The following is a 461,373-nucleotide window of genomic DNA, read 5'->3' as shown; positions in this document are numbered from 1 at the left end:
CCCCGTCGAATGCCTTCCGGCGGGGCCCCTTTCGGCTGCGGCACGCCTACTTACTCGTCACTATCGCGACGCCCATCCCGAATTTTCGCCCAATAGATCATGCGACCCGCTGACCCGAGTGACTTCGGATCCGGTTCGCCCATCTTGATCGCGTACTCGATCAACGGATGATCACCGGAAAATAGGGCATCCAGCTCGAACGTGGCTTCTTCCGCATCGTCTTCAAGTTCACTCGAATGGCGATGAGCCCAGAAGACCAATTCTACGCGCTCCTCCTCGACGCGCACACCCACGGCAATCACATCGTCGGAGATCAAACCGAGGAGCGCCTGTACGGCAAAAAGCGTGATCTCATTCTCGCGCTGATGTCCATGAGAGTCAATCATGGCGCACTCGCCTGGGGATTCATCGGCACAACGCTCGGACTCTTAGTTCCCTTGATCATGAATATGTTGGTGGGAACCCCAAATCGGTTCATTCCTGGATTATTGTCGTAGCCTACGACAGAGGGGACTCGAATTTGAATATTACCCGTCTTGGTTATCCCCATGATCTCCGCCGTTCCTGCCTGGTAGGCATCGAGCACCGCCTGCGCATCGGCATGTGAATTGAAATAGCCACCGCCCCTATATCCATTCCCTCCGAGGATATGCCGATCCTGTTTCTGCCTACTGATTGTCGAATTGACCTTCGGCAATTCGACAATATTGCCGGAGGAGTCGGCAATGAATCGCGGGCACGAGTTGTGAACGAGGACCGGCGTCGTCCCCGCGAGCACATAGTACGTGTGCTAAGCGACCCCTCTCTACCTGCGTTTTCGCAGGTCAAGCGGTATTCGGCGGTCCGCTGAGGTACGGGTTCGGCCGGGGTTGTTCGTGGTTGTTGCCGTCACTACTGCCGTCAAGGGTCTAGACCACTCGCCAGGCCCAATGGCCTCCGCGGTTCGGCGGGCGGCCGCCGGGGCGGCCCTCAGCAGGCGTGCGGCCAGCCGGTGCGTCGGTCAGTCTCGCAGCGCAGGGGCCGGGACGGGAAAGGTCGGCCTGCGACGGGCGGCCGGGAGCTTCGCTCCCCGCCGGAGGCAGCGCCGGCCACCGCCCTCGGTGAGCCCGGCGGCGGACGTGAAGGTCGGCCCCCTGGTCGGCCCTGTGCCTGCGATCCGGCCGTAGGACGGTCGTAGGTGACAACTTGCTGTGTGAAGCGCGAGGGCTCCACGCCCACAACTTAGCTCCGGCGGCACCAGGTTGGGCCCGGCTCGCACCTGGGTCCGGCCGTCTGCCAGCACCTCGCGCGGGCCTCGGCTGCTCGCCCGACGGTGGGTCAGTCGGCGATGTTCGGCCGGTTCAGACGGGCGGGTGCCGCCTTGAACCTCGTAGAGAAAATCTGAACGCACGCCCTCCGCCCCCATCCGGCAAGGGGGTCAGCGGTCACTGGTCTCCAGGGACTCGACACGGGCGCGGAGTTCGGCGAGCTGCTCGACGGCCTCGGCCAGCGCCTGCTCCAACGCCTCAACGCGGGCCGTGGTCCCGCCCGCAGGAGCGCTCGCCTCCCCCGGGCCTTCGTCCTTGGTGTGGTCGTAGTGAGCGACGAAGGCGCCCTTGCCGGGACGGGAGACCGCCCACCCCTCCTGCTTGAGCAGGGTCATGGCCTTCTGCACGGTCAGGCTGGAGGCCCCGAACTCCCGCATCAGCACGGCCTGCGTCGGCAGCGCGTCACCCGGCCGCAGCCCGCCGGAGCGAATCTGCTCCCGCAGGGTCTCGGCGATGACCTCGAACGTCAGCTGCACCCCGCCGCCCGTCGGCCTGCGCCCGCGCCGCGTCGCCTTTACGCCCGCCACCCCGCCGCCTTCCGTGCCGTCTACCAGCTATTTCCGGCCCGTCCAAACCGGGAAACCGGCCCCACACTACCCGCGTCCCGCCGCCCACAGAAAGGAATGAGGAGGGATGCACTTGAATGCGCCTGTGGGCCGATGTTAACGTCACGCACCCGCTGGTGATCAACACCGCGCCCCGCCGACCACCTTACTGGTCCGGCCCCCGCGCCCAACTCCGAGGCGCCCCGTTCGTCTGTGAGCCGATCACTTCGGCCTGCCCACGTCACCCCGCGCCGTACCGCTTCCGCGCTCCCGCCGAAAGGCCGCTTTCCGCATGCCCGCACAGCTTCAACTCTCGTATCCCGCGACCGTTCCAACCGTCTCGCGTCCGTCGTCGGCGTTCACGACGCCGACCTACCCGGCGGACGTCACCGCCTCTGCGGCGACAGGGCGGGCGCTGGAGCGTCGCGCCCGGCTCACCGCCAAGCTGGCGAAGCTCGCCGCCACCGGCCAACTCGCACCCCTCGCACGACAGATAACCGGACTCGGCGGCTGCGCGCACCCGATCCGCCTGACCGGGCACCGTACGCGCCTGGACGCCGTTACCGGTGCGATCCTCGACCACTTCGACTCCGGCCGACTCCCGGCGGGCGAACTGCTGGTCCGCTGCGGCAACCGCCGTGCCACCCGCTGCCCCGCCTGCTCCACTGTCTACCGCTACGACACCTACCAACTCATCGCCGCCGGACTGCGCGGCGGCAAGACCGTCCCCACCAGCGTCGCAGCCCACCCCCGCGTCTTCGCCACCCTCACCGCACCCGGCTTCGGCCCCGTCCACAACCAACCCGACACCGGCCGCTGCCACTGCGGCACGGTCCACCCCGACGACGACCCCCTCCTCGGCACGCCGCTCGATCCCGACCGCTACGACTACGCGGGCGCGGTCCTGTGGAATGCGCACGCCCCGGCCCTGTGGGCCCGCTTCACCACCCACCTGCGGCGGGACATCGCCAAGGCGGCTGGGGTGACGCAGCGGGCCCTGCGCCACCACGCCACGCTTTCCTATGCCAAGGTCGCCGAGTACCAGAAACGGGGCCAGGTCCACTTCCACGCCGTCATCCGCCTCGACGGACCCACCGGCCCCGGCAGCACCCCGCCCGCCTGGGCCACCACCCAGCTCCTCGACCACGCCGTCCGCGCCGCCGCCGCACGCACCCGCGTCCACCACGAGGGCGAGCCGCCGAAGCAACCGCAGCCTGCCGGGGTCGTCCCCGCGTCCCCGCCCCAAGACTCACATCGGGCAGGGCGGTTGGTGTTCCGGTTCGGGCGACAGATCGACGTCCGCGCGATCCGCGGCACCGACTTCACCGGCGACGGCCCCGTCACCGACCGGCACGTCGCCGCCTACATCGCCAAGTACGCCACCAAGGGCGCCGAGACCACCACCGGCACCCTCGACCACCGCCTCCGCCTCCTCGCCGAACTCGCCACCCACGACATCACCAACCACGCCCGCCACATGATCCACACCGCCTGGCATCTCGCCACCAACCGTCTGCACGCCCACCTCCGCCTACGCCAATGGGCCCACATGCTCGGCTTCCGAGGCCACTTCTCCACCCGCACCCGCCACTACTCCACCACCCTCGCCCACCTCCGAGCCGAACGCACCGCCTGGCAAACCGGTCAACCCGACACCCAGACCCCAGCCCCAGCGTCGGCGGAGCCGCAGGCCGGCCAGACGGACGGCAATCCGGTCGATGACCGCGCCGGACACCCCACTGACCTGGCCCCCGGTCACCGCAACATCGCCGGTCAGCGCGTGGACTCGGACACGACCCTGGTCATCTCCCACTGGCAGTACGCCGGAACAGGCCTCCTGCCCGAACTCGAACACCTCGCCAACCTCTTGGCCGCAACACGGCAGACCCGACCCGAGCAACCGACCCGAACCCGACGCTCGGAACGCTCCGGTGACCACGCCGGTCACCCGGTCGGTCACTCCACTAATCGGCTCACCAGTGCTGTCCGGGCGGGGGCCGTCGCGTGACCGCCAGCACGGAACTCCTCACCGTCCCCCAGGTCATGGAACGCCTCCAACTCGGCCGCACCGCCGTCTACGACCTCATCCGCACCCAGCAACTCGCCTCCATCACCCTCGGCCGCGCCCGCCGCATCCCCGCCCCCGCGCTCGCCAACCTCATCCGCACCCGCCTCGACCAGGAAGCCGCCGCCAGCGGACCACACCCCGCGACACCCCCGCCTCCCGCCGCACCCGAGCCAACGGTGACGGAACCGTCTACCAGCGCAAGGACCGCCGCTGGGAAGCCGCCGGATACGTCCTCGCCCCCGGCAACACCCGCAAACGCCTCCGCGTCTACGGCGGCTCGCGCACGGAGGCGCTAGCCAAACTCACCGAGAAGATCGCCGCCAGCAACCGCGGACTCCCCGTCCCCTCCGCGCAAGGCAGCCTGGCCGCGTACCTGACGTACTGGCTGGAGAACGTCGCCGTCCACCAGCTCCGCGAGAACACCCACACCCGATACACCGCCGTCGCCCGGCTCTACCTCGTCCCCGGACTGGGCAAGAAGAAGCTCGCCAAGCTAACCGCCAAGGACGTCCGCACCTGGCTCAACCAGCTCCGCACCACCTGCCAGTGCTGCACCCGTGGCCTCGCCACTGCCCGTGACCAGCCCTTCTGCTGCGCTGCCGGGAAGTGCTGCTCCAGGCGGCTCTCGCCCCTGACCCTGGCCTACGTCCACTCCGTGCTCAAGTCCGCCCTGGAGCACGCCGTGCGCGAGGAGGAGATCCCGCGCAACGTCGCCCGGAACGTCCGCACCGGCACGCCCCGGCCCCGCCGCTTCGAACCCCTCGCACCGCCGCGGAAGCGCGCGAGTTCCTGGCCGCCGCCAGCGGTCACCGGTTGCAGCCGCTGTTCGAACTCGCTCTGCACACCGGGCTCCGCAAGGGCGAACTCCTCGACCTGCGCTGGGAAGACCTCGACCTGGCCGGCGGAACCGCCAGCATCCGACGCACCCTCCAGCGCACCAACTCCGGCGGCCTGACCGCCCTCCCGACCAAGACCCAGAGTTCCGAACGCCGCATCGCCCTGTCGATGCCGTGCCTGCGCTCCCTGGAACAGCACCGCAGCCGACAGCTCCAGGAACGCGAAGCGGCAGGCGAAAGCTGGCAGGACAGCGGCTACGTGTTCACCCGACCCAACGGTGCCCCGATCGAAGGGGCCACCCTCACCCGGCACTTCACCACCTTGCTCCACCGAGCCAGACTCCGCCGCATCCGGTTCCACGACCTTCGTCACTCGGCGGCGACACTCCTCCTGGAGCAGGGGGTGGAACTCGTCGTGATCAAGGAACTCCTCGGCCACGCCCACATCGGCGTCACCGCCACCGTCTACGCCCACGTCCGGCTCCGCCTCCAGCGCGACGCCATCGACCTTCTTGGTAACACCCTCCGTAACCCCGCCGAGATCACCGGCGAGCCCGACGACGGCGACGAACCACCCCTCTGCGCCGCGCCCGTCCGCTGACGTTGCCGTCAACTACTGCCGTCAAGACGGCGAAATCCCCCGCGGAAATCCGTTCCGACGGGGGATTTTGCTTCTCCAGCTCAACTCAAGAGGCTTGGCGCGCAAGGGTCCGAAAAGCCGCTGATCAGAATCATCAGGAAGAGGCCTAACAATTCCTCTCTCGACTCATATTCCGCGCCAGCCATCGGTCTATCACTCGATCGCGTCGAGAGCTGTCCGATTATCGCCTACATCGAGCGCGCGAAAATTTCCACTTCCTCCAGAAGGGACGCTACCCTCTCGGTTTTCGGAGCAATCGTAACCCCTCCGCGCCCCAACATTACGAGAGATGCGAGTAGCACGCCTCGCATTAGATCATGCTGAACTGGGTGTCGTGTCGAGCCGTAGCAGTCGAGCAAGCCCTCGACGAACTGTCGAAATACCTGAACGTCTACGGCGCACGTATCATCATCCGACGGCGTCAAGCCAGTCGGGCGCTGGACCAGCTCTGCCGCACTCTCCGCGAAGGACAGGTACCACTTTCCAATGCGGAGAGATGGATCCCATACGGTCTCGCCGGCAACCTCGAAATAATAGCTCATTGAGCAAACTCCAGCCTGATATCCACGCCAGGATTCGCCTGCCTCAGATTGTCGATGTGTGATTCAAGCGCAGATCGGAAGCGAGGATCAATTGAGGGATTAGTCAGCCGGAAACCGATGGGAGCATTTTCATATCCAGACAAGTACTGGCGAGCCTCGATATACTTCTTCAGCTTCCCGTCAATCTGCTTCGAAATCCATCCTTCATCACCATATAGTGCACTCTTCTCTTCCCAGAGCACACCCCCGCCGACGTGATCAATATCAGTGATCCTATTTCCGGTCTCTGGATGATAAACATCATAATCCCGCTCACCCTCAAGCGGCCCACAGACCGGCCCGGTGTTATGCACAAGTACCGGCGTGGTACCGGCGAGTACATAGTACGTGTGGAGTTGCTGGACGGTGAGGTTGTACATGTCCGCGGCGCCGGGGCGGGCGATGACCGCGTCGATGCGGACGTGGTGGTCAGTGGCGGTGTTGAGGAGGTGACCGGGCTTGAGTTTGCCGGCGGGGATCCAGGTGTGGAGGGTGTCATCCCAGAAGGGGTGCCGTGAGGTGGTGTGGAGCGTTTCTTCGTGACCGTCTGCGCTGCGGATCGTCACATCGACGAGGTCGTCGTCGTGGTGAACCAGGCGAGCAGTGACCTTGCGGGGGCCACGGTGCTTGCCGGTGGCCGGGTCGGCGCTCTCCACGCGGTCACCCGGTTTGATTTTGCCGATGGGTTTTGTCTTCCAGCCCGCCATCAAGACCGGTGTCTGCGGATCGAAGCTGCAGAAGGGAACGCCCTCCTCAACGGCCTCCTCCGCCAAGCCTCCTTCGGCGAACATTCCCGCAGCCAGATCACCGAGGGACTGGCACAGGCTCACAGCCTCGCAAGGGTTGCTCGGGACATCCTTGATGTCGGCCCAGCGGTGGTAGAACTGCTGGAATCCCTCGCAGGAACTGGTCCAGAGAAGATCTTCACCGGTGCACCGTTCCCGGTAGTACAGTTCAACATTTCTCGCTGGGGAAAGGTCCGAACGGTACGTCCCGTATCCCACCATCATCTTGATGGTGGGCACCGGATTGGCCCGGTTGAGGAAGCTCTTCATGAGCTTCATCGGCGGCAGTGAGCCTTCGTCTCCGGGTGCGTCGTAGCCGGTTCCGTCGTAGTCCGGCGACTGAGGGTCGTTGTGCGACTTGTAGGTCCCGTAGGTGCCGTTGCTGCCGGAGCAGGAGTGCGGGTAGCACGATTCGAGGCCGCTGGGGTCACTGTTGGTGATGGGGTTGTCGGCGGCGTAGGTGTAGCCGCCCAGTTCCTGCGGGTTGGTGGTTTCCAATATCGGGTCGACGCTGATGAAGCGGCCGAGAGCGGGGTCGTATTTGCGGGCGCCGATGTCGGTGTAGCCGGTGCTCGTGTCTTGGGGTTTGCCTAGGTAGGAGTGGGTGGGGTCGGGCCAGGTGGTGGTGTTGGCGCTGGCTCGTGGCTGGCCGTAGGGGGTGTTCTGCTGGCGGGCGACCTGCTGGGTGGTGGTGTCCATCGAGAGGGTCGCGGTGCCGTGCGGGTCGTTGAAGAGGTACTTCACTCCGCCGTTCGCGAGGCTGGACTGGACGGCCACGGGGGTCCCGGCGCCGCCGTGGGTGTAGGTGCGGACGGCGCCGAGGAGGACGTTGGGGGTGACGCTGGTATTGACGACGATCTGGGTGTCGCCGGCGAAGAGGGTGGTCTGGCCGGGGTCGCGGCGGATGAGCTGGTTACCGTCGGCGTCGTACAGGTACTTGGTGGTCGTGGGGCTGGAGCCGTTGGTGTCCACCTGGGCCAGGTGGCCTTCGTCGTCCCAGGTCAGGGTCTGGCCGGGGCCGGTGGTGGGTGTGCGGGTGTGCAGGTTGCCGTTTTCGTCGTAGCTGAAGGTCGTGGGGTTGGTGCCGCCGGTGGTGGCGGTGAGGGTGTGGGGCTGGGCGCCGGTGGAGTTGCAGTTGGCGGTGCACCCGTTGGCGTAGGTGGTGGTGAGGGTGGTGCCGGAGCTGCCGATGGCGTGGTCGATGCTCTGGTGGCGGTTGCCTATGGCGTCGTAGTTGAAGGACTGCCAGTAGGAGCCGGGCGTTGTGGTGAGGGTGCCGGCTGTGGGCGGGTTGGCGGAGCAGTTGTCTTTGGCGGTCCAGGCGTCGGTGAGCCGGTCGAGGGCGTCGTAGTTGTAGCACTGCTGGTCGGTGACGGTGTTGCCGGTTTCCGACTGCTGGTCGGTGATGGAGGTCGGATTGCCGGAGGCGTCGTAGGCGTACTTGGTGTCATCGACTGTCGGGCCGGGTGCCTGGGTCCGGCTGATGACGCGGTCGGTCAGCCGGAGGGTCTGGTCGTCGTAGTTGTAGGTGGTCGTGGCCGGGTTGGTCGAGGCTCCCTGGGTGACCTGGGACGGCGCACCGAAGTCCGTGTAGACGGTCGCGCCGACATAAATGTTGGCGCTGCTGCTGGTTTCCGTCGGGTTGCCCAGCGCGTCGTGGTCGTAGGTGATGCCCTCGCTTGTCAGCCCCTGGGTACGCGGGTCGGACTGCGTCGCCAGCAGCTGGTCCCTGATGGTGTAGGTATAGGTCGTCGTGTAGGTCGATGGCAGCGGCGTCTCGGACGCCGGCAGGGTGATCTTCGTGCCGGTCGGCTTACCAAGGGCGGTATAGCCGGTGGCGGCGACCGTGTAGCCGCCAGTGGTGCCCTGGACGTAGCGGGTGGAGGAGGTCGGCAGGCCGATGCGCAGGGTGTCGTAGGTCCAGGAGGCGAACTGGAAGTTGGACTTCGATTTGTCGGTGGCGGTGAGTTTGCGGCCCAGGAGGTCGTAGGTGTAGTCGAGTTCGACCTGCTTGGTGTCGGTGGTGGAGACAAGGTTGCCGGCGTCGTCGTACCCGGAGCTGCTCCCACCCGCGTCCGGGTCGGTCTGGGACTTCTGGCGGCCCAGCAGGTCGTAGTCGAACGTCCATACCGTCTTGTCGGGGCCCGTGACCTGGTGCTGCTGGCCCGCGGCCGTGTAGCCGTAGGTGGTGGGCGAGGCGGTGCCGCCGGTGGCGGTGAACCCGTTGGCCGCAGTACCGGACACGGTGGGCAGGGCGGTGTACTGGTCGAGTTCGGTGCTCTGGCCGCGTGCGTTGACGACCTTGGAGGAGGCCACCCCGCCCTTGGGCGGCAGGACGGTGGTCCTGTCTCCGGTGTAGGCGGTGGTCGTGGTCCAGGTCTTGGCTCCGTCGTGTTCCTCGGTGACCAGGTCGGTCCGGCCCTGCCCGTCGTAGTCGGTGACGGTGGTGTCGGGGATGGTTACCTGGGAGACGGGTATCGGGCTGCTGCGGGGGCTGCCCGAGACGCTGTAGGCGTTGTTGGTGACAACGGTCCAGCCGTGGGAGTCGTACTGGGTGTCCGAGACCGCGGTGCTTGAGTTCTCCGCCGTCGCCTGTACCTGCAGCGGCCGCAGCATCGCGTCGTACAGCGTTTCGCTGGTCTGATAACTGCCGTTGTCGAGAAGTGTGTTGGCCGCGACGATCGACGGTGCCGACTGGGACATGCTGTAGGTGTAGGTCGTGTTCGCCGGTGCGCCGTTGGCCTTGATCTCATTGGGGAGCCATACCCCGGTCATGCGGCCGAGCGCGTCGTACGTGAGTGAGGTGAGCCGGCCGGCCGCGTCCGTCTTGGCGGTGGGCAGGGCCCGGGCCGGGTCCAGGGTGTTGCCGACGAGCTGGCAGTCCTTGGATGAGGCGGTGACCGTGGAGCAGTCGACGCCGGGCGTGACCTGGGTGGTGGTCGTGCTGCTGGTGGGCAGCGCGCCGCTGGCAGGGGTGTAGGAGGTCAAGGCGGTCTGGGCGAGGCTCTTGCCGTCCGGTGAGGTGGAGTTGGGGGTCCGGGTGACCTTTGTCGCGCGGCCGTAGGAGTCGTACCTGGTGGCGGCCTGATCGACGAAGGCGGTCGCGGTGGCGCCGTTGGCGGCGGATGCCTTCTGGACGAGGGTGACGTCACCGGTCTTGGGCAGGGCGGGATTCTTCTGCCCGTCACCGTCGTAGGCGAAGCCGTTGGTGTCGTAGGAGGTGCGGGTGTCGGAGATCAGGGTGCCGCTGGGGGTGGCACTGGTACTGGAGCAGTCCTGGGCGGTGGTGATGGTCTCGGCCGGCAGCACCACGGTGTCCGCACTACCGGTGAGATAGCGGGTGTAGGTGCACTTGGCGACGTTGTCGCTGTCGGCGGTCTCACCGCGGTCGTCGGCCTGCACGGGCAGGCCCGTCGTCGACGTACCCAGCGTCGTGTTGTAGAAGGTGTCGGTCTCGGTCTTGCGCCAGCCGTAGGACACGGCTTGTCGGGTCAGCGACTTGGCGGTCCGGACCATCTGTGCCGTCAGGTCCGGCACACCGCTGCGGTTGCGGCTGGCCGTGGGGCCGATGATCGTGGGCACGGTGACAACTGCCTTGTCCAGGCTGCCCGTTGCACTGGTGTAGGTGTCGGTCTCGAAGACCTGTCCGGCCAGGGTGTTGTCGTCGGCGACCGAGGTGGCACCGTCCTGGCTGGTCAGCGCCGGCACCGAGCGGGTCTTCCCGCCGGGCAGGGTGTCGCCGTTCATGCCAAGGAAGTAGTAGGTCTTGCTCAGGGTCTTCTGGTCGTAGACGTTGGCGCCGGCTGTTTTGTGGAACACAGTGGGGTCACCGGTGGTGACGTCTACCTCGGGGTAGCCCCGGAACTGTCCCCAGGTGCGGTTCTTGGCCTTGACGAGCTCGTTGTCGTCGTAGTGCCAGCCGGGGTTGCCCTTGTAGGCGTAGTCCGTCTCCAGCTTGGGCGGGGTGCCGTCCTGATAGGAGTTGTGCTTATCTTCGGTGACGACCGCGGTGACCTTGTACTTGTAGAACCAGTCCATCCACGGCGCCGGCTGCCCGTCGGGCGTCCAGTACACGGGGAAGCAGGACAGCGTGTTGGTCGACGCGAAGGTCTTGGCGGCCGCATCCGTGGGGTCGTTGGGGTCACTGGCCGGGGCGCTGGAGCAGTTGGGCCGGTCGTAGGTGACGGTGGTCTGGGCGCCGGTCTCGTTGGTGACCGTCTGGATGCGGTCGTGGTACATCAGCGGCATCTGCGGGATGGTTCCAACCCGGTTGGGCAGCTGCAGCGGCGGGTCGAAGTTCACTGCCGGTGTGGAGGTGCTGCCCGATGCGCCGCCCAGGGTGTCCAGGCCGGTGTGCTGGATGGAGTCCAGCCACAGTGTGGGGGCGTGGTCGCCGCCGTCGGGGAAGGACTGGGTGAAGCTGTACTTGTCGACCTGCTGGGTCACCCCGCCCGTCTGGATCTGGGTGGTGATAGACGTCAGGCGCTTGCGCGACCAGAAGCTCGGGCCGTGGTTGGTGCAGTTCGACGAGCCCGAGGTGCAGTTCAGGTCGATCGGCACATCAGGCCAGTATGCGGCGTTCGCGGCCGTGAACTGGCTGTCCGCGCAGGTGTTGCCGGAGGGCGTGCCGGCGATGCAGCGTTCGGCGGAGGCGTCGAACACGATCTGCTCCGGCGCCGTGCCGGAGTAGATGCTCGAGGAGGTCATGCCGTAGTCGATGCGGGACAGGGTGCCGCCGCGGGTGTAGGACACCGCGGTGTCCTTCAGGTCCGCGCCGTAGTAGCCGGTCTCCGGCGTGTAGTACCAGGCGGTGGCGTTGCCGTGCAGGTCCACGGCGTAGTCCAGGTTGAAGCGGTAGCCCAGCGTGCAGGAGGTGGAGGCGAAGTCGGTGCTGTCCGGGCAGTCGGACACGCCGCTGTGCGCGTGGTACACCGGCACGGTCCACACGGACTTCGTCTCGTCCTTGCCGCTGGACCAGCCCGGCAGGCGGTTGAGGCCGAAGAAGTACTGCACCCCGCCCTCGGTGACCTTGAAGTACTCCCCGTTCTTGGTGCCGTTCGTGCCGTTGCTCAGGTCCTCGATCTTGGTGGTGGCGCTGTCGTCAGCGGGGCGGAAGGTCTTGGTCGAGTCGTCGTAGACAATGTCGGTGGACTTGCCGTTCAGTGACAGGGTCAGGATCTGCCCCGCCCAGCACTGGTCGCCATCGTTCTTCGGCGCCCCGGACGACGAGTCGTCTCTGCAGGACTTGTAAGTGCGCTCGACGTAATTCTCTGTAGAGGACCAGCCGTCACCCAGCCACGAGGACTGGTTGTTGGTCCCCTCGGTGCGCGCGTCCTGGCTGGCGGAGCTGTAGGAGAGATCAACGTTCGGCACCGCTCCGCCGAGCGCCGGCGGCACCGAGATCGGATAGCTGTAGGTGAACGCGCCGGTGTTCCCTGAAGTCGACCAGGAGCCGCCCGGCGACAAGCTGGTCGCCGAATAGTCACCGGACGAACCCGACGTGCCCGAGGCCACGGCCATGACCACCATGGCGCCGGACGACGCCGTCACCGACCGGGCAGAGCCAGCGGCACCCGACGCCGCCACACTCGGGCCCGGAACGGTGACCTGCGCGGACAGCGGTGTTCCGGGGGCGGTGCGCACCGCGGTCTGAGCCTGACAGCGCGCCAGCTTCGGCGTGGTCAGCGCGCAGGCGGGCAGCTGAACCAGGTGCAGGCGCGAGGCGAAGTCACCCCCGAAGGCGTAGCGGAACGACGAGTCGTCCACCCGCAGCGCGACCTTCCCGCTCCCCGGGCTGGTGCGCTGCAGCGTGAACAGCACACCGTGGACACCGGCCGCGCGCGCGGACTTCTGGGCCAGCATCGTCACCCGTACCCGCTGCGACCCGATGACGGCGGCTGACCGGGGCTGCGAGCCGGCGGCAGCACCGAGCAGGACGGGCATGCTTCCGGCCCGTACCTGAGTCGCCTTGGCGCTCAGGCTCGCGGAGGCAGCCGCGTTGGGCAGGGTCACCACGGTGCTGCCCGGCGCGGGGAGCTTCGTGTGCCCGCTGGGGTCGAAGTGCTTGAACCGCTTGGGGGATGAACTCCGCTTGGGCCAGGGGCGGGCCAAGGGGACCCGTTTGTTGTGCGGAGCGGCGGGAGCCGCCAGGTGCGGCTTCACCGGAGAGGCCGCGGCGGCCACGCCGGCGGGCAGCAGGCCCACCACCAAGGCACCGGCCATCACCACTGCCGTACGACGAACCCTCCGGGCAGCCCAGGCCGCCCGACCGCGTCTCCACCCCGAAATCCGCGCCATGCTGTGCGTCCCCTCCCCGGTCCCAGACCGCCCAAGTCCCCCTCGACTTCGGCGATTTGAGTGCACGTCAAAGCGGAGGCGCACATCGGTCAAGCCCCCCGCGGGAGATCACGCTACGGCCTGAGATCGACCCGATACGCAAAGTATCTCCACAGGAAGAACAAAGGGATCACCCAAATTGGAACGCAAGTTGACGCCAATGCGTCAAAAACGAACTGCAGAGGGGCACTTGGCAATCCATTGACGATGGACCCCGCACACACCGGCCCCACAGAATGCACAGCGGCGCGGGGCCCACGGGGGGAACCGCATGAAACCCTCGAAGGACCCCAACCTCGATGTCCGCTTCTCGCACACCCATGCGCGCGCCCAGACGCCCCGCGTCGAGACCGATCGCCGCCGCCGTCGTCGCCGCCCTGGCTGCCGGATCACTGGCCGCCACGGCACCGGCCCACGCCGCATCCAGCGCGCCGGCCCCATCACACCAGGCCACCTCCCCGAGTGACCGCGCCCAGTCCGCCGCCACGCGCCTCAACCCCACGGAGTCGGCGTCCGCGCAGGCGAAGGCGACCGGCCAGCCGGTGACCATCGACCAGCTCACGGGCACAGGGACCCAGGTGGTGGCCAACCCGGACGGCACCTTCACCCGGACCGACTCCTCGATGCCACAGCGTGTGCAGCAGCAAGGGAAATGGGTCCCCGTCGACACCACCCTGGTGCGGCAGCCGGACGGGACCTGGGCACCCAAAGCCGCCGTCACGCACGTGGCCTTCTCCGACGGTGGCTCCAGCGCGCTGGTCACCATGCGCGACGGAGCCGACAAGCTGGGCTTCTCCTGGCCGGGCGCACTCCCCAAACCGGTGATCTCCAAAGACACCGCCACCTACCCCGAGGTGCTGCCCGGGGTCGACCTCCAGCTGACCGCGGACGCCTCCGGATACTCGTCGATCCTGGTGGTCAAGACCCCCAAGGCCGCAGCCGATCCGCGACTGCAAAGCCTCGCATGGAACACCACCTCGGCCAACCTCAAGCTGGCCGCCACCGCGAACGGCGGCGCGCAGGCCACCGACAAGCGCACCGGTAAGACGGTGTTCCACAGCGACACCGCGCTGATGTGGGACAGCACCGGCCAGAAGACAGGGGGCACGGCCCGCGCCCGCACGGCGACCGTCTCTGCCGCGCGGGCCGAGCACACCGCGGCGGCCGAGGTCGGCAAGCACCGTGCCCGGGTCCATGTGACTCTCAAGCACGGCAAGCAGCTGCTCGGCCTGGACAAGTCCCTGCTCACTGCCAAGACCACCACCTACCCGGTCTACGTGGACCCGGAGTGGAGCGGCAGGCCCTCCCAGCTGGACTGGGCCCGGATCTCCGACAACGGGTGGGACGTCTACAACTCGACGTCCACCACCGGAGCGACCAACGCCCGGGAGGGATGGGACAACACCCCTCCGGGCAACGGCGAACGCGCCCGCACCTACTACCAGATCAACACCAGCGGCATCAAAGGCGCCGTAGTCAACCACGCCTCGCTGTACGTGACGCAGCTCTCCGCCGCCTCCTGCGACGACACCCCGGCCGCCGTCTACGGCACCGACCGCCCTGCCGGATGGAACTCCTCCTCGCTGTACTGGGGGCATGAGCCCGGCGGGCGCACCGGCGCACTCGGCACCAACCCGAAGAGCCACGAGGCCGGCACCTGCCCGGTCAAAGAGGGGTCCAACTCCTGGGTCAGCCCGCCGTCGCTCGAGTTCGACGTCACCTCCCGGGCCCAGAGCGCGGCGGGCGGCGGCTGGAGCAGCATGACGCTGATGGTCCAGTCGCCCGACATGAACGACGCCCACCAGTGGAAGCAGCTCGCCTACGGCGGCGGCGCCACCCTGTCGGTCACCTACAGCTACCGGCCCAAGCTCAAGAACGGCACTGGCACCCCCGCCATCAAGCCCTCCATCGTCAGCTCGGGCAAGACGATGACCACCACCAACACCCCGACCCTGTCCGCACGCGCGGTCGACCCCGACCTCGCCGGCGGCAGCGAACTGGTACGCATCGACTACAACGTCTACAACTCCTCAGGCACCCTCGTAGGCCAGGGCTTCGGCCCCAACCTCGACTCCAAAAAACGCGCACGCTACAACACCAACGGCAGCGACTGGACCACCCCGAAACTGCCGGACGGCACCTACACCTGGAAGGCCACCGCGCAGAACGCCGCCGGGTACTGGGCCGGACCCGGCTCCGGCATCTGGACCAAGACCCAGACCTTCACCGTGGACACCAACGCCCCGCCCTCCCCCACAGTCACCTCCAGTCAGTTCCCCGCCAAGCAGATCGGCGCCGCCTTCGGCGACCAGGGCACCTTCGTCCTGGGCAACAACCACACCAACAACATCACCGGCTACCTGTTCTCCCTGGACGCCACACTCGGCAGCACGGTGTACACCAGCAGCGGCGTCATCCACTTGGCAGCAGGCACAAAAATCACAAAGGGCAACATCTACTACGCCACGTCCGACAACGGTCCCGGCACCGCGACCTCAGCGATCAACGGCAGCGCCTCCCCCGTGTTCGCCCCCGGCTCGGCCGGACCGCACACGCTGTACGCGAAGGCGGTGGACCAGGCCGGCTCGACGTCCATCTCCCAGACCGCCTACGCCTTCTACGCCGGGACCAGCACCCCGGCGTACGCCTACGGCGACAAGATGATCAACGGCTGGACCGCGACCAACACCGACGGCACCACCACCGCCGTGCCCAAGGCGACGACCACCAGCACCGGCGGCCAGCTGATCAGCCAGGCAGCCTTCAGCGGCTACGAGTTCGCCGACGGCTACCAGGCCATGCTCGGCAACAAGAGCACCACCTCGAAGGTCATCAGCGGCGACAGCGCCACCTTCAGCTTCGACATCCCCAAGGACGGCCCCTGGAGCTTCGGCGCCAACCTGACCAAGGGCAAGGACTACGGGATCTACCGCCTGGTCCTGGACGCGGGCCAGAGCACCCAGTCCACCCTGTCCAGCGGCTTCGACGCCTACAACTCCTACACCACCACCCAGTTCGTCAACCTCGGCATCCCCAAGGACACAAGCGGGCAACTGCTCACCCTCAAACAGGGCATACACACCCTCACCCTCACCCTGAGCGGCAAGAACCCCAGCTCAACCGGCTACCAGGCCGGCATCGACGTGCTGCGCCTCGGACCGGCACTGACCTGCGCGATCAATGACTCGACAAGCTGCCTGAACAACACCGCCACCAGCACCTTCACCACCACGACCAGTCCGGCCGACGCCGACGGCTCCGGCAACAGCATCAGCTCCGCCGACCTGACGAGCACGGCGGGCTGGCAGAGCAACAAGACGGTGACCGTGGACGGCGCGACCGTCACACTGCCGAAGTTCGGTTCCGGCATCTACGACAACATGCTGGCCTCTGGCCAGACCATCACCCTGCCAGACAGTGGCGTGGTGAACGCCGGCGACGCCGTGGTCTTCCTCGCCTTCGCCACCGGCGGCGCCGCCAAGGGCACCGGCGGCACCATCACCTACGCCAAGAACAACTGTGTGGACCAAAACAACCCAGTCGATCAGCCTTACCAACTGGACACCGTGCCCGACTGGCTCTCCGGCCCGGCCTCCGCAGCCTCCATCAGCCTGGTCCACGAGAACCACAGCAGCAACACACAGACCAGCCCGAGCTCCGGCCCGAAGATCTACGCCATCAGCGTCCCGCTGCGATGCCCCGGCTCGGTCATCAGCAGCATCTCCCTGCCGCTGTTCACCAACGGCGTCCAGGCAGGCCAGCCCTCCCTGCACGTCCTCGGGCTCGGCGTACGGCCGATGACCATCACCGGCGGATCAAGCCCCCTGCACTGGGTCGGCACCTGGGCCTCGGTCCAGGACACCGCCAAGGTGCAGCAGTCCAACGGCAGCACCGCCATCGTCAACGGACAGACGCTCCGTATTCCCGCGCACGTCAGTGTCGGTACCGACGACGGCAACGGCGTACGCATCCACCTGTCCAACGCCATGGGCACCACCCCGGTGACCTTCGACGCGGCCTCCGTCGCATCGCAGGACACCACCGCGGGCGGCGCCACCGCGGCCACGTCACCCACACCACTGACGTTCGGCACCCCCGCCTCCCCCTCCGTCACCATCCCGGCAGGCGGCGACGCCACCAGCAACCCGGTGACCCTGCCCGTCACGCAGCAGGCAACCGTCCTGGTCAGCCTGCAGGTGCACGGTTCGACGTCCGCGATGCCCGGCCACGCCGTGGCCCAGACCCCCGTCTGGGTCAGCAGCGACGCCGCCAACCACACCGGTGACACCGCCGCCGGCAACTTCACGCAGACCACCTACACCGGTCTGCCCTACCTCGCCGGCATCGACGTCACGACCCCCACCTACACCCCCACCTCCACCCCCACCGGCTCGCTGATCCTCTACGGCGACCAGACCGTCAACGGAGACACCGCAAAAGGCGACGGGAACACCCCAAACGGCGACGGCCAGCACCACCTCAGCGACGCCATCACCAACGCCCTGGTCAGCGACACCAACGGGGACAACTCCGTGGACTACGGCGTACTCAACGCGGGCACCAACAGCACCAGTCTGAGCAACAACCTGCTGCCACAGATCACCAACAGCGCCACCCCGGAAAACGCGCTCAACCCCGTGGACCGCAACGTGCTGACGCAGGGCAATGTGCGCACCGTCCTCGTCTCCACCGGAGCCGCCGATCTGCTCAACTGCACCGGCGGCGCTGACGCCTGCGCCACCAACGTGGAGACCGGACTGGCCTCGCTCAAAAGCCAGCTGAGCTCGTACTACACCGACGACAGCCACACCTACGACGCCAACAAAAATCCGATCACCCAGAACTCCAACATCACCGTCTGCCTCGCCACCATCCCGCCCTTCACCGCCTCCCACCCGGGCACGGCAACCCAGGAATCCGCGCGCGAGCAGGTGAACAACTACCTGCTCGACAACTACCCCGCCCAGGTAATCGACTTCGCCGCCGCGGTCTCCACGGACGGCAACGCCACCTCCTCGACCGTGAAAGCAGCCGACCTCTCAGGCGGCAACCCGTCCAACGCCTACTACACCGACCTCGCCGGCCAGTACCTCAACGACACCAACACCGGCGTGGTCAGCATCGCGCCGAACCTGATCGTCCCGCTCGCCACGGGCAGTGACACCCCCGAGGACGATTGGGAGCTGGCCACCGACGGCACCGACAGCAACGGGGACAACCCGTTGGCCACGGTCGGCGGCGCGACCTTCAGTTCCGATGGCCCGGACGCGGTCAACGCCGGCGCCGGTGCGGCGTCCTTCGACGGCAGCACCGGATTCCTGGAGAGCGACCACACCGCCGTCGACACCTCCGGTGACTACACCATCTCCGCCTGGGTGAAGATCAACTCGGATGTCGGCGCCACCGCCATCTGCCAGGGCACCAGCCAGCACCAGGCGCTCTACATCGGCTACGACAGCGGCAACAAGGGCTGGATGTTCCAGACCACGACCACCAACGACGCCGGCGCCGACTTCCCCACCGCGGAAGGAGACAGCAACACCGGCGCCATCGGCACCTGGGCCCACCTCCTGGTCACCTACACAGCCCCGGTCGACGGTGACTCCAGCACGGGCGTGATGTCGCTCTACCAGAACGGCAGCCTGATGGGCACGGCCAACAACCTCACCCCGCAGTACGACTCCTCCATGCCCCTGACCATCGGCGGCTGCGTCAACGCCCCCGACGCGACCACGCCGTACAACGCCTTCCCCGGCTCCGTGGCAGACGTCCACGTCTACTCACGGACGCTCTCGGCAACCGAGGTCAGCGCACTGCACTGACCCCACCACCGACACGGGCTCCGCCGCACCCACCAGGAGCGGCGGGGCCCGTTCATGTCCTCGGCCGAGACGAAAGAGCGGCGTCGCTCTGACGACACCTCGGCACCGAACGATGAAACGATCCCGCCGGATCCGCAGACGTAATTCACCGGACACTCGCTCCATAAACCTGACGCGTCATCAGCACCAACGTCAAATGAGCGTCAGAACAACCTCCCGACTGCCTCGCGAAGCCGAGACACGGCACCCCGGTTTATCGCGCAAACGGAGTGAAACAGCAGTTCAGCACGCCGTCTCAAAAATATCCGACGCAGACCACTTGATGCTCACCGGAAAACAGGTCGAACGAGTCGCGGCGTGCGACAAAATCCGCAAATCAGACGCCCTTCCCAACAGGCTCCAGAACCGCCACGCACTCCACATGCGAAGTCATCGGGAAGATGTCGGCCTGGGCAAGGCACGGAAAAGAGCAGGCCAGAACCACTCCGGACGTCGGCTCGCACATCACGCCCCGCACCACTTCCCCGGCCGCCATAATGGAGTCATGCCCTCCAGTCCACAGCACCCCGCACCCGCGCCGAAGAACCTCTCGGGCCCGGACATCGAGGACCTCGCGCTGTACCGGGAGAAGTTCCGGCGCCGTCTGCCGGAGTCGCTGGACGAGTAGCACGGCCCCACCCAGGGTGTCGTGGAACTGCCGCTGCACATGGCCTGGTCCGGGATGACCTCGTACGACATGGGCAAGCCTCGCCAGCGCATGGTCCTGACCGCACCGTCCTGCACGAGGGCCTGCGCGACGACCTGCCCCACTACCTCAACCAGGACCTGCTCCTCCAGATGTGGCCGGTGCTGCGCACCCTCGTCGGTCGCACCCTGCGCACCGTATGGGAAGACGCCTTCTCCCAGCTCGCCTCCCGCACCCGGGCAGCCGCGTGACGCAGATGCCGGAACTGCACACACGGCTCCTGGCGGATATGATCCCCCTCGGCTCCCCGTATCCGCTGGTTCTCACCGACGGATACGCCGTGCGGGCGCACCGCCTCGTGAACCGCCCCAGCCAGGACCTCGATGTCGCCACCGACAACCCGGCGCCCATGGCCGACATCGCGGCCGCGCTCCGTAGCGGCCTGGAAGCACGGGGCCGGCAGGTACAGGCGCTGGAGACCGCCCCGCTGACAGCCCGCTTCACCGTGACCGACCCAGCCGCCGGACAGGACTGCGAAGTCGACATCCTCAAGGAGATCTTCTGACGGCCGGTCACCCAGACCCCGTACGGGCCCGTCCTCGCGGAGGCGGACGTGGTCGGGACCAAGGTCCGTCCCCTCGCCGACCGCGGGGCGCCCCGCGACCTGATCGACGTGTTCGCAGCCTCCCGCCGGTGGACCAATGCCGAGCTCGAGGAGTTCGGCCGCCCGGTCGGAGGGCCTGATCACCGACTCGACCGGCAAGACTGAGCAGCCGGGGCCGGCGAGAATCAGCGTGCCTGTCCGGGACGGCCGGGCAAGCACACGGATGCGGCTGCCGCACGGCATCGAGAACCGGGCTGCGACCGGCTCATCGGCGTTGCCACTCTTCTGCGAGGAGTTGGTAGGAGCGCACCCGGTCTGTGTGGTCGTGGGTGATGGTGGTGATGATCAGCTCATCGGCGCCGGTGGCCTCCTGCAGTTGTTCGAGGTGGTCGGCGACTCGTCCCGGGGAGCCGACGAATTGGGTGTCGACCCGGTCGGCTACCAGTGCCCGGTCCGCCTCGGTCCAGGCGAGGGCGCGGGCCTGCTCCGGGGTCGGGAAGGGGATGGCGCCCTCGGCGGTGCGGATGCTGCGGACCCACGGGCCGTAGCCGGTGGCCAGTTCGCGGGCGGTCTCGTCGTCCTCGGTGACGACGACGTCGGCGGAGACGCTGACGTAGGGCTTGTCGAGGTGGTCGGACGGCTGGAACGCGGCGCGGTAGCCCTCGGCTGCTTCCAGTACGGTGGCCGGGCTGACGTGGTAATTGGCGGCGAAGCGCAGGCCGTTGCGGCCCGCGACGTCGGCACTCTGTCCGCCGCTGCTGCCGAGGATCCATACCTGCACCTCGGCGCCCTCGCCGGGGATGGCGTGTGCTTCGATCCCGTCCGCGGAGCGGTAGTCGCCGCGCAGGAGCGCGAGTATGTCGTCGACCTGCTCGCCGTAGTCCTGGGGGCCGGCGCCGGGCTGATGCAGAAGCTGTTGCTGGAGCAGGAAACGGGGCGAACCGATCAAGTGCTCAGGGGAGAACCGTGGCGGGATCTTCAGGCCGTTGGGGGCGTGTCCGTCGACGACCGGGGTCGTGGTCGGTCGGGGCCCTGCCGTCTGCCCGGGGGGACGTCCGCCCGAGCGGCCGAGGCCCAGGTCGAGTCGCCCGGGGTGCAGGGCGTCGATCAGTCCGAACTCCTCGACGGTGGACAGGGCGGTGCGGTGACCGAGCTGTACGGCACCGGATCCGATCCTGATCGTGGAGGTCGCGGAGGCGGTCAGGGCCAGTACGACGGCGGGAGAGGTCCCGGCCACGCCCGGGTTGAGGTGGTGCTCGGCGAACCAGTAGCGGGTGTAGCCGAACCGCTCGGTCTGCTGGGCGAGGTCGATGGTGTTGCGCAGCGCCTCTGTGGCGGTGGAGCCGGACGAGATCGGGACGAGGTCGAGGACTCCGAGAGGGATGCCGGACATGGTCTGGTGTTGCTCCTCAGCGGTCGGTGGGCGCGGGTGCCGATGCGGACGCGGATACGGATGCGGATGCGGATGCGGGCTCGGGCTCGGGCTCGGTGATGGCCGGAGTCCACGGGAACGGCGGATCAGGGATGTCGCGTCGTAGAACGGGGGCGATGTCGGACTGGAAGAGTTCGAGCGAGGCACGGTGCTGGGCGTGGGTGAGACCGCCTGCTTCGGCGTGCAGGTGGAGCACGCTGTGTCCGAACTGCTCGTGATAGCGGTGCACCTTGTCGATCACCTGCTGCGGGCTGCCGATGAGCGCCGAGCTGCGTTCGACGAAGTCCTCCAGGGTGGCGAACACCGGCTCGACGCCCAGGCGTTTCTGGAACGCGAGATAGCCCTCGAACACCGGCCGGTACGCGGCGATCGCTTCCTGTGAGGTGCGGGCCGCGTAGTAGCCGGCCGTCCCCGCGCCGACGACGGCCCGCGCCGAGTCGTGGCCGTAGTGCTCCCACCGCTCCCGGTAGTAGCGGATGAGTTCGGCGTACGGCTCGATCGGGTTGGTGACGTTGGCCGAGAAGAGCGGATCTCCGTAGCGGGCGGCGAGATCGACCGACTCCCGGCTTGTCGCGCTGCCGTGCCAGACCCGGATGGGTTGCTGGAACGGTCTCGGCCACACCTCGGCGTCCGTCAGCTCGGGGCGGAAGCGCGGGGAGGCGCTCACCTTGTCCTGCCGCCAGATGCGGCGGAACAGCTCGTAGCTCTCGGCGTTGCGGTCCCACTGGTCCTCGGGAGTGACGTGGAACAGCTCGCGCTGGGCGGTGCCGTTGCCCTTGCCGATGATCAGGTCGAGACGGCCCGCGGACAGGTGATCCAGGGTCGCGTAGTCCTCGTACGCGCGTACCGGGTCGAGCAGGCTGAGGGTGGTGACGGCGGTGAACAGCCGGATCCGAGAGGTCAGCGCGGCGATGTGGCTGAGTACGACCGGTGGTGAGGAGGAGATGAAGGGCCGCTCGTGGCGTTCGCCGACGCCGAAGCCGTCGAATCCGAGTTCCTCGGCCAGCAGCGCGTTGTCGATCACCTCACGGAAGCGCTCGTTGGTGGACTTCTGGACGCCGGTCACCGGATCGGGGGCGTGCACGATGAGGGTGATGGCCAGGAACTTCACGACGCCGCCCGCCGGGTCTTGGCCTCCGCGTGGACGTCGGGGTGTGCCAGGCCGAGGTGGTCGCGGAGCGTGGTGCCTGTGTAGTCGTGGCGGAACACACCGCGCTCCTGGAGCAGCGGGACGACGGTGTCGGCGAACTCGTCCAGGCCGCCGGGGGTGATGTGCGGGACCAGGATGAAGCCGTCGGCGGCGTCCGCCTGGACGAAGTGGTTGATGGTCTCGGCGACGGTGGCCGGGGAGCCGATGAAGGACTGGCGGCCGGTGGTCTCGATGACCAGTTCGCGGATCGACAGGTTCTCCGCGGCGGCGCGCTCGCGCCACTGCCTGGCGACGGCGAGCGGGTCGCGGAACATCCGCACGCTGGCCCGGCCGCGGGCGATGGTGTTCTCGCCGGGGTCCGGGTCGATGTCGGGGAGCGGGCCGTCCGGGTCGTAGCCGGACAGGTCACGGTTCCAGACGTGCTCGAGGTACTTGATCGCGGTCTGACCGCTGACCTGCTGGCGTCGTACCTCATGCGCCAGCTCCTGCGCCTGGGCGTCCGTGTCGCCGAGTACGAAGGTCGCGGCGGGCAGGATCAGCAGCTGGTCGTGGGTTCGGCCGTGACGGGCCAGGCGTCCCTTGACGTCGGCGTAAAAGTCCCGGCCGGCCTCCAGGGTGCTGTGCCGGCTGAAGATGGCGTCGGCGCTCGACGCGGCGAACTCGCGGCCCTCGTCGGAGTCGCCGGCCTGGAAGATCACTGGGCGGCCCTGTGGGCTGCGCGGGACGTTGAACCGACCGGCGATGTCGAAGTGCTGTCCTCGGTGGACGAAGGCTCCGGCTTGCGCGTCCTTGAGGAAGATGCCGGACTGCTGATCGGCGACGATTTCGTCGCCGTGCCAGGAGTCGAACAGTTCGGTGGCGGTGGACAGGAACTCCTTGGCCCTGGAGTAGCGCTGGTCCTGCGGGAGGAAGCCGCCGCGCCTGAAGTTCTCGCCGGTGAAGGCGTCCCAGGAGGTGACTACGTTCCAGGCGGCGCGTCCGCCCGACAGGTGGTCCAGGCCGGCGAACTGGCGGGCCACCTCGTACGGCTCGTTGAAGGTGGAGTTGATGGTGCCGGTCAGGCCGAGCCGTTCGGTGACGGCGGCGAGCGCGGTGAGAACGGTGAAGGTGTCGGGGCGCCCCACCACGTCCAAGTCGTATATCTGGCCGCCCTGTTCGCGTAGCCGCAGTCCCTCGGCGAGGAACAGGAAGTCGAACTTGGCTCGTTCGGCGGTCCGTGCGAAGTGCGCGAACGAGCTGAACTCGATGTGGCTGCCCGCCCTCGGGTCGCTCCACACGGTGGTGTTGTTGACGCCGGGGAAATGGGCCGCGAGATGGATCTGCTTCAGGGGCTTGCCCGTGGCCGGCATGCCCGTGGCCGACCTGCTTGTGGTCGGCGTGCCCGTGGTCGTCCTGGTCATGGTCGTACGACTCCTCCGGCTTCAGGCAGCGGTGTAGCGATTGGCGGGGCGAGTGAGCCCGAGCAGCCCGCGCAGGGTGTCCGCCTCGTAGGCGTGCCGGAAGGCGTCTCGGCGTTGGAGTTCGGGCACCAGGCCCCGTGTGACCTGCTCCAGGTCGTGGCCGATCACTCCGGGGCGCAGCCGGAAGCCGCTCAGGCCGGCCCGGCGCCACTCCAGCAGGAGGTCCGCGAGTTGTCCGGGCGTACCCGTGAACACCTCGGCGTCGCTGGTGTAGGCGTAGCCCGCGAGGCCGTCCAGGCGGGCCTTGCGGTCCGACGCCGCGGCGGGATCGGCGTCCAGGAACACGACCAGGTCACCGAAGACGGACAGCGGCTCCTCGGCCCGCCCTGCCGCGGCCTGGGCGGCACGGATCTCGGCGACGACGGCGCGGGCCTGGTCGGTGTCGTGCGGGGTGACGTAACCGATGTCGGCCGATCGGCTCACCAGTTGATACGGCACGCTCTGGTGCGCGAGCGCGCTGACGACGGGCTGTCCCTGCGGGGGCCGAGGGGTGATCGAGGGTCCCTTGACGCTGAAGTGCCGGCCCTCGAAGTCGATGTAGTGCAGCTTGTCGCGGTCGATGAAGCGCCCGGTGGCGGTATCGCGGATCTCCGCGTCGTCCTCCCAGCTGTCCCACAGGCGGCGCACCGCCTCGACGTAGTCGGCGGCCTCTTCGAAGAGCTCGGCGGTCAACTTCCGGCCGGCCGGGGTGTCACGGTCCTCGACGCCGAGACGCGGGAAGGTACGGCGGCCGAAGTGCGCGGCCTCGTTCTGCCGTGCCGACACCTGGATGCGCAGGCCCGCGCGACCGGTGCTGACGTAGTCCAGGGTGGCGATCGCCTTGGAAATGTGGAACGGCTCGGTGTGGGTGACGACCACGGTCGGCACCAGCCCGATGTGCCGGGTCATCGGTGCGACCCGGGCGGCGACGAGCACGGCGTCCAGCCGGCCCCGCACCTGGTCGGTACGCCCGTCCGGCTCCGTGAGGTGCGAGGACTGCAGCCCGAGCGAGTCCTCGAACGTCACGAAGTCGAGCAGGCCGCCTTCGGCCTCGGCCACGAGGTCGGCCCAGTAACCGCCGGTGAACAGGTCGTTGGGCCGGGCGCCCGGCTCGCGCCATGCGGCCGGGTGCCAGCCCGCGCCGTCCAGCGCCACAGCAAGGTGAAGAGGGGAAGATGCGGACACGAGAAGGGTGCCTTCCTGGTCGACCGTATGTGATCAGCGGCCCTCATGCGGAGGGCTCAGCGGCGAGGAACAGGTCAGGAACAACAGAGGGCGCCGGCCACCCGTTGCAGGTCGATGTGGGGCCGGGAGTACAGGCGGACGCAGCCATGCGCGGCGCGAACCCCGGCAGCCGGGCCGAGCACGCGGGAAACGGGGGACAACACCGTCACCTCCGCTCTTCCGGTCGCTTGTCCTGCTCGCAACGGGCCCTGCCGCGCTCCGACATGGAGGACCTCATGTCGTCGCAGGTTAGGCGGAGGTGGACGGACGAAGGTGGAGGGCGTATTGCGGTTCCATGAAACCGTCCGGACACTGCTGGGAGGGCTGGGCGGTGGCCCCGTCCGGGATGTGCCCGACCCAGTCCAGGATCTGCACCGCCGCCCCCGCGGCCTCCAGCCCTTGGCAGTGGGCATGGTGACGGCGGGCGATGCCGTCCAGGTCGAGGTGGGTGCCGAAGGCGGGGTGGGCGGCCAGTCGCCGTGCGTAGGACCACAGGTGCGGATGGTCGGCGATGCGGTGGACCGCGGCGGCGTCCAGGTGCAGACGGTGCACGGTGTCGAGTTGCACCAGGGTCGCCCACAACTGCACGTCGGCGGCGGTCATTTCGTCGCCGAGGAGGAAGTCCTGGGTGGCGAGCCGCCACTCCAGTGAGCCCAGGACGCGGAGCAGGGAACTGAGGGCGGTCTGACGCGCCGTGGCGTCGGCGTCAGCCTGCCCGGCGTGCTGTGCGGCTTCGTTGATGCGGTACTCGCAGAGGCGTCCGACGGCCTCGATCTCCTCCTCCGCGCCGTGCGGGTAGAGGGCGGGCCGGTCGGAGCCGTCACCTCCGAAGTGCCGGGCCAGGTCCCGGAGGATGTCCGGCGTGTGCGTGCTGACGATCCGCCCCGTCCAGTCGTCGCTCAGCACCGGTACAACGGCCGGCCCGGGATGCCGGTGCGAACTGGACTCGTACAACGGGCGCAGAGCGGAGTGTCCGCCGTCGGGGCTGTCGGGCACGGCCGGCAACAGGGCCACCGGGAGGGTCTCTCCCAGACCGAGCAGGCTGTGTGTGATGGCGATCCGCAGACAGTGGGGGCAGGACAGCGAGAGGTGGAGGCGGTAGCGGCGTGGCACGGCGTAGTAGCCGCTGCTCGCGGCACAACCGATCCTGCCCCGGAACGACGGCAGGGAGGGGAGGGACGGCACGATGGTCGAGGGTGCGGCGGGCATGTGTCTCCCCGGGTCCGGGTCCGGCTTCTGGTTCTCAGGGGTGCGGCGGGCGGCGCACGTGGGGTGATGGGCGCGCGGCGGCGTCGGCGCGTACCCGTACGCGGCGGGGATGCGGTGCCGGTGGGCACCGCCGGTTCAGCGCAGAGGGCTCGCCGCGCTGCAGACACGCAGGAGATCGATGTGGCGGCGGGAGGTCAGGAGAAGAGACGGCCGAGCCGCGCACAGGGCACGGTCGGTGGGCGACTCCAGACGCTTCGTCATTTCCTACCTGTCCACTAGGGATTCTGTTCTGGAGTGTCCGGCGGCTTTCGAGCTTCGTCAAGAGGGCCTCCCCCACCTCCCCGCACCGCCCGCCCGCTGCGCCACCTGGACGCCTGGCTCACAGCCCGGACCACGAGGTCATCCGGCTGGACGTCCGCACCATCCCCGCCGAGGCCCTGCTGCACGCGGACTTCGGAAGCCCGGAGATCGTCCGCGCCACAGAGCACGTCCGCAGTGGCGGCGTCGTCGGCGCCCGGTCTACAAGGCCTCGTACTCGGGACCGCTGAAATCGTTGCTCGATCTGCTGCCGCCGCCCGGGAGGCGCTCGAACGCGTCGCCGATCAGTTCTCCGCCGCACTCGGCGGACACGCGGGAGCGGTGGCGGTCACGGTGCTCATCCGGTGGCCGCCAGCAGGGCCGTACGGCTGCCGAGGGCTTCGGAGAACCGGTCGACGACCTGTGCGAGGGCCTCGGCCGCGCCTGGCGCGACGGTCAGGGTGCCGTCGTCGCCCACCGCGATGTCCTTGTCGAGCGTGAACCAGCCCTGGACGATGTGCGCGGCGCCCATGGAACTGAGCACCGGGCGCAGGGCGTAGTCGATCGCCAGGACGTGCGCCGTGGTCCCGCCGGTCGCCAGCGGCAGGACCGTCTTGCCGGCCAGGGCGTACTGCGGCAGCAGGTCCAGCAGGGACTTCAGCAGCCCGGAGTAGGCGGCCTTGTAGACGGGCGTGCCGATCACGACCCCCTCGGCGCGGTCGAACAGCGCGGTCGCCTCGACGATCGCCGGGTGCCGGAAGTCGACGCCGAGCAGAGCCTCGGCGGGGATGGTGCGGACGTCCAGGGGGATCACCTCATGTCCCTGGGCCGTGAGCCGCCGGTCCAGGTGGCGCAGCAGGCGGGCGGTACGAGAGGTGGCGGAGGGACTTCCGGAGACGGACAGGACGGTGGCCATGGCGGATCCTTCGGGAACGTGAGGTTGGCGTGGGATCGCGGTGCGGGGCCGCGTATCACGGCGTAATGCGGCCCCGTGTCCCTGCGACGGCTACTTGTCGGTCTTGGGCAGTCCGGGCGGGTTGATCTCGGACTTGGTCACGGCCTCGTCGGACAGTCCCCAGCGCTCCAGCACCTTGGCGTACGTGCCGTTGTGGATGATCTCGTCGAGTGCGTCGGCGAGCGGCTTGACCAGGCCGCTGTCCTTCTTGGTGGTGGCCGCGATGAGGCCCTGGAGGGTGGCGCCGGCGCCGGAGTAGGTGCCGACGACCTCGGTCTTCCCGGTGGTGGCCGCGTGGTAGGCGGCGGTCGGGTTGGGGCCGAGGTAGAGGTCGATGCGGCCGGACCGGAGGGCCAGGTAGGTGTCGCTGTCGTTCTGGTAGTACTTGATGTTCACCGGCTTCAGGCCGGCCTTCACGTCCTCCTTGCTCCACTCGATCAGCAGCTTCTCCTGGTTGGTGCCGCTGCCCACGGCGACGGTCCTGCCCGCCACGTCCTTGGGCCCGGTGACCTTCGGACCGCTGCCCTTCTTCGCCTCGAAGCCCAGATTGTCCTCGCGGTAGGTGGCGAAGTCGTACTTCTCCTTGCGCTCCTCGGTGTCGGTGATGTTGCTGAAGCCGACGTCGTACTTGGCGCTGTCGAGGCCGACGAAGATGTTCTCCCAGGAGACCGTGTTGATGTGCGGTTTGAGGCCGAGCACCTCGGCGACCAGGTGGGCGATGTCGGGTTCGACGCCGATGACGGTCTTGTTGTCGTTGGCGTAGAAGGTCAGGGGCGCCGCGGAGCCGGACGAGCCGACGATCTCCAGGGTGCCTCTCTTGCGGATCTTCTCCGGGACCTCGGCGGCTATGGAGTCGACCTTGTCGGTGGTGACGCGGTGCTGGTCAGGGCTCAGGTTGATCTTCGTACCGGCGCCCTTGGTGGCCGCGACCTCGGTCGTGCCGCCGTCATCGGGGTTGCTGCACGCGGCGAGGACGAGGGCGGCGGTCAGTCCCAGCGCGGCCGCGGTGGTGCGGCGGGTGATCGAGGTGGACATGGTCGTGCTCCTTGCCTGTGGAAAAGGGTGAGGGGGTCAGAGGACCTTGGAGAGGAAGGCGCGGGTGCGCTCGTGCTGCGGGTCGTCCAGTACGGCCGCGGGTGGGCCCTGCTCCACGACGACACCGCCGTCCATGAACACCACGGTGTCGGCGACCTCGCGAGCGAAGCCGATCTCGTGGGTCACGACGATCATGGTGGTTCCGGTGCGGGCCAGGTCCTTGATGACGTCGAGGACTTCGCCGACGAGTTCCGGGTCGAGCGCCGAGGTGGGCTCGTCGAACAGCAGCACCTTCGGTTCGAGGGCGAGGGCACGGGCGATGGCCACGCGCTGCTGCTGGCCTCCGGACAGCTGCCGCGGGTAGGCGTCGGTCTTGTCGGCGAGTCCGACCCGCTCAAGGAGCCGTCGGGCGTTTTCCTCCGCCTGCTTGCGCGGACGGCGCAGCGCGGAGACGGGAGCCTCTACGAGGTTCTCCAGCACGGTCAGGTGCGGGAAGAGGTTGAAGTTCTGGAAGACGAACCCGATATGGGTGCGCTGCTTCAGAACGTCCTTCTCCTTCAGTTCGTGCAGCTTGCCGCCGGAGCGGCGGTAGCCGATGAGTTCGCCGTCGATGCTGATCCAGCCGCGGTTGACCTTCTCCAGGTGGTTGATGGTGCGCAGCAGCGTGGATTTTCCGGATCCGGACGGGCCGAGGACCACGGTGACCTCGCCGGCGCGGACCTGGAGGTCGACGCCGCGCAGCACTTCCAGCGGGCCGAAGCTCTTGTGGACGCCGTGGACGTCCACCATCACATCGTCGGCGTCCACCGTCACGTCGCTCATCGGCTGTCTCCCAAGGGCTTCAGGGGTACGACGGGCTGGTTGCGCTGGGCGGCCGCCGCGCGCAGGGTGCGTACGAAGCGGCGGGCGCGCTGGATCGGGGTGGGCGGCGGGGTGCGGTTGGCACCCCGGGCGAAGTGCCGCTCCACGTAGTACTGGGCGACCGACAGCAGGGAGGTGAGGGCCACGTACCAGGCGGTGGCGACCAGCAGCAGCGGGATCACCCGGCCGTTGCGGCCGTAGATCACCTGCACCCGGTAGAACAGCTCGCCGATGGACATCACGTAGACCACCGAGGTGCCCTTGAGCAGGCCGATGATCTCGTTGCCGGCGGTGGGCAGGATGGCGCGCATGGCCTGCGGCAGCACGATCCGGCGGATCTGCCTCAGCCGGGGAACGCCCAGCGCCGCGGCGGCCTCCAGCTGCCCGTGATCGACGGCGATGACGCCGCCGCGGACGATCTCGGCGGCGTAGGCGGCCTGGTGCAGCGTCAGCCCGATGACGGCGGCGCCAATGGTGCCGATCAGGCTGTTGCTGTCGACGGACCAGAACACCGGGCCGAAGGGGATGCCGAGGCCCAACTCCTGGTACAGGGCGCTGAGGTTGAACCAGAACACCAACTGGACGATCATCGGGATGGACCGGAAGATCCAGATGTAGGTCCAGGCCACGGTCCCCAGCATCGGGCTGCGCGACAGCCGCATGAAGGCCAGGACGGTGCCCAGGAGGAAGCCCAGCACCGTGGCGTAGACGGTGAGCTGGAGGGTCACCCACACCGCCTGCACGATCGTCTCGGACAGGACGTAATCGCTGAAGACGCCCCACTCCCAGACCGGGTTGGTGGCCAGCCCGTGCACGAACTGGGCGGCCAGCACGGTCACGGCGACAGCCGCCGCCCAGCGGGCGTAGTGGCGGGCGGGGACGACCTTGAGGGAGGCCGGGTCGTCCGGGCCGGGCGGGGCTTCGGGGCCGGTGCCCGGGGAAGACGCGCCGAGTGGCGCGGCAGCGGAATCGGTGGTGAGTCCCATCGTGGCGTTCCTGCTTACTCGTTACGTGTGCTCGGGCGGGTTGATCCGCGACGTCTCGATCGCGGAGGCGGAGGTGCCCCACTTCTTGAGGATCCGGGCATATGTGCCGTTCTTGATCAGCTCGTTGACGGCGGCCTGGAACGCCCTGGTGAGGGGGGAGCCCTTCTTGAAGGCGAAGCCGACGTCGAGGCGGTGGTACTCACCGAGGAAGGTGGTCTGCGAGGCGGGCTGTGCCGCTTGGTAGCGCAGGCCGTTGATGGTCGACATGATCACGTCGATCCGGCCCTGCTGGAGCGCGGTGAGCGTCGCCCCGTTCTCCGAGTAGACCTTCACGTCGTACGGCCTCTTGCCCGCCTTGGCGCACACCCCCTTCTGCGCGGTGAGGGTCGCCTCGAAAGTGGTACCGGCTCCGGTGCCGATGGTCAGCCCGCACAGCTGGGTGAGGTCCGTGACCTTCGTCTTGAGCGCGGTGTTGCCGTTCTTCACCGCGAAGCCCTGGCCGTCGTTGATGTAGGTGACGAAGTCGATGGTCTTCAGGCGCTCAGTGGTGACGCCGAAGTTTCCGGTACCGAAGTCGTACTTGCCGCTGCCGAGGGCGGGCAGGATCGTCTCGAAGGAGGCGTCCTGCCGCTCCGACTTCACGCCGAGGACCTTGGCCACCGCGTCCGCGATGTCGATGTCCTGGCCCGCGGGCGACTTGTCCGACCCGTTCGGGTAATACGCCCCGGGCGGGAACCCGATCGAGCTGCCGACCCGCAGCGTGCCCGACTTGCGGACGTCGGCGGGCAGCAGGGCGGCGACGGAGTCCACCTTGCGTACGGAGGCGACCGGGTCGTCGGTCGGTGCGGGGGATGCCTGGGCACCCGCCGGTGTGGTGCCGGAGGTGTCGCCGGAGCCACAGGCGGTCAGCGCCAGTACGGGCAGCAGCGCGATGGTGGCGGCAACGCGCAGACGTGTTCTGATGCCACGGACGCTCACAGGTTGGCTGCCTTTCCTTGGTGTGTTGCGGCCGGCAGGTGCTTTTCGAAAGGCAGGGGGCCGATGGTTTCCGGGTCGGCCTCGGTGTCGAACAGCGGGGTGTAGCCGGTGGCCAGGTGCAGGCCGCGTGCCTCGGGCGGGCGCGGCCCATCGGAGCCGTCGTTGGTGGCGGCGATGCCAAGGAACTCCACAGGCATGGGGGATGACCTTTCCTCAAGTCCTCCGGGGCCGGGCCGTGGGCAGCACGCGGGCACGGCGGAACAGCCCTCGGTGCGGCCGGGGGTGACGGCGCTTCAGGGTGCTGGGAACCAGGTGGCGAGCAGGTGTGATGACGCCGGGGCATGGGCCCCGGGCGAGGTCGGGCGGCGGCAGCGCGTGTCAGATCTCGCAGGACCGTCCGTACGCGGATTCAGCGCGTGTTCAGCGCATGCGTACGACGGTGCCGCGAAGGGAGGAACTCGGCCCGCGACGGGGTCACCGAGGGAGGGAAGGGCCGGTCAGACGGCCCGCTGCCGCATCAGGCGCAACACGCGGCGGACCACACCCGACCGAAGTCGATGTGGTCACGGGTGACCAGACGCTGCTCGGCATTCATGCGATTAATTGAGCAGTACATCTCGCTTCCCGTCAACCACGGCCCGGATGCCGGACCGGCGTTGAGCGGTTCCCGCGCATGGTTGACACATGCGTGCGTTGGACACATACGATCGAGGCCGGAGGGGCTCCGCCGCGCGCGGCAGCCGCACCGGCCGCGTTGAGGGACGCGGCGAGCGTGATGACGCCGAAACCCAGCCACCGCCCCATACCCGCGCTGTGTCTGCCCGCAATCCACGTACGTGTGCCGCCAGGTGATCACCTGTGCCGCCGGGTGGTCACCGACGCCCGCGCCTCCCTCCCCTGGAGAGCCTCCTGATGGTCTCGCCGTCCGACATCACCGATCCCTCCCGCACCACCGAATCCGTCCCACCCGCGGGACGCCCGAAAGCCTCCAACCGCGCCCCGGGCCGCCCGGTACCCGACGACGATCTGCCGCGGATCGTGCCGCGCCGGCACGTCGGCCGCCGGCTGACCGCTGCCGCCGTGCTGCTGGTCTTCGCGATGGTGGTCAACTCCGTCGTCCGCAACCACGCCTTCCAGTGGGACGTCGTCGGCCGGTACTTCACCACCGCCGCCGTGCTCGACGGGCTCCTGCTCACCCTGTGGCTGACCGGCGTGGTGACGGTGCTCGGCTTCCTGCTCGGCACCCCGCTGGCCGTGATGCGGCTGTCTGCCAACCCGGTGCTGCGCACGCTGAGTTGGGGTTACGTGTGGATCTTCCGGTCCACCCCGCTGCTGGTGCAGCTGCTGTTCTGGTTCAACATCGGCGCCCTCTACCCGACGCTCGGCCTCGGCATCCCCTTCGGGCCTCAGCTCGTCACCGTCAAGACGGTCAACCTGCTCGGCCCCACCCTCACCGCCGTCATCGGCCTGACCCTCCACGAAGCCGCCTACGCCGCCGAGGTGGTGCGCGGCGGCATCCTCTCCGTCGACTCCGGCCAGACGGAGGCCGCCCAGGCTCTCGGCATCGGCAGGCGGCGCACCCTGCGCCGGATCGTCATCCCGCAGGCGATGCGCTCCATCGTCCCGACCGCGGGGAACATGCTGATCGGCACCCTGAAGGGCACCAGCATCGTCAGCGTGCTGGCCGTGCACGACCTGCTGTACTCGGTGCAGTTGGTCTACAACCAGACCTACCAGGTCATCCCGCTGCTGATGGTCGCCACCCTCTGGTACATCGCCGTCACGACCGTGCTCAGCGCGGGACAGTTCTACGTCGAGCACCACTACGCACGTGGCTCCGCCCGCGCACTACCGCCCACGCCTCCGCAAAGGCTCAGGGGCCATCTGGCCGCACTTCTCGCCCGGCTGGACAGGGCGACCGCGCCCGAGGCCCGCCGGGCGGTCGACGGTGACCGGTGAGCCCACCCGCGGTGTTGCGTTCCCCAGCGTTCCCTATATTTCCTATCGATTTACTAGGAAAGCATTGACGACCCGCCCGGCGGGTGCGCAGGATGATGCACATGTCCCACACGCAGCAACGACTCGTTCGTCGTCGGCATGTCGACTTTGGTCACGTCGTCAGCGCCGCCTGCTGTCGCGCGTAGGGTACGCGGCTCACACGTTGCGCGTGCCGCTCCGCTCCTTCTCTCTCATCCCAGGCGATCAGGCGAACCCACCCACCGCGCCTGATGGCCCGACGTACTTCTGAAGGACGACCGCCATGACCACGGCACCTCCGGCCCAGGCCACTCCATCGGATTCGCCACTCCCCGACATGCGCCATCTCCGCCTCGTGGGCGACGCCGCACAGAGCGGCACCGAGGAACACGGTTCCGCACCCCTCGTCGGCTACCTCGTGCTCGTCCCCGAGGGCACCGATCCCGCCCAGCTCTTCGCCAAGGACGTGACCCGCCCGGAGATCCGACCGGTCACCTACACGGACTCACCCCCTGTGCGGCGGACGGGAGGCGGTGCCGTCCGCATCGATCCCGCGCGACATGTCGCAGAGGTGGACGGACGTGAACTCGACCTCACCTACCTGGAGTTCGGGCTGCTCGCCCATCTCGTTCTGCACCCCCACCAAGTGCACTCGCGCGAGCAGCTGATGGCCGGCATATGGGGCTACGGCCACATGGGCGACGGTCGCACCGTGGATGTCCACATCGCGCGGCTGCGCCGCAAGCTGGGCACGGATCACCGGCACCGGATCGTCACCGTACGGCGTGTGGGCTACAAGTACGTGCCCGACCAGCAAGAGAACTCCAACACCGCACCTTGCCACCGACCTTGAGGAGACCACTGCCATGGGCGTTGCCGCCGCGCCGTCCGGCCCCGCCTCGGAGTCCGACCGAACCGGGCCCGGCCGTGCGCACTGGCTGCGCGTGGCCGGCGAGGCGGCGGACGACCTGGCCACGGACGCGGTGGCCAGGGAGCAGGCAGGCAAGGCCCCGTTCGACGAGGTGTCCCGGCTGCGCGAGGCGGGACTGCTGACGCTCCTGATACCGGCCGAGCTCGGGGGAGGCGGCGCGGACTGGCCCACGGCCTATGCCGTTGTCCGGGAGATCGCCGCGGCCGACGGCGCGATCGGTCAACTGCTCGGCTGTCACTACTTCCTGTCGTGGAGCGCCCGATTCTTCACCGAGCCCGCTCTCGCCGCGCAGGTCGAGCGGCAGTCCGCGGCGGAGCAGTGGTGCTGGGGTGGCGGTCTCGCCCGTCAGGAACCGCCTCTGACACTGACCAAGACAGCCGATGGCCATGTGCTCGACGGTCGGCAGAGCTACGCCACCGGGGTCCTGGTCGCCGACCGCCTCGCCGTGCGGGCCGTACGAGCCGACACCGGCGAACCACTCGCCGTCGTCGTCGATTCCGCCCGCCACGGCGTGGGGATCGACGGCGACGCCGACACCTTCGGCCAGCGGCTCGCGGCCGGCGGCAGCGTGGAGTTCGACGCCGTACCGGTCGCCGCCGACGACGTACTCGGCTCCCTGTCCGCGGACGAGGACGTTCTGTCGCCCCTTGCTGCTCTGGCATCGCCGGTCGGGCGTCTTCTCTCGGTCCAGCTCCGTCTCGGCATGGCCGAGGGAGTGCTCGCCGAAGCCCGTGAGTACAGCAGGGCCGGCCACTCACCCTGGCACCCCGCCTGGCCGGTCGGCTCCCCCCATGACCCGCAGGTGCTGACCGCCTACGGAGAACTCACCGTCCTCACCCGCTCCGCGTCCGCGCTCACCGATCAAGCACTGCAAGCCGTGCACGACGGGCTGGCACGCGGCGAAGACCTCACCTACGACGAGTACGCGGAGATCTCTGTCCTCGTGGCCATGGCCGAAGCCGCCGCCTCCCGGGCTGCGCAGGAGTCCACCGCCCGCGCCCTCGACATCATCGGCGCCCGCTCCGCGTCATCGCGGCTGGGCTTCGACCGCTTCTGGCGCAATGCCCGGACCCACACCTTGTACGAGCCCGTCGCCCACCGACTCCGCGATGTCGGGGACTACTTCCTCAACGGTGCGCACCCTCCGTTCGTCCTGCCTGTCTGACCGAGAGGCCCTGGAGCGCCGGATCAATGACAAGGCGCGCATGCTCCACGATGAATTGGGCCCGGTATCTCCCAGCCGACTCGGCATGGGAGGCATTCGCCACGCAACCTGGCATGCGGGCAATTGTGAACGCCGCACTTCACTCATATGTCGGACGGTTGAGAATATGAGACGTATGCGCACGCGACGTTGACTTGGCCGGATTTCGCTGCAACTCTCTTGGCTGTGAGCAAGTCCGAGAACCTCGCCGCGCGCCTGCACGTCGATCTGCGACGTCAGGCCAGCGCCATCTGTGCCGTCGGCCGCTGAACCCGCTGACGGGCGCTGCTCTCTCCCGCTCCATTTCACAGTCGGCCGCTACGACTATGCCGCTGTTGCCGTAGATCACTGATTCCTCGCGGGCATTCCTGATGAGGCCTCTTTCCCCATTCGGTGTCCGCCTCGCCGCACTCAACTGCCGAGCTCTCCTTCCGGCTGGGGCTTCTTCGTGCCAAAGAACCCCTCCAGGCGCCACCTCTCGCCATTTCAGGAAGCACGCCCGCCGATTCCACGCCCGTCCCCATTCGCATGAACAGGACTTTTCCATGGCCACGACGGTATCGACCCGACGCCAGTTCCTCTCTCTGCTCGGTCTTTCGGCGGTGGCCGTGAGCTGCGGCACCGCAACCGGAGCCACTTCCGGCAAGGGCCAGACCAAGACGCTCCGATACCAGGGCGCCGCGGGCCAGGTCACCTTGCCGGAGCTGGCCGAGGATCTCGGCTATCTGGAAGACGTGAAGCTGAAGTGGGTCGGCAACACGATCAGCGGGCCGCAGGACATCCAGTCCGCGGCCACCGACCAGGTCGACTTCGGCGGCGCCTTCAACGGCGCGGTCGTCAAACTGGCCGCGAACAAGGCCCCCGTCAAGGCCGTCATCAGCTACTACGGCTCCGACAAGTACGCCTACAACGGCTTCTACGTCCTCAAGGACAGCCCCATCCACTCGGCCCGCGATGTGATCGGCAAGAAGGTCGGGATGAACACGCTCGGAGCCCACTCCGAGGCGATGCTCGACATCTATCTGCAGCGAGGCGGTCTGTCCCGGGCGGAGATCGGCAAGGCCGAGCCACTCGTGGTGCCTCCGGTCAACACCGAGCAGACGCTGCGGCAGAAGCAGATCGATGTGGCCGTGCTCGGCGGCATCCTGCGCGACAAGGCCCTGGCCGCCGGGGGCATCCGCCCGCTGTTCACGGACTATCAACTGCTCGGCGCGTTCAGCGCCGGCACGTACGTGATGACGGACCGCTTCTTGAAGCAGAACCCCGACACGGCCCGGATCTTCGTCACCGCCGTGGGCCGGGCCATCGAGTGGTCCCGTTCCACACCGCACGAAGAAGTCATCGCCCGGATGACGGACATCGTGAAGAAGCGTGGCCGCAACGAGGACACGGCACCCCTGAAGTACTGGCGGTCCTATGGAGTCGCCGAGACGGCCGGCCGGATCACCGGCAAGGAACTCCAGTTGTGGATCGACTGGCTGGTTGAGCGCGGCGACATCAAGAAGGGCCAGGTCACGCTGTCGGACCTCTACACCAATGAGTTCAACGCCGCCGGCAAGGGCGGCGCACAGCCTTCCTCACCGGCCTCCTCCGCCACGACGAGCGGGAGCTGATCCCATGCCCGAATCCACCACGGATTCCACGAAGGAATCCACGAAGGAATCCACCACACCCAAGATCGTGTTCGAGCGCGTGCGGAAGGACTTCACCGTCAAGGACCGGGCCGGGAAGGGCCGAGCGGGCACGGACCGTGCCGGAGCCGGGCAGACAACCCGGTTCACCGCCCTCGACGGCATCGACCTGGAGATAGCGGCAGGCGAGTTCGTCGTCCTGGTGGGACCCAGCGGCTGCGGAAAGTCGACGCTGCTGGATCTGCTCGGCGGCCTCGCCCGGCCCACCGACGGACGGATCCTGCTGGACGGCGAACCCGTCACCGGCCCGGGGCTGGACCGAGGCATCGTGTTCCAGCAGTATGCGCTGCTGCCGTGGCGCACGGCGCAGGGCAATGTCGAGTTCGGCCTGGAGGCCACCGGTGTCCCACGGCGTCAACGTCCCGCACAGGCCCGGGAGTTCCTGGATCTGGTCGGCCTGACCGGGTTCGAGGACCGCCATCCGCACGAACTGTCGGGCGGGATGCGGCAGCGGGTGGCAATCGCCCGCAGCCTCGCCTACGACCCCGATGTCCTGCTGATGGACGAGCCGTTCGCGGCGCTGGACGCCCAGACCCGGGAGTCGCTGCAGGACGAACTGCTGCGCATCTGGCAGCGCACCGGCAAGACCGTCGTCTTCATCACGCACGGCATCGACGAGGCCGTCTACCTGGGACAGCGCGTCGCTGTCATGACGTCGAGGCCGGGCCGCATCAAGCAAATGGTGCCGGTCGCCTTCGACTCCCGTACGACGACGGAGGACCTCCGCTCCAGTCCCGAGTTCGCCCGATACCGGCACGAGATCTGGTCGCTGTTGCGCGACGAGGTCGCCAGGGCCCAGCAGTTGGAGAAGGAGGAGGCTTCCGCATGAGCCCCACAATCGGCACGGCCACCGAGAAGACCACGGCGCCAGACTCTGTGAGCGCCGCCGAGCCCGTCCGGGCCTCTTCCCCTGCCACGTCCGCCACGTCCGCCGCGTCCGCCCCACCCGGGGCATCCCCGTCGGACATGCGCCGAGTCCCCTCCTCGACGGGCCGTTTCCGCCGGGCGGTCCGCCGACTGCCGCACCTGCTGGTCAGGGGGGCGACCAAGTCCGCGGCGATCGTGGCGCTGCTGCTGCTGTGGGAGACCGCACCGCGACTCGGCCTGGTCGACCGGATCTTCCTGCCGCCGTTCAGCGAGGTCGCCCGTGCCTGGTGGGGGCTGGCCGCCGACGGCCAGCTCGCCGACAACGCACGGGCCAGCCTGGTGCGCTCGTTCAGCGGATTCGGCCTCGCCGTGGCCGTCGCCGTGCCGCTCGGCCTGCTGATCGGCTGGTACCGGCCGGTCGCCGACCTTCTCGGCCCGCTGCTGGAGGTGTTCCGCAACACCGCGGCGCTGGCCCTGCTGCCGGTCTTCGTGCTGCTACTGGGCATCGGCGAGACCTCGAAGATCTCCATCGTGGTGTACGCGTGCACCTGGCCGATCCTGCTCAACACCATCAGCGCGGTCCGCAACGTCGACCCGACCCTGCTGAAGCTGGCGAAGTCGATGGACCTGTCCGCGCCCCGTCTGTTCCAGAAGGTCATCCTGCCCTCCTCGGTACCGGTGATCTTCACCGGCATCCGGCTGTCCGGAGCTGTGTCCATCCTGGTGCTGGTCGCGGCCGAGATGATCGGCGCCAAGGCGGGGCTCGGCTATCTGATCAACGCCTCGCAGTACAACTTCGCGATCCCGCAGATGTACGCGGGCATCGTCACGATCTCCGCCATCGGCGTCGCCTTCAACCAGGTCCTGGTGGCCGTGGAGCGGCGGCTCAGCTCCTGGCGCGTACCGGTCGGCGGCTGACTCGGCCGCCCTCTCGCCCCGCTGTCTTCCCCGATCTCTTCCCTCTCCCGATCTCTTCCCTCTCCCGATCTCTTCCCTCTCCCGATCGTCTCGCTGCCCCCGATCCGAGGAACGCCATGACCGCGACCAGCCCCCGTCAGCTCCACCTCAACGCCTTCCTGATGAACGCCGGCCACCACGACGCCGCCTGGCGGCACCCCCGCACCCAGCCCGAACGCGTCACCGATCTGCGCTACTTCCAGCAGCTCGCGCAGACCGCCGAGCGCGGCCTGCTCGACTCGGTCTTCCTCGCCGACGGCCTCGCCCTGTGGGGCAAGGTCCGGCACAACGCGCTCGGCGGCTTCGAACCGCTCACCCTGCTGTCCGCCCTCGCGGCGGTCACCGAGCACATCGGCCTGATCGCCACCGTCTCCACCACCTTCAACGAGCCCTTCCACACCGCCCGCAAGTTCGCCTCCCTGGACCACATCAGCGGGGGCCGGGCCGGCTGGAACATCGTCACCTCCGGCACCGTGAACGAGGCCCGCAACTTCGGGCAGGACGAGCACCTGCAGCACCGGCTGCGCTACGAGCGGGCACGGGAGTTCGTCGAGGTCGCCACCAAGCTGTGGGACAGCTGGGAGGACGATGCCATCCTGCTCGACCGTGAGCGCGGCATCTACGCCGACACCGACAGGGTGCGGGAGATCAACCACCGCGGAGAATACTTCGGGGTGCAGGGACCCTTGAACGTACCGCGCACCCCGCAGGGATACCCCCTGCTGGTGCAGGCCGGTTCGTCGCAGGACGGCAAGGAGTTCGCCGCTCAGTACGCCGAGGCCGTCTTCACCGCCCAGCAGACCCTCACCGACGGCCAAGCCTTCTACAAGGACCTCAAGTCACGGCTCGCCCGTTACGGCCGCGCCGAGGACCAGTTGCTGGTGCTTCCCGGCATCGCCCCCGTGATCGGCTCGACCGAGGCGGAAGCCCGAGCACTGGAACAGGAGTTGACGGACCTTCAGGTGCCCGAGTACGGGCTCGCCCAGCTGTCCGGCATGCTCGGTACCGACCTGACCGGGCTGCCGCTGGACGGGCCGCTGCCCGAGCTGCCCGAGGAGCGGGACATCAACGGCAACAAGAGCCGCTTCACGCTCGTCGCCGAACTCGCCCGCCGCGACGGCCTCACCCTGCGCGAGCTCGTCGCCCGCCTCGGTGCCGGCCGCGGTCACCGGGTGTTCGCCGGCACCCCCGAGCAGATAGCCGACCAGCTCGAGGAGTGGTTCACCCAGGGTGCCGCCGACGGCTTCAACATCATGCCGCCCCATCTGCCGGGCGGCCTGGAGGACTTCGTCGACCACGTCGTGCCGATCCTGCAGCGGCGCGGCCTCTTCCGCACCGAGTACACCGGTCGCACCCTGCGCGAGAACTACGGCCTGGCCCGCCCCGCCAACCGGCTGGCCGCGGCGGCCGCAGCAGAAGGGCGGCCCGCATGACCGGGCTGGACCTCACCACGGACGTCCTGGTGGTCGGCGGCGGCCCCGCAGCCACATGGGTCGCGCTCAAGACGGCCCAGGACGGAGCGGACGCCGTCCTCTCCGACAAGGGCTACTGCGGCACAGGCGGCGCCACCGCCTCCGCCGGTACCGGCGTCTGATGCCGGGGTCCAAGGGAACCTCCCTGCCCATCACCTCCTGACGACCTCCCGACTGATCACCTCCCCACTGATCACCTCCTGAAAGGAACACCCGCACATGACCACCAGCACCGGCTTCGACATCCGCAGGATCGGCGGCCGTATCGGCGCCGAGATCCTCGGCGTGGATCTCTCCACCGGCCTCGACCCCGCCGTCGTCATCGAGATCAACTCCGCGCTCCTGGAACACAAGGCGCTCGTGTTCCGCGACCAGAACCTCGACGATGCGGGCCAGCTCCGCTTCGCCTCCCTCTTCGGCGAACTCACCACCGCGCACCCCACCGTCCCCGCCGTCGACGGCCAGCCCCACATCCTGCCCGTCGACGGCGACGAGGGCATCCGCGCCAACCACTGGCACACCGACGTCACCTTCGTCCGTACACCCCCGAAGGCGTCCACGCTGCGCAGCATCGTGGTCCCGCCCTACGGCGGCAACACCCTCATCGCCAACTCGGCGGCCGCCTACCGGGACCTGCCCGAGCCGCTGCGCGAGCTGGCCGACAAACTCTGGGCGGTGCACACGAATGCCTACGACTACGCCGCCCCGAAGAGCGAGAAGGCGGCGGAGCACCGCAAGCGGTTCGTCTCACGCAAGTACCGCACCGCCCACCCGGTCGTCCGCGTCCACCCCGAGACCGGGGAGCGCGGGCTGTTCATCGGCGGCTTCGCCCAGAGCCTCGTCGGCCTCGGCCCGTCCGACTCCCGGGACCTGCTGCGCATCTTCCAGTCGTACGTCACCCGCCCGGAGAACATCGTGCGGGTGGCCTGGACGCCGGGCGACCTCGTCCTGTTCGACAACCGCATCACCCAGCACTACGCCCCCGACGACTACGGCGACCTGCCACGCCTGCTGCACCGGGTGACCGTCGCGGGCGACGTCCCCGCGGGAGTCGACGGCACCCTCAGCCACGTCATCGAGGGCGACGACGCTTCCCACTACACGCCCGCCGCGGCCTGAACCCCACGGCCGCCGGGCAGGGGACACCCGCCCCTGCCCGGCGGCCCGCCCGCAGGGGACAACGACCGAAGCCGTGCGGGATAATGTGCACATGCGGATCTCAGCCAGGGCGGACTACGCGGTACGTGCCGCGCTGCAGCTCGCCACGTCACGGGACGACGGGCCACTGAAGGCCGAGGCCATCGCCGACGCCCAGGACATCCCGCACAAATTCCTCGAAAGCATCCTGAACGACATGCGCCGGGGCGGTCTCGTGCTCAGCCAGCGCGGCGGCAACGGCGGCTACCGGCTGGCCAAGCCCGCCGAGTCCATCAGCATCGCCGACGTCATCCGCGTCGTGGACGGACCGCTGGTCTCGGTGCGCGGGGTCCGCCCCCCGGAACTGTCCTACACCGGCCCCGCCGAGTCGCTGCTCCCCTTGTGGATCGCACTGCGGTCCAACGTGCGCGAGATCCTTGAGGGCGTGTCGCTCGCCGACGTCGCATCGGCCCAACTGCCCGCCGATGTGTCCGCGTTGACCAACGCCCCGAGCGCCTGGGTAAACCCATAAACCCCTGACACGCCGGGCCACTCACGGCTGATTCCAAAAGGCGAGATGGTTCCGTCCATGATGTGAACACCCCCTTGGGGTGGAGACCACCTTCTGCCACGATCCCTATCAACCAGGTAGGAAAACTAGGGATCCGCGAGGGGTGGCCATGAGAACGCTCGCCCGCGCAGACCGGATGCCGCCCCTTCTGACCTCGCGTCGTCACATCGACCTCGGCCGTACGTCCAGCGCCATCTGTCGCCCCCTCTGACGCCACAGAACCTGACGCTCTCCGAACCAGCGCCGCCCCCGCCGCTCCGCCTCCGCCGGCGGATCGGACACCCTCGGCCGACTACGTTCCGTACCTCCCTGATCACCCATCCCCTGAGAGGACACCTCCGTGCCTTCCGCAAGACCGCTCACCGCCCTGCGCACCATCGCCGTGATAGCCGCGCTCCCCCTTCTGATCACCGCCTGCGGCTACGGTTCCAAGTCCACCGACGACGGCAAGCAGACCGCGGTCGCGGCAGGCGCCAAGAAGCTCTCCGCCGGCGAAGTGAAGATCGGCTACTTCCCCAACCTCACGCACGCCACCGCTCTCGTGGGCACCCAGGAGGGCCTCCTCCAGAAGGAGCTCGGCGGCACCACGATCAAGACGTCCACCTTCAACGCCGGCCCCTCCGAGATCGAGGCGCTGAACGCCGGCTCCATCGACATCGGCTGGATCGGCCCCTCCCCCGCCATCAACGGCTACACCAAGTCGAACGGCAAGAACCTGCGCGTCATCGGCGGTTCCGCCTCCGGCGGCGTCAAGCTCGTCGTCAACCCGGACAAGATCAAGTCCCTGGACGACGTCAAGGGCAAGAAGATCGCGACTCCGCAGCTGGGCAACACGCAGGACGTCGCGTTCCTCAACTGGATCGCGGAGAAGGGCTGGAAGGTCGACGCACAGAGCGGCAAGGGCGACGTCTCGGTCGTCCGCACGGACAACAAGATCACCCCGGACGCCTACAAGTCCGGCTCCATCGACGGCGCCTGGGTGCCGGAGCCGACCGCGTCCAAGCTGGTCGCCGAGGGCGGCAAGGTACTGCTCGACGAGGCATCACTGTGGCCCGACAAGAAGTTCGTGATCACGAACATCATCGTGTCGCAGAAGTTCCTGAAGGAGCACCCGGATGTCGTCGAGGCCGTACTGCGCGGCTCCGTGAAGACCAATGAGTGGATCAACGCCAACCCGGAGAAGGCCAAGGCGTCCGCCAACGCGGCTCTGAAGGAGCTGTCGGGCAAGGCGTTGCCCGCCGACGTCATCGACCCGGCCTGGAAGTCCGTCACCTTCCTCGACGACCCGCTGGCCTCCACTCTCAACACCGAGGCGGAGCACGCGGTCAAGGCCGGTCTCCTGAAGAAGCCCGATCTGAAGGGCATCTACGACCTCACACTGCTCAACAAGGTCCTCAAGGCCGAGGGCAAGGACGAGGTCGACGACGCCGGTCTCGGCGCCGAGTAGCGACAACCGGGCCCGATGAGTTCCCAGGAGGTGACGACCATGGCCACCACGATCGCCAAGGCTGCCGAGGACGCCACGGCGGTGACGCACGCCGCCCGCATCGAGCATGCCTCGAAGTCCTTCCCCGCGCCGGGCACGCCCGGCGGACAGCAGCTCGTTCTGAACGACATCACGCTCGATGTCGCACCGGGCGAGTTCGTCACCCTCCTGGGACCCTTTGCTGTTGCGGGTCCTCGGCGATGTCGTTGACGAAGTCCGTCCGCCGGCTGCCGTCGATAAACGCCCGGCACGCCGCCCGATACGGCCCGTCGTCGGCCCCCGGCCCCATCAGCGCGCCAACCAGCATGAACGCAGGCAGTGAATAGACATCCACATAGGCCTGCCAGTCCGCCTCGTCGAGGAATCCGGACCACCGTCCTCCTGGTGAGCAGCCTGACACGCGCCGCGAACCCCGACTGGTTCGATCAGGGCGACGTGTGCGCCAAGGTCAAGAGCGCGGCGGACCGCGGAAGGGGGCCCGGCTGTGCCGGGCCCCCTCTTCTGACAGCGGGACAGGATGTGAACCTTCGACCTCAGGGGCGGAGTGCCCGCATCACGCCGGGTCGAGCGCCCCCGGCTGCCGCGGTCCTGCCGCCTGGCCGATGATGCGCGGATCGATGGGGCGGCCGACGAAGACCGGGGCGTCCGACTGGTAGAAGATGTCGATGTCGGCCTCCTCGCCGCCGACGATCAGCGTTTCCCAGGCGCCGCTCTCTTGCAGGGTCCGCAGAGTCGACGGAGCGAGGGTGGACAGGTGGCTGCGCAGTTCCTCGTCGCTGGGCATTCCGGGGAGGCGGGGGGCGAGGCGCTCGCGGATCGCGCGCATCCGGTCCAGCAAGAGGTCCAGATCGGACCGCTCGGCGTCGGGTTCGGCGACGGCCCGGTCCCCTTCCATGCTGTCGGCGATGATGTCCTTGATGGCGCGGGTCACGCCTCGTTCATCGGTGGTGACCATGGCATTCCAGGCCCGGCTCTTGTGCCGGTACTGGAGCATGGACATCGCCGCCTCATGCCGGATGAAGTCGGCGTCGCGCAGCGGACGGCCCTGCCAGACCCTGCTGAGGGAGCGGGAGAGGGAAACAGCCGAGGCGAGGCCACTGTTGAGGCCGCGCCCGGGCCAGAAGTGGATGGCGTTGGCCGCGTCGCCCAGCAGGAAGCCGTAGGTCCCGGGGCTCGTGGCGGTGGGGCGGCTGAGCTGGGCCGTGAACCGGGGGCGCTGCACCATGTCCAGCCGGAACGAGGTGATGGCGCTGAGATCGTCCTCGGCGACGCCGAACAACCTCAGGCCCTCCTGGATCCGCTTCCACAGCGGCGAGCTGCGCAGCAGGGCGGGCAGGAACAGGGTCCCATGGGTCGGGCAGACGAACTCGTTGTCCTCGTGGCGGCTCATCAGGCAGGGCCGAGCCGCCACGCACTCCTCGAAGACCTGCCGGACCGGGTCGATGCCGATCACGTTGCCGGCCTCCTCGCGGGTCAGCCTCATGTTGAGGAACCCCTCGCCACGCAGCGAGTTGAGCAGGAACCGGTTCTGCGCCACGGTCAGCAGGACGCTCATGGGGTCCGAGAACCGGGACTTGACCCGCAGTCCCAGCACCAGGTCCTGGAGGTGCTCCCCGTCGAGGGAGTAGATCGAGGAGTCGGCCGCGCCGAAACTGTCCCCGAAGTACTCTCGGCTGCGCGACCGGCCGCCCTCGCAGATCACCAGGACCTGTTCCTGGGAGAGCCGGTGCTGCTGCTCCGACGGATCGAATCGCTTCGGCACCAGGCGGATCGCGGACTTGGCGTTGGCCAGCTCCAGCAGCTTGTCCTCGATGTAGGCGATCCGGATGTTGCGGGGCGGGCGGCCGTCCACGGAGTCCGGTCCCAGGGGCCACATCTCGGAGAATCCGTCCGCGTCGAACAGCGCCGACTGCATCTCCTCGGTGAGCGCGAGGTACTGACGGCTCTGGACGGTGACGACCTGCTGGCGGCGGACGTTGCCCTGGGTCTCGTCCTTCCAGACCACGGTGGAGCCGTTTCTGATCCACCGGCCGTCGTAGACGGTGATGGACACCTTCCCCGGCAGGGCGTTCTCCAGCAGCAGGGCGAAGGCGAGGCCGACCGGGCCTCCTCCGCTCACCGTGACCCGCAGCTCGCCCGGGTTCGCCGAGGCATTGGCGCGGGGCAGGTCGAGCTGGGAGAGGTCCATGACCGTCTCCAAGGCCTCCTGCGTCTCGAACAGGAAGGTCTCGTCGCCGATGCGTATGGAGTCGCCGGGCGCGAGCACGTGACGGGTGACGCGCTGGTCGTTTACGAAGGTTCCGTTCTTGCTGCGGTCGTAGAGGACGAACGCGCCGTCCTCCGCCACGATCTCGGTGTGCAGGCGGGAGGCGCTGACGCTGACGATGATCACGTCGTTGTCGCTCTTGCGTCCGAATCGCAGCGGAGCGCTGCCCAGAACCACGCTCTGCCCGGCGAAGGGACCCGTGCGTCCCACGATGACCGACGACACAGAAACTCCTTGCGAAAGTCTCGGGTGCGGGCAGAGGAACCGCACCCTGCGGTTGATCCGCTACGAGGGTGAGAGTCGTACGTCACTCCCACAGAACTCCGGTCCAGCGGGGCTCACTTGACCGGCGATGTCCGAGTCGGCCCGGCAGCGGACCCACTCGTACTGGTTGAAGTATGAAGTATGACGGATGCGCGGGGATGACTGGGCTGCGCGGCGCCGGCCTTGACGCCCGGTTGACTAGCCGCCCGTCGTCGAGGCGCATGTCACCGAGAACGGCACCGAGTTGGACACCGCCTCGAGCGGTGAGCGGATCTCCACGGCCATCCGGCTGCGGAGCGTTCCGGTCTGCGCATACGTCGACAGCCGCACCGTCTCCTGATGGGTGCGGGGGCCGCCTTCCGGGAACGCCAACGTCCGCCACTGCCGGTCGATCACGGACCCGTTCGTCGAGACCCACCGGTACGAGAACTGGAAGGGCAACTCGGACACCGTGAAGGTCGCGGTGAACCAGGGAGCTTGCGAGTCCGCCGGGGGGCAGTTTCCGACGTACGTGGTCGCGCCCCCCGTCACGGTGACCGAGACGGGCTGCTTGGCGGTCTGATCCGACCCGCTGCTCGCCGCACCGGAGGCGGCGGCCTGCGCCTGCCCCGTGGGCGAGCTGGTGCCCTTGCGGCTCTCACCGCCGCCGCCGAGCGCATAGCCCAGGCCGCCTACGAGCAGCGCGAGCACGACCGCTCCCGCCGCGGTCAGGTACCCGATGCGCCGGTTCCGCCGCGTGGGGCCCTGACCGGACACTTGGGCGCCCTCGGGCTCAAGCGCCGCCGGCGAGGCGAGCACCGCAGAAACGGCCGTGGGTACGGGCCCTGATACCGGGCCTGCCGATACGGTGGGCGACTCGGCGATGCCCGAAGCCGCGGCGGCCTCCTGCGCGGGACGTGGCGGGGCGGGAGAAGCGGGGACGCCGGGGCTGTCCACGGTGGGCAGGGAGGCGGCGTCGACGGACGAGCGGGGCGCCGGTACGGCCGTCTCGGCGGTGACCGCAGGTACGGCACCGGGAAGCGGGGGCTGTGCCTGGACGGTGGGGGCGTCGGGGTGTGCCGCGGCCGTGGGTGTGTCGACCGTGGTGGTGGGTGTGTCGGCCGTGGGTACGTCGACCGCGGCCGTGGGTGCGTCGGCCGTGGCCGTCGTCCCCGCTTCCGGTGCGGCGAGGGCGGAGGCGATGTTCGCCGGCGCCCCGGAAGCCGCAGGCTCCTTTGCTGTGGGGGCGTCCACTGTCGCCGCCATGTCCCTGGCGTCCGTGGCGTTTTCCGGGACAGGCGATGACGCCGAGACGGTCGGCGCCCCGGCCGGGGCCGGGGCCGTAGGTGCGGTCTTCCCGAGCGGGGACTCGGCGGTGGGCAGCTCTTCGGCGGCCGCCGCGGGCAGCGGGGCGGACGGCGTGGCCGTGTCGGCGCCGGAGGTGCCGTCAGCACCAGCCAGGCGCAGCTCCTGCTCGGCCTGTTCGGCCGACATCCGATCGTTGGGGTCCTTGCGCATCAGGCCTTCGATGACGGACACGAGGGGTCCGGCCCGATGCGGCGGGGGCAACTCGTCGTCGACGACGGCGCGCAGAGTGCCCAGCGGGGTGGTCCGGCGGAAGGGCGAACGGCCCTGGACGGCCGTGTAGAGCAATGCTCCGAGGGACCACAGGTCCGACGCGGGGCCGGGGTTCTGGCCCAGTGCCCGCTCCGGCGCCAGATACTCGGGAGAGCCGACGACCTCGCCAGTCATCGTCAGCGCGGAATCCCCCTCCACGGTGGCGATGCCGAAGTCGGTGAGCACCACCCTGCCGTCGTCCGCGAGCAGGACGTTGGCGGGCTTCACGTCGCGGTGCAGCACTCCGACGCCATGCGCCGCGGACAGCGCGGCCAGCACCTCGGCACCTATGCGCGCGGCCTCCCGCGGAGTGAGGGCACCCTGGGAGCCGATCGCGTCGGCCAGCGACCGGCCGCGGACGAACTCCATGACGATCCAGGGTCGGCCGTCGTCGGTGGCGACGTCGTGGACGGTCACCACACCGCGAGCACTGATGCGCGCCGCCGCCCAGGCCTCCCGCTCCAAGCGGGTGTACATCCGCTCGACCTGCGCTACGGCCAGTCCGACGGGAGCGCGTACCTCCTTGACGGCGACCTCGCGGTGCAGTACCTCGTCGCGGGCGAGCCACACGGTGCCCATACCGCCCTCGCCGAGAACGGACAGCAAGCGGTAGCGACCGGCGACCAGCCGTTCGGCACCCGCGTCCGGCGACGCCGTGTTCTGTTGTGGCATGAGGGCCGTACTCCCTGTCCTGATCCTTTGCGAACGGCCGAGGAGTGGCGACGCCCCCGTCCGATCCGTGGCCTGCGCGGGGCGGGGTCCCTTCGGTTCGGCCACGGCCGGACGTCCCGCCGGACTTCACCTCCCGCCCCGGTGTACGGCGCGGAAGGACCAGCGACGCACCACGCCGCTGACCGCGAAGGACACAGCCCCTGGACAGTATGATCAAACACCTGATGTTCGTGAAGTGCGGACCTGGGTAAGGGCTCGTCTTACCGCTCGCTGTGGGGAAGTTGTGACGTCGCGGTGGTCATACCGTCGACTTCTTTTCGAGGCCCCTGGCAGGTTCGGATACGGCGGTCGGTGCCGCGGGAGCGGGCCCGAGCAGCAGGCTCGTGACCGTGGTGGCGAGGACCAGCAGCGCGGCGATCACCAGGCTGGTGCGCAGGCCGCGGAAGAAGGTCGCGTGCCGGGCGACCAAGGCGCCGAAGACGGCCACGGCCAAGGCGCCGCCGACCTGCCGGGAGGCGTTGAGGACACCGCCGGCGATTCCGGCGCGCTCGGCCGGGACGTGGTCCAGCAGCAGCGAGGTCACTGCCGGTACCGCGAGGGAGCCGCCTGCGTCGACCGGGATCATCAGCAGGACCACCAGCAGCGTGAGCGATCACGTCATGGCCATCGCGGTCGTCTCCGGGACGCACGGGGCCCACGCGGAACACCTCGTCGTCCCCGCCGAGTCGGTGGTCCGCGTGCCGGCCGGCACGACCGACGTCGAGGCCGCCACACCGCCGATGAGCGGCCTGACGGCCCGTATGGCGCTGGACCTGCTGGAGCTTCCTGCCGGTGCCACCGTGGCGGTCACCGGAGCGGCCGGTGCGGTCGGCGGCTACGCCGTCCAACTGGCCAAGGCGGACGGGTACCGAGTGATCGCCGACGCGGCACCGAAGGACGAGCCGTTGGTGAAGGACCTCGGCGCCGACGTCGTACTGCCCCGCGGTACCGAGTTCCCGGAGCTGGTACGCAAGTTGGCGCCCAGCGGTGTGGAGGGACTCCTCGACACCGCGGGCGTCGCCGAACTCGCCAAGCTCGACCGCCTCCGGCAGCTCACCGAGGAAGGCAGGCTCACCCCGCGGGTCGCGCGGACTCTGCCGGCCGAACAGGCCCCCGAGGCACACCGGCTGCTTGAGGCGGGCGGCCTTCGAGGACGGGTGGTACTCACCTTCTGATCCACACCGGCCGGCCGCAGCCCCAAGACGCACCCGCAACTCACCTGCGCCGTCAGTCGACAGCGAGGCCAGGAGCCTTTCGCGGCAGGTTCGAGAATCGCCACACACTCCACATGATGCGTCGCCGGAAAGATGTCATAGGAGAGAGGATCTTGAGTGATCCCAGGCCAGAGGGCAGTTACGGCCCTGCTGGAGGGCCCGTCAGACGCTCGAAACGTCAAACGAGCGTCACGGCCAACCGGAACCACGTCCTTACCGAATCGCTTCAGCCAGGTCTGTCACCAGGACGTCGGCCAACAGTTCCTCGACCACAGCGATGCCGTGCCCGCTCAGCCCTTTGGCCGGCCTGGCGGCCGCGGCGGTTGGCGATCCACGTGCCGAGTGCGGTTCGGAATGTTGACTGCCCCGGCGCAGGGGATGCGTCGAGGCAGTCCGGCATCGTGGCCAGTTAGCTGAGTGAGGTGAGGAGGGTGTTGAGTGCCTTGACCTCGGTGGCCTTGTCGGGGTTCGAAGCGCGCAGTGCCTTCAGGACGTGGTCGATCTCGCTGTCGAGGAAGTGCCAGGACTGCTCGCTCTTGGGCTCAAGGGTGGGCTGGCCATCGTCCCAAGCGGTCTCGAGGTCGGTCACTCGGGTGGTCGCGGCTTGCTGGTTGCCCGAGTTGAGTTTTGCCAGGGTGTCAGCTGTGATCGTGCGGAACTTCGCGATCTCAGCCGGAGGGAACGGCGACGTCGCCTGCTTCGGGGTGAGGTGGGCGGTCACAGGTGCCGGGGTGTCGGACTCGCTGGCCGCGGCCGCGTGGGGCTGGTGGTGTGCCCAGATGAGAAGAGCCGCAGTTGCGACCGCTACGACGGCGTAGTAACCGAGCATGATCCGCTCACGCGCCGGGTTCAGCGCTCGTGGGGTATCGGTGAGGTCGTTGGTCTCGATGACATCGCTGCGGCTGAGCGTGAGGTACACGACCGTGGCGAGGATCGCGGTCAGGAAGATCACGCTGGTCGCCGCGGTGCCGAGGCCCAGGCCGCCGTCGCCGCTGGGCGAGCCGAGCCAGTCGCCGAGGTTGGCGCCGAGCGGGCGGGTGAGAATGTAGGCCAGCCAGAAGGAGAGCACCGCGTTGGCACCGAGGCGCCATGCGAGGACGGTCGCGACGATCAACCCGAGAGGCAGGAGCACGGAGATGCCCGGGGTCCAGCCGGTCAGGTCCAGGGTCCAGTCGCCGGTCGCGGTGCCGAGGGCAAAAGTGACCAGGACCGCGAGCCAGTAGAAGAGCTCACGGGGGCGGGTGGTGATGGTGTGGACCGACAGGGTCCGCTCGCGGGCGTACCAGATCCCGAAGACAACGGCGAGGATGCCGGCGAACACGCTACTGCTCAGCGCGAGGGGAACGCCCTGGCTGTCGGTGAGGATGTCGGTGTAAAGCGTGCCGGTCACGCTCACCACCACGACGGTGAGCCAGTACACGAACGGGACGTAGCGTTTGGTGGTGAGTTGCCAGCCCAGGACACCGGCCAGAACCACGGTGAAGATCAATGAGGTGTTGATCAGGCCGACGCCGAGGTTCATGTTGATCCAGTCGGCGAAGCTTTCGCCGACCGTGGTGCACAAGATCTTGATGATCCAGAACCAGATCGTGACCTCGGGAACCTTGTTCAGCATCTGCTTGACATGCGTCCGAGAGCTCTCGGACGTCGTCACAGTTGTCATGTAACCCTCACATAGAACGGGCGGCAGCACAGAGGGGGCGCCCCTCACGTCTGCGGAACGGTAACTGTCTACAACTGTGTAGACAAGCGCAGCCTCGGATCCGCAGGACGGCGGGATGACTTCGATTGCTCGTCAAGCCCGCCCGGGCCGCGCCGCCGGGGGCGATATCGGCGGCACGGTTCGCATTCCCGGAATGACCTCTGCTTTTATTCTTTCCTTGGCCTGCGCAAGGACTTTCTGTACACCTGTTATGACCCGGGGGCGAGATACCTTATAGGCGGGATCTTGAGATTGCCCCGTGTGATGCAGGACACGCCTTTGGCCGAAATTCTGGGAACTTCGTCCCAGAATTCAATCTGCGGAGCGCGTCAATTCGCGTCGCCCGATCCCCCGTGCGGCCTCCCCCTCCTGGCCACGCAAAGGCTCTCCCGTCACTCCCTACCCAGTGTCGGAGAGGCGGTGTGGGCCCGCCTCGGCTGGTTGCTCGCCGACTCACTGCCGGTCTCCTTGCTGGGTGCCCGCCTCTGGAACCACCTGACCCTCAGAGGTTTCATTGGTCATACTGCTCGACTGTGCCAGCGGGAACCTGAACGCATCCTGACTGCCACCGTGTATCACTCGCCCCACTCGTGCAGCACGAGCAGCATGGCTCCATGCACACACGCACCTCTCCTCCGTAACGGTCGTCCCCCACTCTCGGCGGGCCGAACTCTGATTCAACCGCCGCCGACACCCCACTCTCCCGACGACCAGCAGCGCCGTCCTCTCGACGCCTGTTGGCTGAACTCCCCTGTCTTCGCTCGACCACCTGTGCGTGCTTCTCCACGGGTGGGATGAACCAGCAGTCGAGCGCGGCCGCAGCTGATGGCAAGAAGTATCGGACTGGCTCGTGGCTCAGGCCGCGTGCCCCGACGGGTGCTCCGACGGGTGCTCCGGTTCGGCGACATCCCTGCGGGTGACGGAGAGGTAGGTGACCAGTCCGAGGATGACCGCCAGGAACAGAGCGCTGGTCACGACGGCGCCCAGGGCGAGGCCGCCGTTGCTGGTGGGCTGGGAGAGGTAGTCGCCGATCGAGGCGCCCAGCGGGCGGGTCAGGATGTAGGCGATCCAGAAACTCCACACCGCGTCCAGATCCAGCGCGAAGTGCGCGATGGCCACCGCGGCGATGGCCATCGCGAAGAGCACGGCGGACAGCCAGTAGCCGAGGTCTATCCGCTCGGACACCAGGTCACCGGCTGCGGTGCCGAGTGCGAAGGTGAACAGGACCGCCAGCCAGTAGAAGGACTCGCGGCTGGTCGTGTCGATGTGGTGGATGGACAGGGTCCGCTCGCGCCGGTGCCAGACGGCGAACACGACCGCGAGGACGATCGCGAAGACCGTGGTGCTCGTCTCCAGCGGCACGCCCATGTTGTCCGTGAGGTTGTCGCTGATCAGCGTGCCGACGACGCTGATCAGCGCCACCGCCGACCAGTACACGCCCGGTCGGTAGACGCTGGAGCGGAACTGGACCACCAGGACGACGGCCAGCAGGGCACTCATCAGCACCGACACACCGGTCAGCCCGAGACCCGCCTTCTCGTTCAGCAGGTCCGCCGCGGTCTCGCCGACCGTCGTGCACAGCACCTTGATGATCCAGAAGTAGACGGTGACCTCGGGCACCTTGTTCGAACGCAGCCGGCCCCGAGAACCGGAGGGCTGACCGGCCTGCAGAACCACCTGACTCTCACACGTTTCATAGGTCACGTTGTCCGACCGTGCCACCGGGCACCTGAACGCATCCTGACTGCTGGCGCGCTTCACCCACCCCGCCCGTCCCGCACGGGCACCATGGCGCTCGCCCTCTTCGCCCAGACGCAGGACGGCGGCCCGGCGGCCGAGATAGCGCGCGTTCACCGATCAGGACTCGGGGACCGGAGCCAGAATCCCCCGCCGCCGGGCCCCGGCCGGCCCCGCCGCCTGCGCACCCGGCAGCTCGCGGTCACCGGCTACCGCCTGCGCGGTGTGGGCGTGCGCCGTCGGCACCGGGGTCGCGACGACCTACGGCGGACCCGCGCTGATGCGCACCCTGGGCCACGGCCTCGACCTGGACCGGCTCACGCCCGCCCTCGACCAGGAAGGGCACCACTCGTGACGACCTCCCGCCCGCTGCGCACAGCCGCACTGGCCGCCCTGCCCGCCGCCGCCCTGGCAGCGGTCCACTGCGCCCCCGTCGTCTCCACGTTCGGGCCCCTGCGCAACCGCACCATGCCGCGACTGTCCGGCCGCGGCCGCGCGGACCACGTCGCCCTCACCTTCGACGACGGGCCAGACCCGCTGTCCACCCCCTTCTTCCTGCGCCTGCTCGACGAGCGCGGGGTGCCCGCCACCTTCTTCCTGCTCGGCAGCGAGGCCCACCGCTCCCCCGGCGCGGTGCGCGAGATCGCCGCGGCGGGCCACGAGATCGGCGTCCACGGCTGGCGGCACCGGCCGCTGCTGCTGCGCGGCCCGCGCGCGACTACGACCTTCGCCCGCGCCCGCGGCACGGTCGCCGACATCACCGGCACCCGGCCGACGCTCTTCCGCCCGCCATACGGCATCATGTCCACCGCCGCCCACGTGGCAGCCCGGCGCCTCAAACTCACCCCCGTGCTGTGGACCTGCTGGGGCGAGGACTGGACCGCGCGGGCCACACCCGAGTCGGTCCACCGCACGGTGACCGCGGACCTCGACGGCGGCAGCACCATCCTGCTGCACGACTCGGACTGCACCTCGGCCCCCGGCGCCTGGCACTCGGCCCTCGGCGCGCTCCCCCGCATCCTCGACACCTGCACGGAGCGAGGCTACGAGGCCGGCCCGCTCTGCGACCACGGATAGCCGCTGCCGGACACGAGCTGCGGGAACCCCCTGCAGCCGCCGATCATCTACAGCTATGTAGACGATCGGCTCTGGCGTAGTCGTTCATTCCTGTCCGCTCACCGACGTCAGGGCATGACCGCTCGCCGGATGCACCAGGCGTTGGAGTCCGACCCGGACCCCGAGGCCGTGCTCGCCCGGTTCGTCGACAGGCTGCCCGCCACGGACGAAGAGCTGCTGCGGCAACCGCTGGGCAATCTGCCGGAGGAGCGGCGATGCGGCGGCGGCCGTGGTGCTCGACAGCGGCGAGGGCGGCCACAACTTCGCGGGCAAGATCGTCATGGCAGCCCTCGCCGCGAACTGAAGCAACACCCCGGAGAGTGACTTTGACGACCAACCACAATGGGTGGACTTTGCGTCTCGCGGCCCCGATGCGGAGAATTCCCCCGCGGAAGCCGATGGTCGTCGACCGGCCGACACCGCGCCCAGCGGTGTGGATGGCCGGGGCCGGTATCGCACTGTTCGCTCTGGTCGGCGCGAGCGCGCCCAACCACAACACGCTCAGGGCACCGATCCCCTGGCTCCGGCTGCCTGCCATGGCCGGCACCGTCTCCCAGACGGCCACGATCGCGGCCATCGTGCTGTCGTGCTGGGGCACGCTGGGCATGCTCAAGGCCCATGAGCGGGGCTGGAGACCCGATGCCCGGCTCCTGTTCCGGCTCGGCGCCATGACCGCGCTCGCCGTCGCCAACCTCACCCCCGTCGGCTCCTCCGACACGGCCAGCTACGCCGCGTACGGCCGCATCGCCGCGCTCGGCGGTGACCCGTACGTGACGACTCCCGCCCGGCTGGGCGGCGCGTACGCCCACCTGGTGAGCGAGGCGTGGCGGAACACACCTTCCGTGTACGGGCCGGTGGCGACGTGGTGGCAGGGCGCTGCGGCATTCATCGGCCAGGAGCGGCCGTGGCTGACCATTTGGGCGCTGATGCTCGCGAACGCCGCCGTCTTCGTCGGTACCGGGTACCTGTTGCTGCGGACCGCCGACGATCCGGTCCGTGCGGGCCTGCTGTGGAGCGTCAATCCGCTGCTGATCGGTGTGCTGGTCGAGGGTGGGCACCTGGACACCCTCGTCGCAGGCCTGGCCGTCTGCGCGGTTCACCTCGCCCGCAGGACGGCCCGGTGGCACCACGACCTGATCGTGGGAGGGCTGGTCGGCCTTGCATGCGGTGTGAAGATCAGTGCCTGCCTGTTCGGTGTCGGGCTGGCCTGGCCGCTGCTGCGTTCGGGCAGCTGGCGACCGGCCGCCCGGCAGGCATGCGCGGCCGCGCTGACCCTGGCCGCGCTCTACGGAGCCTACGGCGCGCACGCACTGGCCCCGCTCTCCGCAGCCTCCCGACTGGTCTCTGCACCCTCCTTCTGGGCGGTCTTCGATCAGTGCGCCACCACGGTCCTGGGCCCTGGCTCGACCGCGGCGATCGTCAGCGTGCTGTGGCCGGTGGTGATGCTCGCGCTGGCGTGGGCGCTACGCCGCCGCGCCGCTCCGGACGCCCCCTCCGTCATCGCCCTGCCGTTCGCGCTGGCCTTCGCCTGGGTCCTCGCGGCACCGTGGTCGATGCCGTGGTACACGGCTCTCGCCTGGGCCCTGGCGGCCCTGTTCAGCCAGGGCCGCCCGACCCAGTACCTCACCGTGGCCACCGCCGTCCTGGCCCTGTTCCACAACAGCGGCGGCCACGGCTGGACATGGTGAGAGACCACGCCGGGCCGGCCGCAGAGGTGTTCGGCCAGCTGTCCACAAGGACATCGGCGGCCGACCTCGGACCGCCGGTTTCCCATGCTGGCTTTGACGGCGTGATGAGCCGGCGCTGACGCACAGGCCCACCGTCCCAGGCCGAGTTTCAGACGCTCCGTACCTGAATCTCATGGTTGTGCAGGAACCTGGGAGCGGTCAGGGGAGTCATCCCAGGCAGAGGGTCGACCACCAGAGAGGCATGAGGATGGCTGATCAGAGCAGCCGCCCCGCGCGGAGCGGGGCCGCCTGGCACTGGTGGTTCCTCGGACTCTGGGCGACCGTCTGGTTCCTGGCGGACCTGCACGGCGGCGGCTACTCGTGGCACTACTTCGCGAACGGCAGCAAATTGTTGTTCTCCGGCTCCGGAGCCTCGCCGGCGGGGGGCCTGCACCTCTATGCGAACTACCCGAACCTGCAGATAGGACCACTGGCCTTTCTCTGCGCCTGGGTTCTGGGGAACCTCGGCGGGGTCGTCGCCGCCCAGCTGACGATGATGAGCGTCGGCCTTCTGGTGCTGCGGCTGATCGAGCAGACGGCACTGGCCCGGCAGCCGGATCTGCGGTCGCGCCCGCAGGCCCTGCGGATGACCGTCGCGGCCGCCGGTGCGGTGTTCCTGATCGTCTGGGCATCGCTGGCGGTGCACTACAGCCACCTCGACGACGTGCTGGCGCTGCTCTTCGCGGCACTGGCGATCCGGGCGGTCCTCGCTGACGTCCCGGCACTGGCGGGACTGAGCCTGGGCCTAGCCGTGGACGCCAAGCCGTGGGCTCTGGTCTTCCTGCCGCTGGCTCTCGCCGTGGCCCGCGACCGACGACGGCATGTCGCGTTCTACGCCGTCGCCGTCGTGCTGCTGGCCTGGCTGCCCTTCGTCGTCGCCGACCCCGCGACGCTGGGTGCGACCCAGTACCACATCGTCAACGAGCCGTCCTCGGCGCTCCGCGCGCTCGGGGTGTCGGCGGCGGGGACGCCGTCGTGGGACCGGCCGGCGCAACTCGTGCTCGGCTGCGTGCTTGGGGCGGCCGCGATCCTCCGAGGGCGCTGGGTGGCGGTGCCGCTGCTCGGCATCGGCGCGCGACTCCTGCTGGATCCCGGCGTCTACGACTACTACTCGGCGGGATTCCTGCTCGGCGCCTTGGTCTGGGAGGCTCTGGGGCTGTGTCGGCCCGTGCCCGTCTGGTCGCTGGTCTCCTTCGGCGCACTGTACCTCGCCCCGAGGCTGACCAACGACGCGCAGGTCCTGGGCGACCTCCGACTCTGGCTGGTTCTCGCGGTGACCCTTAGCGTCCTGCTGGCTCCACGGGACTGGTGCGTCGCGTCGAAACCGAACAAGGTCGCCGCCGGCGCCCTCCGACTGCCTCCCCGAGACCCGTGGGTCGCCCACTCGGTCGGCGCGGAAGCGAGCAGGTGGTCCGTGCATCACTGAGCGTGACTGACGCGAGCCCGGGCACAGGCTCTGTAACCACCACGTCGTTGACAGGGAAAGTCGCGCTGGTGACGGGGCGACCAGCGGCATCGGGGCAGCCGCCGCGGAAACGCTCGCCGAGTGCGGCACGCACGTACTGGTGGCGAGCCGGGGCCGAGGGCGCGGCGGGGCCGTCGTCGAGGCCATCCGGCAACGCGGTGGCACGGCGGACTTCGTGGTTGCTGACCTGCTGGACGCCGACTCGGTGCGACAGTTGGCTCGGCAAGCCGTCGAACTGGGCGGTGGCCGGGTGGACACCCTGGTCAACGGCGCGGGCATCTACCCTCTCGGGGTCCACCGAGCAGACGCCGCGGAGCGGGTTTGACGCCGTGTACGCACTGGATGTGAAGGCCCCCTTACTATCTGGTGGCGGTACTCGCGCGGGCGATGGCCGAGCGGGGCAGCGGGGCGGTCATCAACGTCAGCACCATGGCGGCCGCGCTCGGCGTCTCGGAAATGGCACTGTACGGCTCGAGCAAGGTGGCCGTGAACCTACTGACCAAAGCCTGCCGAATACGGCCCGCGCGGGGTCCGGGTCAACGCCGTGCAGCAGACCGAGCAGACGCAGGGCGGGGCGGACGCGGCGTGACCCGCTCCCCCGCCGTCCCAGGTGGCACCCTCGTCCTCGAGCATGCAACAGCCGAAAGGCCATTCACCCAGGTCAGTGACCTGCAACAACCCAACGTCGCAGGTCACAAGGCTGGCACCTCTCTTCCGGGACATCTGACCATGAGGAACCAGCAGCTCCGCGCAGAGCGTCGCCTGCTCTCGGCGCTCCAGCAATACTCGCCACCTTGACAGGGCCTGACCTGCCCAACAAGCGACCTGGCACCCCATCAGAACGAGCGTCAAATGAGCGTCACGAGCGTCATTTCAGCGTCAAGATATCGCCCGTAACGCCCACACCGCACATAATGTACACACGCAAAACCGCAGGTCAGGAGCCCTTAGCCACCGGCTCAAGGATGGCGACGCACTCCACATGATGAGTCATCGGGAACAGATCGAACGCCCGCAGCGTCCGCACCTTGTAGCCGCCGTCGCGGAAGTACGCCAGATCGCGGGCCAGCGCCGCCGGGTCGCAGGCGACGTACGCGATGCGGCGGGCGCCCAGGGAGGAGAGGTGCTCGACCGTCTTCTTGCCGGCGCCGGCGCGGGGCGGGTCGAGGACGATCAGGTCGACCTCGGTGATGCCGGTGCGCGGGAGGACCGACTCGACCTTGCCCTGTTCGATGCGGACCCGGTCGAAGGCGGCGAGGTTGTGCCGGGCGTCCTCGACGGCGCGCTTGCCGGACTCGATGCCGAGGACCGCGCCCTGGTCGCCGAGGCGGTCCGCAAGGGCGCCCGCGAAGAGGCCGACGCCGCAGTACAGGTCGAGCGCCATCTCGCCCTTGCGCGGCAGCAGGCCCTGCATGACGGCCGTGACCAGGGTGTCGGCGGCCTTCGGGTGGACCTGCCAGAAGCCGCCGCTGCCGACGCGGTAGGTACGGCCGTCGGCGCGCTCGCGCACGAACGCGCGGCCGTGGACGCGGTGGATGCCACCGTCCTTCTCCTCGACGCGCATCACGGAGACGGGCTTGTCGAGTTCGACGAGGGGAAGGCGGGCGCCGGGGCGGGGCTCCAGGATCACCATGCGGTCCTGGGAGCCGGTCGCGGCGATCGCCTCGACCGACGCCATGCCGGACCAGTCCCGCTCCTCGATGCCCAGTTCGCTGACGCCGGGCGCGGCGATCATGCAGTGCTCGATCGGCTCGACCTCGTGCGAGCGGTGGCGGCGCAGTCCGGCGTTGCCGTCGGCGTCCACGGCGTACTGGACGCGCGTGCGCCATGCCGGCACCTCGCCTGCGGGCAGCTTGTCGCCCTCGGCGGGCATCACGGTGCCGTCCCAGCCCGCCTCCTCGGGTGTGAGGCCCGCGAGCCGCTGCAGCTGCTCGGCGATGACCTCGCCCTTGAGACGGCGCTGTGCGCCCGGCTTGGCGTGCTGCCAGTCGCAGCCGCCGCAGCGGCCGGGGCCGGCGTACGGGCAGGGCGCCTCGACCCGGTCCTTCGACGGGTCGAGGATCTCCACCGCGTCCGCGCGCAGGAAGCGCGCGCCCTCCTCGCCCTCCGTCACACGCGCGACGACGCGCTCGCCGGGCAGGGCGTGCCGGACGAAGAGGACCTGGCCCTCGGCCGTACGGGCGATGCAGTGCCCGCCATGGGCCACGGGGCCGATCTCGACCTCGTACTCCTCCCCCACCAGCGATTTCTTCGGTTCTGCCTGCATGGCGGGGTGACTCCAGATGAGAAAGGGGATCAGGAAGGGGTCGCGGAACGACGAACGGCCGGACAACAGCCCACCAGTCTACGTGGACGTTGACCGGCCGCTCACCACAAGGCGGTCAGCCCTTGGCGTGACAGGGCCGTCAGCCCTTGGCGTTCGAGGACTCCTTCGGGCGCTCCTCCGCCGGTCCCCGGCGCACCGCACCCGGCGCGCTCCAGTCCTGCCGCTTGCGGGCCCGCAGCTTCGCGGCCTCGGAGGACTCCAGCTGGTAGGGCACGGAGGTCACCATCACGCCGGGTGTGAACAGCAGCCGGCCCTTGAGGCGCAGGGCGCTCTGGTTGTGCAGCAGGTGCTCGTACCAGTGACCGACCACGTACTCGGGGATGATGACCGAGACGGCGTCGCGCGGGGACTCCCGGCGCAGGCCCTTCACGTACTCGATGACCGGCCGCGTGATCTCGCGGTACGGCGAGTCGAGGACCTTCAGCGGTACGTCGATGCCGCGCCGCTCCCACTCGTCGCGCAGGGCCTTGGTCTCGGCCGGGTCGACGTTGACGCTGAGCGCTTCGAGGGTGTCGGAGCGCAGCAGCTTGGCGTAGGCGAGGGCGCGCAGCGTCGGGCGGTGGATCTTGGAGATCAGCACGACGGAGTGGACGCGGGAGGGGCGGACGCTGTCGTCGGACGGGCCCTCGGGGGCGGCGAGCTCCTCGGCGACCCGGTCGTAGTGCCTACGGATCGCGCTCATCGTGGCGTAGAAGATCACCATGCCGAGCAGGGCCACCCAGGCGCCGTGCGTGAACTTGGTGACGAGGACGACGACCAGCACCAGGCCGGTGAAGAAGGCGCCGAAGGCGTTGATCGCGCGGGAGCGGATCATGTGGCTGCGCTTGGCCGGGTCCTTCTCGGTGCGCAGGTGGCGGTTCCAGTGGCGGACCATGCCGGTCTGGCTGAGCGTGAAGGAGACGAAGACGCCGACGATGTAGAGCTGGATGAGGCGCGTCGAGTCCGCCCCGTAGATGACGACCAGCAGGGTGGCGGCGCCCGCCAGCAGCACGATGCCGTTCGAGAAGGCGAGGCGGTCGCCGCGGGTGTGCAGCTGGCGCGGGAGGTAGCGGTCCTGGGCGAGGATCGAGCCGAGCAGTGGGAAGCCGTTGTACGCGGTGTTGGCCGCGAGGAAGAGGACCAGTGCGGTGGCGGCGGCGAGCACGATGAACAGGAAGCTGCCCTTGCCGAAGACCGCCTCGGCGACCTGTGAGATCACCGGGTTCTGGACGTAGCCGGAACCGATCGGGACGCCGTTGTGGATCAGGTCGGTGGCCGGGTTCTCGGCCATCCGGACCTTGGTCGCCATGGCGAGGGCGATGATGCCGCAGAACATGGTGACGGCGAGCAGGCCCATCGCCGCGAGGGTGCTCGCGGCGTTCTTGGACTTGGGCTTGCGGAAGGCGGGGACGCCGTTGGAGATGGCCTCGACGCCGGTCAGCGCGGCGCAGCCGGAGGAGAAGGCGCGCAGCAGCAGGAAGACGAGCGCGAAGCCCGCGAGGCCCTGGTGCTGGGCCTTGATGTGGTAGTCGGCGGTCGGGGCGCGCATGGTGTCGTTCAGGGCGAGCCCGCGGAAGGCGCCCCACGCGATCATGATGAAGACGCCCGCGACGAAGACGTACGTCGGAATCGCGAAGAGCTTTCCGGACTCCTTGACTCCGCGCAGGTTCATCAGCGTGAGCAGCACGATGACGACGACGGCGCACAGCACCTTGTGCTCGACGACGAAGGGGACGGCGGAGCCGAGGTTCTCGATGCCGGACGAGATCGACACGGCGACGGTGAGCACGTAGTCGACGAGCAGCGCGCTGGCGACGGTGAGGCCGGCCTTGGGGCCGAGGTTGGTGTTGGCCACCTCGTAGTCGCCGCCGCCGCTGGGGTACGCGTGCACGTTCTGCCGGTAGGAGGCGACCACGGTGAACATCAGCACGACGACCGCGACCGCGATCCAGGGGCTGAAGTGGTAGGCCGACACGCCCGCGATGGAGAGGACCAGGAGCACTTCTCCGGGTGCGTAGGCCACGGAGGAGAGCGGGTCGGATGCGAAGACGGGGAGTGCGATGCGCTTCGGCAGGAGGGTTTCTCCGAGCCGGTCACTGCGCAGTGCGCGCCCGATCAAGATCCGTTTGGGCACGTCGGTCAGTTTGGACACGCAGAGGATCGTAAGGGTTCGAACGGGGGGTCGCCCACCCACCGCCCCACATCCGCCCCACATCCGCGCCCCAACTGCTCTCCATCCGTTCTCCATCTGCTCTACGAGTGAAATCGGGGACCGGTCCCGTTGCGGATTCCGCAGCCGCACGCTTCCGCATGCCTATATGACAAAAGTCCACTTTTGTCCCGTTACGGAGGTTCCATGCACGCGACCGCTGAGCTCATCGGCGCCATCGCAGCACTGATCGGCCTCGGAATCCTGACTCTTCTCAGCGTGCGCAGTTTCCATCGCCGCTGATCACCGAAAACCCGCAGGCGAACGTGCACAGGGGTGCCCCCGGCGGACCGCGCGTGTGTAGCTTGGGCCGCGGTCTGAGACCCTGTTTAGCCTGAGCCGTAACTAGTTACATTCGGAAGGACGGTCGTGCACATCGTCATCATGGGCTGCGGAAGAGTGGGTTCCGCTCTTGCCCAGACCCTGGAGCAACAGGGGCACACGGTCGCTGTGGTCGATCAGGACCCCACCGCCTTCCGACGACTGGGCTCCGGATTCGGCGGCCGTCGCGTCACCGGGGTCGGCTTCGACCAGGACACCCTGCGCGAGGCGGGCATCGAGGAGGCCGGCGCCTTCGCCGCCGTCTCCAGCGGTGACAACTCGAACATCATCGCCGCCCGGGTGGCCCGCGAGATGTTCGGCATCGAGAACGTCGCGGCGCGCATCTACGACCCGCGCCGCGCCGAGGTCTACCAGCGCCTCGGCATCCCGACCGTCGCCACCGTCCGCTGGACGGCCGACCAGATGCTGCGGCGCCTGCTGCCCTCCGGCGCCGAGCCGCTGTGGCGCGATCCCACCGGCGGGGTGCAGCTCGCCGAGGTGCACGCCTCCGCCGCCTGGGTCGGCCACAAGATCAGCCGGCTCCAGGACGAGACCGGTGTGCGTGTGGCCTTCCTCACCCGGCTGGGCGAGGCGATCCTGCCCACCTCGCAGACGGTGCTGCAGGAGGGCGACCTGGTGCACGTGATGATGCGCACAGACGAGGTGGACAAGGTCGAGGCGTCGTTCGCCAAGGGCCCTGAAGAGGAGGCCGGTCACTGATGAGGGTTGCCATTGCCGGTGCCGGTGCCGTGGGCCGCTCCATCGCGGGTGAGCTCCTGGAGAACGGGCACGAGGTCCTGCTGATCGACAAGGCGCCGACCGCCATCTCGGTCGAGCGCGTCCCGCAGGCGGAGTGGCTGCTCGCCGACGCCTGCGAGATCACATCGCTGGACGAGGCGGCGCTGCAGCGCTGCAACGTGGTCATCGCGGCCACCGGTGACGACAAGGTCAACCTGGTCGTCTCACTGCTCGCGAAGACGGAGTACGGCGTCCCGCGCGTCGTCGCCCGCGTCAACAACCCCAAGAACGAGTGGCTGTTCAACGAGGCCTGGGGCGTCGACGTGGCGGTCTCCACCCCCCGCCTGATGTCGGCCCTGGTCGAGGAGGCCGTGAGCGTCGGCGACCTGGTCCGCCTGCTCCGCTTCAGCCACGGCGACGCGAACCTGGTCGAACTGACACTTCCGCCGGAGTCGGCCCTGGCCGGTACGCAGGTGGGCGACGTGGAGTGGCCCGAGGACACCTCGCTGGTCACGATCATCCGCGGCACCCGTGTCCTCACGCCCTCCCAGGAGGACTCCCTGGAGGCGGGCGACGAACTCCTCTTCGTGGCCGCCCAGGCCCGCGAGGAACAGCTGGAGGACCTGCTCTCGGTCCGCCGCGAGGACGCGACGAGCTAGCGCCCGGGACAAACCGCCGGAGCGGCCCCGAGAAGGGGCTCCGCACCGGCCACCGAGCGTCGTGCCGGGGCCCGGCCCCCGGCACGGCGTTTCCTTGCTCCACGTTTGCGCCCGGCACCCGCACGGGCGCCCGCCTCGCTCGCGACGGGCCAGGCCCGGGTGCGAACCACCGGGGCACCCCGAGAACAGGCCCCGCCCCGATCCAGATGTCCCGCAGCGTGTCACGGGGGTCCCCCTGGACACGAGGTTGGGGGCGCCCGGAGATCTCCGGGCGCCCCCAACCTCGTACGGGAAACTACGCCTCGCGGCGGTGACGGCCGGCCGTGGCCTCGTCGCCCGGCTCCTTCGCGGGGGTGGCCTTGCGTTCCTTCTCGGCCTGTTCCTCCGCCTCCATCTCGGCGAAGATGTCGATGGGAGCCGGGGCCTTCGCCAGGAAGACCCAGGTGAGCCAGACGGCCAGCAGGAACGGCGGGATCTTCAACGCGACCAGGACCCAGCCCAGTTGGGCGGTGTTCGCCCACCAGTAGAGCGGGAAGAGCACCGCGCACTTGGCGAGCAGGATGAGGCCCCAGGCCCAACTGGCCTTCGCGTAGGCCTTCTTGCGGCCGGGGTTGCGGGTGCGCCAGGAGAGGTTCTCCTTGAAGACCGGGCCGAGGATCAGTCCGATCAGGGGGACGCCCGCGAGGGTCGTGACGATGTAGGCGACGGCCAGGCCGAGCGTGTAGATCATGCCCGGCAGATAGAAGGCCTTCGCGTTGCCCGTCATCATCGCGAAGACCACGCCGAAGGCGACGCCGAAGACGCCGCTGAAGGCGTGCTTGACGGTGTCGCGCATGGCGAGGCGGACCACGACCAGCAGCAGGGACACCACGAGGGCGGCGATCGCCGACCAGTGCAGGTTCTTGTTGATCGTGAAGACGGTGACGAAGAGCAGGCCGGGCACCACCGTCTCGACCATGCCCCGTACGCCACCGAACGCCTCGAAGAGCGCGGCCTCCGTCACCGCCCGCGCATCCTGCTGGGCGTCCTTGGCGTCTTCGGTCGGCTTGTCGAGCGACGTCACCGGCTACTCCCGTCCAAGCGGTCTGAGTTCGTACTTCGGGTTGAACAGCACCCTACGGCCCCGGCTCATCGAAATGCGGCCCGAGGCGATCAACTTGCGCCCCGGCTCTATCCCCACGATGGAGCGTCTGCCGAGCCAGACCACGTCCAGGGCCGCCGAGCCGTCGAACAGCTCGGCCTCCAGGGCCGGGACTCCGGCCCGTGGCCGCAGAGTGACCGTGCGCAACGTACCAGTAACCGTGACGATCTGCCGGTCGTGGCAGTCACCGATACGCGTACACCCCGCGGTCTCGGCGTCCTCACGCAGTTCCTCGGACTCCAGGTCCTCCTGGGACGAGGAGAGCCGGTCGATCATGCGCCGGAAGCGGCCCGCCGGCTTTTCGGAACGAGGAACAGCACTCATACCGAAAGCGTACCGGGGAGCACTGACGACGGATGAACGCGTGCGCTCGTCCGGACTACTTCTCGAACCGGTACCCCATCCCCGGCTCCGTGATGAAGTGCCGCGGATGCGAGGGGTCCACCTCCAGCTTGCGGCGCAGCTGCGCCATGTAGACCCGCAGATAGTTCGTCTCCGTGCCGTACGACGGTCCCCACACCTCCTGGAGCAGCTGCTTCTGGCTGACCAGGCGGCCCGTGTTGCGCACCAGCACTTCCAGCAGGTGCCACTCCGTGGGGGTGAGGCGTACGTCCTTGCCCGCCCGGTTGACCTTCTTGGCGGCCAGGTCGACGGTGAAGTCCTCGGTGTCGACGACGACGTCGTCCTCGCCGCCCCCGGTCGGCTCCGCGCGGCGGACGGCGGCGCGCAGCCGGGCCAGCAGCTCGTCCATGCCGAAGGGCTTGGTGACGTAGTCGTCGGCGCCCGCGTCGAGCGCCTCGACCTTCTCGTCCGAGGAGTGCCGGGCCGAGAGCACCAGGATCGGCACCCGGGTCCAGCCGCGCAGGCCCTTGATCACCTCGACGCCGTCCATGTCGGGCAGCCCGAGGTCGAGCACGACGACGTCGGGGTGGCGGGCCGCGGCGAGCTGGAGGGCGGTGGCCCCGTCGCCGGCCGCGTCGACCTCGTACTTGCGTGCCTTCAGGTTGATCACGAGGGCACGTACGATCTGCGGCTCGTCGTCGACCACGAGCACCCTGGTCATGAAGCCTGCCTTTCCGCTGTTGCCGTGGCCAGGTCGGGCAGGCTGTCCACCGCCCGGACCGTGAGCACCATGGTGAGTCCGCCGCCAGGCGTGTCCTCGGCGTTCAGTGTGCCGCCCATCGCCTCGGCGAAGCCGCGGGCGACCGCGAGGCCGAGGCCGACGCCCGCGCCGCGGGGAGCGTCGCCGTAGCGCTGGAAGGGCGCGAAAATGCGGTTCTTGGCCTCGTCCGGGACGCCGGGGCCGCGATCCACCACCCGTACCTCCACCCGGTTCGCCATAGCGCTCGCGGACACCAGGACCGGTTCGTCGGTGGGGCTGTACTTGACGGCGTTCTCGACGAGGTTGGCAACCGCCCGCTCCAGCAGGCCGGGGTCGACGGCGACCATGGGCAGGGTCTCGGGGATGTCCAGCTCGACGCTGTCCTCGGGTACGCCGCCCAGCGCCATCGGGACCACCTCGTCGAGGTCGATCTCGCGGATCAGCGGGGTGACCGTGCCGGTCTGCAGGCGGGACATGTCGAGCAGGTTGCCCACCAGGTGGTCGAGCCGGTCGGCGCCTTCCTCGATCGCCTCCAGGAGCTCCGCCTGGTCCTCCTCCGACCAGGCCACGTCGTCGGACCGCAGCGAGGACACGGCGGCCTTGATCGCGGCCAGCGGGGTACGCAGGTCATGGCTCACGGCGGCCAGCAGCGCGGTGCGGATGCGGTTGCCCTCGGCCAGCTCCTTGGCCTGGTCGGCCTCGTGCTGGAGGCGCTGACGGTCCAGGACGACCGCGGCCTGGGCGGCGAAGGCGGCGAGCACCCTGCGGTCGGAGGCGGGCAGCACGCGGCCAAAGAGCGCGAGCGCCATGTGGTCGCCGACCGGCATGTCCACGTCCGCGTCCTCGGGCCGCCTCGGCGACCGCGGGCCCACGCTGCCCGCACACGTCCACGGGTCGACGTCGCCGGCCCGCTCCAGCAGCGCGACCGACTCCATCCCGAAGGTCTCCCTCACTCGCTCGAGCAAGGCCTCCAGGCTGGTCTCGCCGCGCAGCACGCTGCCCGCCAGGAAGGAGAGGATCTCCGACTCGGCGCGCAGCCGGGCCGCCTGGTGCGTGCGGCGGGCCGCCAGGTCGACGACCGACGCCACCGACACCGCAACCCCGACGAAGATCGCGATGGCGACGATGTTCCTGGGGTCGGCGATCGTCAGCCGGTGCAGCGGCGGCGTGTAGTAGTAGTTCAGCAGCAACGAGCCCAGGGCCGCCGAGGCGAGGGCCGGGAAGAGGCCGCCGAGCAGGGCCGCCGCCACCGTCACCGACAGGAACAGCAGCATGTCGTTGGCGAGGCCGAGGTCGACGGTGTTGAGCAGCAGCGCGAGGGCCACCGGGCCGCCCACCCCGACCAGCCAGCCCCAGATGATCCGGGAGCGGCCGAGCCGCGCGCCCCGGGCGACCGGCAGCCCGCGCCCCTTGGCGACCTCGTCATGGGTGACGATGTGGACGTCCAGGTCGGGTCCCGACTCCCGGGCGACCGTGGCGCCGACGCCCGGCCCGAAGACGTACTGCCAGGCCTTGCGTCGCGAGGAGCCGAGCACGATCTGCGTGGCGTTCACCCCGCGCGCGAAGTCCAGCAGCGCGACGGGTATGTCGTCCCCGACGACGTGGTGGAAGGTGCCGCCCAGGTCCTCGACCAGGGTGCGCTGGACGGCGAGTTCCTTGGGCGAGGCGGAGGTCAGTCCGTCGCTGCGGGCGATGTAGACGGCCATGACCTCGCCGCCCGCGCCCTTCTCCGCAAGGCGTGCGGCCCGGCGGATCAGCGTGCGGCCCTCGGGGCCGCCGGTCAGGCCGACCACGATCCGCTCCCGCGATCCCCAGATCGTGGAGACCCGGTGCTCGCTGCGGTACTCGGTCAGGTATTCGTCGACCCGGTCGGCGACCCAGAGCAGGGCCAGCTCGCGCAGCGCGGTGAGGTTGCCGGGGCGGAAGTAGTTGGACAGGGCCGCGTCGACCTTGTCGGACTTGTAGATGTTGCCGTGCGCCATGCGGCGGCGCAGCGCCTGGGGCGACATGTCGACCAGCTCGATCTGGTCCGCCCGCCGGACGACCTCGTCGGGAACCGTCTCGCGCTGGCGTACGCCCGTTATCGACCCGACGACATCACCCAGTGACTCCAGGTGCTGGATGTTGACGGTCGAGACGACGTCGATCCCGGCGGCGAGCAGCTCCTCCACGTCCTGCCAACGCTTGGCGTTGCGCGAACCGGGGACATTGGTGTGCGCGAGTTCGTCCACCAGGGCGACGGCCGGGGCGCGAAGTAGTACGGCGTCGACGTCCATCTCGGTGAACGTGGAGCCGCGGTAGTCGAGCTCCTTGCGCGGAACCTGCTCCAGACCGTGCAGCATCACCTCGGTGCGCGGCCGGTTGTGGTGCTCCACGAAGCCGACGACGCAGTCGGTGCCGCGCTCCATGCGGCGGTGCGCCTCGGACAGCATCGCGTAGGTCTTGCCGACGCCCGGTGCCGCACCGAGGTAGATCCGAAGCTTGCCGCGTCCCATGGCCCCATTGTCTTCCCGTCACAGCTGTATACGCAGCGTCGACCTTACGGCCAACAATCTCGACAAATGGGGTGGTGGGTGGGCCGACGGCGGTCTTTGACGCAACCCTGATGCGCAGGTCCGGGCTGTGCTCGACCCGGTGAGCGAGGGATCCGGCCGGGCGCCCGGTGTCGACACCGGGCGCCCGGCCGGATCCGGGGTCAGTTCGGATCCGGGGTCAGTTCGGGTTGTCCCCGTCGGTGAGTGTCTCCCACGCCACGAACAGGTTGTTGCTGCCCGCCGGCCGGTTCTGCTCGGTCAGCTTCTGGGTGTTGGTCATGGCGATGCCCAGGCGGTTGTGCAGGGCGTTGTAGCCGGTCTCGGTGACCGGCCCGAGCCCGAGGGTGAGGGAGCCGCCGCACAGCCAGCTCGGCACCGCCTCGCCCAGCTGGTACTTCGCCTGGAATCCGAGCGCCTGCCGCAGCCGCTCGCCGACGTCCGTGCCGTACAGGTCCTGGCCCTGGATGCGACTGGTCTCGGCGATGTGCGAGATGGCCGAGATGCCGTACCCGGTGTGCGTGAAGTCGCGGCAGGTCTCCTGGGTGAGTCCGGTGACGAAGGTGGACTGTCCCTGCCAGTAGCTGACGATCTTCGCGGTGGTGTCGAGGTTCTGGCTGGGCACGGTCTTCGGCACCGCGCCGTCGGAGGAGAGATAGACGTACGCGGCCGCCCGCGTCCGGAACTTCGCCATCGCCTTGTCGTACGACGTCTTGTCCTCCAGGAAGACGGAGATGCCGACGGCGGCCTCCATCATCGACAACTCCCAGTTCCCGTTGGAGTTGGAGCCGTTGATGACCTCGGGGAGATAGACGGTGCGCAGCATGGTCGCGAAGCGGCCGGAGTTCGCCCAGGTTCCCGTGTACGTGTACTTGATGATCTCGGCGGCCTTGGGCCAGGAGGAGCCGGCCCAGCCGGTCTGCAGGGGCGCGTTGCTGTTGGTGTGCTCCTTGATCACGGCCGACCAGGCGTCCATCAGCTCGATCGACTTCTTCGCGTACCGCTCGTCTCGCGTGAGGTACCAGGCGAGGGCGTCGGTGTACGCGGCGATCGCGTCCTCGCGCTCGTCCGTGCAGCCGTTGTCGGGGTTGGAATAGGGGCCGCACTCCACGGTCGCGCGGGGCTTGGCGGTGCGCGTCAGTGAGGCGTACTTGCTCGCCATCATCTGGTCGTACGCGGCCTTCCAGGGCTGGGCTCCCGCGTCGACCTTGGTGCGGGCGAAGTCCAGCTGGCTCTGCGAGACGGTGACCCCGGGGTGCACGAAGGCGGCGGGGGCGGCGTCGGCGCGAGGGGCCCCCGGCCGGAGCAGGAGAGCGCCGGCCAGGGCCGTGACCAAGGTGATGAACAGCAAGGCCCGGGATCTGCGGCGATGACGTGGGGGAGCAACGGGCATACGACAACCATCCGTTCTCGTACATGAACAGCGGGCGTCTCCGTGAACACCCGGGATGACCGGAGAACATAGGTACAGACCAACTGTCCGTCAAGGGTGCAGGCACAAGAAAGGGCCGCACCCTCGTGACGAGGGTGCGGCCCTTTGACTGTTCTGCCCGCGGAGCGTCTAGCGGACCTCGGTGATCTCCGGTCCGCGCTGCAGCTGCCCCATGCCGCCGGAGAAGCGCGAACCGCTCTGCTCCTCCTGCTGGACGCCCTCGGGCACCATCTGCGCGTCGTTCGGCAGCTTCAGGACGATCGGGTCGCGCGGGGCCATCGGACCCTCGCCGCGGACGACGACCGTGTCCCGGAAGATCTGCTCCAGCAGACCCGCGGCCCCCGGCTGCACCGCGCCCTGCCCGGAGATCACTCCGCGCAGGAACCAGCGAGGGCCGTCCACACCCACGAACCGCACGACCTGGAAACCGCTCGTGCCGTCCGGCAGCTGCACCGGCACCTGGGCCCGCAGCTCCCAGCCCAGCGGGCCCTCGACCTCGTCGATGACACCGCCCTGCTGGGTGATGCCGGAGGCGATCTCCTCGCGTACCTCGCCCCAGATGCCCTCGCGCTTGGGAGCGGCGAAGGCCTGCAGCTGGATGGCGCTGTCCTTGAGGACGACGGTGGCCGCGACGATCGCGTCGCCCGCGACCTCGACCCGCAGCTCCATGCCGTCGACTCCGGGCACGAAAAGACCACCCAGGTCCACGCGGCCCTCGGCGGGGTCCCGCACCTCCGAGTCGTCCCAGGGTCCGTCAGGTCGCGGCTCCGGCTCCAGCCTCACACGCTCCCGCTCCGCCTCGTCCGCCTCAGTGTCGACACTGTCGACGACCTGCTCGGCCTCGCCCGCCGCGTCCTCGGCGGCACTGCCCTTCTTGCGACGTCCGAACACGTCACTGTCCTTCCCGGTCGGATACGACCGAAGCGTATCGATTCCCACCCGTTGTGCCGCCCACGGCGACATGACCACCAGTGGACCCGAAGCCCCCTGCGGCCCGCGCCGAGTCGGGAAGTTCCGCGACCTCCTGGAAGCGGACCCTCTCGACCTGCTGGACGACCAGTTGAGCAATCCGGTCGAAGCGCTCGAACCGCACCGACTCGCGCGGGTCGAGATTCACCACGATCACCTTGATCTCCCCACGGTACCCGGCATCAACCGTCCCCGGGGCATTCACGAGGGCGACACCGCAGCGGGCGGCGAGCCCGGAACGCGGGTGCACGAAGGCCGCGTACCCCTCGGGCAGCGCGATGGACACTCCCGTGGGCAGAACGGCCCGTTCGCCCGGCTTCAGCTCACAGGCCTCGGTGGTCCGCAGATCGGCTCCCGCGTCACCGGGGTGCGCGTACTGCGGAAGCGGGACTTCCGGGTCGACGCGCCGGATCAGCACAGCGAGTTCTTGACGGGGCTCACGGGTCACGGGTTCACCTCGAAGGCACGGACACGGCGGAGCCGGTCCGGTTCGTTCATGGCGGCCCGGATCTCCTCCGGGCGGCCGTTGTCGATGAAGTGGTCGACCCCGACCTCGATGAAGAGGGCGTCCGCGCGGACGGCGACGGGCCCTTCGGGGCCGCCGATCCGCCCCGTGGCGGTCGAGTAGATCTTGCGGCCGGCCACCGCCGTGACCTCGGCCTCCAGGTACAGCACGGTGTCGACGGGTACCGGCTGCCGGAAGTCGGTCTCCAGCCGTCCCGTGACCGCGATGACGCGCAGCAGCCAGTTCAGCGAGCCGAGCGTCTCATCGAGGGCGGTGGCGAGCACTCCGCCGTGCGCGAGGCCGGGGGCGCCCTGATGGGCAGGCCGTACGGTGAACTGCGCCGTGATCGTGACACCCTCCCCCGCACGGGCCGCCAGGTGGAGCCCGTGCGGCTGCTCCCCGCCACACCCGAAACACTGATCGTAGTGAGCACCGAGCAGCTCGCCGGGGGCGGGCGCGTCGGGGTGCCGCACCGGCGCGACGGCGCCGGCGGGAGGCTTCAGAGCTGCGGAAGTACCACTCACAGCCGCAGACCTTACCCGCGCGTCCACCAAGTCTTCGCACCGTGCCAAGCTTGGCTTCATGCAGCTCTCCGCCTCCCCGTACGAAGAACGCCTCACCGCCCCCCGCAGCTGGTGGGCGATCTGCTTCCTGGTCGGGATCGCGATGGCCCTGGTCTTCCTCCCGTTCGGCACGCTGCCGCTGCTGGGCGGGCTGGTCGGCGGCACCGCGGTCTCGGCGGTCGTGGCGAGCGCGTACGGCTCGATCCGCATCCGAGTCGTCGGCGACTCCCTCATCGCCGGCGAGGCCAAGATCCCCGTCGCGGCCCTGGGCGGGGCCGAGATCATGGATCAGGAGGAGGCGCGTGCCTGGCGCACTTTCAAGGCGGACCCACGCGCCTTCATGCTCCTGCGCGCGTACATCCCCACCGCCGTGCGCGTCCAGGTCACCGACCCGGCCGACCCGACCCCCTACCTGTACCTGTCGACGAGGGAGCCGGAACGCCTGATGGCCGCCCTGGAAGCGGCACGGGCGGCGGAGTAGGGCGGAAGCGCTGCCCATACGACCGGGACGGCTCATGACGGGGGCCGACCTGGTCGGCGCCCACCACGGCGCACTGCAGCGCGCCCCACGCAACGATTGAGCCACCGGCGCACACCGCTCCACGGCCAGTGCCCCTCCGCAGCCGGTGATCCCCCCGCCCCGCGCGAGACGGCGACCCCCGCTCCACGCCCTTCCACGCCGCAACGGGGTCCACCCGGGCGGGCAGCGCAGCGGGTGTCAGCCAGGGCTCAGCGACCCAGCTCCTTGGGGATCTCCCCCATCCGCAGCGGATCCGCAGGCTTCTCCAGCGGCGGAAGCTCCGGAAGGGCGTCCCACGGCACCTGGGCCTTGCGCAGGTCCTTGCGGATGTGCCCCGCGAGGCGCTTGGTGTCCCGGCGGTTCATGACCGCCCCCACCGCAGCGCCCACCATGAACGGCATCAGGTTCGGCAGATCCCGGACCGTGCGCTTCATGATCTGCTGGCGCAGCTCACGCCTCATCTGGACGCCCAACGCGGCGTTGATCGTCGACGGCTTGGTCACGTCGATCCCGCGCTCGGTGGACCAGGAGTTCAGATATCCGGTACTGCGCTGCTTGAGATTGCCCGGCGGCCGCAGGCCGTAGACCTCATGGAGCTCGGCGATCAGCTTCAGCTCGATCGCGGCGACCCCGGTGATCTCGGTGGCGAGCTCGGTCGGCATCGCGGGCGGCACCGGCAGCATCGCGGCCGCACCGATCCCGGCGCCCACCGTGGACGTCGCGTTGGCCGCGCCCGCGACGAGCTTGTCCGCGAGCTGCTCGGCGTCGAGACCGGGGAACTGTCTGCGGAGGGTCGCGAGGTCCCGTACGGGGATGCGCGGCGCGATGTCGATGATCCGGTCGGCGAGGTGGGCCAGGCCCGCCCTGGCCCTGCTGCCGCCTTTCTGGACACCCTTTCTGACGCCGTCCCGAACGGCGGCCGCGCGGCCGCCGGCGGCGGGCTGAGGGCTGTCCACCGGCACCGGGCCGTCGGCCGGTGCTGGTGTGTCGGCCGGCATCACATCACCGGCCCGCACAGAGGCGCCTGTCGGCGCTGTGGCGGGCGCCCGCTCGAGCGAGGCTGATCCTGGTCGGGAAGAGCCCCGCTCGTCGTCACGCACGCCTTCAGGGCCTCCTGGAGGCCCTTCGTCCGCTGCCCGTGGAGGGAAGCGGCGCTTCCAAGGAAAGGTCGAGCCAGTCACGGCCGACCCTGCCTCAGTCGCAGTCGCGGCAGATCGGCTGACCGTTCTTCTCGCGGGCCAGCTGGCTGCGGTGGTGCACCAGGAAGCAGCTCATGCAAGTGAACTCGTCCTGCTGCTTGGGCAGTACCCGGACGGCCAGCTCCTCGTTCGAGAGGTCGGCTCCGGGCAGCTCCAGGCCTTCTGCGGCCTCGAACTCATCTACGTCGACCGATGACGTCGACTTGTCGTTCCGGCGAGCCTTCAGTTCTTCAAGGCTGTCCGAGTCGACGTCGTCGTCGGTCTTGCGCGGGGTGTCGTAATCCGTTGCCATGTCGCTCTCCCCCTCTGGGTGTCTGCGGTGTCTCCAGCGCACGTAACGCGTGAGAGGCCGGACTTGTGCCCGACCTGAGGCGGAGATTTTGCCTCACATCAAGGTCTGTTACTCAATCGACACCCAACCGGACCCCTCAAGAGTGATCGGCTTGGATGGCGATGCGGACCGTACACGGTCCGAAGGGCCCACTTCAAAGGCGTCCCACCGTGTACTTCCCGTGATCCGGACCCCCGAAAACCCGGATTTTCCCGGCTTTCCGACAGCCTGCGCGACCACGGAGAGTAGATGGACGGAAATTCGCCCTTGTGATCGATCACACACGAGCCTCCCGGATGGGCGGCCAGAAAATTCCGCGTAAAGCGAACATCGTCGCGTGTCGGGCACATGCTCTCAGATCGGAAGGGTGACGCGCATCACGAGCCCACCCCCCTCGCGCGGCTCGGCCGCGATATGACCCCCGTGTGCGCGGGCCACCGACCGGGCGATGGACAGGCCGAGGCCCACGCCCTTGTCGCTGCCCGTGCGCTCCGTGCGCAGCCGCCGGAACGGCTCGAAAAGGTTGTCGATCTCGTACGCGGGAACCACCGGCCCCGTGTTCGAGACCACCAGGACCGCCTGGCCGTGCTGGACCTGTGTCGTGACCTCGACCCAGCCGTCCTCCGGCACGTTGTACCGCACCGCGTTCTGGACGAGGTTCAGGGCGATCCGCTCCAGCAGGACGCCGTTGCCCTGGACGACCGCCGCGGCGCGCTCCCCGCGGATCGTCACGCCCTTGGCCTCGGCCTCGGCGTGCACCTGGTCGACGGCCTGCGAGGCGACCTCGGCGAGGTCCACGGGCTTGCGCTCGACGATCTGGTTGTCGCTGCGGGCGAGCAGCAGCAGACCCTCGACAAGTTGTTCACTGCGCTCGTTCGTGGCGAGCAGCGTCTTGCCGAGCTGCTGCAGCTCCACCGGCGCGCCGGGGTCGGAGAGGTGCACTTCGAGGAGCGTGCGGTTGATCGCGAGCGGGGTGCGCAGTTCGTGCGAGGCGTTCCCGACGAACCGCTGCTGGGCGGTGAAGGCCCGCTGCAGCCGCTCCAGCATGTCGTCGAAGGTGTCCGCGAGCTCCTTCAACTCGTCGTCCGGGCCGTCCAGTTCGATCCGCCGGGACAGGTCCGAGCCCGCCACCGCGCGCGCGGTGCGGGTGATCCGGCCGAGCGGCGAGAGGACGCGGCCCGCCATCGCGTAACCGAAGGCGAACGCGATGATGGCGAGGCCGAGCAGCGTCAGGAGCGAGCGGCTGAGCAGGTTGTCCAGGGCGTGCTGCCGCTGCTCGTTGACGCAGTTGCTCATCGCGTTGTTGAACACGTCGGGCGAGGCGCTCGTCGGCAGGTCGCAGATCGTGCTGGTGACCTTGCCCTCGGTGATCTTGAAGGGCAGGTCGCTGCCCACGTTCAGCGCCTGCGCGGCGAGCAGGTAGATGATCGACAGCAGCAGGATGCCGGCGATCAGGAACATGCCGCCGTACAGCAGCGTGAGGCGTATCCGGATGGTCGGGCGCAGCCAGGGGAAGGGAGGCTCCGGCCTTCTGGGGTCCCAGGTGGGCTTCGGAGGCGCCGTGGGGGGCGCGGGGGTCGTGGCCACGGTGGATCAGATCCGGTAGCCGGAGCCGGGCACGGTGACGATGACCGGGGGCTCGCCGAGCTTGCGGCGCAGGGTCATCACCGTCACGCGTACGACATTGGTGAACGGGTCCGTGTTCTCGTCCCAGGCCTTCTCCAGGAGCTGCTCGGCGGAGACGACGGCGCCCTCGCTGCGCAGCAGCACCTCCAGGACGGCGAACTCCTTGGGCGCGAGCTGGACCTCCTTGCCGTCGCGGAAAACTTCGCGGCGGTTGGGGTCGAGCTTGATCCCGGCGCGCTCCAGGACGGGCGGCAGAGGGACGCTCGTACGGCGTCCGAGGGCACGCACGCGTGCCGTCAGCTCACTGAACGCGAACGGCTTGGGCAGGTAGTCGTCGGCGCCGATCTCCAGGCCCTCGACGCGGTCGCTGACGTCGCCGGAGGCGGTGAGCATCAGCACGCGGGTGGGCATGCCGAGCTCGACGATCTTGCGGCAGACGTCGTCGCCGTGCACGAGCGGGAGGTCGCGGTCGAGGACGACCACGTCGTAGTCGTTGACGCCGATGCGCTCCAGGGCGGCCGCACCGTCGTACACGACGTCGACGGCCATGGCCTCCCGGCGCAGTCCGGTGGCCACCGCATCGGCGAGCAGCTGCTCGTCCTCGACGACGAGTACGCGCACGTCGCTTGTCCTTCCTCTGTCCACCCGCGTAGCGCCTCTTCGGCGCACGCGGGCAGGTTGTCTCACGGGTAAGGCCTCCATCCTGCCCTTTTCGGCCATAAACCGGCTGTAAGACGGGTGAGAGGCGCTCGGGACGACGGTTCCGGGAGCCGGGAATGCGAGATTTTCTCGTCGGCTTGAGGTTTCCACGGAAGGAAGCGGGGGGAGGACGGCTTTACACCCCGCGATCACGCTCTGCATGTGGCAAGCCACCTTGTGGTACGCCAACCGCTTCCGCAGGGCGGGCGTGGGTGTCCGGCACCGTCGCCGCCCAGCCTGGGCAGCGCTGGGCACCCATCTGGAGACGTGATCGCCCCTTCCCAACGGCACACCCCCGTGCCATCGACCCACGACCCAGGACGAGGGGGCGCAGCATGGACGCATTCACCGCAGGACTTCTGCAGCGCATAAGGGCGACCGAGTCCGACCTGACGCGGGCTCGCGAAACAGGCGACGACTTCCTCGCGGAGGTCGAGCAGGCCGAGCTCGAGGACCTGCGCCGCCTGGCCGCCGAGCACGGTGTGGAGGTCGGCGCGTCGCGCGTCTGATCAGTTCGTACGAGAGCGGGGCCCCGGTATCGATCCAGTGCCGGGGCCCCGCTCCGTTACTGTGCGTACCGAAAACGGTAGGTGTTGTACGTGCCGGAAACCGCAGGCGTCCTCAGTCGTGCCAGGCGCCGAACTCCTCCAGGAGCCGCTGGAGGGGCTCGAAGACGCCCGGGGAGGCCGCCACCGCCAGATCGCCTGCGGGGCGCTCTCCGGGGCGTCCACCGGTCAGGGCGCCCGCTTCACGGGCGATGAGGTCGCCCGCCGCGAGGTCCCAGGGGTGCAGGCCGCGCTCGTAGTAGCCGTCGAGGCGGCCCGCCGCGACGTCGCACAGGTCGACCGCCGCCGAGCCGCTGCGCCGGATGTCGCGCAGCAGCGGAATCAGCCGCTGGGCGACATCGGCCTGGTGGGCCTTGACATCGGTCACGTAGTTGAAGCCGGTCGAGACCAGGGCCTGGTCCAGGGGCGGCGACGGGCGGCAGGCCAGCAGGCGTTCGCCGGCCCAGGCCCCGGTGGCCCGGGCGCCCCGGCCGCGTACCGCGTGGTACGTCTCGCCGCGCATCGGCGCCGCGACGACGCCGACGACGGTCTCCCCGTCCTGCTCGGCCGCGATGGACACCGCCCAGGTCGGCAGTCCGTACAGGTAGTTGACCGTGCCGTCGAGCGGATCGATCACCCAGCGGATGCCGCTGGTGCCCTCGCTGGCGGCGCCCTCCTCTCCGAGGAAGCCGTCGTGGGGGCGGTGCTCGGCGATCAGGTCGGTGATCAGCTTCTCGGCGGCGATGTCCATCTCGGTGACGACGTCGATCGGGCTGGACTTGGTGGCGGCGACCGCGAGGTCCGCCGGGCGCCCGTCCCGCAGCAGCGCACCGGCGCGGCGGGCGGCCTCGAGCGCGAGCTGGAGCAGTTCGGTGTGCAGGGGCTCGGTCACGGGGCTCCTCAGGCGTACGGGCTGTCGGTGCCCGCGGCGGCGGGCTTCGGGGCGCGGGCGGGGCAGCAGCCCACCGGGCACAGGTTGTGGCTCGCGCCGAGCGCACCCAGGGCGCAGGGGGTCGCCTGTCGTCCGCTCTCGGTCGCGGCGCGCTCCAGGACGAGGTCGCGGACCGCCGCGGCGAAGCGGGGGTCGGCGCCCACGGTGGCCGAGCGGCGCACCGGCAGCCCCAGCTCCTCCGCCTTGGCCTTAGCCTCCGTGTCGAGGTCGTACAGCACCTCCATGTGGTCCGAGACGAACCCGATGGGGGCCATCACGACGGCCGGGACCCCGGCGCCGTGCAACTCCTCCAGATGGTCGCAGATGTCGGGCTCCAGCCACGGGATCTGTGGGGCTCCGGAGCGCGACTGGTACACGAGCTGCCAGGGGTGCTCGATGCCGGTCGCCTCGCGCACGGCGTCGGCGATCAGCTTCGCCACGTCCAGGTGCTGCTTGACGTAGGCGCCGCCGTCGCCGTGGTCCTCGACCGGGCCGGAGGTGTCCGCGGCCGCCGTCGGGATGGAGTGCGTGGTGAAGGCGAGGTGGGCGCCCGCCCGCACGTCCTCGGGGAGTTCGGCGAGGGACTTCAGGACGCCCTCGATCATGGGTTCCACGAAGCCGGGGTGGTTGAAGTAGTGCCGCAGCTTGTCGATCTTCGGCAGCTCCAGGCCCTCGGCCTGCAGGGTGGCCAGGGCCCCGGCGAGGTCCTCGCGGTACTGGCGGCAGCCCGAGTACGAGGCGTACGCGCTGGTGGCGAGGACGAGGACGCGGCGGCGGCCGTCGGCGACCATCTCGCGCAGGGTGTCGGTCAGGTACGGCGCCCAGTTGCGGTTGCCCCAGTACACGGGCAGGTCCAGGCCGTGGTCCGCGAAGTCCTTGCGGAGGGCGTCGAGCAGGGCGCGGTTGTGGTCGTTGATCGGGCTGACCCCGCCGAACAGGAAGTAGTGCCGGCCCACTTCCTTCAGCCGTTCCTTGGGGATGCCTCTCCCCCGCGTCACGTTCTCCAGGAACGGAACGACTTCGTCCGGGCCTTCGGGGCCGCCGAAGGAGAGCAGGAGCAGGGCGTCGTAGGGGGTGGCATCGAGCGCATCTGGCATGCCTCCGATCCTGCCATCCGTCACCGACAGCCGGACAACAGCCACATGACCAGCGGAATCCGGGAGTGCGTGACGGAGTGCATTAGGGTCACCTAACCCGTAAGCTGTATCGGCCACCTTCACGCCTTACCGGAGTCCGATCGCACGAGGTGACCGTGCGGTCGGGCCGAGCCCACCGGAGACCCCCTTGCCCAGCCCGTACCGCGCCCTGTTCGCCGCCCCAGGCTCCAAGGGCTTCTCCGCCGCGGGCTTCGTCGGCCGGATGCCGCTGTCGATGATGGGCATCGGCGTGGTGACGATGATTTCCCAGCTCACCGGGCGGTACGGGCTCGCGGGCGCGCTGTCGGCGACCATGGCGCTGGCCGCCGCGGTGATGGGCCCGCAGGTCTCCCGGATGGTGGACCGGTACGGGCAGCGGCGCGTCCTGCGCCCCGTCACCCTGTTCGCGCTCGCCGCGGCCGCCGGGCTGCTGCTCGCCGCGCACTTCGAGTGGCCGGACTGGGTGCTGTTCGGCTGCGCGGCCGGCATCGGCTGTGTCCCGAGCATCGGCGCGATGATCCGGGCGCGCTGGGCCGCCCTCTACCGGGGCACCCCGCAGCTGCACACCGCGTACTCCTTCGAGTCCGTGGTCGACGAGGTCTGCTTCATCTTCGGGCCGATCATCTCCATCGGCCTGTCCACGGTGTGGTTCCCGGAGGCCGGGCCGCTGCTCGCCGCCTGCTTCCTGGCGGCCGGTGTCTTCTGGCTGACCTCCCAGCGCGCGACCGAGCCCGTGCCGCATCCGCGCGAGCAGCACACCGGCGGTTCGGCGCTGCGCTCGGCCGGACTGCAGGTCCTGGTGGCCACGTTCGTGGCGACCGGAGCGATCTTCGGCGCCGTCGACGTGGTCACCGTGGCCTTCGCCGAGGAGCAGGGCCACAAGGGCGCCGCGAGCGTGGTCCTGGCCCTGTACGCGGCGGGTTCCTGCATGGCGGGAGCCGTGTTCGGGCTGCTGCACTTCAAGGGGGCGCCCGAACGTCGGTGGCTGCTGGGCATATGCACCATGGCCGTGAGTATGATCCCCCTCCTACTGGTCGGAAACTTGCCGTCTCTGGCCGTGGCGCTGTTCGTTGCGGGCCTGTCCATCGCTCCCACGATGATCACGACGATGTCCCTCATCGAACAGCACGTACCACGCGCGAAACTGACCGAGGGCATGACCTGGGTGAGCACCGGGCTCGCGGTCGGGGTCGCGCTCGGCTCCTCCGTGGCCGGGTGGGTGATCGACGCCGCCGGTGCGAAGGCCGGGTACGGGGTTCCGGCGGTGTCCGGGGCCGTCGCGGTCGCGGTCGGTTTCCTCGGGTATCGCCGGCTGAGCAGGCCGGTTCCGCAGCGGGAGGGGACCCATGAGCACCACAGTGAGCGGGAAGAGCGGCACGTGGCGTAACTGGGCGGGGAACGTCACCGCCCGTCCCGTACGGGAGGTCGCCCCCGCATCGGTCGAAGAGCTCTCCGCGGCCGTACGCAAGGCCGCCGACGACGGCCTGAAGGTGAAGGCCGTCGGCACCGGTCACTCCTTCACGGCCGCCGCCGCGACCGACGGTGTGTTGATCCGCCCTCAACTGTTGACCGGCATCCGCAAGATCGACCGTGAGGCCGGGACCGTCACCGTTGAGGCGGGCACCCCGCTCAAGCGTCTCAATATGGCTCTCGCGCGCGAGGGGCTGTCGCTCACGAACATGGGCGACATCATGGAGCAGACGGTTTCGGGCGCGACCAGCACCGGAACGCACGGCACGGGGCGCGACTCGGCCTCGATCGCCGCGCAGATCACGGGCCTTGAACTCGTCACTGCGGACGGCTCGCTCCTGACCTGCTCCGAGCAGGAGAACCCCGCTGTCTTCGCGGCCGCCCGCGTCGGCATCGGCGCCCTGGGGATCGTCACCGCGATCACCTTCTCCGTAGAGCCCATTTTTCTCCTCACGGCCCGCGAGGAGCCGATGACCTTCGACAAGGTCACCGCCGACTTCGACGAACTCTTCACGGAGAACGAGCACTTCGAGTTCTACTGGTTCCCGCACACCGGCAACTGCAACACCAAGCGCAACAACCGCAGCGCCGGTCCCGAGAAGCCGGTCGGGCAGCTGAGCGGCTGGATCGAGGACGAGTTCCTCTCCAACGGCGTCTTCCAGGTGGCCAATCTGGTCGGCCGCGCGGTGCCCGCCACCATCCCGACGATCGCGAAGGTCTCCAGCCGCGCGCTGTCCGCGCGGACCTACACCGACATTCCCTACAAGGTCTTCACTTCTCCGCGCCGGGTGCGCTTCGTGGAGATGGAGTACGCCGTTCCGCGCGAGGCGCTCGTCGAGACGCTGCGCGAGCTGAAACTGATGGTCGACCGTTCGCCCCTGCGGGTCAGTTTCCCCGTCGAGGTGCGCACGGCCCCGGCGGACGACATCACGCTCTCCACGGCGTCCGGGCGGGAGAGCGCGTACATCGCCGTCCACATGTTCAGAGGTACGCCCTATCAGGCGTACTTCACCGCGGCCGAGCGGATCTTCACCGCGCACGAGGGCCGCCCACACTGGGGCAAGGTGCACACCCGTGACGCCGAGTACTTCTCGAAGGTGTATCCGCGCTTCGGCGAGTTCACGGCCCTGAGGGACCGGCTGGACCCGGATCGGCGCTTTGGGAACGACTACTTGCGTCGGGTGCTGGGCTCGTAGTCGCGCCGGCCGTGGGCGTCGGGGTGTCGACCGGCGCCTGCGAGGCGGCACTCGAACTCGGCGTCGGCGTCGGCGTCGTAGCACCGCCGCTGTCCTGAGTGGCGCCACTGTCCTGAGTGGCGCCGGTGCTCGTACCGCCACCGGTACGGGGACTGCCGTCGCCGGCGGACGGCTCCCTGGACGAGGACCCGGTCGAAGGCGTCGTACTGGGCTCCGACTTGGAACGGGAACCGCTGCTCTTGAGGGCGTCACCGACAGTCGTGCTTCTGCCGTCGCCGCTGAAGCTCCGCCCCGACACGAGTTCGTAGGTGGTGATGCCCGCCATGGTGACGCCGAAGACGAGCGCCCCGGCGACCACCGGTCGCTTCCAGCTCTTGACCCGGGCGCGGTAGACGGTGCCCTCGGTGAACTCGCCCGCGGCGGGCGCCCGCCGGGGCCCCGGCCTGGGCTTGGCCTGGACCGTCACATCGCGTATCTGCTCGCCGGTGCGCCTGAAGAAGTGCTGGAAGACGGTGCCTCCGCAGGTGGCGATCGCGCTCACCACTCCGGCGCCCAGGATCGTTCCGTACACCCCGAAGTAGGAAGCGAGTTTGGCCGCCACCACCGCGGCCACGGCGCTGCCCGCCACTTGCGGAAGGCTCAGGTCCACCCTCTTCTTCGGTTCCCCCTCCTTCGTCCTCGGTTCGTCGTCGGCATCCGACTTCTCACGCATTCCCGGACCTTGCCTGCCTTTCCCGTACTTGTTCGACCGACTGCACGAGAAAGGGACGGACAGGCGAAACATTTAGTTCCGTTTCTGGCGATTGCGTGAAGTTCGCCACGTTTCATGGTCACGAAAACGGCGCATCGGACGGCCAACTGCCACCCCCCGCCAGAAGTTGGGCGGCGCGCCGATCCACGCAGGTGGCCCGAATGGAGTACTGTTGCGAGCCCTGGGTCCGGACTCCCGCCAGGGTGTCCGGGGCCTGACAGGACCGCCGGGAGGGGGCTCGTTGCACAGGGTGATGGAGTTCGTCACTTAGCGTTGCGAATAGGTAACCGTGCCATAACGGCGACCCCGGGCCCGTGCCCGACACGCCGGGCAACTCGGCAAGGTTGTGGCAGGCTGCACCCGGGCAGGCCACACTCGACTAGCGGAAGCAGCGACGCACGTGACGTCGGCAGGCACCACCCGGGAGGTCCCCATGCCGGAACTGCGTGTCGTGGCCGTCTCTAACGACGGCACACGGCTGGTGCTGAAGGCTGCGGACAGCACGGAGTACACGCTTCCGATTGACGAGCGTCTGCGCGCCGCTGTACGCGGCGACCGTCCCCGCCTCGGCCAGATCGAGATCGAGGTGGAGAGCCATCTCCGCCCCCGAGACATCCAGGCGCGGATACGTGCCGGCGCGTCCGCGGAGGAAGTCGCCCAGCTCGCCGGGATCCCCGTCGACCGGGTGCGCCGCTTCGAGGGCCCCGTGCTCGCGGAGCGTGCCTTCATGGCCGAGCGTGCCAGGAAGACTCCCGTCCGCCGCCCCGGCGAGAACGCCGGACCCCAGCTCGGTGAGGCGGTCCAGGAGCGGCTGCTGATCCGCGGCGCCGAGAAGGACACCGTCCAGTGGGACTCGTGGCGTCGCGACGACGGCACCTGGGAAGTGCTGCTGGTCTACGTGGTCGCGGGCGAACCGCACTCGGCGAGCTGGACGTACGACCCGCCCCGGCGGCTCGTCCAGGCCGTCGACGACGAGGCACGCTCACTGATCGGCGAGTCCGACGACCTCGCGGCGCCCGAGCCGAGCTTCCCGTTCGTCCCGCGGATCGCCAGGCTGCCCCGGGACCGTCCGCTGGACCGTGCCCTGGACCGGCAGATGGAGCGGCCTAGCCTGCCGCCGTCCCCCGAGCCGGTCGAGGAGAGCGCGGGCGACCGCGACTCGCTCACCAGCCTTCTGGAGGCGGTGCCCAGCTTCCGGGGCGACATGGTGGTGCCCGAGCGGCCCTCCACCACGGAGCACCCGGCGACGGAGGAGCCACCCACCGAGCCCGAGGCGGAGGAGCCCCCGGCTCCCGCGGCCTCGGCCGGTGCCGGTTCCGCCTACGCGGACGTACTGATGCCCCGCTCGGTCGGCAGCCACCGCGACCGTCTCGTCGGCGCGACCGACCGCCAGGCCGAGGCCGACGGCGTCCGCCCGGGCCGCAGAGCGGCGGTCCCGAGCTGGGACGAGATCGTCTTCGGGACGCGTCGGAAGAAGCAGGACTAGTCAGTTGTACGAGGAGGGGGCCCGCATCCAGCCGGTGTGGGCCCCCTCGTCGTACCACTCGTACGACTGGCCGGTGCGGACCCCCTCACTACTCCTGGGGACGCCGTCACCGGGAACGTCGTTACTGGGGGCATGGCCGTTACTGAGGGTCGGGGCCCATCGCCACCGGCCGGCTGCCGTCCCGGGACCACTCCGACCAGGAACCCACGTACAGCGCGGCCGGGATACCCGCGACGGCGAGCGCCAGCACCTGATGGGCGGCGGAGACACCGGAGCCGCAGTAGACGCCGACCTCGGAAGTACCGGTCGAGCCGAGGGACTTGAAGCGGTCGGCGAGCTCGGCGGCGGGCAGGAACTCCCCGGTCTCCGTGACGTTCTCCGTGGTCGGCGCCGAGACCGCGCCCGGGATGTGCCCGCCGACGGGGTCGATCGGCTCGACCTCGCCCCGGTAGCGCTCACCCGCCCGGGCGTCGAGCAGCAGCCCCGTACGGGCGAGCGCGGCGGCCCCATCCGCGTCCAGCAGCGGCCGGGCGCCCGGCACCGGCTTGAAACTTCCGGCGGCGGGCGTCGGAACCTCCGAGGAGACCGGCCCGTTCCAGGCGGCCAGCCCGCCGTCAAGCACCCGCACCGACGGATGCCCCGTCCAGCCCAGCACCCACCAGGCGCGCGCGGCGGCCCACCCGGCGCCACCGTCGTACACGACGACATCGCGGTCCGCGGACACTCCGGCCGCCCGCATCGCCGCACCGAAGACCTCGAGGTCGGGCAGCGGATGGCGACCGCCGTCACCCGGCTCCCCGGCCAGTTCGGCATCCAGGTCGACGAAGACCGCGCCGGGGATGTGCCCTGCCGCGTAGGCGGCCCGGCCGTCGAAGGGGGCGGCGCCGGTGGCCGTGGCCACGGAGAGCTGCCAGCGGATGTCGAGCACGACCGGCGGGTTCGGTCCTGCCAGGTCGCTCGCGAGTTCGGAGGCGGAGATGATGGCGTTCATGGCCACCATCCTTGCGCACGGGGTGGCCCCGTCGTCCAGGTCCGGCTACTCTGCTCCGCCGGACAGGTCCGATCACCAGGCGTACGGGATCGGGCACATGCTGTACAGCTGACGGACACCCCTCGGCAATGGTGCGGAAACGGACGAGAAACGACACATCGGGCATCCTCCGCTCATGGACCGCTACGCGGCGGTGCCGTCGGGACGCGCAAGGTGACGGGTGGTGCGAGCATCGGCACGGGCGCGCGACTGCGGTACGCGTGTTGGGGCAGGCGGAAGGTGAACGGCCACCGCGAGGGGCCGAGGAGAGAGTGACGATGACCGAGGCACGGGAGTCGGCCGACCCGAACGGCACCACGCACGCCCGGCACGCGCCCGGCGTGCCCTGCTTGGTGAGCCTGATGGTGCACGGGATGGCCACGACCCAGGAGTTCTACGGAGAGCTGTTCGGCTGGGAGTTCCAGCCGGGCCCGCGCCAGCTCGGCCCGTATGCGCGAGCCCTGCTCGACGGCCACGAGGTGGCCGGTATCGGACAGCTGCCACCCGACCGGCATCTGCCGATCGCCTGGACGCCCTATTTCGCCTCGGACGACGTGAACCACACCGCCGAGTCGGTACGGCACTGCGGCGGCACCGTGGGGGTGGGGCCCCTGGACGCGGGCGAGGCCGGGCGGCTGGTGATCGCCTCGGACCCGACGGGCGCCGTCTTCGGCGTCTGGCAGACGGCGGCCCACCTTGGCACGGCGCTTCACGGGGTGCACGGCACCCCCGTCTGGATCGAGCTGGTGACCCGCGACACCGAGAGCGTCGTCAAGTTCTACCAGGGGGTCTTCGGGCACAAGCCGGAGCCGGTCGTCTCGGCCGACTTCGACTACGTGACCCTGCACATCGACGGCCGCCCGGTGGCCGGCATCCACGGCGTCGGCCGCGGCCTGCCCCGCGACCGCGGCCCGCACTGGCTGACGTACTTCGAGGTCACGGACGTGGACGAGGCCGTCACCCACGTCACCGACCTCGGCGGACACCTCCTCAAGGCCGCCCACGACTCGCCCTACGGGCGGGTGGCCGCGGTGGCCGATCCGGAGGGCGCGGTGTTCTCGGTGATCCACACCGAACGGTGATCCGCGCGGACCAGTGATCCGAGGATCACTCGGCGAACCAGGGCTTGCCGGCTCGTTCTGGAGTCGAGCCGGGGCAGCAGGCGGGCCGTCAGGTGACCGGCAGGACGTCCGGAGAGATGACGGAGGCGTGCGCGGAGACGCTGGTCATCCGGCGGCGATGGTGGCGTCGGCACAGCACCTCGTAGCCGATCTCGGCGGCTGGACGGTTCACGTCACCGACAACGACCTGCTCGCCCTCCACCACCATCTCACTACCCACGGTGCGAGCATTGTGCGTAGCACGCGCCCCGCACCAGCACATCGCCTGGACCTGAAGGGTCTCGATCCGGTCCGCCAGCTCGATCAGCCGCTGCGAGCCCGGGAAGAGCTTCGTACGGAAGTCGGTCGTGATGCCGAACGCGAAAACATCCAGACCCAGGTCGTCCACGACCCGCGCCAGCTGGTCTATCTGCTCCGGCGCCAGGAACTGCGCCTCATCCACGATCACATAGTCGACCTTGCCGCCCCTCGACATCTGGTCCACCAGATAGGCGTGCAGATCCATGCCCGGCGCCGCCTCGACCGCCTCCGTCACCAGACCGAGCCGCGAAGAAAGCTTTCCCTCCCCCGCACGGTCGTCACGCGTGAAGATCACACCCTGCAGACCCCGCGCCGACCGGTTGTGCCCCATCTGTAGCGCCAGCGTCGACTTCCCGCAGTCCATCGTTCCGGAGAAGAACACCAGCTCGGGCATGGGGAGTCGAGCACCTTTCGGCAAGAAGAGGGAGGGGGCGGACGGAGAAGGCAGACAGAAGGTGAGGGGTCAGGAACGAGCTTCCAGGAGCGGGACGAGCTGCTCCACCGGCGTCATCGAACCGTGGTTGCCGACCATCGCCGACTCCTTCGGTTCCCGCTCGGACGCGATGATCAGGACGTCGTCGCGAGCCGCCGCGACCACATCGCCGATCCTGGCGTACACCCGTTCGTCGATCTGGGGGCCGAACCAGCCCGCCGCGATCGCCTCGTCGCGCGACGCCACCCAGAACTGCTCGCCGAGCACCTCGCGCCAGCAGGTCAGGACGTCCGCCTCGGCGCCCGGGACGGCGTAGACATGCCGGGCGCGGCCCTCGCCGCCGAGCAGGGCGACCCCGGCGCGCAGCTCCCAGTCCTCGTCGAAGTCGATGCGGTGCTGCTCGTCGAAGGGGATGTCGATCATGCCGTGGTCGGCGGTGACGTACAGCGCCGCGCGCGGCGGCAGTTGCTCGGCGAGGCGCTGGACCAGGCGGTCGACGTACATCAGCTGGCCGCGCCAGGGGTCCGAGTCGACGCCGAAGCGGTGGCCCTTGCCGTCCACCTCGGCGTAGTACGTGTACACCAACGAGCGGTCACCGGCGGCCAGTTGTTCGGCCGCGAGGTCCATGCGCTCCTCGCCGGACAGTCGCCCGTGGAACGTTCCGCCACTCAGCGCGATCTTCGTCAGCGGGGTGTGCTGGAAGGTCGGTGAGGAGACCTGGGCCGTGTGCACGCCCGCCGCGTCCGCCAGCTGGAAGACCGTGGGGTAGGGCTGCCAGGCCCGCGGTTCCGTCCACGGGTTCCAGCGGAGCTGGTTCATCAGCTCGCCGGTCTTCGGGTTGCGCGCGGTGTAGCCCGGCAGGCCGTGCGCGCCGGGCGGCAGGCCCGTGCCGACGGAGGCGAGGGAGGTCGCGGTGGTCGCGGGGTAACCGGCGGTGATCGGCCGTCCTGTGCCACCCCGGGAACTCCCGAGCAGGGAGCTCATGAAGGGAGCCTCGTCCGGGTGGGCCTTCAGCTGCTCCCAGCCGAGACCGTCGATCAGGAAGACGCAGTTCCGGTCGGCCCCGGTCAGTTCCGGTATGACGGTGGTCATGCCGGGGACGGACATGCCCGCGGCGAGCGTGGGCAGCAGATCGGCGAGCGAACCCGCGCCGTACTCGGGGACGGGCGCGGAATCGATGGCCAGCGGTTCCGGGCGGTCCCAGGTCGGCAGTGCCATCAGCGGGTGATGTCCGCGGTCGCCTCGGAGAGGGACTGCGCGAAGGCGAGGGCCTGGCGCACCGTCTCCGGGCCGTCCCCGGCCTCACTGACGCGCAGGCTCAGGTCGTCCGCCGTCGAATTGCCCGTGTAGCCGTGGTCCGCCTCGCAGTTGGGGTCGCCACAGGCCGCCGGCTCCAGGTCGATGCGGGAGACCGCGCCCCAGCCGATGGTCAGGACGACCTCGCGGGGCAGGGTGCCCGGCGCGTACGACTCCGGGTTGGCGACGACTCGACTGACGACCACCGACGAGATCCGGCCGAGTTTCACGGACTCCGTCGACGTCGTGGCGTACGGGGTCGGTGAGGTCGTGTCCGCGTTCTGCTCGTCGGTGTGGCTCACGATGAAGCGGTTGCCGGTGAGGACGAGCACGGTGACGTGCCGGCGCACCTCGTTGGCATCGAACGTCGTCTCCTGGTGGACCAGGTACGACCGTATGGTCTCGCCGCCGATCGCGGCCTCCACCGCCTCGGCCACGAGGGCCGGGTAGTAGCCGCTGCGCTCGATCGCCGCTCGCAGCCCCTGGGTCGTCGTACTGGTCTTGGCCATGACGTCCATCCTACGGTGGCCCACTGACTGCGAGGCACCGCTCGCGGGTGTCTGTCGTGGACGGATCAGAACGAATCGCCGACGGCGGCGGGCCCGGGCTCGGCTCAGACGACGGGAAGCCTCCGGGGGCCGAGGTCGTCGCGGACGGGGGCGCGGGCCAGCCGCACGGTGGCGCCGAGCACGCTCAGGCCGCGCGGGGCGACCACCACGGGCTCCAGGGAGACGGCGACGACCTCCGGATGGTCGTCGACCAGCCGCGAGACGCGCAGCATCAGCTCTTCGAGGGCCGCCGTGTCGACCGGCGCCGAGCCGCGCCAGCCGAACAGGAGCGGCGCCGTCCGGATCGACCGGACCAGCGAGGTCGCGTCCCGGTCGGTGACCGGAATCAGCCGGTGCGCGGTGTCTCCGAGGAGCTCCGACGCGGCCCCGGCTAGGCCGAACGACAGCACCGCTCCGGCCGCCGGATCGATCACCGCCCGTACGACCGTGTCGACGCCGCGTGGTGCCATGCCCTGGACGACCAGCCGCAGCTCCTCCGCCGTGCCGAAGAGGTCGGTCAACTCCGCGTACGCCCTGCGCAATTGCTCCTCGTCCGCGAGATCCAGACGTACGCCGCCCAGGTCGGCGCGGTGCCGCAGGTGCGGGGCGGTGGTCTTGAGGGCCACCGGGTAGCCGAGGGTATGCGCGGCCGTGGCGGCCTCGTCGGGCGTCGGCGCGGGCAGCGCCCGGCGCACGTCGATGCCGTACCGCCCGAGCAGCACGCAGGCGTCCTCGGCACCGAGCGTCAGTCCGGTGCCCCGCGCGAGCAGCCCGTCGATCTGCTCGGCGGCGCCCTTCTCGTCGATGTCCTCGTACTCGGGCACCTTGCCGGGCTCGGCCACCTCCCGCCGCCACTGGGCGTACCTCACCGCCTCGGCGAGGGCCCGGACGGCGCGCTCGGCGGCGGGGTAGGCGGGGATGAGACGACGGTTCGCCTCCGGGGGACCGCTGACCGGAGTGGCCAGGCGTTCCGCGGGTCGGAGCGCCCGGTCGGCGCCGGGTGCCGCGGAGGCCGCCTGTGGTGCGGTACTGGCCGCCGCGGACAGCGCCTCCGCGAGCCCCCCGAGCTCGACGTGCACCACGAGCACCGGCTTCGCCGGGGCCGAAGCCGAGGCCGAACGCAGGGCCTTTGCCAGGGCCGCGTCCTGGGCCGACGTCTCCCCCACCGCCGGTATGGCGGTCACCACGACCGCGTCGCACCTGTCGTCGGCCAGCGCTTTCGCCAGCGCCCTGTGGAAGTCCGCCGCCGAAGCCGCCGTGGTCAGATCCAACGGAGGAAGCGGCCGAAGCCCTTCGGCGAGACACGCGTCGAACGTCAGCAGCCCCAGCGACTCCGAGTTCCCGAGGATCGCCACCCGGGGGCCGGGCGGGAGCGGCTGGCGTGCCAGCAGAAGCCCCGCGTCGACCAGCTCGGTGATCGTGTCGACCCGGATCACCCCGGCCTGCCGCAGCAGCGCGGACACCGTGGCGTGCGGCAACCGCGTGGCCCGTACGGCGTGCCCCTGCGGAGCGGCGGCGTGCCGCGCGCCCTGGACCACGACCAGCGGCTTCGCCGCCGCCGTCCGCCGGGCGAGCCGGGTGAACTTGCGCGGGTTGCCGATGGATTCGAGGTACATCAGGGCGACGTCCGTGTCCGGGTCGTCGTACCAGTACTGGAGTACGTCGTTGCCGGACACGTCCGCCCGGTTCCCGGAGGAGACGAAGGTGGATACGCCGGTCACCCCGGTGACGCCGCCGCCGCGCCGGTGCAGCCGGGACAGCAGGGCGATCCCGATCGCACCGGACTGGGCGAACAGGCCTATCCGTCCGGGGCGCGGCATCTCTGGCGCGAGCGAGGCGTTGAGGCGCACCTCGGGGGATGTGTTGATGACCCCGAAGGCGTTCGGCCCGATGATGCGCATCCCGTACGTACGCGCCTGGCGGACGAGTGCGCGCTGGCGCTCGCGCCCTGCGGAACCGCTCTCGGCGTATCCGGCGGAGACGACCACGAGCCCCTGCACCCCGTGCTCGCCGCACTCCGCGACGACCTCCGGGACGTACGGCGCGGGCACGGCGACGACCGCGAGGTCGACGGGCTCGCCGAGGTCGCTGATGTCCTTGATGGAGCGGTAGGCGGGAACTCCGTCGAGCTCCTTCTCCTGGAGCGCCTTGTTCACGGCGTACAGGCGCCCGGTGAACCCGGCGTCGCGAAGGTTGGTGAGGACACTGCGACCCACCCCGCCGGGTGTGCGCCCCGCGCCGATGACGGCGACCGAACCGGGTGCGAGCAGCCGCTGCACGGACCGGGCCTCGGCGCGCTGCTCCCGCGCGCGCTGCACGGCGAGCGACCGGTCGGTGGGTTCGAGGTCGAACTCCAGGCGTACGACGCCGTCCTCGAAGTGCCGCTTCTGTTGGTATCCGGCGTCCGTGAACACCTTGATCATCTTGGTGTTGGCGGGCAGCACCTCGGCGGCGAACCGGCGGATGTCCCGCTCCCGGGCGACGGCCGCGATGTGCTCCAGGAGGGCCGAGGCGACCCCGCGGCCCTGGTGGGCGTCCTGCACGAGGAAGGCGACCTCGGCCTCGTCGGCGGGCTCGGAGGCGGGCAGGCCGTCGGCATTAATCCGGTCATAGCGTACGGTGGCGATGAACTCGCCGCCGACCGTGGCCGCGAGTCCCACCCTGTCCACAAAGTCGTGGTGCGTGAAGCGGTGGACATCCTTGGCGGACAGGCGCGGGTAGGGCGCGAAGAAGCGGTAGTACTTCGACTCGTCCGAGACCTGCTCGTAGAAGCTCACCAGACGCTCGGCATCGTCGACGGTGATGGGCCTGATGCGAGCGGTGCCGCCGTCGCGCAGCACCACGTCGGCCTCCCAGTGGGAGGGGTACTCGTGCCGGTCCGACGAGGTCTGCATGGGCCCCAGAGTACGGCTCGCGTCCGACAACGGCGCGAGGCAGGCTAGGGGCACCCAAGTCGGATCCAGGCCGGGGTCCGATGCGGGGTTCGGGACAGGATCAACGCCTGCTCCGGACCCGCTTCACGTGTGGAACACTGGTCTAGACAACCCTGAACACCTGAAGGGCAGCATCACATGGCTGAGCGCCGCGTCAACGTCGGCTGGGCCGAGGGCCTCCACGCCCGTCCCGCCTCCATCTTCGTCCGGGCGGCCACGGCCTCCGGTATCCCCGTGACGATCGCCAAGACGGAGGGCAACCCCGTCAACGCGGCCTCCATGCTGGCGGTCCTCGGCCTGGGCGCCCAGGGCGGCGAGGAGATCGTCCTCGCCTCGGACGCCGAGGGTGCGGACATCGCACTCGACCGGCTGGCGAAGCTGGTGGCGGAGGGTCTCGAGGAGCTCCCCGAGACCGTCTGAAGATCCCGCCGCCCCCTTTTGCGCCTGAGCCGGCGCCGCTCTCGCGGAGCGGGGTGCTCGCCGCGGGGGTTCCTCAATTGATGGCAGGGGTGCTCTTCACATCAAAAGACGCCCCCCATACATAGTGAAGGGCTCGCCTGAAAACATCGGGCGGGCCCTTCGCTTTTCCGAATTACGGGCAGCGAAAGTAATCCCCCGCGAATTACCCCTCTTTGTATACGGCGCCGGTGTTAATGACGCAGGCCCGTCATGTTTACGGGATGTTGCGAAGTCCTCACACGGTCCGGACGATCTCCCCCGCCGGGAAAACGCAGCCGGTGCGCGACCGTCGCGCGCTCGGTGTGCAGCGCCGTGACCGCCCGCGCCCGCTCGCTGTCGCCGCGCGCCACCGCGTCCACGATCCCGCCGTGCTCCGCCCAGGACTCCGCCGGATTGGCCGGCGCCTCGACCGCGTACATCCAGGCGATCTTGTGCCGCAGCTGGGCCAGCGTGGAGGTCAGCGCGGGGCTTCCGGAGGCCTGCGCGAGCGTCTCGTGGAACCAGCCGCCCAGCGAGCGCAGATCCTCGCTGTTCCCCCTCCTGGCCCGCTCCTGCCCCAGTCTGACCAGGCCTCGCAACACCTTGAGGTGGGCCTCGGTGCGCCGCTGTGCGGCTCTGGCGGCGCCCAGCGGCTCCAGAAGCATGCGCATCTCCAGCAGGTCCGCGGCCTCCTGCTCAGTGGGCTCCGCGACGCACGCGCCCGCGTGTCGACGGGTGACGACAAAGCCCTCGGCCTCCAGGGTGCGCAGGGCCTCGCGCACCGGGACGCGCGAGACGCCGTAGCGGCGCGCGAGCAGTTCCTCGGTGAGCCGGCTGCCGCGCTCGTAGACACCCGCGACGATGTCGTCACGGATCGCCGTGCATACCGAGTGCGCGGGAATGCGCATGACCGGACCTCCGCCTTAATCCCCGCGAAACGCGGTCGATTGACGCTTGTTCATTGACTCTATTGCAGAGAGCCGGAATTTCCGATGGCGGGCCGGAATCCATGGATATTTTTTGGACAGACAGCCGTTCGAAACGACGAAGCCCCGGCTCGGGTGAGCCGGGGCTTCGGAAGTTCTGACGCCGGTCGTCAGACGTTCACGTCGTCAGACGTTCACTCCGTGCGAGCGGAGGTAGGCGACCGGGTCGATGTCGGAGCCGTACTCCGATGTCGTGCGTGCCTCGAAGTGGAGGTGGGGCCCGGTGGTGTTGCCGGTGGCCCCGGAGAGGCCGATCTGCCGGCCCGGGGTGACCGTCTGGCCCACGGAGACGCCGATCGACGACAGGTGGCCGTACATCGTGTAGGTGCCGTCGTGCATCTTGAGGACGATCTGGTTGCCGTAGGCACCACCCCAGCCGGCCGTGACGACCGTGCCGGAGCCGACCGCGTGGACCGAGGTGCCGGACGCGGCGTGGAAGTCGACACCGGTGTGGGTGCCGGAGGACCAGAGGCTGCCGCCGGTCTTGTAGCCGGTGGAGATGTACGAGCCGGTGATCGGCAGGACGAAGGTGTTGAGGCGCTTGCGCTCGGCGGCACGGGCGGCGTGCTCCTTGGCCTCGCGCTCCTTCTTCGCCTCCTCGGCGGCCCTCTTCCGCGCGGCCTCCTCGGCCTTCTTCTTCGCGGCGGCCTCGTCGGCGGCGTGCTGCTGGGCGGCGGCCTGCGCGTCGATCTTGGCGGCGACCGAGTCACCGATCGAGATGGCCTGGTTGAGCCCGGTCTGCTCGACGGAGGCGTCCGCCGCGAGCGCCGGGGCGGCCAGGGTTCCGATGACGCCGGTGGTGGTGAGCGCGGCGACGCCGACGGCGTTCGAGGTGGTGCGCTTCGCGCGGCTCGGACGACGGTGTTTCCCGGGGCCACAGGTGAACGCCATGGAGAGGCTGGTCCTTTCCTTCCCTCTCGCCTACCGGGTTAGCTGACGGGTTCGGAGCAGGAAGGTCTCCTACGGACCCCCTCCTGGGAGGGCGTCCGATTCACCCCAGGGACTGCGTATGGGTCCCCGGCTCCCCTGGCTCGCGCCGTACGGGGACTCGGCGATGACTGTCCGGTGCCGCGGGCGCGGCGCACTGCCTGACGAACAGCCGGACCGACGCTAAACGGGGCATCTTTCAATCAACAAACGGATCACGGCTTTTGTAGTGCATGCCACAGGGCAGACAGGCAACCTCCCTACCAATACGGACATCTTGGGGACGAAGTCCGGGCGAAAGAGGGCCCGGGCGACTCTTCAGTCACCCGGGCCCCTACGAAGTCGTGCGGTACTCCCCCGCGCTCTACCCCGCCTCTACTCCGCCGTCACGACGGTCACTTCACCGATTCCGAGGGCCTTGACGGGCTCCTGGATCTGCGCGGCGTCACCGACGAGGACGGTCACCAGGCGGTCCACCGGGAAGGCGCTCACGGCGGCCGCGGTGGCCTCCACGGTGCCGGTCGCGGCGAGCTGCTGGTACAGCGTCGCCTGGTAGTCGTCCGGCAGATACTGCTCGACCTGGTCGGCAAGCGTGCCCGCGACGGCTGCCGCGGTCTCGAACTTGAGGGGCGCCACCCCCACCAGGTTCTGCACGGCGACGTCGCGCTCGGCGTCCGTCAGGCCCTCGGCGGCGAGGGTGCGCAGCACCTTCCACAGGTCGTCGAGCGCCGGGCCGGTGTTCGGGGTGTCCACGGAGCCGCTGATGGCGAGCATGGCGATACCGGTGGCCCCCCCGGAGGGAGAAGGCGCGGCGGAACGCAGGACCTGGCCGAACGCCCGCACACCGTAGGTGTAGCCCTTTTCCTCGCGCAGGACACGGTCCAGGCGCGAGGTGAGGGTGCCTCCGAGGCAGTACGTGCCGAGCACCTGGGCGGGCCAGACACGGTCGTGCCGGTCGGCGCCGACACGGCCGATGAGCAGCTGCGTCTGGACCGCGCCGGGGCGGTCCACGATGATCACGCGGCCGGTGTCGTCGGCGGTCACCGGCGGCACGGGGCGCGGCTCGGCGGACGAACCGGTCCAGGCGCCCAGCGTCTCCGCGAGCAGCTCGTCGAGGTCGACGCCGGTCAGGTCGCCGACGATCACGGCGGTGGCCGTGGCGGGGCGTACGTGCCGGTCGTAGAAGGCGCGTACGCCCGCCGAGTCGATCTTCTGGACGGTCTCCTCGCTGCCCTGGCGCGGGCGCGACATGCGCGAGGTCGCCGGGAACAGCTCCTTGGAGAGCTCCTTGGCGGCTCGGCGGGCCGGGTTGGCCGTCTCGTGCGGGATCTCGTCGAGCCGGTTGCGCACCAGCCGCTCGATCTCGCTGTCCGCGAACGCCGGTGCCCTCAGGGCGTCGGCGAGCAGACCGAGCGCCTTGGGCAGGCGCGAGACGGGCACCTCGAGCGACAGCCGTACGCCGGGGTGGTCGGCGTGCGCGTCGAGGGTGGCCCCGCAGCGCTCCAGCTCGGCGGCGAACTCCTCGGCGGAGAGCTTGTCGGTGCCCTCGGAGAAGGCACGCGCCATGATCGTGGCGATGCCGTCGAGGCCCGCGGGCTCGGCCTCCAGCGGCGCGGCGAGCAGCACCTCCACGGCGACGACCTGCTGGCCGGGGCGGTGGCAGCTCAGCACGGTCAGGCCGTTGTCCAGCGTGCCGCGCTCGGGGGCGGGGAAGGCCCACGGCTTGGGCCGGCCCGCCTGGGGCTGCGGGTGGAACTCCATGGTCGCGAGCTCGGTCACTTCGCCGCCTCCTCGTCGTTGCTGGTGCCTTCGGCGTCAGTGGTCTCGGCAGCGATCGGCTCGTAGACGAGCACCGCGCGGTTGTCGGGGCGCAGGCGGGACTTGGCGACCTCCTGGACCTCCTCGGCGGTGATGTCGAGGACGCGCTGTACGGCGGTCAGGGCGAGCTGCGGGTCGCCGAACAGAACGGCGTACCGGCACAGTTCGTCGGCGCGGCCCGCGACCGTGCCGAGCCGGTCCAGCCACTGACGCTCCAACTGGGCCTGGGCGCGCTCCATTTCCTCGGCCGTGGGGCCCTCCTCGGCGAACCGGGCGAGCTCCTCGTCGACGGCGGCCTCGATCACCGGGACCTCGACGTCACCGGACGTCTTCACGTCCAGCCAGCCCAGGGAGGGCGCTCCGGCGAGCCGCAGCATGCCGAACCCGGCCGCGACGGCGGTGCGGTCGCGGCGTACGAGCCGGTTGTAGAGCCGGGAGGACTCACCGCCGCCGAGGATGGTGAGCGCCACGTCGACCGCGTCGGACGCACGCGTGCCGTCCTCCGGGAGCCGGTAGGCGGCCATCAGAGCACGCGCCGGGACCTCCTCCTCGACGACCTCGCGCAGCTGCTCGCCGATGACGTCGGGCAGCGAGCCGTCGCGCGGGGCGGGCTTTCCGCTGTGCCCGGGGATGGAACCGAAGTACTTCTCGACCCAGGCGAGCGCCTGCTCCGAGTCGATGTCCCCGACTACGGAGAGCACCGCGTTGTTCGGCGCGTAGTAGGTGCGGAAGAAGGCGCGGGCGTCCTCCAGGGTAGCCGCGTCCAGGTCCGCCATCGACCCGATCGGGGTGTGGTGGTAGGGGTGGCCCTCAGGGTAGGCAAGCGCGGTCAGCTTCTCGAAAGCGGTGCCGTAGGGCACGTTGTCGTAGCGCTGCCGGCGCTCGTTCTTGACGACGTCCCGCTGGTTCTCCATGGACTCGTCGTCGAGCGCGGCGAGCAGCGAGCCCATGCGGTCGGCCTCCAGCCAGAGGGCGAGCTCCAGCTGGTGGGCGGGCATCGTCTCGAAGTAGTTGGTGCGCTCGAAACTGGTCGTGCCGTTCAGCGAGCCGCCGGCCCCCTGCACCAGTTCGAAGTGGCCGTTGCCCTTCACCTGGCCCGAGCCCTGGAACATCAGGTGCTCGAAGAGGTGAGCAAGGCCGGTACGGCCCTTGACCTCGTGGCGCGAGCCGACGTCGTACCAGAGGCACACCGCCGCGACCGGGGTCAGGTGATCCTCGGAGAGCACCACGCGCAGGCCGTTGGCCAGGCGGTGCTCGGTCGCTGTCAGGCCGCCGGAGCCTGCCTCAGCTGTGGCCGTGTGACCCATGGGCATGTACGTCCCTTCGATCGCGAAAACTGCAGAATTCCTGCCGGTCCTGCCACTGTATGCAAGCGCGCCGACAGCTGGCGAAGTTCCCGCACCTCGTACGCCGAGAGCGAGAATTCCTGAGGTGGGAGGCCGGACTTCCGTTCGCCCTGAGCGATCGGAACGGGGCGCCGCGGGGCCCGTACGGACGGGTCGCGGTCGGCGTTGTCAGCGGGGCGGTCCACAATGGTCCGCGTCAGAACCCGCTCATGCCCCGGCAGAGACTGTGAAGGAGCCGCAGCAGCGATGGCCCGCCGCAGCACGAAGACCCCGCCGCCCGACGACTCGTACGAGGAGAAGATCCTCGACATCGACGTCGTGGACGAGATGCAGGGCTCCTTCCTCGAATACGCGTACTCGGTCATCTACTCGCGCGCCCTGCCGGACGCCCGTGACGGCCTCAAGCCCGTGCACCGCCGCATCGTCTACCAGATGAACGAGATGGGGCTGCGCCCCGACCGCGGCTATGTGAAGTGCGCCCGCGTCGTCGGCGAGGTCATGGGTAAGCTCCACCCGCACGGCGACGCGTCGATCTACGACGCGCTGGTGCGCCTGGCCCAGCCCTTCTCGATGCGCCTGCCGCTGGTCGACGGCCACGGCAACTTCGGCTCGCTCGGCAATGACGACCCGCCGGCCGCCATGCGTTACACCGAGTGCCGGATGGCCGACGCCACGTCACTGATGACCGAGTCCATCGACGAGGACACCGTCGATTTCGCGCCGAACTACGACGGCCAGGAGCAGGAGCCCCACGTCCTCCCGGCGGCGTACCCGAACCTGCTGGTCAACGGCTCGTCGGGGATCGCCGTCGGCATGGCGACGAACATGCCGCCGCACAACCTCGGCGAGGTCATCGCGGCCGCCCGTCACCTGATCCGCTATCCGGGCGCGGACCTGGACACGCTGATGAAGTACGTGCCGGGCCCCGACCTGCCGACGGGCGGCCGGATCGTCGGCCTGACCGGGATCAGAGACGCCTACGAGTCGGGCCGCGGCACCTTCAAGATCCGCGCCACGGTGTCGGTGGAGGACGTCACGGCGCGCCGCAAGGGCCTCGTCGTCACCGAACTGCCCTTCACCGTCGGCCCGGAGAAGGTGATCACCAAGATCAAGGACCTGGTCAACGCCAAGAAGCTGCAGGGCATCGCCGATGTGAAGGACCTCACCGACCGTGCGCACGGACTGCGCCTGGTCATCGAGATCAAGAACGGCTTCGTGCCGGAAGCGGTCCTGGAGCAGCTCTACAAGCTGACGCCGATGGAGGAGTCCTTCGGCATCAACAACGTGGCACTGGTCGACGGCCAGCCGCTCACCCTGGGCCTCAAGGAGCTCCTGGAGGTCTATCTCGACCACCGCTTCGACGTCGTACGCCGGCGCAGCGAGTTCCGGCGCGGCAAGAAGCGCGACCGGTTGCACCTGGTCGAGGGCCTCCTCGTCGCCCTCCTGGACATCGACGAGGTCATCCGCCTCATCCGCTCCAGCGAGAACTCGGCGCAGGCCAAGGAGCGCCTGATCGAGCGCTTCTCGCTCTCCGAGATCCAGACGCAGTACATCCTGGACACGCCGCTGCGCCGCCTGACCAAGTTCGACCGCATCGAGCTGGAGTCCGAGCGCGAGCGGCTCAACGGCGAGATCGACGAGCTGACCGGCATCCTGGAGTCGGACGCGGAGCTGCGTAAGCTGGTCTCCGGCGAACTGGCCGCGGTCGCCAAGAAGTTCGGCACCGACCGGCGCACGGTGCTCCTGGAGTCCGCGGGCGCCCCCGCCGCCACGGTCTCGCTCCAGGTGGCCGACGACCCGTGCCGGGTGCTGCTGTCCTCGACGGGGCTGCTCGCCCGTACGGCCAACGGCGCCCCCTTCGGGGAGGTCGAGGACGCCAAGCGCACCAAGCACGATCTGATCGTCTCAGCGGTGCCCGCGACGGCCCGCGGCGAGATCGGCGCGGTCACGTCCTCGGGCCGCCTGCTCCGGCTGAACGTGATCGACCTGCCGCAGCTGCCGGAAACGGCGTCGGCGCCCAACCTCTCCGGAGGCGCGCCGATCGCGGAGTTCCTGTCCTCCCTGGAGCCGGACGAGGAGGTGGTCTGTCTGACGACGCTCGACGAGTCCTCGCCCGGTCTGGCGATCGGCACGGAGCAGGGTGTCGTGAAGCGTGTGGTCCCCGACTACCCCTCGAACAAGGAGGAGTTGGAGGTCATCACCCTCAAGGACGGCGACAGAATCGTCGGCGCGGTCGAACTGCGCACCGGCGAGGAGGACCTGGTCTTCATCACCGACGACGCCCAGTTGCTGCGCTACCAGGCCTCGCAGGTCCGCCCGCAGGGCCGGGCGGCGGGCGGCATGGCGGGCGTCAAGCTCACCGACGGGGCGAAGGTGATCTCCTTCACCGCGGTCGACCCGGCGGTGGACGCGGTGGTGTTCACGGTGGCGGGCTCGCGCGGCACGCTGGACGACTCCGTCCAGACCACGGCCAAGCTGACGCCCTTCGACCAGTACCCACGCAAGGGCCGCGCCACGGGTGGCGTGCGCTGCCAGCGGTTCCTGAAGGGCGAGGACTGCCTCTCGCTGGCCTGGGCGGGCGCGGCTCCGGCGCGGGCGGCGCAGAAGAACGGCACACCGGCCGAGCTGCCGGAGATCGACCCGCGCCGCGACGGCTCGGGCGTGTCCCTGGCGAAGACGGTGTCGGTGGTGGCGGGCCCGGTGTAGATGAGTCGGCCGCTGAATCAGTCGGACTCTTCGAGGCCTTCCGGTTCCTGTTTCGGTTCCTGTACGTAACGCAGGACGCCCCACATGCTGTGCTCGTCGGCGTGTGGGGCGTCTTCTTTGCACGCCTCCAGCTCTTTACCCAGGGTGTCGGCGTCGATGCCGGAGCCGATGAGGACAAGCTGCGTGAGGCGCTTGCCCGTGGCGGCCCAGGGCTCCGGATAGAACCGCAGGAACCGCCCGACGGAGTGCACGGCGTAGCGGTTGACGCGGTCGTGGGCGCCGAAGTCGACGTATCCCTTGATGCGGTAGAGACCCTCGGGCCTGCTGTCGAGGAAGTCCATCAACCGCCGGGGGCCGAGCGGGACCTCGGAGGTGAAGGAGAGGGACTCGTAGGCCGAGTGCAGGTGGTCACCGTGTTCGCCACGATCGCCGTGGCCTGCGTGGTCGCCTTCCTCGTGCAGGTGGAGGTCGTCGAAGGACAACTGCCCGACACGCTCCTCGCTCGGCCTGCAGTCGAAGAGGAACTCGGGGTCGATACGGCCGTAGGTGGCGGGGACGACGGCGGCGCGGTCGACGAGATCCCGTACCGCGCGGAGCACGCGCTCGCCGTCGTCGGCCCGGTCGGTCTTGTTGACGACGACGAGGTCGGCCAGGGCGAGATGCCGGTCGATCTCCGGGTGCTTCTCACGCGTACCGTCGAACTCGGCGGCGTCGACGACCTCGACGAGCCCGCCGTACACGATCCGCTGATGCTCGCTGGCGAGCACCATCCGCATGAGCTCCTGAGGCTCGGCGAGGCCGCTCGCCTCGATGACGATGACGTCGATACGGGCCGAGGGCCGAGTGAGCCACTCGAGATAGCCGTCGAGCTCACTGACGTCGACGGCGCAGCACAGGCAGCCGTTCCCGAGCGAGACGGTGGAGTCACCGAGCGCTCCGGCCACGGCCATCGCATCGATCTCGATCGCCCCGAAGTCGTTGACGACGGCCCCGATACGGCTGCCTCCACTGCGGTGCAGGAGGTGGTTGAGCAGGGTGGTCTTGCCGGAACCCAGGAAACCGGCGAGGACGACGACCGGGATCTGCGCGCTCGCGTTGCGGGGCTGCCCCTCCGGGGTGAGCTCGGCAGGAAGAGTCCGGCCGTTGGAGGTCTGGCCGATGCAGGTCCGGCCGATCGGGACCTGCTGCGGGCTGGGCTGGCTCAACGGGCGACCTCTTTCACACCGACGCGTGCACCGGCTTGTGAACCGGCTCTTGGACGAGAGCGGCTCGTGGACCGGCGCTCGTACGAGGAATGGCTGCCGAACCAGGATACGAGTGGGAGGAAACGCCGCGAAGTGAACGATTGTTAGCGGCGCTCGCGGGGCACACGTTGGGCATGGCGCCTGGAAACGCGACCCGCACATCCCTCCGTGCGCCTCCTCTCCGCCTCCCTGCCGATCAGAGCCGCTCGGCAAAACTGGGAGACGGCAAGCGCCGCCCACCGCTCGCCGGTCCCCATATCCGTCGCCCCGCACCCGACGACCGGCGGACGGTCGCCTGATTCGGGGGTTGACATGGTCACACAGAAGCGTGGGATACGGGGGTTGGGGATCGCCGCGGCCGCGGGCATAGGCCTGGTCACAGGCGTACTCGCCACGCGCGCAGCGCAGCGGCGCGCACTCGATGAGCTGCACGCACGGCTGGAGCACCTGGAGCAGAACGCGCACGCACAGCATCAGGCCAACCTGGCCAACCAGCAGCGCCTGCACTGGGAGCTGTTGAGCAAGGCCATCGACAATCCCGAACTGGCCGAAGTACTGGACATCTTCGAGGATCCGGTGTCCCCCAAGAAGCGATGCCAGTACCTCTTCGCCAACGCCCTGTACACGAACCAGCTCTTCGCCTACCGGGTCGGCAACATCACTCGCGAGGAGTTCTTCGGGTTCGTCCGAGGGTTGCTCCAGAACCCCATCGTCAGGGAGTACTGGTACGCGACCCAGCACCAGAGGGCGACCATCGCCGACAACTCCGACGAGGCCGAACTCGGACGTCTGATCGACGATCTGCTGAGGCAGTTGGAGGAAGCCGACATCGACGAGTGGTGGGTCGTGGGAGAGCCGCCGACCGACTAGCCGAGAGGGTCACCAACCGATCGGCAACGAGTCGCCATATCGCCTCAAAGAGTCAATATCGCCCACGCTCCACCACTCTTGCAGGCGTCACTCGATCGAGTGGTAACGAAGCGATTAAAAGCGCCGTTTTCCCAGATACCCCAGGAGAAACTGCTGCGGCACCCCGCGACGGGTTGACCACCAGGAAACGTTGTCCCATTTCAACCGGTTGTCTCGTCGCAGCCCGCAGGGATGCATCGCCGCGCAACATCAGTGCGCAGGCAGCGAACCTTGAGACCAAAGGGAAAACAACAGTGAGTCAGATCATCCGTCGCCTTGGTGCACCTCCACGCGACCGGGGCAGCGCGGGCGGAGGGAACTGCCCGGACATCTTCGAGTTGTCCGACGGACGCTTCGCCATCATCGGCACGGATGTCACTGACTCACTCGACGCAGACCTCCCAGCAGACGCCTCCCGCGCCGACTACGAGCGCATTGTGGTCATCACTCGGGAAACCCTCGTTCGAGCCAAAGCGGATATCCCGGAGGCTTAGTCGCCCGGGCACCCCATCGCCCGCAGGTACGAGTGTCCCCGGCACCACGGAGCCGTGGTGCCGGGGACACCCCGTTTCAGGCGACCTCCGGCACCGCCACCGGCGGAACCGGCCCCACGTACCGTGCCGCCGGGCGGATGATCTTCGAGTCCTCCGCCTGTTCGAGGATGTTGGCGCTCCAGCCGATGACGCGGGCCGCGGCGAAGGTGGGGGTGAACATCTCGCGCGGGAGGCCGCACAGTTCCATGACCACGCCGGCGTAGAACTCGACGTTGGTGTGGAGTTCGCGGCCCGGTTTGAGTTCGGCCAGGATCACCTCCACCCGGCGTTCGACCTCCACGGCGAAGTCGATCAGAGGGCCGCCGAATTGCCGGGCGATCCCACGGAGCATGCGGGAGCGGGGGTCCTCGGTGCGGTAGACGGGGTGGCCGAAGCCCATGATGCGATCGCCCGCGAGGACCCGTTCGCGGATCCACGGGTCGATGCGGTCGGGGGTGCCGATCGCGTCGAGGGTGTCCAGGGCGCGGCTCGGCGCGCCGCCGTGCAACGGGCCCGACAGGGCTCCCAGGGCCCCCACCAGGCACGCGGCCACATCTGCCCCCGTCGACGCGATCACCCGCGCAGTGAAGGTTGACGCATTGAATCCGTGATCAATGGTTGATATCAAGTACTGCTCCACCGCACGGGCCCGCGCCGCGTCCGGCTCCGCACCGGTCAGCATGTAGAGGTAGTTCGCGGCGTACGGAAGGTCGTCGCGCGGCTCCACCGGCTCCAGCCCCTGCCCGAGCCGATACAGCGCGGTGAGCAGCGTCGGCACGGCCGCGCACGCCGCGAACGTGTCCGCGCGACGCCGGCCGGCGTCGATGTCGTACACCGGCCGGAATCCCCGTTCCGCGCCGAGCAGCGACAACGCGGTACGCAGTCCCGCGAGCGGTCCGGACGACCCGGTCGCCGCGGCGATCGCGGGCAGCGCGGCCCACACCTCGTCCGGCAGCCGGCACAGCGCCGCGGTGCGCGCGGCGAAGGCGGCGCTCCGCGTCGCGTCCGGCAGTTCGCCGTGGACCAGCAGATACCAGACGTCCTCGAAACCGCGGGTCTGCGCGAGTTCGACGGCCGAGTACTGGCGGTAGTGGTAGAAGCCCTCCAGCCCCCTGACGTCACCCAGTGCGGTGTCGGTGACGACGACGCCCGCGAGCCCTCGCGGCACCTCGACAGGGGCAATGGATGCGGTCGCGGCCCGATTGTTCGGCATGCTTTCCTCCCTGGACTTGATTCGACTGTCCATGCTTGACTCAATCCCTGTCAATGTTGATTTGATCAATACAATGATCCACGGATACGGTGGCATCCATGAGGGATCAAGAACCGGCAGCGTCGACGCACGAGGGCCGGCGACTCAGCACCAGGGAGACCGCCGAGCTGCTCGGTGTGAAGCCCGAGACCGTGTACGCGTATGTGAGCCGCGGCCAACTCAGCAGCCGACGCGACCCCGGCGGCCGCGGCAGCACCTTCGACGTCAAGGAGGTGGAGGCACTCGCCCGACGCAACAGGCGTGATTCCGGGGTGAGTTCGAGCACCGGCGGCGAGTTGTCCGTCCGCACCCGGATCACCCTGATCGACAAGGACCGGTACTACTACCGCGGCGTCGACGCGACCGAGCTGGCCGCGCGCCACTCCTACGAAGAGATCGCCGAATGGCTGTGGACCGGAGAACTGCGCCCCGGCATCACGTTCACCGCTCCGCAGGCGTCCGTCACCGCCGCCCGCCGCGCCGTCGACGCGCTGCCCGAGCACAGCGGCCCGACGGACCGGCTGCGCGTCGCCGCGATCGCCGCCTCGGCCGCCGATCCGCTCCGTTTCGACCTCTCGGAGAGGGCCGTCCTCGGCACCGCGCGCGCCCTCATCCCCACCCTCGTCGCCGCGCTCCCGCCCCTGCGCCACGACCAAGGCGCCGAAGGCCCGCTGGCCCACCGTCTGTGGTCGCGGCTGACCGGCCGAACGCCCGACGAGGCGTCACTGCGCGCGCTGGACACGGCACTCGGTCTGCTCGTCGACCATGACCTGGCCGCCTCGACGCTCGCGGTGCGGGTCGCCGCGTCGGCCCGGGCGCACGCGTACGCCGCCGTGTCGGCGGGCCTCGGCGTGCTGGAGGGGCCCCTGCACGGCGCGGCCAGCGGACTCGCCCACCGGCTGCTCCTCGACGTCCTGGACCAGGGCACCGCCGCCCCCGTGGTCGCCGACGAACTGCGCGCCGGGCGCCGGGTCCCCGGGCTGGGCCACCGGCTCTACCCCGGGGAGGACCCACGCGCGCGTGCCCTGTTCGCCCTCCTGGAGGAGGTCCCGGGCGCCGCGCCCGCCCTGGCGGCGGCCCAGGACATCGTGACCACCACCGCCCGCCACGCCCCCCTGCACGCCAATGTCGACCTGGCGCTGGCCGTGCTCACGGTCGCCTCCGGCATGCAAGCCTCCGCCGGGGAGACGGTCTTCGCCGTCGCCCGCACGGCGGGCTGGATCGCCCACACCTTGGAGGAGTACGAGGAGCGCCCACTGCGCATGCGCCCGAGCGGTCAGTACGTAGGGGCGCGGCCACCACAACCACTCCCCCAGTGAGCGCCCGGGCGCCCCAGCGCGTGCCGAATGCGCCCAAAGTGCGCCCCCGGATACGCGGTCGGAATTCACCCCGCACGAAGTCAGGTTAGGCTCACCTCTGTGAGTACGTGCACGACCGCGTCCCGGGACCTCGACGAGCCCCTCGCGGGGACCGCGGCGACCGCGAGGACATGGCTGCTCCTTGAACAGCCCGGCCCCTGGGGTGCCAAGGCGCTCACGTCGAGCCACCTGGACCCGGCGCTCGGTCGCGCGCTCGAAGCGGCCGCCCAGGACACCGGGGTGCGCATCGCGCTCATCCGCCGCCCCGGACGGCACGCCGACTGCGGTACGCCCGCCGAGCGCCATGTGTACGCGGCTCACACCAGTCCGGGCAACACCTGGCTGCACAGCGCCACGACGTCCACCCCCGAGCAGTTGCTCGACCTGGACTTCACCGCACTCGGCACGGGAAACCCCCAGACCTTCGACACGGCTCTCCAGGGGCGGCGCCACGCGGGCGACCCGCTCGCGCTCGTCTGCACCAACGGCAAGCACGACCGCTGCTGCGCCCTGCTCGGCCGGCCCCTCGCGGCCGAGCTGGCCGCCTCCGGGGTGGAGGGCGCGTGGGAGGTCACCCACCTCGGCGGTCACCGCTTCTCACCCACGCTGCTCGTCCTGCCGTACGGATACGCGTACGGGCGGGCCGAGGCCCACGCCGTCAAGGAGATCCTCCAGGGCGTCCGGGAGGGGCGCGTCGTCACCGAGGGATGCCGTGGCAACTCGGCATGGGAGCGCCCCGGGCAGGCGGCCGAGCTGGCCGTGCGCACGGCCGGCGGAGAGCACGCGGCGGACGCCCTCAGCGTCGTCCGCACAGAGGGCACAGCGCCGCGCTGGGAGGTGACCGTCGCCCACACCGACGGGCGCCTGTGGCGCGTCATCGTCGCGCGGGGCGCCTCGCTGCCGCCCCGCCCGGAGAGCTGCGGCTCGGCGCTGGGTTCCCCGGCCCGGATGGACGTGGTGGCCGTACGGGAGCTGTCCCGGGCGGCCGTCCCCGCGCCCTGCTGAACTCGGGCTCCCCCATGGGGGTCCCCCTACCCGTACCCCGCTGACCACGACCTCTGAGCAGCGACCCCCGCACCCCAATGACCACAGCTTCCCCACACTGCGCTCAAGAGATCCACCCCACACTCCCCACGGCGCGGCGCGCCCTCCCCCGTACGGTCATGGGTATGAGCCCCACTCCCCCCGCACGACGACTGCGCCTCGGTCTGCCGCGGCGGGTGTTCTCGCAGGTACTGCTGATGCAGGTGGCGATAGCCGCCGGTGTCGCCGTGCTCGCGACGGGGCTGTTCCTGGCCCCGCTCAGCGCCCAGCTCGACGACCAGGCCATGCGCCGCGCGCTCGCGATCGCGCAGACCACGGCGGCCCAGCCGCAGATCGCCAAGGACCTGCAGACGACCCTGCCGTCCGTGAACGGCCCCGTACAGATCGCCGCGGAACGCATCCGCAAGGCCAGCGGGGCCGAGTACGTCGTGGTGATGAACATGCACTGGGTGCGCTGGTCGCACAAGGACACCACGCAGATCGGCAAGGTCGTCTCGACCGACCCCCGCCAGGCCCTGGCCGGCAAGGACGTCATGGAGATCGGCAGTGGCACGCTGGGGCGCTCGGCCCGCGGCAAGGTGCCGTTGCGCGACGCCGAAGGGCGCATCATCGGCGCGGTCTCGGTGGGCATCAAGTACGACAGTGTGCGGGCCCGGCTGATCCATGCGATCCCGGGACTCTTCGCGTACGCGGGCGGGGCACTGGCCGTCGGTGCGTTCGCCGCGTATCTGCTCTCCCGGCGGGTCCAGCGGCAGACCCGCGACCTGGCCTTCTCCGATATCTCGGCGCTGCTCGCGGAGCGCGAGGCAATGCTGCACGGCATCCGGGAGGGCGTCATCGCCCTGGACCGCGCCGGCCGCGTACGCCTCCTCAACGACGAGGCGCACCGCCTGCTCGGGCTCGACACGGAGGCCATCGGGCAGCCGCTCGACGACGTGCTCGGGCCGGGCCGTACGACCGATGTGCTGGCCGGCCGGGTCAGCGGCACGGATCTGCTGACCGTGCGCGGTCAGCGCGTCCTGGTCGCCAACCGCATGCCCACCGACGACGGCGGCGCCGTGGCCACCCTGCGCGACCGCACCGAACTGGAGCAGCTCGGGCGCGAACTCGACTCCACGCGCGGTCTGATCGACGCCCTGCGTGCCCAGGACCACGAGCACGCCAACCGGATGCACACGGTCCTGGGGCTGCTGGAGCTGGAGATGTACGACGACGCAGTGGAGTTCGTCGGCGAGGTGGTCGGCGACCACCGGGTCACCGCGGAGCAGGCGACCGAGAAGATCCACGATCCGCTGCTCGCCGCCCTGCTGGTCGGCAAGGCCACGGTCGCGGCCGAGCGCGGGGTGGCCCTGTGGATCTCGGACGGGACCCTGCTGCCAGACCGGCTGGTCGACCCGCGAGGACTGGTCACCGTCGTCGGCAATCTGGTCGACAACGCACTCGACGCCGTCGCGGGCACCCCGCACGCGCGCGTGGAGGTCGAATTGCGCACCGCCGGACGCACGGCCGCGCTGCGCGTACGGGACACCGGGCCCGGGGTTCCGGTGGAGCGCCGAGAGTTGATCTTCACGGACGGGTGGTCGACCAAGAAGCCACCGGCGCACGGCAAGCGCGGGATCGGTCTCTCCCTGGTGCGTCGGTTCGCCGAGCGGCAGGGGGGGCAGCGCGGAGGTTGCCGAGGCCGACGGAGGAGGCGCGAAGTTCACGGTCGTACTGCCGGAGGCGCTCACGGAAGCCGGCCTCGCGCCGGGAGCGGAGCGTGAACTCGCCCGACCGGAACTCGTGCCAGGGCCGACGCCGTTCGCAGGACACACCACCGCCACGACCACGACCACCACGACCACCAAGGAGGAGCCGCGATGATCGAGGTGCTGGTCGTGGACGACGACACCCGGGTCGCGCGCGTGAACGCCGCGTACGTCGAGAAGGTGCCCGGCTTCCATGTCGCGGGCGAGGCGCACAGCGCGGCCGAGGCGCTGCACCGGATGGAGACCCTGCCGTACCTGGACCTCGTCCTGATGGACCACTACTTGCCGGACGAGACGGGCCTCGCGGTCGTCCAGGAGATGCGTCGGCGCGGCCACCAGACCGACGTCATCATGGTGACCGCGGCCCGTCACATCTCGACCGTCCAGGCGGCGATGCGGCAGGGCGCGCTGCAGTACCTGATCAAACCGTTCGCCTTCGCGGGCCTGCGCGCCAAGCTGGAGGCGTACGCGGATCTGCGCCGTACCCTCGACGGCGGCGGCGAGACCGAACAGGCCCAGGTGGACCGGATCTTCGGCGCCCTGTCGGCGAGCGCTGAGCCGAACCTGCCCAAGGGACACTCCCCCACGACCGCGGAGCTCGTACGCCACGCACTGGTGAACGCCCAGGGGCCGCTGTCCGCCCAGGAGATCGCCGAGGAGACGGGACTGAGCCGCCAGACTGCCCAGCGCTATCTGAAGCTCCTGGAGCGCACGGGACGGGCCAGGCTGACCCTCAAATACGGCGACGCGGGCCGCCCGGAGCATCGCTACGTCTGGGCGACCCGCACCTGAGGGCACGGCCGAAGGGGCAGAGGAAGGGGCGAGGGGAAGGCTGCCGCGCCCAATCTCAGCCAGTGGCGGCGTCACCCAATGGCGGCGTCAGCCAGCGGCAGCCTTCTTCACGAACTCCGTGGTGTATGTCTTGCTCAGGTCCACCTTGGCGTTCTTGATGTTGGGGTTGAACGCCTTGAGCACCCTTTCGACGGTCTCGGGGCCGTCCACGGGCATGACGCCGTCCTTGGTGAACATCGGCAGCGTGCTCTGGATGGCGGTGGCGTAGAGCGTCTTGTTGCCCTGGGAGTAGTCGGCGGGCATCTTGGCGGCGATCTCGGACGCGCTGTGCGTGGCCATCCACTTGAGGGTCTTCACGAAGGCGTTGGCCAGCTTCTGGACCGTTTCCTTGTGGCCGTTCACCCAGTCCGTCTGCATGTAGAGGCTGGACGAGGGGTACGGCAGGCGCCCTCAGACCGCACCGGCACCCGTCAAGGACCGCACCTCGGTCTCCGCGTGCTTGGCCGCATCCGGTGGCTCCGCCGAGGTGACCGTGCCCAGCCAGCCCGCGAGAAAGCCGAGCGGAATCGACACCAGGCCGGGGTTCTGCAGCGGGAAGTACTGGAAGTCCACGCTCGGGAACAGCGAATCGGGGCTCCCGGACACGACCGGCGACAGCAGGACGAACAGCAGCGCGGGCAAGAGGCCGCCGTATACGGCCCACACCGCGCCGCGCGTCGTGAAGCTCCGCCAGAACAACGAATACAACAGCACCGGCAGGTTTGCGGAGGCGGCGACCGCGAAGGCGAGACCCACCAGGAAGGCCACGTTGAGATCGCGGGCCAGCAGCCCGAGCGCGATCGCGACGACTCCGATGCCCACCGCCGCGGTACGCGCCACGGCGACCTCGCTGCGGGGCTTCGCATGCCTGCGTCGCAGCGAAGCGTAGAGATCGTGAGCCACCGATACCGAGGACGCCAGGGTGATTCCAGCGACGACCGCGAGGATCGTGGCGAAGGCGATGGCCGCGACGACCGCGAAGAGAACCGTTCCTCCGGCTGAATTGGCACCGCCGCCCAGATTGAGCGCGAGCAGCGGAACCGCCGTGTTCCCCGCCGTGTTCGACCCACGCACTGCCTCCGGACCGACGATCGCCGCCGCGCCGAAACCCAGCACGATCGTCATCAGGTAGAAGCCCCCGATGAGCCCGATCGACCAGACCACCGAGCGCCGTGCGGCCCGCGCGGTCGGCACGGTGTAGAACCGCGACAGGATGTGCGGCAGCCCGGCCGTGCCGAGCACGAGTGCGAGGCCCAGGCTGATGAAATCGAGGCGTGCCGTCCAGTCCCCGCCATACTTCAGCCCGGGTGCGAGAAACGCGTCACCGTGCCCGCTGCGCTCCGCCGCCGAACGCAACAGCTGATCGACGTCCCCGTGAAACCGCACCAGGACAAGCACGGTCAACGCGATGGAACCACTCAGCAACAGAACCGCCTTGACGATCTGAATCCATGTGGTGGCCCGCATCCCTCCCAGCGACACATAGATCACCATGAGCGCGCCGACGCCGATCACCGTCCAGTTCCGCGCCGCCTCGCTCGTACCTCCCAGCAGCAGCGCGACCAGGCTGCCCGCACCCACCATCTGCGCCACCAGATACAGAACGGACACGGTCACCGAGGAAGTTCCCACCGCGATCCGCACCGGCCGCTCGCTCATCCGGGCCGCGACAACGTCGGCGATGGTGAACCGCCCGCAGTTGCGCACCAGTTCGGCGACCAGAAACAGAACGACGAGCCAGGCGACGAGAAACCCCACGACGTACAACAACCCGTCGTAGCCATACAGCGAGATAAGCCCTGTGACCCCCAGGAAGGACGCCGCCGACATGTAGTCGCCCGAGATGGCAAAACCATTCTCCATCGGCGAGAACAACCGCCCGCCGACATAGAACTCCTCCGCCGAACCATGCCGGTTGCGACTCACCCATGTCGTGATCGCCAGCGTCACCGCCACGAACGCGCTGAACAGCAGCAGTGCCAGCGTCTGATGGTTGCCGGTCATCGCTCATCACCTCTGACGCTCCGCGTCAGCTCCTGGGTGTCCCAGCGCAGGTCGAGCGCGGCCCGGTCCCTGTGCAGCCGCGCATGCCGTGCGTACGCCCAGGTGAACAGGAACGTGGTGAGGAACTGCCCGAGCCCCGCCACCATCGCCACGTTCACGGCGCCGGCGACCGGCCGGGCCATGAACCCGGGCGCCGTCGTCGCGGTCACCACATAGCCCACGTACCAGGTGAAGAACACGGCGACGCCTGGGACCACGAACCTCAGGTACCGGCTGCGCACCTCCTGGAAGGCCGCACTGCGCTGCACCTCCAGATAGACGTCGGCCGCCCCGTCCGTGCGGCCTTCCTGCTCCGGGCACGCGGACGGCACAGCGGGAGCGGGCGCGCCCGTACCGTCCAACTCGCCCCAGCCTGAGGCGAGCGCGTCGTACCAGGGGTCGTCGAACCGGGCCTTCCCGGTGTCGCGACCGTCGTGCTTCTCCACCGAACTCTCCTTGTCCGCGGCCCTTTTCCGGCCACGCGCCCAAGGATGGACAGATCAGGAAGATCCCGGACTCTTCTCTCCGCGCTCTTCACCCCATCAGGTGACTCAGCTCGCCGGTGGTCGTACGAGACCCTTCCCATAGGCGTAACGCACGGCCTGAGCACGGTCCTTGAGCCCCGTCTTGGCGAAGAGGTTGTTGATGTGGGTCTTCACTGTGGCGGTGGAGACATGCAGCTTGCGGGCGATCTCCTGATTGGTGAGTCCCTCGGCGATCAACAGCAGCACCTCTGTCTCGCGCACGGTGAGCCCATCGGGCGCCTCCACGGGCGTATCCGCCGCGGGCTCCGGCTCCGACAGCCGCTCCAGCAGCCGCCGCTGGATGCTCGGCGAGAGCCCCGCCTCCCCGGACAGCACGCTCTCCACCGCGCGCACGATCTCGTCGCCGCCCGCGTCCTTGGTGAGATATCCGCGGGCACCCGCTCTGAGCGCGGGAAACAGCGACTCGTCGTCCGCGTATGTGGTGAGCACGACGACCTGCGTCCCCGGATGCTCGACGCGGATGCGCCGGGTCGCCTCGACGCCGTCGCAGCGGGGCATGCGCAGATCCATCAGCACGACGTCCGGGGCGAGTTCGGCAACGAGTGCCACGGCTTCGTCACCGTCCCTGGCCGCGCCGACGACCTCGATCCCCGGCAGCAGGCCCAGCAGCATCACAATGCCCTCGCGCACCACAGTCTGGTCGTCCGCCACCACGACCCGCGCCGGCTTTCCGGCCTCCTCCTCCGTCATACGGGCACCTTCAGCGTCACCACGAACCCCTCCTCGTTCGGCCCCGCCTCCAACGAGCCGCCCAGCAGCTCGGCACGCTCCCGCATGCCCAGCAGACCGTACCCGGCCCCCGCGCCGCTCAGCTCGCCGGGCGGCCCCCCCGAGTCCCGTACGTCCAGCGTCACTTCGTGCTCGTCGTACTCGAGCCGTACGTGGATCTTGGCGCCCGGCGCGTGCTTACGGACGTTCGTCAGAGCCTCCTGCGCCACCCTGCGCACCGCCTGCGAGGCCTCGGCCGGCAACGGCTGCCGTTCACCCGTCACGGTGACGTCGGCCCCGTCGGTCGTGGCGACCAGCTCGCTCAGGAAGTCCTCCACCGGGGACATCTCGCCCCGCAGGGCGGAGAGCGCTAGCCCGGTCTCGGCAAGCCCCTCACGGGCCATCCCCCGTGCCGCCACGACCCGTTCGAGAATCTTCTCCCGGTCGTCGCCCCGCTCGATCAGCAGCCGGGCCGCCTCCAGATGCACGAGCTGCGCCGAGAGGCTGTGCGCGAGCACGTCGTGGATCTCCCGTGCGATCCTGGCCCGCTCCGCGAGCGCCGCCGACTCCGTCTCGGCCGCTCGCGCCGCGCGCTCCTGGGCGAGCAACCGCTGGGCACTGCCGCGGGCCTCCGCGTCGAGGCGCAGCACGTATCCGGCCAGGGCGAGCCCCGTGGCGGTGGCCGCCGTGGTCAGCCACACGTCGTTGTTGACCGCCGCGTACGCGCTCAGCGCCACGGAGGTGGCGGGCAGCGCTGCCGCGAGAGGAAGCCTCTCTATGGCGCTGATGGCACACCCGCACCACAGGACGATGGCCGGAACCCGGAAGCCCATGTTCTCCCCCACCGTCGCGATCGCGAGCAGCAGCGCGAGCAGCCCCAGGGAGGGCAGCAGACGGTGTTCGAGCGTCGTCCGCCAGAAGGCCCAGGCACCGAGTCCGCAGGCAAGGACTCCCAGAACGGCCACCGCGGTGCCCCAGCCGCTCAGATCGCTGTCCGTGAACGTCGTCCACAGGAGCAGTCCGAGGGCGAAGAGGCGCGCGGCCCAGGCGAGGCCACGCCTGGCCATGGGCAATCCCGCTCGGGAGAGCGCCTCTCGGGAGGGCCAGCGCCTCCAGGAGTTCTCCGTCACACGCGTTCCTTCCACGAGGACTGGGGCACAGCGTCACCGTACGCCGCGCCCTGCGCCTCCACCGGGGGCAGCGACTGCGACCGCCAGACCAGGAGCGCGGAGCGGACCAGCAGGGTGACCGCGAGAGCGAGCAGCAGGGCGGAGCTGTTCTGGTGCACGCCCAGCAGGACCCCCATGCCGAACAGTCCCAGGCGCAGCCCTATACCCACGCCCCAGACGGCCGCGCTGGCCTTGGTGCTTTTGCTCCACACCGCGCCGTCCGGCGCCGCCCATATCCGTGTCGTCCATGCCCAGGCCACCCCGGTGGCCAGCCCGATGAGCAGTTCGGCCCCGAGAAGGAGGCTCGCCTCGGTCCGATGGTGCGGGTCGATCAGCCCCGGCTCCCGCAGAGCCATCACGGCCAGGATGGCCGGCACGATCCACCAGCGCCTGTCCGTGTTGATCCTGCGCGTACGGAACTGGCGTGCGACGACCAGAACAACTACGGCGAGGATCACCAGGGCATTGACGAGCCCGGACATCACGGCCTCCATCACGAGGAAGAGCGGGTACCGACAGCGAGCGCTGTCGACGCCTTCGACGCTACGGAAACCGGCAGGTCAGCAGATCGGAGCCGGGGTGGATCGTGGGTGGATCCGCAACCGCCCAGCACCTCCACCCGCGGGTGGAGTCCGGCGCGCCCCCGCTGCCCACCGGACGAGGTTCCAGCCGCTCGCCGCCCCGACCTGTCCCATCTCTGGGGCTCCACCCACCCGCAGCCGCCCCATCACCGGTGCAAGGGGCCGCACCGGTGCGTCGCAAGTCCGTCGCTCACGTTCGGATCCGGCAGCGGCTCCCTTGCCGACTCACGTCTGATCCGGCGGCGGGGGCCGACGCACCGGCACGGCCCGACCCACCCACAAGCGCAGCGCCTACGCGTCGATGCGCGACCGGTCCAACGTCGCCGCAGAGCTGGAGATGAACTCCTTGCGAGGAGCCACATCGTTGCCCATCAGCAGATCAAACACCTGCTCGGACGCCTCAAGATCCGAAATGTTGATCCGCCGCAGCGTCCGGTACCGCGGGTCCATCGTCGTCTCGGCCAGCTGATCGGCGTCCATCTCGCCAAGACCCTTGTAGCGCTGGATCGAGTCCTTGTAGCGCACGTTCTTGCGCTGCAGCTCCAGCAGCGTCTCGCGCAGCTCACGGTCCGAGTACGTATACACGTACTTGTCCTGCCCCTTCTTCGGCTGGCTCAGCTCGATGCGGTGCAGCGGCGGCACCGCCGCGAAGACCCGCCCCGCCTCGACCATCGGCCGCATGTACCGCTGGAACAGCGTCAGCAGCAGAATCCGGATGTGCGCTCCGTCGACATCGGCGTCGACGAGCAGGATGATCTTCCCGTACCGCGCCGCGTCGATATCGAAGGTCCGGCCGGATCCCGCCCCTATGACCTGGATGATCGCCCCGCACTCGGCGTTCTTGAGCATGTCCGTCACGGACGCCTTCTGAACGTTGAGGATCTTGCCCCGGATCGGCAGCAGCGCCTGGAACTCGGAGTTCCGGGCGAGCTTCGCCGTACCGAGTGCAGAGTCACCCTCGACGATGAACAGCTCGCTGCGCTCGACGTCGTCACTGCGGCAGTCCGCGAGCTTGGCGGGCAGCGAGGAGGACTCGAGGGCCGTCTTCCGGCGCTGTGCGTCCTTGTGCTGGCGGGCCGCGATCCGCGTACGCGCGGCGGCGACGGCCTTCTCCATGACGACCCGGGCCTGCGCGGCCGCGTCCCGCTTCGTGGAGGTCAGGAACGCCTTGAGCTCCTTCGACACCACGTTCGTCACGATGCGGCGGGCCGCCGAGGTGCCGAGGACCTCCTTGGTCTGGCCCTCGAACTGCGGCTCGGCGAGGCGCACGGTGACGACGGCGGTCAGGCCCTCCAGGGCGTCATCCTTGACGATGTCGTCTTCGGCGACGCGCAGCAGCTTCTTGGCTCGCAGCACCTCGAGCATCGTCTTGGTGACAGCCTGCTCGAAGCCCGCGACGTGGGTGCCGCCCTTGGGCGTGGCGATGATGTTCACGAACGACTTGAGGTTCGTGTCGTAGCCAGTACCCCAGCGCAGTGCCACGTCGACGCCGAGCTCACGGGTGACCTCGGTCGGCGTCATCTGCCCGTGCTCGTCCAAGACCGGGACGGTCTCCTTGAAGATGCCCTGCCCGGAGAAGCGGAGGACGTCGCAGACGGGCTTGTCGGTGGCCAGGTACTCGCAGAACTCGCTGATGCCGCCGTCGAAGCGGAAGGACTCCTCCCCCTTGCTGCCACCCTCGCCGAGCCCGAACTCGTCACGGACGACGATGGTCAGGCCAGGCACCAGGAAGGCGGTCTGGCGGGCGCGCTGATGCAGGCCCTCGAGGGAGAGCTTGGCATCCTTGAGGAAGATCTGGCGGTCGGCCCAGTAGCGCACGCGCGTGCCGGTGCGGGTCTTGGGGATCCGCTTGAGCTTGCGGAGCCCACTCGTCGCGTCGAAGGCAGCATCGGGACCGTCCGCCTTGAACGCTCCCGGGGTGCCACGACGGAAGCTCACCGCATGGGTGTGACCGCCGCGGTCCACCTCGACGTCCAGGCGGGCGGAGAGCGCGTTCACCACGGAGGCGCCCACGCCGTGCAGACCGCCGGAGGCCGCGTACGAGCCGCCGCCGAACTTGCCGCCGGCGTGCAGCTTGGTCATCACGACCTCGACGCCGGACATGCCGGTCTTGGGCTCCACGTCGACCGGGATGCCGCGGCCGTTGTCCCGCACCTCCACCGAGGCGTCGTCGTGCAGGATCACCTCGATGTGGTCGCAGTAGCCCCCCAGGGCCTCGTCCACGGAGTTGTCGATGATCTCCCAGAGGCAGTGCATCAGACCGCGGCTGTCGGTCGAGCCGATGTACATGCCCGGGCGCTTGCGCACGGCCTCGAGCCCCTCAAGGACGAGCAGGTGCCGCGCGGTGTAGTTGGAACCGTCCCGGTCTGCTCCGGTCAGCAACGCTGTGGACGGCACGGACGTGTCGGCGGTCACGCGGTTCGCTCCTCGCTGAATTTCAGATGGGGCCCTTTTGGGTAAGGGGCCGGCTTCGGTCACCGCTCAGAGGGTACCGAGGCCTGGTAGAGCCGTTGTAACGCCACCCTCGCATGAACTCAGACTAGTCCAGGGTCGTATGAGTGTTCGATCCCTCGATGGAGTGAAGTACATATCACGTTCCCTTCCAGGCATGAACCATTTAGGCTCCGGGCACGTCCTCATGAACAACCGGCAACCCAGCCGGGGGGACCGAACCTGACAGACTGCGCGAACCCGTAAGACACGAAGACACGCAATACGGCTCATTCGCCGCCACCCGGCAGCAGACAGCCGCCCCGGAAGAATTTTTCGAGGAAAAGCCACGAGCGGGAACGTTTTCGGCCTGGTTGGATGTTGACCCTGGTACGACAGCTCGTCGAGCTAGAGAAGAGGCGACGTGACTACTGTTCTGACCCCCGCGAGCCCGCTGACGGCCGCTGACCGCTGCGACCGTTGCGGCGCCCAGGCATATCTGCGCGTCGTCCTCCTCAGCGGCGGTGAACTGCTCTTCTGTGCCCACCACGGGCGCAAATTTGAGCCGGAACTCAAGAAGATCGCCGCTGAGATACAGGACGAGACGGAGCGACTGACGTCGGTCCCGGCGACGTCCAACGACGAAGAGCGCTGACACTTCGCATCAACGACGAGCCAGCTCCGGCATAGGCCGGTGTACGGGCGGCCACCCCTGCTACTGGGGGTGGCCGCCCGTATGCGTACCGCGTCCGCGTGGCCCCCTGTGACCGTAGGGCTCCCGCGGACTCCACGCGCCGACGGCTCGCGCAGTGCCTCCGTAGGCTTCATGTACCCAGGGTTCGCACAGCGCGTCCACGGGCTTCACGCACCCGCGGCTCACCGCCTCGGCCTCCGGGGCCCACGTGCCCACGGCTCGTACGGGCGCCTCCACACACTCCACGCGCCCACGGCTCATACGGCCTCCGCGAGCTCGAAACGGCGGCCTTCCCGTACCGCTGCCGCCCGCCGCGCCCTCAGCGGCTCGGGCCCAGCTTTCTGATGACGTCCGAGACGCGCGCGTAGACCCCGGGGCTTCCTGCCTGCGCGCAGCCGTTGCCCCACGACACAAGCCCGATCAGCCGCCCCTTGGCTACCAGCGGGCCGCCGCTGTCGCCCTGGCAGGCATCCCGCCCGCCCGCGGTCTCCCCGGAGCACAGCATGGAGCCGGCCCGATAGGTTCCGTCGACGCCGCCCGGATACGCCCGCTCACAGACGGCGTCGGACAGCACCTTCACGGACGCGGCCCGCAGACTGAGCACGTAGTCGCCGGCTCCCGTCGTATCGCCCCAGCCGTAGACCACAGCAGTCGTATCGGGTGCGTACGCGGGATCCCCGGAGGGGGCCATGCGAATGACCGAGCTCTCGGGCAGCGGGGAGGCGAGGGTGAGTACGGCGAAGTCCCCGGCGTTCGTGGCGGCGTCGTACTCCGGGTTGACCCAGGTGTCTCGCACCGGGACCTCCTTGCCCTTGGTGGACAGCAGGTCGGTACGGTCCGCAATAACCTTCAGGTCGCGGATCTGTTGCGGTGGCGCCCCCAGCACGACCGGACTCAGACAGTGGGCCGCGGTCAGCACTTGCGACGGGCCGATGACCACGCCGCCGCAGAATTGCCCCGCCCGCGTACCCCCGAACCGGTCACGGCTGGACAGCGCGACCATCCACGGACTCTGGGAGATGTCGACCGGATAGCCCCCGATGATGACGTCATTGGTCGCGGCCGGGGCGGGGGACGCCAGCGGTATCACGGCCGCGGCGACCGCAAGGGCCAGCGCTGAGGCGAAAGGGCGACGCATGTGCGCTCCTCACTCTGAGATGGTTATGGAACACCCAGAGTGATCCAGTACGCGACAACGCGCACTCCGCACACACACCGAGGGCCCGGCTCCCCAGCGGGAGTCGGGCCCTCGGTGTGTGTGCGGCCGAGATCTAGTCGAGGTAGTCGCGCAGCACCTGCGAGCGCGACGGGTGACGCAGCTTCGACATCGTCTTGGACTCGATCTGGCGGATCCGCTCACGCGTGACGCCGTACACCTTGCCGATCTCGTCGAGGGTCTTCGGCTGACCGTCGGTGAGACCGAAACGCATGGAGACGACGCCCGCCTCGCGCTCGGACAGGGTGTCGAGTACGGAGTGCAGCTGCTCCTGGAGGAGCGTGAAGCTGACCGCGTCGGCCGGGACGACGGCCTCAGAGTCCTCGATGAGGTCACCGAACTCGCTGTCACCGTCCTCGCCCAGCGGGGTGTGCAACGAGATGGGCTCGCGACCGTACTTCTGGACCTCGATGACCTTCTCAGGGGTCATGTCGAGCTCCTTGGCCAGCTCCTCCGGGGTGGGCTCGCGGCCCAGGTCCTGGAGCATCTGGCGCTGCACGCGCGCGAGCTTGTTGATGACCTCGACCATGTGCACCGGGATGCGGATGGTGCGGGCCTGGTCGGCCATCGCTCGGGTGATCGCCTGACGAATCCACCAAGTGGCGTACGTGGAGAACTTGTAGCCCTTGGTGTAGTCGAACTTCTCGACCGCGCGGATCAGACCGAGGTTGCCCTCCTGGATGAGGTCCAGGAAGAGCATGCCGCGGCCGGTGTAGCGCTTGGCCAGGGAGACCACCAGACGGAGGTTGGCCTCCAGAAGGTGGTTCTTGGCTCGGCGACCGTCCTCGGCGATGATCTCCAGCTCGCGCTTGAGCTTCGGGGCGAGCTTGTCGGCGTTGGCCAGCTTGTCCTCGGCGAAGAGGCCCGCCTCGATGCGCTTGGCGAGCTCGACCTCCTGCTCGGCGTTGAGCAGGGGGACCTTGCCGATCTGCTTCAGGTAGTCCTTGACCGGGTCTGCGGTGGCGCCGGCCGCGGCGACCTGCTGCGCGGGCGCGTCGTCCTCGTCCTCGTCGGACAGCACGAAGCCCTGGGCGCCGTCCTCGGCAGGCTCTTCGGCACCCGGCTTGCCCGGGGTCTCCTCGACCGCCTCGTCGTCGATCAGCTCGACGTCGTCCTTCTTGGCGGTGGTCTTCTTGGCCGCCGTCTTCTTGGCGACCGTCTTCTTCGCGACGGCCTTCTTGGCGACCGTCTTCTTGGCAACGGCCTTGTTGGCGGACGCGTCCTCAGCCGGATCGTCCGCGACGGGCACTGCCGGGGCGGCGGTGGCGGTGGCCTTCTTGGTGGTCACCGTCTTCGCCGCCACCGTCTTGGTGGCGGTGCGCTTGGCCGGGCTCTTCGCTGCGACGCTCTTTCGGGTGCGCTTGGGCTCCGCGGCACTGACCATCAGCGTCACACCCTCTTCCTCGAGGATCTGGTTGAGGCTGCGCAGTACGTTCTTCCACTGAGTGGCCGGAATCTGGTCAGCTTCGAAGGCCCGACGCACGTCATCGCCGGCGATCTGCCCCTCAGCCTTTCCCCGCTCGATGAGCGCCATGACAGAGACGGACTCGGCGATCTCCGGCGGGAGCGTACGGGATGTGCTGGCCGACACGAACAACCTCTCGGAACGTTGGAAAACGGCTTCCGGCCCTGTCCACCGTGGACAGGAGCCGACGACCGCCGACTGGGGATGGGTCGACGGCGCGGGCGGGGGCCGGGAAGATGCACAGCGCCGTAAACGGCGTCCGTATTCCCTCCTCGGCTGTCACCTCTTAGGTCATCGCGCAGTGCCGAGGAGCGTTACGCCCAATCTGCGTGGCCCGAGTCACACCCCGTAAGCACCCAAAAGCGACCAGATACGGTCAGAGAAGGTCAGCCGACGGACTCATCACCTCAAAACGATGGGTTCATCACCTCATCCGACGGGCTCATCGGCTCATCGCATCGCCGGGCCCCGCCGGATCCCGGAAGGATCCGACGGGGTCCGGCGGGAGATGGTTCGCCGGCCAAGCGATGCCACGAGAGGACACACGCGCCCCGACCGCGCCACTCTCGGGGCGCGGTCAGTGCTCGCGCGGTGCGGGCACCACGCGCTCCACCTCGGGATGGACGGTGAGCAGCTGCCGCATGGCCGTCTCGGCCGCCGCGCCGTCGGCCGCGGCCAGGGCGTCGACGATCCGGCCGTGGTGCGCCAGGGAGGTCTCGTTCGGCCGGTCGCAGCCGGTGACGGGGCCGCCGGAGACCTGGAGCGCGGCCGAGACGATCCCGGAGAGGTGCTCCAGCATGCGGTTGCCCGCGACCTGGATGAGCAGCGAGTGGAACTCCGCGTCGGCCCGCGAGAAGGTGAGCGAGTCACCCTGCGCCATGGCGTGGCCCATGATCTCGACCATGTCGCCGAGACGCTGCTGGACCTCCTCGCGCCCGTGCCCCGCGGCGAGGCGAGCGGCGAGCGGCTCGATCGTCCAGCGCAACTCGGTCAGCTCGCGCCGCTGGTCGTCGCGCTGCGGCCCGAAGGCCCGCCACTCGATGATGTCCGGGTCGAGGAGATTCCAGTCACTGACGGGGCGTACGCGTGTACCGACGTTGGGGCGGGCGCTGACCAGCCCCTTCGCCTCCAGGACGCGGAGCGATTCGCGGACGACGGTGCGAGAGACCTCGAACCGCTGTCCGATCTCCTCGGGGACGAGCGGGCGGTCCGCTCCCAGGTCGCCGGAGACGATCATCTGGCCCAGCTGCTGGACGAGCTGGCCGTGCAGTCCGCGTCCGCGGCTGCCCGCGGCGCGTCGGCCCACGCGGCCCAGCTCCGGCTCAGCACTCTCCCACGCGGAGGCGCCTACGCGTTCGGCACCAGGGGCCTCGGCATAGGGGTAGCGGTCTAGTTCGCCCGGGCCGGCCAGGCCGGAGTCTGCGGAGCGGGCGGCGGTCATCATGGTGTGCGCAAGGGTACTCACGGATCATTTGTCGGCGCTGTCTCCAACTCCCTTGAGGTCTTTGGTGAAAAGCACACGAAAGGGTGATCGCTCACCCCGTCGCAATTGACGCCTTATCGGAAAGAAATGGGCGTTCTCCGGGGAGTTGTGCGCACGGCGGGAACGGAAGGGTGCGGACAGTCGTCATCGGACCCTGCTCCGCAGGGTCGTGAGCAGATACACGCAGAGCAGAGCGGCCAGCGACAACGTCAGCGCACCGCCCACCGGTTGGGCGACCAGTCGCGTTCCCGCTGCCAGATAGTGCTCTCCCCCGAACGGCCACTGCATCAGCACGACCTCGCGCAGTCGCTCCGGAAACCCGACCGCCGTCCGTACGGACGGTCCCGCCAAGGTCTTTTGTACGAGGGGTACGACGACGACCGGGACGGCGAGCACCGCCGCGAGCCCGGCGGTGGTGGACCGGAAGATTCCCGCCGCCAGCACCCCCGCCCAGGCGCAGCCCACCATGAGGCCGAGCCAACTCGCGCTCAGAGGAAGCCAGTCGGCGGGAACTCCGGCGAGCTCCCGCCCGTAGACGATGTAGAGCACTTCGAGGTCGCAGCCCACCGTGAGGAAGGCCAGCGTCAGCGCGGTGGCCGAGGCGACGAGGAGTTTGGCGGCGAGCAGTCCCAGGCGGCGGGGGACGGTGCCGCGGTCCGCTGCCAGGGCGGGGTGGCGGAATTCCTCGCCGAAGGCGAGCGCCCCGAGCAGTCCCGCGCCGAGCGCCGCGGGCGGCAGGGGACATTGCCGCGGCCAAGCGGCCAGGAGCCGCGGCTGGGGTGTGTGACCGATTCTGGCCAGAAGTACGGACAGCAGGGCGGAGGTGACCAGCACGGCGGCCGCGACGAGGTATCCGGTGCCCACTCCGGCGGCACGCCGCAGTTCGTAGCGCAGCGGACGCAGCGGGCTCGGAGCTTGGCGTACGGCGATGGGGGGCGGAAGCGGGTGCGGGGCCTCCGCGGTCGGCGAACCGGCCGGGCGCGGCTCGTCTCCCCCATGCGCGTCGCCATCGACGGGCAGTGCGGCGCATGGCCCCATGTCACCGGTCTCGTCGGCGAGTTGGTGTACGAGGATGCCATGCCGGAAGGCGGTCTCACCGATGTCGGCGCATGTGCTGCCGTACACCGAGAGCCGATTGCCGTCCTCGCGCACGACCTCGACGGAACGCTGCGCGGTGCGGGCCTCCTTGGTGAGCACGGCGCCGAGACGGGCGGCGTGCGGACTGCAGACGGCCACCCGGGGGCGGAGCCGGGTACGGGCGAAGTCCACGGCCTCCTGGTCGGCGACGAGCCGACCCTCCTCCAGTGTGATGACCCGGTCGGCTGTCCGAGCGGCCTCCTTGGGATCGCCTGTGCTGAACAGCACGGTGCCGCCCTGGTCCGCGTGCGCGCGCAGAATCCCGTGCAGCCAGCGCCCTTCCGCGACGGAGAGCCCGTCGCCGGGTTCATCGAGGACGAGGGTGTGCGGGTCGGGCAGCAGTGCGCAGGCCAGGGCGAGGCGGCGGTCCATGCCGCGCGAGAGGGTGCCCAGGCGTTCGTCGCGCAGGCTGACGAGCCCGACCACTTCGAGAACTTCGTCGGCGCGCCGGACCGGCACACCGGCGGCAGCGCACAGCATGCGGAGCTGCCCGCGGACCGTGCGCGCGGGATGGCCCGGCACCTCGCCCAGGAGCACGCCGACTTCACGCGACGGATGTGCGATCCGGTGCAGCGGGCGGCCTCTGAAGTAGGTGATTCCGCGTCCCTGCTGGAGTTCGAGCATGAGCTTCAACGCCGTCGTCTTTCCCGCGCCCGGGGCTCCGAGGAGCGCCGTGACACGGCCCGCGCGCACCTCGAAGGACACGTCGTCGACAGCGGGCGGAAGCTCCTTGCGGGGGTTGCTGGTCAATCCGATGGCCTGGATCACTCACAGCAAGATAGCGCGACATTCCCGATTTTTCGGTCATCTTGCGGCCCGTCTCGGCCAGCTCTCACCCAACTCCCGGGACGCCCCGCTCCGGGGATCGATCCGGCCTGTCAGACCTCGGGGCGCAGCATCGGCGGATTGAGCAACGTGGCACCGCCGGCACGGAACAGCTGGGCAGGGCGGCCGCCCTGGCGCGTGGTCGTACCGCCCGTCGGCACGAGGAATCCCGGTGTGCCCGTCACCTTGCGGTGGAAGTTGCGCGGATCGAGTGCCACCCCCCACACGGCCTCGTACACGCGACGCAGCTCGCCGACGGTGAACTCGGTCGGGCAGAAGGCCGTGGCCAACGACGAGTACTCGATCTTGGACCGGGCGCGCTCCACACCGTCCGAGAGGATCTGCGCGTGGTCGAAGGCCAGGGGCGTCGCCTGCTCGCCGTCGCGTCCGTAACCGCCCTGCTGCAGCAGCTCCTCCACGGGTGCCCAGCGCGCACTGTTGGCGTCGCCGCCGGCCCGGGGCGCGGGCAGGTCGGGGGCCAGCGCGAGATGGGCGACGCTGACCACTCTCATGCGCGGGTCGCGCTTGGGGTCGCCGTAGGTCGCCAGCTGTTCCAGGTGCGCGCCGTTGTCCTGCGCCGGGGCGGACGGATCGTGGGCGCGCAGCCCGGTCTCCTCGACCAGCTCGCGCGCCGCCGCCTGCGCCAAGTCCTCGTCTTGCCGCACAAAGCCGCCGGGGAGCGCCCACCGCCCCTGAAACGGCTGCTCGCCCCTCCGTACCGCCAGCGCGCACAGGGCGTGGCGACGCACGGTCAGCACGACCAGGTCCACGGTCACGGCAAAGGGCGGAAAGGCCGACGGGTCGTAGGGCATGCCGCGATCATAGTCGTCTGCCTGACGATAAACACGCCCTTCGCCGGTCGCTTCCGCCATTGATCCACTTCCGTCCGGTACGGGGCCCACCGGCCCCTGCCGGTCGCCGTCCGAGGGACGCGTTCCGCAAGGTCACACTCCCAACTGCAGCCCGTCGGCCGCCTCCTCCACCATGGCGAGGCCGAGCCTGCTGATGCGTACGGAGAAGGGCGCGCCCGCGATCCGCAGCCCCGTCAGTCCGATTTCGCCCAGCGGCGCACTGCTGACCGGGCGCAGGGTCACCGTCCCGGCCGGGGCGTCGGGACGGATTCCCGCGAGGGTGGTGAGGAGCAGCACCCCGGCGGCCGACGCCGTGGCCGCCGGTCGGCAGGCCGCGGGATGCGGCAGCGGGAAGCCGCCTTCCGTACGCCGCTCGCCCGCGTACATCTCCGGCAGCCGGTACCCGAAGGCCTCGGCCGCCGCCAGCAGCCCCCGCAGCAGCGCTGTCGCCTCCTTCTCGTAGCCCCCGGCGACCAGCCCCGCGACGGCGGTCGCCGTCTCCTGGACGCGCACGGCGCCCCCTCGGTGGCCGAAGGGGTTGTGCGCCACCTCCTTCGCGCCCAGGCTGCGCAGCCCCCAGCCCGAGTCCATGGCCGGGCCACCGAGCAGCCGGGCGAGTTGCTCGTTCTGCGCCTTGTCGAGCAGGCCGGGCGCCAGCGCCCCGGAGCCGAGCAGCCCCGTGTCGAGGAGATGGACGGTGCCCGCACCGAGGTGCGGCACGAGCCGCCCGTCCGGGGCCCGGGCGGCCGCCGGTCTGCCGCCTCCCCGGTCTTCGGCCCAGAAGTCCTCGCGAAACGCGGTCCGCAGTCCCTGGGCCCACTGCAGCAGCTCCGCGCCACCCGGCCGACCGTGCGCCTCGAGCAGATCGGCGCCGAGCAGGGCCGCCCGATGGGCATGCGCCTGTGTCTCGCAGCGGAACGGACCGCCCGGGTGCGGGTCGGGCAGATAGGTGCCGTCGCCGACGGTGGCCCGCAGCCACGCGAGGCACCGCTCGGCCGCGGGGAGCAGTTCCTCGGTCTCCTGTTCCGGCAGCCCCCAGCGCCTGGCCTCCGCGAGGAGCACGGGGAACAACAGGGTCGCTTCGGTGGCCGTGCAACCCGGAGGCAGGTGCGGGCCCGCGTCCCGGCGCGGTCCGGGGATCAGGCCGGAATGGGGTCCCGGGCCCGCGATTTGGGTGCGGGCGAGGGTCCGCAGCGTGCCCGCGGCGAGCCGGGTGCCGAGCGGCAACGTCATCCGGGCCGCGGCCAGTGCCTCGGCCGGGGCCAGACCGCAGCGCCACGGTGCCCCTGCCGCGAGGTAGGTGTCCGACGGGTGCGTGGGGTCGCGCAGCAGCAGGGCCTGGAGATCCTCTACGCAGGTGTGCAGGAGCGCCTGGACCCTGGGGTCGTCGCCGACGGCGCGGGCCTGGGCGAGCGGGCTCGTCGCGCCGCGTCCCACGGCTCTGACGGGCCCCGCGCCGTCCGGCCGTACCCGCAGCTCCACGCTTCGGGTGCCGCCGGGCGGCAGTTCGAGTTCCCAGCGGAGCAGTCCCGCGGAGGCCAGGGCGTCGGCGGGCGGCGGGTCGGCGCTGACGACCGAGTTCCCCGTGGTGCAGGACCATCGCAGGCCCGAGTCGTGGACGCTGGCGCGCAGTTCGGGCCCGGCGCGGCCCGAGGCGACCGAGCCGAGCTCGGCGAGATCCGTGCCGAGGGCGACCTCGACGGGCAGGCGCAGGGGCCGAGAGGCCACGCTCTGCAGGGTGATCCGCTCCGTGCCGTCCGCGGAGCGCGTGCGCTCCACGACCACGTCCGGATCCGGGCCGCCGTCGGCGGACGCACGCACCGTCCCCACGAAGCGGGCTCGGTCGGCCGCGACCATCCGGGCCTGCACAACGAGCGGTTCGCGCCCCGCCACCCGCACCTGACAACGGGAGAGCATCCGCCGGCCCGCGCGGTAGAACCCCTCCAGTCCCCGGCCGGTCAGCTGTCCCTGCTCCGTGGAGATCACCAGTCCCGGCAGGGCGACGCAGATCAGCGCGGTGTGCACTGGTGGCAGGTCCGTGGTTCGGCGCGGCCCGGGAAGCGGCGCCGGGCGGGCCGCCGGACCGCCTGCCGCCGCGAAGGGGCTCAAAGCGCTCTCCACTCCTGCGAACCGGGCCTGTGAAGCCGCTCGCCGCGGGACGGGCCGCATCGGCCTGCGCATCGGCGGGAGGGCGCCGTCGGGGTCGGAGGACGGGTGGGGCAAAGGCATGCGGCTTCCTCCGCGCTCGGTGCGCCCGGGCGCGCTCGGCGCCTGGTAGGGGGCTCCGGAGGGTCGAGGGCGTTCGGCGGCGCGGCCCGGCCGCGGACACCGCCACACAGGTGAACGGAACGGCCCTGCTCCGGGTCACGCCCTCGACCGGGTAAGCCGACCGAATGGCGGTGGGGTGGTCGGTGCGGCGTGCCGTGCGCGGCTGATACGGGGGCGGTGTGTACCAGCGTTTTGACATGCCGGTTCGGGGGCGCGCACCGTTCACCGATGCCGCGCGGGCGGGGCATGGCGCCGCGTCGAGCGGAGTGAGCCCCGGCTCCGGCGCCCGAGGAACGCCTCGCCTCACCCTGCGCGATGATCGCCGGTTCGCCCCGCTCCCGACACTCACGTCTCCTCCCCCACAACCCGCCGACCGCCCTCGCGGCGGGCCCGCGCCCGATCGCCGGCCCCCTCGGGCGCCCGCCCCGGTCCGTCCCCGGCGGGCGAGGTCTCATCGGTGGGTGGGCGCCGGCGGAGACTACCCGCCCCGGGATGACGACCACTCCTGTGCGCTCCCCCGCTCCCTGCCGTGCGTACCCTGCGGCGGCGACGCTTCGGGGCGCCGGGCGGCTCCGCGACATCGAGCGATGCCGGGCGATCAGCCCCCGACGGGTGTCCCGCCTCAGCCCCGGTGCGGTCGGTCCGCTCCGCTCGCAGGCAGCGGCGGATCGACTCCGGGTTGAGGCCCTCGTTGCACGCCTGGTGCAGGAGACGGGCGAAGAGGTAGTCGGGATCGGCGCCGAGTGCCATGGCGAGGGCTTCCCGGGCCTCCAGTTCGTCGCCGGTCGACCAGGCGACCCACCCGGCGAGGGTGAGGGGTGCCGCGGCGTGCTCGCCGTAGGCGCCGACGCAGCGGCGGGCCAGCATCCGCCAGAGGCGCAGGGCCGGGCCTGCCTCCTCGCCCTCCATCCACTCGGCGGCGCGGTCGCGGGTCGTGCGGTCCTGAAGGCCGAGGATGAGGGTGGCCGCCTCGTCGCGCTCCAGGAGTCCGTCATCGCGGAGGTCCGCCGGGCGGATACCGGACACGGGTGGGGCGTCGGCGAGGCGCTTCATGATCCGCCGGGCCAGCTCCAGGGCCTCTTCAGCCACATACGCGCGGCTCTCGTCGTCCAGGATCCTCGGGATCAGGGCCATGCTCGCCGTGTCGAGCACGGCCTCCTGCTCCCGTGCGGCCGCCCCCTCCCAGGGAGTGAGCCGGGCCGTGAATTCCCTGAGCGATCCGCGCACTTGGAGGCCCGCGTAGGTCGCGGCGGCGGCAAGGACGGAGGTGCCGGGCAATCCCATCGGCTCCCCCTCGGCCGAACAGCATCCCTGGCCCGGGCAGCAGTACGACCAGAAGCGGCCGTCGGAGATACAGAGGGCTTCGATCACGGGGACGTCGAGGCGGCCGCAGGCCGTCCGCAGCAACTGTGCGAGCGACCGCAGACGTTCCATGACGTCCCGCCCCGACTCTCCGGGCCCCGGCTCCTGACAGAGATAGGCGACCATGCTCTCGGGCCGGGCACCTCTGCGCTCGCTTCCCTTCACCAGGCCTTGCGCCAGCTGCTCGGCCACGGACGGCCAGTCGTCCGCCTGGGCGGGGATGCCGAGCCTCGCCCGCCCGCCGAAACGGCCGCGCCTCTCCCCGTCGTGCAGGGCGACCAGCACGATGCTGTCCTCGGGCCGGTACCCGAGCAGGTACGGCAGGGCATCGGCCAGTTCGGCCGGTGTACGCAGGGTGACCTGATGCTCGCCGGGCAGGTCGTGCCCTTCGCGCTCGGGCCGTCCCCTCTGCCCCTTCGGCGCGCCACCCGCACTGCGGTCGCCGTGCCCGCCGCACACACCGTCTCCCCCGTGCCGACCGCGCCCGCCGATGTCACTCTCGCCGGGTGTGCCGGCCGCTTCGCTGTGATTCGTCATGCCGTGACCATCCCGCGGATCCCGAAATTCCGCTTCGTCCTGTGGATAACTCTGACCATGGCCACGACATGAGTTGTCCACAATGCGGCGGCCTCGTTCGCGCGATGTCCGACCCATCGGGTTGCATGGGGCCATGAGCAACGACGACCCACGCCCTCCGGCCAACACGGACCTACGCAACGCCGACCTGCGCATCGCGGCCGATGCCGTACTCGCTCGCCTCGTCGGCGCTCAGGCGGGCGAGGCCCGGCTGCGCGAGGATCAGTGGCGCGCCATCGAGGCCCTGGTGGCCGACAAGCGCAGAGCCCTGGTCGTGCAGCGCACGGGCTGGGGCAAGTCCGCGGTGTACTTCGTCGCGACCGCGCTGCTGCGCGAGCGGGGCGCCGGGCCCACGGTCATCGTCTCGCCGCTCCTCGCGCTCATGCGCAACCAGGTGGAGGCCGCCGCCCGCGCCGGAATCCACGCGCGGAGCATCAACTCGTCCAACACGGAGGAGTGGGAGACGATCCAGGCCGAGGTGGCCGCGAGCGAGGTCGACGTGCTCCTGGTGAGCCCGGAGCGGCTCAACAATCCCGACTTCCGTGACCAGGTGCTGCCCAAGCTGGCCGCAGCGACCGGCCTGCTCGTGGTCGACGAGGCCCACTGCATCTCCGACTGGGGGCACGACTTCCGACCGGACTACCGCAGGCTGCGCACGATGCTCGCCGATCTCCCGCCCGGCGTTCCCGTGCTGGCCACCACCGCGACCGCCAACGCGCGGGTGACGGCCGATGTGGCCGAGCAGCTGGGCACCGGCGCCAGCACGGACGCGCTCGTCCTGCGCGGGCCGCTGGACCGGGAAAGCCTGAGCCTGGGGGTGCTGCAGCTGCCGGCCGCCGCCCACCGGATGGCCTGGCTCGCCGAGCGCCTGAGCGACCTGCCGGGCTCGGGCATCATCTACACGCTCACGGTGGCCGCCGCCGAGGAGGTCACCGCGTTCCTGCGCCAGAGCGGGCACACGGTGGCGTCGTACACCGGGAAGACGGAGAACGCGGACCGTCAGCAGGCCGAGGAGGATCTGCTCGCCAACCGCGTCAAGGCCCTGGTCGCCACGTCCGCGCTGGGCATGGGCTTCGACAAGCCCGACCTCGGATTCGTGGTGCACCTGGGTTCTCCCTCCTCCCCCATCGCGTACTACCAGCAGGTGGGGCGCGCGGGCCGCGGGGTGAAGCATGCCGAGGTGCTCCTCCTGCCGGGCAAGGAGGACCAGGCGATCTGGCAGTACTTCGCGTCGATCGCCTTCCCTCCGGAGGAGCAGGTGCGCCGCACCCTGGACGTCCTGGGCCGCGCCGACAGGCCGCTTTCGCTGCCCGCCCTCGAACCCCTCGTCGAGCTGCGCCGGTCACGTCTGGAGACGATGCTCAAGGTGCTCGACGTCGACGGTGCGGTGCGGCGCGTCCAGGGCGGCTGGATCTCCACGGGCGCGCCCTGGACGTACGACACCGAGCGCTACGCCTGGGTCGCCAAACAGAGGGCGGCCGAGCAGCAGGCGATGCGCGACTACGTGTCGACGACCGGCTGCCGGATGGAATTCCTGCGGCGGCAGCTGGACGACGAGGGAGCGACACCGTGCGGGCGCTGCGACACCTGCGCGGGAGCCCGGTTCGAGGCGTCCGTGTCCCCCGCGGCGCTCGACGCGGCCAACGGCGAGCTCGGCCGCGCGGGCGTCGACGTCGAGCCCCGCAAGATGTGGCCGACGGGCCTGCCGGCGGTCGGCGTCGACCTGAAGGGCCGTATCCCGGCGGGCGAACAGGCCGCACCGGGGCGCGCCTTGGGGCGGCTCTCGGACATCGGTTGGGGCAACCGGCTGCGGCCGATGCTCGCCCCCCAGGCCCCGGACGGACCCGTTCCGGACGATGTGGCGAAGGCCGTGGTCGGCGTCCTGACCGACTGGGCGAAGGGACCCGGCGGCTGGGCCTCGGGACAGCCTGACGCGCAGCCGCGCCCGGTCGGCGTCGTCACCATGGCCTCGCGGACCCGTCCGCAGCTCATCCGGTCGCTGGGCGAACGGATCGCGGAGGTCGGCCGACTGCCGCTGCTGGGATCCGTGGAGTACGTCGGCGAGGCCGTCGCGCGGGTCTCCCGGAGTAACAGCGCCCAGCGGCTCAAGGCGCTCGACGGGGCGCTGGCCGTGCCGCCCGCGCTGACCGCCTCCCTCAAGGAAGCGGGCGGTCCCGTGCTGCTCGTGGACGATGCCACCGAGACCGGCTGGACGCTCGCAGTGGCCGCGCGCATGCTCCGACGATCCGGGGCGCAGGGGGTGTTGCCGCTGGTCCTGGCCGTACAAGCGTGACCCATGTGTCGCCATCAAGAGCAGTGGGCAGGGATATACACGACGTATAGCCGGAAAACGGTCGGTGGCCCCAATTGCTCGTTGCCGCAACCAAGTTCGACAGGAAGAATTGAGGTCCGCTCCCCGCACGGCTCGCCCGTGATCCGGTAGGGCTCTGCTGCGGCGTGCGCTCCCCCAAGTCCGACCCCGCCCGCTGTGTGGGCGCGTAGCCGAAGGGAGGACCGTGACCTTCGGATTCGCTCCGTCCTCGGCGGCATCCATGTCGACGTCTGCCGATCTGTCCGCCGCTTCCGCCAACCCACTGGCCCGCATGCTCGAGCCCGCCGAATGGGCCGCCGCGGGGATTCCGCTGCTGCGCAATCCCCGGGAGGTCGTCAGCGGATTGCACGCACGGCACCGGCCGAGACCCACGACCGCCGTCGTGGCCGTCCTCGACGCGGAGGAACGGCTGCGGGCAAGCGCCTCGTTCACCCGGCGTCCGGCTCCGGCCGACGGCTGGATGTTCCGCAACGCCCTGCTCGCGCAGCTGCGCCGGGTCATCCCGCACGACCTGCGGCGCCGCACCCCGGTGCGCACGGCTGTGCTGCTCTACTGCCGCGAGGGCGACGCGCGTTGGACGGAGGAGGACGGGGCGTGGATGTGGGGGCTGCGGGACGCCTGCACGCTCCACGGGCTGCGCTGCGGGGCGTACATCACGCTGACGCACGACGGCTGGCAGGTTCTCGGCGAGGGCCGTGGCGGACGCCATCCGAACGCGGACTCACCACCGGAGCCCTTCGCCCTGTCCGCGGCACCGCCGCCGCTGCCGCGCACCGGCGGCGCCGCGTCGGAGGTGCTGCGCCGGGCGGCCGCCCGCTGAGCCGGACGGCCCTTGGGCTGCGGCGCCCGCCTGGTACCGGGCCCGCCCCAGAAGGGCCTGAGGGGGACGCGCCCCGTGGCCGGGCATGTCCGCCCACGCCATGGCGGCGCCACCTCAGCCCGCACAGCCGAGCTGGGGCAGCCCGGAGGACCGGAAGGGGAGACCAGAAACCGGACAACCCGTCGGCCGAACGGCAGCCGTCCGCCGACGGGGCAGCGCCGTAGCACTCGCGCGCACTCCAGGGACGCACCACCGTCCCCACAGGCATACGGCCACCTCCAGGGACGTACGGCCGTCCCCGCGGACGTACGGCATTGGCGCACGCCAACAGGCACCCCGTACACGGAGACGCACCCCAGAGGGACGTCCCCGTCACACACCGCCACCGTGGCCTCGGCGAGCAAGCACTCATCCCAGGCACACGACGTACAGGCACACGGACGACAGACGCACGAGCGACAGACGTACGAACTGCGAGCGCGCCAAAGGGACCGCTGTACAGGTGGTGCCGCAGCGGCACCACCGTCGCGCCCGGGACCTTGACTCCGAGCGAATCCCGGACGGTGTCCGGGATTCGCTCAGACCCCCGCGCCCAGCACCGAGTTGATCTGCTGCGGGTCGCCGCAGACGATCAGCAGGGCGCCGGCCCGACCGAGGGCCAGTGGCAGGGCGGTGGCGGCAGCGGCATCGGGACCGCCGTTGACGGCGACCACGACCACGGGACGGGAAGCGACCCGGCCCGCGACGGAGGCGTCGGCGTAGAAGACGTCGTCGCTCGCGTCGTGCTGCGCCCAGTAGGCGGCCTCGCCGAAGGAGAGTTCGTGCGCGGTCCACGGGTGCGGTTCGCCGGTGGTGATCACCAGCACCTCACCTGGGGCTCGGCCCGACTCCAGCAGCAGGTCGACGGCTTCTTCGGCGGCGTCCAGCGCACCCTCGACCGAGGCCGGGATCAGCTGGATCTGCGGGGTGACGGCAGCGGGTGCGGCCGCCGGGGCTGACGACCCCGGCGCGGCCACGACCGGCTCGCGCTGGGTGCGTTGGGCCGGCATGGGCCGGACAGGTCCCGGACGTCCGGGACGCGGCGGAGCCGCGGGACGGGGACCGGGTACGGGACGGGGGGTCGGCGCGGTGCGGCCACTGGCCGGAGTGGCGCGGGGACCCTGGGCACTCTCGTGAATCTGAGGCTCCTCGGGAATGAGAGGCATGAGCTGATATTTATCAAACGCCGGTGCGACTCGCATCGGTGGGTGGCACATGGGTGCGAGCGGAACCGTCAGAAATCGAAGCCGAGCTGACCCTCGATTTCCGGACCGCTTCCGTCCGCCCAGGTGCGGGCCTTCTTGAGGTGCCGCCACTGGGGCAGCGCATCAAGATACGCCCATGACAGCCGGTGGTACGGGGTGGGGCCCCGCTCCTCCAGTGCGGCCTTGTGCACCGGAGACGGATACCCGGCGTTGGCCGCAAAACCGAAGTCTGCATGGTCGACACCCAGTTCGGCCATCATTTTGTCGCGCTGAACCTTGGCGATCACCGAGGCCGCCGCGACGGCCACGCAGGACTGGTCACCCTTGATCACTGTGCGAACCCTCCACGGCGATCCGAGGTAGTCGTGCTTCCCATCGAGGATGACCGCGTCGGGGCGGACGGGCAAGGCCTCCAGGGCCCGCACTGCCGCCAGGCGCAGTGCGGCCGTCATCCCCAGGTCGTCGATCTCCTCCGGAGAGGCATGCCCCAGAGCGTACGACGTCACCCACTTCTCCAACTCCGCGGCCAGCGCGGTGCGCCGCTTGACGGTGAGGAGCTTGGAGTCGGTGAGACCTTCGGGGGGACGGCGCAGTCCCGTGACCGCGGCGCAGACGGTGACCGGGCCGGCCCACGCACCGCGGCCCACCTCGTCGACACCGGCAATGATCTTCGCTCCGGTCGTGGCGCGGAGGGAGCGCTCGACGGTGTGGGTGGGTGGTTCGTACGGCATGGCGCCCTCAGCCTACGCCGCCCGGAGCCTCACGCGACACCCAGGTTTCCCCGAGCAACCACGGCCCCGCGGCCGACATGAAGCCGACATGGATCAGACACCCATCTGTCCACCGATCAGACACCCGCCCGTCCACCGATCGGGCAACCGCCGATCAATCCACGGATCAGGCGCCCGTCCGACGCAGCAGCGGGACCATCAGCTGGTCGATCATCTCCTCCAGATCCCCCTCGCTCCATTCGCTCGCGCACACCTTGGAGCGATACATCATCATCGCCGGGATGGCGTCGAAGACGTACGAGTTGGCGGCGTCGGGCCGCGCCTCGCCCCGCTCGATACCACGGTGAACGATCTCCCCCAGCAGATGTTTGGTCGGCTCGACGACTCCGCCGATGATCACGCCCTGAAAGCGCTCAGCCTGCGCCACATCGCATTCGTAAAGCACTGAACGCAGCGCGAACCCGGTTTGCGAGTACATCGCCTCGCGCACCTGCCGGCACAGCTCCAGCAAGTCCTCCCGGACACTTCCGAGGTCGGGTGCCTCCGTCAGGCTCGGCAGTCCGGCCTTCAGAGCGTCCGCGACAAGATCCTCCTTGGACGGCCAGCGGCGGTAGACCGCGGCCTTGCCGGTCTGGGCCCGCGCGGCGACGCCCTCCATCGTGAGGCCGTTCCAGCCGACCGTACTGAGCTGCTCGAGCGCGGCATCGAGGATCGCGCGTTCGAGCACGGCACCGCGTCGGCGCAGGGAGGCCGCCTGAGCGGGGGCGGCCGTCCAACGCGAAGTAACCATGTGAGTGTCTCCGTTGTGCATGGGGGAGCGGGGAGTTCAGGGAGTGCGAGCGGGGAGTTCGGTGAGGGCGAGCGGTCAAGTGGCGACACGCGGCAGCGACTTCAGTGAACGCTTGCGTTCACTGTCGGGGACTCACTACCGTTGCCGCAACAGTGAACGCGAGCGTTCACTAACGCACTTGTGGGGGACCCATAGTGACAACCTCTCAAACCTCTCAGTTGATCCAGGACTCAAAGCCAGGAGCGGCCCGCCGGGAGGGGCATCCCGGCATCGCACTCGCCGTCATCGCGGCCTGCCAACTCATGGTGGTACTCGACTCGACGATTGTGAACATCGCCCTCCCGCACATTCAAGACGCGCTCAAGTTCAGCACGACCGACCTGACCTGGGTGATCAGCGCGTACACCCTCACCTTCGGTGGCCTGCTGCTTCTCGGCGGCCGCGCGGGTGACATCCTCGGTCGGCGCCGGGTCTTCATGACCGGCATCATGCTGTTCACGCTCGCCTCGCTGCTCGGTGGACTCGCCCAGGAACCCTGGCAGTTGCTGGCCGCGCGAGCCCTCCAGGGCGTGGGTGGCGCGATAGCGTCGCCCACCGCGCTGGCACTCATCACCACGACCTTCCCCGAGGGCCCGGAACGGAACCGGGCCTTCGCCGTCTTCGCCGCGGTCTCCGCGGGCGGCGGCGCCATCGGGCTCCTCGCGGGCGGCATGCTCACGGAGTGGCTCGACTGGCGCTGGGTGCTCTTCGTCAACGTGCCCATCGGTGTGCTGATCACCGTGCTCGCCCCGATGTACATCAACGAGTCCGAGCGCCATCCGGGGCGCTTCGACGTCGCGGGCGCGCTCACCTCGACGGCCGGTATGGCCTCGCTGGTGTACGGGTTCATCCGCGCCTCGGAGCAGGGCTGGCGCGACAGCCTCACGATCGGGTCCTTCGCCGCGGCGCTTGTCCTGCTGCTGGGCTTCGCGTTCATCGAGACCCGGGCCAAGGAACCGATCACGCCACTGAAGATGTTCGCCGACCGCAACCGCTCGGGCACGTACGCGATCATGCTCAGTCTGGCCGCGGCGATGTTCGGCATGTTCTTCTTCATCGTGCTGTTCGTGCAGAACGTGCTGGGCTACAGCCCGATCCAGGCCGGTCTGGCCTTCCTCCCGGTGACGGCGGCGATCGGCATCGGAGCGGGTCTGTCGCAGCGCTTCCTGCCGGTACTGGGGCCGAAGCCGTTCATGGTCGTCGGTTCCGCACTCGTCGCGCTCGGACTCGGCTGGCTGACCTTCATGAGCCCCGACAGCACGTACGTCGGCGGGGTGCTCGGCCCCATGCTGCTCTTCGCCTTCGGCATGGGCCTGAACTTCGTGACGCTGACCCTGACCGCGGTCTCCGGTGTCGCCCAGCACGAAGCGGGCGCCGCGTCCGGACTCCTCAACGTCACCCAGCAGGTGGGCGGTTCGCTCGGCCTCTCCATCCTCACCACGGTCTTCGGCTCGGCCAGCCGTGACGAGGCGAAGAAGCAGTTGCCGAAGTTCATGGCCGACGCCTCGCCCGAGCAGAAGGCGGAGTTCGCCAAGACCCACCAGCTGCCCGCTCCCTGGGGCCACGACGTGCTGGCCCACGGCATCTCGACCGCCTTCATCCCGGCCGTCGCGATGGCCGTGCTGGCCCTGGTCACCGCCACCCTGGTGATCCGGGTCCGCAAGAGCGACCTGGACGCCCTCGCCGGCACGGCGGGACCCGCCGGGGGCTGACGAGAGGGCTGCGGAGGCCGGACCCGGTCCGGGGGACAGACACGGCGAGGACGTGGTCCGGCCATCCGCAGGACGACATCCGGGGGCCCGGGCCTTGCGGGCGGCCCCACGGCACCGGGGCGGGGTCTGCAGGCCGCAGTACGGCGTCGGGGTGAGCCCCGCGGGCCCGCGGTACGGCACCGGGAACGCTGCGCTGGCGGCCGAACGCACCCCATGCAGCGCGCCACCCCACGGAGCCTGGCCACCGTGAGCCAAGCCACTGGATACGCGGGTGGAGCCGGGCTCATGCTGTACGGGCCGTACGAGGGCCTGTGCAGCCCCCGAAGCCGACGGGCATGCCGAGGGCCTGCCTAGCCTCTGGGCGGGCCCTGGCGCTCCCCTGCGGGGATCCCTCGGCGCCCCCGATCGTCGCCCCGCGGCCTACGCCGCCGCCGTCACCCAGCCCGGCAGGCTCTCCGTCCGCTCCATCCACTCCCCCGGCGGCGCCCCCGCCTTGCCGGAGGCGATCACGCCGCCCACGATGGCGCAGGTCGTGTCCATGTCGCCGCCGACCCGGGCGGTCGACCAGAAGGCCTCCTCGTAGTCGCCGAGACCCCTGGCAGCCGACCAGAGTGCGAACGGCACCGTGTCGTGCGCCGTCGTACGCCGCCCACAGCCCAGTACGGCGGCGACCGTCGCGGTGTCCCCGTAGTCGAGCATGTCCCGGGCGCGCCGCAGCCCCGCGCCCACGGCACTGCGCGGGACCAGTGCGACGACGCCGTCGAGCAGCGCCTCGGCGCTCGGCGGGCCCACAGGGTCGGCGGCCAGGGCGGCGGCCGCGGCGACGGCCATGGCGCCGACGACGGCCTCGCGGTGCTGGTGCGTGGTGTACGCCGAGATCTCCGCCTGGTGGACCGCCTGCTCGGGGTCGTCCGCGTACCAGGCCCCCAGGGGGGCGATCCGCATCGCGGCGCCGTTGCCCCACGAACCCTGTCCCTTGAAGAGGGCGGAAGCCAGCTCGCGCCAGTCGCCACCCTCCCGGACCTGCCGCAGCAGTCGGTTGACCGCGGGGCCGTACCCCCGGTCGAAGTCGTGGTGCTCGGCGAAGGAGCGGGCCAGTTCGTCCTGGTCGATGCGGCGGTGGCGGGCCAGAACGGCTACTACGGAGGAGGCCATTTCGGTGTCGTCCGTCCACTGCCAGGGGCCGGACGGCAGCTCGCGGCGCTGGAGCAGCGGGTAGTTCGCGGGCACGAAGAACTGCGAGCCCAGCGCGTCCCCCACCGCGAGTCCGCGCAGGCTGGCCAGGGCGCGGTGCAGGCGCCCGTCGGGAGAGGAGTCAGCGGTCATCGCCCTGCCACTCTATCCGGTGGTCTCCGTACGGTTCCGGATCACGCCAGCGTTCGAACGGCCGGTCAAGCGTGTACCTGCCGTCGTCCCCGAGAAGGAGCATCCGCATCTCCGCGTTCCCCGGGTTCGACAGCGACTCGAAATCCGCGACCGTCCAGTGGAACCAGCGCATGCAGAACAGCCGCATGGCCAGACCGTGGGTCACCAGGAGCACGTTCGGCGGGTGGTCGGGCGCCTCGAAGCTCCGGTACAGGCTCTCCAGGAAGCCGCCGACCCGGTCGTACACGTCGGCGCCGGACTCCCCCTGTGCGAAGCGGTAGAAGAAGTGCCCGTACGCGTCCCGGTAGGCCTTCTGGAGGCGTACGTCGTCGCGGTCCTGCCAGTTGCCCCAGTCCTGCTCGCGCAGCCGGGGCTCCTCGCGCACCCGTATGAGCTCGGGGTCGAGGTGGAAGGCGCGGAGCGTCTCGTGCGTACGGCGGTACGGGGACACGTACACGCTGACGCGCTCCCGGCCGAAGAGCTCCCGCAGCCGTTTTCCCGTCTCCTCCGCCTGCTGCCACCCCTTCTCGGTGAGCGCCAGAGCGTGGTCGGGCTCGCGTTCATAAACGGTGTCATCGGCGTTGCCCGCTGACTCTCCGTGCCGGACAAGGACGATACGCCGTGGTCGAACCATGCCAAGACCCTAAAACGGCTGACGGCCTATCGAGCACTCGTACGGGCTCTCTACGGTGTAGGTCACACTTCCGCGCCCCCGCGGACACCTGCGACAAGGGCTCCCGTCAGACGATCCAGCTGGGCTCCAGGGGCACGATGTCGCCCGCGAGGGCCGCGACGTCGGCCTCCGTCTGGGCGCGCAGCGCAAGCCGCTCCACGCGCTCTGCGCGGTACTTGCCGTGCTCGGCGGCCGACTGCCACATGGACAGGATCAGGAACTCCTGGCCCGGAGCCTCCCCGAACAGGCCGCGCACCATACCGGGCGAGCCCGCCATCGCGGGGTTCCAGACCTTCTCCTGCATCAGCGCGAAGTGCTCGGCCCGTTCCTCGTGGACGCGGCAGTGGGCCACCCGCAGCAGGTCGGCGTCCGTGAAGCGCGGCTCGAAACCGGTCTTCACGTCGAATCGGTGATCGAAGAGTCTGACCTGCGAGTCCTTGAAGGTGCCCGACTGAGCGGCGGCGAGCCGGTCGTGCGAGCGGGCCATGAAGGAGTCGTAGAAGGCGCGGCTCTCCCAGAAGGCGAAGATGTGCGCCACACCGGGCCGCCCCCGGCTCCAGCCCCCGCCCTGTCCCCGGAATCCCGGCTCACCCAGAAGCCCCGCCCACTTTCGCTGCCCCCGCTCGAAACCGCGGCGGTCCACCACGGTGCAGCGAATCCACTTGACCAGCACCGCGCCATGGTAAGGCCACGGAGCGTGGCATTGGTCACGCTCCGGCGGAGTGCACCCGCGCGAGCGCCCCCGCGCACGTGGCACGATGGACAATCGGCCTTGACCGCGGAGCAGTTGGGGCAGAGAGCATATGGGGAACGGGGAGGGGGAGTTCCAATGAACGGTCTCAACAAGGGCATCCGCAAAGTCGAGCTCGCGGCGAAATGGGACCCAAGTCCCGTCGGCGAGCCGGCGACCGACCTCGACATCATCGCGGCGACCTACGTGGCCGCCGACCCGTACGGAAGTCCCGCCTACGTAGTGCACTTCGACAGCCGCTCCCCGGACGGAACCATCTACCTCAACCGGGACAGCAAGGACGGCAAGGGCTTCGGCTGGGACGAGGTCATGACGCTGGAACTCGACCGTCTCAACAGCCGCTACACGCGCGTGGTGGTCGGGGTCCTGATCCAGCAGCGCTCCGGCCACAAGGTCTTCGCCGGAGTGCTCAACCCCGGCATACGCATGCGTGAGGGCTACACCGTCCTGGCGGAGGACGACTTCGGCGGCGTCCTGGGGGCGACGGCCGCGACGGTCGGCGAGTTCGTGCGCGACGACTCCGGGGAGTGGACTTTCCACCCCGGCATCCACGGCTACGACACGGACCCGGCGGCGTTCGCCCGGATCATGGGCAGTCGGCACGACTCCTGACACGGCCTCTCCCGGGACCGCCAAAGCGACTCCTCAGGGAGCGTGCCCCCGAAAGAGGCCTCTCCGTAGGAGCGAGAGAACGCCGAAGGGCGGCACGGCCGGTGGCCGTGCCGCCCTTCAGGGCTTCAGATCAGCTGCAGCCGCTGGTCGAGCCGCAGCCCTCGCAGATGTAGCAGGAGCCGGCCCGCTGCATCTTCGTACCGCAGGAGAAGCACAGGGGGGCGTCCGCCTGGATGCCCAGCTGCATCTCCACCAGTTCGGCACTGGTGTGGGCCTGCTTCGGGGCGGGCTTCGCCGCCTCGACCTCAGCCTTCGGGGTGGCGACGGCCTTCAGCTCCTGCGCGCGGGGCGCGGACTGGGCCAGGCCCTCGACGTCCACCTCGACATCGTCGATGGACGGCTCGTAGGAGCCCGTCTCCAGGTGACGCTGACGCTCCTCGGCGGAGTGGATGCCGAGCGCGGAGCGCGTCTCGAAGGGCAGGAAGTCGAGCGCCAGGCGGCGGAAGATGTAGTCGACGATCGACTGCGCCATCCGCACGTCCGGGTCGTCCGTCATACCGGCCGGCTCGAAGCGCATGTTCGTGAACTTCGAGACGTACGTCTCCAGGGGCACGCCGTACTGCAGGCCCACGGAGACCGCGATCGAGAAGGCGTCCATCATGCCCGCGAGGGTGGAGCCCTGCTTCGACATCTTCAGGAAGACCTCGCCGAGACCGTCGTCCGGGTAGGAGTTGGCGGTCATGTAGCCCTCGGCGCCACCCACCGTGAAGGAGGTGGTGATGCCGGGACGGCCCTTGGGGAGGCGCTTGCGGACCGGGCGGTACTCGACGACCTTCTCGACCGTCTCCCGGATGGTCGCCTCGGCCTTCGCGGTGACGGCGTCGGTCGCGGACTTCTCCTTCTCCTTGGTCTTCGCGGAGAGGGGCTGGCCGACCTTGCAGTTGTCGCGGTAGATCGCGAGCGCCTTGACGCCCATCTTCCACGCCTCGAAGTAGACCTCTTCGACGTCCTCGACGGTCGCCGTCTCCGGCAGGTTGACCGTCTTGGAGAGCGCGCCGGAGATCCAGGGCTGGATCGCGGCCATCATGCGGACGTGGCCCATCGCGGAGATGGAGCGCTCGCCCATGGCGCAGTCGAAGACCTCGTAGTGCTCGTGCTTGAGGCTCGGGGCGTCGATCACATTGCCGTGCTCGGCGATGTGGGCGACGATCGCCTCGATCTGCTCCTCCTGGTAGCCCAGGCGGCGCAGGGCCTGCGGCACGGTGCCGTTGACGATCTGCATCGAGCCGCCGCCGACCAGCTTCTTGAACTTGACCAGGGCGAGGTCGGGCTCGAGGCCGGTGGTGTCGCAGGACATCGCGAGACCGATGGTGCCGGTGGGCGCGATGACCGAGGCCTGCGCGTTGCGGAAGCCGTTCTTCTCGCCGAGGTGCAGCACGTCCTGCCAGGCCTCCGTGGCGGCGGCCCAGATCGGCGTGTCCAGGTCGTCCATGCGGACGGCCACGGCGTTGGCGTCGGAGTGCTGCTTCATGACGCGCTGGTGCGGCTGCGCGTTGCGGGCATAGCCGTCGTACGGGCCGACGACCGAGGCGAGCTCGGCGGAGCGCTTGTACGAGGTGCCGGTCATCAGGGAGGTGATGGCACCCGCGAGGGCGCGGCCGCCGTCGGAGTCGTACGCGTGGCCGGTCGCCATCAGGAGGGCGCCCAGGTTGGCGTAGCCGATGCCCAGCTGACGGAAGGCGCGGGTGTTCTCGCCGATCTTCTGGGTCGGGAAGTCCGCGAAGCAGATGGAGATGTCCATCGCGGTGATGACCAGCTCGACGACCTTGGCGAAGCGCTCGACCTCGAAGGACTGGTGGCCCTTGCCGTCGTCCTTGAGGAACTTCATCAGGTTCAGCGAGGCGAGGTTGCAGGACGTGTTGTCCAGGTGCATGTACTCGCTGCACGGGTTCGAGCCGTTGATACGGCCGGACTCCGGGCACGTGTGCCAGTGGTTGATCGTGTCGTCGTACTGGATGCCCGGGTCGGCGCAGGCCCAGGCGGCCTCGGCCATCTTGCGGAAGAGCGTCTTGGCCTCGACCTCCTCGATGACCTCGCCGGTCATGCGGGAGGTGAGACCGAACTTGCCGCCCTCCTCGACCGCCTTCATGAACGTGTCGTTCACACGGACCGAGTTGTTGGCGTTCTGGTACTGGACGGACGTGATGTCGTCGCCGCCCAGGTCCATGTCGAAGCCCGCGTCACGCAGGGCGCGGATCTTCTCCTCCTCCTTGACCTTGGTCTCGATGAAATCCTCGATGTCGGGGTGGTCGACGTCGAGGATGACCATCTTGGCGGCGCGGCGCGTGGCGCCACCCGACTTGATCGTTCCTGCGGAGGCGTCGGCACCACGCATGAAGGAGACGGGACCCGAGGCGTTGCCGCCCGAGGAGAGGAGCTCCTTGGAGGAGCGGATGCGAGAGAGGTTCAGGCCGGCGCCGGAGCCGCCCTTGAAGATCATGCCCTCTTCCTTGTACCAGTCGAGGATCGACTCCATGGAGTCGTCGACGGACAGGATGAAGCAGGCGGAGACCTGCTGGGGCTGCGGCGTCCCGACGTTGAACCAGACCGGGCTGTTGAAGCTGAAGATCTGGTGCAGGAGGGCGTACGCCAACTCGTGCTCGAAGATCTCGGCGTCGGCGGGCGACGCGAAGTACTTGTAGTCCTCGCCGGCCTTCCGGTACGTCTTCACGATGCGGTCGATGAGCTGCCTGAGGCTCACCTCGCGCTGCGGGGTGCCGACGGCACCGCGGAAGTACTTGCTGGTGACGATGTTGACCGCGTTCACCGACCAGAAGCCGGGGAACTCGACGCCACGCTGCTCGAAGTTGATCGAGCCGTCGCGCCAGTTGGTCATGACGACGTCACGGCGCTCCCACTCCACCTCGTCGTACGGGTGTACGCCGGGGGTGGTGTGAATGCGCTCGATGCGCAGTCCCTTGCTGGCCTTGGTTCCGCCCTTGGCGCGGGAACCTCGTGCCGGACCGCTCGCCGTCTCTGTCATGCCGCCTCCCTGTATCGGGCTAAAACGCCCTGAAGTGCCACGTTCTTCCCATGGCACGGTGTGTGTCTGATGCTGCGCGCGCCGCTACGCGGCCGCCCGCAACAGGTCTTTGGTCGCCACCGATGGGGGCCGAGTCGGCCCTTCCGTCAGTCGGCGGCGTTGGCGGGCACGGGGACTTGGACAGTCCCTCCGGACCCGCGGTCGCTTTCCGGGCGCTCCGCGTCCGCGGCTGCCTCGTCCACATCCGCCTCGCCCGCGTCTTCCTCGTCCGCGGCGGGGCGCTGCCTCGTCTCTTCCCTGAGTTCCACGATGGCGGCCTCGAAGTCCTCGAGCGAGTCGAATGCCCGGTACACGGACGCGAACCGCAGATAGGCGACGAGGTCGAGTTCCTGCAACGGGCCGAGTATGGCCAGACCCACGTCATGGGTGGTCAGCTCGGCGCTTCCGGTGGCCCGCACCGCCTCCTCGACCCGCTGGCCGAGCTGGGCGAGCGCGTCCTCGGTGACCGGCCGCCCCTGGCACGCCTTGCGCACGCCATTGATGACCTTGGTACGACTGAAGGGCTCGGTGACGCCGGACCGCTTGACCACCATCAGCGAGCACGTCTCCACCGTCGTGAAACGACGGGAGCAGTCGGGGCACTGGCGGCGCCTGCGGATCGACGTGCCGTCATCGGTCGTACGACTGTCGACCACGCGGCTGTCGGGGTGCCTGCAGAAGGGGCAGTGCATGGCTCCAACCCTCCTTCACAGCACGACTCATAGACCTCGCGAGACCTCTCGGGCCCCTCGAAGCAGCCCCAAGCATAGGCGATGACGGGAGGCTCGATGACCCGGGGGACCACAACTTCTGGGCCGCTCCGGCAATCCAACCACTAGATGTGGGGATCGACCCGTAAATTCGCCCAGGACGCGCGTGTCGCACACGTAATGGCATGTGCCGCTCGGCCATACCGATCCCGGGCACACGGGGATACCGTGGTCATCGCGCGGATAGGGGGCCGGTACCCGGCCGACGGAGTGCCGGATGGCAGACTGGGCCGCGGCCCAGATCCGTCGGCACGGTCATCGCCTCGGCGGTGAAGAGTACAGCAATAGGCCCTTTTGTCCGTCGGCGGCGGCGTCAGCTATACACCCAGAAACGTGATCACGTCAGGTAATCCACGATTTTTCACTCGAACGTGTGTTTGGCGCAACCTTTCGAAAGCAACTACCGTTGTCCAGCAGGGAGACCATCGAGAGGGGCCGACGTGACCACCACCGCAGACAGTGCCACCATCACTGCCCAGGACCGCTCCCAGGGCCGACTCGAGCCGGTGCATGCGATGAACGAAGCCACGAATCATGAGGGGCCCAAGCGCTCCCTGCCAGGGCGACCTCCAGGCATCCGCGCCGACAGCTCGGGACTTACGGACAGGCAGCGCCGGGTGATCGAGGTCATCCGGGACTCCGTGCAGCGGCGCGGCTACCCGCCGTCGATGCGGGAGATCGGACAGGCGGTTGGCCTCTCCAGTACCTCCTCCGTCGCCCATCAGCTGATGGCGCTGGAGCGCAAGGGCTTCCTGCGCCGCGACCCTCACCGCCCCCGGGCGTACGAGGTCCGGGGCTCCGACCAGTCCTCGGCACAGCCCACGGACACGGCGGGCAAGCCGGCCGCGTCGTACGTCCCGCTCGTCGGCCGTATCGCAGCCGGAGGCCCGATCCTCGCAGAGGAGTCGGTGGAGGATGTCTTCCCCCTCCCCCGGCAGCTGGTCGGCGACGGCGAGCTGTTCGTCCTCAAGGTCGTCGGTGACTCGATGATCGAGGCCGCCATCTGCGACGGGGACTGGGTGACGGTCCGCCGCCAGCCGGTCGCGGAGAACGGCGACATCGTGGCCGCGATGCTCGACGGCGAGGCCACGGTGAAGCGGTTCAAGCGCGAGGACGGCCATGTGTGGCTGCTCCCGCACAACGCCGCGTACCAGCCGATCCCCGGCGACGAGGCGACCATCCTGGGCAAGGTGGTGGCGGTGCTGCGGCGCGTGTGACAGCGCGCGCCGGGCGGGAGACTCCGCCCCGCCCCTGACCGGGCCCCGGGACCAACTGCGCCGGTTCCGGGGCCCAGTGCGTTGCCCTCCGGGAGGGCAGGCTGGGGACTTGGGAGCGTGCGGGGCACCCAAGGGTTCGCACGCAGGCCCCGAGGAATATGCGGCGCCCCCCGGAAAGTGCTCGCGGGGCCCGGGGGGGTGTTCGCAGACCCCGAGGGATTTGCGCGGGTCCCCAGGGAGCCCGGGGGGGATCGTCCGCCGGCCCCGAGGAACCGTCCGCCGGCCTCGGGGGCCCGGGGGCTCCGTTCGAGGGCCGGAGGCACCGCTCGATGGCCCGGAGGGATCGTTCGAGGGCCCGGAGGGATCGTTCGTGCGGCCCTGCGAAGAACATACGTCGGCCCCGAAGGATGTCCGCGGGCCTCGGGAGATCGTGCGCGGGCCCGAGGGCCCCGCGAGCGGTGTTCCTTGCCCGCGGGGGCACCGGAGGTGGACCAAGTCGGCCCGCTGAGGCACCCGGGCAGGCCCACCTCGACCCGAAGGCACAGCCTCCGTCAGCCCGCCACGGGGCCCCTACGGCTCCTCGGTCTCCCCCGCCTCCACCTGCTCCTCCACCTTCCGCGCCGCCTCGTCGATCGCGGTGAGCGACCTGCGCACCTGGTTACGGTCCGTGGTGTACCAGAAGTCGGGCAGTGACGCCTTGAGATAGCTGCCGTAGCGGGCCGTCGCGAGGCGCTGGTCCAGTACGGCCACGACACCTCGATCCCCCGTGGCTCGTACAAGGCGGCCGGCGCCCTGGGCCATCAGGAGCGCCGCATGCGTCGCGGCGACGGCCATGAAGCCGTTGCCCCCCTTGTCCTCGACATCCTTCTGTCGGGCGCTCATCAGCGGGTCGTCGGGACGGGGGAAGGGGATCTTGTCCATGACGACCAGCTGGCAGCTGGGTCCGGGAACGTCGACGCCCTGCCAGAGCGAGAGCGTGCCGAAAAGGCAGGTCTTCGGGTCGGCCGCGAAGTTCTTGATCAGCTCGCCGAGCGTTTCCTCGCCCTGCAGCAGGATCGGATACTCGGGGATGCGTGAGCGCAGCTCCTCCGCCGCGAGCTGGGCGGCCCGCATCGAGGAGAACAGGCCCAGCGTGCGGCCGCCCGCGGCCTGGATCAGCTCGGTGAGCTCGTCCAACATGTCCGCGCGGTCGCCGTCGCGCGCGGGGCGCGACAGGTGCTTGGCGACGTACAGAATGCCCTGCCTGGGGTAGTCGAAGGGCGAGCCCACGTCGATGCCCTTCCACTGCGGGAGGTCATCGCCCCCCGTGCCCTCCGGGGCGAGCCCCAGCGACGCCCCCACTCCATTGAAGTCACCGCCGAGCTTCAATGTGGCGGAGGTCAGGACGACCGAGCGGTCTGCAAAAAGCTTCTCCCTGAGGAGGCCGGACACGTTCATGGGAGCGACGCGGAGCGAGGCACCGAAGCGGTCGTGTCGCTCGTACCAGACGACGTCCCACTCGGAGCCGTTGGTGATCCGCTCTGCCACGTCGTGCACGGTCTCGACCGAGGCGAGGGCCTGCTTGCGCACGGCGTCCTCGTCCTGGACGGACTTGTCGCGGGTGGCGCCGATCGCCGAAATCACCGCACGAGCGGCGTCGCGCAGAGCCATCAGCGCGTATCCGAGATCCTCCGGGATCTCCTCCAAGCGCCCCGGGAGCGCGAGCTCCATCAGCCGCTCGAAGCCCTCGGCGGCGGTCTGCAGCTGGTCGGCCGCCTTCTCGTTGACGAGCCTCGCGGCACGGCGCACCGCGCGGTTGACCTGGCCGGGCGTGAGCTCGCCGGTCGCGACGCCGGTGACCCGGGAGACCAGCTCATGGGCCTCGTCGACGATCAGCACCTCGTGCTGCGGGAGGACCGGCGCGCCCTCGATGGCGTCGATCGCGAGCAGCGCGTGGTTGGTGACGACGACCTCGGCGAGCTTGGCGCGCTCGCGCGCCATCTCGGCGAAGCACTCCGCGCCATAGGCGCATTTGCTCGCACCCAGGCACTCGCGGGACGACACGGACACCTGGGCCCATGCGCGGTCGGAGACACCGGGGGTGAGGTCGTCGCGGTCGCCGGTCTCGGTCTCGTCCGACCAGTCCCGCAGCCGCAGCAGGTCCTGCCCCAGCTTGCTGGTGGGCGCGGCAGCCTCGAACTGGTCGAAGAGGCCCTCCTCCTCGTCCTGCGGCATGCCCTCGTGCAGTCGGTGCAGGCACAGATAGTTCGACCGGCCCTTGAGCATCGCGAACTCGGGGCGGCGGCGCAGCAGCGGATGCAGCGCGTCGACGGTCCGTGGGAGATCACGCTCCACGAGCTGCCGCTGAAGCGCCAGGGTGGCGGTCGCCACGACGACGCGCTCCCCGTGGGCGAGCGCGGGCACAAGGTAGCCGAGCGACTTTCCGGTGCCGGTGCCCGCCTGGACCAGCAGGTGGGAGCTGTCGTCGATGGCACCCGCGACGGCTTCGGCCATGGTCACCTGGCCAGGGCGCTCCGTGCCGCCGACGGCAGTGACGGCAGCATGGAGGAGTTCGGGGAGTGAGGGCTTTGTCATAGCGTTGCCAGCCTACGGGGCGCCACTGACAACCGGGCGATCAAGGCCCGGACGACGGACGCGATCAAGACGAGTGCGGGTCGGGTGATCAAGGCCGGTACAGGGGGTTCGGGACCGTGCCGTGCACGGCGGCGTGCGGGCGCTCGGGACGGTCGCGGTAGCCGTCGAGGTGCAGCCGATTGCGGTTCAGACACAGCCGCTCGATGCGTGGAGTGAGCAGGTCGAACGTCTCGTGACGCTCCTTGAGCTCGGGGAAGCGCGTCTGGTGGCGGACGATCTCCGCCCGGATGAGCGACCAGAACTCGGCCTCGGGAACGCCCAGTTGGTCCTCGCAGAGCGGTGCGAGGTAGCGAAAGACGCCTACGAAGAGCCCGGAATGGATGAACTGGGTCAGGAACGACGGCGGCTCGGTCAGCAGCACATTCCGTACGTCGTCCGGCATGGACGCATGCTCGGGCAGCGGATCCGCGCTCACGTTGACGTCGTCCACGAAGTCCTTCACGGCGAGTCGGACCGGCACGTCGTGGTCGTCGAAGACAACGATCGCGTTCTCCCCATGAGGGCTGAACACCGTGCCGTACCGGTAGAGAAAGTGCAGCAGCGGTGGCAGAAGGGCACCGAAGAGACGGCGCAGCCAGGCTTGGGGGACGAGGCCCGAGCGGGCGACGAGCTCCGCGGTGAAGGCGCGGCCGTCCGGGTCGGTGTGCAGGAGCGCGGCCAGGGTGCGCGCGCGTTCACCGGGTGCCAGGTGGCGGGAGACCGGCTCGCGCCAGATCGCGCCGAGCAACTCCTTGTATTGATAGGGCACTTCGGGGAGCACGTCATACACAGGGTGGTGCACCGTCACCGAGGCGACCTCGCCGAGCAGGATCACCCCGCAGGTGTCCCGCAGGAACGGGTCGGCGTCCCTCAGGGCATGCATCCAGGCGGTGACGGCGGGGGCCGCGAGCGTGCGCTCCGTAGGAAGGCCGCGCCACACCAGGGTGTTGAGGACGGACAGCGGCAGCTTCACCGTGTGCCGGTCCGGGCGCGAGACATTGAGGAACGTACGGATCGACTGCTGGGGCAGGCGCAGATCACCGTCCGAGGGCAGCGGCACGATCGCCCCCGCGGCGACCGACGGCGCGAACAGCGGCAGCACGACGTCGTCCCACTGCCAGGGGTGCACGGGCAGATAGAGGTACGACTCCGGAGTCAGCCCACGCGCGCGTAGCACCCCGTCGAAGGCCTCCCTCGTAGCCGGGGCGAGCTCGCGCGCATACAGCTGCTCTGCGGAGTCGAGGCCCGGGACGCCTCTGTATGTGGCGAGCGTGGTGTGTACCGCGATCCATGGCAGGGCCGTCGCGCGGCGGGCCTCCGGCGCCCAGGCTGCGGCGTCTCGCGCGGAGAAGCCGAGGCGGCCCTTGTTCAGCACGATCCAGGGGTGGCCGGTCTGGTGGCCCTCCAGCTCGGCGTAGCCGAGGTCGGCCAGTTCGGCCGCCGTACGGGCGTCGCGGTCGAGGCGCGTGTCCGCGGCGAGCGTCGTACTCAGCTCGCGGATGACATGGCCGAGGGTCGCGCCGTCGAGTTCCAGCGTGCCGCGGGCGCGGGTGAGGAAGCCGAGCGGGTCGGCGAAGGGGGACGGCTCCTTCCCCTCTTCCGTGAGGACGAGCGAGGCGGGGTCGACGCGCCAACTGTCGTACGAGGCACGGCGGGCGCGGAAGGAGAGGCTGCCGCCGGCGTCCAGGCGGAGGGTGTAGGGACGGAGGGGGTGGGGGTGAGGTTGGGGGGGTTGGGGGTGTGGCGTGTTGGAGTGGGCCGTCTGGGAGTGCGCTGGGGGTGGGTTCACTGACGGTTGTGCGGGGTCGGGGCCGGTCTGTACGGGGTCCGGGCCGGTCGACGGAGCGTGCCGGCTGTGGGGTGGGACCTCTTTCCCCGCCGCGTCCCACCGCGGTCCCGGTCCCGGTCCCAGCCGCAGCTCAGATTCCGGCTCCCACTCCCACTCCAGCCCCGGCTCGGACGCGGGCTCGGGCTCGGGCTCGGGCTCGGGCCTGACGATCTCCTCATGTGCGAACTCGCCGATCATCTTCGCGAGCAGTCGGCGGCCGGCCTGGTCCCATCGGTCTTTGCGCAGCTCGGGCGGGTCGTAAAGGGCGGGCAGCTCTCCGGAGGCCGGGGTGGCGGATGGATTCGGCACGGGGACTCCTCGACAGGGAACCGGATCGGACGAGCGGTGTACTCACGGTGATGGCGCTACAACAGATCGCGCAGGGCTCGGTCTCGGACCATGAGGGCTGCCCGCTTGCCGGGCAGATCGACCTCGGCGGAGAACCGGAAGCCGGCGCTCAGGAAAGCGGCAACGGAGGGGGTGTTGCGAAGATCGGGTTCCGCGACGACGCGTGCGCATCCGGGGCGCCTGTCCAGTACGAGGTCGGCGACGGCTCTGAGCAGGGCGGAGCCGAGGCCTCGCCCGCGGTCGGGGACCCCTCCGATGAGGAGGTGGATTCCGGTGTCGTGCGGGCGGGCGGGGTAGTGGCGAGCCAGGAGATCGAGGTCCGCTCGGTAGATCTCCCAGTAACTCATCGGGGTGCCGTCCAGTACGCCCAGGCAGGGCACGCTGCGTCCGTCGCCGCCGAGCTGGCGGCGCAGATGCTCTTCGGCGACCGACTCAGGTCCTGCCAGCTCCCAGAACGCCGCGACGGCCGGGTCGTTCATCCAGCGGACGATGAGCGGGAGGTCGCGGTCCACGCGTACCGGAACCAGGTGGAAGACGCCGACAGGAGTGGTGGTAGGGCCCCAGCCACCGATGCGGTCGAGCAGATCGTCGCCCCCGGGTGACTCGGCTTCGGCGCCGAAGAACGCGATGAGCTCGTCGGGCAGGCGCAGGTCGAGGGTGTCCTCGCTGTCCGTACCCGAGCCGGGCCCCGGGTCGGGCACGGAATCGGTGACGGGGGCGGTACCGGCGTCGGTGCTCGCATCGGTGGGAGGCACGGCGACGCTCCTCTCAGGAGACGGGGTGGTTCATGTTCCTCAGGAATGAAGGGGGTTGGTGATGGTGACGTAGACGGACTGGGTGTCGACCGGGCCGACGAGTTCGTCGAGGCCGTGCAGCCGGGTCAGCAGGTTGGCCTTGCAGCGCAGGACGGGTGAGTCGAGGAGGTGGGCGGGCAGGGACGTACGCAGTCGGGCCGGGCCGGAGGCCGCGTCGGCGAGGAAGCGGCGGAAGGCGGCGAGCAACAGCTGTTCGTCGGCGAGGTGTTGGGAACCGAACGCGCCGATGAGACCGAGCACGTTGTTGATGGCCAGGTAGTAGGCGAAGCGTTCGTCGGTGACCTCGTCGGAGACGAAGGTGTCGCTGTGCTCGCCGATGCCGGGCAGCCGGGCGTCGAGTTCGGCCCGTCGTGATGCCCGGAAGTAGTAGCCCTGGTTGTCGCGGTAGCGGCCGCCCGTGGGCCAGCCTTCGGGGTCCAGCAGGAGCAGGGTGTTCTGCTGATGTGCTTCCAGCGCGATCCCCGCCTCGCTGTCCAGCCAGAGCACCGGGCGTACCACCTGCTCCAGGTAGCGCAGGAACCACTCGGCCGCGACGGCGCCGCGGGGTCGGCTGGTGCGCCTGGCGAGGCGGGTGACGAGCTCGGCGAGCCGGGACCGCATGACGGGCCTGTCCTCGGACTCGCTCCGAACGCCGGGTTGGGCGTGCGGCCGGGGAGAGACGAGGCCCGCGACGCAGCCGGCGTCGTCCGTCGGGCCGAAGGGATTGTGGCGGATCATCACGTCGAGCCCGGTCAGGGGGGTGCCGTCCGGGGCGTCGACGGCGAGCCAGGCCGGGTCGCGGACGATGTCGAAGCCCGGGTGGGCGGCATGCCACTGCTTGGACAGGCCGCCGCGCAGCAGACGGTGGACCTCCACACCGCGGTGGAGTTCCTTGCGGAGGTTCTCGCGGCGGGAGTTGGTGATGCGCAGGCCCAGCGACAGCTTCAGCATCGCGGGGGCGCCGGAGCAGTGGACGGTGCGGACGGAGGAGGTGGGATGCCAGGCGGAGCCGTGCGGGCCGAGGTCCCGGAGCAGTCCCGCGTCGAGCAGGGCCGCGGTCTCGGGACGGTGCCGGACCTCGCGCATCTGCCAGGGGTGCAGCGGCAGGGCGGCGTACCCGTCGGGCAGCGCCAGCCCGGCTCCGGCCAGCCGCACGGCGAGCTGCTCCGCGGGGACGGGGCGACCGCGCTCCGTCCACGCCGAGTCGGCCGCCAGGACCGAGGGGGCGACCGCCATCCAGTGCAGCGGGAAGGAGCCGCGCAACTCGGGTGAGTAGAGCCGCGCTTCGGCCTCGGAGAGCCCTTCCCTGCTCTTCGGGGTGGGGTGCCACGGGTGCCCCAGCAGGAGCGCCTGCTCGGCGGCGAGAAAGAGGTCGGGGGCGTCGGCGGGCCGTTCCCTGCGGTCGCTGATGAACACGACGGTCCGGCGTACGGAGTCGGCGACACGGCCGACCAGGTCGGAACCGACATCGGCGGGACCGTCCGTGACAGCCGCGTCGGCAGCGGACGTCGGAATGACCGTGGCCGTGGCCGTCGTCCCGGTTCCCGTCGCCCCCTGGCGTGCGAGCAGCGCCGCCACGGTGACCGCGTCGGCGGGCGGTGCCGCGTCGGGGGCGTCGGCAAGGTGCGGGAGGCCGAAGCGGTGCCAGCCGGTCGGGGACCAGTAGTGGACCGGGGCCAGGAGGGAGGTGCCGCTGGCCGGGAGCGGGATGCGGAGGGTGCCGTCGGCGGGCGCGGGCAGATTGTTCTCCCGTACCCAGCAGCGCAGCAGGTTCTCGACCGCCGCCGCCTGGGCCGCGGTGTGGGCGGCGGGGTGCTCCAGCGGGTCGGCGGTGGCGCCGCGCAGCCGCTCGGTCTCCCGGGCTCCTCCCTTCTGCCGGGGGACCGATTCGGCCGTCGGCGCGAGCGGGGTCTGCGTGCCACGCGCCGCTCGCTCGTGGGTGTCGGGACGGCCGTCGGGTGCGGGGGTGGCGTTCAAGAGAGTTCCTCGTGGGGTCGTTCAGGCTCGTGGGCGACGAGCCGAGGCGGTACTGGGGTGCGTGGGGCCTTTGGCGTTCCTGGTTGATCCGGGTGGGGGTGGCGGTTCTGATCGAGGCGGTGGCGGGCAAGTCGAAGCGGGGTGCCGTACGACTCGGCCGGACCGGGTCCGGGCCCTATCCGGTGTGCTCACCGGACTCGGAACCCCTCGCCACCGCCCCCACCGCGTCCGCCAGCCGGTCGAGTACCGCCGTCGCCTGTTCGTCGCTGATCGTCAGGGGCGGAAGGAGCCGCACCACGCTGGCGCGGCGCCCGCCCAGCTCTACGATCAGACCTCGGCGCAGGCAGGCGCGCTGTACGGCGGCGGCGAGTTCGGGGGCGGCGGGTCGGGGGCCGTCCGCGGTGGCGCTCGGGGGTGCTTCGGGGTGCACCAGCTCGACGCCGATCATCAGCCCGCGGCCTCGTACGTCGCCGATGCAGGGGAACTCCGCGGCAAGTCGGCGAAGTTGAGCGAGCATACGGGCGCCCAAGGTCGCGGCGCGCTCGGCGAGTCCGTTCTCGCGGACATACGCGAGGGTCGCGGTGCCCGCGGCCATGGCGAGCTGGTTGCCGCGGAACGTGCCCGCGTGGGCGCCCGGTTGCCAGACGTCGAGGTCGTCGCGGTAGACGACGACGGCCAGCGGCAGACTGCCGCCGATGGCCTTGGACATGATCATCACGTCCGGGGTGATCCCGCTGTGTTCCACCGCCCAGAACGCACCGGTCCGGCCGACTCCGGTCTGGACCTCGTCCGCGATCAGGGGAATGGAGTGCGTCGCGGTGATCTCGCGCATCCTGCGCATCCAGTCGTCGGGCGCGGGAATCACCCCGCCCTCGCCCTGGACGGGTTCGAGGATCATCCCGGCGGGGCACGGCACACCCGATTTGGTGTCGTCGAGCACGGACTCGGTCCAGCGCGCGGCGAGCTCGGCGCCGTACTCGCCGCCGATGCCGAACGGGCAGCGGTAGTCCTGGGGGTAGGGCAGGCGCGCGACCCGCACCTCGGTCGCGCCCCCGGATGCTTCGAGCGCCCCCGCGGTCATCCCGTGGTAGGCGCCGGTGAACGCGAGCATCCCGGTTCGCCCGGTCGCCGCGCGCACCAGCTTGAAGGCGGCCTCGACGGCGTCCGTACCGGCCGGTCCGCAGAACTGCACCCGCGCGCGCTCGGCGAACTCCGGGGGCAACGTGCGGAACAGTTCTGTGGTGAAGGCATCCTTGACGGGCGTGGCGAGGTCGAGCACATGCAGCGGCGCCCCGGAGTCGAGGACTTTCCTGATCGCCTCCAGGACCACCGGGTGATTGTGTCCGAGGGCCAGGGTGCCCGCACCGGAGAGGCAGTCGAGATAGCGGCGCCCGTCCGCGCCCTCGATGGTCAGCCCGCGCGCCCGCACGGGAACGATCGGCAGGGCGCGCGCGTAGGTGCGCGCCGCCGACTCGCGCGCCGACTGGCGCCGCAGAATCCCCTCGTGCGCCGCGCGCGCCCCCTCGGGCACCCCGGGCGGACCGTCTCGCCCCTCTTGCCCGGACTCGGACACGCCTTTCCGCGTCTCCTCGGGCTCGCGCCCCACCGGCACCACCGCAGACTCGGTCACGGCCACGACTTCAGGTCCTCCCGCTGTCCAGAGGCGAGTTGGGAGCGCAGGCGGCAGGTCCCCCGTACCTACCAACGACGCAACGCGCTCAGGGAAGCGGGTGAGTCGAAGATCATTGCCGTGACGGAACCGTTTCCGTTCAGTCGGGCGTCCCCCACAGCGAGCGCATAGTGTGTGGTGCCGTTCAGCGATACCGAACGATCACCGGTTCCCACCGGGCGATCGGCGCCCGTGGTCCCGTACGGCCCCTACGTCCCGTACCAAGGGGTTCCGGATCGGCTGATCCTGACAGATTCACTTACGTCCAGGGGGAGTTGCACCATGCGATCCATACGCCCGTCCTTCACCGCTCGTCGAGGGAGGGGCGCGCGCCGCGGAACCTCCCCCGTGCTGGCCGCCGTCGGCCTCACCGCGGCACTGGCGTTCACCGCCACTGCCTGCAACTCGGGTGACAGCACGGCGAGCGGTCAGCCGAGCGCGTCTGCGTCCCAGAACGGCGACGACAAGATCAAGATCCCGGACGACATCAAGAAGAAGCTCAAAGAGCACGGGATCGACATCGACAAGTGGAAGAACGGCGCCTGGAAGAACTGGAACAAGGACGACTGGCTGCGCGAGGCCAACGACTTCGTCAACCCCATCATCAAGGGGCTGTGGGACCCGGACCGGATGCGCGGCGCCGACGACCCCGACAAGAACAAGGGCGTCGACGAGAACGACCTCTCCGGTGACCAGGGCGTCACCGACCCGACCCCGGCCCCCGTGGCGGCGAAGGCCGTGAGCGCCGCCTACCACGACAGCGTGCCGGAGGCGGGCAAGGTGTTCTTCGACTCCCCCGAGGGCACGATGGTCTGCTCGGCGACCGTGGTCGAGGACCCCGCACACCCGGGCAAGTCGAACCTCGTGTGGACGGCGGGCCACTGTGTGCACGCCGGCAAGAAGGGCGGCTGGTACCGCAACATCGCCTTCGTGCCCGCGTACAACAACGCCGGCAAGACGGCCGCGCAGCTGCAGAACGCCCCCCGGGACGAGGTCGCCCCGTACGGCGTCTGGTGGAGCGACGGGGCGCAGACCTCGGACCAGTGGATCGCGCAGGGCGGGTCCACGGGCGGCCAGGGCGCGTCGTACGACTTCGCGGTCCTGCATGTCATCCCGGAGAAGGGCGGCAACGGCAAGTCTTTGGAGGAGACGGTCGGTTCGGCGCTCCCGGTGAACTTCAACGCCCCGGCCGTGCCGAAGGTGCCGGGCATCACGGCGACCGGCTATCCGGCGGCGGCGCCGTTCGACGGGCAGAAGCTGTACCAGTGCACCGACAGGCCGGGCCGGCTGTCGATCGCCAAGGCGGATCCGACGATGTACCGCATCGGGTGCACCATGACCGGTGGTTCGTCCGGCGGCGGCTGGGTGGCGACCGGGCCGGACGGCAAGCCCGCACTGGTGTCCAATACGTCGATCGGCCCGGTCAGTGCGGGCTGGCTGGCGGGTCCGCACCTCGGCGCCGTGGCCAAGGGCGTGTACGACTCGGTGAGCAAGAAGTTCGCAGGCCAGTGAGGCGAACCTGCGCGCGCAAGGGCGCCCAGGCGCTCTACGACAACATGAACAAGCAGTACGGCGGCCAGTAGGCGCCGCGCTCACCCACACAGGGCGAAGGCCCGCCCCCTGGAAAGCGCCGTGAAAGGGGGCGGGCCTTCGCCCTGGTACGTCCGGGCCCGCAGGCCCTGAGAACCTGCGGGCCTGAGGAGCTGCGGGCCAGAGGAGCTGCGGGCTAGAGCGCCGGTGCCGGAACGTACGGCGCGAGATCCGCCGCCAGTTCCTCGTGCACCCGCACCTTGAGCAGCGTGCCCTCCGGGGTGTGCTCCTCGGAGATCACCTCGCCCTCGGAGTGGGCGCGCGCGACCAGCCTGCCGTGCGTGTACGGCACGAGCGCCTCGACCTCGACCGACGGGCGCGGCAGCTCGTTGTCGATGAGCGCGAGCAGCTCGTCGATGTTCAGCCCCGTGCGGGCAGAGACCGCGATGGAGCGCGTCTCGATCCGCATCAGCCGCTGAAGGACGAGCGGGTCGGCCGCGTCCGCCTTGTTGATCACCACGATCTCGGGCACGCCGGTCGCGCCCACGTCGCGGATGACCTCGCGCACGGCGGCCAGCTGCTCCTCCGGCGCCGGGTGCGAACCGTCCACCACGTGCAGGATCAGGTCGGAGTCGCCGACCTCCTCCATCGTGGAGCGGAACGCCTCGACGAGGTGGTGCGGCAGGTGCCGTACAAAGCCGACCGTGTCGGCCAGTGTGTACAGCCGCCCGCTCGGGGTCTCGGCCCGGCGCACGGTCGGGTCCAGGGTCGCGAACAGCGCGTTCTCGACCAGCACGCCCGCGCCCGTGAGGCGGTTGAGCAGGGAGGACTTGCCGGCGTTGGTGTAACCGGCGATGGCGACCGAGGGCACCTTGTTCCTGCGGCGCTCCTGGCGCTTGATCTCGCGGCCCGTCTTCATGTCCGCGATCTCCCGGCGCATCTTCGCCATCTTCTCGCGGATACGGCGCCGGTCCGTCTCGATCTTGGTCTCACCGGGACCACGGGTGGCGAGGCCGCCGCCCTTGCCGCCGCCCATCTGACGGGACAGCGACTGACCCCAGCCGCGCAGCCTCGGCAGCATGTACTGCATCTGCGCGAGCGCGACCTGCGCCTTGCCCTCTCGGGACTTGGCGTGCTGGGCGAAGATGTCGAGGATCAGGGCCGTACGGTCGATGACCTTGACCTTGACGACGTCTTCGAGGTGGATCAGCTGGCCGGGGCTCAGCTCACCGTCGCAGATCACGGTGTCGGCACCGGTCTCCAGGACGATGTCCCGCAGCTCGTTGGCCTTGCCGGATCCGATGTACGTGGCCGCGTCGGGCTTGTCACGGCGCTGGACGACGCCGTCGAGCACGAGCGCGCCCGCGGTCTCCGCGAGGGCGGCCAGCTCGGCGAGTGAGTTGTCCGCGTCCTGAATGGTTCCCGTGGTCCACACACCGACGAGGACGACGCGCTCCAGACGGAGCTGTCGGTACTCGACCTCGGTGACGTCCTCGAGCTCGGTGGAGAGGCCCGCCACACGGCGCAGGGCCGCGCGCTCGGAGCGGTCGAACTGGTCGCCGTCCCGCTCTCCGTCGATCTCGTGGCTCCAGGCGACGTCCTCTTCCATCAGGGCATCGGCCCGAAGACCTTCGGGGTAGTTGTGCGCGAGGCTCTGCGCGTCCTGGGAAGGGGAAGAAGAGGAGGTCATTGGATCCTTACGTCGATGGGGATACCGATACGTCACTGGTGGCACCGGTGACGTCACTGGCGATACCGATTCGGCGACGGACACCGCCCGTCAATGAGAACAACGTCCGAGACGACCGGGAGATTCCCGGATTCCGCCGGGCCAACCCTCTGCGGGGCCGCGCCGCCGACCTGAAGATGTTCGCACGGCACGGCCCGTCTCGTCACACGAGTTATCGGGCGCCCTTGCGGGCCTGCGGGGCGTCGCTCTTCCAGTCCGGGTGCCCGGGCATCGGCGGCGTCTTCTCGCCGTACAGCCAGGCCTGGAAGAACCCGCTCAGGTCGCGGTTCCCGATCCTGGAGGCGAGCCGCTCGAAGTCCGCGGTCGAGGCCGTCCCGTCCCGGTGGAGGGACACCCACGTCCGCTCCAGTCGCTCGAAGGCCGGGTGTCCGATCTCCTGGCGCAGCGCGTACAGGGCGAGCGCGGCCCCGTCGTAGACGTTCGGCCGGAAGATGCTGATCTTCTGGCCGGGCTTGGGTCCCTTGGGTGCCGCGGGGGGCCCACCGGCGGCCCGCCAGGAGTCGGAGGCACGGTAGGCCGCCTTCATACGGGTCTCCATGGGCTTGTCGCCCTTCTCTTCCGCGTACAGGGCCTCGTACCAGGTGGCGTGTCCCTCGTTGAGCCACAGGTCGGACCAGACGCGCGGGGTGACGCTGTCGCCGAACCACTGGTGCGACAGCTCATGCACCATGATCGACTCGATGTACCACTTCGGGTACGCGGGCTCGGTGAAGACGTCTCTCTCGAAGAGAGAGAGTGTCTGTGTCTCCAGTTCGAAGCCGGTCTGCGCCTCGGCCATCAGCAGCCCGTAGGTCTCGAATGGGTATGGGCCGACCTTGCTCTCCATCCAGGCGATCTGGTCGGGCGTCTTCTTGAGCCACGGTTCGAGCAGCTCGCGGTCCTTGGTGGGCACGACGTCGCGGACGGGGAGGCCGTGCGGGCCGTCGCGGTGCAGCACGGTGGAGCGGCCGATGGACACCTGGGTCAGCTCGGTGGCCATGGGGTGTGCGGTGCGGTACGTCCAGGTGGTGGACTTTCCGGCCCGGTCCACTCGGGTCGGCAGTCCGTTGGCCACGGCCGTGTACCCGTCGGGCGCGGTGACGTGGATGGTGAACATGGCCTTGTCCGAGGGGTGGTCGTTGCACGGGAAGACCAGGTGCCCCGCGTCGGCCTGGTTGGCCATGGCGAGCCCGTCCTTCGTCCGCACCCAGCCGCCGTCCCCGTTCCCGGCGCCGACCGGATCGCTCGAGTGCCGCACGGTGATCCGCATCCAGCCGCCGGCGGGCACCGGCTCCTTGGGCGTCACCACCAGGTCCTCGCCGGCACTCGTGAACGTCGCCGGCGCCCCGTTGACCTCGACCGATCCCACCGCGCCGTGCGCGTAGTCGAGATTGATGCGTTCGAGCCGCTCGGACGTCACGGCGTCGATCGTGGTGACGGCCGCCAGCGGCTTGTCGTTGGTGCCGGGATAGGTGAAGGAGAGGTCGTACGAGGCGACGTCGTACCCGGGATTGCCCAAGTACGGGAAGAGGCGGTCGCCGACGCCGAGGTGCGTGGCCGGGGACGGGGCGCTCGCGGCGATGAGGCAGACGGAGACGGCGGAGGCGAGGAGCGCCGCCTTGATACGCCGGTGCCGGCGGCCGGAGGGGAGCAACGCCGCGCCGATACGGCGATTCGTGGGGCGGGGGGTGAGCAGCATGCACCACGGCTACCAGCGCGCACCCGTCCTGCGGTGACGACTCGCGCCGGGCCCACCCGAACGGGTACTACTGCGCGGCGGCCGCCGCGTGCTGCGCCCGGCTCACGTCGTACACGCCCGGCACGTTCCGCATCGCGCGCATCAGCCCGGGAAGGTGGGCCGCGTCCGGGAGTTGCAGCGTGTACGTGTGGCGTACGCGCTGCTGGCTGGGGGGTTCGACGGTCGCCGAGACGATGGCGACGCCCTCCAGGGCGATGGCTTCGGTGAGGTCGGCGAGCAGATGCGGGCGCCCGAAGGACTCGGCGACCAGCGTGACCCGGCACTCGGTGGTGTCGCCCCAGCGCACTTCGACCTCCGCACGCCCCGAGTTCTTCATGCGCGCCACTCCGGCGCACTCCACCCGGTGGACGGTCACCACTCCCCCGCGGACGGCGAAGCCGGTCACCTCGTCGGGCGGTACGGGCGTACAGCAGCCGGCGAGGCGTACGGAGGCGCCGGGCTGGTCGACGACGGCGTTCGCGGCGGCGGGGCGGGCCGCGGGCGCGTCGGTGGGGCGCGCCGGTGTTTCCGCGGACGGCCGGGGGCCCGCGGCGGGGTTTTCGGAGGCTTCTGAGGCCTCCCCATCGCTGGGTGAGGGGTGCGCGGCCAGCCAGCGCTGGATGGCGATCCGCGCGGCGGGCGTGTGCGCGTGCTCCAGCCACTCCCTGGAGGGCTCCGAGGCGGGGTCCTGGCCCATGAGGAGCTGCACGGTGTCGCCGTCCCTCAGGACCGTACTCAGCGTCGCCAGGCGGCCGTTGACGCGGGCGCCGATGCAGGCGTGCGCGTCCTCGCCGTACTGCGCGTACGCCGCGTCCACACAACTGGCGCCCTCGGGAAGGCCCAATGAGCCTCCGTCGGCGCGGAAGACGGTGATCTCGCGGTCCTGGGCGAGGTCTTCGCGCAGCGTGGACCAGAACGTGTCCGGGTCCGGGGCGCCCTCCTGCCAATCGAGGAGCCGGGAGAGCCAGCCGGGGCGGGTGGGGTCCACCCGCTCGCCGTCCGCAGGGCGCTCGCCGTCGCCATCCGTCTGCTCCTCCGAAGGAGGAGCGTAGGGATTGCCGAGTGCGATGACCCCGGCCTCGGCGACCTTGTGCATCTGGTGGGTGCGGATGAGGACTTCGGCGACCTCGCCGTCGCCGCTCGCGACGGCCGTGTGCAGCGACTGGTACAGGTTGAATTTGGGGACCGCGATGAAGTCCTTGAACTCCGAGACGACCGGCGTGAGGCAGGTGTGCAGTTCGCCGAGGACTCCGTAGCAGTCGGCGTCCTCGTTCACGAGCACCAGGAGGCGTCCGAAGTCGGCACCGCGCATGGGGCCGCGTTTGCGCGACACCCGGTGCACGGAGACGAAGTGCCGGGGCCGGATGAGGACTTCGGCCTGGATACCCGCCTCGCGCAGGACCACACGCACCTCTTCGGCGATCTCAGCGAGCGGGTCGCTGTCGCGCGCGGCGTTGTCGACGATCAGCTCTCTGGTGTGCTCGTACTCCTCGGGGTGCAGGATCGCGAAGACGAGGTCCTCGAGCTCGGTCTTGAGCGCCTGGACGCCGAGGCGTTCGGCGAGCGGGATCAGCACATCCCTGGTGACCTTGGCGATGCGCGCCTGTTTCTCGGGGCGCATCACGCCGAGGGTCCGCATGTTGTGCAGCCGGTCGGCGAGTTTGATCGACATCACCCGGACGTCGTTGCCGGTGGCGACGAGCATCTTGCGGAAGGTCTCGGGCTCGGCGGCGGCCCCGTAGTCGACCTTTTCCAGCTTGGTGACGCCGTCGACGAGATAGCAGACCTCGTCGCCGAACTCCTCGCGTACCTGATCGAGTGTCACTTCCGTGTCCTCGACGGTGTCGTGGAGCAGGGAGGCAGTCAACGTCGTGGTCTCCGCGCCGAGTTCGGCGAGGATCAGGGTCACGGCGAGCGGATGGGTGATGTACGGCTCACCGCTCTTGCGCATCTGGCCGCGGTGCGAGGACTCCGCCAGCACGTAGGCCCGGCGCAGCGGCTCCAGGTCCGCGTCGGGGTGGTGGCCGCGATGCGCCTCGGCGACATGGCCGATCGCGTCGGGCAGCCGGTCGCGGGCCGCCGTACCGAGCAGCGCGGCCCGGCCGAGGCGGCGCAGATCGATCCGCGGACGGCTCTTCCTGCGGTGCACTTCGGGCGTTGCAGGGCCTGGCGTCGCGGGGTTCGTCGCCTCCGCACTCATGGGCACCTCCGGCTGCGTAGACCGGCGGACGGGGTGCCCCATGGCGTACACGGCTGAGGGGTTGGTGTCGATCCCCCGTCCGGGCCGGTGCTTGATGCTACCGAGCCCACCACGCCCGGCTGACCGCCTCTCGCCGAGCGTGAAACGGATCACCCATTCGAGGGAAGGTTCAGGGGTTTACGGTTGCGAGGTCTTGGAAGGGGCGGGAGTTGGCCTGCCGAGGGGAGGCCTGGGCACGCGGGGCGCGGGGTACCTCGCGCGAAGGGCTGGGCAGGTACGGCTTGGGATGCCACGTGCGAAGGGCCGCGCGGGCAAGGCCAGGAGTCACGCAAAGGCCGGGCGGGCACGGCCGGGAAGTCGCAGAGAGGGCCCGGCGGGCAGGGTCAGGGAGTCGTACGGAAGTCCGGCAGGCTCGGCCTGGCGAACCACCCGGAGGCCTGGCGCGCGCGGCAGCGAGCCGCGAGAAGGTCCGCGGGGACAACCACGTCGAGCGATACCGCTGCGCCAACGCTCACCGGAACCCGCGCCCCGGAACCGGCGCCCGCGCCAAGCCGTCCGTTCAGAGCCCGACTGCGTCCAGCCACTCCGCGTCGATCTCGCCCTCGGCGACGATCACCGCGGGGCCGGTCATCTCGATCTCGCCGTCCGGGCGCTCGGTGATCACCAGGCGTCCGCCGGGCACATCGACCGTGTACGTCGCCGGAGCCCCGGTGACGGCCGGGTCGGCGCTGTCGCGGCGGGCCGCGGCGACGGCCACGGCGCACGCGCCCGTGCCGCACGAGCGGGTCTCACCGACGCCGCGCTCATGGACGCGCAGGGCGACGTGGTGCGGGCCGCGGTCGACCACGAATTCGACGTTCACCCCGTCCGGGTATGCCGACGCCGGGCTGAACGGCGGCGGCGCGAACAGATCGCCGGCCTGGTCGAGGTCGTCCACGAAGGCGACGGCATGCGGGTTGCCCATGTTGACATTGCGTGCGGGCCAACTACGCTCGCCGACGCTCACGGTGACGTCCCCTTCGGGGAAGACCGCCTTGCCCATGCCGACGGTGACGTCTCCGTCCTTGGCGAGGTGGACGCGCTTCACACCCCCGCGCGTGGCGACCGCGATGTCTCCCTCGGCCGCGTGTCCGGCGCGCTGGAGGTAGCGCGCGAACACGCGCACTCCGTTGCCGCACATCTCCACGGTGGAGCCGTCACCGTTGCGATAGTCCATGAACCACTCCGCCTCGGCCGCCATCTCCTTGGCCTCGGGGTGCGCGGCGGACCGTACGACGTGCAGCAGACCGTCGCCGCCGATGCCCGCGCGGCGGTCGCACAGGGCGGCCACGGCGGCCGGGGGCAGGTCGATGGCGTTCTCCGGGTCCGGGACGATCACGAAGTCGTTCTCGGTCCCGTGGCCCTTGAGGAAGGCGATCCGCGTGCTCATTCCTCGATCGTACGTGCTCGGTCCGACACCCCGTTCCCGGCGGGGCCCCGGCGCGGACGGGGAACCTCAGCGCAGGCGGGCGACGCGCCAGACGGCGAGCACCGCCACCGCCGCGACCACCACGACGTACGCGAGCACGACGCGCCAGTCCAGGCGGCGCCCGGAGCCACGCGGCGGGAGGCCCGGCCAGGTGTAGCCGACCCGGCGGGCGGCCATCATGCCCCAGCCCGCGGCGCAGCAGCAGATCAGCAGGCCGAGCATGGCGACCACGGCGCCGCCGTCACCGAACTCGAAGGCGAGCGGGAAGGCGAACATCAGGGAGCCCGCCGCGGCCAGGATCACGATCGGCGCGAGCTGCCAGATACGCAGTCTGCGCTGCGGGCGCAGCTCGACCTCGACCTCGGGCTGCGCCATCTCGTCCGGGCTCGGCCCGTCGGCGGTCACGCCACCGGGAGGCTCGTCGGGCCCATCAGAACTCAGCGGGTCCCCGTCGAGGCTCGGCCGATCCCTGTCGAGGTCCCTGTCGAGGTCCCTGTCGAGGTCCCTGTCGAGGTCGCGCAGTTCCTGCGCTTCCTGCGGCTTCTGCTGCTCCTGCGCGGTGTCGTGCTCCGCGTCCCGTGCGGTGTCGCGAGGGCCGGCCTCCATCGCCACGCGCCCTCCCAACTCGGACTCCACTTGGTCGATCGAAGCTCGATGATGGCACGGAGCCGGAGGCCGGGACGGCGGCCGGAGCGTCCCGATGCAATGACGTGATCAGGCTGTAACCGGTCGTTCGACCAACGTCAGGGCGAGCTGCGGGAGTTCCATGAGATCCGCCGCGGCGCCGCTCAGCCAGTGCACGCGGGGATCACGCCGAAACCATGAGTCCTGGCGGCGCGCGAAGCGTTTGGTGGCGCGTACGGTCTCGGCGCGCGCCTCGGCGTCGGTGCACTCTCCGGCGAGCGCCGCGAGCACCTGCTGGTACCCGAGGGCGCGCGATGCCGTGCGCCCCTCGCGAAGGCCCTGCGCCTCCAGCGTGCGCACCTCGTCGACAAGCCCCGCGTCCCACATCCGGTCGACGCGGCGCGCGATGCGCTCGTCGAGCTCGGGGCGCGCGACGTCGACGCCGATCTGGAGGGTGTCGTAGACGGAGTCGTGGCCGGGGAGGTTGGCAGTGAAGGGCTTGCCGGTGATCTCGATGACCTCGAGGGCACGGACGATACGGCGGCCGTTGCTGGGCAGGATCGCGAGCGCGGCCTCCGGATCGGCCATGGCCAGACGTGCGTGCAGCGCGCCGGAGCCCCGCAGCGTGAGTTCCTCCTCCAGCCGGGCGCGTACCTCGGGGTCGGTGCCGGGGAACTCCAGGTTGTCGACGGCCCCGCGGACGTACAGCCCGGAGCCGCCCACCAGGATCGGCCAGCGGCCCTCGGCGAGCAGTGCGTCGATGCGGGCGCGGGCGAGCCGCTGGTACTCGGCGACGCTGGCCGTGACGGTCACGTCCCAGATGTCCAGGAGGTGGTGCGGGATCCCGCCGCGCTCCTCGGGCGTCAGCTTGGCGGTGCCGATGTCCATCCCTCGGTACAACTGCATGGAGTCGGCGTTGACGACCTCGCCGCCGAGGCGTTGGGCGAGGAAAACGCCTAGATCGGACTTTCCTGCCGCGGTCGGTCCGACGACGGCGATGACCCGCGGGACGGGAGGTGCGCTACTCACTGCCCCAGTCTCGCAAACCTCGAGGCCTCTCCTCGAACGAGTTACGTGACGCCACGGGGTCGGGGTCGTTGCCTGTTGCGAGGTTCCAGCCGCCGGTTTTCGAGGACCGGTGACCCGGGCGACGCAATGGGACGCACCGGGTGACGCGGAATTTCGCCCTCACGAGTAACGTATGGAGTGGATATGGGCGTTTTTGCACGACTTCTCAGGAGGTCGAAGGCTACGGAGGAGGCGTCAACCGCCGAGGCGCAGGCCGCTACACAGACGGCCGACACCGGTGCGGGAGTGGCGGAAGAGACGAAGGGTCCGTCTGAGGGCTCCGCGAACTCCGAGGGCTCAGGGGAACCCGAGGGTCCCGAAAGCCCCGAGCGCTCCCTGGGCGAGGGTGGGGCCGCGATGGAAGCCGCGGAGGCCGCCGCGACGGAGGACGTCGAGATCCCCCAGCAGCAGACCGCCGAGAAGGCCGCCGACAACGAGGCCGACGAAGGCGCCCATACGTAACCGTCCTGCGAGGGAAGGTGAACCATGGGTCTCCTGGACCATTTGAAAACCAGACTGGCGCCCGCCAAGGACAAGGTCTCGGACCTCGCGCAACAGCACGGGGAAAAGGTCACCCACGGTCTCGACAAGGCCGCGAAGGTGGTCGACGAGAAGACCAAGGGCAAGTACAGCGACAAGATCCAGACGGGCACGGGCAAGGCGAAGGGCGCCATGGACCGACTCGCACACAAGGACAGCGGCGGCACCATGCCTCCGCCCCCGGACGCGCCCCCACCGCCTCCGACTCCCTGAACGGTGTGCACCGGAACACACCGGTGTAGACCGGAGAAAATCCGCACACACGATGTGTGCATACACCAAATCTGCACACATCAATCTGTGCACATCGGCGGACGGCCGCGGAGCGCATCCGGCTCCCGGCCGTCCGCCGTGTTCGGGCTCTGCTCCCGGCCGTCCGCCGGTTCGGGCTCGGCTCCCGGCGACTTCCGTGGCGGGCTCTACGACCAGGCCGCCACCATATACCCCACCCCGTACGGCGCGTCCTCGTACAGCAGGGCACCGCCCAGACCCGCGCCCTCGGCCGCGCCCGCGAGGACCTGCCAGGGGGCGCGCCCGGAAACCTGCAGCTCGTGCGCCAGCTCGGCGTCCAACGCCTTCAGGGCCGCCACGTCCGCCGCGCCCAGGGCCCGCGCGACCTCCGCGTCGAAGCCCGCCGCACGCTCGTCGAGATAGCCGGGCGCCTTGAGCGTCCGGCACGCGCTGGCGTCGCCCATCACCAGCAGGGCCACCCGTCCGGCCTGCCCGGCGATGTCTCCTCCGGCCTGGACGCACCGCTCGGCCACGAGAGGCTCCCCCACGCCGAGACCTTCGACCGGGGCGTCGGACCATTCCGTACGCTCCAGCAGCCAGGCGGCGACGGCGAGCGAGGGGGGAAGCCGACGGTCCATCGCCCGGGGAAGCGACGCCACTCCCCCGAGACGTACGTCGAGATCGACGCCGAAGCCGCGGAAGGAGCCCCGGGTCCCCTCCGAGTAACTCCCGCGCCCGCTCGGCTCGGCGGGGCCCACGACGACCAGCAGATCGGGGCGCGAGGCGGCGAGCACGCCCAGCGCGTCCGTGCACGCGGCACGCGCGGCGGCCAGCTCGGTCGCCGCCCCGGCGGCGACCTCGGGGACGAGCAGCGGCGGACAGGGGCAGACTGCGGCGGCGACAAGCATGATCGGCAGCGTAACCCCGGGCGGCGGCCGAGTGTCACTCCTCGATGAGGACGTCCGTGAGATCGATGACGGTGAGCACCAGCACCACGAGCTTGCCGCCGCTGATGACGTACTCGATGAACAGATTGCGCGACAGGGCGATCTCGCGAGTCGTCTCGTCGGCTCCGACGGGACGCGAGTGCTGCTGCCGCGGGTCGGTCACCAGTGCGGCAAGACCTCGCTCCAGCAGATCCCGCCGCTCGCTGGGCAGACCGTCACGCACCTGGACAGCCCGCTCGGTGAACTCAACGCTGTACGGCAACGCGTGCCGCTCCTTCCTGCCACGCGGTGTGCAAGGAGGTCAGTCGCTCCCGCATCCACTCACCACGACCGGCAGCGGCTCCGGGGCGCCGATCCTCGGCAGCCCCAGCATCACGCCCGCCGGCTTCGCCGCCTGAGCCGCGTTGCGCTTCTCCCAGGCGTCCCCCGCGTGCGTGCGGCGCACGTCCAGGACGGCGCCCTCGGCGAGCAGGTGGTGCGGGGCGGCGTACGTGATCTCGACGGTGACCACGTCGCCGGGGCGGACCTCTTCGTCGGGCTTCGTGAAGTGGACCAGCCGGTTGTCGGGGGCGCGGCCCGAGAGACGGTGCGTGGCGCCGTCCTTGCGACCCTCGCCCTCGGCGACCATCAGCTCCAGGATGCGGCCGACCTGCTTCTTGTTCTCGTCCCAGGAGATCTCCTCCTGGAGGGCGACGAGACGCTCGTAGCGCGCCTGGACGACCTCCTTGGGGATCTGTCCCTCCATGGTGGCCGCCGGGGTGCCGGGGCGCTTGGAGTACTGGAACGTGAAGGCCGCCGAGAAGCGGGCCTCGCGGACCGCGTGGAGGGTCTGCTCGAAGTCCTCCTCCGTCTCACCGGGGAAGCCGACGATGATGTCGGTGGTGATCGCCGCGTGCGGGATGGCGGCCCGGACCTTCTCGATGATCCCGAGGAAGCGGTCCTGGCGGTACGAGCGGCGCATCGCCTTCAGGACGGTGTCCGATCCGGACTGCATCGGCATGTGCAGCTGCGGCATCACGTTCGGCGTCTCGGCCATGGCGGCGATGACGTCGTCGGTGAAGTCACGGGGGTGCGGGGAGGTGAACCGGACCCGCTCCAGGCCCTCGATCTGCCCGCAGGCCCGCAGCAGCTTGCTGAACGCCTCGCGGTCGCCGATGTCGCTGCCGTACGCGTTGACGTTCTGCCCGAGCAGCGTGATCTCGGAGACGCCCTCGCCGACCAGTGCCTCGATCTCGGCGAGGATGTCGCCGGTCCTGCGGTCCTTCTCCTTGCCGCGCAGCGCCGGGACGATGCAGAAGGTGCAGGTGTTGTTGCAGCCGACGGAGATGGAGACCCAGGCCGCGTACGCGCTCTCGCGGCGGGTCGGCAGCGTGGAGGGGAAGGCCTCCAGGGACTCGGCGATCTCGATCTGCGCCTCCTCCTGGACGCGGGCGCGCTCCAGGAGGACCGGCAGCTTGCCGATGTTGTGCGTGCCGAAGACGACGTCCACCCAGGGCGCCTTCTTGACGATGGTGTCGCGGTCCTTCTGGGCGAGGCAGCCGCCGACGGCGATCTGCATGCCGGGGCGCTTCGTCTTCATCGGGGCGAGGCGGCCGAGGTTGCCGTAGAGCTTGTTGTCGGCGTTCTCGCGTACGGCGCAGGTGTTGAAGACGACGACGTCCGCGTCGCCGTCCGAGCCCTCGGGCGCCCGCACGTAACCGGCGTCCTCGAGGAGCCCGGAGAGCCGTTCGGAGTCATGGACGTTCATCTGACACCCGTAGGTGCGGATCTCATACGTCATAGATGAACGAAGGTCCACTGTCTGGCTCCGGCCGCTGCTACTGGTCATGGCTCAAGGGTAGGTGCTTCCGGGAGAACCCCAGGCAGCACTTCAGCGCCCGTCGGTGGGTCAGTCTGCGAGGGCGTGTGACACCTCCCACTGGACCGGGCGAACTCGGCGTTGGTTGCCTTGAACTCGGTGGCCAGGTGCCGCAGCGTCTTCTCCCCGTCGGCCACCGGGCAGACGACGCACGCAGCGCACGGTGCCCCAGGCGTGGATCAGGGAGGCGGCTGCGATCTTGGGCGTCCGTGCGCCGCGTGCAGCACGATCTGCGCGCGCATCCGCAGCCGGTGCTCGGTCTTGTGGCCGTAGCCCATCTTCTCAAGCCGGTGGCGCTCGGCGGCGGTCCCGTCCTGACCTGGGCTCTCAGCGCGCTGCGATGCCCTGGCCCTGGTAGATCTCGTCGTAGTAGTGGATCACCATGGGGCGGGTGAGCATGGCCTCGAAGGTGGAGGTGAAGCCGTGTGCGGTGCGCCAGGCGAGATAGTCGGTGTAGTTGTGCGCCTCCGTCCACTGGGTCAGACCCGCGACGTGGTCGGCGTCGCTCTGGTCGCGCAGGATGCGGATCTCTTCGCAGCCCTCGTGCTTGAGACTCTCGCCCAGGATGTCCAGCAGCAGTTTCGCGACGTCGTCGCCGCGGCCGGGCTGAGCAAAAAACTCGGCGGTGACCACTGTGCTCATGGGGATGTTCCTTCCGCGAACGGTGTCGACGCCGGCCCGCCACCGGGAGCGGCCGACGGGGCTTTGAGGGCGGGGCAGCGCAGTCGGCCACCCCGAGGGCCTGCCTTCAGTAGGGAGCCGGCTCGTTGCGCACGATGATCAATGAGGTGATCTTGCCGTCGGCGACTGTGAGGTAGTTGGTGAGAACCAGCTCGTCGGGCAGGTTCGTCTTGTCGTACTCGCCGTCGTAGCGTGCCCGCACGATCGTTACAGTGCCGTGGCGCGCGACCTCGGTCACGTCCATGGTGACCTTGTCGTCGACCAGTTCGCGGCGCGCCCAGGCGCGGATCGAGGCGGTGCCGACGAATTCGCGGCGCGCGTCGTTGACCAGGGCATCGTCGCAGAAGGTCGCCATGATGGCATCGGTGTCGAAGGCGTTGACCGCCGCGATGTGAGCGGCGACGACGTCGGGCAGTACAGCGGGCTGGTCGATGGTGTTCAAGGGGGCTCCTTCGATGACCTCGGCACTGTGCGGTGCACGCTGCAGACGTTGGGCCCTACCTCCACGGGAGAGTCAACCGGGGGTCTTCTGCTGGACCCTCCGGCAGGGGGAGGGTTGATACTGGCGCCATGCACACACGCCTGACGGTCGGCGAGTTCTCCCGCGTGACCCATCTGAGCGTCAAGACGCTGAGGCACTACCACGAGGTGGGGTTGCTCGCGCCGGCCGATGTCGACCGGGGTACCGGCTACCGGTACTACTCCCTGGACCAGGTACCGACGGCACAGGTAATCCTGCGCCTTCGCGACCTGGACATGCCGGTGGCGGATGTGAAGGCCGTGCTGGCCGCAGAGGACGTGAGCACGCGCAACGAGCTGATCAGTGCGCATCTCGCACGCTTGGAGGACCGGCTCGAACAGGCCCGGAGCGCCGTCGAATCGCTGCGCGAGCTGCTGGCCCGCCCGAAGCACAGTTCGGCCATCGAGTACCGCACGGTCCGCGAGCAGCCGGCGATCGGGATCCGCGAGGTCGTCGACCGACAGGACGTGGTGAGCTGGTGGCAGGGCGCCCTCGGCGAGCTGCACGGCTTCGCCACGGCCCGGGGACTGCGCCGCACCGGCCCGATGGGCGGGCTGTTCGCCAACGAGCTGCTCCAGGACGAACGCGGTGAGGCGCTCGTGTTCGTCCCTGTCGACGGCGATGCGCGCCCTGTCGGCCGGGTCGACGCACTGGTCGTGCCCGGCGCGGAACTCGCGGTCGCCGTCCACCGCGGACCCCTGCACACCATCGATCTCACCTACGGTGACCTGGGCACCTACGCCGCACGCCACGAAATCAGCGTCGACGGCCCACTGCGCGAGTACTACCTGCGCAGCCCCCTCGACGTGGCGAGGGACGACGACCTGGTCACGGAGGTCGGCTGGCCCATCTTCCGCTCCGCCGGCTAGCGGTGGTCCGATGGCGCCGGCGGGGACAACAGCGGACGCCGCAGTCCGGGCCGGGCCCGCAGCCCGGCTCCCCCTCGAAGATCCACACCCGGCCACCGGCAACGACCCGCCCAGGGAAACGGCCCCAGGGACATCGGCCTGCGGCCGATCCTGCCTCGCCGGACGGCGGGTGGGCCCTACCTGTGGCGGCAGTGGTCACTCGGCTGTGAGCTGCTTTGGGATGTGGTCGGCGGTTCGAAGCTCCTGCAGACCCGGGGGGTGTTGAGGTACCTGCGGGGACTCCGAGCAAGGCCCCCGACTGCGGGTCCGCCGACAGTGACATGGGCAGGCCCGCGCTCGGCGACGTGGGGCGGCCCGGCGGGTCCGACCGCGACAGTCATTCAGTCAGTGCGTCGCGGTGATAGGAAGCCAGGGCTTCTTGCGGGCGGACATCCGGCCTGCCGGCCAGTAGCTGCGGGCCCTCGGCGCAGAGGATGGCCGCTCTCTGAGCGTGATCCGAGCCAGTGGTACCCGATGCGCCGGGACCACTGGCTTCTGGCCACTGCCATGCTGTGCATGGCAGTCGCGCGGCGGGGGCGGTCAGAGATGACGCGCCACGAAATCGGCCACCTGGGTGCCGAGTTGCTGGCCCGCGCGGTTGTCGAGGGAGGTGTGCTGGCCGGACCAGATCCGGCTGAGCCACGCTTCGGTGGCGGCGTCCTGGAAGCCGGCGAAGGTTCGGGTGACGCCCTTCGATGTCACCGCGAGATGATGCCGCGCACCGTAGAACCCGGCGAGCGTCGTTGCCGCAGCCTGGCTGAGAGCGCCGTGAGCGCCGGGATAGGACGGATCCGGTGCGGTCGGCAGCAGGGGGGTCCAGTTGGGATCGCCGACGATGCTCGGGTTGTAGTGCGTACCGCCGAGCCGGATGGCGGTCACGGGCCGCCATACGCGATAGGCGTACTTGGCGTCGTACATCGCGATTGTGGTGTCGGCGAGGGACAGGTCGAGCCGGGCGAAGACCTTCACCGCCTTCTCCAGGCTCGCGTTCTGGGAGGTGACAAGGCCCTGCGCGACCTGGTTCCAGACGTTCCAGACGGGTGCCGCCGCCCAGAACTTCGCGGCTGCCGTCTGATCGGGGGTGCGGGTGGTACTGGTCTTGCTCCCCAGGCTCTTGACCTCGTTCAAGGCGGTGGCGTAGGCGGCGCCGCTCACGGCCGGCGGCGGTGCCGGGCGGAACTGGCGTCCGCTGGCCAGCACGAACGGCTTGACCGAGCCCCAGTTGGTGAACACCGGTGCCGGGAAGTTGGGAGGGGTGGGCCGGTAGTCACCGGCCTTGTTGCCGGGGCGGAACCGCGGCGGCTCGGCTGAGGACCCGTCGTGGGACCGCAGGCTGATCAGTCGGCGGGCGACCGCGGCTCCCACACCAATGCCCGCCTGCTTGCCCGGGCCGCCCGGAATCGCGGACAACTGGCTGCTCAGCAGCTGGTCCACGCCTGCGCGCTTGGCCGGGTACAGGGCGACCAGCACATCGTGGGCTGCCTGGTCCGCTGCGGCATCCGCACGAGCGCCTCCTGGCGCCGACACCGAGAACACGTAGGCGGGGCCGGCCCGGGTGATCGATACCACGGCGTCGTACTCGGCGGCCTGGAGAAGCGCGAAGCTGCGCGTGGGCTGGACGGTGGACGGCTGCGCCTTCGGATCGCCGAGGATGGTGATGAGCTCGCGGTTCCACTCCACGACCGACATCCCCGACCCCGTCGCGGCGGTGCGCAGGGCCGGCGAGTGAGCGGTGGTGGACCCGAAGGCCGGGCTGGTGAGTCCGGCTGCCAGCACGGTTCCGGCAAGTATGGCGAGTGTCTTCTGCTTTCCACCCATGTTCTGTGGCTCCTTGTCGCTGGTGGTGGGCTGTGGCAACTGGCGGTCATGCACGTGGCTCATCTGGGCCGGCCACGCGAGCGTGATGGTGTCGGGGTGGTGCGGGCCGGCCGCCGGGTCGGGATGGCGGCGGTCGTGGAGGAGGAGTTGTTCGGCGGTTTCTGCGACCGGGCCGGGGCCTGGGTCGTCCAGGGCCATCCGGTCCATGAGGGCGGTCCGGCGTAGCAGCCAGGCGCGTTCGGCGGCCGTCGCATCGATGGGGGGCCGTGCGAGGGGCCTGGCCTGGCGGCCGTCGCGTTCGGCTCCGAGGGCGAGCACTTGGTGCATCTCGCGGCGCAGATCTGGCGCATTCGTATATGCCTCGTGCGGGGGCGGGGCGTCGATGCCCTTGCCGCTGTTCGGGGTGACGTCCACGCTCACACCTCCGCCGGTACGCAGGGGCCGGCGCCGCAGCGTTGACACAGCACCGTGTCGTGGTGGGGGCCGCCGTGATCGAGGGCCGATGGGTGTGCCGTGGACCGCATGGGTACGTGGACCGGGCCCGGGCAGCCGTCGATGGGGCACGGCTTGTGGGTCGCGAAGGCCCACTCGGCGGGTGCGTCGGGTGACCCGGCGCCGCGGTCGCCCCCGGTAGCCCGTCGCTGTGCTGCAGTGCCGGCCCCGGCAGGGGGTCGCAGCTCGTGCGGAGCGTACGGTCCGGTCATGGCGAGCACCTCAGGCAGGCGCGGACTTCGCGGCCGCTGCGTGTCTGGTGGATCTCGGTCGACTGGGCGAGGTACTGGACGATGCCGGTGCCACGGCCGTGTTCGTCGGGGGCGATGTCGGGGCGATGGCGTTCCACGTCCGCGCCGGAGTCAGTGACCACAATGTGCAGAGTGTCGTGGTCGAGGGCGAGCAGCAGGGTCATGCGCTCATGGCCGTACTGGGCGGCGTTGGCGGCGAGTTCGTCGACGATGAGAACGGCGGAGTCCCGCTCGCTTGCGGGAACACTCCAGGTCTCCAGCAAATCGGCCGCGAAGTGACGGGCGGCGGAGACGTGCGCCTCCTGCGCCGGCAGGGTGCGCAGTGCCTGGCGGCGGCAGGGCCGGCCGAGCAGTGAAGTCGGGCTGGCGGAATCGGTCACAAACATGGTCTTCTGGCTCTTCTGTGGATTGGCTGAGACCGGAACGGGGTGACCGCACATAATTTCGGGGGCGGTCGGTAGGCCGGATCCTGATCCTGCGTGGGCGCGCTCACTCAGTTCCACGGACGACGCATGCCGAACGGTTCGAGCTATTCGCCTCTTTTGTTCGGATTCTTGCGAGTCATATCAATGTCGGCGCCTGTCTGGGCTCAGCCGCCTCTGCCCAGAGCTCGCTGCCGCACGGCCGGACCGGGCACCGGCAGCTCGGTCCCCTCGCCCGTGGTCTTCCGGACGGCCTGCGAGAGCGTCGCGCCGTAGAGCGGGACGGACATCGCTGCCCGCATCTCGGCTGGGTCGCGGTCCTCGGCGTGCAGACGTACTGGATCCTCTTCTCCGGGCTGTACGGACTCCGGGGAAAAAGAAGAGTTGTGCACGCCCCGTCGGCCCACTCACCCGGTCCACCGGTCTTGAGGCCGCCCGGTTGTTGTCGACTGCCCGGGGGCCCCTCTCCGCTGAGGGCCCGGCCTTTCGAAGGCGACGTCTTCTTGGCCTCTTGTGCCACCATGCGCTCACGCCCGGCTGCTGTCGTCATGTCACCGGGCGGCCGGGCCGTCCCGTGACATGACCGCCATGGCCTGGCCTCACGCTCGGATGGTGACCAGCTTCTGACCGTTGCCGGCGAGGATCTCAAAGTGCTCGATGGCTCCCGGAGACATGGCAACCGCCCCTGGGATCGTGGTGCCGGGAGGGTATTCGCCTGCCCGCCAGGTGGCGCCGTCCGCCCTGGCCCCGCCGGGCCCGACCGCCTGCAGCCGGCAGGTGATTCCGGCGGGTGCCTCTCTGGCGGAGATCTGCAGGACACTGCCCCAGGCAGAGGGCGAGACCTTCACCGAGGCGGAGACGCCGGTGGTGGGATCGCTTCCGGAGAAGGTGCGCAAGGCAGCCGGCGCGGTCGGCCCAGGCTGCGTCGCCTGGCTGCCCACGGATCCGATGGCCGCCAGCCATGTGCCGCCAACCGCTGCCGCGATGAACGTCAAGGAGGCGGCGGCGCCGGCCAGTTGCAGACGCCAGGTCCTGCGGCGCCGGGCCGCGGCCTGCTGGAGCAGCCTCTCCAGCACACCCACCTCGGGCGCCTGCGGCACCGCAGGCACGGCGGGCCGTTCGGGCAGGGAGCCCTGCGCGTTCTCGGCTGCCCGCGCCACCAGCCGGTCGGCCAGGTCCCCACCGGCCGCCGGCACCGTCTGGCCTGCGGCTTCGGCCGCGGTCACCGTCGCCAGCAGCGCGGGCAGTCCCGCCAGCTGGGCGTGTTCCGCCTGGCACTCGGTGCATACCGTGAGGTGGGCGCGCACCTGCTCCATGTCCGCCGGGGGCAGCGTGCCCAGGACGTATCCTCCCAGCGCCAGCCGGAGGGCCTCGTGGTCCGCGCTCATGGTCGCCACCTCCTCCATGCCACGGTCATGACTCGATGCCCCGTTCCTGCAGCGCCAGCCGCAGGGCGTGCAAGGCGTAGTACGTCCGCGACTTCACGGTGCCCAGCGGGATGCCCAGCACCCGTGCGGCCTCCACCATGGTCCGGCCCCGGTAGTAGGTCTCCAGCAGGACCGCGCGGTGATCCGGGGACAGTGTCCGGACAGCGTCGGCCACCGCCCAGCTCTGCAGTGCCTGCTCGATCTCGTCCTCACCCGGCGTCTGCTCGGCGGCCCGCTCCAGCACCTCGCCGCCGACCTCGGCCGGCCTGGCCTGCCGGGCCCGGTGGGCGTCGATGACCAGGTGCCGGGCGACCGTACACAGCCATGCCCGGGCCGGGCCGCGTGCGGGCTCGAACGCAGCGGGATGCTGCCACGCTCGCAGCAACGTCTCCTGCACGACATCCTCCGCCCATTGCCAGTCTCCCGAGGTCAGTCGCAGCACGTAGTGGAACAGGGCTCCTGCGTGCTCGGCATACAGAGTGCGAAGCAGTTCCTCATCTGCGGTCGAAAGGGTCCCTCTATCAGAGACACGGTGCGCGGAGCGATCCGGATCGGTCCTTGGACCACGCTTTCGGGAACTCCAGGGCATAAGACGATCACCGCGCATATGCGCGGCTTCGTCCTGTACGAGCAGCTCGGCGCCGGTCACGCTCTGTGAGTGCCGCGGGTGGCACGTCCTTGCGGCGTTACGGCCTCGCCAGGATCAAGCATGCGCAGGACCCGGGGTCGGCTGATCTGCGGCGATCCCAAGAGGTCTCGCAAAAGGTGCGTATCCACCGAACCGCAGGACCCTCACCGTCCGTGGAGCCGAACAAGAACCGACTTACGCGCAACTCCTCATCGCTTCCCCATGCGGCAAAGGATGGAACAGAGGTGACCGAAATGCACCACGCGACGCACGCGCTCTCGCCACCGGCCACACTCACCCCGCCCCCGTGCATCGAAGCCGGTGCCACCTTGCAGCCCCGGCCTGTGCCCAGCACACACCGCGGCGACGGCCCTACGCACAGCGATCAGGGGCTGCGCGACCACCGGGGCAGAGCTCCATCCGGGCCAGTGTGCGCATCACCCGTATGGGCGACGCCGACCTGCCCCGAGTCACTCGCGGCTGCCTGCTCGGGGGAACTGCCGCGTGCCGCCTGCATCTTCGTGGCGCGGCAGGGCGGATGCGCAGCGCGGGGCACGTCGAGGCGGGCAGCCGGCACGGGGCAGCACCCATGCTCGTTCGCTGGGTCCGTGAGGGACACGTGCCCATGAACACGCCATCCACCACACACATCCCGGCGGTTGCGTGCGCCCGAGCTGGCGCAGTTCCTGTCTCCGCCTGATCAGTGAGGAACGGACACCATGTACTTGAACCTTCGCCCACCAGGTCGGCGATCACGTGCTGCGGCCGGGCTGGCCGTCGCCACCATTGCCACTGCCGGTGCGCTGGGACTCCTCAGCTCATGCGGCCAGTCGTCGCATTCCTCGTCCATCGGGGCCGGCGCCATCACGCCCGGTCCGGGTCAGCATCAGACGGCTGGAATGCCCGGTGCCACGGGGTCGGGGAAAACGGTGGGCTCCGCTCCCGGCGCCTCCCCGATGCCCCACATGAGCATGCCCATGAGTCCCTCGAGCACGGGCGCGGCGGCCGCGCCGGTGACCGGGAATGCCGTGGCGATCAAGAACTTCGCATTCTCCCCGGCCACGCTGAAGGTCAAAGCGGGCACGACGGTGACGTGGACGAATCAGGACACCGACGCCCACACCGTCACCAGCGCCGGATCGGGCGGCCCCTTGCATTCGGCCGCCCTGGCCACCCACGCCACCTACAGCTACACGTTCACCAAGCCCGGCACCTACGGCTACCTCTGCACCATCCATCCGTTCATGACCGCCACCGTGGAGGTGACCTGATGACCGACTACTACGACAGTCACGACGGAGCACCGGCCGACGACGCCGGTCAGCCTGAAACCGAACACGGTATGACTCGGCGTCAACTCATCCGGCACACAGAGTGGTTCGGCGGCGCGGTGGTGCTGACCGTGGCCAGTGGAGAGGTGATCAGCCACATCGCGGACTCCCGCGACACCAACGCCGGGGCCGCCGCCGGGGCCGTCGCAGCGGGAAGCGGCGCGCTGCGGTTCGTGCAGGTCTCCGACAGCCATATCGGGTTCCAGGGCCCGGCGAAATGGACGTGGCCGGCTCATTCACCGAAGCGATCGACCAGGTGATCTGCGCCATTGCCCTGCCAATCGGTGAACTCAGATCGACCGGCTCCGTCACACTGATCAGGTTCTTGCCACGCACCTGACACCACTTCACCAGGGCCGCGAAATCCGCGACCGACCTCACGAAACGATCCAAGCGTCAGAATGCCAGACCGTCCCACTCGCCCGGACGATTCAGCCACTTCCCCAACTCGGACCGTTTCCATGGCGGGTACTTGGACGCCGACACATCAAGGTCCTCGGCCCAGCCGACAATCACGGCATCATGCACAGCAGCCCAGCCCTCAATATGCCGCCGCTGCACCTGCGGAGACGTAACCGGTACCAGCGCGCCAGGTCGGCAGGTTCTCGCAGCCGTTGGAAGTTGCCCCTCCAGAGCGCTCGCCCACCGTCGCCACGAAGGCCAGACACAGGCGGCCCGAGCGGAAGTTGAATCCGAACTCCTCGGCGGGCACGTCGCCGGGTGGGGTTGCCTGCCCTGTCACGTCACGAGTACAACTCGTGACGTGACAGGTGACCATGACGCACGCCAGTGGTCGCGCATCGAAGCATTTCTGCGCGCCCGGGGAGCCGCCGGGATGCCACATCCGGGCGGCACCCTGCTGGAACACCTGGGCCGTGTCCGGCGGCTGCTCGCCGACTGGGGAAACGATCCCGCGGTCCAGACGGCGGGGATGTGTCACGCCACCTACGGAACCGACGGTTTCGACCAGTACCTGCTGCCGGTCGCCGAGCGGGCGACCCTGGCGGAGCTGATCGGCGACCGGGCCGAGGCACTGGTCCATCTGTACGCGAGATGCGACCGCGGTAGCGCCTATCCCCGGATCGGGCGCGATCGGCCGGTGGTCTTCCGTGATCGCTTCACCGGCCGCGAGCACACCCCCGCCGACGCGGACCTGCGGGCGTTCATGGAGATCACCGCCGCCAACGAGCTCGACGTACTGGCCCACAACGAGGAACTGGCCGAGCGGTACGGCCCGTACCTGTACCGATTGTTCGCCGGAGCGGGCGACCTGCTGTCCGCCGCGGCCCGGGAGGCCTGCATCCGGCAACTCGGCCCGCACACCTCCGCTCCTGGACCACGGATCACCGGACTCGATCACCTGGATTGACCGTCGCCGACGTCGAACGCACCATCGCCTTCTACCAACGCGTCCTGGGGATGCGCCCGGTCACCTTCGGAGAAGGCCGCCAGGCCCTGGCCTTCGGAACGAGCAAGATCAACCTGCACGAGGCCGGCCACGAACTCCTGCCTGGCGCCGCTCACCCCACCCCCGGCAGTGCGGACCTCTGCCTGCTCACCGATGCGACACAGAGTCAGATCCTCGACCACCTGGCCTCGTGCGGCGTCCCCGTGGAAGAAGGCCCCGTACCGCGTACCGGTGCTCAAGGACCGATCACCAGCACCTACCTGCGCGACCCCGACGGCAACCTGATCGAGATCAGCACCTACGAGACGGCCGCCGGGACCGGCGACCGAGCAGGCGGATGAGGCGAAGGGCGGGCCCGGACGGTCGCGAGCCTTCGACCGGCAGCACGGCCACAAACTCCGAAAGGCTGGACGCCTGGGGCGGCAGCCACCCTCGGAGATACCGCCGGTAGTGACCGGCGACCGGACGGCGCAGGTCCGCCTCCGCGGACCCCTCACCGGTGAGTTCGAGAGAGACTCGATGGGGCTCGCCCGCCATGCATAGCGGCCTGCCCAGCGCATCGAATCCGCAGTTGTACTCGGCAGGCGTCTCCCACCATTCCTCAGCGAGCGCTACGTCCTTGAAGACATGCATGTGGAACTCGTCATCGAAGACGATCACAGGGCCTACCGGCGCAGTCATGCCCGGAGTATCGCGGAAGCCCGCCTTGCGCCCATATCCGGTAAGTGCAAGTGCGCCGCCGGACGCCTGAAACCACTCCGAACTGGGCAACCTCGGCGACTGAGACCACTCCGACCCCGGCAAGCTCGGCGGCCAAGGCCGCACCGACCCGCTCGAACACTTTTACCCCGCCTCGATGGCATGTCCTGATCAAATCTGCCAGGCTTCCGGCAGTCGTCGCCCTGACCCCAGGGGGACGCGCCGAAATCTCACCCCAGCGATCGCGCAAGCGATGCGCGCAGCCCGCGGCTGCCCTCCGGCCCACCCAAGCCGGCCGGGCGGCCACCGAGCAGGCCGGAATCCCGGCCGCCTCAAAGGAGTTTCGTGTGAGACCGACCCCCCACAAGGCCCTCGCCGCGAGCGTACTCAGTGTCGCCGCGTTGGCCGCTGCCCTGCTCCCCGTCACCCAGGCGGCAGCCGCGCCGCCCGCGGCAGCCCCTGAGGCCGCCGCGTGCACCCCGGCCCAGGTGGTCACCAACGGCGGCTTCGAAAACGGCACTTCGCCCTGGAGTCAGTCGTCCACCAGCGTGATCACCAACCGCGCCGGCGAGACCGCCCATGGCGGCACCACCTTCGCCTGGCTGAACGGTGTCGGCAGTACGCACACCGACACGCTCTCGCAGAGCGTCACGATCCCGTCCGGGTGCAGCAGCGCCACGCTCACCTTCTGGCTGCACGTCGACACCGCCGAGACGACCTCGTCCACCGCGTACGACAAGCTGACGGCGAAGATCGGCAGTACGACGCTGGCGACGTACTCGAACCTCGACAAGAACACCGGCTACGTCCAGAAGTCGTTCGACGTGTCGGCGTTCGCGGGCCAGACCGTGAGCCTCGCCTTCACCGGCATCGAGGACTCCAGCCTCCAGACGAGCTTCGTCGTCGACGACATCGCTCTCGACACCTCCGGCGACACGGCCCCGCCGGCCGACTCCACGCGCACGCCGGCCGCACCCTCGTACACCGTCAGTCTGAGCAGCAACACCAGCGGCACCGTCTGGACCGGCCACGAGAGCGCGACCTTCACCAACGCCTCCTCCACCGCGCTCAGCGAGGTCTATCTGAGGCTGTGGGACAACTACCACGGCACCTGCTCCGCGATGCCGATCAGCGTCACCAACGTCACCGGTGGCACCGCGGGCGCCCTCTCGGTCGGCTGCACGGCGCTCCAGATCGCCCTCCCGACGCCCCTGACCCAGGGGCAGACCGCCACGATCGGCTTCGACTTGGGCATCACCGTGCCCAGCGGCGCCGACCGTTTCGGCTACGACGGGGCCTTCAGCATGATCGGCAACGCCCTGCCGGTCCTCGCGGTCAAGGACGGGGCCGGCTGGCACCTGGACCCGTACACCAACAACGGCGAGTCGTTCTACTCACTGGCCGCGGACTTCAAGGTGACCCTCGACCACCCGACCACCCTGCTGGTACCGGCCACCGGCGCCTCGGCCGACACTCCCGGCTCCAGCGGCCGTACGATCACCACCGCCACCGCCTCCAAGGTCCGTGACTTCGCCTGGGCGGCCGGCCCCTTCACCAAGATCTCCGGCACCTCCACCGCCGGTACTCCGATCAACATCTACTCCGTCTCGGGCATCAGTTCGTCCGACGCGCAGTCCATGCTCACCACCGCGAAGTCCGCCGTGGACGCCCACGCGGCGCGATTCGGCGCCTACCCGTACGGCGAGCTGGACGCGGTGATCGACAACAACTTCTGGTTCGGCGGCATGGAATACCCCGGGTTCGTCCTCGATCTGGTCAGCACCACAGCACTCACCCACGAGATCGGGCACCAGTGGTTCTACGGGATCGTCGGCGACGACGAGTACAACAGCCCCTGGCTGGATGAGGCGTTCACCGACTACGCCACCGACCTGGCGCTGAACAAGACCGGCACCAACTGCTGGAACAGCGTCTCGTGGGCCTCGTCGGACGAGAAGATCACCAACTCGATGGCCTACTGGGACGCCCACTCCTCCCGGTACTCCACCGTCGTCTACGGCTACGGCAAGTGCGCCCTGCACGACCTGCGGCGCGTCCTCGGTGACACCGTCATGGCCAAACTGCTGAAGGACTACGCCACTTCACACTGGTACGGCGTCTCGACCACGGCCGAGTTCAAGGCAGCCGCCCAGGCCGCCACGACCACGGACCTGACTTCCTTCTGGACCCAGCACCGCATCGACGGCTGATACGGTGCCGGTTCGCCGCGGTTGGCGCCCTGGGGCGTCATCCGTGGCGAACCGGTGGCCGGGCTCCTGTGGTCATGGGGCAGGAGAAGAGAAGCGCTTTCCGGGAGCGGGAGAACGCCATCTCCGAACGCCATGCCTGAGCGCCATGTCTGAGCGCCATGCCTGGGCGCCTCGTCGACGTCGGCCGGACCGAGAAGGCCGCCGCCTGCGTGAACCCCGTGCTCCGTGACACACCCCGGTACTGGGCCGAACCGCTCGGTGACGCACTGGGGCTGCGCGCCCTGCTGAAGGTCAAGACGGTCAATCCGATCCGCTGCTTCAAGAGACGCGGTACCGACCTCCTCGCCCAGGGCCGCCCCCGCGGCGACGTCCTGGTGTGCGCGGCGGCGGGAAACCTCGGACAGGGCCTCGCCCACGTCGGGCGCGAGCACGGCCTGCCGACCCACGTCTTCGCCGCCTCCACCGTCAACCTGGGCAAACTCGCCGCGATGCGGCGGCTCGGCGCCCAGGTCCACCTCGTCGACGGCGGCTTCGACACCGCCAGGCGGAGCGCCGCCGAGACGGCCGATCGCAACGGATGGACTTCGGCGACGAGGATGTGGCGTACGCGAGCCGGCTGTGGCAGGCGGGCGGCGCGCCGAGCTACATGTAGGGCCGGGGGCCTTTCACGGATTCGAGGGGTTCGCCCCGCAGATCCCGCCGGCCCAGCACGCCCAGGCGGCCCGGCTGCGCTGGCTGCGCAGGCTGCTGACCGCAGAGTGAGGCGGACCGCCTCCCTCCCGCGCCGCGATAGACGCTGGGTAAGAAGTTGGTAACCCTCCGCAAGACCCGATCACCAGGGGTTTTTGTTGGATGATGGGGCTTTTTTGGTGCTTTTCGCACAGGATGGAGCCCCTGTCAGGTCGCAGGCTTGGCAGTGACATGGATAACCTCAAAAACGAACAAATCGCCCATACGGGCGTGTTCCGTTCGTGGGGGAATCCGTCACGTCAGGAGTCGCAAGTGAATTCCACACTCTGCAGCCGCTGCGTCAAGGCGATCGGCGCCGGCGCGCTCTCCGTCGCTCTGCTGTCGGCCGGGACGGCCGGTGCCTTCGCCGCGTCCCCGGGCGCCGCCTCGCCGAGTCCGAAACCGAGCATGACCGGCAGCGCGAAGCCGAGCATGACCGGCAGCGCGAAGCCCACCAAGACCGGCAGCGCGAAGCCCACCAAGACCGGCAGCGCGAAGCCGAGCATGACCGGCAACGCGAGCCGCTCGCCCATGACCAACGGTTCGATCAGCAGCAAGGCGAGCAAGAGCCAGGTGATCGCCGGACAGTCGGTGACACTCACCGGACGCGCCAAGGGACTGAAGGTCGGCACCAAGCTGCAGCTGCAGCACATGACCAACGGCAAGTGGACCTTCCTGAAGTCCACCACCACGCTCAAGAACGGCAGCAGCTACTCCCTGACCGCCAAGCTCAACGCCAGGGGCAGGCAGCAGCTTCGGGTCATGGCGGGCGAGATCGCCTCGCCGACCGTCACCGTGACGGTGAAGTGATCCGACAGCGCCGCAGCGAAAGGGCCGACCCGGGCACGGGTCGGCCCTTTCCACGGCCACGTGCGGGCCGGCGGCCCACATGCCACCCGTCGGGCGCCAAATTCGCACGACAGAGCACGCTCACTCTGGAACGCTTCCGCCCGGAACGCGAACGAACGGTTCAGCGCAGACGAACAGACGTACGAACGGAGTGGCGGTCGATGAGTTTCACGCTCAAGGCGCTCGAGGCACCGGTCCTTGAGGGCACGCTCGTGCGCCTGGAACCTCTGGGCCATCGCCACGCGGCGGACCTGGCCGTGGCGGCGGAGGAGGACCGAGGCACCTATCGGTTCACCTGGGTACCCAGGGCGGCCGAGGTCGGCGCGTACATCGACGCACAGCTCGCCCGTGCCGCGGCGGGGACACTCGCCCCGTACGCGCAGGTGGAGCGGGCCTCGGGACGGCCGGTCGGAGTCACGGCCTACTGGGAGCCGCGCTCATGGCTGGCGGAGGACCGGCTCTCCGCGATCGAGGTCGGTTTCACCTGGCTCGCGGCCTCGGCCCAGGGCACGGGCCTGAACGGCGAGGCCAAGCTCCTGCTGTTCCGGCACGCTTTCGAGAGCTGGGGCGTGGCGCGCGTCGACTTGAAGACGGACGCGCGCAACAGCCGCTCACGCGCCGCGATCGAGGCGTTGGGCGCACGGCACGAAGGGGTGCTGCGGAACTGGTCCAGGTCCTGGGCGCCGGGCGAGAGCGGTCGGCTGCGCGACTCGGCGATCTTCTCCGTCATCGCCGAGGAGTGGCCTGAGTGCCGGGCGCGGCTGGAGGAGCGGCTGGCCCGGAAGCTGGAGCGGCGGGCGCCGGACCCGGGACCGGGCGGGATCACGGCGCGATGAGCCCGCCCGATCCGCCCGGCTTGGCCTTACGCGGTCCTAGGCGGTCCTACGCGGTCCTACGCGGTCCTACGCGGTCCTACGCGTCCCCGCCCTTCCAACCTTTCCACCCCTGCCCCCGCAGCACCTCCGACACGTCCGGCGCCCGGTAGTGCTCCCCCTTGAGAACCTTGCCGTCCGCCCGGCGGGCGACCCGGCCGTCAGGACCGAGCTTCGTCATGTTGGACCGGTGAACCTCGGCGATCACCGCGTCGAGGTCGATGCCGTGGACGAGCGCGGTGCCGTACGCCACATACACGACGTCGGCCAGCTCGTGCGCCAGCCGGTCCAGCGGGCCCGTGACGGAGACCTCGGCGACTTCGGCGGCCTCCTCGGCAAGCAGTTCACCACGGTGGGCGGCGAGTTCCGGGGAGACCTCCGTCGGAGTGCTGCGCGCGTCGAGCCCGAAGGCGAGGTGGAATGCGCGGACCAGGGAGGCGGGCGAGGGAACCGGAGAACCGGAAGAGGGCACCGGGGATGTGGGAGAAGGCAGCATCCACCGACCCTACCCACCCCGCACTGTGCCCCCGCTCGGCCCGGCCCTGGTCAGGATGGTCTCCGGGCTGGCAGGATCGCGCGCATGTTCCTGGCACTCCCCCGTATCGACAGGCGCCGCGCGCTGTTCGGCTCGGCGGCCGCGTTCGTGGTCCTCGGGCTGCTGCTGTGGTGGCTGCTGCCGCTGGGCGAGAAGTCGCCGGGCGGCACGATCACGTTCAGCACAGGCACGCCGACCGGGGTGTACCAGAAGTACGGCACGCTCCTGCAGACCGCGCTCGCCAAGGACATGCCCCGCCTGAACGTCCGGCTGAAGAACAGCGACGGCTCGCAGGAGAACGTCCGCCGAGTGGCCACGGGACAGGCCGACTTCACCATCGCGGCGGCCGACGCGGTGGAGACGTACATCCTGGAGAACAAGCCGGGAGCAGGCCGGCTGCGCGGTTGCGCGCGGCTGTACGACGACTATGTGCACCTGGTGGTCCGCCGCTCCTCGTCCGTGGAGTCGGTGGGGGATCTGCGCGGCAAGAAAGTCGCCGTGGGGCCCGGCGGTTCCGGGGTGCGGCTGATCGCGGAGCATGTGCTGGAGGCGGCCGGGCTCGACCCCAAGAAGGACATCTCGCCGTTCCCGGACGGCATCAGCACCATGCCCGACCTGCTCGAACAGCACAAGATCGACGCCTTCTTCTGGTCGGGCGGCCTGCCGACGAGTGCCGTCCAGAAGCTCTCGAAGAGCCTCGACATCAGGCTGGTGCCGATCGGCAGCGACCTCGTCACGAAGCTGCACGAGCAGGGCGGTGCCTCCCGCTACTACCGGGCCGCGGTGATGCCCGCCGACGCCTATCCCGAGGCCCAGCAGGGCTCGTCCGTGCAGACGCTGGCGGTGGCGAACTTCCTGATCACCCGGGAGAACTCGGACGCACGGCTCACCGAGGAACTCACCCGGACGGTGATCAACAGCCGCGACCACATCGGCGCCCAGGTGCACGCGGCCCAACTGGTGGACCTGCGCTCGGCCATCTACACGGACCCGCTGCCCCTGCACGAGGGCGCCCGGCGCTACTACCGCTCGGTCAAGCCGTAGCCCCGAAACCCGCCGCAGCCCCGGACACAGCCATAGCCCCGAACACAGCCGCAGCCCCGGACACCGCCGCAGCTGTATCCGCCCCACTCAGGGCCCACGGCTCACGACTCACGGCTCGGGCCTCGACCTCGGCACCGTCACCGTCACCTTCAGCCCGTGCGGCTCATGACGGGCGTAGGAGATGGAGCCGCCGCCCGCCGAGAGCAGCACCCGCGAGATGGACAGGCCCAGGCCCGAGCCCTTGATGTTCTGGTGCCCGGCGCTGCGCCAGAAGCGGTCGCCGATGCGGGCCAGTTCCTCGTCGCTGAGGCCCGGTCCGAGGTCGGTGACGACGACCGTCGAGACCTCACCGTTCGAGGAGACCGCCACTTCGACGCGCTCCCCCTCGGGCGTGAACTTCAGGGCGTTGTCGATCACCGCGTCCAAGGCGCTGGACAGCGTGACCGGGTCGGCCCAGGCGGTGGTGGCCGGGCAGGTCCCGGCCAGTCGTACGCCCTTGCTGTCGGCGAGCGGTGACCAGGACGCGACGCGCTCGGCCGTCAACTCGCCGATGTCTGTGAGCCGCAGGTCCGCCTCGGCGTGCTCGGCGAGCGCCAGGTCGAGCAGGTCGTCCAGGACCTGGGCGAGGCGCTTGCCCTCGGTGCGGACCGACGCGATCTCCTCATTGTCCTCCGGCAGTTCGAGTGCGAGCAGTTCGATGCGCAGCAGCAGCGCCGAGAGCGGGTTGCGCAACTGGTGCGAGGCGTCGGCGACGAAGGCACGCTGCTGCTCCAGGACGTCTTCGACGTTGTCCGCCATCTCGTTGAACGACCGGGCCAGGCGTCTGAGTTCCGGCGGACCGCCCGCGACCGCGACCCTCGACTTCAGACGTCCGGTCGCGATGTCGTGGGTGGTGGCGTCGAGGACACGTACAGGCCGGAGCACCCAGCCGGTCAGCCGCAACGCCGCGCCGAGGGCGAGCAGCATCGCGGCGACCTCGCCCGCGCCGATGATCACCCAGCCGTGCAGGATCCTCGAACGCATCTGCCCAGTGGGCGAGTCGGTGACCACGACCGCGACGACGTCACCGTCCCGGATGACCGGGGACGCGACGACGAGCCGGTTGCGCTGCCAGGGCAGGACCTGCTCGGGATCGTGGCTGCGGCGGCCCAGCAGTGCCTCGTTGAAGGCGTCGCGGCCCTCGCCCTCCTCGGGCAGGTACCAGTCCTCGGGTGCGTTGGCCATGGGGGCGAGATTGCGGTAAAAGACCCCGACGCGGATGCCGTACACCTCGTAGTACGAGGCGAGTTCCTTGATCAGGGTCTGCCGGCGCTCGTCCGGGGCGGACACCGGGGAGCCGGTCGACTGGTCGGTGACGAACTGCGCGAGCGCGGCGAAGCGTGCCGTGTCGTCGATACGGTCGACGACCACACGCTGCTGCTCGGCGGCCGCGACGCTCCCGGCGAGCGGGATGCCGAGCGCGAGCAGTACGGCTGCCATCAGGACGATGAGCAGCGGAAGGAGGCGGGTGCGCACCGGTGCACGCTACGCCGCGGGGGCGACGAGCCGGTACCCCACGCCGCGCACGGTTTCGATCAGCGCGGGCATGCGCAGTTTGGAGCGCAGGGACGCGACGTGCACCTCCAGGGTGCGCCCGGTCCCCTCCCAACTGGTGCGCCACACCTCGCTGATGATCTGCTCCCGACGGAAGACCACTCCGGGGCGCTGAGCGAGCAGCGCGAGCAAGTCGAACTCCTTGCGGGTCAGTTGGACCACCGAACCGTCCACGCTCACCTGGCGGGTGAGCAGTTCGATACGGACCGGCCCGAGCCGCAGCGCGGTGTCGCCGGCGGCCGCGGCGTCGTCGTCGTGGACGCTGCGCCGACTGACGGCGTGGATACGGGCGAGCAGTTCCCCGGTGTCGTACGGCTTCACCACGTAGTCGTCGGCGCCGAGGTTGAGGCCGTGAATCCGGGACCGTACGTCGGAGCGGGCCGTGACCATGATCACCGGGGTGCTGGTGCGCTTGCGGATCTTGCCGCAGACCTCGTAGCCGTCCTGGTCGGGCAGACCCAGGTCGAGCAGGACCACACCGAAGCCGTCGCTCTCCGGAACCAGTGCCTGCAGGGCCTCCTCGCCGCTGCGGGCGTGCGTGACGTCGAAGCCGTGTCGCGCCAGCACCGCGGACAGGGCGGCGGCGACATGGTTGTCGTCCTCGACGAGGAGCAATCTCATTCCGGCCCCCTCCGGTTCACTGTTCGTACGGTCTCGACTTGTAAAACGCGGGCACGCGCGCGTGCACCATGGCAGTCACGCCGATGGACAAGGACGGCGTCAAGAGGGTTCGGGTTGCGGAGGACTTCCGTTACCCAGCCGGTACGAGCGCGCGAACGGGCCGCTACGACACGTGTCCGATTGCTATCGGATCGTGATGCTCAAGTTCCCCTCAGATGTAATGACGCTGGTCGCAAGGGGTCACTACTGTCCTCCGAAACCGAGGAGGACGGAGCCCCAGAGCGATGACCGAAGTATCGGTGGCCAAGGATGCCGTGGCCGCGACCGAGGACCTGGTCGTCCTGAAGAGCGTCAACAAGCACTTCGGCGCGTTGCACGTGCTCCAGGACATCGACCTGACGATCGCACGTGGCGAGGTCGTCGTGGTCATCGGACCCTCCGGGTCCGGGAAGTCCACCCTGTGCCGCACCATCAACCGCCTGGAGACGATCGATTCGGGCGACATCACGATCGACGGCAAGCCGCTGCCCGAGGAGGGCAAGGCGCTGGCCCGGCTGCGGGCCGACGTGGGCATGGTCTTCCAGTCCTTCAACCTCTTCGCGCACAAGACGGTGCTCGAGAACGTGATGCTGGGTCAGATCAAGGTCCGCAAGGCCGACAAGAAGGCGGCCGAGGAGAAGGCGCGCGTTCTGCTCGACCGGGTGGGCGTGGGCACCCAGGCGGACAAGTACCCCGCGCAGTTGTCGGGCGGTCAGCAGCAACGGGTCGCGATCGCACGGGCGTTGGCGATGGGCCCCAAGGTCATGCTCTTCGACGAGCCGACCTCGGCCCTCGACCCCGAGATGATCAACGAGGTCCTTGAAGTCATGCAGCAACTCGCGAGCGAGGGCATGACCATGGTCGTCGTCACCCACGAGATGGGCTTCGCTCGTTCGGCTGCCAACCGGGTGGTCTTCATGGCCGACGGCCGGATCGTCGAAGAGGCTGTGCCGGACCAGTTCTTCAGCAATCCCCGCAGCGACCGTGCGAAGGACTTCCTGTCGAAGATCCTCCACCACTGACGGCGCGGGCCCCCGGCATCCGCACGACCCGGGTCGCCCCCTAGACGGACCTCGTTCCTCACCACTCAAAGGATGTTCACCATGAAGCTCCGCAAGGTCACCGCCGCCTCGGCCGTCCTCCTCGCCCTCTCCGTGAGCGCCACCGCGTGTGGCGGCAACAACTCGGACAGCGGCTCGGGCGGCGGCAAGAAGATCAAGGTCGGTATCAAGTTCGACCAGCCGGGTCTCGGCCTGAAGCAGCCCGACGGCTCCTTCGCGGGCTTCGACGTGGACGTGGCCACCTACGTCGCCAAGGAACTCGGCTACAAGCCGGACCAGATCCAGTGGGTGGAGACCAAGAGCGCCGACCGCGAGAACGCGCTGCAGCGCGGCGACGTGAAGTTCATCGCCGCCACCTACTCGATCACGGACGAGCGCAAGCAGAAGGTGGACTTCGCCGGCCCCTATCTGCTGGCCCACCAGGACCTGCTGGTCAAGAAGGACTCGAAGATCACCAAGGGCACGGACCTCAACGGCAAGAACCTGTGTTCCGTGACCGGTTCGACCTCCGCACAGAACGTCCAGAAGTCGATCGCCCCGAAGGCCAACCTGAAGGAGAACAGCGCCTACTCGGAGTGCATCGCCAGCCTGCAGAGCGGCGTGGTGGACGCGGTGACCACCGACGACTCGATCCTCGCGGGTTTCGCGGCGCAGGACAAGTACAAGGGCCAGTTCAAGCTCGCCGGTCTGAAGCTGAGCAACGAGAACTACGGCATCGGCGTCAAGAAGGGCGACACCGCGACCCTGGACAAGATCAACAAGGCGCTGGAGAAGATGGTCAGCGACCGCTCCTGGCAGAAGGCGGTCGACAAGAACTTCGGCCCGGCCAACTACAAGAACGAGCAGGCCCCGAAGATCGGCCAGATCGTCAAGTAACGCGGAACACCGCCGGCGCTCATTCCGGCGGGTGACGCAGGGTCGCCGAGGCGCGCCGCCTGTCGCTTTTCCCGGCGGCGTGCCCTGCCCTCCACGTACTCCACACATCCGGAAGCGCGGGAGATCGTGTTCGACTTTCTTCAAGGTTATGACGTCCTGGGGGCCTTCTGGATGACGGTGAAACTCACCGTCCTCTCCGCGGTCGGCTCCCTGCTCTGGGGCACCCTGCTGGCCGCGATGCGGGTCAGCCCGGTCCCGCTCATGCGCGGGTTCGGCACCGTCTACGTGAACATCGTCCGGAACATCCCGCTGACGATCATCATCCTTTTCGCCTCGCTCGGTCTCGCCGACATCTTCGGTGTGACGATGGGCGCCTCCGACTTCAAGGTCCAGGGCTTCCGCCTGGCGGTCTTCGGTCTGATCGGCTACACGGCCGCCTTCGTCTGCGAGGCGATCCGCTCCGGCATCAACACCGTGCCGCTCGGCCAGGCCGAGGCCGCCCGCGCGATCGGGCTGAGCTTCAGCCAGACCCTGCGTCTGATCGTGCTGCCCCAGGCGTTGCGCGCGGTCATCGGCCCGCTGGCCAACGTCCTGATCGCCCTGACGAAGAACACCACCGTCGCGGCCGCCATCGGCGTCGCCGAGGCCGCGGCCCTGATGAAGACGATGATCGAGAACGAGGCTCAGACGCTGGCGATCGGCGCGGTCTTCGCCCTCGGCTTCGTGGTCCTGACCCTGCCCACCGGCCTGCTCCTGGGCTGGCTCGGCAAGCGACTGGCGGTGAAGCGATGAGTTCCGTCCTCTACGACACTCCGGGCCCCCGCGCCAAGCGGCGCAACGTGCTCGTCTCCGTCGTCTTCTTCGTCCTGCTCGCCGCTGTGGTCTGGTGGATCTGGCGGACGCTGGACGACAAGCAGCAGCTGCGCTGGGCCCTGTGGCAGCCGTTCACCACGTCCCAGGCCTGGACGACCTACCTTCTGCCGGGCCTTGCCAACACCCTGAAAGCGGCGGCGCTGGCCATGGTCATCGCCCTTCCGCTCGGGGCCGTCTTCGGCATCGCCCGCCTGTCCGACCACCGCTGGGTGCGGATCGTGGCAGGTGTGGTCGTCGAGTTCTTCCGGGCGATCCCGGTACTGCTGCTGATGCTGTTCGCCAACGAGTTCTACAGCCGCTACACGCAGGTCACCAGCGACGAACGGCCCCTCTACGCGGTGGTCACCGGCTTGGTGCTCTACAACGCCTCGGTCCTCGCCGAGGTCGTCCGGGCCGGCATTCTTGCCCTGCCCAAGGGGCAGTCGGAGGCGGCGTACGCGATCGGTCTGCGCAAGGGGCAGACGATGACCAGCATCCTGCTCCCGCAGGCGGTCACCACCATGCTGCCGACCATCGTCAGCCAGCTCGTGGTCATCGTGAAGGACACGGCTCTGGGCGGTGTGATGATCGGCTTCACCGAGTTGCTCAACCAGCGCGGCACGCTCGCGGCCAACTACGCCAACGTCATCGCCAGCTTCGTCGTCGTGGCGATCATCTACATCGTGCTGAACTTCCTCCTCACCAGCTTCGCCTCCTGGCTGGAGCGCAGGCTACGGCGCAGCAAGCGGAGCACGGGCGCGGTCCTCGGGGTCGAGGAGGTCGAGAAGCTCAACGCGGCCGAGGTCGGCGGCACCTACGGGACCGGCACCGCGGCTTGATCCGACGGGCAGGTGTCCAGCAGGGTGGTGGCCGTTAAACCGGCGCGTACCTACCACCTCCCGACATTTCCACCTCTGTCATCAAGAGACGCCTCGCGCGCCCTCGTCCGACGCACCATCAGGGAGAGTGTGCGGTCACGGTGACCGCACAGCCACACGGTAGGTTGCCGTAAGTCGCCGTACCCCCGGGTCCAGTCCAGTGCGTGGGCTCGGCCTTGACTCTGTAACCGTCTAGCTGTCTTATGGCCAGCCGGGAGGGCACTGCCTCTGGTCACTTGACGCAAACTCTGCCAATGGGTTGCATACCTTCTGTGATCGTGCACCCCGTTCCAACTGCCTGTTCCCGAACGTTCCTCAGGACACCGCTCCGGGCAGGGGGCAGCGCGCCGTGGACCCGGTGATCATCGTCGGCGCGGGGCCCGTGGGCCTCACGCTGGCCCTTGCGCTGGCCCGCCAGGAGGTCCCCTCCGTGGTCCTCGACGAGGGGCCGGGCAAGGACGAACAACGGCTCGCGCGGACGGTGGTGCTGCGCGAGGACACGGCCGCGCTCGTCGAGCGCCTGACAGGCCTGCCCCTCGCCGATGCCGGTTTCCGTTGGGCCGGATGGCGGTCGATGCGGCGCAAGCAGGTGATGCGCGAGATCAGCTTCGATGCCGGGGGGTCCGACACGCACTCGCTGGACTTCGACGTCGATGCGCACGGCCTCGGAGGCGCGGCGCACGGCTCGGGGAGCGGCGCGCAGCGCTCCGGGGGGAGCGCACGGGACCGGAAGGGGAGCGTGCAGAGCCTGCGGAGCGCCGGGCTCGGCCCGAATGCGGACGCGCAGGACTCCGAGGGCACCGACGTGCCCGCCCCCCTGCACCTCGCCCAGCACGCGCTGACCGCCGCCCTGCGCGAGGCCATCGTGCACGAGCCGCTGATCAAGGTCGCCGTGGACAGCCGCGTCGACTCCATCGAGCAGGAGGCCTCGGGCGTCACCGCGCACACCCGCGGTCCCAAGGGCACCTGGTGGCGCGGCAGTTACCTCGTCGGCTGCGACGGACCACGCTCGACCGTACGCAAGCTCCAGGACATCCGCTTCCCCGGGCGTACGGCCGTCGAGCGACACGCCGTGGCGGCACTGCGCACGGAACTTCCCTGGCCCGGCGAAGCGTTGTTGCACCGGATGCCGCCGTGGCGGACGTCGGGCCCCTCGTCCGCAGAGGTGACCGCGCGCCCCCTCGCCGAGGACGTCTGGCGGCTGGACTGGCTGCTGCCGCCCGGCAAGGACCTGGTCACACCCGACCTGCTGGTGGCGCGCGTCCGGGAGACCCTCGCGGGCTGGAGCAGCGGCTCGACGCCTCCGTACGAGCTGCTCGACACCGGCGTCCACACTGTCCACCACCGCCTCGCCCGGCGCTGGCGGGCCGGCCGCGTCTTCCTCGCCGGCGACGCCGCCCACCTGCTCGGCGCGCTCGGCACCCAAGGCCTGGACGAGGGCCTGCGGGACGCCGACAACCTCGCCTGGAAGCTGGCGCTGGCCTGGCACCACGGACCGCACGAGGCGCTGCTCGACAGCTACCAGGTGGAGCGGCGGGCGGTCGTCGCCGCCCGTTTGCGCGCCGCCGACCAGGCGCTACCGCTGCTGCGCGGCGGCGGAGGGCTGCGCTCGTACGTCCCCGGGGCGGCCCGCGGCCACGACACGCTGCTCACGGACGGCCACCTGGGGCGCGGCCCGCTGGGCGCGCCGGGGGCGTACACCGACTCGCCACTCGCGCCTGCGCACACCACGTCGGAGACCCCGGTGGACACGGCACCCGGTGCGCCGGTCGTCGACGTGCGCGTGACCGCGGAGGACGGCTCGTTCGTACCGCTGCGGGAGCGACTCGGGCGCGGGGTACTGATTGTCGTTCTGATCGCGCCGGGGACGGGCGTGTGGGAGCGCAAGCACTGGGTGACGGCCGGGATCATGCCCCGGCTCGCGGCCGCCGTGACCGCGCTGCCGCACCCCGCCGAGTTGCTGGTCGCCGAGAGCTACCCCGGCGCGGCCGCGCACACCGTGCTCCTGATCCGTCCCGACGGCCACCTGGTCACCGCGCTGAGCGGGGTGCGCCCGGCCGACCTGTACACGGCGGCCGAGGCGACACTGGGCGGCCCCGCCAAGACGGAGGCGGAGCCGGGGGAGGAATCGAAGTCGCAGGCGGAGACCGCGGCAAGCACGAGCTGATCCCGGGAGCCTGTTCGGGCCCGCCCCGGACCCGGGCAACTCCGGGTCCGGGTTGCCCGGGGCACACGATCGCCGCGGGGGACCATGAGACCGGGGCCTTGGCTGTTCGGGCCCGCGGCCGGCGTGGGAACGGCCGGGCCCGAGCCATTCCGGTCCCGCGGTCACCGCTGGGGCGCCCGGCATCAGGCCCGTCTCGTCCGCCGTTCCGGCGAAGCCACGGCCACCACGCCCCCCTCGGTCACCGTATGATCCACATAGTGACAGTGAGTTGACCGACCCACATCTCCATGGTGTACTCCGGATTGTGACCGACACCTGTGTGCGCCTGTGGCGGAGGGTCCATATGGACCTCGTCCGCTATGCGGGCTGCGTGTGTCGTCCGTCCTGCTGAATTCGCATCTCTTCTCTCCCCGCGCGCCGCCCCTCGCTGTCGGCTGCCGCGCGCTCCCACGCGAACGCCCAGGACGGTACCCGTGTCTGTGTCCCTCTCCCCTTTCCTCTCCGCACCGGTCCAGGCCCCCACACGGGCCGACCTGCTCGACTTCGTGCGCCGCACCGCCGCGGACGCCGAACTGATCGCCTCGCTCCCGCTCGACCCCGAGGGCCGCACCTGGGTGCGTCTGGAGGGCCCCGGCGGTAGCGAGGCCTGGCTCATCGGCTGGCCGCCCGGCACCGGAACCGGTTGGCACGACCACGCCGACTCGGTCGGCGCCTTCGTCGCCGCGGCGGGCGAACTCAAGGAGTACTCGCTCGCCGCCCGCCTGCCCACCGACGGCTGGAAGACCCTCGAACTCTCCGAGGACGTCGACCGCGAGCGGCGACTGCCGGCCGGCGAGGGCCGCTCCTTCGGCCGCCACCATGTGCACGAGGTGCTCAACGAGTCCACCGAGGAGCACGCGATCTCCGTCCACGCGTACTACCCGCCCCTGCCCCGGATCCGCCGCTACAGCCGTACGGGTCAAGTACTGCGCCTGGAGCACGTCGAACGCCCGGAGGACTGGCAGTGAGCGCCCCGCGCCCGGTGGGCATCGACGCGTTGCTGGAACAGGTCCGCGCGGGACTCGGCCGGGTGGAGGCCAAGGAGGCGTACGACGCCGCGCAGACCGGCCAAGCCCTCCTGGTCGACATCCGGTACGCCGCCCTGCGCGAGCGCGACGGACTGATCCCCGGCGCCCTCGTCGTCGAGCGCAACGAACTGGAGTGGCGGCTCGACCCGCAGGGCAGCCACCGCGCCCCTGAGGCCACGAGCCACGATCTGCGGGTCGTGGTGATCTGCAACGAGGGATACGCGTCCAGCCTCGCGGCCGTTTCCCTGCACCAACTGGGGTTGCATCGGGCAACCGACCTGGTCGGCGGATTCCAGGCGTGGAAAGCGGCCGGCTTCCCGGTGACGGCCTAGTTCCCGATCACCGTCCAGCGGTACGCACTTGGTGGGCGCCCTCTGTCGTAAGGGGCGCCCACCATTGCGTACCGCTCCTTACTCCTTGGCCGTGGCCACCGTGACCGGGCTCACCCGCAACGCCACCCGGCCCGGCAGCGCGGTGGCGACCAGCGCGAGCAGTCCGGCGCTCGCGACCACGGTGACGTACACCAGAGGCGTGACCGCAGGAGCCGCGCCGCCCGTCATTCCGACACTGAACGCGGTCAGAACGGCGAGCGCGATGCCGCTGCCGAGCACGGTGGCCAGCAGCAGCACCGAGAGCGCCTCCGTGCGCAGCATCCGCCGCACCTGGCGGCGGGTCGCCCCGGCGAGACGGAGCAGTGCGAACTCGCGGACGCGCTCGGACACCGACATGGCCAGCGTGTTGACGACGGCGATGGCGGTGAAGGCCAGGACCAGCCCCATGGCGAGGTAGTTGACCTCGGCATTCGCCTGCTGACGTGCGGCCTGGATCGAGTCGGCGGCGGCCGGCGGGAGGACACGAACGCCCGGGAACTCACGGAGGGTAGTCGCGAGTTGTGTCTGTGTACGGGCGGTGCTGACCAGGACGGAGGTCGCGAGCGGGTTGTCCACATGGCGGGCGACCAGGTCATGGGCGAAGGTGAGGTCGCCGAAGCCGAGGCCCTTGGCGTAGACGGCGACGACGGTGAGCGTGACGGGCGTGCCGTCACCGAGGGTGAGTTTCAGGGTGCTGCCGGGCTTCAAGTGGAGCTGGTCGGCGGCGAGTTCGCTGACGGCGGCGGTGTCCTCGGTGAGCTTCCTCAGGGAACCGGCGGTGACGTCCGGGTCCCAGGTGCGGGTGAGGCCCCCGGGCGTGACCCCTTGGGCCGCGTACTTGTCCAGGCCCACACGGACGGTCGTACGGACCACTTCGGTGACGGTGTCGTTGGGCATACGCAGCTGCCGCGCGGCCTCGGCCGGGACGCCGGGGCCCTGGGCGGCCACCACCCAGTCGGCGCGGATGCCCTCGCGGGCCTGGGCGCGGGCCGCGTTGCCCAGGGTCGGCTGGACGAAGAGAACGGTGCAGGTCATGCCGATGAGGAGGGTGAGAGGAGTGACGACGGAGGCCATCCGGGCTGCATGGCCGCGAAGATTGGCGCGCGCCAGCCGGCTGCTGGGACCGGTCAGCGCGAGCGGGCCTCCGAGTACAACCACGGCCGCCCTGACCAGCAGTGGACCGAGCAGCGCGACGGAGGAGGCGAGGACCACGACAGCCAGGAAGGTCACGGGGGTTGAGGCCGGCTCGGTGCGCAGGACGCTGAGCACGGCGACGAGGACGGCACCGCCGGCAAGCAGGGCGAGACCCGCGAGGATGCGCCCCCACGCGGGACGGGTGCGCTCGGCCCGCGCTTCGGCGAGTGCCTCGGCCGGGCGGATCCGGGCGATCCGGCGGGAGGAGATACGGGCGGCGGCCCAGGCGCCGAGCAGCGTGGCGACGACCGCGGCGAACAGCGGGAAGACACTGACGGTGTGCTGAAGCGTGGCCGGGACGGCGCCCATGGTCACGAACCGGCCGTGCAGCCAACTGCCCAGCGGCAGTCCGGCGAGGGCGCCTGTCGTACCGGCGGCCGCCCCGACGATCAGCGCCTCGCGGCCGAGGAGCTTGCGGATCTGGCTCGGAGTCGCGGCGACGGTGCGCAGCAGGGCGAGTTCGCGATGGCGCTGCTGCACGGAGAGCGCGAAGGTGCCGACGACCACCAGGACGGCCACGAGCAGCGAGGTTCCGCCCATCGCGCCGCCCATGCTGACCAGCTTGGTACGCGCTGCGGCCGCGTCCAGGAACTCCACAGGTCCTCGGCCGCCACCGGCGCTGACCTGCGCGGTCGTACCGTGCAGCGCCTTGGTGACGGACTGCTTGAGCGTCGCCGTGTCCGTTCCCTCGGCGGGGCGCACCCCGAAGGCGGTGACCTGTCCGGGGTGGGCGGCGAGGCGGCGGGCCTCCGGGGCGGAGAAGAAGAGGGCCGTCTGGTGGCGTACGTCCTGGGCGGGCGCGGCGATTCCGGTCACGCGGTAGGTGCGCGGGCTCTGCGTCGACTGCACGGTGAGGCGGTCGCCGGGCTCGAGGTGGGCACGCTCGGCCAGATAACGGTCGACAACGAGGTCACCGTCGGCCTTGGGCGCGGTGCCGGTGGTGAGGGTGTACGGGGTCAGCGCGGCGGAGTCCCAGGCGTGGCCATAAGCGGGCCGGTCCTTGCCGACCGTTGCGCCGGGCGTCAACGGCTCGGCCAGGAAGGTCAGTTCGGGGATGACCTCGCGCACGCCGGGCACTTGCCGGAGCCTGGTGGCGAGGTCGTCCGGGAGCCAGGCTCGTTCGGCGATCGGCTTGGCCTTGTGCTTGACCTTGGTCTTGCCCTTCTTGTGCTTGACGGTGGTCTGGTGGACGTTCTGATCGGCGGAGACCACCACCGGGGTCGCGGCATACCGTTCGGTGGCGATCGTGCCGCGCAGCCCCGTTTCGAGGAGGGCGCCGCAGGCGGTGATGAGGGCGGCCGCGCACATCAGGGCGAGGAAGGCTCCGAGGAAGCTGCCTTTGCGGGCTCGGACGGTCTGTAGGGCATATCGCAGCATCATGAGGAGCCGCTCTCTGTGGTGTTGTGGGGCGCCGGGTCGCTCTCGGGCTCGCTCTCGGGCAGGGTGTCGGGCTCGGTGCCGGGGGCCGGGAAGGCGAGGAACCGGGTGAGCACGGTGCGGGCGCCGGCCGGGATGTCGGCCTCGGGGCGCTTGTAGCGGTTGAGGAGCGCGATGTACTCCTCGAAGAAGGTGCGGAGTTCGGGGAGCGTCAGCCGCACGCTGCCGCGCGAGTACGGGAAGGCGTCGACCCAGGGGTCGGCTTCGTCCGCGTCCCCCTGCATCTGCATCTGCATCTGCATCTGCTCGAAGAGTTCGAGGTCGGCGGCGTATACGTGGTGGTTCAGCTCATCCATGACGAGCCGCATCTCGGAACTCTGTCGGCTGCGCGGAGGGAAGCGCCGGTCACCGGGGACGGCCCTCCACCAGCGCTCCCTGCCGTGCCCCTCCGCCTCGCCCGGTGCGTCCGTTTCCTCCACGAAGCCGTACCTCGCGAGCTCGCGCAGGTGGTAGCTGGTGGCTCCGGTGTTGAGCCCGAGCGCCCGGGCCAGCGTCGCCGAGGTGGCGGGGCCGTGCACGGCGAGGTGCTGCAGCATGCGCTGCCGACGGGGCTGCGCGAGCGCCTTGAGCGTGGCGAGGTCGGAGAGCTCGGTGGGGGCGTGCGGGGCCTCCTCGGTTCGCCTCACCGAGGGGTCTGCGCCGGGTTCCTGTGCCATGCGTACACAGTTGTCTGTGCACAGACACCTGTGCATTGCGGCGTCCCGGCATCTTCAACCGGGGGTTAACCCCACCCCCGTGAAAGGGAGTTGAGCACCCGCCCACGGGCCCCGGGACGTACAGGACCCAGCGGCCCGGACCAGCGTCGGCCCCTCGGGGTCCGAACGCGTCGGTCACGGCCCAGACAGACGCCGGTCATGGTCCGCACACGCCTCGGCAACGGTCTCGAAGGCGCGTCGCCGATGGCCCCGGGACACGTGTTTTTCCATGGCCCGGGGACACGTGTTGTCGATGGCCCGGGGACACGTGTTGTCGATGGCCCGGGAACACGTGTCGGCAAAGGGTCCGGACACGTGCCGTCATGGCACCGAACAACCACCCCTGAGCCCGGATCAGTCATCCACGAGCCCAGACCGGTCATCCACTGGCCTCGGACCAGCCGCAGCTGGGCCAGGAGAGTCCCTCCTGGGTCCGGACAGTCCTCCTGTGTCCGGACATCCGCCGGCCCCTGAACGCGATCGGCGCCCCGCGCGTCCGCCGTGTTCAGGGCCCGTATCGCCCCACATCCCCGAACCCGACCGTCGGTTCGTCGGCCCCAGGTCGTCCATCGGGTTGAGCACCCACTCCCGAAACCCGTGGGCTCAGAACCCACTCCCGAAACCCACTCCCGGAACCCCGCGGGTTCAGAACCCGGTGCCCCAACCTCCCCGCGGGGTCAGAACCTCTCGTCCCCCAGCCCCTCCGTGTCCTCGCCCTCTTCCTCCAGGGCCTGACGGACCACGCGCAGGGCCATGCCCTCGGAGTAGCCCTTGCGAGCGAGCATGCCCGCGAGGCGCCGTAGCCGCTTGTCGCGGTCGAGGCCGCGCGTGGAGCGCAGCTTGCGCGCGACGAGCTCGCGTGCCGTCGCCTCCTCCTGCTCGGAGTCGAGCTGTCCGACGGCCTCGTCGATCAGCGTCGAGTCCACACCCTTGGTCCGCAGCTCCTGCGCGAGCGCCCGCCTGGCCAGGCCCCGACCGTGGTGCCGGGACTCCACCCAGGCATCCGCGAAGGCACCGTCGTTGATCAGGCCGACCTCCTCGAACCGTGACAGCACCTCGTCGGCCACGTCGTCGGGGATCTCACGCTTGCGCAGTGCGTCCGCGAGCTGTTTCCGCGTGCGCGGGGTCCCGGTGAGCAGGCGCAGACAGATCGCCCGCGCCCGCTCAGCCGGGTCCCCTGGGGGCTCCCCCTTCTCGGCCCTCGACGAGGAAGGAGTGCCTCCGTCCTGTGGGTCGCCGGACGGCTCACCGAAGCCGCCACGCCGCCGACGCCCTCGTCCACCACGCGGCCCACCGTCGCCGCGCCGACCACCACCGTCACGGCGCGGACCACCGCCCGCCGAACCGTGACCGCCTGTCAGGCTGTCGCCATCGCTGTCGCCCGCCAGACCGTCACGACCGCGCGAGCCTCCGTCCGACAAGCCCTCGCTGTCCGGATCCCCGCCGCGCAACCCTGCGGAGCCGTACGGCCCACCGGCCCGACCGATCCCACCGCCGTAGGTGTCATCGCCCCGACCGCCGTACGTCTCGTCTCCGTACGCCTCGCCGGCCGGTCCCTCGTACGTCCCCCCTCCGTACGGCCCGTCCTCGCCGTGCGCTCTTTCACCGTCTCCGGCCGAGTCGCCGATTCCCCCGTGCCCCTGCCCCCGTGGGGCGACGGGGTAGACGTACTCGGCCCAGTCGGTTCGTCGCGTCATGGACTAGCTCTTGGCCGCCGCGGCCTTGGACTTGGTGGTCTTGGCCGCCGGAGCGGGCACCGTCTTCGCGGCCTCGTCCGGGGCGGTCGAGACCGCCGCGTCCGCGCCCGGCTCGGCGGTGGGCTCCACCGGCTTCACACCGACGCCCAGCTTCTCCTTGATCTTCTTCTCGATCTCGTTGGCGAGGTCGGGGTTGTCCTTCAGGAAGTTGCGCGCGTTCTCCTTGCCCTGGCCGAGCTGGTCGCCCTCGTACGTGTACCAGGCGCCGGCCTTGCGGACGAAGCCGTGCTCCACGCCCATGTCGATCAGGCCGCCCTCGCGGCTGATGCCCTGCCCGTAGAGGATGTCGAACTCGGCCTGCTTGAAGGGCGGCGCGACCTTGTTCTTGACGACCTTGACGCGGGTGCGGTTGCCGACCGCGTCCGTGCCGTCCTTCAGCGTTTCGATACGGCGGATGTCGAGTCGCACCGAGGCGTAGAACTTCAGCGCCCGGCCACCCGTCGTGGTCTCCGGGGAGCCGAACATCACGCCGATCTTCTCGCGCAGCTGGTTGATGAAGATCGCGGTGGTCTTCGACTGGTTGAGCGCGCTGGTGATCTTCCGCAGGGCCTGGCTCATGAGACGGGCCTGCAGGCCCACGTGCGAGTCGCCCATCTCGCCCTCGATCTCCGCGCGCGGCACCAGTGCGGCGACGGAGTCGATGACGATCAGGTCGAGCGCGCCGGAGCGGACGAGCATGTCCACGATTTCCAGAGCCTGCTCACCGTTGTCCGGCTGGGACAGGATCAGGTTGTCGATGTCGACGCCGAGCTTCTTCGCGTACTCGGGGTCGAGGGCGTGCTCGGCGTCCACGAAGGCCACCTGGCCGCCGGCCTTCTGCGCGTTCGCCACCGCGTGCAGCGTCAGCGTCGTCTTACCGGAGGACTCCGGGCCGTACACCTCCACCACTCGGCCGCGCGGCAGGCCGCCGACACCGAGCGCCACGTCGAGCGCGGTCGAGCCGGTGGGGATGACCTCGATGGGCTCGTTCGGCCGCTCACCCAGGCGCATCACCGCGCCCTTGCCGAATTGCCGTTCAATCTGTGCGAGCGCGGCGTCGAGCGCCTTCTCGCGGTCAGTACCTGCCATGGGTTCCACCCGGTTTGCTTGAGTCGATCGCTTCACGTCAAAGACGCTAACGCCTGCCACTGACAATGCGCCCCGACGCCCGTCCGGCCTGTGGATAACTTGGGCACATATCCATAAAAACCCTGTCGAAATCCCCGTCGAGAGCCCCGCCGGAGATTCCATAAGAATGGATGTTCGATTTTGGTGTCAAGCGCACCACGCGCGCACCACGCGGCACCTCCGAGCCTACGTTCGCGGTCCGACAACGGCCGGGTCCCGGGCCCGCGCCGCCCCCGGACGGGAGTCCGGCGCGCTGTCCGTCAGGGGTACGACGCACTGTCCGCCTTGGATACGGCGCGCCGTCCGCCACGCGTGCGGCAGACCGTTCCGTCCGCTCCTCCCGCGCCTACTCTCCGGGGCGTACGGCAGGAGCCTTCGACCGTACGACGACCTCGGGACCCGGCCCGCCGAAGCATGAACCTCATGGAATGTCGCACCGGAACACCCGCCCCTGTCGCGACCGCCGCCCTCGCCGCATCGGCGCGATCGACCCCGGTGCGCGCCGCGTGGCGCAGGGCGCGCCCCGCCGAGCGTCTCTGTCATGCGACTGGTGCCGTGCTGATGCTCTCCGGGCTGACGCATCTGGCCGTCTTCGCCGTGGACGGCGGCCCCTGGGACGGGCCCGTCTCCTGGCGCAAGCCCGTCACGTTCGGGCTCTCCTTCGGGCTGACGCTGATCGCGATCACCTGGGTCACGTCGTATCTGATCATCGGAAGCCGTCTGCGCACCGTGCTGCTCGTGGTGTTCGCCGCCGACTGCGTCGTGGAGGTCGGCGGCATCACCCTTCAGGCGTGGCGCCGGGTACCCTCGCACCTCAACATGGAGACCGGCTTCGACACGGCGGTGTCGATGACGCTCGCGGTGGGCGGCGGGGTCCTCGTGGTGCTGCTCACCGTGTTCGCGGTCGCCTCCTTCCGTAACCGGCCCACGGGCCCCCCGGGGATGTCACTCGCGCTGCGTTCCGGGTTCGCGATCCTGCTCGTCGCCCTGTTGTCGGGCGCGGCGATGATCGCGCGCGGGGTCGTCCTGACGCGCACCGGTCACCAGGAGGCTGCGTACCACTCGACGGCCCCGCTCAAGCCCCTGCACGGAGTAAGTCTGCATGCCGTGCTGGTCCTGCCCGCGCTGGTGTGGCTGCTGTCGCGCACGTCATGGAGCGACCGAACACGACAACAGATCATGTACGGGGCGGTCGGCTGCTACGCGGCGGCGGTCCTGGGCGCCGGAGCATGGGCGGCCCTCACCTACTGAACAACCCTCGCAGATGCGCACGGAACGAGGGCGAGCTCCTGGTCCGGTGCCCGTGCACCCGGGGGTCGTCCGTGACGTCGTACCGCTTCACATACGCTCCCAGGAAGGCCTGCAGGGTGGCGACCGCGGGGATGGCGATCAGCGCGCCGACGGCACCGAGGAGCGCGGTGCCCGCGATGACCGACCCGAAGGCGACCGCGGGGTGGATGTCCACGGTCTTGGCGGTCAGCTTGGGCTGCAGCACATAGTTCTCGAACTGCTGGTAGACCACGACGAAGATCAGCACCCACAGCGCGTACCAGGGGTCGATGGTGAAGGCGATCAGCATCGGCAGGGCACCGGCGAGATACGTGCCGATGGTGGGGATGAACTGCGAGACCAGCCCCACCCAGACGGCGAGCACGGGCGCGTAGGGCACGCCGAGGGCCTGCAGCAATATGTAGTGCGCGATGCCGGAGATCAGCGCCATCAGACCGCGCGAGTACAGATAGCCGCCGGTCTTGTCGACGGCTATCTCCCACGCGCGCAGCACCTCGGCCTGTCGCGCGGGCGGCAGCACGGAGCACAGCGCGCGCCGCAGCCGGGGCCCGTCGGCCGCGAAGTAGAACGAGAACAGTGTGATCGTCAGCAGCTTGAAGAGCCCGCCCAGCACCTGCGCGGACACGTCCAGGACGCCGGTCGCGCTGTTCTGCACGTACTTCCGCAGCCAGTCGGAGTGGACCAGGCTGTCCTGGACGTCCACCCGTCTCAGGTCGGTGTGGAAGGTCGAGTTGATCCAGTTGATCACCGAGTCCAAATACTCGGGGAAGCCCTCGATCATCTTGATGATCTGGCCCGCGAGCATCGAGCCGAGCAGCGTGATGAATCCGGCCGTCACGATCAGCAGCCCGAAGAAGACGAGGAAGGCGGCCAGCCCCCGGCGCATGCCGTACGAGGCCATCCAGCTCACTGCGGGCTCGATCGCGAGCGCCAGGAAGAACGCGATCAGAATGTTGATCAACAGCCCGATGAGCTGGTGGAACGCCCAACTGCCCAGTTGGAACAGGGCGACGAGCGTGAGCGCCAGCACCATCGCGCGCGGCAGCCAGCGCGGCATGCGCGCGCCCTGCGCGGCGGCGTCCCCGCCCGGGGGCTGAGTGGGCGGCGTCGTGCCGAGCGGTGATGCCTGCTGGTCGACCTGCGCGGTCTCGTCTGTCGGGGCCACTGTGCAAGTCTCGCCCACGCCACCGACAATCGGTGCCCGGCCCCCTGTCTTCGGAGCCCGTCAGCCGTTTTCGTACGGACCGTTCATGCCCAGTCAGCGGTTTTCGTACGGAACGTTCATCGCCGTGCACACCACGCGCCACACGTCCTTGGCCTCCCAGCCGGCGTTCAGCGCCTCGTGCACGGTCCGCCCGCCGAGCTCCGTCATCACATGATCGCGCGCGAAGGTGTCGGCGTACCCCGCACCGAAGTGATCCGCCATCCGCTGCCAGAAGACCGTCAACCGCATGACTCCAGTATCCCGCCCCTGAGGGTGGGCCCCGGCCGGGACCGCTTGCCGAGACCGCTTTCCGTCCTACGGTCTGAGACATGGCCGAACCAGGAGCATCCCCACTCCCCCCGACGCCCCCGTCGCCAACCCCGCTCTCGCGCGCCGAGCACTTCATCTGGCTGACCGCGCGCGTGCTGGAGCAGCGCCGCTTCACGTACCACTTCTTGAACAGCGACGTCGGCGGCGCCAACGCGGTGGAGACCGCGCTGACCGCCTACCGCAACGACGACGAGGGATACGGTCACGCGCTCGAGCCCGATCTTCGCGGCCCCGTCAGCCAGCCGCTGCACACCGCGCACGCGCTGCGCGTCCTCGACTCGATCGGGCGCTGCGGCGGACAGCGCGTGGAGCGCGTGTGCCGCTATCTGACCTCCGTGTCGACGGCGGACGGCGCGCTGCCGGCGATCCATCCCAGTCAGCGCGACTATCCGCATGCTCCCTTCGTGCCGATCGTCGACGACCCGCCGAGTGAACTCCTCGCCACCGCACCCGTGGTGGGCCTGCTGCACCGCAACGAGGTGTGGCACGCCTGGCTCTTCCGGGCCACCGACTTCTGCTGGCAGGCGATCGAGTCCTTGGAGAAGTCCCATCCGTACGAGGTCGAGGCGGCCGTGACCTTCCTGGACTCCGCTCCCGACCGCCCGCGCGCGGAGGCCGCCGCCGACCGGCTGGGCCGCCTGGTGCGCGAGCACCAGCTCGCGGTACTGGACCCGGAGCGCCTCGATACGTTTCCGGTGGCGCCCGGTTATGCGCCGGGCGAGCACCATTTCCCGCACGACTACGCGAAGACACCGGGCTCACTCGCGCGCGCGTGGTTCACCGACGAGGAGATGGCGCGCTCGCTCGACTTCTTGGCGGCCGAGCAGCAGGAGGACGGCGGCTGGCCGATCCGCTGGCGTCAGTGGGCCCCCGGCACCACCCTGGAGTGCCGCCCTATGGTGACCATCGAGGCACTGCGCACCCTGCGGGCGTACGGGCGGCCCATCGGCTGACTTCAAGGCGTGTACAGAGGGGGCCCGCACCCGCGCGTGCGGCCGCCTGCGTGTTCCGGGCGTCAGCCCGTCAGCGCTCGTACCGCCGCCGTCACGACCACGGCCGCGCCGACCACGAGCAGGAAGGGCGCGCGCAGGAGCAGGGCGATGGCGGCCGCGGCGAGTCCGGCGACCTTCGCGTCCATGATCAGAACGCGGCCGTCGGCGAAGGTCTGCTGGGCCGTGAGCGCGGCCAGCAGGGCAACGGGCAGCAGGGCGGCGAGGCGCTTGACGAGCGGTCGCTCCAGGACGCCGACGGGGACCAGCAGACCGATGAGTTTGACGGCGTAGCAGCCGACGGCGGTCGCGCCGATCGCGATCCAGATGTTCAACGGTCTTCCCTTGGTGCGTCGTTGGCGGCCATCAGGCGGCCGGCGGTCTTCCGGCTGCGGCGCCCCTCTACGTAGAGGGCGGCGGGAGCGGCCAGCGCGGCCATCAGGACGGGGACTCCGGCGGGCAGCACGGGCAGCAGACCGAGCCCCAGAAGGACCGCTGCACCGGCCACCGCACGCTCCGTGGTGGTCTTCAGCATCGGCGCGAGCAGCGCGAGGAAGACGGCGGGCCCTGCGGCGTCCAGCCCCCACGCGTCGGTGTCCCCGATGGCCTCGGCGCCGATGGCGCCCAGCAGTGTGGTGAGGTTCCACAGCACATAGAGGGTGAGCCCGGTCACGGTGAAGCCGATCCGGACGCTGCGGCGGGTGGGCTGGGCGAGCGCGACGGCCGTGGTCTCGTCGATGACCCACTGCGCGGCGAACGGGCGCACCGCGCCCGGGAGAGACAGCAGTTGCGACAGGCGCAGTCCGTAGAAGGCGTTGCGCACCCCGAGGAAGAACGCGCCCGCGGCAGCCGTGAGTGGATTTCCGCCGCCCGCGAGCGCGCCCACGAGTGCGAACTGCGAGGCGCCGGTGAACACCAGAAGGCTGAGCGCGCAGGTCTGCAGCACCGTGAGCCCGCTGCCGGCCGAGGTCACCCCGAAGGCGAAACCGGAGAGTCCGACGGCGACCCCGACTCCCAGGGCGTCGCGAACGACTGCCGCGTCGGGTTTTCCGTCGCCTTCTTCACCGCGTATGTCTGCGAGAGCTGTCTGTTCTGCCACGCCCTGGACGGTAGGTGGAGCCGCCCGTCAGCGTCTTGTACGTTCTTGCGCTCGCGCTGGTAGGCACCCGGGGGCACACCCACGATCCGGGTGAAGTGACGGTTGAGGTGCGGCTGATCGGTGAAGCCGACGGCGACGGCTGCCTCGGCGGGCGCGGAACCGGCGTCCAGGAGGTGGCGCGCCCGGCGTACCCGGGCGTCGGTCAGCCAGGTGTGGGGCGGCATGCCGTAGGTGTCGCGGAAGGCACGCAGCAGCGCGAACGGGCTGGTGCCGAGGTCGGCGGCGAGCCGCTCCAGGGTCGGGGGCTCGGCCATCCGCTCCTCCAGCACGGCACGCGCGCGTGCGGCGACGCGGGCACCGGCGGTGCGCACGGCCCGCTGCGGCAGCGGGCCTCCGTTCAGGCGCAGCAGTCGGGTCACGGCGACCCGCAGCAGGGTGTCTGCGGCGAGCGCGTTGCCCTCCTCGGCGGCCCGTAGCACTTCGTGGACCAGGCCCGCGGCGTACGGGTCGTCGAGCACCGGGCTGGTGAATCCGGGGGTGCCACGGATCGTGGTGGTCTCGGCGGCGATCTCGGCCACGAGCTCCGGCGAGGGGTACACGGCCCCGTACCGCCAGCCCTCGGGGACACCCGCCCGGCCCGTGTGCGGGGTGTCGGGGTTGACCAGCGCGAGGGCGCCCGGGCCCGCGTACTGGTCGCCGCCGCCGTGGTGGAAGACCTCGACACCGTCGGAGATCGCGGCGATCACGAAGTTCTCGTGGGTGTGCCGCACGAAGACCTTCTCGACAAAGCGGGCCCGCAACAGATCGACACCTGGCAGCTCCGCGTACTGCCAGTGCCGCGCCCGCTCCCGTCCCGAACCTGCCACCCCCTCATTCTCCGCCATGGCACCACGGACAATCGGGGCAGATGGCCTACCCTCCACGCCTACCCACCACTCGCCGCCGGCCGCCCGCGGCGGCAGGGGGACGTGTCGGGGCCCGCGCGGCGGCCGGCGCGTCAACACCGGCGCGTTGGTGGTCGACCGATTCCGCGCCAGACCGAGGACGGATCCCCCCGGCGCGGCTCCGCCCCCCACACCGAGCCGTACTCCGCCCCCACACCGAGCCGTAGGCGCCCCTCCGTCCACCACCGACATCATTTTCGCAGGTCGGGGCCGTTGTCAGTGGCCGGGTGCAGGATGGACGCATGGTCAGCTCCGCACACCGAGCCCTCGACGGCTTCTCCCCCGCGACCCGCGGTTGGTTCACGGGGGCCTTCTCCGCGCCCACCGCGGCCCAGGCCGGGGCGTGGCGGGCCATCGGCGAGGGCTCGGACGTGCTGGTGGTCGCCCCGACCGGGTCCGGCAAGACCCTGGCCGCGTTCCTCGCCGCGCTCGACCAGCTGGCCTCGACCTCACCCCCGGCCGACCCCAAGAAGCGCTGTCGAGTGCTGTACGTGTCTCCGCTCAAGGCCCTCGCGGTCGACGTGGAGCGGAATCTGCGCAGCCCGTTGACCGGCATCCGGCAGGAGTCGGTGCGCCTCGGCCTGCCCGAGCCCGAGGTGAAGGTGGGCATCCGCTCCGGCGACACCCCGGCCGCCGAGCGCCGCGCGCTGGCCACCCGCCCGCCGGACATCCTGATCACGACCCCCGAGTCGCTGTTCCTGATGCTGACGTCGGCGACGCGCGACGCGCTGACGGGCATCGAGACGGTGATCCTGGACGAGGTGCACGCGGTCGCGGGCACCAAGCGCGGCGCCCATCTCGCGCTCACCCTGGAGCGCCTCGACGAGCTGCTGCCCAAGCCCGCCCGCCGCATCGGCCTCTCCGCGACGGTGCGTCCGGTGGACGAGGTGGCGCGCTATCTCTCGCCCCGCCGCAAAGTGGAGATCGTCCAGCCGCCGTCGGGCAAGGAATTCGACCTCTCCGTAGTCGTCCCGGTCGAGGATCTGGGCGAGCTCGGCGGCTCCCCGGTCGCGGACGGCAACGAGGGCGCGGAGAAGCCCTCCATCTGGCCGCACGTCGAGGAGCGGATCACCGACCTCGTCCAGTCCCACCGGTCCACGATCGTGTTCGCCAATTCCCGCCGCCTGGCAGAGCGCCTGTGCAACCGGCTCAACGAGATCGCGTACGAGCGGGCGACCGGCGAGCCCCTGGAGGAGGCCCACGCCCCGGCCCAGCTCATGGGGGGCTCGGGAGCGGCCCAGGGGGCGCCGCCCGTCATCGCCCGGGCCCACCACGGCTCGGTCTCCAAGGAGCAGCGGGCCTTGGTCGAGGAGGACCTGAAGGCGGGTCGTCTGCCCGCCGTGGTCGCCACCTCCAGCCTCGAGCTCGGCATCGACATGGGCGCGGTCGACCTCGTCGTCCAGGTCGAGTCCCCGCCGTCCGTGGCCTCCGGCCTGCAGCGCGTGGGCCGCGCCGGCCACCAGGTCGGCGCGGTCTCCACCGGCGTCGTCTTTCCCAAGTACCGCGGCGACCTCGTCCAGGCGGCGGTGGTCACCGAGCGGATGCGCACCGGCTCCATCGAGTCCCTCCGGGTCCCCGCCAACCCCTTGGACGTGCTGGCCCAGCAGCTCGTCGCGATGACCGCGCTCGACACCTGGCAGGTCGACGACCTGCTCGCCACGGTCCGCCGGGCGGCACCCTTCGCCTCGCTCCCCGAGTCGGCGTTCACGGCGGTGCTCGACATGCTCGCGGGCCGCTATCCGTCCGACGCCTTCGCGGAGCTCAGGCCCCGCGTGGTGTGGGACCGCGTCGCGGGTACGGTCACCGGCCGCCCCGGCGCCCAGCGCCTCGCCGTCACCTCCGGCGGCACCATCCCCGACCGCGGGCTCTTCGGGGTCTTCCTCGTGGGCGCCGACCCCAAGAAGGGCGGCGGCCGGGTCGGCGAGCTCGACGAGGAGATGGTCTACGAGTCCCGCGTCGGCGACGTCTTCACGCTCGGCACGAGTTCCTGGCGCATCGAGGACATCACCCGCGACCGCGTCCTGGTCTCACCCGCACCCGGTGTCCCGGGCAGACTCCCCTTCTGGAAGGGCGACCAGCTCGGCCGCCCGCTCGAACTGGGCCGGGCGGTCGGCGCGTTCCTCCGCGAGGTCGGCTCCCTCCCCAAGGACGACGCCCGCCTGCGGCTGCTCGCCGCCGGACTGGACGCCTGGGCCGCCGACAACGTGCTCTCGTACCTCGCCGAACAGCGCGAGGCGTGCGGACACATCCCGGACGACCGCACGATCGTCGTCGAGCGGTTCCGCGACGAGCTGGGCGACTGGCGGGTGGTCGTGCACTCCCCCTTCGGCGCCCAGGTGCACGCCCCCTGGGCCCTCGCGCTGGGCGCCCGGCTCTCCGAGCGCTACGGCATGGACGCCCAGGTCATGCACGCCGACGACGGCATCGTGCTGCGCCTGCCCGACGCCGACCTGATGGGCCTGGACCTGCTCGACCAGGAGCCCACGAAGATCGGCGCCTCCTTGAATACGGCGGTCGACGCGGAGCAGGCGCCCGTCGGCGCAGCGGACGTCGCCTTCGACAAGGCCGAGGTCGACCAGATCGTCACCGACCAGGTGGGCGGCTCGGCACTGTTCGCGTCCCGGTTCCGTGAGTGCGCCGCCCGCGCGCTGCTGCTGCCGCGCCGCAGCCCCGGAAGGCGCACCCCGCTCTGGCAGCAACGCCAACGCGCCGCCCAACTGCTCCAGGTGGCCAGCGAGTTCGGCTCGTTCCCGATCGTCCTGGAGGCGGTCCGCGAATGCCTCCAGGACGTCTTCGACGTCCCCGGGCTCACGGAGCTGATGGGCGACATCGAGTCCCGCAAGGTGCGCCTCGTAGAAGTCACCACACCGGAGCCTTCTCCCTTCGCCCGCTCCCTCCTCTTCGGATACGTCGCCCAGTTCCTTTACGAGGGCGACTCCCCGCTCGCCGAGCGGCGCGCGGCCGCCCTGTCGCTCGACTCCCGGCTGCTGGCCGAGCTCCTCGGCCAGGCCGAGCTGCGCGAGCTGCTCGACGCCGACGTGCTGACCGAGCTGGAGCGCGAGCTCCAGTGGCTCACCGAGGACCGCCGCCTCAAGGACGTCGAAGGCGTCGCGGACCTGCTGCGCCTGCTGGGCCCGCTCACCGACGCCGAGCTGGCCGAACGCGGCGCCGAGCCCGAGTGGGCCAAGGAGTTGGCCGGGGCCCGCCGCGCCATCCGGGTCCGGATCGCGGGGGCCGACCACTGGGCGGCGATCGAGGACGCAGGACGTCTGCGGGACGCGCTCGGCACTGCGCTGCCCGTCGGCGTCCCAGAGGCCTTCACAGAGCCGGTCAAGGACCCCCTCGGCGACCTCCTCGCGCGGTACGCGCGCACCCACGGCCCGTTCACCTCCACCACGGCCGCCGCCCGCTTCGGGCTCGGCACGGCGGTCACGGACGGAGCGCTGCAACGCCTCGCCGCGAACGGCCGTGTCGTCCAAGGGGAGTTCCACCCGGCGGGCATCGGCCAGGAGTGGTGCGACGCCACCGTGCTGCGCAGACTGCGGCGCCGTTCGCTCGCGGCGCTGCGGCACGAACTGGAGCCGGTGCCGCCCGCCGCGCTCGCACAGTTCCTGCCGCAGTGGCAGCACGTCGGCAGCGGGCACGGGCTGCGCGGCGTCGACGGACTGGTGCGTGCCATCGAGCAGTTGCAGGGCGCCTCGGTGCCCGCCTCCGCCCTGGAGAAGCTGATCCTGCCCTCCCGGGTTTTCGGTTACGCCCCCGCGCTGCTCGACGAGCTCACCGCCGCCGGAGAGGTGGTCTGGGCCGGGGCCGGGTCGCTGCCGGGCAAGGACGGCTGGGTGTCGCTGTATCTCGCGGACGCGGCCCCGTTGCTCCTGTCGGCCCCGCACCCCCTTGAGCTGACCGCGCTCCACCAATCCGTCCTGGACTCCCTCTCCGGGGGCTACGGCCTGTTCTTCCGCCAGATCGCCGACCAGGTCCGAGCCACCACGCACCCGGACGCCGCCGATCCCCAACTCGCCGACGCCATCTGGGACCTGGCCTGGTCCGGACGGCTCACGAACGACACGCTCGCCCCGATGCGCTCCCTCCTGGGCTCGGGCCGCACCGCCGGGTCCACGGCCCACCGCGCCAAGCGCACGGTCCCGCGTGGGCGTTACGGATCCCTGACCGGCGCCGCGCGCCCCCAGTCCCGTACCGGCCCGCCGACCGTGGCCGGCCGCTGGTCGCTGCTTCCCGCCCGTGACTCCGACGCCACCGTGCGCGCCCACGCCCTGGCCCGCACGCTGCTCGACCGGCACGGTGTGGTGACCCGGGGCGCCGTCGCCGCGGAAGGCGTCGAGGGCGGCTTCTCCGCCGTGTACCGCATCCTGTCCGCCTTCGAGGACAGCGGCCAGGCCCGCCGGGGCTACGTGGTGGAAGGGCTCGGCGCCGCCCAGTTCGCGATGGACGGCGCGGTGGACCGTCTGCGCGCGGCGGCGAACGCGCGGGACCGGGGCGAGGCCCTGCCCGACCCGGATGTCCTGAACGGTTTCTCCGGGCCGACCGGTTTCCCGGTCGACGCCGACCGCACGAGTAGTTCCGGCTTTCCTCGCGGCAAAGGCCGCACAAACGCCGACGGCCTCCCGGGGGACAGCCGCCACGCGAACGCCCCCGGCTTCTTCGACGACCGGCACCGCGCGAGCGAACCCGGTTTCTCGGGTGACCGCGACCAAGCGAACACCTTCGACCTTCCCGGCAGCCATGGCCTCGGGGACGCCCACGCTTTCCCCGACGACCTCGACCCCAGGGAGCCTCTCGCCTTCCCCGAGGACTCCGCCTTCGGCGGCGACCACGGCTTCGCGACCGATGCCGCCCACCCGACAGCCGCCCCCGCCGTCTCCCCCCACCGCTATCGCTCCCCCTCCCGGTCCACCGCCCAAGCCGTGGTCCTCGCCGCCGCCGACCCCGCGAACGCGTACGGCGCGGCCCTCCCCTGGCCCGAGCCCCCCACCGGCGCCGGGCACAAGCCGGGCCGTAAGGCGGGCTCCCTGGTGGTGCTCGTCGACGGCGAGCTGACGCTGTACATGGAGCGCGGCGGCAAGACCCTGCTGGCCTGGCCCTCCGACCCGCACGGCGCGGTCATGGAGGACGCCCGTCTGCGTGCCGCCGCCGAGGGCCTCTCCGCAGCCGCCCGCGCAGGCTCCCTCGGCACGGTCACGGTGGAGCGCGTCAACGGCACCTCCGCCCTGACCTCCCCCTTCGGCACCCTCCTGGAAGGAACCGGCTTCATCGCGACCCCCCGCGGACTGCGCCTGCGCGCCTGAGTCCCCACACTCATCCGCCCGCCCCCGCTCATCAGCACCCCACCCCCGACCCGTGCCACCCTGGACCCATGCCCGAAGGAGACACCGTCTGGCAGGCCGCGAGGCGACTGCACATCGCCCTCGCGGGAAAGGTGCTGACCCGATCCGACCTGAGGGTGCCCGAGTACGCCACCGCCGACCTCACCGGCCGTACCGTCCTGGACGTCACCCCGCGCGGCAAGCATCTCCTCACCCGGATGGAGGGCGGCCTGACGCTGCACTCGCATCTGCGGATGGACGGCTCCTGGAAGGTGTACGCGAACGGACAGCGCTGGAGCGGCGGCCCCGCCCATCAGATCCGTGCGATCCTCGGCACCGCGGACCGCACGGCCGTCGGATACCGGCTCCCCGTACTGGAGCTGCTCCGCACCACGGACGAGGACCGCGCCGTCGGCCATCTCGGCCCCGATCTCCTCGGCCCGGACTGGGACCCCGCCAACGCTCTGGAGAACCTCCTCCGAGACCCTGCCCGTCCCCTCGGCGAGGCCCTGCTCGACCAGCGCAACCTCGCCGGCATCGGCAATGTCTACAAGAGTGAGCTCTGCTTCCTCCTCCGGGTCACCCCCTGGCTCCCGGTCGGCGAGCTCCCCGCGGACCGCGCCGCCCAGCTGCCCGTCCTCGCCAAGAAGCTCCTCGAGGCCAACCGCGACCGCCCGTCCCGCAGCACCACGGGCCGCCGCGACCAGAACCTCTTCGTGTACGGCCGCGCGCCCCGCCCCTGTCTGCGCTGCCGCACCTCGATCCGCCGGGCCGACCAGGGCGACGGCTCCCGTGAGCGCCCCGCCTACTGGTGCCCGACATGCCAGGCGGGCCCCACGCCGGCACCGGGCGTCACCCCGCCCCCGCGGGCCACCGAACCTCGTACGACTCCCCACCGCGCGACCGATTGACGACCCGTCAGAAACCCTCGTACGGTCCCTTCATGCCCGTCAAGGCGTACGACCTCACCGGACGCACCGCATTCGTCACCGGCGCCGCCAGCGGCATCGGCCGCGCATCGGCCGTCCTGCTGGCGGAGGCGGGGGCCACCGTCCACTGCGCGGACCGCGACACGCAGGGCCTCCACGAGACGGCGACCCTCATCAAGGACCACGGGGGCACGGCCGACACCCACCCACTCGACGTCACCGACCGCGCGCAGCTGCACCAGGCCGTCATGTCCTGCGAGCGCCTCGATGTCATGGTGGCGGTCGCCGGGATCATGCACAGCAGCCCGGTCCTGGAGACCCGGGACGAGGATCTCGACCGGGTGCTGAGCGTCAACTTCAAGGGCGTGCTCCACGCCTGCCAGGAAGCCGCCCGCCTCATGATCGCGCAGGGTGTCCGTGGAAGCATCGTCACGATGGCGTCGAGCGCCATCGACACCGGCGGCCCCGGCCTGCTCTGCTACGGCGCGGCGAAGGCGGCCGTGGTGCAGTTGACGAAGACCCTGGCGACCGAGATCGGCCCGCACGGCATCCGCGTCAACGCCGTCGCACCCGGCTGGACGCGTACGCCGATGACCGACCGCCACGGGGAGGCGCAGGCGCGCACCGAAGCGGTCATGGCCCGGCTGTCACCGCTGGGCCGGGTCGGCGAACCCGAGGACATCGCCCACGCCGTGCTGCACCTGGCCTCCGACGCCTCGGCGTTCACCACGGGCCAGATCCTCCGCCCGAACGGCGGCGTCGCGATGCCTTGGTAGCCCCCCAGCAACCCCCAGCACCCCTACGCCGCCGCCTCACAGCCCCCTACCCCCCGAGCGCGCCACGCCGCGCCCTCCACCGGTACCTCAACGCGCCCCCTGACGCGCCCCCGACGTACCGGACACCCACGAGCGCCACGCGCCCCCAAACGCGCCGCACCCACCCCCTCCCACCCCTACCGAGCGCCCTGTCCCCTACGAAGTCCCCGGCGCGCGCCTCCGACGCGCTCCACGCCGCCACCCCTCCCGCACGTGATCCGCCCCGGCGGCTCCCCCGACCCGCGCCTTCGGCACACAGTGCACCGGCAACAGACTCAGCCCCCACCCGCCGGCCACGACCGCCCCCTCCAGCACCCCGGCGTCGGGCGCCAGCACGAGCCGGAGCGCCCCCCACCACCACAGCGCACCGAGCCCCAGCGCAACCCCCCAGCGCGCTATCCGCCCTGCCATGGTGCCCACCTCCAGCCCGAAGCTAGACCCGCGCCCTCATCCATCGGCAGGGCGCACCAACGGCACAGAGGCGCACCCCCGGCACATCCGGAGCGGGCCCCGGCGCCCGGTGGCCGCCGAGGGGCGCCCCGCGCTCACCGAAGGTGGCCGCCCACCTCCTGCGGGCGTCACCCGTTCTCCGCCTGGAACATCCAGTGATGCTTCTCGAGGTCGGCCGTGATCTGGATGAAGATGTCCTGGCTCACCGGATCGGCCTCGCCGGTCGCCTCCACCCGCTCCCGCATCCGGGCGATCACAGCACTGAGCCCGTCCACGAGCGTTTCCACGGCATCGGTGTCCTTGACCCAGCCCTCGGGCGTCGGACCGATGCCGCTGCTGGTGGCCACGGTCGCGGCCCGGCCGTCGGGCGAAACACCCAGCGTCGAGGCGCGCTCCGCCACCGTGTCGGAGTGCAGTCGCGCGGTGTCCACGACCTCGTCGAGCTGGAGATGGATGGAGCGGAAGCGCGGCCCGACGACGTTCCAGTGGACCTGCTTCGCCACCAGGGAGAGGTCCAGCAGGTCGACCAGGGCTCCCTGCAGCGCGCCGGACACGGTCTTGAGGTCCGCGTCGGACAACGGGCTCTTCACGACGTACATCGGGATCCTCCGATTCTCTCGACCCCATCAACCATGGCATATATGAACAATTCAGGTCACTCGAGGGAGGTCGGAGGAACGGAAGCGGAATCCCGGCAGACAAGCAAAGCCCCGATGGACGCGCAAGCGCCCCGACAGACAGCGAAAGCCCCGGCCGAACCCGCTCCAGGTCTCCCTGAAGCAGCCCCGGCCGGGGCTTTCACAAGCATGCTCAGCTCATGAGCGCGAGCTCGTGAGCGGTCAGGCGGCGACGACGTCGACCGCCTCGGCTGGCGCCTTGATGGTGACCCGTTCCGGTGGAACGCCGGTGACCGACACGGAATTCAGCATCGGACGGCGCACCGGTGTGTGCACCGGCTCGGTGGCCGCTGCAGACTGGGCCAGCTCGGCGAGAGCGAGCTCGTCGCTCACTTCCCGCATGAGCTCGGACATCCGTACGTCCAGCGCGTCGCAGATGGCGGAGAGCAGCTCGGAGGACGCCTCCTTCTGCCCCCGCTCCACCTCGGAGAGATAGCCGAGTGAAACTCGGGCGGACGAGGAGACTTCGCGCAGAGTACGGCCCTGGCGCTGGCGCTGCCGACGCAGCACGTCACCAAGCAGGCGACGGAGCAGAATCATCGGTGGCTCCCTCCTCGGACCGCGTAGCCGCATCCTTCACGCCCCACCGTACCGCCTTGCGCCGCGGCCGTGCGGGGAGCGATGTCGTGTTCACTCAGGGCTGCAAACATCAAAACCCCCCGTTCTGTTCCGTATCCTGTGCCCGCTCATTCCCGGTCTGTTCGCCCGCCAGCCCCTTCAGGAGCAGTGCGAGTACGCTCCGTACACTCTCCATACGGATTTCCGCCCGGTCGCCGTTCAACCGCAGCGCCAGCACTTTCCCGCCGCCAGCGGTATGAAAAGATGCCCGGGATGGCCCGTCGACGGCCACGAAGACGGTGCCGACCGGCTGCCCGTCCTGCGGTTCGGGACCGGCGACGCCCGTCGTCGCGATCCCCCAGTCGGCGCCGAGCGCCTTGCGCACACCAGCCGCCATCTGGGCCGCGACCTGCGGATCCACCGCACCGCGTTCGGCCAGCAGAGTGGCGTCGACTCCCAGCAGTTCGTGCTTGAGTTCGGTGGCGTACGCGGTCACGGAGCCCCGGAAGGCCTGGGAGGCCCCCGGCGTCGCAGTGATCTCCGCCGCCACCAGACCGCCGGTCAGCGACTCGGCCACGGCGAGCGTCTCGCCCCTCACCATGAGTAGTCGCAGCACCTCGGCGGCCGTGGAACTCACCGTTCCGCCTCCTCGGCCGCCGCCTGCCGCTCGGCGATTCCGCTCCTGCGCAGCACAATGGCCTGTCTTACGTAGTCAAGCCCGGTGACGACGGTCAGGACGACCGCCACCGCCATCACCCAGAATCTCAGGGTGGCCAGCGGGCCCGTCAGCGCCAGGACGTACATCCCGACCGCCACGCCCTGTGTCAGGGTCTTCAGCTTGCCGCCCCGGCTTGCCGGAATGACGCCGTAGCGGATCACCAGGAAGCGCAGCAGGGTGATCCCGAGCTCACGCCCGAGGATCACGCCCGTCACCCACCACGGCAGATCACCCAGGGCGGACAGACAGATCAGCGCCGCCCCCATGATCGCCTTGTCGGCGATGGGGTCGGCGATCTTCCCGAAGTCGGTGACCAGGTTGTACGTGCGCGCCAGGTGGCCGTCGAAGACGTCGGTGACCATGGCGACGGCGAACGCCGCCCACGCCCAGGCGCGCATGGCGGGGTCGTACCCGCCGTCGGCCAGCATCAGCGCCACGAAGCCCGGCACGAGGACGAGCCGGATCATGGTCAGGATGTTCGCGATGTTCCAGAGGCTGGCCTGGTTGACGGCCACAGCGCCCAGCTTCCCGCCCCGCGCCGGCTTGGAGCCCCCGGGAACGCCGGGAGCGCCCGCCGCGCCTTTCGCGCTGGGGGAGCCGCCCGCCGCGGATGCCGGGACTCCGGTCATCTGGCCGCCTCCTCAGTACACGGGAGCGAGCCCAGGAGCGGCTCGGCCACCAGGTCGACACCTTCCGTACCGACCACCTTGGCCTCGACGATACGGCCGACGGTCAGACCTTCGCCGCTCGTGAACAGCACCTGGCCGTCCGTCTCCGGCGCCTGGTGCGCAGCCCGGCCGTACGCGCCCTCGTCCCCGTCGAGGGACTCCACGAGCACGTGCACGGTCTCCCCGACGCGCTCTTCGGCGCGCTGCGCGACCAACTCCTCGGCGAGCCGGGACACGCGCGCGAGGCGCTCGGCGACGACGTCCTCGTCCAGCTTGTTCTCGTACGTCGCCGCTTCAGTACCCTCCTCGTCGGAGTACCCGAAGACACCGATCGCGTCGAGGCGCGCGCCCGTGAGGAAGCGCTCCAGCTCCGCGAGGTCGGCCTCGGTCTCGCCCGGGAAGCCCACGATGAAGTTGGACCGCACACCGGCCTGCGGGGCCTTGGAGCGGATGGTGTCGAGCAGTTCCAGGAAGCGATCGGTGTCGCCGAAGCGCCGCATCGCACGCAGCACGTCGGGCGCGGAGTGCTGGAAGGACAGGTCGAAGTAGGGCGCGATGTTCGGCGTGGAGGTGAGCACGTCGATGAGCCCGGGACGCATCTCCGCGGGCTGCAGGTAACTGACCCGCACGCGCTCGATGCCGTCGATCTCGGCGAGCTCGGGCAGCATGGTCTCCAGGAGGCGGATGTCGCCCAGATCCTTGCCGTACGAGGTGTTGTTCTCGGAGACCAGCATGATCTCCTTGACGCCCTGCTCGGCCAGCCAGCGGGTCTCGTTCAGTACGTCGCTGGGGCGGCGTGAGATGAAGGAGCCGCGGAAGGACGGGATGGCGCAGAAGGAACAGCGCCGGTCGCAGCCGGAGGCGAGCTTCACCGAGGCGACCGGGGAGCCGTCCAGACGGCGGCGCAGGGGCGCACGGGGGCCGGACACCGGGGCCACACCCTCCGGCAGGTCCGAGGGGGCTCCGTGGCCGGGAAGGGCCACCTCCTCGCCCGCGCTCTGCCGCTCGGCGGGGCTGATCGGCAGCAGCTTGCGCCGGTCGCGCGGGGTGTGCGAGGCGTGGATGCCGCCGTTCAGGATGGTCTGGAGGCGGTCGGAGATGTCCGCGTAGTCGTCGAAGCCGAGTACGCCGTCGGCCTCGGGGAGGGCCTCGGCGAGCTCCTTGCCGTACCGCTCGGCCATGCAGCCCACCGCCACGACGGCCTGGGTTCTGCCATGCCCCTTGAGGTCATTGGCTTCCAGGAGGGCGTCGACGGAGTCCTTCTTGGCGGCCTCGACGAAGCCACAGGTGTTGACGACGGCGACGTCCGCTTCTTCGGCGTCCTCCACGAGTTGCCAGCCGTCCGCCTCCAAGCGGCCTGCGAGCTCCTCCGAGTCCACCTCGTTACGGGCGCAGCCAAGGGTGACGAGTGCGACGGTACGGCGTTCAGGCATGGGCTCAAGACTACTTTGTCTCACTGACAGCCCACGTCGACGGGGTTGGCCGATCTTGGCCAACCCCGTACCCGCCTATGCCGTGAGCCCTTTATCCGCCCACTTCGTGAGCCCGTTGTCCGGCGCCACGGTTGCCCGAAGTCATCCGACGACGGGGTCGCCCTTCGTGTACGTGAGCCGCTCGACCTGGCCGGGCTGGAACTGATCGTCGATCTTCTTGCCGTTGACGTAGAGCTGGATCGCGCCCGCGTCGCCGAGGACCAGGTCGATCTTCGTCTTGTCCTGGAAGGTCTTGGACTCGCCCTGCTTGAGCAGACCGTCGAAGAGGAGCCGGCCGTTGTGGTCCTTCGCGGAGATCCAGCTGCGCCCGTCGGGGGCGCTCACCTGGACGGTCACCTTGTCCTGCGGTGCGGCCGCGATGGCGCTGTCCGAAGGGTCCGACTTCGGCTCGGCGGGCTTGCTGGTCTTGGGGCCGGCCGAGGGGGCGGAGGTGCTGGCGGTCGGCGTGGACCCCTCGGCGACCTGCGACTTCGCGTCACTCCCGCCGCTGCCCTTGACCGCGGTGAACCCGACGAAGCCGATCACGGCGACGATCGCCGCGACCATGGCGGCGGTCCAGTTCGGCCCGCGGCGCTCCGGGCGGATACGTTCCGCCTCGAAGAGCGGGGCTGCCGGGGTCGGCGCGGGGCGCCCGCCGTGCTCGGCGTCGTAGCGGGCGAGCAGCGGGGCCGGATCGAGGTGCACGGCACGGGCGAGGGTCCGGATGTGGCCGCGCGCGTAGACGTCACCGCCACAGGGAGCGAAGTCGTCCTGCTCGATCGCGTGCACGATGGCGATACGGACCCGGGTGGCGTTGCTGACGTCGTCGACGGTCAGTCCGGCCTCGATGCGTGCCTGCTGCAGAGCACGGCCGATCGAAAGGCCTTCTTCTCGATGCTCTTCGAACGGGCGCTCGTCTTCAGGGGAGTTGCCGTCAGGGGAGTTGCCGATGGACACGGGGGCGCCTTTCGAGCGTGTAGCCACCTGTGCTGGAGGTTCAGTTTAGGGGGGTTGCGAAAGGGTGGGGCAACCGGGCGGTAGGACTTTGTACGCCATCAGAATGGCCGGTCATCCTGATGCTGGGACATGGACGTTTCCCTTCGCTCAACTTGACGTACGTCGAAGGGAAACGGTTGCCCGCCGATCGCTTACAGGTGAGTCACGTTCGAATATCAACGGCATACCGTCGATCGCCCCGCGCCATGCCCGGGGCGCCACGAACTCACCCGTACGGTGACCGTCCTGTCCCGTTTCCCTCCGCCAGAAGGTCTACGCTTCAGCTTCCCCACGTATCACGGCGAGCACTCCATCCAACTCGTCGGCCTTCACGAGAACGTCACGCGCCTTGGAGCCTTCGCTCGGGCCGACGATGCCGCGGGACTCCATGAGATCCATCAGTCGCCCTGCCTTGGCGAAGCCGACGCGCAGCTTGCGCTGGAGCATCGAGGTGGAGCCGAACTGCGAGGTGACGACCAGCTCGGCGGCGGCGCACAGCAGGTCGAGGTCGTCGCCGATGTCCTCGTCGATCTCCTTCTTCTGCTTGGTGCCCACGGTGACGTCGTCCCGGAAGACGGGCGCCATCTGGTCCTTGCAGTGCTGCACGATGGCCGCGACCTCGTCCTCGGTGACGAAGGCGCCCTGCATACGGGTCGGCTTGTTGGCCCCCATCGGCAGGAAGAGCCCGTCGCCCTTGCCGATCAGCTTCTCGGCGCCCGGCTGGTCGAGGATGACCCGCGAGTCCGCCAGCGACGACGTGGCGAAGGCGAGCCGGGACGGCACGTTCGCCTTGATCAGACCGGTGACGACATCGACGGACGGCCGCTGGGTGGCGAGCACGAGGTGGATGCCGGCCGCGCGCGCGAGTTGCGTGATGCGCACGATCGCGTCCTCGACGTCGCGCGGGGCGACCATCATGAGGTCGGCGAGCTCGTCGACGATCACCAGCAGGTACGGGTACGGCGTCAGCTCGCGCTCACTGCCCTCGGGCAGCTTCACCTTGCCGTTCCTGATGGCCTCGTTGAAGTCGTCGATGTGCCGGTAACCGAACGCCGCAAGGTCGTCGTAGCGCAGATCCATCTCCCGTACGACCCACTGCAGCGCCTCGGCGGCCCGCTTCGGGTTGGTGATGATCGGCGTGATCAGGTGCGGGATGCCCTCGTACGCGGTCAGCTCGACACGCTTGGGGTCGACGAGGACCATCCGCACGTCCTCAGGAGTCGCGCGGACCATGACGGACGTAATCAGGCAGTTAATGCACGAGGATTTACCGGAACCGGTGGCTCCGGCGACGAGCATGTGCGGCATCTTCGCGAGGTTGGCCATCACATAGCCGCCCTCGACGTCCTTGCCGAGCGCGACCAGCATCGGGTGGTCGTCCTCCGCAGCGTCCGCGAGGCGCAGCACGTCACCGAGGTTGACCATCTCGCGGTCGGTGTTGGGGATCTCGATGCCGACCGCCGACTTGCCGGGGATCGGGCTGATGATCCGCACGTCGGGGCTGGCGACGGCGTACGCGATGTTCTTGGTGAGCGCGGTGATCCGCTCGACCTTCACCGCGGGACCTAGTTCGACCTCGTAACGCGTCACCGTCGGACCGCGGGTGAAACCGGTGACGGCGGCGTCGACCTTGAACTCCATGAAGACGTTCTGCAGGGAGGCGACTACGGCGTCGTTGGCGGCGCTGCGCGTCTTGCCTGGGCCGCCGCGCTCCAGGAGGTCGAGCGACGGCAGGGAGTAGGTGATGTCGCCGGAGAGCTGGAGCTGCTCCGCGCGCGGGGGCAGATCACGCGGCTCGTCGGGCGCGGCCTTGGTGAGGTCGGGCACGACGGACTCGACGGCCAGGGCCTCCTGCTTGGGCCGCTTGGCGCCCGGTACGGCCTTGGCGCGCGCGGCCGGCACCGGCGTCGTCTCCTCGTACTCGTCGCGCTCCGAGGTGACGCCCTGCGTCAGATCGGCGACCAGCGGCGAGGGCGGCATCCCGTGCAGCACGGCCCCGTCGAGCGCGGCAGCGGCCGCCGCGGCGACGTCCACCGCGTCCATCGGCCGGTTCATGTCGGGCTGCTGCACGGCAGGCCGCCGGGGACGACCACGGCGCTTGGTGAGCGCTTCCTCCTCGGCGCTCTCCGCGTCGTACCCCTCAGGGGCGCGCGAGCGCCTCCGGGAGCGCGCGGGAAGCGCCTCGCGCCACTGCTCGTCGTAGCGCTCGTCGTCCTCGCCGAGAGCGTCCTCCTCGGGATCGGCCTGAACGACGCCCAGCTTCTGCCCGAGCAGCCGCAGCCGCTGCGGGATCGCGTTGACCGGGGTCGCCGTGACGACCAGCAGTCCGAAGACCGTGAGCAGCACCAGCAGCGGTACCGCGAGGACGTCGCCCATCGTGTATGTCAGCGGGGTGGACGCCCCCCAGCCGATGAGCCCGCCCGCGTCCCTTATCGCCTGCATGCCGTCGCTGCGCGCGGGCGCCCCGCAGGCGATGTGGACCTGCCCGAGCACACCGATGACGAGCGCGGACAGGCCGATCACGATGCGTCCGTTGGCCTCCGGCTTCTCGGGGTGCCGGAGGAAGCGGGCCGCGATGACCGCGAGCAGTATCGGAACGAGCAGGTCGAGGCGGCCGAACGCGCCGGTCACCAGCATCTCGACGAGGTCTCCGACCGGACCGCGCAGATTGGACCACGTGCCCGCCGCGACGATCAACGCGAGGCCGATCAGCAGGAGCGCGAGACCGTCCTTGCGGTGCGCCGGGTCGAGCCCCTTGGCACCCCGCCCTATGCCGCGGAACATCGCGCCGACGGCGTGCGCGACGCCCAGCCACACGGCGCGTGCGAGCTTGTACACACCCGCGGTCGGGTTGGGCGCCGGCGCGGGTGCGGGCTTCCTCGCCGCGACCCTTTTGGCAGGCGCCTTCTTGGCGGCTGCCTTTTTCGCGGGGGCCTTCTTCGCCGGAGCCTTCGTCGGAGCGGCCGCCTTCTTCGCGGGCGGCTTCTTGGCTGCGGACTGACGTGAGGCCATGTGTGTGAGGTTACCGGTGGAGACGACAGCGGACACGTGCGCCTACTGCTTCACCCGTTCGTGTCGTCCGTACCAGGGACCGGAACTGACGCGGGCTCACCGCGAACGCGGCACACGCAGGACGCGGTGACGGTCAGTTCTGCGACGGCACCGACGGTGCCCCGCTCCCTGTGCCCGGCTCCAGCGCATCCAGCGCCCGCCGCAATCCCGTGAGTTTTCGTTCGAGATGGGCCGCCGTCGCCACCGCCGCCGCGTCCGCCGAGTCGTCGTCGAGCTGCTTGGACAGCGCCTCGGCCTGCTCCTCAACGGCCGCAAGCCGCGCGGACAGTTCGGCGAGGAGACCGGCCGGCTCCTTGGCCGTGCCGAGCGCCACCTTGCCACCGCCCTCCAACTGGAGCCGCAGCAGCGCGGCCTGCTCACGCAGTTGGCAGTTCTTCATGTAGAGCTCGACGAAGACCGAGACCTTCGCACGCAGCACCCATGGGTCGAACGGCTTGGAGATGTAGTCCACCGCACCCGCCGCGTACCCCCGGAAGGTGTGATGCGGGCCGTGGTTGATCGCCGTGAGGAAGATGATCGGGATGTCCCGGGTCCGTTCTCGCCGCTTGATGTGCGCGGCGGTTTCGAAACCGTCCATTCCCGGCATCTGTACGTCCAGCAGAATGACCGCGAAGTCGTCCGTCAGTAGTGCTTTGAGCGCTTCCTCCCCGGACGATGCCCGTACCAGTGTCTGATCGAGCGCGGAGAGGATCGCCTCCAGCGCCAGCAGATTCTCCGGCCGGTCATCGACCAGAAGGATCTTGGCCTTCTGCACCATGGCCCGCCCTCCTCGCCCCGGCAGTGCACCGGGCGCCGCCCCAGGGGACGACTCCCTTGCGTCGCCCGTCCTTGTGCCGGTCATGGTAGCCGCACCCCGCCTGTCGACACACCCTGTCACCGCGATGTCACTGTGCACGTAGCAGAAACGTAGCGGGGGACCAGAAGGTTCCCCGAATCCCGCACTTCTACACGGCTTCGGCCACAGTCAGTTATACGACGTCGGGCGCCCCGCGCCGCCGACTCGGCGCGCACATCCGGGCGTCCCGGTCGCCGGCACCACACGGCGACCCCCATCCCGCTCACTCCTCGCGCATCCACTGCTCCATCACGGAGAGCAGGTGATCGGGATCGACCGGCTTGGTGACGTAATCGGACGCGCCGGACTCGATGGCCTTCTCCCGGTCGCCCTTCATCGCCTTCGCCGTGAGCGCGATGATCGGCAGTCCGGCGAACTGCGGCATCCGGCGAATCGCCGTCGCCGTGGCGTAACCGTCCATCTCGGGCATCATGATGTCCATCAGGACGACCGTCACATCGTCGTGCTGCTCCAGGACCTCGATGCCCTCACGGCCGTTCTCCGCGTACAGCACCGAAAGGCCGTGCTGCTCCAGGACGCTGGTGAGCGCGAACACGTTGCGGATGTCGTCGTCGACGATCAGCACCTTCTCGCCCTCGAACCGGATGCCGCGGCCCGGCTGCGCCGCCGCGTCCGGCCGGCCCCCGGCCGCCCACTGGTCCTGAGCCGCGCCCGCGACCCCGTTCGGCTGCCCCGGCAGCTCCGGCCGCTGCTCGGTCCCGGTGATCGCCCTACGGCGCCGCCTGAAGAGCGCGGCGGCCCCGTTCTGCGTCTCCTGGTACGACTTCACCTCGGCCGGCGTCTCGATGTCCACCCCGGACAGCTCCGCCTCGGAGGCGAGCAGCTCCCCGGCTCCCAGAGCGGGCACGAGCTGCCCGTAGCCCTGCGGAGGCAGTTCGCTCGGGTGCAGCGGCAAATACAGCGTGAACGTCGAGCCGCGGCCCGGCTCGCTCTGCGCGTGGATCTCACCGCCCAGCAGGCGCGCGATCTCCCGCGAGATGGACAGCCCCAGCCCCGTACCGCCGTACTTCCTGCTCGTCGTACCGTCCGCCTGCTTGAAGGCCTCGAAAATCACCCGCATCTTGCTGGCGGCGATCCCGATGCCGGTGTCGGTCACCGAGAACGCGATCAGATCGGCGTCCGCGTCCCGCAGCGAACCGGCCTCCAGGAGCTGCTCCCGGATCGCCACCGGAACGTCGGCACCGGCGGGCCGGATCACCAATTCGACCGCTCCGGAGTCGGTGAACTTCACCGCGTTGGAGAGCAGGTTGCGCAGCACCTGGAGGAGGCGCTGTTCGTCGGTGTGCAGCGTGGCGGGCAGTTCCGGGGAGACCCGGACGGAGAAATCGAGGCCCTTCTCCGCGGTCAGCGGCCGGAAAGTGGCCTCTACGTAGTCGACGAGTTGGACCAGCGCGATGCGGGTCGGCGACACATCCATCTTGCCCGCCTCGACCTTCGACAGATCGAGGATGTCGTTGATCAGCTGGAGCAGGTCGGAACCCGCACCGTGGATCGTTTCGGCGAACTCGACCTGCTTCGGAGTCAGATTCGACTCGGCGTTGTCGGCGAGCAACTTGGCGAGGATCAGCAGGGAATTGAGCGGTGTGCGCAGCTCGTGCGACATGTTCGCCAGGAACTCGCTCTTGTAGCGCATGGAGACCGCGAGCTGCTCGGCACGCTCCTCCAGGACCTGGCGGGCCTCTTCGATCTCGGTGTTCTTGACCTCGATGTCGCGGTTCTGCTGGGCAAGCTGCTCGGCCTTCTCCTCCAGCTGGGCGTTGGAATCCTGGAGCGCCTTCTGACGGCTCTCCAACTCGGCCGAACGTTCCTGGAGTTGCTCGGTGAGCTCCTGCGACTGCTTCAGCAGCACCTCCGTCTTGGTATTGACGGAGATGGTGTTGACACTCGTCGCGATCATCTCGGCGATCTGGTTGAGGAAGTCCTTCTGGATCTGCGTGAACGGAGTGAAGGACGCCAGTTCGATGACGCCGAGCACGGTCCCCTCGAAGAGCACCGGAAGCACGATCACCTGCGCCGGGGGCGCCTCGCCGAGCCCGGACGAGATCTTCAGATAGCCACTCGGCGCGTTCTCCACCAGGATCGTGCGCCTCTCCTTGGCGGCCGTCCCGATCAGCGCCTCACCGGGCCGGAACGAGGTCGGCATGGAGCCCATCGAGTAGCCGTACGACCCGAGCATGCGCAGCTCGTACGCGTCCTCGTCGCTGCCCGCCTCCTTGCCGTCGACGAGCGGCATGGAGAGGAAGAACGCACCGTGCTGCGCGGAGACCACCGGCGTCAGCTCGCTCATGATCAGCGAGGCCACGTCGTCGAGGTCGCGCCGCCCCTGCATCAGCGCGGAGATGCGTGCGAGGTTGCCCTTGAGCCAGTCCTGCTCCTTGTTGGCGATCGTGGTGTCGCGCAGGTTGGCGATCATCTTGTTGATGTAGTCCTGAAGCTCCTGGATCTCGCCCGAGGCGTCCACATCGATCTTCAGGTTCAGGTCACCACGGGTCACCGCGGTCGCCACGCGGGCGATGGCACGCACCTGCCGGGTCAGGTTCCCGGCCATCTCGTTCACCGACTCGGTGAGGTCACGCCAGGTTCCGTCGACGTCACGCACCCGCGCCTGGCCGCCCAGCTGCCCCTCGGTGCCCACCTCGCGGGCGACTCGGGTGACCTCCTCGGCGAAGGACGACAGCTGGTCGACCATCGTGTTGATGGTGGTCTTCAGCTCCAGGATCTCGCCACGCGCGTCGATGTCGATCTTCTTGGTCAGGTCGCCCTTGGCGATGGCCGTGGTGACCATCGCGATGTTGCGCACCTGGCCGGTCAGGTTGGACGCCATCCCGTTCACGGACTCGGTGAGGTCCTTCCACGTACCGGCGACCCCCGGGACGTGCGCCTGCCCGCCGAGGATGCCGTCCGTGCCCACCTCGCGGGCCACCTTGGTGACCTGGTCGGCGAACGAACTCAGCGTCTTCACCATGGTGTTGAAGGTGTCGGCGAGCTGCGCGACCTCGCCGCGCGCCTCGATCGTCACCATACGGGTCAGGTCGCCGTTGGCGACGGCCGCGGCGACCTGGGAGATATTGCGCACCTGCATGGTCAGGTTGTTGGCCATCAGGTTCACGTTGTTGCTGAGGTCCTTCCAGATGCCCGTGACACCGGGCACATGGGCCTGACCGCCGAGGATGCCCTCCGTGCCCACCTCGCGGGCCACCCGGGTCACCTGTTCGGCGAAGGACGACAGCTGGTCCACCATCGTGTTCACGGTGGTGACGAGTTCGAGGATCTCGCCCTTGGCGTCGACGGTGATCTTCTTGGACAGGTCGCCCATGGCGACCGCGGTCGTGACCTCGGCGATGTTGCGCACCTGAATGGTCAGGTTGTTCGCCATGAAGTTGACGGACTGCGTGAGGTCTTTCCAGGTGCCGGAGACACCCTGCACCTCGGCCTGACCGCCGAGCATGCCCTCCGTGCCCACCTCACGAGCCACCCGCGTCACCTGCTCGGCGAAGTTCGAGAGCTGGTCCACCATCGTGTTGAGGGTGTTCTTCAGCTCCAGGATCTCGCCGCGCGCGTCCACGTCGATCTTCTGCGACAGGTCACCCCGGGCCACCGCGGTCGCGACCTGCGCGATGTTGCGCACCTGAGCGGTGAGGTTGCCGGCCATGCCGTTCACGGAATCGGTCAGGTCACGCCACACACCGGCGACACCGGGCACCTGTGCCTGACCACCCAGGCGGCCCTCCGTACCCACCTCGCGGGCCACCCGCGTCACCTGGTCGGCGAAGGCGGAGAGCTGGTCCACCATCGTGTTGATGGTGTTCTTCAGCTCCAGGATCTCGCCACGCGCGTCCACGTCGATCTTCTGCGACAGGTCACCCCGGGCCACCGCCGTGGTGACCTGGGCGATCTGCCGTACCTGCGAGGTCAGGTTCCCCGCCATGAAGTTGACGGAGTCGGTGAGTTCCTTCCAGGTACCGGATACGCCGTCGACGCGGGCCTGACCGCCGAGGCGACCCTCCGTGCCCACGTCCCGGGCCATCCGGGTCACCTGGTCGGCGAACGACGACAACTGGTCCACCATCGTGTTCACGGTGTTCTTCAGCTGAAGCATCTCTCCGGAGACGTCGACCGTGACCTTCTGCGACAGGTCACCGTTCGCGACCGCCGTCGTCACCTGCGCGATGTTGCGGACCTGACCCGTCAGGTTCCGGAACGCCGTGTTGACGGAGTCGGTGAGGTCCTTCCACGTACCGGCCACACCCGGAACCTGTGCCTGGCCGCCCAGTTCACCCTCGACACCGACCTCGCGCGCCACGCGCGTCACCTCGACACCGAACGACGACAGCTGGTCGACCATTGTGTTGACGGTGTTCTTCAGCTCCAGCATCTCGCCGGCCACGTCGACGGTGACCTTCTGGGAGAGGTCACCGTTGGCCACGGCCGTGGTCACCGCGGCGATGTCCCGCACCTGGGTGGTGAGGTTGCGGAAGACGGTGTTGACGGAGTCCGTCAGGTCCTTCCAGGTCCCGGCGGCACCCGGCACGTTCGCCTGGCCGCCGAGCCGCCCCTCGCCACCGACCTCGTTGGCCACCCGCGTGACCTCGTCCGCGAACGTCCGCAGCGTCTCGGTCATCTGATTGATCGTCTCGGCGAGCTGCGCGACCTCGCCTCGCGCCGAAACGGTCACCTTCTGCGACAGATCACCGCTCGCGACCGCCGTCGTCACCTGCGCGATCCCACGCACCTGCGCCGTGAGGTTGCCGGCCATCAGGTTCACCGAATCGGTGAGGTCCTTCCACACACCGGCCACACCGGGCACCTGTGCCTGGCCGCCGAGCTCGCCCTCGGTACCCACCTCGCGCGCGACACGCGTCACCTCGGAGGAGAACGAAGACAGCTGGTCCACCATCGTGTTGACGGTGTTCTTGAGCTCCAGCATCTCGCCGGCCACGTGCACGGTGACCTTCCGCGACAGGTCGCCCTTGGCGACCGCCGTCGTCACCAGAGCGATGTCACGCACCTGGGCCGTCAGCCGGTACGCCATGGTGTTGACCGAATCCGTGAGGTCCTTCCACGAACCGGACATCCCACGCACCCGGGCCTGCCCGCCCAACTTGCCCTCGGTGCCCACCTCACTGGCCACCCGGGTGACCTCGTCGGTGAACGTCGAGAGCTGGTCGACCAGATTGTTGACGGTCCGCCCGACCCTCAGGAACTCCCCGCGCAGCGGATGCCCGTTGCCGTCCGCCGCCTGCGCCCGCAGCTCCATGCGCGGCGACAAGTCGCCCTCCGCCACCGCGGACAGCACCCGGCCGACCTCGGAGACCGGTCGTACGAGATCGTCGACGAGCGCGTTCGACGCGTCGATCGCGGCCCCCCACGAACCCTCGCAGGCGCCCGTCTCCAGCCGCTCCGTGAGCTTTCCGTCACGCCCGACCACCCGCCGCACCCGCGACAGCTCGCCCGTCAGATGCAGATTGCGATCGGCCACCTCATTGAAAACAGCCGCGACCTCCGACATCACGCCATCACCGGACACCGTGAGGCGCTTACGGAAATTGCCGTCCCGCATCGACACCAGGGCCGCCAGCAGCCGGTTCAGGGCAGCCGTGTCCACCTCCGTGGTGCCATTGCGTGGCGTGCGCCGGTTGTTCAGGGACTGTCCGTCTTCTGCGCGCGTCCTACTGCCCCGCGTCGCTGCGCCAGACTCCACTGTGTCCCTCCCGCAAGGGTCGACCATTACTGCTCGGCGTACTCGGTATTGCTGCTCGGGTACTGCTGCTCGGCGGACTGGAAGGCACTCGGCCTGCCCGACCTTCTCACTGGAGCTTGCCCAGTGTTTCACCCCGGCTGAACCAGGCCATAACAGTTCGGCAGCTTCACACATCGTCCGCACACCGCCCGGGCGGAAGCACCGACCCGTCCGGACGGAAGCGACAGCTCCGTGCGAACGGAAACACAGGCACCTGTCCGAACGGAAACTCTGACCCCCCTTCGGGCGGAAACACTGGTGACCGGCATCCGCATGGACGGCGAAGGTAAGTAACCTTGCATGCGGCTGTCCAGCCGCGCCGGTCCGTCCGGCCTGGGCGGTGGCACGAGTACGAGCGGGCAGGCATCGGAGGGGCACCGCACCATGACCACCGGACTGCATCCTGGGGGACCGCCCCAGGATCCTCGGCCGACGGGGAACCAGGTACGGCCCCTGCAGGAGCGGGTCGGCCCAAGAGCCCCGCACGCCGACAACCGGACAAGGAGTCCTGTGATCACCGCGCGCGCGGCCGCCAGCTTCGATCCCGTCGGGCGATCGGTCGCGACCGCCAGATCCTTCGTCCGCGACACTCTCCAGGGCTGGGGCTTCGCCGACATCGTCGACGACGCGGTGGTCCTGACCAGCGAACTGGTCACCAATGCTGTCGTACATGCGGGCACCTCCGCGGACGTCCTGTGTCTGCGCAGCGACGACGGCGTACGCATCGAGGTGGCGGACCGCTACCCGGAACGTGAGATTCCACTCCAGGCGACGGCTGTGAACATGGGCAGTCCCGACCGCGAGGGCGGCCGCGGCCTCCAGTTGTGCGCGGCCCTGGCCGGCCGCTGGGGGGTCGAGTACTCCCCCACCTACAAGCAGGTCTGGTTCCAGCTCGACCTCCCCGAGCGCCCGGTGGGCACCCGCGCAGCGGGCCCCTCGCTCCCCGCGGACCTCCTCCCGCTCGCCGACGGGCGCGTCCGCGTCGCGGTGGTCCAGATCGACCGCGTCGGCGCCATCTCCGCCTGGAACGAGGACGCCGAGGACCTCTTCGGCTACGCCTCCGAGCTGGTCATCGGCAAGCCCCTCACCGACCTCGCGGCCTGGCCGCACACCCCGGGAACCAGCACCGGCATCGCCGAAGCCCTCCAACTCTCGCGCTGGGAGGGCAGTTACGGCATCCGTGCCGCGAGCGGCCGCGTGACCCCCGTCTACGCCTCCCACCTCCGAGTCCGCGACACGGGCGGCGAACCCTCCACGGTCTGCCTCCTCGTACACAACCACGAACGCGCCGTCCTGCAGACCCCGCTCCGCGCAACGGCCACCGACACGACCACCAGCTCCGAGGGCCAGGCCACGGACCCCTTCGAGGTCTTCATCGGCTCCCCTGCCCCCGACGACCTCGACGGCCTCCTCCAGCGCACGGTGGAGCGCGCCCGCGACATGCTCGACGGCGACTCCGCTTTCCTACTCCTCGCGACCGACGACGAAACAGAGTTGGAGGTACGAGCCTCGACGGGCCTCCCCTCCGCCCGTCAACGCTTCGCCCGCGTCCCCGTCGAGGCGGGCCCCGGCCGCTACGGCTCGGCCCGCATGCCCGCCGTCCACGAGGACCTGACGGTCGTCCCCGGTGCCGTGCCACTGCTGGGGGGCACCGGAATGCGCTCGGTCGTCACGGTTCCGCTGAAGGTCGAGGGCCGTCTCACCGGCTCCCTGGGCGTCGCGGCCGAGGCACCCGCCCGATACTCCAACGAGGAGGCCCTGCGCCTCCAGTTCGCCGCCGACCGCATCGCGCTGGCGGTGGAATCGGCCCGCCTGGGCGAGCTGGAGCGCCTGCGTCGCGGCTCACTGAGCTTCCTCGTCGAGGCATCAGACCTCCTCGCCGGCACCCTGGACCGCGACCAGACCCTGGCCCTCATGGCCCAGATGACGGTTCCGACCCTGGCCACCTGGTGCGCCGTCTACACGATCGCCGACCAGGCCTCGGACCCGTACCTCTCGTACGTCCTGCACGAGGACGAGGAACGCATCGACGGCCTCAAGGCCCTGCTCTCGAAGATCGCCCCGCCGGACCCGGTGCCCACCCCGGGCGCCCGCGTCTGGGCGGCCCCCGGCGAAGCGGCCCACCAGGCGGCCCTGCGCACCTCCATGCGCAGCCTGGGCCTCGGTACGCCCGCGTCGGTGACCTCCGGCATCGGTACGACCCTGGCGACGGCCGCGGCGGTCGGCGGCGAGACCGTCGTCCTGCCCCTGGTGGCCCGCAATCGCGTCATCGGCATGCTGACCCTGGGCAAGCCCTCGGACGAACACTTCCGCCAGGAAATCCTGGAACTGGCCGAGGACTTGTCCCGCAGGGCCGCCCTGGCCCTCGACAACGCCCGCCTCTACTCGGAGCGCACGGCCATCAGCCAGTCCCTCCAGCGCAGCCTGCTGCCCCCGGAACTCCCCGACATCGAGGGCGTCGAGGTCGAGGTCATCTACCGCGCGGCCGGCGAGGGCAACGAGGTCGGGGGCGACTTCTACGACCTGTTCCAGATCCGCGACGGCGTGTACGGCTTCGCCATCGGTGACGTCTGCGGCACGGGCCCGAACGCGGCGGCGGTCACGGGCCTGGCCCGCCATGCCCTGCGCCTGCTGGCCCGAGAGGGCCTGAGCGGCCCGGAGGTCCTGGACCGCCTGAACTCCGCGATCCTCGACGAGGGCACCCGCGGCCGCTTCCTCACGCTCCTGTACGGCGAGTTGCGGCCGCAGGAGGACGGCGGCGCGCATCTGACGGTGGTCTGCGCCGGTCACCCGCTGCCCCTCCGCCTGCGCCAGGACGGCACGGTGGAACCGGCTGCCGAACCGCAGCCACTCCTCGGCGTGCTGGAGGATCTGGAGCTGTACGAGCAGACGCTGACGCTGGATCCGGGCGACGTCCTGCTGTGTGTGACGGACGGAGTCACCGAACGGCGCGAGGGCACCCGCATGTTGGGCGACGACGGCCTCACGGACGTCCTCACCACCTGCACGGGCCTGACAGCGGGCGCGGTCGCGGCCCGCATCATGCGCGCGGTCGAACGCTTCGCCTCCGACGCCCCGTCCGACGACATGGCGATTCTGGCGATGCGGGTGCCGGGTCTGCAGAGGGACTGAGATACCGCTTCGGGGTAAGCGAAAGGCCCCCGCCCTTGCGGGCGGAGGCCTTTTCTTGCTGGAGCCCCCCAACGGAATCGAACCGTTGACCTTCTCCTTACCATGGAGACGCTCTGCCGACTGAGCTAGGGGGGCCAGTCGCCTTTTCGAGGTTTCCCTCCCGGCAACGGAATAGAGCATACCCCGAACAGAAGCGTGCACCTAATCAGTCCCGTTGGGGCCTCGTGAAGTCCGGTCGGGTCAGAAGGCCGGCTGCAGCAGGCCGCCCAGCGCATTGCACGCGGAGACGATCCGCTGCATCTCCCGCTTCGTCAACGACGCGTCCACGGGCAGTGCGAGGGTCTCGTCGGCGGCCCGCTCCGTCTCCGGGAGGTGCACGTCCCGACGGAATCCGGGCAGCCGGTGCACAGGCGTCTTCACCGGCACCCGGCACTCAACTCCCTTGGCCCGTACAGCCCGCGCGAAGGCGTCCCGGTCGGGACGCCCATTGCCCGGCACGCGCACGACGTACTGCTGGTACGTGTGCCCGTCACCGCCGTCCGGTATGCGCACCCCGCTCAACCGCCCGTCCAGATAGGCGGCCCGCTCCCGGCGCTGCGCAATCTCGTCGTACGGCGCCTCGGACTCGCCCAGTTCCAGCACCAGGAGCCCGTGCCGCTGCCCGACATCCCGCAGCGGCACCATGTCGGCCGACCGACCGAAGCGGTGTACGACGACGACGGCCGCCGAGCTCGGAGTCAAGACCGCCTCGACCGCGCCGGCGTCGAGGCAGTACGTCAGCGGATCTATGTCGGCGAAGACGGCCGTCGCACCGGCCTGGGTCACGGCCTCCGCGACTTCGACGTTGCCGAACGCCGACACGACGACCTCGTCACCGGCTCCGACGCCGGCAGCCCTGAGCATTGCAGCAGTACCCATGCCGCGGATGCTTGTCGCGCAAAGTGAACGCAAAGTGACGGACAACAAAAAAGAGCTGGTCCCCGAACCGAAGTTCGGAGACCAGCTCTTATAATATGAGTTCGGCGGCGTCCTACTCTCCCACAGGGTCCCCCCTGCAGTACCATCGGCGCTGTGAGGCTTAGCTTCCGGGTTCGGAATGTAACCGGGCGTTTCCCTCACGCTATGACCACCGAAACACTATGAAACTGTAACTACCGCACCATACCCAGTGGCCCAGGGCATGGGGTTGTTCGTGGTTTCAGAACCAACACAGTGGACGCGAGCAACTGAGGACAAGCCCTCGGCCTATTAGTACCAGTCACCTCCAGCGGTTACCCGCCTTCCAGATCTGGCCTATCAACCCAGTCGTCTACTGGGAGCCTTAACCCCTCAAGGGGGTGGGAATACTCATCTCGAAGCAGGCTTCCCGCTTAGATGCTTTCAGCGGTTATCCCTCCCGAACGTAGCCAACCAGCCATGCCCTTGGCAGGACAACTGGCACACCAGAGGTTCGTCCGTCCCGGTCCTCTCGTACTAGGGACAGCCCTTCTCAATATTCCTACGCGCACAGCGGATAGGGACCGAACTGTCTCACGACGTTCTAAACCCAGCTCGCGTACCGCTTTAATGGGCGAACAGCCCAACCCTTGGGACCGACTCCAGCCCCAGGATGCGACGAGCCGACATCGAGGTGCCAAACCATCCCGTCGATATGGACTCTTGGGGAAGATCAGCCTGTTATCCCCGGGGTACCTTTTATCCGTTGAGCGACGGCGCTTCCACAAGCCACCGCCGGATCACTAGTCCCGACTTTCGTCCCTGCTCGACCCGTCGGTCTCACAGTCAAGCTCCCTTGTGCACTTACACTCAACACCTGATTACCAACCAGGCTGAGGGAACCTTTGGGCGCCTCCGTTACTCTTTAGGAGGCAACCGCCCCAGTTAAACTACCCATCAGACACTGTCCCTGATCCGGATCACGGACCCAGGTTAGACATCCAGCACGACCAGAGTGGTATTTCAACGACGACTCCACAACAGCTGGCGCTGCCGCTTCAAAGTCTCCCACCTATCCTACACAAGCCGAACCGAACACCAATATCAAACTGTAGTAAAGGTCCCGGGGTCTTTCCGTCCTGCTGCGCGAAACGAGCATCTTTACTCGTAGTGCAATTTCACCGGGCCTATGGTTGAGACAGTCGAGAAGTCGTTACGCCATTCGTGCAGGTCGGAACTTACCCGACAAGGAATTTCGCTACCTTAGGATGGTTATAGTTACCACCGCCGTTTACTGGCGCTTAAGTTCTCAGCTTCGCCACCCCGAAGAGTGACTAACCGGTCCCCTTAACGTTCCAGCACCGGGCAGGCGTCAGTCCGTATACATCGCCTTACGGCTTCGCACGGACCTGTGTTTTTAGTAAACAGTCGCTTCTCGCTGGTCTCTGCGGCCACCCCCAGCTCAGAGTGCAAGACTCATCACCGGTGATGGCCCCCCTTCTCCCGAAGTTACGGGGGCATTTTGCCGAGTTCCTTAACCATAGTTCACCCGAACGCCTCGGTATTCTCTACCTGACCACCTGAGTCGGTTTAGGGTACGGGCCGCCATGAAACTCGCTAGAGGCTTTTCTCGACAGCATAGGATCATCCACTTCACCACAATCGGCTCGGCATCAGGTCTCAGCCTTGATGTGCGACGGATTTGCCTATCGCACGGCCTACACCCTTACCCCGGGACAACCACCGCCCGGGATGGACTACCTTCCTGCGTCACCCCATCACTCACCTACTACAGGTCTGGTCCGTCGGCTCCACCACTCCCCTTTGCCCGAAGGCTCCGGGACGGCTTCACGGACTTAGCATCGCCTGGTTCAATGTTTGACGCTTCACAGCGGGTACCGGAATATCAACCGGTTATCCATCGACTACGCCTGTCGGCCTCGCCTTAGGTCCCGACTTACCCTGGGCAGATCAGCTTGACCCAGGAACCCTTAGTCAATCGGCGCACACGTTTCTCACGTGTGTATCGCTACTCATGCCTGCATTCTCACTCGTGAACCGTCCACCACTGCCTTCCGGCGCGGCTTCACCCGGCACACGACGCTCCCCTACCCATCACAGCAGGCGTTGGCCCTATAGCTGCAATGACACGACTTCGGCGGTACGCTTGAGCCCCGCTACATTGTCGGCGCGGAATCACTAGACCAGTGAGCTATTACGCACTCTTTCAAGGGTGGCTGCTTCTAAGCCAACCTCCTGGTTGTCTCTGCGACTCCACATCCTTTCCCACTTAGCGTACGCTTAGGGGCCTTAGTCGATGCTCTGGGCTGTTTCCCTCTCGACCATGGAGCTTATCCCCCACAGTCTCACTGCCGCGCTCTCACTTACCGGCATTCGGAGTTTGGCTAAGGTCAGTAACCCGGTAGGGCCCATCGCCTATCCAGTGCTCTACCTCCGGCAAGAAACACACGACGCTGCACCTAAATGCATTTCGGGGAGAACCAGCTATCACGGAGTTTGATTGGCCTTTCACCCCTAACCACAGGTCATCCCCCAGGTTTTCAACCCTGGTGGGTTCGGTCCTCCACGACCTCTTACAGCCGCTTCAACCTGCCCATGGCTAGATCACTCCGCTTCGGGTCTTGAGCGCGCTACTAAACCGCCCTATTCGGACTCGCTTTCGCTACGGCTTCCCCACACGGGTTAACCTCGCAACACACCGCAAACTCGCAGGCTCATTCTTCAAAAGGCACGCAGTCACGAGACACCAAGCAAGCTTGATGTCCGACGCTCCCACGGCTTGTAGGCACACGGTTTCAGGTACTATTTCACTCCGCTCCCGCGGTACTTTTCACCATTCCCTCACGGTACTATCCGCTATCGGTCACCAGGGAATATTTAGGCTTAGCGGGTGGTCCCGCCAGATTCACACGGGATTTCTCGGGCCCCGTGCTACTTGGGTGTTTCTCAAACGAGCCGTTGACGTTTCGACTACGGGGGTCTTACCCTCTACGCCGGACCTTTCGCATGTCCTTCGCCTACATCAACGGTTTCTGACTCGTCTCACGGCCGGCAGACCGTGAAAGAGAAATCCCACAACCCCACATACGCAACCCCTGCCGGGTCTCACACGCATATGGTTTGGCCTCATCCAGTTTCGCTCGCCACTACTCCCGGAATCACGGTTGTTTTCTCTTCCTGCGGGTACTGAGATGTTTCACTTCCCCGCGTTCCCTCCACTTGCCCTATGTGTTCAGGCAAGGGTGACAGCCCATGACGACTGCCGGGTTTCCCCATTCGGAAACCCCCGGATCAAAGCCTGGTTGACGACTCCCCGGGGACTATCGTGGCCTCCCACGTCCTTCATCGGTTCCTGGTGCCAAGGCATCCACCGTGCGCCCTTAAAAACTTGGCCACAGATGCTCGCGTCCACTGTGCAGTTCTCAAACAACGACCAACCACCCATCACCCCCGGTTACCACCGGAGTTCACTGGGGCCGGCACTGAAGGCAGCCAAAATCGGCCGTACCTTCAGACACCCAACAGCGTGCCCGACACCCTCGCCACTCATGATCAGCGTTCCACACTCCGAAGAGCAGTACTAACAGCCCGAGATGACTGACGATGCCGAATAATCAACGTTCCACCCATGAGCAACCACCGTCGAACGTTTGCCGACGTAATGGCCCTGGACCACCAGGCAAGCCTGGCAGCCTAGATGCTCCTTAGAAAGGAGGTGATCCAGCCGCACCTTCCGGTACGGCTACCTTGTTACGACTTCGTCCCAATCGCCAGTCCCACCTTCGACAGCTCCCTCCCACAAGGGGTTGGGCCACCGGCTTCGGGTGTTACCGACTTTCGTGACGTGACGGGCGGTGTGTACAAGGCCCGGGAACGTATTCACCGCAGCAATGCTGATCTGCGATTACTAGCAACTCCGACTTCATGGGGTCGAGTTGCAGACCCCAATCCGAACTGAGACAGGCTTTTTGAGATTCGCTCCGCCTCACGGCTTCGCAGCTCATTGTACCTGCCATTGTAGCACGTGTGCAGCCCAAGACATAAGGGGCATGATGACTTGACGTCGTCCCCACCTTCCTCCGAGTTGACCCCGGCAGTCTCCTGTGAGTCCCCATCACCCCGAAGGGCATGCTGGCAACACAGAACAAGGGTTGCGCTCGTTGCGGGACTTAACCCAACATCTCACGACACGAGCTGACGACAGCCATGCACCACCTGTACACCGACCACAAGGGGGCGACCATCTCTGGCCGTTTCCGGTGTATGTCAAGCCTTGGTAAGGTTCTTCGCGTTGCGTCGAATTAAGCCACATGCTCCGCTGCTTGTGCGGGCCCCCGTCAATTCCTTTGAGTTTTAGCCTTGCGGCCGTACTCCCCAGGCGGGGAACTTAATGCGTTAGCTGCGGCACCGACGACGTGGAATGTCGCCAACACCTAGTTCCCACCGTTTACGGCGTGGACTACCAGGGTATCTAATCCTGTTCGCTCCCCACGCTTTCGCTCCTCAGCGTCAGTAATGGCCCAGAGATCCGCCTTCGCCACCGGTGTTCCTCCTGATATCTGCGCATTTCACCGCTACACCAGGAATTCCGATCTCCCCTACCACACTCTAGCTAGCCCGTATCGAATGCAGACCCGGGGTTAAGCCCCGGGCTTTCACACCCGACGTGACAAGCCGCCTACGAGCTCTTTACGCCCAATAATTCCGGACAACGCTTGCGCCCTACGTATTACCGCGGCTGCTGGCACGTAGTTAGCCGGCGCTTCTTCTGCAGGTACCGTCACTCTCGCTTCTTCCCTGCTGAAAGAGGTTTACAACCCGAAGGCCGTCATCCCTCACGCGGCGTCGCTGCATCAGGCTTTCGCCCATTGTGCAATATTCCCCACTGCTGCCTCCCGTAGGAGTCTGGGCCGTGTCTCAGTCCCAGTGTGGCCGGTCGCCCTCTCAGGCCGGCTACCCGTCGTCGCCTTGGTGAGCCACTACCTCACCAACAAGCTGATAGGCCGCGGGCTCATCCTTCACCGCCGGAGCTTTTAACCCACCCAGATGCCCAGGCAGGTATTATCCGGTATTAGACCCCGTTTCCAGGGCTTGTCCCAGAGTGAAGGGCAGATTGCCCACGTGTTACTCACCCGTTCGCCACTAATCCACCCCGAAGGGCTTCATCGTTCGACTTGCATGTGTTAAGCACGCCGCCAGCGTTCGTCCTGAGCCAGGATCAAACTCTCCGTGAATGTTTTCCCGACTGCGTCTAATTAAAGACTGCGGGGACGACACCACGAGAGCGGAACCAAGGGGAGGAATAATCCCCCCGGTTCACAGCGTCCTCGCTGTGCGCCTGCCAGGCAGTGCCCGGCAGGACTTTTTCAAAGGAACCTCGTCCCAGCCGATCGGCCGGAGACGGGGTATCAACATATCTGGCGTTGATTTTTGGCACGCTGTTGAGTTCTCAAGGAACGGACGCTTCCTTTGTACTCACCCGAGAGACTCTCTCAGGCTTTCCTCCGGGCGCTTCCCTTCGATCTTGCGTTTCCGACTCTATCAGACCGTTTCGCGATCCGATTTCCTCGGTGCTTTCCAGGTTCCCGCTTTCGCGTTTCCCTTTCCGGCGGCTCCGACTTTATCAGAGATTCTGAGTCGGAATTTCCATCCCGTCCGGGGTGGTTCCTGGCACACGGTGGTGCCGGGTTCCCGTTCAGGTGGAGCCGTAAACATAGTGGAGCGGGGCGCCCCGATGCAAATCGGGGCGCCCCGCTCCGGAGTTGGCGCGTGCGAGGGGTCAGACCTCGACGACGACCGGGAGGATCATCGGGCGCCGGCGGTAGTTGTCGGAGACCCACTTGCCCAGCGTGCGGCGGATGAGTTGCTGCAGCTGGTGGGGCTCGACCACGCCGTCCTGGGCCGAGCGCTCCAGAACCTCCGTGATCTTCGGGATGACATCCCCGAAGGCGGAGTCCTCGATACCGGAGCCTCGTGCGTGGACGTGCGGTCCGCCGGTGATCTTGCCCGTGCTGGAGTCCACCACCACGAAGACCGAGATGATGCCCTCGTCACCGAGGATCTTGCGGTCCTTGAGCGCGGGCTCGCCCACATCGCCGACCGAGAGGCCGTCGACGTACACATAACCCGCCTGGACCTTGCCGGAGATCTTGGCCTTACCCCCGACGAGGTCGACGACGACGCCGTCCTCGGCGATGACGATGCGGTCGTGCGGGATGTTGGTGAGGGCGCCCAGCTCGGCGTTGGCGCGCAGGTGCCGCCATTCGCCGTGGACCGGCATCAGGTTCCGCGGCTTGCAGATGTTGTAGAAGTACAGAAGCTCGCCGGCGGAGGCGTGGCCGGAGACGTGCACCTTGGCGTTGCCCTTGTGGACGACGTTGGCGCCCCAGCGGGTCAGGCCGTTGATGACGCGGTAGACCGCGTTCTCGTTGCCGGGGATCAGGGACGACGCCAGGATCACGGTGTCGCCCTGGACGATCCGGATCTGGTGGTCCCGGTTCGCCATCCGGGAAAGGGCGGCCATCGGTTCGCCCTGGGAGCCCGTGCAGACGAGGACGATCTCGTGGTCCGGGAGGTCGTCCAGCGTCTTGACGTCCACGACCAGGCCCGGCGGGACCTTCAGATAGCCCAGATCCCGTGCGATGCCCATGTTGCGGACCATCGAGCGGCCGACGAAGGCGACCCGGCGGCCGTACTCGTGGGCCGCGTCCAGGATCTGCTGGATGCGGTGCACATGGCTGGCGAAGCTCGCCACGATGATCCGCTTGCTGGCGCCCGCGAAGACCTGGCGCAGCACGTTCGAGATATCGCGCTCGGGCGGGACGAAGCCCGGGACCTCGGCGTTCGTGGAGTCGGAGAGAAGAAGGTCGATGCCCTCCTCGCTCAGGCGTGCGAACGCGTGTAGATCGGTGAGCCGGCCGTCCAGCGGGAGCTGGTCCATCTTGAAGTCGCCGGTGTGGACCGCCATGCCCGCGGGGGTGCGGATGGCGACCGCGAGGGCGTCCGGGATGGAGTGGTTGACCGCCACGAACTCGCAGTCGAAGGGGCCGATGCGCTCGCGCTGGCCCTCCGCGACTTCGAGCGTGTAGGGGCGGATGCGGTGCTCCTGGAGCTTCGCCTCGATGAGGGCGAGGGTCAGCTTGGAGCCGATCAGCGGGATGTCCGGCTTCTCACGCAGGAGGTAGGGGACGCCGCCGATGTGGTCCTCGTGGCCGTGCGTGAGGACGATGCCCTCGACGTCGTCGAGGCGGTCCCTGATGGACGTGAAGTCCGGCAGGATCAGGTCGATTCCGGGCTGCTCCTCCTCGGGGAAGAGCACTCCGCAGTCGACGATCAGAAGGCGGCCGCCGTACTCGAAGACCGTCATGTTCCGGCCGATTTCACCGAGGCCGCCGAGCGGGGTGACCCGCAGGCCCCCCTGGGGGAGCTTGGGCGGCGGGCCGAGTTCAGGATGCGGATGACTCAAAAGACTCTCCTCACCACACGCGCCACGTACCTGGCAAGGCACGTGGCGCGCATGACGTTCGTGCAGTAGCAGTTGTCCGTGTGGGTGCAGGCTCGTGGCCTGCGTTGTCGTGCTTATTCAGTTGTGAAGTCCGTTGTCAGAGCTGTACCCCGCCGGCGGCAAGATCGATCTTGAGCTGGGCGGTTTCCTCGGGCGACAGTTCGACCATCGGGGCGCGCAGCGGTCCGGCGGGCAGGCCCTGGAGCGCGAGCGCCGCCTTGGTCGTCATGACGCCCTGGGTGCGGAACATGCCGGTGAAGACCGGGAGCAGCTTCTGGTGGATCTCGGTGGCCTTCTGGACGTCACCGGCGACATACGCGTCGAGCATGGCGCGCAGCTCCGGGGTGACGAGGTGGCCGACGACGGAGACGAAGCCGACCGCGCCCACAGAGAGCAGCGGCAGGTTCAGCATGTCGTCGCCGGAGTACCAGGCGAGGCCGGAGCGGGCGATGGCCCAGCTGGCCCGGCCGAGGTCTCCCTTGGCGTCCTTGTTCGCGACGATGCGGGGGTGCGCGGCGAGGCGCACGATCGTCTCGGTGCTGATCGGTACGCCGCTGCGGCCGGGGATGTCGTACAGCATCACCGGCAGTGCGGTCGCGTCGGCGATGGCCGAGAAATGCCGGTACAGGCCCTCCTGCGGGGGCTTGTTGTAGTACGGCGTGACGGTCAGCAGGCCGTGCGCGCCGGCCTTCTCGGCGGCGCGGGCCAGCTCGATGCTGTGGTGGGTGTCGTTCGTGCCGACGCCCGCGACGATGTGGGCGCGGTCGCCGACCGCCTCGAGTACGGCTCGTACGAGATCCGATTTCTCCGCGTCGCTGGTGGTCGGTGACTCGCCCGTGGTGCCGTTCACGATCAGGCCGTCGTTGCCTGCGTCCACCAGGTGGGTGGCGAGCCGCTGAGCGCCGTCGAGGTCGAGTACGCCGTCCGCCGTGAAGGGCGTGACCATGGCGGTGAGGACCCGCCCGAAGGGGGTCTGCGGAGTGGAGGTCGGAGCCATGGGTAACACGCTACTCGCTGCTCAGGGCGGGGTCTGCCCTCGGGGGACACGACAAAGCGCGACAAATGCGGAGCCCGGCACTGCCTGCTCGGGGGTTCAAGCAGTGCCGGGTCCGTTTGATCAGGCTAGATGAACTTCTCGAAATGCCGCAATACGGACACCTCGCTCGGTTGACCCGTACATCAGTGCCGGACGGCGCGCGGGAGCGCGTTACGGCGCCACCCGACCGTTGGCGTTGAAGGCGGCGTACGTGAGCGGCATGAGCTTCGCCCACTCCGCCTCCATCTTCTCGCCGACCATCTCGATCTCCCGCTGCGGGAAGGACGGAACCCTCGCGAGCTCGTGCTGGGTGCGCAGGCCGAGGAAGTGCATCAGGGAGCGTGCGTTGCAGGTGGCGTACATGGAGGAGAAGAGACCGACCGGGAGGACGGCGCGCGCCACCTCGCGGGCGACGCCGGCGGCGAGCATCTCCTGGTACGCCTCGTACGCCTGTCGGTACGAGTCCTCCATCACTCGGCCCGTGAGCTCCTGCTGCGCCTGGGTGCCCTCGACGAAGACGTACTTGCCGGGGCGGCCCTCCTGGACCAGCTTGCGGGACTCGTCCGGGACGTAGAAGACCGGCTGGAGCTCCCTGTACCTGCCCGACTCCTCGTTGTACGACCAGCCCACGCGGTGCCGCATGAACTCGCGGAAGACGAAGATCGGGGCGCTGATGAAGAAGGTCATCGAGTTGTGCTCGAAGGGGCTGCCGTGCCGGTCCCGCATCAGGTAGTTCAGCAGGCCCTTGGAGCGCTCCGGGTCCTTCTGCAGCTCGTCGAGGGACTGCTCACCGACGGTCGAGACGCGGGCGGCGAACAGCACGTCCGAGTCGGACGCGGTGTGCTTGACCAGCTCGACGGTGACATCGCTGCGGAAGCTGGGCTTGAGGTCGTCGGCGGGGGTGTCGGTCACGGTGCGGAGGGTCCTTCCCATCACATCTCTCGGGCGGCGCCCACTCTACGGCCCGTCACTGACAACGGGGCGTTCGGTACCGTGCCGCGACATTCGTCGACGAACTTCTGCGAATTCGGTGATTCCGGGCACCTCTTGGGGCACTCGCTCGTCTGTATTGATGACAGTGATCCGTTCGAGTCTCCAGAGGAGAAGCAACCCCCATGTTCCGTCGGCGCGAGCCCGTACCGTTCGCCTTCATCGCCGAAGCCGACAAGTTCCGCAGCAATGTCGCTCCCCCGCCCCGTCGACGTTCGTCGGCCGGTGAAATATTCGGCCGGTGGCTCATGGGGCTCACCATCGTCGCCGGGCTCGTGGGCGGGCTGATCCTCGGGATGCCGTCCCTGTCGCTGGATCAGTCGTCCGCGACCACGCAGCATTCCGAAGCGTCCAACGGCCGCTGACTCTCCCACTGGCCACATGGCGTGGGGCACCCCCATGGCCCCCCAAGGGTGGTGAGCAGGGACCGGGCTCGATAGCCTCACCGGGCATAGCCCATGGTGGATTGAGTGAGGATCAGTCGTGCCCCTGCCCTTCCTGACGGCGGACCGTGCTTTTGACGAGGTGGCGGACGATCTCGCCCTGCCCTTCGACGATCGCGTCCGCTGGCGGCGCCCCTACCGGCCCGGGCCGTGTCGGGTGGCGCTCGCCGCGCTCGTCCTGCTGCTCGCCTCGTACGTCCTCGTCGCCGCAGTGATCACCGCGCTCGCCGGGAACCGGTCCGCCGCCCTCGTCTGCCTGCTCGGGGCCCTGCTCGTCATACTGTGCGCGCTGCGGCTGCTGCGCGTCGGCGTCTGGGTGAGCGCGCGGGGGCTGCGCCGTGTCGGGTTCTTCCATACGCGTACGGCGCCCTGGGGGCAGGTTGTCGCCGTGCGCACGGTCCAGCAGCCGGTGCGCTGGCTCGGGCTGCCGCGCACCGTGCAGGGGCAGGCGCTGGTCCTCGTACGCAAGGGTCGTGCGGCGGACGCCCCGCCGCCGCTGCTCACCTCGCACAACGCCGACTTCCTGGCGCGTACGGAGGCCTTCGACCGGGCGGCGGACGCCGTCGAGGTGTGGGCCGACGAGTACCGACAGGGCTGACGCGCACAGTTTCAGCACGAACACGAAGGGGCCGGTCCGCTCTGCGCGGGCCGGCCCCTTCGCCGTATCGGTCGGTGGCTATCACGCCGACGCGGGAGGCCTGCCCTCGTGCAGGGCGATCGCCCGCTGCATCGCCTTGCGGGCGCGCGGGGTGTCGCGGGCGTCGTGGTAGGCGACCGCGAGGCGGAACCAGCTGCGCCAGTCGTCCGGCGCGTCCTCGGTCTCGGCCTTGCGCTTGGCGAAGACCTCGTCGGCCGAGTCACGGTCGATACGTCCGCCCGGGGTGCGCTTCAACTCGTCGACGGGCAGTCCGCCCTCGGCGTCGAGCTCGGCGGCGAGCCGGTTGGCCTTCCGGACGAACTGGGTGTTCTTCCAGAGGAACCAGATGCCGATGACCGGCAGAATCAGCACCGCGACGCCGAAGGTGACGGTGATCAGGGTGCCGTTCTGGATGAGCAGCACGCCACGGCTGCCGACCAGGACGAAATAGACGACCAGGACGGCGGCCGTGACGGCATAGGTGATCTTCGCGCGCATGTCTGCCGGCTATCTGTTGTCCGTCCCTCGGCTCAGCCGAGGTCCAGGAAGTGTTCCAGGCCGAAGGTGAGACCCGGGGTGGTCACCACGCGGCGGACGCCGAGCAGGATGCCCGGCATGAAGCTGCTGTGGTGGAGGGAGTCGTGGCGGATGGTGAGGGTCTCGCCCTCGCCGCCGAGCAGGACTTCCTGGTGGGCGAGCAGGCCGCGCAGGCGGACCGAGTGCACCGGGACGCCGTCGACGTTCGCGCCGCGGGCGCCGTCCAGGGCCGTGACCGTGGCGTCGGGCTGCGGGGCGCTGCCCGCGCGCTCCCGGGCCGCGGCGATGAGCTGAGCGGTGCGCGTGGCGGTGCCGCTGGGTGCGTCCACCTTGTTCGGGTGGTGCAGCTCGATGACCTCGACGGACTCGAAGTACGGCGCGGCGACCTCGGCGAACTTCATGGTCAGTACGGCCCCGATGGAGAAGTTGGGCGCGATGAGCACGCCCGTCTCCGGGGACGCGGCCAGTGAGGTGTTGAGCTGCGCGAGGCGCTCCTCGGTCCAGCCCGTCGTGCCGACCACCGCGTGGATGCCGTGCCGGACGCAGAAGTCGAGGTTGCCCATCACCGAGGCCGGCGTGGTCAGCTCGACCACGGCCTCGGCGCCCGCGTCGACCAGTGCCTCCAGCTTGTCGCCCCGGCCCAGCGCGGCCACCAGCTCCATGTCCTCGGCGGCCTCGACGGCTCGTACCGCCTCGGCTCCGATCCGGCCCTTGGCACCGAGGACCGCCACGCGCAGCTTGCTCATGTTCTTGCTTCCTTAGTCGGGACTGTCGAGGACGTACGCGACCAGTCGAGGACTTATGCGACCGCTTCGTTCAAACGGGACGCCTGCTTGTCCTTGAGCGGGCCGATGACCGACAGCGAGGGACGCTGTCCCAGGATGTCCTGGGCGACCGAACGGACCTCGTCCGGGGTGACCGACGCTATCCGGATCAGCATGTCGTCGACGGACATCTGCTCGCCCCAGCACAGCTCACTCTTGCCGATACGGTTCATCAGCGCGCCGGTGTCCTCCAGGCCGAGGACGGTGGAGCCCTGGAGCTGGCCGATGGCGCGGCCGATCTCGTCGTCCGAGAGGCCGTGCTCGGCGACATGGTCGAGCTCGTCGCGGCAGATCTTGAGCACGTCGTGGACCTGGCTCGGCCTGCAGCCCGCGTACACGCCGAAGAGGCCGCAGTCGGCGAAGCCCGAGGTGTACGAGTACACGCTGTAGGCCAGGCCGCGCTTCTCGCGGACCTCCTGGAAGAGGCGGGAGGACATGCCGCCGCCGAGGGCGGTGTTCAGGACGCCCAGGGCCCAGCGGCGCTCGTCGGTGCGGGCCAGGCCCGGCATGCCGAGGACGACGTGGGCCTGCTCGGTCTTGCGGCCGAGGAGCTCGACGCGGCCCGCGGTGCGGATGGCGCGGCGGCCGTCGCGCGGGGCGATCGGCTCGGCGGCGCTCTCCTTGAGGGCGCCGGCCTTCTCGAAGGCGGCGCGGACCTGGCGTACGACCTTGTTGTGGTCGACGTTGCCCGCGCAGGCGACCACGAGGTGCTTCGGGTCGTAGTGCTTCTTGTAGAAGCGGCGGATGCGGTCGGCGCTGAGGGCGTTGACCGTGTCCACCGTGCCGAGGACCGGGCGGCCGAGGGGAGTGTCGCCGAGCATGGTGTGCGCGAACAGGTCGTGCACGCAGTCGCCCGGGTCGTCCTCGGTCATCGCGATCTCTTCGAGGATCACACCGCGCTCGGCGTCCACGTCGCCCTGCTCGATCAGCGAGCCGGTGAGCATGTCGCACACAACGTCGATGGCGAGCGGGAGGTCGGTGTCGAGCACGCGTGCGTAGTAGCACGTGTACTCCTTGGCCGTGAACGCGTTCATCTCGCCGCCGACCGCGTCGATCGCCGAGGAGATGTCCAGCGCGCTGCGCCGGGATGTGCCCTTGAAGAGCAGGTGCTCCAGGTAGTGCGTGGCGCCGTTCAGCGTCGGCGTCTCGTCGCGGGAGCCGACGTGCGCCCAGATCCCGAAGGTGGCCGAGCGTACGGAGGGGAGGGTCTCGGTGACGATGCGCAGGCCGCCGGGGAGGGTGGTCTTACGGACCGTACCGATGCCGTTCTCGCCCTTGATGAGGGTTTGGGTACGGGCGACGGCCCGCGCCTCCGAGGAGGTGCGGGCCGTCGCCGTGGAGCTACGAGACGTCACTGGTCGGTGTCGTCCTTCTTGTCGTCGTCGCCCTCTTCGCCCTCGATCACGGGGATGAGGGAGAGCTTGCCGCGGGAGTCGATCTCGGCGATCTCGACCTGGACCTTGGCGCCCACGCCGAGCACGTCCTCGACGTTCTCCACGCGCTTGCCGCCGGCGAGCTTGCGGATCTGCGAGATGTGCAGCAGACCGTCCTTGCCCGGGAGCAGCGACACGAACGCACCGAAGGTGGTCGTCTTCACGACCGTACCCAGGTAGCGCTCGCCGACCTCCGGCATGGTCGGGTTGGCGATCGAGTTGATCGTGGCGCGGGCGGCCTCGGCCTGCGAGCCCTGGGCGGCACCGATGTAGATGGTGCCGTCGTCCTCGATCGTGATGTCGGCGCCGGTGTCCTCCTGGATCTGGTTGATCATCTTGCCCTTGGGGCCGATGACCTCACCGATCTTGTCCACGGGGATCTTGACGGTGATGATCCGCGGGGCGTTCGGGGACATCTCGTCCGGCGTGTCGATCGCTTCCATCATCACGTCGAGGATGTGGAGGCGGGCGTCGCGGGCCTGCTTGAGGGCCGCGGCCAGGACGGAGGCCGGGATGCCGTCCAGCTTGGTGTCCAGCTGGAGGGCGGTCACGAACTCCTTGGTGCCGGCGACCTTGAAGTCCATGTCGCCGAAGGCGTCCTCCGCACCGAGGATGTCGGTGAGGGCGACGTAGTGCGTCTGGCCGTCGATCTCCTGGGAGATCAGACCCATGGCGATACCGGCGACGGGGGCCTTCAGCGGCACACCGGCGTTCAGCAGCGACATGGTGGAGGCGCAGACCGAGCCCATGGAGGTCGAGCCGTTGGAGCCGAGCGCCTCGGACACCTGACGGATCGCGTAGGGGAACTCCTCGCGGGTCGGCAGGACCGGCACGATCGCGCGCTCGGCGAGCGCGCCGTGGCCGATCTCGCGGCGCTTCGGGGAGCCCACGCGGCCCGTCTCACCGACGGAGTACGGCGGGAAGTTGTAGTTGTGCATGTAGCGCTTGCGGGTCACCGGGGAAAGGGTGTCCAGCTGCTGCTCCATGCGGAGCATGTTGAGGGTGGTGACGCCCAGGATCTGGGTCTCGCCACGCTCGAACAGCGCCGAGCCGTGCACGCGCGGGATGGCCTCGACCTCGGCGGCGAGCGTACGGATGTCCGTGACGCCGCGGCCGTCGATGCGGACCTTGTCCTTGATGACGCGCTCGCGGACCAGCTTCTTGGTCAGCGCGCGGTACGCGGCGGAGATCTCCTTCTCGCGGCCCTCGAACTGCGGGAGCAGCTTCTCGGCGGCGATCTCCTTGACGCGGTCCAGCTCGGCCTCGCGGTCCTGCTTGCCGGCGATGGTGAGCGCCTGGGCGAGCTCGCTCTTGACCGCGGCGGTCAGGGCCTCGAGGACGTCGTCCTCGTAGTCGAGGAAGATCGGGAACTCGGCGGTCGGCTTGGCGGCCTTCGCGGCGAGGTCCGACTGCGCCTTGCACAGGACCTTGATGAAGGGCTTCGCGGCGTCGAGGCCGGAGGCGACGACCTCCTCGGTCGGCGCCTCGGCGCCATCCTTGACCAGCTGGATGGTCTTGTCGGTGGCCTCGGCCTCGACCATCATGATCGCGACGTCGCCGTCCTCCAGGACGCGACCGGCGACGACCATGTCGAAGACGGCGTCCTCGAGCTCGGTGTGCGTCGGGAACGCGACCCACTGGCCGTTGATCAGCGCGACGCGGACGCCGCCGACCGGGCCGGAGAAGGGCAGACCGGCCAGCTGAGTGGACGCGGAGGCGGCGTTGATCGCCACGACGTCGTACAGGTGGTCGGGGTTGAGGGCCATGATCGTGGCGACGACCTGGATCTCGTTGCGCAGGCCCTTCTTGAAGGACGGGCGCAGCGGGCGGTCGATCAGACGACAGGTGAGGACGGCGTCCTCGGAGGGACGGCCCTCGCGGCGGAAGAAGCTGCCGGGGATCTTGCCGGCGGCGTACATCCGCTCCTCGACGTCCACCGTGAGGGGGAAGAAGTCGAGCTGGTCCTTGGGCTTCTTGGAAGCGCTGGTGGCCGACAGCACCATGGTGTCGTCGTCCAGGTACGCCACGGCGGAGCCGCCGGCCTGCTTGGCGAGGCGGCCCGTCTCGAAGCGGATGGTGCGGGTGCCGAAGGAACCGTTGTCGATAACGGCCTCGGCGTAGTGGGTCTCGTTCTCCACTAGCGTTTTCTCCTCGTCTTCGTCCCGTCCTGCCCGTGTGGCAGGGGGACGGTGGCGGAGAGGCGCGCCGTCTGGTGCGGGCCGGTCTTCGATCGAAGCACCCGGGGTCGCTTTCGCCCGGGGGCCACTACCGAGGACCGGCGGCGGCGAGGTGCGCTTCTCCTCGTTCGTTGTCGTGACGGTCCCTACCCGGCGGGTACGGAGCCATCACGCTGTGTCGTACGTCTTGTGTCCTGCGTATTGCGTTGTGCTACCACAGTACAAAGCGTCAGTGACACTCCGCACGTACAGAGACGTACGGCTGTGCGTACAGCAGTACGTCGGCAGTACGTACGGCAGCAGCATGTACAGCAAAAGGAGCGGCCCCCAAGAGGTGGGAACCGCTCCCTTCACGGCGTCTTACTTGGCGCCCGCCGCACCGCGGCGGATGCCCAGGCGGTCGACCAGCGTACGGAAGCGCTGGATGTCCTTCTTGGCCAGGTACTGCAGCAGCCGGCGGCGCTGACCGACCAGGATCAGCAGACCACGACGGGAGTGGTGGTCGTGCTTGTGGGTCTTGAGGTGCTCGGTCAGGTCCGAGATGCGGCGCGAGAGCATGGCAACCTGGACCTCGGGGGAGCCGGTGTCGCCCTCCTTGGTACCGAACTCGCTGATGATCTGCTTCTTCGTAGCGGCGTCGAGCGACACGCGTACTCCTCGTAGTCTCATGTGTGCCACCGAGTGCCCCTGGTCCACATCTCAGGGGAGCTTCCGTTACTCGGGAGGCGGGGATCCGCTGGGCGCGGCCTCCAGAGCCATGGGCTCAGGGGGCGCGTACACAAACGGCCGTCACACAGCGTACCAGCCTGGCCGGACGCGTCTGTCCGGCTCCCCGAACCTTCCTGGTGGCGCGGACCTGGCCACTAGGGTGACGGCACAGGTCATTCGTACGTGGGGAAGGGGCCGCTTGAACATGGCCGAGGCAGCGGACGCAGCAGACGCAGTGGACACGGACGTCGCGACGGAGACGGACGCCGACGTCAAGGCGCGCAAGGAGCGGGAGAAGGACGAGCTCTACGCCCTCGACATCTCGGGCGTCGAGTGGCACAGCGCGCCGGGCACCGAGGAGCACGAGGAGCGGGTCGAGATCGCGTACCTGCCCGCGGGTGCGGTGGCCATGCGGTCCTCGCTCGACCCGGACACGGTGCTGCGCTACACGGAGGCGGAGTGGCGGGCCTTCGTGCTGGGTGCGCGGGACGGGGAGTTCGATCTGGAGCCGGCGCCGCACAACGGGGGGCTGGCCGCGGGGTGACCGGAGGGCGGTGAGGGGGGGAGGGCGGCACGCCGTGCGTGCCGCCCTCCCCCCCTCACCGCCCGGTCGTCGTCAGCTGGTCATGGCCCGCGCCTGCCCGTACACGTCGAAAACGGCCAGGGCCAGCGGGATCAAAGTGAGCAGGACGAAGCTCTCGGCGATTTCCAGGAAACGCCCCCAGAACGGGGCGAGGCCGCGCCGCGGAGTGATCAGGCCGATGGCGGTGACCAGGGCGGTGGCCGCGCCGACCGCCGCCGCGAGCCAGACGCTGCGGATGTCGAGGGCCGTGGTGTCGCCCAGAAGAGCATCGCGCCAGTACCCCTGCGGCGGGTTCAGAGCGAGCCCGAGACCGAGGAAGACGAGAGCCGCGAGGCCCGCGGCCAAGGTGGCGCCGACCTGTGCGGTGTAGCGGAACAGATGGGCACGCATCAGCATGGCGACACCGGTCGCGAGGGCGAGGAGCTGCGCCCACACGTTGCTGGAGAAGCCGAGGACGATCGACGCGCCGACGGAGACGAGCGCGCAGCCGCCGACAAGGCCGACGAGCAGTTCGTGGCCGCGGCGGGCCTGGGCCGCGACCCGTTCGGCGTCGACGGGCTCCTGGGCGGCCGGCTCGCCCGCGTCGTAGCCGCCGCGGGCGGGGTTGGGCGGTTCGAAGCCGATGGGCAGCCGCGCGAAGCGCATGGACAGGCCCGGCAGGAAGGCGAGCGCGCAGACGGAGAGCGGGGCGCAGACGGCGGCCGTCTCGATGGGCCTCAGGTGCGCGAGGATCGCGACGAACGTGGTGAGCAGTCCGATCGCGGAGGCGAAGACGAAGGCCACGAAGGGGCCGTCACCGCTGGGCGACACCAGAGTGAGCACGACGGAGACGATCAGGACCGCCGCGCAGGCGAGCAGGAACTGGAGTTTCCCGATGCCCTGCCCTTCGGAGAGCGGCAGCAGCCCGGAGCCCGCCACGGCGACATTCGGCAGCGCGCCCAGGCCGAGGGCGCCCGCGGAGCCCCGGTCGTTGTACACGCGCGTACGCACGCACGCGATGGTCGCCAGCAGGATGCCGGTGACGGCGGCGAGGATGCCCTGGAGGCTGTGCATGTCGTGCCGGATCTGGGAACTCCAGGCAACGAACGCGAGCAGCGCGGGCAGGATGCCGCCTGCGACGAGACCGGCGGCACGCGTGAACTCGCCGTTCCACAGGGAGCGGTCGCTGGTGACGGCGGAGGCCACCGCCTCGGAGACGTCGTCGAAGACGGCGGGCGGCAGCGACTCGGAGAACGGACGCAGGGTGAGCAGTTCCCCGTCGAGGATGCGCTGCGCCGCGAAGGATCGGGCGCTGTCGAGGACGGCCCCGTCACGGCGTACGAGGTGATAGCCGACCGGGGCGCCTTCGTCGGGGCTCTGCTGGGAAAGGCGCAGGATCTCCGGATACAGGTCGGCGACCGGCACGTCGTCGGGCAGCGCCACGTCGATGCGGCTGTCGGGCGCCACGATGGTGACCCGGCAGAAGCCGAACCCCGTGCTCGCCCCGGAAGGGGCTCCGGTGCCCGGTCCGCCGGTCGCGCCCGCTTGCACGGAGGCCATCATGCTCACCTGCTGTTCCCCCTCGTCGGTGATGGGGCACGGTGCCACCGCGCACGCATCCACCCGTAAAGATCCTGTGTAGGTTGTGCCGCCCCGCCCGCGCCGCCGGTCAACTGGGCCGTCGGGCCCGGAGCTTGCGGGAGGCGCTTGTTTCGAAGCGTTGCGGATTGCCCGTTTTTCCCGGGCCGATTCGCAACTGCTCACACGTCTCACCGGCACCCTACCGCCCGCCGTTGTCAGTGGTTGTCAGTAGGATCGCGCTTCGCGATCGACGTCCGCCTGACACGGGGCGGTGGACGGAAACTCCTCGGTCCGGCAAGGGAATTGGTGCGTAGTGAGCCACATCGTCGTCAAGCGCCCACCGCGGGCGCTGCCGAAGGAAGTGCCCACGGACGAGGTCGTTCTGCAGGCTCCGCCGGAGCTCCCACGCGGGCAGCAGGAGGGCGCTCTGATGCAGCTCCTTCCCATGCTCGGCATGGGCGGTTCCGTGGTGTTCTTCTTCAATCCCCAGGCCCAGCCCTTCATGAAGATCATGGGCATGGTGATGGTGGCGTCCACGATCGCCATGGGCATCTCGATGCTGGTCCGCTACCGCCGCGGTAACCAGGGGCAGATGGCCGACATGCGCCGCGACTACCTCCGCTATCTGTCGCAGACCCGGCGTACGGCCCTGGAAACCGCGCAGGCCCAGCGCGATGTCCAGTACTACCTGCACCCTTCACCGGAGCAACTGTGGGCGCTGGTCGCCGAGGGCAGCCGGGTGTGGGAGCGGCGCACCGGCGACGAGGACTTCGGGCAGGTGCGCGTGGGCCTTGGCCCGCAGGCCCTGGCCACTCCTCTGTTCCCGCCGCAGACCGGTCCGGTGGACGAGCTGGAACCACTCACCGCGGGTGCCATGCAGCGCTTCCTGGCCACGCACAGCACCCTTGAGGACCTGCCGATGGCGGTCTCGCTGCGCGCCTTCTATCACGTGACGATCAGCGGTGAGCCGGGCACCGTGCGCGGCACCGCCCGCGCCCTCGCCGGCTCCCTCGCCTCCCTGCACTCCCCCGAAGACCTGGTCATCGCCGTCGCCACCGGGCGCGAGTCGGCGCCTTGGTGGGAGTGGGCCAAGTGGCTGCCGCACACGCAGGCACCGGGCCGCACGGACGGCGCGGGCAGCATCCGTCTGATCACGACCGACCCGGTGGAGCTGGAGGACCTGCTCGCCACCCGTCTCCAGGGCCGCCCGCGCTTCCACCCCGGCGGGCCCCCGGTTCCCGAGCAGCCGCATCTGGTGATCGTGCTCGACGGCGTCTCCCTGCCCCCCACGTCGTTCCTGGCCAGCCCCGAAGGCCTGCAGGGCGTGACGGTCCTTGAGGTCGTGCCCGGCGACCTCAGCACCGGACGCGGCGACCTCTCCGTCATCGTGCAGCCGAAGGAGCTGCGCCTGGAGTCGGCGCACGGCATGGTCTACGACGGCACGCCGGACGTTCTCTCGTACGAGGCCGCGGAAGCACTGGCCCGGCAACTGGCGCCGCTGCGCATGGCGTCGGGCGGGGACGACGACGAACCGCTGCTCGCCAACCTGGAGTTCACGGATCTGCTGAACCTGGGCGACGCGGCCTCTGTCGACCCGAAGCGGACGTGGCGGCCGCGCTCGCAGTCCGAGCGGCTGCGCGTGCCGATCGGTCTCGGCGAGGACGGCCGGCCCGTGATGCTGGACCTCAAGGAGGCGGCGCAGGAGGGTATGGGCCCGCACGGCCTGTGTGTCGGTGCGACCGGTTCCGGCAAGTCGGAGCTGCTGCGCACGCTGGTCCTCGGCCTCGCCGTGACCCACTCCTCCGAGACGCTGAACTTCGTCCTCGCGGACTTCAAGGGTGGTGCCACGTTCGCGGGCATGGCCCAGATGCCGCACGTCGCGGCAGTGATCACCAACCTCGCGGACGACCTGACCCTCGTCGACCGCATGGGCGACTCGATCCGCGGCGAGCTCAACCGCCGCCAGGAGATGCTCCGCGACGCGGGCAACTACGCGAACATCCACGACTACGAGAAGGCGCGTGCCGCGGGCGCCCCGCTCCAGCCGATCCCGTCCCTCGTCCTGGTGATCGACGAGTTCAGCGAACTGCTCACGGCGAAGCCGGACTTCATCGAGATGTTCGTGCAGATCGGCCGCATCGGCCGTTCACTGGGCGTGCACCTGCTGCTCGCCTCGCAGCGCCTGGAGGAGGGCCGCCTGCGGGGGCTCGAGACCTACCTGTCGTACCGGATCGGTCTGCGTACGTTCTCGGCGGCCGAGTCGCGTGCCGCGCTCGGCGTCCCGGACGCCTACGAGCTGCCGAACGTCCCGGGCTCCGGGTTCCTGAAGTACGGCACGGACGAAATGGTGCGCTTCAAGGCGGCGTACGTCTCCGGGGTGTACCGCTCGAGTTCGCAGCAGGCGGCGGCGCTCGGCGGGCCGCTCCCGGTGGACCGTCGGCCCGTGCTGTTCACGGCGGCCGAGGTCCCGATGCAGTATGTGGCGGTGCCGCAACAGCGTCAGGAATCTTCCGAGGAGACCGACGACGCGCTCGCCGACACCGTGCTGGACGTGATCGTGCGTCGCTTGGAGGCGCAGGGCCCGGCCGCCCACCAGGTGTGGCTGCCCCCGCTGGACAGTCCGCCGTCGCTCGACTCCCTGCTGCCCGGGCTCGCTGCGGTGCCCGGCCGGGGGATGACCCAGCCCGGCTACGAAGGCGCGGGCCGGCTCGTCGTCCCGGTCGGCATCGTCGACAAGCCGTACGAGCAGCGGCGCGACCCGCTCAGGGTGGACTTCGGCGGCGCGGCCGGCCACATGCAGATCCTCGGCGGCCCGCAGTCGGGCAAGTCGACCCTGCTGCGCTCGCTCATCGCGTCGTTCGCACTCACGCACACCCCGCACGAAGTGCAGTTCTACGGGCTGGACTTCGGTGGTGGCGGCCTGTCGGCCGTGGCCGGCCTGCCGCATGTGGGAGGGGTGGCCTCGCGCCTCGACCCCGAGAAGGTGCGGCGCACGGCGGCCGAGGTGTACGGCGTCATGACCCGCCGCGAGGAGTACTTCCGCTCCGCGGGCATCTCCTCGATCGCGGAGTTCCGTACGCGCCGCGCGCGGGGCGACATCTCGGTGACCGACCAGCCCTGGGGCGACGTCTTCCTGGCCATCGACGGCTGGGGCAACTTCCGTACGGACTATGAGGCGTTGGAGCCGCTGGTCCTGGACATCGCGGCGCGCGGCCTCGGCTACGGCATCCATGTGATCCTCACCGCGTCGCGCTCCATGGAGGTCCGCGCGAACCTCAAGGACCACCTGATGAACCGTCTGGAGCTGCGGCTCGGCGACCCCATGGACTCCGAGTTCGACCGCAAGGTCGCGGCCAATGTGCCCACGGGCGTGCCAGGACGCGGCCAGACTCCGCAGAAGCAGCACTTCATGGCGGCGGTCCCGCGCATCGACGGCCTGTCCTCCGACACGGACCTGGCGGAGGCGACCACGGCCCTCACGGCGGAGGTCGCCCGCCACTGGCAGCAGCCCGGGGCCCCCGAAGTACGTCTGCTGCCGAGGGAGTTCTGGGCGAACCAGCTCCCTTCGGGCGACCGTTTCCCGAATCGCGGCATCTCCTTCGCCCTCGACGAGGACAACCTCGAGCCCGTGTTCGTGGACTTCGAGCAGGACCCGTTCTTCCTCGTCTTCGGCGAGAGCGAGTCCGGCAAGTCCAACCTGCTGAAGCTGCTCATCCAGCGCCTCACCGAGCGCTACGACGGCGACTCCTGCAAGCTGTTCGTGGTCGACAACCGCCGCTCGCTGCTCGGCGTGACCCCACCCTCGCATCTGGCCGAGTACATCCCCATGTCGAACCAGATGCAGCACCACATGGACGCCCTCGCCGACCTGATGCAGCGCCGCACGCCGACCGCGGACGTGACCCCGCAGCAGCTGCGCGACCGCAGCTGGTGGCGCGGTCCCACGGTGTACGTGATCATCGACGACTACGACCTGGTGTCCACGTCGAGCGGCAACCCGCTGGCGGGCCTGACGGAACTCCTGCCGTTCGCCCGGGACGTCGGCGTCCGGTTCATCGTCGCCCGCTCCACCGCGGGCGCGGGCCGCGCCGGCTACGAGTCCTTCATGCAGCGCATCAAGGAACTCGGGGCACAGGGTGTGGTCCTTGCGGGCGATCCGGCGGAAGGCGATCTGCTGGGCGGGGTGCGGCCGCGGGCGATGCCTGCGGGGCGGGGGGTGTTCGTGTCGCGGAAGCGGGGGAAGCCGTTGGTTCAGGTGGGGTTGGTGCCGGACGGGGGTGCGTGACGGGAGACGGGCGCACGGGGGTCTTCGGGGGGCGTGCCCGCTTCTGCGGGCACGCCCCAAGAACGTTGCGTTGCACCAGGCTGTAACTGATTCCGCTTACCGGCTCACTGGACGCGCCCATGAAGCCAAGGCTCAGCTCAACCGTCTGATCGAGGAAAGCGAGCGCGACAACGTAACTCTCCTCGTCATCCCGTTCAGCATTGGAGGCTTCCCCATGGCCGGCGACTCCGTGTTGTACGCGGCGGCCGAGAGCCCCCATCTGGACACCGTTCAGGTGGACTCGCCGATCGGGGCCGTCTTCTTCGACTCCCCCACGCAACTGACCAACTTCCGACGGCGCCTGGACGTGGTCGAACAAGTAGCGTCGAATCCCAAGCAGTCGAGGGACAGCATCCTCGAAATCGCCAGGGACCTATAAGAGGAACCGGTTTTGCCCGAGTTGAAGTGGATTAAGTCGTCGTTCTCCGAGGCATCCGGCAACAACTGTGTCGAGATCGCCGAGACCGGCCACCTCATCGCCGTACGAGACTCCAAGGACCCCGCGCTGCCGTGGGCCTCGGTGGGGCGTGAGGCGTGGTCACGGTTTACCGGGGCCTTTCAGAACACCGGGAGCGCGTAGATCACGTCGTCGGTCGTGACGAGGACCCGGTTACCCTAGGCTGCGAACTGACGGTAATCGGCCCTGGGCGCAAGGTACGACCAGCCCTCCTCTCCGTCGTCCACGTACACCGTGTTCACCTGGGTGTCACTGCAGGTCACAGTAATTCGCCGTGGCCAAAGGACCCATCTCGGGTGTGTCCGTGTGAGCGCCCGTGGCTGCCGCTGTGGGCGTCAGCGATAACGGATGACGTGCAGACCACGGATTTCGACCTGTTCGAACGCCACGGCAGAATCCGTGGAACCGTCGACCAGCATCACGCCGTGCGCCGTGTGCACCGCGTTCAGCAGCCGGCCGACGGACTCCCGGCCGCGTGCGTCGACTCGACGGATCCAGATCACGGCTCGAGCTTCGATCGGGAAACCCGAGAGCTCGTCCATCACTGTTGCCCAGTCCGCGTGTTCGGTCGCGGAGAGCACGGGCCCCAGGCCTGACAGCGTGGGTTCGAACCATGCCGCGTAACCGGGAGGCGGCGAGACGGGGAATCCCGCGGATCCGGGAGCCTCGCCGGCGTCCCAGCGTTGCAGCCAGGTCCATGGGTCGGAGTTGGGAAGGCCGAACGGAGCGGCTGCTTCCCTGGGTACGACCAGCGCGGCGTCGAGCATGGCGTCCTGCCAGCGTCCGTCGCGCAGATAGCGTTTTGTGTTGCACGCGAAGACCCAGCCTCGCCGGATCTCGTCCTGCGGTGCGGGATCGGCCAGTTCGGCTTCTCCGTGATACGCCTGGTCCAGCCAGAGCTGCGCCTTGCGGAGCGCGGACGGGTAGTCGTGTGCCTCCGCTTCCCAGGGCCAGCGCGGGGGGTGTGCCCGAGGCACGGCTCGCATGAGGACCAACTCGCGCAGCGCGGACGGGTCGAGCTTCGCCAGACCCCCTACCTGGGCGTCCAGGAACACGACCTGGCCCTTGTGGTTGTGCGCGTACAGCAGATTGCCGGTCGCCTCGGCGCCGCCCAGTTCCCGGCGGACCCAGACCAGACCCCGGGTGTCCGGGCCCGGTTCGGCCACCGCCCTGATCACCGAGTCCCAGTCGCTGACCGCCACCTGCTCGAAGGCCGGGAAGTAGCGCCGCGTGAGCCTGGCCCACCAGCCGGGGGCCTCGTCGGACGGCTGCCAGGGCAACGCGGTCGACTGAGCGCCGTCGATGGCGGAGTGCACGGTCACCACGCAACCGCGCGCGTTGATCCTGCGGACCTGGTCGGCGACCCTCGCGGCCACTTTCTGCTGGCCGGCCGGGACCAGGTCCGCGAGGGGATCGCTGGCCGACGGGTGGAACGGCGAACTCCCGTCCTTCGGGACCACGACCGAGGCCGCCAGCATGGGCGTGGCCGGGTAGCCCGGTTGGTTCAGGGTGCGGCAGGCGAACATCCAGGCGGTGGGGCTCTCGTGCACCGGGTGGGGCACCGAGAGCTCGACCAGGCCTCGGTAAGTGTGGTTCAGCCACGCCGCCGCTCGGTTGTCAGGACTCGTCACGGCTACTCCTTGGGGGGCCAGTCGCCCGAAGCGCGTCGGCTCATGTAGTCATCCACCGGAAAGGCGCTCGGCGGGAAGTGGGCTTTCTCCCCGCCGTGCGGGACGATGACGACGCTGGTGATCGGTGACAGCAACCAGTCCCCGGTCTCGATGTGTTCCTTCCAGTCGAAGCAAACCGCCCAACCGTAGGCGTATTCGACACACTTCTCCGGAAGCATGACCAAGGAGTCAGACTTCTCGGGATACACCTTCCTGAGGAGTGCAGCGGCAGAATCCACCGCTTCAGTTCTGCTCAGCATTTACGGAGCCCCCTTGCCATAAGGGACATGCATGATCTCCTTCGCGTCACTCTCCAGCAGGCCCAGTTTTCCAGTCTGGCCGTCGAGGAAAACAACCCCGTGATTGGTGTTCACCGCGTTGAAGAAATGCCCGGAGTTGCCTCGACCAATGAACATGGCGCTCCTCGCCCCTTCACCCCGCGCCTGCAGGTCGCGAATGACGTCATCGTAGCTGTCCACCTTGTGCCAAGCGTTCGCCGGATCCTTGATCCCCAATGGTTCCAGTGGAAGATGCCCAGGGCCCTCCCTGCGCGCCGCGCTGGCCTCGATGCCGTCCAGTCGGCCGTTCACCGTCACTGTGGTGTGCGCACAGTTCTGCGTGTATCCGTCCTCCCAGCGGTTGTTGACGTCCTTCAACCAGGGATACTGATCGTCCAGGAACTCCTGAGCCACTTTCGGGTCCACTGAGTCGGCGTGGATCGCCTTCTCCGACACGTGGTCCGTGCTGCGCGCGAGATTGCTCCAGTCCTTCGGGGCGTCCGCCGCCCCGGCAGCGATTTTTTCCGCTCCCGCGAGTTCGTCGCCGTACTTCAGCCCGTTGGCGGCCATGTTCGCCGCACCGGTCTCCACCCCCTCCCTGACCGCGGTCCGCAGGCCGCCTACCGCCAGCCCCGCGCCGTCGGTGCCGATGAGCTGAGGGACGAGCCTGCCGAGGGCTTCCGAGGGGTCCTTCTTGAAGCTGTCGATGAGGGCTTCGGGAACGCGCTCCGGGTGCGCGGCCGTCGAGACCAGACCCGACAAAGTCATGCTGACGTGCTGCAGGTAATCGGCCGGGTGAGTGATGTTGTAAGGGTCTTCGGGGTTCAGGCCGCGGACGAAGTTGATCAGCCCCGCGCTCCCCTTGATCACTCCGCCTGTGAAGTGGAGGACCTCGGTGTTGAGCGCGCCGTAGCCGTCGAGCGCGTCGGACTCCAGCCTGTCGAGCGGCGGCGGCTCGGCCGGGGCGTGCTTCAGGGCCGCGGTGACCGCCTGCGTGGCGACACGACCGGCTTCATCCCGCTGGCGGCGCGCGTCCGCCAGGATCTGGCGGGCGCTCTGGATGTCGCTGCGGCCGGGGTCCTTGAACTGCTCCAGAGGAGGTCCGGGGTCCTTGTCCGCCTTGATCGCGGCGTTGTACGCGTCGACGCGCTTGTTGTACGCCTCCACCGCCTGCTCGGAGGCCTTCTTGCCCTTCTTGTAGAGGTCGATGGCATCCTGGGCCTGACCCTGCGCCCACTTGACCGTGTCCGCGTAGCTGTCCAGCGCCTTGCAGGCGGCCTCGCAGGCGTCCGCGGCGTGCAGCCACTTGGGGGGATGCATGGCGAACTTCTCGCGGAAGGTGTCGGCGGACTCGCCCTTCCAGTGCGAGGAGTCCAGCGAGCGCATTCCCTGGCCGACCGAGTCGAAGGCGGTGCGGAAGCCCGTCAGGTGCTTGGCGGCGGCCCGGATGGACGCAGGATTCCCGTGCACCAGCTCGTTCGCCTGGTCGGTCTCGCCGAGCTGCTGCTCTCCGACGCTCGCGCCCAGGTCGGAGGCGATGTTGTCGCCGATGTCCTCGACCTTGTCGGCCCAGCCGTCGGCCCCGACGGCCTCCAGACCGTCCCCGACCTTGTGGGCGCCCCACTCGACGCCCTCACCGACGAGCTTCTTGCCCGCGTCGACGCCGTCCTCAAGCTTGCCCAGCCCGGCGTTGACCAGATCCCCGAGCCCCATCAGCCGCCGCTCCCGCCCTGCTGTGCCTGCTGCTGAGCCGCCGCCTGGGCCCGTTCCTCGGGCGACGGGCCGAAGGTGTCGTCGAGCACCTGGTTGTACTCGCTGTCGCTCACCCCGAACGCGCTGTGCAGGTTCTCAGGGTTCAGTCCCATCGGCCCCACCGTGTGCGAGGTCATCACGTCCCGGCCGGCGTCCTTCCAGCCCTGCTCGCTGTTCTGCAGGGCCTGATCGAAGGACTCCTTGCTGTAGTCGGCGTGCGCGAGCGCGTTGTTCTGGGCCAGCTCGCCCCAGCTCATCTGCGTGATCTCGTCCTCGGAGGCGTTCGGGTTGCCCATCAGCGAGTTCGCACCGATCTTCAGCGTGCCCGCGACGTACTGGTCCGTCTCATACAAGGTGCCGGCCGAAAGATCCACGGCCTGGGCGAAGTAGTTACCCTCGCCCACCAACGCCCGCACACCCCATTCCCAGCGCTCGCAGAACGACTTGAAGGCCGACGTCAGCCCGTCGTGGCCCAGTTCCAGCGCGGACAGTTCCAGGTTGGAGAAGCCTCGGCCGAACCCGGCAGCGCTGTCGATGCCTAGTTCCTTGAGCTCGCTCAGGGTCAGCGTGATTCCCTGCGCGATCTCGTTCAGCCCGGTCGCCTTGATGTCCTTGCCGGCGCCGTTGTTCACCACGGTCGTTCACCGCTTCCGTTCGCTTCCGCGTCCACCGCCGCCGCGTCCGGCACGATCCCCACCACCGGCGGCAGGAGCACGCCGTCGTCGCCGCTGCCCACGTCCAGGGCAACACCGCACGGCACGCCCATTGCCGGGATCACCACGTCCAGAAGGCGCCACCCCCGCACCGCCATGAAGTCTCGCCGGCCCTTCGGGGCGTCCTGCGCCTCGTCGAACCTGGCGGCGGCCAACTCGTCGGTGAAGACATGGATCCACCGCACGCCGCCGAAGTCGGCAGTCAGGAATCCCCGGCCGCCGTCGTCGAGCGGAACGAGGGGAACCAGGACCATGGTGTCCCGGAAGCGGTCAATCGTGTGCCTGATCCGGTCCATCCGCCGCGTTGCCCCGAATCCGTCGGGTTCGGCCGTGTCGGAATGGACGGGTCCGGTGGCTGCCTCGGCCTCCGGGGAGTCGCCCGTGAGGTGCGCCTCCGGCTGCCGCCCGGCGTCCCCGGGCTCTTCGGTGGTGCCTTCCCGCATGGCGCCAGCCACATGGTCACGGCCGGGTTTGGCGCGCTCAGCGGCTTGCTTCTTCAGTTGCTCCCACTCGTCCCAAGCCACGTGTGGATCCTCATGTCGTTTCGAAGGTGACGACTTGTATGGAAGGGGCCTCGTGACGCAACGCGGGGTGGGCGCCTCCCGCGCGCGCCCACCCCGGAATTCCTCTGCGCCGCTCGGCCTAGTGGAAGTAGCTGGCCGCCTTCTTGTCACCCTCCATGTAGGTACCGCCCGACGTGGCGACGACGTGGCCGATGCCGGTGAGCGCCTGGTGGATGTCGTTGGCTTCCTTGTCCCAACGGTGCAGCTTCTCGTTGAAGGTGTTCTGAGCGTCGCCTTCCCAGTACTGAAGGCTGCTCACGACCATGCTCTTGAGCTCCGCAAGGTCCTGCTCGAGCTGGCTCGCCTCGTTACCGATCTTGGTGGCCGCGAAGTCGAGCCCGTCATAAGTGACTTGCAGCCCATCGGCGTTGTTGGCCATGCCTGTTTACCTCGTCTCGCTGGGTGTGCGTGGTGGATGCCGGCTGCCCGGCGGATGTCCTGTGTGCCGCTCGGCTCAGTAGGAGTTGAGGGAGGACGGCTGGACCGTGGGAGCGCCGTCCTGGAGGTCGACCTTGCCGACCGCCGCACGCACCTCGTCTTCCTTGCTGTCCTTGATGTTGCGCGTCGCGGTCATCGCTTCGATGACATCGCCGAGGATGTTGCCGATGTTCTGCAGGGACTCGTTGATCTCGTACTGCTTCTTGTCGAACGCGGCGCGACCGATGCCCTGCCACTGACCCTCAAGGCCGTCGATCACTCCCTGAAGCGAGTGCACCCGCTTCCGGATGCCGTCGTACTTCTCGTACATCTGCTTCTGAAGTTGGACTACTGCGGCATCTTCGAGCTTCTGCTTGCCGGTGGCCATGATTCAACCTGCCCTTCCTCTGTCTGTTTCTCGGTCCAACTGTCTCGACTCATCGCTGAGTAGCGGTGAGCACGTAGTCCATGCCCTGTGCGAACCGTGCAGGGCATGGACGGCTGACGACGTCACCTGGCACGCCGCGCCCGCATGACGGCGAAACCGCCGCCTCCGATGACGATCACAGCGGCCGCGGCACCCATGGCGATCCACAGTGTGTTGCTGCTGTCGCTCGACGACTCCGCGCTCGATCCTGCCGCCGACGTGGCGCCGCCAGAACCCTTTTCTGGGGCTTGTGACGCGGCTGATGCAGAAGCGGATGGTGAGGATGAAGTGGAAGAGGAGGACGAGGAAGAGTCTGCAGACTTGGCCAGCAGATCGCCGCCGTTCTCCTTGGCGAGCGGATCGACGTTTGCAGGGCCTGGGTCGTAGTCGGGGTTCGCCAGAACCAGTCGGGGTCGAACAGCCCCGTAGCCGACGTACTCGCTTGGGTCGCCCTTCAACCCCGTGCCGCCAGCAGTGTCGATCAGGGACCGCACAACCTGGTTCACCGTCCAGTCGGGGTGGGCGGACCAGATCAGGGCGGCGGAGGCTGAGGCGATCGCAGTCGCAGGGCTCGTGCCTTGCTGGGTGCAATACGAGCGGAAGCTGGCGTCACACCAACCGGGGAACCCCTGCCCCGGTGCCGCGAAGTCGACATAACCCCCATGCGAGGAGAACTTCGATACTGTGCCAGACGCGTCAGTCGCCGAAATGCCAACCACGTAGGGGTCAGCGGCAGGGTAGTCGATCGTGCCATTCTCTTTACCAGAATTGCCGACAGCAGCAATCAGCAACTTGCCTTTTGAGGCGGCATACTTGACCGCTTTTTCCTCATCGAAGCCGAACAGTCCTCCGAACGACATGCTGATGACCTTTGCATCGGTGTCGGCGGCTGCCCTGATCGCCTGCCAAGGCTCAGGGGTCTTCTTCTTCTCGCTCGCAGGCAGGCCCTCAAGTTCGACACGATACGGGACGATCTTGGCCCCCGGCGCCAGTCCCTTGAGGCCACCGTCAGCCCCCGTACCCGCGATCAATTCGGCCATAGTCGTTCCGTGACCGCTGTAGTCGTCAGTGGCGTGGTAAGCAACCGCTTTGGGAACTTCGTCGCTCAGCACTTGGCCCTTCAGCGACGGTGTCTTCGGGTTCACACCGGTGTCAATGACAGCGACCTTGACGCCCTTCCCGGTGCTGGCCTTCCACATCTGCTCAGCCTTCATCGGCCCCAAGTACCACTGTTCCGACTGGGCGTCATACGCAGTGGCACTCGGGGCAAACCCCACGCTCACGGCAGCCAGGGCGCTGACGAGCGCGCCCACAGCACGCGCACGTCTTCCGAAGCGCGTCCTGAGGAGCGCAGCCTGCTCGGCTCGTCGGCTGGTCCCTGACTTCATCGTGTTCTGTGTCCTCGCTCGCGCTCAGTTGACGACCGGCGGCACATCGCGCCGCGGCTTGTTGGGCAGATGCGTCTCTTCGTCTTCGACCAGGTAGTCGGGGCGCGCCGATCCCTGGACCTTCCCGTCGTCACCGGGCTTCCCCTCGCGGCCAGGACCGCGTACGAGGCCGGCGCCGCCGCGTGTCATGCCGTTGCGCTCAGCTCCTGCCACGGAGTTGCGCGCGGTCGGCCTACCCGTGACAGCCTCGTGCGTCCCCGCACCGGCACGAGAAGCGGCCCCGCTCGAACCGGGCCTCGCCGTGGACTCGGGTGCTCCGAAGACCCCACGCTGTCCGGGCCGACCGGTCGTGGGCCGGGAGCTGGCCGCCCCCTCGCCACCGACGACCGTGCCTCGAGGAATCCTCGCCCCGCCGTTCGCTGGAGTGCCGCCAGCGGTCGTGGGCCGTCCCCCGACGACTCCGTTGGCCCGACCGGCGCCGGTGCTCGGACCGCCGTTCGCTCGAGGCGTTGCCGTGCCGCCAGCCCTCGGCGTGCCTCCGGTGATACCTCGGCCCATCGGGAGCGACTTCGCCCCGGAAGCAGTGCCCTTGGCAACCGACTGACCGGTCGACGTGGCGCGCCCCATCTGGTTCATGGGTCCTTGCCCGGCGGAACGTCCCGAGCCCGAATTAGTCAAACCGGGCGCACCGGTGCGCCCCTGAGCGGACCCAGGGGTACGGAGACCACCGGCTCCGCTCAAGCCCCTCCCCGATGTGCCGTTGGGGAACGGGGTCCCAAGGCCGCCTGCGAACGGGCCTGTCTGGCCGCCACCTGCGGGAGGAGTACTCGTGACCGGCGGGGTATGGCCGGTCACGGGTGTGGTCGTGGTCGGTGGCAGCGTGCCAACGCTGTCGATGTTCGTGCCCACAGGGCGTCCCGGGGCCGCAACGTGCCCCGTCACGTGCTTCGTCGGCGTCGGGACATTGCCGGCGTGCTCGGCGACATGACTCGTCGCGGATGCAAGGGAGCCATGATGAGCCGCGACGCTGGCCGCTCCAGTTCCTTGCGCTCCGCCGGAGCCAGCACCTCCAGACGTATCGCGGCGTGTCCGCTCAGGCTGAGGCACTCCCACATCCGACACACTCTCGAATTTGAATGTAGGAGCTTGGTCATGCAAGACCTGCAGTTGTTCCCTCGACACCGCGTAGTAGGACGCCAACCGATTCATCTGGTTGATCGCCTCTTGACGGTCCTTCTCCACCTTTACGGCAGCGGCGTACTCGTCTTTGGTCGCGGCCTTCTCAACCGCTGTGAACTGGTCGGGGCGCTTCCGGTTCGGATCCGTGTCACGAGACGGCATGGCGCTGCGCACAGAGGCCAGCCCTGCGGCAGCAGCGGCGATCTGGTCGCCCGCCCCTCCAACGAAGACGCTTAGGCCGTATGTGCTCTTGACGAGCTCAGTGCCCCACGTACGGAAGGCGTCGCCCGACTCTCCTACCCAAGGGACCTCACCGAACTGACCCTTGAGTTCATCAGCCGCCTTCTTGATGGCATCGCGCGCGTCCCAGAGGGCCCGGCCGGAGGACTCCAGATCCTCAGGATCCGTCTGCTGGACCAGGTTGAGCATCACATTGAGGTCATAGTCGTCGAATTCCGTACGACTGACCATGGCCTCCGAGAACGGGGTGCCTTGGGCCACTCCGCGAATGGCGCTGTTGACGGCGCCTCTGAAGAAGCCGCCCTCGTGAGGGTGCTCCGCAGCACCCCGAGCGAGGTCCGTGAAGGTGTTCTGCCTGGAGACCCGATCCAGGTCCGCCTTGTGCTCCTCGTCAGCCATCGTCAGTACGTCACCGTCTTCTTGTTACCGGCGTGCTCGTCGCCCTCGGGGTTGAGTGCCTTGATCTCTGCCTGGATCTCCGCGAACCGCCGACGCTGCTCTTCTTCGAGGTTGTCGAAGGTCCCCTTCGCTCCCAGAACCGCGATGCCGATCGCCTCGATCTGCAGGTGCAGGCTCTTGGAAAGGTTGGTGAGCGTCTCATGGACGGAGTTGAACGTCCCGTATAGGGCGTCCGCTTCATGGAAGGTTGCGCTCCCGCTCCTGAGCGACCCGTGACGGATCGCCTGCGCCCCGACCCGCCCCGGATTCCCGGCCGAGCCCTCAAGGCCCCGCAGCACCGCGTCCACCTGGCTCACGAACTTCTTCAGCGCATCGCCACTGGCCTCCAGGTTCGCCGCCCTGGTCGCCGACACGCCCCCAGTCATGTCTGCCGGAAGCACGAAGCTTTTCCCCCGTTTCCCCGTAAGCCTGTCGAATGAGGCCCCTGTCCGCTCACCCTACGATCGCAAAGCGAACCATGCCTCACAACGCTTTTACCACTCTAGTCAACCTGTGCATCGGGGCCAACTGAGCTGTGTGTTAACTCAGTTACGGGGCTGAATCAGACGCCACACTTTGCCCGATTTGCCAGCCTGCCATGAACGGGTACACACCCATCCCTCCACGCCGCACCCTCGCGAGACACTGGCCAACCACGAGCACCGCCAACGCCAACAGCACGGAGCTGTTTGCGATCTTCATCAAACTTCCACACGCAATCGGTGGCGCTCCTGCGGCAACCCCGCGAGGTGCAAGGCGAGTTGTCGGCTCACCGCACGCTCTCAGCAGAACCCAGCGGCTGCGACGGTGAGACGGCGGGCCCTCAGGTCAGTTATCGCAAGGTGGATCACGGCTTCAGAGTGGGCGGACAGGGTCTCGCAACCGGGCTGACCGCTTCGTACGGGAGCGCCTCGACGCCGCTGACCGACGGGTATTTTCCACGCGGTACTCGAAGCAGCGGATGGTGCGGCCCCGATGGCGGTCCTCGATGTCGTCCCAGGCGCGGAGTCCTGACGATACGTTCGGGAAGGGGGCGACGCCCTCATAGCGGTCGACACCGCCCGCTCCTGCGCCTTGTACGTCCACCTCTGCTTGCGCGCGAGGGCGACGAGGCTGGAAGGCTGGCACGCCGCACCGCCGGATGAAGTCGGCGCACCGGGCGCCGCGTTCGTTGCGCTGCATCCGCCGTCGGATGCCGGATTCACCGCGAACATCACGATCGACGGCGAGTACCGCCCGGACGCGGCGACGCTGCCCGAGATCGCCGACGAGTCCGTGCAGCGCCTGGGTCAAGCCGCCACGTCGGTCGAGGTCACCGAACGTCGCGAGGTCGGCTCTGCGGATGCACCCGGCCTCACGCAGACGCTGGCCTTCTCGGCTGTCGTCGGCGGCAGGCACCGCGATCTCGTCCAGTCGCAGGTGTACCTGGCCATGCTGGATGTGGCCGATCCGCGCAAGCGGTCGGTGGTCCGCCTGATCCTGACCGCCACCCAGTCGGAACACCCCGCCGTCCTGGACGATTTCCGGGACTTCGTGCGCACGGTCCGCCCGGTCAGTGGCGCAGCGGCGTAGCACGTCCCGCGGAAGCGGTGAATCTTGCACCGGTAACCGACCCCTCTTAGGTTGATCTCATGGGACTCTTCGACAAGCTGACCGGAACCAAGCGCCCCGCCGACGGTGTCACCCCACAATCCGGCGCTGAGGTTCACGCGGCGCTTCTCGGCCTCAACGGCTCTGATGTCCCATACGCCATCCGGGACGGCCGCGAGGAGGGCGCCGACCTGGTGGCCGAGTGGCGCCCTATGGAGCCGACCTGGCGGACCTTCTTCGTCCGCACTCAGTTGAGCCGGGTGTTCAAGGTGCGTATGCGCCTGGTCCCGGAGAAGCACGAAGTCCGTGCCGTCGACCAGCAATTCGAGGTCAAATGGGTCGGCGATACCCCCACACTCGCCATCTCGGCCGAAGCCCAACGCGGGCAGGTGAAGACGGTCTCGAAGCGCTGGGCGCTCGGCAAGGGTAAAGAGGGCGACCTCGAAGTAACGGAGACGTTCAGCTTCGACAGCTCCGACCTGAAGAACCCCCTGCAGGACACCGTCCTGGGCGCGGGGTGGACCTGGCGCGGGGTCGTCTCCGGCAAGCTGTGAGGTCGACAACCAGTCCACGGCGAGGATTTCTCCTCCAGTCCACGGCGAGGATTTCTCCTTTCGAGGATGTCACTATTCGCCCCCTGTTGCACCAGTTCGTCGTACAACAGGGGGCGGCCGACAGCACCACGGGGCCGCTGCCCCCGCTGCAATCGCCCGCCCCTTACAGGTGCGCATCTCCTTCGAACTTTCACACCCACCAATCGGTACACATCGGATGCCTCTGGAGTGACCCTCGTGGCGGATTGCTACTTTGAATCGACACCACAGCGTCGGAACAGCAGGGTCCGCCCAGCGCAAGCGCCGGTGGCCGAGTACACGGGGGAGGGGTCCACCCATGGCATGGGACGAGTGGGAGCAGCTCAAGGCTCAGGCGGCGGAGCGGCAGTCGGCCCACATGCAGTTGAACAGCGCGGATGCCGGTAGCGGTGGCACGTACGGCCCCTTTGTGGTGCCGAGCAAGTACGGCGACCTCAAGGTCAAGAACGAGGACCTGACGAGTATCGGCAGCAAGGCCCACACCCTGTACAACGATCTGTGGGACAAGGCCCGTGTCTCGATCCCCAGCAGTGACTCGGCAGCCAGTGACTTGACCTCCCAGGGCTTCGCATTGGGAGCGGTGTTGCAGACGGTGTCGACGCGGTGGGAGGAGCAGCTCAAGTCGCTCATGGACGCCTGCGCGCAGATCTCGAACCATCTCCACGTCACCAAGAAGCTGCATTCCGACGACGAGGGCTACATCCAGCGGCAGATGAGCAGCATCGACACCCTGGACAAGGGCTTCGACTCGCGTGCCGACGGGAGCGGGACAACGGGTTCGGCCGCGGGCTCCTCGGCGAAGAAGTGACCGAGGAGAGGGAACGGGGGCACTGACTCATGGAACTGGACACTCTGCGCCACGCCAACTTCAAGCTGCTCGACGACGCGGTCAGCGACTGGAAGCTCGTCGTCGGACACCTCGAGGGCCTGCAGACCGATGCGACGGACGGACTGCAGAAGGCTGCCGACAAAGCCGACTGGTCGGGGGTGAACTCCCAGGTGAGCAGGGAGTTCATCGGGAAGACCGCCCTTGAGTTCAAGGACGCGCACACCGAGGCCCAGACCATTTACAACATTCTCAGTGACACCCTGGGCGAGCTGAAGGGGTATCACAAGCAGCTCAACGACGCCATTGAGCGTGGTCGGCAGAAGAGCCTCACGGTCATCGGCTACGACGGCGGATTCATCGTCACCACGAACATCCCTCCGGAGGCACGGGCTCAGGAGGACGAGAAGAATAAGGGCGACATCACCGCTCTCCGTGACGAGATCCAGGGGATCCTGGACAAGGCCACCGAGAGTGACGATGGTGCCGCCAAGGCCCTCAAGCTTGTCGTGAATCAGGCCGAGTACGGTTTCTCCGATGTGAGCGCCAACGACCGGGACTCCGCCGACAAGGCCATCGCGGAAGCCGAGAAGGTCGAACGGATCCTGAAGAAGGATCCGAGCAAGGTCACCAACACCGAACTCGCCGCGTTGAACGCGTCGCTGGCCCAGTACAAGAGCAATCCGTTCTTCGCCGAGACCATCGCCACGGATCTCGGCGCGAAGAAGACGCTTGAGTTCTATGCGGGGATCACCGACGACTACCAGTTCTATGTGAACCCGCGGTCGCGTTCGGGACTGTCCGCCCAGCAGAAGGAGCGCATGAAGCTCCTCGGCGGTCTTGAGGATCAGCTGGGTAGCACATTGGCAACGGCCAGCCACTCCGACAGCAACGGAATGCGCCGGTGGAAGTCGGACGTCATTGCACTCGGCGGGACCAATCTCCGTCCGGGCAGTGAGCACACCGTCTACGGCTTCCAGGTCATGAGCAATCTCATGCGGCACGGCTCGTACGAGACGGACTTCCTGCACGACTACGGCACCCAATTGATCGACTACGAGAAGAAGCACACCTCGGACGAGTACGGCGGCCTGCAGCACCGGACCACGCGTGAGGACGTGCTGCCGTGGGACCACTCGGGTCAGTACGAGAGGCTGCACTACGGCGCGGGCGACGATGCCGGCGAAGACCCGATGACAGGGTTCATGGAGGCGCTGGGGCACAACTCCGATGCGTCGACGGACTTCTTCAACGAGGGCAAGAACTTCGACTACCTGACCGAGGGCCGTGAATGGCCCCAGGACTTCGCGTCCACAGACGCCAAGAACATCGCGGGATACAACTCGTTGGGGCACGCCTTGGAATCGGCGACAACAGGCGCTGCCTACGACACTCATCCGCCGGTCCTCCACCGTGACGCCGACACCGCATCGGTGGCCGAGAAGGTCGTGGAGCGATACGGGCAGCCCGCCGAGGGAACGGACGAGAAGAGGACCCAAATGAGTGGTGCCGAGCTGATGAAGAAACAGGACGGTATTCAGGACAGCCTCAGCCGCATCGGCGCCGCGTACATCGACGACCTCAACTGGTCCATGGACGACGACGATAAGCGATCCGTCTTCGCCCAGGACGGTACTGGCCGCGCGATGGACGAGCGTGCGCACATCCAGGCGTCCGATACCCGAGGCTTCCTTGGCACCCTCGGTCAGGATCCGAAGGCTTATGCCCAGATCGGTACCGCGCAGCAGGTGTACACGACTTCGGTGTTGGACGCGCATCCACCGATTGTCGACGACAACGGCGTGGTGCATTCGGCTGCGGCCGAGACTGCTGTGCGGACAGGAGCCGAGGTACAAGGGATCATTGATCAGTCGCGTGCTGACCAAACGACGGCAGAGGACGGGGAGAAAGAGGCGGCTTACAACGAGGCCATGGACAAGCGCATCGAGCGCCAGAAGGCGATTTCTGGGCTTATCGTCGGAGGCGCTTTCTCTTTCGTCCCAGAGCCGGAGACCGGCTTGGCATCGACCATCGTACCCATCGCCACTGAGAACATCCAAGATCAAGCTACAAGCCACATAGAGGATAATTTGGACCGGTACGGCGAGAGTCAGCACAGGCAACTCGCTGACGTTCGGCAAGGAAACCGCAAGGTCATCTACGACGCCGGCTTCACTTCCTCCTGGGAACCCGGACGCCATGCCCTTGAAAGGCTACCCAAGAGCATGTGGCACGACGATGCCTACTACCAGGTAAAAGAAAACCTCAAGAATGCCCAGGCGACCGGCTACAACTCAGGCAGCAACGCCCAGCAGGAAGCTGGGAACCTCCCGGTGACGAACTGAAACGGATCGATGGGCCCCAGCATGGTGAACCACAGGCTTCCCGCTCGCCGCATCCAGGCGACGGTGATCGGTACAATCTGCGCCCTGACACTGGTCAGCTGCTCGGAAAATAAACCTCGGCAGCCACAGCAACGGGCCAGCGCGACCTCCGTATGCGATGGCGCCTTCGACACGCAGGCCGCACAAGCCCTCAGGTCGATAAGTGATGCGACCAGGTTTCGAGAGATCAAGCTGGATTCCATCAGCGGAACCTTCGCACAGTTGGTCCAGGATCTGAAGGCGAAGGCAGAGGACTCGGACTCCGATCTCGGTAGGGATCTGTGCCAGTTCTACGCTGTAGGCGGAAAAATCGATTCCCCCATCCAGGTCAATTTCGATTGGGTACCCGCCGATGATGGCGATCCCAGTCCTGCCAGCGAATCATCCGAGACGGCAACGGCCTATACCTTCGCACGATACACGAAATCTACCGACAACTACGCCTGGATTTCTTTCCGTTGTACACGTGATCGCGGAAATCAGAACACCTCTGAACCCAGCTACCTCACTGCGACCGTCCGCACATACCCACCTGAGTCAACCGACTCGGCCGGCTCCAAGTCGCTCCGTGAAGCCAACATCCGCCTGGCTTATTCAGCTTCCGTCAAAGCCGCCAAAAAAATTGGGTGCCTCAAGGAGAGTGGTCTACCGAAGGAACTCGAAGGATTGAAGGCGCGCCCGCTCGCGACCAAATGAATAGGTCCGCCGCCTCGCCCACTGGTTCCGCAACTTCGCCCGAGGCGGGAGATCTCGGGGATCGGGCAGGTGTGGACGGTGTCCAGGACTCGGGGCGCGATGCGTCGGCCGTCGGCAGGTGCGGCGGCGTGGAACATCGCTCGCAGGTCCTGGTAGGCATGCCAGGCGACAGTCACCTCCACCCCAGGGTCGCCGACACCGCCGTAATGCCGCACTGGTCCCGCAAGCACGCCTAAAGCTGGCGCGCCGTCGACGAGCACTGGCCGACCCGCCGCTGAACGGTTCCAGGTCTACTTCACCACTGCCAAGCGCTGGGCCGAGCGCCTCGAGGAGGCACGTGCCGCGGGCATGAGGGAGGCAGAACTCGACTGCCGAGGTCTGCCCAACCGCTCCCCCCACCCGCACCGAAGCCCCGGCGCACCAGCAAGCGGCAGACGAAGAAGGTTCTGCGGCTGCGTCGCCGCGGCTGGGGTCCTGAACGCATCGGTCCCTACCTGCGCATGCCCGCCTCCGCAGTCGCCAAGACCCTGCGCCGTGACCGCATGCCCCGACTGTGTGATGTCGACCGGGCCGACCGGCAACGCGCCCGACGGGAGGTCCGCCGCTACGGGCGTTCTCGCTCAGGCGGGTTGGTGCACATGGACGTCAAGAAGCTGGACCGCATCCCCGACGGAGGAGGCTGGCGCGTCCACGGCCGTGACAGCGAGCAAGGCCGGGCCTCGAAGCTATTTGGTCAAGGTGTCCATGGTCCGCCCTCCAGCCGTCGGCGCCTCCGTCGCGCATCCCGTACCGCCACAGCCGTCCCCCCCAGCCCCGCCACCACCACAAGGCCCCCGACGACCACGTACGTCGCCAGGCGGGTGTTCCGTTCGTCCGCCGTCTCGCCGAAGTGCAGCGGGGTGACCGAGGGGGCTTCCGCCTTGGTCACTCCCTCCTCGGCCTTGGGGGTCTCCACGGGGTGGGCCGGGTCCACGTCCGTCAGGGCCTTGACGGGGTCGACCACGCCCCAGCCGACCAGGCGGTCGTGGCCGGAGACCGAGCGTTCCGCCGTCTGTTCGATCTGGGCGACGATCTCGCGGGCCGTCCACTTGGGGTACTTGGACTTCAGGAGGGCCGCCACTCCGGCCACGTAGGGGGCCGAGAAGCTGGTGCCGTTGTCGGAGCAGTGGCCGCCGCCGGGGACCGTGGAGATCATGTCGACGCCGGGGGCCGCCACGCCCACGAACTCACCCGACTGGGAGAAGGAGGCGCGTTCGTTGTTGCGGTCGGAGGCCGCCACCGCGAGGACGCCCTCGTACGACGCGGGGTAGGTGATCTTGACGTTGCCGCCCAGGCCGTCGTTGCCGGCCGAGGCGACGACCACGACCTGCCGGCCGAGGGCGTAGTCGATGGCTCCCTGCAGGCTCTGGGCAGGTTCGACCGCGTTGGCCGTGTCCTGGGAGATGTTGATGACGTCGGCGCCCTCGTCGACCGCGTGACGGATCGCTTCGGCGAGGGTGAGGGCCGTGCCGTCGCCCTCCGCGTCGTTCTGCTTGATCGGGATGATCGTGGCGTCCGGGGCCAGGCCCACGAAGCCGGTTCCCTTGACGGCGCGGGCCGCGATGATGCCGGTCACGCGCGTGCCGTGGCCGACGGTGTCGGTGGTGCCCTGGTCGTTGCCGCGGTCGATCTTCTCGCCCTTGGAGTTCTTGGGCGGGAGGTAGTTCTTGCCCTTGGAGCCATCGACGGCATGCGTGAGCTGCGGGTTCTTGACGTCGACTCCCGTGTCGATCACGGCCACTTGGACGTTCTTGCCCGTGGACTGCGCCCACAGCTCGTCGAGGTTGACGCGCTGCAGCGCCCAGGGGCGGCCCGAGTACTTCTTCGACGGGAACGTGCACTGGCCACTGTCGTCCGCCCGGGCGGCGGTCGACGGGAGGGCCAGTACCGAGGTCGTCGCGGTGAGAGCGGTCGCGGCGGCCAGAGCCGCCGTCCTGGTCACGGTCCTCGTACGTCGCCCCCAAAGCGACGCCGTCCTCAACGTATCTGCGTTCAGCATGAGTTCGCTCTCCTGCCCGCCGCGGTTACGAGCCCTGCGGCTGCCGCGCCGCAGCCTCCGACAGACGCGGGCCGGTCGGCAGGAACGTCGACCACTCCGCCGGGATGGGCGCAGGAGTGACCTTCTCGTATCCGAGGCGCTTCTGGGCGATCTCGGCTTCGTTCAGCTCTTCCTTGCGCTGCTTGGCGGTGGTGCCGATGCCGCTGTCGTCGGTGGCGCTGTCGCTGTTGGACTGCAGGGCGTACCGCAGACCCGTGTCGGTGACCAGGAACACGCCCCCCGCCGTCGTCTCCGTGCCTTGGAACTGGCGGAAGAGCTGGCCGGAGCCGGCGGTGACATACGCGCTGGAGGAACCGGTGGGCAACTGCGCGGGGAAGTCGGTGCCCACCCACGTGGAAAGGGTCGTCCTGCCGTGGTGCTTCCCGTCGACCGAACGCAGGACGTTGCAGACCGTGTTGCGGCCACTGATGGCGCTCGCACCGTCGTTCACCGTCTTCGGCTTGTACGTCGGCCAGTTCTTGTTCCCCTCGAACGTCGCACTGTCGGCCACCGCGCCGGGGCTGACCTGCTGCGCCTCACCCGCCTGCCCGACGCCGACGAGGTCCCCGCTGTTCAGCAGCAGCGTGGCGGTGAACTCGGAGATACGGGCCACGTGGCCTTGCAGCACCACGTAGTACTGCATGAGCCGGCCGTCATACGCCTTGATGACCATGCCGACCTTGTCGTACTGCCCGAGGCTGCTGGCGGCGCCCGCCTTGGCGCCCGGCGTGCCGGTAATCTTCGGAATGGAGATCTTGTCGCCCTCGTGGAGGGTGTCGAGCCATTCCTGGGACACTCGCTGCGGGGCGCGCCCCTGGGTGTCGAGAGCCTTGAGCAACTCTGTGTCGGCCAGCTCGGCCAGCTGGTATTTCGAACCCTGCGCGTCGACGACGTACTGGGTCTTGCCGTCCGGGGCGACGACGTACATCAGGTCGCCTCCGGAGAGCTTGTTGCGGCCCTCGGTCTTGGACCAGTCCTTCTTGGCGAACACGAACGCCGCCTTCTGGATGGCCCGCCCACCGGCGCTGGGGCGCTCGCAGACCGCCCAGTGCTTGGCGGTCTCGGCCTCTTCGGAGGAAGGCAGGCGGTCGGGGGCGTAGGGGATGCCGATCGTGGCGCCGTGCGGAAGTTTGCCGCTGTCGAGGATCTTCTCGTCGACGGTGATGACGCTGTCCTTGCTGGGGTCCAGGAGCAGCCTGGCGGAGGCCATGTTGAGGACGGGGTGCAACTGCTTCTGATCGTCCGTCTTCAGCACCACGTACCTCGTAGTCGACTCACTCGCGACGATGACGTGCTCCTCCGGCTTGTCCCAGCCCTTGGGCGCCGTCGGGCTGAACATGCCGATCCCGCCGAACACGGCGAGGATCACCACGCCGACGACGACGCCCGGCACCAGCGCGCCGAGCGGCTTGGGGGCGCCTTCCTCCGAGCCCACCGGAGAGGGCTGGAGGAAGGCCGCGAGCGTGCGGCGCTTCGCGAAGGTGTAGGCGTTGAGCTGGTCCCGCCGAGATGCCATGTGTGCCCGTTTCTCCCCGTGTCGCGCCTGGGCGGCGCTCGGGGGTCACCGTCCCCCGCCCTCCGTTGTCAGACCGGCCCCCTACTATGCCTGGTAATGGATCGGCCTTGTGGAGCGGGTAGGGTATCGGCGCCCTCAAGGGCCTTGTGTGGTGGCGCTGTTCCAGTGAGTTGTGAGGAAAACGGGGGGATGAAGTGATGGCTTCCGGAACGCGCTTCCGGTCGCGTGACCGGTCGCGGGAGCAAGGCTCCTCGGCGCCCCGGTCGCAGCGGTCCACTCCGCCCGCGGGGCCTCAGGGGCAGCCGGGGGCCGTGCACCTCAAGGTGCGTCCCGGACAGTCGGGGTCGTTCCGGTTGCAACGGATCGTTCTGCTGGAAATCGCCGCCGCCGTGCTGCTCGTCGGGTGGGTCGTCGGCCCGCTCGCGCTCATGCCGGCCGCCGTCGTCGCGGTCGTTCTCGTACTCCTCGCCGTCGTACGGCGCCGGGGCCGCTCGCTGCCCGAATGGCTCGCCACGGCACGGGCGTTGCGGGCGCGGCAGCGGCGCGCCGCCAGTACGCCGATACAGCCAGGTACGGAGCCCGGTCTCGCCCCGGCCGTGGAGTGCGATCCGAGCCTTCGGACGTCCGCCTACAGCGCCCGGGACCGGCGGCCCGTCGGCGTGATCGGGGACGGCACGTTCGTGACCGCCGTCCTTCAGGTGGAGGCCGACGCGACCGCGCTGCGGGCCGAGCGGAGCCGGCAGCCGCTGCCCCTCGGACTGGTACGCGATGCGCTGGACGTCGACGACATCCATCTGGAGTCGGCACAGATCGTGCTGCACACGCAGCCCGCGCCCGCGCTGCATCTGCCGCAGCAGTCCGTCGCCGTCAGCAATTACGCGCCGCTCCAGGAACAGACCGGAGCGCCCGCCGTGCGCATCACCTGGATCGCGCTGAAGCTCGATCCGGAGCTGTGCTCGGAGGCGGTGGCCGCGCGCGGCGGCGGACTCGTCGGGGCGCAGAAGTGCGTCGTACGCGCGGCGGACCACCTCGCAAGTCGGCTCACGGGCGCGGGTTTTCGTACCACCGTGCTCAATGAGGAGGAGCTCACCGCGGCGGTCGCGACCTCGACGTGTGCGAACCCCCTGGTGACGGCGGAGGCGGGGCGGACCGAACTGCCGGCGCGGCGGACCGAGGAGTCCGGCCGCAGTTGGCGCTGCGACAACCGCAGACATACGACGTACTGGGTGCGGCGCTGGCCCCAGCTGGGCGGCGCCGGCGGCCCGTCGCTGCCGCAGCTCGTCGCGCTGCTCACGGCCGTGCCCGCGTTGGCCACCACCTTCAGCCTCACCCTGCGGCGCGGCGAGCGTCAGGAGGTGTCGCTGTGCGGGCACATGCGGGTGACGGGGCGCAGCGACGACGAACTGGTCGCCGCGCGGCGCTCACTGGAGCACGCCGCCCGTCAGGCCGGGACGGGGCTGGCCCGGCTCGACCGCGAGCAGCTGCCCGGGGTGCTCGCCACACTGCCTCTCGGGGGTGTTAGGTAATGGCCATGACCACACGCGGGGCCAACGCGTCGACCGCATCGGGGGCGTACGGGACTTCACACGCTCCGGGAACTCCGAGAACTCCGGGGTCGGGGACTCCTGGCCCCGGACCCGGGTCCTTCGACGGGTCCGGGCCCTCGGCCGCGGAGCGGTTGCGCGCCCAGGTACGCAGCGGCTTCGGTCTGATCGGGCCTCGGCACGGGCGGCACGCGCTGTCCGTGGAGCAGGTGGACTCGCTCGCGCTGCCCATCGGGGACGACGGGGTCGTCATCGGTGTGGACGCGGAGGGGCAGCCCGCCGTACTGGGGCTCAACCGGCCCACGCCGTACGACGTCGTCCTGATCGGCGGCCTCTGGACCGCGCAGGTGCTCGCGCTGCGCGCGGCGGCCACCGGTGCGCGCGTCGCCGTGGAGACCGGGCGGGCGCCGGCCTGGATGCAGATGGTGCACGCCATGGGCGGCGGGCAGAACGGCATGAGCGTGCACGACGTGGGGCGGGTTCCGCCGCAGGGCGCCTCGGCCGGCAACCCGGTGCTGGTGGTGCGCGACTGCGGAATGCGGCCGCCGCGCGGGCGTGTGGTCGCCGGCCCCTGGCAGTCGGTGCTGACGCTGTTGCCGTATCTGAGCCCGGTGGCCCCGCGGTTGCTGCGGCAGGCGCGGCTCGTCGGTGTGCAGCGGGTGTCGCCCGACGAAGCCGCCGAAATAGGCCGGGCGTTGGCGCTGCCGCGGGGCGATGTGGACTCGCTGCCCACGCTCGCCGACGGCGTCACGCTCTGGTGCGCCGACCGCGACCGGCAGTATGTGATGACACAGCCCACGGACGCCGAGACCGGATTGTTCGGTACGCCGCGAAGGATGGACTGACCCGGCGCGAGCCAGGAACAACCCGGCTTGTCATGGGGTATTTGAGGCCACTTTCCCCCTTCTCGCACCTAACTCGTTCATCACGATCGCCCGGTTTATCCACCTGGGTGACGCGTGCGTACGGCGCTGTTGGGCAAGGTGTGACGGAGTGGACCGGTGCGGAGGGGCGGACGGGCCTGCCTTCGTAGCGCTCGTGGTGATTAGGCTGGGACCCGGCGCGACACCCAACCCCTCGACGGACTGCCCCGGCACGGCATTGAGGGGTGCTTGACCACACCAGGAGGAATTGTGAACAGCGATCGGGACGGGATCCGCGGGGGCTGGGCCACACCCGGCGATGACCAGTCCGACGCGGAGTCCGCCGTCGAGGCGACGGGCGAGTTCACCATCGACTACGCGCCGCCCGCCTGGTACACGCAGAACGCGTCGGGCAATTCGCCGCAGGCGTCGCCGTATCCGGCTCCCCCAACTCCCCCGACTCCGCCGGCCCCTCCGGCACCGCCCGCCCCGTTTGCACCGGCCGCACCGCCCGCCCCGGTTCATCCGGCCGCATTCGCACCGGTTCCTGCGGCCCCTCCTGCGCCGGGACCCCAGCCCGGCTGGTCGCCGCCGACCATGCCGTCCGACGAGGCGGGTTCCGAAAACGGCGACATCGAGAGCGGCGCGACCATGCGTTTCTCCGCCGCCGCTCTCAAGCGTGAGTTCGCGGAGCGGGACGCCAAGGCCCGAGCCGCCGAGGAGCCGTCCGCCGACTCGGCGAGCGGCACCGCTGTCGCCGAGGGAGAACACGTCGGTGCCGGGCAGGACAGCAGCGGTACGACCGGCGGTGACTTCGAGCTGGGCGCGCCCGACGCCCACGCGCCGGCCGGAGAGCAGGAATCCGCCGAAGCCTCCGGTGAAGCCGCGGCCACTGAGGTCGCGCCCTCGCAGCCGGAGGCCGCGGACGCCGGCCCGGGCGGACACGACGGCACACCCGGCACGCCCAGCACCGTCGGCGCCGCCGACACCGTCGGCGCCGAGAGCTCTGACGACACCGCCGCGGAGGACGACTCCGACATCACGGCCCCCACGGTTGCCGAGGACGGCCCGCACGGCGAGGTCGAGTCCTCGGAGCCCGTGGCAGCTGCGGGCGACGGCTTGGCGGAGTCCACGGACGACGGTGACGCGACGGGCGAGCAGCTCGCCACCGCGCCCCCGACCGCGGAGGCCGTGCCCCAGGACTCCGCTGGGCAGGATTCCAGCCCTCAGGACTCCGTACGCCAGGACTCCGAACCCCAGGACCCGGCGGCCCAGGGCGCCGTGTCCGAGGACGCCGACACGGCGGACGCACCGCTCCAGGACACCGCGCCGGACGCCGGGACCGGCGTACCCGAGGACGTCCAGACGGCCGCACCCGCCTGGACTCCCCCGCCGATGCCGCAGAGTGGGCTGCCCCCGCTGCCGCCCGCCTACCAGCCCGCCGCCCCGGCCCCGGCGGCGCAGTGGCCGCCGTTGCCCCAGCCGGTCACGCCGCCGACGCCCGAGTCACCCCAGCAGCCGCAGCCGTCGGCCGCGCAGGGCCAGCCGCCCCTGCCGCCCCAGCAACCGCCGGTCCAGCCGCAACCGCCGGTTGCGCAGCCGCAGCCGCCGTTCCAGCCGCAGGCCCCGCAGCCCGCCCCCGCAGCCTGGACTCAGGGCACACCGCCCGCGCCGGGCCCCGTACCCGCTCCGCCCGCGCCGCCCGCTCAGCCAGCGCCGCAGGACGGTTACGGCTTCCCCCATCCCGGGATTCCGGCTCCGGCCGCGCCCAACCACCCGGCCCAGCCGACGGGTTACGGGTTCCCGCAGCCGAGCGCCCCGGTCCCGCCTCCGCCCTCACCCCAGCAGGGCGGCTACGGCTTCCCGCAGACGGGCGCTCCGGCTCCCCAGCCGAGCCCGCCGCAGGCCCCCGCTCCGCAGGCCCCGGCCCCCCAGGTCCCCGGCCCGCAAGCGGGCTACGGCTTCCCCCAGCCCGGCACCCCCAGCGCGCCCCAGCAGGGCGGCTACGGCTTCCCCCAGCAGCAACCCCACCCGGGCCTGCCGCCGGAGGCCCAGCAGGCACAGCCCCAGCAGCCCCAGCAGCCCCAGCCACAAGCGCCCATGGACCCCCGCACCGGTGCCGCCTGGCCGCAGCCCATCCAGCACGACCAGCGTCAGCCCACCAACCCGGCGGCCGCCCCTCTCGGGTACACCGCCGCGGTGGAACTGTCCTCCGACCGACTGCTCAACAACAAGAAGCAGAAGCCCAAGAGCGGCCGTCCCTCTGGCGGCTCCTCGCGGTTCAAGTTCGGCGGAAAGAAGGAGGAGGCGGAGCGGCAGCGGAAGCTGGAGCTGATCCGGACGCCGGTGCTCTCCTGCTACCGGATCGCCGTCATCAGCCTCAAGGGCGGCGTCGGCAAGACGACCACCACCACCGCACTGGGCTCCACGCTCGCCACCGAGCGGCAGGACAAGATCCTCGCGATCGACGCCAACCCGGACGCGGGAACGCTCGGGCGCCGCGTGCGCCGCGAGACCGGGGCCACCATCCGTGACCTCGTGCAGGCGATCCCGTACCTCAACTCGTACATGGACATCCGGCGGTTCACGTCCCAGGCCCCGTCCGGGCTGGAGATCATCGCCAACGACGTCGACCCGGCCGTGTCCACGACCTTCAACGACGAGGACTACCGGCGCGCGATCGGCGTGCTGGGCAAGCAGTACCCGATCATCCTGACCGACTCGGGCACGGGTCTGCTGTACAGCGCCATGCGCGGGGTGCTCGACCTCGCCGACCAGCTCATCATCATCTCCACGCCGTCCGTCGACGGTGCGAGCAGTGCCAGTACGACGCTGGACTGGCTGTCGGCGCACGGGTACGCGGATCTGGTGTCGCGCTCCATCACCGTCATCTCCGGTGTGCGCGAGACCGGCAAGATGATCAAGGTGGAGGACATCGTCGGCCACTTCGAGACGCGCTGCCGCGGTGTCGTGGTCGTGCCGTTCGACGAGCATCTGGCCGCGGGCGCCGAGGTCGACCTCGACATGATGCGGCCCAAGGTGCGCGAGGCGTACTTCAACCTCTCCGCGCTGGTCGCCGAGGACATCGTGCGCCACCAGCAGTCGCACGGGCTGTGGACCTCCGACGGCAACCCGCCGCCGGTGGCGGCCCCTCCGATGCCGGGCCAGTACCCCTACCCCCAGGGCCAGGGGGTGCCAGGAGCGCCGGTGCCGGGCCGGCCGACTCCCGGCCAGCCGTATCCGTACCAGCCGGGGCAGCCCTACCCGCCGCAGACAGGGCACCCCTACCCACCGCAGCCGCCGAGCCAGGGGTACCCGCAGCCGCCGCAGTCCCCGCAGCCCGAGCAGGCCGCCCCGGGCCAGCCGTTCCAGCCCGGTCAGCCCTTCCCGCCCCATCAGAGCCACCAGGGCCAGACCTCGCCGCCTCCCCCGCCTGCGCCCGCGCCCCCGCAGCAGTAACCGAACTTCACTGACCAAACTTCAGTAACCGGCCGTCAGAAACCCCGCATCAGTCACCCGCGGCCGTCAGAAACCCGGCATCAGTCACCCGATCGGTCCCTTTCGAGGGACCGGTTCCCGCGAAGGCCCGCACCGTTCACCCACGGTGCGGGCCTTCGCGTGTCCAGGTATGAAACGGGGCGTCACCCCCTGGCCAGGACAGCTTCACCGGTCTGAACCAATGAGCGAAAAATTCGCGCCAACTCGTTATTTCCGCAGGCCACACGGGGTCCACGCGCCGTTGACGCGCGGAGACCGCCGCTGATAGACACACACATCAACCCCGTCGGCGTCCCCCGATCACCCTGATCCACTAGGTCAACCAGCCATCCCCGTGCGAGCGATGACGCGAGGTCACCGACCCATGAACAGACATGATCAGCCCGACAGAGGACGTCTGCGCCCCCGGCTCCTCGCCGCCGCAGCCGCCGCCGCGCTCACCCTCTCCGCCGGTCTCGCGACCCCGCTCAACCCGGCCCCGCAGCAGGCCCAGGCCCAGCAGAGCGAGCAAGCCAAGCAGAGCGAGCAAGCAAGCAAGAGCAAGCAAGCAAAGGACGGCAAGAAGGTCCTCACCGTGGCGGTCGCGCAGAGCGTCGACTCGCTGAGCCCGTTCCTGGCCGTCCGCCTGCTCAGTACGAGCATCAGCCGGCTGATGTACGAGTACCTGACCAACTACGACCCCGCGGACAACCACGCGATCCCGGGCCTCGCCACCAAGTGGGAGCCGTCGGCCGACAAGCTCACCTGGACCTACACGATCCGCTCGAACTCCACGTGGTCGGACGGACAGCAGGCCACCGCCGAAGACGCGGCGTGGACCTTCAACAAGATGATGACGGACCAGGGAGCTGCCACCGCCAACGGCAGCTTCGTCACCAACTTCAAGAAGGTCACCGCCCCGAGCCCCACCCAGCTCGTCATCGAGCTGAAGAAGCCGCAGGCCACGATGGCCGCCCTCGACGTGCCGATCGTCCCCCGGCACATCTGGGAGAAGGTCGGCGACTTCTCGAAGTTCAACAACGACAAGAGCTTCCCCGTCGTCGGCAACGGGCCGTTCGTCCTGACCGACTACAAGGCCGACAGCTATGTACGCCTCAAGCCGAACAAGAGTTTCTGGCGCGGCGCCCCCAAGTTCGACGAACTGGTGTTCAAGTATTTCAAGGACCAGGACGCCGCGGTCGCCGCCCTGCGCAAGGGCGAGGTCTCCTTCGTCTCGGGCTCCCCCGCACTGACCCCCGCCCAGGCCGCGTCCCTCCAGGGCGAGCAGAACATCAAGGTCAACGACGCTCCCGGCCGCCGCTTCTACGCCCTCGCCACCAACCCCGGCGCCCAGGCCAAGGACGGCAAGCACTTCGGCGACGGCGCCGGGTCCCTGATGATTCAGAACGTGCGCCAGGCGCTCTTCATGGCGATCGACCGCAAGACCCTCATCGACAAGGTCTTCCAGGGCCACGCCGTCGAGGGCGAGGGATACATCCCGCCGCGCTTCGCCACGTACCACTGGAAGCCCTCGGCGAGCCAGGAACTCGCCTACGACCCGGCGAAGGCGGCCCAGCTCCTCGACGAGGCGGGCTACAAGAAGAACGCCGACGGCAAGCGCGTCGAGAAGAACGGCAAGCCGATCAACTACCGGATCCTGTGCCACGCCACCGACCCGAACGACAAGGCGGTCGGACAGTACGTGAAGGAGTGGTTCGGCAAGCTGGGCATCGGCGTCACCCTCAACTGCCTCGACAACGTGACCGACCCCTGGCTGGCCGGCAAGTACGACCTGGCCTTCGACGGCTGGTCCGTCAACCCGGACCCCGACTTCGTCCTGTCCATCCACACCTGCGCGGCGCTGCCCGCCACCCCCAAGGACACGGGAGCGACGGACAACTTCATCTGCGACAAGAAGTACGACGAGCTGTACGACCAGCAGCTCGCCGAGTACGACACCGCCAAGCGGGCGGACCTCGTCAAGCAGATGGAGTCGCGGCTGTACGACACCGGGTACATGAACGTCATGGCGTACCCGAACGCGGTCGAGGCCTACCGCACCGACCAGATCAAGTCGATCGAGACGATGCCGAAGGCCGCGGGCAACATCTACGGCCAGGACGGTTACTGGAGCTGGTGGTCGGCGGTTCCGGCGGGCTCCTCCGGTGCGTCCTCCGACGGTTCGAGCTCGACGGGCGTCATCATCGGCATCGTCGCGGGCGTCGTCGTGCTCGCGGGCGTCGGGGCGTTCTTCGCGATGCGACGCCGCGCCACAGCCGAGGACCGCGAATAGCCCCCGGCGCACGCGCAACACCCGCGCACACGCAGCACCCGCACACACACGCACACACACGCACGCACACGGGCACACGCGATCGGGCACACGGGCACACGGGCACCCCATGAACGTACGAGCGAATGAGTAGTTCATGACCGCTGAGGCAACACCCTCGCTGGTCGAGGCGGCCGACGGTCCGGTTCAGGCCGGGCCGTCGGTCCGCGGGCCACGGGCGCGTACCACCACCGCATATCTGCAGTACGTGGCGGGCAAGCTGGGCGGCGCGGCCGTCTCGCTGCTCGCCGTCCTCGTCACCAGCTTCTTCCTCTTCCGGCTCATCCCCGGCGACCCGGTGAAGTACATGACCGGCGGCCGTCAGGTCTCCGCAGAGCAACTCGCTCACTACCGGAAGGAGTTCGGGCTCGATCTGCCGCTGTGGGAGCAGTTCACGGACTACTGCGGGAAAGCGCTCACCGGCGACCTGGGCACCTCGTACCAGTTCCGGACCCCCGTCATCGACAAGATCACCGAGGCACTGCCGAACACCCTCCTGCTCACCGGCACGGCGTTCGTCCTCTACACCGCGCTCGGCATCTTCATCGGCACCCGCTCCGCCTGGCGCAACGGCGGGCTGAGCGACCGCCTCAACACCGGTCTCGCCCTGACGCTGTACTCCATCCCGTCGTTCTGGCTCGGGCTGCTGCTCATCATCGTGTTCTCGGTGGGCATGGGCCCGATCCCTGGTCTGTTCCCGACCGGCGGCATGGAGTCCGGGGGCAAGGAGGGCTTCGCGTACGTCGTCGATGTCGCCCACCATCTGATCCTGCCGGTGGTGACACTGGTCGCCGTCGAGTACGGGCAGACCCTGCTGGTCACACGCTCGGCGCTGCTCGACGAGATGGGCGGCGAGTATCTGACGACGGCCCGCGCCAAGGGCCTGCGGGACGATCTCGTACGCCGCCGCCACGCCGTGCCGAACGCGCTGCTGCCCACGGTCACCCTCATCTTCATCAACCTCGGCCGGACGGTCGCGGGCGTGATCCTCGTCGAGACCGTCTTCTCCTGGCCGGGCCTGGGCGGACTCTTCTACCAGGCGCTGAGCGTGCCCGATCTACCACTGGTGCAGGGGCTGTTCTTCGTCTTCGCGTCGGCGGTGATCGTGATGAACACGCTGGCCGATCTGATCTATCCGCTGCTGGACCCACGGGTGGGCCGATGACCACGACCGAGTCGGACGGGCCGATGACAACCGAATCCACGGCGGCCGAGCAGGCCTCTCCGGCAACGGCGAAGAGCCCGCGCACCCTCGCCCGGCAGCGCCGCCGCCACTCCGCCGCCCGCTTCTGGCAGCGGTACCGCACCCACCGGGCGGGCGTCTTCGGACTCGCCGCCCTCGCCCTCTTCGCGCTCATCGCCCTGACCGCGCCGCTGACCGTCGGCTCGGACGTGCAGAGCGTGACCAACGCGCCGGGCCGGCCGATGGAGAGCCCGAGCTCCCAATTCCCCCTGGGCACCGACCAGTTCGGGCGTAATCTGCTCGGGCTCGTGGTGTGGGGAGCCCGGGTCTCGCTGCTCGTCGGGCTGCTCGCGGCCGTGCTCTCCGTCGCGATCGGCGCGCTGATCGGCATCACCGCCGGGCACTTCCGTGGCTGGTACGCGACCGTGATCATGCGCATCACGGACTGGTTCCTGGTCATGCCGACCCTGGTGCTCGCGATCGCGCTGATGACCGTGATGTCCCGCTCGATCGGCACGATCATCCTGGCGATCGGCGTCACCACCTGGCCGACGACGGCCCGTCTGGTGCGCGCGCAGACCCTCGCCGTGGAGTCGCGGCCGTACATCGAGCGGGCGAAGGCGCTGGGCGGCGGACACTGGCACATCATGTCCCGGCACGTCCTGCCCAATGTGATGCCGCTGGTGCTGGCGCAGACGACGCTGATCATCTCCTCCGCGATCCTCGCCGAGGCGACCCTCGCCTTCCTCGGGCTCGGCGATCCGACGGTGGTGTCCTGGGGCGGGCTGCTCCAGGACGCGCGGGAGGCCGGCGCGGTCAGTGCGGGCAAGTGGTGGTACCTGGTGCCGCCGGGGGTCGCGATCGCGGTGGTCGCGCTGGCGTTCACGCTGTGCGGGCGCGCGGTCGAGTCGGTCCTCAACCCCAGGCTGGGGGTGACCCGATGAACAGTCCCACCGGGAACCCCCTCCTGGAGGTCAGGGACCTCGAAGTGACGTACGCGGGCGGAGCCGCCGCCGTGCGCGGCGTGGACCTCTCGCTCGACGCGGGCCAAAAGCTCGGCATCGCGGGCGAGTCCGGCTGCGGCAAGTCCACGCTGGCGCTCGCGCTGCTGCGGCTGCTGCCCGCGGGCACCCGCACCAGCGGGAAGATCCTGCTCGACGGCGAGGACGTGCTGACGATGAAGTGGGGGCGGGTACGGGCGGTCCGCTGGGCGGGCGCGTCGATCGTCTTCCAGGGCGCTATGCACTCCCTCAACGCCGTGCACCGCATCGGTGACCAGATCGCCGAGCCGATCCTGCTGCACAAGAAGGCGACCCCGGCGGGCGCGAGGAGGAAGACGGGCGAGCTGCTCGAACAGGTGGGCCTGCCCGCCGCCCGCGCGGACGCCTACCCGCACGAGCTCTCCGGCGGGCAGCGCCAGCGCGTCATGATCGCGATGGCGTTGGCCTGCGACCCCCGGCTCGTCATCGCCGACGAACCGACCACCGCCCTCGACGTGATGATCCAGGCACAGATCCTCCGCCTGATCGAACAGCTTGTCGCCGAGCAGGAGTTGGGTCTGATCTTGATCAGCCACGACCTCGCGGTGCTGGCCGACACCTGCGACCGGCTCGCGGTCATGTACGCGGGCCGCGTAGTCGAGGAGGGCCCGGCCCGGCAGGTGTACGAGGCGGCCCGGCACCCGTACGGCAAGGCCCTGTCGGCGGCGTTCCCGCGCATCGGGGACACGGCGTCACGGTTCGCGCCGCGCGGCCTGCCCGGCGATCCGCCGGACCCGTCCGCGCTGCCGTCCGGCTGTACGTTCCATCCCCGGTGTCCGGTTGCGCTGGACACCTGTGCGACGGAGGACCAGGCGCTGCGGGAGGCGGGCGCGGGCCGGTGGGCCGCCTGTGTGCACGCGGGCGCGAGCGTCCCCGAGCCGGGCACTCCGACGGAAAACGCGCCGGGCACTCCCGCGGAAGAAGACGTCAGGAGCAGCACCCCATGACGACGACACAGCCGGCGACAACCTCCGTGACGGCCGCGCCGCTGCTCCGTGCCGAGGGCCTGCACATCGCCTTCCCGGGACGCCGCGGCGCCGCCCACGCCCGTGCCGTCGACGGGGTCGACCTCGACATCCGCCCAGGTGAAATCGTCGCGCTGGTCGGCGAGTCGGGCTGCGGCAAGACGACGCTGGCCCGCTCCCTCCTCGGCCTGGTCCCGCCGACCGAGGGCCGGGTCACCTTCGACGGCAAGCCGCTCGACTACTCCGCACGCGCCCTCAAGGCGTACCGCAAGCGCGTCCAGCTGGTCCTGCAGGACCCGAGCGGCTCGCTCAACCCCCGGCACACGGTGTACGACGCGGTGGCCGAGGGACTGCGCATCCACAGGTACGGAGGTGACGAGCGGGCCGCGGTGGCTCAGGCCCTCTCCCGGGCCGGTCTGCGCCCGCCCGAGCGCTTCTTCCTCCGCTACCCGCACGAGCTGTCCGGCGGCCAGCGCCAACGGGTCGTCATCGCGGGCGCGCTGGTCCTGGAGCCCGAACTCATCGTCGCCGACGAGCCGGTGGCCTCCCTCGACGCCTCCGTACGCGGCGAGATCCTCGCCCTGCTCCTGCGGCTGCGCACCGAACTCGGCCTGTCCGCCCTGGTCGTGACCCACGACCTGGGCCTGGCGTGGAACATCGCCGACCGGGTCGCGGTGATGTACCTGGGCCGGATCGTGGAGACGGGAGGGGTGGAGAAGGTTCTGACGGCGCCTCGGCACCCGTACACCCAGGCCCTGTTGTCCGTGCTCCCGGAGGCCCCGGGCGAGCCGGTGGTCCTCACCGGCGAACCCCCGGACCCCTCCCGCATCCCCTCCGGCTGCCGCTTCCACGCGCGCTGCCAGATCCTGGCGAGCGGCGAGGCGGAGCGGGCGGGCGTCGCGGAGGCGTGCCGGGGTCAGGACCTGGAGGTGCTGGGCGGCGGCGGGGAGGCGCAGGTGGCGTGCCACTGGGCCCGGGCGCGTCCATGAGAGCGACGGCCGGTGCACTCCAAGGCACCGGCCGCCCCAGCCACGTAAACCCCGGCCACCTGGAAGCGAGACCTACTCGGCCTCGTACGCCTCGATCAGCTCCCGCGACCGCTTCACATCGTCGGCGATGGCTTCCAGCAGTGCCTCGATGGAGTCGAACTTGGCCATGCCGCGGACGTAGGCGAGGAAGTCGACGGCGACATGCAGCCCGTACAGATCGAGGCCGACGCGGTCGATGGCGTACGCCTCCACCGTGCGCTCGGTGCCGTCGAACTGCGGGTTCGTGCCGACGGAGATCGCGGCGGGCATCGCCTCGTCCTCGACGTGCAGCCAGCCGGCGTAGACGCCGTCGGCGGGGATCGCGGTGTGCGGGAGGGTCTCGACGTTGGCCGTGGGGAAGCCGAGATCGCGGCCGCGCTGGGCACCGCGGACGACGATCCCCTCGACGCGGTGCGGGCGGCCCAGGATCTCGCGGGCGCCCTCGACATCGCCCTCGGCGACCAGCCGCCGGGTCAGGGTCGAGGAGAAGGGCTCGCCGCCCCCGGCGGAACCGCTCACGTAGAGCTCCACCACCTCGACGTCGAAGTCGTACGTCTCGCCCTGCTCGCGCAGGAAGTCGACATTGCCGGTGGCCTTGTGGCCGAAGCGGAAGTTCGGGCCCTCGACGACGGCCTTGGCGTGCAGCTTGTCGACGAGGACCTTCACCACGAAGTCGGCGGGCGACAGCTTCGAGAACTCGGTGGTGAAGGGGAGGATGAGCAGCGCGTCCACACCGAGCTCGGCACACAGCTCGGCGCGGCGGTGGTGCGGAGCGAGCAGCGGGGGGTGGCTGCCGGGGCGCACGACCTCGCTCGGGTGCGGGTCGAAGGTGACCACGACGGAGGGAACGCCCAGTTCACGGGCGCGGTCCACGGCATGCTTGATGATCAGCTGGTGTCCGCGGTGCACCCCGTCGTAGGAACCGATGGTGACGACGCTGCGCCCCCAGTCCTCGGGGATGTCCTCCAAGCCACGCCAGCGCTGCACTGTGACCGCTCCTTGTCGAACCCGTGTCCGTGATTGCCTCATTCGCAGCTCTAAGGGTGCCATGCCGCCTGCGCTCGGTTCGCATCGGCATCGTGGTGTGACGCATCGCGCACGGTTCAGGCCGGGACCCGTACCCCGGCGAGGTTCTCGATCATGCGGCGGGTGCTCGGGCCGACCACCCCGGCCCACTCCTCGGGGGCGCCGGTGAGCCAGCGGGCCACGAGGGTGGCGAAGCCGGGGACCTGGCGGGCCAGCTCGACCAGGGCGCGGTCGAAGCCGGTGGCTCCTGCCGGGGTGCGGACGAGGAGCCGGCCCGTGCGGTGCACCAGCTCGCGGGTGGGTTCCTCGCCCCGGCGGGCCGCGCCGTCCGCGGCGGCCCGCAGCAGGGTGTCGAGGACGGCCGGGTCCCCCTCGTGGGCGAGCAGCAGGTCCAGCAGCTCGCGCCGCAGCGGACGGGCCTCCGGGCTGCCGGGGGCCGCGAGAACGGTCGCGAGGGCCGCCCGCACCGGTGTCGGGCACCCGACCAGCAGGCCGGTGACCAGCGGGAAGAGCACGGAACCTGTGGCGGGACCGTGTTCGAGGCGCCGGTCGACGTACGCGGCCACGTGCGCGGCGGCCTCGGGACACAGCTCCACCACTTCCCTGACCAGCGCGGCGACGCGGCGGGCGAGTGCGGGCGTGGTGACGTCGGCGAGGGTGCGCAGGGTCTCGGCCGTCTCCGGGCCCGGCCGCCGCAGCCGCGTCCGGAAGGCGTCGAGCACCGGATCGGGGTGCGTGGTCAGGGCGGCGGCCAGCGCGCCGACGGGCAGCTGCGGATCGCCCTCGACGAACCGCTCCAGCGCCTGCGGCAGATACCGGGCCCGCGTCCACGGATCGCGTACGAGGAGGCCGAGCGCGCCGCCGTGCAGGGCGCAGTCGGCGGGACGGGCCAGCAGGGCGAGCGCCGCGTAGCGCAGCAGCTCGCGGTCGGCGTCGGTGCTCGCGTGCGGTGCGGCGCGCAGCCCGTACGCCACCGCCGCCACCCGCCGGGCCGGCCGCTCGTCGTGCGCCCACCGGTCCACCGCTCGGCACACCGCCGACGGCTCCTCCTCGGCGAGCACGGCCAGCAGCTCGTCCCCGCGCCGGTGCGCACAGTCGACCAGCGCCTCCGTCAGGTCGTCCAGGGCGCGCCGCCGGTGCGCGTACAGCAGCGCCTGCGCGGCGGTCGCCACGGTCGCGTGGGGCGTCGCGGGCAGCGGGCGGTCGTCGTCGAACCAGGGGGTGAGGTGGGGCGGTACGGCGGCGGGGTCGGCGGCGAGGAGCCGGGCCACGGCGTCCAGGTAGCGCGGGGCTTCAGCGGTACCGGGTTCAGGGGTACGACGGTGGTGGGCGCCGGAGCCGGTGCGGGACTCGTCGGCCGGGCTGCCGGTGCGCCGGGCGGCGTCGGCCACGACCAAACGCCTCAGCAGGTCGAACCGCTCCGCCGCGGGCAGCGGCAACGCCTCCCAGAACGACGGCCCGAACTCCCCCGGCACGTCCCGGCCCTGCTGCCGCCACGCCACGATCCGCTCGGCGAGCATCCGCAGCACCCTGGCGTACGGCGTCGCGTCGGGCACGCGCCGCAGGACGTCACCGAGGAGGTGGGTGGCCCACCAGACGGGGTTCCCGGGCCGGGCGGGCGCCTCGGGCAACAGGTCGTCCACGGTGTCGACCAAGTCTTCGAGGCTGCGGGCCAGTTCACCGGCGCCCTGTTGACGGGCCAGCAGGAGGAGGGCCTGCACGACGGGGCCGATGCGGTGGCGAGGGACGGGGACGAGGTGGGAGGCGGTCGACGCGGGCGAGGGCGTCCGCTGTGCCGGCACCCGGTCGGCGCGCGGAGTGCCGCGGCCCTGGTGGACCAGGGCGTCCAGGGCCGCTTCCAGGTCCAGGTGGGTGCCCTGGATCCAGTCGGCGAGCTCCTCGTGGGCGAACCGGTAGCCGTCCCCCGCGGGGACGAGGAGGCCCTCGGTGAGGACGGCGGAGGCCCAGCCGGTGGTACGGCCGGGACGGCGTCCCGGGGCGGGCCCCCACGGGAAGACGGCTTCGAAGGTCACGCGGTCCAGCTGGCCCTGCCCGGGGCCCAGACAGCGCCGCGCGGCCTCGTGCATCTGCCCGGAGACCTGGGCGGCGAGCCGGCGTACGGCCGTGCCGCGCAGCCCGTTCGCGGCAGCGAGCCGGACCGCGACGCGCAGGCACATCAGGTCCAGGTAGGCGGCGAAGACCTCGTCCCGGTCGAGCCGCCGGGCTGCCGGTGCGCCGGGCAGCGCGGCCCGCACCTCCGCCAGCAGCCGGAGTGTCAGCGGGTGCCGTGCGTCGGCTTCCACCAGCGCGTCCTCGGGGATACCGGCCCGCGACCGGACCCGCCGGGCCTCCGCCTCGGTGAGATCGCCCAGCCGGACACAGGGCGGAATCAATGGTTCCGCGTCTGCGAAAGCCCCGTGCAGCAGCTCCGCCGGGAACTCCGCGCCCGCCTGTTCCCAGTACTCGGCCCGGCACGCGACGACCAGCCGCGCCCCGCTCACCCGCAGCCACTCGGCCGTCCCCGCGCTCCATTCGGGCAGCCGGTGGGCGAGGGCGGGCGGCATCTCCTCCGGTCCGTCGAGGAGGAGCAGCAACGGCCTTCCGGCGTCCCGCGCCAGCCGGGCCAGCCGCTCGGCACCGATGTCGCCCAGCTCACCGCCGTACCCCTCCGGCGGCAGCACCCCGGCATCCCTGCGCGACCCCTCCTCAGGGGCCGCCACGATCCGTCCCGCCCGCTCCAGCGCCCGGGTGGCCGCGTCCGCGACGGAGGTGTCGGTGGCGAGGAGGTCGGCGCCGCGCAGCCAGAGCGTGGGGGCCGGTTTCGCGCCCCGGGCGCGGCGGGCGGCGAGGGCCGCCAGTTCCGTCGTACGGCCGCTGCCGGGCGGGCCGACGACCCCGAGGACGGCGACGGCGGCCGGGCCGTCCTCGAAGGCCGCGAACTGCCGTACGACACCGGCCCGTTCGACGGTGGCGGGCGCCTCGCCGCCGGTACCGACCGAGGGCGCGGCCTCCAGCCCGTCGGAGCCGACCGAGGTCGCGGTGAGCTCCAGTACCCCTGCCGGATTGAGATCGGCGCCGTACGCCGGCACGGTCGCGGCATTGCGGGCGAGCAGTGCGGCGAGCGGTCCCTCGACGCCCGGTCCGCGCAAGGGAACGGCGAACCCCGTCGCTCGGTGCTCGGTGTGCAGGGCGGTGCCCAGCACCCCGACCACCGCCCCGGTCGAGGCGTCGAGCACCGGTCCCCCGGCCGCCCCACCGCCCGGTCGGAGCGCGTCCGCGCCCGCCGTGCCGATCGCCAACTCCAGGGCCTTGTCGAGGAGATGGGAGCGACGGGTCGCCGCGTACGTCACGGCGGTGCTGCCGAGCACCCGCGCCTCACGCCAGCCGCCCGCGGCGATCCGGACGTACGTACCGGTCTCGACCCTCTCCCGCACGGTGACGGGGAGCGGGGCGAGACCGAGCCCTTCAGTGTGGACGAGGGCCAGATCCGCTTCCGGGAGGGGGGTCACGGCGTCGGCGGTCACCACACAGGTGCGGTCGCCAGGAGCGTGCAGGACGAGACGGACCAGGCCGTCGACGGCCTCGTGGCTGGTGATCACCGTGCCGTGGTGGTCGGCGACGAAGCCCGTGCCACGCGGTCGTCCGGCCAGGTCACAGATGCGCACCAGGACCTCGTCCCGCGTGCGGTCGACGTCGTCCGGTGTCTGCTCGTTCCCCGTCCGCGGGCCCCGTCCCGGCATGCTCGAACCTCCCCGCCGTGCTCCTTCCACCGACGGTAGGCACGAAATGATCAGCGGGACAGATCACGTGGCAAACGCGCCCCCTTCCGCTCCCTCGGTTCACTCCGAGCGCCTGCCCGAAGGGGTGAATACGGGAGGGCGGATGGATACACCCTTGGGTGGGGGAACCGAGGGGGGGACCGTGGAGCGGCGGGCACGAAACCCCGTGACCGCCGCTCCACGGGCAAGTCCCCCAGCATGGCATCGGCCTCAGCCGAGCGTGGGAGTCGGCCTCAGCCGAGCGTGGCAGATCGGCCTCAGCCGAATCGGCGCCTCAGCCGAATACGGCGAGGCTCTTCGCCTTGCCCTTCTGTTCCTCCACCAGCGCCAGGAACTGGCCCTCCGGGTCGAAGACGGCCACCGCACCGACCCCCGCGTACTCCTCGGGGATCTCCAGGCGTACGCCGTTGAGCAGCAGCCGGGCCCGCTTGTCGTCCACGTCCCAGCGCGGGAACGCGGCCGCGGCGGCCTGGGCGATCGGCATCACGGTCAGCTCCTCCTGGAGCTGGTCGAGGGTGCGCGCGGAGTCGAGCTTGTACGGGCCGACGCGGGTGCGGCGCAGGGCGGTGAGGTGACCGCCGACGCCCAGGTCCGCGCCCAGGTCGCGGGCGAGCGCCCGGATGTACGTCCCGGACGAGCAGACCACGGAGACGACCAGGTCGAGCACGGGGGTGCCGTCCTCGGCGACGGCGTCCCGGATGTCGTACACCGCGAACGAGGAGACCGTCACCGGGCGGGCCGGGATCTCGAAGTCCTCGCCCTCGCGCGCCCGCTTGTAGGAGCGCACACCGTCGATCTTGATGGCGCTGACCTTGGACGGCACCTGCATGATTCTGCCGGTGAGCTTGGCGACCCCGGCGTCGATGGCCTCCCGGGTCGCCCTGGAGGCGTCCGTGGACGACGTGATGTCGCCCTCGGCGTCGTCCGTCAGCGTGTTCTGTCCGAGCCGGATGGTCCCCAGGTACTCCTTCTCGGTGAGGGCGAGGTGTCCGAGGAGCTTGGTCGCCTTCTCGACACCGAGGACGAGCACGCCCGTCGCCATGGGGTCGAGGGTGCCGGCGTGTCCGACGCGGCGGGTCCTGGCGATCCCGCGCATCTTGGCGACCACGTCGTGCGAAGTGAAGCCCGACGGCTTGTCGACGATGACAAGCCCGTCGGGCGTCTTGGTCTTCTGCGTCATTCCGCGGCGTCGCCGTCCGTCTCGTCGTCCTCGCCCGGCTTCTTGTACGGGTCCGCGTCACCGGCGAAGGTGGCACCCGCCGAGACCTCGCGCACCTTCGCGTCCGAGGCCCGCGCCTTGTCGAGCAGGTCCTCGATCGTCTTGGCGGTGTCCGGCAGGGCGTCCGCGACGAAGGTCAGCGTCGGCGTGAACTTCACGCCCGCCGCCGCGCCGACCGCCGAGCGGAGCACGCCCTTGGCGCTCTCCAGGCCCGCGGCCGCGGCCGCGCGCTCCTCGTCGTCCCCGTACACCGTGTAGAAGACGGTCGCCTCCCGGAGGTCCCCGGTGACCCGGGTGTCCGTGATGGTGACGTGGGTGCCGAGCCGCGGGTCCTTGATCCCGCGCTGCAGCTTCTGGGCCACCACCTCTCGGATGAGGTCCGCCAGCCTCTTGGCACGCGCGTTGTCGGCCACTGGTCCGTCTCCTTCTTTGCCTTGCTTGTTCTGTCAATCTTCGTCTGTGTGAAGTCTGCGCCGTACCGACAGCAGCTCCACCTCCGGTCGCGCCGCGACGAGCCGCTCGCACCGGTCCAGTACGTCGGTGAGGTGCTCGGTGTCTCCGGAGACCACCGCGAGGCCGATCTCTGCCCTGCGGTGGAGGTCCTGGTTGCCCGTCTCCGCCACGCTCACCGGGTACTTCCGCTGGAGTTCAGCGACGATCGGCCGGACGAGAGAGCGTTTCTCCTTGAGCGAGTGAACATCGCCGAGGAGCAGATCGAAGGACAGCGTCCCCACATACATGTGTGACCGGATGTCCCGCCGGTACGGGATAGATGGCCTGCCAAGGCACTTGGCAGGGACATCAGAACCGTACAACGAACCTCTGGTTCGCTCGACGGGGTTTCCGGGCCCCCTGGGTCGTTCCCCCTGGGGGCATTCCCCCGGGGTCGTTCCTCGGCTGCGGGCCGGTGGGGGCCGTTCGCGCAGTTCCCCGCGCCCCTTTTCAGGGGCGCGGGGAACTGCGTGATCTTTCAAACGGCAAGCTGGCCGACGGTGACTTGTCACCGCCGGCCAGCTCGAACCACCGCGTTACGCCCGCGGCTTCTCGCGCATCTCGTACGTCGCGATGACGTCGTCGACCTTGATGTCGTTGAAGTTTCCGAGGTTGATACCACCCTCGAAGCCTTCGCGGATCTCGGTGACGTCGTCCTTGAAGCGACGCAGACCGGAGATGTTGAGGTTCTCCGCGATGACCTTGCCGTCGCGGATGAGGCGCGCCTTGGTGTTGCGCTTGACCTCGCCCGAGCGGACCAGGACACCGGCGATGTTGCCCAGCTTGGACGACTTGAAGACCTCGCGGATCTCCGCCGTGCCGAGCTCGACCTCCTCGTACTCCGGCTTGAGCATGCCCTTGAGGGCCGCCTCGATCTCCTCGATGGCCTGGTAGATCACCGAGTAGTACCGGACGTCGACGCCCTCGCGCTCCGCCATCTGCGCCGCGCGGCCCGCAGCGCGGACGTTGAAGCCGATGACGATGGCGTCGGAGCCGGTCGCCAGGTTGATGTCCGACTCGGTGACCGCACCCACGCCGCGGTGCAGGACGCGGATGTCGACCTCGTCGCCGACGTCGAGCTGGAGCAGCGAGGACTCGAGAGCCTCCACCGAACCGGACGCGTCGCCCTTGATGATGAGGTTGAGTTCCTGCACCAGACCGGCCTTGAGGGCCTCGTCCAGGTTCTCCAGGGAGAACCGGACACCCCGGCGGGCGAAGTTGGCGTTGCGCTCGCGCGCCGCGCGCTTCTCGGCGATCTGACGCGCCGTGCGGTCCTCGTCGACAACCAGGAAGTTGTCGCCGGCGCCCGGGACGTTGGTGAGACCGAGGACGAGGACCGGGGTCGAGGGACCCGCCTCTTCCACGTTCTCGCCCTTGTCGTCGAGCATCGCGCGGACACGGCCGTACGCGTCGCCGACCACCATGGTGTCGCCGACCCGCAGGGTGCCTCGCTGGACCAGGACGGTCGCGACGGCGCCGCGGCCACGGTCGAGGTGGGACTCGATCGCGATGCCCTGCGCGTCCTGCTCCGGGTTGGCCCGCAGGTCGAGCGAGGCGTCCGCGGTCAGGACCACGGCCTCGAGCAGCTGGTCGATGTTCAGACCCTGCTTGGCGGAGATGTCGACGAACATCGTGTCGCCGCCGTACTCCTCGGCCACCAGACCGAACTCGGTGAGCTGACCGCGCACCTTGGTCGGGTCGGCACCCTCGACGTCGATCTTGTTGACCGCGACCACGATCGGCACATCGGCCGCCTTGGCGTGGTTCAACGCCTCGATCGTCTGGGGCATCACACCGTCGTTGGCCGCCACCACGAGGATCGCGATGTCGGTCGACTTCGCACCACGGGCACGCATGGCGGTGAACGCCTCGTGACCCGGGGTGTCGATGAAGGTGATCCTGCGCTCTTCGTCGTTGACCTCGGTCGTGACCTGGTACGCACCGATGTGCTGCGTGATACCGCCGGCCTCGCCCGCGACGACGTTCGTCTTGCGGATGGTGTCCAGCAGTCGGGTCTTACCGTGGTCGACGTGACCCATGACGGTCACGACCGGCGGACGCGCGACGAGGAACTCCTCGCCACCCTCGTCCTCGCCGAACTCGATGTCGAAGGACTCGAGCAGCTCGCGGTCCTCCTCCTCGGGGCTGACGATCTCGAGGACGAAGTTCATCTCGTCCGCGAGGAGCTTCAGCGTCTCGTCGGAGACGGACTGCGTGGCAGTGACCATCTCGCCGAGGTTCATCATCACGCCGACGAGCGACGCCGGGTTGGCGCCGATCTTCTCCGCGAAGTCGGTGAGGGACGCACCGCGCGACAGGCGGACGGACTGTCCGTTGCCGCGAGGCAGCATCACGCCGCCGACGGACGGGGCCTGCATGGCCTCGTACTCCTGGCGCCTCTGCCGCTTCGACTTGCGACCACGACGCGCCGGACCGCCGGGACGGCCGAACGCACCCTGCGTGCCACCACGGCCACCGGGACCACCCGGACGACCGCCGAAGCCGGGACGGCCACCGCCGCCACCGCCGGGACCACCGGGACGGCCGGCGAAACCGCCGCCACCGCCGGCGCCGGGAGCACCCGGACGACCGGCGAAACCGCCACCGCCGCCGCCACCGGGACGACCGGCGAAGCCGCCACCGCCCGGACGACCGCCGCCGCCACCGGGACCACCGGGACGACCGCCGCCACCGGGACCGCGGCCACCGGGGCCACCGCCGGGACGAGGACTGCCCGCAGCGGGACGCTGCGGCATCATGCCGGGGTTCGGACGGTTACCGCCCGGACCGCCGGGGGCACCGCCGGGACGCGGAGCCTGCGGACGGGGCATGCCGCCCGGAGTGGGACGGGCACCGCCCGGACCGCCCTGCGGACGCGGAGCGCCGCCGGGACCGCCCTGGGGACGGGGAGCACGATCCTGGCCGCCCGCGCCCTGCGGACGCGGACCACCGGGGGCACCGGCGCCGCCGTGCCCACCGGGGCCGGGACGAGCACCACCCGGACGGGGCGCCTGCGGGCGCGCCATACCGGTGGAGCCACCAGAGGTGAAGGGGTTGTTGCCCGGACGCGGACCGGCCGGACGAGCACCGGGACGCGGAGCCTGGCCACCCGGACGCGGGGCGCCCTGACGGTCACCGCGCTCGGGACGGTCGCCACGGCCCTGACCACCCTGGCCGGGACCACCGGCCGGACGGGCACCGCCGGGACGCGGAGCCTGGCCACCGGGACGCGGGGCGCCCGGACGGGGACCTGCGGCGGGAGCCGCGGGAGCCGACGGGGGCGCGGTGAACTCGGCCGCGACCGGAGCCGGAGCCGCCGGAGCGGGCTTCGGAGCGGGCTTGGGACCCGGAGTCGGGCGCGGACCCGGAGCTGCCGGAGTGACCGGAGCAGCCGCGGGGCGCTCGGCCACGGCCGGCTTCGGGGCCGGCGGGCGCGGGGCGGCCGGACGGGCAGCCTGCGCCGGAGAGGGGGCTGCCGGCTTCGCCGGGGCAGCCTTGCGAGCGGCGGGCTTGCCGCCGCCGTTGCCCTGCTGGAGGGCATCAGTCAGTTTGCGTACAACGGGCGCCTCGATCGTCGAGGACGCCGAACGGACGAATTCACCGAGCTCCTGGAGCTTGGCCATGACGACCTTGCTCTCAACCCCGAACTCCTTGGCGAGTTCGTATACCCGGACCTTAGCCACTTCGCTCCTTTTAGGTCCGGGTTGCGTCCGGACCGTCGCTACTTCATGGGCGTACTCATCGCGTGCTCATCGAGTGCTCATCGCAATCTCGACCTACTTCCAACTCGCGGGGTACCAGGGCCGCACGGGGGTTCCGTACGACACTCCTTACGGTGTTGCCTGCTCGACGTAGAAGCGCAACGCCGCTACGTCGAGCGCTCCCGGGGCACGCAGCGCCCGCGGGAACGCCCGGCGGCGTACCGCCAGGTCGAAACAGACCAGGGCGGGGTGCACATACGCACCCCGGCCGGGCAGCGTACCGCGATGATCGGGAACACATTCGCCCTCGATCGCCACGATCCGCAGCAGATCAGTCTTGGCCGCTCGCTCCCGGCACCCCACACAGGTGCGTTCAGGGCATGCGCGGGCTCGCGTCCGGCCAGACACTCTTAAGTCTACCTCCCCGCGGCGACCTCACCCCTTTGGGGCAAGAATCGAACAGATGCCGCGCATAAAACTGTCGTGATCTAAGCCAAGTGCGGCTCGGATCTATTCCCGGTGCTACTCCCCGGTGCTACTCCCCGGTCCGCCGAGAGGACTCCTCGGACGGCTGCTCGGTGTCCGGACGGATGTCGATGCGCCAGCCGGTGAGGCGGGCAGCGAGGCGGGCGTTCTGCCCCTCCTTGCCGATCGCCAGCGACAGTTGGTAGTCCGGAACGGTGACGCGCGCGGAGCGGGCGGCGAGGTCGACGACCTCGACCTTGGAGACCCGGGCCGGGGACAGCGCGTTCGCGACCATCTCCGCCGGGTCGTCCGACCAGTCGACGATGTCGATCTTCTCGCCGTTCAGCTCGGCCATCACATTGCGCACCCGGCCGCCCATGGGCCCGATGCAGGCACCCTTGGCGTTCAGGCCGCTACGAGTGGAGCGGACGGCGATCTTCGTACGGTGACCGGCCTCACGCGCGATCGCGGCGATCTCGACGGACCCGTCGGCGATCTCCGGCACTTCGAGAGCGAAGAGCTTCTTCACCAGATTGGGGTGCGTACGGGACAGCGTCACGGACGGACCGCGCACGCCCTTCGCCACCCGAACGACGTACGAGCGCAGGCGCAGCCCGTGCTGATACGTCTCGCCGGGGACCTGCTCCTGCACCGGCAGGATGGCTTCCAGCTTGCCGATGTCGACGAGCACGTTCTTGGGGTCGCGCCCCTGCTGTACGACACCGGTGACGATGTCACCCTCACGGCCGGCGTACTCGCCGAGCGTCGCGTCGTCCTCGGCGTCCCGCAGGCGCTGCAGGATGACCTGCTTGGCGGTGGTCGCCGCGATCCGGCCGAACCCGGAGGGGGTGTCGTCGAACTCGCGCGCCTCCTGCCCCTCCTCCAGGTCCTGGGGGTCCTCCTTCGCCCACACGGTCACATGACCGGTCTCCCGGTCGAGCTTCACGCGCGCGTGGCGGCGGCTTCCCTCGGTACGGTGGTAGGCGATGAGGAGGGCCGACTCGATCGCCTCGACCAGCAGGTCGAAGGAGATCTCCTTCTCCCGCACCAAACCCCGCAGGGCACTCATGTCGATGTCCACGGCTACGCCTCCTCTGCGTTCTCTTCGTTCTTGTTCTTACGGCTGAACTCGACCTGGACGCGCGCCTTGGCGATGTCCTCGAAGGCGAGTCGCTTGGCGGTGGGCTTGCGCCCCTTCACGCCGGGCACCTCGACGTCGACACCGGCGTCGTCCACGTCCAGGATTCGCGCGACCAGCTCGCCGCCGTCGCCCAGTTGGAACTTCACCAGGCGGTCCGTGGCGCGTACGTAGTGACGGTGCTCCTTGAGCTCGCGCTCGGCACCGGGGGTTCCGACCTCGAGGGTGTACTCGCCCTCGCCCATCGCGTCCGTCTCGTCGAGCTTCGCCGAGAGCGCGCGGCTCACATCGGCGATCGCGTCCAGATCGGCGCCTTCGTCGGAATCGACGACGACACGCAGCACCCGCTTGCGTCCGACCGAGTCCACTTCGACCTCTTCGAGGTCGAGTCCCTGAGAGCTGACGAGCGGTTCCAGCAGTTCTCGCAGCCTCTCGCTCTGGGTGGTGCTCATCCGGGTGACTCCTCGGCCGCGTGTGCTGTTGTGGGTTGGTCGCGTGTCTGGTCAAAGGGTATCCGGTCGCAGGGGGTGTTGCCGTCCACGTGTCCTCGCCCCCGCCACCCCTTCTCCCATCAAGGGCGCGGGGCTGTGACATTGTGCGGCTCCGCCGCGTGGGCGCGATCAGCCCCCACCCATCCGCGGCCTTACGGGACGGGACGGGCAGGGGCGGCGGGGGGCGAGGAACGGGGCAGGGCCCTGCCTGGGTGAGCCGCTGGCCAACGAGCGGGTGGGGCCCGGGTACCGTGATCGCGGGCGTGCCGCCCTCCCGTTCGTACGAGCCTTCCGAGGACGTCTGCCGTGCCGTTCACCCTGCCGCCGCGCACCCCCTCGGGGCCGCGCCGAAGGAGCCTGCTCGCGTCCGCCGCGGGCACCTTCGTGCTCGTGGGCTGTTCCGCCCCCGAGTCGTCCACCGACACCACGGGCAAAAGCCCCTCGGTCACGGATCGCGCACGCGCGCGTGCGGCCCGCGACAGCGACACGCTCGCCGCACGGTATGCCGCCGTGATCACCGCCCATCCGTCGCTGGCCGAGCGGCTGAGCCCACTGCGGGCACAGGTCGTACGGCATGCGGAGGCGTTCGGGGGTTCTGGGAGTTCCGGGAGTTCCGGGAGCCGGCCCTCCGCCTCCGCTTCCGCCTCCCCATCGGCTTCCGTCTCCGCGCACCCGAGCCTCTCCCCCACCGTGCCCGCCGGCGAGAAGGACGCCCTCGCCGACCTCTCCTCCGCCGAGCGCACCCTGGCGGACCAGCGCACGAAGGCCCTGCTGGAGGTCCCGGGAGAGCTGGCCAGGCTGCTGGCCTCGGTGGCGGCGGCCGGAGCCGTGCACGCGTTTCTGCTGACAGAGGGGGCCAAGTGAGCACACCCAAGGCCGCAACGGAAGCCGAGGTCACCGCCCTGCAGGCCGCGCTCGCCGCCGAGCACGCCGTCGTCTACGGGTACGGAGTCGTCGGCGGCAGAATCGGCGAGGGGCGGCAGGCCGAGGCACGATCGGCGTACGACGCCCATCGGGCGCGGCGCGACGAGCTGGCGCGCGCCGTACGGGACCTGGGCGGAAAGCCGGAGGCCTCGGCGGCGGCGTACGCGCTGCCGTTCGCCGTGCGGGATTCCGGCGCGGCCGTACGGCTCGCGGCCGAGCTGGAGGAACGCGTGGCCGGGGCGTACTCCGACCTCGTACGGGCCTCCTCGGGCGACCGGCGGCGTATGGCCGCCGAGGCGTTGCGCGAGGCGGCGGTGCGGGCGGTGCGCTGGCGCGGGGAGAGCGTAGCCTTCCCTGGTCTCGCCGAGCGAGCGGCCACCCCGGCCGCGGCGGCGCCCACGCACACGTAACGCGGCCCGGACAACCCGAACGACCCGAAACAACCCAGCCGACCCAGCCGACCCGGACGACCCGGACGACCCGGACGACTCGGACGACCTCGAAGGGAACACCTCGCGCATGGACTCGCGCATGGCTATCGAACCGCCGCAGCGCCTGGTACGGGCACTCGGCGAGATGCGGCGGAGCGGGTCCGACGGGACGAGCGAGTGGCTGGACAAGCTGCCCGTACTGGTGCAGCAGGCCGTCGATCTACGCGAGTTGACCGTGGAGCGGGTCCAGGCACCCGGCGGACGCAGCAGCCTGGTCGTGCTGGTCCGGCGAGCCGACGGGACGCCCGCCGTGCTGAAACTGGCGCCGGAGCGGGCGCGTCCGGAGAGCGAGCAGGCCGCGCTCGCCCACTGGGGCGGGCGGGGCGCGGTACAGCTCCTCGATCCCGGCGAGGCGCAGGGCGATGCACGGGGCGATGCTCAGGGCGGCGCCCACGGCGTGCTGCTGTTGGAGCGGTTGCGTCCCGACTTGTCCGTGCGTTCGCTGCCGGAGGCCAAGGCGCTGCTGGAGGCGGCCGGGACGCTGCGGCGGCTGTGGGTCGAGCCGCCCGTCACCGATGTCTTCGAGACCGTCGCCGAGCGGACGGGGCGCCAGGCCGAGGCGATGCGGGCGACGGCGAGCACCGATGACGAGGTCGCGGCGCTGGTCGACGCGGCGCTCGCGGCCCGCGAGGAACTGCTCGCCGACCCGCCCGAGGAGCGGCTGCTGCACGGCACCTTCCGGCAGAGCAAGGTGCTGGCCGGTGAACGGATGCCATGGCTGGCGGTCGGCCCGGACCCGGTGGTCGGCGAGTGCGCCTTCGATCTGGCCCGGCTGGTCCGGGACCGGGTGGAGGATCTGATCGCGTCCCCGTCGGGGTCTTCGATCACCCGCCGGCGGGTGAAGCGGCTCGCCGAGTCGCTGGAGGTGGACCAGGAGCGGCTGCGGGGCTGGACCCTGTTCCGGGCGGTCGAGTCAGGGGTGCGGGCGCGGCGCGTCGGGCGTCCGCAGGATGCCGAGCTGCTGCTGGAGTTCGCGGGCTGGCTCTGACTCGGTTTCGGTTCCAACCGTCCCGCGCCGCGGTGAGTTTGAGGGCCGGCACCGGGCAGTCGGCGGCGGCTCTGCGGGCGCGTTTCAGGGTGATGGGCGGGAGGGGGACCTCGGCCAGGAGCGGGTAGCCCAGCCGCCGCCAGCGTCACCGCCGCCGCGGCCGCCGTACGCCGTGCCCCTCTGCGGACCGCCGCGGCGGCCCCCCCGCTCGCTGCCTGTCATGGCTGCTCCCCTCCGAATGACGCTCTGTCACGTCCTACGGTCGGGGAGCACCCTGAGAGAAGTCTGTGAGGCGCCCATACCCCGGGAAGAAGTCTCTGAGAGACGCCTTTAATTACAGACTTCAAGCAATCCCGTACTCCGGCTACGCCGTCAGGCGGGCGATCGCCTCGTCCACGGTCAGCTCCTCGCGCTCACCGGTACGACGGTCCTTCAGCTCGAGGACGCCCTCGGCCGAGCGCCGTCCGGCCACCAGGATCTGCGGTACGCCGATCAGCTCGGCGTCCGTGAACTTCACGCCCGGGGAGACCCCGGCCCGGTCGTCCACCAGGACGCGGACGCCCGCGGCGCCCAGCTTCTCGGAGACGTCCAGGGCCAGCTCGGTCTGCAGGGCCTTGCCCGCGGCGACGACGTGGACGTCGGCGGGAGCGATCTCCTTGGGCCAGCACAGGCCCTGCTCGTCCGCCGACTGCTCGGCCAGCGCCGCGACCGCGCGGGAGACACCGATGCCGTACGAGCCCATGGTCACGCGGACCGGCTTGCCCTGCTGGCCGAGGACATCGAGCTGGAAGGTGTCGGCGTACTTGCGGCCGAGCTGGAAGATGTGGCCGATCTCGATGGCGCGGTCCAGCTTGAGGCCGGTGCCGCAGGACGGGCAGGGGTCGCCCTCCTCGACGACCACGACGTCCAGGTAGTCGTCGACCTCGAAGTCGCGTCCGGCGACGACGTTCTTCGCGTGCGTGTTGGTCTTGTTGGCGCCGGTGATCCAGGCCGTGCCGGGGGCCACCCGCGGGTCGGCGATGTAGCGGACCTTCTCCAGGCCCTGCGGGCCCACATAGCCGCGTACGAGGTCGGCGCGGCCCTCGAAGTCCTCGGCCGTCACCAGTTCCACGACGGCGGGCGCGAGGTGCTCGCCCAGCTTGCCGAGGTCGACCTCGCGGTCACCCGGGACGCCTACGGCCACGATCTCGCCGTCGACCTTGACCAGGAGGTTCTTGAGGGTGGCCGAGGCCGGCACACCGAGGTGCTGGGCGAGCGTCTCGATGGTGGGGGTGTCGGGGGTGTCCAGCTCCTCGACCGGGCCGACGCCCGAACCGTCCACCGGCTTCAGGGCGAAGGTGACGGCCTCCGTGTTCGCCGCGTAGTCGCAGGCGGGGCAGTCCACGAAGGTGTCCTCACCGGCTGCGGCGGGGGCCAGGAACTCCTCCGACGCCGAGCCGCCCATGGCGCCCGAGACGGCGGACACGATGCGGTAGTCCAGGCCCAGGCGGGCGAAGATCTTCTGGTAGGCGGCGCGGTGCAGCGCGTACGACTCGGCCAGGCCCTCGTCCGTCGTGTCGAAGGAGTACGAGTCCTTCATCTGGAACTCACGGCCGCGCAGCACGCCGGAGCGCGGGCGGGCCTCGTCCCGGTACTTCGTCTGGATCTGGTAGAGCATGACCGGCAGGTCCTTGTAGGACGCGACCTGGTCCTTCACGACGAGCGTGAAGATCTCCTCGTGGGTCGGGCCGAGCAGGTACTCGGCGCCCTTGCGGTCCTTGAGGCGGAAGAGGAGATCGCCGTACTCCTCCCAGCGGGCCGACGCCTCGTACGGCTCCTTGGGCAGCAGGGCCGGGAGGAGGACCTCCTGTGCCCCGATGGCGTCCATCTCCTCGCGCACGACCCGGGAGATGTTGTCGAGGACCTTCTTGCCCAGCGGCAGCCAGGTCCAGATGCCGGCGGAGTTGCGGCGCACGTAGCCGGCGCGGACGAGCAGCTTGTGGCTGAGCGTCTCGGCGTCCGCCGGGTCGTCACGCAGTGTCTTGACCATCAAACGGGACATGCGCTGGACCTGGGCCATGATTCTCGACTCCTGCTGCGTAAGGGTGGTGCCTAGGAGGTTAGCCGGGCGGCCCAGCCCGGTGGAAATCGGTTACGGCGGCGCGGCGAGCGTATGTGCCGGCCAGCGGGTGCCCGGCCGGAGGGCAGACCCAGCCGCTCAGCGCCTGCGCAGTGGCAGTGGGGCGCCCATCACGGCGTACGGCTTCGACGCGCTCGGGAAGAGGACCGGGCGCGCGAGATCCTCGTACCCGAGCGAGTGGTACAGGCCCCGGGCCGGGCTGTCCGTGTCGATGGCGGAGAGGATCGAGCGGGGTTCGGTGGAACTGTCCGTGATGCCGGTGATCAGGGCACGGCCGACACCGCGGTTCTGGTAGTGCGGGTGGACGTGCAGTTCGGTGATCACGAAGGAGTCGTCGAGCCAGAAGTCGTGGCCCTGGGCACGCAGATACGGTTCGACGACGGTGGACCACCAGTGCGTACGGTCGTTGGGCATGCCGTAGACGAAGCCGACGAGCCGTCCGTCGATGGTGGTGGCGCCGAGGGCACGGGCTCCCGGGTAGGTGAGGTGCCGCAGCACGATCTGCCGGCGTACGGCGACCTCGTCGGCGTCGAGTCCGAAGGCGAGGGCCTGCACGGCGAGCGCCTCGTCGACGCGCGTGGCGAGATCCAGCGGGCCGATGACCACGTCGTCGGGGTTGCGGGGGCCCTGACCGGGAATACGCAGCATGCCCGGGAGACTACCGGGGCGCTTCGCTGGACTGCGCCGCGGACTACGGGTTGTCGTTCGGCCGCGGGCCGCGCCGTGGCCGGCCGCGCCCACGCGGCGGAGCCGCATATGTGGCCGCCTCACGCCGCTGAAGGGGCGGCTAGAACAGCACGCTCATGAACGCGCCGATCTCCTGGAAGCCCACGCGGCGGTACGCCGCCCGGGCCGCGGTGTTGAAGTCGTTCACGTAGAGACTCACGACCGGGGCCACGTCGGCGAGGGCGTAGCGCAGTACGGCGGCCATGCCGGGGGCGGCCAGACCCTGTCCTCGGTACTGGGGGGCGACCCACACCCCCTGGATCTGGCAGGCCCGGGGGGTGGCGGCGCCGATCTCCGCCTTGAAGACGACCTTGCCGTTCTGATCGAGGCGGGCGAACGAACGGCCGGAGCCGACGAGTTCGGCGACCCGGGCCTGGTAGAGCAGGCCCCCGTCACCGGCGAGTGGCGAGACGCCGACCTCCTCGGTGAACATCGCCACGCACGCCGGCATGATCGTCTCCATCTCGTCCTTGCGGATGCGACGGACGTAAGGATCCGGGGCGATGTCGGCGGGGACCCGGTCGGTGACCATCAAGGGCTGGTGGGCGCGGACCTCGCGGGCCGGGCCCCAGCTCGGTTCCAGCAGCCGCCACAGCTGGGCGGTGGCCTCGACGGGCCCGACGATCGAGGAGCAGCGACGGCCCGCCCTTCTCGCCCGGTCGGCGAAGCCGCGGACGGCGCGCGGGGTGGCGCAGATCGGGACCAGGTTGGCGCCCGCGTAGCAGAGGGACTGGAGCATGCCGTCCTCGTACCAGCCCCACATCTCGCCGCCGAGGCGCCACGGGTCGAGGCCCGCGACGTGTATCCGGGACGCGACGAAAGCGTTCGCGACCGGCTCGCGGTCGAGGACGGCGAGCGCGGCGTCCAGGTCACTCGGTTCGAGGACCCTGGTGGTGGTCTGGGTCAACAACGGGGCGGCTCCATCACTCCTTGCGGGCAACGACAGCGCGTCGCACACCCTGTTAGCGTCGTCGTGTGCTCGTTTGTGAGCACCGGTCAGGGCTTGACCGTCGCATCACTGCGAGAAGCCCCCCCGGGGCGGAGTCACACGGTCTGCTGATCTCCGTACTTTAGCCGGAGATGCCGAGGAGCACCGCACGCAAGGGACCCGGGCGCCACCTCCGGAGGGGCACCCGGGTCCCTTGCGCCACAGGGCGCGTCAGCCGGCGACGGACACCGAAGGCTCGCCGGAGGTGACCCCGTCGGCCTCCATCTGCTCGGCGAGCTTCATCGCTTCCTCGATGAGGGTCTCGACGATCTTCGACTCGGGCACCGTCTTGATGACCTCACCCTTGACGAAGATCTGGCCCTTGCCGTTGCCGGAGGCGACGCCGAGGTCGGCCTCGCGGGCCTCGCCGGGACCGTTCACGACGCAGCCCATGACGGCGACGCGCAGCGGGACCTCCATGCCGGTCAGACCGGCGGTGACTTCCTCGGCCAGCTTGTAGACGTCGACCTGGGCGCGCCCGCAGGACGGGCAGGAGACGATCTCCAGGCCGCGCTGCTTGAGGTTCAGCGACTCCAGGATCTGGAGGCCGACCTTGACCTCCTCGGCCGGCGGGGCCGACAGCGAGACGCGGATCGTGTCGCCGATGCCCTCGGAGAGCAGCGCTCCGAAGGCGACCGCCGACTTGATCGTGCCCTGGAAGGCGGGGCCCGCCTCCGTCACGCCGAGGTGGAGGGGGTAGTCGCAGGCGGCGGCCAGCTGGCGGTACGCGTTGACCATGACGACCGGGTCGTTGTGCTTGACCGAGATCTTGATGTCCCGGAAGTCGTGCTCCTCGAAGAGGGAGGCCTCCCAGAGGGCGGACTCGACGAGCGCCTCGGGGGTCGCCTTGCCGTACTTCTGGAGGAGGCGCTTGTCGAGCGAGCCCGCGTTGACGCCGATCCGGATCGGGGTGCCGGTGTCCTTCGCGGCCCGCGCGATCTCCTTGACCTGGTCGTCGAACTGCTTGATGTTGCCGGGGTTCACGCGGACGGCCGCGCAACCGGCGTTGATCGCCGCGAAGACGTACTTCGGCTGGAAGTGGATGTCCGCGATGACCGGGATCTGGGACTTGCGGGCGATGGTGGCGAGGGCGTCGGCGTCGTCCTGCGTGGGGCACGCCACGCGCACGATCTGGCAGCCGGAGGCCGTCAGCTCGGCGATCTGCTGCAGCGTGGCGCCGATGTCCGACGTACGCGTCGTAGTCATCGACTGCACCGAGACGGGTGCGTCTCCACCCACGGCCACGGTTCCGACCTGGATCTGCCGGCTCTTCCGACGCTCGGCGAGCTTGGTCGGAACGGACGGCATGCCGAGAGAAATCGCAGTCATCTGCTGTGCAACCCCAAGTTGTGGATCAAGGTCCCGGAATCGTGGGCTCCAGGCTCCGAGATTACGGCACAGAGGTGAACGGAAGCACACAGCGTCCTGGAGGTCCACCCGATGGCGTCCAATGGCGGTCGGCCTGGCATGGGTCCCGCTCCGCAGGGTCATGCTGTGATGATGTGCTCGCGGCACCCGAGGGGAAAGGGGGAGGTATGTCGGACTCAGCGGACTTGGCGTTGGCGCATTGCCTGGCCAACCAGGCGGATGCCATCGCACGTCGCCACTTCTCGGCCGTCGGGCTCACGGTGCGGGTCAAGAGCGACGGAAGCCCGGTCACCGACGCCGACCGGGACATCGAACACGCCCTGCGCTCCATGATCCGCCGGCAGCACCCTGACGATGCCTTCCTCGGCGAGGAGTCCGGCGCCGACGGGCGCGGCAGCCGCCGCTGGATCATCGACGGCATCGACGGCACCGCGAGCTTCCTCGCCGGAGAACCGGAGTGGAGCACCCTGATCGCCGTCGAAGAAGACGGCGACATCACCCTGGGCATGGTCTCCGCCCCCGCGCTGGGCCGCCGCTGGTGGGCCGCTCCGGATTCCGGCGCTTGGGCTGGACCGTGCCCTTCTCACTTGTCGGCACCTTCGCATCGGCTGACGATCACCGATGGCGGCAACGCATGCGACGCCACCATCGGTATCTGGCCGCCACCGGCCCGGCTGAGCGAGGCGGAACGGGTCATCGCCGCAAGGTTGTCGGCCCACACCGCTCAGACCCGGCCCGCACTCGACTGGCCCATGGCAGACCCCGCTGCGGAACCACCTCGCAAACCGTCCACCGGATCCGGCACCTGCCATGGCGCCCTCCTCGTCGCAACCGGTCAACTGGACGCTTTCCTTCTGCTGGGTGCCGGCCCCTGGGACATCGCCGCGCTGGTTCCCATCGTCCAGGAGGCCGGGGGCGTCTTCAGCGACCTCGCCGGTCGACAGCGCATCGACACCGGCGAGGCACTGTTCGCCAGACCCGGCCTCCATCGACAGCTTCTGCGGATCGCCGCGTCCGGCTGACCTACAGCAAAAACGTACGAGACTCGCGGCTACGGCATACGAATAAGGCGCACCCTTCACTCGTGCGAGTTGCACGAGTGAAGGGTGCGCCTTCAATGGCCGTTTCTCGACAGAAAACGACCGCTTCCCTAGCTGATGCGCACGGGATTGACAACGTCTGCCACTAGGACCAGCAAGGTGAAGCAGACAAAGATCCCAGCCACCACATAAGCCACCGGCATCAGCTTCGCCACGTCGAACGGACCCGGGTCCGGGCGGCGTAGCACCTTCGCCGCGTTCCGCCGCAGCGACTCCCACAGCGCGCCCGCGATGTGCCCGCCGTCGAGCGGGAGCAGCGGGAGCATGTTGAACAGGAAGAGGGAGAGGTTGAAGCCGGCGACCAGGAGCAGCATCATCGCGATCTGCTGGGACGCCGGGATGTCCAGCGTGAAGACATCGCCGCCGATGCGGGCCGCGCCGACCACGCCCATCGGGGAGTCCGCCTTGCGCGGGGCGTTGCCGAAGGCCGCGTTCCACAGGTCGGGGATCTTGCCGGGCAGGGAGACCAGCGACTCGACGCCGTTCTGCATCATGTCGCCCATGCGGTTCACGGACTGCCCGAACGACTGCTGGACGATGCCGGAGGCGGGCGTGAAGCCGAGGAAGCCGGCGTACACGTACTTGCCCTCGACATAGCCGCCGTTGCCGTCCGTCTTGCTGACCTGGTTCTTGATCAGGTGGGCGGTCAGGTCGACCTTCTGGCCCTTGCGCTCGACGGTGATGGTGACGTCGTTGCCGGGGTTGGCGCGGATATCGGACTGGAGGACCGACCAGTCGTCGACCGCCTTGCCGTTGAACCCGACGATCTTGTCGCCGCCCTTGAGCCCGGCGGCCTTGGCGGGCGCGGCCTGGTCGCTCGCGGCGCACTTGGAGCGGTTCTCGCTCTGCTGGATGACACAGTCCGAGACCTTGCCGACCGTGGTGGTCTGGGTCTGCACACCGAACGTCATCATCACGCCGAGGAAGATCGCGACCGCCAGGATGAGGTTCATGAAGGGGCCCGCGAACATCACGATCACGCGCTTCCACGGCTTGCGTGTGTAGAAGAGGCGGGTCTCGTCGCCGGGCTGAAGCTCCTCGAAGGCGGCCGACCTGGCGTCTTCGATCATGCCCCGGAAGGGGGAGGTCGCGCGTGCCTCGATACGGCCGTCCGGGCCGGGCGGGAACATCCCGATCATGCGGATGTAGCCACCGAGCGGGACCGCCTTCACCCCGTACTCGGTGTCGCCCTTCTTCCGCGACCAGATGGTCGGTCCGAAGCCGACCATGTACTGCGGCACACGGATGCCGAAGAGCTTGGCCGTCGACAGATGTCCCAGCTCGTGCCAGGCGATCGAGATGAGCAGGCCGACCGCGAAGACGAGTATGCCGAGGATCATCATCAGGGTCGTCATGCACGAGCCTCCGCGGTTGTCGTCCGTTGTGCCGTCTGTACTGTCTGTGCTGTCAGTTCACGGGCCCGGGCGCGCGCCCAGGTCTCCGCTTCGAGGACGTCCGCGACGGTCAGGGAAGTTCCCGTTCCGGGCGTGCCGTGTTCCTCGACCACCCGGGTGACGGTCTCCATGATCCCGTTGAACGGCAGGGTGCCGTTCAGGAACGCGTCCACGCACTCCTCGTTGGCGGCATTGAACACCGCCGGGGCCGTGCCCGCGAGCTGCCCGACGTGCCGGGCGAGCCCCACCGACGGAAACGCGTCGGTGTCGAGCGGGAAGAACTCCCAGCTCGACGCCTTGGTCCAGTCGAAGGCGGGCGCCGCGTCCGGAACGCGCCCGGGCCAGCCGAGCCCGATGGCGATCGGCCCCCGCATGTCGGGGGGCGTCGCCTGGGCCAGTGTCGATCCGTCCGTGTACTCAACCATCGAGTGGACATACGACTGCGGGTGCACCACCACCTCAATGCGATCGAAGGGAATGTCGTAGAGGAGGTGCGCCTCGATGACTTCCAGCCCCTTGTTGACCAAGGTCGCGGAGTTGATGGTGATCACCGGGCCCATGGCCCAGGTGGGGTGCGCGAGGGCCTCGGCCGGAGTGACGTTCGCCAGCTCCGCCTTCGTACGGCCCCGGAAGGGTCCGCCGGAGGCGGTCACGACCAGCTTGCGCACATCGGCGCGCGTACCGGCCGCCAGTGCCTGGAACAGCGCCGCGTGCTCGGAGTCGACCGGGATGATCTGGCCCGGCTCGGCCAGCGCCTTCACCAGCGGGCCGCCGACGATGAGCGACTCCTTGTTGGCGAGCGCGAGGGTGCGGCCCGCCTCCAGGGCGGCGAGGGTGGGGGCGAGGCCGATGGAGCCGGTGATGCCGTTGAGGACGGTGTGGCAGTCGGAGGCGGCGAGGTCGGTGGCGGCGTCCGCGCCGGCCAGGATCTCGGGCAGCGCCTCACCCGGCGCGTACTCGGCCGCGAGCGCCTCCCGCAGCGCCGGTACGACGTCCTCGCGCGCGACCGCGACCGTCCGCACGCGCAGCCGGTGGGCCTGCTCGGCCAGCAGTCCGACCCTGCCGCCGGCGGCGGAGAGCGCGGTGACCCGGAACCGGTCGGGGTTGCGCAGCACGAGGTCGATGGCCTGGGTGCCGATCGAGCCGGTGGAGCCGAGGATCACGACATCGCGGACTCCGTCCACGGGGTCGAAGACAAGATGCGGATCAGCGAGGGGGGCTGGACTGTCGCTCATCCCTCCATTGTGGCCGCAATGCGACCCGCCCAGGACAGGGCTCCCCTCTTCTCCCCCTCTTCTCTCCTCTTCTGTCCCCATTAGCACCCCGACGTACCGGAGGAAGTGAAATCACCCTTTGTGAAACCATCGTGAAGATCATGTGATAACACTTCATGCACGTCTTCACTCTCACTGGCCGGTGGACGACCGGCCGGGGGCGACACCCTGGGGGGTTCTCATGCGGATACGCACTGCCCTGCCCGCGCTCGCGGGCGTCGTGGCACTGACGGGCACGTTTCTTCTCAGCACTCCGGCGCAGGCGGCCGGCGGTGTGACCATCTACCACGTCTGGTTCGACAGCCCCGGCTCGGACAACCGCTCCAACGCGAGCCTCAACGGCGAGTGGGTGCAGATCAAGAACACCAGTTCGGCGGCGATCTCGCTCAAGGGCTGGATCCTGAAGGACGTCTCGAACCACAAGTACACCTTCCCGAACGTGAAGATCGGGGCGGGCAAGACCATCAAGGTGCACACCGGCAGCGGCACGGACACCGCGGCGAACAGGTACCAGAACCGCCGCGCGTATGTCTGGAACAACACGAGCGACACCGCCACGCTCACCAAGGCGAACGGCAGCAAGGTCGACGCGTGCTCGTGGACGACGCGGGACCCCAGCGACAAGTACTGCTAGCCCATCTTCTTCTGCCGGCTGTCTCTTCTCCTCCCGGCTGTCTCTTCTCCTGCCGGCCATCTCTTCTCCCGCCGGCTTCCTCTTCACCGCCTGCGGCGGCGCCGCGCCCTGGACCCGCTGGGGCGCGCGCCGCCGCGTGTCGACCCGGGCGTGGCGGGGGCTTCGCCGCCGGCCACGGCCTCTTCGGCGTCCACGGGGGTGAAGTCTCCCTCGACCACGCGCTCCGCCGTATCCATCGTCGGTGCCGTGAAGCGCAGATCCTCGACGCGGTCGCGGCGTTCGAGGGTCCCGGGCGCACCGCCCGAGGCGTCCAGGTTGAAGACGTAGCCGACGGACTCCTCCTTGATGGCGTCGGTCATCGCGCCGTACATGTCGAAGCCCTCGCGCTCGTACTCGACGATGGGTTCCCGGCCGAGGGTCCAGCGCAGGCCGATGCCGTCGCGGAGATAGTCCATCTCGTAGAGGTGCTCGCGCCATTTGCGGTCGAGGACGTTGAGGACGACCAGACGTTCGAGGTCGCGCAGGGCCTCGGCGCCGAGTTCGGTCTCGCGGTCCTCGTAGCGGTCATGGATGTCCTGGGTCACGGCCTCGATCAGGTCGTCCGCGGTGAGGTTCGCGCGGTCGCCGGCCACCTCCTCCAGGTCCGCGATGGTGACCCGTACCGGGTACAGCTGTTTGAAGGCGCCCCACAGGCGCTCCAGGTCCCATTCCTCGGGGAAGCCCTCGCCGGTCTCCTGTTCGATGTATGCCCGGACGGTGTCGTCCATGAAGTGCAGGAGCTGTTCGCGCAGATCCTCGCCCGCCAGTACGCGGCGGCGCTCGGCGTAAATAAGGGTGCGCTGCCGGTTGAGCACCTCGTCGAACTTCAGGACGTCCTTGCGGGACTCGAAGTGCTGCTGTTCGACCTGGGCCTGGGCGGAGGCGATGGCGCGGGTGACCATCTTGTTCTCGATCGGGATGTCGTCGGGGACGTTCGCCATGGACATCACACGGTCCACGACCTGGGCGCGGAACAGACGCATGAGGTCGTCTTCGAGGGAGAGGTAGAAGCGGGAGGCGCCGTTGTCGCCCTGGCGTCCGGAGCGGCCGCGCAGCTGGTTGTCGATACGGCGGGACTCGTGGCGTTCGGTGCCCAGCACGTAGAGCCCGCCGAGCTCCTTGACCTCCTCGTACGCCGCCCCGACGTCGGCCGTGACGCGCTCGCGCACCTCGCGGCAGGCGTCTGGGTGCTCGTCCTCGGTGAGTTCGCGCTGCTCCAACTCTGCGGCGATGACCGAGTCGGGATTGCCTCCGAGCATGATGTCGGTGCCGCGGCCCGCCATGTTGGTGGCGACGGTGACGGCGCCCTTGCGGCCCGCCTGGGCCACGATCTGGGCCTCGCGCTGGTGGTTCTTGGCGTTGAGCACCTCGTGCCGGATGCCGCGCTTCCTGAGCAGCGCGGACAGCAGCTCGGACTTCTCCACCGAGGTGGTGCCCACGAGGACCGGCTGCCCCTGGGCGTGCCGCTCGGCGATGTCCTCCACGATCGCGACGTACTTGGCGTCCACGGTGCGGTAGATCTGATCGGGGTCGTCGACGCGCCGCGGGGGCCGGTTGGTGGGGATCGGCACGACCTGGAGCTGGTAGATCTGGTGGAACTCGGCCGCCTCCGTCATCGCCGTACCGGTCATGCCGGCGAGCTTCTCGTAGAGGCGGAAGAAGTTCTGCAGGGTGATGGTGGCGAGGGTCTGGTTCTCGTCCTTGATCGTCACCCCTTCCTTCGCCTCGATCGCCTGGTGCAGCCCCTCGTTGTAGCGGCGGCCCGCGAGGATGCGGCCGGTGTGCTCGTCGACGATCAGCACCTCGCCGTCCACGACCACGTAGTCCTTGTCCTTCTTGAAGTGCTCCTTGGCCTTGAGGGCGTTGTTGAGGTGCCCGATGACGGAGGTGTGGTCGGACTCGTAGAGGCTCTCGATGCCGAGCTGGTCCTGGAGGTACTCGACCCCCCGGTCCAGGATCGCGACGGTGCGCTTCTTCGGGTCGTATTCGTAGTCGTACGTCGCCCGCAGCTGGGCCAGCTCCTCCTTCTCGGCCGGGCGGGTGAAGAGCTCCTCCTGGACGCGGACGCCCTTCATCCGTCGTACGAGCTTGGCGAACGCCTCGTACCACTGGGTGGGCTGGTCGGCGGGCCCGGAGATGATCAGCGGAGTGCGGGCCTCGTCGATGAGGATGGAGTCCGCCTCGTCGACGATCGCGAAGTGGTGGCCGCGCTGCACGAGTTCGTCCCTCGACCAGGCCATGTTGTCGCGCAGATAGTCGAAGCCGAACTCGGTGTTGGTGCCGTAGGTGATGTCGCAGGTGTACTGGGCGCGGCGCACGGCGGGGGTCGACTCGGACTTGATGACGCCGACGGTCAGGCCCAGGAAGCGGTAGGCGCGGCCCATCCACTCGGCGTCGCGCTCGGCGAGGTAGTCGTTGACCGTGACGAGGTGGACTCCCTTGCCGGTCAGGGCGTTCAGATAGACGGGGAGGGTGGCGACGAGGGTCTTGCCCTCCCCCGTCTGCATCTCCGCGACGTTGCCGAGGTGCAGCGCCGCGCCGCCCATCACCTGGACGTCGAAGTGGCGCATGCCCAGGGTGCGCCGGGCCGCCTCGCGCATCGCGGCGAAGGCCTCCGGCAGCAGGTCGTCCAGGCTCTCGCCGCCCTCGTACCGCTCCTTGAACTCCGGAGTGAGGGCTTGGAGTTCCTCGTCGGACAGCGCCTTGAACTCCTCGTCCAAGGAGTTGACCTGATCGACGACGCGCTGCAGCCGGCGCAGCACGCGTCCCTCACCGGCCCGCATGATCCTGCCGGTGATGAAATCCAGACCTTTGCCCGGCATAGGAATTCCCCCAGAGCTAAACGGCGTCCACGAGCAGCCGTATCCAGCGATTGGCCCGCTGGAGAATGTGGACGCCTTGCTGATTCGCTTTGATCACCTCGCGCAGGACGGGGTCGTCGACCACGTCGAGCGCGCTGCGGAAAAGCTGCTGAATGACGGGCCGCTCCCCCGGCCGTCCCGCGTCCAGCAGACCGTCGATGTCACGGAGGTCGATGCGCCGGATCCGTACGGCGTCGAAGGAGGCCACCGGCGGGCGCGGTTCCGTGTCGACCAGGGCGAGCGCGCAGTCGTTGAGGAGAACGGCGAGGGCGTCGCGGTGCGCCTCGAAGGTCTCCGGCGCGGTGTCGCGCAGCTTCTGCGCCAGCGGCTGCACTTCATTGCGGAGGGTCCGCAGGGCCCGTACGAGATCCATTTCATCGAGCTGACGCCACGCGTCCCCGCGGGCGCGTGTCAGCTGTGCGGAAAGACCATGGCTGTATTCTTCGCCGACTCCTTGGCGCATCTGCTGTCCCCGTTCGCCATTCCCTTCATTGTTGACGCACATCTTCGGTGCGGCAAGCTGCGGAAAGGCGAACGGGGACGGCAGTGAATTCCTGAGGAAAAGGTTGGCGAATGGGGTCGGCGAATGGGGCCGGTGAATGAGGTCAGCGAATGGGCCGGCGGACGTTTTCCTTCTCGCTCGGGCCGGGCGTCGCGTCGGCGATCCAGGGGCCTTCCCCGGACGGGTCGATGACGCCCTCCTCCAGCCACTCGTACGTGCCCGCGAGGACGCCCTTGACGACCTTGCGGTCGAGGTCGTCGGTGTTGGTCCACAGGCGGCCGAAGAGCTCGTCGACGCGGATGCGGGACTGGCGGCAGAAGGCGTCGGCGAGCTGGTAGGCCTCGCGGCCGTGGTCGCCGGTGGCCCGCAGGTGTTCGGCGCGGACACAGGCCGCGCTCATCGCGAAGAGCTCGGCGCCGATGTCGACGATCCGGCCCAGGAAGCCCTGCTTGGTCTCCATCCGGCCCTGCCAGCGGGACATGGCGTAGAAGGTGGAGCGGGCGAGCTTGCGGGCGTTGCGCTCGACGTGGCGCAGGTGCGGTGAGAGGTCGACGCCGTGGTGGAATGCGCCGTACGAGCGCGGGAGCTGACCCGGGCCCGCGACCAGCTTCGGGAGCCACTTGGCATAGAAGACACCGGCGTTCGCGCCCGCCTTCGCTTTGTCCGAGAGGGACTTGTCGGGGTCGATGAGGTCACCGGCGACCGACAGGTGGGCGTCGACGGCCTCGCGGGCGATCAGCAGGTGCATGATCTCCGTGGAGCCCTCGAAGATCCGGTTGATGCGCAGGTCGCGCAGGATCTGCTCGGCCGGCACCGCACGCTCCCCGCGCGCCGCGAGCGACTCGGCGGTCTCGAAGCCGCGGCCGCCGCGGATCTGGACCAGCTCGTCGGCCATCAGCCAGCCCATCTCGGAGCCGTACAGCTTGGCGAGGGCGGCCTCGATACGGATGTCGTTGCGGTCCTCGTCGGCCATCTGGGAGGACAGGTCGACGACGGCTTCGAGGGCGAAGGTGGTGGCCGCGATGAAGGAGATCTTCGCGCCGACGGCCTCGTGGAAGGCGACCGGCTTGCCCCACTGCTCGCGCGCCGCCGACCACTCGCGGGCGATCTTCAGACACCACTTGCCCGCGCCCACGCACATCGCGGGCAGGGAGAGGCGTCCGGTGTTGAGGGTGGTGAGGGCGATCTTGAGGCCCGCGCCCTCCGGGCCGATCCGGTTCACGGCCGGGACGCGGACCTGGTGGAAGCGGGTGACGCCGTTCTCCAGGCCGCGCAGGCCCATGAAGGCGTTGCGGTTCTCGACGGTGATGCCCTCGGAGCCGGCCTCCACCACGAACGCCGTGATGCCGCCCTTGTGGCCCTCGGACTTCGGGACGCGCGCCATGACGACGAGGAGGTCGGCGACGACCCCGTTGGTCGTCCAGAGCTTCACCCCGTCGAGGACGTAGTCGTCGCCGTCCGGGACGGCGGACGTGGCGAGCCGCGCCGGGTCGGAACCGACGTCCGGCTCGGTGAGGAGGAACGCCGAGATGTCGGTGCGGGCGCAGCGCGGCAGGAAGACGTCCTTCTGCTCCGGGGTGCCGAAGAGTTTCAGCGGCTGCGGTACGCCGATCGACTGATGCGCGGACAGCAGCGCGCCGATCGCCGGGTTCGCGGAGCCGACCAGGGCCAGCGCCTTGTTGTAGTACACCTGGGTGAGGCCGAGGCCGCCGTACTTGGTGTCGATCTTCATGCCGAGGGCGCCGAGGTCCTTGAGGCCGTCGATGACCCCGTCGGGGATCTGCGCCTCGCGCTCGATGCGGGCCGAGTCGATCTTCGTCTCGCAGAAGTCGCGCAGCTTGGCGAGGAACTCCTCGCCGCGCTGCGCGTCCTCCTCGGCGGGCTGGGGGTGCGGGTGGATCAGGTCGAGCCGGAAGCGGCCGAGGAACAGTTCCTTGGCGAAGCTGGGCTTGCGCCAGTCCTGCTCACGGGCCGCCTCCGCGACCTGACGTGCCTCACGTTCGGTGACGGTGGGCTGGTGGGGTGTTGCGGACATGAGGCTCACCTCGCCGCGCATAGGGATGCCGCGCATAGGGATCTTGGGGATCTTCGTTACCGATCGGTGCTACTCGATCGTATTTACCCGAATCCAGGCGACCCCACCAGTCCTCGCGCGCGTTCGCCTGAACGCGCGCCCCCTGGGTTCGAGCCGATGCCGGCCGATCTCGGCCGATCTCAGCCGATGTCGACCGAGTACGCCTTGGTGTCCAGCCGCCCCGACCCGTGGAAGACCTCGCTGCCCGACTCGACGCCGGAGAGGTACTTGTCGTTGCTCAGCAGCTTGCGGCGGACCAGGGCCTGGGTGAAGTCGTCGAGGTCGAGGGAGGCCTTGGTGGTGTTGGCGCGGCGCACGAAGGAGTAGACCTTCCAGCCGATGTCGCCCTGGTAGATGTCCCACATGGCCCCGTCGAGGCTGACGCTGCCGTACTTGGTGCCGAGGGGGCCCGCGCCACCCTGACGGTTGAGCCAGACCATGATTTCGTCGGTGGGCTGGTCCTGCCAGTCCGCGTTGCTCTTGGCGTGCAGCCACAGGTCGTACGCGACGTTCATGGTGCCGGGGTTGGAGCTGACGGAGAACTCCCAGCTGGTCTTGACCGGCTTGCGGTCGCCGACCCGGATGGGCAGCTCGGTGGATGCCCTGTCCACCTTCCAGCCCCAGTGCCAGCCGAGGACCGTACTGGCGTACGACTTGACGTTGTTCTCCTTGCCGGCCTTGCTGGTCCAGGTGTAGTTCGTGCCCCAGCCGATGGTGTCGCCGGAGCGCGAGGTGTCCCAGACGCACTGGGTGCCGGTGCCGTCGTCCTGTCCCCAGAGGTTGTTGTTGACGTAGTACTTGCCCATCGTGACGGTGTCGAAGGCACCGCACTTCTTGCTGGCCTCGCCCGCCTGGGCGACGGTGACGCCTGCGGCAGCCGCGAGCGCCACCGAGCCCGCGAGCAGGGTCTTCGCCTTCTTGGACAGACGCGGTCGGCGGTGTTGCATCGGAGGTCCTTCCGGGGGACGGTCTGTGTACGCCCTCTCAGTGGCCGCCGGGGGCCGCGAGGTTGCCGCCGCATCGAGAAAGTCGCCGGGAAAGGTTCCGGAGAGCCGCATGCCGAACCCCGGCGCGGGAAACGTTCCGGCGCACGACACTGGAAACGTCCGAAACCCAGCGGCGCACGACACCGCGAACGTGCCCTGGCGCGGCGCGGCGAACGCCCCGGAACCCGGCACCGCGAAGGTGCCGAAGCACGGCACGACAACGGCTCCCGACCCCCACCGCAAGAAACTTGTCGAAGCGCTTCGACAACCTATGGACACCCACCACCCATCGAGCTACTGTCGTGCCACCCTCACTCGCCCTTATCCGCAACGCGCACTGTCGAAGCGCTTCACACAATGCTTGGAGAGCTGGATGGTCACCCTCGCCGAGGTCGCCCAGCACGCCGGAGTCTCGGCGAGCACGGTGAGCTATGTCCTCAGCGGCAAGCGGTCCATCTCCGCGGGCACCCGGCAGCGGGTCGAGCGGAGCATCCAGGAGCTCGGCTACCACCCCAACGCGGGCGCCCGGGCCCTGGCGAGCAGCCGGTCCAACATCATCGCGCTGATGATTCCGCTCCGCACCGACATGTACGTACCCGTGATGATGGAGATCGCCATCGCGGTGGCGACCCACGCCCGCACCCATGGGTACGACGTGCTCCTGCTCACCGGCGAGGAGGGTCCCGACGCCGTGCGCCGCGTCACCGGCAGCGGGCTCGCCGACGCGATGATCCTGATGGACGTCGAGCTCGACGACGAGCGGCTGCCGCTGCTGCGCCAGACCGACCAGCCGTCCGTGCTGATCGGCCTGCCCGCCGACACCTCCGGCCTGACCTGCGTCGATCTCGACTTCGGCGCGACAGGCGCGCTGTGCGCCGAGCATCTGGCCCTGCTCGGGCACCGTGACATCGCTGTCATCGGGGAGGCCCCCGCGGTCTACGAGCGGCACACCGGTTTCGCCGAGCGCACCCTTGACGGACTCCGGTCCCGTTCCCGCGAGTTGGGCCTGCGCGTGCTGCACCGCCCCTGCGAGGGCGGCTTCGACGCGATGTCCCTGACGCTGGCCCGGGTCTTCGACGAGCGCCCGGGCACCACGGGCTTCGTCGTGCAGAACGAGTCGGCGGTCGAGCCGCTGCTCGCGCTGCTGCGCCGGCAGGGCCGGGCCGTCCCCGAGGACGTCTCGGTGATCGCGATCTGCCCGGACCAGGTCGCGACGCAGGCCTCCGTGCGGCTGACGTCGGTGGCGATCCCGGCGCAGGAAATGGGCCGGCACGCCGTGGAGCATCTGATCGCCAAGCTGGAGGGGCACGGCAAGGACGAAGTCGTGCTCATCGCGCCCGAGTTGACGGTACGGGCGAGCACGGGCCCGGCGCCGACCGCCGCCTGACTCCAGCACCTCGGTTTCCGTACCCCGGGCCTTCCCTCGACGTCGCCCCCCTGCCGGGGCACCTCCATGTCTGCACTCCTTCAGGAGCACCCCACGTGAATCAGCGTCTCTGGAACTCTTGAGGATCCTGGGTTATCGCGTGGCCCCGAGGAGTGGAAGCGGTAACGAGCGCGGACGAGTCCGGGCCGATCCTTGGATAGAGCCCGTGAGCGGCGTCACTGGCGGTGACGCGGTGCCGGCGTCTGGACTGTGCCCGGCTCTTTCGGGTCGGGCACACCCCGGGATCGCTGCCCCGCCGGACGCTGAACCGATCACCGCAGGTGAAACACGATGCCAGTGGCGGGACCGCGCGCATTTCAAGCACGCGGCGTGTATGTCAGGTAGAACGAGAGGCAGTCCATATGGTTACGCCCGAGCCAGAATCAGCTTTCCGCGACTTCACCAAGCCAATCGCCGCACCGTTGGAGACCCTCGCACAGTCCTCCCCGACCGTCGGCACGTTCCGTGAGCGGGACGGTGCGCTGGAGTGGAGCGGCCGCCAGGAGACCGTCCGGATCGAGCCCTGGGGCCCGGACGCGGTCCGTGTCCGGGCGCGCCTGGGCGGTCCGGTCCTCGAAGGCCTCCCCGGCGCGCTCCTCGACGAGCCGCAGGTGACCGAGAGCACGGTCAAGATCCAGGACGCCGAAGGCCGGTTGACGGTCGGCGGCCTGACCGTCGAGGTCAGCGCCGAGGGCCAGCTCCGTTTCCTGCGCACGGCCGACGACACCGAACTCCTCTCCGAGGAGCGCGCCCACTTCTGGTGGCCCGGCCCACGCCTCTACACCCCCACGGGCAACGGCCACCACCGCCTGGAGCAGCGCTTCGCCGCGTACGAGGGCGAGAAGCTGTACGGCCTCGGGCAGCACCAGCACGGGCTGTTCGACCAGAAGGGCGTGGTCCTCGACCTGGTGCAGCGCAACGCCGAGGTGAGCGTCCCGGTGCTCACCTCCAGCCGCGGCTACACCTTCCTGTGGAACTCCCCCGCGATCGGCCGCGTCGAGCTCGCGGGCAACGGCACCCGCTGGGTCGCCGACTCGACCCGTCAGCTCGACTACTGGATCACCGCGGGCACCCCGGCCGACGCCCAGCGCCGCTACAGCGCCGCCACCGGCCGTACGCCGATGCTGCCCGAGTGGGCGGCCGGATTCTGGCAGTGCAAGCTGCGCTACCGCACCCAGGACGAACTCCTCGAAGTGGCAAGGGAGTACAAGCGCCGGGGCCTGCCTCTGTCCGCCATCGTCTGCGACTTCTTCCACTGGACCCATCTGGGCGAGTGGAAGTTCGACCCCGCCGAGTGGCCGGACCCGGCGGCGATGCAGCGCGAGCTCGCCGAACTCGGCGTCAAACTGGTCGTGTCCGTCTGGCCGTCGGTCTCGCCGCTCTCCGAGAACCACCAGCTCATGGAACAGCGGGGCTACTTCATCGGCACCCAGTACGGCCCGATGGCGCACGCCGACTGGCCCGACAAGGAGGTCGCCTCCGCCGTCCAGGTCGCCTTCTACGACGCGACGAACCCCGAGGCCCGCGACTTCCTGTGGTCGCGGGTGAAGGACAACTACCTCGACCCGTACGGCATCACGGGCTTCTGGCTGGACGCCTGCGAGCCGGAGCTGAAGCCGGGCTTCCAGGAGAACCTGCGCTACCACGCCGGCCCGGGCCTGGAGGTCGGCAACCTCTACCCCCGTGAGAACGCCCGCACCTTCTACGAGGGCATGCTCGCCGCCGGTCAGACCGAGGTCGTCACCCTCAACCGCTCGGCGTGGGCGGGCAGTCAGCGCTACGGCGCCGCCCTGTGGTCCGGTGACATCGGCACCGACTTCGCGACCCTGCGCCGCCAGATCGCCGCGGGCCTCAACACCGCGCTCTCGGGCATCCCCTGGTGGAACACCGACATCGGCGGCTTCCACGGAGGCGACCCGGACGACCCGGCGTACCGCGAGGTCATGGTCCGCTGGTTCCAGTTCGGCGCGCTGTCCCCGCTGATGCGTCTGCACGGCTTCCGCGACCCGGGCATGCCGCTCGGCCCGGAGATGACCGGCGGCCCGAACGAGGTCTGGTCGTACGGCGAGGAGGCCGGCGCGATCCTGGAGAAGTACCTGCGGCTGCGCGAGCGTCTGAAGCCGTACGTGCTGGACGTCATGCGGGCGGCCCACGAGGAGGGGCTGCCGGTGATGCGCCCCCTGTTCCTCGAATTCCCCGAGGACCAGGCGGCCTGGTCGGTCGACGACGCGTACCTGTTCGGCCCGGACCTGCTGGTCGCGCCGGTGCTCACGGCGGGCGCGACGGCCCGTACGGCGTACCTCCCGGCGGGCGCCCGGTGGACCGACGCGTGGACCGGTGAGACGTACGAGGGCGGCACGGCCGTCACCGTCGACGCCCCGCTGGACCGCATCCCCCTGTTCCTGCGGGACGGGGCGCGGCTGCCGGTGGCGGAGGCGGATTAGCCGCGCGCGGTACGGCTCCGCGGCCCTCTCCGCAGGGTGGCCCGGCCTCAGCGCGACGCGGGGACCGGGCCACTGGCAGACCCCAGACGGGGTTCGTCAACTACTGCTGACCGAGAGGCTGTTGGTCGCGAAGTCCAGGCCGCCGGACGAGGACGTGATCTCGAAGCCGAACTGGAGGTCGCCGATGGTCACGTTGCCGAACCAGCCCTTGGTGTCCTTGATCCACTTGAGGATCGGCAGGACGTCTACGGTGCCGGAGCTGGAGTTCGAGGTGCGCACGAAGGAGAAGACGTCGTTGGATCCGTTGTTGCCCTTGTAGACGGTCCAGGTGTGGCCGCCGAGGGTGAGGGTGCCCTGCGAGGTGCCGAGCGGACCGACGGCTCCGGTCTTGTTCACCCAGAGCATGACCTCGTACTTGTAGCCGGTGTCCCAGATGTCGTACGACGTGTTGTACGCGCCGGACGACGGGACCGTGACGTTGTAGCCGCTGGTGAGCGAGCCGAGCGAGGTGATCGACTTGTTGATCACCTTCTTGGCGTTCGGGTACGACTTGATTCCGCCGGTGTTGGGGTGGTTGGCCCACACTCCCCAGTTGGTGCCGGAGTTCGCCCAGATGCACTGGCTGCCCGCGCCGGAGCCCCAGATGTTGTTGTAGAGCGTGTACCCGCCCAGGCTGGTGTTCCCGTACTGCTCGCAGGAGTTCCAGACGGCTGCCTGGGCGGGGGCGGAGGCGAGGCCTACGGTGGCGCCGAGCGCGAGCGCGGGGGCCAGCAGGGCCTTGGTGATCCTGCTCAGCCTGTCGAGTGTGCGGTGTGCCATGGTGTCCCTTCCATGGGTGGGGGGAAACTGCGGTGCTACTGCGGCCCCAGGGTGAGGACGCAGTCTTCTCCGGCGCTCAGGGAGAGCGGTCGCGCGCCGGCGGAAGTCCTGAGATCGATCCGCACCGTGCGGGTGGGGCGGATGGTGGCCGTGCGCCGCCCGGGGCTCCAGGCCAGGTCGACCTCGGCGCCGAACCGGGTTCGGATGCCGTGCAGTCGCCCCGTCCCGTACGCCGTGGGGAGCGCGGGGAAGAGGACCAGCCGCCCGGGCGTGGACTGGAGAAGCATCTCGATCAGCACGGCGGGGAGGGTGTGGGCGGCGTCCGCGTTGTAGACATGGCGGTTCGGGTAGTGGCCGCTCATCAGGGAGACGTGGAAGAAGTCCCCGGCCAGGACGTTGTCGAGGGCTCCCGCGACCCGCTCCGCGTCCCGCAGCCGGGCCGCCACCAGGGCGTGGTGGAGGTGGCCGTGCGCGGAGTCGTTCTCGGCGCCCCGCAGTTCGAGGGCGCGATGGGCCGCCGAGGCGAGCTCCGGCGTGTCGTACGGGTTGATCTCGTCGAGCGGCCAGACGCCGTAGAGGTGGCTGAGGTGCCGGTGGTCGTAGATGTCGTCGAGGCCGGGCCAGGCCCACTCGGCGAGCGCCCCGTCGGCGTTGACGCGGTGCGGCGGCAGCCGGTCGGCGAGCGCGCGCCAGCGCTCGGCGTCGGGTCCGGGGTGGTAGTCGGCGGCCGTGAGGAGTGCGTGCCGGGCCGCGGAGAGGTCCATGGCGGCGTTGAGGGTGATCCAGCTCGCGCTGGCGGGCCGGTTCTCCGGCGAGTACGACGGCACGATCGCGACGTGGCCCTTCTCGTCGGTCCGGGTGAGGAAGTCCTCGTAGAAGTACGCGACTTCGCGGAGCGCGGCGGCCAGGCGCGGGTCGCGCGCGCCGCGCGTCTCGTCTTCGTCCACGAGGGGCTTCAGGAGCCAGTCGGCGCCCGCGGTCCACACATGCAGGGGGTACTCGCGGCTGAGGTGGTAGATGTGCCCGGACTCGCCGTCGGTGTGCGCGGGGGCGACGACACCCCGGGTGCCGAAGATCGCCCGGGCGTTGTCGCGCCAGTGCGGCAACTGGCCGTGGATCAGGGCCGCGTGGGCCTCGGACACCTCCGGGAGCGCCGCCGCGGCGGCCGACGCCGTCTGCAGATTGACATTGGCGTCGGTGGTGAAGGCCCCCGACCAGGCGGTGTCCCAGTCGCCGGTCCACAGCCCGGTCAGGCGTGGCGGCAGCATTCCGGCGGCGGACAGCAGGTGGTGACGACCGGCCGCGAAGAGCCGTTCGAGCAGAGCCGGGCTCTTCGGGCGGCGGACCAACTCCGATCCGGGAAGCGCCCGTTCGGCCGGGTCGGCGCCCAGCTCCAGGCCTGCCCGCAGGTACGCGGGGCGGTGCAGGGCGGTGTGGCGGGCGAGGAGACGGTCGTACGCGTCCTCGCCGCGACCGGAGCCGGACTGCGGCAGCAGGGCGCGCAGCTCACGGGCCTCGGCGACTACGTCCAGCTCCGCCGTGTGCCGCCGTACCCGCGTGAGCAGCAACACCGAACGCGCGCCCTCGACCCGTACCCCTGACGGCGCGGTGGTCGTCCGGCCCCCGGTGACCACGGCGAGCGTCACCCCCGTGTACGCCCGCTCGGCGCACGGATAACGGGCCCGCAGGGTGAGGAGGGCACCGTCGGGCGTGAGGACGGAACTGTGCCCCACCGCCAAGTCGGCGGGCGCGCCCGGCAATCGGTGGTCGAGCGTCACGTCGCCGGTGAGCTCGTCCTCGGTCACGTACTGGACGATGACGTCGTCCGCGCGCGACACGAACACCTCGCTGCGCCGCCCCGCACACTCGGCGCGGACGACACCGGTGGTGAAGTCGACCTCGCGCCGGTACGCGCGCGACTCCCGCGCCTCCCGGCGCAGCCGCGTCTGGAAGGCCGGGTGGAAGGGCTGCACCCACAGCAGCGGACGCCCGTCGGTGAAGTCCTCCCCCGCTGTGACGTCACCGGCCAGCAACCGGTCCTGGACGCTTTTCAGCCGGTCGGCCAGTTCGGGCGGCCGGGCGTCCGCGCTGCCGTTCGGGCGGACCAGGGTGTGATGGTTGACGATGACCCGGTCGTCGTTCGGATCGCCGAACACCATGACGCCGTGCCGGCCGTTCCCGCTCAGGAAGGCGTCCTCCCAGCGGGCGGCGGGGGCGGGTTCCCAGGTGCCGTGGACGGGCTCGTTCACGAAGCCATGGACAGGTGCGTTCATGAAGCCGTGGACAGACGCGTTCATGGCGCCGCCTCCAGTACGGCCACTCCGTAGCGGCCCAGCTCCACCGCATCCGTGACGTCCTCGCCGGTCAGCAGGTCGCGGTGACGGCCGGGCACCGGCACGGTCACCGTGTCCCGCCCGTGGTGGAGCAGGAACAGCAGCTCGCCCCGGCGTACGGCCTCCACGTCCGCCGGGAGGTGGTCGAGCGGCGGCCGTACGCCCGCGTCCTCGGCGATCCCGGCGAGCAGCGGCCACAGCGCCTCGGGCTCGGGAAGGGTGGACAGGTACCAGGCGCGGCCCTTGCGCAGGACGGCCGGAAGACCGTCCAGCTCACCACCCTTGTACGGGATGAGGGCGTAGGCGTCGTCCGCGGCCTCGATCTCCTCGGACCACAGCGTGCCGCGGAAGCCCTCGACGTCGACCTTCTCGTCGGCGTCGAGCGGCCACCACTCGTGCAGGGTGCGGATGCCGAAGAGCTCTCGCAGCCGCTCGTCCATACCGCCGGGCCGCACCCGGTCGTCCTGGTCGGCGACGCCGGTCAGAAAACCGGAGACGAGGGTGCCACCGCCTCGTACGTACGCGACGAGGTTGTCGATCGCCGCGTCCGTCAGCAGATACAGCTGCGGGACGACGACCAGTCTGTACGCGGACAGGTCGTGCTCGGGGTGGGCGAAGGAGGTGGTGGTGTTCGCCTCCCACAGGGCGCGGTGCCAGGCGCGTACGACGGTCTGGTAGTCGACCTCTGCGGACAGCCGTCCGTCCTGCTGACTCGCCCACCAGGCGTTCCAGTCGAGCAGTACGGCGACGTCGGCGCCGACGACATGGGTGTCCGTCACCTTCTCGCTCAGCAGGGCGAGTTCGGCACCGATCCGCTTGACCTCCTGGAAGCTTCGGCCGCGCTCCCCCGCGTGGCCGACCATCCCGGAGTGGAATTTCTCGGCCCCCTGCCGGGACTGCCGCCACTGGAAATAGCAGACGGCGTCGGCGCCGCGGGCCACGGCCTGGAGGGACCAGAGGCGGTTGAGGCCGGGGGGCTTCGGGTGGTTCACGCCACGCCAGTTCACGGGCCCCGCCGCCTGCTCCATGACCATCCAGGGCCCGCCGCGGGCCTGAGAACGGGTCATGTCGTGGATGAGTGCACCGTTCTGACCGCCGAGCGGGTCGCGCGGGTCCGGATAGATGTCGACGGAGACGACGTCCTCCTGCTCGGCCCACGCCCAGGCGTCCTGCCCCTGCCAGAACGGCATGAAATTGCTGGTCACGGGGGTGCGAGGAGTGTGCCGGGCGACGATGTCGCGTTCGGCGAGGTAGCACTCCATGAGGGCGTCGGAGGTGAAGCGCTTGAAGTCGAGAACCTGGGTGGGGTTGTTCATGTAGTGGGCGTGGCGCGGCGGGAGGATGCCTTCCCAGGCGTCGTAGCCCTGGCTCCAGAAGGCCGTGCCCCAGGCGGTGTTGAGTGCGTCGAGCGTGCCGTACCTGCCCTGCAGCCAGCGGCGGAAGGCGGCGGCCGCCACGTCGCCCCAGTCGTAGGTGCAGTACTCGTTGTTGATGTGCCACATCGTGAGGGCGGGATGGCCGCCGTAGCGGGCGGCGAGGTCCTCGGTGATGGCGGCGGCGTAGCGCCGGTAGACGGCGCTGGAGTGGGCGAAGTGCTGACGGCCGCCCCACCACTCGATGTGTCCGTCCGCGTCACGGGGCAGGGTCTCGGGGTGGAGGCGCCCCATCCAGGGTGGGGGCGAGGAGGTGGGGGTGGCGAGGACGACCCCGATGCCGTTCTCGTGCAGCAGGTCCATGAGCCGGTCGAGCCAGACGAACTCCCTTGCTCCCGGGGTGGGTTCGAGCTTGGCCCAGGAGAAGACGCCGACGGTGACGGAGTTGACGCCGGCCTCCTTCATGAGGCGCACGTCGTCCTGCCAGACCTCCTCCGGCCACTGCTCGGGGTTGTAGTCGCCGCCGAAGAGGATGCGGCCACGGGTGGCACCGCTCAGGCTCGGTCCCCGGCGGGTGGGCGTCGGTTTCTTGTGTGTCGGCATCAGACCGGCTCCCCGCACTGGATGCCGCGCCCGTTCGTACCGAGGTACACGCGGCCGTACACGCGCGGGTCTCCCGTGATGACCTCGCCGATCCAGCCCCACTGGTGGGCGTCGTCGTTGATCCGCACCCAGGTCTTGGCCGCGTCGTCGGAGCGGTAGACGGCGGTGATGGTCTCCGTGGAGCCGACCTGGTAGAGGGCGGGGTAGTCGGCGCCGTCGGCCGCCTTGCCGAAGCCGAGGGTGTACGAGGCCCAGCAGCTGGTGATCTTGGCGAAGGTGGCCCCGCCGTCGGTGGACCGGTACAGCCCGTTCCACTTCACGGAGAGCCACAGGTCACCGGAGCGCCCCGGCGCCGCGACCAGCTTGAACTGGCTGTCGCCGGACGGCAGTCCACCGGCACGGGCAGTGAAGGAACGGCCACTGTCAGTGCTGGCGTATAGCGTTCCTGTGTCGGTGTCGTACGCGTAGAAGAGCGTCGGGTCGGCCGGGTCGGCGACCGGCGTGGCGCCCTTCGGGAAGGAGGAGACCTCGGACCAGGTCGCGCCGTTGTCCGCCGAGCGGTGGGCTGCGTACTTCGTGCCGTCCCAGTGCACGAAGGACCACAGCAGCGTACCGCCGTCGGCACTGGTGGCGATCGGCCCCGGTGCGTTCTTGGCGATGTCGGGCTGGGCCGTGAAGGGCGCCCAGGTCCGCCCGCCGTCGTGGGAGTACGCGCCGTTGCCGTTCTCGCCCCAGCCCGCCCGGACGACGTACGACGGCTTGGCCGCGGCCTGCGCGAGTCCCGTCGCCGACCCGAACACGGGGTTCGTCGCCATGCCGCGCGACGGAGACGCCGTGAGCCGCTCGTGGTACATCACGCCGATGTCCCCGAGTCCGCTGATCAGATGCGCCTCCCCGACCGGGGGCGAGATCAGCCGGCGCACGGCCGTCTCCTCCAGACCACGGATCTGCGGCGCCCAGCGCCTGAGGTCACGGGTGCCGTAGAGGGTCGCGCCGGTCCCGTACACGACGTGCTTCGAGTCGTACGGGTCGAGGGCGAGCGCCTGGATCCACCAGCCGAACTTCGGCTTGTCATTGCCCCAGTTCAGGAAAGGAGTCTCGGACACGTCGAACACAGCCACGTCCTTGAGGGACGCCCAGGTACGGCCACCGTCGGTGGACCGGAACACGGTGTCGCCGTCGGCCCAGCGGTTGTTGGTGGACACGACGACGGTGCCCGCGCGGCAGGCGTCGGTCGCCACGCCCCCATAGGCGAAGGTGTCCGCAGAACCTCCCCCACTGCCAAACGTGTGGGCGGTGCCCCCACCCGTCGTCCCGCCCGGCTTCACCGGGGAGACGTCGGTCCATTCACCGGTGGCGGTGCGCAGCTTGTGCAGACTGCCGTCGGACTGGCCGTTGGGGCCGGGCGCGTCGCCGTACGTCACGTAGAGCTCGCGGGTGAGCTTGTCGTACGCGGCGCGGAGCGGGACCTTGGCGGAGGTGCCGGACGGCTGCCCGGGGACTGCCTCCCAGGTCGTGCCGTCGGCCGTGCGGTACAGGTTCGCCGTGTCCGCGGTGCCGTCGCCGTCGCCCCAGCCGGCGTAGACGGTGCGCCCGGCCGCGACGAGGAACGTGATGCCCTGCCCGGAGGAGCCCGCCTTGGCCGGGAAGGCACTCACGCCTGCCCAAGCGGCACCCCGGTCGGTGGACTTCAGCAACCCGTCGTGTCTGGTCCCCAGCCACAGGGTGTCGCTGTCGCGCGGGTCGACGAGGAGCCGTTCCCCGGCCCCTCGCCCGTCCTCGTTGGCACCGAGCTTCACGTGCAGGTCGCTGCGGGTCCAGGTGGCGCCGCGGTCCTCGGAGCGCAGGACCGCGCCGTTGCCGGCCCACGACTGGGCGTAGGTACCGAGGGCGAGGTAGAGCCGGTCCGGGTGCGCGGGGTCGACGGCCAGCGCCTCGACACCGAGCAGGTTCCAGTCGTCCCAGCCGAGGTGGTCGGTGAGCGGGGTCCAGCGGGCGGCGCGTTCGTCCCAGCGGTAGGCGCCGCCGATGTCGGTCCTGGCGTAGGCGAGACCTCGTACGGAGGGGTGGAACAGCACCCCGGTGACGAATCCGGTACCGCCGATGACGGCGTTGCGCCAGCGGTAGGCGGGCACGGTCGAGTCGGCCGCCGCCGTGGCCTCCGCCGCCTGCGCGCGCCCTTGGAGCGACGGAAGGGGGGTGAACGCGGCAGCGGCCGCGGTCCCGGCGAGAACAGCACGTCGACTCAAGCTGGGCGCGCGCATGACATACCTCGTTCTGTGCGGCTCGGGGAAGGGGGGTTGGGGCCGTCGCGGCCGACCGCCGGACAGGAGCAGGTCGGCCGCGACGGAGTCAGCGGCGTAGCAGGAGCACCTAGCCCTTCACCGCACCGGTCAGCATGCCCTTCTTGAAATGGCGCTGGACGAAGGGCGAGAGGACGGCGACCGGGAGGAGGGCCATGACCATGACGGCCATCTGCACGGCCAGGCCGGACAGTTGGCCGGTCTTGATGGCCTGGCCGAGGCCCACCGGGGCCTCCTGCTTCTGCACGAGCTGGATCATGACGTTCTGCAGCGGCATCATGTCCTGGTCGTTGAGGTAGAGCGAGGCGTTGAACCAGGCGCTCCAGTACCCGACGGCGTAGAAGAGGGTGATCACCGCGAGGACCGCACGGGAGAGCGGCATGACGATCTGCCACAGAATGCGGAAGTCACCGGCGCCGTCGATGCGGGCGCTGTCGATGAGTTCCTGCGAGATGCCCATGAAGAAGCCGCGCAGCACCAAGATGTTGAAGACGCTGATCGCGCTCGGGAGGATCAGCGCGAGATAGCTGTCGGTCAGTCCCAGCGACTGCACCAGCAGATAGGTCGGGATGAGACCGGCGCTGAAGAACATGGTCGCCAGCAGCGCCATCAGGATCCAGCGGTGGCCGAGCGAGCCGATGCGGGAGAGGCCGTAGGCGCACAGGACGGACACAGCCATGGAGAACAGCGTGCCGACGAGGGTGACCAGGATGCTGATGACCGAGGCGCGGGTGACCTGGCCGCCGCTGAGAAGTTCTTTGTAGGCGACGAAGGTGATGCCCTTGGGCACCATCACCAGGCCGCCGGCCTCGTCGATGGTCTTCCGTGAGGAGAGGCTGGTGACGATGACGATCCACAGCGGGAAGAAGATCCCCAGGCAGGCGAGGGTCAGCACGAGTCCCTTGCCCGCGAGGCCGGCCTTGCTGGGCTCCTCCTCCCACGTCGGCCGGGGCGGCGCGGCCAGGCGGCCGGGGCGGCGCACGGGTTTGTCGATGACGGCGGTCACTTCTTGTACACCCCCTGCTCGCCCATGAGATGGGCCACCTTGTTCGCGGCGAGGACCAGCCCGAGGCTGACCACACCCTTGATCAGTCCGGCGGCCGCCGCGTAGCCGAAGTCCTGGTTGCGGACGCCGTTCCACCAGACGAAGGTGTCGAGGACCTCCGCCGCTCCTGGTCCGACGGCGTCGCGCTGGAGCAGGATCTGTTCGAAGCCGACGGTGAGGGCGTCACCGACGCGGAGCACCAGCAGCAGGGCGATCACTGGGCGCAGCGCGGGCAGCGTGATGTGCCACATGCGGCGCCAGCGACCCGCGCCGTCCATCGCGGCGGCCTCGTACAGGTCCGGGCTGACCGAGGACAGCGCGGCGAGGAAGATGATGATCCCCCAGCCGGCGTCCTTCCACACGCTCTGCGCGGTGATCAGGAACTTGAAGGTGTGGGGGTCGGTCATGATGTCGAGACCGTCGTACCCGTGCTGCCGCAGCAGCTGCGAGAGGATTCCGGCGCCGCCGAAGAGCTGCTGGAAGACGGCGATGACCAGCACCCAGGAGAAGAAGTGCGGCAGGTAGAGGATCGCCTGCGAGAGCGCCCGGACCCTCGGCCTGACCACGCTGTTGATGAGCAGCGCGAGCACGATCGGGATCGGGAAGTACAGGACGAGCTGGAGGAAGAACAGCACGAGGGTGTTCTGCAAGGCACCCCAGAACGCCGAGTCCTCGAAGACCCGTTGGAAGTTCTCGATGCCCACCCAGGGGCTGTGCAGCATGGAGACGATGCCGTTGTCGCTGATGTACGGGTCGTAGTCCTGGAAGGCGACGATGTTGCCGAGGACCGGCACATAGTTGAAGAGCAGGACCAGCAGGACCGCCGGCAGCGTCATCAGGAGCAGGACGCGGTCGCGTCTGAACCTGAGCCGCAGGCTCACCTTCCCGGAGGGGCGTTTCTCCCGGGAGCCGGTGGCGCCGCCGGACGCCACCGGGGTCTTCCCTGTCGTGTCGGCCTCGGTGCTGCTCCGAGGCACCGTGCTGTGGGACACGGCCGTTCTCCTTGCCTCGGTGCCCGGTCAGCTCGCCGCCGGGCCGTTCTCGTCGAGCAGCTTCTTGTACCAGTCGCGCAGTTTGTCGCCGCCCTTGCTCTTCCAGTCGGAGACGGCCTGCTGCATGTCGCTGATCTTCTTACGGCCGCGGACGATGTCGTCCTCCAGCTGCTCGAAGTCGTTGGAGAGGTTGGTGTAGCGGGTGGGCTCGGTGATCTGCATGCCGTAGAAGGAGGACTTCTTGGTGAAGGCGCCCATCCGCTGCTGCCACTCGACCTGCGCCTTGGCGACCTCGGGGAAGTCGGGGTGGGCGATGGTCGCGGTGGGGCTCGCGACCATGACGTAGGCGTTGATGACCTCGTTGTTTCCCTGGTCGGTCTTGGCGGGAACGCCGTTCTTGACGGTGTAGTGGGTGCCCTCGACGCCGTAGTTGGTGAGCATGTACTCCTTGGTGCCGTACGGCGCGGCGGTGACGTTGGCGACGGCCAGCACGTCACGGATCACGGACTCGGAGGCCTTCTTGCTGACGAAGGCGAAGATGCCGGCCGGCTGTTCGGCCCAGAGGGCCGGGGCACCGCCGTCGTGGCCGAAGATGTCCATGCCCCAGATCTTGTAGTCCGGGTTCTGGGTGGCCTGTTCGGCGGTGCGGCTCCACCACTGCGTGATGTTCTGGGCGTAGATGAGGAACTCGCCGGCCGCGAACTTGGGGCCCGGGTCGGTGGCCGCGCTCTTGCCCAGCTTGGCGTCCGGGTGGACGTATCCGGCGGCGAAGAGCTTGCGGGTCCACTCCAGCGCTTCGAGGTACTCCTGGGTCTCGATGCGGTTGATCAGCTTGCCGTCGACGAGGTTCCAGCCGAGCGGCTTCTCACTGCCCGAGAGCACACCGAAGGACTGGAAGGCGGTCCACTTCATGTCGAGGCAGGCCCACCGCTTGGCCTTGGCGTTGGTGATCTCCTTGCACAGCGCCGTGAACTCGTCGGCCGAGGTGGGGACTTCGTACCCCTCCTTGTCGAAGATGTCCTTGCGGTACAGGGGCACGATGCCGGTGACGTACGGGGACGGCTGCGGCAGGCCGCGCAGCTTGCCGCCGAAGATGGAGCGCTGCCAGGCGTCCGTCGGGATCGCCGCGAGGTTCGGGTACTCCTTGATCGCGTCCCCGGAGAGGTAGGGGCCGAGGTCCGCGAACTTGCCGATGATGGCGCTGGGTATCTTGCCGCCCATGTTCCAGCCGGGGATGACCACGACGTCCGGGATGTCGCTGGAGGCCAGGACCGCGCCGAGCTTCTGGTCGTAGGTGTTGCCGTCCTGGTTCTGCCACTGGACGTCGACACCGATCAGGTCGTTCATCGCCTTGTAGTAGGCATTGTCTCCCTTCGGCGGGGAACCCCAGAACGGCGACATGATGCTGACCTTGCCGCCCTTGCCGAGCTTCTTCGGCACCGAGGTCTTCAGGGCGGCGATGTCGAGCTTGCTGGTGAAGCCGACCGCTGAGCCGTTCTTGGCGGCGATGTCAGGGGTCACCACGTTGGTCGCGACGTAGGCCGGCAGCAGCTTCTTGGCGCTCTTGCCAGCCGAAGTGCCCCCGCCCGAGCCGCTGTCCGAGCCGCCGCAGGCGGCGAGCAGCGGCATCCCTCCCGCGACCGCCGCGGCGGCGACCGCCGTGGAGGCGAGGAAGCTTCTCCGGCTGGGAGCGGAGGTGGCGGAGGTGGCGGCGTTCGGCGTCATTGCGTCAACCCTTCATGGCGCACAGCAGGACACCCGGCGGTGGAGCCGTCGGCTGCGGTGTCTTGAGTGGAACTGGCTGAGCTGAAGCGGTCCTCGGAGGACTGTGTGGAGGAGTGCGTGTCCCCGAGGGGGCCGCTCCACTAGTCGAAGCGCTTCGATGTTGCTGCGAGGTTAAGTGAACACCTGGGGGTGCACAAGAGTCGATTCCAAGATTCCTCGGAGGTGTGGAGGACTGGACCAGCCTCGTCGGGCGCTTGAAATGCCAATGAGGAAACAGAGTTGTTGCGTCGAGGTGTCTTGACACCCACCCCTCGGGCGATCGAGCATCGAAGCGCTTCGAAAGCACCCTGTCGCTCCACCGCAAAGGGATCACCACGTGACCGCACAAACGCCGCCTACGCCGCCTTTTCGCGATCCGCAGCTGCCGTTCGCGAAGCGCATCGACGATCTGCTGGCGCGGCTCACGCTCGACGAGCGCATCGCGTTCCTGCACCAGTTCGCGCCCGCGGTGGAGCGACTCGGGGTGGCCGCGTTCCGCACCGGCCAGGAGGCGCTGCACGGTGTGGCCTGGATGGGCCCGGCGACGGTCTTCCCCCAGGCCGTCGGCCTCGGCGCGACCTGGAACGACGAACTCGTACGCCGCGTCGGCGAGGCGGTCTCGGCCGAGCTCCGCGCGATGCGCGCCCGCGACGACCGGGTGGGCCTCAACGTCTGGTCCCCCACGGTCAATCTGCTGCGCCACCCGCTGTGGGGTCGCAACGAGGAGGGCTACTCGGAGGACCCGAAGCTCACCTCCGCGATCGCCACGGCGTACACCCGGGGCCTGCGCGGAGATCACCCCGACTACTGGCGCACGGCGCCCGTCCTCAAGCACTGGCTCGCCCACAACAACGAGACGAACAGGGACACCACCTCCTCCTCGGTCCGCCCGCGCGTCCTGCACGAGTACGACCTGCGGGCCTTCCGCGAGACCGTCGAGGCGGGCGCTGTGGCGGGCGTGATGCCGGCGTACAACCTGGTCAACGGCCGCCCCAACCACGTCTCCCCGTACCTCCGCGAGCACCTGCGCACCTGGACCGACCAGGAACTCCTGGTCTGCTCGGACGCGGGCGCCCCGTCCAATCTGGTCGACTCCGAGCACTACTTCGACACCCACGAGGAGGCGACCGCCGCCGCGGTCCTCGCCGGGGTCGACAGCTTCACGGACCACGGCACGGACGGTTCGAAGATCGTGGACCGGGTCCGAGGGGCCTTGAAAAAGGGCCTGTTGAGCGAGGCCGACATCGACGCGGCGGTCCGCCGCCAGCTCGCGATCCGCTTCCGGCTCGGCGAGTTCGACCCGCACGCGGACCCTCATGCCGGCGCCTCGGACTTCGACACCCCGGCCCACCGCGCGCTCGCCCGGGAGGCGGCCGAGCAGGCGATCGTCCTCCTCAAGAACGACGGCCTGCTGCCACTGCGCCCGGGTGTGCGCGTCGCCGTCGTGGGCCTCCTCGCCGACGAGTGCAAGCTCGACTGGTACAGCGGCACGCTCATCCACCGCTCCACACCCCTGGAGGGCCTGTACGAGCGCTTCGGCGCCGAGCACGTCGACTTCGCCGAGGGCGTGGACCGCGTACGCCTGAGGACCTCGTCCGGTACGTATCTGGCGGTGCCCCTCGCAGGGGACGCGGCCGACGAGGTGCGCGGCGCCGAGGGCGCGTTGGACCCGGCCCTGCTCGCGGGCCGTACGGACCTCCCGGCCCTCACCACCGACGCCACCGGCACCGACCTCGCGCTGATCGACTGGGGCGAGGGGCTGCTGACCCTGCGGGCCCCCGACGGCCGCTATCTCTCGGTCGCCGAGGACGGCTACCTGCGCGCGTCCGCCGACCAGCCGGGCGGCTGGGTCGTCCAGGAGACGTTCCGTCTCGAACCGGCGCGATCCCGCTCCGGATCCCATGGGAGCGGCCACCTCCTGAGGCACGTCGGGACGGGTGGGCACATCTCTGTCGCCGCCGACGGCGTGAAGGTTGCCGACGAGACCCCGGAGATTTTCGAGCTGGAGTTCACCGAGCGCGGCGAGGACGCCGTGGCCCGGGCGGCGGAGGCGGCCGATGTCGTCGTGGTCGTGGCGGGCAACGACCCGCACATCAACGGCCGCGAGACGGAGGACCGCACCACCCTCCAGCTCCCCGCCCACCAGGAGCGCCTGCTCCGCGCCGCCCGCGCCGCGAACCCGCACACCGCCCTCGCCCTGGTCTCGGCGTACCCCTACGCCGTGGACCCCACCGACCTCCCGGCCGTCCTGTGGACCGCGCACGGCGGCCAGGCGGCGGGCACCGCCCTGGCCCGCGTCCTGGCCGGCGACGTCTCCCCCGCGGGCCGCCTCCCGCAGACCTGGTACGCCTCCGACGCGGACCTGCCCGACCTGCTCGACTACGACGTCATCGGCGGCCGCCAGACGTACCTGTACTTCGAGGGCACGCCCCTGTTCCCGTTCGGCCACGGCCTCGCGTACACGACGTTCACCTACGAGGATCTGGAGATCATCGAGACGCAGGCCGCGCTGAAGGTCTCCTTCACGGTCACCAACACGGGCGAGGTGCCCGCGGACGAGGTGGCCCAGCTCTACGCGCGCGCCGTGCACCCGTCGGTGCCACGCCCCCGCCGCGAGCTGCTGGCACACCGCCGCTTCCACCTCGCCCCCGGCGCCTCGGAGCGGCTGACCTTCGAACTCCCCCTCTCTGCCCTGGAGTTCTGGGACGTGGCACACGGCCGCCCCCGCCTGGAGCCGGGCGCGTACGAACTCCTCGTCGGCGCGTCGAGCGAGGACATCCGTCTGCGCACCACGCTCGACCTCGCCGGCGAGCCCGCCGCGCCCCGCCCGGTACGCGAACTGGGCCTGAACGCAGCCGACTTCGACGATCAGCGGGACACCGAGATCGTCGACCGTACGAAGGTGTCGGGCGACGCGGTGACGCCGACGGCGGCCGCCGGAACGGGTGAACTCGTCTACCGCGCCTGCGACTTCGGCAACGGCGTCACGGAGATCAGCGTCGAGGCGGCGGGCGAGGGCGTCGTCGAAGTGTCCCTGGACGGGGGCCCGTCACTCACGGCCGTCACCGTGAGCGGGACCGGCGATCCCTACGACTACACCACCACGGCGGCCGGTTTCACAGCGACCGATGTGCACGACGTACGCCTCAGGCTGCGCGGCCCACTGCGGCTCGCGCGGGTCGGCTTCTCCGGCTGAGGGTCCGGACAGGCCGACCACCAGGGGCCCGGCACCGGAAGGCATCGGTGCCGGGCCCCTTCGGGAGATTATCTGAAAATGATTGTCGTTAGTCAGAGAGTGGCGCAGAGGAAACAGATCCGGACACGACAGCGGCCGGAACCCCCGCGCAGTGGGCCCCTTGCGGCGTCCTGACCTGCAGTTCTCCTCCGACCTGCGCGAACACCCACCGCTTCGGCCCGCATCGACCCGTTCCGGCCCACATCAAGCCGTTTCAGCTGGGCCCACCCGCGACTCCGGTGCACTGCTTGCGGAGCGAAGACCAGAGCCGCTCCCACCGCCCACATCCCCACGCGGGCGGCGAGCCTGCTCCAACGCGATCATGGCTGGTTGGGGACGTTCATTCTGATCACGCCCCCATCGCCCCCGAAGCGGAACCGGTGAATCTGCAACGATCTTCCTGCCTCCGTCGGGACGGTTGCGCACCGCCCATATGAACTAGTTCGCCAGGACGAGGGCGAGCGTCCCGTTTCTGGCCGACCGGACGAACGAGTCACCTTAAGTCTGGACCTTTCAGGCACGGTTGAGTAAAGCCGCCGCCTCAGCAGATGCCGTAGAGCTCGGGTTTGGGCGACCTGGTCATTAGCATGCCGGCCGCCTCGGCGACGGTGGCCTCGCCCCGGATGACGTCAACGACGACTTCGGTGATGGGCATTTCCACCCCGTGTCGTCGGGCGAGTTCCAAGATGGACTGGGACGACTTGACGCCCTCGGCGGTCTGGCTGGTAGCCGTGGCTGCCTCGTCCACGGTCATGCCCCGGCCGAGGTGTTCACCGAACGTGCGGTTGCGGGACAGCGGCGACATGCACGTGGCGATGAGGTCGCCCACTCCGGCCAGGCCGGAAAAGCTGAGCGGGTCGGCGCCCAGAGCCGTGCCGAGGCGGGCGGTCTCCGCCAGGCCACGGGTAATCAACAGGGCGCGGGCGTTGTCGCCCAGGCCCATGCCGCCGGCGAGCCCGACGGCGAGTGCGATGACGTTCTTCAGCGCGCCGCCGAGTTCGCAGCCGACCACGTCTGCGTTGGTGTACGGGCGGAAGTAGGGGGTCAGGCACGCCTCTTGCAACGCCTTGGCCGTGGTCTCGTCGCGGCAGGCAATCACTGACGCGGCGGGCTGACGGACAGCGATCTCCCGGGCGAGGTTCGGACCGGAGACCACCGCGACCCGCTCGCCGGGCACGCCGGTCACCTCGGTGATGACCTCGCTCATCCGCAGCCCGCTGCGGGTCTCGATGCCCTTCATCAGGCTTACGACGACCGTGCGCTCCCCAATCAGCGGCGCCCAGACGGTGAGGTTGGCCCGCAGGGTCTGCGCCGGGATCGACACCACCACGTAGTCGGCACCGTCCAGAGCCTCGGAGACGTCGGCGGTGGCCCGCAAGGAGGCCGGCAGAGCGATGCCTGGCAGGTAGGCGGGGTTCTCGTGGCGGGTGTTGATCGCGTCGACGACCTCACGCCTGCGGGCGTGCAGGACGACATCGTTGCCGGCGTCCGCGAGCACCAGCGCGAACGTCGTGCCCCATGAGCCTGCCGAGAGCACCGCAACCCGGTTCATCTGCTTCTCTTCCTTGAGCAATGGTCTTCACGCGACCCGATCCGGCGCCAGCGGGCGGGGGCAGGCGCCGCAGAGTCATCATGAACGCGCGGCGGTCTCGTGTCGTGTACTCCAGATCGGACACGGGGCCGCCTTCACGACCCGCCGCGCGAGCCGGTCAACGCCCAACCCTCGCCAGGTAAGCGCTCACCGGCTCGCGGACCTCCACCAGCCGGTCGGCTGGCGTCACACATCCCTCTGGTTGACGAACCCCAGCGACGTCAGCCCCTCGGCCGCGCACAGGCGGTCAGAGACGCCTCCCGCCTCGGTCTGGAGCAGCTGGTACGCGGCGCTGTGCTGGTGCCCCCAGCGCATCGCCGCGCGCCACAGGGCCCGCCCGTAGCCGCAGCCGCGGAACTGCGGCAGCACGCCGAAGTACTGGGGCAGCAGGCGAGCGGCTCCACTGGCGTCGGCCATGGTCTCCATCGGGCCGATGGCGCCGGCCACGCGGCCGTCGTGCAGGACCGTGAGGACAGGGCCTACGGTCCCGGCGCGCATCTGCTCGTGCAGGAACGCGAACCCGTCAGCCGCCATCTGCTCGGCGAAGGCACCGAAACCGGCCTCCTCGGAAATCTGCTTGTCCTCGTGGACCGGCACGCCCGGAGCCTGTCCAGGTCCGTCATTGAAGTCCTTGAGCTGAACGCGGGTTCCCACACCCGGGGCGTACACCTCGGGCTGGTCGGGGCCCAGGAACCAGACGACCCGGGCCTTGGCGGCACCGTGGACGGAAGCGAGCTTCCGAGCCAGGTCGGCGCCGGCGGACAGGCTGTCCGGGGCAGCCCCGTACACGTGGACCTTCACGACCCCGGCGCCGCGCTCGACCAGCGTGGGCACGAGGGTCTGGCGGTGGTCATGCTCGATGGCGTCGACCAGGACGCGTTCGGCCTTGGTGTCGGACCAGCGGCGGTCTTTGTCGTACGGAAGGAAACGGCCGGTTCCGGCGACCTCCACGACTGCCTCGAACAGGTCGGGGAGCGGGTCCTCTCGACGGACAGGGCCGAGAGTCGGCACGTACGGCACGGGCATCACGGGCTCGATCCAGCCCCAGTGAAAGCGCATGCTCGCACGCTACCCATGCCGCGCACCTGCCGCAGGCCCCAGCGCCAACACGCCGGGGCCTGCGCATTCAGGACCGGGTCAGACGCAGATCAGATCAGGTCAGTGGGGGTTGTCGTCGCCCGCGTTGCACGAGCACTTCACGCTGTCCATGACCTCGTCCATGTCGGTGATGGCGGTGATCTCGGTGACCGGCGGGGTGGCTGCGAGGACGGGCCGCGTGAAGTACGGCAGGCCTCCTGTCTGGGTGGGCCCGTCGTCGGTGAGCGGGCGCCTCGGGGAGATCGCGACTGCTACAGCGGTCATTTCAGCCTGCTTTCTTCTGTCCGTGCTGGCAGTAACTTGCGAGTGGTGCCTTCGCCTCCTGGTAGTGCTTGGCCAGGGGCCTGCACACGGTGCAGGAACCGGAGAGCCGGCAACCTGAGCAGCCTCCGGTGCGAAGCATGAGGCGGTCCGCGATCGCACCCAGCCGGGCGAGGCCCTGAATCCCCTCGCGGGGGAGGCTGATCTGGTCGTCGCGGCCGATCTTGCAGATGGACACCTGCCCGTGCGGGTCGGTGTGGAAGAAGGTGTGGCCGGCGTTGCAGCCGGTGAACGGCTTCCGCATCCGCAAGTGGTCCTTGGACTGCGCGGTGAGGACCTCACCGCCCCCGTAGATGGTGGGGGTCATGTTGGTGAAGACGTTGTACTCCACGCCCCACTGCTTACAGAGGTCGATCATCGCCTGTTCTTCCGGCGCGTTGTCCTCGGTGACGATGATGCTCATGCGCAGCGGCAGCCGAGCCCGGCGGGCGGCGTTCATGCCTTGGATGAACAGGTCCCAGGCGCCGTCCCGCTGCGTCAGCTCGTCGTAACTGGCCTTCGTCGCGCCGTACATGGAGACCGTGACGCGGTAGGGCGGGCACTCATCGAAGAGGCGGAGCAGGTTCTCGCGCCACAGGAGCGATCCGTTGGTGGAGAGCGTGAGCATCATGCCCAGCTCGAACGCCCTGCGGTACGACCGCATGAAGTCCTTGTCGATGGTCGGCTCACCGCCGGTGATTTGGAGAAACAGCACCCCGGCCTCGGCCATGACCTCCAAGCACTGAAGTTTCTCTTCCAGCGGCATGCCCGAGTTGACCTTGAGTCCGAGGTAGCAGTGCTTGCAGGCGTAGTTGCAGCCGAGGTTGACCTCCCAGCTGGCCTTTGAGCAGCCCCAGGCGGACGGCTGCCGGACGAGCAGGTACTCACCAGTCGGGCGGCTGGACACGTCCAGGTCGGCCCACTGGTCGCGGACGGTGTCCGCCAGCCAGGCCGGGGCCGGCTCGGCGGGGTCGAGAGCGCGTAGCTCCTCGTAGCGAGGCGCCGGCAGAAGGGCTCCGCCGCGGCTTCCCGGCCGTACGAGCATGTGCTGTTCCAGGAACGGGCTCGCGATCAGTGAGTGCATGAGGTCTCCCGTTGGGGGTGGTCCGCTCCGTTCGGCCGGGGCGGAAAGTGAGGGGCCCGGGCCCCGACCGCCGGTCTCGGTGACGGCCGGGGCCCGTTGTCCCGGACTGCCGTCGCTCCCCCACGGAGGGCCAGCCGGGACGTGGGTCCCACCCCTGGCCGGGGACCAAACAGGGGAGGCTGCAGGTCCGGGCTGGGGACCGGTGCCACGACCGGCCAAGGGCGGGAGTCAAAAACAGGAAGGTCAGAACAGGGACGTGACCCCCAGGAAAGCTACGAGCACCAAGACGGTGGCGTACGCCGCGACGGCCCAGACCGCCCTGGGGTGCCGCTGCCGGATAATCCGCCACGCCTCGCGCCCCGTACGTCCGTCAGCGCGGGCCCGGATGCCGGAGGCGCCGATGCTGATCGCTACAACCTGTACGGGGGTACGGTTGCCGCTGGAGGGGTGAGATTTCATGAGGGTCCTCGTCGTGGGGAGTGGCGGGCGGAGTGGCTGCTACCTCGTGGCGATGCCGTAGATGAGTGCGGCAAGGAGCGCGGCGACGGAAAGCGTGTAGAGGAACTGGCCGGCCGGGGAAGCTGGGGCGGGCATCTGCGCCCCCCTACGCCATCGGCGTCCGTAGCCGCCCCTCACCGCTGGTCCCGCAGCTCGGCCCACACGCGCTTCCCCCACGGGAGCCGGTCCGTACCCCAGCACCTGGTGAGGGCATCCACGATTCCCATGCCGCGCCCGTGCACGTCATCTGTGTCCGGTGACCGGAGCACAGGCAGGACGCGGCTTCTGTCGATGACGGCCAGGCGCACGGTGCGCTCGTCGACGCGGGTGACGGTTATGCGGATCGCGGCCATTCGAGCGTGGAGGATGGCGTTGGTGGCCAGCTCGGAGATCACGGTTTCCGCGTCCTCCACGAGCTCGGGCAGATCCCAGTGGTCGAGGATGTCGCGGACGACGTAACGCGCGACGGGAACGGACTCCAGCTCGCGCGGCAGCACCTCACTCATTACCGGTGCGCCGGCGAGGCGGGCTCTGCTCATCAGGCGCCCTCACGGTCGAGTTGGGCGCGGTGGCGGGTCCGCCCCATCCGGGACAGCCGGCTGACGAGACCCGTAGAGCAGAGAACGGCTGGGCTGTCCATGGCCACCGACCAGTACGACAGGCCCGGCTGGTGTGTTTTCCGATGGATAGGTGGCACCCCTAGGAAGGTCCCGGGTGTGAGGCACTCGCTGGCCGGGTCCGTCCACCCGTCGACGGCACTGGGAGGCACCAGCGCCCAGTACCGCATGAGGCCGCCCGACGCGATGACCGGGCCTCCCTCCAGGGCTTGGGCCAGGAAGGCGTCCACCTCGGCGGGTTCCGTGCTCCCGGCCACACTGTGGATGAGGTAGCCGGGAAGGCTGACGGCGGTGAACAGGATGCCGCATCGCAGCAGTGGCATTTCCTCATCCCGCCAGGCCTGACGCGCCTCCTGCGGCTCCGGCGAGGCACAGCACAACCAGTGCTCCACCGCCAGGTCACGGTCTTGCCCGGGGTGGACCATCACCCCGGAGGCCGCCTCCATCGGGGCGCGGGCTTCAGCATCGGAGCACATACGGAGAGCCTCCCTACTAGGCTCGTCTGGTGATGACTACGACGGTAGAAACCCTCGCTGATCTGCTGAAGTGACCAGGAGTACAGGTATGTTGCCGCCAGTCACCGGGATGGGGGCAGTCATGCGGCCGAGTTCGCCACCCACCCTGACCGGCAGTCAGGGTTCATCCAGTCGCCCCCGCGCGGGCGTCATCTCGGGCTACGTATTTCGCGTGATACGAGAGCAGCAGGGGCGCACTCAGGAGGAGGCGGCCGAGCTCTTAAAAGTCAGCGCGGACACGATCGCCGGCTGGGAAACCGGACGCCGCCCCCTCACCGCTGTACCTACCGGGCAGATGCTCATACACCGCCACCGGCTCATGCAGATGGGCACCGTACCCGCTCTCCTCCAAGCCCTTGAGCGCGCCCTGGAAGCGGACGTGCTCCTCGCGAGCGCGTTAGACGACGAGGCCGCAGTCGAGGAGAGCCCGCTCGGGGCCTGGGTGATGCAACGCGACCTGGTCGAGGTGCTGGCCTGGCCCCTCAACGGCGTAGCGCCTCAGCCCGTACGTGAGCTCCCCTCGCCTCCCCGGCCGCGCCGAGGCCCCGCGCCCGCCGGGCCCGAGCTGCCGTCGGGCGACCGGGCCACGTTCTTCCGGCAGATGCGCCGTACGGCCGAGCAGGCCCGTGGCCAGCAGCAGTTCCTCCTCCGCCGCCAGGCCCTCTACCTCTCCGGATACGACAACCAGGCCGACACCTCGGAATGGCTCGCCTACCAGCAGAGCATCGAGCGGCCCCAAGACTGGCTCACCCGCTGGCTCAACAGCCGCTCCGTCGCGGCAGTCGCCGCCCGGCAAGGCGACCGCGACCGCATGAACTACTTCATCGACAACGACCTCACAGGTGACGAGGCGGGCGAGGCCGCGAACCTCAACTACTGGGCGTACTGGCTCGGGGAGACCCCGCACCTGGAGTTGTCCGACGACTTCATCGCACGCCGCACGCCCGGCCCATGGCCTGGCGAACGGCTCCTCGCGCACCTCGCTGCTGGCCTCGCCTCGCATCACGGGTACGTGGACCTGAACGTCCACAGCGTGTGGTCTCTTCTCCAGATCCGCCCCAACCTGCTGCGATCCGGTGCAGCAGGCCGCGCCCTACGCGACCGCCTCACTGTGATGTTGGATAGCCGGGAGCTGTCGGCGCGCGCTCGCCGGGAGCTGGAGAGCATCCAGTACGCAATCCGCCTCGCTGAGGCGTGAGAGGAGTCCGAGGTGGCAGAGGACCTGTCAGCGGTGGCGAACTTCCTGTACGAGGCGGGGACGCTCAAGCACACCGCTCGCACCGGGTGGTGGATGGCGGGTGTACGCCAGCCCGAGACAGTGGCAGAGCACTCCTGGCGCACTGCGCTGATCGCGACGATCATTGCCAAGCTCGAAGGCGCGGACCCGGCGCGGGCGGCGTTCCTCGCCGTGTGGCACGACACCGGAGAGACGCGCACCGGTGACGTGAACCACCTCGGCAAGAAGTACACGGCCGGGGAGGCCGACCCTCGCGACATCGCCGCCGACCAGGTCGCCGGCATGCCGGGCATCCTGGCCGAGGCCCTCACCGAGCTGGTCGCCGAGTACGAGGCCAAGGACTCCCCGGAGGCGATCTGCGCCCGCGACGCAGACAAATTGGAGTGCATGATCCAGGGCATCGAGTACAAGGCCCAGGGCTACGAGAACGCACAGCGCTGGATCGACAACAGCCGCGGCCGCATCGTCACCAAGGCTGGGAACGCCCTGGCGGACGCGGTCCTGGAAACCGGCTCGCTGGACTGGCTGCGCTCGGCGCTCGGCGAGAAGCAGGGCTGACGCGCGGTCCGGCCTTGCCGATCTCGGGCAAGGCCGGACTACCCGCGGGTGCTGGTGAACCGCACCCCGCTGCCCCACTTCTCCCGCTGCGCGGCAAAACACCAGGTGCACAGCGGGAGCCCGCCAGGGCCGTACCGCCAGGTCTGCCGCTGGCATCCCGCGCACAGGCCGATGTGGCTGCCAGGGCAGATCATGGTGCTGGGGTCGGGCTCCGTGATCGGGGGCACTGAGGTCGTCATGTCGCTGTCCTCTTCCGGGCGACGAGCAGTCGACGCCTCGAACGCAGAATCGAACACGCGTCTTGATTGTCAGACCCTCCCCGTACCGTGAGGGTATGTCCCACTCTCCCGGGCCTGACGGCCAAGTGCCGCGCGCCCTCGACGAGGTCAACGACCTCATTCGCCGCCTGATGGACGAGCCGGCCAGCACCGCGCGCGCCGAGAAGTACCGGCACCTACTGTCGCTGTGGTCACAGCTCTCCCGCGACGACGTAACCACCGCTGCCTGATCATGGGTGCGCCCCGCTCCGGGTTTCCACGCCGGGGCGGGGCGCTTCACATGCGCCAGCGGCAGCAGCAAGCCATCTGGACAACACCAGGCTACGGACGGGGTCTGACACCGGACCGGGCCAGGGGCCTCCCGAACGCCAGGGGCGCCGGCCGTGCGCTTGGCGAGCTGCTCATGATCTGGGCGAAGTTCCACATTTGCAGGCCCGCCCCGGTCGGGGTTGCGCGGATCCTCCGGCAGTCCCGGCAGGACGGCTCATCGTGGCCGCGGGTGCACACCCGTTGCCCGGCCTGGATCGGGTGCTTGCACCACGGGCACGCGGGCAGGTAGGCAGCCCGCGAGTCCGAAGTCGCAGAGTTCCTGCCACAGCCCGGCCGTGATCTCGACTGTCCGCCGCCCCGCTCTCGTCTTCGGCGGTCCCAGGTACCACTCCTCGCGCGGCACCCGCTTCCACGCCTGGGTGACGCGCAGGTCATACTCTCCGGGCCGCGGGTTGCGGGCGTGCCGTGCCGCGAGCGCGATGATCTCGCGGCACCGCATCCCACTTCCGTATGCCGTCCGCACGAGCATCCGATCATCGGGCCGAGAGAGGCACGCGACGAGGCCGGCTACCTCGTCAGGAGTCATGAACTCCATGTCGTCGCTCGACTCGTCGTCGCCAACTCCCCGGTCGTCGCTGCTCGGGAGCCGGGTCAGGTCGCACGGGTTGTGGTCCCGGAGTGGCGGTTCGGTGATTACGGCCTCCTTCAAGATCGACGACAGCAGCCCGTGCAAGCCCCGCAGTGTCTCGGGCGACATGTACTTGATCTTCGAGCCGCGCTTGACCTTCGTCTTCAGCATCTTGTTGACCCACGCGCCGACCGTTGCCTTGCTGAAGTGCTCGGCGGAGCGGATGCCGCAGTTGCCGAAGGCGGGGAAGATGTACATCTCCAGCGACCGGACCTAGCGCAGCTCGTCGGCGGCCGTCGGGTCGATGTACCCCTTACCCTTCGCCCAGCCGAGAGGCTGATTCTGCCCGGCCTCGTCGACGGCATCCTTGAAGACGCGGGCCGACTCCTCATCAGTGAAGCGTTCGGTCCGCCAGTCACCGGACGCCGAGCCGCCGTCTCTCCACCGCACCTGATAGCTGGTCACTTTCCCGGCCTTGTTCTTACGCGCGACTACGCTCGCCATGCGCGGAGCTACCGCCGACTGCTCCCGCAGTGTTCCCGCTACCTCACCAGAACCAGCCAGAATTCGAGGGTTTCCGCACGTCAGATTGGGTGCGCACGACGACGGCCGGAACCCCCGCACAGCGGGTTCCGGCCGTCGACTGTCGCGCCTTTGGAACGGTTGTGTCCTTAGAGCGCGAGGCCCGTCAGTACGAGGACCCGCTCGTAGGTGTAGTCGTCCATCGCGAACTTCACGCCCTCGCGCCCGACACCGGACTGCTTCACACCGCCGTACGGCATCTGGTCGGCACGGTAGGACGGCACGTCGCCGATGATCACGCCACCGACCTCCAGCGCGCGGTGGGCGCGGAAGGCGACCTGCAGGTCGTGCGTGAACACGCCCGCCTGGAGGCCGTACTTGGAGTCGTTGACGGCGGCGAAGGCCTCCGCCTCCCCGTCCACCTTCCGCACGGTGAGGACGGGCCCGAAGACCTCCTCGCAGGAGATCGTCGCCTCGGCCGGTACGTCGGTGAGGACGGTCGGGGCGTAGGAGGCACCGTCACGCTTGCCGCCGGTGAGGAGGGTGGCGCCGGACCGGACGGCCTCCTCGACCCAGGACTCCACGCGCTGGGCGGCGTCCTCGCTGACCAGCGGGCCGACGTCCGTCTTGTCGTCGGACGGGTCGCCGGTGACCTGGGCCTCGACGGCGGCGACGATGCGCGGCAGCAGGCGGTCGTAGACGGACGCGTCGGCGATCACGCGCTGCACGGAGATGCAGGACTGGCCGCCCTGGTAATTGGAGAAGGTGGCGATGCGGGTCGCGGCCCAGTCGAGGTCGGCGTCGCTCGCCCAGTCGGCGAGGACGACGGCCGCGCCGTTGCCGCCGAGCTCCAGGGTGCAGTGCTTGCGCGGCACCGAGTCCATGATCGCGTAACCGACCTTCTCGGAGCCGGTGAAGGAGATGACTGGCAGTCGCTCGTCCTGGACGAGGGCCGGCATGCGGTCGTTGGAGACCGGGAGGATCGACCAGGAGCCGGCCGGCAGGTCCGTCTCGGCGAGCAGGTCTCCGATGATCAGGCCGGAGAGCGGGGTCGCGGGCGCCGGCTTCAGGATGATCGGCGCGCCGGCGGCGATGGCCGGGGCGATCTTGTGGGCGCACAGGTTGAGGGGGAAGTTGAAGGGCGCGATGCCGAGAACGACGCCCTTCGGGAAGCGGCGCGTGAGGGCCAGCCGGCCCTGGCCGCCGAGGTCGGTGTCGAGGCGCTGGGCCTCGCCTCCGTTGAAGCGGCGGGCTTCCTCCGCGGCGAACCGGAACACCGACACCGCGCGGCCGACCTCGCCGCGGGCCCACTTGATCGGCTTGCCGTTCTCGGCGGAGATGAGCTGCGCGATCTCCTCGGTGCGCTCGGCCAGGCGCTTGCTGACGTGGTCGAGGGCGGCGGCGCGGACGTGGGCCGGGGTGGCGGCGAACTCGTCCCGTACGGCGTACGCGGCGGCGACGGCCTCCTCGACCTGCGCCTCGGTCGGCACGCTGACCTGTCCGACGACCCGGCCGTCCCACGGCGAGGTGACATCGAAGGTGGTCTCACCGGTGGCCTGGCGGCCGGCGAGCCAGAAGGCGTGGGTGGAAGTCATGTCGAGTCCCGGCCCTTCCGAGGTAGGAGTCCTTGGCTTTCATGGTCCACGGTAGGGCCGGGGCGCCGGAAGGTTGTTTGTCCGGGGCGTAGCAGTGCGGGGGCGGGGTACTCCGCTTTGGCACGGTAGGGGTGAACCCCGGGTTCCCCGGAAGATCGCGCAGTTCCCACGCACCCGCCCCCTCTACTACTCCCCCGCCGCCGCCGTGGCCTTCAGCGCCAGCCACAGCTCCATCCGGACGTCGGGGTCGTCGAGGGAGCGTCCGAGGATTTCCTCGACGCGTCGCATCCGGTAACGCAGGGTGTGCCGGTGCACGCCCAAGTCCGCGGCGGCCGCGTCCCACTGCCCGTGCCGCGACAACCAGGCCCGCAGCGAGGCCACCAGATCCCCCCGCCCGGTCGCGTCGTGCTCGTGCAGCGCGCGCAGCAGCCCGTCCGCGAACGCCCGTACCGCGTCATCGGCGAGCAGCGGCAGCATGGACCCCGCGGCCAGCTCCTCGTGCTCGACCAGCGACCGCCCCCGCCGCCGGGCCACGGACAGCGCCTGTTCGGCCTGCTTGTAGGCGGCGGCCGCGGCGATCGGTCCGGCGGGGGCCGACAACCCGACGACCAGCTCGTCCTCGTCGCCGACCGGCTGCTCCCGCGCCGCGATCCGCGCGGCGTCCAGAGCGGCCGCGTACTCCCCGCACGCGGTCACCGCCGCACCCCCGTCCACGGCGAGCACGACCAGCCGCTCCCCGTCGGGCACGACGAGCACGGACTCCCCGGAGCGGGCGGCGGCGGACTCGACGATCTCGGCGAGGCCGCCGAGCGGGTCGCCGTTCGGCGGGTCCGGTACCGCGACGGGGGCCTTGGACGGTTTCGCGGCGGCCACGCGCGCGTGGCCGCCGGCGTGCGCCCGGGCCGCCGACGCGGACGCCGATTCGGCGAGGATCAGCCGGAAGGGCGCGTCGAGCAGCTCCCCGTACAGGTCTCCGGCCACGGTCCGCGCATGCTCGGGCTGCCCGGCGAGCAGCATGCGCAGCACCGCCGCCCCGAGCCGCTGCTCGGCCGCGTGCAGCGACCGCGACCGTTCGGTGGTGAGGGTGAGGAGGGCGATCGCGGAGTGCACGGCGTAGCGCTCGGCGGTGCCGAGGGCGGCGGCCGTTCCGACGGCGAGCGCGGCGCGAGGGCGCCGCCCGGTGCCGAGGGAGTGGAGTTCGACGCGGTCCTCGCCGCCCACGACCGAGCTGGCGGGCGCGGGGCGCTCCCGCAGCCGTTCCACGTCGGGGGTGAGCCGCGCGGCCCGCCGCCCGGCCCACTCGGGCGCGGTGGCGACGACGACGCCGGAAGCGTCGTACAGGGCCGCCCAGCCGTCCACCTGGCCGGCGAGTGCGGACAGCAGGCCCTCGGGGCCGTCACTCAGGGCTCGTCTGGTGAGTTCGCGCTGCGCGGCGAAGCCCGCCGTCACGGCCCGGTACTGGTCCGCGGCGATCGCGGCCGACACCGCCTTGCTGATGGCCAGGAAGGGCGTACGGCGGGGCACCTCCAGCAGGGGCAGGCCCTCCTCCTCGGCCGCGTCGACGAGCGCCTTGGGAATCTCCTCGTAGTTGACTCCGACGGCGAAGCCGAGCCCGACGACGCCCGCTCCCACCAGCCGCTTCACATAGCGCCGCATGACGTCCGGATCCTCGGCGTCCAGCTGGAGCGCGGTGATCAGCAGCAGTTCCCCGCCCTCCATGTACGGCACGGGGTCGGCGAGTTCGCTGACGTGGGCCCAGCGGACGGGTACGTCCAGACGGTCCTCGCCCGCCCGCACGGTCAGTTTGAGCGCGGAGTGGTGGACGAGCGAGGCGAGCGTGGGGGGCATGGGACCTTCACGTCTTCACAGGATCTTCGACGGTCACGAGCGGTGTGATCTTTCGACGGTCACGGGCAGTGTGATCTTTTAGGTGATCTATTGGCCGCAACGTATGAACAACCTATGTCGATTCTGCCTCACCGTACGGTCAGCCCGTGACCTCATGTCCAGACGTCCTGGTCAGCCCCATGGCCCTCGGACGTTCAACCAGAGGTTCAACCCCGTAGATCCACCAGCAGCGGCGGCGCGTTCTCGCCCCGCACATTGGTGAGCGACAGCACCGCGTGCCCCGGCGGCACCGCGTGCGCCAGTTCGGACGCCGACCACCGCTCCCGTTCGACCTGCCTTATCGTCACCGCGTCCGTGGTGACGGCCTTGCCGGTCACCAGCTTGCGCAGGGCGTGGATGGCCCGGGTCATCGGCTGGTCCGCGAAGACGGTGTGCTTGGCCACATCACGGGTCTCCACCCACTCCGTGCCCCAGGCCTGGGCGAAGCGGCTGCCGTCCCAGGTCGTGACGCCGGAGAAGGCCATCCGGCAGCCCACCGCTCCGTACAACGGCCCGTGCAGCGCCTCGGGGATGTCTCCGATCGTGCGCAGGGCCAGCACCACTCCCGCGTTCTGGGAGCGCAGGCGCTGGATGCGGCGTACCGAGTCGGTGGTCAGCGTTCCGGTGGCGTCGTCGAGAACCAGGCAGGCGAAGTGCGGGCGCTCCCCGCCGCGTACGACGGCGGTGAACTGGGCGAGTACGAGCCGGGCGAGCAGCCGGCCCGCCTCCTCGTGTCCGTGCTCGGGCAGGTCGATCCGCACCCGCAGCGGATGGTGGGCCACGGCACGCAGCGAGAACGCGCGGGTCGTGCCGCCCGCGCCGAAGAAGTCGGCGAAGGCAGGCCGGTCCAAGAGCGCCAGCCGGTCGGCGAGCGCCGGGCCCGCGTCGGCCGGACCTCCGGCCTGTCGGATGCGCGCCTCGAGTTCGCGGCGCATCCCGGCGTGCTCCGGTCCCGACAGTGCCTCGCGCAGGGCGGAGAGGACCGTCGGCACGCCTTCCAGGAGTTCCCGCAGGACGGACATGGGCGGAAACGTGCCGTGCACCGCCCGGTAGGGGCCGAGGAGTTGGGCGAGCGCGGTGGTGGCCCGCTGGCCGGCCACCGCGTCGAGGTCCCCGACCAGGCCTTCGGCGAGGAAGGAGGCCGCTTCGTCGGGGTCGTCGGAGTCCGCGTAGAGATCGAGGTCGTGGACGGAGGCGGGGTCGCCGATCTTCACCACGACGTCGAACGCCGAGTCCGGGCCGAGCGGCGTACCGGCGGCGGCGACCGCGACGACGGCGCACCGTCCGGTGAGGGCCTGCAGGGCGAGCGACTCGACAACCGGCCCGATCAGGTGCCGGGTCTTCCCTGAGCCGGAGGGCCCGACGGCGAGAAGTGAGGTGCCCAGGGCCTCCGGGTCGAGGGCCGCGCCCCCGCCGCCGTACTCGTCCGGGGTACGGTCCCCGGCCGCCCACCGCCCGATGCGCACCTGTCCCACGAGCACGTCGTGCGGCGCGGTGCGCGCGGGCAGGTCCCGGGCCCCGGAGGGGTGCGTCCAGGCCGCCCCACCCCGTCGCAGCACGGTGTCGACGAATCCGGTGAGGTGCGTGGCGTCCCACTTCGCCGTGCCCCAGGCGCGCCGCACCCGGGCGCAGTCCACGTCGTTCATCCGGCCGCCGAGCACCTCGGCGGTGAGGAGTTCCGCCGCCTCGTGCTGCCCGGCGTCGCGGAGTTCGGGCCACTGGGCGGGCGGCAGGTGAGGCGCGGACTTCGCGTCCGAGAGCCCCTGTGCCGCTCCGCGCGCGGCGCGGGCGGCGAGCCACTGCCTGGCGTACGCCCGCCAGGCGCCGATCCGGGCGAACGGCCACAGGACGAGCAGGGTGATCAGCGTGTAGAGCCCGTCGGTGATCAGCTGCGACTGGAAGAGGTCGTAGCCGCCGGAGGCCAGGGCGACGAGGGAGAACAGCGGCGCGACGACCGGCAGGGCGTCCCAGCCGACGCCGGGGAAGGCGTTCGGGAAGACGAACGTCAGCGTGATCAGGGCGCCCAGGACGGCGAGGGCGGCGCGCTGGGGCTGGGCGCGTCCGGTGACGTAGTGGCGGACGACCTCGGGCCAGCTCCCCAGCCTGCCCATGGCGTACACCAGCACGCCGAAGAAGACCCCGTTGTAGACCTCGACGGCCTCCCGCCCCTGCCAGACCTTGGGTGAGGTCGTACCGCTCCACCACCAGTCGTCCGGCGTGAACAGCTTCAGCACGACCCACATGTAGGGGACGCTGCCGTGGCGCCACAGCGACCAGACGACGAGTGCCACCACGAGCGGGACCGCGAGCCCGATGATCGTGACCGGCGAGAGCCGCTCCCGCCCCTTCGACGGGCGCGGCGCCCGGTATCCGTACCGCCAGATCCCGGGTCCGGCGGCGGGGCGCGGCTTGTTGAGCCAGTCGGCGACGGTGGCCCGGGGTGCCGGGGCCTGCTCCGGCACGGAGGGCAGTCCGGCGGGGCGTGGCGGGGTCCCCCTCGGCACCGGGGTTACGCCAGGTGGCGGAGGCGCGGGCGCCACACCGGGTGGCGGCGGCACGGCGGGTCCCGGCACGGCACCGGTATGCCAGCCCCGCGCGTCCTGCGTCCCGTCGCTGTCCATCGCCTTGCCCCCTGACCAGCCGCTCCATGCTTCGTCCGCGAGTCAATCTAGTGCCCCTGCGGGGCGAGTTCACCGTTTACCCGGCCGGGCCCGCGCCCGACGAGGCGGGGCCGGCGGCGCCAGGGAACCACTGGCCCCTCGCCCCTCTATGTCCACCACGGACAAGCAAATCCTCCGACAACGCCCACATGGAGCATGCCCACCCCCCATCCCCGGCCATAGCCTGCGAAGAAAGAAGGAAAGAGTCCGAAAACACCCCCGTCCGGCGCACCCCCGTCCGCCGCGGGGGCCGTCCGGTTCGCAAGATCATCAGGGAGCCCCTCATGACCGCACTTCCGCAGGAGCGCCGCGTCGTCACCGCCATCCCCGGCCCGAAGTCGCAGGAGCTGCAGGCCCGACGCACCGCCGCGGTGGCGGCGGGTGTGGGCTCGGTGCTCCCCGTCTTCACCACGCGCGCCGGCGGCGGCATCATCGAGGACGTCGACGGCAACCGCCTGATCGACTTCGGCTCGGGCATCGCCGTGACGTCCGTCGGCGCGAGCGCCGAGGCCGTCGTACGTCGGGCGAGCGCCCAGCTCCAGGACTTCACCCACACCTGTTTCATGGTCACGCCGTACGAGGGGTACGTCGCCGTCGCCGAGGCGCTGGCCGAGCTGACCCCGGGCGACCACGCCAAGAAGTCGGCCCTCTTCAACTCCGGCGCCGAGGCCGTCGAGAACGCCGTCAAGATCGCCCGTGCGTACACCAAGCGCCAGGCCGTCGTCGTGTTCGACCACGGCTACCACGGCCGTACGAACCTCACGATGGCGCTGACCTCCAAGAACATGCCGTACAAGCACGGCTTCGGCCCGTTCGCGCCCGAGGTCTACCGGGTGCCGGTGGCGTACGGCTACCGCTGGCTGACCGGCCCGGAGAACGCCGGTGCCGAGGCCTCCGCCCAGGCGATCGACATGATCAACAAGCAGATCGGCGCCGACAACGTCGCCGCGATCATCATCGAGCCGGTGCTCGGCGAGGGCGGCTTCATCGAGCCCGCGAAGGGCTTCCTCCCCGCCATCAGCCAGTTCGCCAAGGACAACGGCATCGTCTTCGTCGCGGACGAGATCCAGTCCGGCTTCTGCCGCACCGGCCAGTGGTTCGCGTGCGAGGACGAGGGCATCGTCCCGGACCTGATCACCACCGCCAAGGGCATCGCGGGCGGTCTGCCGCTCGCCGCCGTGACCGGCCGCGCCGAGATCATGGACGCCGCGCACGCGGGCGGCCTGGGCGGCACCTACGGCGGCAACCCCGTGGCCTGCGCCGGCGCGCTCGGCGCGATCGAGACGATGAAGGAGCTCGACCTCAACGCCAAGGCGAAGAACATCGAGGCCGTCATGAAGGCCCGCCTCGGCGCGATGGCCGAGAAGTTCGACATCGTCGGCGACGTCCGCGGCCGTGGCGCCATGATCGCCATCGAGCTGGTGAAGGACCGCGCCACCAAGGAGCCCAACCCGGAGGCGACCGCCGCGCTCGCCAAGGCCTGCCACCAGGAGGGCCTGCTGGTCCTGACCTGTGGCACGTACGGCAATGTCCTCCGCTTCCTGCCTCCGCTGGTCATCGGCGAGGACCTGCTGAACGAGGGCCTCGACATCATCGAGCAGGCCTTCGCCCGTATCTGACGCCCCACCCGCCCCACTACCGGAACCCGGCCGACCGCCCACGGCGGACTCCGCTTGGTTCCGGTGCTGCGGCGGCCAGGGTCAGAGGGTGTGAAGAACGTGTGCGGGGTACATGACGGGACGCGATTCCGTCTGTCGGAGCCCGATCCCCTGCCGTAGGTTCTACCCAGATGAGAGATACACCCCGCCCACAGGGGACTGTGGGCGACACCGGGTCGGGGCTTCCCCAGCTTCGCCCTGGTCGTGCCCTCGCGCACACACCCGGAGCTTCCGGCTCCGGATCTCCTCACCGATCGGACAGTCGCTCGCCCCAAACCCCCCGGGGCGCGCGACGATCCGATCTGGTCGGCCGCTTCGGAACTACCCCCCCTGTTCCGGAGCGGCCGACCTTCCTCCTCGGACTCCTCGGCCTTCCGGCCCTCCTCTTCGCGCTCATCACCTGGCAGGTCGCGGCCCACGGCCCCCTCGCCCGCGCGGACGAACGCCTCAGCCACGCCCTCGTCCACCCGGACCGCTTCTCCGGACTCCTCGCCGACCTGGGCAGTGTCACCGTCGCGGTACCGGTCCTGGCCGCCGTCCTCGGATACGTGGCCTGGCGCGGCCGCTCGGCCGGCCGGGACCGCTGGTGGCTGCCGCCCCTCGCCGGGGCGCTCCTCATGGCGCTCGTACCGGCATTGATCGTGCCTCTGAAAGAAATCGTCGCCCGCCCGGGCCCATCGGTCCCGGGCACGGTCACGGGCACGGGCCTCTATCCCTCGGGCCACACCGCGACCGCCGCCATCGCCTACGGCGCCGCGACCCTGCTCCTCCTCCCTTGGCTGCACACCGCCTACGCCCGCCGCGAGCTGGTCATCGGCGCTCTCGCCCTCAACGCCCTCGTCGGCATCGGCCTGGTCCGCCGCGGCTACCACTGGCCGTTGGACGTGGTGGCGAGCTGGTGCCTGTGCGCGCCGCTGCTCACGACACTGGCCCTGTTCCTCAGCCGAAGCAGCCGTCGAAGGTCCGCTGGAACTCCCAGCCCCCGAACCGATCCCAGTTGATCGACCACGTCATCAGACCGCCCGGTTCCGGCCAGATGCCGTGGGGGGCGTCGGACGGCCGTCATCTGTCCTCCCCGGTCGCAAGGTCCGCCGCCGCCTCGTGCATGGCCAGTTCCAGCAGCGCCGGGTCGGCGAGCAGGCCGGAGCCGTCCGGTGGGATCAGCCAGCGGACCCGGCCGGTCGTCCGGTCCGGATGCGGCACCATGATCCAGGTACCGCGGCCCGCCGCACGCACTCCGGTGCCGAGCCACCGGGACGCCGTTCCCGGTGGCACGAAGAACCCCATCCGGGCGTCGCCGAAGTCGACGAGCACCGGGCCGAGCCGGTCGATCACCCGGGTCAGCACGTCGAGCGTGGGACGGCCGAGCTCGCCCGGCATGATCAGTACGTCCCAGTGCCCGCCGGCCGGCAGCAGCGCGAGCCCCAGCGGATCGCGCTCCCATTCCTGACGGCAGGCCTCGGGATCCGGTGCCACCGATGCCAGCCACTCGACCGCCGTTCTGGCCCCCGTCATGGCGGAACCTCCCTTTCCCCCCGTGTCGACGCCGGTCGCGTCACAGGGGGGAGGGAGGTTCGGCCCGGGCATTACGCGGGTTCTTCTCGTTGTTGGTAGTGAGCCGGGTCACGGCGGATGAGCTGGGCGTACGCCGGTGGATCACGGACCGGCACGCACGCCCCCAACGGGGCGCCTCAGCTGTCGAAGCCCAGCCCCAGCTTGTCCATCGTCCTCAGCCACAGATTGCGCCGCCCGCCGTGCGCGTCCGCGCGTGCCAGCGACCACTTGGTGAGCGCGATGCCCGTCCAGGCGAAGGGCTCGGGCGGGAACGGCAGCGGCTTCTTGCGGACCATCTCCAGCTCGGTGCGCTCGGTGCGCTCCCCCGTCAGCAGGTCGAGCATCACCTCCGCGCCGAACCGGGTCGCTCCCACGCCCAGACCCGTATAGCCGGCCGCGTAGGCGACCTTCCCGTGGTGCGCGGTGCCGAAGAAGGCCGAGAAGCGCGAGCAGGTGTCGATCGCGCCGCCCCACGCGTGGGTGAAGCGGACGCCCTCCAGCTGTGGGAAGCAGGTGAAGAAGTGCCCGGCGAGCTTCGCGTAGGTCTCCGGGCGGTCGTCGTACTCCGCGCGCACCCGGCCGCCGTACGGGTAGATCGCGTCGTAACCGCCCCACAGGACGCGGTTGTCGGCGGAGAGCCGGAAGTAGTGGAACTGGTTCGCCGAGTCCCCGAGGCCCTGGCGGTTCTTCCAGCCGACGGACGCCAGCTGGTCGGCGGTCAGGGGTTCGGTCATCAGCGCGTAGTCGTAGACCGGGACGGTGTACGCGCGCACCCGCTTGACCAGGTTCGGGAAGATGTTGGTGGCGAGGGCCACCTTGCGGGCGCGGACGGAACCGTACGGGGTGCGTACGGCCATGCCGGCGCCGTACGCCTTCAGGGCGAGCGCGGGCGTGTGCTCGTACACCCGTACCCCGAGCCGGAGGCAGGCGCGCTTGAGGCCCCAGGCGAGTTTGGCGGGGTGGAGCATGGCGACGCCGCGGCGGTCGTGCAGGCCCGCGAGGAAGGTCGGCGAGTCGACCTGTTCGCGGACCGCGCCGGCGTCCAGGAACTCGATGCCGTCCGCCAGGCCCCGGTCCCGCAACTCCTCGTACCACTCGTGGAGTTCCGCCGCCTGGTGCGGCTCGGTGGCGACATCGATCTCGCCGCTGCGCTCGAAGTCGCAGTCGAGGTCGTAGCGGGCGACGGCCGCCTCGATCTCGTCGAGGTTGCGGGCGCCCAGCTCCTCCAGCTTCTTGATCTCGTCCGGCCAGCGGGTGAGTCCGTTGGCCAGGCCGTGGGTGAGGGACGCGGCACAGAAGCCGCCGTTGCGGCCCGAGGCGGCCCAGCCCACCTCGCGGCCCTCCAGAAGCACCACCTCCCGCCGCGGATCGCGCTCCTTGGCGATCAGCGCGGTCCACAGTCCGCTGTAGCCACCGCCGACGACGAGCAGGTCGCAGGTCTCGGCGCCGGTGAGCGCGGGCTCGGGGTGGGGCTTGCCGGGGTCGTCCAGCCAGAAGGGCACCGGCTGCGCGTCGGCGAGCGAGTGGGCTGGATTCATCGCTATCACTGCTTTCAAATGCGGTGTCCGCCTGTGTCAGCGGCGTTCTGTGCGGGCTCGACCGAGGATCTGCGAGAGCACGATGATGGCCATCGTCACCAGCAGCATCATCGAACCGATCACGTCGATCTGCGCGGGATAGGCACGCTGCACGGAGCCCCAGATGTACATGGGGAAGGTCTCCCGCTGGCCCGCGGTGAACACGGTGATGATGTAGTCGTCCACCGAGAGGGCGAAGGAGAGCAGGGCCGCGGCGGCGATGCCGGGGGCGACCAGCGGCAGGGTGACCTTCATGAAGGTCTGCGTCGGGGTCGCGTACAGGTCCTGCGCGGCGCGCTCCAGGGTGGGGTCCATGCCCGCGAGCCGGGACTTCACCGTCACCACCACATAGCTGAGGCAGAACATGATGTGGGCGATGGTGATGGTCCAGAAGCCGAGCGAGCCGGGGCCGATGGTGTTGAAGAAGAGGGCGGTCAGGGTGGCGCCCATGACCACTTCGGGGGCCGCCATCGGCAGGAACAGCAGCGAGTTGATGCCGGAGCGGGCGCGGAAGCGGTGCCGCACCATCGCGAACGCGATCATGGTGCCGAGGATCGTGGAGACCAGGGTGGCGACCAGGCCGATCTCCACGGACAGGCTCAGGCTGTGGCACATGTCGTTGCTGGCGCAGGGGTTCTTCCACGCGTCCAGGGAGAACTGCTCCCAGTTGTAGTTGAACTTGCCGACCGGCTTGTTGAACGACATCCACAGGATGACCGCGTTGGGCGCGAGCATGAAGACGAAGACCAGGAGGGTCACGGCCGCCAGGAGGTGCTCGCGGGTCCAGGAGAGGATTCTCGTCATCAGATCAGGTCCTCCGTGCCGGCCTTGCGGATGTAGATCGTCACCAGGATCAGCGTGCCGACCATGAGGACCACGGAGATCGCGGAGCCCACCGGGTAGCCGGAGGTCTGCCGCAGGAACAGGTCCTCGATCTTCTGGCCGACGACACCGGTGTTGGGGTTGCCGAGCAGCTGGGCGTTGATGTAGTCGCCGACGGCCGGGATGAAGGTGAGCAGGGTGCCGCCGACCACACCGGGCATGGACAGCGGCAGGGTGACGCGCCGCCAGGTGGTGTAGGGGCTGCAGTACAGGTCGCGGCCGGCCTCGTGCAGCCTCGGGTCGATCTTCTCCAGCGAGGTGTAGAGCGGCAGGATCATGAACGGCAGGAAGTTGTAGACCATCCCGCAGACGACGGCGGCCGGGCTGGCCAGGACGTGGTCGCCGACGGTCCAGCCGAGCGACGACGTCACGCCGAGGACGTGCAGGTCCTTGAGGGTGCTGGTGACGGGTCCGTTGTCGGACAGGATCGTCTTCCAGGCGATGGTGCGGATCAGGAAGCTGGTGAAGGACGGCACCACGACCAGCGCCATCAGCAGGGTCTTCCAGCGGCCGCCGCGGAAGGCGATGAAGTACGCGACCGGGTAGCCGAGCGCCAGGCAGAAAACGGTGCAGAGCACGGAGTACAGCAGCGAGTGGCCGTACTGCGGCAGGTAGTCCTGGATGGCGTGACTGTAGTTGCCCCAGTTCCAGGTGAGCCGGTAGCCCTCGTCGGCGTTGCCGGTCTGCACCGAGGCCACGACCGAGGTCAGGATCGGTACGAGGAAGAATACGACCAGCCAGAGCAGGCCGGGCAGCAGCAGGAGCCAGGGGGTGAGCGCGGCGCGGCGGGCGGCCCGGCCTGCTGAGGCGGGCTTCGGGGGCGCGTCGGGCGGCGCGGAGAGGGTCGTGGTCACGCGGCGCTCTCCTCGTCGGCCTCGGCGCCCGCCTCGATGTCCTGGGTGCCGTCGAGGCCGAAGCCCTGGCTGGGGTCCCAGTGCACGACGACCTCGGTGCCGGGGCGCTGGATCTCGCGGCCGGTGTTCTGCTCGAAGACGGCGATCTCCTCGCCGGAGGGCAGCTTGACCAGGTACTGGGTGGAGACGCCGATGAAGGACGCGTCGATGACCACACCGCCGGTGAGCCGGTTGGCGCCCTCGGGGACGTCCGCCTCGGCGGTGGCGATCTGCACCTTCTCCGGGCGCACGCCGAGGATGACGGGGCCGGAGGTCGGACGACATCGGCTCGCGAGGACCGTGAGCTTCTGTCCGTGCGCCGTCACGTCGACCACGTCGCCGGTCGTTCCCGCGATGGTGCCGGGGATGAGGTTGGACTGGCCGAGGAAGTTGGCGACGAAGGTGGTGCGCGGGTTCTCGTACAGCTCCTCGGGGCTGCCCATCTGCTCGATACGGCCGTGGTTCATCACCGCGATGGTGTCGGCCATGGTCATGGCCTCCTCCTGGTCGTGGGTGACGTGCACGAAGGTCAGGCCCACCTCCAGCTGGATGCGCTTCAGCTCGATCTGCATCTGACGGCGCAGCTTGAGGTCCAGGGCGCCCAACGGCTCGTCCAGGAGCAGCACTTGGGGCTGGTTGATGAGGGCGCGGGCGAGGGCGATGCGCTGCTGCTGGCCGCCGGAGAGCTGGGCGGGCCTACGGCGCGCGAGGTGGCCGAGTTCGACAAGGTCGAGCATCGACTCGACCTGCTTCTTGACGCCCTTGACGCCGCGCCGGCGCAGGCCGAAGGCGACGTTCTCGAAGATGTCGAGGTGTGGGAAGAGTGCGTAGTTCTGGAAGACGGTGTTGACCGGGCGCCGGTAGGGCTTGCGGTCGGTGACGTCCTCGTCGCCGAGGAAGATCCGTCCGTCGCTGGGCGCCTCGAGCCCGGAGACCATCCGCAGGGTGGTGGTCTTCCCGCAGCCGGAGGCGCCGAGCAGAGCGAAGAAGGAGCCCTGGGGGATGGTGAGTTCGAGATTGTCGACCGCGGTGAAGGATCCGAACCGCTTGGTCAGACCGGCCAGGCGGAGGTCCCCGCCCTCACTGCGGCCGACCACGTCATGGGTGCTCATCCGAGCCCCTCCTTCGCTGTGCTTCTCGTCGCTGATGCGCTTGTTGTGGTCCGTACGGTGCTTGCTACTGGCCCGTGACCTGCTGGAAACGGCTGACGTAGTCGTCCAGCGTGGAGAGTTCGAGGGACATGAAGCCGTAGGACTTCTTGCGCATGGCGTCGGTGGGGACGATCAGTGGGACCTTGGCGGAGGCCGGATCGATCTTCTTCAGTTCGTCGACGGCGCCGGTGACGACAGGGATGTAGTCGATGTAGTCGTCGAGGGTGGCGGCCACGGTGGGCTGGAGGTAGTAGTTGATCAGCTTCTCGGCGTTCTTCTTGTGCCGCGCGAAGTTGGGGATGACCAGGTTGTCGGACCAGGAGACCAGGCCCTCCGTGGGCAGGTCCACGGTGACGAGGTTCTTCTTGCCGAGCTGTGCCACGTCGCCCGAGTAGGCCATGGAGACGGCGGTGTTGCCCTGCTGGAAGTCGCTCAGGTAGTCGTTGCCGGTGAAGGACCGGAACTGGCCGGCGTCCTTGGCCTTCTGCACGTAGTCCAGGGCCTGCTTGAACTGCGCCTCGGTGAAGTTCGAGGGGTTGTGGCCGATCGCCAGCAGCGCGGCGGCGATGGTGTCCTCCATCTCGGAGAACATCGACACCTTGCCCTTGAGGTCGGCGCGCGTGAACAGCTCGGCCCACGAGGTGATCGGCTTCGTCACCAGCTTGTTGTTGTAGGCGATGGTCGTGTAGCCGTACGTCCACGGCACGGAGAAGTGGCGGCCCGGGTCCTCGCTGGAGCGCAGGGCGTCCGGGAGGATGTTCTTGTGGTTGGGGATGTTCGCCAGGTCGAGCTTCTGGATGTAGTTGTACTTGCGGAACTTGGGGAGAATGTAGTCGCTGACGACCATGAGGTCGTAGCCGGTGTCGACACCCTTGACCAGTGACGGGTTGATCTTGGTGTACCAGTCGTTGTTGTCGTTGATGACCTCGAGGTACTTGACCTTGATGCCGGTCTGCTTCTCGAAGGCGTCGAGGGTGGGCCGCTTGTTCTGGTCCTTGTCGTCGACGTCGATGTAGGCGGGCCAGTTCGCCCAGACCATCGACTTGTCGGTGTCCGAGTAGTCCTTGCCGGCCCGGCCGACCTGTGCCTTGCCCTTGGTGGAGGAGCTGGCGGCCCCCTGCACACCACAGGCCGACAGGGCGGCGGCACCGGTCACGGCCAGGCCGCCGGCGGCCACGCCCCGCAGCAGCTGACGGCGGCTCAGGGCGGCGGAGGTGGAGGCGAGGCGGGTGCGGTTGATGAAGCGCGAGGGGTCGAACGAGCTGGAGTCGGTCACCGATCCGGCCTTTCTCTGATCAATGGATCTTGGGTGGGCGGCCACGGGTCAGGCGGCCTGTTCTTCACCCGGCGGTAGCCGGAAATTGACTACAGCCGGTCCCCGAAGATCGTGCGGTGCCAGTCCTTCGCGGCGACCGCAGTGTTGTCGAACATGACGTGCTTGATCTGCGTGTACTCCTCGAAGGAATAGGCAGACATGTCCTTGCCGAAGCCGGACGCCTTGTAGCCGCCATGCGGCATCTCGCTGATGATCGGGATGTGGTCGTTGACCCACACACAGCCCGCCTTGATCTCGCGGGTGGCGCGGTTCGCCCGGTAGACGTCCCGGCTCCACGCGGAGGCGGCCAGGCCGTACGGAGTGTCGTTGGCGAGCGCGATGCCTTCGTCGTCGCTGTCGAAGGGCAGGACGACGAGGACCGGTCCGAAGATCTCGGACTGCACGATCTCGCTGTCCTGGGCTGCGTCCGCGACCAGGGTGGGGCGGTAGTACGCGCCGTTCTTGAGGTCCCCCTGGGGCGCCTCGCCGCCGGTCACCACGCGCGCGTAGCCACGCGCCCGGTCGACGAACCCGGCGACCCGGTCGCGCTGGGCGTGGGAGATCAGCGGGCCGAGGTCGGTGCCGGGTGCGAAGGGGTCGCCGACCCGGACGCTCGCCATCAGGGCGGCCGTCTTCTGGACGAACGCGTCGTAGAGCGGGCGCTGCACGTACGCGCGCGTGGCGGCCGTGCAGTCCTGGCCGGTGTTGATGAGCGAACCCGCGACGGCTCCGTTGACGGCGGCGTCGAGGTCGGCGTCGTCGAAGACCACGAAGGGTGCCTTGCCGCCCAGCTCCAGGTGGAGCCGCTTGACGGTGGAGGTGGCGATCTCCGCGACGCGCTTGCCGACGGCGGTGGACCCGGTGAAGGAGGTCATCGCCACGTCGGGGTGGCCGACGAGGTGCTCACCGGCGTCCTTGCCGGCCCCCGTCACGATGTTGATCACTCCGTCCGGGATGCCCGCCACGGTGGCGGCCTCGGCGAAGAGGAGCGAGGTCAACGGGGTCAGCTCGGCGGGCTTCAGCACGATCGTGTTGCCCGCGGCGATCGCCGGGAGGATCTTCCAGGCGGCCATCTGGAGGGGGTAGTTCCAGGGCGCGATGGAGCCGACGACGCCGATGGGTTCACGGCGTACGTACGAGGTGTGGTCGCCGGAGTACTCGCCCGCCGACTGCCCCTGCAGATGCCGGGCGGCGCCCGCGAAGAAGGCGATGTTGTCGATGGTGCCGGGCACGTCGAACTCGCGCGTCAGCTTGAGGGGCTTTCCGCACTGGAGCGACTCCGCCCGGGCGAACTCCTCGGCGCGGTCGGCGAGCACGGCGGCGAAGCGGTGCAGGGCGTCGGAGCGCTCGCCGGGGGTGGCGCCCGCCCAGCCGGGGAACGCCTCGCGGGCGGCGGCGACGGCCGCGTCCACGTCGACGGTGCTCGCCAGCTCGTACGTGTAGACCTCCTCGCCGGTGGCGGGGTCGACAACCGCGTGCGTACGGCCCGAGGTGCCCTTGGTCAGCCGGCCCGCGATGTACTGCGCGCCGTCCGCGAAGCGGTCCTGCGCCTGGAAGCGATGGCCCGGATTGTGCATGTGGCTCTCCTCCGCCGCCTCCCCGTTACCGCAGGGGTCGGCGTAGCTCCAGCTCGATTTGAGTGCCGATCCTGACAGAGCAAAGGGACTCCAACAAGTGATTCCGTTGTTGCCTTTTGGTTACGCGACGGAATCTGTCGACCAGGTGTCGAGTCCCCAGGGAAAAGGCGGGACGGAATGTCAGTGGTGCGTGCGAAAGTGGCATGCATGGGGAAGATCGATTCTTGGGAAGCGCTGGTCAGCGCGGTCCGCTCGGGGGCGAGAGTCAAGTACCTGCACTTCTGGGGGCACCGGCCGCGACCGGACGGTCAGGTGAGTGCGAGCTGTCTGAGCCAGTGGTGGCCGTCACCGTTCATGGTCGACGGTGTCTCCTACGCGACCGCGGAGCACTGGATGATGGCGGGCAAGGCGCGTCTCTTCGGGGACGCGGAGGCGGAGCGGAGCGCCATCGAGGCGCGGAGCCCCGCGCTCGCCAAGAAGGCGGGGCGGCTCGTGCGCGGCTTCGACGAAGCGATATGGGAGCGCGAGCGGTTCGGGATCGTGGTCGAGGGCAGCGTGCACAAGTTCGCCGTCCATCCCGAGCTGCGTGCGTTTCTGCTGGGCACGGGCGCGCGGGTGCTGGTCGAGGCCAGCCCCATGGACCGGGTGTGGGGCATCGGGCTCGCGGCGGACGACGAGCGGACGGCCAGTCCCGAGCGGTGGCGGGGGTTGAATCTGCTGGGGTTCGCGCTGATGGAGGCACGGGAGCGATTGCGGGAGTCACCCGGCGGTTGAGGGGGCCTCGGGCGGCCGAGGGAGCCCCGGGCGGCCGGGCGTTCCAGCACGCGTGGCCGGCCGGCCACGTGATCCAGCTCACCTGCTCGGCCGAGGCGTTCCGGCACGCCCAGGCAGCCGAGGCGTTCCCGTGCCCGGCCGCCCTCGGCTAGCCGAGGTGCTCCAGCACGAGTGAGGTGGAGTAGCCGTCGTCGCCGACCGGGTCGTTGCTCCCGTTGTCGGCCGGGAGGGCGAAGTAGAACAGGATCATCGCGATGCCCAGGACGATGCCGACCGCTCCGCAGATGATCCCGGTCAGCGCCTGACCCGGGTTCGTCGCCTCGCCGCGGCGCGCCTTGCGACGCCCCATCACTCCGAAGGTCACCCCCAGGATGCCCAGGATGATGGCCAGCGGCCACAGACAGAACACGACGGCCGAGACGATGCCGAGCACGAGCCCGGCGGTGCCCATGCCGTTGCTGGGCGCGAGGGGCATCCCGGGCCAGCCGTAGCCGGGGGCGCCCGGGTAGCCGGTCCCCGGCGCGGGGTAGCCCGGGTAGCCGGCCCCCGGTGCCGGATAGCCGTGTCCGTGTCCGTATCCGTATCCGTAGCCGTACGGGACCTGGCCGGGGCCCTCGGGGGCGATCGGCGGCGGGGGGACCGGTTCTCCGGGGGCGGGTTGGGGGTGGGGCGTGGACGCGGCGGCCTGGGACGCGAAGGGGTTTTCCCAGGGCCGGTGCCGCGGGTCCGGGTGGCCCGGGGTGCCCGGTCCGGGGACCGGGAGGACCGTCGGCTGGTCGTGCGCCGAGAACGGCGTCGGAGGTGCGGGAGGTATGGGGAACGTGGGAGTCGCGGGAGCGCCGGTCATGCGGGACGGGGGCTGGTCCGCGGGCGGAGCCCAGGGGTTCGGCTCGGGCTGCCGTTCGGCGGGAGCCTTGTCCAGGGGGCCCCTGGGCGGGGAACCCGGTGCCGGGTTCCCGGCGGGTATCGCGTCCTCGGGACCGGCGGCCGACGGTACGTCGATCTGCGTCGGCGGCGGAGCCGACTGGTCCGGGGACGCCCACGGGGTCGCGGCGGCGTTCTGCGGCGCCTGTGGCACCTGCGCCTCGTCGGACATGCGTGGAGTCCCCTCTGTCGTACCTGCCGTCATGCTAAGGCCTGGGGCTTCACCTAGTGGGCCGCCGCCTACGATGATCCCTGACTCACCGATCAGCCGATCACCCGCGCCCCCTCCCGACCACGGTCCTGAGGGGCGCCGTTCCCGGGGAGGAACCCTTGACCGACCAGCTCAGCGCACGCGACGGCGCCCGCGATCTGCACGCCTTCATCGCCGGACTGCCCAAGGCCGAACTGCACGTGCACCACGTCGGATCCGCCTCCCCCCGGATCGTCTCCGCCCTCGCGGCCCGCCACCCCGACTCCCAGGTGCCGACCGACCCCGAGGCCCTCGCGGACTACTTCACGTTCACGGACTTCGCCCACTTCATCCAGGTGTATCTCTCCGTCGTCGACCTCGTCCGCACCCCCGAGGACGTACGACTGCTGACGTTCGAGGTCGCGCGGGACATGGCCCGCCAGCAGGTCCGCTACGCCGAGCTGACCATCACCCCGTGGTCCTCCACCCGCCGCGGTATCGACGAGCGCGCCTTCATGGACGCGATCGAGGACGCCCGCAGGGCGGCGGAAGCCGAGCTCGGGGTCGTCCTGCGGTGGTGCTTCGACATTCCGGGCGAGGCGGGGCTCGAGTCCGCCGAGGAGACCGTGCGGCTCGCGACCGACGACCGGCTGCGGCCGGAGGGGCTGGTGTCCTTCGGACTCGGCGGACCCGAAATCGGCGTGCCGCGGCCGCAGTTCAAGCCGTACTTCGACCGTGCGATCGCGGCCGGGCTGCGGTCCGTGCCGCACGCGGGGGAGACGACCGGCCCGGAGACGGTCTGGGACGCGCTGAACGACCTGCGCGCCGAGCGCATCGGGCACGGCACGAGCTCCGCGCAGGACCCCAAGCTGCTCGCCCACCTCGCCGAGCACCGCATCGCCCTGGAGGTCTGCCCGACCTCCAACATCGCCACCCGCGCGGTCCGCACGCTCGACGAGCACCCCATAAAGGAGTTCACCCGGGCCGGGGTCCTGGTCACCATCAACTCCGACGACCCGCCGATGTTCGGCACCGACCTCAACAACGAGTACGCGGTCGCCGCCCGCCTCCTCCACCTCGACGAACTCGGTCTCGCCGCGCTCGCCAAGAACGCGGTGGAGGCGTCCTTCCTCGACCCGGCCGGGAAGACGAGGATCGCCGAGGAGATCGACACCTACGCCTCGGCATGGCTCGCACCCTGAGCGACCAGCACAATGGGCCCATGCGCACCGTGACTGCCGTGGCCCACCGCGGCGACCCCTATCGCGTCCGCGAGAACACCGTCCACTCGCTGCGTTCCGCGCTCGGGCAGGGCGCGGACGCGGTCGAGATCGACGTACGGCTGACCCGCGACGGCGTGCCCGTGCTGCTGCACGACAAGACGCTGAAGCGGCTGTGGGAGCTGGAGCGGCCGCTGCGGGCGCTCTCCCGCGACGAGGTGAGCGGGCTCACGGACGGCGGGGTGCCGACGCTCGCGGAGGCCCTCGGGGCGACCGGGGACAGCCGGATCATGGTCGATCTGCCGGGTGCGCCCGACGGCGCGGCCGTACGCCGGATCGTCGACGTCATCCGCGAGTGCGGGGCGCGGGAGCGGGTGTACTACTGCGCGGGCGCCCAGGCCATGCTGGCGGTACGCGCCGCCGACCCGGCCGCGGAGATCGCGCTGACCTGGACGACCCTCGCACCGCCGCGCCCGGCCCTGCTCGACGCCGTGCGGCCGCGCTGGCTCAACTACCGCTTCAGCCTGGTCGATCGCGCACTGACGGCGCACGTCCACCGCAACGGCTACCTGCTCTCCGTCTGGACGCCCGACACCCGCCGTTCCATGCGCCGGCTGCTCGACCTGGGCGTCGACTCGATCACCACCAACCGCATCGACACGCTCTGCGCCCTGCGTAAGGGCTGAGTCAACGCGCCGTCAACGTGCCGTGGTGAGCCGGACGTCCTCCACCCCGAGCAGGCCGAGGAGAGGAACCTTTCCGGTCCGCTGCCCGGGGTCCACCGTCAGGCCCGCCTCGCGGATCAGGTTGAGGAGCAGCTCGGCGAGCGGCATGACCATGTGGCGGCCCCAGCAGCGCTCCGAGGAGTGGCCGAAGGGGAGGTAGCCGGGGGCGGTGTCGGGGTCGAGGTGGTCCCAGCGCTCCGGGCGGAACGCGTCCGGGTCGTCCCACAGCGCCGGATCGCGATGCGAGAGCAGGGGCAGCAGGAGGACGTCGTCGCCCGCGCCGATGCGCTCGTCGATGGCGGGGTATTCGGGAGAGGCGTAACGCAGCATGTTCCACGACGGGGGCAGCAGACGCATCGACTCGTAGATGAGATTCCGGTTCGGCATGCTGTCGTCGAACGGCGCTCCGAGCCACAGGGCGTTGGAGACGAGGGTGGAGACGGTGAAGCACACCGGGGCGGCCGCTCGCCGGTACATGCCCATCGCGTAACGCCGGTCGTGGTAGCCGTCCGCCTCGGCCAGCAGGCGGGCGAGGCCGGTCACCTCGGCGCCGGGCCCGGCCCGCCAGGGCAGCGCGGCGCCCGCCGCTATCACCGTCCAGGTGAGCTTGGGCGTCAGTTCGAGGTTGCGGCTCATCAGAACGCGCAGCCGGTAGGGGTCCTTGCCGAGGATGAGGTCCCGCAGGAAGAGATGACCGGTCAGCGGCCACGAGCCCGACAGGTCCACGTCCTTCGGCAGCGGCTGCTTCAGCGCCTCGCGCACGTCACCACCGACGGTCCGCATCACGGACGAGGCCTCGTTCCGTGCGATCGAGCGCCCGTGCAGCGGTTTGAACGTGGGCCGCTCCGTCTCGGTGGCGCGCCGTGCGGCGAGGATCCGGTCGGCGACCTCCGGCCCGGCGACCCCGATCGTGTCGGGTTCGAGCCGGAAGACGTCCTTGCCCACGTGATCCCGCAGGAGGGCGGCAAGTCGTGGGCTGAACACGGTGCTTCGGGTACGCGGAGGGGAGGAGAGGGACATGTGAGGTCTCCGAGGAAGCCGGGGGCCGCGTCGAGGGGCCCGGTGGCGGGGACTCGGCCGGGCGCGGACCCGGGCCGGCGGTGCCGCCCCCGCCTGCCGGCGGGGGCGGCGCAAGCCGGGTCAGTACCAGAGGTACCAGGCACTCGCCTTCAGGCTCTTCTGGGCGGAAACCTTGTTGCGGATGGCGAACAGAAGCTTCATTACGACACTCCTTCTCCGGTGACGTACCCGAGCGCACGTGTTCCCTTGTGGGGAACTTCTCTTGTGGAGCTTGTGCGCCACTGACACCACAAGACTCCCCCGCCCCGATTTCACCTCGATCAACAAATGATCAACGACCTGGTCAGAGGGCCGACGGGACGACATGACGACTTAACACCCTGCGGGTTTGGGGACGGAGTCAGGGGGTGAGGCGGGAGTGCTGACTCACCGTCGCCGGATCGGCGGGGGTGGAGCGGGTCAGATACTGCGGGACCGGGGCGGTGTCCTTGCCGTTGTCGCGGACGAGGCCGTAGCGGACCGCGCCCTGGGCGGGACCGGTGCGGACGTCCTCGGTGACCTTGTCCCAGGTCGAGGTCTGGACGAAGAGGTTGTAGTCGGCGGGGCCCTCGTTCTGGTGGAGGGTGACGGTGCCGTCGATCCAGAAGTACTCGTTCTGCCACATCTGCTGGGTGCCGGCGGGCAGGACGGCGTGGCCCACGGCCGGGCCGCCCATCCACGTCGTGCCGTCCGTCGAGCCGGGCTGCACGTCGTCCATGCGGTGACCGCCGCCGGAGGCGACATGGAAGAGCTTGCCGCGCAGCCCGGTCCAGGTCGGCATGAGCACGGCGCCGGGGCGTTGCTGGGGCAGGATCTGCCAGCGGACGCGGAAGTAGCCCTGGCCGGTGAGGGTGACCGTCTCGCCTCTGTGGGTCAGACCGGTGGCGGGCGCGCCCGTCGCCGCGACGCCCTTCTCGGCGCGCCGGGGCAGCGCCGCCGGGAGCGCGGCCTGGGCGGGTGCGCTGTCGACGGCGTCGACGACGGTGCCGTACAGCTGGACGCGGGTCTTCGAGGGCGAGGGTGAGGGTGAGAGCGAAGGGGAGGCGGACGGGGTTGGTGAGGGGCTCGGGGAGGCGGGCGGCTTGCTCGCGGGTCCCGACGGCGGGCGGGCGGTACTCGCGGCCGTGGGCGCGGCGAGGACCGGGGGCGGGTCGTCCGGCGTCTGTGTGACGACGTACAGACCGCCCGCCGCGATGGTCACGCCCGCGGTGACGGCGACGGCGGGCTTGGTGAGCAGGCCGAGGACCTTGGCGGACCAGCCGACGGAGGTGGCGGCCGACGTGGCGGCGACCGCCGTCTTTCCGCCGAGGGCGAGCGAGAGCGTGAAGCCGACCGGGAGCGGGACGAAGGCGATCCCGACGAGAAGCCGTTCGGCCGGTACGACGGCCTCGCGGGCGCCCGAGCAGTACGCGCAGCCCCGGATGTGCCGGGCCAGCCGCTTGCGCCACACCGAGTCGGGCCGCCCGTCCCAGCGGGCGGTCAGCGACCGCAGGCCGGGGCAGGGCGCGTCGGCCGCACCGGAGTGCGGGACGTCGAGCGCCCGCACGATGTTCCGCGCGGTCTCCAGCCGCTCCTTCATCCGCTGCACCCGCACCGCCGCGTGCTGCCGGCTGATCCCGACGGCCGCGGCCAGTTCGCGCCGGGTGAGCTCGCCCGCGACCTCCAGCCACCACAGCGAGAGCAGTTGGCGGTCCTCGTCGTCGAGCCAGCGCACCGCCTCCGCGACCTCGCGCCGCTGCCCCTCCAACTGGAGCCGCAGCACCGTCAGTTCGGCGAAGTCGGCGGCCTGCTCACCAGCCCCGTCGTCCAGGGGCTCGGCGGTCCGGCGGCGCGCCCGCTCGCGTATCTGCCGCATCGCGATGGCGACCAGCCAGGACCGGAAGCTGTCCGGGTCGCGCAGCGAGCCGAGGTTGTCGACGGCGCGCAGCATGGTCTCCTGCACGACGTCGTCGACGTCCGCGTGGCCGTTGAGGGCGCGGCCGACGATGTTGTAAACAAGGGGCAGCCAGCCCTCGACCAGTTCGTCGAGGGCGCGCCGGTCACCGGCCTGCGCGGCCGCGATGGTGGAGCGCCACTGCCGCCCGTCCACGTACGTCCCTTTCGGTGTCACGGTGACCGCCGGTGTCACTGGGCACGCACGGCGGGAGTGCAGGATCTCCCCATCCGGGGAGACCTGTCCGTGCGCTATGTCGGAGATCACAGTCGTTCATCGGGTCCTGAACACACAGGAGACGGAGGGCTGCCCTCCGCGATAACACTTTTCCTGCCTTCCGGGCCTTCGAGATTTTCGCCGCACCCTAGGGGCGCCCCCTGACAACACCCCGACAGGGAACGGCAGTTGCTCCGGGTCGATACCAGGGGCGGGGCCCTCCTCGGTGAGGATCCGCGAGCGGCTGCGCGACCGCAGGATGATCTCACTGTCCCACCCACACCAGGAGCACCAGATGCCCGCCCGCACCCGCACCGTCGCCGCCGTCACCGTCGCGCTCGTCCTCGGCCTGGCGGCCGGCCCGCTGGCCGTTCCCGCCGTCGCCGCGCCCGCCGCCGCGGCACGGACCGACACGGCCGGACCGGACGCCGCCGCCCTGCGCGCCGCGCTCGCCGGGCTGCCGGACTCCGACGCGACGGCCGCGCTCGTACGGGTCGGGGGCACCGACGGGCGCTGGCGCGGGAGTGCCGGGGTGCACGATCTCGCGAGCGGCAGCAAGGCCGACCCGAACGCGCTCTTCCGGGCCGGTTCGACGACGAAGGTGGTCACGGCGGCGGTCGTGCTGCAGCTCGCGGCCGAGGGCAAGGTCGATCTGGGCGCGCCCGTACAGCGCTATCTCCCCGGGCTGCTGTCGCCCGCCTTCAAGCCGGTCTCCGTACGCCAGTTGCTGAACCACACCAGCGGGATCAAGGAGGGTGACGGCTTCGGCGACTCCTTCGAGGACGCGTACGCGCACCGCCTCGACACGCTCACGCCCGAGCAGGTCGTCGCCTCCGCGGTGGCGAAGGGGCCGGAGTTCCGCCCCGGCGAGCGGCAGCACTATCTGAACATCAACTACACGATCCTCGGCATGCTGATCGAGAAGGTGACGGGGCACTCGTACGCCTCCGAGGCCACCCGGCGCGTGCTGCGGCCCGCCGGGATGCTGCGCACGTACTTCCCCGGTAGGGATCCGCGCATCCGGGGGCCGCACAACCTCGGCTACCAGGCGGTGAAGCGGGCGGACGGTACGACGGAGTTCGTCGACGTCACCGAGTGGAACCAGGCGGACCGCTGGGCGGCGGGCGACATGATCTCCACGACGGCGGACCTGGAGCGGCTGACCACCCACCTCTTCCGAGGCGACCTCGTCCCGGAGCCGCAGCTGGAGGAGATGTTCACGGTTCCGTCGGGCATCGACGGCGCCGACATGAGCGCCGGGCTGCAGCGGTTCGAGTACGGGGGGAAGGTCTACTGGCTCAAGTCGGGCGCGCGGTACGGATACACGGCGCTCATCGCGGCCACCCGCGATCTCTCCCGCACGCTCGTCTACTCGGTCAACTCCACTGACGCGAAGGGCGAGGAGATGAACCCGGTCGCCCTGCGCATCGCGATGGCGGCGCTGAAGCGGTAGCGGGCGCGGCGGGCCGGGCCGGGAGGTATCGCTCCGTCACCGCGGCCCTGCCGTCGGACCCGCCGTCAGAGTCGCCGTCAGAGTCGCCGTCACGAGATGGACGTTCATTCCGCACGGGACGACCCCGTCCGGCAGCGCGAGCTCCTTCGCCCCGGCGAAGAAGGCCGCACGCAGGGCCTCCACGGTGGTCGCGTCGAGCGGGCCGACGTCATAGACACCCGATACGGCGTCCCACACCTGCTCCGCCGGACCGCTCAGGTCGATGGGGACGGTCTCCCAGTCGACCGGCGCGAATCCCGCCGGCGCGAGGATGCCGTCGAGCCCTTCACGGCTACGGGTCCTCCGGTCCCCGAGTGCGGGGATGCGCTGCCCGGCCGGAGCCGTCTCGATCGCGGACCGCAACAGTCCGATGAACAGCTCGTACGCCTCACCGCCCACGGCGCCGCCGCCTATCACGCAGGCCAACGTGCCCCCGGGGCGCAGCACCCGGGCCACTTCCGCGACGACCTGCTCCACCTCCGCCATCAGCATCAGAGCCATGTGGGAGACACAGGCGTCAAAGGTGGCGTCGGCGAAGGGAAGGTGCTGGGCCCGGCTCTCCGAGAGCGTCGCGCCGGTCGGCAACGGTCGGCGTCGCGCCAACGCCAGGGCTTCTGGGGACAGGTCCACCCCGGCGAGCCGACGCCCCTCGGTCCGGGCGAGCAGTTCGAGCAACAGGCCGTCGCCGCAGCCGAGATCCAGCACCCGTCCGTATCCGGCGACCCGGTCGCACAGCATCTCGTAGCTGGACCGGCCGTCCGCGGCGCGGCCATCGGCGAACGCGTCCGCCGTCACCGCCGGCCGCTCGGCGTGGAAGGCCCGCAGGAACGCTTCTTGCGATGTCGTCGTCATGCCCTCGAACCTATCCGCCGAGCAGGTCGTCAGGCCGGCAAGGACGAACACGGGGCGGGCCGCTTCACCGCCGTACCGCGCGAGAGCACAGCACCTGACAGCGATCACGGAGATCCCCGGAAACCGGACCTCGAATGTCGGATTCCCAGGTTTTCCCCGTCGTGGCTGGCCCCGGCCCGGGAACAGGCCCGAAGGCGATCGCCGTATCAAGCGATCGCGGTGCCGTGCGCCGCATGGGGAGGGAGAGTTCCGTGAACGTCACGACTACACCTGTCTGAGCGAGAAGATCGGAGCCCTCGACGGCGTCCAGGCCGTCGAAACCGCCCTCGCCCTGCGCCAGGTCAAACAACTCGCCTACGACCCGATCCGCTGACCCGCCGGAACGCCTTGGTGCGACCAGGGTTGCGGCCAAGGTTCCGACCAGGGCTCCGGCCAGGGTTCCTACCTGGCACTTGGCGTGGCGATCGCGGTGTCGGCCCCGTCCCTGACCGCCGACGGGGCGCCGGCTTGCGAGGGCGTCGGTGTCGCCGACGGGGCGTGGGTGGGGACGGCCGGGCCGGCCGGGCTGGGGCTGGTGGTCCGGGTCTGCACGGTGGGGCGCGGGCTGACGCGCCCGGGCGACGCCGACGGGGTGGGCGACACGGCCGAAGGGCTCGCGGCCGAAGGGCTGCTCATGGGCGAAGGGCTGCTCGCGGGCGGCGGGGCGAGCGGGACCGTCGGGGACGTGGGTGCCTCATGTGCCGCCGGACGGAGCGGCAGCGCGACGAGGGCGGCGACGGCGCACGCCGACCCGACCCCGACCCCGACCGCGGTGCGGAGCAGCCGGCGGCGGGCCGCACCGCGGCGGATCGATTCGTATCGGCCGGGGGGTGGGCCGAGGTAGTCCGAGGTGGGCCTCAGGATGACGGCGAGGGCGTCGTCGGGTTCGAAGTCCGGACCCTCGTCAGGGTGTGTGATCAAGGCTTCTCCTCAGGTGGGCGCGGAGCAGTTCTCGGGCCGTGTGGAGGTCGGCCTTGATGGTTCCTTCCTTGCGCCCGGTCAGCGCGGACACCTCCCGGATCGGCATGTCAGCGTAGTAGTGCAGCAGGATCGGGACGCGCAGTCGCTCCGGCAGCGACTGCACGAGCAGACGTACCGAGGGGTCGGCCTGTTCGGTCTGCGGGCGGACGGCGGCTTCGGCGGTCGCACGGTGCACGGCTCTGCGTTCGCGCTCCAGCTTGCGCCAGTGGTCCCGGACGAGGTTGGCCGCGGTGACGTAGAGGAAGCCTCGGGGCTCCGCCACGGATGTCCAGCGGGCCCAGAGCCGGGTGAACGCCTCCGAGGCGATCTCATGGGCCGTCTCGTCGTCGTCGACCAGTCGACGGCACCAGCCGGCGAGGCGCGGATAGAGGGCGGCGAACAGCTCGGACGCTGCCTTCTCGCGGGACCGTTTCAACACTCTCCATGGTCGTGAGGGCACTCGTACGGCACCCGTGCGGCACTCGTACGGCAGGATCCCGGGCCGTCGGTGTATGGTCCATCGGCCCAGGATCGGAGCCGGTCGGCGGGGGGCCGGGTGGCGGGTCAGGGGCTCGCGGAGCTCAGCTCGGCGAAGACGATCACGTTGTCGGGGTACCCGTCACCGGTACGGGGGCCGCCGCAGGTGATGAGCCGCAGCTCCGGACGGTCGACGTCCCCGTAGACCGCGTCCGCCGGGAAGTCCGCCTTGGCGACCGTCCGTACGGTGTTGACGACGAACTCCGCCGCCGTGCCGTTCCCCAGGCGCGCCACGATCCGGTCGCCCCGGCGCAGCCGCGCGAGGTGACGGAAGACCCCGTCCCCGTAAGCGCCGACCGTGACATGGCCGAGGATCACCGACGGGCCGATCTGACCCGGCGTCGGCGAGTACCCGTACCAGCCCGCCCGGTCGTGTGCCGTGATCGGGGGCACCTGCACGCTGCCGTCCGCGGCCAACCCCAGCCGTATGACCGGGGTGTCGACCCCGATGGCCGGGATCAGCAGCCTGACCGGAACCGAACGCCCGAGGGCGCGCGCCGTCTTGGCGGAGGGCCGCGAAGGCGGTGGCGTGCTCTCGGGGTGCCCGGTCGTGGCCCGGCCGGCCCCGTGGCCGCCGCAGCCCACGAGCAACGAGGCCATCGCCGCGGTGGCGAAGGCGCGCCTGGAGAGCGAGGTCATGCCCCGGTCGCCCGCCGGCGACGTACGAGAAAGACCGCGGTGCCGCCCACGGCGAACGCGGCGGCGGCACCCCCGCCGATCAGCGCGCCGCCGCCTCCGGACTTCGACGCCACCGGCGCCACACCGGTGTCGGGCGCTCCCTTCGGTACGACGGCGACCTGGCTCGGGGCCGGCCCCCGGCTCGGCGTACCGCTGGAAGCCGGGGCCTTGGTGGGGACAACGCTCGGCACCGGGGACGGGACGGCGCTGCCGGCGGGGGCCGAGCTCGGGTCGGAAGTGACGGTCGGGACCGCGGACGGCGCGGTGGTGGCAGACGGCGCGGCGGTGGCGGACGGGCGGCTCGTGGAGGCCGCGGTCACCCCGTCGGCGAACGCGGGCACCGTGCTCGCCAGCACGGCGGTGCACCCGAGTGCCATGGCACTGAGGACAGTTCGGCGCATGAATCGCTCTCTTTCGTCGGTCCGCCCGCCCGGTGACGCGGCGGGCTGCGTTACGGATCGAGCGGAGAGACGAGGCAGCGGCGGAACAGGTTGTAAAGAGATGGCAAAGTCGTCCGGCCGCTTGATCCACCCCGCGGAGATCGGTGCGACCAGAATTCCCGGTTGGCACCTGACAGTGTCGCTGACCTGCGGTGATGCCAACTACGCCTCATCGACTGCGAGATGAGGCAGAAACGGCCCTCGCCGCCGACGAAGAAGCCCGGACCCGGCGATAACCCGCCGACAGGCCACCGTCCGAGCCCGAGCGGTGAGCGCTCAAATGTATGCAGTTATACGACGTCACCCGTGACGCCGGGATGTGGCTGCCGCCCCCTCACGCGCCGAGGATCTTCGCCACCTTCAGATAGGGGGCAGCCTCCTCGGCCCGCCCCGGTAAGGGTGGGGCAGACGGTGCAGACGTCGTTGGTGACGCCGGCGATGATGAGGTTGGTGCGGCCGGTGGCCTTGACGGCGGCGGCGAAGTGCTCGTCGTCGAAGGCGTTGACGACGCCCTGGCCTCGCTCTGCGCCCTCATCCCCCGCGGGGTGAGAACGGTACGCGGTCACGATCCGCAGGCAAGCCGATCTCGACCGCCCGCCCGGTATGCCTACGTCACACCGCCACAGGGTGCGGCTCGGCCTTCTCCGCCGCGGCGCTCGGAGCCTCACGGCGGAACACGTCCTTCAGGTAGAGCACGGCGGCGGCGCCGAGCACCCACAGCGGGAGGATCACCAGGGCGCGGGTCAAACCGTCGTTCTGGAACCCGGACAGCCCCTGCATCGCGCGGACGCCCACCCCGACGGGCAGGATCTCGGACAGCGGGTGCAGCCAGGTCGGAAGGTAGGCCGCCGGCAGGACCCCGCCGCTGCTGGCATTGCCGAGGATCAGCAGGAGCATCGAGGCAAGACTGACGCCCGCGGAGCCGAACAGTCGCAGTAGCACCATCGTCGCGCCGCCGACCGCGGCGCCCATCAGCGCGACGACGACCGCGAGGGGCAGGAAGGGGCCGGGCAGCGCATCGAACCCCGTGCTCCCGCCGATGACCGCGACCATGGTGCCGCCGATCCCTCCGAACAAGGCCAGGCTGGCCATACGCCAGCGGTACTGGAGCCGGGGTGCGAGCTGGTAGGTCGTCATGCCGAAGAGGTATCCGGCCAGCACCAGGCCGAAGGCCGCGTAGAAGACGGAGAGTCCTCGGGTGTCCTCCGCCGCCGCCGGGGCAACGTCCTCGACGGAGAGGTGATGGTGTTCCGCACGGGCCACGGAGCCGAAAGCGGTGGTCACGGTCGCGGTGACGCCGGCTCCGTTGGCACTGCCGTAGAGCAAGGTCCCGTCGCTGAGGTAGGCCGCGTACACGGACCTGTCCTGGACGGCCCGCCGGGCGGCGGATTCGTCGGGGTAGGTCTCGAGCGTGAAGCCGCCCGGTACGGCGCGCGCGAGGCCCTGGCGCAGGTGCGCCTGATGCGTGCCGACCTCCGTCGTGCCCACGCGCAGGTCATGAGGGCGTGGCGCATGAAAGGCGGCGAGATAGACGCTGACGAACACTGTGCCTATCAGCAGGACGACCGCTACGGGGACCAGGACGGCGCGTGAGGTTCCAGGACGGGGAAGAGGATGGGCCACGTCCAGGGCATGCTTGTGAATCTTTCGAGTGGAGACGCGCAGAGCCATCGCAGACAGATTCCTAGAATAGAAGCCAACTGATAGTCTGTTGTACATCATAATCAGTTGACTTACAAAGGGATTCGCCACGTGAACCATTCCGACCCGCGCACGGGCCATGTGGCCTGGCAGATCGGCCAGATCATGGCGTCCCGGGTGGAGCGCACACTGCGCCCGTTCCAATTGACCCTCGTCCAGAACAACGCCCTGATGCAGGCCATCCTCGATCCGGGTGTCTCCAGTGCGACCGCGGCACGCAGGACGGCGGTCACCCCTCAGTCCATGGGAACCGCGGTCAACGGACTGGTCGAGCGGGGACTTCTGGAGCGCCGGACCACCCCTGGCGATCGGCGTACACATCGACTGCACGTCACGGAGGCCGGCCGGCGGCTCGCGATGGAGGCCAGGAGCGCGGTGGACGCCACCCACGCCGAAGCCCTGCGGGCACTGACGCCGACGGAGCAGGAGCAGACGCACTCACTGCTGCTGAAACTGTTGGCGTCGCTGAACCCCTCAGCCGTGGATGACAGCACGCCATGACGGCACACCACGAGGAGTCCGCGGGCCGAGGGGACCGTCGGCGACGGGCACACACGCCCGGCGCCGTACACATGCGCACGGCAGGCGGCGGAGTGGACGCTCGTCGTCCCTTCCGCCAGCCACACAGCCCGGTGGGGCGATGCCGTTCGTGCGCGGCTCGCCCAGGGCCTGTCTAGTAGTGGCCGCCGTCCGCCTCGATGGTGCGGCCGGTGATGTACGAGGCGTCATCGGAGACGAGGAACGCGGTGACGGCCGCGATCTCCTCCGGGCGGGCCAGGCGGCCCAGGGCGCCGTGCATCTTCTCCCAGGCATCCATGGAGGCATCGAGGAGAGGGTGCTTGTAGCTGAGGGCGTGGGTGTCGGCCATGTCGGTGGCGGTTCCGCCAGGGGCGACGGCGTTGATCGTGATGCCGCGCGCGCCGAGCTCCGGTGACAGGTTGAGCACCATGCTGTTCACCGCGCCCTTGCTGGCCGCGTACAGAGTGTGGTGGAAGATCGCGCGGGTGGCGCTGACCGACGAGGTGAGCACGATACGTCCGCCGTCGGGCAGGTGGCGGGCCGCATGCTGGACGGCGAAGAGCTGGCCGCGGGTGTTGACGGAGAAGACCCGGTCGAAGTCCTCCGGCGTGATCTCGTCGAGGCGGCCGAAGTGTTCGATCCCGGCATTGCTCACCAGGATGTCGAGCTTGCCGTAATGCTCGACGACCTGGCCGACGAGGCGTCCGGTCTGCTCCGGGTCGGAGACGTCCGCCTGGATCGCGATCGCGTCGGTGCCGTTCTTCTTGAGCTCCGCAACCAGTTGTTCGGCGTCTGCCACGCTGCTGCGGTAGTTGATCGCGACCGTCGCTCCGTCCTGCGCAAGGCGTTCGGCGACGGCTTTACCGATGCCGCGACCGGCTCCGGTGACGAGGGCTACTTTGCCAGTGAGCTTTCCCATGGTTGTTCCACTCCGTCTGGTGTGGGGGGATGCGAGGGGGGAGGGCGGAGCGGACGCCTGCGTGCCCGCTCCGTGTGGCGGCCCGAGGTGATACGGCCACATCCCGGCTGTACCGCCTCGGAGCCGTTGGGGTCATTGCGCTGAACGGCCCGGATCGCGCTCCGGGTCCGGCACGCGGCGGCTGGTCGAGGGTCGGGTAGTCCGTGTAGCCGCGCTCGTCACCACCGTAGAACGTCGCGGGATCGGGCGTGCTGAACGGGCCGCCCTGCTGGAGCCGGAGCGGCAGGTCGGGGTTGGAGATGAAGGGAGCGCCGAACGACACCGCGTCGGTGGTGCCGTCCTCGACCAGGCTCAGCGCCTCCAGGCCGGTGGGGTTCGGGTGGGTGAAGGGGTTCAGGATGAACGTGCCCTGCCACTGCTTGCGCAGCTGGAGCGTCACTCCCTGCTCGCCCAGCGCACCACGCAGGCCGAGGAGGCGAACACATGAGCGCGAACACCAGTCAGCCGCTGCACCTCACGGTCGTATCGGCCGGCCTGAGCGTCCCCTCGTCCACCCGCCTGCTGGCCGACCGCCTCACCGAGGCAGTCCGCAAGCAACTGGCCGACACGGGTGGCGATGTCGAGACACGGGTCGTCGACTTGCGCGACCTGACCGCCGACATCGCCGACAACCTGGTCACCGGCTTCCCCTCGCCCTCCCTGGCGGAAGCCGTCGAGGCGGTCACCTCGGCGGACGGTCTGATCGCCGTCACTCCGGTCTTCTCGGCCTCGTACAGCGGGCTCTTCAAGTCGTTCTTCGATGTCATCGACAATGACGCCCTCACCGGAAAGGCCGTCCTGCGCGCGATTGTCGTGCCCACATCGGTATACGCGGCCTCCGAGGACGGGGGCGGCAACGGCGACCCCCTCACCGACACGCTCCCCCACCGGATCGTGCGCGCGGCCGGCGAACTGGCCGGGCTCATGCGCCACCGCGCGGGTCCTGCCGCCCGGGCGACCGACGACACCGCCGTCGTACCGTTCGCACAGCAACTGGACGCACTGCGACCCGCGTGAAGCCGCCGCCCTCAGGGCCGGCCAAAGATCCTCGTCGCGATCGCCGCAGGGCAGTACTAGAGGCCCGCGATCGCGTTCCAGCGCCGTCGGCGCCGAGCCCGAGCCCCGCCACCCGGTCGGCCACCGTCCCGGACGCGGTCAGCATCAGCACCCGGGCCCGGCTGCCGCCGCGGGCCAGCGCCTTGCACACCTGGTCGCCGTGGACGCCGGGCAGATCGCGGTCGAGTACGACGACGTCGTAGCCGTTGGCCTCCGTGCACTCCAGGGCGGTGGGGCCGTCCAGGGCGAGGTCGACCGCCATGCCCTCCCGGCGCAGCCCGGCGGCCACGGTCTCGGCGAGCTCTTCATGGTCCTCGACCACCAGCACACGCATGCCGGTCAGTGTGGCGAGCGGGCGGTACAGCGGCATAAGCGCCGCCGTTCCCGTGCCGTAACCGCGCTCCCGCTTGTGTGGACCCCGTCAGCACCATCGCCCCACCACCAGGAGGAACCCCATGCGTGCTCTGGCCACTCGGCCACGGCGACTCGTCCTGGCCGTCGCCATGATCTCGGCCGCCACCCTCGGCACGGTCAGCGCGTCGGCGTCGACGTCGGCAACGGCAACGGCGGTCACGGCCCACAACCCCGGCGCGCCCACGCCCCACACCGCGCCGCCGAAGGGAGCGGCCCTCGCCATCGCCTACCGGCCGACCGCCCATGCCCCGGGCGACGTGAACACCGCCAACGGCAGGTTCGCCGCGTGCATGCGCGAGCAGGGCCAGAAACACTTCCCCGACATCCACGCGTCGAAGGACGGGAGCGGGCACATACGGCTGGACGTGAAGGTGACCGGCCGGGGCTTCGACCCGACGTCGGATGCCTACAAGGGCGCCCTGAACACCTGCGCGCCGATCCTGAAGAAGGCCGGCGTCACCTTCCCGGACCCGTCCGACCTGCCACCGCTGCCCGAGCCGGGCAAGGGAACGGGCAAGGGAACGGGCCCGGAAGCGGGCCAGTCCCTGCACATCAAGCCGGGAACACCCGGCGAACCGGACCTCCCGTCACTCACGACCACCACCACCACCACCACCAGCAGCAGCAGCAGCAGCAGCAGCAGCAGCGAGAACGCCTGACCACCACGAGGGGGAACACCGCGGCCCCGGACGGGATCCACTCCCGTCCGGGGCCGCGCGGTTCAGTCCGTACGCACTACGCGTCCAGCGACGTCATCACGTGCTTGATCCGCGTGTAGTCGTCGAAGCCGTACGCGGAGAGGTCCTTGCCGTAGCCGGACTTCTTGAAGCCGCCGTGCGGCATCTCGGCGACCAGCGGAATGTGGGTGTTGATCCACACGCAGCCGAAGTCGAGGGACTTCGACAGGCGCATCGCGCGGCCGTGGTCCTTCGTCCAGACCGAGGAGGCGAGGGCGTAGTCGACGCCGTTGGCCCACTCGATGGCCTGGGCCTCGTCCGAGAAGGACTGGACGGTGATGACCGGGCCGAAGACCTCGTTCTGGATGATCTCGTCGTCCTGCTTGAGGCCCGAGACGACGGTCGCGGCGTAGAAGTAGCCCTTGTCGCCGACCCGCTGGCCGCCCGCCTCGACCTTGGCGTGCGCGGGCAGCCGCTCGATGAAGCCGGTGACCTGCTTGAGCTGGTTCGGGTTGTTCAGCGGACCGTAGAGCACGTCCTCGTCGTCCGGCTGGCCGGTCTTCGTCTCGGCGGCGGCCTTGGCGAGCGCGGCGACGAACTCGTCGTGGATGGACTCCTGGACCAGGACGCGGGTGGCGGCCGTACAGTCCTGGCCCGCGTTGAAGAAGCCCGCGACCGAGATGCCCTCGACGGCCTTGGCGATGTCGGTGTCCTCGAAGACGACGACCGGGGCCTTGCCGCCCAGCTCCAGGTGGACCCGCTTGAGGTCCTTGGACGCCGACTCGGCGACGGACATGCCCGCGCGTACGGAACCGGTGATGGAGGCCATCGCCGGGGTCGGGTGCTCGACCATGGCGCGGCCGGTCTCGCGGTCGCCGCAGATGACGTTGAAGACGCCCTTGGGGAGGATGCCGCCGATGATGTCGGCGATCAGGACGGTGGAGGCGGGGGTGGTGTCCGAGGGCTTCAGGACGACCGTGTTGCCCGCCGCGAGCGCCGGGGCGAACTTCCACACCGCCATCATCATCGGGTAGTTCCACGGCGCGACCTGCGCGCAGACGCCGATCGGCTCGCGGCGGATGATGGAGGTCATCCCCTCCATGTACTCGCCGGCCGAGCGGCCTTCGAGCATGCGCGCCGCGCCCGCGAAGAAGCGGATCTGGTCGACCATGGGCGGGATTTCCTCGGACCGGGTCAGGCCGATCGGCTTGCCGGTGTTCTCGACCTCGGCCGCGATCAGCTCCTCGGCCCGCTCCTCGAACGCGTCCGCGATCTTCAGGAGGGCCTTCTGGCGCGCGGCCGGGGTCTGGTCGCGCCAGGCCGGGAAGGCCGCGGCGGCGGCCGCCATGGCGGCGTCCACGTCGGCCTCACCGGACAGCGGCGCGGTCGCGTACGCCTCGCCGGTCGCGGGGTTGACGACCTCGGTGGTCCGCCCGTCGGCGGCGTCCCGGAACTCACCGTCGATGTAATTGCGCAGACGACGCAGCTCGGTGCTCACTGCCGGCCCTCCAAGTTCAGGTGTCCAATCGCTGAGACACCCACACTAATCCGTGGGCCCACGTTTTCAACACCCCCAGTCACCCCTTGACTGCGAAATCCGCAAGCTACACCCCCGTAAACAACGAATTTCATCGCTACAGCCTTGCGGAACCGTCGAGACGTCGTGCACAGTGAGCTCGTGGCCAGTCGAAGCGCAGACCCCAGGGACTCCACCCGCGAGTCGAGGAACGGCAGTCCCCAGCTGGACTCCGTATCCCTCGCCATCATCGAGCAGCTCCAGCAGGACGGACGCCGTCCGTACGCCGCGATCGGCAAGGCCGTCGGCCTGTCCGAGGCGGCCGTGCGCCAGCGCGTCCAGAAGCTGCTCGACCAGGGCGTGATGCAGATCGTCGCCGTCACGGACCCGCTCACCGTGGGCTTCCGCAGGCAGGCGATGGTCGGCGTCAATGTCGAGGGCGACCTCGACCCGGTGGCCGAAGCGCTGACCGCCATGTCGGAAGTCGAGTACGTGGTGATGACCGCGGGCTCGTTCGACATCCTCGCCGAGGTCGTCTGCGAGGACGACGACCACCTGCTGGACGTCATCAACAAACGCATCCGGGCCCTGCCCGGGGTGCGCTCCACCGAGAGCTTCGTCTACCTGAAGCTGAAGAAGCAGACCTACATGTGGGGAACCCGATAACCGTGAGCACCAAGGACCTCAGCAAGACCGCGTACGACCACCTGTGGATGCACTTCACCCGCATGTCCTCGTACGAGAACGCGCCCGTTCCCACCATCGTCCGTGGTGAGGGCACCTACATCTACGACGACAAGGGCAAGCGCTACCTCGACGGTCTCGCGGGCCTGTTCGTGGTCCAGGCGGGCCACGGCCGCACCGAACTCGCGGAGACGGCGTTCAAGCAGGCGCAGGAGCTGGCCTTCTTCCCGGTGTGGTCCTACGCCCACCCCAAGGCCATCGAGCTCGCCGAGCGCCTCGCGGACTACGCGCCGGGCGACCTGAACAAGGTCTTCTTCACCACGGGTGGCGGCGAGGCCGTCGAGACCGCGTGGAAGCTCGCCAAGCAGTACTTCAAGCTGCAGGGCAAGCCGACCAAGTACAAGGTCATCTCGCGTGCGGTCGCCTACCACGGCACCCCGCAGGGCGCCCTGTCCATCACCGGCCTGCCGGCCCTGAAGGCCCCCTTCGAGCCGCTGGTCCCGGGTGCCCACAAGGTCCCCAACACCAACATCTACCGCGCCCCGCTCTTCGGCGACGACCCCGAGGCCTACGGCCGCTGGGCCGCCGACCAGATCGAGCAGGAGATCCTCTTCGAGGGCCCGGAGACCGTCGCCGCGGTCTTCCTGGAGCCGGTGCAGAACGCCGGTGGCTGCTTCCCGCCGCCGCCCGGCTACTTCCAGCGCGTGCGCGAGATCTGCGACCAGTACGACGTGCTGCTGGTCTCGGACGAGGTCATCTGCGCCTTCGGCCGCCTCGGCACGATGTTCGGCTGCGACAAGTTCGGCTACGTACCGGACATGATCACCTGCGCCAAGGGCATGACCTCGGGCTACTCCCCGATCGGCGCGTGCATCGTCTCCGACCGCATCGCCGAGCCGTTCTACAAGGGCGACAACACCTTCCTGCACGGCTACACCTTCGGCGGCCACCCCGTGTCGGCCGCGGTGGGCATCGCCAACCTCGACCTGTTCGAGCGCGAGGGCCTCAACCAGCACGTGCTCGACAACGAGGCCAACTTCCTGCAGACCCTGCAGAAGCTGCACGACCTGCCGATCGTCGGCGACGTCCGCGGCAACGGCTTCTTCTACGGCATCGAGCTGGTCAAGGACAAGGCCACCAAGGAGACCTTCACGGACGAGGAGTCGGAGCGCGTGCTCTACGGCTTCGTCTCCAAGAAGCTCTTCGAGTACGGCCTCTACTGCCGCGCCGACGACCGCGGTGACCCGGTCATCCAGCTGTCGCCGCCGCTGATCTCCGACCAGTCGACGTTCGACGAGATCGAAGGGATCGTCCGTCAGGTGCTGACGGAGGCGTGGACGAAGCTGTGATCGACGCGCGACCGATCAGGCACAGCTGATCGGACACAACTGATCAGGCACAACTGATCAGCTGATCGACATCGGCCCCGGTGCCGTCCGTTCGAGTGAGAAACGGCGGCCCGGGGCCGCGTGCTGTCCGGCCTCCCGCCGTCGAAAACCTAGCGTGCCCAGTGACCGATCGGCCCTGCCTTCGTTCCCCCGTCCGGGGGACCGAGCGACCTCAGCGAGGCGGCTCGGGCAGCGCAAATCAGATCTGAACCGAGGTGTACGCGATGGTGGCCCCGCCGGACAACGACGTGCTCTGGGCACGCGCCCTGCACGTCAAGCACAACGGCTCGCCCGCGCTCAGCGGTGTCTCGCTCGGCATCCGCGAGGGCGAGATCCTCGCCGTCGGCGGTCCACGCGGCAGCGGCAAGACGACCCTGCTCCAGTGCCTGTCGGGGCTGGTCCTGCCGCAGCGGGGCGAGGTCTGGTACAACAGCGTGCCGGTGCACACCATGGGCCCCCTCACCCGCGAACGGCTGCGCCGCGACCGGTTCGGCTGGATCGGCCCGACCCCGGTCCTCGTACCGGAGCTGAACGCCTGGGAGAACGCGGCGCTGCCCCTGATGCTGCGCGGATCCGGCCGCCGGGCCGCCAAGACCGCCGCCCTGGAATGGCTGGAACGCCTCGACATCGGAGGCTGCGCCCGCAAACGCCCGCACGCCCTGCTCCAGGCCGAGCGGCAGCGCGTCGCCATCGCCCGGGCGCTCGTCCTCTCCCCCAAGGTGCTCTTCGCCGACGAACCGACCGCCCCGCTGCACCGCGCCGACGGCGTCCACGTCCTGCGCACCCTCACCGCGGCGGCCCGCTCGCACGGCATCACGGTCGTCCTCGCCACGCACTACACGGACACCGCGGCCCTCGCCGACCGCACGGTCTCGCTGCTCGACGGACGGCGCGTGAACACCGTCCACCTGCCCCCGGTCGTCGAGACGGAAGGCCGGGCCGCGTGCTCGCTCTCCGTCTAGCCCGCGGGGCCCGTCCCCTGGTTCAACTGCGCAGATTGCTCGTCGCCGCCGCCTCGGCGGGCACCGGCTTCCTGCTGCTGTGCACCCTGGCGGACGCGATGGCGCACCCGGACACCTCGCACGGCTCGGTGCTCCGGCTCGTCTGGTGCCTCGCGCCCGCCGCCGCCACCGTGTACTTCGCGGTCGCGGTCGCCCGTACGGACCCGGGGACCCGACCGCGCCCCGGGCTCGCGGCGATCGGACTCGGCCCCGGCCGCCTGATGGCCATCTCGGCGGTCACCACCGCCCTGTCGACCACGCTCGGCTCGATGCTCGCGCTGCTCGTCTTCCTTCATCTGCGCGGCGATCTGACGGGCATGCCCTTCGACGGCGCCGCGGCGGCGTCCCTCGCCGCGGACCGCCCGCTGCCCCTGCCCGCGGCCCTGACCCTGCTGCTCGTGGTGCCGCTGGCCGCCTCCGTCGCGAGCGCGGTGGTACTGCGACCGCGGGGCGCCGGACCGGCACGTCCCGGCCGACCTGGCCGACCTGGCCGACCTGGCCGACCTGGCCGACCTGGCGCCGACGGGGACTCCCCTGCTACGTCTTCCGATACGCGTCGGACGTCTTCCGGTACGCGCGCCGAGTCCGGTCCCCGAGCCGACCGGCCCGGGCACCCGCTGGACCCGCAGCAGCCCGCCCCTCCGCTGCCGACACCCGGCGGGCTGCCCTGGGGCACCGCCGTCGTCGCGGCGGGGCTAGCCGTGGAGGCGTACGCGAGCCGATCGGGACCGGCACCCGGCCTGGCCCTGCCGGGCCGCCTCGCGGGCGGCCCCGCCGGGGTGCTCGGCGGCTGGGCCCTGACCGCGCTGGGGCTGGCCCTGGCCGGGCCCGCGATCACCCATCTGTGCGGGCGGCTGCTGCAGGCCGTACGCCCGGGCGCGCTGCGGCTGCTCGCCGGGCGCGTCCTCCAGGAGGAGGCCCGGCGCATCGGGCGCCCGCTGGGCGTGGTGTGCGCGGTGACGTCGGGCGCGTACGCCATGGCGACCCTGTACGCCGCAGCGCGGCCCTCGTTCGGGCCGCTCAGCACGCTCGGGGCGCTGCTCGTCGCCGGGTGCGCCGTCGCGACGCTGCTCACGGCGGCGCTCGAGGCCAAGCACGCGCGCGCCGACGTCACGGCGGCGCTGCTGCTGCTCGGAGCACCGGCCACGATGCTGCGCGGTGCGGCGCTGCTCCGCGCGGGCGCGCTGCTCGCCGTGTTCTTCCCACTGACCTGGGCGGTCGCGGAACTGGCGGCGCTGCCGCTGGCGCGCTGAGCAGGCGTACGAAATATCTTCCCGATATTTTCCCGGTGGGCGATGAGTTCCGCGCGGACGAGCGGTCTACCCCTCCGAACGGCACACCACCTCACTTCACCCTGACCGGGAGAGACCGCTCATGTACCAGCAGATGATCTTCGTGAACCTCGCCGTGAACGACGTCGACACCTCGAAGAAGTTCTTCACCGAGCTCGGCTACACGATCAACCCGCAGTTCTCGACGGACGACTGCGCCTGTGTCGTCATCAGCGACACGATCATCGCGATGCTGCTGAGCAAGCAGCGCTACGCGGACTTCACCAAGAAGGAGATCGCGGACCCCACCAGGACCAGCGAGGTGCTGCTGTGTCTGAGCGCCGAGAGCCGCGAGAAGGTCGACGAGCTGTGCGACAAGGCCCTCGCGGCGGGCGGCTCAGGCACCCGGGAGGCCCAGGACCACGGCCACATGTACGGCCGTACGTTCGACGACCCGGACGGCCACACCTGGGAGGTCATGTGGATGGACCCGGCGGCGGTCCAGGGCTGAGCACCCCTCCCCGGGGGACACCAACTGGGGTGTCCCCCTCATGGGTTGGGGTCACCGACCATCCCCGAGGAAGCCACCCCCTAGCATGGCCGTGTGCAGCCGACCCCCCTCCACACCACCCACGACCGCGAGATCGAATCCCTCGCCGAGTTCGACGACGTCGTCTCGACGCGCGGCTCGCTCGCCCACTTCCGGGTCCAAGCAGTGGATCTGACGGCCCGTACGGAGGTTCTGCTCTCCGTGGACACCGCGGGCGCCGTCTTCCTCGGCTGTCCGATGGACGCCGAGGCGGCGGCACGGGTGAGAGCCACGGGCGCGCTGGTCTTCCCGCCCGTCCCCGGACTGCCCTTCGACCCGTACCGCGGGCTGCTCTACACCCCGGACGAGCTCTTCGACCAGCTCGACGCCGGCTACGAGGCGACGCCGGACGCCCGCGCGTACGCCTGGTTCCAGCACGCCAAGGCCGACGGCGACGTCTTCGTGTCGATGCTCCGCGCGATCCACGACGACTCCGTGTCGGACGCGCTCGACGAACTGCTTCTCGGCGCGCGGGTGGTGGGCGTCATGGGCGGCCACGCCATGGCGCGTGGCACGGAGGCGTACGAGGGCGCGGCGCGCCTGGGCCGCGAGCTGGCTCGCGCCGGTTTCACGGTCGCCACCGGCGGCGGCCCGGGCGCGATGGAGGCCGCGAACCTCGGCGCGTACGCCGCCCCCTTCGACGATGCCATGCTCACCGAGTCGCTCCGCATCCTCGCCAAGGCACCGTCGTTCACCCCTTCCATCACCGACTGGGCGGACGCCGCCTTCGCCGTACGGGAGCGCTGGCCGGACGGCGGCCCCTCCGTCGGCATACCCACCTGGTTCTACGGCCACGAGCCGCCGAACGCCTTCGCCTCGCACATAGCCAAGTACTTCGCCAACGCCACCCGGGAGGACGGGCTGTTGGCCCGCTCGAACGCGGGTGTCGTCTTCCTGCCGGGCGCCGCCGGGACCGTACAGGAGATCTTCGACAACGCGACCCCGAACTATTACGAGTCGCGTGGCGAGCCCACCCCCATGGTGCTCGTCAACCGTGCGCACTGGACCGAGAAGCACCCCACCTGGCCGCTCCTCCAATCGCTTGCCCACGAGCGGTCCATGGAGTCCCGGATCGCTCTGGTGGACCGGATCGACGAGGCCCCGGAAGCACTCAAACGCCTCGGTGGTTAATGACCAGGCAAAGCCAACGGCACGGCGGGGCATATGCATTGACAGCACTTACCCACCACTTATAAACCTTTGAGGCCCGAGGGGTGGCTGTTGCCACGGCGGAGCCCCCCTTAAACCCCCCAGCAGTTGCGCATTCTGTGAAGGGCAATCGTGTCCATATCTCGCCGTACCGCACGTCCTGTGCGAATCCTCGGCGTTGCCTCCGCCACGGCCGCGCTCGCGCTCGGCCTCGCCGGCAACGCATTTGCCTGCAACATCAGTGAGTTCTCCGCCGAAGCCACGTGCGACGGCACCAAGGGCGTCATCACCGTCACCGACGTCGACAGGTCCGGCACTTCAGCGGTCGTCTCCGTGTTCCTCGAGAACAACGGTGCCGACGCGCAGAAGATCGGCCAGCAGGAGGTCAAGGGCTCCAGCACGGGTGTCACCATCACCTTCGACGAGGACTGGAAGCCGAACGCCACGTACCGCGTCCACGTCAAGGCCGCGAACCAGGTCGACAAGGACATCCCGACGAACGTGACCGCTCCGTCCACGGCCTGCAAGACCGAGGAGAGCCCGACGCCGTCGGCCACCCCGTCATCGTCGGAAACCCCCTCCTCCCCCTCCTCTGCCTCCTCCTCGGAGACGCCTTCCGCGACCCCGTCGGAGTCGGAGAGCAGCGCCGCGCCCGCGACGCCGGGCGACAACGCCCCGTCCCCCGCGGCCGGTTCCTCGAACCTCGCCGAGACCGGTGCTAACTCCAACACCCCGATGATCGCCGGTATCGCCGGTGCCCTCGTCGTGGTCGGCGGCGGAGCGGTGTTCTTCGGTATGCGCCGCCGCGGCGCCTCGAAGACCAGCTGATCCATACACCGTACGCACCAACGTGTGGCCCGCCCCCTGTCAGCGCTTTCCAGGGGGCGGGCCACACGCCTGTCCGCACCCACCACTGCCGGCTGACACCCTTCTCGGCGAGTTCGATGACCCACTCGGCGTTGAGTTCGGGGGTGGTGTCGGTGGTGTGGGGGTGGATGCCGCGGCCCGGTGGATCACCAGCTCGGCCGGGTCCCCCCTCGGCCTCAGGCCACCCGATGAGCGGAACCTGCTCGTCGGGGATGCTCGATCGGCACCCTATGCGGCCGAAGACTCCCCGAGTACGACGATTTCGGCCGCGTCGAACGCCACCCCGACCTCGTCCCCGGGCGCGGGCGCCTCCCGCAGCGCGCACGCCGCTTCGAGCCGCGGGCCGCTCTCGGGCTGCAGTCGTACGGCGACATGGGTGCCCCGGAAGGTGCGTGCGGCCACGGTGCAGCGCAGCCCGTCCGCGGGGGCGCCCAGCCGTACACCCGCGGGCCGCACGAGCAGCGTGCCGGGGCCCTGGGGGGCACCCTCCGGCACCGGCAGCTTCCCCCACGGGGTGTCCGCGGCCCGTCCGCTCACCGTCGCCGCGACCACGTTGTCGAAGCCGAGGAAGCGCGCCACGAACTCGTCCGCCGGGCGCTGCCAGACCTCGAGCGGTGTACCGGACTGGGCGATCCGGCCGTCGCGCATCACCACGACCCGGTCGGCGAGCGCGAACGCCTCGCCCTGGTCGTGTGTCACGGCCAGCACGGTCGTGCCCAACTCGCCGAAGAGTTCGCGGAGTTCCATGACCAGTCGTTCGCGCAGCGAGCGGTCGAGCTGACCGAGCGGCTCGTCGAGCATCAGCAGCCGGGGGCGCGGCGCGAGGGCACGGGCCAGCGCGACCCGTTGCTGCTCACCGCCGGAGAGGGACGCGACGGCCCGCCGATGAGCCCCGGGCAGTCCGACGAGTTCCAGCAACTCGCCCACCCGTCCGGCCTGTCGATCCTTCGACGCACCGTGCATCCGCAGCCCGAAGGCGACGTTGCCGCCCACGTCCCGCTGGGGGAAGAGCTGGTGGTCCTGGAACATCAGCCCGACGCCCCGTTTGTGCGCGGGCACACCCGTCTGGTCGCGGCCGCCGAGGAGCACCCGCCCGGCGTCGAGCGCCTGGAGCCCGGCCACCGTCCGCAACAGCGTGGACTTGCCGCTGCCGCTCGGCCCGAGCACGCACACGATCTCCTGCTCGGCGACGTCGAGGCCGACGGCGTCGAGGACCGCCCGCCCGCCGAAGCGCACGGTCGCCGCCTCGATCCTCAGCAGGGCGTCCGGTGTTGCCCGCGGCTTCTCCTCGGCCTCCCCCGCCGTCTCTTTCACCTCCCCCACCGTCTCTTTCACCTTCTTCGTCGCCTCTTTCACCTGCTCCGTCGCCTCTTTGGCGAGCCGCGTCATCAGAACTCCCCCGTCCGGTCGGTGCGCACGCGCTCCAACAGCAGCAGCGCCACCGCGCACACCACCATCAAGATCGTCGAAAGGGCCATCGCCTGGCCGTAGTTGAGGTCACCCGCGCGCCCGAGCAGCCGGGCCACGGCGACCGGCAGCGTCGGGTTGTCGGGCCGCGCGATGAAGACCGTCGCCCCGAACTCGCCCAGCGACACCGCGAAGGCGAAACCCGCCGCGATCAGCAGCGCCCGCCGCACCATCGGCAGGTCGACCTCCCGCCACACCCGCCAGGGCGAGGCCCCGAGCACGGCCGCCGCCTCCCGCAGCCGTCCGTCCACCGCCCGCAGCACCGGCAGCATGGTCCGTACGACGAAGGGGACGCCCACCAGCGCCTGCGCGAGCGGCACCAGAATCCAGGAGGACCGCAGATCCAGCGGCGGTTCGTCCAGCGCGATCAGGAAGCCGAACCCGACGGTGACGGCGGACACGCCGAGCGGCAGCATCAGCAGCGCGTCGAAACCGCGCTGGAGTCGGCCGGTACGTCGGGTGAGCGCCGCGGCGGCCAGACCGCCGATCACGATGGCGATGGCGGTGGCGGCGAGCGCGTACTCCAGCGAGTTGCCGATCGCCGCGATCGGTGCCACCAGGAAGACGCCGCCGTCGGCCGAGGTCAGCGCCTTGTAGTACGCGAATCCATAGCCGCCGGGGGTGTCGAAGGACCGCTGGACCAGTACGCCCAGCGGCAGGACGAGCAGGACGACGATGCTCGCCAGGACCCCGCCCAACAGCGCCCACTGCCCGGCCCCGCGCGGTCGGCGCGCGGTCACCTCGGGAGCCACCAGGCGCAGGGCGGTCTCCCGGCGGCGTACGGTCCAGGCGTGCACGGCGAGGATCGCGCCGACGGCCACGAACTGGATGATCGTCAGCACGGCCGCGGTCGCGAGGTCGAAGATCTCCGAGGTCTGCCGGTAGATCTCGACTTCGAGGGTGGAGAAGGTCGGCCCGCCGAGGATCTGCACCACGCCGAACGAGGTGAAGGTGAAGAGGAAGACCATCAGCGCGGCGGCGGCCACGGCCGGGCTCAGCGCCGGGAGCGTCACCTTGCGCCAGGCCGCGAACCGGGAGGCGCCGAGCATCCGCGCGGCCTCCTCCTGACGCGGGTCGAGCTGCGACCAGAGCCCGCCGACGGTCCGTACCACGACGGCGTAGTTGAAGAAGACATGTGCGAGCAGGATCGCCCACACGGTGGTGTCCAGCCGTACGCCCCACAGCTGGTCCAGCAGCCCGCCCCGGCCCACCAGGGCCAGGAACGCCGTACCGACCACGACGGTCGGCAGCACGAACGGGACGGTCACCACCGCCCGCAGCACCTGCTTGCCCCTGAAATCGAAGCGCGCGAAGACATACGCGCCGGGGAGCGCGATCAGCAGCGTGAGCGCCGTGGAGGCGAGCGCCTGCCAGGCGGTGAACCACAGCACATGCCGGATGTCCGACTGTGCGAGCACCTCGCCGATCCGTCCGAACTGCCAGACCCCGTCGACCTTGAGGCCGCGGGCCACGATCGCGGCCACGGGGTACGCGAAGAAGACGGCGAAGAACGCGACGGGCAGGGCCATCAGCCCGAGCCGCGTCGCGCTCCCCTTACGGGTCTTGCGCGGGGCTACTTCAGTACGAGCGAGGTCCACGACCTGACCCACTGATCACGGTTGTCGGCGATCTTGGCGGGGGCCATGGTCTCGGGGTCCTTGGCCTGGGGGCCGAACTTCAGGAACACCTGGGGTACCTGAGCGGCTTCGCGGACCGGGTACACGAACATGTTCAGCGGCATGTCGTCCTGGAACTCCTTGGTGATCAGGAAGTCGAGGAGCGCCTTGCCGCCCTTGGTGTTCTTCGCGTTGCTCAGCAGCCCCGCGTACTCGATCTGCCGGAAGCAGGTGCCGTTCGCGACCCCGGTCGGCGCGGTCTGTGGCTTCGGGTCGCCGTAGACGACCTCGGCGGGCGGGGAGGAGGCGTAGGAGACGACGAGCGGCCGGTCGGCCTTGGCCTTCTTGCCGCCGGAGGACCCGGAGAACTCGTCGTTGTAGGCCTGGTCCCAGCCGTCGACGACCTTCACGCCGTTGGCCTTGAGCTTCTTCCAGTAGTCCTGCCAGCTGCTGTCGCCGTACTTCGCGGCGGTCCCGAGCAGGAAGCCGAGGCCGGGTGAGGACGTGGACGCGTTCTCCGTGACGAGCAGGTTCTTGTACGCGGGCTTGATCAGGTCGTCGAAGGAGGCCGGCGGGGCCAGCTTGTGGTCGGCGAAGTACTTCTTGTCGTAGTTGACGCAGATGTCGCCGGAGTCGATGGGCGTGACCCGGTGCTTGTCCTGGTCGACCCGGTACTCGGGGAGGATCTGGTCCGAGCCCTTCGCCTCGTACGACTGGAAGAGCCCGTTGTCGAGCGCCCGGCTCAGCAGGGTGTTGTCGACGCCGAAGAAGACATCGCCCTGCGGGTTGTCCTTGGTGAGGATGGCTTTGTTGACGGCCTGGCCGGCGTCGCCGTCCTTGAGGACCTTGACCGTGTAGCCGGACTGCTTCTCGAAGTCCCCCAGCACGCTCTTCGACACGGCCCACGAGTCGTGGCTGACGAGCGTCACGGTCTTGGAGTCCCCGGCGCCGTTGCTGTCGGAGGACCCGCACGCGGAGAGCGTGACCAGGCCCAGACCGACGGCCACGGCCGCGAACGTCTTGGTGGTGCTCACTGATTTCCTCCTGGCTGACCAGGAAGAGACGCGGCCCTGCCCGGAAACCTCGGAAGGTTCCCGGGCAGGGCGCAACAGCTTGAGTGATGCCCGAACTTCCTACCCAGAATGACCTGGGCAAGGTTCTGAGGGTCTGCGGCCCACCGGTGTCCCGGCTACCGCACTCTCAGCGCTGTGGCGCTCCCCTGTCGGAATATGAAGATGTCGGAATATGAAAATGTACGTACGCGGGTACGCGGGCCAGACTATCGCTCGGTCGCGGCGAGCTGACCGCACGCCCCGTCGATCTCCTGGCCCCGGGTGTCCCGGACGGTGACCGGCACCCCGTGGGCGGCGATCGCCTCGACGAACGCCTTCTCGTCCTCGGGCCGCGAGGCGGTCCACTTCGAGCCCGGCGTCGGGTTCAGCGGAATCAGATTCACATGCACGGGCTTGCCCTTGAGCAGCCGCCCGAGCCGGTCACCGCGCCACGCCTGGTCGTTGATGTCCCGGATCAGCGCGTACTCGATGGAGAGCCGGCGCCCGGACTTGGCCGCGTACTCCCATCCGGCGTCCAGCACCTCGCGCACCTTCCACCGCGTGTTGACGGGGACGAGGGTGTCGCGCAGCTCGTCGTCCGGCGCGTGCAGGGAGATGGCGAGACGGCACTTGAAGCCCTCGTCGGAGAACCGGTGGATGGCGGGGACCAGCCCGACCGTCGACACGGTGATCCCGCGCTGCGAGAGCCCGAGCCCGTCCGGCTCGGGATCGGTGAGCGCACGAATGGCCCCCACGACCCGCTTGTAGTTGGCGAGCGGCTCGCCCATGCCCATGAAGACGATGTTGCTCAGCCGCGCCGGACCACCCGGGATCTCGCCGTCCCTGAGGGCCCGCATCCCGTCCACGATCTGGTGCACGATCTCGCCGGTGGACAGGTTCCGGTCCAGCCCGGCCTGACCGGTGGCGCAGAACGGGCAGTTCATCCCGCAGCCGGCCTGCGAGCTGATGCACATGGTCACGCGGTCCGGGTAGCGCATCAGCACGGACTCGACGAGTGTGCCGTCGAACAGGCGCCACAGGGTCTTGCGGGTGGTCTCCTGGTCGGTCGACAGATGCCGCACGACCGTCATCAGCTCGGGAAGCAGCGCCTCCTGGAGCTTGCCACGCGCGGCGGCCGGGATGTCCGTCCACTCCGCGGGGTCATGCGCGTACCGCGCGAAGTAGTGCTGCGAGAGCTGCTTGGCGCGAAACGGCTTCTCACCGATCGCCGCAACGGCCTCTTTGCGCTCGGCCGGCGTGAGATCGGCGAGGTGCCGCGGCGGCTTCTTGGCTCCGCGCGGGGCGACGAATGTGAGTTCTCCTGGCTTAGGCATGGCTGTACCAGTGTCGCAGATCGAATCGTGTGACCTGCGGCCGTCCATCTGGATCCGGGATGGAGAGCGGAAAGGACCGCCCTTCGGGTGCCCGGTTCACGAGGCGACCAGCTGCTTCACGAGGCGACCAGCTGGTTCATGAGGTAATTGACTGGCTCATGAGGCGATTGACTGGTTCGTGAGGCGATTAGAGGGTATTTGCCTGGTATGAGTACCACAGCGATGCAGTTGGCAGAGAGAAGCGGCCTGCTGAGCCTTGGGCTGTTCCTGGTCGCCGCGGCCCTCGTGACGCTGCTCGGCGGCAGCTTCTGGCTGAGCTGCCGCATGCGGTCCCGCGCACCGCGCCTGCCCCGCCCCGACGAGCAGCCGCACCTGCCGCCGGACGGCCCGGTCCACGAAGTCCGGGAGTTGCGGGAGCCCGCCGAGATACCCAAGGTGGCCAAGGGCGGACATGCTCTCACCCCGTACGAGCTGACCCACACACCAAACCGCCCGAGCCCGTTGAAGGAGCCGCCACGCTGGGCCGAGGGCAAAAGCGGCTCGTTCGGCAGCGGCGGACTCCACTGACCCGAAACATATGGGTGAGGAGCTCGCCGTCCTGTGGACAACGAGCCCCTCACCCATATGTACGCAGGTCAGCCGAGCCTTGTGAAGATCAGCCGGACCCTACGAAGAGCACCAGCAGCAGCCACACCACCGGAGCCGTCGGCAGGAGTGAGTCCAGCCGGTCCATGATGCCGCCGTGCCCCGGCAGCAGCGTTCCCATGTCCTTGATGCCGAGGTCCCGCTTGATCATGGACTCACCGAGGTCACCGAGTGTGGCGCTGGCCGCGACCGCGAGGCCGAGGATCAGCCCCTGCCACCACGTGCCGTCCTCGATCAGGAACTGCAGACACAGCGCACCCGCGACCATCGCGAAGGTGACCGCCCCGAACAGGCCCTCGCGGGTCTTGCCGGGGCTGATGCGCGGCGCCAGCTTGTGCTTGCCGAAGCGCCAGCCGACCGCGTACGCCCCCGTGTCGCTGACGACCGCCAGGAGCAGATAGGTCAGGACCCGGCGCGGGCCGTCGTCGGCGGTGAGCATCATGGCCACGAACGTGGCGAGGAACGGCACGTAGAAGGCCGCGAAGACCCCCGCCGTGACGTCCTTGAGATAGCCCTCGGGCGGTTCCGTCATCCGCCAGGCCAGGACCGCGAGCGCGGTGAGCGCCATCGCCACCCAGGCGCCCTCGGCGCCCCGGACGTAACCGGTGACGACCATCGCCGCACCGCCGAGCGCGAGCGGCACGAGCGGCGCCTTGATGCCCTTGCGCTCCTGAAGCCGTGAGGTGAGCTCCCACAGGCCCACCACCACGGCGATCGCTATGACGCCCACGAACACGGCCTTGACGATGAACAACGACGCGGCGATCACTGCACCGAGCCCGACGCCCACTCCTATCGCGGCACCCAGGTCGCGCCCCGCGCTCTTCTTCTGCGGTGCGGGGGCGGGCTGGGGGGTGGCGCTGGGCATGGGCTCCTGCGGCTTCTGCGACGGGTCCCGGTAGGACGCCGTTGGCGGTGTTTCATCGCGGAACACGGGGCCGCTCAGCCGAGCGGCCCCCCGGTCGTCATCCTGGTCTCCGCCGTGTGCGGGCACGATGGGCATGGGGCGAGTCTGCTGCGCGTCATGCGCATCGTACGCGGGACCCGCCGGGGCTGCCCCCTGGACAGGCCCCTGGTCGGAGGGCCCCCAGTACCCGGCTTGTGGCGGCGCCCCCCAGGAAGAGTCGTTCATCAGACCTCGAGCAGCTCCGCTTCCTTGTGCTTCAGGAGCTCGTCCACCTGGGCGACGTACTTCGCGGTGGTGTCGTCGAGCTCCTTCTCAGCACGGCGGCCCTCGTCCTCGCCGACCTCGCCGTCCTTGATCAGCTTGTCGATGGTCTCCTTCGCCTTGCGGCGCACGGACCGGATCGAGATCTTGGCGTCCTCACCCTTGGTCTTGGCGACCTTGATGAACTCCTTGCGGCGCTCCTGGGTCAGCTCGGGGAACACCACTCGGATGATGCTGCCGTCATTGCTCGGATTGACACCCAGGTCGGAGTCGCGGATCGCCTGCTCGATGTTGCGCAGCGCGCTCTTGTCGAACGGGGTCACCACGGCCATGCGCGGCTCGGGCACCGCGAACGAGGCCAGCTGGTTGATCGGCGTCAGTGCGCCGTAGTAGTCGGCCACGATCTTGTTGAACATCGCCGGGTGCGCACGACCGGTGCGGATCGCGGCGAAGTCCTCCTTGGCGACCACGACGGCCTTCTCCATCTTCTCCTCGGCCTCGAGGAGGGTCTCTTCGATCACCACTTGCTCCTGCGTGTCTTGAGTAGGCCCGGCAGCTGTTCCTCGTCGGGGTGGCGGCCGGCTGCGTCGCGTCTTATTCCTGCACGGTTCCGGACCGGCAGGACATTGTCCATCCCCCGGTCAGGGTCCGTCCTCGGTCAGGGTCGGTCCCGGTCGAGGACGCTCCCGGTCAGGCCCGGCCGCTTTGGTCACCCACGAGTGTGCCGATCTTCTCACCCTTGACGGCCCGCGCGATATTGCCCTCCGCCAGGAGCTCGAAGACCAGGATCGGCAGCTTGTTGTCGCGGCACAGCGTGATGGCGGTCATGTCGGCGACCTTGAGGTCGCGGGTGATGACCTCGCCGTAGCCGAGCGAGTCGAACTTGACGGCCTCGGGGTTGGTCTTGGGGTCGGAGTCGTAGACCCCGTCCACACCGTTCTTGCCCATCAGCAGGGCCTCGGCGTCGATCTCCAGGGCGCGCTGGGCGGCGGTGGTGTCGGTGGAGAAGTACGGCATGCCCATACCGGCGCCGAAGATGACCACACGGCCCTTCTCCAGGTGCCGTACGGCGCGCAGCGGGATGTACGGCTCGGCGACCTGCCCCATGGTGATGGCGGTCTGCACGCGGCTGTCGATGCCTTCCTTCTCCAGGAAGTCCTGGAGGGCGAGGCAGTTCATGACGGTGCCGAGCATGCCCATGTAGTCGGAGCGGGCCCGGTCCATGCCGCGCTGCTGGAGCTCGGCGCCCCGGAAGAAGTTGCCGCCGCCGATGACGACCGCGATCTGGGCGCCGCCGCGCACGACGGCCGCGATCTCGCGGGCGATCTTGTGCACCACGTCGGGGTCGACGCCCAGTCCGCCGCCGCCGGCGAACGCCTCGCCGGAAAGCTTCAGCAGAAAGCGTCCCGCGCCTTTGCCGTCGTCGGTCTTCTCGCTCTGGTCGGCCTGGGTGGTGGTCATGGAGATCTCGCCTCTTTACGTGTCGCACATACGAAGAAGGCCATTGCCGGTGGGGTGTCGTTCGCATCCCGTGCTCGGCAATGGCCTCCTCGTCAGATCTGCTGTCGTCCGCCGCGCGCGCGTGGGTGCCGGCGTCCGCGGACGACTGCTGCCGACCCTATCGGGGTCGCGCGTCGATCGCGGTACGGACTCAGATGCCGACCTTGATGCGCGAGAAGCGCTTCAGGGTGACACCGGCCTCGTCCAGGACCTTCTGGACGGACTTCTTCTGGTCCAGCGCGTAGGGCTGGCCCAGCAGGGTGGCCTCCTTGAAGAAGCCGTTGACCCGACCCTCGACGATCTTCGGGAGGGCGGCCTCGGGCTTGCCCTCGGCGCGGGTGGTCTCCTCGGCGACGCGGCGCTCGGACTCGACGACCTCGGCCGGGACGTCCTCCTTGGAGAGGTACTTCGGCGCGAAGGCGGCGATGTGCTGCGCGATGCCCTTGGCCAGGTCCGCGTCGGCCTTGTCCAGCTCGACCAGAACACCGATCTGCGGGGGCAGGTCGGGCATGGTGCGGTGCATGTACGCGGCCACGTAGGCGCCGGAGAACTGGGCGAAGCGGTCCAGGACGATCTTCTCGCCCAGGTTGGCGTTGGCCTCGTCGACGAACGCCTGAACCGTCTTGCCGGCCTCGATCTCGGAGCCGAGAAGCGCGTCCAGGTCGGCCGGAGAGGTCGCGGCGACGTGCTGCGCGATCTGGTTGGCGACGGTCTGGAACTTCTCGCCCTTGGCGACGAAGTCCGTCTCGCACTTCAGCTCGACCAGGACACCGGAGGTGTTGTCGTCGGCGATGATGGAGACCACGGCGCCGTTCTCGGCGGAGCGGCCCTCGCGCTTGGCGACGCCCTTCTGGCCCTTGATGCGCAGCGCCTCGACGGCCTTGTCGACGTTGCCGTCGGCCTCGTCCAGCGCCTTCTTGCAGTCCATCATGCCGGCGCCGGTGAGCTCACGGAGCTTCTTGACGTCGGCGGCGGTGTAGTTCGCCATGATTCCTGGAATCTCTCTCGAAGTCTGAAGATCTACGGGACGAACGGCGGGGGCTTTGTGGGCCCCCGCCGTTCACAAACCCGAAGGGGTGAGGGGTCAGGCCTGCTCGGCGTCCGCGGCGGCGGGGGCCTCGGCGGCGGGCGCCTCGGCAACCTCGGCCTCGGCCTCGGCGGCCGGAACCTCGGCCTGCTCGGCGTCGGCGACCTTCTCCGTCTCGGCGGAGGTCTGGACCTCGGCCTCGTCGGCCTTCTTCTCGCCCTCGAGCAGGTCGCGCTCCCACGCGGCGAGCGGCTCGCCCGCGGCCTTGTCACCCTCGGCCTTGCCGGCGCCCGAGCGGGAGATGAGGCCCTCGGCGACGGCGTCGGCGATCACGCGGGTGAGCAGGGTGACGGAGCGGATCGCGTCGTCGTTGCCCGGGATCTTGTAGTCGACCTCGTCGGGGTCACAGTTGGTGTCGAGGATGGCGACGACCGGGATGTTGAGCTTCCGGGCCTCGCCGACCGCGATGTGCTCCTTCTTGGTGTCCACGATCCAGACGGCGCTGGGCACCTTCTGCATCTCGCGGATACCACCGAGGGTCTTCTCCAGCTTGGCCTTCTCGCGCGAGAGCACGAGAAGCTCCTTCTTGGTGAGACCCGAGGCCGCGACGTCCTCGAAGTCGATCTGCTCGAGCTCCTTGAGGCGCTGCAGACGCTTGTAGACGGTGGAGAAGTTGGTGAGCATGCCGCCCAGCCAGCGCTGGTTGACGTAGGGCATGCCGACGCGGGTGGCCTGCTCGGCAATGGCCTCCTGCGCCTGCTTCTTCGTGCCGACGAACATGACCGTGCCGCCGTGGGCGACGGTCTCCTTGACGAACTCGTAGGCGCGGTCGATGTACGACAGCGACTGGAGCAGGTCGATGATGTAGATGCCGTTGCGCTCCGTGAAGATGAAGCGCTTCATCTTCGGGTTCCAACGACGGGTCTGGTGACCGAAGTGGACGCCGCTTTCCAGCAGCTCCCGCATCGTGACGACGGCCATGGCCGTTCTCCTTGGTGTTCTCGGTTGTGCCGCGTGTGCCGGACGGCACTCGCGCCTGACGCCCGCGATGCGCCTTGCCACGAGGGACCGAGGGGCGCTGACACCGGCTTTTGATGGCCGGGTGTCGGGGCGTGCGAAGTCGACCCGGTGACCCGGATCGCCACGAGAAGTGTACGGGACCCGCGAGGTGCAGGGTGACGCCGCTGTCCACAACCGGCCGGTAGTCCACAGATCCCTGCCGTGATCGGTCCGATGCGGGAACGTTCTCGCATGCGAGCGAAACAGTGTGTGCGTACGTGGCTGGGGTTGCTGTTGGGAATGACGGTGACCGTTCTGGGTGCGCTGACCCCGTCCGCCCTGGCCCGGACGAACGGTCCGGCGCCCCCGCCCCCCGCAGGCTCACCGGGCCCCGACGCCTCGGTCCCGACGGTCGCCCGCCTCTGGCCGGTGGGCCTGCGCCCCTCGGTCCTACGGGCCTGGGATCCCCCGCCCACGCCGTACGCCCGCGGTCACCGGGGCGTGGACCTCGCGGCCGCCCCGGGCGCACCGGTCCGCTCCGTCGCAGCCGGCCGCGTGTCCTTCGCGGGGCGCGTGGCGGGTCGTGGCGTGGTCGCCGTCGAGCTGACGGGCACGGGCACCCCGCCCCTGCGCACGACCTTCGCCCCCGTACGGGTCACGGTGCACAAGGGCGACGAGGTCGCCGCGGGAGATGTTCTGGGCACACTCGAACCCGAACCGGCCGGCTCCCACTGCGAGACGTCCTGCCTGCACTGGGGCCTGAGGAGAGACAGAACCTATCTGAACCCGCTGTCCCTGCTCCCCGCCTCGCTGCTGCACCGGGGCCCGTCCCGCTTGCTGCCGGTGATGAGGCCGCAGAGAGGGGCATCCGGGCCATGGGTACGCGTGCCGTGAGGGACGGCGCCCATCCCGAAGAGAGCGGCATCCTGCCGACGCAGGTGGGCGCGCCCGCCGCCGACGCCGGGTGCCCCAGCGACCACGGGCTCAGCCCCGAACACCCCGCAGTGCCAGCGCCACGGCCGCGTCCGTGATCGTGCCGGGATCCTCCGCCGCTCCCAGCTCAATGCGCCGCACAGCCGCATCGACCACACCCTGAAGCAGCATCGCGGCCAGCCGCGGCTCGGCGTGCCCCATCTGCCCCAGCGCATCGACGATCATCGCGACCAGCCCGCCGTGAGCCGCCCGGATCTTCTCCCGGGCCCCGGCATCGAGCTCACTCGCCGAGATGGCCACGACCGCCCGGTGCCGCCGGTCACCGACCAGGGCCAGCTGCTGCCGGACATACGCCTCGACCTTGTCCTCGGGCCCGTCCGCCGCGGCCATCGCCGCCGAGACCTCCGCGGCCCACACCGGAAAGTCGACCTCGCACAGCTCTTCGACCACAGCCGCCCGGGACCGGAAGTACTCGTACACGGACGACCGCGCAAGCCCCGTGCGCTCGGCGAGGGCCGGGAAGGTCAGCGCCTCTGTCCCGCCCTCGGACAGCAGGGACCGGGCCGCGTCCAGCAGGGCGGCTCGCTGCATCGACCGGTGCTCGGCCACGGAGGCCGCTCGAATCCTTGGCACGCCCTCCACTTTACGGACGGACCAGCCCAGGCGGCAGCCACTCCGACCACCCGAAAGAACGCGCCAAGGACAAGGCAGGCGTAGGACAAGGGCGAGGCAAGGACAGTGCGGGACGACGCAGGGACGGCGCAGGAGCAGAGCAGGGACGGTGCAAGAGCCGGGCAGGGACGGCGCAAGAGCCGGGCAGGGACGATTCAGCAGCCTGCCCCTCCCGAGGTCAGCGCCCGAAACTGGCCAGCTTCGCGCGCAGCTGGAGCACCGACTTGGTGTGGATCTGGCTGACCCGGCTCTCGGTCACCCCCAGGACGTTCCCGATCTCGGCGAGCGTGAGGCCCTCGTAGTAGTAGAGCGTGACCACGGTCTTCTCCCGCTCGGGCAGCGTGTTGATCGCCCGCGCCAGAAACCTCCGCAGCTCCCGGCCCTCGGCTACCTCCACCGGATCGTCGGCCGCGGTGTCCTCCAGCGTGTCCATCAGACTCAGCCGGTCACCGCCCTCACCGCCGACGTGCAGCAGTTCTTCCAGCGCCACCACGTTCGCCAGCGACAACTGACTGAAGACCGCGTGGAGTTCCTCCACCCCGATGCCCATCTCGGAGGCCACCTCACCCTCCGACGGCGTACGCCGCAGCCGTGCCTCGAGCGTCGCGTACGCCCGCTCCACATTGCGCGCCTTCTGCCGCACCGACCGCGGAATCCAGTCCAGCGCCCGCAGCTCGTCGATCATCGCGCCCCTGATCCGCGTGATCGCGTACGTCTCGAACTTGATCTCCCGCTCGATGTCGAACTTCTCGATCGCGTCGATCAGCCCGAACACCCCCGACGAGACGAAGTCCGCCTGCTCCACATTGGCCGGCAGCCCCACGCTCACCCGTCCCGCGACGTACTTCACCAACGGTGAGTAGTGCAGGATCAACTGCTCGCGCAGCCGCTCGTCGCCCGTCGCCTTGTACGACCGCCACAACTCGTCGAGCGTCGAGGGAGCGGGCGGCCGCACGCTACCGCCGTCGCGGGCGGCTGGGGGGATCGCCGCCCGATCGGACCCGGAAGTGTGCTGGGGCATTCGTCGCCTTGTGCCGTTCTGCCGTGAACTGTGGGTGCCTGGGTGAGCTGTCGCGCTGATGTCGAGTTGCCTGTCCTGCGTCGGAATCCACGTGAGCGTAGCGTGACTGGAGTGTTGCAGTACGCGAAGGGCAGGGGATAGGCCGTGCGCAGATACGTTCCGCTGTGCGTCCTTCGGGGTCACGTTCGTCGCCCTCCGTGATCGCCGAGAGACGCCAACTGCGGGAACTGCCAAGGCTGTCGGCGTTCGCCCGGACGGCCGAACACGGACGGTCAGCGCCCGCGACGATCATCAAGGACCGAGATCATCGCCTGGCGTGTCAACTTCCAGCCGTCGCCGTGTCGTTCGACGAAACCAAGTGATCGGAGTTCGTACAGCCTCCCGACCGCGTCGTCCGTAGTGGTCCCCGCCCCGCGCGCGATCTCCTCCGCCCCCGCGAGGCCGCGCGCGGGCAACGCGGCCAGTACGCGTCCGGCGCCCGGATCCAGCAGGTCGCGCGGCAGCACGGGCCCGCGCCGGTCCGGAGCCAGCTCGCCGATGTCGCCCACCAGCTCGACGACCTCCGCGGCGTCGGTGACCAGGAGCGCATCCCCGCGCAGCAGCTCGTGCACCCCGGCCGACAGCCCACTGGTGGCGGGCCCGGGCACCCCCATCGTGAACCTCCCCAGCCGCTGCGCCGCCCGCGCCGTGACCAGCGCACCACTTCGGTACGCGGCCTCGACGACCACGGTTCCCCGGGTGAGCGCGGCGATGACCCGGTTCCTGAGGATGAATCTGCTCGGCGTGGGATGCTCGCCGGGCGGCAACTCCCCCACGACCAGCCCCTGTTCGGCGATCCTGGTGATCAATGCGGCGTGCCCGCGCGGATAGGGCCGGTCGACGCCGCAGGCCAGCACGGCGACCGTGGCACCGCCCGCCCCCAGGGCACCTCGGTGCGCGGTGCCGTCCACCCCGTAGGCGCCGCCCGACACCACCACCCAGCCCCGCTCGGCGAGCCCGGCGCCAAGGGCGGCCGCCATATGGGCTCCGTACTCGGTACAGGCCCGCGCCCCGACCACGGCGACGGATCGCAGTGCCCATATCCGCAGGCTGGGCCGCCCCCGCACCCAGAGGCCGGTGGGCCGGGTGTCGCCGAGGTCGTCGAGTTGCGCCGGCCACTCGGGGTCCCCTGGGCACACGAATCGGGTCCCGGCCGCCCGCGCCACCGCCAGATCCCGCTCCGGGTCCGCCCGCTCGGCCCTGGCCCGCAGCCCCGCCCACCGCTTGTCCGTCACCCCCCGCGGCTGCTCCCCGTCCTCCGCGACGAGCCGCCGGACCGCCTCCGCGGCCCCGACCTCGCGGAGCCAGCGCCCGCAGATCTCGTCGCCCGGTTCGATGACACGCGCGAGAAAGGCCCGGTGGAGCCGCTCGTCCTCCCGATTCACGACCTCCTGATTCACGTCCCCCTGATTCACACCCTCCCGATGCACGTCCCCGGGGTTCACGACAACGCTCCGATCGCCATCGGCACCCCGCGCGGGACCCCGGTACGCAGTTGCAGGGCGAGGGCGACGTCCGTCGCGCCGGGCCGGTCGTGTCCCACGAGGTCCGCGACGGTCCAGGCGACGCGCAGCACCCGGTCGAGGCCACGGGCTGTCAGGACGCCTCGCTCCAGGCTCCGCTCCGCCTCGTCCATCGCGCCCAGGGACGCGTACCATCGGCTGCGCAGCTCGCGCCCCGGCACTTCACTGTTGGTCCGCCAAGGGGTGCCCGACAGACGCGCGGCGGCCCGCTCTCTGGCTGCCCGCACCCGGCCGGCGACCGTCTCGGTGGATTCGCCTCGCGCACCGCGCTCGGTCAGTTCGGAACGGGTGACGCGGTCCACCTCGACCCGCAGGTCGACGCGGTCGAGCAGGGGCCCGGAGAGCCGCGCCTGATAGCGGCGGATCACGGAGGACGGACACTCGCACAGGTCGTCCCGCTGCGAGAACCGGCCGCACGGACAAGGGTTCGCCGCCAGCACCATGAGGAACCGCGCCGGAAACCGCACCACCCCCGCGCTGCGCGCGATCACCACATGCCCCGCCTCCAACGGCTGGCGCAGCGCGTCAAGGGCCTGGCCGCTGAACTCCGGTGTCTCGTCCAGAAAGAGCACTCCCCGATGGGCCAGCGACACGGCGCCCGGCCGTGCGATCCCCTGGCCGCCGCCGACGAGCGCCTGCATGGTCGCCGAGTGGTGCGGGGCGCAGTAGGGAGCGATGTCGACCAGGGGTTTGCCGGGCGGCAGCAGGCCCGCGACCGAGTGGACGGCGGTGACCTCCAGGGATTCGCCCTTGGTGAGCCGCGGCAGGATGGCCGGCAGTCGTTCGGCCAGCATCGTCTTGCCCGCGCCCGGCGGGCCTTCCAGTAAGAGATGGTGCCCGCCCGCCGCAGCGACCTCCACGGCGGTGCGTGCCGAGTGCTGGCCCACGACGTCGGCGAGGTCATGGCCGTGCTCGTGCTGGGCCGCGCCCAGGCTGTGCATGCCGGTGGCCGCGCCGGTGCCCGGCATGCGCAGTCCTGCCATCAGCGGATCCGGCCGCCCCTGTTCGTCGGGATCCTCCTCGGGCACCGGCTCGTCCGTGAGCACCGCGATCAGCTGGCGCAGACTGCGCACCCCGAGCACCGAGATCCCCGGCACGAGGGAGGCCTCGGCCGCCGCACACTCGGGCACCACCACCTGCTCGTACCCCGCGTCCGCCGCGGCGAGGACCGCCGGCAGCACGCCTCGCACCGGCCGTACGCGTCCGTCGAGCCCCAGCTCGCCGATCATCACGATGTCGGAGAGCACCCGTGGATCGATCCGCTCGGCAGCCCCCAGCACCGCGCACGCGACGGCCAGATCGAAACCGCTGCCACCCTTGGGTACCGATGCCGGGCTCAGGCCGACCGTGAGCTTCTTCTGGGGCCACGCCGAGCCGGAGTTCACCACCGCCGCCCGAACCCGGTCCTTGCTCTCCGTCAGACTCTTGTCGGGTAGGCCGACCAGGGTGAACGTCGCGACGCCCGGCTCCAGGTCCGCCTGGACCTCGACCACCACGCCCTCGACGCCGACGAGGGCCACGGCACACGTACGCGCGAATCCCATCAGGCCACCCCCCGCGCGTGCTCGACCACGGGTGCGCCGCGGTCGGGGAGGACGACGCCGATCAGATCGATGCGGACGCCACCGGGTGGGGCTCCGCCGTGTTCCTGGAGCCAGCGTTCGGCCAGGCCGCGCAGGCGCTGCGCCTTGGCCGGGGTGACGGCCGCCATCGGGTGCTCGAAGACGCCCGTCTTACGGGTCTTGACCTCGCAGACGACAAGCGCGTCGCCGTCGCGGGCCACGATGTCGATCTCGCCGGTCCTGCCGAAGCGCCAGTTGCGCGCCAGGACCGTCATCCCGGTCTGGGTCAGCCGCCGCGCGGCCAGCTCCTCGCCGTACCTGCCGAGTGCCTTGCGTGCCTCGGGTGTGTTCATGTCGGCACCACCTCCGGCGCCAACACTGAGGCCACTTCGACTCGCTATTGGATCTTGGTGGACAAGCGGCCGATTGTGGACAATTCCGTCACCCACACGAGGGATCTCGGCCTGTCCTCGGCCGCCCGGGCGGCCACCGCGGCCATCGGCCGTCACCCGCCCGGCAGCTCCAAATCGCTCTTGTTCAGCTCCTCAATATTCACGTCCTTGAACGTGAGGACGCGCACCTGCTTCACGAAGCGAGCGGGCCGGTACATGTCCCACACCCAGGCGTCCGCCATGGACACCTCGAAAAACACCTCACCCTGGACCGAGTGCACCTGCATCTCGTAGTCATTGGTGAGGTAGAAGCGCCGTTCGGTCTCGATCACATATTTGAACAGACCGACGACATCGCGGTACTCCCGATAGAGCTTCAGCTCCATCTCGGTCTCGTACTTCTCGAGGTCCTCGGCGCTCATGGCATGTTCCCCTTCAGCCGTGCGTCCCCCTATTGTGCGCCAGCCCCGCGAGCCTCTAGACGATTTCCGTGTCGAGGATCTCGGGCCTGGCCGGGGGACCCTCGTCGAGCAGCCTGCGCAGCAGCCCGGCGAGCCTGGTCGGATACACCGTCTCATGTGCCTCGGTCAGTTCCTGGCACGTCCACCACCGCGCTCCGGCGACACTGCGCCGTTCCAGCTCCGTCAGCCCGGTGGCGACGGTGTCCATCTGGGTCGTACGGGCCAGGAAATACCATTCGTCCTGGTCCCAGCGGCGCCCCGCGAAGGGGAAGGAACACCTGCGCCGCCACAGCACCGGACCCAGCTCGACCTCGGTGATGCCGGTCTCCTCCGCGAGTTCCCGCAGTGCGGCCTCCTCACGTGTCTCGTCGCCCTCCAAGCCGCCGCCGGGCGTGAACCACCAGTCGTCCGCCGGATCCTCCGGCTCGTGACCGTGCAACAGCAGGATGCGGCCCTGCGCGTCGAGCAGCACGACCCGGGCCACTTTCCGTGGTCCGCCGTCGTACGTCTCCTCGACGGAACCTCCGTGCGACATCTCAGCCGGCAACGGCCGGCTCCGGCCGCGTCCGGCCGCGTCGGCCCAGGAGCGCGGCGATCGGCCCGTACGACGCCCCGCCCAGCACGAGCACCGCGCCGGCCACCACGGCCGTGAGCACCAGCCGCAGCGGGCCCGGCGACGAGATGCCGCCGAGCGCCTCGAAGCCCGTGGGGCGGGCCAGCATGCCGTTCATCGGCCAAGCCACGGCGTCGACACGGGCCTTCACCGCGCTGCGCGGCACCGTGCCGTTGAAGGCCTCCGTGAGGTGGGCCGTGGAGTCCAGCGAGCCGCTGCGCTCGTCGCCGAGCAGGAACAGGCGGCCCGCGGGCACGTCGACGGTCGGGATCTGGAACGTCTCGGCGGCCGCGCCCTTGGGGAGATACGGTTCATCGATCTGCTTGCCGTTGACAGTCAGCTTGCCGTTCGTGCAGCAGGCGACCGTGTCTCCGCCGACCGCGACGACCCTCTTGACGATGAGCATGTCGCCCCAGCTCTTCTGCTTGAAGACGATGACGTCACCACGCTTGACGTCACCACCGTCGATCCGCTCGGCCAGGACGTGGTCGCCGACCTTGATGGTCGGTGTCATCGACGCGGTGGGCACGGTGTACGGCTGGTAGACGATCGCGCCCCAGACGAAGCCGCCGAGAAAGAGCACACAGCCGAGGGCCACGGCCAGTCCCGACAGCACACTGCCGAGCCGTCCGCGGCCCTCGTCCGTACGTCCTGACGTCCTGCTCATCCCAGTGCTCCCCCAATTCGGAGAATCGATCCCACGGCCCCAGCTGCGGGCCGCGGAAGATCGGCGATCTGGGACGGCACCCTACCCGGCGGTACCCCGCCCAGAAACCCTCGGGTTTCCGGCGGTAAGGCGACGCCTGCGCCACAGCACCAGCGGCACCGCGCCGGCCAGTCCGAGCGCGCCGGGAGCGGCCGCGCTGAGGTTCTGGTCGAAGGTGTCCGGGATCGGCAGCGTGTCCCAGCGAGTGGGCGGCCAGGCGATCACGATGGCGCGGCCGACGACATTGCCCACGGGCACGAAGCCCTGGTGCGCGTCCTGCTGATGGTAGCGGGAGTCCAGCGAGTTCTGCCGGTGGTCACCCATGACCCAGATTTTGCCCTTGGGTACCGTCACCTTGAACTGGCCGCCCTGGTCGTCGACACTGCACGGGGTGTTCCCGGCGTACACGTACGCCTCGTCCAGCACCTTGCCGTTGACCTTCAGCGGGCCCGTGCCCTTGCACTCGATGGTGTCACCGCCGACGCCGATGACCCTCTTGATGAGGTCCTTCTCGTTGGCGGACGGCATCAGGCCGATCTTGCTGAGGAACGTCTGCACGGCGTTCGGGTTGGGCGTCGGCTCGCCCGCCAGCCAGTTGTCGGGGTCGTGGAAGACGACGACCTCGCCGCGCGAGGGCTCCGAGCCGAACCACGGGGTGAGCTTGTCGACGAGAACGCGGTCACCCTGCTGGAGGGTGTTCTGCATCGAGTCCGAGGGAATCGAGAACGCCTGCACCAGGAAAGTCTTGATCAGCAGCGCGAGAACGAGCGCGATACCGATGAGAAGCGGGAGCTCCTTCCAGAAGGAGCGCGGCTTCTTGGGCTTCGGCTCCTGCTCGCCCTGCTCCTTCGTTCCGCCACCGTCCCCGGAGTCACTCCCGGAGCTCGCGACGTCGTTCGTGGCCGGGGTGGCCGATCCGTCGGGTCGCTCCGGTTGCTCCTCGGGACCATCGTGTCCGGATCGTGCGCCGACCGCCAAATCCCCCACATCCACTCCTCACTCTGTGCCGCCGCCTGCTCCGGATCCGGCGCAGGCCCACCACTCCCATAACGAGCGGGAGTTCCGCAGGGGTCGGGAGCGGGATCAATCCATTCAGATCCGCGGAGGCCACCCTATGCGACGGGCCGAGGGCGGTGGTCGACCCGCTCGGCACGGACGCGTACGTGTCCGGCTCCTCCAGACGGGTCCAGTGTCCGAAGGGCCAGGCGATGACCATGGCTCTGCCGACGACCGACTTCTCGGATACGGTGCCGCCGTATTTCTCGGTGCGGTGGTAACGGGAGTCGGCGGAGTTCGCCCGGTGGTCGCCCATCACCCAGAGGCGGCCTTTGGGCACGGTCTCTTCGAAGGCGAAGTCCGACGGCTTGTTTCCGGTGTGGATGTACGGCTCATTGAGCGGCATGCCGTTGACCGTCACGCGCCCTTGGGTGTCGCAGCACTTGACGGTGTCGCCGCCGACCGCGACGACCCGCTTGATCAGGTCCTTGTCGTTGTCGGAGGGCAGCAGGCCGATGGCCGTCAGTCCTTCTTTGACCTGCTTGACGACGACAGGGTCGTTCTTCTTGGTGGTCTTCTCCCCGGCGAGCCAGTCCCCGGGGTCCTTGAAGACGACGACGTCGCCACGCTGGGGCTTGGAGCCGAACCATGGCGTGAACTTGTCGACGAGCACGCGGTCGCCGATCTGGATGGTGCTCTCCATGGAGCCCGACGGGATCACGAAGGCCTGGACGAGGAAGGTCTTGAGGACGAGGGCTATGAGCACCGCGACGCCCACCAGGAGGGGTATCTCCTTGATCGCGGAGCGTCGGCGGCGCCGCTTGACCTTGCGCTGGAGCTTGCGGCGCTCGGCGCGGCCGGGCCGGGCCGCGCCGCCGGCGGCGCGCCGGGTTCCGGTGGGCAGCAGGTTGTCGGCGGCGTGGTCGGAGACTCCGCGCGGCTTGCCACGGTTACCCATGGGCACCACCCCCGGCCGGCACGCGCGCGTAGGCGCCGGGACGCTGCAGCCGGGTCCAGTGGCCCGCAGGCCAGGCGATCCAGTCGGCTCTGCCGATCACGTCACCGACGGGGATCATGCCGCCGCCGGGGGACCCCAGGTGGTCGCGGGAGTCGCTCGAGTCGCTGCGGTGGTCGCCGAGGAGGAACAGACTGCCGTCGGGCACGACGACGTCGAAGGACACGTCGGACGGGCTGTCCCCCGGATACAGAAACGTCGACTCGTCGACCGATCGGCCGTTCACCTCGAGCCTCCCTTCCTTGTCGCAGCAGACCACGTGGTCTCCTCCTACACCCACGACGCGCTTGATGTAGTCGGCGTTCCCGAAATACCCAGTGCCGTCGAACACAACGACGTCGCCCCGCACCGGCTCAGCACCGAAACGGTACGCCAACTTGTCTACGAGAACGCGGTCCCCGATCCTCAATCCGCGCTCCATCGAGCTGCTGGGAATCTCGAACGGCTGCATCACAAAGTTGCTGAAGAGCACCAGGAACAACAGGCAGATCAGCACGGTCAGAGTGATCCGCCCGCCTGGGAGCCAGTCCGCGGCCCGGGCCGCCAACGCGAAACGCGACCGGCCCTCCGGCCCCTCTGGGTCCGAGATCTCCTCGGACTCGGAAGGGCGGGAGGAGCGGTCGCGCTCCGTGTGCTGTGCTTCGGTGTCCATCGGAGCCAGATGTTATCCGGCATCCATATGAACCCCTGTGCGAACTCAGTTGTCGCGCTTCTCCTTGATCTTCGCGGCCTTGCCGCGCAGGTCACGCAGGTAGTACAGCTTCGCGCGACGCACGTCACCACGGGTGACGAGCTCGATCTTCTCGACGATCGGGGTGTGCACCGGGAAGGTGCGCTCGACGCCGACCGAGAAGGAGACCTTGCGGACCGTGAAGGTCTCCCGGACACCGGCGCCCTGGCGACGGATGACTACGCCCTTGAACTGCTGCACACGGGAGCGGTTGCCCTCGATGACGCGAACGTGGACGTTGACGGTGTCACCCGGGCGGAAGGCCGGGATGTCGCTGCGCAGCGACGCACTGTCGACGGAGTCGAGCAGGTGAGACATTTTGTCTGCTTTCTTCGTTGATGCCACAGGTCATCAACGGGAGATAGTGTTCCAAGATGATGCTGTCGCGTCGGGGCGGGCGTCGTGTCCCCCTGTGGCAGGGGCGCATACCAGACGACGTACAACAGCCGCCTATTCTTCCACGGCCTCTGGCCTGCGCCAAAATCGGCCGTGCGGCTCCCCTTCGGGATCCGGGGCCCAGCCCAGGATCGAGAGCATTTCGCGGTCCTTCTTGTCGAAGACGGAAGGGTCGCAGCGCTCGATGAGATCGGGCCGGTTCGCCGTCGTACGGCGCAGGGCCTCGTCGCGGCGCCAGCGGGCGATCTTGCCGTGGTGGCCGCTGAGCAGCACCTCGGGGATCTCCCGGCCGCGCCACGCGGGGGGCTTGGTGTAAACGGGCCCCTCCAGGAGGTTGGCCATGGCCCCGGGGGCGAAGGAGTCGTCCCGGTGGGACTCGGCGTTGCCGAGGACACCCGGCAGCAGCCGCGCCACGGCCTCCGTGACGACGAGTACGGCCGCCTCGCCGCCGGCGAGTACGTAGTCCCCGATGGACACCTCGTAGACGGGCATCCGGGTGGCGTATTCGTCGATGACGCGGCGGTCGATGCCCTCGTAGCGGGCGGGTGTGAAGACCAGCCAGGGGCGCTCGGAGAGCTCGACGGCCAGTTCCTGGGTGAAGGGGCGCCCGCTCGGGGTGGGGACTACCAGTACCGGCCCGTGGGAGCCCGTCTCGTAGCCGTCCGCCAGGACGGAGTCCAGGGCGTCGCCCCAGGGCTCGGTTTTCATGACCATGCCGGGGCCGCCGCCGTACGGAGTGTCGTCGACCGTGTTGTGACGGTCGTACGTCCACCCCCGAAGATCATGCACGTGCACATTCAGCTGCCCACGCGCGCGTGCCTTGCCGACGAGCGAGACGTTCAGGGGTTCCAGGTACTCGGGGAAGATCGTGACGACGTCGAGCCGCATCAGGCGTCTTCTCCGGAGGCGTCGTCCCTGGACGAAGCGACCTCTGCCCGGTCGTCGATCAGACCCGGGGGCGGGTCGACGACGGCCCGCTGCTCCTCCAGGTCGATCTCGGTGACGATCTCCTCGACGAACGGGATCATGACCTCGGTCCCGTCCGGCCGTTCGACCACGAACAGGTCCTGCGAGGGCAGGTGCGAGATCTCGGTGATCCGCCCGACCTCCACCCCGTCCTTGGTGACCACGTCCAGGTCCATCAGCTGGTGGTCGTAGTACTCGTCCGGGTCCTCGGGCTGCTCGTCCGGGTCCACCTCGGCGATGAGCAGGGTGTTGCGCAGCGCCTCGGCGGCATTCCGGTCACGTACGCCTTCGAATCGCAGCAGGAGACGGCCACTGTGTACGCGGCCGGTCTCGATGGTCAGCGGTCCGGCGGAAGCCGGATCGGTGAGCAGGACGGCACCGGGCCCGAGCCTGAGTTCCGGCTCGTCCGTACGTACCTCGACAGTGACCTCGCCCTTGATGCCGTGGGCGCGGCCGACGCGAGCGACTACCAGCTGCACTGTGCTTGATCTCCTGACGTGTGCCTACGGCGTTACTTCGTAGACGACTACGGGCCGGGGACGGCTCGTAAGCCCTCCCCGGCCCGAGCCGGTGCTGCCTGTTACGTCAGCGGACGTGGTCCACGTCGACGAGGTCGACGCGGACACCGCGGCCGCCGATGGCGCCCACGACGGTGCGCAGAGCACGCGCGGTGCGGCCATTGCGGCCGATCACCTTGCCGAGGTCGTCGGGGTGGACCCGGACCTCAAGAACGCGCCCACGGCGCAGGTCGCGCGAGGCGACCTGCACATCGTCGGGGTTGTCGACAATGCCCTTCACGAGGTGCTCGAGAGCCTCCTCGAGCATGCTCAGGCCTCGGTCGACTCAGACGAAGAAGACTCGGCGGCAGCCTCGTCCTTCTTCTCAGCCTTCTTCTTCTGGGTGATGGCCTCACCCTTGCCCTCGTCGTCGCCGCCCAGGGCGTCGAACAACGGGCGCGTCGCCTTCGGCGCGGCCACGAGCAGCGGAGCAGGGGCGGGCTCGCCCTTGAACTTCTGCCAGTCGCCGGTCAGCTTCAGGATGGCGAGAACGGGCTCGGTCGGCTGCGCGCCGACACCCAGCCAGTACTGCGCACGGTCCGAGTCGACCTCGATGCGCGAAGGGTTCTGCACCGGGTGGTACAGACCGATCTCCTCGATGGCCCGGCCGTCACGGCGGGTACGGGAGTCGGCGACGACGATGCGGTAGTGAGGCGAACGGATCTTGCCCAGACGCTTCAGCTTGATCTTGACTGCCACGGAAGTGGTGTCTCCTGGTCTTGACGTGGTTGGGCACGGCGAGATGGCCGCGTGGGGTTGCGGTACCCGAGTGCCCGATGGACGCGTCAGCCGGAGGAGAGAGGGGTCCTGTGCGGCTGTCGAGTACAGCTAGCCATTGTGCCACACCCTGGCGGGTCACCTTCACCCGCCAAGGCGCACGCGGCCATGCCTCAAGGGCACCCGGCGCCGGCCCTCGGGCATCGGCCATGCCCCCCGGCGCTCACAGGTGCTCGCGGCTACGAGCGGCTGAGTACGGCTGCCACGAGCAGCCGTCTTCTCAGCTCGCCGCCGCGCCGACCACCTCGGGGATCCGGAAGGGCTTTCCGCACCCCCCGCACACGATCGGCGCCTGCGCCAGCACGGACGGAACGACCCGTACGTTACGGCCGCAGTCGCAGACCGCCTTGACGCGAACGCCTCCTCCGGAGGAGCCGTGCCGGGCGGCCGGGCCCCGGAACGAGCGGGCCGTGTCGGCGGCGGTCGCGGCGGTGTGCGCCTTGAGGGCGCGCTGCAGCCGCTCGATCGTCGGACGATAACGCCGCTTCGCCTCGGGGTTGAGCGTGACCAGGGAGAAGCCACTACTGGGGTGCGGCTCCTCGGGGTGGTCCAGGCCCAGCTCCTCGGCGATCGCGAGGAATCTGCGGTTGTGGTACCGGCCGGCGCGCGAAGTGTCGCGGACTCCGCGGGCGGCGGCGATGCCATGGACTGCCTCATGCAGCAGTCGTTCGAAGGAGAGTTCGTGCCCACAGGCGGACGACGACTCTCCGATCAGGGACTCTGGCGCGGCAAGATCGGGCAGTTCGGGGTGGTGCCGCTGAATGTCGGCCCACGCCCCTGCCAGCTCTGCGGCGAGAACAGGTGGTGTCGTGCTCACGTAATGACAACGAGCCGGGGTGCCTCTGTGTTCCTATTCCGGGGCATCCCAAATAATTTGCACGTACCCGTCAGTTGCCGCTGATGCGTCCGGACGAGGGCGGGTGCGCTGATCTGCGGAGAAGCCTCACAGCTCCCATCAAGCTGGTACGTAGTCACGCGTACGCCCCGGCGCGTAGACAATGTCCGCGCGCCGGGACACCTGTGATCAGCAGATGCGCAAGAGGCGTTTCGGCCGCCCTGGGGGCCTACTCAGTAAGCGCGCGCGACGACGGCGACGTTACCGGGTGCGTCATCGGTGTCGGGCACCGACCCGTCCTCGGCGACCAGACACCGTACGGTCACGGAGTGCTCGGCGAGCTGGGCCTCGCCCTCTTCGCCGAGGTCGGCCCACGGAATGCGTGCCCAGCCGCCGCCGGTGGCCACCTCGACGGCCTCCTGGATCGTCGACACGTCCGAGGTACGGGACTCCCGGCGCTCGCGCGACTGCTTCAGGAGCAGCGCCTGGTCCTCTTCGAGGACCGTGGGCAGCAGTCCCACCAGGGCGTCGATCGCGACCGGCTCCTTGCCGCCGGGGATGCGGCGGGCCAGCACCGCGGTGCCGTTCTCCAGGTCACGCGGCCCGACCTCGACGCGCACGGGGACGCCCTTGAGCTCCCAGTCCACGGCGCGACGACCGAACGGGATGTCCGTGCGGTCGTCCACGTGGACGCGTACGCCCGCCGCCTTCAGCTGATCGCCGATTTCGCGGACCTTGGCCAGAACCGCTTCGTCGCCCTTGATCGCGAGAACGACTGCCTGGATCTGGGCGAGCCGCGGCGGGACGCGCAGTCCGTTGTCGTCGCCGTGCATCATCACCAGCGCGCCGATCATGCGGGTCGTCGAGCCCCAGGAGGTCTGCCACACCAGCTCCTGCTTGCCTTCCTTCGACAGGTACTGGGTGTTGAAGGCCCTGGCGAAGTTCTGGCCCAGCTCGTGGCTGGTGGCCATCTGGAGGGCCTTGCCGTCGCCCATCATGCCTTCGAGCGTGAGGGTGTTGATGGCGCCGGCGAAGCGCTCCTTGGCGGTCTTGCGGCCGGGTACGACGTCCATCCCGAGGACGTTCAGCATGAAGTCCTCGTACACCTGGCGGTGGATGTGCGCGGCGAAGTCGCGGGCATCCTCGTAGGTCGCATGCGCGGTGTGCCCCTCCTGCCACAGGAACTCGGACGTACGCAGGAAGAGGCGCGGCCGCAGCTCCCAACGGACCACATTCGCCCACTGGTTGATCAGCAGCGGCAGGTCACGGTAGCTCTGCACCCACTTCGAGAAGTAGTCGTTGATGATCATCTCGGAGGTGGGGCGGACGACCGCGGGCTCCTCCAGCTCCTTGCCGCCGCCGTGCGTGACGACCGCGAGCTCGGGCGCGAAGCCCTCGACGTGGTCGGCCTCCTTGGTGAGGTACGACTGCGGGATCAGCAACGGGAAGTACGCGTTCTGGGTACCCGTCTCCTTGATGCGGGCGTCCATCTCCGCCTGCATCCGCTCCCACAGCCCGTACCCGTACGGCCGGATGACCATGGAGCCGCGCACCGGTCCGTTGTCGGCCAGCTCGGCCTTGGTGATCAGGTCCTGGTACCAACGCGGGAAGTCGTCCGCCCGGGGCGTGAGAACGGGTGCCTTTGCCATGGCGCGATCGTACGGGCACACGTTGCCGGAATGTGAATTCTTGTGCCGCGCGCGGACAGCGCACAAGCAGCGCGCCACAACCCCTGGACGGCGCGACGAGTGCGGAGTTACCTGACATACGGGGGAAGAGCGAGCGCACTGCACGGGGGCAAGGGAAACGGGGCGCAGCGGCAACTCTCGGCGGATTGGGGCGCTTTCGATGACACCTACGCTCGTGCGGCAACACCTACCTCACGCGGCAGCGCCGCCCCGGGTGGATCCGTGTGCACGCGCGCGTGACTGGGCCGAGATCCAGGAGCGAATGCTGGTGCCGCTCTACGAAGCCGTCTACGAGCGGCTCGAAGTGGGCAGTGGGACACGGCTCCTCGGCCTTCGCTGTGGGGCGGGACTGGCCCTTGTGATGGCGGCTTCCCGGGGCGCGACGGTGACCGGCGTCGACTCCTCGTCTCCCGAACGGGTGGCTCTCGCGCGGGAGCGGTTGCTTCCCGAAGGGTGGGGCACGCGCGCGCGTGCCGACACGCGGATCGTGGAGGGGTCCCCCTTGGACCTCGCCGACGTGGAGGCACCCCCCTACACGCTGGTGACCGCGTTCGAGCCGATCGGATGTGCGGCAGGGGACTCCGAAGGGCTCGGGGAGCTGCTGTCGGCGGCCACTCCGCTTGCCGAGCGGGGGGCGGCCGTGGTGCTGGTCGGCTGGGGGCCGCCGGAGCGGTGCGCCACGTCCGCGGTGTTGCGGTGCGGGGGTGCTGGGCTGACCCCTCGGCGGGACGACCTGGAGGAGGTCGCCCAGCGGGCCGGGCTTCGGCCGGACGGGTCGGGGCGGGTGGCGTGTCCGTTCGGGTACGCGGATGTGGAGAGTGCGGTGCGGGGGTTGTTGGCCACCGGGCTGTTCGATGCGGCGCTCGATGCGACGGATGAGGTTCAGGTCAGCAAGGAGTTGATGGAGGCGCTGCATCCGTACCAGCGGGCGGACGGAACGGTGTGGATGCCCAACGTCTTCCGGTACCTGATCGCGCGTACGGGCTGAGGTCGCGGGGTTTTCGCCCCCGCCGCCCCTACCCGTCCCATCCCTGGGGGCTGCGCCCCCAGACCCCCGCCAAAAGATCGCGCAGTTCCCCGCGCCCCTTTCAGGGCGCGGGGAACTGCGCGAGCAGAACCCGTCACCCCTCCTCCTTCTTCAAGCGCGTCACGCCCGCGATGCGGTACGCCGCCGTCTCCTCCAGCGTCTCGTTCGCCAGCAGCGCCTCCGCGAGGGCGTCGAGCTGGGCCCGGTGGTCGCTGAGTTTCTGGCAGGCCTCCCCGTAGCACTCGTCGACGATGCGGCGCATCTCGTGGTCGATGGAGTCGAGGGTGGCGGGCGCGGCGGCGAGGCCGTAGGCCTGTTGGGCGTCGTTCGGGAGGGCGGAGAGGCGGCCGACCCGTTCGCTCATGCCCCAGCGGGCGACCATGCCGCGGACGATGTTGGTGACCTGTTCGAGGTCGCTCTCGGAGCCGGTCGTGATCACTCCGTAGACGACGTGTTCGGCGGCCATGCCGCCCAGCGCGCCGATGATGCGGCCGCGGAGATACTCCTCCGTGTAGGAGTAACGGTCCGCCTCCGGGGTCGAGAGTGTGACGCCGAGCGCGCGGCCGCGCGGGACGATGGTGATCTTGCGGACCGGGTCGGCGCCCGGCTGCAGCATGCCGAGGAGGGCGTGGCCGCTCTCGTGGTACGCGGTCCGGCGGCGTTCCTCGTCGGGCATCACCAGGGGTCTCTCGGCGCCCAGCTGGACCTTCTCCAGCGCCTCGGAGAGGTCCGTCTGCGTCACCTGGCCCTGCTTGCGCTTGACGGCGAGCAGCGCCGCCTCATTGGCGAGGTTGGCCAGATCCGCACCGGTCATGCCCGGGGTCGTACGGGCCATCTGCGCCAGGTCCACCTCCGGGGACAGGGGGATCTCGCGGGTGTGGATCCGCAGAATCGCCTCGCGGCCACGGCGGTCGGGGGGTGAGACGTTGACGACTCGGTCGAAGCGGCCGGGGCGGGTCAGTGCCGGATCCAGGATGTCCGCGCGGTTGGTGGCCGCGATGACGATGACGCCCTCGGAGCCGGAGAAGCCGTCCATCTCGGTGAGGATCTGGTTCAGGGTCTGCTCGCGCTCGTCGTGGCCGCCCATCGCCGAGCCGCCGGCCCGCGCCCGTCCGATGGTGTCGATCTCGTCGATGAAGATGATGGAAGGGGCCACTTTTCGGGCCTCGGCGAAGAGCTCGCGGACCCTGGACGCCCCCACGCCCACGATCATCTCGATGAACTCCGATGCGGAGGCCGAGAAGAACGGGACTCCCGCCTCCCCCGCCACCGCCCGCGCGAGCAGGGTCTTTCCCGTGCCGGGCGGGCCCGCGAGGAGCACGCCCCGCGGCATCTTCGCGCCCATCCTGCGGTAGGCATCCGGGTTCTTGAGGAAGTCCACTACGTCGTTGAGTTCGCCCGCGACCTCGTCGATTCCGGCGACGTCCGCGAAGGTCGTGCGGGTGGCGCCGGGCTGCAGTTCGACCGGTTTCGGGGGCGCCTTGCGGCCGAGCATGCCGCCCGGGCCGCCCATACCCGCACGCAGCCGCCGGGCGAAGAAGACCCACAGCACCACCAGGACCACGATCGGGGCCAGGGAGAGCAGCAGGTTGGAGAGGAAGCTGCGCTGCTGGACCACCGGCGAGGCGGTCACCGTGACGTGGTGCTTCTCCAGGATCTGCCAGAGCTTGTCGTCCGCGAAGGAGGGGCGCTGGGTCCTGAACTTGGTGTACTTCCCGCCGCCCTCGGGTTTGGTCTGGGCGTTCTTGAGCTGGCCCTGGATCGCATCGCCCTTGGAGTAGATCTTGGTGATGTTGCCGTCGTCGACCTGCCTGCTGAACTCCGTGTACGAGATCGTCGGCTCGTTGCCCTGGTTGAAGAAGGACAACACCAGGATGGCGATCACGAACACGACCAGGGCGGCGACGATCAGGCCGATCCAGCCGCCGGGCATCCTCCTTCTCCCTGAGGACGACGGGGTCGGCTCCGGTGGCGTGCCCTCGGTACGCCACGGCTGGTCGGGGTCCTTGCGCGGCGGCACAGGGTTGCTCATATTCGGACGTTACGCCATGAAATGCGCGCCAGCACGCGCAGGGAACGGGCTGAGGGCGCCCCTCCGGCGAGGGGCGCCCCCAGTGGCGTACGGCATCTCCAGCGACGTACGAGCGCGGCGTGCGCGCGAAAACGAACCGCCGGCCGCCCGTACGAAAGCGAACCGTCAGTCCATGAACTTCTTGAACTCGTCCGGCAGCTCGAAGTTCTGGCCCTGCTGCCCGGCCGGGAGGCCGAAGGCGCCGCCCGCCTGGGCGCCCGCCTCGCGGCGTGCGGCGGCCTCTTCCTCCTGCTGCCTGCGCTTCATCGGGTTGCCGGAGCGCTGCTTGCCCTTGGCCACCTTCTGCTTCTTCTTGGCGCGGCCGGGGCCGCCACCCATGCCCGGAATCCCGGGCATTCCCGGCATACCGCCACCCTGGGCCATGCGGGACATCATCTTGCGGGCCTCGAAGAAGCGCTCGACCAGGTTCTTGACGGCACTGACCTCGACGCCGGAGCCCTTGGCGATACGAGCGCGTCGCGAGCCGTTGATGATCGTGGGCTCTTGGCGCTCGCCGGGGGTCATCGACTTGATGATGGCGGCCGTGCGGTCGACGTCACGCTCGTCGATGTTGTTGATCTGGTCCTTGATCTGGCCCATGCCCGGGAGCATGCCGAGCAGCTTGCTGATGCTGCCCATCTTCCTGACCTGCTCCATCTGGGCCAGGAAGTCGTCCAGGGTGAAGTCCTGGCCCTTCTTGGACGCCAGCTTGGAGGCCATCTTCTCGGCCTCTTCTTGGCTGAACGTCTTCTCCGCCTGCTCGATCAGGGTGAGCAGGTCACCCATGTCGAGGATGCGGGAGGCCATCCGGTCCGGGTGGAAGGCGTCGAAGTCGTCGAGCTTCTCGCCGTTCGACGCGAACATGATCGGCTTGCCGGTGACCGAGGCGATCGAGAGGGCCGCGCCGCCTCGGGCGTCGCCGTCGAGCTTCGACAGGACGACGCCGTCGAAGCCGACGCCGTCACGGAAGGCCTCAGCCGTGTTGACGGCGTCCTGGCCGATCATCGCGTCGACGACGAAGAGGATCTCGTCCGGGGAGACGACGTCGCGGATGTCCGCAGCCTGCTGCATCATCTCCTGGTCGATGCCGAGACGGCCGGCGGTGTCCACGATCACGATGTCGTGGACCTTGGTCCTCGCGAACTCCATGGAGTCCTTGGCGACCTTGACCGGGTCACCGACGCCGTTGCCCGGCTCGGGGGCGTAGACGGCCACACCGGCGCGCTCGGCGACGACGCTGAGCTGGCCCACGGCGTTCGGGCGCTGGAGGTCGGCGGCGACCAGGAGCGGGGAGTGGCCCTGGTCCTTGAGCCACTTGCCGAGCTTTCCGGCGAGCGTGGTCTTACCGGCACCCTGCAGACCCGCGAGCATGATCACGGTGGGCGGGTTCTTGGCGAACCGGAGACGGCGGGTCTCGCCGCCGAGGATCGTGACGAGCTCATCGTTCACGATCTTCAGGACCTGCTGGGCAGGGTTGAGGGCCTTGGAGACGTCGCTCCCGAGTGCCCTCTCCTTCACGTTCTTGATGAACGTCCGGACGACAGGCAGGGCCACGTCGGCTTCGAGGAGTGCGATGCGGATTTCGCGGGCCGTGGCGTCGATGTCCGCCTCGGAGAGCCGGCCTTTCCCGCGGAGGTTTTTGAAAGTCGCGCTGAGGCGGTCTGAGAGGGTATCGAACACGGTGGCGTCGGTCCTCGGAGTCGGGGGCAGTTTGGGTCGCTCTCCAGGGTATCCGGCCCTGCAAGACAATCGTCCCCGCCTGCTGGGTTCAGCGGGCGGGGACGGAAACCCCTCGTCGGCGGGGACACGCTCACTACAACGCCCGACGCGCCCCGAGGTCACACCCCGTCCGGCCTATCCCCGCAGCGTCTCCTCCAGGGCCCGGACCACCACCGCCGCTTCTTGACCTGGCAACGGCGCTCCCTTGGGCCCTGTGACGTAGAAGGCATCGACAGCGTTCGCCCCCAAGGTGCTGACATGCATGCTCCGCACCCGTACGCCCGCGTCCTCCAGGGCCCGGCCGATGCGGTGCAGCAGGCCGGGGGCGTCATGGGCGCGGACCTCGATGACCGTCGCGTGGCGGGAGGCGGCGGAGGCGACCGTCACACGGGGCGGCGGCGCGATCGTGCCCCGGCGGCGCGGGTAGGCGGCGTCGCGCTCCGCGAGCCGGGCCGCGATGTCCAGGGAACCGTCCAGGGCGCGGACCAGGTCGGCGCGCAGCCGTGCGGCCTGCGGCAGGGAGCCGTACTCGGCGGCGACCCGCCAGTTGAGCAGCAGCACCGAGCCCTCGACGCCGTCGGGCAGGTCCAGGGCGCGCAGCTCGGCCGTGCGCACGGTCAGGCGGTGCATGGCCAGGACGCCCGCCACCGCGGGGAGCACTCCGGGTTGGTCGGGTACGGCGATGAGCAGTTCCACGCCCAGGGGTTCCGGATCGCCCGAGGGCTCGTCCTCGGTGGGTGGCTCGGTCTGCGCGCGGAGCGCCAGTACGGGCCCGCCGGTGCGGAAGGCCTCGATGGCGAGCCGCTCCTGCTCGGCCGTGGGCGCGGCGGCCTCCGGCTCCTCGGGTGCGTCCCCGGCGAGCACCGCGGCGACCCGCTTGACCAGGTCGGCGACGAGGGAGCCGCGCCAGGAGGACCAGGCTGCGGGCCCGGTGGCCAGGGCGTCCGCCTCGGTGAGGGCGTGCAGCAGTTCGAGGGTGCCCTGCGAGCCGACGGCCTCGGCGACCGAGCGGACGGTGGCGGGGTCCTCCAGGTCGCGCCGGGTCGCCGTGTCGATGAGCAGCAGGTGGTGGCGTACGAGGGTGGCGAGCACCGCCACGTCCGCGCGGTCGAAGCCGATGCGGGCGGCCACGTCCCGGGCGATGATCTCGCCCGCGACGGAGTGGTCGCCGGGCCAGCCCTTGCCGATGTCGTGCAGCAGGGAGGCGACGAGGAGGAGGTCGGGGCGGCCCACCCGGCGGGTCAGTTCGGAGGCGCGGACGGCCGTCTCGATGAGATGGCGGTCGACGGTCCAGATGTGCACGGCGTTGCGCTGCGGGCGGCAGCGCACCCGCTCCCAGTCGGGGAGAAGCCGGGTGATCAGCCCTTCCGCCTCCAGTGCCTCCCAGACCTCGATGGTCGGGCGGCCGGAGCCGAGCAGGGTGACGAGCTGTTCGCGGGCCTCGGCGGGCCAGGGCGTGGGCAGTGGGCGTGCGACGGCGGCCATGCGCCGTACGGCGTGCAGGGAGAGCGGGAGCCCCGCCTGTGCGGCGGCGGCCGCGGCACGGAGCGGGAGTACGGGGTCGCGCTCGGGGCGTGCGGCGCGGGCGAGCACCACCTCGCCGTCCATCTCGACCACCCCCTCGGCGAGCGGTGAGCGCTCCACGGCGGGCTTGGCACCGCCGCCGAGCATGGCGCGCAGCCGTGGCCGCACAGCGCGCGACTTGAGCACGCGCCCCACCTCGCGCCAGGTGACGTCACTGGCGTACGACACGACGCGCGCGGCCTCGTACACCTGGCGCAGGAGGGTGTCGGCGTCCAGGAGTCCGAGTTCGGCGGCGACCTGGTCCTGCTCCTGGAGGGCGAGGCGGTCGGTGGCGCGGCCGGTGGTCAGGTGGAGGGCGTCGCGGACGTCCAGGAGCCTGCGGCGGGCGTCCGCGAGGCCCTCACGGGGCGCGTCCGCGAGCCAGGAGGCGGCGACGGCGCGCAGGGCGGTGGCGTCGCGCAGGCCGCCGCGGGCCTCCTTCAGGTCCGGTTCCAGCAGGTACTGCAGCTCACCCTGGCGCTCGGCGCGTTCCGCGCACAGCTCCTGGAGTTCGGGGAGACGTTTCGGCGCCTGGTTGCGCCAGTCGGCGAGGACGGCCGTACGCAATCCGGCGGTGAGGCCGAGGTCACCCGCGATGTGGCGGGCGTCCAGCAGGCCGAGCTGCACCTTGAGGTCCTCGCCGGCCGTCTTGCGGGCCTCCCCCGGCGTACGGACCGAGTGGTCGAGGGCGAGGCCGAGGTCCCAGATGGGATACCAGATGCGGTCGGCGAGGGCGGCGACCGCGCCGGAGTCTCCGCCGTCGTGCAGGAGCAGCAGGTCGAGGTCGCTGCGTGGGGAGAGTTCACCGCGGCCGTAGCCGCCGACGGCGACGAGTGAGACGCCGCGCAGTCCCTCCCGTCGCCCGCCACCGCCCTTCTGAGGAAGTCGCTCCGCTCCCTCGCTGTCTTTGGCGCCCGCGCTGAACAGGCTGGTCAGCCACTCGTCCGTGAGTTCGGCGAGGGCAGCACGGCGCGGCGGCCCGGACTGCGCCCCCTCCTGGAGGAGGCGCAGCCGGGCCGCCGCGTAGCCGCTGGGTCCCGAGTCCTCTGCTTCCGTACGCATCTCCGTACTCGTCACCCAGTGGCTCCTGTTCTGTTCTTCTGGTTAGAGCGCGTCCGGGCCGCGCTCGCCGGTCCGGACCCGGACGGCCGTCTCGACCGGGATGGACCACACCTTGCCGTCACCGATCTTGCCCGTGCGGGCCGCCTTCACAACGACGTCGATCAGCTGTTCGGCGTCGTCGTCCTCGGCCAGTACCTCGATGCGGATCTTGGGAACGAGGTCGACGGTGTACTCGGCACCACGGTAGACCTCGGTGTGTCCCCGCTGCCGACCGTAGCCGCTGGCCTCCGTGACCGTCAGACCGTGTACCCCGAAGGCCTGCAGGGCCTCCTTGATCTCGTCGAGCCGGTGGGGCTTCACGACGGCGGTGATGAGCTTCATGCGTCCACCTTCTTGCTCTGCGTACCCGCGAGGGCGGAAACCGAGCCGCCCACGATGCCGCCGCCCGCTCCACTGAAGTCGTATGCGGTCTCGGCGTGCTCGGCCTGGTCGATGCCGGCGATCTCCTCGTCCTCGGAGACCCGCATGCCCATCGTCTTGTCGATGATGAAGGCGAGGATCGCGGAGACCACGAGGGAGTAGCCGAGGACGGCGAAGACACCCGCGCACTGCTTCCAGAACTGGGTGAGACCGCCGCCGTAGAAGAGGCCCTCGACGGTGGACTGACCCTTGCCGCTGGCGAAGAGGCCGATCAGCAGGGAGCCGATGACACCGCCGACCATGTGGACGCCCACGACGTCGAGGGAGTCGTCGTAGCCGAACTTGTACTTGAGGCCGACGGCCATGGCGCACAGCACACCGGCGATGGCACCGACGGCGATCGCGCCGAGCGGGGAGACCGCACCACCGGACGGGGTGATGGCGACCAGACCGGCGACCGCGCCGGAGGCGGCGCCCAGCGTGGTGAACGCGCCGTGGCGGATCTTCTCGTAGATGAGCCAGGCCAGCATGGCGGCCGCGGTGGCGACCTGCGTGTTGACGAACATCAGCGCGCCGACGCCGTCGTCGTTGCCGAGCCACGAACCGGCGTTGAATCCGAACCAGCCGAACCACAGCAGACCGGAGCCGAGCATCACCAGCGGGAGGCTGTGCGGACGCATCGGGTCCTTCTTGAAGCCGACGCGCTTGCCGATGACGAGGATCACGCCGAGCGCCGCGGCACCCGCGTTGATGTGGACCGCCGTACCACCGGCGAAGTCGATCACGCCCAGGTTGAAGGCCCAGCCACCGGTACCCCAGACCCAGTGGGCGACCGGGAAGTAGACGAGCGTGGCCCACAGCGCGATGAACAGCGACCACGCCGTGAACTTCACGCGGTCCGCCAGGGCACCGCTTATCAGCGCGGGCGTGATGATGGCGAACATCATCTGGAAGACCATGAAGACGAAGATCGGGATGGTGTAGCCCGGCCACAGCTCGGTCAGACCGATCTTGCTGAGGCCGACCCAGTCCGAGGTCCAGCCGATGAACGAGCCCCTGTCCGTGCCGAAGGCGAGGGAGAAGCCGTACAGCACCCACAGGATCGTGATGATCCCCATACTGATGAAGCTCATCATCAGCATGTTCAGGGTGCTCTTGACACGGACCATGCCTCCGTAGAAGAAGGCCAGGCCGGGAGTCATGATCAGCACCAGGGCGGAAGCGATGAGCATGAACCCGGTATTGGCGGCCGAGAGCTTGGGAGCTTCTGCGGCAAGCGTGATGGCTGGTGCCATCGGCGTCTCCTCGTCGTTGGTACGGCCCCGTGCGGGCGAAGCCTGAGCGGTCATGAGGGGTGGGCCGGTTATGCGCCATGAGATTGACGCAGCGCGGTTTCCGTCGACGCCCCTCGATGTTTCGCCGCAGTGACGAAGGTGCCTCGCGTGTTACGCCTCCATGAACTGCCTGATACCGGGCGGAGCGATCGTTATCGTGGCGCAACCTTCCCAGAAGGCAAATAAACCGGCCACGGCTGGTCGTCCGATGACCTGGCATGGGGGAGCCGAGTCGGGCGGTTCGGGACGGCCGGCCGTGGCCGGGGTACTGGGGTCGGGCCGCTTTCGGGGCCTGTGCTCAGACCGCCTCCGCGGTCTCCGGGAGGTCGACGGCGAGCTGCTCGGTGAGGTCCACGATCTCGGCGAGGTCACCGAAGTCGCGGACGGCCGTGTCGACCGTCTTTCGGATACGAGTGTTGACGCGCTCGGAGCGCACTTTCTTGGCGATCCTCATCGCGTCCTTGGCCAATACCGCACTCTGTTCGGGCTCGCGCCGCAGCAGGTGCACGGTGGCCAGGCCGATGAGATTGAGTGCGAACGAACGCTGATGCTCGTCGTCCTCGGCAAAGAGGTCGACGGCCTGCTGCATCAGGGGCTCGGCGAGCGAGGCGTACGTGGGGCTGCGGCCCGCGACGTAGGCCAGGTCGCGGTAGGAGTGCGAGTTCTCGGCGTGCAGCTCGGCCGGTGAGAAGAAGCGGATCCAGTCGGGGTCCGGGTCGTCCCACTCGTGAACGTCCTCGAAGCTGTCCTCGGCCATCCGGACGGCCCGCTTGCACTTTCCGGGCTGGCCCATGTTGGCGTAGGCGCGGGCCTCCATCGCATACAGCATGGACTGGGTGCGCGGGCTCGCGCAGTCACGGCTTCCGTACTGCGCGAGGTGAATGAGTTCGAGGGCGTCGTCGGGCCGACCCAGGTGGATCATCTGACGGCTCATGCTGGAGAGGATGTACGAGCCCAGTGGCTTGTCGCCGGCTTCCTTCGCGGCGTGCAGGGCGAGCACGAAGTACTTCTGCGCGGTGGGCTGCAGCCCCACGTCGTAGCTCATCCAGCCCGCCAGCTCGGCCAGCTCGGCGGCGACCTTGAACAGGCGTTTGTTGGTCGCCGCGGGCTGCGGCTCCTGGAGCAGGTCGGTCACCTCGTGCAGCTGGCCGACGACCGCCTTGCGGCGCAGCCCGCCGCCGCACTGGGCGTCCCACTGCCGGAACATCACGGTGGTGGACTCCAGGAGGTCCAGCTCGGGCTTGGAGAGCCGGCCGGGGCGGCGGGCGGCGGCCGGGGACTCGGGCTCCTCCTGGGGCAGGGTGGACGTGGGCACCAGCCAGCGCTGCATCGGCTCGATGAGGGCCGGGCCCGCGGAGAGGGCCAGCGAGCTGCCGAGGAAGCCGCGCCGCGCGAGCATCAGGTCACTGCGTGAGTACTCGCTGATGAGCGCCACGGTCTGCGGGCCGGTCCAGGGCAGGTCGACACCGGACACGGAGGGTGACTGGTGGGCGGCGCGCAGCCCGAGGTCCTCGACGGCGACCACACAGCCGAACCGCTCGGAGAACAGCTCGGACAGAATCCGCGGGATCGGCTCGCGCGGATTCTCCCCGTCCAGCCAGCGGCGCACCCGGGAGGTGTCCGTGGAGATGTGATTGGCCCCCAACTGACGAGCCCTGCGGTTCACTTGGCGCGCGAGCTCGCCCTTCGACCAGCCACTGCGCACGAACCACGAGCCCAACAGCTCATTCGGGCGCTTGTCAGCGTTCATACCACTTCCGCCGTTGCCGCCCACTGGAACGCCCCCATCCCTGAGACCACTTGTACGCTGCGTGCGCCAAGCCCTATCAGAATGCCGGTAAATACGGCCGCACGTCCGGTAGTTCTCACCCTTCGAAGGGGAAACCGACTTGCCTCCGGCATACCCACGAGTGCATACGTCCCCAGGACTCGTGCACTCAAAGTAATCCTACGATCACGCGTCCGGCCATGGCGATCCCGGAAACGCCACCATTCGCCACCCCTTCGAATGAACTCCCGATCGCCTGTACGCGATTCACTTGACATGGGACAGCCGGAAGTGGCGGAACGATGCATTCGGGGGCGCGCGCCGCCGGGTGCACCACCCTGGGCACTTCTGAGCGCCACCAGGATCGCGTCGGCAACCGCGCGGCATCCGGCGACAGGAACACACTGAGTAACGATTCGCGTCCATGGCGTAACCGTCGGCGCATCGGACCCGTTGGAGGGGGCATGGGCTTCACGATCGGCAGCAGTCGGGGGATGCGCGAAAGCCGGCCCGGCACCCGTCGCCGCGGCCGCTCGTCGGAGTGCACCGCCGTGGCCGAGTTCACCGGGCTGTGGGGCTGGGACGTGATCCCCGGCGCCCGGGCCGCCGCGGGGGTGTGCTCCTGCGGCAAGGCCGACTGTGCCGCGCCGGGCGCACATCCCCTGGACTTCGCACCGGTGCTCGAGGCGGGCGCCACACTCGACGAGGTGTCCGAGGCCTGGGGCGAGTTCCCGGGTGCCGCGGTGATGCTGCCGGCGGGCCGCGCCTTCGACGTGATCGAGGTCGCCGAGCCCGCCGCGCGCCGCGCGCTCGTCCGCCTGGAGCGCATGGGCCTGCCCACCGGGCCGGTCACCGCAGGGCCGGACGGCCGCGCCCACTTCTTCGTCGCCCCCGGAGCGGCGGCCGAGCTCCCCGAGCTGCTCTACCGGATGGGCTGGGACGACGCCTCCCTCGACCTGCACGGCCTCGGGCCCGGTGCGTTCGTCACGGCCCCGCCCTCCGACCGCGCCGGTCTCGGCCCGGTCCGCTGGCTGCGCTCCCCCGCGCTGGACTCGGCGACGAAACCTCCGCAGGCGCGGTTGCTGCTGGGGACGCTGGCGTATGTGGCGCACCGGTCGCGGGCGTAGTCGTTGCCGTTGCCGTTTGCCATTCGCGCTTCCGACCACAGGCGTCCCTGATTCCGACCACAGGCGCACATGACGAAGCGCCCGCCTCCCACTGCACCTGGGGCGGGCGCTTCTCCTTTCGCCTAAGCCTGGTTCACTCGCCAATGAGCGCATCCACGAATGCTTCGGGCTCGAACGGCGCCAAGTCGTCCGCGCCCTCGCCCAGACCCACCAGCTTGACCGGCACGCCCAGCTCGCGCTGGACCGCGATCACGATGCCGCCCTTCGCGGTGCCGTCGAGCTTGGTCAGCACGATGCCGGTGATGTCGACGACCTCGGCGAAGACGCGGGCCTGAACCAGACCGTTCTGGCCGGTCGTGGCGTCCAGGACGAGCAGCACCTCGTCGAGCGGGGCGTGCTTCTCCACGACACGCTTGACCTTGCCGAGCTCGTCCATGAGGCCGGTCTTGGTGTGCAGGCGCCCGGCGGTGTCGATGAGGACGACGTCCGCGCCCTCCTCGATGCCCTCCTTGACCGCGTCGAAGGCGATCGAGGCGGGGTCGCCGCCCTCGGGTCCGCGCACGGTGCGGGCGCCGACGCGCTCGCCCCAGGTCTGCAGCTGGTCGGCGGCGGCGGCACGGAAGGTGTCGGCGGCGCCGAGCACCACGTTCTTGCCGTCGGCGACGAGCACGCGGGCGAGCTTGCCGGTGGTGGTGGTCTTCCCGGTGCCGTTGACGCCGACGACCATCACGATGCCCGGGGTGTCGAGATTCGAGTCGGTCTTGACCGCGCGGTCGAACTCGGGGACGAGCAGCTGGAGCAGCTCCTCGCGCAGCAGGGAGCGCAGCTCGTCCGGCGACCGCGTACCGAGCACCTTCACGCGCTCACGCAGCCGCTCGACCAGCTCCTGGGTGGGCTGCACGCCGACATCGGCGGTGAGCAGCGTGTCCTCGACCTCCTCCCAGGTGTCCTCGTCGAGGTGCTCGCGCGAGAGCAGCGTGAGCAGTCCCTTCCCGAGCGCGTTCTGCGAGCGGGAGAGGCGGGCACGCAGCCGCACGAGGCGCCCGGCGGTCGGCTCCGGGATCTCGATCGCGGGAGCTTCGACAATGGATTCGGGCTCCTCGACGACGACCGGCGCCGCCGAGCCGTCCGGGAGATCCACCTCCTCTATCGTCCGGCGCGGTTCGTCGCGCGGCGTCTCGGCCTCGTCGCCGACGTGCGGCTCGGCCGGAGGGGCGGTGATGTCGGGCGTCGTGGGGGGCGCCGGGGGCAGCGGCTTCTTGCGGCGACTGCCGATGACGAGCCCGCCGAGTGCGCCGATCACGACCACGGCGATGACTACAGCAAGGATGACGGTTTCCATAACGTTCCCCAGTATCAGCCATCCCTCTCCCGGGAGGGATTCTCCGTGCCGCTGGAAGGATTCCATGGCTTCCTCCGAGGACACACACCCCACAAGGATAAGAACAACATAAAGTACCCCTAATTATTCTGAGCACCAGGTCGCCGCCAACATCACCGCCCTTCAGTCGATGCCGCCCGCCGCGATCAGTCCGACCGCCGTGATCACCAGCGACGCCGTACTCCCCTTGATCCTGATGGACGCGGTGATGGCGATCTCGACGCCGGACCTGGCGCCGGCCGCCGACCCGGTGTCGTTCTCGCTGTACGCGAACCTGCCGAAGCCCTCGGTGGCGCCTGCGGCGCAGCCCGCGAAAGAGAGCGCGCGACTATGGCCGTCTGACGCACCGTCAGCTACCGTCCCCCTCCACGCCGGAGAGACCACACCGGAGGGACCACACCGGAAAGGCCACCCCCGAAAGGCCACACCCGAAGAGCCGCATCCAAAAGCCACACCTGAAGGGCGGCATCCGAAAGGTCACACCCGAAGGGGCCACTTCTGAAGGGGGACTCCCCATGCCCGTATCCGTCGTGCGTTTCAACCTCGTCGACCCCAATGCCACCCCCGCGTCACTAAGCGCCCGCTACAAGGCGGCCGTCGAGATGGCCGCCTACGCCGACGACCGCGGCATCACCACCGTGCAGACGGAAGAGCACCACGGCGTCGCCAACAACTGGCTCCCCTCGCCGTTCGCGTTCGCGGGCGCGGTCTTCGGAGCGACCCGGCACCTCGCGGTCACCGTCTCCGCGGTCATCGGCCCGCTGCACGATCCGCTGCGCCTGGCCGAGGACATCGCCGTACTCGATCTGCTCAGCGGCGGCCGCCTCGTCACCGTCGCGGGCATCGGCTACCGGCCCGAGGAGTACGCCCTCTTCGACGTCGACTGGAAGCGGCGCGGCAGACTCCAGGACGAGCTCCTGGAGACGGTGCTGAAGGCGTGGACCGGCGAGGAGTTCACGTACCGGGGCCGTACGGTACGGGTCACCCCGCGCCCGTTCTCCGATCCGCACCCCCTGCTGCTGGTCGGCGGTTCGTCCCGGGCCGCGGCCCGTCGTGCCGCCCGGCTCGGGCTGCCGTTCTTCCCCAGCGCGCACCTCCCTGAGCTGGAGGCGTACTACAAGGAGCGGCTCGTCGAGTACGGCACCGAGGGCTGGACCATGATGCCCGCCGCCGAGACCCCGCTGCTGCACCTCGCCGAGGACCCGGACCGGGCGTGGGCCGAGTACGGCGGGCACTTCCTGCACGAGGCACGGACGTACGCCTCCTGGCAGTCCGGTGACATCCGCTCGGCGGTGAAGTCGGCGGCCACGACGGTCGAGGAGCTGCGCGCCGAGGGCGTGTACCGGATCCTGACGCCCGACCAGTGCGTGCAGCAGGGCCTCGACAATTATGTGCTGCATCCGTTGTCCGGCGGGATGCCGCTCGACGAGGGCTGGCGCAGCGTGCACCTGTTCTGCGAAAACGTACTGCCCCGGCTCAAGGACCTCGAAGGCCTGTAAGGGGCCTGCAAGGCTGATCCGGGGCAGTACGTCTCTTACGAGAACGAGGAGAGGGGCAGCGGGGACTTGGCCCTTCTCCTCGAGTTTCGGGGCGTCTTCAGGACGCTCAGCCCATCTCCTCCAGCGTCTTGCCCTTGGTCTCCTTCACGTACTTGAGTACGAAGGGGATGGAGAGCGCGGCGAAGACCGTGTAGATCACGTAGGTCGCGGAGAGGTTCCAGTCGGCCAGCGACGGGAAGCTCGCGGTGATGGCCCAGTTGGCGATCCACTGCGCGGAGGCGGCGACACCGAGGGCGGCGGCGCGGATCTTGTTCGGGAACATCTCGCCGAGGAAGACCCAGACCACGACACCCCAGGAGAGGGCGAAGAAGAGAACGAAGACGTGCGCGGCGACCAGGGCGGTCCAGCCCTGGACGGCCGGCAGCTTGCCGTCCACGAGGTGGTACGAGAAGGCCCAGGCCTCCAGCGCGAGGCCGATGGCCATGCCCACGGAACCGATGAGCGCGAGCGGCCGGCGGCCGATCCGGTCGACGAAGATCATGGCGATCACGGTGCCGATGATGTTGATGATCGACGTCGTGAACGAGTAGAAGAACGACTGCGAGGGGTCGACACCGACCGACTGCCACAGCGTCGAGGAGTAGTAGAACGCGACGTTGATGCCGACGAACTGCTGGAAGACCGAGAGGCCGATGCCGACCCAGACGATCGGCTTGAAGAAGAAGCCGCCGCCGAGCAGGTCCTTGAAGGTCGACTTGTGCTCGCTCGTCATGGCGTGCTCGATCTCGGCGACGCGGGCGGTCAGGTCGACCTTGTCGCCCTCGACCTCCTTGAGCACCTCACGGGCGCGCTCTTCCCTGCCCACGGAGATCAGGAAGCGCGGCGACTCGGGGATCGCGAAGGAGAGCAGTCCGTAGAGGACGGCCGGGACGACCATGACGCCGAGCATGACCTGCCAGGCCTCGATGCCCAGCAGCTTGCCGCGCTGGTCGCCGCCGGCGGCGTTCAGGATGCCCCAGTTGACCAGCTGCGAGATGGCGATGCCGATGACGATCGCGGCCTGCTGGAAGGAGCCGAGGCGTCCGCGGTACGCGGCCGGGGCGACCTCGGCGATGTAGGCGGGGCCGATGACGGAGGCCATACCGATGGCGAATCCGCCGATGATGCGCCAGAAGGCGAGGTCCCACAGCGCGAACGGCAGCGCGGAACCGACGGCGCTGATCGTGAAGAGGACGGCGGAGATCTGCATGCAGCGGATGCGGCCGATGCGGTCGGCTATGCGACCCGCGGTCGCCGCACCGATGGCGCAGCCGATCAGCGCGATGGCGATGACCTGCGCCAGCGCCGCGGAACCGATGTCGTAACGGCTTCGGATGGCTTCGACGGCACCGTTGATCACGGCGCTGTCGTAGCCGAAGAGGAAGCCGCCCATCGCGGCCGCCGCCGCGATGAAGATGACATGGCCGAGATGCTCGGGGTGAGCTGTCCGGGCTCCGGATTGAGGTGCCTGCGCAGTGCTGGTCACGTGTAACTCCTCGGGCCACCGGCCTCGCTGCCGGGGGTGTGGGGGCAAGCCCTTCGGTGGTGGTTCCAGTGGCGCGCAGCGTCACGCCGCCCACCACCTGAAGGTAAAAGCAACGTTGCAGAGACTATGCCTTCAAGTTTCGAAGTCAATAGTTCGATTCTGTGAATTTTCGCCCCGTAGATTGCCAACGCGTGTTCACTACTTGAACTCAACCAGAAGCCCAGGTCGCGACCGGTGTGCGCTACATGCATCTACCGGAGGCGCTGGCTGATGACCTTCGACACACCGTCGCCCTGCATGGAGACGCCGTACAGCGCGTCGGCGACCTCCATCGTGCGCTTCTGGTGCGTGATGACGATCAGCTGCGAGGCCTCCTGCAGCTCCTGCATGATCCGGATCAGCCGCTGCAGGTTGGTGTCGTCGAGCGCCGCCTCGACCTCGTCCATCACATAGAAGGGACTCGGTCGCGCCTTGAAGATCGACACAAGGAGCGCGACAGCGGTGAGGGACCGCTCCCCACCGGAGAGCAGGGACAGCCGCTTGACCTTCTTGCCCGGGGGCCGCGCCTCGACGTCCACACCGGTGGTGAGCATGTTGTCCGGGTCGGTCAGGATCAGCCGCCCGTCGCCTCCCGGGAACAGCCGGCTGAAGACGCCCTCGAACTCGCGCGCGGTGTCCCGGTACGCCTCGGTGAAGACCTGTTCGACGCGCTCGTCGACCTCCTTCACCACCTGCAGCAGATCGACCCGCGTCTTCTTGAGGTCCTCCAGCTGCTCGCTGAGGAACTTGTGGCGCTCCTCCAGCGCGGCGAACTCCTCCAGGGCGAGCGGGTTGACCTTGCCCAGCTGCTGGTAGGCCCGCTCGGCCGACTTCAGGCGCCGCTCCTGCTCGGCCCGGTGGAACAGCCGGGGCTGGTTGCGCGGGTGCTCCGGATCCTCGGGCAGTTCCTCGCCCTCGGCGGGGAGCGAGGGCGGCACAAGCTGGTCGGGACCGTAGTCCGCGACCAACCCCGCCGGTTCGACACCGAGCTCCTCCAGCGCCTTCGACTCCAGCTGCTCTATCCGCAGCCGCTTCTCGGCACCGAGCACCTCGCCGCGGTGCACCGAATCCGTGAGTTTGTCGAGCTCCGCCTTGAGGTCGCGGCCTTCGTTACGGGCGGCGACGAGGTCCTGCTCGCGGCGGGCCTTGGCCGTGTCAGCCGCGGTGCGCTCCTCCTCGGCCCGGCTCAGCGACACCTCGACGTGCGCGAGCAGTTGCCGCGCTCCGGAGGCGACGGCCTCGGCGACCGCCGCTTCATGCCGCAGCCGGGCCCGTCGCTGCTCCGCACGCGCGCGTGCCTCACGTTCGGCCCGCGCCGCACGGTCGAGCCCGTCGGCCCGACCCGCGAGCCCCTTCACCCGCTCCTCGTGCGTCCGTACCTGGAGTCGGGCCTCCATCTCGGTCTGCCGCGCGTTGGCGCCGTCGGCGGCGAGCCGATCCCGTACGGCGGTGTCGGGCTCCTCCTCCACGGGCATCTCCTCGGCCACGGCGAGCCGCTCGGCCAGCTCCTCCGCCTCTTCCACGGCCCGGTCGAGCGCCTCCTGCGCCCGCGCGGCGGCGGCGGTACTGCGCTCGGCCTCCCCTGCCGCGCCGCGGGCCTGCCCGGCCAGCCGCCCCAACTGCTGGGCCACGGACGACTTCTCCCGCTCCGCGGCCCGCCGCCGCTCCCCCAGTTCCTCGACGAGCGCGGCCCGCTCCTTGCGCTGTTCGGTGGCGAGACGCTGGGCCTCGGTCAGCTCCTCGCACCGCACAGCGAGCTCTTCGAGCTCGGCCGCCGCCTCGTCCACGGACGCCTGCACTTCGAGCAGGCTGGGCGCCCCGGCGGACCCACCGTGGGCGAAGTGCGCGCCCAGCAGATCCCCTTCGGCGGTGACAGCGGTCAGCTCCGGCCACGCGTAGACAAGATCCTCGGCATCCTCCAGGGTGCCGACCACAACGATCCCCCGCAGCAGCCGTCGTACGGCGGGCATGAGTTCGACAGGACCACGGACGAGGTCGGCGGCGTACGGGGGGCCGGTGGGTTCGGGCTGTGGGGGTACGTCACCGGGCGCGGCCTGTGGGGTTACGTCAGCGTCACCTGCGGCGCCCGGCGCGGGAAGACTCTCCCCCGTGCCCGGGTGGCCGCCGGCCGCCGGGCCGGCGTGCCTGGTCTCGCGTGCCCCCGGCTCCTCCGGTGCCCCCGCCAGCAGCAGTGCCGCCCGCCCCGCGTCCTGTTTGCGCAGCAGACGGATGGCTTCGGCGGCCGAGGCGGGTGTGGTGACCGCGAGGGCGTCAGCCGCCGCGCCGAAGGCGGCGGCGAGCGCGACCTCGTGCCCAGGGCTGACGGACAGCAGCTCTGCGGCGGGGCCGAGGAGCCCCGTGAGGCGGTCTCTCGCCCCCAACAGCGCGCCCGTGCCGTCCTTGCGGCGCAGCCCGAGGGCGAGGGCCTCGTGGCGGGCCTGGGTCGCGGCGCGCCTGCGTTCGGCCGCGGTGGCCGCCTCGCGGGCGGCGCTCAGCGCGGCCTCCGCCTCGGACAGCGCCCGCTTGGCCGCGTCGTGCCGCTCCGTCAGTTCCGCGTCGCCCGCGTCGAGGCCGTCGACCTCGGCCTTCAGCTGCTCGTACTCCTCCTGCGCCGCGAACGCCCGCTCCTGGGCCTCGTCGCGGGCGGCGGCGAGGCGGCCGATCTCGGCCTGGGCGGAGGCGGCCCGCGAACGCGCGGCATTGACCTGGCCGTTGAGACGGGCCAGGCCCTCCCGGCGGTCGGCGATGGCTCGGGCCACGTCCTTGAGGCGGCGCTCCTCGACGGCGAGCTCGCGCTCCAGTTCGGCCCGGTGCGCGACCGTGTCCTCAAGGGCGTGCTCGGCCGCCTCCAGGGCCGCTTCGAGCTCGGCCTCCTGTTCACGGATTCGCGCGGCCTCGCGCTCCATGTCCTCGGGGTCGCGTCCACGCCGCTCCTCGGCGGGCACCGACGTGGCGCTCGTCACGCGCGCGTCGGCGAGCGAGATCGTGCCGCGCACCCGCTCGGCGAGCTGCGAGAGTTCGTACCAGGTCTGCTGGGCGCGCTGGAGGCGCGGCGTCAGTTGCCGTACCTCGTCCTCCAGGAGAGCTTCTCGCTGCAGTGCCCTCTTCAACTCGGCCTCGGCGGTTTCCTTGCGTTGTTTGAGCGCGGCCTCGTCGGCGATCTCGGACTGGAGTGCCTGGCGCAGGCGTACGAGATCGTCGGCGAGGAGGCGGAGTCGGGCGTCGCGCAGGTCGGCCTGGATGACGGCGGCGCGGCGCGCGACGGCGGCCTGCCGGCCCAGCGGCTTGAGCTGGCGGCGCAGTTCGTCGGTGAGGTCCTGGACGCGGGCCAGGTTCGCCTGCATCGCGTCCAGTTTCCGCAGCGCCTTCTCCTTGCGCTTGCGGTGCTTGAGGACGCCCGCGGCCTCTTCGATGAACGCGCGGCGGCCCATCGGGTCGGCGTGCAGGACGGAGTCGAGCTGGCCCTGCCCGACGATGACGTGCATCTCGCGGCCGATGCCGGAGTCGGACAGCAGCTCCTGGATGTCGAGGAGACGGCAGGTGTCACCGTTGATCTGGTACTCGCTGCCGCCGTTGCGGAACATGATCCGCGTGATGGTGACCTCGGCGTACTCGATGGGCAGCGCCCCGTCGGAGTTGTCGATGGTCAGCGACACCTCGGCCCGGCCGAGCGGTGGCCGCCCGGTGGTGCCGGCGAAGATGACGTCCTCCATCTTGCCGCCGCGCAGCGACTTGGCCCCCTGCTCACCCATCACCCAGCTCAGGGCGTCCACGACGTTGGACTTGCCCGAACCATTGGGGCCCACGACACAGGTGATGCCCGGCTCGAACCGCAGCGTGGTCGCCGAGGCGAACGATTTGAACCCGCGCAGGGTCAGGGCCTTGAGGTGCACGCCGCCGGACTCTACCTTTCGGGCCGGTCTCACTCCATGAACCCGCGGTTTCACCCCTGAACGTGCAGGGCACACCAGACGTTAAAGAGAGTGGGAGGGCACGCGGGGGAAAGAAGAAGGGACGCCGAAGAGGCGTCCCTTGCAATTCTGACAACTTAGCGGTTGATACGGGCAGCCCAACCACTGCTGTCGTAGTGCGGTGCAGTGGTCAGGTGAGCGCAGGCTCCGCCTGGGGTACGTCGATGCTCTCGAGAAGCGAGTCGTGAGAAGCGGCAGCCGCGAGCGCGTCGTTCTCGGCCTGGATCCGTACGAGCTCGGATTCGAGGTCCTGTACGCGCTGCTGGAGCCGTCGCATCTCGGCGATGAGTCGCGGGTCGGAACCGCCGACGTAACCGAGAAGCGCCTTTGCCATGATGGATGGTCCTCCACACTGAGTGACCGACCGAAGCGGTGTGGGTCGTGAGGGAATCGCACCCGCGTTGCTTGACACTTGCTAAATTCTTGCTGCGGTTCCACATGCCAAACAGCTAAGGTGCGCGGGGCTTTCAGCGTCTCACCAAAAAGTTTGACGGTCAACACGATCACGCCCCGTATTGGCGGGCAACCCACTGTCGCGCGGCCCTCAAGGCGGCTGCGCTGCGACTCCTGCGGGGCCCTCGGGGCGTGGAGATCATCCTTATCTGCGGAGCCTGCCACGCCGAGCCGTCCTTGGCAACCACCAGGTCATTTCTGCTTCCGGCAGGTGCCGGTGGCATGCCATACCGCTTCCGCCTGGGGCGTTGCACGCGTCGCCGTCACCGGATCGCGAAGCCGTCGTAGATCCCCCGGGGCGTGTCCCAGATCTCAGTGACTCCGTCCACACGCCCGGGTGTGTCGTCGCCCTGGAGCCAGTCGAGCAGACCCTGGCATCCGGCCCGGGTTCCCTCCGCGACCACCTGGACCCGTCCGTCGTCCAAATTGAGAGCAAAACCACTCAGGCCCCCGATCTCGAGCGCCTTGGCCCGCGTGAACCAGCGGAAACCCACACCTTGGACCCGTCCGCGCACCCAGACGACCAGCCGTACAACCTCGTTCATGGGTGCACGCTAACCGGACAAAGTCTCAAGCAGCACTTCCTTCCCTCGCGCCATGGGGTACCGTCCCGACCCAATGAGTCTCATATGAAACTCACTCTTTAGAGTGAGGGACGCTGACCGCAGGAACGAGGAAGGCCAGGAGATGGGACGCCACCGACGCTCCGCCGCCGGCCGCGCCGCCACAGGCCGCGCCACCGGGGTCACCGATACGAACGGGCCCCTTACGGAAAGTTACGGTCCGGAGAACCTGTACGGCTACGCCGCCGTCGCCGACCTCCCGCAGACCGCCGCCGCCCGCTCGCACCGCAAGAGGAAGACCGCGGACACGGTACGCACGGGGCTGCTCGGCGTCTCGGCGGCTGTGGCGCTGGGCACCGTGGCCGTCGCGAGCGGTGTGCTGCCCGGCACCGAGAACTACTCACTCGGCGGCGCCAGCAACAGCTCCGACAACGTGCAGGCCGTCGGCTCCCCGTCCAGCCAGGAGACCCAGCAGGGCGGTACGTCGGGCAGCGCGAGCACGGACAACCGCGACGGCACGTCGACGAGCCGTGACGCCGACCGGTCCGCCTCGCCCTCCGCCTCCGCCTCGGCCGCTCCCGCGACCTCGTCGGCCGCGCCGGCGACGACGCCCACCCAGGAGCCCACCACCACCCAGCCGGGCAAGGCCACCAAGACGAAGAAGCCCGCGACTCCGCCCGGCCAGGTCGGGAAGACGAAGGGCCCGAAGACCACCGCCCCGATCACCGTGTCCGCCGAAGCCGCGGCCGAGGCCGAGGTGCTCAAGCTGGTCAACGAGGAGCGGGCCAAGGTCGGCTGCAGCCCGGTGGCGGCGAACAGCGCCCTGTCGGATCTGGCCCAGGCCTTCAGCGAGGACATGGCCGCGCGCGACTTCTTCGACCACACCGACCCGAGCGGGCTCAGCCCCTGGGACCGGGCGGCGAAGGCCGGCATCACCAGCCTCGGCGGCGAGAACATAGCCCGCGGCCAGGCCGACGCGACCGCCGTCATGGATGCCTGGATGAACAGCGCCGGCCACCGCGCCAACATCCTGAACTGCGACTTCAAGACCCTGGGCGTGGGTGTGCACTTCGGCGTCGGCGGCCCTTGGTGGACGCAGGACTTCGGCTACTAGCCGACAGTCGTGAACACGACGGCCGCGCCCACCGGACAACGGTGGGCGCGGCCGTCGTGTTGTTGTACGCGCGTCCGTCGCGAACGCGTCGGCTGCGCAGGTGTCGGCTGTGCGTGCGTCAGTTGTGCGCGAGCAGGACGTAAACGATTGCGCAAACGTCTACGCGAACGTTTACGCAAACGCTTGCGCAAGCCTTTACGCACGCGCTTGCGCAAATACTTACGCGGCCGTCGCCGCCACCGCCGCGCGTCCCAGCGCGAACACCCGCGCCGCCTCCGCGACCCGGCGCCCCAGGTGCTCCGCCGTGGCGATGTCGGCCTTGTGAACGGTCTCGGGACCCTCGTCCACGTTGGTCTGGGCGGCGGCGCCGGCGAAGACGCCGAGGCGGTTGAGGTCGTGCTCGGAGGCCGAGGAGCTGTTCCAGCCCGGGTGCAGGCCGAGGTTGACCCAGTTCATGCCGTGCTGCGCGGCGAGGATCTGGAAGAACTGCAGGGTGTGCAGCTTGTCGCCGCTCTTGGAGCCGGAGTTGGTGAATCCGGCGGCGAGCTTGTCGTGCCAGTCCTGTCCGAACCAGCGCTTCGAGGACGCCTCGGCGAAGACGTGGAAGGCGCCGGACGCCGTGCCCATGTAGGTCGGCGAGCCGAAGACGATCGCGTCCGAGGCGTCGAGCTGCTCCCACTGCGCGTCGGTGATCTCATCGACGTTGATCAGGTGAACCTCGGCACCGGCCGCGACGGCACCGGAGCGGACGGCCTCGGCGAGGACGGCGGTGTGGCCATAGCCGGAGTGATAGGCGATGGAAACAACGGGGGTGCTCAGGGTGCTCACGATGGGGACTCCTCCAGGTGGTGACAACGAACCAAAGGAAAGCACTAACCTCTAGTTAGTGCAACCTGCTGGTTAGCGCTGTGCCGGAGTATGGTGAGTCCATGGAACCCACCGTGCAGACCGCCGAGAGCGGTGAGTATCAGGACCTCGCGTACAGCGTGTTCGCCCGCGGCTGCCCGTCCCGGGGCACGCTGGAGCACGTCACCGGACGCTGGGGTTCACTCACGCTCGGAGCGCTGCACGACGGCACGTTCCGCTTCAACGAGCTGCGCCGCCGGGTCGACGGTGTCAGCGAGAAGATGCTCTCCCAGACGCTGCACGCGCTGGAGCGCGACGGTCTGGTGCACCGCGAGGCGCAGCCCACGAACCCGCCGCGCGTCGACTACACCCTCACGCCGCTCGGCCGCGAGATCTCCGAGCGCCTGCTGACCCTCATCCACTTCGTGGAGGGCCGCATGGACGACGTCCTGGAGGCCCGCGAGCACTATGACGAGACGCGCGAAAGCTGACTCTCCTGGGCCGCGGTCACGGCGTGCGGGCCGCGGTCACGGCGTGAGGCGCGGTGGCCGCTGGCAGCGCGGGCAGAAGTAGCTGGACCGGTTCATCCAGGCGCGCCGCCGTATCGGCGTACCGCAGCGGCGGCAGGGCTCGCCCTCGCGACCGTACGCGTCGAGCGAGCGGTCGAAGTAGCCGGACTCGCCGTTGACGTTGACGTACAGGCTGTCGAAGCTGGTGCCGCCGACGGCGAGGGCGTCGTTCATGACGTCGCGGATGTGGCCGAGGAGTTCGGCGGTGCGCGGCCGGGTGAAGGCGCCCACGGGACGTTCGTAGTGCAGCTTGGAGCGCCACAGCGCCTCGTCCGCGTAGATGTTGCCGACCCCGCTGATCAGCGACTGGTCGAGCAGGGCGCGCTTGATCGTCGTACGGCGGGCGCGCAGGGCCGTGTGGAACGCGGCGTCGTCGAAGAGGGGGTCCAGCGGGTCGCGGGCGATGTGCGCGATGACGTCCGGCAGGCCGTCGGGAGTGTTCTCGTGCAGGGAGAGCCCACCGAAGGTGCGCTGGTCGACGAAGCGAAGCTCGGTGCCCTGGTCGTCGTCGAAGCGGATGCGGATGCGCAGGTGCTTCTCGTCCGGGACGTCCTGGGGCTGCACCAGGAGCTGGCCGCTCATGCCGAGGTGCGCAAGGACGGAGTACGGGGAGTCGTCGAGGGGCAGCCAGAGGTATTTGCCGCGGCGCATGGCCGGTCCGACGCGCTGGCCCGCGAGTGCCTTCGCAAAGCCTGCGGGCCCCGTCAGATGCCGTCGTACGGCCCGTGGATGCAGCACCTCGACCGAGGTCACGGCCCGCCCGCTGACCCAGCGCTCCAGGCCGCGCCGTACGACTTCGACCTCGGGCAACTCGGGCACGGGACTCCTCCGGAGGGGCACGGGAACGACGCCCGAAGGCTACCTCGTGCTCGCGGCACGCCGACGGGTGCCTGGGCGAAGCACGCCCGGCGGGGGCGCCTGCGCGAGTCACCGAGCGCCGTGGCGGCCCAGGACGCGAACGACCCCCGTCGCGGCGCGGGCGCTGCGGCGGGGGTCGAATGCTTACGAAGGTGCTTACGAAGGAATCAGGCCGTGGCCGGGTCGCTCGTCGGGGCCGAGGGGGTGTCGGTGGTCCCCTCGGCGGCCTGGGCGGCCTGCTGGGCGGCCTGAGCCGCCTGCTCGGCGGCCTGGGCCGACTTCGCGCGCTCGTCCGCGGCAGAACGGATGGCACGCCACGCGGACTCCGCGGCCTGCTGCTCCGCCTCCTTCTTGCTGCGGCCGGTGCCGGTGCCGTACGAGACGCCTCCGACGCGGGCGGCAGCAGTAAAGGTCTTCTCGTGGTCCGGGCCGGTCTCCGAGACCAGGTACTCGGGAACGCCGAGCCCCTCGGTCGCGGTGAGCTCCTGGAGACTGGTCTTCCAGTCCAGGCCGGCGCCCAGATTCGAGGACTTCTCGATCAGCGGGTCGAAGAGCCGGTGGACGAGCTCGCCCGCCGCGTCCAGACCTTGGTCGAGATAGACCGCGCCGATCACCGCTTCAAGGGTGTCGGCGAGGATGGATGCCTTGTCCCGGCCTCCCGTGCCTTCCTCGCCCCGGCCGAGCCGGATGAAGGAGCCGAGTTCGAGGCCGCGGCCCACTTCCGCCAACGCACGCGAGTTGACCACCGCGGCCCGCAACTTGGCCAGCTGGCCTTCGGGCAGGTCGGGGTGGGTGCGGTACAGCGTGTCCGTGACCACGAGGCCGAGTACGGAGTCCCCGAGGAACTCCAGACGCTCGTTGGTCGGCAGACCGCCGTTCTCGTACGCGTAGGAACGGTGGGTCAGCGCACGCACCAGAAGGGCGGACTCGAGCTTGTACCCGAGCCGCCCTTCCAGAAGCGTGTGGGACGAGGCTGTGTTGTCCGCCGGGCCACCTCCGCTGGCGCGGAGAGGGTGCTTCTTGGCGTCAGACATCAGACCTCTCACCAGCCGCTCAGACCTCGAGGACCTGGCGCTTGTTGTAGGTGCCACAGGCCGGGCACGCGATGTGCTGCAGCTTGGGCTCGTGGCAGCGCTCGCACGCAACCAGGGTGGGGACCGCAGCCTTCCACTGCGACCGGCGGTGGCGCGTGTTGCTGCGCGACATCTTCCGCTTCGGAACAGCCACGGCTACTTCTCCTGCTTCTCGGCGGCGCGTGCTGACTTGGGCGCTTCGCCGCTCATCTCGTCCTTCTCGCCATCTTCGAGTGAACCGGCGAGTCCCTGCAGTGCCGCCCAACGGATGTCGACGGCGTCGTGGTGGTGGTCCGGGTCGTCCGCGAGCCGGGCTCCGCACTCGGAGCACAGGCCGGGGCAGTCGTCCTGGCACACCGGCTGCATCGGCAGTGCGAGCACCACCGCATCACGCAGCACGGGTTCGAGGTCGAACAGGCCGTCCTCGATGAAGAGCGTGTCCTCGTCTTCCTCGGCGTCGTCGGCCGGCTCCGCTTTCACACGGCCCCGGTCGTCGGCGTCAGGGTACGAGAACATCTCCTGGAAGTCCGCTTCGAGCTGCTGCTCAAGCGACTCCAGACACCTTACGCACTCCCCCTTGGCCTGTGCACGGGCGGTGCCTGTGACAAGCACCCCTTCCATGACCGACTCAAGGCGGAGTTCGAGCTCCACCGGGGCGCCTTCCGGCACTCCGATGACTCCTTGGATCCCCAGATCCCTGGGGGCGTCGATCGTGCGGGTCAAGCGCTGCAGCGCGCCAGGACGCCGCCCCAGCTCGTGTGTGTCGAACACAAGAGGGTTGCGGTGGTCGAGGCGGGTGTTCAGAGCCATTCCTGCTTTCGATCTTCGAAGCTCAAGGGGGATGCCACCCCTGGTGTTCCGTGGGCAGCGTTGATCGCGGACGTACACACGACCGAAGAACCAGGATACTGGACCTTTCGCTCTCGGCCCAATCCGGTGCTCATGCAGTGCTCAGCCGGTGCTCGTCCGGTGCCCGTCCGGGGTCAACGGCCCTGTTCGTACGCCCGCAGCTGCTCGGCGCTGATCATGGTGGTGTCGAAGAGGCTGGTCTCGTCCAGGGCGTTCGCCATCGGGTCCAGGGCCTGCGCCTGCTGCTGCGGATAGGCCTGCTGCCCGCTCTGGCCGTACGCCGGCTGCTGGTCGTAGCCCTGGTGCTGCGGGTACGCGGCGTACGGGTCGGCCTGCTGGTAGCCGTACGCGTCCTGCTGGGCGTACTGCTGCTGATAGCCGTAGGGGTCCGCCTGCTGCTGGTACGCGTACGCGTCCTGCTGCTGTCCGTAGCTCGGCTGGGTCGGCTGGGCCGGTACCTCGGGGGTCTGGGCGGGCCGCTCGGGGGCGTCCGAGAGCTCGGCGAGACCGGCCAGGTAGTCGGCGTCACTGGTGTGCAGGCCGGGCGTCCCGTCGTCCGAGAAGGTGCCCAGTTCGCCCAGGTCGTCGCTGGCGATCCGGCCGTGCAGCTTCTGCCGGCCGCGGCCGACGGCCTCCAGGGTTTTGGCGAGGACGGCCTCGAAGGCGCCGAGCTTGACGTCGACGTATTCGTCGGCGTTGCGGCGCAGGGTCTCGGGGTCATGGCTGCGCTCGGGGGCGTCCTCGTCCTCGTACCCCTGCTCGTCGGTGCCGGGGCCGGTGCCGAGCAGCTTCTCGCGGCCGCGGCCGACGGAGCCGAGGGTCTTGGTGAGGACGACCTCGAAGTTGGCGAGCTTGGAGTCGACGTAGTCGTCGGCCTCGGCACGGACCTCCTCGGCCTCCTGGCGGGCCTCGGAGAGGATCCGGTCGGCCTCGTTCTGGGAGCGGCGGGCGACCTCGGTGTCGGAGATCAGGGAACCGCGCTCGACGTGCGCGGACTCGATGATCCGCTCGGCCTCCGCCCGGGCCTGCTCGACCATCTGCTCGCGGCCGCCGATGAGCTCCTCGGCCTGGGCGAGGGAGCCGGGCAGCGCCTGACGCACCTCTTCGAGCATCGAGAGCAGCTCGGCGCGGTTGACCACGCACGAGGCAGACATGGGCATCGAACGGGCGCTGCCGACCGCCGCGACGATCTCATCGAGCTTCTTCTGCACGTCCACCGTGTGCTCGCCACTCTCTACAGCTGTGATGGAGACGGACGAGTCGACTGTACGACCACTCCCGCCCCGCCCGACACCGGGTGACGGACTGTCAGGTTCCAGGGAATCCGCTGTGGGTTCACTCAGCCCGTCTTGAGCCGCTCCTTGAGCGCCTCGAGAACCATCGGAGGCACCAGGTGGGAGACATCGCCGCCCCAGGTCGCGACCTCCTTGACCAGGGAGGACGACAGGAAACTGTAGGTGGGGTTGGTGGGCACGAAGAGGGTCTCCACGCCCGAGAGGCCGTTGTTCATCTGGGCCATCTGCAGCTCGTAGTCGAAGTCGCTGACGGCGCGCAGGCCTTTCACGATGGCCGGGATGTCGCGCTGCTTGCAGAAGTCGACGAGGAGGCCGTGGAAGGCCTCCACCTCGACGTTTCCGAATTCGGCGGTGACCTGGCGGATCAGATCGATCCGCTCCTCGATCTCGAACAAGCCCTTCTTGGACTGATTGATCATCACCGCGACGTATACGACGTCGTAGAGCTTGGATGCTCGGGCGATGATGTCGAGATGTCCGTTGGTGATCGGGTCGAACGACCCGGGACAGACGGCGCGGCGCAACTGAGGTCCCTCGCTCTCCAGTCCGGTCATCGTGCGTCTTCGCACGTAGAGGCGGCGCGACCGTACCAAAACGTCCCCTCGCCGTAACGACGGGCCCTGATCGCTTCGAAGCCGTCCGGCCATCCGAATTCGCCGCCTCTGGTGCTGCGCTCCACGGTGACGAGCGCTTCGGCCGCGAGCCAGCCCTGCGTCCGGAGTGTGAGCAGAATCTCCCGAAGATCGTCGTCCGAGACGGCGTACGGCGGGTCGAGGAAGACCAGGTCATACGCGTCCGCAGGCGCCGCTCCTTGGATGATCTGCTCCGCTTTGCCCGATCTGACCTCGGCGCCGGGCAGACCCAGCGACTTCACGTTCTCGCGGATGATCCGGGCCGCGCGGGCGTCGGCCTCGACGAGCAGGGCGTGGCCGGCGCCGCGGCTGAGGGCCTCCAGGCCGATGGCGCCCGATCCCGCGTACAGATCGAGGACGTGCTCTCCCTCCAGGGGGCCGCCGAGCAGGGACTGCCAGGTGGAGAAGAGTCCCTCGCGCGCCCGGTCGGAGGTGGGGCGGGTGCCGGTGCCCGGCGGGACGGCCAGACGGCGTCCGCCGGCCCGGCCGGCGATCACGCGGGTCATGAGGGTCCTTTGCACTGGTGGGGTGTCGGGTGCGCGGGTGGTGCGTCTGTCCCAGTCTCTCAGCCGCGGTCCCGGGAGTGCCTCTCCGCCCCGAACCGCACACCTCGCTTCAGCCCTCGTTTCAGCGCTCGTCTCAGCGCTCGTCTCAGCGCCCTTGTCTCAGCCCTTGTCCAAGTACTGCTCGCGCTCCTCGTCGAGGAGCGCCTCCAGGGCCGTGCGCAGGCCGGGGAGCCCGGTGAGCTCGGGGTCGGCGGCGACGACCGAGGCGGCCTCCTCGCGGGCCTCGGCGATGATCTCCTCGTCGTCGATGACGGCAAGCACGCGCAGCGAGGAACGGACGCCGGACTGGGCCTGGCCGAGGACGTCGCCCTCACGGCGCTGTTCGAGGTCGATGCGGGAGAGCTCGAAGCCGTCGAGGGTGGACGCCACCGCGTTCAGCCGCTGGCGGGCCGGGCTCGCCTCCGGCATCTCGGTGACCAGCAGGCAGAGTCCGGCGGCGGAGCCGCGGCCGACGCGGCCGCGCAGCTGGTGGAGCTGGGACACGCCGAACCGGTCGGCGTCCATGATCACCATGGCTGTCGCGTTCGGCACGTTCACCCCGACCTCGATCACGGTCGTCGCGACCAGGACGTCCGTCTCTCCCGCGGTGAAGCGGCGCATCACGGCGTCCTTGTCGTCGGGCTGCATCCTGCCGTGCAGGACTTCGACCTTGAGGCCCTGCAGGGGGCCCTTGGCGAGCTGGTCGGCGACATCGAGGACGGCGAGGGGCGGGCGCTTCTCGGCCTCGTCCTCGGGGGACTTCTTCTTGGTCTTCTTCGGGTCGCCCGGTTCATCGACGTCGTCACCGATCCGGGGACAGACCACGTACGCCTGATGTCCGTTCTCCACTTCCTCGCGCACGCGCTCCCACGCGCGCGTGAGGAAGTGCGGCTTGTCGGCGGCAGGGACGACATGGCTGGCGATCGGCGAGCGCCCGGCGGGGAGCTGGTCGAGGACCGAGGTCTCCAGGTCGCCGAAGACGGTCATCGCGACCGTGCGCGGAATGGGCGTGGCGGTCATCACCAGGAGGTGCGGGGGCTGCTTGCCCTTGCCGCGCAGGGCGTCGCGCTGCTCGACCCCGAAGCGGTGCTGCTCGTCGACGACGACCAGGCCCAGGTCGTGGAACTGAATCTTGTCCTCGATCAGCGCGTGCGTGCCGATGACGATCCCGGCCTCACCGGTGACCAGATCGAGCAGCGCCTGCCGTCGCGCCGCCGCCCCCATGGATCCGGTGAGCGGCACGACCTTGGTCGAGTGCTCGGCCCCGCCGAGCATGCCGCCCTCGGCCAGCTCCCCCATCATCTCGGTGACCGACCGGTGGTGCTGCTGGGCGAGCACTTCGGTGGGCGCGAGCATCGCGGCCTGCCCACCCGCGTCGACGACGGCCAGCATGGCGCGCAGGGCCACCAACGTCTTGCCGGAGCCGACCTCGCCCTGGAGCAGCCGGTGCATCGGGTGCTCTGTGGCCAGGTCGTCGAAGATCTCCTTGGAGACCTTCTGCTGGCCCTCGGTGAGGGTGAAGGGCAGTTTGGCGTCGAAGGCGGTGAGGAGGCCGTCCGGCCGGGGGGTGCGGGCCACGGCGGGGAGCTGGGCGTCGGCGTGGCGGCGGCGGGCCAGGGCGACCTGGAGGACGAAGGCCTCGTCCCACTTGAGGCGGGCGCGGGCGTCGTGGATGTCCGCCTTGGTGTGCGGGCGGTGGATCTTCAGGAGGGCCTCGGGCAGGGAGACCAGGCCGCGGCCGTCCCGGAGGGAGTCCGGAAGGGGATCGACGGCCTCCTGGGCGCTCAGCAGCACCGTCTGGACGGACTTGGCGATCTTCCAGGACTCCAGCTTCGCGGTGGCCGGGTAGATCGGGATGAGCGCGCCCGCCCAGGAGTCGACGGTCTCGGCGGCTTCGTCGCTGTCGCCGCGCAGCAGCTCGTACGCCGGATGGGCCAGCTGGAGGCGGTGGTTGAAGACGGAGACCTTGCCCGAGAACAGCGCGCGCGTGCCGGGCAGCAGGTCCTTGTGGGGCTTGTGCACACCATGGCCGAAGAAGACCAGCTGGAGGCGGCCGCTACCGTCCGTGATGGTCACTTCGAGGCGCTGGCCCTTGCCACGGGGTGCCTTGGAGGAGGCGAAGGTGTGCAGGCGCGCGTCGGCGACCTGGGCGACCACCGTGACATGCTCGTCCATGGGCAGGTCGGCGAGGTGGGTGAGCTGCCCACGCTCCTCGTATCTGCGTGGATAGTGGTGCAGCAGGTCACCGACGGTGTGCAGGCCGAGGTGCTCGGCCATCACCTTCGCGGTGGGGGGACCGAGCACCTTCTTCAGTGGTTCATCGAGCACGGGCACGAGATCCATTGCACACCACACCACTGACATTGCCGTATACGTCCTGGAAATCCGCTGGTCAGACGGCTCGTTTCGGGCCTAGGATGGCGCGCTCCGGCCCTCTTCGCGGTCACCGTCCCCCGGGACCGCCCGACCCCGCGCCGTCGCACGTCCCCCCACCCACCGGCGCAGCGACGATGGACTCCCAGACCTCACAGTCATCACAGGCATCCCAGTCACCTCATACGTTCCAGGTCGACCTGCGCGGTTTGGTGGACCTGCTCTCCCATCACCTCTACTCCAGTCCCAAGGTCTACCTGCGCGAACTGCTGCAGAACGCCGTGGACGCGATCACCGCCCGGCGGGCCGAACAGCCGGACGCGCCGGCCACCGTGCGCCTGTACGCGCAGAGCGGCACCCTGCGCGTGGAGGACTCCGGCGTCGGGCTCACCGAGTCCGATGTCCACAGCCTCCTCGCGACGATCGGCCGCAGCTCCAAGCGGGACGACGGCCTGCAGGCGGCCCGCTCCGACTTCCTCGGGCAGTTCGGCATCGGGTTGCTGGCGTGTTTCGTGGTCGCCGAGCGCATCCGGGTCGTCAGCCGCAGCGCGCGCACGCCCGACGCGGCGCCCGTGGAGTGGACGGCGACCGACGACGGCTCGTACACCGTGCGGACGCTGCCGCACGAGGCACGCCCCGAACCGGGCACCACCGTGCACCTGGTGGCGCGCGCCGGAGCCGGCGAATGGCTCACCGAGGAGCGGGTCCGGTCACTGGCCCGGGACTTCGGATCGCTGCTGCCCTACGACGTACGCGTCGGCGACGAGGCGATCGCGGACCTTCCGGCGCCCTGGGACCGCGCGTACCCGAGCCCCGCCACCCGAAGGGTGGCCCTGGCCCGCCACTGTCATGACCTGTTCGGCTTCACACCGCTGGACGCGATCGACCTGAATGTGCCGCTCGCCGGAGTCCGCGGCGTGGCGTACGTCCTGCCGTCCGCGGTCAGCCCCGCCCAGCGCGCGAGCCACCGGGTGCACCTGAAGGGCATGCTGCTCACTGAGCGGGCCGAACAGCTGCTGCCCGACTGGGCGTTCTTCGTGCGCTGCGTCCTGGACACGGACAGCCTGCGGCCCACCGCGTCGCGCGAGTCGCTGTACGAGGACGAGACCCTGGCGGCCGTACGCGAAGCCCTGGGCGAGCGCATCCGGTCATGGCTGACGGGGCTCGCGGCGGGCGACCCGGAGCGCCTGGCGGCCTTCCTGGCGGTGCACTACCTGGGCGTGAAGTCCCTGGCGCGGCACGACAGCGAGATGCTGCGCACGATGCTGCCCTGGCTGCCCTTCGAGACGACCGACGGACGGCTGTCTCTGGAGGAGTTCGCGCTGCGCCACCCGGTGGTGCACTTCACGCGGACCGTGGAGGAGTACCGGCAGGTCGCGCCCATCGCCTCCGCGCAGGGCATCGGAGTGATCAACGGCGGCTACACGTACGACAGCGAGCTGGTGGAGGCGCTGCCGTCCGTGCGTCCGGGGACGGTCGTCTCGGAGCTCGACGCCGACACCGTGACGGCACACCTGGACGCGGTCGACCCGGCCGAGGAACTGGCCCTCTCGAACTTCCTGATGGCCGCACGGGCCAAGCTGGACCCCCTGGGCTGCGACGTGGTGCTGCGCGCCTTCCACCCGCTCTCCGTACCCGCCCTGCACCTGGACGACCGGGCGGCCCGCCACGAGCAGGCCCGCGCGGAGGCGGAGGAGCAGGCCGACGACCTGTGGGCGGGCATTCTCGGTTCGCTGCGCGGCAGCGCTCCCCGCGCGCGTCTGGTCCTCAACCACCTCAACCCACTGATCCGAAGGATCAGTTCACTGCACGACCCGGAGCTGATAGGCACCGCCACGGAGTCCCTCTACGGACAGGCCCTCCTGATGGCGCAGCGCCCCCTGCGGCCCGCCGACTCCGCGCTCCTCAACCGGGCGTTCATCGGCCTCCTGGAGTGGGCCACCCACAGCGACCCCGGAAAGGACGACCGCCGGTGAGCGGCCAGGCCATGGACTTCGACACCCTGCGCCAGGCGATGGCGGACAACTACGAGCAGCCGGAGGGTCCCGCCCGCAACGCGCGCGCTGAGCAACTGCTCGTCGAATCCGAGAAGTTGAACATCCCGCTCGCCGTGATCGAGGCGCTCGGACACCAGCTGAAGGTCTACAACTACAGCTCCGAGAAGGACAAGATGTTCGTCCCCTTCGCGCGCCTGCTGCGCATGTGGGACGAGCGCCCCGAGGACTTCGACGAGTACGAGACCCACTCCCTGCACTGGGTCTTCAAGTGGATGTCGGCCGGCATGCTCGACCAGCCGCACATTCCGCTCGCCTCCATAGAGAAGTGGCTCGGCGAGATGGGGCACCGCTACCGGCTCGCCGGTCACTCCGAACGGGCCGTGCGGGGCGCCGAGTTCAGCGTCGCCGCGCACCTGGGCGACCTGGAGCGCGCCGAGCGGGCGTACACCGCCTGGCTGGCGGCCGACCGGGACACCATGGCCGACTGCCACGCGTGCGAACTGCACAGCCAGGGGTGGTGGCAGGCGGAGCGCGATGCCGCCGAGGAAGCGCTGGAACTGTGGCGTCCGGTCCTGGAGGGCGAATACGCCTGCGCCCACGAGCCGCACACCGTCCTGGCGTCCTCTCTGGTCCCCCTGCTGCGCCTGGGACGGCTGGACGAGGCCCGCGCCCACCACCTGCGGGGGTTCCGGCTGGTGCGCCCCATGGAAAGCATGCGCGGCGCGTACGCGGACCATGTGGAGTTCTGCACGCTCTCCGGCAACGAGGCACGCGCCCTGGAACTGCTCGCCGAGCGCCCCGCCTACTTCACGGACTCGGGGGACCCGCGCAGCAAGCTCGACTTCATGGCCGTGACGGCCCTGCTCATGGACCGCCTGACCGAGCTCGGCCTCGGCGAGCAGCCCGTGCCGGGACCGGCCGGACGGACGTGGACCGCGAGCGAACTCGCCGTCCACGCGCGCGGGCAGGCCCTTTCGCTGGCGGCGCGCTTCGACGCGCGCAATGGCACGTCGTACGTGAGTGAACGGGCTCGGGCGCGGATGGACCGGCGGCCGTTGGTGGAGCGATTGCCGCTGGGGGTGCGATCCCGGCCTGCGCGGCAGGTGTCGCGGTCGGGCTCGGCTTCGGCGCGGCAGTCAGGTGGCGTGGAGTCCGGCGCCGTCGTGGCGTCGGCCGCAGGGTCGGCGTCCTCGCTCTCGGCGCTGCTCGCCGAGGCCCGACGGCTGTCGCAGACCCGGAGCCCGCACGCCGTCGAGGCCTGGGCGGCGGTCTCGCGGGCCGCCGAGGGCCAGGAGCTGGAGGTCCGCGACCGCGCGGAGATCGCCGACCACGCGGCCATGGAGCGCGGTCCCGAGGGCATCGAGCTCTTCCATGTGGCCGCCGAGCTGTACGCCGAGGCGGGCGACCCCGGCGAGGCGCTGGCTGCCCGCGCCCGCGCCGCGTACGTCCTCGCCCTCACCGGCGGGCCCGGTGAGGCGCTGGCGACCGTCTCGGAGCTGTACGAGCAGGTGCTCGCGCTCCTCGCGGACAGCGGGACGGGGGTGTCCCAGGCGGCGTCCGTGCTGGTGGGGCGGGCGCGGATATTGATGCAGCTGGTGCAGGAGGGTGCGGGCGAGGGCGAGTCGGGAGCGACGGCTTCCGGGGCGACGGTTTCCGGGGCGGGTGGGGACGAGGTCGTGGTCGCTGCCGAGGCGGCCGTACGGGAACTGCTGGCGCTGACGGAGCCGCACATCGCGGACGTACGGATGGCCTCGCGGGCCGCGGAGGCTCGGGCGATGCTCGGGGAGCTCGCGGCGCACGCCGGGGACGCCGAGGTCGCCGCGGAGCTGCTCGCGCAGGCCGCGGAGGCGTTCGTGACGGCGGGGCTGCCGTGGTTCGCCGTGGAGTACGAATCCCGGCTCGCCGGCATCGCCCGGCACCTGGGCGACGCGGAGGGGGCCGAGCGGGCCGCGCGTGCGGCGCTGGAGCACGGAAGCCCCCACCGGGAGCCTATGGGGCACGCGCAGCTGCATCTGCAGCTCGCCGAGATCCTCGGCGCCACCGGGCAGTTCGGGCCCGCCGCGGAACACGCCCTGGAGGCCGCGCACTGGGCGGACGAGGCGGGCGAGGGGCCCACGCTCGGCGCCTGGGCCCGGCACCAGCTCGGCGGTTTCCTGCTCCGTCAGGGGCGTTGGGCCGAGGCCGCGGAGATCTTGGAGTCGGCGCTGCCCGATCTGACCACCGACATGCACGGCGACGGTGCGATCGTGCAGACGCGATGGTGGCTCGGCGACTGCCTCACCGAACTCGGCGACCATCGTGCGGCGGCGGAACGCTGGTTGCAGGCCGCGGACATCGCCCGGCACTGGCCCGAGCAGCGCGACCACGCGATGCTCGCCCACCTCGCCGCCGAGGCACTCGGCCACGCCGGGCTGCCCGCGCAGGCAGACCAGGCGTACGCCCGCGCCGGCGACCTGTGGCGTGCCCTCGGCAACGTCCACGGTCTGATCCGGTCCCTGCGGGCCCGGGCGTGGGTCGTGGTGCGTACGGATGCGGGGCTGGAGGGGGCCCGGAAGTTGATGTCCGTGGCGGTGCGGGAGTGCGAGAAGGGGCTTCGGACGGTGTCGTCGGCAGTTGCCGCTCCGGAGGACTCGGATGCCGCGGAGGCCCGTCTTCGCCTGGTCGCCGATCTCGGCCACACGTACCAGCAGTTCGGTGACCTCCTCGCTCGTTCCCTTCCGGACGACGCGGAGGAGGGCGCGGCCGCAGTCGTCCTCGAGGAGGCCTTGGCCCACGTCACGCAGGCCGTATCCGTGTTCGCCTCCCTCGAGGACGATGCCCTCGATGCGCGCACCGGTGCGGAGCTTGCCGCCGGGTGGCTGGAGGCCGACCTGCTCCGGCCCGCGGCGGCGGCCACACGCGCGCGTGCCGTGCTTTCCGCGTACGCGGAGGTGACGGGGGAGACTGCGGAGGCTCGGCGGGCGGAGGCGGAGAACATGCTGCGGCTGATGGAGAAGCAGCGGGCACGATGACGCACCCCCGCTTCGGCGTGAACGGCCTCGCCCTCGGACGCCGGACGGGCTGAGGCTTTCAGGGGCACGGGGCTGTGACATCGTGCGGCTCCGCCGCGCGGGCGCGACCAGCCCCCACCCACCCGCGGCAGACGCCACCGGTGGCTACTCCACGCCGATCAGTAGCAGCGCTCCTTGTCGCCCGCCCCGGTACGTCACCGTGTCCACCGCCAAGTACGACTCCCGGACCCGGGATTCGAGATGGGCGGCGATGGACTCGGGGGCCTCGTCACCGAGGACGAGGGTGACCATTTCCCCGCCGGCGGCGAGCATGCGGTCGAGGACGGCTTCGGCGGTGGCGGTGATGTCGGAGCCGATCACGGCGACGTCACCTTCGATGAGACCGAGGACGTCGCCGGCCTGGCAGATGCCGGCCATGGTCCAGGACTGGCGCTCGGCGACGGCGACCTCGGCGTAGCGGGTGGCGCCCGCCGCCGAGGTCATGGCGACGACGTCCTCGTCGAAGCGACGTCCGGGCTCGTGGACGGCGAGCGCGGCGATGCCCTGGACCGCGGAGCGGGTCGGGATCAACGCGACCCGCACACCCTCCGTACGTGCCTGCTCGGCGGCCGCCGCCGCGGTGTGACGCAGTTCGGAGTCATTGGGCAGCAGCACCACCTCGCGCGCGTGCGCACGGCGTACGGCCTCGACGAGCTCCCCGCTGGCGGGCGGCTCTCCGGGCCGTGCGAGCACGGTGGTCGCCCCGGCCTCGGCGTACAGCCCGGCCAGCCCTTCGCCGGGCACGACCGCCACGACGGCCCGCTGCGCCCGCTCCCTGGGCGGCTGCCCCGCCGCACCCGCCGTGTGGGCGTCGCCCAGCCCGAAGTGCGTGATCCGGATCCGGTACGGCCGCCCGGCCTCGACGCCCACCTCCACGGCGGCACCCGCGTCGTCCGTGTGCACGTGGACGTTCCACAGCCCGTCCCCGCCGACCACGACCAGCGAGTCGCCCAGTCGGTCGAGCCGGTCCCGCAACCGCGCCACGGCCGCGTCCTCCGCCTCCAGCAGATAGATGACCTCGAAGGCCGGACCGCCATCGTCCTGCCGACCGTCCGCGCACACGCCGTCCCCGTACGCACCATCCGCGTACACACCGTCCACGCGCGCGTGGACGGTGCCCGCCACCCATCCGGCGCCCGGGGACTCCCCGCTGAACGTCTCCACCAACGCCGCCAGCACCGCCAGCAGCCCCAGCCCGCCCGCGTCGACCACACCGGCGCGCTCCAGGACGGCCAGCTGTCCGGGGGTCGCCATGAGGGCCGTCCGCGCACCCTCGTACGCCGCGCACGCGACCGTGCCGCAGTCGCCCTCGGTACCCGTGGCCGCTTCGGCGGCGGCCGAGGCGACCGTGAGGACCGTGCCCTCCACGGGGTGCGCGACGGCCTCGCGTGCGGAGTCGGCGGCCTGCCGGAGGGCGAGACGGAGGCCCTGCCCGTCGGTGTGAGCGGTCTCACTGTCGGCGGCGAGTACCTGTGCCATGCCGCGCAGCAGCTGCGCCAGGATCGTCCCGGAGTTCCCCCGGGCCCCTATCAGCGCCCCGTGCGCCATCGCCCGCACGGCGTCGGCGAGGGTGGGCCGTCCGGCACCCGGGGGCACGGCGTCGCCGACGGTGACCACCGCCTCGTAGCCCGCGAAGACCGCCTCCACCGCCGCTGCCGCCGACTCCACGGTCAGGTACAGATTCGTCCCGGTGTCCCCGTCGGCCACCGGGTAGACATTGATGGCGTCGATCTCCTCGCGGGCCCGTCCCAGGGCCTCCAGCGCGAGGCCGCACCAGGTGCGCACCGCGAGAGCATCCAATGTCTGCGGCACCTGCGGCACCTGCGCCTCCTTGAGCTGCTGGACGTGGGACGCAGCGTAGACCCAGGACGGGTTACTGGCGGTAGGGGCCCCAAGGAGGGCCGGGGCGGGCCCCGGGGCAGCCATGGTAGTTTCGTTCTCCGGACGCAGTCGTTGTATGCTGCTCCAGTTGCCCGATCCGATCGGGTCTTCCCCCTGGCACCGCCACTCAGATCCTAGATCTCGATTCCGGCATGCCGGGATCAACCGTAAGTGCATCTGAAGTCTTTGGAGTGACCCGTGGCTGCCAACTGCGACGTCTGCGGCAAGGGGCCGGGCTTCGGCAACAACATCTCGCACTCGCACCGCCGTACGTCCCGTCGCTGGAACCCCAACATCCAGCGCGTCCGTACCGTGGTGGGCGGGACGCCGAAGCGCGTGAACGCTTGCACCTCGTGCATCAAGGCCGGCAAGGTCTCGCGCTGACGCAACTCCCCAAGCTCTCGACTCCGCTTGAGCAGGGGGAATCCGATCGCGCGCGGCCATTGCTGGTTCGCCTAAGAACCGGTCCACCTCACGGTGGGCCGGTTTTTTGTCGTGCCCTCTTCCGGTACCTGCCAGAATCTGCCGAATGCGCTTCGGCATCCTGGGCCCCCTCGACATCCGCACCACGGACGGAATCCCCCTGGACCCCGGAGGCCCCCGTCCCGGGGTCGCGATCGTCGGGGCGTACGTCCTGGCCGGCGAGCTGGCCCTCGCGGGCGGCGACCACCGCACCGCCTTCGCCGAGTACGAGACCCGCATCCGGGACTTCGCCAAGGGCTGCCAGAAGATCTCCGGCAACGCGGGGCCGTTCTTCGCGCCGCCGGCCGAGCGGCGGATCCGCAGCCGGGACCGCGCGTACCGGCTGCTCAGCTCCCGCCTCCTGGCGGGCTTCTTCAAGAAGCTCACCGAGAAGGCGGCCACCGGCATCAAACTCCGGGAGTACCCCGCCTGAAAGCCGACGGGGCCGAGGAGGAGCTACGACTCGATGTCGCCGAAGTGGTCCCAGCCGCCCTTGCTGGTCCAGGGCGCGCCGTCCACCGTGACCTGGGGCAGCGCCGAGGGGTTGAGGACCTCGCCGATCACCTTCCAGCGCGCGGGCAGCTTCACGTCCGGCGGGAAGGTCGCCACGATCGCGTGGTCCTCGCCGCCGGTGAGCACCCACTGGATCGGATCGACGCCGACGGCCTGGCCGATGTCGTTCATCTGGGAGGGGATGTCGATCGCGCCCGAGCGGATGTCGATCCTGACCTTGCTCGCCTCCGCGATGTGGCCGAGGTCGGCGATCAGCCCGTCACTCACGTCGCACATCGCCGTCGCGCCGAGCCCGGCGGCCGCGGGACCCGCGTGGTACGGCGGCTCGGGGCGCCGGTGGGCCTCGACGAAGGCGCGCGGGGAGCGGAAGCCGCGGGAGAGCACCGCGTGCCCGGCCGCGGACCAGCCGAGCCAGCCCGTCACGGCGATCACGTCGCCGGGCTGGGCGCCGCCCCGGGTGACCGGCTCGTGGTTGCGCAGATCACCGAGCGCGGTGATCGAGATCATGATGGTGTCGCCGCGTACGACATCGCCGCCGACCACGGCCGCGCCCGCGACCTGGCACTCGTCGCGCAACCCGTCCATCATCTCCGAGGGCCAGGTGGCCGGGAGTTCGGCCGGGACGACCAGGCCGAGCAGCAGTGCGGTCGGTACCGCGCCCATCGCGGCGATGTCCGCGAGGTTCTGCGCGGCGGCCTTGCGCCCGACGTCGTACGCGGTGGACCAGTCGCGGCGGAAGTGCCGCCCCTCCAGGAGGATGTCGGTGCTCGCCACGACCCTGCGGTCGGGCGCGGCCACCACGGCGGCGTCGTCGCCGGGGCCGACCCGGACCGCCGGGGTGGTGGTGAGACGCGAGGTGAGCTCCTTGATGAGCCCGAACTCCCCCAACTCGCCCACGGTGCCCTTCATGATCGTACTGCTCCCTCTGCCGCTACCCGTGCCCGGTCGCGAGCCGTCTCTGTACTCGGTACGGTCAAGTTGACCGTCAACTTGTGCAGTCCGTGCACCCCGGCGCGCAAGCCCCAGCCACCGCGGGTCTCCCCGTGGCGAGCGGCGACGCGATACCGTGGCGTTCCTTTTCCCCACATGATCCTCGTGGCCGCCCTGGAGGTTCCGTGGTACAGGCGTACATCCTGATCCAGACGGAGGTCGGCAAAGCGTCGACCGTCGCCGAGACGATCAGCAAGATCCCGGGGGTGATCCAGGCCGAGGACGTCACAGGACCGTACGACGTGATCGTGCGCGCGCAGGCCGGCACGGTCGATGAACTCGGCCGCATGGTGGTCGCGAAGGTCCAGCAAGTGGACGGCATCACCCGCACCCTGACCTGCCCGGTGGTGCACCTGTAGCCCCCGTCTAACCTTGGCCGGTGAACTCTTCCCGTCACCGGCACGCCACTCTCTTCGGGCTGCCCGTTCTCGCCCTGTTGATCACCGCCACCGGCTGCTCCTCGGCAGACGACCGTGCGTCGGCCGTGGTTCCCGGCCCGGACGCGAAGGTCACCGGGCTGTGTCAGAACCTGGACAAGGTGCTGCCGAAGAAAGTAGACGGCCTCGACCGGAACGATCCCGAGCCCCGGTCCGCGCTGACCGCGGGCTGGGGAAGCCCGGCGATCATACTGCGCTGCGGTGTCGAACGGCCCGCGAAGATGAGCGACGAGAACGCGCTCAGCGGCGAGGTGAACGGCCTCGGCTGGCTGATGGAGAAGCAGGACGACGGGTCGTACCGCTTCACCACCAGTCTGCGCCGGGCGTACGTCGAGGTCAGCGTGCCGAAGAAGTGGGTCCAGCGGGACGGTTCGGGCTCGCTCGTCGATCTGGCCGCGCCCATCAAGAAGGCGATCCCCGAAGGGATCGCCGACTGACGTACACGCGTGCGTCGCGGGGCCGCGTGCCCAGGGTCTAGCGGAGCCCCGTGGAGCGGTTCAGCGCCGCCTGGATCAGGCGGTCCACCAGCTCCTGGTAGCCCACGCCGCTCGCCTCCCACATCTGCGGGTACATGGAGATGGGCGTGAAGCCCGGCATGGTGTTGATCTCGTTGATCACGAACTCGCCGTCCTCCGTGAGGAAGAAGTCCGCGCGCACCAGGCCCTCGCAGGAGGCGGCCTCGAACGCGTCGACCGCGAGCCGCTGGACCTCGGCAGTCTGCTCGGGGGTCAGCGGGGCGGGTACGAGGCCGGGCGTCGAGTCGATGTACTTCGCCTCGAAGTCGTAGTACGCGTGCGACTGCACGGGCGGGATCTCGGCGGGCACGCTCGCGCGCGGCCCGTCCTCGAACTCCAGGACCCCGCACTCGATCTCGCGGCCGCGCAGCAGCGCCTCCACGATGATCTTCGGGTCGTGCCGCTGGGCCTCCTCGATCGCCTCGTCGAGGCCTTCGAGGGAGTCGACCTTGGTGATGCCGATCGAGGAGCCCGCGCGCGCGGGCTTGATGAACAACGGCCAGCCGTGCTCACCGGCGAAGTCGATGATCTTCTTGCGGGCGGCGGACTCGTCGCGCTGCCACTCGCGGGGCCGGATCACCACGTACGGGCCGACGGGCAGCCCGAAGGAGGTGAACACCCGCTTCATGTACTCCTTGTCCTGGCCGACGGCCGAGGCGAGCACGCCCGCTCCGACGTACGGGACTCCGGAGAGCTCCAGGAGGCCCTGCAGGGTGCCGTCCTCGCCGTACGGGCCGTGCAGCATGGGGAAGACGACGTCGACCTCGCCCAGGGCCTTGGGGACCGATCCGGGCTCGCTGTAGACGACTTCGCGGTTGGCCGGGTCCACGGGGAGGATCACAGCGCCCTCGCTCGACTCGGCGAGCTGCTCCACGCTCGGCTGCCGCCGGTCGACGATGGCCATCCGGTCCGGTTCGTCGGCGGTGAGCGCCCAACGGCCGTCCAGGGTGATGCCGATCGGCAGGACGTCGTACTTCGTCCGGTCGATGGCGCGCAGGACGGCGCCGGCCGTGACGACGGAGATCCCGTGTTCGGAGCTGCGTCCGCCGAAGACGACGGCCACGCGCGGCTTGCGAGGCGGCTGCTCAGGGCTCTGGGGGAGGTTCTCGGTGCTCATATCGGGTTGAGAGTACCCGTTGGTACGGCGGCGAGTCAGTGCCCCACGGTGGCCGTTGCGCAACGTCGCACGGGTGGTCGCTCAGCGTCGTACGAGCCGTTGCGCAGCGTTGATCTCAGCGGCGTTCGGGCTTGGATTCTCAGCGGCGTTCGGCCTTGGCGCTGCGGGACATCAGTTCCTTGAGCGCGACGACCGGCGGCTTGCCCTCGTGGACGATGCCGACGACCGTCTCGGTGATCGGCATGTCGACACCGTGCCTGCGGGCCAGATCCAGCACGGACTCACAGGACTTGACACCCTCGGCGGTCTGCTTGGTGACCGCGATGGTTTCCTGGAGGGTCATGCCCTTGCCGAGGTTGGTGCCGAAGGTGTGGTTGCGCGAGAGCGGCGAGGAGCAGGTGGCCACCAGGTCACCCAGGCCGGCGAGTCCGGAGAAAGTCAGCGGGTCGGCGCCCATGACGAGGCCGAGACGGGTGGTCTCGGCGAGTCCGCGGGTGATGAGCGAGCCCTTGGCGTTGTCGCCCAGGCCCATGCCGTCCGCGATGCCGACGGCGAGACCGATCACGTTCTTGACCGCGCCGCCGAGTTCGCAGCCCACCACGTCGGTGTTGGTGTACGGACGGAAGTACGGGGTGTGGCAGGCGGCCTGGAGGCGCTGGGCGACCTCTTCGGAGGTGCAGGCGACCACGCCGGCGGCGGGCATGCGGGCGGCGATCTCGCGGGCGAGGTTGGGTCCGGTGACCACGGCGATACGGTGCGCGCCGACCTTGGCGACGTCCTCGATCACTTCACTCATCCGCATCGCGGAGCCGAGTTCGACGCCCTTCATGAGGGAGACGAGGACGGTGTCGGGCGCGAGCAGGGGCGCCCATGCGGCAAGGTTCTCGCGCAGGGTCTGCGAGGGAATGGCGAGCACGGTGAAGTCGGCGTCACGCGCGGCCTCGGCGGCGTCGGTGGTGGCCCGCAGGTTCTCGGGGAGTTCGACGCCCGGCAGATAGTCCGGGTTCGTACGCGTGGAGTTGACCGCTTCGACGAGTTCTGCGCGCCGCGCCCACAGGGTGACCTCGCACCCCGCGTCGGCGAGCACCATGCCGAAGGCCGTGCCCCACGATCCGGTCCCGAAGACGGCTGCCTTGACCGGCTTGCTCACGTGCTCTGCCCCTCTTCCTGCTCTGCCTGTGCCTGTGCCTGTGCCTGCTGCTGCGCCTGCGCCAGCTCCTGGGCCTTTTCCTGGGCCCTGGTGCGCTTGCGCTGTTCGATCCGCACCTGGCGCGGGTCGAAGGGCCTCTCAGGGGCCTTCTCGCCGCGGATCTGCTCCAGCTGCGCGGTGATGGCGGCCATGATGACCTCCGTGGCCTCCTTCAGGAGGTCCGGGCTCATCTCCTTGTCGTAGAAACGCGACAGGTCGACCGGGGGGCCCGCGAGCACGTGGTGGGTCTTGCGCGGAAGGACGTTGGGCTTCTTGGCGTACGGCGGCAGCAGTTCGTTGGCGCCCCACTGGGCGACCGGAATCACCGGGCACTTGGTCTGCAGGGCGACCCGTGCGGCGCCGGTCTTACCGGTCATCGGCCAGCCGTCGGGGTCGCGGGTGAGGGTGCCCTCGGGGTAGAACGCGACGCACTCGCCACGCTCCACGGCGTCGATCGCGGCGCGGAAGGCGCTCAGCGCGTCGGTGCTCTCGCGGTAGACGGGAATCTGTCCGGTGCCGCGCATCGCGGCCCCGACGAATCCCTTCCTGAAAAGCCCGGCCTTCGCCAGGAATCGCGGAACACGCCCAGTGTTGTACTGATAGTGGGCATACGCGAACGGGTCCACATGCGAATTGTGGTTCACCGCGGTGATAAATCCGCCCTCGGCCGGAATGTTCTCCATTCCACGCCAGTCCCGCTTGATCAGAACCACCAGTGGCGGCTTGCAGAGGACCGCTGCAAAGCGGTACCAGAAGCCGATTCTGCGGCGGGGCACGCGGACACCTTCCTCTTAGGGCCTGGGGGGCCGCACAAGTGTCGCCCCAGGCCGCCTGTCTGTCGAGAACACCGTACGCCCCGGTGTCCGAAGCGTCAGGGCTGTCGGGTCACAATGGGCGCGACAAGGGAGGAACGGAGCGCTCGTGCAGTGGACCTTGGTCATCCCTCTCAAACCCCTGGCGCGGGCCAAGAGCAGGCTGTCGGACACCGCCGCCGACGGAGTGCGCCCCGGGCTCGCCCTCGCCTTCGCGCAGGACACCGTGGCGGCCGCGCTGGCCTGCGCGGCGGTCCGTGATGTGGCAGTCGTCACGGACGACGCCCTGGCCGGACGGGAGCTGTCCGCGCTGGGCGCGCGGATCGTCCCGGACGAGCCGGGGGGCGGCCTGAACATCGCACTGGCGCACGGGGCGGCGGCCGTGCGTTCCCGAAGTCCCGAATGCGCCGTGGCGGCCCTGAACGCCGATCTGCCCGCATTGCGTCCCCTGGAATTGGCCCGGGTACTCGACGCCGCCGCCGAATTCCCGCGCGCTTTTCTCGCCGATGCGGCCGCAATCGGTACCACTCTGCTGGCCGCTTCTCCGGGCCGGGAATTGCACCCCGCTTTCGGCACCGATTCCCGGGCTCGTCATCGTGCCTCGGGCGCCACGGAACTCGCCCTCACCGCGGTGGATTCCGTACGCCAGGACGTGGACACCGGCGACGACCTGCGTGCGGCGCTCGCCCTGGGCGTGGGCCCGCGCACGGCCACGATGGCGGCCAAACTCCTGATCCCGGGCCAGCCGAGCACCTGACTCCCCGACCGGTTCACCCCCTCACCGTCCCTTACCACCGGTGCCACCGGCATCACGACCGCCCCGTTCACGGCGCACCGGTGCTGGATAGGCTTTCGGTATGCAGGCGACCGCGTACACGTACGATCCCGAGACCCGTAGCGGCCAGGTGCTGCTCGACGACGGCACCCCGGTGTCCTTCGACGGCGCGGCGTTCGACGCCGGCGGGCTCCGGCTGCTGCGCCCGGGGCAGCGAGTACGCATCGAGACCGAGGGCGACGGCGAGGCACGCCGGATCACCCTGGTGACGCTCCAGACGTTCTGACCGGACGTTCTGACCGGGCCTTCTGACCAGGCCCTTTGAACGCTCCGGAGGGCCTTCCGGAACCGAAGCCCGTTCCCGGACACGCCGCGGGCCGGGCTCCCCATGGGAGTCCGGCCCGGCGCGTGAGTTGCCCTGCGCCCCAGCTTCTAGCGGGCGGTGGTCTTCTTGGCGGTCGTCTTGCGAGCCGTCGACTTCTTGGCGGGGGCCTTCTTCGCCGGGGCCTTCTTGGCGGTGGTCTTCTTCGCCGCGGCCTTCTTGGCGGTCGCCGTGGTCTTCTTCGCGGCGGCGGTGGTCTTCTTCGCCGTGGTCTTCTTCGCGGCGGCGGTGGTCTTCTTCGCGACCGTCTTCTTCGCGGCGGCGGCGGTCTTCTTGACCGTCGCCTTCTTGGCGGCGGTGGTCTTCTTCGCCGCGGCCTTCTTGACCGTCACCGCCGCGCCACCGGTCAGGCTGCCCTTGGGCGCCTTCTTGACGGCGACTTCGCCACCGCGCGGGAGCTTCTTCGAGCCGCTCACCAGGTCCTTGAAGCCCTGACCAGCACGGAAGCGCGGCACCGAGGTCTTCTTGACCCGAACACGCTCACCGGTCTGCGGGTTGCGGGCGTAACGAGCCGGACGGTCCACCTTCTCGAAGGAACCGAAGCCGGTGACCGAGACCCGGTCCCCGCCGACAACCGCGCGGACGATCGCGTCCAGTACGGCGTCGACCGCGTCGGCGGCCTGCTGACGCCCGCCGACCTTGTCGGCAATCGCTTCTACGAGCTGCGCCTTGTTCACGTCTTCCCCTTCGGAGACATTGCCCGAACGAATGCGTTCAAGCTTTTTCGCACGTTAGGCAGATATATACCGCAAATCAAACACGAAACGGGCTAATCACCCTTGTGCCGCAACGAACTCGGGCTGTAGCGGAGTTCCTCAGCGTTCCTCTTCGAGGAATCGACCCTCGTCGAGGTCGGTGGTGAACCGCTCCAGCCGCCTTGTCGCGTCGGCGAGATCGTGCTTGGCCACGGCCGTAATGACCAGCAGCTTCCGGGTCAGCGCCATCCGTACGCCCTCCGGGACTTGCAGTGCGCGCACTCTTGTGTGCGCTTCCTTGAGTTGGGCCGCGACTGCCGTATAGAGCTCGAGTTGGCCGTCGTGTTCCATGCACAGATTGTGCCATCTGGGGCGAGTTGTCGCCTGCGCAGGGGGTAACTGCCGTACCTGGAGGGCGTCCTGAGCGCCTCGGAACGCCGCCGCTCCACGGTGCGCGTACCCAGGC

General features: G+C 69.7%; 378 protein-coding genes, 1 tRNA gene, 3 rRNA genes, 15 pseudogenes and 2 riboswitches. Of the genes and pseudogenes, 138 read left to right on the top strand and 259 right to left on the bottom strand.

The annotated features are described in order from the left end of the window. Window positions 1-50: 50 nt before the first annotated feature. The 3 genes from OG747_RS33305 to OG747_RS33295 all read right to left on the bottom strand — a co-directional run bounded on the left by OG747_RS33305 (window position 51) and on the right by OG747_RS33295 (window position 1,834). Window positions 51-386 carry a hypothetical protein gene (locus OG747_RS33305; RefSeq protein ID WP_405883063.1) on the bottom strand — a complete coding sequence of 112 codons (336 nt, stop codon included), beginning with the start codon at window positions 384-386 and terminating at the stop codon, window positions 51-53. Further along, window positions 383-697: a polymorphic toxin type 50 domain-containing protein gene (locus tag OG747_RS33300; protein WP_405883062.1), complete on the bottom strand. Its 315-nt coding sequence runs from the start codon at window positions 695-697 to the stop codon at window positions 383-385. The genes OG747_RS33305 and OG747_RS33300 overlap by 4 nt, the downstream gene beginning before the upstream one ends. Before the next feature lie 720 nt (window positions 698-1,417). Then, a complete protein-coding gene (locus OG747_RS33295; protein WP_405883061.1) occupies window positions 1,418-1,834 on the bottom strand; it encodes a winged helix-turn-helix domain-containing protein in 417 nt (138 codons plus the stop codon). A 310-nt stretch (window positions 1,835-2,144) separates the two neighbouring features. Between OG747_RS33295 and OG747_RS33290 the strand changes: the two genes are divergently transcribed. The 3 genes and pseudogenes from OG747_RS33290 to OG747_RS33280 form a co-directional block, all read left to right on the top strand. After that, window positions 2,145-3,860, top strand: coding sequence for a replication initiator (locus tag OG747_RS33290; RefSeq protein ID WP_405883060.1), 1,716 nt, complete (start codon window positions 2,145-2,147; stop codon window positions 3,858-3,860). After that, window positions 3,857-4,045 (top strand): annotated as a pseudogene (locus tag OG747_RS33285) (helix-turn-helix domain-containing protein); the annotation flags it as partial. The gene OG747_RS33290 and the pseudogene OG747_RS33285, both read left to right, overlap by 4 nt. 5 nt (window positions 4,046-4,050) lie before the next feature. Next, a pseudogene (locus OG747_RS33280) lies at window positions 4,051-5,357 on the top strand (tyrosine-type recombinase/integrase); the annotation flags it as partial. Window positions 5,358-5,584: 227 nt separating this feature from the next. Here OG747_RS33280 and OG747_RS33275 read toward each other — a convergent pair. Together OG747_RS33275 and OG747_RS33270 are read right to left on the bottom strand one after the other, a co-directional pair. Then, complete coding sequence (locus tag OG747_RS33275) at window positions 5,585-5,938, bottom strand: DUF6086 family protein (protein ID WP_405883059.1); 354 nt, start codon at window positions 5,936-5,938, stop codon at window positions 5,585-5,587. After that, window positions 5,935-12,984, bottom strand: coding sequence for a polymorphic toxin-type HINT domain-containing protein (locus tag OG747_RS33270; protein ID WP_405883058.1), 7,050 nt, complete (start codon window positions 12,982-12,984; stop codon window positions 5,935-5,937). Before OG747_RS33270 ends, OG747_RS33275 begins: the two co-directional genes overlap by 4 nt. Before the next feature lie 413 nt (window positions 12,985-13,397). On the opposite strand from OG747_RS33270, the gene OG747_RS33265 reads away from it, so the two are divergent. The 3 genes and pseudogenes from OG747_RS33265 to OG747_RS33255 all read left to right on the top strand — a co-directional run. Then, window positions 13,398-18,920, top strand: a complete 5,523-nt coding sequence (locus OG747_RS33265) for a LamG-like jellyroll fold domain-containing protein (protein ID WP_405883057.1) — start codon at window positions 13,398-13,400, stop codon at window positions 18,918-18,920. A 544-nt stretch (window positions 18,921-19,464) separates the two neighbouring features. Further along, window positions 19,465-19,856 (top strand): annotated as a pseudogene (locus OG747_RS33260) (hypothetical protein). Window positions 19,857-19,861: 5 nt separating this feature from the next. Continuing rightward, window positions 19,862-20,332, top strand: a pseudogene (locus OG747_RS33255) (nucleotidyl transferase AbiEii/AbiGii toxin family protein); the annotation flags it as partial. Between the two features lie 142 nt (window positions 20,333-20,474). Here the strand turns inward: OG747_RS33255 and OG747_RS33250 are convergent. From OG747_RS33250 to OG747_RS33225, 6 genes are all read right to left on the bottom strand, one after another. Further along, on the bottom strand, window positions 20,475-21,602 hold the full coding sequence (locus OG747_RS33250; protein ID WP_405883056.1) for an LLM class flavin-dependent oxidoreductase: 1,128 nt from the start codon (window positions 21,600-21,602) through the stop codon (window positions 20,475-20,477). Window positions 21,603-21,618: 16 nt separating this feature from the next. Next, window positions 21,619-22,752 carry an LLM class flavin-dependent oxidoreductase gene (locus tag OG747_RS33245; protein WP_405883055.1) on the bottom strand — a complete coding sequence of 378 codons (1,134 nt, stop codon included), beginning with the start codon at window positions 22,750-22,752 and terminating at the stop codon, window positions 21,619-21,621. Further along, complete coding sequence (locus OG747_RS33240) at window positions 22,749-24,140, bottom strand: NtaA/DmoA family FMN-dependent monooxygenase (RefSeq protein WP_405885816.1); 1,392 nt, start codon at window positions 24,138-24,140, stop codon at window positions 22,749-22,751. The genes OG747_RS33245 and OG747_RS33240 overlap by 4 nt, the downstream gene beginning before the upstream one ends. A 72-nt stretch (window positions 24,141-24,212) precedes the next feature. Beyond that, window positions 24,213-25,415 (bottom strand): LLM class flavin-dependent oxidoreductase, encoded by a 1,203-nt coding sequence (locus OG747_RS33235; protein WP_405883054.1) that lies wholly within the window; start codon window positions 25,413-25,415, stop codon window positions 24,213-24,215. Between the two features lie 74 nt (window positions 25,416-25,489). Beyond that, window positions 25,490-25,597 carry a putative leader peptide gene (locus tag OG747_RS33230; RefSeq protein ID WP_405885814.1) on the bottom strand — a complete coding sequence of 36 codons (108 nt, stop codon included), beginning with the start codon at window positions 25,595-25,597 and terminating at the stop codon, window positions 25,490-25,492. A gap of 106 nt (window positions 25,598-25,703) precedes the next feature. Continuing rightward, window positions 25,704-26,663: a glutathione S-transferase C-terminal domain-containing protein gene (locus OG747_RS33225; protein WP_405883053.1), complete on the bottom strand. Its 960-nt coding sequence runs from the start codon at window positions 26,661-26,663 to the stop codon at window positions 25,704-25,706. A 294-nt stretch (window positions 26,664-26,957) separates the two neighbouring features. Between OG747_RS33225 and OG747_RS33220 the strand changes: the two are divergent. Then, window positions 26,958-27,234 (top strand): annotated as a pseudogene (locus OG747_RS33220) (NAD(P)H-dependent oxidoreductase); the annotation flags it as partial. A gap of 84 nt (window positions 27,235-27,318) precedes the next feature. Here OG747_RS33220 and ssuE read toward each other — a convergent pair. The 6 genes and pseudogenes from ssuE to OG747_RS33190 form a co-directional block, all read right to left on the bottom strand. Further along, complete coding sequence (gene ssuE / locus OG747_RS33215; protein WP_405883052.1) at window positions 27,319-27,876, bottom strand: NADPH-dependent FMN reductase; 558 nt, start codon at window positions 27,874-27,876, stop codon at window positions 27,319-27,321. A 90-nt stretch (window positions 27,877-27,966) separates the two neighbouring features. Continuing rightward, complete coding sequence (locus OG747_RS33210; protein ID WP_405883051.1) at window positions 27,967-28,950, bottom strand: ABC transporter substrate-binding protein; 984 nt, start codon at window positions 28,948-28,950, stop codon at window positions 27,967-27,969. Window positions 28,951-28,986: 36 nt separating this feature from the next. Next, window positions 28,987-29,772, bottom strand: coding sequence for an amino acid ABC transporter ATP-binding protein (locus tag OG747_RS33205; protein ID WP_405883050.1), 786 nt, complete (start codon window positions 29,770-29,772; stop codon window positions 28,987-28,989). After that, complete coding sequence (locus OG747_RS33200; protein ID WP_405883049.1) at window positions 29,769-30,797, bottom strand: amino acid ABC transporter permease; 1,029 nt, start codon at window positions 30,795-30,797, stop codon at window positions 29,769-29,771. Before OG747_RS33200 ends, OG747_RS33205 begins: the two co-directional genes overlap by 4 nt. A 21-nt stretch (window positions 30,798-30,818) precedes the next feature. Continuing rightward, entirely contained in the window at window positions 30,819-31,775 is a 957-nt protein-coding gene (locus tag OG747_RS33195; protein WP_405883048.1) for an ABC transporter substrate-binding protein, read from the bottom strand. Next, a pseudogene (locus tag OG747_RS33190) lies at window positions 31,772-31,924 on the bottom strand (GNAT family N-acetyltransferase); the annotation flags it as partial. The pseudogene OG747_RS33190 and the gene OG747_RS33195, both read right to left, overlap by 4 nt. A gap of 763 nt (window positions 31,925-32,687) precedes the next feature. Between OG747_RS33190 and OG747_RS33185 the strand changes: the two are divergent. The 14 genes and pseudogenes from OG747_RS33185 to OG747_RS33120 form a co-directional block, all read left to right on the top strand. Then, complete coding sequence (locus tag OG747_RS33185; protein WP_405883047.1) at window positions 32,688-33,734, top strand: amino acid ABC transporter permease; 1,047 nt, start codon at window positions 32,688-32,690, stop codon at window positions 33,732-33,734. Between the two features lie 301 nt (window positions 33,735-34,035). Further along, the gene (locus OG747_RS33180) at window positions 34,036-34,605 is read left to right on the top strand and encodes a winged helix-turn-helix domain-containing protein (protein ID WP_405883046.1); all 570 of its coding nucleotides are present in this window, start codon (window positions 34,036-34,038) and stop codon (window positions 34,603-34,605) included. A 13-nt stretch (window positions 34,606-34,618) separates the two neighbouring features. Then, the gene (locus OG747_RS33175) at window positions 34,619-35,848 is read left to right on the top strand and encodes an acyl-CoA dehydrogenase family protein (protein ID WP_405883045.1); all 1,230 of its coding nucleotides are present in this window, start codon (window positions 34,619-34,621) and stop codon (window positions 35,846-35,848) included. A gap of 225 nt (window positions 35,849-36,073) precedes the next feature. Then, window positions 36,074-36,157 (top strand): putative leader peptide, encoded by an 84-nt coding sequence (locus OG747_RS33170; RefSeq protein WP_106972604.1) that lies wholly within the window; start codon window positions 36,074-36,076, stop codon window positions 36,155-36,157. Between the two features lie 275 nt (window positions 36,158-36,432). Continuing rightward, a complete protein-coding gene (locus tag OG747_RS33165; protein WP_405883044.1) occupies window positions 36,433-37,500 on the top strand; it encodes an ABC transporter substrate-binding protein in 1,068 nt (355 codons plus the stop codon). Window positions 37,501-37,504: 4 nt separating this feature from the next. Beyond that, window positions 37,505-38,407 (top strand): ABC transporter ATP-binding protein, encoded by a 903-nt coding sequence (locus tag OG747_RS33160; RefSeq protein WP_405883043.1) that lies wholly within the window; start codon window positions 37,505-37,507, stop codon window positions 38,405-38,407. Continuing rightward, on the top strand, window positions 38,404-39,363 hold the full coding sequence (locus OG747_RS33155) for an ABC transporter permease (RefSeq protein ID WP_405883042.1): 960 nt from the start codon (window positions 38,404-38,406) through the stop codon (window positions 39,361-39,363). The genes OG747_RS33160 and OG747_RS33155 overlap by 4 nt, the downstream gene beginning before the upstream one ends. Window positions 39,364-39,479: 116 nt before the next feature. Further along, entirely contained in the window at window positions 39,480-40,835 is a 1,356-nt protein-coding gene (locus OG747_RS33150; protein WP_405883041.1) for an LLM class flavin-dependent oxidoreductase, read from the top strand. Then, window positions 40,832-40,996: a hypothetical protein gene (locus OG747_RS33145; RefSeq protein WP_405883040.1), complete on the top strand. Its 165-nt coding sequence runs from the start codon at window positions 40,832-40,834 to the stop codon at window positions 40,994-40,996. Before OG747_RS33150 ends, OG747_RS33145 begins: the two co-directional genes overlap by 4 nt. 97 nt (window positions 40,997-41,093) lie before the next feature. After that, window positions 41,094-41,993 carry a TauD/TfdA dioxygenase family protein gene (locus OG747_RS33140; RefSeq protein WP_405883039.1) on the top strand — a complete coding sequence of 300 codons (900 nt, stop codon included), beginning with the start codon at window positions 41,094-41,096 and terminating at the stop codon, window positions 41,991-41,993. A gap of 91 nt (window positions 41,994-42,084) precedes the next feature. Beyond that, a complete protein-coding gene (locus tag OG747_RS33135; protein ID WP_405883037.1) occupies window positions 42,085-42,543 on the top strand; it encodes an RrF2 family transcriptional regulator in 459 nt (152 codons plus the stop codon). A 148-nt stretch (window positions 42,544-42,691) separates the two neighbouring features. Then, window positions 42,692-42,793, top strand: a complete 102-nt coding sequence (locus tag OG747_RS33130; RefSeq protein ID WP_405883036.1) for a putative leader peptide — start codon at window positions 42,692-42,694, stop codon at window positions 42,791-42,793. A 129-nt stretch (window positions 42,794-42,922) separates the two neighbouring features. Then, entirely contained in the window at window positions 42,923-44,029 is a 1,107-nt protein-coding gene (locus OG747_RS33125; RefSeq protein ID WP_405883035.1) for an aliphatic sulfonate ABC transporter substrate-binding protein, read from the top strand. Between the two features lie 15 nt (window positions 44,030-44,044). Further along, window positions 44,045-44,242: pseudogene (locus OG747_RS33120) on the top strand (ABC transporter ATP-binding protein); the annotation flags it as partial. A 379-nt stretch (window positions 44,243-44,621) separates the two neighbouring features. Here OG747_RS33120 and OG747_RS33115 read toward each other — a convergent pair. The 3 genes from OG747_RS33115 to OG747_RS33105 form a co-directional block, all read right to left on the bottom strand. Continuing rightward, window positions 44,622-46,559, bottom strand: a complete 1,938-nt coding sequence (locus tag OG747_RS33115) for an FHA domain-containing protein (RefSeq protein ID WP_405883034.1) — start codon at window positions 46,557-46,559, stop codon at window positions 44,622-44,624. Between the two features lie 237 nt (window positions 46,560-46,796). Next, entirely contained in the window at window positions 46,797-48,866 is a 2,070-nt protein-coding gene (locus OG747_RS33110; RefSeq protein WP_405883033.1) for a protein kinase domain-containing protein, read from the bottom strand. A 298-nt stretch (window positions 48,867-49,164) separates the two neighbouring features. Continuing rightward, on the bottom strand, window positions 49,165-49,503 hold the full coding sequence (locus OG747_RS33105; RefSeq protein ID WP_405883032.1) for a hypothetical protein: 339 nt from the start codon (window positions 49,501-49,503) through the stop codon (window positions 49,165-49,167). A gap of 7 nt (window positions 49,504-49,510) precedes the next feature. On the opposite strand from OG747_RS33105, the gene OG747_RS33100 reads away from it, so the two are divergent. After that, the gene (locus OG747_RS33100) at window positions 49,511-50,080 is read left to right on the top strand and encodes a zinc-binding dehydrogenase (RefSeq protein WP_405883031.1); all 570 of its coding nucleotides are present in this window, start codon (window positions 49,511-49,513) and stop codon (window positions 50,078-50,080) included. A gap of 448 nt (window positions 50,081-50,528) precedes the next feature. On the opposite strand, the gene OG747_RS33095 is transcribed toward OG747_RS33100, so the two are convergent. After that, window positions 50,529-51,734 (bottom strand): hypothetical protein, encoded by a 1,206-nt coding sequence (locus OG747_RS33095; RefSeq protein WP_405883030.1) that lies wholly within the window; start codon window positions 51,732-51,734, stop codon window positions 50,529-50,531. A gap of 942 nt (window positions 51,735-52,676) precedes the next feature. Then, window positions 52,677-53,525: a hypothetical protein gene (locus tag OG747_RS33090; protein WP_405883029.1), complete on the bottom strand. Its 849-nt coding sequence runs from the start codon at window positions 53,523-53,525 to the stop codon at window positions 52,677-52,679. A 256-nt stretch (window positions 53,526-53,781) separates the two neighbouring features. On the opposite strand from OG747_RS33090, the gene OG747_RS33085 reads away from it, so the two are divergent. Then, on the top strand, window positions 53,782-53,913 hold the full coding sequence (locus tag OG747_RS33085; RefSeq protein ID WP_405883028.1) for a hypothetical protein: 132 nt from the start codon (window positions 53,782-53,784) through the stop codon (window positions 53,911-53,913). Beyond that, a complete protein-coding gene (locus tag OG747_RS33080) occupies window positions 53,910-54,635 on the top strand; it encodes a polysaccharide deacetylase family protein (RefSeq protein WP_405883027.1) in 726 nt (241 codons plus the stop codon). Before OG747_RS33085 ends, OG747_RS33080 begins: the two co-directional genes overlap by 4 nt. An 84-nt stretch (window positions 54,636-54,719) precedes the next feature. Here the strand turns inward: OG747_RS33080 and OG747_RS33075 are convergent, their stop codons facing one another. Continuing rightward, window positions 54,720-54,956, bottom strand: coding sequence for a hypothetical protein (locus OG747_RS33075; protein ID WP_405883026.1), 237 nt, complete (start codon window positions 54,954-54,956; stop codon window positions 54,720-54,722). A gap of 89 nt (window positions 54,957-55,045) precedes the next feature. Between OG747_RS33075 and OG747_RS33070 the strand changes: the two genes are divergently transcribed. From OG747_RS33070 to OG747_RS33055, 4 genes are all read left to right on the top strand, one after another. Further along, window positions 55,046-56,362 carry a hypothetical protein gene (locus OG747_RS33070; protein WP_405883025.1) on the top strand — a complete coding sequence of 439 codons (1,317 nt, stop codon included), beginning with the start codon at window positions 55,046-55,048 and terminating at the stop codon, window positions 56,360-56,362. 247 nt (window positions 56,363-56,609) lie between these two features. Then, window positions 56,610-57,827 (top strand): hypothetical protein, encoded by a 1,218-nt coding sequence (locus OG747_RS33065; RefSeq protein WP_405883024.1) that lies wholly within the window; start codon window positions 56,610-56,612, stop codon window positions 57,825-57,827. An 88-nt stretch (window positions 57,828-57,915) separates the two neighbouring features. Further along, entirely contained in the window at window positions 57,916-58,191 is a 276-nt protein-coding gene (locus tag OG747_RS33060) for an SDR family NAD(P)-dependent oxidoreductase (protein WP_405885812.1), read from the top strand. Between the two features lie 62 nt (window positions 58,192-58,253). Continuing rightward, on the top strand, window positions 58,254-58,664 hold the full coding sequence (locus OG747_RS33055; protein ID WP_405885810.1) for an SDR family NAD(P)-dependent oxidoreductase: 411 nt from the start codon (window positions 58,254-58,256) through the stop codon (window positions 58,662-58,664). A gap of 139 nt (window positions 58,665-58,803) precedes the next feature. Here OG747_RS33055 and OG747_RS33050 read toward each other — a convergent pair whose 3' ends face one another. Both OG747_RS33050 and OG747_RS33045 read right to left on the bottom strand, forming a co-directional pair. Continuing rightward, window positions 58,804-60,132 carry a class I SAM-dependent RNA methyltransferase gene (locus OG747_RS33050; protein ID WP_405883023.1) on the bottom strand — a complete coding sequence of 443 codons (1,329 nt, stop codon included), beginning with the start codon at window positions 60,130-60,132 and terminating at the stop codon, window positions 58,804-58,806. Window positions 60,133-60,271: 139 nt separating this feature from the next. Next, window positions 60,272-62,323, bottom strand: a complete 2,052-nt coding sequence (locus OG747_RS33045) for an APC family permease (RefSeq protein ID WP_405883022.1) — start codon at window positions 62,321-62,323, stop codon at window positions 60,272-60,274. 426 nt (window positions 62,324-62,749) lie between these two features. Between OG747_RS33045 and OG747_RS33040 the strand changes: the two genes are divergently transcribed. Both OG747_RS33040 and OG747_RS33035 read left to right on the top strand, forming a co-directional pair. Continuing rightward, on the top strand, window positions 62,750-63,421 hold the full coding sequence (locus tag OG747_RS33040; protein WP_405883021.1) for a potassium channel family protein: 672 nt from the start codon (window positions 62,750-62,752) through the stop codon (window positions 63,419-63,421). Continuing rightward, on the top strand, window positions 63,421-64,098 hold the full coding sequence (locus tag OG747_RS33035) for a potassium channel family protein (RefSeq protein WP_405883020.1): 678 nt from the start codon (window positions 63,421-63,423) through the stop codon (window positions 64,096-64,098). The genes OG747_RS33040 and OG747_RS33035 overlap by 1 nt, the downstream gene beginning before the upstream one ends. Window positions 64,099-64,393: 295 nt before the next feature. Here the strand turns inward: OG747_RS33035 and OG747_RS33030 are convergent, their stop codons facing one another. From OG747_RS33030 to OG747_RS32995, 8 genes are all read right to left on the bottom strand, one after another. After that, window positions 64,394-65,161 carry a DUF3159 domain-containing protein gene (locus OG747_RS33030; protein WP_405883019.1) on the bottom strand — a complete coding sequence of 256 codons (768 nt, stop codon included), beginning with the start codon at window positions 65,159-65,161 and terminating at the stop codon, window positions 64,394-64,396. Between the two features lie 3 nt (window positions 65,162-65,164). Continuing rightward, window positions 65,165-65,563, bottom strand: a complete 399-nt coding sequence (locus OG747_RS33025) for an OB-fold nucleic acid binding domain-containing protein (RefSeq protein WP_365155931.1) — start codon at window positions 65,561-65,563, stop codon at window positions 65,165-65,167. A gap of 55 nt (window positions 65,564-65,618) precedes the next feature. Beyond that, window positions 65,619-66,302 carry a response regulator gene (locus OG747_RS33020; RefSeq protein ID WP_405883018.1) on the bottom strand — a complete coding sequence of 228 codons (684 nt, stop codon included), beginning with the start codon at window positions 66,300-66,302 and terminating at the stop codon, window positions 65,619-65,621. Next, window positions 66,299-68,836, bottom strand: a complete 2,538-nt coding sequence (locus OG747_RS33015; RefSeq protein WP_405883017.1) for an ATP-binding protein — start codon at window positions 68,834-68,836, stop codon at window positions 66,299-66,301. The genes OG747_RS33020 and OG747_RS33015 overlap by 4 nt, the downstream gene beginning before the upstream one ends. Before the next feature lie 217 nt (window positions 68,837-69,053). Further along, window positions 69,054-70,265: an alginate lyase family protein gene (locus tag OG747_RS33010; RefSeq protein ID WP_405883016.1), complete on the bottom strand. Its 1,212-nt coding sequence runs from the start codon at window positions 70,263-70,265 to the stop codon at window positions 69,054-69,056. Window positions 70,266-70,433: 168 nt separating this feature from the next. Continuing rightward, entirely contained in the window at window positions 70,434-71,195 is a 762-nt protein-coding gene (locus tag OG747_RS33005; RefSeq protein ID WP_405883015.1) for a DUF3710 domain-containing protein, read from the bottom strand. A gap of 1 nt (window position 71,196) precedes the next feature. Beyond that, window positions 71,197-71,721 carry a dUTP diphosphatase gene (dut, locus tag OG747_RS33000; RefSeq protein WP_405883014.1) on the bottom strand — a complete coding sequence of 175 codons (525 nt, stop codon included), beginning with the start codon at window positions 71,719-71,721 and terminating at the stop codon, window positions 71,197-71,199. After that, a complete protein-coding gene (locus OG747_RS32995; RefSeq protein WP_405883013.1) occupies window positions 71,718-72,302 on the bottom strand; it encodes a PaaI family thioesterase in 585 nt (194 codons plus the stop codon). The genes dut and OG747_RS32995 overlap by 4 nt, the downstream gene beginning before the upstream one ends. Before the next feature lie 58 nt (window positions 72,303-72,360). Here OG747_RS32995 and OG747_RS32990 point away from each other — a divergent pair, with 58 nt between their 5' ends. Next, complete coding sequence (locus tag OG747_RS32990; RefSeq protein ID WP_405883012.1) at window positions 72,361-72,822, top strand: DUF3093 domain-containing protein; 462 nt, start codon at window positions 72,361-72,363, stop codon at window positions 72,820-72,822. 248 nt (window positions 72,823-73,070) lie between these two features. Here the strand turns inward: OG747_RS32990 and OG747_RS32985 are convergent, their stop codons facing one another. From OG747_RS32985 to OG747_RS32970, 4 genes are all read right to left on the bottom strand, one after another. Beyond that, window positions 73,071-74,042: a hypothetical protein gene (locus OG747_RS32985; protein ID WP_405883011.1), complete on the bottom strand. Its 972-nt coding sequence runs from the start codon at window positions 74,040-74,042 to the stop codon at window positions 73,071-73,073. A gap of 13 nt (window positions 74,043-74,055) precedes the next feature. After that, window positions 74,056-74,352 carry a DUF4193 domain-containing protein gene (locus tag OG747_RS32980; RefSeq protein WP_003997302.1) on the bottom strand — a complete coding sequence of 99 codons (297 nt, stop codon included), beginning with the start codon at window positions 74,350-74,352 and terminating at the stop codon, window positions 74,056-74,058. A gap of 393 nt (window positions 74,353-74,745) precedes the next feature. Next, window positions 74,746-75,978, bottom strand: coding sequence for a sensor histidine kinase (locus OG747_RS32975; protein ID WP_405883010.1), 1,233 nt, complete (start codon window positions 75,976-75,978; stop codon window positions 74,746-74,748). 6 nt (window positions 75,979-75,984) lie between these two features. Further along, the gene (locus tag OG747_RS32970; protein ID WP_010983842.1) at window positions 75,985-76,638 is read right to left on the bottom strand and encodes a response regulator transcription factor; all 654 of its coding nucleotides are present in this window, start codon (window positions 76,636-76,638) and stop codon (window positions 75,985-75,987) included. Between the two features lie 413 nt (window positions 76,639-77,051). Here OG747_RS32970 and OG747_RS32965 point away from each other — a divergent pair, with 413 nt between their 5' ends. After that, entirely contained in the window at window positions 77,052-77,225 is a 174-nt protein-coding gene (locus OG747_RS32965; protein WP_165854003.1) for a hypothetical protein, read from the top strand. A 112-nt stretch (window positions 77,226-77,337) separates the two neighbouring features. Here OG747_RS32965 and OG747_RS32960 read toward each other — a convergent pair whose 3' ends face one another. Beyond that, window positions 77,338-78,153, bottom strand: coding sequence for an inositol monophosphatase family protein (locus OG747_RS32960; RefSeq protein WP_405883009.1), 816 nt, complete (start codon window positions 78,151-78,153; stop codon window positions 77,338-77,340). An 8-nt stretch (window positions 78,154-78,161) separates the two neighbouring features. After that, a complete protein-coding gene (locus OG747_RS32955; RefSeq protein WP_405883008.1) occupies window positions 78,162-79,289 on the bottom strand; it encodes a ferrochelatase in 1,128 nt (375 codons plus the stop codon). A gap of 187 nt (window positions 79,290-79,476) precedes the next feature. Between OG747_RS32955 and OG747_RS32950 the strand changes: the two genes are divergently transcribed. Further along, window positions 79,477-80,715, top strand: coding sequence for an MFS transporter (locus OG747_RS32950; RefSeq protein ID WP_405883007.1), 1,239 nt, complete (start codon window positions 79,477-79,479; stop codon window positions 80,713-80,715). Further along, window positions 80,675-81,994, top strand: a complete 1,320-nt coding sequence (locus tag OG747_RS32945; protein ID WP_405883006.1) for a D-arabinono-1,4-lactone oxidase — start codon at window positions 80,675-80,677, stop codon at window positions 81,992-81,994. The genes OG747_RS32950 and OG747_RS32945 overlap by 41 nt, the downstream gene beginning before the upstream one ends. Here OG747_RS32945 and OG747_RS32940 read toward each other — a convergent pair. Further along, on the bottom strand, window positions 81,918-82,706 hold the full coding sequence (locus OG747_RS32940; RefSeq protein ID WP_405883005.1) for a hypothetical protein: 789 nt from the start codon (window positions 82,704-82,706) through the stop codon (window positions 81,918-81,920). The two genes, OG747_RS32945 and OG747_RS32940, sit on opposite strands and share 77 nt — an antisense overlap. A 472-nt stretch (window positions 82,707-83,178) precedes the next feature. Between OG747_RS32940 and sepH the strand changes: the two genes are divergently transcribed. Then, window positions 83,179-84,231: a septation protein SepH gene (gene sepH, locus OG747_RS32935; RefSeq protein WP_405883004.1), complete on the top strand. Its 1,053-nt coding sequence runs from the start codon at window positions 83,179-83,181 to the stop codon at window positions 84,229-84,231. Window positions 84,232-84,370: 139 nt separating this feature from the next. Here the strand turns inward: sepH and OG747_RS32930 are convergent, their stop codons facing one another. After that, entirely contained in the window at window positions 84,371-85,222 is an 852-nt protein-coding gene (locus tag OG747_RS32930) for a sulfurtransferase (protein WP_405883003.1), read from the bottom strand. A 317-nt stretch (window positions 85,223-85,539) separates the two neighbouring features. Between OG747_RS32930 and OG747_RS32925 the strand changes: the two genes are divergently transcribed. Beyond that, a complete protein-coding gene (locus tag OG747_RS32925) occupies window positions 85,540-86,343 on the top strand; it encodes a VOC family protein (protein ID WP_405883002.1) in 804 nt (267 codons plus the stop codon). A gap of 88 nt (window positions 86,344-86,431) precedes the next feature. Here the strand turns inward: OG747_RS32925 and OG747_RS32920 are convergent, their stop codons facing one another. From OG747_RS32920 to OG747_RS32905, 4 genes are all read right to left on the bottom strand, one after another. Beyond that, window positions 86,432-87,076 (bottom strand): thymidine kinase, encoded by a 645-nt coding sequence (locus tag OG747_RS32920; protein WP_405883001.1) that lies wholly within the window; start codon window positions 87,074-87,076, stop codon window positions 86,432-86,434. A 69-nt stretch (window positions 87,077-87,145) separates the two neighbouring features. Continuing rightward, window positions 87,146-88,333, bottom strand: coding sequence for an alkaline phosphatase family protein (locus OG747_RS32915; RefSeq protein WP_405883000.1), 1,188 nt, complete (start codon window positions 88,331-88,333; stop codon window positions 87,146-87,148). Then, window positions 88,333-88,920 (bottom strand): DUF5998 family protein, encoded by a 588-nt coding sequence (locus OG747_RS32910; RefSeq protein ID WP_405882999.1) that lies wholly within the window; start codon window positions 88,918-88,920, stop codon window positions 88,333-88,335. The genes OG747_RS32915 and OG747_RS32910 overlap by 1 nt, the downstream gene beginning before the upstream one ends. A gap of 104 nt (window positions 88,921-89,024) precedes the next feature. Continuing rightward, window positions 89,025-91,853 carry a GNAT family N-acetyltransferase gene (locus OG747_RS32905; protein ID WP_405882998.1) on the bottom strand — a complete coding sequence of 943 codons (2,829 nt, stop codon included), beginning with the start codon at window positions 91,851-91,853 and terminating at the stop codon, window positions 89,025-89,027. Window positions 91,854-92,030: 177 nt separating this feature from the next. Here OG747_RS32905 and OG747_RS32900 point away from each other — a divergent pair, with 177 nt between their 5' ends. Further along, entirely contained in the window at window positions 92,031-92,312 is a 282-nt protein-coding gene (locus OG747_RS32900; RefSeq protein WP_405882997.1) for an HPr family phosphocarrier protein, read from the top strand. 230 nt (window positions 92,313-92,542) lie between these two features. Here the strand turns inward: OG747_RS32900 and OG747_RS32895 are convergent, their stop codons facing one another. From OG747_RS32895 to OG747_RS32880, 4 genes are all read right to left on the bottom strand, one after another. Beyond that, the gene (locus OG747_RS32895; protein WP_405882996.1) at window positions 92,543-93,238 is read right to left on the bottom strand and encodes a GntR family transcriptional regulator; all 696 of its coding nucleotides are present in this window, start codon (window positions 93,236-93,238) and stop codon (window positions 92,543-92,545) included. A 204-nt stretch (window positions 93,239-93,442) separates the two neighbouring features. Further along, on the bottom strand, window positions 93,443-94,207 hold the full coding sequence (locus OG747_RS32890; protein WP_405882995.1) for a M23 family metallopeptidase: 765 nt from the start codon (window positions 94,205-94,207) through the stop codon (window positions 93,443-93,445). 12 nt (window positions 94,208-94,219) lie between these two features. Further along, window positions 94,220-94,380: riboswitch (cyclic di-AMP (ydaO/yuaA leader) on the bottom strand. A 238-nt stretch (window positions 94,381-94,618) separates the two neighbouring features. Next, window positions 94,619-96,022 (bottom strand): M16 family metallopeptidase, encoded by a 1,404-nt coding sequence (locus OG747_RS32885; protein WP_405882994.1) that lies wholly within the window; start codon window positions 96,020-96,022, stop codon window positions 94,619-94,621. Beyond that, window positions 96,019-97,374, bottom strand: a complete 1,356-nt coding sequence (locus OG747_RS32880; protein WP_405882993.1) for a M16 family metallopeptidase — start codon at window positions 97,372-97,374, stop codon at window positions 96,019-96,021. The genes OG747_RS32885 and OG747_RS32880 overlap by 4 nt, the downstream gene beginning before the upstream one ends. 279 nt (window positions 97,375-97,653) lie before the next feature. Between OG747_RS32880 and OG747_RS32875 the strand changes: the two genes are divergently transcribed. Further along, complete coding sequence (locus OG747_RS32875; protein ID WP_405882992.1) at window positions 97,654-100,113, top strand: DNA topoisomerase (ATP-hydrolyzing) subunit A; 2,460 nt, start codon at window positions 97,654-97,656, stop codon at window positions 100,111-100,113. Between the two features lie 17 nt (window positions 100,114-100,130). Here OG747_RS32875 and OG747_RS32870 read toward each other — a convergent pair whose 3' ends face one another. Beyond that, window positions 100,131-101,195, bottom strand: a complete 1,065-nt coding sequence (locus tag OG747_RS32870) for a CobW family GTP-binding protein (protein WP_405885808.1) — start codon at window positions 101,193-101,195, stop codon at window positions 100,131-100,133. A 474-nt stretch (window positions 101,196-101,669) separates the two neighbouring features. On the opposite strand from OG747_RS32870, the gene OG747_RS32865 reads away from it, so the two are divergent. Both OG747_RS32865 and OG747_RS32860 read left to right on the top strand, forming a co-directional pair. Continuing rightward, entirely contained in the window at window positions 101,670-102,227 is a 558-nt protein-coding gene (locus OG747_RS32865; RefSeq protein ID WP_405882991.1) for a DUF6082 family protein, read from the top strand. Between the two features lie 293 nt (window positions 102,228-102,520). Next, complete coding sequence (locus tag OG747_RS32860) at window positions 102,521-102,760, top strand: hypothetical protein (RefSeq protein WP_405882990.1); 240 nt, start codon at window positions 102,521-102,523, stop codon at window positions 102,758-102,760. A 76-nt stretch (window positions 102,761-102,836) separates the two neighbouring features. On the opposite strand, the gene OG747_RS32855 is transcribed toward OG747_RS32860, so the two are convergent. Then, the gene (locus tag OG747_RS32855; protein ID WP_405882989.1) at window positions 102,837-104,012 is read right to left on the bottom strand and encodes a citrate synthase/methylcitrate synthase; all 1,176 of its coding nucleotides are present in this window, start codon (window positions 104,010-104,012) and stop codon (window positions 102,837-102,839) included. 98 nt (window positions 104,013-104,110) lie between these two features. On the opposite strand from OG747_RS32855, the gene OG747_RS32850 reads away from it, so the two are divergent. From OG747_RS32850 to OG747_RS32835, 4 genes and pseudogenes are all read left to right on the top strand, one after another. Next, window positions 104,111-105,370 (top strand): citrate synthase, encoded by a 1,260-nt coding sequence (locus OG747_RS32850; RefSeq protein ID WP_405882988.1) that lies wholly within the window; start codon window positions 104,111-104,113, stop codon window positions 105,368-105,370. Between the two features lie 99 nt (window positions 105,371-105,469). After that, window positions 105,470-106,414: a sucrase ferredoxin gene (locus OG747_RS32845; protein ID WP_405882987.1), complete on the top strand. Its 945-nt coding sequence runs from the start codon at window positions 105,470-105,472 to the stop codon at window positions 106,412-106,414. 164 nt (window positions 106,415-106,578) lie between these two features. After that, window positions 106,579-108,316 (top strand): annotated as a pseudogene (locus tag OG747_RS32840) (ATP-binding protein). Beyond that, on the top strand, window positions 108,313-108,993 hold the full coding sequence (locus tag OG747_RS32835) for a response regulator (protein ID WP_405882986.1): 681 nt from the start codon (window positions 108,313-108,315) through the stop codon (window positions 108,991-108,993). Before OG747_RS32840 ends, OG747_RS32835 begins: the two are co-directional and overlap by 4 nt. Window positions 108,994-109,080: 87 nt before the next feature. On the opposite strand, the pseudogene OG747_RS32830 reads toward OG747_RS32835, so the two are convergent. From OG747_RS32830 to OG747_RS32800, 7 genes and pseudogenes are all read right to left on the bottom strand, one after another. Continuing rightward, window positions 109,081-109,434 (bottom strand): annotated as a pseudogene (locus tag OG747_RS32830) (ABC transporter substrate-binding protein); the annotation flags it as partial. Window positions 109,435-109,443: 9 nt separating this feature from the next. Further along, window positions 109,444-111,036: a cation acetate symporter gene (locus tag OG747_RS32825; protein WP_405882985.1), complete on the bottom strand. Its 1,593-nt coding sequence runs from the start codon at window positions 111,034-111,036 to the stop codon at window positions 109,444-109,446. Next, window positions 111,033-111,521, bottom strand: a complete 489-nt coding sequence (locus tag OG747_RS32820) for a DUF485 domain-containing protein (RefSeq protein ID WP_405882984.1) — start codon at window positions 111,519-111,521, stop codon at window positions 111,033-111,035. The genes OG747_RS32825 and OG747_RS32820 overlap by 4 nt, the downstream gene beginning before the upstream one ends. A gap of 105 nt (window positions 111,522-111,626) precedes the next feature. After that, on the bottom strand, window positions 111,627-112,310 hold the full coding sequence (locus OG747_RS32815; protein WP_405882983.1) for a response regulator: 684 nt from the start codon (window positions 112,308-112,310) through the stop codon (window positions 111,627-111,629). Beyond that, window positions 112,307-113,458, bottom strand: a complete 1,152-nt coding sequence (locus OG747_RS32810; protein WP_405882982.1) for a sensor histidine kinase — start codon at window positions 113,456-113,458, stop codon at window positions 112,307-112,309. Before OG747_RS32810 ends, OG747_RS32815 begins: the two co-directional genes overlap by 4 nt. Continuing rightward, window positions 113,455-113,979 (bottom strand): DUF1453 domain-containing protein, encoded by a 525-nt coding sequence (locus tag OG747_RS32805; RefSeq protein WP_405882981.1) that lies wholly within the window; start codon window positions 113,977-113,979, stop codon window positions 113,455-113,457. Before OG747_RS32805 ends, OG747_RS32810 begins: the two co-directional genes overlap by 4 nt. A gap of 390 nt (window positions 113,980-114,369) precedes the next feature. Beyond that, a complete protein-coding gene (locus tag OG747_RS32800; protein WP_405882980.1) occupies window positions 114,370-116,493 on the bottom strand; it encodes a type IIA DNA topoisomerase subunit B in 2,124 nt (707 codons plus the stop codon). Window positions 116,494-116,932: 439 nt separating this feature from the next. On the opposite strand from OG747_RS32800, the gene OG747_RS32795 reads away from it, so the two are divergent. Next, window positions 116,933-117,163: a hypothetical protein gene (locus OG747_RS32795; RefSeq protein ID WP_075030622.1), complete on the top strand. Its 231-nt coding sequence runs from the start codon at window positions 116,933-116,935 to the stop codon at window positions 117,161-117,163. A gap of 358 nt (window positions 117,164-117,521) precedes the next feature. Here the strand turns inward: OG747_RS32795 and OG747_RS32790 are convergent, their stop codons facing one another. From OG747_RS32790 to OG747_RS32760, 7 genes are all read right to left on the bottom strand, one after another. Continuing rightward, window positions 117,522-118,340 carry a serine protease gene (locus OG747_RS32790; RefSeq protein WP_405882979.1) on the bottom strand — a complete coding sequence of 273 codons (819 nt, stop codon included), beginning with the start codon at window positions 118,338-118,340 and terminating at the stop codon, window positions 117,522-117,524. 133 nt (window positions 118,341-118,473) lie between these two features. Further along, entirely contained in the window at window positions 118,474-120,009 is a 1,536-nt protein-coding gene (locus OG747_RS32785) for an RNA polymerase sigma factor (protein WP_405882978.1), read from the bottom strand. A 451-nt stretch (window positions 120,010-120,460) separates the two neighbouring features. After that, entirely contained in the window at window positions 120,461-121,348 is an 888-nt protein-coding gene (locus OG747_RS32780) for a FadR/GntR family transcriptional regulator (protein WP_405882977.1), read from the bottom strand. Window positions 121,349-121,510: 162 nt separating this feature from the next. Then, window positions 121,511-123,271, bottom strand: a complete 1,761-nt coding sequence (locus OG747_RS32775; protein WP_405882976.1) for an ATP-binding cassette domain-containing protein — start codon at window positions 123,269-123,271, stop codon at window positions 121,511-121,513. Window positions 123,272-123,381: 110 nt separating this feature from the next. Continuing rightward, window positions 123,382-124,140 (bottom strand): NUDIX domain-containing protein, encoded by a 759-nt coding sequence (locus tag OG747_RS32770; RefSeq protein ID WP_405882974.1) that lies wholly within the window; start codon window positions 124,138-124,140, stop codon window positions 123,382-123,384. Window positions 124,141-124,272: 132 nt separating this feature from the next. Next, window positions 124,273-126,408, bottom strand: coding sequence for a glycogen debranching N-terminal domain-containing protein (locus OG747_RS32765; protein ID WP_405882973.1), 2,136 nt, complete (start codon window positions 126,406-126,408; stop codon window positions 124,273-124,275). 384 nt (window positions 126,409-126,792) lie between these two features. After that, window positions 126,793-128,346: a DUF4192 domain-containing protein gene (locus OG747_RS32760; protein WP_405882972.1), complete on the bottom strand. Its 1,554-nt coding sequence runs from the start codon at window positions 128,344-128,346 to the stop codon at window positions 126,793-126,795. A 133-nt stretch (window positions 128,347-128,479) separates the two neighbouring features. On the opposite strand from OG747_RS32760, the gene OG747_RS32755 reads away from it, so the two are divergent. Then, window positions 128,480-130,678 carry a RecQ family ATP-dependent DNA helicase gene (locus OG747_RS32755; protein ID WP_405882971.1) on the top strand — a complete coding sequence of 733 codons (2,199 nt, stop codon included), beginning with the start codon at window positions 128,480-128,482 and terminating at the stop codon, window positions 130,676-130,678. Between the two features lie 223 nt (window positions 130,679-130,901). After that, window positions 130,902-131,537, top strand: coding sequence for a hypothetical protein (locus OG747_RS32750; protein WP_405882970.1), 636 nt, complete (start codon window positions 130,902-130,904; stop codon window positions 131,535-131,537). Window positions 131,538-132,115: 578 nt separating this feature from the next. On the opposite strand, the gene OG747_RS32745 is transcribed toward OG747_RS32750, so the two are convergent. From OG747_RS32745 to OG747_RS32735, 3 genes are all read right to left on the bottom strand, one after another. Next, the gene (locus OG747_RS32745; RefSeq protein ID WP_405882969.1) at window positions 132,116-132,742 is read right to left on the bottom strand and encodes a hypothetical protein; all 627 of its coding nucleotides are present in this window, start codon (window positions 132,740-132,742) and stop codon (window positions 132,116-132,118) included. Between the two features lie 68 nt (window positions 132,743-132,810). Further along, window positions 132,811-133,512, bottom strand: a complete 702-nt coding sequence (locus OG747_RS32740; RefSeq protein WP_405882968.1) for a ribonuclease HII — start codon at window positions 133,510-133,512, stop codon at window positions 132,811-132,813. Window positions 133,513-133,678: 166 nt separating this feature from the next. Further along, on the bottom strand, window positions 133,679-134,302 hold the full coding sequence (locus OG747_RS32735; RefSeq protein ID WP_405882967.1) for a TetR/AcrR family transcriptional regulator: 624 nt from the start codon (window positions 134,300-134,302) through the stop codon (window positions 133,679-133,681). Between the two features lie 218 nt (window positions 134,303-134,520). Here OG747_RS32735 and OG747_RS32730 point away from each other — a divergent pair, with 218 nt between their 5' ends. Beyond that, window positions 134,521-136,053, top strand: a complete 1,533-nt coding sequence (locus OG747_RS32730) for an MFS transporter (RefSeq protein WP_405882965.1) — start codon at window positions 134,521-134,523, stop codon at window positions 136,051-136,053. A 420-nt stretch (window positions 136,054-136,473) separates the two neighbouring features. Here OG747_RS32730 and OG747_RS32725 read toward each other — a convergent pair whose 3' ends face one another. From OG747_RS32725 to OG747_RS32715, 3 genes are all read right to left on the bottom strand, one after another. Further along, on the bottom strand, window positions 136,474-137,379 hold the full coding sequence (locus tag OG747_RS32725) for an ADP-ribosylglycohydrolase family protein (RefSeq protein ID WP_405882964.1): 906 nt from the start codon (window positions 137,377-137,379) through the stop codon (window positions 136,474-136,476). Beyond that, a complete protein-coding gene (locus OG747_RS32720; protein WP_405882963.1) occupies window positions 137,369-138,052 on the bottom strand; it encodes a histidine phosphatase family protein in 684 nt (227 codons plus the stop codon). The genes OG747_RS32725 and OG747_RS32720 overlap by 11 nt, the downstream gene beginning before the upstream one ends. Window positions 138,053-138,158: 106 nt before the next feature. Next, window positions 138,159-138,764 carry a YdbC family protein gene (locus OG747_RS32715; protein ID WP_405882962.1) on the bottom strand — a complete coding sequence of 202 codons (606 nt, stop codon included), beginning with the start codon at window positions 138,762-138,764 and terminating at the stop codon, window positions 138,159-138,161. 156 nt (window positions 138,765-138,920) lie between these two features. On the opposite strand from OG747_RS32715, the gene OG747_RS32710 reads away from it, so the two are divergent. Next, window positions 138,921-139,454, top strand: coding sequence for a TerD family protein (locus OG747_RS32710; RefSeq protein WP_405882961.1), 534 nt, complete (start codon window positions 138,921-138,923; stop codon window positions 139,452-139,454). Between the two features lie 130 nt (window positions 139,455-139,584). Here OG747_RS32710 and OG747_RS32705 read toward each other — a convergent pair whose 3' ends face one another. Continuing rightward, window positions 139,585-142,497 carry a vitamin B12-dependent ribonucleotide reductase gene (locus OG747_RS32705; protein WP_405882960.1) on the bottom strand — a complete coding sequence of 971 codons (2,913 nt, stop codon included), beginning with the start codon at window positions 142,495-142,497 and terminating at the stop codon, window positions 139,585-139,587. Window positions 142,498-142,643: 146 nt separating this feature from the next. After that, window positions 142,644-143,228, bottom strand: a complete 585-nt coding sequence (gene nrdR, locus OG747_RS32700; protein ID WP_405882958.1) for a transcriptional regulator NrdR — start codon at window positions 143,226-143,228, stop codon at window positions 142,644-142,646. 518 nt (window positions 143,229-143,746) lie between these two features. On the opposite strand from nrdR, the gene lexA reads away from it, so the two are divergent. Then, a complete protein-coding gene (gene lexA / locus OG747_RS32695) occupies window positions 143,747-144,523 on the top strand; it encodes a transcriptional repressor LexA (protein ID WP_054229877.1) in 777 nt (258 codons plus the stop codon). A gap of 570 nt (window positions 144,524-145,093) precedes the next feature. Here lexA and OG747_RS32690 read toward each other — a convergent pair. The 5 genes from OG747_RS32690 to OG747_RS32670 all read right to left on the bottom strand — a co-directional run bounded on the left by OG747_RS32690 (window position 145,094) and on the right by OG747_RS32670 (window position 153,656). Next, window positions 145,094-147,097 (bottom strand): ATP-dependent DNA helicase, encoded by a 2,004-nt coding sequence (locus tag OG747_RS32690; RefSeq protein ID WP_405882957.1) that lies wholly within the window; start codon window positions 147,095-147,097, stop codon window positions 145,094-145,096. A gap of 88 nt (window positions 147,098-147,185) precedes the next feature. Then, window positions 147,186-149,273, bottom strand: coding sequence for an IucA/IucC family protein (locus tag OG747_RS32685; RefSeq protein ID WP_405882956.1), 2,088 nt, complete (start codon window positions 149,271-149,273; stop codon window positions 147,186-147,188). A gap of 56 nt (window positions 149,274-149,329) precedes the next feature. Next, window positions 149,330-150,067: a GNAT family N-acetyltransferase gene (locus OG747_RS32680; RefSeq protein WP_405882955.1), complete on the bottom strand. Its 738-nt coding sequence runs from the start codon at window positions 150,065-150,067 to the stop codon at window positions 149,330-149,332. A 39-nt stretch (window positions 150,068-150,106) separates the two neighbouring features. Further along, on the bottom strand, window positions 150,107-152,083 hold the full coding sequence (locus tag OG747_RS32675) for an IucA/IucC family protein (protein WP_405882954.1): 1,977 nt from the start codon (window positions 152,081-152,083) through the stop codon (window positions 150,107-150,109). 175 nt (window positions 152,084-152,258) lie between these two features. Continuing rightward, a complete protein-coding gene (locus OG747_RS32670) occupies window positions 152,259-153,656 on the bottom strand; it encodes a diaminobutyrate--2-oxoglutarate transaminase family protein (RefSeq protein WP_405885806.1) in 1,398 nt (465 codons plus the stop codon). A gap of 378 nt (window positions 153,657-154,034) precedes the next feature. Here OG747_RS32670 and OG747_RS32665 point away from each other — a divergent pair, with 378 nt between their 5' ends. Further along, complete coding sequence (locus OG747_RS32665) at window positions 154,035-155,264, top strand: trypsin-like serine peptidase (protein WP_405882953.1); 1,230 nt, start codon at window positions 154,035-154,037, stop codon at window positions 155,262-155,264. Window positions 155,265-155,478: 214 nt separating this feature from the next. Here the strand turns inward: OG747_RS32665 and hflX are convergent, their stop codons facing one another. From hflX to miaA, 6 genes are all read right to left on the bottom strand, one after another. Next, the gene (gene hflX / locus OG747_RS32660) at window positions 155,479-156,972 is read right to left on the bottom strand and encodes a GTPase HflX (RefSeq protein ID WP_405882952.1); all 1,494 of its coding nucleotides are present in this window, start codon (window positions 156,970-156,972) and stop codon (window positions 155,479-155,481) included. Between the two features lie 211 nt (window positions 156,973-157,183). Next, on the bottom strand, window positions 157,184-158,710 hold the full coding sequence (locus OG747_RS32655) for a M1 family metallopeptidase (protein WP_405882951.1): 1,527 nt from the start codon (window positions 158,708-158,710) through the stop codon (window positions 157,184-157,186). 67 nt (window positions 158,711-158,777) lie between these two features. After that, complete coding sequence (locus OG747_RS32650; protein ID WP_405882950.1) at window positions 158,778-160,949, bottom strand: RelA/SpoT family protein; 2,172 nt, start codon at window positions 160,947-160,949, stop codon at window positions 158,778-158,780. A gap of 559 nt (window positions 160,950-161,508) precedes the next feature. Next, on the bottom strand, window positions 161,509-162,378 hold the full coding sequence (dapF, locus tag OG747_RS32645) for a diaminopimelate epimerase (protein ID WP_405882949.1): 870 nt from the start codon (window positions 162,376-162,378) through the stop codon (window positions 161,509-161,511). A 66-nt stretch (window positions 162,379-162,444) separates the two neighbouring features. After that, the gene (locus OG747_RS32640) at window positions 162,445-163,023 is read right to left on the bottom strand and encodes a hypothetical protein (RefSeq protein ID WP_405885805.1); all 579 of its coding nucleotides are present in this window, start codon (window positions 163,021-163,023) and stop codon (window positions 162,445-162,447) included. A gap of 108 nt (window positions 163,024-163,131) precedes the next feature. Further along, the gene (miaA, locus tag OG747_RS32635) at window positions 163,132-164,070 is read right to left on the bottom strand and encodes a tRNA (adenosine(37)-N6)-dimethylallyltransferase MiaA (protein WP_405882948.1); all 939 of its coding nucleotides are present in this window, start codon (window positions 164,068-164,070) and stop codon (window positions 163,132-163,134) included. A 525-nt stretch (window positions 164,071-164,595) separates the two neighbouring features. Here miaA and OG747_RS32630 point away from each other — a divergent pair. Beyond that, the gene (locus OG747_RS32630) at window positions 164,596-164,862 is read left to right on the top strand and encodes an antitoxin (RefSeq protein ID WP_405882947.1); all 267 of its coding nucleotides are present in this window, start codon (window positions 164,596-164,598) and stop codon (window positions 164,860-164,862) included. Between the two features lie 206 nt (window positions 164,863-165,068). Here the strand turns inward: OG747_RS32630 and OG747_RS32625 are convergent, their stop codons facing one another. From OG747_RS32625 to OG747_RS32605, 5 genes are all read right to left on the bottom strand, one after another. Next, window positions 165,069-165,788: a class III extradiol dioxygenase subunit B-like domain-containing protein gene (locus tag OG747_RS32625; protein WP_405882946.1), complete on the bottom strand. Its 720-nt coding sequence runs from the start codon at window positions 165,786-165,788 to the stop codon at window positions 165,069-165,071. A gap of 34 nt (window positions 165,789-165,822) precedes the next feature. Then, window positions 165,823-166,089 carry a hypothetical protein gene (locus tag OG747_RS32620; protein WP_405882945.1) on the bottom strand — a complete coding sequence of 89 codons (267 nt, stop codon included), beginning with the start codon at window positions 166,087-166,089 and terminating at the stop codon, window positions 165,823-165,825. Between the two features lie 39 nt (window positions 166,090-166,128). Further along, window positions 166,129-167,655 carry a tRNA (N6-isopentenyl adenosine(37)-C2)-methylthiotransferase MiaB gene (gene miaB / locus OG747_RS32615; protein WP_405882944.1) on the bottom strand — a complete coding sequence of 509 codons (1,527 nt, stop codon included), beginning with the start codon at window positions 167,653-167,655 and terminating at the stop codon, window positions 166,129-166,131. A 357-nt stretch (window positions 167,656-168,012) separates the two neighbouring features. Then, the gene (locus tag OG747_RS32610; protein WP_405882943.1) at window positions 168,013-168,327 is read right to left on the bottom strand and encodes a putative quinol monooxygenase; all 315 of its coding nucleotides are present in this window, start codon (window positions 168,325-168,327) and stop codon (window positions 168,013-168,015) included. Window positions 168,328-168,433: 106 nt separating this feature from the next. After that, on the bottom strand, window positions 168,434-168,808 hold the full coding sequence (locus OG747_RS32605; protein WP_405882942.1) for a nuclear transport factor 2 family protein: 375 nt from the start codon (window positions 168,806-168,808) through the stop codon (window positions 168,434-168,436). 128 nt (window positions 168,809-168,936) lie between these two features. Here OG747_RS32605 and OG747_RS32600 point away from each other — a divergent pair, with 128 nt between their 5' ends. Next, window positions 168,937-169,755, top strand: a complete 819-nt coding sequence (locus OG747_RS32600) for a MerR family transcriptional regulator (RefSeq protein ID WP_405882941.1) — start codon at window positions 168,937-168,939, stop codon at window positions 169,753-169,755. 579 nt (window positions 169,756-170,334) lie between these two features. On the opposite strand, the gene OG747_RS32595 is transcribed toward OG747_RS32600, so the two are convergent. The 5 genes from OG747_RS32595 to OG747_RS32575 all read right to left on the bottom strand — a co-directional run bounded on the left by OG747_RS32595 (window position 170,335) and on the right by OG747_RS32575 (window position 174,793). Then, window positions 170,335-172,026, bottom strand: a complete 1,692-nt coding sequence (locus tag OG747_RS32595; protein ID WP_405882939.1) for a vanadium-dependent haloperoxidase — start codon at window positions 172,024-172,026, stop codon at window positions 170,335-170,337. A gap of 286 nt (window positions 172,027-172,312) precedes the next feature. Continuing rightward, window positions 172,313-172,735, bottom strand: coding sequence for an ATP-binding protein (locus tag OG747_RS32590; protein WP_405882938.1), 423 nt, complete (start codon window positions 172,733-172,735; stop codon window positions 172,313-172,315). Between the two features lie 209 nt (window positions 172,736-172,944). Continuing rightward, a complete protein-coding gene (locus OG747_RS32585; RefSeq protein WP_405882937.1) occupies window positions 172,945-173,079 on the bottom strand; it encodes a hypothetical protein in 135 nt (44 codons plus the stop codon). Window positions 173,080-173,376: 297 nt separating this feature from the next. Continuing rightward, window positions 173,377-174,165 (bottom strand): anti-sigma factor family protein, encoded by a 789-nt coding sequence (locus tag OG747_RS32580; RefSeq protein ID WP_405882936.1) that lies wholly within the window; start codon window positions 174,163-174,165, stop codon window positions 173,377-173,379. A gap of 25 nt (window positions 174,166-174,190) precedes the next feature. Continuing rightward, window positions 174,191-174,793: a sigma-70 family RNA polymerase sigma factor gene (locus OG747_RS32575; RefSeq protein WP_405885803.1), complete on the bottom strand. Its 603-nt coding sequence runs from the start codon at window positions 174,791-174,793 to the stop codon at window positions 174,191-174,193. A 1,016-nt stretch (window positions 174,794-175,809) separates the two neighbouring features. Between OG747_RS32575 and OG747_RS32570 the strand changes: the two genes are divergently transcribed. Further along, a complete protein-coding gene (locus OG747_RS32570; protein ID WP_405882935.1) occupies window positions 175,810-176,103 on the top strand; it encodes a plastocyanin/azurin family copper-binding protein in 294 nt (97 codons plus the stop codon). Beyond that, entirely contained in the window at window positions 176,103-176,423 is a 321-nt protein-coding gene (locus OG747_RS32565; RefSeq protein ID WP_405886107.1) for a hypothetical protein, read from the top strand. The genes OG747_RS32570 and OG747_RS32565 overlap by 1 nt, the downstream gene beginning before the upstream one ends. Window positions 176,424-176,704: 281 nt before the next feature. Here OG747_RS32565 and OG747_RS32560 read toward each other — a convergent pair whose 3' ends face one another. Next, window positions 176,705-176,905, bottom strand: coding sequence for a hypothetical protein (locus OG747_RS32560; protein WP_405882934.1), 201 nt, complete (start codon window positions 176,903-176,905; stop codon window positions 176,705-176,707). A 21-nt stretch (window positions 176,906-176,926) separates the two neighbouring features. Between OG747_RS32560 and OG747_RS32555 the strand changes: the two genes are divergently transcribed. The 7 genes and pseudogenes from OG747_RS32555 to OG747_RS32525 all read left to right on the top strand — a co-directional run bounded on the left by OG747_RS32555 (window position 176,927) and on the right by OG747_RS32525 (window position 182,894). Beyond that, the gene (locus OG747_RS32555; protein ID WP_405882933.1) at window positions 176,927-177,532 is read left to right on the top strand and encodes a DUF6817 domain-containing protein; all 606 of its coding nucleotides are present in this window, start codon (window positions 176,927-176,929) and stop codon (window positions 177,530-177,532) included. Beyond that, complete coding sequence (locus tag OG747_RS32550; protein ID WP_405882932.1) at window positions 177,529-177,912, top strand: VOC family protein; 384 nt, start codon at window positions 177,529-177,531, stop codon at window positions 177,910-177,912. Before OG747_RS32555 ends, OG747_RS32550 begins: the two co-directional genes overlap by 4 nt. Window positions 177,913-178,617: 705 nt before the next feature. Next, window positions 178,618-180,480, top strand: coding sequence for a M1 family aminopeptidase (locus OG747_RS32545; protein ID WP_405882931.1), 1,863 nt, complete (start codon window positions 178,618-178,620; stop codon window positions 180,478-180,480). Between the two features lie 158 nt (window positions 180,481-180,638). Next, window positions 180,639-181,016 (top strand): annotated as a pseudogene (locus OG747_RS32540) (PLP-dependent lyase/thiolase); the annotation flags it as partial. 47 nt (window positions 181,017-181,063) lie between these two features. Then, window positions 181,064-181,242, top strand: a pseudogene (locus tag OG747_RS32535) (alpha/beta hydrolase); the annotation flags it as partial. Window positions 181,243-181,482: 240 nt separating this feature from the next. Then, entirely contained in the window at window positions 181,483-182,019 is a 537-nt protein-coding gene (locus tag OG747_RS32530; RefSeq protein ID WP_405882930.1) for a hypothetical protein, read from the top strand. A gap of 200 nt (window positions 182,020-182,219) precedes the next feature. Next, window positions 182,220-182,894 (top strand): GNAT family N-acetyltransferase, encoded by a 675-nt coding sequence (locus tag OG747_RS32525; RefSeq protein ID WP_405882929.1) that lies wholly within the window; start codon window positions 182,220-182,222, stop codon window positions 182,892-182,894. A gap of 76 nt (window positions 182,895-182,970) precedes the next feature. On the opposite strand, the gene OG747_RS32520 is transcribed toward OG747_RS32525, so the two are convergent. Beyond that, entirely contained in the window at window positions 182,971-183,426 is a 456-nt protein-coding gene (locus OG747_RS32520) for a MazG nucleotide pyrophosphohydrolase domain-containing protein (protein ID WP_405882928.1), read from the bottom strand. A gap of 84 nt (window positions 183,427-183,510) precedes the next feature. On the opposite strand from OG747_RS32520, the gene OG747_RS32515 reads away from it, so the two are divergent. Beyond that, window positions 183,511-184,509 (top strand): TAXI family TRAP transporter solute-binding subunit, encoded by a 999-nt coding sequence (locus OG747_RS32515; protein ID WP_405882927.1) that lies wholly within the window; start codon window positions 183,511-183,513, stop codon window positions 184,507-184,509. A 108-nt stretch (window positions 184,510-184,617) separates the two neighbouring features. Here the strand turns inward: OG747_RS32515 and OG747_RS32510 are convergent, their stop codons facing one another. Beyond that, window positions 184,618-186,024, bottom strand: coding sequence for an ATP-binding protein (locus OG747_RS32510; protein ID WP_405882926.1), 1,407 nt, complete (start codon window positions 186,022-186,024; stop codon window positions 184,618-184,620). A 9-nt stretch (window positions 186,025-186,033) separates the two neighbouring features. Then, window positions 186,034-186,723 (bottom strand): response regulator transcription factor, encoded by a 690-nt coding sequence (locus OG747_RS32505; protein ID WP_405882925.1) that lies wholly within the window; start codon window positions 186,721-186,723, stop codon window positions 186,034-186,036. A 284-nt stretch (window positions 186,724-187,007) separates the two neighbouring features. Here OG747_RS32505 and OG747_RS32500 point away from each other — a divergent pair, with 284 nt between their 5' ends. The 8 genes from OG747_RS32500 (at window position 187,008) to OG747_RS32465 (ending at window position 193,995) form a co-directional block, all read left to right on the top strand. Continuing rightward, window positions 187,008-187,784, top strand: coding sequence for an amino acid ABC transporter ATP-binding protein (locus OG747_RS32500; protein WP_405882924.1), 777 nt, complete (start codon window positions 187,008-187,010; stop codon window positions 187,782-187,784). Window positions 187,785-187,865: 81 nt separating this feature from the next. After that, complete coding sequence (locus OG747_RS32495; RefSeq protein WP_405882923.1) at window positions 187,866-188,699, top strand: transporter substrate-binding domain-containing protein; 834 nt, start codon at window positions 187,866-187,868, stop codon at window positions 188,697-188,699. A 126-nt stretch (window positions 188,700-188,825) separates the two neighbouring features. Continuing rightward, entirely contained in the window at window positions 188,826-189,491 is a 666-nt protein-coding gene (locus tag OG747_RS32490; protein ID WP_384915638.1) for an amino acid ABC transporter permease, read from the top strand. Next, window positions 189,488-190,390 carry an amino acid ABC transporter permease gene (locus OG747_RS32485; protein ID WP_405882922.1) on the top strand — a complete coding sequence of 301 codons (903 nt, stop codon included), beginning with the start codon at window positions 189,488-189,490 and terminating at the stop codon, window positions 190,388-190,390. Before OG747_RS32490 ends, OG747_RS32485 begins: the two co-directional genes overlap by 4 nt. Before the next feature lie 388 nt (window positions 190,391-190,778). After that, entirely contained in the window at window positions 190,779-192,596 is a 1,818-nt protein-coding gene (locus OG747_RS32480; protein ID WP_405882921.1) for an FAD-dependent monooxygenase, read from the top strand. Between the two features lie 304 nt (window positions 192,597-192,900). After that, window positions 192,901-192,987: a putative leader peptide gene (locus OG747_RS32475; RefSeq protein ID WP_313960178.1), complete on the top strand. Its 87-nt coding sequence runs from the start codon at window positions 192,901-192,903 to the stop codon at window positions 192,985-192,987. 82 nt (window positions 192,988-193,069) lie between these two features. Further along, the gene (locus OG747_RS32470) at window positions 193,070-193,603 is read left to right on the top strand and encodes a cysteine dioxygenase (RefSeq protein WP_405882920.1); all 534 of its coding nucleotides are present in this window, start codon (window positions 193,070-193,072) and stop codon (window positions 193,601-193,603) included. Beyond that, window positions 193,600-193,995, top strand: a complete 396-nt coding sequence (locus tag OG747_RS32465) for a rhodanese-like domain-containing protein (RefSeq protein ID WP_405882919.1) — start codon at window positions 193,600-193,602, stop codon at window positions 193,993-193,995. Before OG747_RS32470 ends, OG747_RS32465 begins: the two co-directional genes overlap by 4 nt. Before the next feature lie 78 nt (window positions 193,996-194,073). Here the strand turns inward: OG747_RS32465 and OG747_RS32460 are convergent, their stop codons facing one another. The 4 genes from OG747_RS32460 to recA form a co-directional block, all read right to left on the bottom strand. Continuing rightward, window positions 194,074-196,608 carry an ABC transporter permease gene (locus OG747_RS32460; RefSeq protein ID WP_405882918.1) on the bottom strand — a complete coding sequence of 845 codons (2,535 nt, stop codon included), beginning with the start codon at window positions 196,606-196,608 and terminating at the stop codon, window positions 194,074-194,076. Continuing rightward, on the bottom strand, window positions 196,605-197,321 hold the full coding sequence (locus tag OG747_RS32455) for an ArsR/SmtB family transcription factor (protein ID WP_405882917.1): 717 nt from the start codon (window positions 197,319-197,321) through the stop codon (window positions 196,605-196,607). The genes OG747_RS32460 and OG747_RS32455 overlap by 4 nt, the downstream gene beginning before the upstream one ends. Before the next feature lie 716 nt (window positions 197,322-198,037). After that, window positions 198,038-199,057: a recombination regulator RecX gene (gene recX / locus OG747_RS32450; RefSeq protein ID WP_405882916.1), complete on the bottom strand. Its 1,020-nt coding sequence runs from the start codon at window positions 199,055-199,057 to the stop codon at window positions 198,038-198,040. Between the two features lie 3 nt (window positions 199,058-199,060). Next, a complete protein-coding gene (gene recA / locus OG747_RS32445; RefSeq protein ID WP_405882915.1) occupies window positions 199,061-200,185 on the bottom strand; it encodes a recombinase RecA in 1,125 nt (374 codons plus the stop codon). Window positions 200,186-200,647: 462 nt separating this feature from the next. On the opposite strand from recA, the gene OG747_RS32440 reads away from it, so the two are divergent. Continuing rightward, a complete protein-coding gene (locus tag OG747_RS32440; RefSeq protein ID WP_405882914.1) occupies window positions 200,648-201,475 on the top strand; it encodes a hypothetical protein in 828 nt (275 codons plus the stop codon). Here the strand turns inward: OG747_RS32440 and OG747_RS32435 are convergent. Together OG747_RS32435 and OG747_RS32430 are read right to left on the bottom strand one after the other, a co-directional pair. Next, complete coding sequence (locus tag OG747_RS32435; protein ID WP_405882913.1) at window positions 201,465-202,679, bottom strand: AI-2E family transporter; 1,215 nt, start codon at window positions 202,677-202,679, stop codon at window positions 201,465-201,467. The two genes, OG747_RS32440 and OG747_RS32435, sit on opposite strands and share 11 nt — an antisense overlap. Window positions 202,680-202,772: 93 nt before the next feature. Continuing rightward, window positions 202,773-202,967: a DUF3046 domain-containing protein gene (locus OG747_RS32430; RefSeq protein WP_189188176.1), complete on the bottom strand. Its 195-nt coding sequence runs from the start codon at window positions 202,965-202,967 to the stop codon at window positions 202,773-202,775. A gap of 80 nt (window positions 202,968-203,047) precedes the next feature. On the opposite strand from OG747_RS32430, the gene OG747_RS32425 reads away from it, so the two are divergent. Continuing rightward, window positions 203,048-204,001: a hypothetical protein gene (locus tag OG747_RS32425; RefSeq protein ID WP_405882912.1), complete on the top strand. Its 954-nt coding sequence runs from the start codon at window positions 203,048-203,050 to the stop codon at window positions 203,999-204,001. 62 nt (window positions 204,002-204,063) lie between these two features. Here the strand turns inward: OG747_RS32425 and OG747_RS32420 are convergent, their stop codons facing one another. From OG747_RS32420 to OG747_RS32410, 3 genes are read right to left on the bottom strand one after another with little or no spacing between them, the layout of a single operon-like run. Then, window positions 204,064-204,372 (bottom strand): AzlD domain-containing protein, encoded by a 309-nt coding sequence (locus OG747_RS32420; RefSeq protein WP_405882911.1) that lies wholly within the window; start codon window positions 204,370-204,372, stop codon window positions 204,064-204,066. Further along, a complete protein-coding gene (locus OG747_RS32415) occupies window positions 204,369-205,109 on the bottom strand; it encodes an AzlC family ABC transporter permease (RefSeq protein ID WP_405885801.1) in 741 nt (246 codons plus the stop codon). The genes OG747_RS32420 and OG747_RS32415 overlap by 4 nt, the downstream gene beginning before the upstream one ends. Beyond that, window positions 205,007-206,002, bottom strand: coding sequence for an AraC family transcriptional regulator (locus tag OG747_RS32410; protein ID WP_405885799.1), 996 nt, complete (start codon window positions 206,000-206,002; stop codon window positions 205,007-205,009). The genes OG747_RS32415 and OG747_RS32410 overlap by 103 nt, the downstream gene beginning before the upstream one ends. Before the next feature lie 320 nt (window positions 206,003-206,322). Here OG747_RS32410 and OG747_RS32405 point away from each other — a divergent pair, with 320 nt between their 5' ends. The 3 genes from OG747_RS32405 to OG747_RS32395 all read left to right on the top strand — a co-directional run bounded on the left by OG747_RS32405 (window position 206,323) and on the right by OG747_RS32395 (window position 213,109). Continuing rightward, the gene (locus tag OG747_RS32405; RefSeq protein WP_405882910.1) at window positions 206,323-211,386 is read left to right on the top strand and encodes an ATP-dependent helicase; all 5,064 of its coding nucleotides are present in this window, start codon (window positions 206,323-206,325) and stop codon (window positions 211,384-211,386) included. A gap of 68 nt (window positions 211,387-211,454) precedes the next feature. Next, window positions 211,455-212,315, top strand: a complete 861-nt coding sequence (locus tag OG747_RS32400) for an Fpg/Nei family DNA glycosylase (protein ID WP_405882909.1) — start codon at window positions 211,455-211,457, stop codon at window positions 212,313-212,315. A 32-nt stretch (window positions 212,316-212,347) separates the two neighbouring features. After that, window positions 212,348-213,109: an SDR family NAD(P)-dependent oxidoreductase gene (locus OG747_RS32395; RefSeq protein ID WP_405882908.1), complete on the top strand. Its 762-nt coding sequence runs from the start codon at window positions 212,348-212,350 to the stop codon at window positions 213,107-213,109. 195 nt (window positions 213,110-213,304) lie between these two features. Here the strand turns inward: OG747_RS32395 and OG747_RS32390 are convergent, their stop codons facing one another. From OG747_RS32390 to OG747_RS32345, 10 genes are all read right to left on the bottom strand, one after another. Further along, window positions 213,305-213,559: a hypothetical protein gene (locus OG747_RS32390; RefSeq protein ID WP_405882907.1), complete on the bottom strand. Its 255-nt coding sequence runs from the start codon at window positions 213,557-213,559 to the stop codon at window positions 213,305-213,307. A 167-nt stretch (window positions 213,560-213,726) separates the two neighbouring features. Then, on the bottom strand, window positions 213,727-214,197 hold the full coding sequence (locus OG747_RS32385) for a Dps family protein (protein WP_405882906.1): 471 nt from the start codon (window positions 214,195-214,197) through the stop codon (window positions 213,727-213,729). A gap of 240 nt (window positions 214,198-214,437) precedes the next feature. Next, on the bottom strand, window positions 214,438-214,815 hold the full coding sequence (locus OG747_RS32380) for a helix-turn-helix domain-containing protein (RefSeq protein WP_405882905.1): 378 nt from the start codon (window positions 214,813-214,815) through the stop codon (window positions 214,438-214,440). 109 nt (window positions 214,816-214,924) lie between these two features. Then, on the bottom strand, window positions 214,925-215,470 hold the full coding sequence (locus tag OG747_RS32375) for a CinA family protein (RefSeq protein WP_405882904.1): 546 nt from the start codon (window positions 215,468-215,470) through the stop codon (window positions 214,925-214,927). After that, the gene (pgsA, locus tag OG747_RS32370; RefSeq protein WP_405882903.1) at window positions 215,467-216,180 is read right to left on the bottom strand and encodes a CDP-diacylglycerol--glycerol-3-phosphate 3-phosphatidyltransferase; all 714 of its coding nucleotides are present in this window, start codon (window positions 216,178-216,180) and stop codon (window positions 215,467-215,469) included. The genes OG747_RS32375 and pgsA overlap by 4 nt, the downstream gene beginning before the upstream one ends. Next, window positions 216,177-217,652: a 30S ribosomal protein S12 methylthiotransferase RimO gene (gene rimO / locus OG747_RS32365; protein WP_405882902.1), complete on the bottom strand. Its 1,476-nt coding sequence runs from the start codon at window positions 217,650-217,652 to the stop codon at window positions 216,177-216,179. Before rimO ends, pgsA begins: the two co-directional genes overlap by 4 nt. 141 nt (window positions 217,653-217,793) lie before the next feature. Then, entirely contained in the window at window positions 217,794-218,648 is an 855-nt protein-coding gene (locus tag OG747_RS32360) for a helix-turn-helix domain-containing protein (protein ID WP_405882901.1), read from the bottom strand. A 312-nt stretch (window positions 218,649-218,960) separates the two neighbouring features. Then, window positions 218,961-221,699, bottom strand: coding sequence for a DNA translocase FtsK (locus tag OG747_RS32355; protein WP_405882900.1), 2,739 nt, complete (start codon window positions 221,697-221,699; stop codon window positions 218,961-218,963). 133 nt (window positions 221,700-221,832) lie between these two features. Then, on the bottom strand, window positions 221,833-222,516 hold the full coding sequence (locus tag OG747_RS32350; protein ID WP_266701891.1) for a two-component system response regulator: 684 nt from the start codon (window positions 222,514-222,516) through the stop codon (window positions 221,833-221,835). 301 nt (window positions 222,517-222,817) lie between these two features. Then, window positions 222,818-228,316 carry a HAMP domain-containing protein gene (locus tag OG747_RS32345; RefSeq protein WP_405882899.1) on the bottom strand — a complete coding sequence of 1,833 codons (5,499 nt, stop codon included), beginning with the start codon at window positions 228,314-228,316 and terminating at the stop codon, window positions 222,818-222,820. A gap of 423 nt (window positions 228,317-228,739) precedes the next feature. On the opposite strand from OG747_RS32345, the gene OG747_RS32340 reads away from it, so the two are divergent. Next, complete coding sequence (locus OG747_RS32340) at window positions 228,740-231,487, top strand: SpoIIE family protein phosphatase (RefSeq protein ID WP_405885798.1); 2,748 nt, start codon at window positions 228,740-228,742, stop codon at window positions 231,485-231,487. A 59-nt stretch (window positions 231,488-231,546) separates the two neighbouring features. On the opposite strand, the gene OG747_RS32335 is transcribed toward OG747_RS32340, so the two are convergent. The 8 genes from OG747_RS32335 to thyX form a co-directional block, all read right to left on the bottom strand. Beyond that, window positions 231,547-231,622 (bottom strand) — tRNA-Thr (locus tag OG747_RS32335). Between the two features lie 105 nt (window positions 231,623-231,727). Next, window positions 231,728-232,390, bottom strand: coding sequence for a DegT/DnrJ/EryC1/StrS family aminotransferase (locus OG747_RS32330; RefSeq protein ID WP_405885796.1), 663 nt, complete (start codon window positions 232,388-232,390; stop codon window positions 231,728-231,730). Between the two features lie 114 nt (window positions 232,391-232,504). Then, window positions 232,505-232,621 (bottom strand): 5S ribosomal RNA (rrf, locus tag OG747_RS32325). Between the two features lie 94 nt (window positions 232,622-232,715). Further along, window positions 232,716-235,838: ribosomal RNA gene (locus OG747_RS32320) — 23S ribosomal RNA — on the bottom strand. Window positions 235,839-236,152: 314 nt separating this feature from the next. Continuing rightward, a 16S ribosomal RNA gene (locus OG747_RS32315) occupies window positions 236,153-237,678 on the bottom strand. The 16S, 23S and 5S rRNA genes sit together here, the layout of an rRNA operon. A 545-nt stretch (window positions 237,679-238,223) precedes the next feature. Then, window positions 238,224-239,909 carry a ribonuclease J gene (locus OG747_RS32310; protein ID WP_405882898.1) on the bottom strand — a complete coding sequence of 562 codons (1,686 nt, stop codon included), beginning with the start codon at window positions 239,907-239,909 and terminating at the stop codon, window positions 238,224-238,226. A gap of 136 nt (window positions 239,910-240,045) precedes the next feature. Beyond that, a complete protein-coding gene (gene dapA / locus OG747_RS32305; RefSeq protein ID WP_405882897.1) occupies window positions 240,046-240,945 on the bottom strand; it encodes a 4-hydroxy-tetrahydrodipicolinate synthase in 900 nt (299 codons plus the stop codon). A 210-nt stretch (window positions 240,946-241,155) separates the two neighbouring features. Then, on the bottom strand, window positions 241,156-241,896 hold the full coding sequence (thyX, locus tag OG747_RS32300; RefSeq protein WP_405882896.1) for an FAD-dependent thymidylate synthase: 741 nt from the start codon (window positions 241,894-241,896) through the stop codon (window positions 241,156-241,158). A gap of 203 nt (window positions 241,897-242,099) precedes the next feature. Between thyX and OG747_RS32295 the strand changes: the two genes are divergently transcribed. Both OG747_RS32295 and OG747_RS32290 read left to right on the top strand, forming a co-directional pair. Further along, the gene (locus OG747_RS32295) at window positions 242,100-242,339 is read left to right on the top strand and encodes a hypothetical protein (protein WP_405882895.1); all 240 of its coding nucleotides are present in this window, start codon (window positions 242,100-242,102) and stop codon (window positions 242,337-242,339) included. A gap of 118 nt (window positions 242,340-242,457) precedes the next feature. After that, the gene (locus OG747_RS32290; protein ID WP_405882894.1) at window positions 242,458-243,015 is read left to right on the top strand and encodes a hypothetical protein; all 558 of its coding nucleotides are present in this window, start codon (window positions 242,458-242,460) and stop codon (window positions 243,013-243,015) included. Window positions 243,016-243,096: 81 nt separating this feature from the next. Here the strand turns inward: OG747_RS32290 and OG747_RS32285 are convergent, their stop codons facing one another. From OG747_RS32285 to rpsO, 5 genes are all read right to left on the bottom strand, one after another. Further along, entirely contained in the window at window positions 243,097-243,552 is a 456-nt protein-coding gene (locus OG747_RS32285; protein WP_405882893.1) for a hypothetical protein, read from the bottom strand. A 32-nt stretch (window positions 243,553-243,584) separates the two neighbouring features. Beyond that, the gene (dapB, locus tag OG747_RS32280; protein ID WP_405882892.1) at window positions 243,585-244,337 is read right to left on the bottom strand and encodes a 4-hydroxy-tetrahydrodipicolinate reductase; all 753 of its coding nucleotides are present in this window, start codon (window positions 244,335-244,337) and stop codon (window positions 243,585-243,587) included. 53 nt (window positions 244,338-244,390) lie between these two features. Further along, complete coding sequence (locus OG747_RS32275; protein WP_405882891.1) at window positions 244,391-245,770, bottom strand: M16 family metallopeptidase; 1,380 nt, start codon at window positions 245,768-245,770, stop codon at window positions 244,391-244,393. Beyond that, window positions 245,767-247,986, bottom strand: coding sequence for a polyribonucleotide nucleotidyltransferase (locus tag OG747_RS32270; protein WP_405882890.1), 2,220 nt, complete (start codon window positions 247,984-247,986; stop codon window positions 245,767-245,769). Before OG747_RS32270 ends, OG747_RS32275 begins: the two co-directional genes overlap by 4 nt. Before the next feature lie 399 nt (window positions 247,987-248,385). Further along, complete coding sequence (rpsO, locus tag OG747_RS32265; RefSeq protein ID WP_033529274.1) at window positions 248,386-248,673, bottom strand: 30S ribosomal protein S15; 288 nt, start codon at window positions 248,671-248,673, stop codon at window positions 248,386-248,388. 265 nt (window positions 248,674-248,938) lie between these two features. On the opposite strand from rpsO, the gene OG747_RS32260 reads away from it, so the two are divergent. After that, window positions 248,939-249,277, top strand: coding sequence for a DUF397 domain-containing protein (locus OG747_RS32260; protein ID WP_405882889.1), 339 nt, complete (start codon window positions 248,939-248,941; stop codon window positions 249,275-249,277). A 72-nt stretch (window positions 249,278-249,349) separates the two neighbouring features. Here OG747_RS32260 and eccD read toward each other — a convergent pair whose 3' ends face one another. Continuing rightward, window positions 249,350-250,858 carry a type VII secretion integral membrane protein EccD gene (eccD, locus tag OG747_RS32255; RefSeq protein ID WP_405885794.1) on the bottom strand — a complete coding sequence of 503 codons (1,509 nt, stop codon included), beginning with the start codon at window positions 250,856-250,858 and terminating at the stop codon, window positions 249,350-249,352. Window positions 250,859-251,189: 331 nt separating this feature from the next. On the opposite strand from eccD, the gene eccCa reads away from it, so the two are divergent. From eccCa to OG747_RS32240, 3 genes are read left to right on the top strand one after another with little or no spacing between them, the layout of a single operon-like run. Further along, window positions 251,190-255,161 (top strand): type VII secretion protein EccCa, encoded by a 3,972-nt coding sequence (gene eccCa, locus OG747_RS32250; protein WP_405882888.1) that lies wholly within the window; start codon window positions 251,190-251,192, stop codon window positions 255,159-255,161. Then, on the top strand, window positions 255,154-255,579 hold the full coding sequence (locus OG747_RS32245; protein ID WP_405882887.1) for a Scr1 family TA system antitoxin-like transcriptional regulator: 426 nt from the start codon (window positions 255,154-255,156) through the stop codon (window positions 255,577-255,579). The genes eccCa and OG747_RS32245 overlap by 8 nt, the downstream gene beginning before the upstream one ends. A gap of 12 nt (window positions 255,580-255,591) precedes the next feature. After that, a complete protein-coding gene (locus tag OG747_RS32240) occupies window positions 255,592-255,780 on the top strand; it encodes a DUF397 domain-containing protein (RefSeq protein ID WP_405882886.1) in 189 nt (62 codons plus the stop codon). Window positions 255,781-255,992: 212 nt separating this feature from the next. Here OG747_RS32240 and OG747_RS32235 read toward each other — a convergent pair whose 3' ends face one another. From OG747_RS32235 to OG747_RS32190, 10 genes are all read right to left on the bottom strand, one after another. Next, window positions 255,993-257,288 (bottom strand): YrhB domain-containing protein, encoded by a 1,296-nt coding sequence (locus OG747_RS32235; protein ID WP_405882885.1) that lies wholly within the window; start codon window positions 257,286-257,288, stop codon window positions 255,993-255,995. A 2-nt stretch (window positions 257,289-257,290) separates the two neighbouring features. Further along, a complete protein-coding gene (locus tag OG747_RS32230) occupies window positions 257,291-257,587 on the bottom strand; it encodes a YrhB domain-containing protein (RefSeq protein WP_405882884.1) in 297 nt (98 codons plus the stop codon). Beyond that, a complete protein-coding gene (locus OG747_RS32225) occupies window positions 257,588-259,318 on the bottom strand; it encodes a putative T7SS-secreted protein (RefSeq protein ID WP_405882883.1) in 1,731 nt (576 codons plus the stop codon). It abuts the gene before it with no gap. Continuing rightward, entirely contained in the window at window positions 259,318-259,992 is a 675-nt protein-coding gene (locus OG747_RS32220) for a hypothetical protein (RefSeq protein ID WP_405882882.1), read from the bottom strand. The genes OG747_RS32225 and OG747_RS32220 overlap by 1 nt, the downstream gene beginning before the upstream one ends. Next, on the bottom strand, window positions 259,986-260,594 hold the full coding sequence (locus OG747_RS32215) for a hypothetical protein (RefSeq protein WP_405882881.1): 609 nt from the start codon (window positions 260,592-260,594) through the stop codon (window positions 259,986-259,988). The genes OG747_RS32220 and OG747_RS32215 overlap by 7 nt, the downstream gene beginning before the upstream one ends. 118 nt (window positions 260,595-260,712) lie before the next feature. Beyond that, window positions 260,713-261,012: a WXG100 family type VII secretion target gene (locus OG747_RS32210; protein ID WP_405882880.1), complete on the bottom strand. Its 300-nt coding sequence runs from the start codon at window positions 261,010-261,012 to the stop codon at window positions 260,713-260,715. 75 nt (window positions 261,013-261,087) lie between these two features. Beyond that, on the bottom strand, window positions 261,088-261,438 hold the full coding sequence (locus tag OG747_RS32205) for a WXG100 family type VII secretion target (RefSeq protein ID WP_405882879.1): 351 nt from the start codon (window positions 261,436-261,438) through the stop codon (window positions 261,088-261,090). 122 nt (window positions 261,439-261,560) lie between these two features. Then, window positions 261,561-262,790 (bottom strand): S8 family serine peptidase, encoded by a 1,230-nt coding sequence (locus OG747_RS32200; protein WP_405882878.1) that lies wholly within the window; start codon window positions 262,788-262,790, stop codon window positions 261,561-261,563. Window positions 262,791-262,889: 99 nt separating this feature from the next. Next, window positions 262,890-263,054, bottom strand: coding sequence for a hypothetical protein (locus OG747_RS32195; protein ID WP_405882877.1), 165 nt, complete (start codon window positions 263,052-263,054; stop codon window positions 262,890-262,892). A gap of 1,631 nt (window positions 263,055-264,685) precedes the next feature. After that, window positions 264,686-265,096 carry a hypothetical protein gene (locus tag OG747_RS32190; RefSeq protein ID WP_405882876.1) on the bottom strand — a complete coding sequence of 137 codons (411 nt, stop codon included), beginning with the start codon at window positions 265,094-265,096 and terminating at the stop codon, window positions 264,686-264,688. Window positions 265,097-265,796: 700 nt separating this feature from the next. On the opposite strand from OG747_RS32190, the gene OG747_RS32185 reads away from it, so the two are divergent. The 5 genes from OG747_RS32185 (at window position 265,797) to OG747_RS32165 (ending at window position 270,811) form a co-directional block, all read left to right on the top strand. Next, window positions 265,797-266,294: a hypothetical protein gene (locus OG747_RS32185; RefSeq protein WP_405882875.1), complete on the top strand. Its 498-nt coding sequence runs from the start codon at window positions 265,797-265,799 to the stop codon at window positions 266,292-266,294. Between the two features lie 59 nt (window positions 266,295-266,353). Continuing rightward, window positions 266,354-266,866 (top strand): hypothetical protein, encoded by a 513-nt coding sequence (locus OG747_RS32180; RefSeq protein ID WP_405882874.1) that lies wholly within the window; start codon window positions 266,354-266,356, stop codon window positions 266,864-266,866. A gap of 337 nt (window positions 266,867-267,203) precedes the next feature. After that, complete coding sequence (locus OG747_RS32175; RefSeq protein WP_405882873.1) at window positions 267,204-267,713, top strand: hypothetical protein; 510 nt, start codon at window positions 267,204-267,206, stop codon at window positions 267,711-267,713. A gap of 29 nt (window positions 267,714-267,742) precedes the next feature. Then, window positions 267,743-270,076 (top strand): hypothetical protein, encoded by a 2,334-nt coding sequence (locus OG747_RS32170; RefSeq protein WP_405882872.1) that lies wholly within the window; start codon window positions 267,743-267,745, stop codon window positions 270,074-270,076. A gap of 21 nt (window positions 270,077-270,097) precedes the next feature. Continuing rightward, window positions 270,098-270,811, top strand: a complete 714-nt coding sequence (locus tag OG747_RS32165) for a hypothetical protein (protein ID WP_405882871.1) — start codon at window positions 270,098-270,100, stop codon at window positions 270,809-270,811. A gap of 733 nt (window positions 270,812-271,544) precedes the next feature. Here the strand turns inward: OG747_RS32165 and mycP are convergent. Both mycP and eccB read right to left on the bottom strand, forming a co-directional pair. Then, entirely contained in the window at window positions 271,545-272,849 is a 1,305-nt protein-coding gene (mycP, locus tag OG747_RS32160; RefSeq protein ID WP_405882870.1) for a type VII secretion-associated serine protease mycosin, read from the bottom strand. A gap of 25 nt (window positions 272,850-272,874) precedes the next feature. Next, a complete protein-coding gene (gene eccB, locus OG747_RS32155; protein WP_405882869.1) occupies window positions 272,875-274,404 on the bottom strand; it encodes a type VII secretion protein EccB in 1,530 nt (509 codons plus the stop codon). Between the two features lie 197 nt (window positions 274,405-274,601). Here eccB and eccE point away from each other — a divergent pair, with 197 nt between their 5' ends. From eccE to OG747_RS32115, 8 genes are all read left to right on the top strand, one after another. After that, window positions 274,602-275,930 carry a type VII secretion protein EccE gene (eccE, locus tag OG747_RS32150; protein WP_405882868.1) on the top strand — a complete coding sequence of 443 codons (1,329 nt, stop codon included), beginning with the start codon at window positions 274,602-274,604 and terminating at the stop codon, window positions 275,928-275,930. A 5-nt stretch (window positions 275,931-275,935) separates the two neighbouring features. Further along, window positions 275,936-276,793, top strand: a complete 858-nt coding sequence (locus OG747_RS32145) for a hypothetical protein (protein ID WP_405882867.1) — start codon at window positions 275,936-275,938, stop codon at window positions 276,791-276,793. 288 nt (window positions 276,794-277,081) lie between these two features. Then, on the top strand, window positions 277,082-280,270 hold the full coding sequence (locus OG747_RS32140; RefSeq protein WP_405882866.1) for an SCO5717 family growth-regulating ATPase: 3,189 nt from the start codon (window positions 277,082-277,084) through the stop codon (window positions 280,268-280,270). 403 nt (window positions 280,271-280,673) lie between these two features. Beyond that, the gene (locus OG747_RS32135) at window positions 280,674-282,581 is read left to right on the top strand and encodes an ABC transporter substrate-binding protein (RefSeq protein WP_405882865.1); all 1,908 of its coding nucleotides are present in this window, start codon (window positions 280,674-280,676) and stop codon (window positions 282,579-282,581) included. A gap of 136 nt (window positions 282,582-282,717) precedes the next feature. Further along, window positions 282,718-283,785: an ABC transporter permease gene (locus OG747_RS32130; protein WP_405882864.1), complete on the top strand. Its 1,068-nt coding sequence runs from the start codon at window positions 282,718-282,720 to the stop codon at window positions 283,783-283,785. 23 nt (window positions 283,786-283,808) lie between these two features. Beyond that, window positions 283,809-284,747 (top strand): ABC transporter permease, encoded by a 939-nt coding sequence (locus OG747_RS32125; RefSeq protein WP_405885792.1) that lies wholly within the window; start codon window positions 283,809-283,811, stop codon window positions 284,745-284,747. Beyond that, complete coding sequence (locus OG747_RS32120; RefSeq protein WP_405882863.1) at window positions 284,744-285,790, top strand: ABC transporter ATP-binding protein; 1,047 nt, start codon at window positions 284,744-284,746, stop codon at window positions 285,788-285,790. Before OG747_RS32125 ends, OG747_RS32120 begins: the two co-directional genes overlap by 4 nt. Further along, window positions 285,787-286,797 (top strand): oligopeptide/dipeptide ABC transporter ATP-binding protein, encoded by a 1,011-nt coding sequence (locus tag OG747_RS32115; protein WP_405882862.1) that lies wholly within the window; start codon window positions 285,787-285,789, stop codon window positions 286,795-286,797. The genes OG747_RS32120 and OG747_RS32115 overlap by 4 nt, the downstream gene beginning before the upstream one ends. 72 nt (window positions 286,798-286,869) lie before the next feature. Here the strand turns inward: OG747_RS32115 and OG747_RS32110 are convergent, their stop codons facing one another. The 9 genes from OG747_RS32110 to rimP form a co-directional block, all read right to left on the bottom strand. Beyond that, window positions 286,870-287,823, bottom strand: coding sequence for a bifunctional riboflavin kinase/FAD synthetase (locus OG747_RS32110; RefSeq protein ID WP_405882861.1), 954 nt, complete (start codon window positions 287,821-287,823; stop codon window positions 286,870-286,872). Window positions 287,824-287,939: 116 nt separating this feature from the next. Continuing rightward, window positions 287,940-291,602, bottom strand: a complete 3,663-nt coding sequence (locus tag OG747_RS32105) for a trypsin-like peptidase domain-containing protein (RefSeq protein WP_405882860.1) — start codon at window positions 291,600-291,602, stop codon at window positions 287,940-287,942. 313 nt (window positions 291,603-291,915) lie between these two features. Continuing rightward, window positions 291,916-292,821, bottom strand: a complete 906-nt coding sequence (truB, locus tag OG747_RS32100; RefSeq protein ID WP_405882859.1) for a tRNA pseudouridine(55) synthase TruB — start codon at window positions 292,819-292,821, stop codon at window positions 291,916-291,918. Further along, on the bottom strand, window positions 292,818-293,273 hold the full coding sequence (rbfA, locus tag OG747_RS32095; protein WP_054232827.1) for a 30S ribosome-binding factor RbfA: 456 nt from the start codon (window positions 293,271-293,273) through the stop codon (window positions 292,818-292,820). Before rbfA ends, truB begins: the two co-directional genes overlap by 4 nt. 33 nt (window positions 293,274-293,306) lie before the next feature. Beyond that, entirely contained in the window at window positions 293,307-293,600 is a 294-nt protein-coding gene (locus OG747_RS32090; RefSeq protein WP_405882858.1) for a DUF503 domain-containing protein, read from the bottom strand. A gap of 288 nt (window positions 293,601-293,888) precedes the next feature. Then, complete coding sequence (gene infB / locus OG747_RS32085) at window positions 293,889-297,035, bottom strand: translation initiation factor IF-2 (protein WP_405882857.1); 3,147 nt, start codon at window positions 297,033-297,035, stop codon at window positions 293,889-293,891. A 147-nt stretch (window positions 297,036-297,182) separates the two neighbouring features. After that, on the bottom strand, window positions 297,183-297,461 hold the full coding sequence (locus tag OG747_RS32080; protein WP_405882856.1) for a YlxR family protein: 279 nt from the start codon (window positions 297,459-297,461) through the stop codon (window positions 297,183-297,185). Between the two features lie 127 nt (window positions 297,462-297,588). Next, a complete protein-coding gene (nusA, locus tag OG747_RS32075) occupies window positions 297,589-298,599 on the bottom strand; it encodes a transcription termination factor NusA (RefSeq protein WP_405882855.1) in 1,011 nt (336 codons plus the stop codon). Between the two features lie 2 nt (window positions 298,600-298,601). Further along, entirely contained in the window at window positions 298,602-299,108 is a 507-nt protein-coding gene (gene rimP / locus OG747_RS32070; RefSeq protein WP_405882854.1) for a ribosome maturation factor RimP, read from the bottom strand. A 345-nt stretch (window positions 299,109-299,453) separates the two neighbouring features. Between rimP and OG747_RS32065 the strand changes: the two genes are divergently transcribed. The 3 genes from OG747_RS32065 to OG747_RS32055 all read left to right on the top strand — a co-directional run bounded on the left by OG747_RS32065 (window position 299,454) and on the right by OG747_RS32055 (window position 301,550). Beyond that, window positions 299,454-300,011, top strand: a complete 558-nt coding sequence (locus tag OG747_RS32065) for a hypothetical protein (protein WP_405882853.1) — start codon at window positions 299,454-299,456, stop codon at window positions 300,009-300,011. Next, window positions 300,008-300,481 (top strand): ferritin-like domain-containing protein, encoded by a 474-nt coding sequence (locus OG747_RS32060; RefSeq protein ID WP_405882852.1) that lies wholly within the window; start codon window positions 300,008-300,010, stop codon window positions 300,479-300,481. The genes OG747_RS32065 and OG747_RS32060 overlap by 4 nt, the downstream gene beginning before the upstream one ends. Window positions 300,482-300,602: 121 nt before the next feature. Next, window positions 300,603-301,550, top strand: coding sequence for an aminoglycoside phosphotransferase family protein (locus tag OG747_RS32055; RefSeq protein ID WP_405882851.1), 948 nt, complete (start codon window positions 300,603-300,605; stop codon window positions 301,548-301,550). A 364-nt stretch (window positions 301,551-301,914) separates the two neighbouring features. Here OG747_RS32055 and OG747_RS32050 read toward each other — a convergent pair whose 3' ends face one another. The 4 genes from OG747_RS32050 to ispG all read right to left on the bottom strand — a co-directional run bounded on the left by OG747_RS32050 (window position 301,915) and on the right by ispG (window position 306,712). Further along, complete coding sequence (locus tag OG747_RS32050) at window positions 301,915-303,609, bottom strand: proline--tRNA ligase (RefSeq protein ID WP_405882850.1); 1,695 nt, start codon at window positions 303,607-303,609, stop codon at window positions 301,915-301,917. 138 nt (window positions 303,610-303,747) lie between these two features. Then, a complete protein-coding gene (locus OG747_RS32045; protein WP_405882849.1) occupies window positions 303,748-304,317 on the bottom strand; it encodes a GNAT family N-acetyltransferase in 570 nt (189 codons plus the stop codon). 139 nt (window positions 304,318-304,456) lie between these two features. Then, window positions 304,457-305,305: a GNAT family N-acetyltransferase gene (locus OG747_RS32040; protein ID WP_405882848.1), complete on the bottom strand. Its 849-nt coding sequence runs from the start codon at window positions 305,303-305,305 to the stop codon at window positions 304,457-304,459. A 249-nt stretch (window positions 305,306-305,554) separates the two neighbouring features. Further along, window positions 305,555-306,712: a flavodoxin-dependent (E)-4-hydroxy-3-methylbut-2-enyl-diphosphate synthase gene (gene ispG, locus OG747_RS32035; RefSeq protein WP_405882847.1), complete on the bottom strand. Its 1,158-nt coding sequence runs from the start codon at window positions 306,710-306,712 to the stop codon at window positions 305,555-305,557. 206 nt (window positions 306,713-306,918) lie between these two features. Between ispG and OG747_RS32030 the strand changes: the two genes are divergently transcribed. Further along, window positions 306,919-307,773 (top strand): inositol monophosphatase family protein, encoded by an 855-nt coding sequence (locus OG747_RS32030; RefSeq protein WP_405882846.1) that lies wholly within the window; start codon window positions 306,919-306,921, stop codon window positions 307,771-307,773. A gap of 128 nt (window positions 307,774-307,901) precedes the next feature. On the opposite strand, the gene OG747_RS32025 is transcribed toward OG747_RS32030, so the two are convergent. Next, on the bottom strand, window positions 307,902-309,206 hold the full coding sequence (locus OG747_RS32025; protein ID WP_405882845.1) for a M50 family metallopeptidase: 1,305 nt from the start codon (window positions 309,204-309,206) through the stop codon (window positions 307,902-307,904). Then, window positions 309,203-310,480 carry a 1-deoxy-D-xylulose-5-phosphate reductoisomerase gene (dxr, locus tag OG747_RS32020; protein ID WP_405882844.1) on the bottom strand — a complete coding sequence of 426 codons (1,278 nt, stop codon included), beginning with the start codon at window positions 310,478-310,480 and terminating at the stop codon, window positions 309,203-309,205. The genes OG747_RS32025 and dxr overlap by 4 nt, the downstream gene beginning before the upstream one ends. 220 nt (window positions 310,481-310,700) lie before the next feature. Between dxr and OG747_RS32015 the strand changes: the two genes are divergently transcribed. After that, a complete protein-coding gene (locus tag OG747_RS32015) occupies window positions 310,701-311,153 on the top strand; it encodes a lamin tail domain-containing protein (protein ID WP_405882843.1) in 453 nt (150 codons plus the stop codon). Between the two features lie 83 nt (window positions 311,154-311,236). On the opposite strand, the gene secA is transcribed toward OG747_RS32015, so the two are convergent. From secA to OG747_RS31995, 4 genes are all read right to left on the bottom strand, one after another. Then, window positions 311,237-314,014, bottom strand: a complete 2,778-nt coding sequence (gene secA / locus OG747_RS32010) for a preprotein translocase subunit SecA (RefSeq protein WP_405882842.1) — start codon at window positions 314,012-314,014, stop codon at window positions 311,237-311,239. A gap of 16 nt (window positions 314,015-314,030) precedes the next feature. Further along, on the bottom strand, window positions 314,031-314,426 hold the full coding sequence (locus OG747_RS32005; protein ID WP_405882841.1) for a hypothetical protein: 396 nt from the start codon (window positions 314,424-314,426) through the stop codon (window positions 314,031-314,033). A gap of 232 nt (window positions 314,427-314,658) precedes the next feature. Further along, entirely contained in the window at window positions 314,659-316,590 is a 1,932-nt protein-coding gene (locus tag OG747_RS32000; protein WP_405882840.1) for an acyl-CoA dehydrogenase family protein, read from the bottom strand. A 179-nt stretch (window positions 316,591-316,769) separates the two neighbouring features. Further along, a complete protein-coding gene (locus OG747_RS31995; RefSeq protein WP_405882839.1) occupies window positions 316,770-317,576 on the bottom strand; it encodes a GH12 family glycosyl hydrolase domain-containing protein in 807 nt (268 codons plus the stop codon). Between the two features lie 412 nt (window positions 317,577-317,988). On the opposite strand from OG747_RS31995, the gene OG747_RS31990 reads away from it, so the two are divergent. Then, window positions 317,989-319,002: a LacI family DNA-binding transcriptional regulator gene (locus tag OG747_RS31990; protein WP_405882838.1), complete on the top strand. Its 1,014-nt coding sequence runs from the start codon at window positions 317,989-317,991 to the stop codon at window positions 319,000-319,002. Between the two features lie 401 nt (window positions 319,003-319,403). Continuing rightward, window positions 319,404-321,485 carry a TIM-barrel domain-containing protein gene (locus OG747_RS31985; RefSeq protein ID WP_405882837.1) on the top strand — a complete coding sequence of 694 codons (2,082 nt, stop codon included), beginning with the start codon at window positions 319,404-319,406 and terminating at the stop codon, window positions 321,483-321,485. A gap of 96 nt (window positions 321,486-321,581) precedes the next feature. Here the strand turns inward: OG747_RS31985 and OG747_RS31980 are convergent, their stop codons facing one another. The 7 genes from OG747_RS31980 to OG747_RS31950 all read right to left on the bottom strand — a co-directional run bounded on the left by OG747_RS31980 (window position 321,582) and on the right by OG747_RS31950 (window position 332,678). Beyond that, a complete protein-coding gene (locus tag OG747_RS31980; protein ID WP_405882836.1) occupies window positions 321,582-322,304 on the bottom strand; it encodes a glycoside hydrolase family 12 protein in 723 nt (240 codons plus the stop codon). Between the two features lie 35 nt (window positions 322,305-322,339). Beyond that, window positions 322,340-324,601, bottom strand: coding sequence for a glycosyl hydrolase family 95 catalytic domain-containing protein (locus OG747_RS31975; RefSeq protein ID WP_405882835.1), 2,262 nt, complete (start codon window positions 324,599-324,601; stop codon window positions 322,340-322,342). Beyond that, window positions 324,598-326,613: a beta-galactosidase gene (locus OG747_RS31970; RefSeq protein WP_405882834.1), complete on the bottom strand. Its 2,016-nt coding sequence runs from the start codon at window positions 326,611-326,613 to the stop codon at window positions 324,598-324,600. The genes OG747_RS31975 and OG747_RS31970 overlap by 4 nt, the downstream gene beginning before the upstream one ends. Next, window positions 326,613-328,877: a 1,4-beta-glucanase gene (locus OG747_RS31965; RefSeq protein ID WP_405882833.1), complete on the bottom strand. Its 2,265-nt coding sequence runs from the start codon at window positions 328,875-328,877 to the stop codon at window positions 326,613-326,615. The genes OG747_RS31970 and OG747_RS31965 overlap by 1 nt, the downstream gene beginning before the upstream one ends. A 109-nt stretch (window positions 328,878-328,986) precedes the next feature. Next, window positions 328,987-329,922, bottom strand: a complete 936-nt coding sequence (locus tag OG747_RS31960; RefSeq protein ID WP_405882832.1) for a carbohydrate ABC transporter permease — start codon at window positions 329,920-329,922, stop codon at window positions 328,987-328,989. Continuing rightward, complete coding sequence (locus tag OG747_RS31955; RefSeq protein WP_405882831.1) at window positions 329,919-330,953, bottom strand: ABC transporter permease; 1,035 nt, start codon at window positions 330,951-330,953, stop codon at window positions 329,919-329,921. Before OG747_RS31955 ends, OG747_RS31960 begins: the two co-directional genes overlap by 4 nt. A 27-nt stretch (window positions 330,954-330,980) precedes the next feature. Next, window positions 330,981-332,678: an extracellular solute-binding protein gene (locus tag OG747_RS31950; RefSeq protein WP_405882830.1), complete on the bottom strand. Its 1,698-nt coding sequence runs from the start codon at window positions 332,676-332,678 to the stop codon at window positions 330,981-330,983. A gap of 376 nt (window positions 332,679-333,054) precedes the next feature. On the opposite strand from OG747_RS31950, the gene OG747_RS31945 reads away from it, so the two are divergent. Next, on the top strand, window positions 333,055-335,913 hold the full coding sequence (locus OG747_RS31945; RefSeq protein WP_405882829.1) for a glycoside hydrolase family 3 C-terminal domain-containing protein: 2,859 nt from the start codon (window positions 333,055-333,057) through the stop codon (window positions 335,911-335,913). Window positions 335,914-336,493: 580 nt separating this feature from the next. On the opposite strand, the gene OG747_RS31940 is transcribed toward OG747_RS31945, so the two are convergent. The 7 genes from OG747_RS31940 to OG747_RS31910 form a co-directional block, all read right to left on the bottom strand. Further along, window positions 336,494-337,504, bottom strand: a complete 1,011-nt coding sequence (locus OG747_RS31940; protein WP_405882828.1) for an NAD(P)H-dependent glycerol-3-phosphate dehydrogenase — start codon at window positions 337,502-337,504, stop codon at window positions 336,494-336,496. 225 nt (window positions 337,505-337,729) lie between these two features. Next, entirely contained in the window at window positions 337,730-338,602 is an 873-nt protein-coding gene (locus tag OG747_RS31935) for a GNAT family N-acetyltransferase (RefSeq protein ID WP_405882827.1), read from the bottom strand. 99 nt (window positions 338,603-338,701) lie between these two features. After that, window positions 338,702-338,905 (bottom strand): hypothetical protein, encoded by a 204-nt coding sequence (locus tag OG747_RS31930; protein ID WP_405882826.1) that lies wholly within the window; start codon window positions 338,903-338,905, stop codon window positions 338,702-338,704. Between the two features lies 1 nt (window position 338,906). After that, on the bottom strand, window positions 338,907-340,025 hold the full coding sequence (locus OG747_RS31925) for a radical SAM protein (protein WP_405882825.1): 1,119 nt from the start codon (window positions 340,023-340,025) through the stop codon (window positions 338,907-338,909). A 243-nt stretch (window positions 340,026-340,268) separates the two neighbouring features. Then, the gene (locus OG747_RS31920) at window positions 340,269-340,484 is read right to left on the bottom strand and encodes a hypothetical protein (RefSeq protein WP_405882824.1); all 216 of its coding nucleotides are present in this window, start codon (window positions 340,482-340,484) and stop codon (window positions 340,269-340,271) included. A gap of 173 nt (window positions 340,485-340,657) precedes the next feature. Continuing rightward, window positions 340,658-341,062 (bottom strand): ATP-binding protein, encoded by a 405-nt coding sequence (locus OG747_RS31915; protein WP_405882823.1) that lies wholly within the window; start codon window positions 341,060-341,062, stop codon window positions 340,658-340,660. Next, window positions 341,062-341,616 carry a hypothetical protein gene (locus OG747_RS31910; RefSeq protein ID WP_405882822.1) on the bottom strand — a complete coding sequence of 185 codons (555 nt, stop codon included), beginning with the start codon at window positions 341,614-341,616 and terminating at the stop codon, window positions 341,062-341,064. Before OG747_RS31910 ends, OG747_RS31915 begins: the two co-directional genes overlap by 1 nt. 109 nt (window positions 341,617-341,725) lie before the next feature. Between OG747_RS31910 and OG747_RS31905 the strand changes: the two genes are divergently transcribed. Next, entirely contained in the window at window positions 341,726-342,853 is a 1,128-nt protein-coding gene (locus OG747_RS31905) for a helix-turn-helix domain-containing protein (RefSeq protein WP_405885791.1), read from the top strand. A 12-nt stretch (window positions 342,854-342,865) separates the two neighbouring features. Beyond that, window positions 342,866-343,450 carry an HD family hydrolase gene (locus OG747_RS31900; RefSeq protein ID WP_405882821.1) on the top strand — a complete coding sequence of 195 codons (585 nt, stop codon included), beginning with the start codon at window positions 342,866-342,868 and terminating at the stop codon, window positions 343,448-343,450. 38 nt (window positions 343,451-343,488) lie between these two features. On the opposite strand, the gene OG747_RS31895 is transcribed toward OG747_RS31900, so the two are convergent. Beyond that, entirely contained in the window at window positions 343,489-343,689 is a 201-nt protein-coding gene (locus OG747_RS31895; RefSeq protein WP_405882820.1) for a hypothetical protein, read from the bottom strand. A gap of 95 nt (window positions 343,690-343,784) precedes the next feature. Here OG747_RS31895 and OG747_RS31890 point away from each other — a divergent pair, with 95 nt between their 5' ends. Beyond that, on the top strand, window positions 343,785-343,958 hold the full coding sequence (locus tag OG747_RS31890) for a DUF480 domain-containing protein (RefSeq protein ID WP_168513208.1): 174 nt from the start codon (window positions 343,785-343,787) through the stop codon (window positions 343,956-343,958). 254 nt (window positions 343,959-344,212) lie between these two features. On the opposite strand, the gene OG747_RS31885 is transcribed toward OG747_RS31890, so the two are convergent. From OG747_RS31885 to OG747_RS31865, 5 genes are all read right to left on the bottom strand, one after another. Next, window positions 344,213-344,884 (bottom strand): hypothetical protein, encoded by a 672-nt coding sequence (locus OG747_RS31885; RefSeq protein WP_405882819.1) that lies wholly within the window; start codon window positions 344,882-344,884, stop codon window positions 344,213-344,215. A gap of 15 nt (window positions 344,885-344,899) precedes the next feature. Then, a complete protein-coding gene (locus OG747_RS31880) occupies window positions 344,900-345,130 on the bottom strand; it encodes a hypothetical protein (RefSeq protein WP_405882818.1) in 231 nt (76 codons plus the stop codon). Window positions 345,131-345,297: 167 nt separating this feature from the next. After that, window positions 345,298-346,743, bottom strand: a complete 1,446-nt coding sequence (locus OG747_RS31875; protein ID WP_405882817.1) for an aldehyde dehydrogenase family protein — start codon at window positions 346,741-346,743, stop codon at window positions 345,298-345,300. 186 nt (window positions 346,744-346,929) lie between these two features. Then, window positions 346,930-348,591, bottom strand: coding sequence for a PucR family transcriptional regulator (locus OG747_RS31870; RefSeq protein WP_405882816.1), 1,662 nt, complete (start codon window positions 348,589-348,591; stop codon window positions 346,930-346,932). Window positions 348,592-348,797: 206 nt separating this feature from the next. Continuing rightward, a complete protein-coding gene (locus OG747_RS31865; RefSeq protein WP_405882815.1) occupies window positions 348,798-351,251 on the bottom strand; it encodes an ATP/GTP-binding protein in 2,454 nt (817 codons plus the stop codon). Between the two features lie 323 nt (window positions 351,252-351,574). Between OG747_RS31865 and gabT the strand changes: the two genes are divergently transcribed. Both gabT and OG747_RS31855 read left to right on the top strand, forming a co-directional pair. After that, window positions 351,575-352,909 (top strand): 4-aminobutyrate--2-oxoglutarate transaminase, encoded by a 1,335-nt coding sequence (gene gabT, locus OG747_RS31860; protein ID WP_405882814.1) that lies wholly within the window; start codon window positions 351,575-351,577, stop codon window positions 352,907-352,909. A gap of 170 nt (window positions 352,910-353,079) precedes the next feature. After that, entirely contained in the window at window positions 353,080-353,949 is an 870-nt protein-coding gene (locus OG747_RS31855; protein ID WP_405882813.1) for a phosphatase PAP2 family protein, read from the top strand. Window positions 353,950-354,010: 61 nt separating this feature from the next. Here OG747_RS31855 and OG747_RS31850 read toward each other — a convergent pair whose 3' ends face one another. From OG747_RS31850 to OG747_RS31820, 7 genes are all read right to left on the bottom strand, one after another. Continuing rightward, complete coding sequence (locus tag OG747_RS31850; RefSeq protein WP_405882812.1) at window positions 354,011-354,463, bottom strand: hypothetical protein; 453 nt, start codon at window positions 354,461-354,463, stop codon at window positions 354,011-354,013. Window positions 354,464-354,639: 176 nt separating this feature from the next. Beyond that, complete coding sequence (locus OG747_RS31845; protein ID WP_405882811.1) at window positions 354,640-356,040, bottom strand: NAD(P)/FAD-dependent oxidoreductase; 1,401 nt, start codon at window positions 356,038-356,040, stop codon at window positions 354,640-354,642. Between the two features lie 36 nt (window positions 356,041-356,076). Beyond that, the gene (locus OG747_RS31840) at window positions 356,077-356,883 is read right to left on the bottom strand and encodes an ABC transporter permease (RefSeq protein ID WP_405882810.1); all 807 of its coding nucleotides are present in this window, start codon (window positions 356,881-356,883) and stop codon (window positions 356,077-356,079) included. Next, the gene (locus OG747_RS31835) at window positions 356,883-357,815 is read right to left on the bottom strand and encodes an ABC transporter permease (protein WP_405882809.1); all 933 of its coding nucleotides are present in this window, start codon (window positions 357,813-357,815) and stop codon (window positions 356,883-356,885) included. The genes OG747_RS31840 and OG747_RS31835 overlap by 1 nt, the downstream gene beginning before the upstream one ends. Next, window positions 357,812-358,966 (bottom strand): ABC transporter ATP-binding protein, encoded by a 1,155-nt coding sequence (locus tag OG747_RS31830; protein WP_405882808.1) that lies wholly within the window; start codon window positions 358,964-358,966, stop codon window positions 357,812-357,814. Before OG747_RS31830 ends, OG747_RS31835 begins: the two co-directional genes overlap by 4 nt. Window positions 358,967-359,030: 64 nt before the next feature. Further along, window positions 359,031-360,281 (bottom strand): PotD/PotF family extracellular solute-binding protein, encoded by a 1,251-nt coding sequence (locus OG747_RS31825; protein ID WP_405882807.1) that lies wholly within the window; start codon window positions 360,279-360,281, stop codon window positions 359,031-359,033. Between the two features lie 89 nt (window positions 360,282-360,370). Then, on the bottom strand, window positions 360,371-361,897 hold the full coding sequence (locus OG747_RS31820; protein WP_405882806.1) for a gamma-aminobutyraldehyde dehydrogenase: 1,527 nt from the start codon (window positions 361,895-361,897) through the stop codon (window positions 360,371-360,373). Between the two features lie 177 nt (window positions 361,898-362,074). Between OG747_RS31820 and OG747_RS31815 the strand changes: the two genes are divergently transcribed. Next, on the top strand, window positions 362,075-362,671 hold the full coding sequence (locus tag OG747_RS31815) for an NADAR family protein (RefSeq protein WP_405882805.1): 597 nt from the start codon (window positions 362,075-362,077) through the stop codon (window positions 362,669-362,671). Window positions 362,672-362,819: 148 nt separating this feature from the next. Here OG747_RS31815 and OG747_RS31810 read toward each other — a convergent pair whose 3' ends face one another. Continuing rightward, on the bottom strand, window positions 362,820-363,767 hold the full coding sequence (locus tag OG747_RS31810; protein ID WP_405882804.1) for a DUF4190 domain-containing protein: 948 nt from the start codon (window positions 363,765-363,767) through the stop codon (window positions 362,820-362,822). Window positions 363,768-363,866: 99 nt separating this feature from the next. On the opposite strand from OG747_RS31810, the pseudogene OG747_RS31805 reads away from it, so the two are divergent. Beyond that, window positions 363,867-364,987 (top strand): annotated as a pseudogene (locus tag OG747_RS31805) (adenosine deaminase). Window positions 364,988-365,007: 20 nt separating this feature from the next. Beyond that, window positions 365,008-365,691: a glycerophosphodiester phosphodiesterase gene (locus tag OG747_RS31800; protein WP_405882803.1), complete on the top strand. Its 684-nt coding sequence runs from the start codon at window positions 365,008-365,010 to the stop codon at window positions 365,689-365,691. 12 nt (window positions 365,692-365,703) lie between these two features. Here the strand turns inward: OG747_RS31800 and OG747_RS31795 are convergent, their stop codons facing one another. From OG747_RS31795 to OG747_RS31785, 3 genes are all read right to left on the bottom strand, one after another. Next, window positions 365,704-366,750 carry a cytochrome P450 gene (locus tag OG747_RS31795; RefSeq protein ID WP_405882801.1) on the bottom strand — a complete coding sequence of 349 codons (1,047 nt, stop codon included), beginning with the start codon at window positions 366,748-366,750 and terminating at the stop codon, window positions 365,704-365,706. Window positions 366,751-366,870: 120 nt separating this feature from the next. Further along, on the bottom strand, window positions 366,871-366,951 hold the full coding sequence (locus tag OG747_RS31790; protein ID WP_405885789.1) for a tryptorubin family RiPP precursor: 81 nt from the start codon (window positions 366,949-366,951) through the stop codon (window positions 366,871-366,873). Window positions 366,952-367,150: 199 nt separating this feature from the next. After that, on the bottom strand, window positions 367,151-368,899 hold the full coding sequence (locus tag OG747_RS31785) for an RNA polymerase sigma factor (protein WP_405882800.1): 1,749 nt from the start codon (window positions 368,897-368,899) through the stop codon (window positions 367,151-367,153). A 334-nt stretch (window positions 368,900-369,233) separates the two neighbouring features. Here OG747_RS31785 and OG747_RS31780 point away from each other — a divergent pair, with 334 nt between their 5' ends. Further along, window positions 369,234-370,391 carry a serine hydrolase domain-containing protein gene (locus tag OG747_RS31780; RefSeq protein ID WP_405882799.1) on the top strand — a complete coding sequence of 386 codons (1,158 nt, stop codon included), beginning with the start codon at window positions 369,234-369,236 and terminating at the stop codon, window positions 370,389-370,391. Window positions 370,392-370,427: 36 nt separating this feature from the next. Here OG747_RS31780 and OG747_RS31775 read toward each other — a convergent pair whose 3' ends face one another. The 7 genes from OG747_RS31775 to OG747_RS31745 all read right to left on the bottom strand — a co-directional run bounded on the left by OG747_RS31775 (window position 370,428) and on the right by OG747_RS31745 (window position 375,424). Then, window positions 370,428-371,282: a class I SAM-dependent methyltransferase gene (locus OG747_RS31775; RefSeq protein WP_405882798.1), complete on the bottom strand. Its 855-nt coding sequence runs from the start codon at window positions 371,280-371,282 to the stop codon at window positions 370,428-370,430. A 441-nt stretch (window positions 371,283-371,723) separates the two neighbouring features. After that, entirely contained in the window at window positions 371,724-372,242 is a 519-nt protein-coding gene (locus tag OG747_RS31770; RefSeq protein ID WP_405882797.1) for a hypothetical protein, read from the bottom strand. Next, a complete protein-coding gene (locus OG747_RS31765) occupies window positions 372,226-372,717 on the bottom strand; it encodes an RNA polymerase sigma factor (protein ID WP_405882796.1) in 492 nt (163 codons plus the stop codon). Before OG747_RS31765 ends, OG747_RS31770 begins: the two co-directional genes overlap by 17 nt. A 128-nt stretch (window positions 372,718-372,845) precedes the next feature. Beyond that, complete coding sequence (locus tag OG747_RS31760; RefSeq protein ID WP_405882795.1) at window positions 372,846-373,457, bottom strand: class F sortase; 612 nt, start codon at window positions 373,455-373,457, stop codon at window positions 372,846-372,848. Beyond that, window positions 373,454-373,897, bottom strand: a complete 444-nt coding sequence (locus OG747_RS31755; RefSeq protein ID WP_405882794.1) for a sortase-dependent protein — start codon at window positions 373,895-373,897, stop codon at window positions 373,454-373,456. Before OG747_RS31755 ends, OG747_RS31760 begins: the two co-directional genes overlap by 4 nt. A gap of 329 nt (window positions 373,898-374,226) precedes the next feature. Continuing rightward, complete coding sequence (locus OG747_RS31750) at window positions 374,227-374,502, bottom strand: hypothetical protein (protein ID WP_405882793.1); 276 nt, start codon at window positions 374,500-374,502, stop codon at window positions 374,227-374,229. A gap of 46 nt (window positions 374,503-374,548) precedes the next feature. Further along, the gene (locus tag OG747_RS31745) at window positions 374,549-375,424 is read right to left on the bottom strand and encodes an ABC transporter permease (RefSeq protein WP_405882792.1); all 876 of its coding nucleotides are present in this window, start codon (window positions 375,422-375,424) and stop codon (window positions 374,549-374,551) included. Window positions 375,425-375,688: 264 nt separating this feature from the next. Between OG747_RS31745 and OG747_RS31740 the strand changes: the two genes are divergently transcribed. Continuing rightward, entirely contained in the window at window positions 375,689-376,138 is a 450-nt protein-coding gene (locus tag OG747_RS31740; protein WP_405882791.1) for a MarR family winged helix-turn-helix transcriptional regulator, read from the top strand. Window positions 376,139-376,310: 172 nt separating this feature from the next. Here OG747_RS31740 and OG747_RS31735 read toward each other — a convergent pair whose 3' ends face one another. Continuing rightward, window positions 376,311-377,075, bottom strand: coding sequence for an SDR family NAD(P)-dependent oxidoreductase (locus OG747_RS31735; protein WP_405882790.1), 765 nt, complete (start codon window positions 377,073-377,075; stop codon window positions 376,311-376,313). A 187-nt stretch (window positions 377,076-377,262) separates the two neighbouring features. Beyond that, window positions 377,263-377,511, bottom strand: a pseudogene (locus OG747_RS31730) (alkene reductase); the annotation flags it as partial. A 47-nt stretch (window positions 377,512-377,558) separates the two neighbouring features. Here OG747_RS31730 and OG747_RS31725 point away from each other — a divergent pair. Next, window positions 377,559-378,131 (top strand): NAD(P)H-dependent oxidoreductase, encoded by a 573-nt coding sequence (locus OG747_RS31725; RefSeq protein WP_405882789.1) that lies wholly within the window; start codon window positions 377,559-377,561, stop codon window positions 378,129-378,131. 85 nt (window positions 378,132-378,216) lie between these two features. Here OG747_RS31725 and OG747_RS31720 read toward each other — a convergent pair. Further along, window positions 378,217-378,504 (bottom strand): annotated as a pseudogene (locus OG747_RS31720) (response regulator); the annotation flags it as partial. Window positions 378,505-378,625: 121 nt separating this feature from the next. On the opposite strand from OG747_RS31720, the gene OG747_RS31715 reads away from it, so the two are divergent. Beyond that, on the top strand, window positions 378,626-379,243 hold the full coding sequence (locus OG747_RS31715) for a hypothetical protein (RefSeq protein ID WP_405882788.1): 618 nt from the start codon (window positions 378,626-378,628) through the stop codon (window positions 379,241-379,243). Window positions 379,244-379,319: 76 nt separating this feature from the next. Here the strand turns inward: OG747_RS31715 and OG747_RS31710 are convergent, their stop codons facing one another. Then, window positions 379,320-380,759, bottom strand: a complete 1,440-nt coding sequence (locus OG747_RS31710; RefSeq protein WP_405882787.1) for a gamma-aminobutyraldehyde dehydrogenase — start codon at window positions 380,757-380,759, stop codon at window positions 379,320-379,322. Between the two features lie 165 nt (window positions 380,760-380,924). Here OG747_RS31710 and OG747_RS31705 point away from each other — a divergent pair, with 165 nt between their 5' ends. From OG747_RS31705 to OG747_RS31675, 7 genes are all read left to right on the top strand, one after another. Beyond that, the gene (locus OG747_RS31705; RefSeq protein ID WP_405882786.1) at window positions 380,925-381,443 is read left to right on the top strand and encodes an Lrp/AsnC family transcriptional regulator; all 519 of its coding nucleotides are present in this window, start codon (window positions 380,925-380,927) and stop codon (window positions 381,441-381,443) included. Next, window positions 381,428-382,810: an aspartate aminotransferase family protein gene (locus OG747_RS31700; RefSeq protein ID WP_405882785.1), complete on the top strand. Its 1,383-nt coding sequence runs from the start codon at window positions 381,428-381,430 to the stop codon at window positions 382,808-382,810. Before OG747_RS31705 ends, OG747_RS31700 begins: the two co-directional genes overlap by 16 nt. Window positions 382,811-383,073: 263 nt before the next feature. Further along, window positions 383,074-383,811: an ABC transporter ATP-binding protein gene (locus OG747_RS31695; RefSeq protein WP_405882784.1), complete on the top strand. Its 738-nt coding sequence runs from the start codon at window positions 383,074-383,076 to the stop codon at window positions 383,809-383,811. Beyond that, a complete protein-coding gene (locus tag OG747_RS31690; RefSeq protein ID WP_405882783.1) occupies window positions 383,793-385,103 on the top strand; it encodes a hypothetical protein in 1,311 nt (436 codons plus the stop codon). The genes OG747_RS31695 and OG747_RS31690 overlap by 19 nt, the downstream gene beginning before the upstream one ends. A 121-nt stretch (window positions 385,104-385,224) precedes the next feature. Next, window positions 385,225-385,632 carry a VOC family protein gene (locus OG747_RS31685; RefSeq protein ID WP_405882782.1) on the top strand — a complete coding sequence of 136 codons (408 nt, stop codon included), beginning with the start codon at window positions 385,225-385,227 and terminating at the stop codon, window positions 385,630-385,632. Between the two features lie 93 nt (window positions 385,633-385,725). Then, window positions 385,726-386,841, top strand: coding sequence for an LOG family protein (locus OG747_RS31680; RefSeq protein ID WP_405882781.1), 1,116 nt, complete (start codon window positions 385,726-385,728; stop codon window positions 386,839-386,841). Between the two features lie 150 nt (window positions 386,842-386,991). Then, the gene (locus OG747_RS31675) at window positions 386,992-387,687 is read left to right on the top strand and encodes an LAETG motif-containing sortase-dependent surface protein (protein ID WP_405882780.1); all 696 of its coding nucleotides are present in this window, start codon (window positions 386,992-386,994) and stop codon (window positions 387,685-387,687) included. A 267-nt stretch (window positions 387,688-387,954) separates the two neighbouring features. Here the strand turns inward: OG747_RS31675 and OG747_RS31670 are convergent, their stop codons facing one another. The 4 genes from OG747_RS31670 to rlmN all read right to left on the bottom strand — a co-directional run bounded on the left by OG747_RS31670 (window position 387,955) and on the right by rlmN (window position 393,195). Next, window positions 387,955-389,115, bottom strand: coding sequence for an ABC transporter ATP-binding protein (locus OG747_RS31670; RefSeq protein ID WP_405882779.1), 1,161 nt, complete (start codon window positions 389,113-389,115; stop codon window positions 387,955-387,957). Beyond that, a complete protein-coding gene (locus OG747_RS31665) occupies window positions 389,115-390,791 on the bottom strand; it encodes an ABC transporter permease (protein WP_405885787.1) in 1,677 nt (558 codons plus the stop codon). The genes OG747_RS31670 and OG747_RS31665 overlap by 1 nt, the downstream gene beginning before the upstream one ends. Then, on the bottom strand, window positions 390,767-391,843 hold the full coding sequence (locus tag OG747_RS31660) for a thiamine ABC transporter substrate binding subunit (protein ID WP_405882778.1): 1,077 nt from the start codon (window positions 391,841-391,843) through the stop codon (window positions 390,767-390,769). The genes OG747_RS31665 and OG747_RS31660 overlap by 25 nt, the downstream gene beginning before the upstream one ends. Window positions 391,844-391,921: 78 nt before the next feature. Beyond that, window positions 391,922-392,040: riboswitch (TPP riboswitch) on the bottom strand. Between the two features lie 48 nt (window positions 392,041-392,088). Next, a complete protein-coding gene (gene rlmN, locus OG747_RS31655; protein WP_405882776.1) occupies window positions 392,089-393,195 on the bottom strand; it encodes a 23S rRNA (adenine(2503)-C(2))-methyltransferase RlmN in 1,107 nt (368 codons plus the stop codon). Between the two features lie 207 nt (window positions 393,196-393,402). Here rlmN and OG747_RS31650 point away from each other — a divergent pair, with 207 nt between their 5' ends. Continuing rightward, window positions 393,403-393,762 carry a DUF6479 family protein gene (locus tag OG747_RS31650; protein ID WP_405882775.1) on the top strand — a complete coding sequence of 120 codons (360 nt, stop codon included), beginning with the start codon at window positions 393,403-393,405 and terminating at the stop codon, window positions 393,760-393,762. A gap of 88 nt (window positions 393,763-393,850) precedes the next feature. Here the strand turns inward: OG747_RS31650 and OG747_RS31645 are convergent, their stop codons facing one another. From OG747_RS31645 to rpsB, 5 genes are all read right to left on the bottom strand, one after another. Continuing rightward, window positions 393,851-394,972: a phosphatidate cytidylyltransferase gene (locus tag OG747_RS31645; protein WP_405882773.1), complete on the bottom strand. Its 1,122-nt coding sequence runs from the start codon at window positions 394,970-394,972 to the stop codon at window positions 393,851-393,853. Next, window positions 394,972-395,529 carry a ribosome recycling factor gene (gene frr / locus OG747_RS31640; RefSeq protein WP_153288324.1) on the bottom strand — a complete coding sequence of 186 codons (558 nt, stop codon included), beginning with the start codon at window positions 395,527-395,529 and terminating at the stop codon, window positions 394,972-394,974. The genes OG747_RS31645 and frr overlap by 1 nt, the downstream gene beginning before the upstream one ends. A gap of 169 nt (window positions 395,530-395,698) precedes the next feature. Further along, a complete protein-coding gene (gene pyrH, locus OG747_RS31635) occupies window positions 395,699-396,469 on the bottom strand; it encodes a UMP kinase (protein WP_405882772.1) in 771 nt (256 codons plus the stop codon). A gap of 190 nt (window positions 396,470-396,659) precedes the next feature. Beyond that, entirely contained in the window at window positions 396,660-397,496 is an 837-nt protein-coding gene (gene tsf, locus OG747_RS31630) for a translation elongation factor Ts (RefSeq protein ID WP_405882771.1), read from the bottom strand. Between the two features lie 96 nt (window positions 397,497-397,592). Then, window positions 397,593-398,516 carry a 30S ribosomal protein S2 gene (gene rpsB / locus OG747_RS31625; RefSeq protein ID WP_405882770.1) on the bottom strand — a complete coding sequence of 308 codons (924 nt, stop codon included), beginning with the start codon at window positions 398,514-398,516 and terminating at the stop codon, window positions 397,593-397,595. 270 nt (window positions 398,517-398,786) lie between these two features. On the opposite strand from rpsB, the gene OG747_RS31620 reads away from it, so the two are divergent. After that, on the top strand, window positions 398,787-399,428 hold the full coding sequence (locus OG747_RS31620; RefSeq protein ID WP_405882769.1) for a murein hydrolase activator EnvC family protein: 642 nt from the start codon (window positions 398,787-398,789) through the stop codon (window positions 399,426-399,428). 90 nt (window positions 399,429-399,518) lie between these two features. Here the strand turns inward: OG747_RS31620 and OG747_RS31615 are convergent, their stop codons facing one another. The 18 genes from OG747_RS31615 to proS all read right to left on the bottom strand — a co-directional run bounded on the left by OG747_RS31615 (window position 399,519) and on the right by proS (window position 414,377). Further along, window positions 399,519-400,076 (bottom strand): TetR/AcrR family transcriptional regulator, encoded by a 558-nt coding sequence (locus tag OG747_RS31615; protein WP_405885785.1) that lies wholly within the window; start codon window positions 400,074-400,076, stop codon window positions 399,519-399,521. A gap of 241 nt (window positions 400,077-400,317) precedes the next feature. Further along, on the bottom strand, window positions 400,318-401,160 hold the full coding sequence (gene whiG / locus OG747_RS31610) for an RNA polymerase sigma factor WhiG (protein WP_405882768.1): 843 nt from the start codon (window positions 401,158-401,160) through the stop codon (window positions 400,318-400,320). Between the two features lie 272 nt (window positions 401,161-401,432). Beyond that, entirely contained in the window at window positions 401,433-402,584 is a 1,152-nt protein-coding gene (gene dprA / locus OG747_RS31605; protein ID WP_405882767.1) for a DNA-processing protein DprA, read from the bottom strand. Between the two features lie 56 nt (window positions 402,585-402,640). Further along, a complete protein-coding gene (locus tag OG747_RS31600; protein WP_405882766.1) occupies window positions 402,641-404,266 on the bottom strand; it encodes a YifB family Mg chelatase-like AAA ATPase in 1,626 nt (541 codons plus the stop codon). Next, window positions 404,266-404,637: a YraN family protein gene (locus OG747_RS31595; protein WP_405882765.1), complete on the bottom strand. Its 372-nt coding sequence runs from the start codon at window positions 404,635-404,637 to the stop codon at window positions 404,266-404,268. The genes OG747_RS31600 and OG747_RS31595 overlap by 1 nt, the downstream gene beginning before the upstream one ends. A 152-nt stretch (window positions 404,638-404,789) precedes the next feature. Further along, complete coding sequence (locus tag OG747_RS31590) at window positions 404,790-405,098, bottom strand: DUF2469 domain-containing protein (RefSeq protein ID WP_003965949.1); 309 nt, start codon at window positions 405,096-405,098, stop codon at window positions 404,790-404,792. Window positions 405,099-405,153: 55 nt separating this feature from the next. Further along, window positions 405,154-405,672 carry an NUDIX hydrolase gene (locus OG747_RS31585; RefSeq protein ID WP_405885783.1) on the bottom strand — a complete coding sequence of 173 codons (519 nt, stop codon included), beginning with the start codon at window positions 405,670-405,672 and terminating at the stop codon, window positions 405,154-405,156. A 1-nt stretch (window position 405,673) separates the two neighbouring features. Further along, window positions 405,674-406,417, bottom strand: coding sequence for a signal peptidase I (lepB, locus tag OG747_RS31580; protein ID WP_405882764.1), 744 nt, complete (start codon window positions 406,415-406,417; stop codon window positions 405,674-405,676). Window positions 406,418-406,498: 81 nt separating this feature from the next. After that, window positions 406,499-407,443, bottom strand: a complete 945-nt coding sequence (lepB, locus tag OG747_RS31575) for a signal peptidase I (RefSeq protein WP_405882763.1) — start codon at window positions 407,441-407,443, stop codon at window positions 406,499-406,501. Continuing rightward, complete coding sequence (gene lepB / locus OG747_RS31570) at window positions 407,328-408,410, bottom strand: signal peptidase I (RefSeq protein ID WP_405882762.1); 1,083 nt, start codon at window positions 408,408-408,410, stop codon at window positions 407,328-407,330. The genes lepB (OG747_RS31575) and lepB (OG747_RS31570) overlap by 116 nt, the downstream gene beginning before the upstream one ends. Next, window positions 408,403-409,119 (bottom strand): signal peptidase I, encoded by a 717-nt coding sequence (gene lepB, locus OG747_RS31565; protein WP_405882761.1) that lies wholly within the window; start codon window positions 409,117-409,119, stop codon window positions 408,403-408,405. The genes lepB (OG747_RS31570) and lepB (OG747_RS31565) overlap by 8 nt, the downstream gene beginning before the upstream one ends. A 45-nt stretch (window positions 409,120-409,164) precedes the next feature. Then, on the bottom strand, window positions 409,165-409,515 hold the full coding sequence (rplS, locus tag OG747_RS31560; RefSeq protein ID WP_054235359.1) for a 50S ribosomal protein L19: 351 nt from the start codon (window positions 409,513-409,515) through the stop codon (window positions 409,165-409,167). 132 nt (window positions 409,516-409,647) lie between these two features. Next, window positions 409,648-410,481: a tRNA (guanosine(37)-N1)-methyltransferase TrmD gene (gene trmD, locus OG747_RS31555; RefSeq protein WP_405882760.1), complete on the bottom strand. Its 834-nt coding sequence runs from the start codon at window positions 410,479-410,481 to the stop codon at window positions 409,648-409,650. Further along, window positions 410,481-411,038 (bottom strand): ribosome maturation factor RimM, encoded by a 558-nt coding sequence (rimM, locus tag OG747_RS31550; protein ID WP_405882759.1) that lies wholly within the window; start codon window positions 411,036-411,038, stop codon window positions 410,481-410,483. The genes trmD and rimM overlap by 1 nt, the downstream gene beginning before the upstream one ends. Before the next feature lie 106 nt (window positions 411,039-411,144). After that, complete coding sequence (locus OG747_RS31545; RefSeq protein ID WP_005479813.1) at window positions 411,145-411,384, bottom strand: RNA-binding protein; 240 nt, start codon at window positions 411,382-411,384, stop codon at window positions 411,145-411,147. Between the two features lie 2 nt (window positions 411,385-411,386). Next, window positions 411,387-411,815 carry a 30S ribosomal protein S16 gene (rpsP, locus tag OG747_RS31540; RefSeq protein ID WP_405882758.1) on the bottom strand — a complete coding sequence of 143 codons (429 nt, stop codon included), beginning with the start codon at window positions 411,813-411,815 and terminating at the stop codon, window positions 411,387-411,389. A 298-nt stretch (window positions 411,816-412,113) separates the two neighbouring features. Further along, complete coding sequence (locus OG747_RS31535; protein ID WP_054235363.1) at window positions 412,114-412,710, bottom strand: hypothetical protein; 597 nt, start codon at window positions 412,708-412,710, stop codon at window positions 412,114-412,116. 251 nt (window positions 412,711-412,961) lie between these two features. Next, window positions 412,962-414,377: a proline--tRNA ligase gene (proS, locus tag OG747_RS31530; RefSeq protein ID WP_405882757.1), complete on the bottom strand. Its 1,416-nt coding sequence runs from the start codon at window positions 414,375-414,377 to the stop codon at window positions 412,962-412,964. A 199-nt stretch (window positions 414,378-414,576) separates the two neighbouring features. On the opposite strand from proS, the gene OG747_RS31525 reads away from it, so the two are divergent. Next, window positions 414,577-415,404 (top strand): class I SAM-dependent methyltransferase, encoded by an 828-nt coding sequence (locus OG747_RS31525; protein WP_405882755.1) that lies wholly within the window; start codon window positions 414,577-414,579, stop codon window positions 415,402-415,404. A 133-nt stretch (window positions 415,405-415,537) separates the two neighbouring features. Here OG747_RS31525 and ftsH read toward each other — a convergent pair whose 3' ends face one another. From ftsH to OG747_RS31495, 6 genes are all read right to left on the bottom strand, one after another. Further along, window positions 415,538-417,475 carry an ATP-dependent zinc metalloprotease FtsH gene (gene ftsH, locus OG747_RS31520; protein ID WP_405882754.1) on the bottom strand — a complete coding sequence of 646 codons (1,938 nt, stop codon included), beginning with the start codon at window positions 417,473-417,475 and terminating at the stop codon, window positions 415,538-415,540. A 165-nt stretch (window positions 417,476-417,640) separates the two neighbouring features. Further along, window positions 417,641-419,194: a signal recognition particle protein gene (ffh, locus tag OG747_RS31515; RefSeq protein ID WP_405882753.1), complete on the bottom strand. Its 1,554-nt coding sequence runs from the start codon at window positions 419,192-419,194 to the stop codon at window positions 417,641-417,643. Between the two features lie 174 nt (window positions 419,195-419,368). Continuing rightward, window positions 419,369-421,873 (bottom strand): [protein-PII] uridylyltransferase, encoded by a 2,505-nt coding sequence (locus OG747_RS31510; RefSeq protein ID WP_405882752.1) that lies wholly within the window; start codon window positions 421,871-421,873, stop codon window positions 419,369-419,371. Between the two features lie 27 nt (window positions 421,874-421,900). After that, on the bottom strand, window positions 421,901-422,239 hold the full coding sequence (locus OG747_RS31505) for a P-II family nitrogen regulator (protein ID WP_054235369.1): 339 nt from the start codon (window positions 422,237-422,239) through the stop codon (window positions 421,901-421,903). Next, a complete protein-coding gene (locus OG747_RS31500) occupies window positions 422,236-423,573 on the bottom strand; it encodes an ammonium transporter (RefSeq protein WP_405882751.1) in 1,338 nt (445 codons plus the stop codon). The genes OG747_RS31505 and OG747_RS31500 overlap by 4 nt, the downstream gene beginning before the upstream one ends. Before the next feature lie 337 nt (window positions 423,574-423,910). After that, window positions 423,911-425,386: a hypothetical protein gene (locus tag OG747_RS31495; protein ID WP_405882750.1), complete on the bottom strand. Its 1,476-nt coding sequence runs from the start codon at window positions 425,384-425,386 to the stop codon at window positions 423,911-423,913. 458 nt (window positions 425,387-425,844) lie between these two features. On the opposite strand from OG747_RS31495, the gene OG747_RS31490 reads away from it, so the two are divergent. After that, window positions 425,845-426,507, top strand: a complete 663-nt coding sequence (locus tag OG747_RS31490) for a bifunctional DNA primase/polymerase (protein WP_405882749.1) — start codon at window positions 425,845-425,847, stop codon at window positions 426,505-426,507. A 133-nt stretch (window positions 426,508-426,640) separates the two neighbouring features. On the opposite strand, the gene ftsY is transcribed toward OG747_RS31490, so the two are convergent. Together ftsY and OG747_RS31480 are read right to left on the bottom strand one after the other, a co-directional pair. Next, on the bottom strand, window positions 426,641-427,849 hold the full coding sequence (ftsY, locus tag OG747_RS31485) for a signal recognition particle-docking protein FtsY (protein ID WP_405882748.1): 1,209 nt from the start codon (window positions 427,847-427,849) through the stop codon (window positions 426,641-426,643). 162 nt (window positions 427,850-428,011) lie between these two features. Continuing rightward, complete coding sequence (locus OG747_RS31480; protein ID WP_405886106.1) at window positions 428,012-428,272, bottom strand: hypothetical protein; 261 nt, start codon at window positions 428,270-428,272, stop codon at window positions 428,012-428,014. A gap of 131 nt (window positions 428,273-428,403) precedes the next feature. Here OG747_RS31480 and OG747_RS31475 point away from each other — a divergent pair, with 131 nt between their 5' ends. Continuing rightward, window positions 428,404-429,387, top strand: coding sequence for an LLM class flavin-dependent oxidoreductase (locus OG747_RS31475; RefSeq protein WP_405882747.1), 984 nt, complete (start codon window positions 428,404-428,406; stop codon window positions 429,385-429,387). A 106-nt stretch (window positions 429,388-429,493) separates the two neighbouring features. Here the strand turns inward: OG747_RS31475 and OG747_RS31470 are convergent, their stop codons facing one another. From OG747_RS31470 to OG747_RS31455, 4 genes are all read right to left on the bottom strand, one after another. Continuing rightward, window positions 429,494-430,912, bottom strand: coding sequence for a sugar porter family MFS transporter (locus OG747_RS31470; RefSeq protein ID WP_405882746.1), 1,419 nt, complete (start codon window positions 430,910-430,912; stop codon window positions 429,494-429,496). Between the two features lie 251 nt (window positions 430,913-431,163). Next, window positions 431,164-434,844 carry a chromosome segregation SMC family protein gene (locus OG747_RS31465; protein ID WP_405882745.1) on the bottom strand — a complete coding sequence of 1,227 codons (3,681 nt, stop codon included), beginning with the start codon at window positions 434,842-434,844 and terminating at the stop codon, window positions 431,164-431,166. Window positions 434,845-435,052: 208 nt separating this feature from the next. Continuing rightward, window positions 435,053-435,256, bottom strand: a complete 204-nt coding sequence (locus tag OG747_RS31460) for a hypothetical protein (RefSeq protein ID WP_028802434.1) — start codon at window positions 435,254-435,256, stop codon at window positions 435,053-435,055. 382 nt (window positions 435,257-435,638) lie between these two features. Further along, window positions 435,639-435,920, bottom strand: coding sequence for an acylphosphatase (locus OG747_RS31455; protein WP_054235378.1), 282 nt, complete (start codon window positions 435,918-435,920; stop codon window positions 435,639-435,641). Window positions 435,921-436,062: 142 nt separating this feature from the next. Between OG747_RS31455 and OG747_RS31450 the strand changes: the two genes are divergently transcribed. Then, window positions 436,063-437,052 carry a CAP domain-containing protein gene (locus OG747_RS31450; RefSeq protein ID WP_405882744.1) on the top strand — a complete coding sequence of 330 codons (990 nt, stop codon included), beginning with the start codon at window positions 436,063-436,065 and terminating at the stop codon, window positions 437,050-437,052. Window positions 437,053-437,271: 219 nt separating this feature from the next. On the opposite strand, the gene OG747_RS31445 is transcribed toward OG747_RS31450, so the two are convergent. After that, complete coding sequence (locus OG747_RS31445; protein WP_405885782.1) at window positions 437,272-437,871, bottom strand: flavodoxin family protein; 600 nt, start codon at window positions 437,869-437,871, stop codon at window positions 437,272-437,274. A gap of 110 nt (window positions 437,872-437,981) precedes the next feature. Between OG747_RS31445 and OG747_RS31440 the strand changes: the two genes are divergently transcribed. Beyond that, a complete protein-coding gene (locus OG747_RS31440) occupies window positions 437,982-438,389 on the top strand; it encodes a winged helix-turn-helix transcriptional regulator (protein ID WP_405882743.1) in 408 nt (135 codons plus the stop codon). 36 nt (window positions 438,390-438,425) lie between these two features. Here OG747_RS31440 and mutM read toward each other — a convergent pair whose 3' ends face one another. The 8 genes from mutM to recG all read right to left on the bottom strand — a co-directional run bounded on the left by mutM (window position 438,426) and on the right by recG (window position 446,062). Beyond that, window positions 438,426-439,286, bottom strand: a complete 861-nt coding sequence (gene mutM / locus OG747_RS31435; protein ID WP_405882742.1) for a bifunctional DNA-formamidopyrimidine glycosylase/DNA-(apurinic or apyrimidinic site) lyase — start codon at window positions 439,284-439,286, stop codon at window positions 438,426-438,428. 206 nt (window positions 439,287-439,492) lie between these two features. Continuing rightward, window positions 439,493-440,359 (bottom strand): ribonuclease III, encoded by an 867-nt coding sequence (rnc, locus tag OG747_RS31430; RefSeq protein ID WP_405882741.1) that lies wholly within the window; start codon window positions 440,357-440,359, stop codon window positions 439,493-439,495. Window positions 440,360-440,378: 19 nt separating this feature from the next. Further along, window positions 440,379-440,552, bottom strand: coding sequence for a 50S ribosomal protein L32 (gene rpmF, locus OG747_RS31425; RefSeq protein WP_006139588.1), 174 nt, complete (start codon window positions 440,550-440,552; stop codon window positions 440,379-440,381). 2 nt (window positions 440,553-440,554) lie between these two features. Then, entirely contained in the window at window positions 440,555-441,208 is a 654-nt protein-coding gene (locus OG747_RS31420; RefSeq protein ID WP_405882740.1) for a YceD family protein, read from the bottom strand. Between the two features lie 173 nt (window positions 441,209-441,381). After that, the gene (locus tag OG747_RS31415; protein WP_405882739.1) at window positions 441,382-442,464 is read right to left on the bottom strand and encodes a cell division initiation protein; all 1,083 of its coding nucleotides are present in this window, start codon (window positions 442,462-442,464) and stop codon (window positions 441,382-441,384) included. Window positions 442,465-442,586: 122 nt separating this feature from the next. Beyond that, entirely contained in the window at window positions 442,587-443,066 is a 480-nt protein-coding gene (gene coaD, locus OG747_RS31410; protein WP_405885780.1) for a pantetheine-phosphate adenylyltransferase, read from the bottom strand. Between the two features lie 26 nt (window positions 443,067-443,092). Then, window positions 443,093-443,680, bottom strand: coding sequence for a 16S rRNA (guanine(966)-N(2))-methyltransferase RsmD (gene rsmD / locus OG747_RS31405; RefSeq protein WP_405882738.1), 588 nt, complete (start codon window positions 443,678-443,680; stop codon window positions 443,093-443,095). Between the two features lie 159 nt (window positions 443,681-443,839). Further along, a complete protein-coding gene (gene recG, locus OG747_RS31400) occupies window positions 443,840-446,062 on the bottom strand; it encodes an ATP-dependent DNA helicase RecG (protein ID WP_405882737.1) in 2,223 nt (740 codons plus the stop codon). 167 nt (window positions 446,063-446,229) lie between these two features. Here recG and OG747_RS31395 point away from each other — a divergent pair, with 167 nt between their 5' ends. After that, window positions 446,230-448,068 (top strand): HSP90 family protein, encoded by a 1,839-nt coding sequence (locus OG747_RS31395; RefSeq protein ID WP_405882736.1) that lies wholly within the window; start codon window positions 446,230-446,232, stop codon window positions 448,066-448,068. A gap of 11 nt (window positions 448,069-448,079) precedes the next feature. Further along, entirely contained in the window at window positions 448,080-451,100 is a 3,021-nt protein-coding gene (locus OG747_RS31390; protein WP_405885778.1) for a tetratricopeptide repeat protein, read from the top strand. Between the two features lie 144 nt (window positions 451,101-451,244). On the opposite strand, the gene OG747_RS31385 is transcribed toward OG747_RS31390, so the two are convergent. Further along, on the bottom strand, window positions 451,245-452,960 hold the full coding sequence (locus OG747_RS31385) for a DAK2 domain-containing protein (RefSeq protein WP_405885776.1): 1,716 nt from the start codon (window positions 452,958-452,960) through the stop codon (window positions 451,245-451,247). A 258-nt stretch (window positions 452,961-453,218) separates the two neighbouring features. Here OG747_RS31385 and rpmB point away from each other — a divergent pair, with 258 nt between their 5' ends. Both rpmB and OG747_RS31375 read left to right on the top strand, forming a co-directional pair. Beyond that, the gene (gene rpmB, locus OG747_RS31380) at window positions 453,219-453,404 is read left to right on the top strand and encodes a 50S ribosomal protein L28 (RefSeq protein ID WP_003993230.1); all 186 of its coding nucleotides are present in this window, start codon (window positions 453,219-453,221) and stop codon (window positions 453,402-453,404) included. 208 nt (window positions 453,405-453,612) lie between these two features. Next, window positions 453,613-453,915, top strand: a pseudogene (locus OG747_RS31375) (FAD-dependent oxidoreductase); the annotation flags it as partial. 23 nt (window positions 453,916-453,938) lie between these two features. Here OG747_RS31375 and OG747_RS31370 read toward each other — a convergent pair. Next, complete coding sequence (locus tag OG747_RS31370) at window positions 453,939-454,904, bottom strand: thiamine-phosphate kinase (protein ID WP_405882734.1); 966 nt, start codon at window positions 454,902-454,904, stop codon at window positions 453,939-453,941. 206 nt (window positions 454,905-455,110) lie between these two features. Between OG747_RS31370 and OG747_RS31365 the strand changes: the two genes are divergently transcribed. Next, window positions 455,111-455,344, top strand: coding sequence for an Lrp/AsnC family transcriptional regulator (locus tag OG747_RS31365; RefSeq protein ID WP_405882733.1), 234 nt, complete (start codon window positions 455,111-455,113; stop codon window positions 455,342-455,344). A gap of 20 nt (window positions 455,345-455,364) precedes the next feature. Beyond that, window positions 455,365-455,859, top strand: a complete 495-nt coding sequence (locus OG747_RS31360) for a DUF3515 domain-containing protein (RefSeq protein ID WP_405882732.1) — start codon at window positions 455,365-455,367, stop codon at window positions 455,857-455,859. A gap of 37 nt (window positions 455,860-455,896) precedes the next feature. Here OG747_RS31360 and OG747_RS31355 read toward each other — a convergent pair whose 3' ends face one another. The 3 genes from OG747_RS31355 to OG747_RS31345 all read right to left on the bottom strand — a co-directional run bounded on the left by OG747_RS31355 (window position 455,897) and on the right by OG747_RS31345 (window position 459,019). Next, window positions 455,897-457,054, bottom strand: coding sequence for a D-alanine--D-alanine ligase family protein (locus tag OG747_RS31355; protein ID WP_405882731.1), 1,158 nt, complete (start codon window positions 457,052-457,054; stop codon window positions 455,897-455,899). A 139-nt stretch (window positions 457,055-457,193) separates the two neighbouring features. Further along, the gene (locus tag OG747_RS31350) at window positions 457,194-458,204 is read right to left on the bottom strand and encodes an NAD(P)H-dependent glycerol-3-phosphate dehydrogenase (RefSeq protein WP_405882730.1); all 1,011 of its coding nucleotides are present in this window, start codon (window positions 458,202-458,204) and stop codon (window positions 457,194-457,196) included. Then, window positions 458,201-459,019: a lysophospholipid acyltransferase family protein gene (locus OG747_RS31345; protein ID WP_405882729.1), complete on the bottom strand. Its 819-nt coding sequence runs from the start codon at window positions 459,017-459,019 to the stop codon at window positions 458,201-458,203. The genes OG747_RS31350 and OG747_RS31345 overlap by 4 nt, the downstream gene beginning before the upstream one ends. A gap of 145 nt (window positions 459,020-459,164) precedes the next feature. Here OG747_RS31345 and cofC point away from each other — a divergent pair, with 145 nt between their 5' ends. After that, window positions 459,165-459,812, top strand: a complete 648-nt coding sequence (gene cofC, locus OG747_RS31340; RefSeq protein ID WP_405882727.1) for a 2-phospho-L-lactate guanylyltransferase — start codon at window positions 459,165-459,167, stop codon at window positions 459,810-459,812. 100 nt (window positions 459,813-459,912) lie between these two features. Next, the gene (locus OG747_RS31335; RefSeq protein WP_405882726.1) at window positions 459,913-460,116 is read left to right on the top strand and encodes a hypothetical protein; all 204 of its coding nucleotides are present in this window, start codon (window positions 459,913-459,915) and stop codon (window positions 460,114-460,116) included. A 146-nt stretch (window positions 460,117-460,262) separates the two neighbouring features. On the opposite strand, the gene OG747_RS31330 is transcribed toward OG747_RS31335, so the two are convergent. Beyond that, a complete protein-coding gene (locus OG747_RS31330) occupies window positions 460,263-460,889 on the bottom strand; it encodes an HU family DNA-binding protein (RefSeq protein ID WP_405882725.1) in 627 nt (208 codons plus the stop codon). A 138-nt stretch (window positions 460,890-461,027) separates the two neighbouring features. After that, window positions 461,028-461,258: a hypothetical protein gene (locus tag OG747_RS31325; protein WP_362070663.1), complete on the bottom strand. Its 231-nt coding sequence runs from the start codon at window positions 461,256-461,258 to the stop codon at window positions 461,028-461,030. Window positions 461,259-461,373 lie beyond the last annotated feature (115 nt).

The organism is Streptomyces sp. NBC_01384, assembly GCF_045040035.1.
GTDB lineage: Bacteria > Actinomycetota > Actinomycetes > Streptomycetales > Streptomycetaceae > Streptomyces.
Note: the sequence above shows the minus strand (reverse complement) of the source record. Positions and strands in the feature narration are given on the sequence as shown.

Coding starts and splice junctions, on each gene's coding strand:
- pgsA (WP_405882903.1), bottom strand. CDS start 216,180: ATGACCGGAGTCCCGGCATCCGCGGCGGGCGGCTCCCCCAGCGCGAAA.
- rimO (WP_405882902.1), bottom strand. CDS start 217,652: ATGCCTGAACGCCGTACCGTCGCACTCGTCACCCTTGGCTGCGCCCGT.
- OG747_RS33180 (WP_405883046.1), top strand. CDS start 34,036: ATGACCACGGCACCTCCGGCCCAGGCCACTCCATCGGATTCGCCACTC.
- OG747_RS31975 (WP_405882835.1), bottom strand. CDS start 324,601: ATGAACGCGTCTGTCCACGGCTTCATGAACGCACCTGTCCATGGCTTC.
- OG747_RS31455 (WP_054235378.1), bottom strand. CDS start 435,920: ATGAACGAGGTTGTACGGCTGGTCGTCTGGGTGCGCGGACGGGTCCAA.
- OG747_RS31815 (WP_405882805.1), top strand. CDS start 362,075: ATGTCAGTGGTGCGTGCGAAAGTGGCATGCATGGGGAAGATCGATTCT.
- gabT (WP_405882814.1), top strand. CDS start 351,575: ATGACCGCACTTCCGCAGGAGCGCCGCGTCGTCACCGCCATCCCCGGC.
- OG747_RS31910 (WP_405882822.1), bottom strand. CDS start 341,616: ATGTGCTCCGATGCTGAAGCCCGCGCCCCGATGGAGGCGGCCTCCGGG.
- OG747_RS33035 (WP_405883020.1), top strand. CDS start 63,421: ATGAGGGTTGCCATTGCCGGTGCCGGTGCCGTGGGCCGCTCCATCGCG.
- OG747_RS33065 (WP_405883024.1), top strand. CDS start 56,610: ATGGCTGATCAGAGCAGCCGCCCCGCGCGGAGCGGGGCCGCCTGGCAC.
- OG747_RS32855 (WP_405882989.1), bottom strand. CDS start 104,012: ATGCCGAACAATCGGGCCGCGACCGCATCCATTGCCCCTGTCGAGGTG.
- eccB (WP_405882869.1), bottom strand. CDS start 274,404: ATGGCATCTCGGCGGGACCAGCTCAACGCCTACACCTTCGCGAAGCGC.
- OG747_RS33015 (WP_405883017.1), bottom strand. CDS start 68,836: ATGGGACGCGGCAAGCTTCGGATCTACCTCGGTGCGGCACCGGGCGTC.
- eccD (WP_405885794.1), bottom strand. CDS start 250,858: ATGATGGCCTCCGTGCAAGCGGGCGCGACCGGCGGACCGGGCACCGGA.
- OG747_RS31420 (WP_405882740.1), bottom strand. CDS start 441,208: ATGGCTCTGAACACCCGCCTCGACCACCGCAACCCTCTTGTGTTCGAC.
- OG747_RS31800 (WP_405882803.1), top strand. CDS start 365,008: ATGCGCACCGTGACTGCCGTGGCCCACCGCGGCGACCCCTATCGCGTC.
- mycP (WP_405882870.1), bottom strand. CDS start 272,849: ATGCTGAACGCAGATACGTTGAGGACGGCGTCGCTTTGGGGGCGACGT.
- OG747_RS32005 (WP_405882841.1), bottom strand. CDS start 314,426: ATGGATCTCGTACGGGCCCTGCGGACCCTCCGCAATGAAGTGCAGCCG.
- OG747_RS32710 (WP_405882961.1), top strand. CDS start 138,921: ATGAACGGTCTCAACAAGGGCATCCGCAAAGTCGAGCTCGCGGCGAAA.
- OG747_RS31795 (WP_405882801.1), bottom strand. CDS start 366,750: ATGTCCCTCTCCTCCCCTCCGCGTACCCGAAGCACCGTGTTCAGCCCA.
- miaB (WP_405882944.1), bottom strand. CDS start 167,655: ATGACCAGTAGCAGCGGCCGGAGCCAGACAGTGGACCTTCGTTCATCT.
- OG747_RS31715 (WP_405882788.1), top strand. CDS start 378,626: ATGCGTGCTCTGGCCACTCGGCCACGGCGACTCGTCCTGGCCGTCGCC.
- OG747_RS33290 (WP_405883060.1), top strand. CDS start 2,145: ATGCCCGCACAGCTTCAACTCTCGTATCCCGCGACCGTTCCAACCGTC.
- OG747_RS32515 (WP_405882927.1), top strand. CDS start 183,511: ATGTTCCTGGCACTCCCCCGTATCGACAGGCGCCGCGCGCTGTTCGGC.
- rlmN (WP_405882776.1), bottom strand. CDS start 393,195: ATGCCTAAGCCAGGAGAACTCACATTCGTCGCCCCGCGCGGAGCCAAG.
- OG747_RS31870 (WP_405882816.1), bottom strand. CDS start 348,591: ATGCCCCCCACGCTCGCCTCGCTCGTCCACCACTCCGCGCTCAAACTG.
- OG747_RS33110 (WP_405883033.1), bottom strand. CDS start 48,866: ATGCCACAACAGAACACGGCGTCGCCGGACGCGGGTGCCGAACGGCTG.
- OG747_RS32745 (WP_405882969.1), bottom strand. CDS start 132,742: ATGCCTCTCATTCCCGAGGAGCCTCAGATTCACGAGAGTGCCCAGGGT.
- rplS (WP_054235359.1), bottom strand. CDS start 409,515: ATGTCTCACCTGCTCGACTCCGTCGACAGTGCGTCGCTGCGCAGCGAC.
- OG747_RS31855 (WP_405882813.1), top strand. CDS start 353,080: ATGAGAGATACACCCCGCCCACAGGGGACTGTGGGCGACACCGGGTCG.
- OG747_RS32770 (WP_405882974.1), bottom strand. CDS start 124,140: ATGCCCTACGACCCGTCGGCCTTTCCGCCCTTTGCCGTGACCGTGGAC.
- recG (WP_405882737.1), bottom strand. CDS start 446,062: ATGGATCTCGTGCCCGTGCTCGATGAACCACTGAAGAAGGTGCTCGGT.
- OG747_RS32965 (WP_165854003.1), top strand. CDS start 77,052: ATGGACGCATTCACCGCAGGACTTCTGCAGCGCATAAGGGCGACCGAG.
- OG747_RS31355 (WP_405882731.1), bottom strand. CDS start 457,054: ATGAGCACCGAGAACCTCCCCCAGAGCCCTGAGCAGCCGCCTCGCAAG.
- hflX (WP_405882952.1), bottom strand. CDS start 156,972: ATGACCTCCTCTTCTTCCCCTTCCCAGGACGCGCAGAGCCTCGCGCAC.
- OG747_RS33150 (WP_405883041.1), top strand. CDS start 39,480: ATGACCGCGACCAGCCCCCGTCAGCTCCACCTCAACGCCTTCCTGATG.
- OG747_RS31600 (WP_405882766.1), bottom strand. CDS start 404,266: ATGGGATTCGCGCGTACGTGTGCCGTGGCCCTCGTCGGCGTCGAGGGC.
- OG747_RS31775 (WP_405882798.1), bottom strand. CDS start 371,282: ATGACGACGACATCGCAAGAAGCGTTCCTGCGGGCCTTCCACGCCGAG.
- OG747_RS32260 (WP_405882889.1), top strand. CDS start 248,939: ATGGCCGAGGCAGCGGACGCAGCAGACGCAGTGGACACGGACGTCGCG.
- OG747_RS31620 (WP_405882769.1), top strand. CDS start 398,787: ATGCGAGCGAAACAGTGTGTGCGTACGTGGCTGGGGTTGCTGTTGGGA.
- OG747_RS32485 (WP_405882922.1), top strand. CDS start 189,488: ATGAGTTCCGTCCTCTACGACACTCCGGGCCCCCGCGCCAAGCGGCGC.
- recA (WP_405882915.1), bottom strand. CDS start 200,185: ATGGCAGGTACTGACCGCGAGAAGGCGCTCGACGCCGCGCTCGCACAG.
- OG747_RS32105 (WP_405882860.1), bottom strand. CDS start 291,602: ATGCCGGGACGGGGCCCGCGGACGGGGAACGAGCAGACACCGGACGAC.
- OG747_RS32505 (WP_405882925.1), bottom strand. CDS start 186,723: ATGAGATTGCTCCTCGTCGAGGACGACAACCATGTCGCCGCCGCCCTG.
- OG747_RS32600 (WP_405882941.1), top strand. CDS start 168,937: ATGCACACACGCCTGACGGTCGGCGAGTTCTCCCGCGTGACCCATCTG.
- OG747_RS32330 (WP_405885796.1), bottom strand. CDS start 232,390: ATGCTCAGGGCTGCCGGCGTCGGAGCCGGTGACGAGGTCGTCGTGTCG.
- OG747_RS32430 (WP_189188176.1), bottom strand. CDS start 202,967: ATGCGGTTGACGGTCTTCTGGCAGCGGATGGCGGATCACTTCGGTGCG.
- OG747_RS32165 (WP_405882871.1), top strand. CDS start 270,098: ATGGTGAACCACAGGCTTCCCGCTCGCCGCATCCAGGCGACGGTGATC.
- OG747_RS32285 (WP_405882893.1), bottom strand. CDS start 243,552: ATGCGCGCGAAGATCACCTATGCCGTCACGGCCGCCGTCCTGGTCGTC.
- OG747_RS32230 (WP_405882884.1), bottom strand. CDS start 257,587: ATGCTGAGCAGAACTGAAGCGGTGGATTCTGCCGCTGCACTCCTCAGG.
- OG747_RS32890 (WP_405882995.1), bottom strand. CDS start 94,207: ATGGCGTTCACCTGTGGCCCCGGGAAACACCGTCGTCCGAGCCGCGCG.
- OG747_RS31590 (WP_003965949.1), bottom strand. CDS start 405,098: ATGAGCGCCGAGGACCTCGAGAAGTACGAGACCGAGATGGAGCTGAAG.
- OG747_RS33075 (WP_405883026.1), bottom strand. CDS start 54,956: ATGACGATCTTGCCCGCGAAGTTGTGGCCGCCCTCGCCGCTGTCGAGC.
- OG747_RS32225 (WP_405882883.1), bottom strand. CDS start 259,318: ATGGGGCTCGGGGATCTGGTCAACGCCGGGCTGGGCAAGCTTGAGGAC.
- dapB (WP_405882892.1), bottom strand. CDS start 244,337: ATGAGCAAGCTGCGCGTGGCGGTCCTCGGTGCCAAGGGCCGGATCGGA.
- OG747_RS32705 (WP_405882960.1), bottom strand. CDS start 142,497: ATGACAGAGACGGCGAGCGGTCCGGCACGAGGTTCCCGCGCCAAGGGC.
- OG747_RS31850 (WP_405882812.1), bottom strand. CDS start 354,463: ATGACGGGGGCCAGAACGGCGGTCGAGTGGCTGGCATCGGTGGCACCG.
- OG747_RS33050 (WP_405883023.1), bottom strand. CDS start 60,132: ATGCAGGCAGAACCGAAGAAATCGCTGGTGGGGGAGGAGTACGAGGTC.
- OG747_RS32135 (WP_405882865.1), top strand. CDS start 280,674: ATGAACAGACATGATCAGCCCGACAGAGGACGTCTGCGCCCCCGGCTC.
- OG747_RS32575 (WP_405885803.1), bottom strand. CDS start 174,793: ATGCCCTGGAGTTCCCGAAAGCGTGGTCCAAGGACCGATCCGGATCGC.
- OG747_RS32725 (WP_405882964.1), bottom strand. CDS start 137,379: ATGACCGCTGACTCCTCTCCCGACGGGCGCCTGCACCGCGCCCTGGCC.
- truB (WP_405882859.1), bottom strand. CDS start 292,821: ATGACGCAGAAGACCAAGACGCCCGACGGGCTTGTCATCGTCGACAAG.
- OG747_RS31760 (WP_405882795.1), bottom strand. CDS start 373,457: ATGACCTCGCTCTCCAGGCGCGCCTTCGCCACCGCGGCGATGGCCTCG.
- OG747_RS33010 (WP_405883016.1), bottom strand. CDS start 70,265: ATGCCCGTTGCTCCCCCACGTCATCGCCGCAGATCCCGGGCCTTGCTG.
- OG747_RS32385 (WP_405882906.1), bottom strand. CDS start 214,197: ATGTACGTCGTGAAGAGCCCGTTGTCCGACGCGGACCTCAAGACCGTG.
- OG747_RS33165 (WP_405883044.1), top strand. CDS start 36,433: ATGGCCACGACGGTATCGACCCGACGCCAGTTCCTCTCTCTGCTCGGT.
- OG747_RS33055 (WP_405885810.1), top strand. CDS start 58,254: ATGGCCGAGCGGGGCAGCGGGGCGGTCATCAACGTCAGCACCATGGCG.
- OG747_RS31500 (WP_405882751.1), bottom strand. CDS start 423,573: ATGGCACCAGCCATCACGCTTGCCGCAGAAGCTCCCAAGCTCTCGGCC.
- ftsY (WP_405882748.1), bottom strand. CDS start 427,849: ATGGAAACCGTCATCCTTGCTGTAGTCATCGCCGTGGTCGTGATCGGC.
- OG747_RS31930 (WP_405882826.1), bottom strand. CDS start 338,905: ATGACCGCTGTAGCAGTCGCGATCTCCCCGAGGCGCCCGCTCACCGAC.
- OG747_RS33160 (WP_405883043.1), top strand. CDS start 37,505: ATGCCCGAATCCACCACGGATTCCACGAAGGAATCCACGAAGGAATCC.
- OG747_RS33020 (WP_405883018.1), bottom strand. CDS start 66,302: ATGACCAGGGTGCTCGTGGTCGACGACGAGCCGCAGATCGTACGTGCC.
- tsf (WP_405882771.1), bottom strand. CDS start 397,496: ATGGCGAACTACACCGCCGCCGACGTCAAGAAGCTCCGTGAGCTCACC.
- OG747_RS31845 (WP_405882811.1), bottom strand. CDS start 356,040: ATGAATCCAGCCCACTCGCTCGCCGACGCGCAGCCGGTGCCCTTCTGG.
- OG747_RS31725 (WP_405882789.1), top strand. CDS start 377,559: ATGAGCGCGAACACCAGTCAGCCGCTGCACCTCACGGTCGTATCGGCC.
- OG747_RS33205 (WP_405883050.1), bottom strand. CDS start 29,772: ATGAGCGACGTGACGGTGGACGCCGACGATGTGATGGTGGACGTCCAC.
- proS (WP_405882757.1), bottom strand. CDS start 414,377: ATGGCAAAGGCACCCGTTCTCACGCCCCGGGCGGACGACTTCCCGCGT.
- OG747_RS32055 (WP_405882851.1), top strand. CDS start 300,603: ATGGCTATCGAACCGCCGCAGCGCCTGGTACGGGCACTCGGCGAGATG.
- OG747_RS31895 (WP_405882820.1), bottom strand. CDS start 343,689: ATGACGACCTCAGTGCCCCCGATCACGGAGCCCGACCCCAGCACCATG.
- OG747_RS31890 (WP_168513208.1), top strand. CDS start 343,785: ATGTCCCACTCTCCCGGGCCTGACGGCCAAGTGCCGCGCGCCCTCGAC.
- OG747_RS32350 (WP_266701891.1), bottom strand. CDS start 222,516: ATGGTGCAGAAGGCCAAGATCCTTCTGGTCGATGACCGGCCGGAGAAT.
- OG747_RS31490 (WP_405882749.1), top strand. CDS start 425,845: ATGGGCTTCACGATCGGCAGCAGTCGGGGGATGCGCGAAAGCCGGCCC.
- OG747_RS31880 (WP_405882818.1), bottom strand. CDS start 345,130: ATGGCGAGCGTAGTCGCGCGTAAGAACAAGGCCGGGAAAGTGACCAGC.
- OG747_RS32610 (WP_405882943.1), bottom strand. CDS start 168,327: ATGAGCACAGTGGTCACCGCCGAGTTTTTTGCTCAGCCCGGCCGCGGC.
- OG747_RS31595 (WP_405882765.1), bottom strand. CDS start 404,637: ATGAACACACCCGAGGCACGCAAGGCACTCGGCAGGTACGGCGAGGAG.
- OG747_RS32585 (WP_405882937.1), bottom strand. CDS start 173,079: ATGCGGGCAGCGATGTCCGTCCCGCTCTACGGCGCGACGCTCTCGCAG.
- OG747_RS32295 (WP_405882895.1), top strand. CDS start 242,100: ATGTTCCGTCGGCGCGAGCCCGTACCGTTCGCCTTCATCGCCGAAGCC.
- OG747_RS31670 (WP_405882779.1), bottom strand. CDS start 389,115: ATGACGCGGCTCGCCAAAGAGGCGACGGAGCAGGTGAAAGAGGCGACG.
- nrdR (WP_405882958.1), bottom strand. CDS start 143,228: ATGCACTGCCCCTTCTGCAGGCACCCCGACAGCCGCGTGGTCGACAGT.
- OG747_RS31780 (WP_405882799.1), top strand. CDS start 369,234: ATGCCCGCCCGCACCCGCACCGTCGCCGCCGTCACCGTCGCGCTCGTC.
- OG747_RS31995 (WP_405882839.1), bottom strand. CDS start 317,576: ATGCAACACCGCCGACCGCGTCTGTCCAAGAAGGCGAAGACCCTGCTC.
- OG747_RS32805 (WP_405882981.1), bottom strand. CDS start 113,979: ATGTCCGGGCTCGTCAATGCCCTGGTGATCCTCGCCGTAGTTGTTCTG.
- OG747_RS33140 (WP_405883039.1), top strand. CDS start 41,094: ATGACCACCAGCACCGGCTTCGACATCCGCAGGATCGGCGGCCGTATC.
- sepH (WP_405883004.1), top strand. CDS start 83,179: ATGCCGGAACTGCGTGTCGTGGCCGTCTCTAACGACGGCACACGGCTG.
- OG747_RS32205 (WP_405882879.1), bottom strand. CDS start 261,438: ATGGCCACCGGCAAGCAGAAGCTCGAAGATGCCGCAGTAGTCCAACTT.
- OG747_RS33250 (WP_405883056.1), bottom strand. CDS start 21,602: ATGTCCGGCATCCCTCTCGGAGTCCTCGACCTCGTCCCGATCTCGTCC.
- OG747_RS32920 (WP_405883001.1), bottom strand. CDS start 87,076: ATGCCCGAGCTGGTGTTCTTCTCCGGAACGATGGACTGCGGGAAGTCG.
- OG747_RS32400 (WP_405882909.1), top strand. CDS start 211,455: ATGCCCGAAGGAGACACCGTCTGGCAGGCCGCGAGGCGACTGCACATC.
- OG747_RS32900 (WP_405882997.1), top strand. CDS start 92,031: ATGGCTGAGCGCCGCGTCAACGTCGGCTGGGCCGAGGGCCTCCACGCC.
- pyrH (WP_405882772.1), bottom strand. CDS start 396,469: ATGACCACCACCCAGGCCGACCAGAGCGAGAAGACCGACGACGGCAAA.
- OG747_RS31830 (WP_405882808.1), bottom strand. CDS start 358,966: ATGAGCACCCATGACGTGGTCGGCCGCAGTGAGGGCGGGGACCTCCGC.
- OG747_RS32910 (WP_405882999.1), bottom strand. CDS start 88,920: ATGGCCAAGACCAGTACGACGACCCAGGGGCTGCGAGCGGCGATCGAG.
- OG747_RS31505 (WP_054235369.1), bottom strand. CDS start 422,239: ATGAAGCTCATCACCGCCGTCGTGAAGCCCCACCGGCTCGACGAGATC.
- OG747_RS32395 (WP_405882908.1), top strand. CDS start 212,348: ATGCCCGTCAAGGCGTACGACCTCACCGGACGCACCGCATTCGTCACC.
- OG747_RS31460 (WP_028802434.1), bottom strand. CDS start 435,256: ATGGCAAAGGCGCTTCTCGGTTACGTCGGCGGTTCCGACCCGCGACTC.
- OG747_RS32090 (WP_405882858.1), bottom strand. CDS start 293,600: ATGTATGTGGGGACGCTGTCCTTCGATCTGCTCCTCGGCGATGTTCAC.
- OG747_RS31685 (WP_405882782.1), top strand. CDS start 385,225: ATGTACCAGCAGATGATCTTCGTGAACCTCGCCGTGAACGACGTCGAC.
- OG747_RS31875 (WP_405882817.1), bottom strand. CDS start 346,743: ATGACTTCCACCCACGCCTTCTGGCTCGCCGGCCGCCAGGCCACCGGT.
- OG747_RS31335 (WP_405882726.1), top strand. CDS start 459,913: ATGCAGGCGACCGCGTACACGTACGATCCCGAGACCCGTAGCGGCCAG.
- OG747_RS31755 (WP_405882794.1), bottom strand. CDS start 373,897: ATGCGCCGAACTGTCCTCAGTGCCATGGCACTCGGGTGCACCGCCGTG.
- OG747_RS32940 (WP_405883005.1), bottom strand. CDS start 82,706: ATGCGTGAGAAGTCGGATGCCGACGACGAACCGAGGACGAAGGAGGGG.
- OG747_RS31650 (WP_405882775.1), top strand. CDS start 393,403: ATGAGTACCACAGCGATGCAGTTGGCAGAGAGAAGCGGCCTGCTGAGC.
- OG747_RS31695 (WP_405882784.1), top strand. CDS start 383,074: ATGGTGGCCCCGCCGGACAACGACGTGCTCTGGGCACGCGCCCTGCAC.
- OG747_RS32765 (WP_405882973.1), bottom strand. CDS start 126,408: ATGCCTTTGCCCCACCCGTCCTCCGACCCCGACGGCGCCCTCCCGCCG.
- OG747_RS32925 (WP_405883002.1), top strand. CDS start 85,540: ATGACCGAGGCACGGGAGTCGGCCGACCCGAACGGCACCACGCACGCC.
- OG747_RS32980 (WP_003997302.1), bottom strand. CDS start 74,352: ATGGCAACGGATTACGACACCCCGCGCAAGACCGACGACGACGTCGAC.
- OG747_RS32930 (WP_405883003.1), bottom strand. CDS start 85,222: ATGAACGCCATCATCTCCGCCTCCGAACTCGCGAGCGACCTGGCAGGA.
- OG747_RS33225 (WP_405883053.1), bottom strand. CDS start 26,663: ATGCCCGCCGCACCCTCGACCATCGTGCCGTCCCTCCCCTCCCTGCCG.
- OG747_RS31865 (WP_405882815.1), bottom strand. CDS start 351,251: ATGGACAGCGACGGGACGCAGGACGCGCGGGGCTGGCATACCGGTGCC.
- OG747_RS31980 (WP_405882836.1), bottom strand. CDS start 322,304: ATGGCACACCGCACACTCGACAGGCTGAGCAGGATCACCAAGGCCCTG.
- OG747_RS32145 (WP_405882867.1), top strand. CDS start 275,936: ATGACCACACGCGGGGCCAACGCGTCGACCGCATCGGGGGCGTACGGG.
- OG747_RS32945 (WP_405883006.1), top strand. CDS start 80,675: ATGAGCACCACAGTGAGCGGGAAGAGCGGCACGTGGCGTAACTGGGCG.
- eccE (WP_405882868.1), top strand. CDS start 274,602: ATGGCTTCCGGAACGCGCTTCCGGTCGCGTGACCGGTCGCGGGAGCAA.
- recX (WP_405882916.1), bottom strand. CDS start 199,057: ATGACGCGACGAACCGACTGGGCCGAGTACGTCTACCCCGTCGCCCCA.
- OG747_RS32875 (WP_405882992.1), top strand. CDS start 97,654: ATGGCCCGCCGCAGCACGAAGACCCCGCCGCCCGACGACTCGTACGAG.
- OG747_RS32760 (WP_405882972.1), bottom strand. CDS start 128,346: ATGACGAATCACAGCGAAGCGGCCGGCACACCCGGCGAGAGTGACATC.
- ftsH (WP_405882754.1), bottom strand. CDS start 417,475: ATGAGCAACCCTGTGCCGCCGCGCAAGGACCCCGACCAGCCGTGGCGT.
- OG747_RS32000 (WP_405882840.1), bottom strand. CDS start 316,590: ATGTCCGCAACACCCCACCAGCCCACCGTCACCGAACGTGAGGCACGT.
- OG747_RS31395 (WP_405882736.1), top strand. CDS start 446,230: ATGGACTCCCAGACCTCACAGTCATCACAGGCATCCCAGTCACCTCAT.
- OG747_RS32735 (WP_405882967.1), bottom strand. CDS start 134,302: ATGGTTACTTCGCGTTGGACGGCCGCCCCCGCTCAGGCGGCCTCCCTG.
- OG747_RS33145 (WP_405883040.1), top strand. CDS start 40,832: ATGACCGGGCTGGACCTCACCACGGACGTCCTGGTGGTCGGCGGCGGC.
- OG747_RS31475 (WP_405882747.1), top strand. CDS start 428,404: ATGCCCGTATCCGTCGTGCGTTTCAACCTCGTCGACCCCAATGCCACC.
- OG747_RS32045 (WP_405882849.1), bottom strand. CDS start 304,317: ATGCTGCGTATTCCCGGTCAGGGCCCCCGCAACCCCGACGACGTGGTC.
- OG747_RS32015 (WP_405882843.1), top strand. CDS start 310,701: ATGCGGATACGCACTGCCCTGCCCGCGCTCGCGGGCGTCGTGGCACTG.
- OG747_RS32850 (WP_405882988.1), top strand. CDS start 104,111: ATGAGGGATCAAGAACCGGCAGCGTCGACGCACGAGGGCCGGCGACTC.
- OG747_RS32790 (WP_405882979.1), bottom strand. CDS start 118,340: ATGCGTCGCCCTTTCGCCTCAGCGCTGGCCCTTGCGGTCGCCGCGGCC.
- OG747_RS32955 (WP_405883008.1), bottom strand. CDS start 79,289: ATGCCAGATGCGCTCGATGCCACCCCCTACGACGCCCTGCTCCTGCTC.
- OG747_RS32905 (WP_405882998.1), bottom strand. CDS start 91,853: ATGCAGACCTCGTCGGACCGGCACGAGTACCCCTCCCACTGGGAGGCC.
- OG747_RS33025 (WP_365155931.1), bottom strand. CDS start 65,563: ATGAGTGCTGTTCCTCGTTCCGAAAAGCCGGCGGGCCGCTTCCGGCGC.
- OG747_RS32520 (WP_405882928.1), bottom strand. CDS start 183,426: ATGCTGCCTTCTCCCACATCCCCGGTGCCCTCTTCCGGTTCTCCGGTT.
- OG747_RS32865 (WP_405882991.1), top strand. CDS start 101,670: ATGGTCACACAGAAGCGTGGGATACGGGGGTTGGGGATCGCCGCGGCC.
- OG747_RS33095 (WP_405883030.1), bottom strand. CDS start 51,734: ATGCTGAACAAGGTTCCCGAGGTCACGATCTGGTTCTGGATCATCAAG.
- OG747_RS31990 (WP_405882838.1), top strand. CDS start 317,989: ATGGTCACCCTCGCCGAGGTCGCCCAGCACGCCGGAGTCTCGGCGAGC.
- OG747_RS31585 (WP_405885783.1), bottom strand. CDS start 405,672: ATGTCGCACGGAGGTTCCGTCGAGGAGACGTACGACGGCGGACCACGG.
- OG747_RS32175 (WP_405882873.1), top strand. CDS start 267,204: ATGGCATGGGACGAGTGGGAGCAGCTCAAGGCTCAGGCGGCGGAGCGG.
- OG747_RS32425 (WP_405882912.1), top strand. CDS start 203,048: ATGGCCGAACCAGGAGCATCCCCACTCCCCCCGACGCCCCCGTCGCCA.
- OG747_RS33200 (WP_405883049.1), bottom strand. CDS start 30,797: ATGGGACTCACCACCGATTCCGCTGCCGCGCCACTCGGCGCGTCTTCC.
- OG747_RS31965 (WP_405882833.1), bottom strand. CDS start 328,877: ATGCGCGCGCCCAGCTTGAGTCGACGTGCTGTTCTCGCCGGGACCGCG.
- OG747_RS31915 (WP_405882823.1), bottom strand. CDS start 341,062: ATGAGCAGAGCCCGCCTCGCCGGCGCACCGGTAATGAGTGAGGTGCTG.
- OG747_RS32895 (WP_405882996.1), bottom strand. CDS start 93,238: ATGCGCATTCCCGCGCACTCGGTATGCACGGCGATCCGTGACGACATC.
- OG747_RS32500 (WP_405882924.1), top strand. CDS start 187,008: ATGACCGAAGTATCGGTGGCCAAGGATGCCGTGGCCGCGACCGAGGAC.
- whiG (WP_405882768.1), bottom strand. CDS start 401,160: ATGCCCCAGCACACTTCCGGGTCCGATCGGGCGGCGATCCCCCCAGCC.
- OG747_RS32880 (WP_405882993.1), bottom strand. CDS start 97,374: ATGCCCATGGGTCACACGGCCACAGCTGAGGCAGGCTCCGGCGGCCTG.
- OG747_RS31925 (WP_405882825.1), bottom strand. CDS start 340,025: ATGCACTCACTGATCGCGAGCCCGTTCCTGGAACAGCACATGCTCGTA.
- OG747_RS31525 (WP_405882755.1), top strand. CDS start 414,577: ATGACACCTACGCTCGTGCGGCAACACCTACCTCACGCGGCAGCGCCG.
- OG747_RS31985 (WP_405882837.1), top strand. CDS start 319,404: ATGGTTACGCCCGAGCCAGAATCAGCTTTCCGCGACTTCACCAAGCCA.
- lepB (WP_405882764.1), bottom strand. CDS start 406,417: ATGAGCAGGACGTCAGGACGTACGGACGAGGGCCGCGGACGGCTCGGC.
- OG747_RS33240 (WP_405885816.1), bottom strand. CDS start 24,140: ATGCCGGCCACGGGCAAGCCCCTGAAGCAGATCCATCTCGCGGCCCAT.
- OG747_RS32340 (WP_405885798.1), top strand. CDS start 228,740: ATGACCACCGGACTGCATCCTGGGGGACCGCCCCAGGATCCTCGGCCG.
- OG747_RS32405 (WP_405882910.1), top strand. CDS start 206,323: ATGGTCAGCTCCGCACACCGAGCCCTCGACGGCTTCTCCCCCGCGACC.
- rpsB (WP_405882770.1), bottom strand. CDS start 398,516: ATGGCCGTCGTCACGATGCGGGAGCTGCTGGAAAGCGGCGTCCACTTC.
- OG747_RS32665 (WP_405882953.1), top strand. CDS start 154,035: ATGCGATCCATACGCCCGTCCTTCACCGCTCGTCGAGGGAGGGGCGCG.
- OG747_RS33265 (WP_405883057.1), top strand. CDS start 13,398: ATGTCCGCTTCTCGCACACCCATGCGCGCGCCCAGACGCCCCGCGTCG.
- OG747_RS32390 (WP_405882907.1), bottom strand. CDS start 213,559: ATGGCAGGGCGGATAGCGCGCTGGGGGGTTGCGCTGGGGCTCGGTGCG.
- OG747_RS32170 (WP_405882872.1), top strand. CDS start 267,743: ATGGAACTGGACACTCTGCGCCACGCCAACTTCAAGCTGCTCGACGAC.
- OG747_RS31970 (WP_405882834.1), bottom strand. CDS start 326,613: ATGCCGACACACAAGAAACCGACGCCCACCCGCCGGGGACCGAGCCTG.
- OG747_RS32650 (WP_405882950.1), bottom strand. CDS start 160,949: ATGAGTGCGGAGGCGACGAACCCCGCGACGCCAGGCCCTGCAACGCCC.
- OG747_RS32525 (WP_405882929.1), top strand. CDS start 182,220: ATGAGTTTCACGCTCAAGGCGCTCGAGGCACCGGTCCTTGAGGGCACG.
- OG747_RS32195 (WP_405882877.1), bottom strand. CDS start 263,054: ATGACACGCGGCGGCGCCGGCCTCGTACGCGGTCCTGGCCGCGAGGGG.
- OG747_RS31545 (WP_005479813.1), bottom strand. CDS start 411,384: ATGCTCGAGGAGGCTCTCGAGCACCTCGTGAAGGGCATTGTCGACAAC.
- OG747_RS31940 (WP_405882828.1), bottom strand. CDS start 337,504: ATGAACCGGGTTGCGGTGCTCTCGGCAGGCTCATGGGGCACGACGTTC.
- lepB (WP_405882762.1), bottom strand. CDS start 408,410: ATGGGTAACCGTGGCAAGCCGCGCGGAGTCTCCGACCACGCCGCCGAC.
- OG747_RS32565 (WP_405886107.1), top strand. CDS start 176,103: ATGACCGACTACTACGACAGTCACGACGGAGCACCGGCCGACGACGCC.
- OG747_RS32130 (WP_405882864.1), top strand. CDS start 282,718: ATGACCGCTGAGGCAACACCCTCGCTGGTCGAGGCGGCCGACGGTCCG.
- dxr (WP_405882844.1), bottom strand. CDS start 310,480: ATGAGCGACAGTCCAGCCCCCCTCGCTGATCCGCATCTTGTCTTCGAC.
- OG747_RS32050 (WP_405882850.1), bottom strand. CDS start 303,609: ATGGCCCAGGTCCAGCGCATGTCCCGTTTGATGGTCAAGACACTGCGT.
- OG747_RS31390 (WP_405885778.1), top strand. CDS start 448,080: ATGGACTTCGACACCCTGCGCCAGGCGATGGCGGACAACTACGAGCAG.
- OG747_RS32755 (WP_405882971.1), top strand. CDS start 128,480: ATGAGCAACGACGACCCACGCCCTCCGGCCAACACGGACCTACGCAAC.
- OG747_RS33155 (WP_405883042.1), top strand. CDS start 38,404: ATGAGCCCCACAATCGGCACGGCCACCGAGAAGACCACGGCGCCAGAC.
- OG747_RS31820 (WP_405882806.1), bottom strand. CDS start 361,897: ATGCACAATCCGGGCCATCGCTTCCAGGCGCAGGACCGCTTCGCGGAC.
- OG747_RS32655 (WP_405882951.1), bottom strand. CDS start 158,710: ATGCTGCTCACCCCCCGCCCCACGAATCGCCGTATCGGCGCGGCGTTG.
- OG747_RS32115 (WP_405882862.1), top strand. CDS start 285,787: ATGACGACGACACAGCCGGCGACAACCTCCGTGACGGCCGCGCCGCTG.
- OG747_RS32180 (WP_405882874.1), top strand. CDS start 266,354: ATGGGACTCTTCGACAAGCTGACCGGAACCAAGCGCCCCGCCGACGGT.
- OG747_RS33210 (WP_405883051.1), bottom strand. CDS start 28,950: ATGTCCACCTCGATCACCCGCCGCACCACCGCGGCCGCGCTGGGACTG.
- OG747_RS32495 (WP_405882923.1), top strand. CDS start 187,866: ATGAAGCTCCGCAAGGTCACCGCCGCCTCGGCCGTCCTCCTCGCCCTC.
- OG747_RS32025 (WP_405882845.1), bottom strand. CDS start 309,206: ATGACGACCCTGATGATGATCCTCGGCATACTCGTCTTCGCGGTCGGC.
- OG747_RS33275 (WP_405883059.1), bottom strand. CDS start 5,938: ATGAGCTATTATTTCGAGGTTGCCGGCGAGACCGTATGGGATCCATCT.
- OG747_RS33175 (WP_405883045.1), top strand. CDS start 34,619: ATGGGCGTTGCCGCCGCGCCGTCCGGCCCCGCCTCGGAGTCCGACCGA.
- OG747_RS32120 (WP_405882863.1), top strand. CDS start 284,744: ATGAACAGTCCCACCGGGAACCCCCTCCTGGAGGTCAGGGACCTCGAA.
- OG747_RS32835 (WP_405882986.1), top strand. CDS start 108,313: ATGATCGAGGTGCTGGTCGTGGACGACGACACCCGGGTCGCGCGCGTG.
- OG747_RS31935 (WP_405882827.1), bottom strand. CDS start 338,602: ATGCGCTTTCACTGGGGCTGGATCGAGCCCGTGATGCCCGTGCCGTAC.
- OG747_RS32990 (WP_405883012.1), top strand. CDS start 72,361: ATGCAGCTCTCCGCCTCCCCGTACGAAGAACGCCTCACCGCCCCCCGC.
- OG747_RS32580 (WP_405882936.1), bottom strand. CDS start 174,165: ATGAGCGCGGACCACGAGGCCCTCCGGCTGGCGCTGGGAGGATACGTC.
- OG747_RS32210 (WP_405882880.1), bottom strand. CDS start 261,012: ATGGCCAACAACGCCGATGGGCTGCAAGTCACTTATGACGGGCTCGAC.
- OG747_RS33070 (WP_405883025.1), top strand. CDS start 55,046: ATGCGGAGAATTCCCCCGCGGAAGCCGATGGTCGTCGACCGGCCGACA.
- rnc (WP_405882741.1), bottom strand. CDS start 440,359: ATGTCTGACGCCAAGAAGCACCCTCTCCGCGCCAGCGGAGGTGGCCCG.
- secA (WP_405882842.1), bottom strand. CDS start 314,014: ATGCCGGGCAAAGGTCTGGATTTCATCACCGGCAGGATCATGCGGGCC.
- OG747_RS31735 (WP_405882790.1), bottom strand. CDS start 377,075: ATGGGAAAGCTCACTGGCAAAGTAGCCCTCGTCACCGGAGCCGGTCGC.
- ssuE (WP_405883052.1), bottom strand. CDS start 27,876: ATGGCCACCGTCCTGTCCGTCTCCGGAAGTCCCTCCGCCACCTCTCGT.
- OG747_RS32380 (WP_405882905.1), bottom strand. CDS start 214,815: ATGATTCTGCTCCGTCGCCTGCTTGGTGACGTGCTGCGTCGGCAGCGC.
- OG747_RS31840 (WP_405882810.1), bottom strand. CDS start 356,883: ATGACGAGAATCCTCTCCTGGACCCGCGAGCACCTCCTGGCGGCCGTG.
- OG747_RS31325 (WP_362070663.1), bottom strand. CDS start 461,258: ATGGAACACGACGGCCAACTCGAGCTCTATACGGCAGTCGCGGCCCAA.
- OG747_RS32570 (WP_405882935.1), top strand. CDS start 175,810: ATGAGTCCCTCGAGCACGGGCGCGGCGGCCGCGCCGGTGACCGGGAAT.
- OG747_RS31950 (WP_405882830.1), bottom strand. CDS start 332,678: ATGACGCCGAACGCCGCCACCTCCGCCACCTCCGCTCCCAGCCGGAGA.
- OG747_RS33270 (WP_405883058.1), bottom strand. CDS start 12,984: ATGGCCGGTGCCTTGGTGGTGGGCCTGCTGCCCGCCGGCGTGGCCGCC.
- OG747_RS31370 (WP_405882734.1), bottom strand. CDS start 454,904: ATGAAGGGCACCGTGGGCGAGTTGGGGGAGTTCGGGCTCATCAAGGAG.
- OG747_RS33305 (WP_405883063.1), bottom strand. CDS start 386: ATGATTGACTCTCATGGACATCAGCGCGAGAATGAGATCACGCTTTTT.
- OG747_RS32720 (WP_405882963.1), bottom strand. CDS start 138,052: ATGGTTCGACCACGGCGTATCGTCCTTGTCCGGCACGGAGAGTCAGCG.
- OG747_RS32630 (WP_405882947.1), top strand. CDS start 164,596: ATGGGTCTCCTGGACCATTTGAAAACCAGACTGGCGCCCGCCAAGGAC.
- OG747_RS31790 (WP_405885789.1), bottom strand. CDS start 366,951: ATGAAGCTTCTGTTCGCCATCCGCAACAAGGTTTCCGCCCAGAAGAGC.
- OG747_RS32625 (WP_405882946.1), bottom strand. CDS start 165,788: ATGCTTGTCGCCGCCGCAGTCTGCCCCTGTCCGCCGCTGCTCGTCCCC.
- OG747_RS32455 (WP_405882917.1), bottom strand. CDS start 197,321: ATGGCACAGGAACCCGGCGCAGACCCCTCGGTGAGGCGAACCGAGGAG.
- ispG (WP_405882847.1), bottom strand. CDS start 306,712: ATGACTGCGATTTCTCTCGGCATGCCGTCCGTTCCGACCAAGCTCGCC.
- OG747_RS31905 (WP_405885791.1), top strand. CDS start 341,726: ATGGGGGCAGTCATGCGGCCGAGTTCGCCACCCACCCTGACCGGCAGT.
- OG747_RS31450 (WP_405882744.1), top strand. CDS start 436,063: ATGGGACGCCACCGACGCTCCGCCGCCGGCCGCGCCGCCACAGGCCGC.
- OG747_RS33130 (WP_405883036.1), top strand. CDS start 42,692: ATGAGAACGCTCGCCCGCGCAGACCGGATGCCGCCCCTTCTGACCTCG.
- OG747_RS32460 (WP_405882918.1), bottom strand. CDS start 196,608: ATGATGCTGCGATATGCCCTACAGACCGTCCGAGCCCGCAAAGGCAGC.
- OG747_RS33185 (WP_405883047.1), top strand. CDS start 32,688: ATGGTCTCGCCGTCCGACATCACCGATCCCTCCCGCACCACCGAATCC.
- OG747_RS31885 (WP_405882819.1), bottom strand. CDS start 344,884: ATGTACATCTTCCCCGCCTTCGGCAACTGCGGCATCCGCTCCGCCGAG.
- OG747_RS31645 (WP_405882773.1), bottom strand. CDS start 394,972: ATGAACGACTCTTCCTGGGGGGCGCCGCCACAAGCCGGGTACTGGGGG.
- rimP (WP_405882854.1), bottom strand. CDS start 299,108: ATGAGCACCACCCAGAGCGAGAGGCTGCGAGAACTGCTGGAACCGCTC.
- OG747_RS32030 (WP_405882846.1), top strand. CDS start 306,919: ATGTCGGACTCAGCGGACTTGGCGTTGGCGCATTGCCTGGCCAACCAG.
- rsmD (WP_405882738.1), bottom strand. CDS start 443,680: ATGACCCGCGTGATCGCCGGCCGGGCCGGCGGACGCCGTCTGGCCGTC.
- OG747_RS31810 (WP_405882804.1), bottom strand. CDS start 363,767: ATGTCCGACGAGGCGCAGGTGCCACAGGCGCCGCAGAACGCCGCCGCG.
- OG747_RS32815 (WP_405882983.1), bottom strand. CDS start 112,310: ATGACGGAGGAGGAGGCCGGAAAGCCGGCGCGGGTCGTGGTGGCGGAC.
- dapA (WP_405882897.1), bottom strand. CDS start 240,945: ATGGCTCCGACCTCCACTCCGCAGACCCCCTTCGGGCGGGTCCTCACC.
- OG747_RS32825 (WP_405882985.1), bottom strand. CDS start 111,036: ATGACCGGCAACCATCAGACGCTGGCACTGCTGCTGTTCAGCGCGTTC.
- lepB (WP_405882761.1), bottom strand. CDS start 409,119: ATGGACACCGAAGCACAGCACACGGAGCGCGACCGCTCCTCCCGCCCT.
- OG747_RS32915 (WP_405883000.1), bottom strand. CDS start 88,333: ATGGCACTGCCGACCTGGGACCGCCCGGAACCGCTGGCCATCGATTCC.
- OG747_RS32690 (WP_405882957.1), bottom strand. CDS start 147,097: ATGACAAAGCCCTCACTCCCCGAACTCCTCCATGCTGCCGTCACTGCC.
- OG747_RS32355 (WP_405882900.1), bottom strand. CDS start 221,699: ATGGCCTCACGTCAGTCCGCAGCCAAGAAGCCGCCCGCGAAGAAGGCG.
- OG747_RS33135 (WP_405883037.1), top strand. CDS start 42,085: ATGCGGATCTCAGCCAGGGCGGACTACGCGGTACGTGCCGCGCTGCAG.
- OG747_RS32640 (WP_405885805.1), bottom strand. CDS start 163,023: ATGGAGGCCGGCCCTCGCGACACCGCACGGGACGCGGAGCACGACACC.
- OG747_RS31920 (WP_405882824.1), bottom strand. CDS start 340,484: ATGAAATCTCACCCCTCCAGCGGCAACCGTACCCCCGTACAGGTTGTA.
- OG747_RS32440 (WP_405882914.1), top strand. CDS start 200,648: ATGGAATGTCGCACCGGAACACCCGCCCCTGTCGCGACCGCCGCCCTC.
- OG747_RS31440 (WP_405882743.1), top strand. CDS start 437,982: ATGGAACCCACCGTGCAGACCGCCGAGAGCGGTGAGTATCAGGACCTC.
- OG747_RS32740 (WP_405882968.1), bottom strand. CDS start 133,512: ATGCCGTACGAACCACCCACCCACACCGTCGAGCGCTCCCTCCGCGCC.
- dapF (WP_405882949.1), bottom strand. CDS start 162,378: ATGAGCACGCGGATCGCCTTCCTCAAGGGCCACGGGACCGAGAACGAC.
- trmD (WP_405882760.1), bottom strand. CDS start 410,481: ATGCGGCTCGACGTCGTCACGATCTTCCCCGAGTACCTGGAACCCCTG.
- OG747_RS32125 (WP_405885792.1), top strand. CDS start 283,809: ATGACAACCGAATCCACGGCGGCCGAGCAGGCCTCTCCGGCAACGGCG.